The organism is Ralstonia sp. R-29, from assembly GCF_049913345.1.
Taxonomy (GTDB): Bacteria; Pseudomonadota; Gammaproteobacteria; order Burkholderiales; family Burkholderiaceae; genus Ralstonia.
Genome location: NZ_CP184378.1, coordinates 1,315,578 through 1,774,627 on the forward strand (window position 1 = coordinate 1,315,578; position 459,050 = coordinate 1,774,627).

Consider the following 459,050-nt stretch of genomic DNA (forward strand, 5'->3'; position numbering starts at 1 on the left):
TCGCATTCATGACAGGCAATCAGGTGGGCGGATTCCATGGGAATGGCCTATTGCAGGCGAAGCGCGGCACTCCACGCTTGGGGCGTAGAGGCCGGGCCTATCCAAAGGCAATGTCAGTCTTTGGCGATCGTCTGATCGGTGTTAGCGGGCAGTTCACCCATGGCCTGCAGCAACGCAGCCGTGTCGCTCATGCGCCGGCTGGTGGCACGCACGGTGTCGAGCTGTGCGTTCAGGTACTGCTGCTCGCTCGACTGCTCCGCGGATGCGGGCAACGCTCCCAAACGACGGCGCGATGCGGTCTCCTTGAACGCGGTACGCGCTGCTGCCGATGCCACTTCGGCGGAAGCGAGCGTCTGCGCATCGTTCTCCAATGCGGCGAGCGTATCGGCAACGTTCTCGAATGCCGACAGCACGGCCGACTTGTATTGCAGTACCGTTGCGTCATACAGCTCGAGCGTCGCCCGGCGGTGCGCCATCAATGCGCCACCGTGGAAGATGGGCTGCGATAGCCCCGCGCCCACCGCCCACAATCCACCCGCACCGGACAGCAGTGCCGGCCAGCTCAACCCACCGCGGCCCAGCGCGGCGGTGAGCGACAGGCTCGGGAAAAGCTGTGCGGTGGCCTCGCCCGCATCTGCTGACGCAGCCTTGACCGCAGCGGCAGCGGCGCGGATATCCGGGCGAGCACGCAGCAGATCCGACGGCACGGCAACAGGCACCTGGTTCGGCAGAGAAAGGCTGCCGAACTCCGGAACGGCAGGCGCTGCATCCGGCGTGCGGCCCAGCAACACCGCCAGTGCGTGGATGGACACCGCGCGCTGTTGACGCAACTGCGGCAGCGTCGCGGCCAGCGATGCGGCGCTTTGCGTCGAAGCCAGCGCCTGCGCATGCGACAGCGCCCCCAGCTCATACCGCCGCTGGCTATCGCGCGCCGTCGCGTCTGCCACCACAACAAGGCGTTCCGTCAATGCAATCTGCTCATCCAGCGCTGCTGCGTTGATCACCGTGCCGACGATATTCGCGGCGAGCGCACGTCGTGCCGCCTCCAGTTCGCAGCCGCGCACGTCCACCCGCGCCGCGCTCGCGGCATTGGCATAGCGGGTCGCACCAAACAGGTCGAACGTGTAATGCGCCTGCAATTGCCCAACGAACACGTTGTAACGCAGCGCCTCGGGCCCCACGCCCGTCAGGTTTGGCGTGCGTTGGCGCGCGACCTGCGCCCCGGCATCGAGGGACGGCAGCGTCGATGCACCTACCTGTGCACGCAGTTCCTCCTGCGCGGCGGATAGGGTCTTTTGCGTTGCGGCCAGCGTGGGGTTGTTGCGCAACCCCTCTTCCACCAACGCGTTCAGCGCATCGGAGCGATAGAGCTTCCACCATTGCGGCACCGGCGCCGCCCCCACATCAAACTGCTGGGCAACGCCTGCCGCTTCCACCGTCTTTGCAGGTGGCGTGGTCATGCCGTAGTGATCCGGCGAGGGCACGGCAGGCGGCGTGCTGGTCGGCGCCAAGGAGCATGCCGTGAGTGCGAGGATCGACGCTGCGGCAAGCGCGCACGTCATACGAGAGCGTTTCATGATCAATTCTCCAGGGCTGCGTTGCCGGCCGCAGGCAGTTCCCGTTCGTCCGGGCGGACCTTGAAGCACGCGGCATACAGCGCCGGCAGGAAGAAGATGGTCAGGACCGTGGCGATGGTGATACCGCCCATCAGCGCGGTGGCCATCGGCCCGAAGAAGCCCGAGCGCAGCAGCGGAATCAGCGCCAGCACTGCCGCAGCGGCCGTGAGCATGATGGGCCGGAAGCGCCGCACGGTGGCGCCGATGATGGCGTCGAAGCGTTTTTGGCCCGCCGCAATGTCCTGGTCGATCTGGTCCACCAGGATCACGGAGTTGCGCATGATGATGCCGAACATGGCGATCACCCCAAGCAACGCCACGAACCCGAATGGCTTGCCGAACAGCAGCAGCGCAGTCACCACGCCAATCAGGCCCAGCGGTGCGGTCAACACGACAATGAACGTGCGCGAGAAGCTCTTGAGCTGGATCATCAGCAGCGTCAGCACGGCAATGATCATCAGCGGCATCTCGGCATTGATCGACGTCTGGCCCTTCACGCTCTCTTCCACCGCCCCGCCGATCTGGATGCGATAGCCCACAGGCAGCTTGGCGCGTTCAGCGGCGAGTGCCTGATCGATGTCACGCGTCACGCCAATGCCTTGCGCGTTGCCGCGCACGTCGGCCTGCACCGTGATGGTCGGCTGGCGGTCACGTTCCCAGATCACGCCGTACTCCAGCTTGTTCTGCACGTGCCCAAGCGCGCCGAGCGGTACCGGACCATTGGGCGTCGGCATTGCCAAGCCAGCGAGCTTGGCGGGGTCGACACGTTCCGTCTTCGGTGCCCGCAGATCGACGTTGATCAGCTTGTCGCGCTCGCGATACTGCGTCACCGTATAGCCAGACAGCGTCATGGCCAGGAAGTTGGAGACATCCTCCGACGTCACGCCGAGCTGCCGCGCCTTGATCTGGTCGATCTCGAACGACATCGAACGTTCTGCCGGTTCATCCCAGTCGAACTGCACGTTCTGGGTGCGGGCATCGGCACGTACCTTCTCGGCCACCTTGTCGGCGATGTTGCGTACGGTAGCAATGTCGTCACCGCTCACACGGAACTTGATCGGGAAGCCTACGGGCGGGCCGTTCTCAAGCTGGGCGACACGGGTTCGGACACCGGAGAAGTCCTTCTCCAGCGTGGCGTTGAGCCAACGCGACAGTGCATCGCGCTCTTCCACATTCTTGGCGGTGATCACGAACTGTGCAAAGTTCGGCTGCTGAAGCTGCTGGTCCAGCGGCAGATAGAAGCGCGGCGCACCGGTGCCGACGTAGTCGACAAAGTGTTCGATCTCTTTTCGGCCATCCAGGGCTTTCTCCAGGCGCTTTGCCTCGCGCAGTGTGGCATCAAACGAAGCCCCCTCCGGCAAGCGCAGATCCACCAGCAACTCAGGCCGCTCCGAATTTGGGAAAAACTGCTGCGGAACACGGGTGAACGCTGCCATGCCTAGTGCAAACAGCACGGCCGTCACACCCAGGACCGCCCAGCGACGCTCGATGCAGAACGAGATCCAGCCGGACAGACGCTGATAGAAGCCGGTGTTGTAGATATCGTGCTCATGACCATGCTCGGCAGCGCCGTTCTTGTGCTCCGGCAGCATGTGATAGCCCAGCAGCGGCACCAGGACCACGGCGGCGAACCACGACACGATCAGCGAGATGGCGGACACCTCGAAGATCGAGCGTGTGTACTCACCCGTGCTCGACTTGGCCAGCGCGATGGGCAAGAAGCCAGACACCGTCACCAGCGTGCCGGTCAGCATCGGGAATGCCGTGCTGGAGTAGGCAAAAGCTGCGGCGCGCATGCGGCTCCACCCTTGCTCCAGCTTCACAGCCATCATCTCGACGGCAATGATGGCGTCGTCCACCAGAAGCCCGAGCGCAAGCACCAGCGTGCCTAGTGAAACCTTGTCCAGCCCGATGCCAAACATGTGCATGCACAACGCCGTGATGGCCAGCACGATCGGGATGGAGATCACCACAACCATGCCCGTACGCAAGCCCAGCGATACCAGGCTGACCACCAGCACAATCGCCACGGCTTCGCCCACCGAGCGCACGAATTCGTCGACGGAGTGCTTGACGGCATGCGGCATGCTGGCGACCGGCGCCAACTTCAGCCCTGCCGGCAGCGTCGCCTGCAGCTCGCCCGCCGTGGCGTCGAGCGCCTTGCCGAGGTCGATCACGTCGCCGCCCTTCTGCATCGTGACGCCAATGCCCAGCACGGCGTGGCCGTTCGTGCGCATCTGCGTGACGGGCGGGTCGTCATAGCCGCGCGTGATCTTGGCGATGTCGCCCAACCGGAACGAGCGCTTGTTCACGGTGATCAGCATGTCGGACAGCGCCTGCACATCCTTGAACGCGCCGGTGGGCCGCACGAACACGCGGTCGTCAGCAGTCGTGATGGTGCCGACCGGTGCCACGGTGTTCTGTGCGTCGATCGCCTGTGCGATCTGCTGCGGCGTGATGGCAAGCCGCGTCAGTTGCGCGTTGGAGATTTCGATGAAGACGTGTTCAGCCGGATCACCAAAGTAGTCCACTTTGGCGACGCCAGGCACACGCAGCAGCACGGTACGCAGCTTGTCTGCATAGTCGTGCAGTTGCGCGGGCGAGAAGCCGTCGCCTTCCAGGGCGTAGATATTCGTGTAGACATCACCAAACTCGTCATTGAAGAACGGTCCGACCGTGCCCTTGGGCAAGTTCGCGCGGATGTCGCCCACCTTCTTTCGCACCTGATACCAGGTCTCCGGCACGTCCTTGACGGGGGCGGAGTCCTTCATGGCGAAGAAGATCATCGACTCGCCAGGGCGCGAGTAGCTCTTGATGTTGTCGACATACGGCGCGGCCTGCAGCTGGCGCCCGATGCGGTCGGTGATCTGCTCCTGGACTTCGCGCGCGGTGGCGCCGGGCCAGTAGGTCTGGATCACCATCGTCCGGAACGTGAACGGCGGATCTTCTGACTGCGCAAGATGCGTGTAGCCAATGACGCCAAACAGCGTCGCCAGCCCGATCAGGAAGATCACCAGCTGCTGGTGGCGCAGGGCCCAGGCCGACAGGTTGAAGCCGCCCTCGTCCGCCGGGGATGCAGACGTCGCCACCTGCTCGGCGCCCTGCACGATTTCGCGATCGCCCGCACTCATGATGCAAAGTCCTCAGGGCGCAGGGGCGCAACCACTTGCACGTGTTGCCCGGCATTGACGGCGTGCACGCCCTGCATCACCACGCGATCGCCATCGCGCAAGCCGGAAGCGACCAGCACACTACGTTCGTCGTAACGCGCGATGGTGACCGGGCGCAGCTCCAACGTATCCGTGTTCGCGCGTACCACCCAGACCGCAGGCTCTTCGCCGCGGTGGAACAGTGCGGTCACCGGCAGCTTGAACGGATGCGCAGCCACCGCATCGCCCTTGGCATCGAAAGCGATATTGGCGGTCATGCCCATGCGCACCGCAGCGCTTGGCGCCGCGAGCGACAGCTTGACGCGCCACGTACGGCTTTGCGGATCGGCCGCGGGCGAGACCTCGCGCACGCGCGCCTCAAAGGTTTGCGAGGGCACGGCCGGCAGGCTCACGCGCGCCGTGCTGCCAACGGTGAGGGAGGACAGCGCACGCTCCGGGGCATCGCAAACGATGTCGACGTCGCCCGTCCAATCGAGGTGATAGATCGATTGGCCCGCCTGGACGTTCTGGCCGGTGTCGGCATCCTCCGACGTGATGACGCCGTCGTGGTCTGCCACCAGCGTGGCGTAGCGCAGGCGATCGCCCACGAGTGTGGCTTGTGCCCGTGCGGAATCGCGTTGCGCAAGCGCGGAGGCATAGGCGTCCTGCGTCTGCTCCATCTGCGCCGGCGCAATCAGGTTCGCCTGCGACTGCGCACGGTCACGGTCCAGCTGTTGCTTGGCATAGACCAGCCGATGTTCTGCGGCTTCCAGTTGCGCGCGGGCATTGGCCAGATCGTTGCGCAGATCTGCCTGATCCAGCATCGCCAGCACCTGCCCTTCCTTGACGGTATCGCCGATGCGCACGCGGCGCTCGACCACTTTGCCGCCAACACGGAACGACAGCGGCGTGGAATACCGCGCCTGCACCTGCCCGGGCAATGTGTTCGCGACGGCGTTGCCGTCTGGATGCAGCGTCAGCGCAACGACCGGCTTGGGTGCCGCGACAAGGGTTTCACTGTGGTGACAGCCCGCCAGCAACACAGCGCAGCAGGCGGCAATGACAACAGGCGCGCGTTTGGAACGCCCGACGACGGACAGTTGGGGGCGCGCTGTCGTTCGCGCTTGACGACCGGGATATTTCACGATGTTTCCAAGCAAGTGATGGCCTAACGAACAATGGGTCACGCGCATTCCGGGGCCGCGCCTCTTCTGCGCGATCAGCCCTCGGGTAACGCGTAACGGAACTCGGATGTCGGGTACGCGAGTCGCCTGTCTCCACGGCGTTCAGGAACCACTTCTCGGCAAATGGGCTGCATTCAGCTGGCAAGCCAATGGCGGACGGCTCTCTGGCCTTTGTCGCCGGGCGCTTGCCCCATCACCGCGTCCTACTCAGGGCAATTCACCCTGATCGACCCTACGGACGACATTAAACTCATAACTGATAACATTGTCAACTATGACGCAATCCACTATCATCCACCTGTGAACACACTCTTCGGATCCCTATGCGGAACCTCATGAATCGCGTGGCAGAAGGCCGCCGCCAGCGGCGCGGCACGCGGCGCAAACAAGAAACACGGGCGCGCCTGCTTCACGCGGCGTTGGCGCTGCTGTCTGAAAAAAGCATCGAGTGCGTCTCGATCAGTGAGATCACCGAAGCCGCCGATGTGGGCTTCGGCTCGTTCTACAACCACTTCGAATCGAAGGAAGGGCTCTTCGCCGCCCTCATCGACTGGGCGTTTGAAGACTTCGCCGACCGGCTGGATGGGGTTGCGCATGGTGTGACGGACCCGGCCGAGATCATCGCCATCTCGGTCCGTCACACCTTGCTGCGGGCGCAGCGCGAACCGGTTTGGGGCCGGCTGCTGATGCGGGAAGGCATCTCTACACGCGCCCTGACGCGCGGCCTCGGCCTGCGCCTGCTACGTGACAGCAAGCGCGGCCTTGCCGCCAAGCGTTTTGTCGTGGCAGATCCGCTGACAAGCGTGCTTTCTGTGATTGGGACCGTGCTTGCCGGCGTTGCGGCGGAGCTGCACTTTTCGACAACCGCGGCCGCTCCTGAGCGTGGCCACCCAGCGGCGGCCGTTCGGGTGGAGCGTCTGGCCGAGCGTGCGGCCGTCTTCGTACTCCAGGCGCTGGGGGTGAAAGGCGCGGAGGCGGAACGCATCGCGCAACTGCCGCTGCCAACAGTCACGGACGTCAACACCCCCGCCCCAGCCTAAGCCCTTGCGACACGCGGCGAGGGCACGCATCGATCAGGTTTGATAGAGCGCGCTCGCGAGGTAGCGGTGACGCAACGCCCGTAGCGCTGCCGCAAGAATGGCGCTGGCAGGCAACGCCAGCAGCACCCCAAAGAATCCGAACAGGTGGCCAAAGGCCAGCAGCGCAAAGATCACGGCCAACGGGTGCAAGCCAATGCGCTCGCCAATCAGGCGCGGCGTAAGGAAGACGTTCTCAAGGATCTGACCCAGGCCATACACCACAGCAACAGCGCCGATGCCATACAGATCGCCAAACTGCAGCACGGCGGCCAACATGGCGAGCGCCAGGCCAGCGGCAAATCCCACATAAGGGATGAACACCGCCAAGCCAGTGAACAGGCCCAGCGGCAAGGCAATGTCGAAGCCAGCCAGCGTCAAGGCGATGGGGTAAAACGCAGCCAGGACGACCATCACCAGAAGCTGCCCGCGCAGGTATTGCGACAGCATCCGGTCAATGTCGATGACGAACGCCCGCGTCCTGGCAAGCCACCGACGGGGGATCAGGCTTTCCATGCGCCGAAACATCTGGTGCCGGTCGTAGAGCAGATAGAACAGCACCAGCGGCACCAGTACCACGTTACCGATCACGGTCAGCATCGCGTTGCCGCTGGTGCACAGGTATTGCCAGACGGCGAGGACAGAGTTGCCATCGCCCCCAGAGTGCGGCGCGGACAGCAGATCGCGCAGATGCGCCAAATCCAGGTCGACGCCAAGCCCCAAAACGGCCAGCTTTGGCTGCAGCCAGGCATTCAGGTTGGCAAGCAACACGGGAATTTTTGCCTGGAGTTGCGGACCTTCGGTCTGGACGACGGCGAACATGAGCGTGACGAGCAGCGCCGCCAGCGCCGCAAAGCAGAGGATCATCGCCAGCGCGGCGAGCCACCGAGGCACGCGGTGTCGCGCCAACCACTCCACCCCCGGCTGCAGCATGTAGGCAATGAGCGCGCCCAGCAGGAACGGCGTCAGCACCGGCCGCAGCGCCCACATGAGTCCACCGATTGCCAACGCAACAAGTCCCCATAGCCAGGCTTGGCGCCGTATCAGGGTGGACATCGGCGTTTTCGAACCGCGCGCGCTACCTTGATGATGGACATTGCACCGTTCGCAATAGGCAACAGTGCTCGCCCGAGAAGACGGTCCCCGCATCTCACCGCTCCTCGAAGTACGCGACGGCATGGTCAATGAAAGCCCTGACTTTGGCGGGCACCAGCGTTCGGCTCATGTAGGCGAGGCGAACCTCCGCTGCGGTATCCAGGATGTCGTGTTCACCCACCAACCGGACGAGGCGCCCTTCGCGCAGATCGTCTTCCACCAGTGCCAATGGCAACAGCCCCATGCCAAGTCCTGCCAGCACGACTTCACGGTTGAATGCGGCGTTGTTCGAGGCAATTTCATACCGCAGCGGAACCACCAGCGGCGCCCCATCCGTGCTGAACGTCACGATGGGCTTGTGCACGGAAGGCGGCACGGTGACGAAGACATGGTCGGCCAGATCGGCCGGGTGACACGGGCGCCCACGCGCGTCCAGGTAGTGCGGTGTCGCCACAACCGCCAACGGCAAGCGATGCAGCAGCCGCGTCACAGCCAAGTCGGTGGCCAACATGAACGGCAATACCAAGCCGATGTCGTAGCCCTCGGTTGCCAGATCGACGGCGCCCTCCACCAAGGTCACCTCAACCATGACGTTCGGGTTCTTGCGCTTGAACGATGCCACCAGCGGCGCAAGCCACCTCGACGTTGCAGTGGTATGCGCAACGAGCCGCAAGACGCCGACCGGCAGATGCCCCTGGCTGCGTGCGTCGGATTCCAGGCCATCCAGATCGTCGAGCACACGGCAGCACCCGTCGTAGAAGCGGTGCGCCGCGTCCGTCAGCGAAAACTGCTTGGTGGATCGGTGGAAGAGGCGCGCGCCGAGCCGCTCTTCCAAGGAAGTCATCGCTCGCGATACAACCGACGGCGATACCCCGAACATCTGCCCCGCGCGCCTGAAGTTTTTGACTTCGACGATCGTACGAAAGAGCCGCAAGCTCTCGAAATGGTCCATAAGCACCTCTAACAAGGCTCGCAGGTGCAGTCGCAGATTGACGCGGCAGCTAAACCGCGTGCGCTATCCGCCTTTTGACCGCACAGCAACCGCCCGTTGATGGTGCCAGTTCCGCCGCGAGCAAGCGGAATTTAGTCATAACTGATATTTTTGTCAACCATGACAGATAAGCCAAAATCTGGAGGAGAGTTTCCAAAGGAATGTGTGGTCAGAACGGTGGGGGGGATGCGTTGCAGGGGACATCGCTCCAACCGGGCAGAAGACCTTGAACCTCGACGAGGCAGTGAATTCTGGAAACGTCTTCACCCCGGGCCAAAAGGTTCCCCTGCGGGTACCGTTTGCTCAACGGCTCCCGAGTCTTCAGAAGAACAGCGCACGTATGACAAGCGCCAGCGACGATAGTCCCGCGATGGAAAGCAGGATGGGTCGCAATCTTGCTCCATCTAGTCGACCGCGCGTAAATCGAGATGCGTAGAAGCCCACGGCCAATGGCGGGAACATGGCAATTCCCCAGAGCAGCTCCTTCAACCCGAACCGACCCGCGACGGACAGCACCCCGATCGATATGGTCGCCCCGATCGCGAAAAATGCACTGAGTGTGCTCCGCAGCGTGGGGCCACTGGCGTTCTGATAGACCAGCGCCATCGGAGGGCCGCCAACGGATGTCAGTGTGCCCATGAAGCCGGACGCAAAGCCCGCCCCGACCAAAGCGACGGGAGTGGGCCGCACGCCGCCGCCCCGGAAACTTAAGCATGTGGCAACCATGACCAGGCTGCCACACACGACATCATAGGTACGTGTAGCTAACAGCCCGACAGCGAGCCCAGCGAGTAGCGCGCCAGGAAGGCGGCCCATCAGCGCCAGACTCACCCCGCGCCGATCGAGCCATTTGCGGTCTCTCCACGCGGTCAGACCAGATAGTGCGGCCGAGCTCAATAGCACGGGGCCAGGAACTAAGGCCGGTGCAACCAACTGCAGTAGCGGCGCCGTCAGCAGAGCATAGGCAAACCCCACCGAAGCTTGCACGTAGGCCGCAAGCGCAATCACCATGAAAGCGAGCGAGAGGGTGAGCATCGGACTATCCCCACACGTCCTGCTGCTCAAGGCACCCGACGATTCCACGTGCCCCGTCGAGAACGGAAACCTCCGTCGTTGCCATCGCGGGCGAGGGTCGAACCGCCGCCTTGTAACGGTTACCCGTTCGGACAAGCTCTTTTACCTGCAACTGCTTTTGATCCTGTTTCATGAATCCAACAATGGGCACAGCAAGATGTCCCTCCGAAAAATGGTTGCAGAAAATACTCGACGCACGCCAGCCGTCGCTACAGGACGGTTGCCCCACTTATCAAAATTCAATGGAAGCCCGCTTGCGGGGCCAATGAAAAGCCGTTGTTGGGGAATGACTTGGTCCGTGGAACGCGCCATTAACTACGTTCTTTTTCGATAGCGCTGGCGGCTTCGAACGCAGTGGATTTATGACGTTCGCGATATATTACAAAAAATGTGCGAGATTTGGCAGATTTCGTCGCGGTGTAAATTTTTCATTCTCAAAAATCTTCACAAACATTATTTGAGAGGCACCAATCCCGTATATTTGCAGCCCCCAACATCTGTAGATTTCCTGCGAACAGTAGATGTCGGCAGCCACATTATTTTTTATATCTGACCCGAAGCCGATCAAATCGAGCGACGGTGCAATCTGATCGCACGGTGGTCAGCAGCACACTATTTTCTCGTCTGAATGGGGGAATATCTTGCCTCCCGATTCAGGGGCGAGCAGCTTTAACCGCCCAGCGGATACTGCAAAAGGAGAGCGCATGAAGATCAAGATTGAAATCAAGGGAGACGACTTGCCGCTTTCAATCGATCATGCAGGCCAAGCAGTGGAAGACGCCATCCGCTCGCATATGGAGACATCTCTTTCGGATGGGAATATCAGCGCGACAGTAGGTGGGGCGATCGAATATGAGATCGAAGTCGTGGTGGTCAGTGACAAATAAGAAAGCGGAACACGGAAAACGTGCTTTTCCCGATCCTCGTGTTTGTGATGACACCGTCAGTCAGCGTCCGAGAATCGACGCCCTAGTCGTCAAGGGAGTACGTTGACCAGGGCTACCTCCAGCATCGATGCAGGCGTGCGCGACGAAGACCGACATGTTCCTGTCCGCCGGTAATCGTTCATCCGGGATATCCGGACCTATTCAATCGCCTCAGCGGCATCACACGTCAAACCGCACGCCCTGCGCAAGCTGCAGCGTGTTGCTGTAGTTGATCGTGTTGGTGGCGCGGCGCATGTAGCCCTTCCACGCATCGGACCCCGATTCACGCCCGCCACCGGTCTCTTTCTCGCCGCCGAAGGCGCCGCCGATCTCCGCGCCGGAGGTCCCGATATTGACGTTCGCAATGCCGCAATCGCTGCCCGCTGCACTCAGGAAGGTTTCCGCCTCCTGCAGATCCCGCGTGAAGATGGCGGACGACAAGCCTTGCGGCACGCCGTTCTGCAACGCAACCGCCTCGTCAAAATTCCGATAGGTCAGCACGTAGAGGATGGGGGCGAACGTCTCGTGCTGCATGACGGCGCTCTGCGCAGGCATGCGCACCAGCGCCGGGGTGACGTAGAAGGCCCGGTCGCCCAGTTCTTCTCGCACGCGTGTACCCCCGAAGACCTCGCCACCTTCGGCACGTGCCTGGGACAGCGCCGATTGCATCGCTTCAAAAGCCGCGCCGTCGATGAGCGGCCCGACCAGCGTATCGGCTTGCAGCGGGTTCCCGACCGCGACCGATGCGTAGATGCGTTGCAGGCGGTCCACCAGTGTGTCCGCCACGCTCTCGTGCACGATCAGGCGACGCAGCGTCGTGCAGCGCTGGCCTGCGGTCCCCACGGCGGCAAAGGTGATGGCGCGCACCGCGAGTTCCAGATCAGCGCTGGGCGCGACGATCATGGCGTTGTTACCACCTAGTTCCAGAACGGCGCGGCCAAAGCGGCCGGCCACCAGTTGGCCGACTGCGCGGCCCATGCGCGTGCTACCCGTGGCGCTGACCACCGGCACCTTCTCAGAACGTGCCAAGACCTCGCCAACCTCGCGGTCGCCAATCAGCAGCTCATGCAAACCCGCCGGCGCCACACCGGGGTGCGTGCGCTCGAACGCCGCAATCGCCTGCTGCAGTAGCGCGTGGCAGGCCATGGCCGTCAACGGCGTCTTTTCCGACGGCTTCCAGATCACGCTGTCGCCGCACACCAGCGCCAGTGCGCTGTTCCACGCCCACACCGCCACCGGAAAGTTGAATGCAGAGATCACCCCCACCGGGCCCGCCGGATGCCACGTCTCCATCATGCGGTGGCCGGCGCGTTCCGAAGCGATGGTCAAGCCGTAAAGCTGGCGCGACAGCCCGACCGCAAAGTCGCAGATGTCGATCATCTCTTGCACCTCACCCAGCCCTTCCGAGAGGATCTTGCCCGCCTCCAACGTAACGAGTCGCCCGAGCGTCTCTTTGTGCTCGCGCAACTGCACGCCCAGCAGGCGCACCAGCTCACCGCGTACGGGTGCAGGCACCATGCGCCATTTGAGGAACGCTGCATGGGCCCGGTCGATGGCGGCAGTGGCGTCATGCGCGCTGACAAACGCCACGGTTCCGATCACAGAACCGTCAATCGGCGAGGTGACCGCATGGCCTTGCGCCACGTTGGCCTGTGCATGGATGGAAAGCGAAGTGAGCAGGTCGGAAGTGTTCATGATGCCGATGAGGTGGTTGCGGCTCGCCCACGTCACCGCGGCGAGCCGGAGTTTCCAGCGTAGTGGATTCAGCGTTCGACCGTCTTATTCCAGCGCGTACTCCAGGCCGGGCGCTGCGCGTTAATGACGTCCCAGTCCATGACCACCGCCGTGCGCGCGTACTCCACCGCGTGCTTGATCAGCGCATCGGTGTCAGCGGGCAGCGGCGTCTTGGGGTTGGCGGGGATGCTGGCGCCGCCTTGCAACGCCTTGGCCTGCGCACCGGGCGACAGCAGGAACGCCGCCAGCTTCTGCGCGAGTGCGGGCTCGTCATTCTTGGCGATCACGCATTCCATGGTGTTCAACGCCACCGCGCCCTCCTTGGGCTGGGCGTATTCCACCGGCAGGCCCTTGCCCTTGAGCACCATCACCTGCGTGGGGGTGGACGGGAACAACCCCGCCTCGCCGGTCTGCACCATCTCCGAAAGCTTGGCTGAATTGGCCACGTACTCACCAACGTTCGCCCCCACGCCGGTCTTCCACGCCTTGAAGCCCGGTTCCACATTACTTTCGGTACCGCCGTTGAGCCGGTTCACCATCAGGAATGCATGCAGCCCGAACGTGGATGACGGCAGCGACTGGAAGATGACCTTGCCCTTGAACTTCGGGTCGGCCAGGTCCTGCCACGACGTGGGCGCGGTCCAGCCCTTCTCCTTGAACATCTTCGTGTTGTAAGCCAGGCCCGTCATGCCGATGCTGACGGCCGCAGCCATGTTTCCCTTGATGCGCGCGTTGGCAGGAATGTCTTTCAGCTCGGGGCTGTCGGCCAGTTTGTCGCACAGGCCCATGCCGATGGCGCGGTACATCACGCCGTCATCCAGGAAGATGAGGTGCATCTGCGGCTTGTCCTTGGTGGCCTGCACCTTGGCCAGGATGTCGGAAGAGGTGCCGGGCACCACCACCACCTTCACGTTGTTTTCTTTCTCGAATGCCGGAAAGACGTGGTCAACGTAGGTGCGCTCCATCACGCCGCCGTTCATGCCGACGTACAAGGTCTTGCTCTGTGCCGACACGCTGGGCAGATACGACAGCGCGCCCAGTGCAATGCCGCAGCCCACTGCCACCTTCATCATGCCGATGCGGTTTCCCTGTTTCATGCGCCATTCTCCTAAGAGTCGTGAAAAGAGGGCTCGGCGTGCGTAGCACCAAGCCTGGTTTGTTGAAAACGTGCAATGGAAAACGCATCGATTGGCGTGGAGGTTGCGCCGTCGCGCACCAGTTCTGCCAGCACCTCGCCGACAGCCGGGCCAATCTGAAAGCCCGCCCCGGCAAAGCCGAATGCATGGATCAAGCCGGGCGTGGTCTGGCTTGGCCCGAGCACGGGCTCGCGGTCGGGCAGGTAGCCTTCGGTGCCGCTCCAGGTGCGGATGATGTGGGCATTGCGCAGCGCCGGAAACAACGCCACCGCCTGCTCCAGCACCGAGAAGATCGCGCTGCGGCCCGAGCGTGCGCGCGTGTCATCCAACGCATAGCCGCGCGCACCGCCGATCACGCAATTGCCCCGCCGGACCTGTCGGCCATACAAACCGCCGCCCTCCACGCCGACGTTGACGTTCATGAACAGCGGTAGCGGTTCGGTGACGGTCATGGCGGGGTGCGCGCTGATCATCGGGACCTCCTCGCCGAACATGCGGGCGATGTCGTTGGCCCAGGCACCCGCGCAGTTCAGCAGCACGCGCGAGCGCACCTCATGACCACTGCGCGTGCGTAGCCAGAAGCCGCGGTCGTCGTGGGCGAGTTCGTCCACCTGTTCGCCCTCGATGATCTGCGCGCCTTCCTCGCGGGCCGCCCGTGCAAACGCTGGCGACACCAATCGCGGATTGGCATGACCATCATCCGGGCACAGCGACGCCCCCACCGCGATGTCGCCCAGCCACGGATACGCGCTGCGCAGTTGTGCGCGACTCAGCAGTTGCAGACCCAGATCGAAGTCGCGCGTGCGATCTCGATACGCTTCGAGCGAGGCCATGTCCTGTTCGCTGCGCGCGACCTTGAGGTGCCCCGAGCGCTCGTATTCGCCATCGATGCCGATGGTCTGTTGCAACTGTCCCCAGATGCGATGCGCGCGCTGCGACAGCGGCAGTTGCACCAATGACCGCCCCTGCCGGCGCACGCCCCCATAGTTCACGCCGCTGGAGCGCGAGCCACACGTATCGCGCTCCACCAGCGTCACGGCAATCCCCATGCGCGCGAGTGCCAGCGCCGCCGATGCCCCCACGATGCCGCCGCCCACAATCGCAACGGTGGTGTCCAGCTTGACCCCGCTCATGATTGCGTCGCCTCCTCCGGTTGCAGGAAAGCGATCGGCTTGATGGGCGCCTGCGCACGCAACCGGCCCACATCGGCGATGTCCCTCGACACGGCATGCGCAAGAATCTCGCACGCGGCGGCGCCGCACATGCGCCCCTGGCACCGGCCCATACCCACGCGGGTGAAGGCCTTGGCTCGGTTGATCTCAGTCAGGCCGTTGCGCTGGATCTCCGCACGGAACTCGCCGACGGTGATCTCCTCGCAGCGGCACAGCAGCAACGTGTCGTCGCAGGTGCTGGTCCAGTCTTCGGGAAACGGAAACGCCTGCTCCAGCGCCACCCGAAAGCGGGCGATGCGGGCGAGTGCGTTTTCCAAGATCGCCACACGATCCGCCGCCACCGTCTTGCCGCAGTCTTCGAGAACGGCCAGCGCAGCCCGCTCACCCGATAGCTCCGCCGCATCCGCGCCCATGATGCCGGCCCCGTCTCCAGCCAGGTAGACGCCGGTCACGCTGCTGCGACGTGCTGCGTCGACCTGGGGGACGTAGGCACGGTTGAGCGGATCAAACACGAATGCGCAGCCAAGCAAATCGGCGAGTTGGCTTTCCGGCCGCAAGGCATAACCAAAGCCCACGGCATCGCAAGCGAGGCTGTGTTGCGCGTCGCCCTCTTTCCAGTGGATACGTTCGACACGGTCAACGCCTTCCACCGAGCCGATGCGAATACCGGTACGGATGGGCACTCCGGCCAAACGCAGGCGCGTGCGGTAGTAGACGCCCTTGGCCAGCAGCGCTGGCAAGCGCAGCATCTGCGGAGCCGCCTTCGCTTGCTGGCGCAGCGGCGTGGTATCGAGCACGGCTGCCACATGCGCGCCGGCTTTCATGTACTGATACGCCACGAGGTAGAGCAGCGGCCCGGTGCCGGCAAACACCACGCGCTCGCCAATCGCGCAGGCTTGATACTTCAGCGCGATCTGCGCGGCGCCCAGCGTGAAGACGCCCGGCGTGGTCCAGCCGGGAAACGGCAGCACCCGATCCGTCGCACCCGTGGCGACAATCAGGTGCGTGTACGGCACCCGCTCCGGCTGCCCATCGCGGATGGCATCAACCACGCCATCCTCAGCGTTCCAGACCAGCCGGCCTGGGCGATAGTCGACTTGGTCGAGGATGTCGCGCATGGCCGCATGCACACCCGTCGCGCGCTTCGCTTCAAAACCATAGAGTGTGCTGGGCGAACGTGTGAACCCCAGCGGTTGCTGGCGGTAGATCTGCCCGCCCCACGCCGGCGCTTCATCGAGCACGGTCGGCCGCTGGCCGCGAGCCACCAGCGTCTGCGCCGCACGGATACCGGCCGGGCCCGCGCCGATGATGACCACTTGCGGTGTCGCCATCATGCGCACTCGCTCCCGTCGGTGACGATGCGCATGCCCTCGCTCGCCAGGGTGGAACACGCGCGCAGTCGCTCGCCGGATTCCGTGCTGACCCAGCAGTCCTGGCAGGCGCCCATCAGGCAAAAGCCAGCGCGCGGGGCGGATGAAAAATCCGCATGCCGCAGCACACTGCGCTGGGTGAGCACGGCGGTCAGCACGGTGTCGCCTTCCAATGCGCGGGCCGGTACGCCATCGATCGTGAATGTGATAGCGCGGCGGCCGGTTTCCGCGACTCGGCAGAACAGCGCGCCGGGCGTTTTTTTGGCGGGGGTATCTGTCGTCATTTGCTGCCCACCAACACTTTGTCCAGGCCGTAGATGCGATCGATCAACAGCATGCCGACGCTGGTGATCAGGATCATCAACGCGGAGACCGCGGCCATCATCGGGTCGATCGATTCGGTGGCGTACATGTAGATGCGCACGGGCAGCGTGACCGTGGAAGGGGCGGTCACGAACACCGACATGGTCACTTCATCAAAGCTGTTGATGAAGGCGAGCAGCCAGCCGCCCGCCACCCCGGGCAGGATGAGTGGCAAGGTCACGCGCAGGAACACCACCGTGTTGGAGGCCCCGAGCGACTGCGCCGCATGTTCTGCGCTGAAGTCCATGCCCTCCACCGAGGCAATCACCAGCCGCAGGATGTACGGCGTGATCACCACCACATGCGCCAGCACCAGCCACGTAAAACTGCCCGTGGCGCCCATCAGCGCAAATAGGCGCAGCAGGGCGATCCCCAACACCAGGTGCGGAATGATGACGGGCGAGAGCAGCATGCCATTGATGAAGTCGCGCCCGCTAAATCGGTAGCGCGTGAGCGCGATGCCAGCCGGCAAGGCCAGCGCCGTTGCAATGGAGGCCGAGAGCAACGCAAGCTGCACGCTGTTGTAGAAGGCCTGCATGAAATCCGGATGCGCAAACACCGCCTTGAACCAGCGCAGCGAAAACGCCGTGGTGGGAATCTGCATGGTGTTCTCCGGCGTGAACGCCACCAGGCAGACAATCACCAGCGGCGCGAGCATGAACGCCACCACCAGGGTGTGAAACGCGAGGGCAATCGGTCCGTTCTTCTGCATGGCTTCGCCCCTAACCCAGCGTCTTCTTGTACCGGCGCTCCACCAGCCGGTTGTACGACATCATGATGATGAGGTTGGCCGCCAGCAGCGTGAGCGCAATGGCCGCACCCAGCGGCCAGTTCAGCTCGCTCAGAAATTCGTCGTAGACCAGCGTGGCCACCATCTTCAAGCGCCGCCCACCCAGCAGGCCCGGAATGGCAAACGAACTCGCGCTCAGGCCAAACACGATCAGGCTGCCCGACAGCACCCCCGGCAGGATCTGCGGCAGCACGATGCGGCGCATGACGGTGGCCTGCGAGGCACCGAGCGACATGGCCGCCTGCTGCGTGGAAGGGTCCAGCTTCTGCAGCGATGTCCACGCCGGGATCACCATGAAGGGCAGCATCACGTGCACCAGCCCGACCACGATGGCCGTCTGCGTGTAGAGCAACTTCACCGGTTCAAAACCCAATCGGATGATCGCCTGATTGACCAGCCCTTCAGGCCCCAACAGCAAGCTCCAGCCGAATGCGCGCACCACCACCGACACCAGCAACGGCGCCAGAATCACCAGCAGGAAAATCGAACGCCACGGCGCGCGCATGCGGCTGAGCACATAGGCTTCCGGCACGCCGATCAACGCACACAGCACCGTCGTCACCAGCGCCAGCCAGAAGGTGCGCAGGAAGATGCCGGCGTAGTAATCGTCGGTAAAGATGGAGGCGTAGTGCAGCAGGGTGGCGGTGGGCTGAATGCCCGTTGCCGGGTCAAAGCCCTGGAACGACAGCACCGTCACCAGCAGCAGTGGCAACAACAGCAGCAGTGCGAACAACGCGCTGACCGGCGTGGCTAGGAGAATGGGCGTGCCGGCCCATCGGCGCACGGGGCGCGGGTTCATGCCACAGCCTCCGCGGGTTGCGCGGTGGCGGCACAAGCGTCGTCGCCCACCAGCCGCAATTGCTCGTCGGCCCACAGCAGCCCGACCACGTCGCCTTCTGCAGGCATGGCCGCACCGTTGTTGGGCTGAACGACATTCAGCACGCCGATGCTCGTGTCGATGGTGAACAGCCACTGGCTGCCGAGAAAGAAGCGCGCATTCACCGTACCGCTGAGTCGGCCGGCCTCGTGTGGCGCCAAGGCGATCTTTTCGGGCCGCAGGCACACGCGCACCTCGGCGCCCACCTTATGACTGGCCGTAGCAAAGTGGAATTTCAGCGCGCCCACAGACACGAACGCCCCGGCGCCGTTCAGCGCCTCCACACGGCCATCCAGCACATTGGCCTTGCCGACAAACTTGGAGATAAATTCCGAGCGCGGATATTCGTACAGACGATAGGGCGCCCCCACCTGCGTGATGCGCCCGTTTTCCATCACCACCACACGATCGCTGATCGACATCGCTTCCGCCTGGTCGTGCGTGACCATGATGGTGGTGATACCGAGATGCCGCTGGATGGAGCGGATTTCAAACTGCATGTCCTCGCGCAGCTTGGCGTCGAGGTTGGAGAGCGGTTCGTCCAGTAGCAGCACGGATGGGCGAATCACCAGCGCGCGCGCCAGCGCCACACGTTGACGCTGCCCGCCCGACAACTCGCGCGGATAGCGCTGCGCATGCTCATGGAGTTTCACGAGGGCCAGCGCTTCGTCCACGCGCTGTGCAGTCTCGCCCTTTGGCACCTTGCGCATCTCCAGGCCAAAGGCCACGTTCTGCGCCACGGTCATGTGCGGAAACAGCGCGTACGTCTGGAACACGATGCCAAGGCCACGGCGGCTGGGCGCCATGTGCGTGATGTCCTTGCCGGCCAGCAGGATGGTGCCCTTCGTCACCTCGGCAAAGCCGGCAATCATCTGCAAGGTCGTCGTCTTGCCGCAGCCGGAGGGGCCGAGCAGCGAGACAAATTCGCCCTGCTCGATGCTGAGGTCAATGTCGGAGACCACGGTGAGCTTGCCGTAGGTTTTGGTAATGCCTCTTAGCTGCAGGAACGACATGCGCTCTCCTTACAACAACCGACCATCAGAAACCCTGGCGCTGGCAGGCAATTCGCACCGGCTCGCCGTTGACGATTCAGTCTACTACACTGAATTCCGCCAGCCAAACTGAATGGCTGAATAAATTCCTTTCAATGGTATTCAGTCAACATATAATTCCATTGGACGGAATATCACCCATCAACACGGTGAGCCGATTCCGGGTGTCGGAATGAATCTGATGGCCGGGCGGGTATCTCCTGATACGGCCGCCGGCAGCCTCCAGCGCACGGAATACCCGCCACATCCATTCAACGTCTCTTTCGCCATGCAGAACCCCATGACGCCCACCGACGACAGCAAGGCCAGCGTGCTCGACAAGGTGTTTGCGCTGATGCGCGCACTGGCCCGCGCGCCGGCCGAGGGCACCAAGATCACGCAGCTCGCGCAGGACACGGGCCTGAGCCAAGGTACGGCGCACCGCCTGATGCGCGCGCTGGTGGAGCAAGGCGTGGTGGAGCAGGACAGCGCATCAAAGCGATACCGGTTAGGGCTCGAACTCTTCCGGATGGCCAGCACCGCCGGCAGCGCCGCTACGCTGCGCGACATCTTCCGGCCCGCGCTGCTGCGGCTCTCGGGTGCGCTCAAAGACACCATCTTCTTGCTCGTGCGCAGCAACTACGACGCCGTGTGCATCGACCGCAGCGACGGGCCGTATCCCATCCGCTCATTCACGGGCGACATTGGCGGCAGCATTGCCCTGGGCGTGGGCCAAGGCAGCCTGGCGATCCTTGCATCGCTGCCGCCGGCCGAGCAGGACGAGGTCATCCGCTTCAACCTGCCGAGGTTGAAGGAATATCGCCCCATCGATGAAGTCTTCCTGCGCACCGAAATTGCCCGCGCACGCGAGCTCGGCTATGTGGCCACGCAAACCGGCCTGATCGAAGGCATGGCCGGCCTGGCTGTGCCCGTATTCGATGCCAGCCGGCGGCCCGTAGCCGCCCTGAGCGTCGGCACCATTGCGGACCGGTTGACGCCCGAACGGCTGCCCGTGGTTGCAGCTATGTTGAAGAAGGAAGCCGATGCGCTGGGGCCGCTGATCAACCCGTTTGACCCGACCGTGCGGCGCCCCGCGAATTCATTTATCAGCTAGGCGCAGCGCTGTTAGATCAGCCCGCCAAATCCGCCGGTGTATCGACATCTCGCAGAACGCCGGCATCGTCCACGTTGATGCGGACGAGCGCAGCCGGATCGATCAAACGCCGGGCGCCTTCGTCACCATCGAGCGCCGTCAGGCCAGCAAAGTAGTCGGCACCAAAGCCGATAGGATGACCGCGCTGTCCCGCATGAAACGGCGCAACACAATGGTCGGCATCCATGGCTTGCGCGACCTGCTCGATGGTCTGGGGCGTAATCCACGGCATGTCGGCCAACGCGATGATCCAGCCGCCCGCATCCGGGCGCGCCGCAACACCCGCCGCCAGGCTCGCGCCCATGCCGCGCGCAGCGCTCGGGCAGCGGAGCACTTCGCAGCCCGCCTCCGCCAGCAATGCCGCCAGCTGATCGACCTGTGCGCCATGGGTGGCAGCGGCGGGCACCACGGCCACCACATTGGCCAGTGCTTGCTTCAAATGCCGCGCGGCCTGTACGGCCACAGGTGTTCCATCCGCCAACCGCACCAGCAGCTTGTTGGCCGCGCCCGCCGGATCGAATCGGCTGCCACGGCCTGCGGCCAGCAACACCCCCACCACCGGCCGCTGTGCCATCAAACCACCTCGGTCTTGAGCGTGACTTCCACGTTATTGCGCGTGGCGTTCGAATACGGGCACACCTCATGTGCCTTGGCGACCAGCGTTTCCGCATCGCTCTGCGACAAGCCGCTGATGCGCGCCGTCAGCCCCACCTTCAGGCCGAAGCCGCCTTCCGAGCGCGTACCGATGCCGACGTCGCAGTGGATCTCGATGTTGGTCGGGTTGAGCTTGAGCACGCTCTTGGCAACAAAGTCGCACGCCGAGCCGAAGCACGCGGCATAGCCGGCGGCAAACAGGTCTTCCGGCGTGGTGGTGTTGGGCTTGCCTGGGCCGCCCATGGATTTCGGCACCGACAAGTCGTGCGACACCTGTCCGTCTTCCGTCTGTGTGTGGCCGTTGCGGCCGCCCGTGGCTTTGGCGTGGGCGGTGTAGAGGATGTTCAATGCCATGACGTGCTCCTTCAGTAGGTAAACAACGCATTCCCGGACGCAAGATTCAGTCCGTTGAACTTCGATCCGCTGAACAACAAGGCCGGCACACATTGCTGCATGCCGGCCTTCATCACATCACGCCATCGTGACAACTACACCGTATCGAACGGCAGCTTGCGCAAGCGCTTGCCGGTCAGGGCAAACACCGCGTTGGCCACGGCAGGTGCAATTGGCGGCGTGCCGGGCTCGCCCAAGCCGGTGGGGTTGTCTTCCGACGGCACGAAGAACACGTTCACCGGCGGCGCGTCCGGGATGCGTACGGGCGGGAAGTCGGTGAAGTTGCTGTTCTTTGTGGCGCCGTTCTCGATGTCGATGGCAAAGCCGGGCTGGATCATCGCCAGGCCGAACACGCATGCACCTTGAATCTGCGCTTCGGCGCCCATCGGGTTGATCACGCGATTGGCATGCACGCCCGCTGTCACGCGATGCACGCGTGGCTTGCCCTGATCGACGGACACCTCCACCACATACGCCACCACCGAGTCGAACGATTCATGGACGGCCACGCCCCAAGCCTGGCCCTTGGGCAGCTTGCGCTTGCCGTAGCCCGACTTGTCGACGGCCAACTGCAGCGCCGCGCGATGGCGCGCGTGCTCCTTGCCGGTAAAGCGCGCCAGTCGGAACGCCACGGGGTCCTGCTTGGCGGCGTGCGCCACCTCGTCGACCATCGTTTCCATCACGTACGCCGTATGCGTATGGCCCACGGAGCGCCACCACAGCACGGGCACATTCACGTCCGGATGGTGCACCGTCAGCTGCATCGGGAAACCATAGTGGTTCTCGCTCACGCCCTCGACCATGGTCTCGTCCACCCCGTTCTTGACCAGGAAGCCCTCGAACGGCGTGCCCTTGATGATCGACTGGCCGACGATCACGTGGTCCCAGCCGACGACCTTGCCGCTGGCATCCACGCCCACGTTGACGCGGTGCAGATGCATCGGGCGGTAGTAACCGCCACGGATGTCATCCTCACGACTCCAGATCACCTTGACGGGCCCGTTGTGGCCGGCAGCCGCGTACGCCTTCGCCACGTTGGCGGCTTCCGTCAGATAGTCCGACGTGGGCACCGCGCGGCGGCCAAAACCGCCACCGGCCATCATGGTGTTGAGCTCGATCTTCTCGGGCGAGACGCCCAGTACCTTGGCAATGGCGCCTTTGTCAATCGTCTGGAACTGCGAGCCCACCCATACCTTCGCACCGCTCACCTTGCCGCCGTCCTTTTGCACATCGATCGTGCAGTTCAGCGGTTCCATCGGCGCATGCGCAAGATACGGGAACTCATAGTCGGCCTGGATACGCGTGGCGGCAGATTGGATCGCGCTCACATCAGCCGCCTTGGCCACCTTGCCGGGCTGACCGGCGAGCTTCTTGTATTCCGCCATCAGCGCGGGGGTGGACACGGTCGAGCCCGCGTCTTCCCACGTGACCTGCAGCGCGTCGCGACCCATCTTGGCAGGCCAGTAGCCATCGGCAATGACAGCCACACCCGTGCCGCCACGATCGGTCGGGATCTGCAGTACATCGACCACGCCCTTCACGGCCTTGGCGGCAGCCGCGTCGTACTTGGCCACCTTGCCGCCAAAGCGGGGCGGGCGCGCCAGCACGGCCACCTTCATGTTGGGCAGGCGCGTGTCGAGACCAAACTTGAGCGAGCTGTCGAGCTTCGCGCGTGCATCTAGACGCGGCGTGGGTTTGCCGACAATGCGGAACTGCGATGGATTCTTCAGCGTGACCTGCGCCGGCACGGGCAATGCCATCGCGGCCTGCGCAAGTTCACCGTACGTGGCGCGATGGCTGCCCGACGTGATCACGCCGTTGGCCGTGTGGCAAGTCGACGGATCGACCTTCCAGCGCTCGGCCGCCGCCGAGACCAACATCGCACGCGCCCGTGCACCCAGTTCACGATATTGCTGGAACGAATGATTCAGCGCGGTCGAACCGCCCGTCATCTGAATGCCGAAGCCTGGGTCCTTGTACGGATCGGCCGCTGGCGCGAGCATGCCGCGCACGTTGCGCCAATCGACGTCGAGTTCTTCGGCCAATGCCATCGGCAACGCCGTGTGCACGCCTTGCCCGAACTCGAGACGGTTCACTGCAACCGTCACGGTGTTGTCCGGCGCAATGATGATGAAGGCCTGCGGCGCCGAAGGCGGCTTTGCCTTGGCGTCCTGGGCGCTAGCCAGCGCCGGTGCAATGCCCAGGGCCAGTCCGCCGCCTGCCAGCGTCGAGAGTTTCAGAAAGCTGCGGCGATCAAGCGTCGCTGCACCGGCATCCGCAGACGCGGGTTGATGTTGCGCGCCGCCACCGGCCAGCGCTTCCAGGTTTCGAATACGCATCGTGAGTTCTCCGGTGGGGCTCAGGCCAACGTTTTCGCGGCGTCGTGAATCGCCGCGCGAATCCGTTGATAGGTCGCGCAACGGCACAGGTTGCCAGCCATCGCGCTATCGATGTCAGCGTCGGTCGGCTTCTTCTTGGTGCGCAGCAGACCCACAGCGCTCATCATCTGGCCGCTCTGGCAGTAGCCGCATTGGGCAACGTCGTGCTTGACCCAGGCGTCGAGCACCGCCTTGCCGACCTTGTCGTCAGCGATGTGTTCAGACGTGGTGATTTGTTGGCCGACCACCGCAGAGATCGGCAGCACGCAGCTGCGCGTGGGCTGGCCGTTCAGGTGCACCGTGCAGGCACCGCATGATGCAACGCCGCAGCCGAATTTGGTGCCGGTCAGACCGAGGTTGTCGCGCAGCGCCCAGAGCAGCGGCGTCGACGGATCGGCATCAACTTCCACCGGTTTGCCGTTGATGTTCAACGTGACCATTGTGGGGTTCTCCTTGTGGGGCGTGAGAGGGGTCTTACCGTTATGAAGCCTCTAGGGCCGGCGGTATGGACGGGGTGTATTAAAGCAGGTTCGTGCAGGTTTTGCTGGCGGCGGCTTCACATTGCAGGCCGCTGCGGAATTGTCCGAATTGAGCCAAGGCTGCTTGACAACTTCCGCCATCTCCCAGCATCATCGACAAATGCACTCCCAGCAGACCACCCTCCTCACCGCTCAAGCCCGCACCCTCTCGTGCGTGCGCGGTCTGCTATCCGCATCCCTATCTCTACTACGCGTGTAAGCGCGTAGACCTCTCTTTCCCCCTCGTTCCGGTATTTGACCGGTCCGTGCCGTAAGCGGCGACGGGCCTTGTGTGTGGCGCAGTCTGTGCGCCAAATCGTTGGAGCTCCTCATGCCCGCCACGACCCTGTTTTCGCTACGACTACTGACCGGCCGCCAGACCACGCGCCCGTGGCTGTCTGGCCGCCACACACTGCCCGTAATTCCGGCCACGCCGGACGCCGCCCGCGCGGTCGTCCCCGATGTACGAAACCGATCTCGATCTCACAGGACGCACACACCATGTTGAAGAATCCCGCCACCAAGTACCGCCCCTTCCCCACGATCGCCCTCTCTGATCGCACCTGGCCCAACAAGACCATCACCCGTGCCCCGATCTGGATGAGCACGGACCTGCGCGATGGCAACCAGGCCCTGTTCGAGCCCATGAACGCCGAGCGCAAGATGCGCATGTTCAAGATGCTCGTGCAGATCGGCTTCAAGGAAATCGAAGCCGCTTTCCCCGCCGCCTCGCAAACCGATTTTGATTTCGTGCGCGAGCTGATCGAAGGTGGGCACATCCCCGACGGCGTGGCCATCGAGGTACTCACGCAGGCGCGTGAAGACCTGATCCGCCGCACGATGGAATCGCTGCGCGGTGCCAAGAAAGCCATCATCCACGTCTACAACGCTACGGCGCCGGTGTTCCGCCGCACGGTGTTCAACACCGACCGCGAAGGCGTCAAACGCATTGCCGTGCAAAGCGCCAAGCTGATCCGCGAAATTGCGGAAACGATGCCCGAGACGCAGTGGACGTACGAATACACCCCCGAAGTCTTCAGCGGCACCGAGCTGGACTTTGCGCTCGAGGTCTGCAACGCGGTGACCGAGGTCTGGGAGCCCACACCCGAGCACAAGATCATCGTCAACCTGCCAGCCACGGTGGAAATGGCCACGCCCAACATCTACGCCGACCAGATCGAGTGGATGCACCGCAATCTGGCGCGCCGCGATTCGATCATCCTCTCCGTGCATCCGCACAATGACCGCGGCACTGCCGTGGCAGCGGCCGAATTGGCCGTGATGGCCGGTGCCGATCGCGTGGAAGGCTGCCTGTTCGGCAATGGCGAGCGCACCGGCAACGTGGACCTCGTCACGCTGGCGCTGAACCTGTACTCGCAGGGTGTCGATCCGGAACTGGATTTCTCGCACATCAACGATGTGGCACGCACGTGCGAAGACTGCACGCAACTGCCCGTGCATCCGCGCCATCCGTATGTGGGCGACTTGGTGTTCACCGCGTTCTCGGGCTCGCACCAGGATGCGATCAAGAAGGGCTTTGCGGTGCAGAAGCCCGATGCACTGTGGGAGATGCCCTACCTGCCGATCGACCCGGCTGACGTGGGCCGCACGTACGACTCGATCATTCGTGTGAACAGCCAATCGGGCAAGGGCGGCGTCGCGTATCTGCTGGAGTCTGGCTATGGCGTTGCCATGCCGCGCCGCCTGCAGGTGGAGTTCAGCAGCACCGTGCAGCAACTGACCGATGAAAGCGGCCGCGAAGCCACCGGCGCCGACATCTGGGCGCTGTTCCAGCAAACGTACCTCCGCGGTGATGGCGCCATCGGCTACGTGTCGCACCGCCTGACCGAACGTGATGACGGCAGCCAGCACATCCGCCTGGTCGTCAACATCGACGACCACGAGCACATCTGCGAAGGCACCGGCAACGGGCCGCTGGATGCGCTGGTGCATGCGCTGTCGCAGGTGTTGACGGCCCCTGTGTCGATCCATCACTACGAAGAGCGCGCCCTCGGCCAGGGTGCAAACGCCGATGCCATTGCCTTTGCAGAAATGGCGGCGCCTGGCGTGGCAGGCAGCGTGTTTGGCGTGGGCGTGGATGCCAACCTGACGACGGCGTCGATCCGCGCGGTGGTGGGCGGTGTGAACCGCCTGATTGTGCGCGCCGGCAAGGGCATGCTGCATCGCGGGAATGCCGAGGCAGCGGTCGCTTGAGGTCAGAATCCGCACAGGTTCACCTCACGCTGCGGAGCGCCAGTTGCTAAATTGAATGGATGCGGCCCGGGAAGCGCTCGGGCCCATTCCTTCCGAAACGCAACCGCGTGCCATCCACTGCCACAGGAGAACCGACATGACCACTCGTCCGACCGCGAAAGACAATGCCAAGCGTTTTGCCAGTGTGATCCAGGCGTTGCAGGCTTGCGAAACCGCTTGCAATCATTGCGCGACGGAAAGCAGTAAGAACGGCCACGCGGCAGCCATGACGCGCTGCATCAACGCGTGTACAGACTGCGCCCAGTACTGCGGGGTCACACGTGCCTTTCTCGAGCGCAACAGCGAATTCGCCGAGCTACTGCTGGAAGACTGCGCCGAGATCTGCAACCAATGCGCGGAAGAATGCGATCATCACGGCCAAGGCCATTGCAGTGCTTGCGCAACGGCGTGCCGTGCCTGCATGGACGCCTGCCTGAAGGTCGCCGGTGTTGAAGCCGTCACCGCGGAACCGACCGTCTTCTGACCCTCCCACCAACGCGTATGAAAATTGGCGAGCTCGCCCAGCGCACGGGCATCAGCATTGAAACCATCCGCTTCTATGAAGCGCAGGGCCTGCTGCCCCCGCCTGCGCGCGCCGCCAACAACTACCGCGTCTATACGCCCGAGCATGCCGAGCAACTGGCCTTCATTGCGAAGTGCCGGTCGCTCGACATGGCCCACACCGAGATCCGCCGCCTGCTAGAACTGCAGGCCAACCCCCAGGCCTCGTGCGAAGAGATCAACAAGCTGCTGGACGAACACCTGCGCCACGTCGAGGCGCGCATTGCCGAGTTGACCGATCTTCGGCATCAGATCGAGGCCATCGGCCAGCGCTGCACGCGAGCGGCTTCCGTGGCGGAATGCGGCGTGCTGCAGTCGCTGCATGAAGACCCGACACCGGGCTCCAGCCACGCGCATAACCACGACCACGGGGACGCCGAACACGCACATCGGCATATTCGTGGCGTGCATCGCTAACCGCCTCCATTAGTCTCCATCCCCAGCCGGACACGTCACTTTGACGTGCGCATTGACGTGCGCATTGACGTGCGATACTCGCCGCATTTCACAACACGTGGGTGGGGCGGATGAAGACGAAGCTGGCAATGTATTTTCTGCATCGCCAACGCGTGGCGCTCGGTGCCGCTGCGCTGGCAACGACGGCTGCCGCACATGCGGCCACGCTTTCGCGCATCAGCGAGGTCACGCTGTATCCGGATAGCGCGACGGTTGTACGCACGGCCAGCGTTGGAGCGGGGGCGCGCAGCATTGAGGTGACTTGCCTGCCGATGACGTTCGACGCAGACAGCCTGCGCGTGGAGGCGGACAGCAGCATTCGTGTGGGCGATATCCGCGTGGAAACCGTGCCCAGCGAAGGCAGCGGCTGCGCAAAGACCGCCCTGGAAACGCAGATCCAAACCCTTCAAGACCAACGTGCAGCGCTGGACGTTCAACTTCAGGCCAATGCCCTGTCAGCCAGCTACCTGAAGGCGGTGAGTGAAAACACCGGTGGCAACGGCCATGCGCCCCTCACGGATTTCTCCAAGCTCGGCCGTGCCACCGATGCCCTGGCGCGCAATGCGCAGGAAGTCTTCACGCGCCAGGAGCAATTGAAAAAACGCGACGCCGAACTGAAGGCGCAACTGGACGCACTGCAGCAGACGCACGGTGCCGGCGCGACGACCTTGCGCACAGCGCGGATTGCCGTGTCGGCACCGCGCGGCGGCGAGTTGCGCATCAGCTACCAGACCTCGCGCGCGGGTTGGCGGCCGGCGTATCAGGCGAGCGTGGATTCCGTACGTTCGAACGTCATCGTTGAGCGACAGGCCACCCTCGCGCAATCGACCGGAGAGGATTGGCGCGGCGTGCGGCTGCGCTTGTCGACGGGTCAACCGCGTACTGCGCCGCGTGGGCCGGAGCCGTATGCGTGGCAACTGAATATTCAGCCACCACAGCAAGCCATGCCCTACCCGGCAGCACCGGCAGTTGCGGCCGCGCCGGCACCCAAGGCGGCAAGATTTGGCCGAAACAACGAGCAGCGAGAAGCCGACGACGCGCCTCTGTTTGACGTCACTGCCGTCCAAACCGCCTTCGCCACCGAGTTTGAGCTACCGGGCAACGTCGAGTTGCCGTCCGACGCGCAGAAGGTGACGTACACCCTGGCCACCGAAACGCTGCCTGCCAAGCTGGCCGCACGCAGCACACCGCGCATGGATACGGCGGCTTATCTGATCGCCACGGTGGATCGTCCGCAAGGCATCTGGCCTGCCGGCAACATGCAGTTACGCCGCGATGGCGCTGTGGTGGGCACCACGCATTGGAATCCGGCAGGGGCCGATCAGAAGGTCACTCTGCCCTTTGGCCGCGATGATCTCGTCACCGTGGTGGTGGAAACACCCAAGACCTTCCAGCGCAGCGTCGGCCTGCTCGACAACCGCAACGAACGCCAGCTTGCGGCGCTATACACCGTGCGCAACCGGCACCGCGACGCCATCGACGTGCAGATCCTGGAAGCCACGCCGGTCAGCCAGTCCGACGACATCAAGGTGCGCACCACGTTCTCGCCCGAACCGGCCAAGCGCGACTGGGAACACCGCGCAGGCGTGATCGCGTGGGAGCAGACGATTCCGGCTGGCGAGAGCGCGCGCTTCTCCGCCGACTACCTCATCACCTATCCGAAGGACGCGCGCGTCAGCGGCTTGCGCTAAGCACGCCTCGCACGCGCGCTGACGTTGACTGTCAAACGCGCGTGCGCATTACCCGCAGCCCGTTGAACACCACCAACAGGCTCGCGCCCACATCGGCAAAGATGGCCATCCACAGCGTGGCGTCGCCCATCACCGCCAGCGCCAGGAACACCGCCTTGATGCCCAGCGCCAGCACGATGTTCTGACGCAGCACGGCCACCGTGCGCCGGCTGATGCGGATGAAGCTGGCGAGCTTGCGCGGGTCGTCGTCCATGATGGCGACATCGGCCGCCTCCAGTGCAGTGGCGGTGCCGGCGGCACCCATGGCGAAGCCGATGTCGGCGCGTGCCAGGGCCGGGGCATCGTTAATGCCATCACCGACCATACCGACGAAGCCGTGTTGTGCGGCGAGCGCCGCCACGACGCGCTGCTTGTCGGCGGGGAGCTGTTCGGCGTGTACGTTGTCGATGCCGACGGTCTTGGCGATGGCCTGTGCGGCGCGCCGATCGTCGCCGGTGATCATGACCGGTTGCACGCCCAGCGCGCGCAGCTCGGCAATGGCTTGCGCACTTTCCGCGCGCTCGCGATCCCGCACGCCGAAGAGCGCCACGGCGCCATTCGCGTCGCACAGCGTGACGGCGGACATGCCCTCGGCTTGCAGCAATTCGGCAGCGGTGCGCCAAGCTGCGGTATCGAAGCCGCGTTCTGCGACGAGGACCGCATTGCCGAGGTGCCAGCGTACGCCGTTGAGGGTGCCAGCCACGCCTCGGCCCGGCAGCACCGACAAATCCTCCACCGCACCCGCATCGACCGCGCTGTGCGCCTCAGCTGCCTGCACAATCGCTACAGCAATCGGGTGGGTGGTATTCGCATCCAACGCGGCGGCCACGGCGAGTGGGCGCAGGAAGACACCATCCGTCGCCGCATTCAGGTCGGACACCGCACGGTGCGTGCCATCCGGCAGCACCACAGCATCCAGCACCGGGCGACCGGCCGTCAGCGTGCCGGTCTTGTCCAGCGCCAGGGCCCGCAGTCGGCGCCCGCTTTCCAGATAGACACCGCCCTTGACGACGATGCCGCGCCGCGCGGCCGCGGCCAGGCCGCTCACCACTGTGACCGGCGTGGAGATCACCAGCGCGCACGGGCAGGCAATCACCAACAGCACCAGCGCGCGGTACGTCCATGCGAGCCAGCCATCAGCGGTGACCAGCGGACCGATGACGGCCACGGCCAGCGCCAGCAACATCATCGCGGGCGTGTAGATGGACGAGAACTTGTCGACAAAGCGCTGCGTGGGCGCGCGCTGAGCCTGCGCCTCCTGAATGGCACCGGCGATGCGCGCGAGCGTGCTGTCCGCCGCCACGGCGGTGGCCTCAGCTTCCACGATCCCATCGGTGACGATGGTGCCAGCGAGGATGGAGTCGCCGATGACCTTCTCCACCGGCAGGCTCTCGCCGGTGACGGGCGATTCGTCGAGCGCGGCGCGGCCGGTGACGATGCGTGCATCCACCGGCACGCGGCTACCCGTGCGCACGCGCAGGCGGGCGCCAACGGCGACGGTATCGACCGCCACATCGCGCCAGCCGCCCGTGCCATCGGCCAGTTCAGCCGTATCGGGCGCAATGGCGGTAAGCGCGCGCACCGCGTCGCGGGCACGCACCAGTGCCCGCGCCTCGATGGCCTCGGCCACAGCGAACAGGAAGATCACCATGGCCGCTTCGGCCCACTTGCCGATCAGCAGTGCGCCAATCACGGCCACCGCCATCAAAAAGTTGATGTTGAACGTGAACGCACGCAAGGCGATCCAGCCCTTGCGCAACGTCGGGCCGCCGGCCAACACGATGGATGCGAGCGCCAACGCCAGCACAGGCCAGGCATGATCCCCGAGCGACCATGCAATGGCCTCGGCGCCGAACGCAGCCACGCCACCTACGCCCAGCAGCCACGTACGGCGCGAGATACCGGTGGGCGCAGGAGCCGTCGCAGCCGAACGATCGCGTTCCTCCAGCACCTCGCCGTCCATGCCAATGGCGCGCAAAGCCTCCAGGAATGGCGTGACGTCATCGACGGTGTGGTGGATCGTGAGGTGGCGCTCCAGCAGGTTGAAATCGAGCGCGACCACGCCGTCTGCATTGCCCAGCTTGGCGCGGATCATGCGCTCTTCGGTCGGGCAATCCATCTGCTCGATGCGGACCTTGGTGCGCCCCTTGGCGCGGGCGAGCATCGCGGCATCAATAGGCGCAGCAGCTTCATGTTCGTGACCGTGACCGTGGCCATGGTCATGCGCGTCGTGGTGGGTGTCCTTCGCAGCCGGGTGACCGTGGCCGCAGCAACCGCCACAACCGGAGGTTTCCGGCTTGGCGGCATGATCGTGGACAGGCAAGGTGGAAGCGAGATCAGGTTTCATGCCTCCATTCAAAACCCTGAAGAAGCTTCAGGGTCAAGCCCACACGGCCGATGCGGCTTAGTCGTCTCTTATCCAATTTGCCGCACAATCGATCCAAATATTCTGTTTTACAGGCAGATCGCGGCCTCCTACAGTCCCCCGTAAATCCCGCTAACAGGGATTCCGAATCCAAAACTCGGAGGAGACCATGCTCGTACTGCTCGGGCTGCTGACCATCGTTGCGCTGTTTGTCGTCATCCTGACGAAGCGCATGTCGCCGCTGGTTGCGCTCATCGCCATTCCCGTCATCGCCGCGCTCGCGGGCGGCTTCGGGCTCAATACCAGCAAGTTCATCATCGGCGGCATCAAGGATGTCGCGCCGGTGGCAGGGATGTTCATCTTCGCCATCCTGTACTTCGGCATCGTCACGGATGCCGGCATGCTGGACCCGATCATCGACCGCATCCTCCGCACCGTGGGCAGCCGCCCGCCGCGCATCGTGGTGGGCTCGGCGCTGCTGGCGCTGCTGATTCACCTGGATGGCTCGGGCGCGGTGGCGTTCCTCATCACCATTCCGGCCATGCTGCCGCTGTACGACCGGCTCGGCATGGACCGCCGCATCCTGGCGTGCGTAACGTCGATGGCGTGCGGCGTGAACTTCCTGCCGTGGACGGGGCCGATGATTCGCGCCTCGGCCTCGTTGCACATGCCGGTGACGGACATCTTCAACCCGCTGATCCCGGTGCAGATTGCGGGGCTCATCTTCGTGTTCGCCTGCGCCTGGCTGCTGGGCAAGCATGAGGAAAAACGCCTGGGCCTCGCCAACCACGATGGCGCCGCGCACGTCGTCGCCCGCCCACTGACGGATGCCGAACAGGCGCTGCGCCGCCCGCGCAACTTCTGGATCAACCTCATCCTCACGGTCGTGGTGATGGGCGTGATGGTGAGCGGCAAGGTCGACCCGGTGGTGATGTTCATGCTGGGTGTGGTGGCCGCGCTGCTCATCAACTACCCGAACGTCGACCAGCAACGCCAGCGCGTGGATGCCCACGCCAAGGCCGCACTGATGATGGCGAGCATCCTGCTGGCGGCAGGCGTCTTCACCGGGATCATGAGCAAGTCCGGCATGCTCACGGCAATGGCCAAGACAGCAGTCGACTTCATCCCGCCCGCGATGGCGCACCACATTCCGGTGGTGTTGGGCGTGCTGTCGATGCCGCTGTCGCTGCTGTTCGATCCGGATTCGTTCTACTTTGGCGTGCTGCCGGTGGTTGCCGAAGCTTCGAAGATGCTGGGCGTAGCGCCCGTGCATGTGGCTCAAGCCGCCGTGCTCGGCCAGATGACGACAGGCTTCCCGGTCAGCCCGCTTACGCCAGCGACCTTCCTCGTGGTCGGCCTATGCGGCATCGAGCTGGCGGACCACCAGAAGTTCTCAATCCCCTTCCTGTTCGGCGCCTCGCTGCTGATGACCGCGGTGGCCGTGGTGCTGGGCGTGCTTCCGTGGTGATGGCATGAAGAACGCGTTGAAGACCGAGTTGAAAACATTACGCATCGGCGGCGGCGCCGGTTATTCGGGCGACCGCATCGAACCGGCACTCGAACTCGCAGAGCACGGCGACATTGACGTGCTGATGTTCGAATGCCTGGCTGAGCGCACCATCGCGCTCGCGCAGCAGGTGCGCCGCAAAGATCCATCGCACGGCTACGACCCGCTGCTCGAAGCACGCATGCGGGCCGTGCTGCCGGCATGCGCGGCGCGCGGCATCCGCATCGTCACCAACATGGGCGCGGCCAACCCGCAAGCCGCAGCCGAACGCACGCGCGACATCGCCCGGGAACTGGGCCTCAAGCTGCGTGTGGCAGCTGTCACCGGCGACGATGTGTTCGACCTGCTGCAAGCGCGCGGCAATGATTTCACGCTGATGGATGGCGGCGCACCCGTCGCCTCGCTCGGCGCGCGCATGGTGTCGGCCAACGCGTACCTGGGCGCGCAGGGCATCATTGATGCATTGGCGCAGGGCGCGGACGTTGTCATCACTGGACGCGTGGCCGACCCGGCGCTGGCGCTCGGGCCGCTCATCCACGCCTTCGGCTGGCGCATGGACGACTGGCACCGCCTGGGCTGCGGCACGCTCGCCGGGCACCTGCTCGAATGCGCGGGGCAGATCACGGGCGGCTACTTTGCCGATCCGGGCGTGAAAGACGTCCCCGGCCTCGCCCGCCTGGGCTTTCCCATCGGCGAAGTGGGGGAAGACGGCTCGGTGCTCATCACTAAGGTGCCCACTGCCGGCGGCATCGTCACCGAGGCGACGTGCAAGGAACAGCTGCTGTACGAGATCCATGATCCAGAGCGCTACCTCACGCCCGATGTCGTGGCCGATTTTTCCAAGGTGCGCATGCGCGGCGATGGGAAGGATCGCGTCGTCATCGAAGGTGCGACGGGCACGCCGCGCACGGAGCAGTTGAAGGTCTCGATCGGCTATCTCGACAGCTACATCGGCGAGGGCCAGATCAGCTATGCGGGCCCCAACGCGGTGGCGCGCGGCAAGCTGGCGCTCGACATCGTGCGTGACCGGCTGGCGCTCACAGGCGTGCAGATGACCGAGACGCGCTTCGAGCTGATCGGTGTGGACGCGCTACATGGCGCCACCCTCTCGCGCATCGATGCCGAACCGTACGAAGTGCGCGTGCGCGTGGCTGCGCGCACCGAATCGATGGCCGAGGCCATCCGCATCGGCAACGAGGTCGAAACGCTGCTGACCTGCGGCCCTTCCGGCGGCGGCGGCGCCACCAAGAGCGCGCGCGAAGTCATCGCTGTGGCATCGACGTTGATCCCCGCTGAACTCGCCCCGCACGCCGTGCACATCCTGGAGAACTGACATGACACGCACACTCCGCGACCTCGCCCACACCCGCGCCGGCGACAAGGGCGACATCTCGTGCATCTCCGTGATCGCGCTTCGCCCCGAATGTGCGGAAGACTTTGCCGTGCTGGAGGCGCACGTCACGGCCGAGCGCGTGCGCGCGCATTTCGCTGAACTCGTCACCGGCCATGTCGAGCGCTATGTGCTGCCGCAACTCGGCGCGCTGAACTTCGTGCTGTACGACGCATTGGCCGGCGGCGTGACGCGCTCGTTGGCGCTGGATGCGCATGGAAAATCGCTGTCGAGCGCGCTGCTGACGCTGGAGATTCCTGCGCTGGTTCCGAGATAAGCTGACGGCCGACTCGTCGGCATGCCTATGAACCTCTCCGTCAAACAACTCCGCGCCTTTGCCGCGCTGCGCGAGCACAAGAACTTCACGCAGGCGGCGCAGACCTGTCACCTATCGCAATCGGCCTTCAGTGCGCTGATCCAGAACCTGGAAGCCGATGCCGGCGTGCGCCTGTTCGACCGCAACACACGCCATGTCGAACTCACGCCCGAAGGCGAAGCCTTTGCTGAGTCGGCGCTGCGCCTGCTGGCCGATTTCGAGGCGACGTTTGCGGAGTTGCGCGACCGTGCCGCTGCACGCACCGGCCGCGTCACAGTGGCCGCGCTGCCGTCCATTGCAGCAGGCATCTTGCCCGGCGTGTTGGCAGCGTTCTCCCAGCAGCACCCAGGCATTCAACTCGCATTGCACGACCAATTGTCCGACCCGTGCATCGACATGGTCCGGCGCGGCGCCGCAGACTTTGCCATCGCGGCCATGGGCGCAGACATGGCGGGGCTCAGTGCGCAGCCGTTCTGCGCGGACGACTTCCACCTCGTTTGCCACCGCGCGCATCCGCTGGCGAATCAGCCATCGGTCAACGTCAGCGATCTGGTGGACGTGCCATTCATCCACCTCGCACGCAACACGAGCATCCGGCAATACCTCGATGCCGCGCTGCACCCCACCAAGTTGCGCAGCGGGATGGAGGTGGAGCATCTGGCCACGGCGGCCGCGCTGGTCGGCGCGAACCTCGGCATCAGCGTGATTCCCACGCTGGCGTTGTTCCAGTTTCAATTACCGGAGCTGGTGGTGCGGCCACTGCCATTGCCGGGGTTGGTGCGCACGCTGTATGTGATCCGGCGCGATGGGCGCAGCCTGTCGGTCGCGGCGCAAGCGTTGCTCGACCTGCTGCTTGCGCACCCCGCGCATACAGGCGCGTAATCAGCATGACCTGCGCGGCATGACCGGCGGGGTATGACCGGCGCGGTTTGACACGGCGCAACCCGGCATCATCCCGGGTGCGGCATGCCCGACCCGCGCTGCTACAGTGAGGCCATTCCCATTCCGATCTTGTGGAGCGCCCATGCATCAACGCATTCTTGCCGCCTTTGACGGCTCCCACGAAGCCCTCCTGGCGGTAGAAGAAGCCGCCGCGCTCGCGCGCGCCTTCCACGGCAGCGTGCGCGTGGTCTGGGCGATCGGCTCGCCGGCCATGCCGGAATCGCGCGAAATCTACAGCGTCGACAAGTTGCGCGAAGACGCCCACCGAACCGCCAGCGCCTCGCTAGTCGAACTGCAACGCCAACTCGACGCCAGCGGCACCACCGCCGAAACCGGCATCCTCATGCTCGACGCCACCGACGATGACATCGGCAGTGCGCTCGAACACGAGGCCGTGCGCTGGCAGGCCGACACCATCGTCGTCGGCTCGCAGGGCAAGCATGGGCTCGCCCGCATCCTGCTGGGCAGCGTGGCCGAGCGCACGGTCAAGCTGTCGCACCGCACCGTCATCGTGGTACGTGCACCGCACCCGGAACACGCTGCCGGGTGACCCCTCCGGAAGTCGAGCCCCTCCACTATGCAACTTGTTGCATAGATTCGAACGGCTGTGCTATGTTGCCTCACGTTAATGCAATGCGTTGCATTTCTGCCCAGGAGCCAGCATGTCGCAGCCGATTCCCAAGACGTTGACCGCCGCCACCCAAGCCACGCTCGATGCCTGGCACGCCATGCTCGAGAGCGGCAACATGGACGACCTCGACCGGCTCTTCGCCGACGAAGTGGTCTTCCGTTCGCCCGTGGCGCACACGCCCTATCCGGGCCGCACCGCCACCACGCTGGTGCTGCGCACCGTCAACACCGTCTTTGAAGACTTCCAATACCACCGCAGCTTCGCCACCGACGATGGCGCGAGCGTGGTGCTCGAATTCAGCGCCAACGTGAGCGGCAAAGCGCTCAAGGGTATCGACATGATCCGCTTCAACGCCGACGGCAAGATCGTCGAGTTCGAAGTCATGGTCCGCCCGGCGACTGGCCTGCAAGCACTCGGCGCCGCCATGGGCGCCAAGCTGGGCGACAAGATCGGTTTGCTCAAGGCTGGCGCCTGAGCGTCGTCCCATTCCCCTTTTCTGATTCCCAAACAATTTCAACGGAGACCGCCATGTCGCTGCCGCCGATCCTGCAAAACCGCCTGTCCGTGCCTGTGGTGGGCTCGCCGCTGTTCATCATTTCCAACCCCGACCTTGTGATCGCCCAATGCAAGGCGGGCGTGGTCGGCTCGTTCCCAGCGCTCAATGCGCGCCCGGCCGAGCTGCTGGAAACCTGGCTGCAGCGCATCACCACGGAGCTGGCCGAATATGACGCGCAGAACCCCGACAAGCCGTCGGCGCCGTTCGCCGTCAACCAGATCGTGCACAAGTCGAACGACCGCCTGGAGCACGACCTGGCCCTGTGCGTGAAGTACAAAGTGCCCATCGTCATCACCTCGCTGGGTGCGCGTGAAGACGTGAACCAGGCGGTGCACAGCTACGGCGGCATCGTGCTGCACGACGTCATCAACAATAAATTTGCCAAGAAGGCGATCGAAAAAGGCGCGGATGGCCTGATCGCGGTGGCGGCCGGTGCGGGTGGCCACGCGGGCACGACCTCGCCGTTTGCGCTGATCCACGAGATTCGTGAATGGTTCGATGGCCCGCTGCTGCTGTCGGGCGCGATTGCCAATGGCAATGCCATCCTGGCAGCGCTGGCGGCCGGTGCGGACCTCGCCTACGTCGGGTCGGCCTTCATTGCCACGGAAGAAGCCAACGCCATCGAGGGCTACAAGCAAGCCATCGTGGAATCCACTGCCAGCGACATCGTCTACACGAACCTGTTCACCGGCGTGCACGGCAACTACCTGCGCAAGAGTATCGAAAGCGCAGGCCTGGACCCGGAAGCCCTGCCGGAGTCCGATCCGAGCAAGATGAACTTCGGCTCGGGCGGCGGCGCCAAGGCCAAGGCGTGGAAGGACATCTGGGGCGCCGGCCAAGGCGTGGGCGCGGTCAAGCGCGTGGTGCCGGCGGCAGAACTCATCAAGCGTTTTGCCGAGGAGTTTGAAGTGGCACGCCGTCGCCTGAACAGTATCGAGGCACTGCGTGCCCCGGCGGGTGACAAGGCGACGGCCTAAGTCATATTGCGTCTTAAGCCGTCACAGAGGCTGACTCCAGCAACGGCAGCACATCGTCTGCCCACGCGAGCCAGCCTTCTTCGTAAACGATGCCGCGTTGAAGCACGGCGTGCTGCAGCCGCTGCGCACGCGTGAGTTCGGCATCGGAAAAATCGCGCTGCTCGATCTCGCGAAAGGTGTTCAGGCGCGTCCGGTGCTGTTCGATCAGGCGCTGCATCTCGTCGGCAAAACCGAGTGGGCCGATCACCGCTTCGGCGCGCAGCTTCACCAGCACTTCTTCGCGATTGTCCGACGACACGGTCGGCTCCAGCACCCAGCGCGCGAGTTCTTCGCGGCCCGGCGGCAGCACGGTGTAGGTCTTCTTGCGGCCGTCTTCCTCTTCTTCCACGCTCACCCAGCCGGCTTCGGCCATGCGACCCAGCTCGCGGTAGATCTGCTGGTGCGTGGCGCTCCAGAAATAGCCCATGGACTTGTCAAAGCGGCGGGCGAGTTCGTAGCCCGATGAGGGCTTTTCAAGCAGGGAAGTCAGAAGCGCGTGCTGGATCGACATAAGCAGAAAGTGACGTAGGCATTGGCTTGCCATCATACCGAGCAATCGCCTGGTCATGAGGCGAAGCTCGGGTCTCAGATCGATCCTGCACTCAGCGCTGGGCCGCACCCAATTCGGTGATCGCGCTATAGACCAGCGTGCGCAGCTGCCGGCGCACCGGGTACGCAGACGACGGCAAGACCTGCGTGAGGAACAGCCCGATCAGGTCTTCCTTCGGGTCCACCCAGAAGAACGTGCCGGCCGCACCGCCCCAGAAAAAATCGCCGGTGCTGCCAGGGATGAGCGTGGCGGCTTGCGCGATGGTGGTGGCGAAGCCGAGCCCGAACCCCACGCCGTCGTAGGCCGCCTCGCTGAACATCGAGCGCGGCGACATGGTGGAGATGTCCGCCCCACCCGGCAGATGGTTGGCCGTCATCAGCGCCAGCGTCTTAGGGCTAAGCAGGCGTACACCATCCAGCTCGCCGCCTTGGAGCAGCATGCGCGCAAAGCGCAGGTAGTCCGCCGCGGTGGAGACGAGCCCACCGCCGCCCGAAACAAAGCTGGGCGGCTTCAGGTAGACGCTGGTACGCGGGTCATCTTGCAAGACCGGTTGATCCGATACCGCCGTCGAGCCGAGCGCGCCGACCGCATAGCAGGCGCACAAGCGCGAGGCCTTATCCTCCGGCACGTAGAACGCCGTATCGACCATCCCCAGCGGATCCAAGATCCGTTCCTTCAGGAAGGTCTCGAACGGCACGCCGCTGATCTTGCCGACGAGGTAGCCGAGCACATCGGTGGAAACCGAGTAGTTCCACGCCTCGCCCGGGGAGAACTCCAGCGGCAGGCCGGCCAGCTTTTCGACCATCTCGTCCAGCGTTCCGTTGAGGTCGGCACCGCCCAGCTTCAGCTGTCGATACGCCGCGTCGACATTCGTATTCTGGTGAAAGCCGTACGTCAGGCCGGAGGTGTGGCGCAGCAGGTCGACCATGCGCATCGGGCGAGTGGTCGGGCGCGTCTGGAAACCGGCCATGAAACCACCGGTAAACACGCCCAGGTTTTGCCACGCGGGGATGTACTTGCTGACCGGATCATCCAGCGCGACCTTGCATTCCTCCACCAGCATCATGAACGCCACCGAGGTGATGGGCTTGGTCATGGAGTAGATGCGGAAGATCGAATCTTCGGCCAGCGGCACCTGGCGCTCGCGGTCAGCCCAGCCCTGCACGGCATTCACAACCCGCTCGCCGCGCCGCCACACCTGCGTGAGCGCGCCGGGCAGCTTGCCGGTCGCAACATAGGCGTCATGGATGAAGCGATCGACCCGTTGGAGCCGTTCGCGAGACATGCCCTGCGTTTGCCTACCGTGCTGTTCCATGCCTGCTCCTTGCATTCACGACACTTCGATCCGAGGTGCGGCATGCCGACCACGCCTGCCGTTCTGGCGACATTGTGGCAGGTGCCACCGACCGTGCAAGCCAGCGCAAACCACGCGCTGATGCGCCGTGACTGTGCTTCAATGCAGTTCGCCTGCAACACCGCCCCAACATGAAGCGCTTTGACGATCTCTACCTCTTCACGCGCGTGGTGGAAGCCGGCGGCTTTTCTGCCGCCGAGCGTGCCACGGGTATCCCCAAATCCCGCCTGAGCCGACGCATTGCCGAGCTGGAGACGCAGCTCGGCACGCGCCTGCTGCAACGTTCAAGCCATCGCGTGTCCGTCACGCCGGTGGGCGAGGCGGTGTATCGGCACGCGCGCGACATGGCCGACGCCTCCGCAGCCATTGAAGCGCTGGCCGGGGCCGCGCGCAGCGAGCCGGCGGGAGTGCTGCGGGTGGGCACCTCGCCCTTGCTGGCGGAAACGCTGATCGCCGGCTGGCTGGCTGAGTTTGCCGACGCTCACCCCAAGCTGCGCATCGAGCTGGACCTATCCAACAACTATGTCGACCTGATCGAACAGCGCATTGACGTGGCCATCCGCGCCGCAACGGGGCCGTTGCCCTCGCGGGATGTGGTGGCGCGCCCCTTGGCCGTATCGCCACGCGTGCTGGTGGGCAGCCCCACGTTGATCGCGCGCGTGGGGGGGCCCGCTACGCCGGCAGCACTCGAAGACCTGCCCTGCCTGGGCCAGGGCACGCTCACCCGCAGCCGCGACTGGGTATTGCACGACCGGCACGGCCACCGGCTCGCGCTGCCGATTCGGCCGCGTTTTGCCACCGACAACATCCTCGCCCTGCGTGAAGCGGCCATCGCCGGTTTGGGCTTTGCCGTGTTGCCCCAGCATTGCTGCCATGCGGCGCTGCTCGATGGCCGCTTGCGCACCGCGTTGCCCGGCTGGACGCCCGAGCCCGCAGACCTGCACGCGCTATACCCCTCGCGCGCCGGTGTGCCGCCATCCGTCAAAGCGCTTATCGCGTTCCTGCGCGAGCGCTTTACGCAAGAACCAACCATGAAGGCGCTCGGTTGATTCACGCGGCGAAACCGGAAAAATCTCGCTAATGCAGTTACATGAAATTTTTCCATTGCATGCATCCCGATTCGTCATGCAAAACGGGCACGCCATCTGACGTGCCCGTGTGGGAATGATGCGGCGGAACGTGCTCAAGCCAGTCGTTCAAGCGCCTGTGCAGCGATACGGCGGGTGATGGCTTCAGCGGAATCTTCTGTCGCCAGCTGACCGGCCTGGCCGGACCATAGGTTGATGAAGTCGCCCGAACCGGTTGGCTCTGTCTTGGCGCGCAACGGGGCGAGCGCGCCGCCCGCCGTCGGGAAAGCCGGGGCGAATGGGCTCATCGGGCCGATCTCCCGCATCAGGCGGTTGACGATGCCACGCGCCGGCCGGCCGGTGAACAGGTTCGTGAGTGCGGTATCGGCATCGGTTGCGCGCTTGAGTGCAACGCGGTGGATGGCTGAAGTCTTCGCCTCAGGCGAGAGCATGTAGGCGGTGCCAATCTGCACAGCCGATGCGCCCAACGCCAGCGCCGCCACCAAGCCGCGCGCATCGCCAATGCCGCCCGCCGCGACGATTGGCACGCGCACCGCATCCGCCACCTGCGGCACCAGTGCAAACGTGCCCACCTGCGATTCAATGGTCTTGGCGAGGAACATGCCGCGATGGCCGCCCGCCTCATTGCCCATGGCGATGATGGCATCCACGCCCCGCGCCTCCAGCCAGCGCGCCTCTTCCACCGTGGTGGCGGCGGAGATGATCTTCGCGCCCGTGGCCTTCACGCGCGCCTGCAATTCGGGCGCCGGCAAGCCAAAGTGAAAGCTCACCACCTCGGGCTTGAGTTCTTCCACCAGCGCGCACGTGGTTTCATCAAACGGCGCGCGGTTGACGGCCGGTGCCTGCGCATTCGGGTCGATGCCGAATTCTGCGTAGTACGGTGCCAGATGGGCACGCCATTTGGCCTCCCGCTCCGGGTCAGGCTGGGGTGGCGTGTGGCAGAAGAAGTTCAGGTTGATCGGGCCACGCACGGCAGCGCGAAACTGTTCGACCTGCTGGCGGATCTGCTCGGCATTGAGCATCGCGCACGGCAGAGACCCAAGGCCGCCGCCGCGCGCCACGGCAATCGCCAACTCCACACCGGCCACGCCGGCCATCGGCCCCAGCACGATGGGCACGTCAATGTTGAACAGCTCCAGCACGCGGGCGTCAGGCCATGCGCTCATGATCGTCTCCAGCCAAGTCGGGATGCGTTCATGGTAATGCGGCGCACTACGCCCAAGATTTCCGGGCGAAAGACGGGGGTTTGCGCGTAACCTGTATTGCATCTCATACCAGTTACAATCGGCGCCATGTCACCGCCTGATACGCCCGCACTGATTGCCGATCACCCCGTGCTCGACATGCTCAATACCGTGGACAACATGGGCGACCAGCCCTGCGACCTTTGGCAGACCGATGAGGATGTATCCGACTGGCTGATGCGCGCCGGCTGGTTGGCGCAACCCCTGGCGGGGCGCTATCCGCCCGGCGTGTTGCTGGCAGTGGCGCGACACCTGCGCGAGGCGGTCCGCGTGTTGGTAGAGGCCCGCAAAGCCGGCCGCACCGCCAGCGCCGATGCGCTGAACGTGTTCCTCCGCCAAGCGCCCAGCCACCCTGTTCTGGTGTGGCGCGACGGCACACCACGCGTGGAACGTCTGCGCCCGACCGATTCGGTGGAACAGTGCCTCGCCCCACTGGCCGAAGCGGCGGCGCAGTTGTTGGCGGAGGGTGATTTCGCGTTGATCCGCATGTGCGAACACCCCGATTGCGCACGCTGGTTTTACGACCGCACCAAGTCGCACAAACGCCGCTGGTGCAGCATGGCGCTCTGCGGCAATCGGCATAAGGTGGCGGAGTATCGTAAGCGCCAGCAGCGCTGAAGATCATCCACATACCGCGTTCCAACATTGGAACGCCGCGTCGCAGTGAAGGCCGCTGCGCGCACTGCGTCGGGTTCGTAACCTGTTCTCCCGAAACATTGCATCCCTTCAGGAGAACACGCATGTCGCACATTCAATCCAACACGCCGGCCCGCCTGGCGGGCCGCAACGCCATCGTCACCGGCGGCTCACGCGGCATTGGCGCCGCCGTAGCGCGCCGCCTGGCCGCGGACGGCGCCCGCGTCGCCGTGGTCTACCGCAGCAACCGCGACGAAGCCGACGCCGTCGTCAGCGCCATTCGCACAAGCGGCACAAGCGGCGCAGAAGCCATCGCCGTGCAGGCCGACGTGGCAGACGCAACGTCCGTCAACGCCATGGTCAGCACCGTGCGCGAAGCCTTCGGCACCATCGACATCGTCATCAACAACGCAGGCATTCTGGAAGGCCAGCCCGTCGGCAGCATCGACGCCGCCTCGTTTGATGCGCAATTCCGCACCAACGCGCTGTCGGTCATCCTCGTCACGCAAGCCGTGCTGCCGCATGTGCCCGCACGCGGCGGCCACATCGTCAACGTATCGTCGAGCCTGGTGTATCGCCCACGCGCAGGGCTGTCGGTGTATGCAGCCAGCAAGGCCGCAGTCGGCGCATTGACCCACGCGTTTGCCATAGAACTGGGCCCGCGCAACATCACCGTCAACGCCGTGGCACCGGCGCTCACTCGCACCGACATGACCGCCCCCATCCCCGACGAGGTCAAAGCCCGCATGCGTGAAACCACTCCGCTCGGCCGCCTTGGCGAACCCGAAGACATCGCCGACGCCATCGCCTTCCTGGCGTCGGACGACGCCCGCTGGATCACCGGCCGCACCCTAATGACCGACGGTGGCTTCATCTAAGCAGCCACGAAAATCGGCCACACCGCCAACACACGCACCCAGACGGTGTGGCCCTACCCTGCCCTAGATGGCGCCTTGAATTTCTGTGAGCGGGCGGATAAAGGAAGGAGGCTTGTCTGAGCGAAGCGAGTTTGCCTCCTTCCCCGCACGGTCACATAAATTCAAGGGGAAGTCGCCATCTCGGGCGCGCCTCTCTTTGCTTACTTTCTCTGGCAAGACAGAGAAAGTGAGTCGCCCCCGGCAGGGGGAGAAACAAGGGATGCACCACCAACACAAAAAACCCGCCCAGCAGTGCAACAACCCCTTACTCCGCCACCCCCTTCACCAACCGATAAAGAAACTCCCGCCCGTCATACAACCGAGCAATCTCAATCCGCTCATCCAACCCATGCGTACGCAAGTCCGCCGACTCGGTAAACAACCCCGACACCCCATACATCGGAATCCCCGCATTGCGCATGAAGCGACTATCGGTCGCCCCCGTGCTCATGGCCGGAATCACCGGCACGCCCCACGTCTGCTGCGTCAGCGCCTCCACCGTCTTCACCAAGTCACCATTGAGCGGTGATGCCGGGCTCGCCAGCGGCTTGTTGACATAGCGCACGCTGATCTTGTCGTTGGCAAGCACCTGCTTGAGCTGACGATCAATATCCGCCGGATCATCGTGCGGCAGGATCCGGCAATTGACCGTCGCCTTGGCCGACTGCGGCAGCGCGTTCTCCGCATGGCCGGCATTGACCATGGTCGCCACACACGTGGTCCGCAACTGCGCGTTGTAGAACGGATTGGCAGACAGCCGATCAATGGCCGCCTGGTCCGGCTTGCCGGTGCCGACCGCCCGCATATCTTCCGCCAACTGCCCCGTCGCCAGCGGCGCACTGCGCGCAAAGTAGGTCTGCGTCACGTCCGCCAGCTTGACAGGAAATCGATACGCCCCCAGCCGGTCCAGTGCCGCCGACAGTGCATAGATCGGGTTCGTCTTGGTCGGCACCGAGCTGTGGCCACCCACGTCACGCACTTCCAGCTCGTACGTCGTGTACATCTTTTCAGCCACCTGAATGCGATGCAGCACCGGCTTGCCGTTGCGCAACTCGCCGCCACCGCCTTCGTTGATGCCGAACTCGGCCTTCACCAGCTCGGGCTTGTTGTTGACGATCCAGTACGCACCGTTGCTCGGCACATCACCGCGTTCTTCATCGGTGGTGAGTGCGAGGATGATGTCGCGCGCGGGCTTGAAGCCCTCCTGCTTGAGCTGGCCCAGCACCGACACGAATGCCGACGCCATCGCCTTGTCGTCAATCGCACCGCGCGCGGTGAAGTAGCCGTCGGTCTCTTGCAGCTTGAACGGGTCGGTCTTCCAGTCTTCGCGCTTGGCCTCCACCACGTCGATATGCGCGAGCAGCAAGACGGGTTTCTTGGCGCCCGTGCCCTTCCAGCGCAGCACCAGGTTGCCCTTCTTCGGGAAGGGCTCGATCACCTGCATGTCAGCGGCGGAAAAGCCTGCCTCGCGCAGACGCTTTTCCATGGCCTGCGCGGCCTTGGTGGTGTCACCGGCCGAATGCGTCGTGTTGATCTCGACCAGCTCTTTGTAGATGTCGTGATAGCGCTGCTGCTCGGGCGTGAGCGTCGTGGGTGCAGGCTTGCTGGCGGGAATGGCCTGAGCGAAAGCACCGGCACTGCATGCCAACACGGCAGCAGACACCACGGCTCGAACGGAAACACGACGACACTGGAAACGCATGACACCTCCGGATAATCGTTATGAGTGCACCGCATAAAACAAAGCGGGGCCGACCCGAAGGCCGACCCCGCAGTGTAGCCCCGCAGCAGCCACTTCGCTGCCGGGGCAATCCATCCGGAACCGTGCGTTACATCGCCACCTGGAACACCGCAACAGCGCGGCGCAGTTCGTTCGCCTGCTCTTCCAGCGCTTGCGCAGCGGCCGCGGCTTCTTCCACCAGCGCGGCGTTCTGCTGCGTCACGTCATCCATCTGCGTCACGGCTTCGTTGATCTGCTCGATGCCGCTGCTCTGCTCAGCCGAGCCCGCGCTGATCTCGCCCATGATGTCGGTCACGCGCTTCACCGCCACGACGATCTCTTCCATCGTCTTGCCAGCACGCGCCACCAGGTTCGAGCCCGATTCCACACGCGTGGCCGAGTCTTCGATGAGCGATTTGATTTCCTTCGCGGCACCCGCGCTGCGTTGCGCTAGCGTGCGCACTTCACCCGCCACCACCGCAAAACCGCGGCCTTGTTCACCGGCACGTGCAGCTTCCACGGCAGCATTCAGCGCCAGAATGTTGGTCTGGAACGCGATGCCTTCGATCACGGCGATGATGTCGGTGATCTTGCGCGACGACTCGTTGATCTCGCCCATGGTCGTCACCACGTCCTGCACCACGGCACCACCTTGAACAGCGATCTCGGAAGCCGTCACCGCCAGCGTGCTGGCCTGACGCGCGTTGTCGGCGTTCTGCTTCACGATGCTCGTGAGCTCTTCCATGCTGGATGCGGTTTCTTCCAGCGAGCTCGCTTGCTCTTCCGTGCGCTGCGACAGGTTGGTGTTGCCTGCTGCGATCTGCTGCGTGGCCGAGGCGATCGACTCGCTGCCACGGCGCACCGTCACCACGGTTTCCTTCAGCTTGGCCTGCATCTGCTGCAGACCTTCCATCAGCACGCCCATCTCGTCACGCGAGTGGATACGCACCGTGGTGGTGAGGTTGCCGCCGGCAATCTCGCGGAAGTGCACGAGCATCTCTTCCAGCGGGCGCGAGATCGCACGCGACAGCACGACGTAGCAACCGGCCGCCAGCGCCAAGCCAATGGCAATGACGATGCCGAACGTCCACAGCAGACCATTGAAGAAGGATTGCGATCCCGCGTAGGCGGCGCCGGACACCTCTTCTTGAATCGTGTTCAGACGGTCGGACTGTTCTGCGTACGCACGGTACTGGCCGGGAATCTTGTCCGTCACGAGTGCGCGGGCAGCTTCCTTGTCGCCACGCTTGAGGGCCTCGATGGCCGAGGCGATGCTTTCCTTGACCAGGGCGCGCTGCTTGCCCGCCTCACCGGCCACGCGCTCTTCTTCCGGTGTGGAGAATGGCAGCGCGAGGTAACCCTTCCACCCTTGCTCGCTTGCATCAAGCTGTTTGTCGACCGAGCTGATAGCCTCAGCCGTCTTGCCAGGTTCAGTGTCGAGAATGGCACGATCCAGCGCGGTGCGCGCCTGCACCAGCTTGGATTCCGCCCGGCCCAGCATGCGCGTGGACGGCAGGTTATTGGAGAAGGTTTCCTTGAGCGCCGCGTTCGAGCGCAGGTTACCGACCAGCCCCAGCGCACCAACGCCCGCCAGGAATACAGCCAGAACAAACAGCACCAGCGCCAGCCGTGCCTTGATGGAGAGCGTTTTCATATCCGTCGCTAGAAATTTTGTGGGGCATAAACCGATTCCTCTGGGGGAATCGAGTTCAACAAAACTAACGACAGATGATCATCAAACTTTAACTACATTCCGAGGGTTTCCCCGAAGAGTGAAGCCCCGCGCGCGTCTTGGCTCAGGCCTGCATGCGCACCATCAGCGCGTTATCGAGCGGCACGCCGCGCACTGTCACGGTCTGGCGTGCCATGACCGCAAACCCGTTGCGGGCGAAAAAAGGCTCAGCGCTCAAACTCACGTGGGCCTGCACACGCGCTATCCGGCGTTGCGCGGCCAGGTTGAGGATGTGGTTCATCAGGCTCTGGCCGACGCCCTGCCGCGCATGCGTGGCCGCCACGAAGAAGTGGTCGATATAGCCGGTGGCTTGCAGGTCGGCATAGCCCACGGGTTGTCCGTCGATCTCCGCCACAAAAGGCTGGATGCGGCGGATGCGCTCGGCCCATTGTTCGGCGTCGTAATCGGTGGGCGCCCAGGCTTCGAGTTGCTCGGCGCGGTAGCGGCTGGCGGCGATGCCGTGGACGGCGGAATGGAAGATAGCGTGGAGCGCGGGTTCTTCGCCGGCTCGAAAAGGACGGATCAACACAATGCTATTAGCAACGATTCAACCAATTAAACCGAAAGCGTGATGCCGGACATGAACAACTTGCCCGCCAGCCACAAACCCGTGGCAGAAATCACCACGAGAAAGAAGGCGCCTAGAAACGAACTGTCCAAGACGTATTTGAAAACCGCCATGCAGACAAGCGGTGCCACAATAATCGCGACGGACCCAGCGACAAACAAGGAGGCATAACACGCCACCAAGGCAAGCACCAATGCCAGTGCGGAGCGGGGCATGGTCGCCCGATCTGCCCCCACGGCTTGCGCGCCAAACCAAACCGGCACAGTTGCCACTGCCACAAACCCTGCCGCCCAAACCAATGCCGGAAAACCGGAAATCTGAACCGACGCCACGCATACCCCATTTTTATGGATTAATAAGCGTGGCGATTATGCCTGGGTTATCACGGAAATATAAATCTGCCCTTATTGCCCCGCATACGGCAAATCCATCGAAGCGAGCACGTCCTTAATGTGCTGCGCGGCCTGCTGGGCATTTTGCGCGGCCGGCACAGCAGGCTGCTGATCGGTCGACAGATTGCGCACGTGGTCATCAATGCTGATGCCGGTGCCCAGCGGCGCCAGCATCGCCGCCGATTCGTGCATGGCCCATTGGAAGTCGTTGAGCGGCGCGTTGCGCGCGGCTTGCAGACCTGCCGGGTTCGCTGCCAAGGCACGGGCGGCCACGGGGTCGCGGTTGTCATCGGGAGCGGCGAGCTCCAGCACCTGGCTGAGGTCGGGCGCGCTGGCATCGCGGGCGGTGAGCGGCGTCTGGATGTTGTAGCGCACGCGCAGCGTCTTGATGATGGCGGTGTGGTCGTAAGGCTGCGCCACGGTCGAACGGAAGATCGTGCCCTTGGGAATCCACGGCGACACCACTACCGCCGGCACGCGCACCCCCAGCCGGTCGAACGCGAAGAGTTGCCCCGGCTGCGGCGGGCTGGGCGGCACCACAGCGGGCGGTGGCACGTGGTCAAAACACCCACCGTGCTCGTCAAAGGTGATGACGAGCATCGTCTGATGCCACTGCGGCGAGTTGCGCAGCGCGTTGTACACCTGTGCGACCAGCGCATCGCCGTAACCGACATCGTGCGGCGGATGCATGTCGTTGGGCCAATCCAGATCAGCAAAGTAGCGCGGCTCGATAAAGCTGTACGAGGGCAGCTTGCCGTTGGCCGCGTCGTCCAGAAAATCGTCGAACAGGTGGAAGTGGTCCAGATGCAGCCACAGCCGCGTGAGCGTGAGCGACTGCGCGAAGTCGTGGTAGTAGACGCCCCAATCGTTGGGCGCCACGCCGTCGAGCGCGTTGAACAGTGTCGGCATCAAATACGGAAAGTGCACCGGCGAATTGTTCGGATAACCATGCGCGGTGCCGGTATGCACGAAGAACCGGTTGGGCCACGTCTGGCACGGCGCAGAGGCAAACCACGCGTCGCACACGGCGTAGTTGCGCGCCAAGGTGCTGAGCGCCGGCACCTGGTCCGACGTGAAGAAATGCATGATGTCGCGCGGGTTGCCACCGTTCTTGGCGTAGTTGGTGGTGAAGCCCTGCATGGTGGGCGTCTGCCCCAGCGGCATCTGCTGGCCGAAGAGCTGCTGATTGATGTCGGTAAAGAGCTCGCCCGGGTCGGGGTTGGGCAGCGTCATCACGTTGGGCGGCACTGGCGTCGTCCACACGCGGATGGGGTCGCCGCCGCCATCGGGGTTGGTCTCGGTGCCGGAGAGGCCATCAAACTCGGCGCTCTTCGGATACAGCGTGCCGAACAGGTTGTCGAACGACCGGTTCTCCAACATCAGCACGACCACGTGCTGGATTGCGTTCAAGCCTGCCATGGCGGCCCCCTCGTGTCTGGTTGTGCCGGTCACTATAGGAAGAAACGCAGGGGATTGGCGCCGCGCAACCCGATCGACCCATCAACGTACCGCCGGCAGCACACGCCACGCAATCAACGCGCTACCGGCCGCCACCAGCCACACCATTGGCCAAGACGACCACGCCAGCACATACGGCAGGCTCAGCGATGTCACACCAAGCGCAGTGAACGCGCCCGTATTGCCCAGGCCCAACGCCGTGCCCGCCCGCTGTGCACCGGCCAGCGTGGCCATCTCGGTATAGCCCACGCCATGCCAAGCCGACACGCAAATGCCGCCTGCCACGATGGCCGCCACGAGTGCGATCCGCATGACCGCCAGGTCGATCGACAGCGCCGACGTCATCCACGCCACCCCCGCCAGCACGACGAACAGCGCAACACTCAACCGAGCGCACATCCGCAGATACGCGCGGCGATTGCCGTGGCGGTCGGTCCAGCGGCCGCTCCATACCCGCATAACGGCCGCACCGCCCTGCACCGCCGCCATGGTCAGGCTGAGCGTAAGCACATTGGCATGCGCAAAGTCGCGCAGGAACACCGTGGCGAACGCGACGACCGCCCCCTGCGGCACGCACAGCAGGCCGATGGCCAGGGCCATGCGCCACAGCATCGGGTCTCGCAGTGGACCGGGGCCAGCCGGTGCGGTCGTCTTAGCAGAGGCAGCACTCACGATGTCGGGCGCGTCATGCACCCACAGCCACGTCAGCACCGCCGTCAGCAGACACGCCGCCGCCAGTACCCCATACACCGCGGCAAACCCGGCATGCGCGGCCAGGCTCGGCAGCACCAGCGCGCCAATCCCCCCGCCCAGTGGCACGGCCGTCTGGCGGATGCTCATGGCCAAGCCGCGCTCACCTTCTCGAAACCACCCCATGACCGCGCGCCCGCTCGATCCGTTCACGCTGCCACCCAGCAGGCCCACGCTCAGCATGCCGGCCACCAGCCACGCCAGCGGCGGCACATTGCCATGCAGGGGCGCCACGCAGCACGCCATCACGAACAACGCCAGCCCCGTGAGCCCCAGCCCCGCCAGCAGCACCGAGCGATCGCCCCAACGGTCCGTCAACAAACCCCACGGCAACTCGCTGATGGCGATCCCGAGCCCCAGCGCCCCAATCGCCACGCCCAGCTCAGCATTGCCCAGGTGGTACGCCGAGCGGATGAACACGGCCGTCGTCGGGATGCCCGAAAACGCCGCCGAAAAACTCGCGTTGGCCGCCACCCCCACGCCCAGCACCTTCCAGCGGTGATGGCGCGATAGGGGCGTGGTGCTGGCCGGTAAACACACGGCTGTTGTCATGATGGTCTCTCCAGAAATGCGTTTGACAGTCGCAGTCTGGCGGAGCAACATCCGGCCTGAATGACGTTAATCCCTCATTTCAAGACATCATGCGCAGAATCGGCTTTTTGGTGTTTCCGGGCTGCAGCCTGCTGGATTTCACCGGCCCGCTGACGGCCTTTGACGTGGCGAACCGGCTGCATGCCGCCACCTCCGGGCAGCCGGCCTATCGGATCGACGTGTTGTCCGAGGGCGGCACGTTGGTGCAGAGCGCCCCCGGTCTCGTCATGCAGACGCAGGCGCTGGACAACCCGGCCTTCGACACGCTCGTCATCTCCGGCGGCAACGGCCCGCGCGAGGATGCGTTCTCGCCCCAGCTGATCGCCTTCGTGCAGGAAGCGGCACAGCACTCGCGGCGCATGACGAGCGTGTGTTCCGGCGCGTTTGCGCTGGCAGCGGCCGGGCTGCTGGATGGCCGCCGCGCCACCACGCACTGGCGCATGGCGGCACTGTTGCAGCGGCGCTATCCGCACGTGCAGGTGCAGAGCGACCACATCTTCATCCACGACGGGCCAGTGTGGACTTCGGCCGGCATTTCTTCAGGCATCGACCTTGCGCTGGCGTTGATCGAAGACGACCTGGGCGTCGACATCTCGCGCGCGGTGGCGCGGGAGCTGGTGGTCTATCACCGGCGGCCGGGCGGGCAGTCGCAGTTCTCAGCGCTGCTGGAGCTAGACCCGGCATCGAGCCGCATCGCCCGCGCGCTGAGCTATGCGCGCGAGCATCTGCATGAGGCGCTGGATGTCGACCGGCTGGCCGACGTCGCGCACCTGAGCCGCCGCCAGTTCGATCGCGCCTTCGTGGCGGAGACTGGGCAGACGCCCGCCAAGGCCATCGAAAAGCTGCGCGCCGAAGCCGCCCGCCCACGCGTGGAAGCCGGCGATGAATCGCTGGAACAAGTCGCCCGCGCCGTGGGCTTTGCGGATCCGGAACGCATGCGGCGCGCGTTCATCCGCGTGTTTGGGCAGCCGCCGCAATCGGTGCGGCGCGCGGGGCGCTCCGGGTATGCACGCCTGGTCGCATAAGACGTTACCCTCGCCGATTCACCAACCGCCCTTTTTGACCTTTCACGCTTGCCTTGATGCTCGCTGACACCACCCTGCCCCTGCTCTACAGCTATCGCCGTTGCCCCTACGCCATGCGCGCCCGCCTGGCGATGCTGCAGGCCCAGCGCCGCTTTCAGACCTACGAGATCGTCATGCGCGACAAGCCGGCGGAAATGCTCGCCCTGTCGCCCAAGGGCACCGTGCCCGTCTTGCGCCTGCCCGACGGCACCGTGCTGGAAGAGAGTCTCGACATCATGCGCTGGGCGCTCGAACAGCCGGACACCGATGGCTGGTGGCGCCGCGCCCAATCGGCCGACAACCTTGCGCTGCTGCGCACGAACGATGGCGATTTCAAACGCCTGCTCGATCGCTACAAGTATCCGGATCGCTATCCGCAAGAGGCTGTGCCGCGCGAGACTGCCCGTGCCCAGGCCGTTGAAACCCTGCTGATACCGTTGGAATCACGCTTGCTAAGTCAGCGCTATCTTGGCGGCGCGACACCGTGCGCGACGGACCTGGCGATCTTCCCGTTCGTGCGCCAGTTTGCAGCGGTGGAGCCCGAGTGGTTTGCCAGCCAGCCGCTGCCGGCGCTGCAAGCGTGGTTGGCCGGATGGCTGGGCAGCCGGCTGTTTGAGGTCTGCATGACCAAGCAGCCGGTACAGGCCGTTGCCGCATTCCCCGAGTATCGGCACCCCCATTGATGGAGGCATGTCGCCATGAGCACCCTACCCGATGCCGCACCCGACAGCACCGCAGCGCGCGTGGCCTTGTGGCGCGCACTGCATGTACAGATTGACGCCCCGCCGCACGTGCTGGAAGACACGGTCGGCTTGCAATTGCTCGCGCCGCCCTCCGACTGGCAACAACGTGGCGACATGGACCCCCAGTTCACGCGGCCTTTTCGGGCGTCGATCGTGGCGCGGGCGCGCTTCATTGAAGATCTCGTCATCGAGCACGCAGCGCGCGGACTGAGCCAGTACGTCATTCTGGGTGCGGGCCTGGACAGCTTCGCGCAGCGTCGGCCGGATGTTGCGTCGCGCATGACCGTGTTCGAGGTCGATCCGCCCAACCCGCAGGCATGGAAACGCCAACGTTTGGTGGAGCTCGACTTTGGCATACCGGATTGGCTGCGCTTCGTGCCAGTCGATTTTGAAGCGCGCGAGTCATGGCAAGACGCCCTTGTCGCCGCCGGTTTTGACACCAGCAAGCCTGCCGTGGTGGTGTCCACGGGCGTGAGCATGTATCTGACCAAGGAAGCGAACGCCGCCACGCTGCGGCAGGTGGCATCGCTGGCGCCCGGGTCCATGTTTGCCATGACGTTTCTGCTGCCACTGGAAATGGCCGCGCCGGAAGTCCGTCCCGGCCTGGAGATGGCCGAGAAAGGCGCACGCGCCAGCGGCACGCCCTTCATCAGCTTCTTTACCCCGCCCGACATGCTGGCGCTGGCGCGCGAAAACGGCTTCCGTGATGCGCAGCACATCTCGGCCGACACCCTGACGCAGCGCTACTTTGCTGGCCGCGCCGATGGCTTGCGTCCACTCGCCAATGCGGAGGAATTGCTGATCGCGACCGTGTAGCCCCGAGTCAACCGCATCCGAGGGACATCGGGGCACTGAACCGCCATCGCTTCATTGCCGGCACCAGGGCGCGTCGCCGCTTACTTGTACTCCACAGTGCCACGACCAAAGGGTCTGGCTGCGATTGCGGCGGCCTCTTCTTCGCGCACCGCCATCGCGCGCTGTAGTGCGTGCTTGGCAGCAACGTCGTGCTCGGGCAAACCGGACAACACAGCATGCAGCGTGGGCAACGCGTAAATGTCCGTGAATGCCTGCGCAGATTGTTCCCGCACGTCGTCATCCACGTCGCGCAGGGCCTCCGTCAGCGCAGGCAGCATCGCCGGCCAAGCGTGCTCAGCATCGGCACGCAAGTCTCTCTGCAACATGGCGATCGACTCGACGGCCCGTGCACGGAACTCGGCATCGGGGTCGCGCAGTGCCGCAAGCAGTGTCGGCATTGCGGCGACATCACGGTTTTCACCCAGCGCCCACAGCGCCATCCACTGCACCTGGTGCCCCAATGCAGGCGTCTGGTACGCGTGGATGAGGTGTTGCGTGGCACGCGCGTCCCGCAATTCGCCAAGCGCGCTGGCAGCGTAGTAGCGCACCTCTTCATCCGCCTCCTCAAACACACGCGCAGCGATCAGGTCGAGCGACTCCGCATCCCGCCGCAAGCCCAGTGCGATGACGACTTCCTGCCGCACACGCGGTTCCGGGTCATTGGTGAGTGCCCGCAATGCTGGCAGCGCCTGCGGTGGCCGAAAGCGCATGCCCTGTGCCGCTCGCCGACGGACCTCCGGCGCGGGATCAGACACAGCGGCCAGCAGCAGGTCATGCAACGTGGTGTCTTCCGGATCAGCGGATTCGCACATCGCATCCAATGCAGCGGCGCGCACGCGACCGTCAGAATCAACCGCGGCCGCAAACAGATCGGGAATCGCATCCGCCGTGCCGCACCTGCCAAGTGCGTAGGCCGCCCAGACGCGCACATCGACATCGGTATCCAGACGCAATCGTGCGCGCAATGCAGCAACCGCCAGCTTGGACGGCCAATACCCCAGCACGTGCACCGCCTCGCGGCGGACCTCGGCACTCGGGTCGTTGACGGCTTGCAGGCATGCACGCTCGTGCGCGTGTGCGACGGCCTCTGACTGTCTACCCAGTGCCTGCACAGCAGCAGCGCGGACGCCTGGCTCGGTGTCGTGCTTCAGGGCATGCAGCACGGCGGATTCGGCGTGTGGATACTGACCCAGGTCGTAGTGCGCCAGCGCATGCACCGCACTCGCGCGGAAATAGGCGTCAGCGTCGTGCGTGGTCGCCACCAACGGCGCTACGAACGCATCGTCCTCGCCCAGATCGGTCAGGCTGACGTTCTCGCCACGGCGTGCGTCGGGTGATTGTTGCCGCAGTTGGGCGATGAGCGCCTCGATCTCGGCAGCGCTGCGCGCTTCGACATCATTGGTGGCGGGGTTCGATTCTGCGCTCCCGGCCAGCGCGTCCTTGATGCGCGCGATCCATTGTTTCAAGCGCATACGGTTCAACGCGCCTCACGTCGCGACGCCTTGAGCGTCAACGCCCACGCCACCGTGCCGACAATCGCCCCGAGCAGGAACGGATACGACCACAGAATCCTCGGACCCCACTCGAGAAACGACCACGCCAGGCCCACGGCTGCGAGCATCAGGCTCCACTGCGCCGGTTTGCCCATCAGGTGGCGGACCACGCCGCTGTAGAGCAGCACGCACGCCAGCAGCGAAATCAGCACGGTCAGCAATGACATCGCGCCCATGCTAATCATGTCCCAATAGTCGGACGCGTAGGTCGCGGTAAAGCCCGCTTGCAGCAAGGTTGCAATGGCAAGCGGTGCCCGCGTCGAATCAGTGGTCTGCTGTGTGGGTGTTGATTCCGTCATCCCTTCTCGTCTTTGGACAAATGCGACGCCCAGATCGCTTGGGCGCGCAGCATAGCATCCGGGTGCCCTTCGACCAAGATCAAGCCATGACCTAGCGTTCACGCACCGGGCCGGGCAGCGCCTTCAGCCCAATCCACAGCACACCGATGACCATATTGATGGGCACGCTCAACGCGCTGGGCACATAAAACAATGCTGACAGGCACGGCGTCTTGAGGGCCAGTTCCGCCGCCCCGCCCAGCGCGTAGAACACCACGCCGCACCAGAGCCATCGCCACATGTATGCGAGCAGCCAGTGCGCATGCGCCTGGTTGAAGCGCCACGCGGCGGAGCGCTCAAACAGGTTGCCGTGACTGGCATCCTTGTACAGCCAGCCAAAGAAGAAGTAGCGATACAGCAACGTACGAAAGGCGAGCTCTTGCATGATGGCTCCCTCATCCAAGCCAGCTTCAGGCAAGCAAGTTTGGCTCCAAAATTGGCCGGGCGCCATGACCGGCGCATGCAAGTCGACGATGGCGCACGCACGCAGTTGAGCCTATCCTCGTCAATCCATCACGGAGGCAACGCATGAAGAGAAACGCAACGGACAACGCACCGCCCGCCGCCGAGCAGATCGACGCCCGCATTGCCGAGCTGAACGACTGGCGCGGTGAGATGCTCGCCCGCCTGCGCACCGTCATCCTGGCAGCCGACCCTGACGTGGTCGAGGAATGGAAATGGAGCGTGCCGGTGTGGTCGCACCACGGCATCCTCTGCACCGGCGAGGCCTACAAGCAGACGGTGAAAATGACGTTTGCCAAGGGCGCCTCCGTGCCGGACCCAGCCGGGCTCTTCAATTCCAGCCTGGATGGCAACGTGCGCCGCGCGATCGATTTTCGCGAAGGCGACACGGTGAACGAGAAGGCATTAAAGACGCTCATCCAGGCGGCCATTGCCGTGAACAAGGCCGGCGCGAAACGCTGAGCCGCGCGCGTGGGTTGGCAGAGCGGCTAACATACGGCCCGCCTGAACAACCCACGGAGCCACTTCAGTGATTCAACCGACCCCCATCTTCAAGGACAACCTCGCCCAACTGCCCGCCATTGACGGCGTCGAGCGCATCGACCTGGTAGACGGCCAGGGCGCCGTGGTCGCCGACATCGAAAACAAGCCGGGCAAGCAAGGTTCGCTGGCGGTGTACCACTACCTGCAGCAGGCGTTCGGCCAGCTCGATGCCAAGGCCGCCGAGCACGGCTTGGCTGTGTTCGCCGAGCACACCGTCGACGCACGCAATCGCCCGGGCGCGCATCCGAATGTCGACCGGCTGCTCGCCATCGCGGCGGGGGCCGAAGCGCTGCGCATCAACGTCGTGGCCAAGGGCTGACGGCACTGCTGGCGACGCAATGAAAGAAGGCCGGTATCACGCCGGCCTTTTTCTATGGCGCCGCACCATCGCGGCATCCGTTGCGACACCTTCAATCGACCCTGCCGTCAACCATCCACAGGGTGTGCAGGCGTCTCAAGGTTGAGCTGATAGAACGCTGCATCGAGCCACCGGCCGAACTTGAAGCCGGCCTCTTTGATGGTGCCCGCGTGCACGAACCCGAGCCGGGTATGCAGCGCGACGCTGCCGGCGTTGGCCGCGTCGATGCAGCCAACCAGCACGTGCACCTGGGCCGCTTGCGCGCGCCGGATCAGTTCACGCAGCAGGCGTTCGCCCAGCCCGCGCCCACGGCAGGTGTGGTGGACGTACACGCTGTGCTCCACCGTGTACTTGTAGGCAGGAAACGCGCGGAACGTACCCCAACTCGCAAAACCCAGCAGCCGGCCCGAGGCATCCACCGCGCCCACCACCGGAAAACCGCCGGCACGCTTGGCGGCAAACCACGTCTGCATGGCCTGCGGGGGGCGGGGAACGTAGTCGTACAGCGCCGTGGAGTTGACGATCGCCTCGTTGAGGATGTCGAGAATCGCCTGGGCGTGCTCGGCCTCGGTGCAGTCGATCAGGCGGATGTCGTCGCTCCGAATGTCGTCGTTCGGCTTGGGGGCGGGCATGCGGGGCTCCAAAAAGGGGGAGGCGGATTCGCGGCGGCCGCGGATTCCATCTTAATGGATGCATTTTCCAGAAAACTGGATGTTGCCGTCAACCGGGCTGCCCCCCCTGAGGAGTTGCCGGCTAGCGCAACGCGCGCTGCGCCAGCCAGCGCTTGTAACGTCGCGTCTGGCAAGCCGTGGCCAGCTGCTGCAACACCAACGCCCGCAGGGGCGAGACGCTCGGGTGGGTACCCCGCCCCTGGCTCAGGCGCTTGAGCTGGAACTTGACGACCGCCATGTTGGCCAGCGAGCCCAGCACCTTGTTCTTCCAGGTAATGGGCTGGAGCACCGGGGCGCTGTCCTTGCCGGCATGCCAATCGCGCGGCAGGTTCGGATCAATCGACAGCGCCGTCGCGATGCCCACCATGGCAATGCCGCTGTCCACCACCTGCTCCGCCACCGCACGGCGGCGGATGCCGCCCGTCACCATCAACGGCATGCGCGCCACGGCCGCAATGTCTCGGGCAAATTCCAGGAAGTAGGCCTCGCGGGCGAGCGTGCGGCCATCGCGCGCGTGGCCTTGCATGGCCGGGGCTTCATAGCTGCCGCCGGATAGTTCCACCAAATCCACGCCCAGCGGGTTGAGCATCTCAACCACGCGCTTGGCATCCTCCGGGCTGAAGCCACCGCGCTGGAAGTCCGCCGAGTTGAGCTTGACCGCCACCACGAACTGCGCCGACACCACCCCCCGCACGCTGCGCACGATGTCCAGCAGCAGACGCGCGCGATGCTCAATCGGGCCGCCCCACGCGTCCTGCCGCTTGTTGGTGTTGGGCGAAAGAAACTGGCTCAGCAGATAGCCATGCGCGGCGTGGATCTCCACGCCGGTAAAACCGCTCTGCTCGGCCAGCACCGCCGCCCGCACGAAGCGCTGCTGCACCTCGGCGATATCGGCTTCCGTCATCGCCCTGGGCACCGGAAATTGCTTGGACAAGGTCCCCAGATCCATCGGCACGGCAGACGGTGCCAAAGTGGGTTGCCCCAACGCCGCCGGCATCTGGCGGCCAGGGTGGTTGAGCTGCATCCACACATGCGCGCCATTGGCCCGCGCGATCTGCGACCAGCGCCGGAAACGGTCGAGATGCGCATCGTCTTCCAGCACCACGCCGTTGGCGCCCGTCATGGCACGGTGGTCCACCATGACATTGCCGGTGATGATGAGCCCCGCCTTGCCCCGGGCCCAGGCCTCGTACAAGCGCAGCAGCGCATCGGACGGCGCGTGGTCCGCATCAGCCATGTTCTCTTCCATGGCGGCTTTGGCCAGGCGGTTGGGGATGACCGCGCCGTTCGGCAGCGTGAGCGGAGTGAAGAGCTTCATGGGCGTTTCCTGGTTTGACGACGCTTCCACGTTAAGCTTAAAGTCAACTTTAATGTCAAGCCCGTCGGAGCCGTCTGCATGAAGATCGGAGAACTCGCCCAACAGAGTGGCGTTGCCGCCTCGCGCATCCGGTTTTACGAGGCCAGCGGTCTCCTGCAGCCCGCGCAGCGCCAGGCCAATGGCTACCGCGAATACGCGCCCGATACGTTGCGGCGCCTGGAGATCATCCTGTGCGCGCAGGGCGCCGGATTCTCGTTGGACGAAATCCGCACGTTCCTGCCGCCCGATCTGGACAACTGGCGGCACGAAGAATTGCTCGCTGCGCTGCGGCGCAAGATTGCCGAGATCGAACTGCTGGAACAGCGGCTCGCGCAAAGCAAACACCAGTTGCTAGCGCTGGCCCACGAGATCGAACACAAGGACGAAGCCGAAGATTGCGCGGTTCGTGCCAAGCGCCTGCTCGACAAGGTGCACAAGGACGCCGCACAGCAGCCCCGCGCCGCACCACCAACGCAGCGCACAAAAAAACGCGCCTGAGCCTACGCGCCCAAGCGCCCGGCATCCTCCCGATTGCCAGCCATGGGCACGCGGCGTAGCATGGGCTGGCCCTTTTTCGGGAGGCATCCATGTCTGCCCAGCACGACGACAAGGTCCGCCAGCACATGGCGGACGCGGTGGCCCTCGCACGCGAACGCGCACCCGATATTGCCGCGCTGTTCGAGCCCTTTCTGCGGCACTACTACGGCCTGGCCGACCCCGAAGACGTGACCTCGCGCAGCGTGGCCGACCTGTATGGCGCGGCCATGGCGCACTGGCAGTTGGGGCAGAAGTTCGTGTCCGGCCAGCCGCGCGTGCGCGTCTACAACCCCACCCTGGAACAGCACGGCTGGTACTGCGGCCATACGGTGGTCGAGATCGTCAACGACGACATGCCGTTCCTGTTCGACTCCGTGACCATGGAGATCAACCGGCAGGGGCTGGCGCTGCATTCCGCTTTTCACCCGGTCTATCGCGTGCAGCGCGATGCGGCGGGCATGCGCGTGGCGGTGACTGCCGGTGGCGGCGTGCAGCGCCCCACGGCCCTGGCCGGCGACATGCCCGACACACCCAGCGACGCTGACCGCGAGACCGACGGCACCGCGCGCTTCGAGTCCACCATCCACATCGAGGTCGACCGCTTTTCCGAGCCCGAGCGCATGCAGGCGCTGCACGACGGCCTGGTGCGCGTGCTGGGCGATGTACGTGCCACGGTGGACGACTGGAAACCCATGCAGGCCGCCGCGCAAGCTGCCATCGAAGCGCTGGCCGTGCGCGCGGCGCAGCCCTCTACCGGTGATGTGGAGCGAGCCGAGATTGCCGAAACGCAAGCCTTTCTCTCGTGGATGCTGGATCGGCATTTCACCTTCCTCGGCTATCGCGATTACGAGCTCATCACGCAAGAGGATGGCCCCGACCCGCACCATTACCTGCGCGGCATCCCGGGCACGGGTCTGGGCGTGTTGCGTGAAGCGCTGCGCGACGCCTCCACGCCAGATACCACGCGCCTCGCACCGGGTGCCGCGAAGTTTATCGACGCACCCGAGCCGATCTTCCTCACCAAGGCCAACTCGCGCGCGACCGTGCACCGCCCCGGGTATCTCGATTACGTCGGCATCAAACTGTTCGACGCGGAGGGCCGCGTGTGTGGGCAGCGGCGGTTTCTGGGCATGTACACATCGAACGTCTACATGGTGCCGGCCGAAGACATTCCGCTGGTGCGACGCAAGGTGGCCGACGTGATCCGGCGCACCGGCTTTCTGCCGAATGGGCACCTGGCCAAAACGCTCGTCACGATCCTGGAGCAATATCCGCGCGACGAGCTGTTCCAGATGGATAGCGAAGCGCTGCACGACATCGCGCTCGGCATCCTGCGGTTGCAGGAGCGTCAGCGCACGCGGCTGTTTGTGCGGCGCGACCCGTTTGATCGCTTCGTGTCGTGCCTCGTGTTCGTACCGCGCGAGAAGTTCAACACCGACCTGCGTGTGCGCATCCAGAAACTGCTGCTGGACGCCTACCACGGCACCGCCGTGGAGTTCACGCCGCAGTTGTCGGAATCGATGCTCGCGCGCATCCACATCACCGTGCGCACGCAGCCGGGCGACGTGCCGGACGTGGACGTGACCGAGCTCGAAGCGCGCATCGTGCAGGCGGCGCGGCGCTGGCAGGACGATCTGTCCGACGCTCTGCTGGCGCGCGGCGGCGAAGAGCGCGGCAACCGCCTGCTGCGCCGTTACGCCGATGCCTTTCCCGCTGGCTTCCGCGAGGACTACCCCGCGCGCCTGGCCGTGCGCGACATCGAACTGATGGAGCCGCTGCTGGATCAGAACACCGCCGCCAACCTGCTCACCATGCAGTTGTACCGGCCGCTGGAAGCGCCACCCGGCGCGCTGCGCTTCAAGATCTACCGCGCGGGGCAGCCGACCTCGCTCTCGCACAGCCTGCCGATGCTTGAACACCTGGGTGTGCGCGTGAACGAAGAGCGCCCCTATTGCATCGAGCCCGCCGACGCCGCGCCCATCTGGATGCACGACTTCGGCATGGAAACCGTCGACGGCAGCGAGGTAGACCTCGACGAAGCCCGTGCGCGTTTTGAAGAAGCCTTTGCGCGCATCTGGAGCGGTGAGCTTGAGAACGACGACCTCAACCGCCTCGTGTTGCAGGCCGGCCTGACTTGGCGCGAGGTGCGCATCCTGCGGGCGTATGCGCGCTATATCCGCCAGATCGGTTCGACCTTCAGCAATGCGTATATGGAGAGCGCGCTGAACGGCAACCCATCGATCGCGCGGGCGCTGGTGCATCTGTTCCTCGTGCGCTTCGACCCGGCGTTGGACGCAGCCGAACGCACGCGCCGCAGCGACACGCTGCGCAAGCAGATCGACGAAGCGCTGGAGGACGTGCCCAACCTGGATGAAGACCGCATCCTGCGTCAGTTCCTCGGCGTGCTGGAGGCCACGCTGCGCACGAACTACTTCCAGAGTGCCGCGCCGGATGGGCAGCCCAAGGCGTACCTCTCGTTCAAGTTTGACCCTGCGCGTGTGCCGGGCTTGCCCGAGCCGAAGCCGATGTTCGAGATATGGGTGTACTCGCCACGCGTGGAAGGCGTGCACCTGCGCGGCGGCAAAGTGGCGCGCGGCGGGCTGCGCTGGTCGGATCGGCGTGAGGACTTCCGCACCGAAGTGCTGGGGCTGGTGAAAGCGCAGATGGTGAAGAACACCGTCATCGTGCCGGTGGGCTCCAAGGGCGGGTTTGTCGTCAAGCAACCGCCGCCCGCCACCGACCGTGACGCGTATCTGGCCGAAGGCGTGGCGTGCTACCAGACCTTCCTGCGCGGCTTGCTGGACCTGACCGATAACTACGTCGACGGCCGCCTCGTGCCCCCGCGCGACGTGGTGCGCTACGACGAAGACGACCCCTATCTGGTGGTGGCCGCCGACAAGGGCACCGCCACGTTCTCGGACTACGCCAACGCCATCTCCGCTGAATACGGTTTTTGGCTGGGCGATGCGTTTGCCTCGGGTGGGTCCGTCGGCTACGACCACAAGAAGATGGCGATCACCGCGCGCGGCGCGTGGGAATCGGTCAAGCGGCACTTCAGCGAGATGGGTGTCGACACGCAGACGCAAGACTTCACCGTGGTCGGCGTGGGCGACATGTCGGGCGATGTGTTTGGCAACGGCATGCTGCTCTCGCGACATATCCGGCTGCTGGCGGCGTTCGACCATCGGCATGTGTTTCTCGATCCATCCCCCGACGCAGCCACGAGCTTTGCCGAGCGCGAGCGGCTGTTTAACCTGCCGCGCTCCAGCTGGGCCGACTATGACCGGGCGCTGATTAGCCCCGGCGGCGGCGTATTCCCGCGCACCGCCAAGGCGATTCCGCTCTCACCCGAAGTGCGCGCCATGCTGGATGTAACTGCCACCGAGATGGCGCCGAACGATCTGCTGCACGCCATCCTCAAGGCGCCGGTAGACCTGCTCTACAACGGCGGCTTCGGTACCTACATCAAGGCCAGCACCGAAACGCACGCGCAAGTTGGCGACCGCGCCAACGACGGCCTGCGCGTCAACGGCGCGGAGCTGCGCTGCAAGGTGGTGGCCGAAGGCGGCAACCTGGGCTGCACGCAACTTGGCCGCATCGAATACGCGCAGCGCGGCGGCCGCATCAACACCGATGCGATCGACAACTCGGCCGGCGTGGACTGCTCCGACCACGAGGTCAACATCAAGATCCTGCTGGGCCTGGTGGTGGCCGACGGCGAGATGACGCTCAAGCAGCGCAACACGCTGCTGGCCGAGATGACCGACGAGGTGGGCACGCTCGTCTTGCACGACAACTACTTCCAGACGCAGGCGTTGTCGCTGGCGCGCACACGCACCGCGCAGTGGCTGGAACCCGAAGCGCGCCTGATGCGGCATCTGGAGCGCAACGGACGCCTGAACCGGCCGATCGAATTCCTGCCCGCCGATGAAGAGATCGACTCCCGGCGCGCGGCGGGCGGCGGCCTGACCACGCCCGAGCGTGCCGTGCTGATGGCCTACAGCAAGATGTGGCTGTACGACGTGCTGCTCGGCAGCGACCTGCCGGACCAGCCCTTCATTGCCGATGGCCTGCCAGGGTATTTTCCGCAGCCGCTGCACACACGCTGCGCGGCAGCCATCCCGAGGCACCCGCTGCGGCGGGAAATTCTGGCGACCATGCACGCCAACGCGCTCGTCAACCGTGCCGGTGTGACCTTCGTGCACCGCCTGGCCGAGGAAACTGGCGCCGAGCCGCTGGCGGTGGTATGGGCCAGCCTGGTGGCGCGGGCCGTCTATCGGCTCGATGCGCTTTGGCAAGAGGTGGATGGCCTGGACGCCAAGGTGCCGCACGATACGCAGACCGCGCTGTTCACGGCGCTGGCGCAATTGCATGAGCGCGCCACGCTGTGGTTCTTGCGGCGGCGCACGTCGAATGTGCTGGACGTACCCGCCACGGTGGCGCACTTCCGCACGGCAGTCGATGCACTGGCGTCCGACATTGACTCGCTGCAGACGGAAGCCTCCATGCAGGCCGCCGCGCAGCAACAGCAGGCGCTGGTCGATGCCGGTGTGCCGGATGCGCTGGCTCGCGTGGCAACCGGCATCCCTGCGCGCGTGTCGCTGCTCGACATTGCTGAAGTGGCCAGTGCGTGCAACTGCGACGCCAAGCTCGCGGCGCGCGTGTACTTCGCGCTGGACCAGCCATTGAACTATGGCTGGCTGCAAAGCGGCATCCTCGGCCTGCCCGCGCAAACCCACTGGCAGATGCTGGCGCGCGCCACCCTGCTGGAAGAACTCGGGCAACTGCGCCGCCGGTTGACGGGGTCCGTACTGCGCGACGCGCCTTCGGGCGCCAGCGCGGACGCGTTGGTGGAGACGTGGCAAGCCACCCGGCAAGACGCATTGGCGCGCTACAACCGCGTAATCGCCGACCAGATGGCAGCGGGCCCGGCCGACTTGGCGATGCTGTCAGTCGGCCTGAAAGCGCTGGCGGAAGTGGAAGCCTGATACGTGAAGCTGCGCTAGCGGGCCCACGCCAGCGCTGCGTTGACTTTGACGGGCGCGGTATCGTGCGAGAACGGCGGCTGCACCATAAACGCATCGACCACGCCCGGCGCAAAAAACAGGCAGTACGTCGATCCACCGTACTGAAAGAAGCCAAGCTCCTCGCCCTTGCACACGTGCTGTCCCGGTGTCACGTCGATCACGCATGACGACACCTCGGCCATGCCGACGAACACACAGCCAATGGTGCCCATGGCGGGGTCGTCGCACGCAATGGTGATCACCGCGCGGGCCGCCATGGCGGTGCTGTAGCCCTGCGAATCGTTGAGCCCTCCTGGGTCCGCACCTTCCGCCTCCACGCAGGAGTAGTAGGTGCCGTCCAAGTGGTAGGCATCGACAATCGTGCCGCCCACCGGGGCGTGCCAGCGGTGGTAGTTGTAGGCACTTAAGAACGCCTGATACACGCATCCGTCCACGAACTGCTGCGCGATCTCCAACTTGCCGGGCCCGAAGACGTCACGCAACGAATACGGCTGGGCCTTGATCCAGAATGCGTCTTCCAGGCGCGTGCCATAGCGGATGTTGTAGGGCGCGGCTTCGCACGCGCTCACGATCAGCTTTGGGTCGTCGTCGCCTGCCACCGGCCGTGCATCTGCGCGAAAACGGCGCGTGAAGAAATCGTTCCACGACGCAAAGCCCCAGTACGGCTGCCTGCGGTCGCACACAAACTGATCCATGCCGACGCGCTTGACGGCCTCCGCGCAGAACCAACCACCCGGCGACTGCGTGTTCAGATACGCGCGCGAATGCGGGCCGCTCAAGAAGCTGCCCCATCCCAGCAACACCGCCTTCAGGGCGGCATTGAAGCGGCCATCGCGAAACAGCGCATACCCCGACGGCATGCACATCAGCCAGTCCAGCAGCGCGTTGAGCGGGCACACCACCAGGCTCGATTCACTGAAGCGCGGTGCGCACGTCACAACGTGGTCGATCGCCAGCATCAGCTCCGCAGGGTTGCTGTAGCCGAGCACGTAGCCGTTGGCTTGCGCCTCTTCAATGGCGCGCGTCAGATGCATACGCAACATCGGGTCCGAGTCGATCAACTGTGCCAATGCCTGCACGGTGGCCGAACCGGGGGCACGACGTTGGCGCGCCAGCGCCTGCGCCACCAGTTCCTGACGAAACGCGCCGAGCTTGGCTTCAGGCTCGGGCAGCCATGCGCCCAGGCGGCGGCGCCGCTCCAATGGCACGGTCGATGGGGGTTTCAAATGCCGCTCCTTTTGATTCGGATTCAACACGGCCCAGGCTTGCCTTCATGGCTGGCCTGTGGCCTGGGTTCTTCCGCAGATGATCGGGGAGTTAGCAAGCGCAGTTCCCGCGCCGTGAGACGCGCAGCATACGACGGCCGGCATGATTTCTGCGCCTCACTGGTCTCCGGAAACGCATGCGACAGCAGAGGTGCGAGATGAACCCCAGCGAACCGAATTCCACCCAACCCGCCCCCGGTGATGAAGCCGAACCGGGCACCACCGGCACCGGTGAGGCGGTCTGCCCGGACTGCAATGGCACCGGGCAACGCAACGGCAACCCATGCCCCACGTGTGAAGGCATGGGCAAGGTCATTCAGGGTATTGGGGGTGGTTAACTAGGCGGGGGCGAAAGACGTCGCCTGGAACGAGGCCGGCGCGGCCCGCGCGACATCGTGCGCGGGCCTATGGACGAAGTTCAGCAGCATGGGGCTCAATGCGGCTCCATCCGCTCACGCTGTTCGTGCCGTTCGTGTTCCTCATGTTCTTCGTGCGCGCGGCGCTTGATGGCCTCGCGATCGTGGCGCAGTTCACGGCGTGCGTGCTCGAGTTCGCGGTGTTCGCGATGCTCGTCGTGGCGTTGCTCCATCCGCTCGGCGTGTTCCATGCGCTCGGCGCGTTCGGCGCCTTCATGGTCGCGGTCCATATCCGGCCGGGGTGGCGGCATCGGCTGGGCGAATACGGTGCCGGCAACCGCCAACAGCGCGGCAGCAAGTGTGGCTTGGGCTTTCATGGTGGCTCCTCTTGAGTTGTCTTTGGATGCCAGCCGCCGGGTGTGCAAGCGATCGCCAACGCAATCGCGTTCAAACCCAGAGGTGGCATCTGCAACTCAGCAAAAACCTCGCCCCATGCAGCGCGCGGGGCAGGCTTGGGCCACTTGCCGTGTGTTTCCGTTTGTATCGGCGCACGCGCACATCACCCATTGCCTGGGCGACGTGCCCAGACGATGCAGACGGCGTGCGGAAAAAACCGGTAGGAAGGACAGTTCAGTGCGGCACCGCAGCCACGCGGCGCACGGCTGTGCGCACGTGCCCGGAAGCCTTGAGGAACACGTAGCCCTGCAGCGTCACCCGGGCGTAGCAGTGGTCGGGACCACGGCGTTCCAGTGTGACGAGCTGACGCTCGATCAATGCCTCAACATCGGCGCGGTCCAAGTCCGCGGCTTCGGCACCCTCGTTGACCAAGAGCAGAACGGCAAATTCATGGGGACTCAGCACAGTTGTCTCCAGCTTTGATTGTGTGTCGCGTGCGGCGCTTGCGACGGAGGGCTTGGTTCACTGACAGCATGAGCACTGCAAGGGAAAGAGAGAGAGCCGATGGACTCGCTTGCAGGAGAACCCAGCATAGGCAGGCGCGCGTCGGCAATCAAGAGGGCTCCGCGCCAGTTTGCGCAACAACGCGATGCCCGCGCCGGAGATTGCTGCTCAACAAGCGTTTGCTGTGCCGTGCCGTGCACTGGCGGCAACGATTGCGCACCGCATCAAGACGTTCCCTTAATCCTTATGCGTTAGCGCTTGGGAAGGGTGCAACGGCTTGCAATCGCGCAGACAAAAAAACGCCCCGGTGACACGCACACCGGGGCGCAGGGGGCGTCGGGTGATATCGGCCCCTCTTATTCTCTGCGGTCGCTTAACTGACGCTCAATGGTCGCTGGCGACGATATTGGCGCGGCGCCCGAAGCCGTGCAGCGGATCGATGTGCTCGGTGCGCTCCAATGCGGCGTAGGAATCTTCGAGCTGCGCGTGTGCGCCAAAGGCGTGGAGGCTGCGGCGGCGTTCCGTGGATCGGTCCGCCACTTGTACTGCAGCGCGGCCATGCACGACTGCACTCACGCCGCCATAGTGGCGCGCCATGCCGGGGCGCATGGCAAAGGACTGCGTAGGCGCGGGCGGTTCCACCCAATCGTTGCGGCCAAGACGGCCGCGATAGCCAAAGCGGTGAAAGCCTGCGGCCTCTGCCGTCGCCTCGTCGACCGCCTTGGCCACAAGATGCGGCTGCGGCTGTGGTGTTGGCAACTTGGCTCGGCCCAGCGACGGCTCGGCGCGGTCGAGGCGCTCCAGCACGATGACTTCGCTGGTGGCAAGCACCGGTTCCTCGGGGTCGTATTCCGGGCTGCGAACGAACGGCGTGGGCGGCGTGGCAGTGCCCTCGGGCGCGGCGCGGCCGGTCCACTCTTGCCATGAGCGCACATGCGTGATGTCGCCGTCGTCATCGTGGTCGACCACCAGCAGGCGCGTATTGCGCGGGCGTTGCCAGGCCGGCTTGCTCGCTTGCAAGGCCGCACGCGACGCTGCTGCCATTGGCGTCAGTGTCGGGGCCTTGGTACTGGCCATCTTGCGGCGGATGGCGCGATCCATCCGCGACAGCACCATCCACACCACCAGAACGCCACCCATGCCGGCAATGATGTTGCCGTACATGCGCAGTTGCTCGAACGGCAGACCACTCGGGCCCACACTGCTGATCGAGTAGCCCACATACAACCCCAGCATCCCCCAGATCGAGATCACCAGGATGGGCCGGACGATGCGGAACCACAGCACGTGGTGCAGCGTGCCGACAATCCCCTTGTCGGAAAACGACTGTCGGATTGAATTACGTGAAACGTCAATGACAAGCATGGTCATGGCGAATTCCCCTGTTGTTGTACGCCCCGGTCGGGGCTAGTCCAGCGAGCACGTGCACGCGTGCGTTGAAAGGCGACAGCCGGAAAGCCGACCACCGTGGTGATGAGGTTGAGAATCCAGAACGCCACCGGGTACCAGACGGTGTCGATGAAGTAGCGCAGGATGCCGTCGTCGTAGCGGCGGTCGATAAAGCAGCCGATCAGCAACTGCAGCACGCATGTGATGAACAGCAGCGTGCCGTGCCAGCGCGGGAACGCCTCCATGCGCCATTCCGCCGGCATGTCGATAAAGAACCCCGCCACCGACCATGTGATGACGAACAACATGTTGTACGCCCACACGACCGACAGTGCGTATTCAAAGAAGATCGGCCACATCATCGATTGCCGGAGGGACAGCATGGCCGGCGCGTACTTGATGAGCGCCTGGATGCCGCCCTTGGCCCAGCGCAGGCGCTGCTTGTAGAGGCCGCGGAAGGTTTCCGGCATCAGGATCCACGACAGCGCACGCGGCTCGTAGCGGATGATCCAGCCGCCCACCTGCAGCTTCCAGCTGATGTCGATGTCTTCCGTGAGCATGTCGTTGCTCCAGTAGCCCACGTCTTCAATGGCGTGCTTGCGGAACATCACCACCACACCCGACACCGTCAGCAAGCGGCCATACACCTGCTGCGTCCGCTTGATCAGCCCCACGATCGACGAGAACTCGCCCACCTGCATGCGCCCCAGCAGCGTGGAGCGCGTGCGGATGCGCGGGTTGCCGGTGACGGCGCCGATGGTCGGGTTCTCCATCAGGTGGCGGATCATCCAGGCAATCGCATCCACGTCGAGGATCGAATCGCCATCGATGCACATCAGGTATTCGGCGTCCGTCACCTGCGCGGCAGTGGTGAGGCCAATCGCCTTGCCCTGGTTGGACGACTGGTGGATCACCAGCAGTTGCGGATACTGCGCGGCCAGCTCGTTCAGCCGCTCGCCGGTGCGGTCGGAGCTGCCGTCGTTCACGGCGATGATGTCGTAGTTGGGATACCGCATGCGCGCCAGGTGGCTGACCACCTCGCGCACATTGGCCTCTTCGTTGTAGCAGGGCACGATGATCGATACCTTGGGGTAGCTCTTCACGCCCAGCAGCGCCAGCGGATGCTGAATGTGGCTGGTGCCGCGCTCCAGCAGGAAGTAATGCAGCAGCCCCCCGATCATCCAGAAATACGACATGAAGAACGGGTAGTAGAAAACGAAGCCGGAGATCCAGCGTTTGACCAACAACGGGTCCATGTCAGCCTCCGGCCTTGTTGGTGGCGCTGTTGCCGGCTCTAGGCGGCGTGGCCGCTTCGGTCACGGGCTTGTGCTCCGCTTCCGCATGGGTCGGCTGGTCTGGTGCCGGCACAGAAGAGCTGTTGAGCTTCTCGACACTGCCCGTGTTGCCGCCCGGCGGCTTGCGCGTCTCGATGTACGTCTTGAGCGACATCACCTCACGCAGCACTTCGGTATCGGGCCTGCCGGCGATGAAGTCATCGGGGTAGTAGCCGTAGTTGAGGGCACCTGCCGAGCGCAGCGCGCGCATCTGGTCACGCAGCTCGGTGGTCGGGATCGGCTTGTCGTTGTTGCGCCAGTCCACGGCCTGCAGCTCAAAGATGGTCTTCTTCAGGCCGTCCTTGTGCTTGGCCACAGCGGCCGTCAGCTTCTTCATCCAGTCCTTCGGGTCCTTGGCCTCTTCCATGTACGGCATGGCTTCAAGCGCCACGTAGTCGTACGCCTCCAGGAAGTCGTCATAGCTCTGCGCCGTCCAGGTTTCGGCCTTGGGGTCGAGCACCGGGCCCGCGAAGATGTTGCGCGCAGTCAGCATGTCGCGGCCGTTCTGGTAGCCCTGCGCCACCGAGATCAGCTCCTTCGAGAACGAAATCAGCGCGGCGGTCTTGGCACGCGTCCACTTCTGCATCAGCTCGGGCGACTGGCGGATCTGGTTGATGTCACCCGGCAGGCCCATGGCCTCGTAGGCCTTGAGCGCGGCGGGGCTGGCGTCTTCGTAGTCGTCGAGCACGCCATCGTCGTGGAACAGGATGCCGTCGATGGTCGCGTTCTTGGCCAGGTCTTCATAGATGTCGCGAATCATCTGACGCGCCTGCGGATCGAACGGCGACAGGCGCGGCGGCTTGACTGTGCCCGGCTTCTGCGGCGCACCCGGCAAAGACTGCACCAGATGTGTCGCAGCGGGGTTCTTGTCCGGCAGCTTGTACGACAGCATCGGCAGCCATGCATACACCTCCACCTTGGCGCGCGTCTTCAACTGCCACGACACCCGCGAGAAGAGGTCGGCACGCATCGGCATGTGGCGGTTCGGGAAGTACACCGCATCCACCGCACCGTTGCCCTTTGCATCGGCAAAGGCCTGCAGATAGACCACGCGCGGCGCCAGGTCCTTGATGCGGTCGATCAGCTTGCCGAGGTTGGCTTCCTGTTGCTTCGGGTCCGGGTCGTAGATGTAGTCCATATCGACATGCACCACACGCTGCACCGGGTTGATCATGCCGTGGTGCGTCACGGGCTCGCGCAGCGAGCGCTCGAGGTCGCCCGTGTTGGTGTCGTAACCCATCAGGCTGCGGCGGATGGCGGTGAGCGGCACATCCGGCGTGTTCGGGCCCGGCTCCAGCGTGAGCATGTACTTCAGGCCCACGTTGGCGGCCTCCTGGTCAGCCAGCAGGTTGTGGGCGCCATACGGCCACACCACGGTCTGCACCTTGGCGCCGACGTTCTTCTGAATGATGTCGATGCTGTGCTGCAGGTCGGCCCGCACGCGCTTGCGGTATTCGTCGTCGGTTTCATACCGGCCAAGCTTGGGCAGATACTCGTGCGTGGTCGCAGTCGGCATCTCGTTGCCCTGGGGGTTACCAAGCGCGCCGTGGTGCATGTCGTGTGTGTGCGTGGCGAACTCGGCCAGACCCGAGGCCTGCATCTCGCGGATCTGGTTCCAGTTCATGAAGAAATCGCGGTCGACGATCTGCGTGTTCGACAGCTTGATCTTTGCCCCGGGCGGTGCATTGGTCCATTCCGTCACCAGGCCGAACACGGCCGGGAAGCGGAACTGCTTGAGCAGCGGGAAGACCTTCGTGTAGTGGCTCTCATAGCCGTCGTCGAAGGTCAGCAGGATGGGCCGCTTGGGCAGCGGCTTGCCGCCTCGGCGCGCCTCGTCAATCTGCGCCAGCGTGACGGGGTGATAGCCGTTGGCCTGGATCCAGCTGAACATGTTCGTCAGCATCTTGGTATCGACGGCAAACGCATCGGGCAGCGTCTCGAAGCTGGCGCGCAGGTTGTCGCGAATATCGTGAAAACACAGCACGCGGAACGTCTTGCCGTCCTCGGGATCGGGCTTGGGCAGGAAGTCGACCTGCAGGGCGGCGGCCGGACGCACTGCCGCAAGGAAGGCCAACATCAGGGCCAACGCCATCCTTGGCGCCATCCAGGCGAAGAATCGTCGCAACGACGGTTGTCGGGAAGCTTGCATGGGCATGAGCGCAATCAAAGCGGAATATTGAGGTTCAGGTACAGGAACTTGCGGTTCTCGGGCTGGCCGTCGTAGCGGTGCCGGCCAAAGCCGATGCCGTAAGAGACCTGCGTCTTGCGGTTGATCTGCCAAACGTGCTCGAGCCGCGCTTCGTACATCGGGCTGTTACCGAACGACTGCTGGTTGTACATGCCGCCCGTCAGGTACACGCGCTGCGTGAACGACTTGTCGGCATAGCGCCAGGGCGTCCACGACCAGATGGCGGTGGCTTGCCCGCTGTAGTCGCGCGAGGGGCTGAAGTAGTTCAGGCCCGTCATGGTGTTGCGGCTCGTATCGGCACCCAGCAGCACACCCACCGTGTGCCGGGGCGACACGAACAGCTGCTGATAGAAGTTGGCGCCCCAGCGCTGGCGGAAGTTGTCGTCGGTGTAGCGCGACACGCCGTACGTGAGCGATGCGTAGCGCGTTTCATCCCACGTGTAGCGCACGTTGCCGCTGATGGTCTTACCCGTCACGCCCACCTGGTAAGCCTTGTAGGGCACCTCCAGGTCGTCGTTGGTGACCATGCCCGAGACCTTCCAGTGGTCGCTCGGTATCCATGTGGCATCGAGCGTGCCGCCGGTCTTGCCGGCCGAGCCGACGGACTGGTGCACCTCGCCGTTCACCTCGACGCCCGTATCGAACCACTGCAGGCCGGCGCCATTGCGCACGCGGCTTTGCGAGGTGCCATCAAAGTTGGCGCGGCCCGAGAAGTTGTGGACGAACAGCCGATAGTGATCGGCAAACGGGCCGCTGTAGGCCTTGGTGTCAATGCCGAATTCATTGTTGGCGAACACCGAATTGCCCTTGTCCGCCGTCGACTGAATGACGAGCTGCGGGCTCTGGTACACATCCAGATCCTTGCGCAGCGCATGCACCGAGCCGTTCTCCGGAAAGCGCTCGTCGAGCCCGTTGGCGACGTCCTTGGCGGTCTTCAGGTCGTCCACCGCCAGCGATGCGCGGCCATAGCCGGCCACCACGCTCAAGTCATCCGGGTGTTCGGCCAACGCGGTCTTGTACATCTCGCGCGAGCGGTACGGCTCGGCCTGCACCATCGCCCCATCCGCACGCGCGCTCACGAGCGAGGCGGCAAACGGTGCCTCGTGCCGCCACTTGTCCATCTCGGAAATCCCCTGGTGCGTACGGCCGGTCAGCACTAAGTACTGCGCTTCCAGGCGTTTGACGCGCGAGAAATCCGGGTTGGGCGTACCGGCTTCGGGCGCCAGGCGCACGTACTCCGGGTTGTCGGCCTTCATCTTGTCGAGCAGCGCGCGCGCGTCTTCAAAGCGGCCGGTGTCGAGGTAGGCATAGAACAGGCCTTCCTGCACGTCGCCCGTTTCGATCTCGCCGGGGCCGGCATCTTTCAGTGCCTGCGCGTAGGCGGCAGCGGCCTTGTCGGGCGTATCGAGATACCCATACGCGTCGCCCGCCGCCACGCGGGTGTAGGCGGGCACCTTGCCGGATTGCGACATCGCCTCATAACGCTTGACGGCATCCTTCATGCGCCCGCGCGAGGACAGCGCCACCACCTCGTCCGCGACGATTTCCTGGCGGAATTCTGCGTTCTCGGGCGTGTCGGGCACCTTCTTGAGCAGGGCTTCGATCTCGGCGACTGCCTGGTCGATGATGACGAAGCGCTCCGGCCCGTTGATGACCTTCAATTGCTGACGCCCCCAGCGGATGCGCTGTGCAGCGGCGGCATGGTCGACGTGCCACGACTCGCTTTCCTTGAACCAGTCGGGGTGGTCGCGCAGGTGCTCTTGTGCCAGCGTGGCCGCGCCCTCGCGCGCTTCGCGCATGACTTCGTCGTGGAAGGCAGCGCGGTCGGTTGGCATGGGGCCGGCAGGCGCGTTCTCGGGCGGATTGCCGGCAGCGTGCGTGGCAGCGGCGTTGGCCGCCTCGGGCGACACTTGCAGCGGCTCGAGCGCGCCCGGCCCCTGTGCCGTCGGGCCAGACATGCTTGGGGCTGGCGACATGGTGGGCGCCGGCGCGGCCGCATCCGGAGACGGCGCGCCCGGCGGCAAGATGACCGTCGGGGACGGCGCTGGTGCGGGCGACGCCAAGGGTGCAGCATCGGCAGGCATTGGCGCGGGTGCCGGGGTGTCAACTGCCGCCGGCACCGGTTGCTGCGCAATCAACAGCGTGCTGGCCGGTGATGCAGGCAGGCCATCATTGCTTGCGCTCGCCACGGTGGCGGGCGCGTTGAATTGCGCGTCGATCAGGTGCCGGGGGGTGGCGTCGGAGGCGGCGTTGGAGGCATCGTCCGAGGCGGCATGCGCCAGCATGGGGGCGGTGCCGACCACCACCACGGTGGCGGCGGCAATGGCGCAGCGGCGCGGATGCCGGCGCGGGTCCCAGCCTGCAGGCGCGCAAACGCGCTCCGCCGGCAGGGTCCGGAAGGTTGGCTCGTGGGCTGTCATTGTTGTGGTGTCCAGTGAGCGGCGCGTGCGTGTGCACGCCAGCCGCGTTGCATCGAAGCGGCCTGTGGCGGGTCAGCCCAGGCGAGCGGTGCCGTTAGCGGCGCGCACAGGCGTGCGCAGCGGCTGAGCGGGGCCCACGCTGCCAAACGCACGCGTCATGGCGGCCCAGCGGGACTCTGCGCCCAGTTCGGCTGCGGCGGCCACGTTTGGCGCCCCAGACCGGGACGGCGCCATCACCGCATCGGCAACCGTGGCATCGGTGCGCGGCGCGGCATCGGCCATCTCGACAAACACGTCGGCCTCCTCAGCAGTCTCCACCGTTGCGGCCAGGGTGGCAGCCGTGCCACCTTGCAGCTCCAGCGGAATCCCCAAGCGCATGGCGGCATACACCGCTTCGCTCTTGTTGCGCACGTTCAGGCGGCGATACAGCGTGCAGGCGTGCGTCTTGACGGTGGCTTCCGAAATGCCCAGCAAACGCCCCACGCCCTTGACCGAATGCCCGCGTGAGAGCAACACCAGCACCTCGTACTGCCGCAGTGACACATTGAGCCGCTGCGCCGCTTCCGCAGCGTTGAGCGCCAGCATCGGGACTGCGGCGCCCGTCGTGCGCGGCGCCAGCGGGGGATACGACTGGCCCCCGGCCAGCACCAGCCGCAGCGTTGCCAGCAACACCTCGGGCGACTGGCTCTTGGCCACGTAGGCGTCTACACCGCACGTCATGGCAACGTGCGCTTCTTCGAGTGAGAGGGACGCTGCCAGCAACACCACGTGGCGCGCCTCGCTGCTGGCAATGGCATCGCGCAGCTGAGCGGCATCAACGGGGGCATCGGCTTCGTCCAGACCGACGACGAGCAAATCCGCACGCACGTCAGCCGGTTGCAGTTCGCCTGGCTCGCCCGCTGGCAATGCGGGTGCAGTAACGTCCAGGCCCAGGGAGGGATGCGCGAGCAGTGCGCTAAGTCCGGCTCGCAGCAACGGATGATTCTCCAGCAGGACTGCTTTCATGGTTTCCTCGTTTTCTTGTGAAGCGATTCCGATCACGCGCGCAAGCGCCCACCGCGGCAGGCACACATGCGCGCAATGACCGTCGAAACCCCGGGACCATCCGAGAAAAGCGCCGTGTCACCCGCGCAGCAGACACAATCGGCGGCGGGGACGAGCGAAGTGCGAATGCCGTGGGAACAGGCCGGATTCGCTTATAGGAAGAACATTGTTCTGCGCGTGGCGCGAGGTGACTTACTCACCTTGCTCACGCAGAGTGACCGCACGACATGGAGCAAGCATCGGGCCAGGACCGTGCAATGCAACATCTGCTTACACTCACGGCACAAAAATGGCCAGGCTGAAAGTGCTGAAGAGCCGCCGCCGCAAAGGATTGCGGGGCACCGAGAACGTTTGCTGCGCTGCCGCATAATCACGCCGTTCTGTAACGATTCTGTTACGAACACGAGACGATGCGACGGCCGGCCCGATCATGCGATCGGCCGTCGTCTGAACGTTTTTACAACCTGTTTTAAAACTTACCGAGCGAGCGGATCGCCGGAGCACAGGAAGTGGCGCGGTGCGTACCTGGATGCGCGCGCCGTCACGGCTTGCGACGCATGGCAAAGAGAAAAAGACTGTCGACGGCGCCGACTATGAATAGCAGGCCCGCTGCTGTGTGCAGCATCCAGGCGCCTTCGGCAAACGGTAGCGCAATCGGCGTGTGCGGAATGGCCCCCACCACGCCGGCCACCACCGACATGCGGACGACCGGCACCCACCACGTGCGTTGCGTGGGCGCAGGGTCGTCGCGATGGCGCGGCGCCGGGTCAGATGACGCAGAACGGTCTTCGGGCGTCGGACAGGGCATGCGGCGGGTGCGGAAAGTGGCGGTCATGCTGCATTGTTGGACACAACCGACCCAACCGATACCGCAAGCAGGCGGGGCGATTGGCCGCATTTGGCTGCATTGCTTGCCGCCAATCGCATCCCGCAGGTCAATGTGCGTCGTGCGTCTCGCTCGGCACGGCCAGGTGCGCAAGGTTTTTCAACATGTCGACCGTCATTTCCGCGACGCCATATTCCGGCTGCCAACCCCAGTCGCGCCGCGCAACGGCATCGTCAATGGAGTTGGGCCAGCTCGCGGCAATCGCCTGGCGGAAGTCCGGCGCGTACGTCACTTCAAACGTCGGGCGATGCCGGCGGATTTCCGCCGCCAGCTCCGCAGGTGTAAAGCTCACGCCGGCGAGGTTGTAACTGCCGCGCTCGGTAATACGCTCGGCCGGCGCTTCCATCAGCTCGATGGTGGCGCGCACGGCGTCGGGCATGTACATCATCGGCAGGGCCTCGTCGCTGTTCAGGAAGCACGCGTAGCGCTCCCCCTTCACAGCCGAGTGGAAGATGTCGATGGCGTAGTCCGTGGTGCCGCCGCCGGGGGCGGTCTTGTACGAGATCAGCCCCGGGTAGCGCAGGCTGCGCACGTCGATGCCGTGGTGCTCGAAATACCAGCGGCACCAGCCCTCGCCCGCCAGCTTGGAGATCCCATAGACCGTCTTGGGCTCCATGATCGTGCTCTGGGGCGTGTTGTCAGGCGGCGTGGTCGGGCCAAACGCGGCAATCGAACTGGGCCAGAAGATGCGCTCAAGGTTGTGACTGCGCGCGGCTTCCAGCACGTTGAGCAGGCCATTCATATTGAGCTGCCAGCCCCACGTGGGCGACTGCTCCGCCGCGGCGGACAACGCCGCCGCCAAGTGATAGATCTGCGTGATGTTGTGGCGCTCGATGATCTCGCGCAACTGACCGCGGTCCGTCACATCGAGCATTTCGTGGCGAATTTGCGGGTGGCGGCCCTTGGGGACCATGTCGCTGGTCACCACGTTGTTGTTGCCGTAGCGCTCAGCCAGCGCGGCGGCCAGCTCGGTGCCCAATTGGCCGTTGGCGCCGATGATGAGGATGCGCGGCGTAGTGCCGCTGGTGCCGGTGCTCATCAGATGATCCCCAGTTCCTTGCCAGCCGTCTCGAACGCCTTGAGCGCCGCATCCAGTTGCGCGCGTTCATGCACCGCGCTGATCTGCACGCGGATGCGCGCCTGCCCCTTGGGCACCACCGGGTAGAAGAAGCCGATCACATACACACCCAGCTCCAGCAGGCGCTTGGACAGGGCCTGTGCCTTGTTCGCGTCGTACACCATGATCGGCACGATGGGGTGCTCGCCCGGCTTGATGTCGAACCCCAGTTCGACGATCTTGCGGCGGAAGTAGAGCGCGCTGTCTTCCAACTTGTCACGCAACGCGGTGTCGGCTTCCAGCAAGTCGAGCACCTTGATCGACGCCCCCACGATGGACGGGGCCACCGTATTCGAGAACAGATACGGCCGCGAGCGCTGGCGCAGCAGCGCCACCACTTCCTTGCGCGCGCTGGTAAAGCCGCCCGACGCCCCGCCCAGGCCCTTGCCCAGCGTGCCGGTGATGATGTCGATTTTGCCGAACACGCCACGGTGCTCGTGCGAGCCGCGCCCGCGCTTGCCCAGGAAACCCGTGGCATGGCACTCATCAATGCCCAGCAGCGCGCCGAATTCGTCACAGATGGTGCGGATTTCGTCCAACCGCGCAATCGTGCCGTCCATCGAGAACACGCCGTCCGTGAAGACCAGCTTGAAGCGCGCGCCGGCCGCATCGGCCGCCTGCAACTGCGCGCGCAGGTCTTCCAGATCGTTGTGCTTGTAGCGATAGCGCTGCGCCTTGCACAGGCGGATGCCGTCGATGATGGAAGCGTGGTTCAGCTCATCGCTGATAACGGCGTCTTCGGCGCTGAGCAGCGTCTCGAACAAGCCGCCGTTGGCATCGAACGCCGATCCATACAGGATGGTGTCTTCCGTGCCGAGAAACTTGGCCAGGCGCGCTTCCAGCGTCTTGTGCAAGTCTTGCGTGCCACAGATGAAGCGCACCGAGCTCAGGCCAAAGCCGTGCGTGTCCAGCGCCTCATGCGCCGCCTTCAGCACCTCGGGGTGCGACGACAAACCCAGGTAGTTGTTGGCGCAAAGGTTGATGACCTCCTTGCCATCGTCTGTGCGGATCACGCTGCCCTGCGGCGAGGTGATGATGCGCTCGGTCTTGTAGAGACCGGCTTCCTCGATGGCTTCCAGCTCGCGGCGGATATGCGCGTAGAAAGCGTCGGTGGAAGCGGCGGCTTGCGTTGTCCCCATGGTGCTCCTCCTGTAGACTGCGTTGATCGATAAATCGAACAAGTTCGATATATCGAATAATTTGTTCAATTTACAAGAACCCAACCGATGGCACAAGCCCCCGCCACCGCTCCCCTCACCCAACCGCTTGCCGATGGCCCCCCGGCTGTTGGCGCCAAGCTGCAGGCGCTGCGCCAGGCACGCAAGTTGTCGCTCGATGAACTGTCGCGCCGCGCTGGCGTGTCCAAGTCGATGCTCTCGCAGGTCGAGCGCAACCTCGCCAATCCCACGGTTGCCGTGCTTTGGCGCTTGGCCACCGCGCTGGGCGTGGGGTTGGCGGATTTCCTGTCGCCCGAAGCAGCGGCGGATGCCGCGCCGGCCGTAACAGTCATCCCGGCACACTCCATCCCAGTCATCAAAAGCCCAGATGGCAAGTGCGAATTGAAGATTCTGGGCCCCGTGGAGCTGGCGGCGCGGTTTGAGTGGTATGAGCTGGCGATTCAGCCGGGCGGTGTGCTGGCGTCTGAGCCGCATGAGGCGGGCACGAAGGAGCACCTATCGGTGCTCAGCGGCACGGTGACCGTGCAATCCGGCCCGAGTGAGAAGAAAGTGCGACACGGGGAATCGGCGCGCTACCCAGGTGATGTGCAGCACGCGATTTCGAATGCCGGGAAGACGGTGGCCACGGCGTTGTTGGTGGTGGAGTCTGCGCAATAAGGTGGCCTAGGCCGGCTGCAACTGCGGGGTCCGCCACACTCTTGGCAACAACGCCCCCAGCATCCCCCCACGCAGCCCCATGAACCCCAGCATGGCCAGCCACAACCCGTGGTTGCCCCACAGCGGCTGCAGCGTAACCGACAACCCCCAGAACGCTGCCGCCGCCACGGCCATCGTCACCAGCAGCTCACGCGTGCGGGTCGCGCCGATAAACACGCCGTCAAACTGGAAGCCCCACACCGACACCACCGGCAGCAGCGCCGCCCAGATCAGGTAGTGGCGCGCGGCTTCGCGCACCGCTGGCTGATCGGTCAGCACGCCAATGATGGCGCCGCCCGCTAGCGCGTAGACGGCCGAAAACACCGTCGCACCCAGCACTGACCAGAACGTCGACACGCGAATCGCCATGCGCAGCGCCTGCCGATCGCGCGCGCCCAGGGCTGAGCCCACCAGCGCTTCAGCCGCATGCGCAAAACCATCCAGCCCGTAGGCCATGAAGGTCAGGAAGTTGAGCAGCAGCGCGTTGGCGGCCAGCACCACGTCGCCCTGTTGCGCGCCCGCGTGGGCAAACCAGCCGAAGGCGCCGAGCAGGCACAAGGTGCGCAGGAAGATATCGGTGTTCAGGCCCATCAGGCGGCGCCAGGCGTCTCCCGCCAGCAATTCGGCGCGCGTCAGCGGCGGCAGATCTCGCATCTCTTCCTGCCACTGCAGCCATAGCAGCAGCATGCCCAGCGCAAAGCCCGCCATATCGGCCAGCGCTGTTGCTACGCCGATGCCGCCTACACCCATGCCAGCACCCAGCACGAGGCCCAACACCGCCGCCATGTTCACGGTGTTGATGAACACCTGCAGCAGCAGCGCCCGCCGCACCTGTTGACGTCCGAGCAGCGTACCGAGCACGACATAGTTGGCCAGCGCAAACGGCGCGGACCAGATGCGCGCGTGGCAGTACACCTCCGCCATGTGTGTCACAGACTCGCTCGCGCCCAGCAGCGCCAGCGTGATGCGGATGGCCGGCCCCTGCACCGCTAGCAGCACCGCCCCGATGGCCAACGCCAGCAGCAGCGCGCGGATCACGCTGGCCCGCAAGGCGCGCGCATCGCCCGCCCCATGCGCCTGCGACACCAACCCCGTGGTGCCCATGCGCAAAAAGCCGAAGCCCCAGAACACGAAATTGAAGAACACCCCGCCCAGCGCCACCCCGCCGATGTATTCCGGCCCCGGCAAATGCCCCGCCACGGCGGTATCGACGGCCGACAGGATCGGCTGCGTCAGGTTGGCCAGCACGATGGGAAACGCCAGCGTGAGCACGCGCCGATGCCACTGTGCGGATGATGTCGGTGCAACCGAAGGGATGAGGGAGGAATCCATTGGCGCAAAAACTTAGGGGGAACCATGAAAAAAAGAAGGTGCAACCGCCACCGATTTCGCTATCATTGCGCCCCATTGCGAGCTCCGGCAATCAGGCGGCAAGTGCGGTACCCCGCACAACGTCGTCGGTGACTATACGCGACCCCCCCGGAGAGCAGGCATCGCGCCCTGCCCTTCATCGCGACCGGACTGGTGGGGCTGACACAACGTGTCACCCACACCCGCATGTCCTGCCTGGCGACACCCGCCGTGCAGGATGGTGGGCGATGCCAAAACCGCGTCGCCTCGGTAGAACTAAGCGGATTGGTTAACACACCGCAATACCCTGTCGAGCTTCCAACTCGCCGGGGTGGAGACTCCTCTTGGAAAAACACGTACAACGCAACCTTGGCGCCTGGGCATTGATGCTCACTGGTCTGGGCTCGATCATTGGTTCGGGCTGGCTGTTCGGTGCCGGCCATGCCGCGCAAGTGGCAGGCCCCGCCGCCATCTTTACCTGGGTCATTGGTGCCGTGGTCATTCTGGCCATCGCCCTGACGTATGCCGAACTGGGCGCGATGTTCCCGGAATCGGGCGGCATGGTGCGCTATGCGCGCTACTCGCACGGCTCGCTGGTGGGGTTCGTGGCCGCTTGGGCCAACTGGATCGCCATCGTCACCGTCATCCCCATCGAGGCCGAAGCCTCCATCCAGTACATGAGCTCGTGGCCGTGGCCGTGGGCGCAGGGGCTGTTCCAGAACGGTGAGCTGACCCCGGTCGGCCTGGTGCTCTCTGCCGTGCTGGTGATCGTGTACTTCCTGGTGAACTACTGGGGCGTGAAGGCGTTTGCCAAGGCCAACAGCGCCATCACCATCTTCAAGTTTGTGATTCCGCTGGCAACCGCCGTGGCGCTGATCGCGGCGGGCTTCCACCCAAGCAACTTCGGCATGGCCGAAGGCGCGAGCACGGCGGGCGGCTTTGCCCCGTATGGCTGGTCGGCGGTGCTGTCGGCCATTGCCACCAGCGGCATTGTGTTTGCCTTTAACGGCTTCCAAAGCCCGATCAACCTGGCGGGCGAGGCGCGCAACCCAGGCCGGAACGTGCCCATTGCGGTGATCGGCTCCATCCTGCTGGCGGCCGTGATCTACGTGGCCCTGCAGATTGCCTTTCTGGGCGCAGTACCGCCGGCGTCGCTCGCGGGTGGCTGGCACGGCATCGACTTCCACTCGCCGTTTGCCCAATTGGCGATTGCGCTCAACCTGAACTGGCTGGCCATCGTGCTGTATCTGGATGCGTTCGTGAGCCCCTCGGGCACCGGCGCCACCTACATGGCCACCACCACGCGCATGATCTACGCGATGGAGCGCAACAACACCCTGCCGGCCATCTTCGGCCGCGTGCACCCGATCTTTGGCGTGTCGCGTCCGGCCATGTGGTTCAACCTGGCGGTGTCGTTCATCTTCCTGTTCTTCTTCCGTGGCTGGGGCGCGCTGGCAGCGGTCATTTCGGTGGCGACCGTCATTTCGTACCTGACGGGCCCGATCAGCGTGATGTCGCTGCGCAAGACCTCCCCGGGTCTGCACCGCCCGCTGCGCCTGGCTGGCCTGTCGCTGATCGCACCGTTTGCTTTCGTGTGCGCATCGCTAATCCTGTACTGGGCCAAGTGGCCGCTGACCGGCGAGATCATCGTCCTGATGCTGGTGGCACTGCCCGTGTACTTCTACTACCAGGCCAAAGCCGGCTGGCCCGACTTCAAGACGGAACTCAAGGGCGCCTGGTGGATGATCGCCTACCTGCCGACCATCGCCGCGATGTCGTACTTCGGCAGCAAGGAATTCGGCGGCCTGGGCCTGATCCCCTACGGTTGGGACATGGTCGTCGTGGCAGTTGTGTCGCTGGGCTTCTACCAGTGGGGCGTGGCCAGCGGCTGGCACACCCGCTATCTGGACGAAGTCGAGCACGTGCATGAAGACGCGCCGGCTCAAAGCGGCAAGCGCGCACCGCGCGGCGTACCGCAAGGCGTCTGATACCAACGTCGCCGTCCTCAGAAAAAACGCCCGTCCGGCTCGCCGACGGGCGTTTTTTATGCGCGTTCGCCACCATGGCGCCCTAAGCCGCATGCGCTAGACTGCGCTGCATTTCGCAGCCCCCTCCTCGAACCCCCGTGCCTATGACCCGATTCCTCGGCTTGCTTCTGATCGCGCTGTCCCTGAGCGCTTGCGGCAAGAAGCACGATTCCGAAGCCGGCGGCGCATCGCCCGCCGCGCTGTCCGCCGCTGCGCCAGAAGAACGCGCCAAGATGGCCGACCGCGCCGAGCAACAATTCCTTGCGTACGAGCATCGTGTCTCGCTGGAAGTCGAGCCGCCGCAACTGGAGCCGCTCTACCGCAGCCTGCAAGACGCCTGCGCCAAAGAAGTGGCCTGGCACTGCACGGTCATGGACGCGAGCATCCAGGTGGAACGCGACCAGCGCAACGGCACCGCCCACCTGAACCTGCGCGCCACGCCCGAGGGTGTGCGCGCATTGCGGGCGCGGCTGGCCGATAGCGGCGGCATCGTCAGCCAGGGCACCCATGTCGACGACCTGGCCCAACCCGTGGCCGAAGTCGGCAAGCGCCTGGAGATGCTGCAGAACTATCGCAAGAGCCTGCTGGAGCTGCAGCGCAAAGCCACCAAGGTGGAAGACCTGATCCTGATTGCGGAAAAGTTGGCGGAAACACAATCCGAGCTGGAAGCCGCCACGGGGCAGAACGCACACCTGATGGACCGCGTGAACCGCGAGGTGCTTTCCATCGACATGACCACCCGCCAGACTGGCGCGCGCAGCCTGTGGGCGCCCATCGGCAATGCCGTGCGTGAGTTCATCCCCTCGTTGGTGAATGCCAGTGCGGGTGTGATCCAGGCGGTGGCTTATTTGGTGCCCTGGGCAATCATGCTGGCGATCGCGTGGACGCTGATTGCACGGCTGCGACGCAAATGGCGGCAGCGCAAAGCTGCCAACTGATGGCCCAAGCGCCTGCCTGAACGGCAGGCGCATTTTTTTTGCCCTACGCTGCCTGCTGCAGCCAGCCGCAACCGGGTGGAGAGCACCGATGGCAGACCGTATTATCAAAACCGACGGCTGACGCCAGGAGGATAGGCAATGAAGTGGTTGACTGGTTTCGCCCTTGCCCTGTGCTGCTGGGCCACCGCGTCGCAAGCAGAAAGCAGTGATATCGCGGCGCATGTCGAAGTGCACGCGATTCCCTCGCTCACGCTGTCGGACAGTCAGGTCTTGACCGGCAGCAGAGACGGAAAGCCGGTGGTGGTAGGCGGCGTGCTGCGCCTCGCCCAGGCGAGCGGGCGCCAGCCGGCGGTGGTGCTCATTCACGGTTCCAGCGGCATTGGCCCGAACATCGAGATGTGGGAGCGCATATTTAACGCGATGGGCATCGCCACGTTCGCCATCGACGGCTTCACGGGGCGAGGCATCGTTTCGACGAGTCGCAACCAAAGTCAACTGGGGCGGCTGAATCTCATCATCGATGCATATGGAGCACTGTCCGTGCTCGCTCATCATCCACGAATCGATCCGCAAAGGATTGTTCTGATGGGATTCTCGCGCGGTGGGCAGGCCACGCTGTATGCGGGGATGCGCCGGCTTCATCGGCTCTGGAATACGAGCGATGCACGCTTCCAGGCATACATTCCGTTTTATCCGGATTGCATGACGCGCTATCGCGACGATACCGACGTAGATGCCCCCATCCGAGAGTTCCATGGCGCTGCGGATGACTATGATCCGCCTCAAAAATGCGCCGAGTATGTAGACCGCCTGCGCAAGGCCGGCAACGACGTTGTGATGACGGTGTACCCCGAGGCGCCTCATGCATTCGATCTGCCGTTCGATATGCCACCCACCGTTGCCAAGGGTTCGCAAACCGTGCGCGATTGCAAGATCGCCGAAGACGAGAAGGGGAGATTGATCAACCTTGCGACGCGATCCGAATTCAGCTTCAAGGATGCATGCGTGCAATTGGACCCGCATGTTGGGGCCAACGCCCAGGCGCGCGACGCGGCGATCCATGACGTTCGTGCGTACTTGGTCAGGCTTTTCTCACAGCATTAGTCCAGGATATGACTGACTCCCTTCCTTCCTTCATACAACGTGCGAGAGCAACTCATGAAAGTGCCTCAGAGCCGGTGGCTCAAATCTGCTGCAATCTTGGTCGGGCTCATGGTGGGCCTCTTCACCCTAACAAGTGAGGCAAAGGAAGTGGGCAACCCCATCCGAAATATCGTCCTGGTGCACGGTGCGTTTGCCGATGGCTCCAGTTGGTCAGAGGTCATCGCGGCTTTGCAGCGCAAGGGCTATCACGTGACTGCCGTTCAAAACCCGCTCACCTCTCTGGCGGACGACGTGGCAGCCACCCGCCGTGTTCTGGCGCGCCAGTCGGGCGATGTCATTCTCGTTGGCCACTCCTATGCGGGCGCCGTGGTGACTGAAGCGGGGAACGCAGACAACGTCAAAGGTATCGTCTACCTCTCTGCGCTTGTACCGGACAGTGGGGAATCGGTGTCGGATCTGCTGACGCGCCTGAAAGCGCCCATGGATGGCTTGAAGCCCGATGGGGAAGGCCTGATCTGGCTCGACGATCCAGTCGCCTATCGCCAAGTGATGGCTGGCGATGTGGCTGAGCCCCGTGCACGCGTTCTTGCGGCTACGCAGGTGCCCATTTCCGTATCCGCGTTTGAAGGCAAGGTGTCTCATGCAGCATGGCACGACAAGCCAACGTGGTATCTCGTTACCGAAGAGGACCATGCGCTCAAGACGCCCGTGCAGCGCGAGTTGGCCCAACAGATCAAGGCTCGCGTGACGACAGTGAAATCGAGCCACATGTCGTTGATCTCACACCCGGCCGTGGTGGCTAACCTGATCGATCGCGCAGCTAGAGACGCGCAACATTGAGCATCTGCGGGGCTGCTCGCGAGCTTGCTGGCTCAGGGTACGGGGGGCCTGCTCGGCATATCTGCGCCGCCGTGCCCCCCCTATGGCGGACGAACCGACCGCCTACGCCGCCTGCAACCCCGCCATCGCCTCGCGCACATAGCCAATCAAATCCGGCCCCATCCACGGGCTGGCGGATAGCTCAGGCTCCCGCTCCATCGCCAGACGGATCTTGGCCTGCGTTTGCGGATCATCACCGGCATACGAACGGAACAGCTCAACCCACTGCCGGGCCAGCGTCTGCATCTCGGGTGCGTGCGGCGGCATGCCCTTGGCCAGATGCTGGCGCACTTGCGCAATCAAAGTAGGCCACTCGTTGGCGCGCTTACCGAAGTTCTCGCGCATGTACTGCAACTCGTGCGGCGACAGGTACTTCGCATAGATCGCCAGCTTGGTCTCGTTGGCTGCTTCCATGATGAAGTCGAGCATCGCCAGGCTGATGCCGGTACGGTCCTGCAGAGCCGGCTCGTTGATGTGCATCGTGTGCAGCTTGGCCGTGAGGATCGGGTCCAACGCAGCATCCTGCGCGAGCAGCGCCATCCATTGCTTGGCGAGCGCCTGCGCCTCGCTGCTGCGTGAGGCTACCTGGCGCGTCATCGCATCCTGCACGGTCGACACCAACGCCGCCCACCGCTCATGACGGGCCGTATCGGCATCCATGCGTTCGGCGCGGGCACGTTCTTCCTGCGAAAGATATTTGTCGTACATGGTCATCCATTCCAAGGTTGTGAGCCATTCGGCAAGCTCGGGCTCCTCCTTGCGCACAAGCTGGTCGTGCAGACGGGTCAGCCGATCGCGTAGCACGCTGGCCTGCGTGATCTGCTGATCGAGCATCGCGATCTGCCGTTCCATGATCGTGGTCAGGGGAACGTCCGGGTTTGCCAGGAAAGCCCCGATGTCAGCCAGCGACATACCGAAGCGCCGCAGCGCCTGGATCTGATGCAGCCGGGCGATGTCGGCCTTGTCGTAGAGCCGATAGCCGCTGTCGGAGCGGGCCGAAGGCACGAGCAAACCGATGCTGTCGTAGTGATGCAGCATGCGGACCGTGAGGCCGCAGCGTTTGGCGAGATCGCCCACTTTCAACAGCATGGTCAGCTCCTGTCTTCTGGCTTGGTCACAGGCTAGGACCTCACACAATGTGAGGGTCAAGCGCGATGTGAATGGATGGCACGACGCGCCAAGCATTTTGCCGCAGGCCCCACCGTGGTGGGGACCATCGCCCGCCAGCCCGCGCCGCACCGTGCGTCATAAAAAATTCATTCAAGGCTGCATAAAGAGGACCGTTTAGCGGAACGTCCGAGCTTGCGTCCAACGTCATGACCTCCTCACCGCTTCCCCTGCCTTCCGGTATTGCCCTCGAGATGCTGCGCACGGTGTTCCAGCCGATCTTCCGCCTGTCCACCGCAGAAGTGCTCGGCTACGAAGCGTTGTTACGCGGGCCGGTGGGCTCGGCGATGGAATCGCCCGCCGCGCTGTTTGCCGCCGCCACCAGCACGGCGGACGCGATTGCACTGGAGACCACCGCCGCACGTCTGGCGATCGAACGCTTCTCGGCCATGCGCCTGCCGGGCAAGCTCTTCCTGAACTTCAGCGCCTTTGGCGTGCGCCAGGTGCTACAAGACCATGCCCGCCTGCTGCATGGGATTGCCGCCCACGACCTCCACCCCTCGCGCATCGTGATCGAGCTGACGGAGCAGACCCCCATTGACGACCTTGCCAGCTTTGCCGAGGCGCTATCCGTAGCGCGCGACTTTGGCATTCAATGCGCGCTGGACGATTTCGGCACGGGCAATGCCAACCTGAACCTGCTGATCGAACTCACACCCGATTTCATCAAGCTCGACAAGTACTTCCTGCGCGACATTGCCAAGCATCCGGCCAAGCTGGACATGACGCGCTCGCTGCAGCAAACGCTCAAGGGCAGCGCCACCAGCATCATCGCGGAAGGGCTGGAAACCGAAGAAGAGCTGGGCGTGGTGCGAGACCTGGGCATCCGCTTCGGGCAAGGCTTCTTCCTCGGGCACCCGCAAGACAATCCCGCAAGCGACATGTCGAGCCACGCGGCGCGCGTGCTGCAGTCTTCGCAGATTGCGGTGTTTCCGCAGGCCGTGCGCGTAGGCTGGCGCGCCATCACGGCCAGCAAGCTGCTGCGCGTGGCGCCCACCCTGCCCCTGCGTTGCAGCAACGACGACGTACTGCACCTGTTCAATCGCCACCCCGATCTGCATGCCGTGGCGCTGCTCGATGAAGACGAGCGCCCGCTCGCGCTCATCGCCCGCCGTGCCTTCATCGATCGCTATGCGATGCCGTATCACCGCGAGCTGTATGGCAAAAAGCCCGCGCTGGCGTTTGCCAACCGGCAACCGGTGCTGGTGGAAAAATCCGCCTCGCTGGAAGACATGTCCGCCTTGCTGATGAGCGAAGACCAGCGCTACCTCACCGACGGTTTCATCATCACCGAGCACGGCCGCTACCTCGGCCTGGGCACGGGCGAAGAGCTGGTGCGCACCGTCACGGAGATCCGCATCGAGGCGGCGCGCTACGCCAACCCGCTCACCTTCCTGCCGGGCAACATCCCTTTGAACCTGCACATTGAACGTTTGCTGGAAGCGCGCGCCGAGTTCTACGCCTGCTATGTCGACCTGAACCACTTCAAGCCCTTCAACGATCAGTACGGCTACTGGCAGGGCGACGAGATGCTGAAGATGGGCGCCGCTGTGCTGGCCACGGCGTGCGAGCCCACGCGCGATTTTCTCGGCCACGTGGGCGGCGATGATTTTCTGATCCTCTTTCAAAGCGCGGACTGGCGCGAGCGCATGGAACACGCCATGGCCGCCTTCAACGCCAACGCACTCGCCATGTACACACCCGTAGACCGCGCCGCCGGTGGCATCCACGCCGAGGACCGCAGAGGGGTGCCGGCGTTCTTCCGCTTCGTGACGATGGCGGTGGGAGCACTGCATGTCTGCCCCGGGGCTGCCCGCAACAGTGATGACATCGGCACGGCCGCCGCGCTGGCCAAGCGACGGGCCAAGCAGAGCGACAGCGGCTTCTACCTGGAAGCCATGCGCCCCGCCCAGCCCACGTGTGCCACCGCCTGAAGCACCGCTACAACATCGCCGGAATCAACCCGAGCAGCGCGGCCTTCACTACCGCGTGCGTCTTGTTGGCGGCGTTGAGCTTGGTGATGGCGTTGCGGATGTGGAAGTTCACGTTGCGCTCGGTCATCTCCAGGATGGCTGCGACTTCGGCGGCCGTCTTGCCTTCGGCTGTCCAGTGCAGCGTCTGGCGCTCCACGTCTTTCAGGCGCGCGGCGGCATCCGGCAACAACTTGTTGGCCATCAACGCGCTGATGCTGGCGTGCGTGCGCTGGCTCAGCCAGATCATCTCGGGCTCGCTGGCAGCCAGTTCGTCGTCGGTGACGGGCATGGCGCTGCGCACGAGGCTGAAGGTGCCGAAGATGCCCGTGTGATCTCGAATGGTGTGCGACCACCCGTGGTTGAGCCCGTGCTGGCGGGCCTCCACCCAGAACGGCTCATCTGCCGTAGCGATGCCGGACCACAGCACCGGTTTGACGCTGCGCTGGCCGAACTGCAGCACCGGATCAATGGCTGCATAGCCGCGTGTGCGATAGCGCTCACACCAGCGCTCGGGGTAGGTGCTCCAGCAGATGGTGTTGAAGCGCGTAATGGGAATGGCCGCGCGCAAAGCGTAGGCGTAATAGTCAAAACCCAACTGGCGCACCGCCGGTTGCAGGCAACGGAATACCGCATCGGCATCGGGCAAGGTGTTCAGCTCGTGCAGCAATGCCGCACGCCATGACGCTGCGCCGCCGTGCGCCAGTCGATTGTGAACGCCCATTCCAATCAGCCTCCAGAACCCACGCTGAATCGCCCAGAAACGTCGCGCCCACTTTCGCACTGTTTGCTTTGCACATTTTGAATACGTGGAAAGCGTGATCAGCCTTGCGTTTTACTGAGGGCAATTGTTGGCGTGCTAGAACTATACATAATCCAAACCGAATTGCGTGATATGCATAGCGGCTGTGTTTAGTAGGTTTTCTCGAATATGGTGATTTCGCAATACAGCGATAAACCGATTGATAACCGGATTGCCTTACGCAAAATCCATCTCGTCATTTGCACATGACGTTCTTGTTTGTGGTGTCTATGCCAAATGTGCTTTGCAATTTTTCTAGCTAGGCAATTCGTTTACAACCCTCTGCGTAGGCGAAATTCGCATGACCGGCTTCCGATCCAGGTTGTTGATGCGGTGGAGGTGGCCCTCCGTGCGCATCGTTCTCGCCCGGTGCCGAGACCGCCACAGAGCGTGCTCTGGCGCCGACATTGGGCGATGCGGCGGTGCAACGGCCAGCAAAGATTGCACCTCAACCACGCGACAAAGTGTCGCAGTAAAAATAACAATACCGACGGTGCACGTGCTGGCTGATCAACGTTTCAAAAAATTGATATGTCAGATTTACACACGCATGTGGCGGCCCGTGCCTGCCGCGGCAAATTAGGGCGAAAACGGCTCTCTTATTGGGGTTTCGGATCGTCAGCGAAACCCTTACAGTCTGGCCCGCGACTCGCCTTCTCGATGTAGTCGAGACCCCGACAAGAAGCACGACGATACGAAGCAACAGGGTTTTTGGCGCGTTTCATCCCTCGTCACCCCCCCGGTTGTGTGGCGCTTTTTCAACTTGGTCGACTACCGAGTTTGGCGAAGCTTTGCCCAAATGCCAAGAAGTGATGCGGACTTAATATGGCGGTTGCCACCGCCACTGGCCCACTTGCATAGGAAGTCCTGTTTCATGCGCACCCAATTGTTTTCTTTCGGCCGTATTGGCCTGCTTGCCGGCGCGGCGTTTGCCCTGTTTTCCGCCCCCAGCCAAGCCACCTGCGTAGCCAATCCGCCCACGCAAGCCAACAGCACCTTTCCGGCCAGCCTGACCGGCAAGCTCGCGTACCACAGCTACGTGAGCTATGGCGACGGCACCAGCCAGATCTTCATTTACGACTTCTCGGCACGCACGCTCACGCAAGTGTCAAAGGCCGCCTGGGGCATCCAGGACCCGATGAACGCCGTGTTCAGCCCCGACGGCAAATGGCTCGCCTTCATGGGCATCCAGAACAACGCGTGGAACGTGTACTTCTGGCAGGTCGGCTCGAGCAACATGCCGATCAACCTGACCAACAGCACGGGCCAGACACGCAATGAAGACCCGAAGTTCAGCACCGACGGCAAGTCGCTGCTCTTCAAGCAGAACGGCGACGTGATGCAGGCCACGCTGTCGTACACGAGCTCGGGCCCCGTGTTCACCTCGGTCACCAACCTGACGCGCACCGCACCGACGCTGGAAAACTCGATGCCGTTTGCCACGCCGGATGGCACGGCCGTGTACTACACCACGGGCACGGGTTCGGGCATGGGCCTGTACAAGCAGACGGTGGGCAGCACCAGCAAAGTTGCGTTCGACACGCCGGCAGGCCTAGCCACGTACTACCCGATCGTGCGTGCGGACGGCACCGTGTTCTACGCCCGCTGGCACGATGCCACCAGCCAGGCTGACCAGATCTACACCAAGGTCAACCCGAGCGATACGCCCAACCAGCTCTCGCTCAACGACTGCAACAGCAACAACTCCGACCCCTCGCCCGTGAACAACACGAACTATGTGTTCTTCTCGTCGACCAGCGCCGGCGGCTACCAGCTCTACGTGGGCGATGTGACCACCGGCCAGCGCTGGAGCCTGTCGCAGTTTGGGGTGAACTCGGATACCACCAAGGCCAAGCTGGGCTCGAACTACTACGCCGGCGGCAACACAGTCGCGGCCGCTCAGGCCAGCACGCTGCTCTCGCAAGGCAAGCCGGCCAGCGCGTCGTCGAGCTACAGCGCCAGCCTCGGTCCGGCCTACGCGTTTGACGGCAACACCACCGACACGCGCTGGGATTCCGTTGAAGGCGTAGCGGGCACGCAGTGGCTGATGGTGGATCTGGGCTCCACGCGCACCATCACCGGCGTCGACCTGTACTGGGATGCGGGCGCCAAGGTGTACTCCATTCAGACGTCGAACGACGCCGTGAACTGGACGAACATCTACTCGACCTCGAACGGCGCATCGTGGGGCCACGTGTCGCTCGCCAACCTCAAGGGCAGCGGCCGCTACGTGCGCATGTACGGCACGCAGCGCGCGACGCAGTGGGGCTACTCGCTGGACGAAATGCAGGTGTGGGGTTACTGATCGCCCTGATCGCACCCTGGGCCTGCCGTCCCATCGCCTGACATGACAACGCCCCGGTGGTTTCGGCCATCGGGGCGTTTGTCTTGTGGCGGAGTGACGCGCTCAGGAGGGCAAGGTGGACGGAATCGGCGGCGCAGGCACCGGGGGCGCCGGACGGCTCGCAAGCGGCATGGACACCACGCGGTTGCGACCTCCCACCTTTGCCGCGTAGAGCGCGCGGTCGGCTGTTTCCGTCAACCATGACGGCTGCGCCCCGGGCTCATGCACGAACGTCGCCACCCCAACGCTGACCGTCACATACGGCGCCACTGTCGATTTGACATGCGCAATGCCAAGGGCGACCACGGTATCGCAAACCGATTGCCCCGCCTGCGCCGCGGCAACCGCATCCAGATCGGGCAGCAAGACATAGAACTCCTCGCCGCCGCAACGCGCCACCAAGTCGCCACTGCGGCGCGCGTTTTTGCTCAGGCACGCAGACACGGCGGTCAGGCAGTGGTCCCCATGCGCGTGGCCATAGGCATCGTTGAAGGCCTTGAAGCAGTCCACGTCGATCATCAGCAGCGAGAGTGGCGTGCCCGTGCGCGTGCTGTGCCGCCAGGCGTTCGCCAGCGCCGTTTCAAAGCCGCGCCGGTTGGCAACCCCCGTGAGCGGATCGGTAACGGCCAGCCGCTTGAGTTCCGCCAGCGCGGCACTCAGGCGCGCGTACAACACACCCTGCTCGATCAGCAGCAACAGCAGCACAAAGCTTGCCGCCAGCAGCCCGTAGATGCGCCCCGCATAGAAACCCAGATCGAATCGGCCCGCATTGAACACGGCGCTCAACGCTACATCGCACACCCACACGCACAGCACCACCATCAACCAGATGTCGATGGTGGCGTACGGCTTGCGACGCCACAGCACCCACAGCGCCGCCACACAGAGGCTCCACGTCGTACCAGCCACCCAGAGCATCACCGGCGTGTAGTGGTTGGCCGCCATGATGGCCGGTAGCCAACGCGCTTCGGCCGTGGCCAGCACCACGCACGCAGACGCTACAGCCAGCGTTGCGCCAATCACCAGCCCGATCATCCGCAATGACACCCGCTGCGGCGGCGTGGCGCCCGCGCGATCCCGCAGAAACGCATAGGCCAGCACCGACAGCGGAAACCCGGCGTGCCAGAACATGTAGATCCAGGCGGTGCTCTGCTGGCCGGCCCCCAGCAGCCCTTGCGCAGCAAACAGCCCCGGAAACGTCAGCATGTGGCCGACCGTGAGCATGGCGGTGAACAGGTAGCCGCACGCCAGCACCAGCAGCGCCCGCGAACGCGTAATAACGACCTGCCCGAGCAGCAGCCCTGCGGTAAACAGATCGTTGAGAATGAGTGCCGATTCGTAGATCGGCACGAACGCCGGCACCGGCACCAACGGCACACGCGCAAACGGCACCAGACAAACAAACACCAGCAGCGACAACGCCGCCACCGTGCGCGCCGTCCGCTTGACGTGGCGGCTCGGCGGCGTGTTCAACTCGAAACCAGACGCCTCGCCGGCACGTTCGGAAGCCAACATAATTCCACCCGAAGCAGCCTAGGCTGCTTTGCTCTATTTGATCTAAACCGAACGTAGTGTCACACGGCGCGGACGTGGGTGGCAGCGGGAAATTCCCTCGAGCGTGGCGCGCAAGCCGCAATGCCAGCACTGGCGCGGTTTCCAGAGAAACCGCTCAATTGTAAAAAGCCAGACATTCCATCTCGGTGCCAACAGGCAGGATGGCGCATTCCGTTCCGGGGGCATGGAGGAGCCGCATGGCGAAGATCTGCATCATGGGGGCCGGCTCGATCGGCTGTTACATCGGTGGCCGACTGCGCGCCGCTGGCGCCAACGTGACACTGGTCGGGCGCGCCCACATTGGCGACGCACTGCGCGCGCACGGCCTGACGCTGACGGACTACCGCAACGGCCGGTGGCACGTACCGCCAGCGAACGTTCAGTACGTGACCGGCGCAGACGCAGCGGCCGTTGCCGACCTCGTTCTCGTGACGGCCAAATCCGCCGCTACCCAAGCCATCGCAGAAGACCTCGCGCCCATCCTGCGTGCCGGCACAACCGTCATCAGCTTCCAGAACGGCCTGGGCAATGCTGACGTGCTGCGCGCCGCCCTCCCCCATCAAACCGTACTGGCCGGCATGGTGCCCTTCAACGTCATGCAGCCCAGGCCCGGCGCCTTCCATCAAGGCACGGGCGGGGAGTTGGAGGTGGCGGCATCGCCGGCACTGCAACCGTTTCTCGACCCGTTCAGCCGCGCCGGACTACCGCTCATGCAGCGTACAGACATGCCGGCCGTGCAATGGGCCAAGCTGCTGCTCAACCTGAACAACGCCATCAACGCACTGGCCAATCGGCCGCTGAAGGAAGAACTGTCGCAGCGCGCCTACCGGCGCTGCCTGGCGCTCGCACAACGCGAAGCACTGCGGTTGCTGGCGCGCGCAGGCATCCGGCCCGCCAAACTGACGCCCGTGCCGCCCACGTGGATTCCGCATCTGTTGACCACGCCCGATGCGGTGTTTGCGCGGTTGGGCGGCAAGATGCTCGCCATCGATCCGCACGCGCGCTCGTCCATGTCCGACGATCTGGCTGCCGGCCGCACCACCGAGGTCGACTGGATCAACGGCGAGGTGGTGCAATTGGCGGAACGGCTCGGCCTGCGCGCGCCAATCAACGCGCAATTGTGTGCGCTGGTGCATGTCGCCGAAGCGGCCTCTACGCGCCCGAGCTGGTCTGGCGACGATCTGCTCGCGATATTGCATGCGGCGGCACAGACCCTCCGCAGTCGTTAAACGCGGCCTCGCCCCAGCACCCACCCCACCGACAACACATACCGGCTGCCGCCCACCACGCGCGTCACGCTGTGCTCGCACGCGTCGGGCCGGAACAGCTTGATGCGCCGCGTCTGGAAGATCGGGTTCGCGCAAATGAACTCACCGCCCGCACGCGGCGACTTCAGCACGATGTTCAGCCGATAGTGCCGGCCGTTGGAGACCGGGTCGGTATGCGGCGGGATTTCCGAACCGTCTGGATAGCGGATCAGATAGCTGTCGAACGGGATGGGCCACAGCGCGGTGGCCAGCAGCATCTTGTCGTAGCCCGTGCCCTGGCGGCCACGCTGCCAGCGGAAGGCGGTGCTGAAGAATGCGCGCAAGGAAGACATGGAAGCGAAGCAGCCCCCGCAGTGGAATCCGCGCATGGTAGCCGGGAACTATCGGCGCTTGTCGAACTTCTTCCAGTATTCAAAGGGCTCTTGGTGGCACTCGTAGTCCAACTCCGCCACGCGCGCGTGCAGGCGTTCCTGCACCGCTTGCACGGCGAGGTTGTAGACCACGGGGCCGATCTCTTCCAGAAAGAAGCTCAGCAGCGCACCGGCCTGGATGTTGCCGATGCGCTCTTCCATGTGCTCGCTGAAATAGCGCTGGATGGATTGGACAGCCTCTTCGCGGACGTCGCGGTCAAGTTCGATGGGCATGCACGGGGCTCGCTGGGGCGGGTGAAGCCGTCAGCTTACTGCCCGCGACCGTACGCATCCAGCAGCTTGAGCGTGACGCCGTTGGTCCAGCCAAAACCATCCTGCAGCGGGTATTCACCGCCGCCGCCACCGGTGCCGGTTCCATCGACGATGTATTTCTCGACCAGCTTCTGCTGGCTGGCATAGAGCTGCTCGACGCTGCCGAGAAAGCGCTCGCCGATTGCCTGTGCGAGCGGTTGCCAGCCGTATTTCTGCGCGCCTCGCAACGCAATCCATTGCAGCGGCGCCCAGCCGTTGGGGGCATCCCACTGTTGGCCGGTCTTGAAGGTGGTGGTCGACAGTCCGCCCACTTGCAGCAGCGCTTGCTGCGTCCATTGCAGCGTCTTCCAAGCGCGATCGGGCCGCGCGGCGCCAACGAACAGCGGATACGTCATCGCGGCGGACTTGTTGTCGCGGACGCGGCCCAACTGCCAGTCGTAGTCGGCGTAGTAGCCGGCGGGGTGCCACAGGTAGCGCTCGATGGCGATGGCGCGTTTGCCGGCGCGCACGGAATATTCCACCGTGCAGGCAAAATCCCGCGCCGCCGTGCAGCCGCGTGCGATGGTCTTCTCCAGCTGGAACATCAGGCTGTTCAGATCGACCGGCACGATCGACGTGGTGCGGATGGTCCCCAGCGTGGCGTTGTCGCCAAACCAGCGCGAGCTGAAATCCCAACCGCTTTCAGCCGCTGCGCGCAGGTCACGCCAGACTTCGTTGGCGGGGCGCCCGAGTGTTTGCTGCGCGGTGGTCACGTCTTGCAGATAGGACTCGGGGCGCGGGGTGTCCTGGTCATCCCAGTAGCGGTTGAGCACGGTGCCATCCCGCATGACCACGACGTTGCTGCTCGCCTGCCCGGCGGGCGTGGTAGCAGCGCCGCGCATCCAGTACGCATACTCCTTGCGCAACTGCGGCAGATAGCGTTTGAGCGCAGCGTCGCCCTCCTGTTGCGCGGCGAGTTCCACCATCAACGCAAAGAACGGCGGTTGCGATCGGCTCAGGTAGTACGTGCGATTCCCGTTGGGGATATGCCCAAACTGGTCGATGGCATAGGCGAAGTTGTCGAGCATGTTGTCGACCAGGTCTTCGCGGCCAGCCTCCTGCAGGCCAAGCATGGTGAAGTAGGTGTCCCAGTAGTAGCCCTCGCGAAAGCGTCCACCCGGCACCACATACGGTTTGGGCAGCGGAATCAGTGAGCTGTTGTCGGGCGCCGTGGTGGTGGTGCGCGTGAGCGCCGGCCACAGCCAGTCGATATGCGCACGCAACGTCTGCCCAGCCGGCGGCGTGACAGGCGTATCCACCGGCGGCGTGAAGTACTGGTCGACAAACGTCTTGAGCGAGAAACCCGGCACGTTCTTCTGCGCCTGATACGCCTGCAGGATGACTGCAGGCGTGGCCTTGGGCACCGCATCGACAAAGGTCTTCTGATCCGGATACACCTGCGCGGTCTGCACGGCGACAAACAGGTCCCCGTAAAGCTTGTCGGGCGACGGCGGCAATGCAGCACCGACGCCGACATCCGCCAGCGCGGAAGCCGCCAACCCCAACGTCAACCATGCCGCCAAGTGTGCCGCGCGGCGCCGAATGAAAAAGTGAGTCTGTCGATGCATCGTCGTCTCCTGCCTGGTGGACCGAAAGCCAGTCCAGAAAAGGAGACGCCGACAGCGTTGTCAAGCCGACAGGTTTTGCGCAAAACCGCTGCATGCCGCCGCGCCAGAACCGGCGCCCTATCAGGCTTTGCAGGCAGGTAACTTGCTGACGCGACGCACCTTGCGCACGCCCGGGCGTGGTCTATCGTTGAAGCAACACCGCCGTGGAGGCACGCCCATGCCCATCGAGTTGAACCACACCATCGTCTGGTGCCGCGATAAGCAGAAGTCCACACGCTTCCTGCGCGACATCCTTGACCTGCCCGAGCCCATTCCATTCGGGCAGATGCTGGTCGTGCCGCTATCGAACGGCGTGTCGCTCGACTTCTTTGACAGCGGCAAACCGATCGCCAAGCAGCACTACGCCTTCCTCATCAGCGATGCTGAATTTGATCGTGCCTTCGCACGCATCCAGGCGAAAGGGCTGACCTACTGGGCCGACCCTGCAAAGGCACGCGAGGGAGAAACCTACGCGCACAACGGCGGGCGCGGTTTGTACTTCGATGACCCGGATGGGCATTTTCTGGAGATCATGACGCGGCCGTATGACCTCGGGGCGTGAGGGTGTACTGAACGACTACCCCCGCACAACGTCGTACCGCATCTCGACGAACGTGTTCTTGTACGGCACAGCAGAAGTCAGCTTCAACGGCGGCGTGACGATCGTGCGCGGCAGCAGCGGCAAACCTGTGCCCAACACCACAGGCATGACCTGCACGATCAACTCATCGAGCAAGCCGCGATCAAGAAACTGACCGGCCAGTTCGCCACCACCGACGATCCATACGTTGCGGCCATCGGCTGCGGCCAGCATCTCCCGATGCACCGGCGTGATATCCCCCTGTACGAAGCGAATGTCTGCACCTTCCACCGTGGGCAACTCGCGTGAAGTAAACACCCACGCCGGCTGCGTATAAGGCCACGGCTGCGCCTCTGCCGTGCCAGGGCGCACCAGTTCGCGCAACAGCCATTCATACGTGGACGAACCCATCGCCAGCGCGCCAACATCGCGGATGAAGCCGTCGTAGCTCGTACCTTCCAGCGAGCCGAACTGCATCAGCCAATCCAGCGAATGGTCGTGCGTTGCGATGTAACCGTCGAGGCTGGTGGCAGCGTAGTACTGGGTCTTGGACATAGCGCGGGCATCCGTTCGAGATTCGGGAACAGGATGCTACGCCGGGCGCATTGTGCGTGCCTTACGTTTCCGACGTTTCGATTGGCTGAGGGCATGTGACCACCCCGTTTCGCCGGAACAAAGACCGTGGATAGAATCGGCGCCCCGGCCACCGCCGGATGCATACCAGATACACCATGCCCTATCGCCTCATCGCATTCGATTTCGACGGCACCCTTGCCGACTCGTTTGACCTCTTCATCGACGCGCTCAATGCCGCGTCCGCCAAGCACGGTTTCCGCACGCTCGAGGGCGCGGAGTTGTCGCAGGCGCGCGGCACGTCGGCACGCGGCGTGATGCGCATGTTGGGCGTGCCCCTATGGAAGGCGCCGGCCATCACGCTCGACATGCGGCAGCGGATGCGCAGCCGCATTGCCCAGACCACGCTGTTTGCCGACGTGGCGCAAACGCTGGAAACGCTCGCCGCCCGCAATGTACGCCTGGCCATCGCCACATCCAACGCAGAAGACACCGTGCGTGCGGTGCTCGGCCCCACCGCCCGACTCATCGACCCGTTCTATTGCGGCATTTCCGTGTTCGGCAAGGCGCGCAAGCTGGCGTCGCTCGTGGCGGCCACTGGCATCCCGCGCGAAGCGGTCTTGTATGTGGGCGATGAGATACGCGACGCCGATGCGGCCCGCGCGGCGGGTATCGCTTTTCGTGGCGTCGCCTGGGGCTATACCGCGCCGGATGCATTGCAGCGGCACACCGGCACGCCGCTGCTCAAGCATCCGCGCGACCTGCTGACCGTGTAAGCGCTAAGCGCTCGCAGCAACGCTAACGCGATCACGCCCCAAATTCTTGGCGTCGTACAACGCGTGGTCGGCGCGGGCGCTCAGGCGGTCATACGTTTCACCCGGCTGCCACGCAGCGACCCCGCCGCTGAAGCTGTAGCAGCAAGCCTCCGCGCCCGTCCCCACCGTCACCACTTGCGCGGCGGCAGCCTTGCGCAACCGCTCCGCAATGGGCACGGCGTCTTGCAGGCTGGTGTCGGGCAGCAGCAGTGCGAACTCTTCGCCGCCGATCCGGCCTAGCACGTCCGTCGGCCGAAGCTGCGTCTGCGCCATCTGCACAAACGCGCGCAGCACGGCGTCACCACCGGCGTGGCCGAGCGTGTCGTTGATGCGCTTGAAATGGTCCAGATCCAGAAGCAGCAACGACAGCGGCCGAGCCTGCACCTGCATGCGCGCCACATAGCGTCGCGCCAGCGCTTCGAAACCCTGTCGGGATAGCGCCCCGGTCAGGAAATCGCGGTTGGCGGCGTCCCGCGCATCGGCCAGCAGCGCGTCGTGCACCATCAGCATCGCCGACATCGAGAGGATGGGCATGATGGCCGCGGCCACCACAAGCAGCAACACACTGATCGACGTGGCAAACATGGTGGGATTGGACGCAGTGCCCAGTGTCAGGAAGTAGAGGCCGCGCGTGAGCTGGCAGGCGCCAAACGTCAACGCAATGCCGGCGGTCACGCGATACGGATAGGTCGGTCGGCCGGCAGGCGCGTGCCGCACCAACATCCAGGCTAGCGCCGTACAGAACGCGGCTGAAAACAGCGTGGTGGCAAACACGCGCATGGGAATGCTGTCGACAACGTAGCGCCAGTAGATCACTGCCGCGCCAACCGCCGCCACACCTGTCAACAGGAGCGGCCAGTGCGACCGCCGCCCAAGAAAACGCGCGCAGCCCACGTAGTAAGCCGCCCCACCCAATGCCAGCAGCACGTTCGCAACAACGACCGAGAGCGCATCGGGAATCGACCCGCGCAACAGGATCATGGGCAGCGCCAGCACCACCGCTACGTTGGCGCCAAACCACTCCGCAATGCCGGCCTTGCCGGAGCGCAGCAACGAACCGAGCAGCCCCAGGAGTACAAAGCTCATCAGCGCCGACGTAGCAATGGCGACGCCTGGGTCCAGCATGGTGACTCCCGCAAAGTCTTCTGTGGCGGGGATTCTACGGAAAGCGGTGGGTGGGGGACATCACCGGGTGGTGGGGCACGCAGTATCCCACCACAGACTCAAGCGTGGCCAGAAAGCTGCGAAACAATCGCGCCTGGATGCTTCGTTGCCGGTGCGACCGTGACCCCCGTCACCCCATGCCGCTGCAGCGCCTGCGCGACAAAGCCCGAGGCCTTCATGTCTTCCACAAATCCGGCGACATACGCCGCAGCCTGCGCGCCCCGGCTGGTCGGCACGCCCATCGCCTGACGGATCACCATGAAGCGTTCATCCAGCAGGCGCAGGCCTGGTACGTGGGCGGCATCCGCTTCGAGCTGTTGCTTCACGCCCGCAGCCACCTCGCTGTGCGTGTCGATAAAGGTCTGCACCACCGTCGGCGACGTGGGAGCGCGCACGATCTCCGCATGGTGCAGTTCGCGCGTGAGATACAGGTCGTACGCGCTGCCCTTGCCGACAACAACGCGATTACCCGCGCGGTCCACATCGGCATTGGTGCGGATGGGCGAGTCGTTGCGCACGAGATAGTAGCCCTCGATCAGCACGTAGGGCTCGGTGAACGAGATGCTGGCCGCGCGGCGCGGGTCAATGGCGAAGAAGCCGATGTCGGCCTGCTCTTGCGACACCAAGTCGACCGACTTCCCAGCCGCATCCACTACGACCAGTTTCAACGCCACGCCCAGGCGCTCGGCCAGCGCGTGGGCCAAGTCCACCGACACACCTACCGCCCGCCCCTGCGCATCCAGCTTCGCGAGGATCGGGTTGCCCGTGTTGATGGAAGCGCGCAGCGCGCCCGTGGGCGCGAGGGCTGAACGCAATGTCGGCAGGGTCGAGTCGGTGGACATGGTGCGTTTGTGGTCTGGGGCGATAGAGGCGGTGCCTGCATTCTAGAACCGTCGCACAAGTTCAGGGCTTGGGGCCAAGATCATCGACAGCGTGTCCGCCGGTTGCCTGCAATGCCGCCTCGGCCGCGTCCACCTGCGCGGGCTCGGCGTCAATGGTCAGCAGGAAGCGGCCGCCGATCACCACATTCTGGAACTTGCGCTCGTAGGTTTCGGCGATCTCGCCACCGGGTTCGTAGTCGCCGCAGAGGAAGTTGCCGCACACGGCGCCTGCTTCGTCGGCCTGATGCGACAGCGCCACACGCTCCAGCGCGAGGCCAGTGTTCAGTACAGCCTGGCGGGCCGCCTCTGCGGCTGCGTGGTCGGTAAAGATGCGAACGATGGTCGGCATGGGGTTCTCCTCGTCGTGGTGAACCCAAGGTGGACGCATCGGCCGTGCCCGGCAACGCGTCCGGCCAACCGCCTCAGAACAACGCCATTTGCCGCATCCCAAACCCGATCGCCTCTTCCACCCGTATGCGCGCGTGCGAGAGCGAGCCTTCGATGCCCGACAGCGTGCCGGCCAGCCAGCGGTAGAGGAGCGGCGCCTCGCCGCGCGGGCTGAGGTGGATTTCGCCGAGCTTCTTGCCGCGCTTGTCGCGGTAATAGTGGGAGCGGTAGCCGCGTTCCCAGTGGGTGATGGGACCGCGCCATTGGCGCGGGCGGCGGGGTTTGGCGGGGAGTACTTCGGCTGGCGATGCCGACACCGAATCCTCCCAGCCGAATGCGGGTTTGGCGAACAGCGGCAAACCTTCCAGATCGGGGTTGAAATCCATTGTCGTACGCTCAAAGCTTGCGCCACGTCTGGCTTTGCAGACACGGTTGGCGCGTAGCCCGCATGATACCTGGGTTTAAGGCGAACGGCACGTGCAAACGCAATGGCGGCGCGCACTTGTAGCACCGCATTGCGGCTGGAGTGCACCCCGCTTCGGTATCATGGCGACTCTTCGTGACAGGACATTCAGCATGACGCCTTTTCTCAAGCGCTCCGTAGCCCGCCCGGCGGCCGCACTCGTCTGTGCCGGTTGGCTCATGGCCGGTTGTGCGACCCAGGCCGGTGCCCAGGAAGGCGCCTTCGTCCCCTTGCTTCGGCATCTGGCCGACCGCCTCGTTACCGCTGATCAGGTTGCGCTGAGCAAGTGGGACACCGGCCAATCGGTCTATGACCCGGAGCGCGAAGCCAAGGTCATTGCCAACGTCTCGGCCATGGCACCCACTTACGGCTTGCAGGCGACGGATGCGGCAGACGTGTTTGCCGATCAGATCGAAGCCAACAAGGAAGTGCAGTACGCCCTGCTGAACGACTGGCGCCGCGCCGGTGCCGCGCCCACCGCGCCGCGCCAGAGCCTGCCGGACGTCATCCGACCGCGCTTGGATACCTTGCAGAAGGCCATTCTGCAGACCTTGCATGACGCCGGCCCCGCCCGCAACGGTGCAGATTGCCCGACGCAGGTGGCGCGCGACATCGAACACGTTGCGCGCGAGAAGGCGCTCGACACGCTGCACCGCATCGCCCTGGACCGCGCTACCGCACGGCTCTGCGTCAAAGGCTGAGCCCCCGCGTGGGCGCCGGCCGCGCATCGATTCACGCGCTGCGATGATGTTCGCTCGATGTCAGCACATCGATCAACGCTCGTGTCGCGGCAGATTGTCTGCGATGCGGTGCGTAGACAACCGAGAAGGGGCGTGTCCGGCCACGTAGTGCCGGCAACAGCTCAACGAGGCTGCCCTGCTCAAGCTGTCGGCGGACGATGAAGTCATAGCTTTGGCAGATGCCCACGCCCTGCGCGGCCAGGGATACCACGCCCAACACATCGCCTGAAACCTGGATGGTGGAAGGCGGCAGCCATTCGACATCCCGCTCTTCCTCCTTAAACACCCACGGCACCATCCGGCCGGTACTCGGCATCACGAACGGCAGACAGATGTGTTGCTGGAGGTCGTCCAATCTTTTGGGCCAACCCGAGCGCTGCAGGTAATCGGGCGAAGCCACCAAACACAACGCCGCATCTTCCAGCTTGCGCGCCACCAATCCGCTGTCGGGCAGATGCCCAAGCCGGATGGCCAGGTCAAACCCTTCGGCCACCAGATCGACGTTTCTGTTCGTGATGTTCAGCTCAACACGAACGCTGGGGTGCGACTGCGCAAACCGGGCCAGCAACGGCGGCAGACGGTAGTGGCCGTACGTAGTGGGCACGCTCAGCCGCACACGCCCCTTGAGTTCGCCCTCTTCCCCCTGGGCCTCGCGCTCAGCCTCGTCGAGCAGCGTAAAGGCGGCGCGCGCCTGCTCTAGATACAACCGGCCCGCGTCGGTCAACCCGATCCGGCGCGTGGTCCGGCGCAGCAATTGGTTGTCTAGGCGCGCCTCCAGCCGGGTGACGGCACGGCTGAGCACCGAAGGCGTGGTCGACAGCGCCACCGCCCCCGCCGTAAACGAGCCGTGCTCGGCCACCGCCAGAAATGCTTCGACATCGCCAAGGTAATCAAACTTCCGGCTCATTTTGTCGCTTCAAGAACAAATGATTGTCTGGATCGGCAGTTTATCGCCACTTGAGCCATCAATACAGTGTCGTCACACCAATGCAACCCCTACCAGAAAGGACTGAAACCATGCACACCAACACCCACCCCGCCGTCCGGCCCGTCCTGTTCGTGCTGACCAGCCACGGAACCAAGGGAAGCACGGGCAAGCCGACCGGCTATTACCTGGGCGAGGTCACGCACCCGCTGGCGGAGCTGGAGGCCGCCGGCATTGCAGTGGAGTTTGCTTCGATCCAGGGCGGGGAGCCGCCGGTGGATGGCCTGAACCTGAACGATGCCGTCAACGCCCGCTACTGGAACGACACGACCTTCCGCAGTGCCGTCCGCCAGACGCAACGCCTGGGCGATATCGACCCGAGCCGGTATTCGGCCATCTTCTTTGCCGGCGGCCATGGCACGATGTGGGACTTCCCGGACAGCGCCGCCGTATCGCACGTCACGCGCGCGATCTACGAGGCGGGTGGTGTGGTGGGTGCCGTTTGCCACGGCCCCGCGGCACTGGTCAACGTCAAGCTCAGCGATGGTGCCTACCTCGTGGCGGGCAAAGACGTCAGCGCCTTTACGGACAGCGAAGAGCGCGCGGTTCAACTGGACCAGGTGGTGCCGTTCCTGCTCGCCAGCACGCTGGTGCAGCGCGGGGCAACGCATCACCCCGCGCCGGACTGGACCGCCAACGTTGTCGTGGACGGGCACCTCGTCACCGGCCAGAACCCGCAGTCTGCGGCGGGCGTGGGGGCAGCCATGCGTGACTTGCTGCTCGGCCACCCGGTCAGCGCGTAAGCCCTCTCCCGCAAGCCAGCCCTGGTGTCACACCACCTTCAAGGCGCTGCTTTTGCAGCGATCCCTCCCCATTTTTGGATCACGATGATGAATCGCCGTCGCCTTACCCTGGCTGCCGCGCTGCTGGCAGCCGCATACAGCACGTCCGCTATGGCGGTACAACCCACGCAACCGGCCGAGCGCGCATCGCTCGAGCACTGGCGCAGCTATACAGGCGTGACCTGGGCACCCGCCAACGAGGGCGGCAACGTCGCGGCCGATGCGAGTTCGGTCAACGCGCCGATTGTCGGCATCCACTTCGACCTGCAAGGCCGGGCGTTTGTCAGCACGCCCCGGGTGCTGTCTGCGGATGCGCCTGCCACGTTGAGCGTGCTGGACACACGCACGACCTCCGGGCCGGCGCGGCTGACGGCGTTTCCGTCAACGCAAGACAATGCCGTGGCCGGTGCGCCGGATCAGCACCTTCGCAACGTGCTCGGCTTCTACATCGACCGGCGCAACGGTTGGCTGTGGGCACTCGATCAGGGCTTTATGGCGGGCGAGAGCGAGGCCCCCGAAGGCGCACAGAAGATCATGGTCTATGCGCTCGATACCGGCCGGCTGGTCAAGCGTATCGGCCTGGATGCCGTGGCAGACCGCAAGGGCAGCTTCCTCAATGACATCGTGGTCGATGAAGCCCGCAAGGTGGCCTATGTGTCGGACAGCGGCCTGCGCAGCGCGCCCGCCAATCAGGCAGGCCTGATCGTTGTGGATTTCACATCGGGCCGCGCGCGCCGCTTGCTCGATCGGCATCCGAGCCTGTTGCCGGAACCGGGCGCGAAGGTCATGTCGCACGGTACGGAAGTCTGGCCGGGCAAGCCGCTGGTGCTGGGCATCAACGGCATTGCGCTGTCGCCAGATGCGCGCACGCTGTATTGGACTGTCACCACAGGCCAGCACGCGCATGCGATTGCCACACAGGTGCTGCGCAACCCGAAGGCCAATCGCGCAGAGGTCGCCGCCGCCGTACACAGCATTGGCGACGTGGGCGGCAACACGGATGGCATTGTCACCAGCGCAGACGGCCGGCTGTACATCACCGACGTGACGCGCAACGGTATCGTCCGGTACGACCCCGCCACAAAGGCAATGGCGCTGGTGGCGGCGGATGACGGCGTTTCTTGGCCGGACACGCCGACGCTCGCTCCCGACGGCGCCCTGGTGGTGACCTCCAGCCGGCTGAACCTGCACTTTGCGGGCGCGGTCAAGGCAGGCGAAGAGCGTTATGACCTCTGGCGCCTGCCGTTGAACCCACCGCCCCAGCAAGGCGCGCCGAAGTAGCCCGTCATGGGCTGATGTCAGCCCAGATCCACCGGCACAAAGATCTTCGTGTCATCCCGCTGGACCAGCAGGGCGACATGCTTGCCGGCACGTTCGACCAGCGTGCGCAGCTCCTGCGCCGACGACACCGGTGTGCCATTGAGCGACAGGATCACGTCACCCGGCTGGATGCCGACCTTGGCAGACGGGCCGCTCGCTTCCATCACCACCAACCCGCCCGGCAGGCCGCTCTGGCGCTTTTCTTCCGGTTGCAGCGGGCGCACGGCCAGGCCGAGGCGGCCCTGATCGGGCGCGGCCTTTTCATTGGCCGCCACCTTCGTATCCTTGGCCGCACCGATGGTGACCGTCAACGTGGTCGGCTTGCCTTGGCGGATGATCTGCAGCGGCACCGTGCTGCCAGGTTTGATGTCGGCCACCTGTTCCGGCAGATCCCCCGAGCGATCAATGCGTGCACCGTTGATCTGCAGGATCACGTCGCCGGGTTGCAGGCCGGCCTTGGCGGCGGGGCCGTCCGGCTCCACCGAGTTGACCAGCGCGCCCTCCGGCTTGGGCAAGTTGAACGAATCCGCCAGCGACTGATTGACCTCCTGCACCGCAATGCCCAGGCGCCCGCGCGTAACCTTGCCGGTGGTAACGAGCTGTTGCTCCACCTTCATCGCCACGTCGATCGGAATAGCGAACGACAAGCCCTGGTAGCCACCGGTCTGGCTGTAGATCTGCGAGTTGATGCCGATGACTTCGCCACGCTGATTGAACAGCGGGCCGCCCGAGTTGCCGGGGTTCACGGCCACGTCGGTCTGGATGAAGGGCACGTAGGTGTCGTCCGGCAGCGCGCGCGACTTGGCACTCACGATGCCCGCCGTCACGGTGTTCTCGAAACCATACGGCGAACCGATCGCCACGACGGGCTCGCCCACCTTGGTATTGGCAGGGCTGCCGATCTGCACCACGGGCAGGTTCTGGGCCGAGATGCGCAACACGGCGATGTCCGATTGCTTGTCCACGCCGAGCACCTTGGCCTTGAACTCGCGGCGATCGGTCAGCTTGACGTTGACCTCCTGCGCCCCGTCGACCACGTGTGCGTTGGTGAGGATCAGCCCATCGGCCGAGACGATAAAGCCCGAGCCCAACCCGCGCACGATCTGGTCGCCGCGCTGCTGCGGCATCTGCGGCATGAAACGCTTGAAGAATTCGGCAAACGGATCATCCGGGCTCATGCCGGGCGGCAGCCCTTGCATGCTGGTGCGCTGCGCATGCGCGGTGGTGCTGATGTTGACCACCGCCGGGCCGTAGCGCTCGACGATGCCGGAGAAGTCCATCGGGGCAGCGACCGCCACCGGCGGCATGGCTGTCGCAGGCGCCGCAGCAGACGCCATCACCGGCGCCACGGGTGCGGCCACCGCCCGCGTAATCATGTCTTTCTGCAGATAGGCATAGCCACCCGCAACCGCGATCACCGCAGCCAGGCCGGCCGCGCTGCGTGCCAGGGTTTGGCGTGTCATTGTCGTGTCCTCTCATGCTGAAACGAGGGCCACGGCTGGCGGGTTGCCTGTCGTGCCCATCGGTTGCAAGCATCGTAGGCACGCAGACTTAAACGAGACTTAAGGCCTCGGGCATCACACGAAACAAAGTGTTTCGGGCTGCCTCAGCTGTCACATCAGGTGGCCGCCCTGAACGGAAAGCGCAACACCACACGCAGCCCACCGCCTTCACGCGCTTCCAGTGCCAGCGTGGCGTCGTGCGCCTGCGCAATCTCGCGCACGATGGCCAAGCCCAGACCACTGCCGCCAGTCGGCGCTTGGGTGGGGCGATAGAAGCGGTCGAGCACGCGCTCGCGTTCTTCCTCCGGGATACCGGGGCCGTTGTCCTCCACCACCAGTTGCACACCACCGTCGGGCGTGTGGCCGGTCGAAACATCCACGCGTGCGCCGCGCGGGCAATAGCACAGCGCGTTATCGACGAGGTTGACCAGCAGCACGCGCAACGCATCCGCATTGCCCAGCACAGACGCCGGCTGCGATGCCATGTCGACGCCGAGATCGATGCCCTTGTGGACGGCCGCCGGGGACAACTCCGCCACCACCTCGGCCGCCACCGCATCCAGCGCGACCGGCGCGCGTTGCGTATCGGCAGCCCCAGGCTCCTGCCGCGCGAGCGTCAGCAACTGACCCACCAGACGAATCATGCGTTCCACACCGCGATGCAGATCGGCATGCGCAGCCCGGCGCTCGTTTTCGTCTTGGGCGCGGTCCGCTACCTGCAATTGCAGCTTGAGCGCCGCCAGCGGCGTGCGCAGCGCGTGCGCGGCATCGGCGACAAACGCACGCTGATGCGCAAGCGCAGTGCCCAGGCGCGCCAGCAGATCATTCAACGCGTTGGTGAGCGGGCGAATCTCGTCGGGCAAGCCTTGCGTGGGCAGCGGCGACAGCGCGGCCGCATCGCGCGCCTGCACCTGCTTGGCCACCGAGCCCAGCGGCGCCAGCCCGCGTCCGACCGCCAGCCACACGATCCAGCCGAGCAACGGCAGCAGAATCAACAGCGGCGCCACCGTGCGCAGTGCCATGCGTGCCGCGACCGCGTGCCGTGCGCTGTACGGCTGCGCGATCTGCACCACGGCGGGCCCAAAGGCGACGCTGTACACGCGCCAAGGCCCCTCGGGCGTATTCGCATCAGAAAAGCCCAGTTCCACCTGGTCCGGCAAATTCGGCCGCGCGTGCGAAAGATAGAGGCTGCGGCCCGTGCCATCCCAGATGCGGATCACGACGTCGTCATCACGCGCGATACCCGCCAGCGCGGGCGGCGGCGGATCGATCCACTGGCTGGGCAGCGCGGCAGCCACTTGCTGCATCTGATAGTCGAACAGCGCGTTGGCTTCCTGGCGCGCCTGCGCGTAGATCAGCCCCGTGGCGACGACGATGCCTGCCAGCAAGCCGCCCGCCAGCCACCAGAGCAATGTTTTGCGAATGGATTGCATGGGCTATTGGTGGTCTTTGTGGTCGGCAGGTTCCGCGGGCGGCGTAGGCATCTCACGCGGAATCACATACCCCACGCCGCGGATGTTCTGGATGAAGTGGCTGCCGAGCTTCTTGCGCAACGCATGGATGTAGACCTCCACCGTATTGCTGCCGACCTCTTCGTCCCAGCCGTAGAGGTTGTCCTGCAACTGCGCGATCGACCACACCTTGCCCGGCCGCGCCAGCAGCGCATGCAACACCGCAAACTCGCGCCCCGACAGCTTGACCGGCACACCGGCGCGCAGCACCTCTCGTGTGACCGGGTTGAGCAGCACGTCGCCGTGGCGCAAGAGCGGGTCCGCCCGGCCACCCTGCCGGCGCAGCAGCGCATGCATGCGCGCGGCCAGCTCCTGCAGGTCGAACGGTTTGACGAGGTAGTCGTCCGCACCCGCGTTCAAGCCGGCCACGCGGTCGGCCACCGCATCGCGTGCGGTGAGGATCAGGATGGGGATGGCGATGCCGCGCTGGCGCAACTCACGCACCACATCCAGCCCATCGCGTTTGGGCAGGCCGAGGTCGAGCAGCATCAAGTCGAACATGGAAGCGCCCACTTCCGGGCCAGAGGCACTCGAGGCGGCGCCGGGCGCCGTCACGGCATGCAGTGCGGCCTCGCCGTCGCGCACCCAATCGATGGCAAAGCCGTCGTGGCGCAAACCCTTGCGCACGCTGTCGCCGATCATGTCGTCGTCTTCTACGAGGAGCACGCGCATGACGAATCAAAATAAGCCGGGGAAGGCTCATTGTAGAACCGCCGCGCGGGCGGTTCGCGCTTTGGGCAAAACCGCCCGCAACATCATCGCCGCATCAGAATCCGCCGGATTTGATCAACTGGTTCAACGCGCCGATGTTCAGGCTGCCCCAACCCGTCGGGTAATCCCAGCCCTGGGCCGCGTTGTAGCCGTAGCCCTGGTAGCCGTTGTTGCCCGAGACCACGTCATAGCGCAGCAGCGACGCGTTGGCCGGAATAGCGCCGTACAGGCGCGCCGCCGGAAAGCCCAGGTTGCCGTTGGCCGCCAGCAGCCGCGCCCAGAAACCGACAAAGATGGGCGATGCCAGGCTCGTGCCGCCAATCTGCTGCAGTTGACCGTAGTTGTAGATGTAGGCACCGGTGCTCTGCGCCGCATCGAACGACACATCGGGCAACAGCCGCGCATTGCCACCCTGCCAGCTCGGCGCCGGCAGGATCTGGCTGATGCCGCCGCCGGTGGCCCACAGCTTGCCATTGCCATCGAGGCCTTCGTTCCACACGGTCTCGCTGGCGAAGCTCGATCCGCTGGTGTAGAGCGTGGTCCCGCCAATGGCCAGCACGTGCGGCGACGATGCCGGCCACGACACGCTGTAGTTGCCGCCGTCCGGATAGCCACGGTTGTTGCACTCGTAGACGCCTTCGTCGCCGGAAGACACGGAGAATGTCTGCCCCTGCGCGGCGGCTGTGGTGAAGATGGCTTCCTCCGCATCGAGCGTGCCGTCGGCGCTGGCGTCGTTCTCACACCAGCCGAGCGACACGTTGATGATCTTGGCGGTGTTGTCCGTCACAGCCCGGTTGAAGGCCTTGGTCAGCCCGGTGTTGCCCGGCGCGTTCAGGTCGGCCATGTAGAAGGCCAGCTTGCCGACCGCACCGCCGGCCGCGCCCACGATGGATTGGCTGTCGAGGTTCCATTCGCCCTGGCCGTCCTGGTCGTCGGTGTAGTTGCCGCTGGTGCCGTTGGTTTTGATTGTGGTGGTGGACACCGTGGCGTAACCGTTGCTGCTCGTGAAGGTGCGCAGGTCACGCAGCGTTTGCGACACCCCGCCGATGGTGACGATGCCGACCGTCGTGCCCGCCGCCGTGGGCACACCAGTCGCGCCGTACAGCGCCGGGAACTCCTTCGGATAGTGGCCAGTAGCCGTGCCCGCCGCCAGCGTGCGGGGTTGCGCCACATCCCCCACGTGCAGCAGCGGACGCGCACGCGCCACGTTCTGCAAGCCCAGCACCGAACCGACGATGCCACCCAGCGCGCGCGGCACCTGCGCCTTGCCGCTGTTGGCAAACCCGCTGCGTCCCGCCAGTTGGTAATGCACCAGCGGCGTGTTGAAGGCCGCCTTGACCGTACCGGCCGTACCGCGCGCCGACACCAACAGCCGGTTGGGCGCCACATCGATATCGATAAAGCCGTTCTGCCGCAGATAGCTCACCACGGCATCGACCTGCGCCTGCGTGGGCGCGTGGTCGGCGAGGAACTGCTCGCTGGTCAGGTACTTGCGGTAGTGCGGACTGCGCGGGTCGTTCACAGCGTGCGCGAGCGCCTTCAGCGTGGCCTCGTTGCGCAGTTTGAGGCTGATCAGCACATCGGTGGTCTGGCCGGGTGCGACCTCGTTGGCGGCGCCGCGCGCCATGAGCTGCGGGCCTGTCACGAAAGCCTTGGTGTGGGTGTCGACCCAATCGGTAGCGGCATGCAGCGGCCCGGCTGCGAGCACCAGCGGCCATGCATACGCCAGATGACGGCACAGGGTGGAAAGGTGCTGCATGGGGAGAGCAGTACGGAGCATCGGATGTCCTCTTGAGGAGTACGACGTTGCAGAACCACGCCGCTTGTGACGACGTGGGCGCCGTTCACCGTAGCCGACGCGTTCGCCTCGCAACAGTGCAAAAACAGTCAGTTGCAGTCGGAGCGCGCTGCATCTAACAACCCCTCGCGGGGCGGTTGCGCACGGCTGCGCTTGCCTTTATCGTGATGCGATCCACCACCTCAGTCCCACGCGCAGATGAGCGCCCCGCAAGACACGACTTCCCCCGCCGAACCTTCCGCCGACTTGCGCGAGCGCATTCGCGCAACGCGCCCATCGCTCACGCCGGCAGAACGCCAAGTGGCCGACTGGGTGCTGCGCCAACCGGGTACCGTGCTGAGCTTGCCGGTGGCGGCCATCGCGCGTGAAGCCGGCGTCAGCCAGCCAACGGTGATCCGCTTCTGCCGCTCGATGGGCTGCCATGGCCTGTCGGATTTCAAGCTGCGGCTGGCGCAAGGGAAATTCGGCAACCTCGGCAACGTCGCGCGCGAGACCGTACCGACACGCAGCGCGCCGCCCTCCGGCACGTGCGTGCTGCAAGACACCATCGATGCACTCGCCGCGCTGCGCGACCGGTTCGATGTGCGTGCGCTGGATGCGGCCGTCGCGCTGGTCGATGCCGCTCATCGCATCGACCTGTACGGCTTCGGCAGCTCCGGCGTGGTGGCGCTCGATGCGCAGACGAAGTTCTTCCGCTACGGCATCCAAGCGCAGGCGTATAGCGATCCGTATCTCGTGTCGATGTCGTTGAACGTGCTGCAGGCGGGCGATGTGGTGATCGTCATTTCCAAATCGGGCGCGCTGCCCGAACTGCAGACCGCAGTGGAACGCGTGCGCGAACTGGGCGTGCGCGTGATTGCCGTCACCGCGCCCGGTAGCCCGCTGGCCGTGCTGGCCGATGTGGTACTGCCTGCGGATGTGGATGACGCCGCGGCCGATCGGTCGATGGTCGCGCGGCTGCTTCACCTGGCCTTGCTCGACGCGCTGGTGCTGGAGGTGGCACTGCGCAAGGGCAGCACCGTCCAACACGCCGATCCGTCGGAATAAGCGCGGCTAAGCGCGCTTCAGGCTCTCAATGCCCCTGCGCCACCGCGTGGTCCATAGCGGCGCACAAGCCGATCAACCCCGGATACGGCGAATGAATGACATACACCGGCATCGCCGCCACATAGGCCGAGAAGCGACCCTTGTCTTCAAAACGCCGCCGGAATGGCGAGTTGGCAAACGCGGGCCCAAGCTTAGGCACGATGCCACCGCCGATATACACGCCGCCGCGCGCCCCCACCGTAACGGCCAGGTTGGCGGCAACGGTGCCGAGGAACGCGCAGAACATATCAACGGCATAGCGGCAGCGGGCGTGGTCGCCGGCGCTGTCTTCCATCTCGCCGAGCGCGATGGCGGTGATGTCGGCGGCGCGACGCACGGCGGGGCCTTGCTGCCACAGGTCAAAGCAGGCGCCCAGCGCTTCGTAGATCAGCTCCAGGCCCATGCCCGAGATCAGCCGCTCGGCCGACACGTGTCCGAAGCGCTCACGCGCAAAGCGCCAGATGGCGACTTCCTCATCGTTCATCGGCGCGAAGGCCACGTGGCCGCCCTCGCCCGCCACGGCGATGTAGCGCCCTTCCGGTGTGGGCAACAGCGATGCCACACCCAGGCCCGTGCCCGCACCCAGCAGCGCACGCGGCGCATCGGCAAGGCTGGCGCCGCCGCCGACCTGCTCCAACTCGTCCGCAGGCAAATAAGGCAGCGCATGCGCTAACGCCGCAAAGTCATTGAGCACGACGAAGGTATCGAAGCCCAGCGATTGCCGCATCGCTTCGATCGAGAAAGCCCAATCGCGATTCGTCATGCGGATCTGGTCGCCCAGTACCGGATTGGCGATGCCGATGGCGGCATGGCGTACACCGGCGTCGACAATTTCCTGCGGCAGCGACGCGAGGTACGCGCGCATGGCCGATTCGAGCGAGGGGTAGTCATCACCCGCCAGCACGCCGACGTGGGCCAGGCGCATGGGCGCCATCTCCAACGCAAAGCGCACGTTGGTGCCGCCCACATCGGCCACTAGGCGCGGGTAAGCCTGCGCGTGGGCCAATCGATCGGCCCCAGTGCCCGCGCTCACTTCATGCAGTCCAATAGACATCGAGCGGTACCTCCCGCTGATGAATGATGTAACTCACCGGCAGCGCGCGCTGCGCCTCGCCCTGCGCGGCTTGCTCAAACACGCCGCGCTTGAGCGGCCCGGTAATCGACAGAAACAACCGTTGCGCCGTACACAGCGCCGACAGATTCAAACTGATGCGCCGATGCGGCGCCATGCCCGGGCGCACCGGCAGGTAGGCAGGCGCGTGCGTGCGGTCAATGCCCTCACCCAGCTCCGCCGCGTCGGGAAACAGCGATGCGGTATGCCCGTCGTCCCCCATGCCGAGGATGACGACATCCGGCTGCTGGAACGGCTCGTTGGCGGTCGCCACGCACGCATCCACATCCACCGAATCGCCATGCACATGCGGCGACAGCACCAGCGGGAAGAACCGTGCGGCAGCGGCGGCATCCTGCAACAGATGCTCGCGGACGAGGCGCGCGTTGCTATCTGCGTGTTCGGGCGGCACGGCGCGTTCATCGACCAGCGTGATCGACACGTCCGCCCAGCGCAGCGGCAGCACACGCAGCGCGGCGAACAGCGCGATGGGCGAACGCCCGCCCGACACAGCCAAGCACGCGCTGCCCTGCTGCTCGATCACGCGCGTGAGCGTGGCGGCAATGGCATCGGCCAGCGATGCCACCTGTGCCGCCGCATCGGGAAGTGCGTGCCAGCGCATCGCCATCACATCTCCTCGTGCCAGGCGGCGCTGTCGCGCGAGAGCAATGCGCTCGACGCCGCCGGGCCCCAACTGCCCGCCGTGTAACCCTTGGGCGGCGTGCGCGCTTCGTTCCACGCCTCAATGATCGGCTCGACCCAGCGCCAGGCTTCGGCCTGTTCATCGCGGCGCACGAACAAACCCAGCTTGCCGTTGACGGCGTCCATCAGCAGGCGTTCATACGCGCCGGCATGGCGAACACCGCCGTGGTCGGTGAAATCCAGATCGAGCGTGGCAGGTTGCAAGCCCAGCGCCGCACCGGGTGTCTTGGTCAGGAACTGCAGGCGAATGCTTTCTTCCGGCTGCAGGCGGATGACGAGGCGGTTCTCGGGAAACTGAATCAGCGGCTTGGGAAACAGCGCATGCGGCACGTCGTGAAAGCGCACGACGATTTCCGCCAGCCGCTGCGGCATGCGCTTGCCGGTGCGCAGGTAGAACGGCACGCCGGCCCAACGCCAGTTGGCAATCTCGGCCTTGATAGCGACGAAGGTTTCGGTGCGGCTGTCCGGCGGAATACCCTGCTCGTGCAGATACCCCTGCACCGGCTGGCCGGCGATGGCGCCTTCCAGATACTGGCCGCGCACGGTCTTTTCTGGCACCTCCTGCAGCGGAATCGGCTTGAGCGCCTTCAGAATCTTCAGCTTCTCGTCGCGGATAGCGTCTTGCGAGAGGCTCGACGGCGGCTCCATGGCGACGATACACAGCAGCTGCAGCAGATGGTTCTGCACCATGTCGCGCAGCGCGCCAACGCCGTCGTAGAAATCGCCGCGCTTTTCCACGCCGAGCTGCTCGGCGATGGTGATCTGCACGTCCTTGATCCACTCGCGGCGCCAGAGCGGCTCGAACAACGCGTTACCGAAGCGGATCGCCATCAGGTTCTGCACCGACTCTTTCCCGAGGTAGTGGTCGATGCGGTAGATCTGGTCTTCGGCAAAGTACTCGGCCACAGCCGAGTTGATGCGCTCGTTCGAGGCCAGGTCCGTGCCCAGCGGCTTTTCCAGCACGAGGCGCACGTTAGGGGTGTTCAGCCCGACACGGGCCAACTGCGCGCAGATGTCGATGAAGAAGCCCGGGGCGGTGGCCAGGTAGCACACCGTCACGGGGGCGCGGTCTTCGCCCAGCGCGGCGGCCAGCCCGTCGAACTGCTCGGGTTTGCGCGCGTCAACCTGCTGATAAACGATGCGCTCGGCAAACGAGGCCCAGGCGTCGTCGGAGACGGGCGCGCCGGAGTACAGGCGCATGGTCGGGCGCGTTTCGCGCTCCAGCAGCGCGAGGTAGCCCGACGTTTCCAGCGGCTGCGTGCCGATGGCGAAGATCCGCCCGCGCGGGTGCAGTTCGCCACCCTGGTGCGCATCGAACAAGGCCGGAATCAGCTTGCGGCGGGCAAGATCGCCCGTACCGCCAAACAACACCATGTCGAATGCGGGCACCGACATCGTCATCTCCTGTGTGTGAGCCACCGATTAGGCTAGCCTAGTTGACTAGCAGGACAACACGTATTTTTACCTCATTTTGTAGTATTACTACATCGCAAGCAAGGCGTGCGTAACACTGCCCGGGCAAGTGTCTGCGGCCCGTCATTTGAGAATCCGCCTGACTCTTGGCGCGCTTTGTGGCACGCAATTCGCGTGCACGGTGGCATTGGCGGGGTGACTTTCCGCACGACACCTGTGGAAAACCCTGTCCCACGACCGGCCCGTTTGTAGGAAAATTACAGGATTCGTCCCACCCGGACGGCCCCCACTTCCAGGAGAACCCGTATGGCCCAGCCCAGCCTGCATCGCGTCGTGGCCGACGTCACCCGCCGCATCATCGACCGCAGCCGCGGCCCCCGTCAGGCCTATCTGGAGGTCACCCGCAAGAACGCCGGCCGCAAGGTCGAGCGCACGCTGCTCTCGTGTACGAACCTCGCGCACGGCTTTGCCGCCATGCCGGGCGAAGCCAAAATCCGCCTGAAAGCGCTGGAGCGGCCGAATATCGGCATTGTCTCGGCGTACAACGACATGCTCTCGGCACACCAGCCGCTGGAGGCATTTCCGGCGTGGATCAAGGAAGCGGCGCTGGAAGCCGGCGGCACGGCCCAGTTTGCGGGCGGCGTACCGGCCATGTGTGATGGCGTGACACAAGGGCAGGACGGGATGGAGCTGTCGCTGTTCTCGCGCGACACGATTGCGCTGTCCACCGCCGTGGCGCTGTCGCACCAGATGTTCGACGCGGCGCTGTACCTGGGCGTGTGCGACAAGATCGTGCCGGGGCTGGTGATCGGCGCGCTGTCGTTCGGCCACCTGCCCGCCGTGTTTGTGCCGGCCGGCCCGATGACCACCGGCATCAGCAATGACGAGAAAGCCCGCACGCGCCAGCTCTACGCCGAGGGCAAACTCTCGCGCGCGGATCTGCTGGAAGCCGAATCCAAGTCGTACCACGGCCCCGGCACCTGCACGTTCTACGGCACGGCCAACTCCAACCAGATGCTGATGGAGATCATGGGCCTGCACCTGCCGGGCACCGCCTTCATCAACCCGGGCACGCCCATGCGCGAGGCACTGACGCGGCAAGCGGCGCACCAGGTGCTCAAGCTCGTCTACAGCGGCGATCAGTACACCCCGATCGCCGACGTGTTGGATGAACGTGCTTTCGTCAACGGCATCGTCGGCCTGCTGGCCACGGGCGGCTCGACCAACCACACGCTGCACCTGATCGCCATGGCGCGTGCGGCGGGCATTCTGCTCACGTGGGACGACTTCAACGATTTGTCCGGCGTGATTCCGCTGCTGGCGCGCGTGTACCCGAACGGCAAGGCCGACGTGAACGAATTCCAGGCGGCGGGCGGTTTGTCGATCGTGATTCGCGAGCTGATCGACGCCGGCCTGCTGCACGACGACGTGACGACGATCATGGGCAAGGGCCTGCGCCGTCATTCGCAAGAGCCCTTCCTGGAAGGCATGGAAGGCAAACAGCGGCTGGTGTGGCGCGATGGGGCCGCTGCCTCGCTCGACACGAACATCGTGCGCGGCGTGGCTGAACCGTTCTCGCCGGACGGCGGCCTGCGCGTGCTGGACGGCAACATCGGGCGCTCGGTCATCAAGGTGTCGGCGGTCAAGCCGGAGCATCGCTTTGTGGAAGCGCCGGCGCGCGTGTTCCTCGCGCAGGATGATCTGATCCACGCCTTCAAGGCGGGTGAACTGGAGCGCGACTTCATTGCCGTGCTGCCGTATCAGGGCCCGGCCGCCAACGGCATGCCTGAGTTGCACAAGCTCACGCCGACGCTGTCGGTGCTGCAAGAGCGCGGCTTCAAGGTCGCGCTGGTGACGGACGGCCGCATGTCGGGCGCATCGGGCAAGGTGCCGGCGGCCATCCACATCACCCCGGAAGCACTCAACGGCGGACCGCTGGCGCGCGTGCGCGATGGCGACATCGTCGTGCTGGATGCCGAAGCGGGCACGCTGCAAGTGCGCGTGCCGGAGGCGGAGTGGAACGCCCGCCAGATCAGCACGCCCGATCTGGCGCACTACCACGCGGGCGTTGGGCGGGATTTGTTCTCGGGCTTCCGCCGCAATGTGTCGGCGGCCGAGGAAGGCGCCTGCACGCTGTTTGTGTCAGCAGGCGCCTAAGCTGACGGCAACGTAGCCGGCCCTTCACTCTTCGTCGGGCCGGTCACCGTTACAGCATCGACGGGTCGATCGAGATGCCGAGCTCACCGGCCATCTGTTCGACCAGCGCCTGAAGCTTGGCCACCTTGTCGGCCAACTGCTTCTGCTCCGCTTTCAACGCTTCGAACTCGGACGGCGCGATGGCTCCGTCGTTGGTGGCACCCTGTTGCACATCGGTCTGGGCCACTTCACCGCACAGCAGGTGCATCCAGCGGCTTTCGCGCTCGCCTGGGGCGCGCTGCAGCTTCACAACGTAAGGCGGCTCATTCTCGGCCAGCTCTTCCAGAAACGCCTCGACGGACGAGATGTCGGCAAACGCATGAAACCGCGCGGCGTTCAGGCGCAGCTCAGCGGCCGTCTGCGGCCCACGCAGCAGCAGCGTGGTGAGCAACGCAATGGATTGGCTCGGCACACCCAGCACGCGGTTCATGTTGTGCTCGAAACGCGGCACGCGGCTGCTGCTGCCTTCCATGACCAGACTCAGCGATTTCAGCCCGTCGATGGCGGTCAGGATCTCGGCTTCGGTCACGCTCATCACCGGCGCGCGGGCGGTCTTCTGGTTGCAGCCGGCGGCCAGCGCGTTGAGCGTGAGTGGATAGGTATCGGGCACCGTGTGCTGCTTCTCGACCAGGACGCCGAGCACGCGGCCTTCCAGGGCTGTGAGGGTGCGGATGGCGCGGGTAGCTGGGCGCGACGGCACGTCCGGATTGATATTCATAGGAGATGGCGACGGATACGTTTGGGGCAAACCGAGCCGCGAGCCTGTCAGGCCGCGACCCGTGATCCCAACATGATATCCGTCACGCGCAGGCACGAGCCTCGGCCTGCGCGGCAGCAACACAGGCTCAGTCCTTGGCCGGACCGCGCACCAACAGCACCGGTGTCGTGGCCTGGCGGATGAATTTTTCCGCCACGCTCCCCAGCATCGCATGCGCCAATCCGCGGCGGCCATGCGTGCCGATCACCACCACATCGGCGCCCCACTTGGCGGCATCGCGCTGCAGGGCGCCAGCCACGTCTTCGCCGATGCCTTCGGTTTCCACCAGGGCGGTTTCCTGCGGCACGCCATCCTTGGCCAGGTTGTCTTCAATTTCGCCCAGCAGGGCCGTGCCGGCCTGGATGAACGATTTGCGCAGCTCGGTCGGGTCGTAATAGCCGACATCGAACAGCATGGCCGGGCTGTCGACGATATACACGGCGCGCACGGTGCTCTGGAATGCCTTGGCCAGGCGCACAGCTTCAGCCAGGGCCAGCTTGCTGGTTGCGCTACCGTCCACAGCGACCAGGATTTTCTTGTACATGGTTCAGCCTCGCAGGAGAGGGGTTGTCGGAAGACTGCTGCGGCAAACGGGGCCGCATGCAACTATTCTGTGACATCCCTTGCCCCTTTGCGTTGCGCCAAATCAGATGGCTGCGACCATGCGACGCAACAATGCTCCGTCATCCGCCCGCCCTCACGCCTGACCTGATTGCCGCTTACCGCAGCGCGCGGTATCGCGTGGACACACCCGAAGGTGACGTGCTGCTGCACCTGGATGCCATCAACCCATGCGTGGCGGCGCTGCTGGCGCAAGCCGATGCACCGTGGGCGGCATTCGTGACGGCGTATCAGCCGTTTTCGCGATCCGTGTCGGCGGAAGACAACGCCGCACGCCAGGCGGAACTGCTCGCCTGGGCCATCGCGCGCGGCCTGCCGTGGCTGCCCGGCGAGGGTGGCCCACCCGACGACGCCCCTGCCGGCACAGTCGATGCGTGGGCGCCCGAGCCGAGCCTGCTGCTGTTCATCGACGATGCGGCCATTGCCGATACGCTCATGCAGACCTTCGAGCAGAACGCCGTGGTGCTGTGCGACGCGCAGGGTTTTTGCACCTTGCGTTGGCACCCGTATCTGCCATTCTGAATTTCATACGGCACGCACTTGCGCGCAAAGTGGCGCGTGCGATTCATAAGTGCTGGCGTTGATACACCGTAGGAGGTTCGTATGGAACTGCATATGCAATCGCACCACTGGGAGCGCCGCATGCCCGACTGGCTGGCGGCCAGCGTCGCCGGCTTGGTGGGCGGCGCACTGGTCATCGTGCTGGAGTTCTTCTGGTCGACCATGGTGCTGAATGAAAGCCCGTGGCGCCCGACGCACAAGATCGCGGCCATGGTGATGGGCCAGGGGGCACTTGAACAAATGTCGCTGTTCAGCTTCAGCATCGTTGGCACGGCACTGGTGCTGCACTTTGTGCTGGGCTCGCTCATGGGGATGATCCTGGGCGCGATCATCGCGCCATTCCACTTTGACTCGAGCGTCGGCATGCTCGCCGCCATCGGGGCGGCCTTCGGGATCGTGGCGTACGTGGTCAACTTCTACGGCATGACGGCGGTGTTCCCGTGGTTTGCCTCGGAGCGCGGCTCCGGGCCGCTACTGGCCAACCTGCTGTTTGGCGTGGTGGCGGCCATCGTCTACGGCATGTTGGAGCGGCGCACAGAGCCGATGCACTGACGCGCCGGTTTTTTCCTGCGACGCCGCAACGTGAGCGGTGCCGCTCGGGACGGCTGCCTCCGGCAACCCATGTCGGAGGCAGCCGTTTTCGCATTGCAGCGCAGCATGCAGACGGCGCACCGGCGCGATCCGCATACGGGGTGTGCCTCCTCCTTACGTTGCCTTGCACGATGCGAGTGCGCGACCTAGCCTAGCTTTAGCGTGTTGAGGAAGCATCCTCTGCGGAGGCGCCATGGCTCTTGCGATTGCGCTCGTCCTGATCGTCGTGCTGGCGGTGGGGTTTCACTTTGTCAGCCCGTGGTGGATCACGCCAATCGCATCCAACTGGGTGCGCATGGACGACACGCTGACGATCACCATCGTCATCACCGGCGTGCTGTTTGTCGCCATCAACCTCTTCGTCGTTGCCGCGCTGCTGCGCTACCGCCATCGCGATGGCACGCCCGGCCAGCGCGCCGCCTACGAGCCCCACAACAAGCGCCTGGAATGGTGGCTGATCGGCATCACCACCGTGGGCGTAGCTGCGCTGCTGGCGCCTGGCCTCTTCGTCTATGCCGATTACGTGCGCCCGCCGCCCAACGCGCTGCAGATGGAAGTGCTCGGCCAGCAGTGGCAATGGCGCTTTCGCTTTGCCGGCCCCGGCGGCAAGCTGGGCACGACCGACGTGCAGTACATGAGCAACGACAACCCGTTCGGCATGAACCCGGCCGACCCGAACGGGCGTGACAACTACCTGATCGAAACGCCCGAGCTGCACCTGCCGCTCAACCGCCCGATCCAGGTGCTAGCGCGCTCGCGCGATGTTCTGCACGACTTTTATGTGCCGCCGTTCCGCGCGCGGATGAACATGGTGCCGGGCATGATCACCACGTTCTGGTTCACGCCTACCAAAGTGGGGCGTTACGACATTCTGTGCGCGCAGCTTTGCGGCGTGGGGCACTCCAACATGCGCGGCGTGGTGGTGGTGGAAGACGAAGCATCGTTCGCCCGCTGGCTCGCACAGCAGACCACCTTTGAGCAGCGCCAGAAAGCGAAGGTGCAGGCAACGCCTGCCGCGGCGGGTGGCAGCGCTCAGGGCTTGGCTGACCAGGGCAAGGCGCTCGCGCAAGCCAAGGGATGCGTCGCGTGCCACAGCGTCGACGGCAACCCCGGTGTCGGCCCCACCTGGAAGGGCCTCTACGGCAAGACCGAAACCATGGCCGACGGCAGCACCGCGCACGTCGACGAGGCCTACCTGCGCGCGTTCATCCGCGACCCAAAAGCGCGCGTGGTCAAAGGCTTCGCGCCGATCATGCCGAACTTTGATCTGAGCGAGCAGGAGCTGTCGGCGCTGGTGGCGTACATCAAGGCGCAAGGTGGTGATGCTGCGGCAACCACTGCGAAACCGTAGCCAGGAGGAACGATGTCCTACGGTCAGAACGATCACGAACATGGTCCCCAGAGCTTCTGGACGCGCTACGTCTGGAGCCAGGACCACAAGGTCATCGCGGTGCAGTACTCGCTCACGGCCATCGCCATCGGGCTGGTGGGCCTCGTGCTGTCGAATCTGATGCGGCTGCAGTTGGGCTTTCCGGGCAAGTTCGCCTTCATCGACGCCAACCACTACTACCAGTTCGTCACCATGCACGGGATGATCATGGTGATCTACCTGCTCACGGCGCTGTTCCTCGGTGGCTTCGGCAACTACCTGATCCCACTGATGCTGGGCGCGCGCGACATGGTGTTTCCGTTCCTGAACATGCTCAGCTACTGGGTCTATCTGGTGGCCGTGCTGGTGCTGGTGGCGAGCTTCTTCGTGCCAGGCGGACCGACCGGTGCGGGCTGGACGCTATACCCGCCGCAGGCGATTCTGCCGGGCACACCAGGCACCGACTGGGGCATCGTGCTGATGCTGGTGTCGCTGGCGATCTTCATCGTCGCGGCCACGATGGGCGGGCTGAACTACGTGACGACCACGCTGCAGGCGCGCACACGCGGCATGACGCTCATGCGCATGCCGCTCACGGTGTGGGGCATCTTCACAGCGACCATCCTGGCGCTGCTGGCGTTTCCGGCGCTGTTCGTGTCGGCCATCATGATGCTGCTCGACAAGACGCTGGGCACAAGCTTCTTCATCCCGGCCGTGGTATCGATGGGGCAAACGCTCAAGCATGCCGGCGGCAGCCCGTTGCTGTTCCAGCATCTGTTCTGGTTCTTCGGGCACCCGGAGGTCTACATCGTCGCGCTGCCCGCGTTCGGCATCGTGTCAGACCTCATCAGCACGCACGCGCGCAAGAACATCTTCGGCTATCGGATGATGGTGTGGGCCATCTTGATCATCGGCGTGCTGTCGTTCGTGGTGTGGGCGCACCATATGTTCGTGGCGGGCATGAACCCATACTTCGGCTTCTTCTTTGCCACCACCACGCTCATCATCGCCATCCCGACCGCGCTCAAGGTCTACAACTGGGTGCTCACGCTGTGGCGTGGCGACATCCACCTGACCGTACCGATGCTGTTTGCCATCGGCTTCATCAGCACGTTCGTGATCGGTGGATTGACGGGGCTCTTCCTCGGCAACGTGAGCGTGGATATTCCGCTCTCCAACACGTACTTCGTGGTCGCGCACTTCCACATGGTGATGGGCGTGTCGCCGATCCTGGTGGTCTTCGGCGGCATCTACCACTGGTACCCCAAGGTGACGGGCCGCATGCTGAACGACACGCTGGGCCGCGCGCATTTCTGGATCACCTTCATCGGCACCTACCTGATCTACTTTCCGATGCACTACCTGGGCGTGTTGGGCATGCCGCGCCGGTATTACGCGTATGAGGGCTACAGCTTCATCCCGCCGTCTGCGCAGACGCTGAACACCTTCATCACCGTCGTCGCCATCATCGTTGGCGTGGCGCAGTTGCTGTTCCTCGTCAACCTGGCGTGGAGCCTGGTGCGCGGCAGACAGGCCGGCGGCAACCCGTGGCGCGCCACCACGCTGGAATGGCAGACCCCGCAGACGCCACCCGTGCACGGCAACTGGGGGCCGACGCTGCCGGTGGTGTATCGCTGGGCGTATGAGTACAGCCCGCCCGATCGCACGGAAGACTTCGTGCCGCAGAACGAGCCACCATCTAGCACGCCCGAAACAGAGGCTGACATCCTCCACGCTGGCGAGGTGCGCGCATGACGACCCTGCCCCGCCATTTCGTTCCCGATGCATCGCCAGTTCTGCCAAGCGCGGAACGCATGGGTTTGCGCGTCTTCATGGCCGTGGTGACGGCGTTGTTCTCACTGCTGATCCTCGCCTATGCGATGCGCATGCGTGAAGCGGATTGGATGCCGGTGCCCCATCCCATGCTGCTGTGGTGGAACACCGGCGTGCTGGCGCTCGCCAGTGCGGCGATGGAGGTTGCGCGACGGGCACGCATGCACCACGCCACACGCCGCACCATCTGGCTGCTGGCGGGCGGCGCGCTCGCTGCGCTGTTCGTCTTCGGCCAATGGATGGCATGGCAGCAGTTATCCGCCAGCGGACAAGGCGTGGCGATCAACCCGTCCAATAGCTTTCTCTATGTGTTCACCGGCCTGCACGCGGCACACGTGATCGGTGGTCTCATCGTGCTGGCGGTGACGATCGCGCGCCTACGCAGCGATCCTGAGCGCGCCCATCGCGCTGCCACGCTGTGCGCGACGTACTGGCACTTCCTGCTCGCTGTGTGGCTCGTGTTGCTGGCTGCGATGTGGTGGATCACGCCCGCGTTTGTCGCCGCGATCTGCGGGCCGTTGTATGGAGCCACGCCATGAGCAATCCCACGCTCCCGACCGATTCCGCAGAGCCCCTACCGGAGGGCTGGCCCGGCATCATCAACGACTGGTCGGCCGACCGCGAAGCCTTCAAGGTGTCGTGGGGCAAGGCCATGATGTGGATCTTCCTGCTGTCGGACACCTTCGTCTTCAGCAGCTTCCTGATCGGCTACATGTCGGTGCGCATGTCGACCACGGTGCCGTGGCCCGATCCGTCCAAGGTGTTCGGCCTGTCGGTGGGCGGTGTGGAAGTGCCGCTCCTGCTGATCGCCATCATGACGTTCGTGCTCATCAGCAGCAGCGGCACGATGGCCATGGCGGTCAACTTCGGCTACCGGCGCGATGCCAAGCGGGCAGCGCTGCTCATGCTGGCCACCGCCGTCCTGGGTGCGGCATTCGTGTCGATGCAGGCGTTTGAATGGACCAAGCTGATCGTGCACGAGGGCATCCGCCCGTGGGGCAACCCACTGGGCGCCGCGCAATTTGGCGCGTGCTTTTTCATGATCACGGGCTTCCACGGCTTTCACGTGACCTGCGGCGTGATCTACCTGCTGGTGATCGCACGCAAGATCCTGCAGCCGGGCTTTGCCGAGCACGGCAACTTCCAGATCGTGGAGATCGCGGGCCTGTACTGGCACTTTGTGGATCTCGTCTGGGTGTTCATCTTTGCGCTGTTCTATTTGTGGTGAGGCATGCCATGGACCACACAGAACCGTCCGCCCATGGGCAAACGCACCCCATCGGCGTCTATCTGAAGATCTGGGGGCTGCTGTTCGTGCTCTCTACGATGTCGTATCTGGTGGATTATTTCCACGTGCAGGGGCTGATGCGCTGGACGCTGATCATCGTGTTCATGATCGCCAAGGCTGGGCTGATCGTGTCCGTGTTCATGCACATGATGTGGGAACGGCTCGCGCTGGTGTACGCCATTTTGATGCCGCCCCTGGCCCTGCTGGTGCTGATGGTGTTGATGGCTGCGGAGGCAAACCACACCTTCGGCATGCGCACTCTGTTCTTCCACTGAGCCTGCGTCGGCCGTCGCCTGCCCGGGCAAGCTCGGCCCGGACGCCCCTTTCCGCCCAATATCAATCTGGTGAATGTTCCGCATTCACCAGCCGGCTGGCGTGTCTCCTCGGTGCCCGCTACCTTCGGCGCACACATACAAAGAAAGAGGAGACACCATGCTGCCCCACCCTCCCACCATCGACCTGCGCGCGTGGCTCGACCGGCAACGGTTTTCCGCCTTCCAATGGCGCGTGGTCGCGCTGTGCTTTTTTATCGTCGCCATCGACGGGTTCGACACGGCCTGCGTCGGCTTCATTGCGCCGGCGCTTGTGCAGGACTGGCACGTCACCCCGGGGGTGCTGGGCACCGTCTTCAGTGCCGGTCTGGCAGGGTTGATGGTCGGAGCGCTGGCCTTTGGTCCGTTGGCGGACCGCATTGGGCGCAAGCGCACACTGTTGATCACGGTGGCGGCTTTTGGCATTGCCACCGTGGCATCGGCATTTGCTCCGAATGTCAGCGCGCTGATCGTTCTGCGGTTCCTGACAGGCCTCGGCTTGGGTGGCGCCATGCCCAACGCCATCGCGCTGACTTCCGAATACTGCCCGGAGCGCCGCCGCTCCTTCCTCACCACGGTGATGTTCTGCGGCTTCACGCTGGGTTCCGGTTTTGGTGGCATTGTTGCCGCGCAACTGGTGCCGGACTTCGGCTGGCGCAGCGTGCTGCTGTTTGGCGGCGTCGTACCACTGGTGCTGGTGCCCTTGATGGCGCTCGCGTTGCCGGAGTCGGTGCGCTATCTGGTATCCCGTGGCGCAGACAACGCCGTCGTTGGCAGGTTGCTCAACCGCATCGCGCCGCTGGACATCACGCCCGATACCCACTTCGCACTGCATGAAACGCAGGTCAAGGGCTCGCCGGTTCGGCAGCTCTTCCTGCCGGCCTTCCGCACCGGCACGCTGCTGCTATGGGCCGTTTTCTTCATGAGCCTGCTGATCGTCTACCTGCTGACGAACTGGCTGCCCACGCTGATCCACTCCGGCGGTGTATCGCTGGCGCTTGCGTCGCGCATTGCGGTGATGTACCAGGTGGGCGGCACTATCGGCGCACTCATCATCGGGCGGCTGATGGATCGCTACCCGGCGACGATCGTGCTGTGCTGCACATACGGCCTGGGCGCGGTGTTCCTCGCTCTGACCGGCGTGACGCAGGGCGCGATGCTGGCCTTTGCCGTCACCGGTGTTGGCTTCTGCATCAGCGGATCGCAGATTGGGGCGAATGCGTTTGCGGCGCAGTTCTACCCGACTGCCAGCCGCGTTACCGGCATCAGTTGGGCCCTCGGTGTTGGGCGTCTGGGCTCGGTATGCGGTGCGCTGGTGGGCGGTGTGCTGCTGACGGCCAACATCGGCTTCCAGTTGCTGTTTCTCATTGTTGCCGTGCCGGCCGCTGTTGCGTCGCTCGCCATCTTCCTGTGCGGCAGGCAAGCCGCGCGTGTCGAGCCCGGCGATGCCCTGGCGGTGGCCTCAGAGTGAACAGCGTCGTGATCCCATCAAAATAAGAATCCGGGCGCGCCAACCAGCGTGCCCTTTCTGCACACCACAGACCGCACGGGCGGAACCCGCCTAGATCGCGAACATCTCGAACAACAACTGCCGCAGCCATTGATTGGCCGGCTCGCGATGATTGCGCCCGTGCCATAGCACATTGATGGTGATGTCCGGAATCTTGGCCGGGCAAGGCGCCGTCGCCAGATCAAACGGCTTGAGCGTCCGCGTGGCGTAGGCCTCCGGCACCACGGCAATCATGTCGGTCGACTGCAGGATGTGCCCCAGTGCCACGAAGTGCGGCACGCGCAGGCTGACGCGTCGCGGCAACCCCGCCCGCAGGATCGTTGAATCAACCATGCCGTGGCCGGTGCCCTCCGCGACGATCGACACGTGCTCGGCTTCCAGGAAACTCTTCATCGTCATGCCGTTCTTGGCGAGCGGATGATTTTTGCGGAAGAGGCACACATAGCGCTGCTTGAACAGCCTGCGCTGGAAAAACCCCGCCTTCAGGTCCGGCAGAAAGCCGATCGCTAGGTCAACCCGGCCGGCTTCCATCTCGTCGCGCAGCGTATCGGCGTGGTTGCGCACGGTGCTGATCGTCACACGGGGCGCTTCCTTTGCAAGCCGCTGCATCAGCGTCGGCAGAAAGTAGATCTCGCCGATGTCCGTCATCGCAATGGTGAAAGCGCGCGTGCTGGTGTGTGGATCGAACTTGCTGGTGGCGTTGAGCGAGTTGTAGATCGCCCCCAGCGCATAGGCGATCGGCTCGGCCAACGTTTCAGCAAACGGCGTCGGCACCATGCCCTTGGATGTGCGGATGAACAACTCGTCTCCGAACAGCTTGCGCATGCGGTTCAACGCATTGCTGATGGCCGGCTGCGAGATGCCCAGCGTTTCCGCCACTGCCGACACGCGCCGCTGCCGAAGCAGTTCATTGAAGACGACCAGCAGGTTGAGGTCGATGTCTTGCAGTTCCACCGCGTGTCTCCTCTCGTTTTTTATCGCGCTGTGCGTTATCACTGCGAGTGATATGACACATCAGGGTCCTTCTATTTATGTATGTCGTCAAGCGGGCCATGATGCTTCCACACAGAAAAACGACCAGCCCGGAGACACGACATCATGGATGTCACGCTTACCCCACTGCAGCGCATCGTCAGCGCGCGCTCGGGCGATAACCTGCTCGACGTCCTCCGCACCAACGACGTGCCCATCTCGTACAGCTGCATGGCCGGCCGCTGCGGTACGTGCCGCTGCCGCGTTGTGGCCGGCAATGTGGCCGTCACCGGTGGCGCGGACATGAACAGCCCCTCGGCATCGGGCCAGATCGTGTTGGCTTGCCAGACCACCTTGGTGGAAGACTGTGCGATCGAACTGCCGGAAGTGGATGAAGTGGTGGTGCACCCCGCCAAGATCATCAAGTCGAAGGTCGCGTCCATCGACGACATGACCCACGACATCAAGCGCATCCGGCTCGACCTCGCCAAGCCGCTTGACTACTCGCCAGGGCAGTACGCCACGCTGCAGTTCACGCCCAAGCATGTGCGGCCGTATTCGATGGCGGTGGCCAACGAGGGGCAGATGCTGGAGTTCCATGTGCGCGTGGTGCCGGATGGCCGGGTGACTTCGTACATCGCCAACGCACTCAAGGTGGGCGATGACGTGCGCGTGAGTGGCCCGTTGGGTACGGCATACCTGCGCCGGCGCAATGCGGATCCGATCCTCTGCGTGGCCGGTGGCACGGGGCTCGCGCCCATCCTGTCCATCCTGCGCGGCATAGCTGATGCGGGCATGACGAACCCGGTGCACGTGTACTTCGGCGTGCGCTCACCCGCAGATGTGTACGGCACGCAGTGGCTCGATGCGCTGCGCGAACGCCTGCCGAACCTGCATACGCACGTGGTCATCGCCACCTCCAACACGGACCGCCGCTACCGCTCGGGCGTCGTCACGGATGCTGTGGCGAGCGACTGGTCGAGCCTCGACGGCTGGCGCGCTTACCTGGCCGGCGCACCCGTCATGGTGGACGCCGCCAGCCTGCTCCTGCGCCAACGCGGCGTGCTGCCCGAACACATCTACGCGGATGCCTTCTACGCCGTAGGCGTCTGAAGGCGCCACGCACTACAAGCCCCGGAGACACCTCATGAAAGCGTCACCCCTCACGTTTTCCAGACCCCTCTGGAAAGACGATGGCTCAAGCCGGATTCCCTTCGGCGCCTATACCGATGACGAGATCCACCAGCGCGAACTGGAACGCCTGTTCTACAACGGCCACTGGTGCTATGTCGGCCTGGAAGCGGAGATTCCCAACGCGGGCGATTTCAAACGCACGGTGGTTGGCGAACGCTCGGTCATCGTCACGCGCACGCCGGATGGCTCCATCGCCGTGGTGGAGAACGTCTGCGCACACCGTGGCGTGCGCTTCTGCCGTGAAAAGTCCGGCAACCGCAAAGACTTCACCTGCCCCTATCACCAGTGGAACTACGACCTGAAGGGGAACCTGATCGGCGTGCCGTTCCGCCGCGGCGTCAAGTCCGATGGCAAGGTGCAAGGCGGCATGCCGACCGATTTCGATCCGAAGGAGCACGGCCTCACGCAGCTCAACGTGGCGGTGCGCAACGGCGTGATCTTTGCGTCGTTCGACCACACGCTGCCGTCGCTGGAAGACTTTCTCGGGTCGACCATCCTCGGCTATTTCGACCGCGTGTTTGACGGCCGCAAGCTGAAGATTCTCGGCTACAACAAGCAACGCATTCCGGGCAACTGGAAGCTCATGCAGGAGAACATCAAAGACCCGTACCACCCCGGCTTGCTGCATACGTGGTTCGTCACGTTCGGGCTCTGGCGCGCGGACAACAAGTCTGAGCTGAAGATGGATGCGCAGCACCGCCACGCCGCAATGATCTCCACGCGCGGCACCGGCGGCAAAGGCGCAGTCACCTCCGGCGTCACGAGCTTCAAAGAGAAGATGACGCTGCACGACGACCGCTTTCTCGATGTTGTGCAAGAGCCGTGGTGGGGCGGCCCGACCGCGGTGATGATGACCGTCTTTCCGAGCGTGATCATCCAGCAGCAGGTCAACTCGGTTTCCACGCGGCATATCCAGCCGAATGGGCATGGCTCGTTCGATTTCGTATGGACGCACTTCGGCTTTGAAGACGACACCGAAGCGATGACGCAGCGCCGCCTGCGCCAGGCCAACCTGTTCGGGCCGGCTGGCTTCGTGTCGGCGGACGACGGTGAAGTCATCGAGTTTTCACAGGAAGGCTTCGAGCAGAAGCCCGGCCACCGCACCGTGGCTGAACTGGGCGGCCGCGACGTGGGCGACACCGATCACATGGTCACGGAAACGCTCATCCGCGGCATGTACGAATACTGGCGCAAGGTGATGGAGATCTGACATGGCCGACGCAACCAACGCACTCGATTTCTCCACCTACCAGCAAGTGCTGGCGCTCTACACCCGCTACGCCAGCGCCGTGGACAACGCCGAGTGGGAACAATGGACCGACCTGTTCGTGGACGACTGCACCTACAAGGTCCAACCGCGCGAGAACTACGAACGCGGCTTTCCGCTCGCCACGCTTGCGTTCGAGAGCAAAGGCATGCTGAAGGACCGCATCTACGGCATCACCGAGACGATCTTCCACGACCCGTACTACCAGCGCCACGTGGTCGGCGTGCCTGAAGTGACGTACGCGGATGCCGGCCGCATTGAGGCGCAGGCCAACTACGCCGTGTTCCGCACCAAGCCCGACGAGTTGTCGACGGTATTCAACGTCGGCCGCTACATCGACACCATCGTCCGCACCGAGGCGGGGCTCAAGCTCAAATCACGCACGTGCGTGTTCGACAGCGAAATGATCCCCAACTCGATCATCTATCCGATCTGAGGTTTTCCATGACCACCACCTCGACCACCACCGCAACCACTTGGCTCAAGCTCATCCCTGTTGACGACTTGCCGGACGACGACGTGATTGCAGTCAGTGCCGGCGATGCGGAGATCGCCGTGTACCGCGTTGATGGCGAGGTCTTCGCCACCGACAACGTGTGCACGCACGGTCATGCGCGCCTGTGCGATGGTTTTCTCGACGGCTACGAGATCGAATGTCCGCTGCACCAGGGCAAGTTCGACGTGCGCTCGGGCAAGGCCATGTGCGAACCGCTCACGACTGACGTACGCACATTCCCGACCAGGATCGAAGACGGCCACGTCTTTGTCGAGCTGTAAGGAGCCATCATGACTTCGACCACGCTGCAAACGGAGCGCGGTGCGTACTACGCGCAGCTCGATGGCAAGCAGTTGGCCCCGCTGTGGGAATCGCTGCACGCCCTGGTGCCGCGCGAACCCAAGCCACGCATCGTGCCGGCCATCTGGAAGTACGACGACATCCGCCCGCTGGTCATGCAAGCCGGCGCCATCATCAGCGCGGAAGAAGCCGTGCGGCGCGTGCTGATCCTGGAGAATCCCGGGCTGCCGGGCAAGGCCAGCATCACGTCCACGCTGTACGCGGGGCTGCAGCTGATCCTGCCGGGCGAGATCGCGCCCAGCCACCGGCACACGCAATCGGCGCTGCGCTTCATCGTCGAAGGGCGCGGCGCGTGGACGGCGGTCAACGGCGAACGCACCACCATGCATCCCGGCGATTTCATCATCACACCGTCGTGGACATGGCACGACCACGGTTGCCCCACCGTTGACGAAGGCGGTGAGCCGGTCGTGTGGCTGGATGGCCTCGACATTCCGCTGGTGCAACAGTTCGATTGCGGCTTTGCCGAGAACTACCCCAAGGCGCAGCAGCCGGTGATGCGCCCCGAAGGCGACAGCTACGCACGCTTCGGCCACAACATGGTGCCGGTGCGCCACCGCGTGACGGACCCCACATCGCCCATCTTCAGCTACCCATATGAGCGCTCGCTCGAAGCGCTCGACAAGCTCTACCGCCACGGCGACCTGGACCCGTGGGATGGCATCAAGCTGCGCTACGTCAACCCGGCCACCGGCGGCTGGCCGATGCCCACCATCGCCACCTTCATGCAGTTCCTGCCGAAGGGCTTTGCCGGCAAGACGTACCGCAGCACCGACGCCACCGTCTACAGCGTGGTGGAAGGCTGCGGCACGGCGCGCATTGGTGATGCGCAATTCGCCTTCGAGCCACGCGACGTGTTCGTTGCACCGTCATGGGCCCCCGTGCAGCTCAACGCATCGGAAGACGCGGTGCTGTTCAGCTATTCCGACCGGCCCGTGCTGGCTGCACTCAACCTGCTGCGCGAAGCGCGCACCTGATACGCCTCGCATCCGTTGCCATTGCGGCGTGCCAAAACGGCACGACTGCTGGCCCCGCTCACCCTCTCGACCTGACAGAACCCACCATGACCTACGTCTTCACGCCCCCCGCCCTCACCACCGTGCCCGTTGCCGGCAGCAGTGAACAGTTTGCCGTGCGCCGCGTCTACTGCGTCGGCCGCAACTACGCCGCCCATGCGCGCGAAATGGGCTTCGACCCCGACCGAGAGCCGCCGTTCTTCTTCTGCAAGCCCGCCGATGCGATCGTGCCGGTGGCCGATGGGCAAACGCTCGAGCTGGCCTATCCGTCGCAAACGCAGAATTACCACTACGAAGCCGAACTGGTGGCGGTGATCGGCAAATCCGGCGCCGACATCCCTGTCGACAACGCCCTCGACCACGTCTGGGGCTATGCCGTCGGCCTCGACATGACCCGCCGTGATCTGCAAATGAAGATGCGCGAGATGGGCCGGCCATGGGAGATCGGCAAGGCGTTCGATGCGTCCGCGCCGATGGGGCCCATCCACCCGGCCAGCAAGATCGGGCACCCGCAGCAAGCCGGCATCTGGTTGACCGTGAACGGCGAGACCAAGCAGCGCAGCGACGTGTCGCATCTGATCTGGTCGGTGGCGGAAACGGTGGCCTACCTCTCGCAGTTCTTCCGCCTGGAGCCGGGCGACGTGATCTTTACCGGCACGCCGGAGGGTGTGGGCGCCGTGAAGCCGGGCGACCGCATTGTCACCGGCATTGACGGGCTGGGCGAGCTGAAGGCTTGCATCGTCTAAGCGGGCGCGCCATGCAGCTCTACAGCTTCTTCAACAGTTCGACGTCGTATCGCGTGCGCATTGCGCTGGCGCTCAAGGGGCTGCCGTATGACACGTTGCCAGTGAACATTCGCACCGGTGAGCACCGTGCGGCGGGTTATGTGGAGAACATCAATCCGTCAGCAGGCGTGCCGGCACTCATTGACGGTGAGATGCAGCTGAGCCAATCGCTCGCGATCATCGATTACCTCGATGCGCGCCACCCGGAGCCCCGGCTGATTCCCGCAGAGCCGACTCAACGCGCACGCGTGCTGGAGTTGGCCAGCGCCATCGCGTGCGACATCCACCCCGTCAACAACCTGCGTGTGCTGCGCTATCTGCAAGACGTACTGAAGGCAACGCCCGAGCAGAAAGACGCCTGGTATCGACACTGGATCGATGAAGGCATGGCAATGGTGGAACGCCTGCTCACGCGCTACGGCACCGGGCCTTGGTGCTTTGGTGATGCGCCCACGTTGGCCGATGTCGCCCTGGTGCCGCAGGTTGCCAATGCGCTGCGCATGGGCTGCGCGCTGGAACGGTACGAGCGCGCGATGGCCGTCTACCAACATGCCATAGAACATCCGGCCTTCAAGGCAGCCGCCCCGGCACAACAGCCAGATTTCACCGCTTGAACCACCGCCTGATGCACGTCACGCATCCCACGCAAAAAACCATGTCGGAGGAGACATCATGAACCTGCGCCCACTGGCGTTCCCCCTGCTGCTGGCAGCACCCGCGCTTGCTGCCGCACAATCTGCCGCACCATCCGTCACGCTGTATGGCGTGATCGACACCGGCGTCGAATACGTCAACCACATTGGCGCAGCGGGCAGTAGTGTCGTTCGCATGCCCAACCTGAGTGGCACCGTGCCCTCACGCTGGGGCCTGCGCGGCACGGAGGACCTGGGCGGCGGCGCCAAGGCGCTGTTCACATTGGAATCGGGCTTTGCACCCGACAGCGGCACGAGCAACCAGGGCGGCCGCCTGTTTGGCCGGCAGGCGTGGGTGGGCCTGTCCAACAACTGGGGGCAGATCAGCCTCGGCCGCCAGTACACGATGCTGTTCTGGGCCACGCTCGATACCGATCTGCTCGGCCCCAATGCCTACGGCTCCAGCTCGCTCGACACCTACCTGCCCAATGCCCGCGCCGACAACGCCATCGCTTACAAGGGCAAGTTCGGCGGCGTCACGGTCGGCGCCACGTACAGCTTTGGCCGCGACGCCGTCAACGCCGGCCCCAGCCCCTCCGGCACCAACTGCGCCGGCGAAAACCCCGCAGACACGCGCGCCTGCCGCGAGTGGTCGGCCATGCTGATGTACGAAACCGGCAAGTGGGGCGTGTCGGCCGCATATGACTCCCAGCGCGGCGGGCCCGGTGCATTTGCCGGCCTGACGTCGAGCGCGCTCAAGGACGATCGCCTCGCCGTCGGCGGCTACGCACTGTTCGATCGTGCAAAGGTCGGCCTGGGCTGGATCGGCCGCCGCAATGGCGCATCGGCCGCACCACGTAGCGATCTCTTCTATGCCGGCGTGGCATATGACGTGACGCCTGCGCTCACCCTCACCGGCGAGGCCTTCCATCTGCGCTTCCACGACAGCCCGAACAAAGCATGGCTGGGCGCTGTACGCGCAAGCTACGCGTTCAGCAAGCGCTCGTCGGTGTATGCCACGGTGGGCTACATCAGCAACGGCGGCAACCTGGCGCTCTCGGTCGACAGTGCTGCCACCGGCGCAGCGCCTGCGGCCGGCGGCAATCAGTTCGGCACGATGGTCGGCATCAAGCATGTGTTCTGAAACGTGAACATGCCAATAAAAAACCCGCTGTACCTCTGCGGTACAGCGGGCAAACCACGTCGCGGTCGGGAATCGGGATTGATCAGTCCTGCAGCTTCGCAGCCAGCGCTTGCACGCGTGCCGGGTCGGCCTTCACAGCCTGCGCAATCGCACGGCCATAGTTGGCGTCCGCCTTCTGGAAGTACGACAGCATCGTGTACTTCACGCCGTCATCCTTCACCTGCCCCAGGTCGCCCGCCAGGTTGCTCACCAGATTGGCCTGCTCCTGGGCTGACAGCGAACGATAGAAATCCCCCGCCTGCTTGAAGTTCTGCGTGCGGGCAATGCGCTGTTGCTGCGTGCTGCCCGCCAGCGGCAGATGGCTGTACTTGGCGCTGGCTTCGGCAGCTACGTCGGCGCGTTCGCTCGGTTCGTAGTTCACGTCACCCTTCTTGGCGCCGGGGTTCATGCTGCCGTCCTGGTTGTAGTTGACGGCGGCCGTGCGCGGACGGTTCACCGGCAATTGCAAGCCGTTCGTGCCTACGCGGTGGAGCTGCGTATCGGCATACGAAAAGATGCGGCCTTGCAGCAGGCGGTCTTCCGAAGGCTCGATGCCCGGCACCAGGTTGGACGGTGCCAGCGCGGCCTGCTCGGTTTCCAGGAAGACGTTGGTCGGGTTCTTGTTCAGCGTCATCGTGCCGATCTTCGTTTCCGGCACGTCCGGCCAGATCTTGGTGGCGTCCAGCGGATCAAAGTCGAACTTGGCGAGCTGCTGCGGCGTCAGCACCTGGATGTACAGGTCCCACTTCGGATAGTTGCCCTGGTTGATGTTGGCAATCAGGTCCTGCGTCATGTGGTTGAAGTTCTTGCCCTGCATGGCTTCCGCTTCCTTCGCGGTCAGCGTCTTCTGGCCCTGCAGGCTCTTCCAGTGGAACTTCACGTAGTGGATCTCGCCCTTCGCGTTGACGAACTTGTAGGCGTGCACGCTGTTGCCGTCCATCTCGCGGTAGCTGGTGGGCGTGCCGTAGTCGCTGTACACGCGCGTGAGCATGTGCGTGGCTTCGGGCTGGTGCGAGAAGAAATCGAAGAAGCGGTTCGGGTCTTGGATGTTGGTGTCAGGCGCCGGCTTGAGCGAGTGCACCATGTCCGGAAACTTGATCGCATCGCGGATGAAGAACACCGGCAGGTTGTTGCCGACCAGGTCCCAATTGCCTTCGCGCGTGTAGAACTTGGTCCCGAAACCGCGCGGATCACGCAGCGTTTCCGGCGAATGGTTGCCGTGGATAACGCTGGAGAAGCGCACGAACACCGGCGTTTCTTCGCCGGGCGTGAAAACCTTGGCGCGGGTCAGGTCGGAAATATCCTTGCTGGCAACAAACACGCCGTAAGCGCCGGTGCCGCGTGCGTGCACGACACGCTCGGGAATGCGCTCGCGGTCAAAGCGTTGCAGCTTCTGGATGAGCTGCACGTCTTGCAGCAGCACCGGGCCGTTGGGGCCGGCCGTTTGCGAGTTCTGGTTATCGCCAACCGGCGCACCGTTGTCGCGCGTGAGCGTGGCGGCGCCGGCGTGCAACGCGGTGAACGCGGCAAGCGCCATCACCGACAACCGCAAGGAACGGGAAGAAAACGACATGACGGGGGTCTCCAAGTAAAACGGTCAATTGAGCCGCTACCTTAGTGACCCCGCCATCCGAGGGGAATTTGATTATTTAAATCCCCGTGATAGTCGCTTCAAATAAGATCAGATAAATCTGATTTAAATCTTATTTAGTTGAGAATTGTTGAGTTGAGCGCCTGCGTGAAATCTGCCAGCAGGTCAGCTTCGTCTTCAATGCCCACAGACACGCGCACCAGCGAGTCCGCAATACCCATCGATGCGCGACGCTCGGCGCCCATTTCCCAGTAGATGGTCGGCGCGACAGGAATCACCAGCGTGCGCGTGTCGCCCAGGTGCGTGGCGCGTACGGCGTAGCGCAGGTGGTTGAGCATGTCGACGTAGTCGGCGCCTTCCACCAGCTCGAAGCTGAGCAGGCCGCCGTAGTGGCGGAACAGCTCGGTCGCACGGGCGTGCTCCGGGTGCTCGGGCAGACCGGGGTAATACACGCGCGCGACCTTCGGGTGCGCAGCCAGCGTGCGCGCCAGGGCCAGCGCGTTGCTGCACGTGCGGTCTACACGCAGCGCCATGGTTTCAGCGCCCACGGCAATACGGTGCGCGGCATCGGCAATCAAGGTTGCACCCTGATCGCGCAGGCCCTTCTTGCGGATCTGCTGGATGCCCTGCATTTCCGGCTTGGCCTTCCGATACGCCGGGAAGATGTTCGGATACGCCGCCCAATCGAACAGCCCCGTATCCACCACCGCGCCGCCCAGCGCGTTGCCGTGCCCGCCGATGTATTTCGACAGCGAATGCACCACCAGGCTCGCTTGCGCATCGCGCCCGCGGAACAGCCACGGCGAGGTCATCGTGCTGTCGATCACGTAGATCAGCCCACGCGCCTGGCAGATGTCGCCGATGCCCTTGAGGTCGGCCACCTGCGTGCGCGGGTTGGCAATGGTTTCCACAAAGACGAGGCGCGTATTCGGCTGCACCGCGTCGGCCACGGCCTGCGCGGAAGTCGCGTCGACGAACGTCACCTCCACGCCCATACAGCGCAGCGTTTCGAACACGCTGTTGGTGTTGCCGAACAGGAAGGCGCTGGACACCACGTGGTCGCCCGCGCGCAGCAGCGTCGAGAACACCGACACGATGGCCGCCATGCCGGTGGCGAAACAGGCGGTGGCCAGGCCGTCTTCCATCATCGTGATCTTGGCTTCCAGCGCGGCCGTGGTCGGGTTGCCCTGGCGCGCGTAGGTGTAGCCGGGCTTGCCCTGGAACACCTCGATCAGCTCTTGCGTGCTGGTGTAGCCGTACGTGGTGGACGTGTGCAGCGGCTTGTGGACGGCGTAGTGCTCGACGCCGGCTTCGCGGTCGGCGTGCAGGAGGGCGGTGGTCAGTCCGGTCATGGCGGGGCGGGAAGTCGGAAAGCGGGGAAAGTTGGACATTATCGCGCGATTCCGGGGCCACCTCGGCGTTTGGCCGGGCCGGCGTGGAACATGCCTTGCGTCGCACACCGCGTTGGAAGACTGCCAGGACCCTCGCCTAGTGACGAACGCATCGCCTCCTCCGCAACCGGGCGCCAGCCTGCAGCAGCGCATCTTTGGGGCGCTGTGGCGGGCCATCTGGCGCTACCGCCGCCGCGTGCTGGGTGCCGTGGCGCTACTGGTGCTGGCCAAGCTGTGCGCGGTGGGCGTGCCCATTGTGCTCAAGTGGATCGTCGATGGCTTTGGCGATGCGGCCAGGGTGCGCGTGTTTCCGGCCTTCCTGCTGCTGGCCTACGCAGTGCTGCGCTTTGGCGGCACGCTGTTCGGCGAGTTGCGCGACATGGTGTTCTCGCGCGTGTCGCAGCCCACCGTGGCCGCTTTCATGGCGCAAGCGTTCGAGCACCTGCACCAGCTCGGGCCGCGCTTTCATGCCAGCCGGCAGACCGGCGGGCTGATCCGCGATGTGGAGCGCGGCACCACCGGTATCGAATTCCTGCTGGGCGTGGCGCTCTTCACCATCCTGCCGACCATGGTGGAGATCGGCTCCGTGCTCGTCATCATGATGAGCCGCTACAGCGGGTGGTACCTCGTCACCATCGCGCTGACGTTTGCTGCCTACTGCACCGCCACCGTGCTGCTCACGCGCCGGCGCGTGCGCCTGCAGCGGCAGATGAACGAGTTCGACTCCATCGCCGGCAGCCGGCTGCTCGACAGCATGCTCAACCACGAAGCCGTGAAGGTGTACACCAGCGAGCGCTTCGAAGCCCGCCGCTACCGCGACATCCTGCGCAAGCGCATCGACACGGCCGTGGCCAACCAGCGCGCGTTGTCGTTGCTGCACGTGTCGCAAAGCGGCGTGATTGCGGGTGGGGTGGCCACCGTCATGCTGTTGGCCGGCCAGGACGTGACGCGTGGCGTGCTCACCGTGGGCGACCTCGTACTGATCAACGCATACATCATCCAGGTGTGCCTGCCGCTCAACGCGCTGGGCTTTATGTTCCGCGAGGCCAAGGACGCGGCCATCAATGCCGAGCGGCTGTTCCATCTGCTCGAACAGCAGCCCGAAGTTGCGGATCTGCCCCATGGCGCACCGCTGCGCGTAACGCAGGGCGAGGTGCAGTTCGACCATGTGGAATTCGGCTACGAGACCACGCGTCCGATCCTGCATGACCTGTCGCTGCACATTCCCGCTGGGCACACGGTGGCGGTGGTGGGTGGCAGCGGTTCGGGCAAATCCACGCTGGCGCGGCTGCTGCTGCGCTTCTACGACCCATGGGCGGGGCGCGTGTCCATCGACGGTCAGGACCTGCGCGTGGTGACGCAAGACAGTGTGCGCCGGGCCATCGGCATCGTCCCGCAAGACACCATCCTCTTCAACGACACCATTGCCTACAACATCGCCTACGGGCGCGAAGGCGCGACGATGACCGAGGTGATGGATGCCGCGCGCGCGGCCTATGTGCACGACTTCATTGCCGCGCTGCCCGAGGGCTACCAGACCATGGTGGGCGAACGCGGGCTCAAGCTCTCCGGCGGCGAAAAGCAGCGCATTGCCATTGCGCGGGCGCTGCTGAAGAACCCGTCGATCCTGATCTTCGACGAGGCGACCTCAGCGTTGGACACGCGCTCCGAGCGTGCCATCCAGCGCGAACTGGATCGGCTGTCAGCGCACCGCACCACGCTGGTGATTGCGCATCGGCTTTCCACCGTGGTGGATGCACACGAGATCGTCGTGCTGGAGAAAGGCCGCATTGTCGAGCGCGGCCGTCACATCGATCTGCTGGCCGCGGGCGGCGTGTATGCACAGCTCTGGACGCTGCAGCGTCAACAGTCCGATCTGGAACAAGCGCAGCACCGGCTCGCGCAACAGCCGATCAACCTGGTGGCGCTGGTGGTGAGCGTGCTCGATGGGCTGCGTGAAGCCATCGAGGCGCGGCGCATTACCGTGTACTCGGTCATCCGGTCGGAAACGCCCAGCATCACTGGAGACCCGAGCCGCCTGCAAGGCATCGTGGGCGACGTGCTGAGCCATGCCGTGCTGGGCAGCCACCCCGGCAGCCGCATCGAGATCGTGCTGGAGCGCGTGGAAGGCATGGCGCAACTGCGTGTGACGGACACGATCGCTACCCCCGCCCTGGGCGATGCTGCCATTCCAACCGCCTCGCGCGCGGTGGACGAGGCTGAAGCGGACACCGTGCTCTCCACCGTTGGCCCGGCCGCAGCAGCGCCCCCGCCCGTACCGTTCGACATGCTCGACCCGGTGGAACCCGTGACCGCGTTGCGCCAAGAGCCACGGCCGTTCGACACCACAACTGCGGACGAGCGCGACACGGTGCCCAACCCAACGCCCACGCTCGACCCCCTGTGGATCCGCTCCGTGGTGGAGCAGCACGGCGGGCGCTTTGCCGTCGTGCCCCTGGCGCATGGCGGCGGCACCACCTACGTGATGGATTTCCCCATCCGCGCCGTGGCGCCGTTGCCTGCGCCACTCACCGCGCCCACGGCTTCCACCGGTTCCTCCGCGTCCAGCACTACCGACGCCGCCACGCCGTCGCATGCGCCCGAACCGGCGGGCACGCCGCTGCCCTCCACCGATGCGCTGTCCGGTGTGCATGTGCTCATCGTCGATGACCAGGAGGACGCGCGCGACATCCTGCAATTGCTGCTGGAAGACTACGGCGCCACCGTCACCGCATACGGCGCTGCCAAACCTGCCTTGGCAGCCTTGCGTGCAGCACCCACGCAATCCTGGCCCGATGTGCTGCTCTCCGACATTGCGCTCGGCGACGACGAAGACGGCTACACCCTGCTGCGCGAAGTGCGCGAACTCGAAACGCAGCGCGACACGCCGCTCGATGCGCGTCTGCCCGCGGTTGCGCTGTCCGGCTACGCGCGCCCCGAAGACCGCACGCGTGCGCTGCTGGCCGGGTTCCAGTTGCACCTGGCCAAGCCGACAGAGCGCGGCGAACTCATCACCGCCATCCTGAGCGTCCTCCATGCACACCATGCCCGGCGGGCACCCGCCCATGTATCGCACGCACCCGAATCCCCTCACTCTGCACAGGAATCTCCATGAGCATGCTGGCCGATTTCGATCCGTCTTCTCCTGACACCGCCGACACGCAGCGCACCACCTCCCACTTTGCCGGTGCCGACGCCGCACGCCGCGCCGTGGAAATGGCATTGCCGCTCATCACCCAGGCCATGAAGCGCCCGCAGGAGGTGGGCGACAGCGGCTTCCTGCACATCGTGGTGATGGACCCCGCACGCTCGCCGGGCGATAGCACCTTCGACGACGCGGTGCTCTACGAACACTCGGTGGGCGACCGCGCGCTCTGGGATGCGGACTACGCCGCATACGCCCGCGCCAAGGCCCGCCTGGCCTGGCAGCACGGCATGAGCACGCACGCACTGCAGGCGCTGCGCCCGCACGTGCTGCGCGCCGGCGACACCAACCTGTGGGGCAGCGCCGTGCTCGACGGCATTGTGGTCGGAGTCAGCGGTGCGCTGCCGTTCTATGACGAAGCCTTCGCGCATGTGGTGGCGGCATGCCTGCGCGCCATCGCCAAACAAGCAGCCGCCGGCACAGCGGGCACGCTGCGGCTCGGTTGAGGCCAGCCGATCAATAGCAGTAGCTCGCAGCAGACGATGGGCGTGATGCCGTCGCCGCTGCGTTTCTCCTGATTCCCCACGTAAGAATTACGCGAGCCGCCTGCGCCCCGCCCCGTGGCACGCCAGCGCACGCGGTGACACGGTAGCCACGGGCACACACCGCACCCGCTCGCGCGCCGCCCATACACCTTGCCGTAAACGCTTGTCCGGACAAGCGAGAAACACTTCTGCCCCGCGCCTCCCAACGCCGCCCGCAATGCCCCGCCACACAAGGTTGCGCGCGGTGGCACGCCGGCTGCTGAGGACGCTCGCACGTGGCGTAGGGTCTGTTGACGTCTAAACGCCCGCCCGTTGACCCGAGCAGGGGCCAGATGCGCGAAGGACGCCGCAGCAAAGGGTCATTCCCTTTGCAAGGCGTGCCGACAAAGCAGATGGCCCCTGATCGGGTCAACCCGAAGGGCAAGGAGCAGAAAGGCCGCATGGCGGTGTTGCGGCCGGCTTGCTTAGCTGGCTAAGCGGCGCCGTCCACGCCTAGCCCTGCGGCCTTTCTGGTCCTTGCGGGCGGGCGTTTAGACGTCAACAGACCCTAAAACGATCCATATCGCCATCGGCCCCACAACAAGAGGAGGACAACATGCGCATCGCCATGGTCAGTGAACATGCCTCGCCACTCGCCGACCTGGGCGGCGTGGACTGCGGCGGACAGAACGTCTACGTGCGTCATGTCGCACGGCAGCTCGCGCGGCTGGGCCATCGGGTCGATGTGTTCACACGCCGCGAGCGCCCCACTCAGCCCGAGGTTCAAGCGTTTGATGACGGATGCCGCGTCGTCCACGTGGCGGCAGGGCCGGCTGCCGTCTTGCCCAAGGAGGCGTTGCTGCCGCACATGCATGCCTTCGGCCGCAGCTTGCTGAACCACTGCGCGCAAGCCCACGCGGCCGGTGATGGCTACGACGTCATCCACGCCAACTTCTTCATGTCGGGGCTGGCGTCTCTGGCGGCGGCAACGCGGTTGCACCTGCCACTGGTGATGACGTTTCATGCGCTTGGCCGTGTGCGCCGGTTGCATCAAGGCAGCGCGGATGGTTTTCCCGACGCGCGCTTCGCCATTGAAGACACGTTGGTGCAGCGCGCCGACCGCCTCATCGCCGAATGCCCGCAAGACCAGGCCGACCTGGAAACGCTGTACCACGCCCGCGCCGAGCAGATCGACGTGGTGCCGTGCGGCTTTGATGCGGCGGAATTCGCCCCCATCGACCGCGCCGAGGCGCGGCGCCGCCTGGGCGTACCGGCGGATGCGTTTGTCGTGCTGCAGCTTGGCCGCATGGTCGCGCGCAAGGGCGTGGACAACGTCATCGAGGCCATCGGCAAGCTGCCGCCCGAGGCGCGCCAGCGCGTGCGCCTGTATGTGGTGGGCGGCAACACCGTCGCGCCCGACCCAGCGGCCACACCCGAACTCGCGCGACTGCAAGCCGTGGCGGCCAACGCCGGGGTTGCGTCACAGACCATCTTCGTCGGCAAGCGCGGCCGCGCGGATTTGCGCGCCTGGTACAGCGCCTGCGATGTGTTCGTCAGCACGCCCTGGTACGAGCCGTTCGGCATCACCCCGGTGGAAGCGATGGCCTGCGGGCGCGCGGTGATCGGCGCGGATGTGGGCGGCATCCGCTCCACCGTGCGCGATGGCCGCACCGGCTTTCTGGTGCCGCCCAAAGACCCGCAGGCGCTCGCCGCACGCCTGCTGCAACTGATGCAGCAACCCGAGTTGTGCCGCGAGTTAGGCCAGGCCGGGCTGGTGCGCGCCCGCATGCTCTACACGTGGCTGGGCGTGGCGGGCCAGCTTGAAAAGGCCTACCTGAAAGCCATCGAATCCCATGCCCGTGCCGAAGCCCGCATGCACGGTACCGAGCCCAGCGCCAACACCGCCGCGTTGACTGCGCTGGCCGGTATGGCGGCTTGACTTCCTTCACTGCCGAATATCACTGACCACTGTGACCACTGCCCAATGACTCAGACCGATCTCAAATCCAACGCTTCCACCCCGCCCACACTGCGCGAGCAGGTCATCGTCGTCACGGGGGCCGGCCGCGGGCTGGGCGCCGCCATCAGCCGCGCGCTTTCCGCTGGGGGCGCCACCATCGTGGCCACTGACCTGGATGCCGACTCCGCCGACCGCACCGCCGCTGAGCTGATCGCCGACGGCGGTCAATCGCACGCGATTGCACTGGACGTGGGCGACGAAGCCGCCGTACGTGGCGCGCTCGATGATGTGGTCGACCGCTTTGGCCGCGTCGATGCCGTCATCAACAACGCCGCCATCGACATCACCCTGCCCATTGACGAACTGAACGTGGACGACTGGGACCGCGTGGTGCGCACCAATCTGCGTGGCCCGTTCCTGCTGGCCAAGCACGCCAGCACGCTGATGCGCAAGCGTGCCAGCGGCGCCATCGTCAACATTGCGTCCACCGCGTCGCGCCGCGCGTGGCCCAATGCCTCGGTGTATCACGCCACCAAGTGGGGGCTGCTGGGGCTGTCGCACGCACTGCATGCCGAGCTGCGTCCGCACGGCATCAAGGTGTCTGCGGTGATTGCCGGCGGCATGCGCACACCGTTTCTGCTCGACCGCTTTCCCGATATCGATACCGACAACCTGCAGGACCCCGCCAACGTGGCGGCGGCCGTGCGCTTCGTGCTGCTGCAACCGCCGGAAACGGTGATCCCCGAGGTGATGGTGCTGCCGATGCGGGAAACGTCATGGCCCTGATGCTGACCACGCAGCCCGCCTCCTTGCACACCGACAGCGCCATCTTTCTCGACAAGGACGGCACGCTGCTGCAAGACGTTCCCTACAACGTGGACCCGGCGCGCATCGTGCTGGCGCCCGGCACGGGTGACGGCCTACAGCTGCTGGCGCGCACCGGCCTACCGCTGATCGTGGTGAGCAACCAGCCCGGCGTCGCGCTCGGCTACTTTCAGGTAGAGGCGCTGGAAGCCGTGGCGCAGCGCCTGCGCGAGCTGTTTGCCGAGCACGGCGCCACGTTATCCGGCTTCTTCTTCTGCCCGCACGCACCGCTGGCCGACGGCACCTCGGGCTGCACCTGCCGCAAACCGCGCGATGGCCTGCTGCGCCAGGCGGCCAACGCGCACGGCATCGATCTGGATACTTCCTGGATGATCGGCGACATCCTCAACGACGTGGAGGCCGGCCGCCACGCGGGCTGCCGCACCATCCTCATCGCCAACGGCAATGAAACGCGCTGGGAGCCTGGCCGATTGCGCGTGCCGGATTACATCGTTACGCGCTTTGATGAAGCGGCGGCCATCGTGGTTGCTCATCATGCCCAGCACGCGCACCACACCGTGCATGCGGAGGCCATGGTATGAGCCCCGCCGGCATTCCGGAGCGTCGCGCGGTGTGGGCCCAGGCGAGCCGCATCCTATGCGTGCGGCCCGACAACCTAGGCGACGTGGTAATGACCACACCGGCCTTCCACGCACTCAAAACCAGCGGACCCGCCGGCCGGCATCTCGCACTATTGACCTCGCACGCGGGGGCCATCGCACAGCCGCACCTGAACGACATCGACAGCGTCATCGCCTGCGATGTGCCGTGGGCCAAGCATGTGAACACCGCGGACGCTGCGCAAACCCACGCGCTGGTCAACACGTTGCGCGAAGGTCATTTCGATGCCGCCGTCATCTTTACCGTGCATACGCAGAACCCGTTGCCGGCGGCCATGCTGGGCTTTCTGGCCGGCATTCCGCTGCGCCTGGCACACTGCCGCGAGAACCCCTACGCGCTGCTGACGGATTGGATTGCCGACCCAGATGCGCGCATTGCCGCCACCGCGCCGGGTGACGTGCGCCACGAGGTGCGGCGCCAGCTGGATCTGATTCGCCACGTGGCCGATGTGCCTGCGCAGTTGTCGCAACGGCTGCGCTTCAAGGTGCTGCCGCACGACCGCGATGCCGTGCGCGCCAAGCTGGGCCAGCTCGGCATCAGCACTGCGGCGCCGTGGATCGTGCTGCATCCGGGCGCCACGGCAGCATCGCGGCGGTATCCGCCGGAGCGCTTTGCGCAGGTCGCACGCACTCTGGCGCAGCGCTACGGCTGCGCTGTTCTGGTGACCGGTTCGCCGGCAGAAGCCGACCTCGTGCAGCAGGTGTGTGCGGAGGGTGTCGCAGCCGGGCAGCGCGTGTTCGACCTCGCGGGCGCTTTCACGCTGGGCGAATTGGCTGCGCTCATTGAAGGCGCCGCGCTGCTGGTGTCCAACAACAGCGGCCCTGTGCATCTGGCAGCGGCCACGCAAACCCCCGTGGTGGACCTGTATGCGCTCACCAACCCGCAACACACGCCATGGGCCGTGCCGCATGCGGTGCTCTCGCACGACGTGCCCTGCCGCTACTGCTATCGCAGTGTCTGCCCGCTCGGCCATCAGGCCTGTCTGACTGGCGTGGCGGAAGACGACGTCATCGCGGCGGCGCACGCGCTGTGGCAACCGGAGCGCGTGGCGCAGGCGCTATGGCCCGCTGCCCCATTGGCAACGCCCTCCGTGGCCGCGCCCGTTGTCTGAAACCTGAACCGTCGACCAGAACTCTCGATTCCCGGAGCCTTGCATGCACGCCAAATCGGAAGCCAAACCGCTCTACACCCTCGGCATCAACGCGGCGTATCACGACTCGTCGGCCACGCTGGTGCGCGACGGCGTGGTCATTGCTGCCGCAGAAGACGAACGCTTTACGCACGTCAAGCACGCCAAGCGGCCGGTACCGTTTTCCACATGGCAGTTGCCGTACCACGCCATCGACTATTGCCTGGCCGAGGCCGGCATCGACCTGGCCCGCGTGGATCAGATCGCCTATTCGCTAGACCCAGCCAAGCTGGCCAACCTGCCGGCGCACACGCACATCGCACTGCCGCTGGAACCTTCCGCGCAGTTGGATCTGCCACCCGACGCCGCCCCGTGGGACCCGCTGTTCCTCTCCTACGTGATGAATGCCCCGCGCCAACTGGCAGGCGGCGCACCACATCACCTGCGTGCACGCTTTGCCAACGTGAATCACAACGGGCCGTTCCGCTGGTCATACGTAGAACACCATCTGGCGCACGAGGCCAGCGCGTTCCTGGCGGCACCATTCGATGATTGCGCCGTGCTCACCATGGATGGCCGCGGCGAACGCGCCACCACGTCATACGGGCTGTTCCGCAATGGCGAATACACGCGCCTGCAACAGGTCGATCTGCCGCACTCGCTTGGCTTGCTCTATGAAGAGGTGACGGACTACCTGGGCTTTCTGCGCTCGTCCGATGAATACAAGGTGATGGCGCTGGCGTCCTACGGGCAGCCGCGTTATGTCGACGTGTTCCGCGAATGGGTAACCGTGAGCGCCGATGGTCGCTACACCGTCGCGCCGCTGCAGCTCGAAGCCCGCTTTGGCCCGCCCCGCCAACGTGGCGGCCCGATGGAGCAGCGCCACTTCGACATTGCGCGCTCGCTGCAGCAGGTGTTGGAAGAGACCGTGCTGACCATGAGCCAATGGCTGCACCAGGCCACCGGTGCGCGTTACCTGGCCATGGCGGGCGGTGTGGCGCTCAACTGTGTGATGAACGCGCGTGTGCGCGACCTGGGCCCCTTCGAACAAGTGTGGGTGCAGCCCGCCGCCGGCGATGCGGGCACGTCGCTCGGCGCCGCGCTGTGGACGGACTATCAAGCGCGCGGCACCAAGCAACGCCTGTGGAAGATGGACCACGCCTACCTCGGGCCGGCCTACAGCGACGAAGAGATCGAGCAGTTCCTCACTTGGTCGAAATTGCCGTTCGAGCGGTTGGACAACATTGCCGAGCAAACCGCTGACTTGCTCGCGCAGGGCCAGGTGATCGGCTGGTTCCAGGGCCGGATGGAATTCGGCCCACGCGCGCTGGGTGCCCGCTCGATCCTCGCCTCACCGATCCCCGCTGACATGCAGGCGCGCTTGAACGAGATCAAAGACCGCGAAGACTTCCGCCCCGTCGCCCCGGTCGTCATGGAAGACCGCGCGGCCGACTGGTTTGTGGGCGCGCACCCGGCGCCGTTCATGCTCTTTGTGTTTGATGTGCGCGAAGACCGCGCCGTGCAGATTCCCGCCGTGCGCCACGTGGATGGCACCGCGCGCGTGCAGACGGTCAACCGCCGCCAGCATCCGCTGTATTACGACCTGCTGGCGGCGTTTGAGCGCCGCACCGGCGTGCCGATTCTGGTCAACACGTCATTCAACACGCGCGGTGAGCCCATGGTGTGCTGCCCGCGCGATGCGGTGGAATCGTTCTGGACGTCCCCGCTGGATGCGCTGGTGATCGGGCCGTTCCTGGTGCGCAAAACGCTGCAAACCGGTAGCGCGCAACACAGTGCAGGCGCCCATGCGAAAGGCCTGGCGGGGGTCGCATGAACCAGCCGATGCCGTTTGATGTGTCGACCGTGGCTGCAGCGCGCGAGGCGCCCTCCATCTCGGTGGTGATTGCCACATGGAAACGCCCGCAGATGCTGCAACGCTGCCTCGACGGTCTGCGCGCCCAGACATTCGACGCGCACCGCCTGGAACTGGTCGTGGCGGATGATGGCCCGGACGACGCCACGCGCGCGGCGGTCGACGCATTTGCCGCAGCCGCGCCGGCCTGGCGCGTGCGGTATGTGCCGGTGCGCCACACGCAAGGCCCCGCCGCCGCACGCAACCGCGGCTGGCAAGAAGCCCGTGGCGCCATCATCGCCTTCACCGACGACGACACTATCCCCGCGCCCACATGGCTGGCCGAAGGCTGGCGCGTCATGACCGCGCCTGATGGCGGCACGCCACCCGACGCCGCCACCGGTGCCATCCGCATGCCGCTACCTGCCCGCCCCACCGACTACGAGCGCGACGCCAGCGGCCTCACCCGGGCGGAGTTCGTCACCGCCAACTGCTTTGTGCGGCGTGCGATGCTGGAGCGGATCGGTGGTTTTGACGAGCGATTCCGCCTGGCCTGGCGAGAAGACTCGGACTTGCAGTTCCGCATCCTTGATGCGGGCGGGCACATTGCCGAGGCACCCGGCGCGCTGATGCACCACCCTGTGCGGCCGGCGCCGTGGGGCGTGAGCGTGTCGCAACAGCGCAAAGTGTTCTATGACGCTCTGCTCTACAAGAAGCATCCGCAGCGCTATCGCAGCCGCATCCGGCCCGTGCCGCCGTGGCACTACTACGGCATGGGTGCGGCGATCACGGTGGCGCTTGCGGCCCTGCTGATGCATCGGCCGTGGGTGGCTGCTGGCGCGGCATTGGTGTGGCTGGCGCTCACGCTGCGCTTTGCGATGCTGCGTCTGCGCGGCACCACCCACACCGTCCGCCATGTGGCGGAGATGCTGTGGACCTCCATCGTCATTCCACCGCTGGCGCTGTACTGGCGCGTGCGCGGGGCATGGCACTTTCGGGTGTGGTTCCTATGACAACCGCTGCTCTCTTGCGCGGTGCGCGCCGCATCGCCGTCTTTCGCGCCCTGCAACTCGGCGACATGCTATGTGCCGTGCCCGCGCTGCGGGCCTTGCGGGCGGCAGCGCCACGCGCGCATATCACGCTGGTCGGTCTGCCGTGGGCGCAGCAGTTTCAACAGCGTTATGCCGATCTGCTGAATGACTTTGCGGTCTTTCCCGGGGGTGAGGCGTTTCCAGAAGCGGGGGCCGCCACCCCCACGGCCACGCATGCCTTCTACGCCGACATGCAGGCGCGCCGCTTTGATGTGGCCATTGCCCTGCATGGCAGCGGGCCGCAATCGACAGACGTTGTCCGGCACTTCGGCGCGCGTCATGTATTTGGCTTCCAGCCGGAAGGGGCAACGACGCGTCAGGCGCAGACCGCCCTTCTGCCATGGCCTGAACGACTGCCCGAAGCGCAGCGGCTGCTGGCACTGCTCACGCACCTGGGCGCGCCGGCGGTGCCGCCCATCCCGGACTTTCCCCTGCGGCGGGATGACTATGCCGAAGCGCTGGCCCTGCTGCGCCGCCACGCGCTGGATCGTGACCGCCTCGTCTGCCTGCACCCCGGCGCGCGCATGCCATCGCGGCGGTGGTGGCCGGAGCGCTTTGCGGTCGTCGCCGACACGCTGGTCCTGAGTGGCTTTCATGTGGTGCTGACGGGGGCGCCGTCTGAAGCCGAATTGGTAGACGCGGTGCGCGGCCACATGCGCCAGCGTTCGGCCTCCGTGGTGGGGCAGACCTCGCTTGGCGGGTTGGCCGCGCTGTTGCGGCTCGCGCGCCTGCTCATCTGCAATGACACGGGTGTCTCCCATGTGGCAGCGGCGGTGCGTGCGCCGAGCGTGGTCATCGCCTGCGGCAGCGACGTTGCCCGCTGGGCCCCCGCAGACCACACGCTGCATCGCGTGCTGGCCAGCCACCCCGCCTGCCGGCCGTGCATGCATTGGACCTGCCCCACCGGCCACGAGTGCGCGGGCGACATCTCCGTGCAACAGGTGCTCGACGCCGCCTATGGCGCGCTCTTCAACCCCGACGTGCAGATGCGGCCCTCGCGCAGCACTCCGCAGCGCCGCGCGCCCATTCTTGAGAACACCGCGCCATGACTCGCACTCCATCGCGCCGCCTGCGCATCCTCACATGGCATGTGCATGGCAACTATCTGTACTACCTCTCGCAGGTGCCGCACGACTTCTACTTGGTGACAAGGCCACCCGATGCAACGGGCCGTGTGCCGCCTGGCTATGCCGGTAAGGTGGGCGCGCTGCCCTGGGGCGACAACGTGCACGAGGTGCCGTTCGATGCCGTGGCGGAACAGCGCTTCGATGCCGTGCTGTATCAGCACCGCTCGCATTGGGAGCACGACCGCTTGACGGTGCTCAGCGCCGCCCAGCGTGCCCTGCCCACGCTGTACCTCGAGCACGATCCGCCGCAGGAGCACCCCACCAACACCCAACACTGGGTGCAAGACCCGAACGTGCTGCTGGTGCATGTCACGCCCTTCAACGCGCTGATGTGGGACAGCGGCATCACGCCCACGCGCGTCATCGAGCACGGCGTGCACTTGCCCGTGCCGGCCCGCTACAGCGGCGAGCTGGCGCGCGGCATCGTCGTGGTCAACCACTTGCGCAAACGCGGGCGCCGCTTGGGTGCCGATGTGTTTGACACGCTGCGCGCGCAAGTGCCGCTCGACCTCGTCGGCATGGGCGCGGAAGACGCTGGCGGCATCGGCGAGGTGGGCAACCTCGAGCTACCCGGCTTCTGCGCGCGCTATCGCTTCTTCTTCAACCCCATCCGCTACACCAGCCTGGGGCTGGCGGTGGTGGAAGCCATGACCATCGGCATGCCCATCGTGGGCTTGGCCACCACGGAGATGAGCACCGTCATCCACAGCGGCCACAACGGCTACGTCGACACGCGCCCCGATGCGCTAGCCGACGCCATGCGCACGCTGCTGCACGATCCCGCCCTCGCCCGCCGCTGGGGTGACGCCGCGCGCGAGACGGCACGTGCGCGCTTTGGCATCGAGCGCTTCGTCGCCGATTGGCTTGACGCGTTCGATGCCGTCATGACCAACACGAGCAAGGAGGTGGCCGCATGAGACACCATGGCGACCCGCATCACCCCGGCCACCCGGAACCCCACCACCACTGGCGCGACCAGCGCCGCGTGCTGGTGACCGGCGGCGCCGGTTTCCTCGGCTCGCACCTGTGCGACCGACTGCTGCGCGACGGGCACGACGTGCTCTGCGTCGACAATTTCTACACCGGCACCAAGCGCAACATCGCCCATCTGCTCGGCCACCCGCGCTTCGAGGTGCTGCGGCACGACATCACCTTCCCGCTCTATGTGGAGGTGGACGATATCTACAACCTGGCGTGCCCCGCCTCGCCCATCCACTACCAGCACGACCCGGTGCAAACGACAAAGACCAGCGTGCACGGCGCGATCAACATGCTGGGGCTGGCCAAGCGGCTGGGCGCGCGCATCCTGCAGGCCTCCACCAGCGAGGTGTATGGCGACCCGCACGAGCATCCCCAAACCGAGGCGTACTGGGGCAACGTCAACCCCATCGGCGTGCGCTCGTGCTACGACGAAGGCAAACGCTGCGCCGAAACGCTGTTCATGGACTATCGCCGCCAGCATGGTCTGGACGCCAAGGTGGCGCGCATCTTCAACACCTACGGCCCGCGCATGCACCCCAATGACGGACGCGTGGTCTCCAACTTCATCATGCAGGCCCTGGCCGGCGAGCCCATCACACTGTACGGCGACGGCCGCCAGACGCGCGCCTTCTGCTATGTCGATGACCTGATCGATGCGCTGGTGCGGTTGATGAACACACCGCCGGAATTTGCCGGGCCGGTCAACCTGGGCAACCCGGCGGAGATGAGCATGCTGGACATCGCCCGGCAGATCGTGGCGTGCACGCGGTCGAACTCTGAACTCGTCTTCCACCCGCTGCCGCAAGATGACCCGACGCAACGGTGCCCCGACATCGCACTCGCGCGCGAGGTGCTCGGCTGGGAGCCTCGCACTGCGCTCGAAGTGGGGCTGGCACGCACGGTGGAATATTTCCGGCAGCAGTTTTTCCTGGCGCCGATGCCCGCGCTTGTTTAACGCTGTCTAGCCTACCGAGAGGGTAGGAATCGCGCGCTGGCGCTGGCGGTCGGCATCCATCTGGCGCCACAGTGCGGCGGTGCCGGGCTGCACGGTGTGCCGATGCAGCAGCACGCGCGGCAGGCGGGCCAGCGCCGCGGGTAGTGCCTCGCCCAGCACGCCCTGTTCGGCCATGGCGCGCAACGCTCGGCCAGTGACGCGCCAAGCGAGATCCTGCGGCAGCCGTAGCCACGCACTCAGCAGTTCGTTGCGCGTCAGCAGTGCACGGCGCTGCATGACGTCGCGCACCGGCGATGGGTTGTGGTGCGTGACCACCTCACGGCAATAGACGATGTGCCAGCCTGCATCGACCAAGTCCAGCGCCAGCACGCTCTCCTCGCCGCCGATGAAGAGGTCGCGGCGGTAGCCGCCCGCCTCGGTAAAGGCGCGTGTGCGCATGACACACGCGCCCGCCATGAAACCTAGCAGTGCCGGTCCGGGCAGCCCTTCAGCGGGCAGCGTGCTGGCGGCCATTGGCTCGCACGCGGTGTCGTCCCGGCGCGTGGGGCCGACCAGGATATGCGCCGCCACCACCCCCACGGACGGATACCGCTGCAGCACGTCCACCGCCCGCGCGATCGACCCCGACAGCCAGGCCGTGTCGTCATCGCAAAAGGCCACGTACGGTGTATCGACCGTGGCCACCCCCAGGTTGCGGCCAGCGGCGCCGTAGTTGCGCGGCGCGCGTACCACCGACACGCCAGGAAAGCGTGCAGCCACCTGGTCCGCAGTGCCATCGGTAGAGCCGTTGTCGACCAGCACAATCGGCCATGGCTCAGCCAGCGCCGTCAACTTGGCCAGCGTGTCGAGCACCGTGGCGGCACGGTTATGCGTGAGTACGACGATGGAACACAGCGGGTGCGCGGCGCGGGTGTCTTCAAACGATTGCGTTTGCATGGTCGAGGCCTCCTTGCTGAGGTTCAAGCAACCAGAAGCGTTCCGGTTGGTGGACGTCGTCGATGCCGCCGGGGCCGAAGGCGCGCAACTGGCTGGCATAGCAACTCACAGCACGGCGCTTCTGACGGCCGTCCAGGGCGATGGCCGGTGTGACGGGTGTAGCCACCACGCCCTGCCCAGCCAGCGTGACGATGCGCTGCTGCACCACACCCCGCCCGCGCCGGTAGAGCGCATCCTCATAGCCGATCCAGAGCCGGCCCGGTAGCTTGGACGGTAGCGTCAGCACGGCTTCGTGCACCAGCACGTGGTCGCTGTGAAACAGGCCGAGCGGTACGAACACCGCCTCGGCCGCATGCCGCGCGATCACCCGATGCAGGGCGCCGGCCAGATCCGCCACGGAAGGCGTTTGCGCATACTGGCTGTCGCAAAACCCGAGGTGGTGCACGGTGGCGCTCACCTGTGCGTGCGCCTGTGTGTCTTCCAGCCGGCGCACGGCCACGGCGGCGTTGGAGTCTTCAAAGCCGGCGGCGTGGTCCCACTCCGTGCACATGGCGAGGGGTGGCGCGCCGCCGAACACCGTCACGGTGTGGCTGCCGTGATGCGCGGCGAGCATGTTGCCGCAAGAGAACACCGCGTCGTCAAAGTGCGGCGAAATCACCAGCACCGGCCCCAGGCCCGCGACACGGTCGTGCAGCGCGCGGCTCATTGGCGCGCCTCCTCATCTGAACGATCTAACCGGAGTGGACGCAACCCGAATGCCTGACGCGTCAACCACCCCGCACGGCCAGCGCGAAGAAGAGCAGCGTGCTGGCGCACATACACAACGTGGCGGCCCACGCGGCGCCGTGCAGCAGCGGAGAACTGCGGAAGGGGCCCATGACCGCCTTGCGGCGTGACATCAGCTGCAGCATCACCATGACCGGCGTGGCGGCCACGCCGTTGAGCACCGCAGACCAGTAGAGCAAGCGGAACGGTTCGATCGGGAGGAAAACCATGGTCGTCGCTACCAGCATCACCAAGGCGAGAAACAGGTAGAACTTGGGCGCGCGGGCCGGGGCCGCTTCCAGGCTGCTGCGCCAGCGGAAGGCTTCAGCGGCCGCATACGCAGCGGAGCCCGCCAGCACCGGCACGGCCAGTAGACCCGTGCCAACCACACCCAGCGCAAACAGCGCCTGCGCAAACCGGCCCGCCACGGGCTTGAGCGCCTGGGCCGCCTCCGCGCAGGTGCGGATCTGCGTGATGCCGTGAGGGTGCAGCGCATACGCCGCCGTCAACATGATGCAGAACGCGATCACCGCCGACACCACCATGCCGACGGTAGTATCGAGCCGGATGCGCGCAAGCTGCTGTTCTGCCTGCCACGGCGCTTGCTTGAGCGGCGCCTCACCTTCGGCCAAGCGGGTCTCTTCCACTTCACCTGCGGCTTGCCAGACAAACAGGTACGGGCTGATGGTGGTGCCAAACACCGCAATCAGCGTCATCACGTAATCCTGCGACCACTGCAGACGTGGCACCACGGTGTCGTGCAAGGCGTGCGCCCAATCCACCTTCACCACAAACGCGGTGGCCACATAGGCCAGCAACGACAGCGCCATCCATTGCAGATAACGCGCGTAGCGCCGGTACGGAATCCACACCTGCAACGCCAGCGTGACCACTGCAAACACGCACGCGTACCACGCCGTGGAACCGCCCACCAACAAGCGCACGCTGTCGCCCATGGCGGCAATGTCAGCACCCACGTTGATGATGTTGGCCAGCGTGACCAGCGCGACAAACGCGTACGCCAGCCACGGTGAATGGTGGTGCCGGATATTGGCCACCACGCCCGCGCCCGAAACGCGCCCGAGCCGCGCGCTGACGAGCTGGATGGCGATCATCAGCGGCAACGTCAGCAGCAACGTCCACAGCATGCTGGTGCCCGCCTGCGCACCTGCTTGTGCATAGGTGGCGATGCCGCTGGGGTCGTCGTCCGCCGCGCCCGTCACCAAGCCGGGGCCGAGCCGGCGATACCACGGGGTCTTGTCTGCCGCTGGGGGCACAGTGGACACAGCGGCCGTCAGCTACGGTTGTCGGTGGGTGGGGCGGCCGGGGTTTCGCGGCCCGGGTCGTGCAGCTTGTCGCGTGTGATGCCCAGCGGCACTTCGCCCTGGCGCAGTCGGCGGGAGGTGTCTTCCTTGCCTTGCGGCTTGGGCGCCGTGCTGCCCGGTCGGCCCACTTCGGCATCCGCCGGCCGGTCGCCCGGCTTGCGATGCGATTCGGCCTGCGCCCAATCGGCCTGGCGTTGTTCGGCTTCGCGGTTTTCCTGCTGCTGTTTGTCTCGCATGATTTGGCTCCGGCAGTGCGGTGGAACATCAACGGCGCTTGCGGATCAGGCTCACCTGTCCGTTGCGCTCCAGGATGGCGGCGTCCACGTCGTCCAGCGTGCGCGAGCCCAGGGTCTGCCGCACACTCTCGTGGATATCGGCCGGAGTCAGGAGTGCGGCATCCAACTGGTCTTGATGAAACCGGCCATCGCGATACACCTCACGCTCACGCCCGGCAATCAGGCGCTCCAGCTTCGGCAGCCGCGCGCACGCCCAGCCCAGCAGCCGGTGCACCGCCACCAGCGCCAGCGATGCCGACACCGTTGCCACAAACGGCGACGCCCCAACGATGGCGCGGCTCAGCGTCGCGCCAAGCAACACAGCAACCACAAAGTCAAACGGCGCGCGCTGCCCAAAGGAGCGCCGACCCGACAAGCGCACCAGCGCCAGCCCAATGGCAAACACCACCACGGCACGCAACGCGGTCTGCAAGGGGTTCAGATCCTTGCCTTCGCCAAACAGGAACAGCAGCGTGTCCATGGCGCCTCCTGCCCTTGGTGTGAATGTCTGTGCCACTCCCAGCAAACCGCGTGCCGCGCAGTCGGCGCCACACCACCGTCATGGCATGCGGCGTGCTGCAACACAGACTACCCATTCCATTCACCTGAACCCGCCATGTCAGACCAACCTCAAACCCAACCCCCGCAACACCAGGATCGACAACCCGGCAAAGAAGGCGAGATGACGCCAGCCCCACGTGCAGAAATGGAGGGCTACGTTGGCAGCGGCAGGCTCACCGACAAGGTGGCCATCGTCACTGGCGGTGACAGCGGCATCGGCCGCGCGGTGGCCATCGGCTTTGCCAAGGAAGGTGCGGACGTGCTGATTGCCTACCTGAATGAACACGACGACGCCAACCAGACCTGCCGCCTCGTGCGCGCCACCGGCCGCCGCTGCGAAGCCATTGCGGGTGACCTGGGCGACGACGCGCATGCGCGCGCCGTGATCACGCAGGCCGTGGCCACCTTCGGCAAGATCGACATCGTGGTGAGCAACGCGGCAGAACAGCACCCGCAACCGAGCCTGGCCGACATCGACCCCGTCCAACTGGAGCGCACCTTCCGCACCAACGTCTTCGCGATGTTCTATCTGCTGCGCGCCGCGCTACCGCACCTGCATGCAGGCGCACGCATCGTCACCACGACTTCGGTCACGGCGTTTCGAGGTAGCGGGCACTTGGTGGACTACGCCGCCACCAAGGGCGCAATCGTGGCGTTTACGCGGTCACTCGCACAGCAATTGGCAGAGAAGGGCATCCTGGTGAACGCCGTGGCCCCGGGGCCCATCTGGACGCCGCTGATTCCGTCCACCTTCGATGCCGAACACGTTGCCAAATTTGGCAGCAACGAGCCGCTGGGCCGCGCCGGGCAGCCGGATGAGGTGGCGCCCTGCTATATCTTTCTGGCGTCTGCCGACGCGAGCTATATGACGGGGCAGACGCTGCATCCGAATGGGGGAGAGATTGTGAATGGGTGATGCCTCGCGCCGCTGAATAGCCGGCAGACGAAAACAAGAGCGAGGACGGCCCTCATGAAGCCGCGCTCACTCTGCTCCTGCCGGTGGCGAACACGATCGTCTAGCGCGCAGCTTTACGATGTGCCCCGTCGGGTCGTTTGAACTTGATCTAGATCCGCTCAAGCACCTGACGTTTGCCGGCGGCGGGGATCTTTTTCGCCGCCGTGGCGCTAACCTTGCCGGTGATGCTTCCCACGCTGGTGGTGCAGATCGATCTGAGCCTGCGGCAGTGACGCCACTACTGCTGGCGCTGCCCGATCACCACCGCCGCTTGATTGCGCACGAGCTGGAGGCGTATGACCGTTTGGCCGTCCGCCGGCTGCGTCGGACAAGCAGCGGTTGCCTTTTCAGCCCACGCAGAACGAATGCCCTGCCCCCCGCCCTTTAAGGTTCCGTACCCCAGACATTCATCTGACTTAACTGATAAATATCGTCACCGCGGAAATAAATAAAGTACATCTCGCTTATTCTGCAAAGCGTTTTTAAAAATGCTTCAGGAGATCGCTTTGCGAAGAGCGTTAATCAAGCTGGGAGACAAAACCACAGCGGGCGGCACAGTTATCGAGGGCGAACCCGCTTCCAAACATCACGGAACACCGCTTTCCTACCACGGCGCGAGCATCTATTGCCCTGCTTGCAAGCAAACAGGCAGGGCTTGCAACGTCCCACCGATGCGCCCCTTGAGGTTCATGGGCAAACAAGCGTTGCTCGAAAAGGATATTTGCCTTTGTGGCTGCCAACCGCCTCCGCGCCTGATCGCCTCGCAGTCCACCATGCATGTCTCTTTCGATCATGAAGAGCTTGCGCGGATGGGCTTTGGGCCTGCCGGTCAGCCGTTGCCGAAAGCGGCGGCGCTCAACGAGACCACAAAGTCGTCTTTCAAGGAGACCGATCAAGAATCCATGCTGCCGGACGACCCCGTGTTGATTTGCCCGAACATGAGCAATGCCCAGTTCGCCGCGAAGGTTATGGAGTTGTGCGAAATCCTAGAGAAGAAAATACAGATTCGTTTTGGCGAACTACAACGATGGAATGCACAAGACCAACGTAGTGTTGTGACTTGGTTTGGCGTTGCAGATGCCTCTATTCAGCAAACTCTGTTCGATGGGCTCAGCCGGATGCTCAGCGTGATTCAGTCATTGAGACCAGAAAATTTCGTGCGATGGTCCGAGACGGCGCTCACGCATGTTGGATGTGCGCCTGGACGTCCTCGCGGAGAAACACGGCCAGTTGCCGCTGCCGTATGCAAGCCAGATACCAAAACACATACGATCGCCATTGCACTAAAGTTTTGTGAAATGGACGATTACGATGACCGGAAAGATTCCCGCCTCTTGGTGATAGCACATGAGGTATCGCACTTTCTTGACACCATGGACACAAACGATGATTACTACTTCATCTGGAATTCAATCGCACTTGCTAAGATCAAATATCCGAAATGCATCACTATTGCAGACAGCATTGCAGGGTATATCGTCATTCATACGCCATTCCCCGAAAATTTTGGCGCTTTCATTCGCACTCCATAACCACGCCATCGCCTGCCAGCCTGGCCAGAATTTCAACGTTCAGTTCGAGACTTCTTCTGACCGGTTAAGTGGAAGCGAGGCAGGACGACTTGGTGCCTGGGTGATGGACATGCAAAAAACCTATCCGAACCGACCGTTCTTCCTGTTGATCGCATATCAAGATGAAGCACACCCTGACGAGGCAATGGCCGAGCGTCGGGGTCAGTGGGTGAAAGACTTCCTGATCCAAATGGGCGAAGACAGAAAGGCGGTCATTTACGGCGGCACAACGATTTGGAAAGCCGAATACGTGGGGCCACATAGCACCACCCGACCCACCACACTAGGCATCGAGTTTGGCCCAGGCTGCCCTAACGGCTGCTGCACCGCCGATGGGAAGCCCACGATCGTCCCCATTGGATCGCCTGATTAGGCCTTTCGGGTTCTATCAACCGCCCACGAGGTACCTCTCGGTGTCCTTCCCCTGCGTGGTGGACAAGAAGCGTCGCGACGCCTGATCGACCGCAAGGCAGTCAGGCGCCGCCTTACCCACCGAATCAAAACGCCGTCCGCACCCCCACCATCGCGCCGAGCTGGCCCACGCCCTTGGCCGGCGTGGTACCGCCGCCGCCACCGCTCACGGAATACTGCGCGTTGGCGCTGTTCCACAGATAGCCCGTCTGCGCGTACAGCGCGGTGCGCTTGGACAGCGCATACACACCGCGCACCACGGCCATCGTCGCGCTGCGGCTCTGGTCCGCATTGACGATGCGCAGCAGGCCAGCATCCAGCGTGAGTGCGCCGGTGAGCGGGTAGCTGCCGTTGACGAAGTAGAGGTTGGAGCGCACGTCACCGGCAGCAGCTTGCAGGTGGCGGCCGATCCAGCCTGCGCTGAGTTTGGCGTTGCCCAGCTTCACATAACCGTTGGCGACGATGCGGCGGTCTTTGTCGCCCGCATCGGTAAAGGCAATGGGTGCGCTGCCGTTGAAGAACGATGCGGTGGCGCCCGTGCCGCCGCGCTGCTCTTCATAAGCGCCCGCCACGCCGAAGGTGGCGGCATCGTATTTCACCATCGCAGACATCGTGCGGCATGCCGACGGGTTGCCGGCCACTTCCCCGGCGCACGTGCCGGATGCCGGCACACCGCCTGCCGCATCGTGACCAAACGAGTACGTGGCGCCCACCGTCAGGCCGTTGAAGGTGCCCTTGTACCCGATGCTGTTGTCGGTGCGGGCGTTGGGGATGTAGGCATCCAGCGAGCCGACGGCGTATTGGCTGGGGCCGAGGATGTCGGCATCGAGCATGGACAGGAAGACCATGCTGTACTGCCGGCCGAACGTGACGGTGCCGTAGTCGCTCGCCAGGCCCACCCACGCTTGGCGGCCGAACAGGCGGCCACCCTGGCCGGACGTGCCGGTGTCGGTGTTGAAGCCGCTCTCCAGCGTGAACACGGCCTTGACGCCGTTGCCAAGGTCTTCTGCACCGCGCAAGCCCCAACGTGAAGGCAAGGTGCCGGTGACGGACGGGATGCGTGTCAGACCGTTGCCGTTGGCATTGGCGTGGCTGACGTATTCGATGCCGGTATCAACCAGCCCATAAAGCGTGACGCTCTGGGCGCTGGCCGCGCCGCTGGCGAGTGCGCAGGTGGCGGCTGCCAGCGCAACGCGGCGCAGGCACGAGGTGGTGTTTTGCATGTGGGGGCCCCTCCTAGGGTCGAACCGGTCCCGCCCCCCATATCTGGCGAGCCGGCAGTTTGGAATGTGTGAACGGCGCCATCCGGGCGGACGGCGCCAGCATGCGATGCGCTAGTCCTGCACGCGCGGCCGCTTGAGCAACAGCAGTGCAGCCACTGCGGCCACGATGGTGACGGGGATGCTCGCGCCGATGATGGTGGTTCCGTTCTGCCCCATCGCCAGCAACTGCCCGGCGAGCATCGGGCCGGCAATCGAGCCCAGCCGGCCCACCGCCACCGCTGCCCCCACGCCGGTGCCGCGCACGGCCGTCGGGTAGTACGCCGCCCCCAGCGCATAGAGCACCGACTGCGCGCCGACCACGAACAGCCCGGCCATGAAGGCCCCCACCGACATCGACACCATGCCGCCCGCCGCTGCCAGCAGCGCGAGCGCGGCGATGATGCCGACGTACATGCCCGACACCACCCAGCGCGGGCGTGCTGCGTCCATCAGCATGCCGATGCCCAGCGCCCCGGCACCGGCGCCAATGTTGAACAGGATCTGCACCATGCCCACTTGCGGGCGGCTCAGCCCCTGCGCGGCCATCAAGGAAGGCAACCAATTGAGCAGGAAGTACAGCACGATCAGCGTGAAGAAATAGCTGACCCACAGGAACAGCGTGGTGGCGGTGCGGCGTTCGCCAAACAGCGCCCAAGACACCGGCGGCGGCTGAACATTGGCACGCTGCGCGCTATCAAAGCGGCGCGATTCGCGCAGCGTCAGCAGCAGCGGCACCACCACCAGCGGCCCGAAACCGCCAACGTAGAAGATATGGCGCCAGCCCGTGTCACCCGCACTCAACAAACCGACCACCGCCGCGATGGCCCCGCCGAACGGGATGCCGCAATACATGATGCTGACGGCGGTATTGCGCAGGCGTGTTGGCACCGCTTCGGCACACAGCGCGATCAGGTTGGGCATGGCAGCGCCAAGCCCGAGACCGGTCGCCACGCGAATCGCCAGCAGGCTGTTGAAATCCCACACGTGTGCGGTGGCGATGGAAAAGATGCCGAACAGCGCGGTCGCCAGAATCAGCACGCGCTTGCGGCCGATGCGATCGGCTAGGCGGCCGCCCAGCATGGCGCCGGGCAACAGCCCGAACGTGCCCGCACTGAAGGCCAGGCCCATCTGCCCGACCGACAGGCCGAACTCGCGTGCCATGCGCGGCGCGGCCACACCGATGGATTGCAGATCGAGCCCCTCGAGCAGCGCGACGATGAAGCACAGGCCGAGGGTCATGGCGATGCCGGAGCCCGCGGACTCGCGGCTCAAAGCAGGACTTGTGGTTTGCATGGCGTCTCCTTCCGGAAGTTGGGCCGGCGTCATTGGCAGCTGAAGCTCGATGCGTCGTTGATGTTGCCGGTGCCCGTGTAGCGCGCGGTCTTCGGATACGCGCACAGCGGGCGGGTGCGGTCGTGGCCGGCGGCGTTCCAATCGCTCGGCACTTCGGTGTTGGGCACGGCGTTGGCCGGGCCGCGTGCGGTGGCCACTACGCTGTCAGGTGCGACACCACGCTCCACCCAGGCCACCAGCGGCGTCAGCATGTCGAACTGGTCTGCTGCCGGGCCGCCCGAGCAGTGGTTCATGCCGGGTACCGGATAGAAGCGCGCGAAGTTGCTGGCATCGCCGCCGTTGGCTGCGGCCAGGCGCTGGTACCAGTCCGTTGTGTCGTCGGACGAGAAGACCGGATCGCTGGTGCCGTGGTAGACCATCAGCTTGGCGCCGCGCTGCTTGAGTGTGCTGAGGTTGGTCTCGTTGGGCGGCGTCATGAATGACCATGACGATTCGGTGTACGTCGCGTCGGTGGCGAAGATCTTGGGCGCGTCGGTATCCATGTTGAACGCCAGCCCGTACGCCGTGAGCGTGGTGATGGCGGACGCCGGCTGCGGTGTCGTCGTAAACACAAAGGCCAGTGCCGCCGGATCCAGCCGCAGCGAGTTGCCCTGCTTCCAGGCTGACCAGCCGCTGCCGCTGATGCCGGCATCGAACGGAAAGCCCGAGTACAGCGCTTGCCCCGCGCTGTTGCGCGCGCCGGCAAACACGTTTGCCAATACGGTTTTCTGTGCCGGGGTCAGGCACGTGCCATCGCGCGTGCTGGTGCAGGTCGGCACATCGTTGGCGAGGCTGAACGCGGCCTGGCAGGCCTTGAGGTTGTTCACCATGCCGTCGGTGGCGCCATCCAGTGCGTCGCACTTGGCGAGCACGTGGCTGGCCACCATGGCCCGCTCCGTATCGGTGAGCGACGTGGTGATGTCGGGTTGCCCGGCGCTCGTGTTGGCGGTGGCCACCGTGGCCAATTGCTGCGCGGTATACACCTCGTTGATGGCCGCCTTGGGCAAATGGAAGCCCGGGTCGCCCGCCAGAATGCCGTCATACGCATTGGCCGAACGCGCTGCCGCCACCATCGCATGGCGCCCGCCGTTGGAGCAGCCGCCAAAGTAGCTGCGGTCCGGCGCCTTGCCGTACACCTGCGCGATCATCGACTTCGCCATCGGCGTGAGCACGGCGACCGCGTTGTAGCCGTAGTCCTGCCGTGCTTGTGGGTCCAGCCCGAACAGCGGGTTCTGGCTACCGTTGTGCCCCGCATCGGAACTGATGACGGCAAAGCCCGAGCCCAGCGCGCTGCTGATGGGCCCACCGCCCAGGCTCCCAAGCGCCGTCAGCACAGCGCCGTCCAGCCCGCCGTTGGCCTGATAGAAGAAGCGGCCGTTCCACGCTTTCGGCAGGCGCATCTCGAAACCGATGGCGTAGGTCTTGCCGTCCACTGGGCTCACACGCGTGTTCATGGTGCCGGTGATCAGGCAATGCTCGGGCACGGCGTTGCCGCCCACGGTCAACGTGCCGGCGGCCACGGTAGAGATCGCCGTAATGCTGGTGTTGGCAAAGCTCAGCTTGCCGGCAAAGCTCTCGCACGTGGCGGCGAGGTTCATGCCGGTGGCGGGAGCGAGTTGGGGCAACGCATCGCTGGTGGCGGCACTGTCGTCGTTGCAGCCGGCGCAACTCAGCGCGAGGGCGAGCGCGGACAGTGCCATGCCCCGTGACATGACGGTCTTCATGAGTCTCCTCCTGGGTGGATGAACCGGTCTTTGCCGGTTGGTCGTGGTGCTGCGTTGGGATCAGCCCGCGCGAATCACGGCAGGGTCGCCATCGCGATACAGCGCGTCGACCTGCGCCGCGCGGTAGGCCAGCACAGCGCGCTGGTTGAGCGTGCCCTTGTCGGTGATCTCGCCGCGGTCCAACGAGGGCGGCGCATCGAGCAACAGCAGCCGCGCCACACGCGTGGCGCTGCCGGTGGCCGTGGCATTCAGCTCATGCAACAGCGCGGCAAATGCGGCGCGCACGGCCGGTGCAGCCAATACCTCGGCCACCGTGGCCGCGGGCGACAACCCCACCAGACTCCGGCATCGCTCAACCTGCGGAAACACCATCAGGCCGATGTCGTCACGGTTCATGCCGGCAATCACCACGTCCTGCACATACGGTGCGCCCGTTGCGATCACGCGGGCACGCAGTGGCCCGACGCTCACGAAGGTGCCAGAGCTGAGCTTGAAGTCCTCCGCAATGCGGCCATCGAAGACGAGGCCCTTCTCGGGGTGCGCCGGATCATAGAAACGCAGGGCATCGCCGCTGCAGTAATAGCCGTCTTCGTCGAAGACGTCGGCGGCGGACGCGTCGCCCAAGCGCCAGTAACCCCGCATGACGTGCGGCCCGCGAAAGCGCGCTTCCAGCTTGTCGCCCACCGGCACCAGCTTGAGTTCGCAGCCCGGCGCCGGCGTGCCGACATAGCCCGCACGCATGATCGGCTCCGTGGTGAAGAGGCAGCACGGCGAGGTCTCGGTCATGCCCAGGCCGGCCATGATGCGGATGCGTTCTCCGCAGTGCTGTCCGGTCACGCGCTCCAACCGATCCCACGCGTCTTGCGACAACCCCGCGCCGCCAAAGAAGTAGAGCTTCACACGTGAGAAGAAGGTCTCGCGCAGCGCCGGGTCCCGTTCCAGCGCGAGCGCAAGTTCTTCCCATCCCTTGGGCACGTTGAAGTACGCCGTGGGCGCGATCTCGTGCAGGTTGCGCAGGGTCTCGTCAAACTTGCCGGGCACGGGCCGGCCGTCATCAATGTAGAGCGTGCCGCCGTTGTAGAGCACGATGCCCACGTTGTGGCTACCGCCAAAGGTGTGGTTCCAGGGCAGCCAGTCCACCAGCACCGGCGGCTCCTTGGCAAACTCGGGAATAGTCTGGCGCAGCATCTGCTGGTTGCTGCACAGCATGCGGTGCGTGGTCGGCACAGCCTTGGGCTGGCGTGTCGAGCCGGAGGTGAACAGCACCTTCACCAGCGTGTCGGGGCCGGTGGCGGCCTGTGCGGCGTCGGCGGTGGTCACCGGTGTTTGCAGCAGCGTATCGAAGGCGGTGGCCTTGGTGACGATATGGCCCGGCAATGCACCGTCCCGCGTGATGACTTCAATACCCTCCGGCACCACAGCGTCGATGGCCTTGGCGAAGGCTGCGCCCTCTGCGGCATAAACGAGCCCCGGCGTGAGCACGTCAAATACATGGCGCAGCTTGCCGAAGTCCGTCGACACCAACGCATACGGCGGCGACACCGGCGCATACGGCACACCCGCCCACATGGCGCCAAACGCCAGTTGCAGATGCTCCAGATCATTGCCGGAGAGAATGGCCAACGGGCGCTCGGCGGACACACCACGATCCAGCAGCGCCTGGCCGATTGCGCGGGCGCGCTCCAGCATCTCGCGGTAGGTCAGCTTGATCCATTCACCGTCCGGGCCACGACGTGCGGCCAGCACACGATCCGGGTGGCGCTGCGCACCGGCCACCAGGCAGTCCGTCATGCGCTGAGGGTGGTCCGCCAGTGCTTCGGTATTGCGCACATGCCAGACCGTGCCGTCCCGCTCGCAACGGGCAGGCGCATCGCTCACGGCGACCTGTCGATAGGGCACACCGGCCGGGGGCGGCGCAGGGTGCCCGGTTTGAACCTGCCGGGTTTGCTGCATTTCGACGTGATTCACGTCTTGTCTCCTGAATGCGCCGCCCGTTTTATGGTTGTAGTGGGCGGCTGCGGCACTTCAGATCGGTTAAATCGGGTAGTGGCGAGGCGTGTTCTGTAGCGTGATCCAACGCAGTTCGGTAAATTCGGCAATCGATGCCTTGCCGCCAAAGCGCCCGTAGCCGCTGCTCTTCACGCCGCCAAACGGCATCTGCGCCTCGTCGTGCACGGTGGGCCCGTTGATGTGGCAGATGCCCGATTCAATGCGCTGCGCCACCTGCATGGCACGCGACACGTCGCGGCTGAACACGGCGGCAGACAAGCCGTATTCACTGTCGTTGGCCAGGCGGATCGCTTCTTCATCGCCATCCACACGGGCCACCGTCACCACGGGGCCGAACGATTCCTCACCGTACAGCCGCATGGCGGGCGTCACGCCATCGACAATGACCGGCTGCACGATCGCGCCATCTGCGTGCAAACCCACCGGCAGCGCGGCGCCTTGTGCGCGCGCGTCTTCCACCAGCGCCTGCACACGCTTGGCCGCATCCACGCTGACCATCGCGCCGAGTTGTGCGGTGGCGTCCATCGGATCGCCTGCGCGCAGCGTGCGGGCTTTGGCGGCCAGCTTCTCAACCAGCGCATCGGCAATCTTGCGATCGACAATCACACGCTCGGTCGACATGCAGATCTGGCCCTGATTGAAGAACGCGCCGAAGGCAATGGCCTCCACGGCGGCATCGAGGTCGGCATCGTCCAGCACCAACACCGGTGCCTTGCCGCCCAGCTCCAGCAGCGCGGGCTTGAGGTGGCGTGCCGCGTGCTGCGCGATGATGCGCCCCACGTGCGTCGAGCCGGTGAAGTTCACGCGCCGCACGGCCGGATGCGCGATCAAGCGTTCGACCACCTGCGCGGCATCCGCAGGCGCATTCGTCACCACGTTGACCACGCCATCACCCAGCCCCGCTTCGTGCAGCACCGTGCCGATCAGCCGGTGGATACCGGGGCATATTTCCGATGCCTTGAGCACGACCGTATTGCCGCATGCCAGCGGCATCGCGAGAGCGCGCGTGCCCAGAATCACCGGCGCATTCCACGGTGCAATGCCGAGCACAACGCCGCACGGCTGGCGCACCGCCATCGCAAAATTGCCCGGTACATCCGACGGGATCACGCTGCCGTCGATCTGTGTAGTCATGGACGCGGCTTCGCGCAGCATGTTGGCGGCCAGCATGACGTTGAAGCCGATCCAGTTGGGGCTGGCGCCCGTCTCGGCGGCACCGGTACGGATAAAGGCATCGGTGTGCTGGTCCATCAAGTCAGCGGCCTTGAGCAGGCGCTTGCGGCGCTCGCCCGGCGGCAGTGCGGCCCACGCAGGAAAGGCATCGGCAGCCGCTTGCACGGCGGCGTCCGCATCCTCCAGCGTGGCAGCGGCCGCGCGCGAAGCCACCGCATCGTTGACGGGGTTGCGGCGCTCGAAGGTGGCACCGTTGGCGGCCGGCCGGCTTTGTCCGCCGATCAGCAGGGTCACAAGCTGATTCACGTCAGGCATGGATCGTCTCCGGGGGCGTTGTATGCGGGATCGACGATGGCGTTAAGCGCGCTTGTACGCTTGCAGGCCCGGCTTGATCGACTTGTCGTCGAGGAACTGCTTGAGCCCCTGCTCGCGGCCGCCTTCCGGATCACGCAGCGTGGCCTGGTCGAGCTTGGCGTAGAGGTAGTCCTCGTTTTGCTCCCACGTCAGCTCGCGGCTGCGCTTGAAGCCGTGCTTGGCGGCACGCAGCACCACCGGGTTCTTCTCCAGCAGCTTCTCGGCCAGCGCCACGGTGCGGGCGCGCAGTTGGGCACGCGGCACGCTCTCGTTGACGAGGCCCATGGCCGCCGCCTGCGGGCCGGTAAAGGTTTCGCCGGTCATGATGTAGTACAGCGCCTGGCGGTGGCCCACCGTATCGGCCATCGCCTTGCTGACGAGGTTGCCCGGCGGGATGCCCCAGTTGATTTCCGACAGGCCGAAGGTGGCTTCGTCGGCGGCAATCGCCAGGTCGCACGCCACCAGCGGCGAGAACCCACCACCAAAGCACCAGCCGTTGACCATGGCGATGGTCGGCTTGGCGTACATGCGCAGCAGCTTCCATTGCCACTGGCACGCATCGCGGCGGATCTTTTCTTGCAGGATCTCCGGGCCGGCATCGACTTCGCGGAAGTATTCCTTCAGGTCCATGCCGGCCGTCCAGGCGTCACCCGCGCCGGTCAGCACCAGCACCTTGGCGTCGGCATCCAGCTCCAGCGCTTCGAGCACCTGGATCATCTCCGAGTTGAGCGTCGGGCTCATGGCGTTGCGCTTTTCAGGGCGGTTGAACGTCACCCACGCAATCCCCTGGTCGACCTTCACGTCCACGGTTTTCCAGCGCCCTTGGTAATCAGCCATTTCCATCTCCTTGATCTGTCGGCTTGCTTGAGACCGGCACCGTCCGGTGTGCGGTGCGTCTCAGCTTGGTGCCCATTTAATATCAGGTAGCCTGATATCACAAGGAGATTGTGCTTGCCGTAAACCCTGATCCAAAAAACGCGTAGCAGAATGTGCGCATCTGCACGCGCATCCACCTCCCCACATCCATGGCGGCCACCAAAACCACCCGCACCGCACCTCGATCGAACCCGCCGGGCTCGGCATCTGGGCCGGCAACGTCCGCCCGCCTGCCCTACCTGATCGGCCGCACCGATCGCATCGTCAAGCGCCGCCTGGGTGAAGCGCTCGCCCCGCACGGGCTGACGGTGCCGCAGTTCACCGCGCTGTCGGTGCTGTATGCGCGCGGCAGCCTGTCGAACGCGCAACTGGCGGAGCGCTCGTTCATGTCGCCGCAATCGGCCAACGAGGTGGTGAAGACGATGGAAGCGCGCGGGTGGGTCACCCGTACGCCCGACCCGACGCACGGCCGCATCGTCATGCTGGGCTTGACTGACGCGGCGCTTGCGCTGCTCGCGCTGTGCGATGAGGCTGTCAGCCGGCTGGAGAAGGAAATGCTGCAGGGGATCGACGCCGCCCACGCGGAGTTGCTGCACGATCTGCTGCTGCAATGCGGGCGTAACCTGCGCTGAGCGCGCCCCTTCTGTGGCCCCTTCAGTTGCCCCGGCAATCGCCGTTATGCAATGTAATAAAGACAGATCAAAGGAACGTGCAGAGCGACTGAGCCCGGCGATAGAATGATGAGTCACCGCCGTTCGAGCGGATTGCGCCCCGATCAACGCTTCGCACCGCAGTTCTGAAACCTCTCCATGTGGATTGTCCAACTCGCGCTGCGAAGGCCGCTGACGTTCATCGTCCTCGCCCTGCTGATCCTGCTGGCGACGCCGTTTACGCTCATGCGTACGCCGACGGACATCTTTCCGGAAATCGACATTCCGGTTGCCAGCATCATCTGGAACTACAACGGCCTGCCCGCCAAGGAGATGGCCGACCGCATCGTCTCCGTCACGGAGCGCAGCCTGACGACCACCGTCAACGACATCGAGCACATCGAGTCGCAATCCCTCGGTGGGGTGTCGATCATCAAGGTGTTCTTCCAGCCCAACGCCAACATCCAAACCGCGCTCGCACAGATCGTGGCAAGCACGCAGGCGCAGGTGCGGCAGTTGCCGCCGGGCACCACGCCGCCGTTGGTGATCAAGTATTCGGCGTCGAGCATCCCGATCCTGCAACTGGGTCTCTCGAGTAACACACTCTCGGAGCAGGAACTCAACGATGCCGCAGTGAACTTCCTGCGCCCGCGCCTGATTACCGTGCCGGGCATCGCGGTACCGTTTCCGTACGGCGGCAAGAGCCGGCAGATCACGGTGGACCTCGATACGCAGAAGCTGCTCGCGCAGGGCCTCACGCCCGTGGACATCGTCAACGCAGTCGGCGCGCAGAACCTGATCCTGCCGGCCGGTACGCAAAAGATCGACGCCACAGAATACGGCGTCACGCTCAACGGCACGCCGGGCAGCATCGCCGCGCTCAATGCAATTCCCGTCAAGACCAGCAACGGTGCGACGCTCTACCTGGGCGATGTGGCCAACGTACGCGACGGCTTCTCGCCGCAGACGAACGTGGTGCGCCAGGACGGCCAGCGCGGCGTGCTGCTTTCCATCTTGAAGAACGGCGGCGCGTCCACGCTGGATATCGTCAACAACATCTACAAGCTGTTGCCGACCGCCGCCGCCGCGCTGCCGCAAGACCTGAAGATCACGCCGCTATTTGACCAGTCGCTCTTCGTGAAAGCCGCCATCGAAGGCGTGATTCGCGAAGCGATCATCGCCGCGTGCCTGACGGCGGCCATGATCCTACTGTTCCTCGGCAACTGGCGCAGCACGGCCATCATTGCGGTGTCGATTCCCTTGTCGATCCTCTCGTCGATCATCGTGCTGCATCTGATTGGCGAGACCATCAACCTGATGACGCTCGGCGGCCTGGCGCTCGCGGTGGGGATTCTGGTGGACGACGCCACCGTCACCATCGAGAACATCGAGCGCCACCTGCACGAGGGCAAGGAGCCCGTCACCGCCATCCTCGACGGTGCGGCCGAGATTGCGGTACCGGCCTTCGTCTCGACGATCTGCATCTGCATCGTGTTCGTGCCGATGTTCTTCCTCACGGGCGTGGCGCGTTACCTGTTCGTGCCGATGGCCGAAGCGGTGATCTTTGCGATGCTGGCGTCGTATGTGCTCTCGCGCACGCTGGTGCCGACGTTGGTGATGATGCTGATGACCGGCCATACGGACGACGCGAAAAAGCCCAGTGCATTCCGCCGGATATACGAGTCCTTCAACCGGCAGTTCGAACACATGCGCGGCAACTACGCTGCCATCCTCGGCGGGCTGCTGGAGCACCGCCGTATGTTCGCGCTGTCGTTCCTCGGCTTCTGCGTGGCGTCGTGCGCGCTGTATTTCGCGCTGGGCCGCGACTTCTTCCCCGATGTGGATGCGGGGCAGATCCGTCTGCACATGCGTGCGCCGTCGGGCCTGCGCATTGAGGAAACCGCACGCCTGGCGGATGAAGTGGAAACCGCCATCCGCGAGATCATTCCCAAGCAGGAACTGTCGACCATTCTCGACAACCTGGGCGTGCCGAACTCGGGGATCAACCTCTCGTACAGCAACGCCGGCACCATCGGCACGCTGGACGGCGAAATCCTCATCGCCCTGCACGAGGGCGAGCGCAAACCCAGCGCGACCTATATCAGCCGCCTGCGCGAAGAATTGCCGAAACGTTTCCCGGGCGTAGAGTTCGCGTTCCAGCCGGCGGATATCGTCAGCCAAATTCTGAACTTCGGTTTGCCCTCCGCGATTGATGTGCAGTTCTCGGGCGCGGATGTGGCGACCAACCAGCAGTTGGCCGGCATCCTCGCCAACCGCATCAAGCAGATTCCGGGCGCAGTCGATACGCACGTGCACCAGCGCTTCGACCAGCCGATGCTTGCCCTGAACATGGATCGCACGCGCATCCAGCAGGTCGGCCTGGAAGGGCGCGACGTGGCGCAGAACCTGCTCGTGTCGCTCAGCTCCAGCTTCCAGACCTCGCCCACGTTCTGGCTGAACCCGATCAACGGCGTGGTCTACCAGGTGGCCGTGACGAGCCCGCAATACCGCGTGGATTCGCTCGATGCGTTGCTGCGCACGCCTGTGGCGGGTTCGCGGGGCGGTGCTGCGCAGGCAGGCGGCCCGCAACTGCTGGGCAACCTCGTTCAGGTGAGCCCGGGCGTGCAACCACAGGTGGTGTCGCACTACGACATCACGCCCGTGGTGGATGTGTATGCCTCCGTACAGGGGCGCGACCTCGGCGCTGTCGCCAAGGAAGTGCAGAAGGCCGTTGACGACATCCGTCCCAAGTTGCCGCGCGGCGCGCAGGTGACGGTGCGCGGTCAGGTGAAGACGATGGAGTCGTCCTTCCTCGGCTTGGGGCTGGGCCTGGTGATGGCCATCGTGCTGGTGTATCTGTTGATCGTCGTGAACTTCCAGTCGTGGATCGACCCGCTCATCATCGTGACGGCCCTTCCGGCGGCGCTGGCGGGCATTGCGTGGATGCTGTTCGTGACAGGGACCACGCTGTCGGTGCCCTCACTCACGGGCGCGATCATGACGATGGGCGTGGCGACGGCCAACTCGATTCTGCTGATCTCATTTGCGCGTGAGCGGCTGGCGGAAGGGATTGCGCCGGTGCAGGCCGCGCTGGAAGCCGGCGCCACCCGCCTGCGCCCGGTGCTGATGACGGCTCTGGCGATGATCATCGGCATGGTGCCCATGGCGCTGGGCCTGGGCGAAGGCGCCGAGCAGAATGCGCCGCTGGGTCGTGCGGTGATTGGCGGTCTGCTGTTTGCGACCGTCTCGACACTCTTCTTTGTTCCGGTGGTGTTTGCCAGCGTGCACAACAGATTGCAGCGGCGCGCCACCCGGCGTAGTCACGATTTGCGGGGAAGTGAAGGACATGTCTGAGCAAACATCCGGTGCGCATTCTGGGCACCATCCGGGGCAGCAAGCGGGGCATCACGTCGTCACCGTTGACCCGATCGAACAGGTCGACCGCGGCCCCGCGATGCGTCGCGCACGCTGGGTCGTGATCGTCATAGCCGTGCTGCTGGCGCTGGGCGCCGCGCGCACGCTGGTCAGCCGTTACTACAATGCGCACGCGCTGGAGCGCCAGGTGAACGCGCAGACCAGCCGCTTCGTCAACACCACCACGCCCAAACCCGCCAAGGCGAATCGCGAACTGACACTGCCGGGCACGCTGCAGGGCTATGTGGAATCGCCCATCTACGCGCGCACCAGCGGCTACGTGCTGCGCTGGTTCAAGGACATCGGCGCGCATGTCGACAAGGGCGAGGTTCTGGCGCTGCTCGACACGCCGGAAGTCGATCAGGAACTGAACCAGGCCCAGGCCGCACGCAACCAGGCCGCTGCCCGCAAAGCACTGGCACAGACATCCCTCACGCGCTGGCAGAACCTGCGCCAGAAAGACGCCGTCTCGCAACAAGAGCTGGACGAGCGCACCAGCGCCGCCAACCAGGCTCAGGCCGACCTGGCCGCTACGGAAGCCAACGTGCGCCGCCTGCAAGAACTGCAAGGCTTCCGCCGTGTGGTCGCGCCATTTGCGGGTGTGGTCACCAAGCGCAATGTCGACGTGGGCGCGCTCGTCAACGCCGGCAACGCCGGTGCCAACCGCGAGCTGTTCACGCTGGCGCAGACCGATCCGCTGCGCATCTATCTGTATGTGCCGCAGGCGTATTCGCAGCAGGTGAAGGTTGGGCAGGACGTGGCCGTCACGCTGGCCGAACTGCCGGGCCAGACCTTCCACGGCACCATCGCGCGTGCGTCCGGCGCCATCGACACCGCCACCCGCACCATGCAGGTGGAAGTGCAACTGCCCAACAAGGACGGCCACCTGATGCCCGGTGCATACGTGCAAGTCGCCATCAAGGGCAAGACCTCCGGCGACGAGGCTGACGCCGGCGCATCGACTGCCTTTATCGTGCCGACCAACACGTTGCTGTTCCGCAAGGAAGGGCCGCGCATAGCCATCGCAGAAAACGGCCGCGTCGACCTGCGCCCCGTCGCCATCGGGCGCGACTACGGCCGCAATGTCGAAATCGTCTCGGGCCTGAAGGCGAACGATGCGCTGATCCTCAACCCGGCCGACTCCATCGAGCAGGGCGAAGCCGTGACCATCGTCGCGCCTGCGCCCGCATCGGCACCTGCGGCGTCCGCGCACGCATCATGATCCGCCTGCCCCGGCTACGCGCGACCGCGCTGGCGGCGACGCTGATCGTGTCGCTGGCCGGCTGCTCCCTGGCGCCGACGTATGAGCGTCCGGCCATGGACATGCCTGCGCACTGGCAGACCGAAGCGCCCTGGCGCGCCGCGCAGCCCGCCGACGACGCGCCCAAGGGCCCGTGGTGGCGGCGCTTCAACGATCCGCAGCTCGACCAGCTGATCACGCAGGCGCTGCAGCAAAACCAATCGCTCAAGGTCGCGCTGTCAAACCTGGAGCAGGCCCAGGCGCAGACGCGTATCGCACGTGCCAGCTTGCTGCCGACAATCACGGCCACCAACAACGACACACGCACGCGCACCTCGGCAGATCGACCGCTGTCGTCGTACACCAGCCCAACTATGTCGACCGTGCAAAGCGATTTCGTGCTGCGCGCTGACGCGAGCTACGAAGCCGACCTCTTCGGCCGCGTACGCAACACCGTCGCCAACGCTGCCGCCAGCGAAGAACAGGCCGGCGCCAATTTCGAGAACTTCCGCCTGCTGCTCGCTGCCCAGGTGGCCACCACCTGGTACAACCTGCGCGAAACCGATGCGGAAATCGCCGTGGTGCAGGAAGGCCTAGCCCTGCAGCGCAAGGCACTCGATTACGTCACCTCGCGGCATCAGGATGGCGTGGCCTCGGGGCTCGATCTTGCACAACAACAAACGCTGGTCGACAGCACCGCCACGCAGGCCGAGCTGTTGACCAAACAACGCGCGCAGTACGAACACGCGCTGGCCACGCTGGTGGGCACGCCCGCTCCGGCCTTCCATATCGACCCGGTTCCGCTCAAGGGCTCGGCGCCGCAGATTCCGGTGGCGCTACCGTCCGACGTGATCGAACGTCGCCCCGACGTGGCCGCCGCCGAGCGCGGTGCCGCCGCAGCCAACGCGCAGGTGGGCGTGGCACGCGCTGCGTTCTTCCCGAGCGTGATGCTCAATGGCGGCGCCGGTTGGGAGAGCCGCGATCTCGCGCTGCTGTTCTCTGCGCCCACACTGCTGTGGTCGTTCGGCATGCAGATCGCGCAGACGGTGTTCGATGCCGGCCGCACCCGAGCACGCGTGGACTTTGCCAACGCGGCTTACCAGGGCGCGATCGCCAATTACCGGCAAACGGTGCTCGGCGCATTGCAAGAGGTGGAAGATGGATTAGCCGGGCTGCAATCGCTGGACCGCGCCGCAAACCAGGCGCGTGCGGCTGTGGAGAGCGCCCGCAAGGTCTATGACATTGCCAGCGCGCGTTATGAAGGCGGGCTGGCAACGTCGCTGGACGTGATCACCGCGCAGCAGTCACTGCTGAACAACCAGCGCACAGCGGTGCAGATTCTCGGCCAGCAGATGGCGACGAGCGTGTTCCTCGTCAAAGCCGTGGGCGGCGACTGGAACCAAACGGTCACTACGCCCCCAACGGCCAAGCGATAAGCGTCAGGCGATGGCACGCAGGAACCGCGCGCCGATAAACAGGCCGGCCAGCCAACTCAACACCAGCGCCACGGTGACGAGCAGTTCGAGCAGCGCAGATGCGTCGCCGGGCACGCGTAGCGCCAGCGCAATCACCGCTGCAGACAACGCGCCTGCTGCAAACAGGCTGACCAGCAGCGCCCCCAACCCCGATGCCAGCGTGCGCACCAGCGGCGGATGCACATGCGCCGGCGGACAGAGCACGGCCATGCGTGCGCGCACGTAGGCTGCCGTGCGCGTGGCGTCGGTGGCCTCGGCGTGATGACGCATCACGTGCATCCAGGTTTGCGTTTCCAGCACACCGGAGCTGAGTTCCTGCGTCACGCGGCGCAGTGCCGCGCGCTCGCGTGCGTGGTCGGTGGCATCGGTTGGTGTTTCGTTTCGGCTGGGCCGGTCAAACGCCGCGGGTACGGCAGCCGGATCACTGGCGCGCACCTCATGCCGATAGGTCACGCGCGCGCGACGCGATCGGACGATATAAGCCATCGACACAATGGGCGTCAGCATCTGGAACGCGTTCAGCAACAACATCCAGCCCCCGTCTGCTGCATAGCCGGACGCCCGCCCTTCCACGCGCATCCCGAATGCCGTGTACAGCGCAAGCGGCAACTGGAGCAGGCAGTACGCGAACCACATCCACAGGAACCATCGCACCCGCAGGAACGCCACCACCACGAGCCCCAGCGGAACCAGCAGCCAAGACAACGCGAATGGCCATCGGGCCGACATACCGCCCATCTTGGGGACTAGCACCATGGTGAACACCATCGCCAGCATCGGCAGGGTATTCAGCCACAGCAGCGTCACGAGCCAGCCACGCACGCCGTACAACCGATGCGCTTTCGCACGCGCCGCTGAGATTGCGATCCAGCTTTCCTGCATGAAGCTCCTTTGTGGGGCGGGACAGCCTCTTGCTGTCGGGCAATGCCGCGTTTTTCGCATTGTGTCATCGCGCAGATGGCGTCCCCTCCCCTCCACCGTGGGGAAATTCTTAAATCTTCCTAACACTTCCGCCAACCCAATGCCGGCGCGGCTTTGCGGCGAAACAACGTTATTTAACTCTGATTGATACAACGCTAACTGTTGTTCTGAAGTCTCGGCTTCTGGAAGTTGTGATGCCGCATTCGAAGAGGGGCGCAAAGCGCCAATGCTGCGCCGCAAAACACAATCGTCAATTTCGGTTATATTACGCGCCCGGTCGCGCGTGGCACGTCAACGCGCGGCCCCTTCCGCAACCCGCAACGGCAAAACCAACGGGCTTGCGGATGCGCTTATCCGGCGTTGCCCCACATGCCCTGTTGCGGCGCAGTTCTGCGCTTTGAGGCGTATTGGCGGCAATACGCGCCCACCTTTCCTCGCGCTCGCATCTCGCGGCGCCCTGTATCCCCGAGTCGGTACATCGATTGCAGTCCTCACGGAACGCTGTGCGGACAGGGGCCGAGTTCGTCGTGTTGCGACGCACCATTTCGGGGCACAGGAAAGGCCGGCGTACGGTGAATTCGTTCAGTCAGTTTGAGAGAGTGGGTTGTGTTGATCAAAGCAATTCGAAGGGCCGTATCGGCGGTGGTGGTGTGCTTCGCGGCAGCGTCCGCGCATGCGGCCGAGGCCAAGAAGGTGGATGTGCTGCTGGTGGGCGGCGGCATCATGAGTTCAACGCTGGGCGTGTGGCTGCATGAGCTGGAACCCAACTGGTCGATGATGATGATCGAGCGCCTGGATGGCGTGGCCAAGGAAAGCTCCAACGGCTGGAACAACGCCGGCACGGGGCACTCGGCGCTGGCTGAGTTGAACTACACGCCCGAGAAGACCGACGGCCATATCGACATCTCGAAGGCCGTCGAGATCAACGAGTCGTTCCAGATCTCGCGCCAGTTCTGGACCTGGCAGGTCAAGAACGGTGTGCTGACGAACCCGCGCTCGTTCATCAATTCGACCCCGCACATGAGTTTTGTGTGGGGCGACGCAAACGTTCGCTACCTCAAGAAGCGCTACGAAGCGCTGCAGGCGAGCCCGCTGTTCCGCGGCATGCAGTATTCGGAAGACTTCGACCAGATCAGCAAGTGGGTCCCGCTGATGATGGAAGGCCGCGACCGCTCGCAGAAGGTGGCGGCCACGTGGATGCCGGTGGGTACCGACGTGAACTTTGGCGAGATCACGCGCCAGTTCGTGAGCTATCTGCAGCGCCAGCCCAACTTTGCGCTGTCGCTGTCCAGCGAAGTGCGCGACATCAAGCGCAATGACGACGGCACCTGGCACGTCACGTATGTCAACCTGCAATCGGGCGCGCAGCAAGACGTAGACACCAAGTTCCTCTTCATCGGCGCAGGCGGCGGTGCGCTCAAGCTGCTGCAGGCGTCGGGCATTCCGGAAGCGCGTGAGTACGGCGCTTTCCCGGTGGGCGGCTCGTTCCTCGTCACCGACAACCCCGAGGTGGTACAGCGCCATTTGGCCAAGGCATATGGCAAGGCGTCGGTGGGTTCGCCGCCGATGTCGGTGCCGCACCTGGATACGCGCGTGCTTGATGGCAAGCGCATCATCCTGTTCGGGCCGTTTGCGACGTTCTCGACCAAGTTCCTGAAGAACGGGTCTTACCTCGACCTGCTGCGCAGCACGAACACGCACAACGTCATGCCGATGATGCACGTGGGCCTGGACGAGTTTCCGCTGGTGGAATACCTGGCTGGCCAATTGATGCTGTCGGATGACGACCGCTTCAACGCGCTCAAGGAATATTTCCCGAACGCGAAGAAGGAAGACTGGCGCCTGTGGCAAGCTGGTCAGCGCGTGCAGATCATCAAGCGCGACGAGGCCAAGGGCGGCGTGCTGAAACTCGGCACCGAGATTGTGACGTCGAAGGACGGCACCATCGCGGGCCTGCTCGGCGCATCGCCGGGTGCATCGACTGCGGCGCCGATCATGCTGAGCGTGCTGGAGAAGGTGTTCAAGGACAAGGTAGCCACACCCGCGTGGCAGCAGAAGATCCGGCAGATCGTGCCGAGCTACGGCACCAAGCTCAACGACAGCCCGGCGAAGGTCTACGAAGAGTGGGTCACCACGGCCAACGCATTGCAGTTGAGCCCGCCGCCGCAGATCGACATGCGTGTAGCGCCGGCTGCCAAGCCTGCGGCACCGCAACCTGCCAAGGCCTCGGCGGAGATGGCGCTGTAATCCCGCTGCCTTCGCTTTGCATCAACGCATTTCGCCCCGCGCCGCCGGGGCGATTTCTTTTGTGCGCTAGAAAGCGAAGTGGGCCAGTCCGGCGCAAACCAACCGATTCGGGTGTCACCTTGAAACACAGCTTGATCTCTGGGATTGCCGTTGCGCTGGCCCTATTGGTCTCCGCCGCGCACGCCGCGCCCGATTGCGTGGGCACCGCCGCGCCGTTCTTTGAAACCGGCGAAATCCAGTGGCAGTGGAACGCGGCGCTCAAGGCCCACGAGCACATGATCTGCGGCGATGCCACCACGCCGGGCAAGCCGTTCATCCAGATGCTGAAGTTTCCGCCCCACTACGTGGGCGGCCGCCACAACCACCCGATTGACCGCGTGGTGATCGTGGAAAGCGGCAAGTGGATTTCCACCACCTACGACGGCCCGAAGGGCACGGCCGAAGAACACGTCATCACCGCTGGCAAGAAGTACTACGAGCCGGCGTATTACGACCACAGCTTCGCCACCGGTGAAGACGGCGCGGTCATCTATGTGCTGGGTTGGTCCGGCCCGAACATCCGCCTCGACCCAAACTACAAACACGCAGATTGAGCGATCGGGCCGCTAGGGAACGCGGCTCAGATCACATCGCCCAGGTCACGCACATCGGTACCGGTGCAGCACGCGAGGATCTCGGCCGGTTCCTCGCTGACGGACAGATAGACGTGACCAACGGCGCTGTCGAAATACAGGCTGTCGCCCGGCGCCAGGCGAAACGCTTCGCCGTTCTCGAAGCGCAATTCGATTTCGCCGCCGAGCACGAACACGAACTCTTCGCCAGGGTGGCGAATGTAGTCGGGAAAATCATCGACCGAGCGCGCGCGGATGTGCGCGCGCATCGGCAGCATGCGTTTGCCGGTCAGCGCATCGGCCAGCATGCCGTATTCGTAATTCGGCGTGTCGTAGATGACTTGGCCGCCCGAGGGCGTGAAGGTCGGACGCAGTGGTCCGGCGTCCGGCGTCCGGCGTCGGCCCAGCAGTTGCTCGAACTCCAGCCCCAAGGCTTGCGCGAGGCCGGCAAACTTCTCATACGTCAGGGCAATGTCGCCGCGTTCGGCCTTGGAGATGGTCGACAACGCCACGCCAGAGCGCTCCGATAGCTCCTGCAGCGTCAACCCACGTGCCTTGCGCGCCTCACGGATGCGCGCACCCACTTCCTGATGGTTGAGTTGCGCCGGCGCCTCATCGGCAGGTAAATCGTGTTGGATGGCGGCTTTTGTGCTCGATGCCACGCGCTGTCTCCGGGTTTTCTCGTATACGAGAATTTAATTTTTCTCGTATACGATAACTTAAACCCTTGCCAGCCTCCAACCCCTAGGAGAGCCCCGTGTCGACACTCGCCCTCGACAGCCGCCCTGCGCTGTCACGCACGCAAGTCATTGCCGCCACCACCATCGGCACGGCGCTGGAGTTTTACGACTTCACGATCTACAGCTACTTCGCCATCCAGATCGGGCAACTGTTCTTTCCATCGGCCTCGCCGGTGAACCAGTTCCTCTTGTCGATTGGCGTATTTGGCGTGGGCTTTGTGGTGCGGCCGCTGGGCGGCGTGATCATCGGCGCGTATGCCGATCGCGCCGGCCGCAAGAAGGCGATGGTGCTGACCATCATGATGATGGCGCTGTCGTGCGCGCTCATTGCCACCGCGCCCACGTACGCCACGGCGGGCATCTTCGCACCGATGATCGTGCTGGCTGCGCGGCTGATGCAGGGCTTTGCTGCCGGCGGCGAGTTCGGGCCGGGCACCACGTTGCTGGTCGAATACGCCACCGACCGCACGCGAGCGTTCTTCGCCAGTTGGAACTTCGCGGCCACGGCGCTGGGGCTGGCGCTCGGCGCGGCTGTAGCCACACTCATCAACGTGACGCTTTCCAAGGACGCGGTGCTGGCCTGGGGCTGGCGGCTGCCGTTCCTGCTGGGCATCTTTGCGGCGCCCATGGGCATGCTGATCCGCCGCCGGCTGGAAGAAACGCTCGACGGCCGCGAGAGTGCCGCTGGCCACGCCAAGCCGCAAGGCGCACTCAAGGCCGCGCTCACCACGCATTGGAAACTCACCGTGCTTGGCACGTTTGCAGAGTTGGGCGGTTCGGTGTCGGTGTACATCACCGCGTTCTTCCTGCCGAGCCACGCGGTGCGCACGCTGCATATGTCGCCCACGGCTGCCGTGGCCTCGGGCGTGGTCAGCTCGCTGGTGCTGTTCGTGGCGGCGCCGATTGCCGGCCGCCTGGCCGATCGCTACACCCGCAAGCGCGTGCTGATCACCTCGCGCATCATCATGCTGCTGGCCGTGTACCCGGCGTTTGCGTTTCTGGGCGCGCACCCGACACCGCTCGTGCTGTATGCCGTATCTGCATTGCTGGCGGTGTTCGTGGCCGCGCAGATCGTGCCGGTGCTGGTGATGATTCCCGAGCTGTTTCCCAAGCACGTGCGCGCCACGGGCATTGCGCTCACGTATGTGGTGAGCGCATCGTTCTTCGGCGGGTTCTCGCCGTTCATTGCGAGCTGGCTGGTGGAGCGCACTGGCAACTCGCTGGCGCCAGCGTGGTACGTAGCGGCGGCATGCCTGGTGTCATTGGTGCCGGTGATCTGGCTGCGCGACCGCACGGGTGAAGCGCTCTAAATGGATTGAGGACTGCTATGTCACACAACGACCCACTCGTCAGCCTGTCCGCCGTGGAACTGCGCCGGCTGATCGGCGCCAAGGAAATCTCGCCCGTCGAGCTGCTCGATGCCTGCATTGCGCGCATCGAAGCCATCAACCCCGCCGTCAACGCCGTCACGGCAACGTGCTTTCCGCAGGCGCGTGAAGCCGCAAAAGCCGCCGAGCGCGCGGTGCTCAAGGGCGAACCACTCGGCCTGCTGCACGGCCTGCCGCTGGGCGTGAAAGACCTGGAAGACACAGCCGGCTTGCTGACGACGTACGGCTCCCCCACCGCGCGCAGCAACGTGCCAACGCAGGATGTGTTGCTGGTCGAACGCCTGCGGGCTGCGGGCGCCGTGCTGGTGGCGAAGACGAACGTGCCGGAGTTCGGCGCGGGCGCCAACACGCGCAACCCGGTGTGGGGTGCCACCGGCAACCCGTTCAACCCGATGCTGAATGCGGGGGGCTCGTCCGGCGGCGCGGCGGCGGCGCTGGCGTGCGACATGCTGCCCGTCTGCACCGGATCTGACACTGGGGGCTCGCTGCGCATTCCGGCCTCCAAATGCGGCGTGGTGGGCTTTCGGCCGTCCCCTGGGCTGGTGCCAAATTCGCGCAAGAAGCTGGGCTGGACGCCCATCTCCGTGGTCGGCCCGATGGGGCGCACGGTAGCCGAAGCGTGCCTGCAACTCGCAGCCACAGCCGGCCTCTCGGCGAGCGATCCACTCAGCTATGCCGTAGACCCGCTCAGCTTCATCACGCCCTCCCCCATCGACCTGTCCACCCTGCGCGTCGGCTGGACGGAGGACTTCGGCTGCTGCGATGTCGACGCCAGCATCCGCTCCGTCTTCCGCGAGCGCATTGCCGCCATCGCGCCGATGTTCCAATCGTGCGAGCCGGTGCAGTTCGATTTGGGCGACGTGCACCGCTGCTTTGACGTGATCCGCGCAGAGAGCTTCGTCGCCGGCCTGCACGACGCATACACGCGCGATCCGGCATCGATCGGTCCCAACTCGCGTGCCAACTACGAGCTGGGCGCCGCGATGACGCTCGCCGATTGCGCGTGGGCGCAGGCCGAGCAAACGCGCATCCTCAAACGCTTCCAGGCAGCGTTCAGTCAGTACGACGTAATCCTCTCGCCGACGACGCCGGTGTCGCCGTTCCCGTGGACCGAGCTGTACGCCACGCACATCGACGGCCGCGCGCAGGAGAATTACTACCGCTGGCTGGCACTGACCTACGTCGTTACGCTCACCACGCATCCGGCACTGTCATTGCCGTGCGGCGTGGACCAGGCCGGCATGCCGTTCGGCCTGCAGATCGTCGGCCCCTTTCATGGCGACCGCAAAACGCTGGCCGTGGCGCACGCGCTTGAGCAGGCGTTCGACGCGTCTGCTACGCTGCGTCGTCCACGTCCGGACCTCGCCAAGCTGGCACAACCGACGCCCGCCCTGCAATCCATCGTGACCGCGCCGCCGGTGTTTGATGCTGTGACGAGCAGCGCAGGCACCTCGGCGGTCTGAACCTACAACGGATCTCTCCTTCTCAACATGTCCGACATCCAACGCTTCCACACCAAACCCCGCATGAGCCAGATCGTCATCGCCAACGGCGTCGTACATCTGGCTGGCCAAGTGCCCGACGCCGCCTTCGATTTCAAGTCCGTCACCGAGCAGACCAACAACATCCTCGCGCGCATCGACGCGCTGCTGGCGGAAGCCGGTGTCGACAAGACGCGCCTGATCTCGGCCAACATCTGGCTGACCGACGCCAAGCACTTCGCCGAGCTGAACGCCGCGTGGGACGCCTGGGTGCCGGCCGGTCACGCGCCCACACGCGCCTGCGTGCAGTCGGGCCTGATGCGCCCGGGCATCGACGTGGAAATCGCCGTGACGGCGCTGGCGAAGTAAAGGCGAACGGATCATGCGCTTTGACACCCTAGTGCTGGGCGCCGGCATTGTCGGCGTATCGGTGGCGGTGCATCTGCAAAAACGCGGGCGCGCCGTCGCCCTCGTGGATCGCCGTGCGCCGGGCTTTGAGACGTCGTTCGGCAATGCGGGGCTGATCCAGCGCGAGGGTGTGTATCCGTATGCGTTTCCGCGCGATCTGTCGACGCTGCTGCGCTACGCGGGCAATACGTCGGCAGATGTGCACTACCACCCCGGCGATCTGCCCCGGCTGTTGCCCTTCCTGTGGCAGTACTGGCGCAATTCGCACCCAGCGCGGCATGCGGCCATCGCACAGGCGTATGCACCGCTCATTGCGCACAGCGTGAGCGAGCATCGCGCGCTGGCGGAAGCGGCCGGCGCCACGCACCTGATCCGCCCGAGCGGCTGGATCAAGGTCTTCCGCAATGCCGCCACGCAAGATAAGGAAACGCGCAACGTCGAGCGCTGGCAACGCGAATACGGCGTCGCCTTTGAAGCGCTGGACCCGGCACGCCTGCGCACGGTCGAGCCCCATCTGGACACATCGCTGCTGGGCGGCCTGCGCTACACGGAAGCCGATTCCGTGAGTGACCCCAACGCGCTGGTCACCGCCTATGCGAAGTACTTCGAGCAACTTGGCGGCCGCCTGGTTGAAGCCGATGCCAACACGCTCACGCCCAACGCGCCGTGGCTGCTGCAAACCAAGACCGGCGAACTGCGCGCGGACAACGTCGTCGTCGCCATGGGCCCGTGGGCGGATGTGCTGACCTCGCGCCTGGGCTATAGCCTGCCGCTGGCCGTCAAGCGCGGTTACCACATGCATTACGCACCGGCGGACGGTGCGCAGTTGAACCACCCGGTACTGGATGCCGATGGCGGTTATGTATTGGCCCCGATGGCACGTGGCATCCGCCTGACCACCGGCGCGGAACTCGCGCACCGCGACGCGCCGAAAACGCCCGTGCAGTTGAACGCTGTCGAACCTGTCGCACGCACGCTCTTCCCGCTGGCCGAACGTATCGATGCGGAACCGTGGATGGGCGCCCGCCCCTGCACGCCCGACATGCTACCGATCATCGGGCCGGCGCCGCACCACGCGAACATGTGGTTCGCGTTTGGCCACGCGCACCACGGTTTGACGTTGGGGCCGATCACCGGGCGCTTAATTGCAGAAATGATGGCGGGCGAAACACCGGCTGTGGATGCTCACCCGTTCCGTGCGCAACGCTTCTGGGATTCGGCTCGCTAGTTCAGGTCAGGTCAGGTCAGCCCGGCCTGGCACAGGCACTTGATCGACCGGCAATCATCCGGCCCGCGTCGCGGCAACTTTCAGCGCAGAAACCCGCCCGTCGTACGGCCTGCCCGCTCCAGCGAAATCCGCCGCACTGCAGCGCCACCGACATACCCCACTTCATGTCCACCACAGGTGCCGCACTTTGCTTTACGCTGCACCGCCTCAACACTCTCCGATATTCGATTCGCCATGAAACGCCTGCTACTGACCGCGCTGTGCCTGTCGAGCACCGCTGCCTTTGCCAATGGTCCGGTCCTGCTGGAGACCCCGATCACGTACCTCCCGGATGCAGGCGTGGTGCAGTCGGTCAAGGATGAATGCAAGATCGAAGACATGCTGGCCCGTCATGTGGGCGGCGTGCTGCGCAAGCTCGACAAGACCGACAACGTGACCATCGCATCGGGCAGCAATGCTGGCGACGCCGATGTGCTGCGTTTGCAGATCTCGCACGTGCTGGGCGTGGGCGGTGGCGCATGGACGGGCCCCAAGGCCATCACGGTGGTGGCCTCACTGGTCCAAGGCGGCAAGGTGGTGCGTCAGACCAAGATCAACCGCTGGACGACCGGCGGCATGTGGGGCGGCTTCAAGGGAACGTGTTCGATTCTGGAGCGTAGCGCCACCGCCATCGGCAAAGACCTGGGCCGCTGGGCACGTGACCCGTCCTACACGATCAAGAACGAAGACCCGCCCGCCGAAGCCGCATCCGCCCCGGCTGCGCAAACCGTGTCTGCGGAAAAACAGCAGTAACCGTAGCCAGACCGCATGGCATGCGCGCGGATGGCGGGCACCCCCGCCATCGCGCTTTGGGCGTCTGGCGCCAAGCGCGTCAGAACCCCGCCCTAAAACTCCATATCCAGCTCATCAATATCCTCTTTCTCGGCCTTTGCCCCGGCAATCCATTCGGCAACGTGCGGGTGGGCGAGCACGCGCATGCAGTACTCGGCAATCGCCGGATCGAGCTTGACGTCGTAGGTCAGGAATCGCATGACGACTGGCGCGTACATCGCGTCGGCCATGCTGATCTCGCCAAACAGCCAGGGGCCGCCGTACTGTGCAAGGCACTCGCGCCAGATGAGCGTGATCCGCTCGATGTCGTGCTGCGCGCGCGACCAGATGCGGAAGTTCGGAAAATGTGCGCGCAAGTTCATCGGCAATGCAGAGCGCAGCGCGCTGAAACCCGAATGCATCTCGCCGCAGATCGCGCGGCAGTGTGCGCGGGCATGTCGATCGGCGGGCAGCAGCTTGGCCTGGGGCGAGAGTTCGTTGAGGTATTCGGCAATCGCCAGCACGTCCCACACCTTGCGGCCCTCGTGCGTGAGGCACGGCACCAGAATCGACGGCGACAGCAGCAGCAATTCCGCGCGCGATGAGGCGTCGATCGGCACGCTCATCGTCTCGAACGGCAGGCCGCTCAATTTGGCGAGCAACCAGCCGCGCATCGACCACGACGAATAATTGCGGCTGCTGATGGTGAGCGTGGTCAGGTCGGCGGATTTCATCTCGGTCCCCGCGGTTGTCTCGTTTTCCATCCCGTTTCCAATCCGGTGCATGGCCGGCGCCAGGCACCTTGCCGGTGCGCTGCCTGCACCCGTGCGCAGCAAGCGCGCAGGCCACGGTGCGGCCGGCGTGGATGCCGCGCAAAGCCCGTGCCAGTCACCGCCAACGCGCATGCGGTTTCGCACCCACCAGCGCATGTGTTGGCACACGTATTGCCTGCTTCGCTCGACGTGCCTTGCCCTGCGACGCAATCGCCATGAACCTGCTCGCGTATCCCCTCTACCAGTGGCTCTCCGAATGCCTGCGGCCCGCGCGGGCATGGGCCTCGTTCTCGCGGCTGGCGATGGCGCACTGGCCGCCCTCGACCGAGCACCCGACCGGCCGCGCACTCGATGCCTGGCTCGAACTGCTGGAATGCAGCGCGATCACGCACCGCCGCCCGTCGTTTGGCATCGACAGCGTTGAGGTCGACGGCCAAGCGGTGCCGGTGGTGGAAGACACCGCGATGCAAACGCCGTTCGGCACCCTCGTGCATTTCCGCAAGGCCACGCCCACGCGGCAACCGCGTGTGCTGGTTGCCGCGCCCTTGTCCGGGCACTTCGCCACGCTGCTGCGCGGCACACTGCGCACAATGCTGGCCGATCACGACGTGTATGTGACGGACTGGCATAACGCACGCGACATTCCCGTTTCAGCCGGGCGCTTCGGCTTTGATGAATACGTCGGGCACCTGATCGACTTCATCCGCCATATCGGCCCGGACGCACACGTGCTGGCCATCTGCCAACCGACCGTGGCCGCGCTGTCGGCGGTCTCGCTCATGGCCGCCGACAACGACCCTGCGCAGCCGGCCAGCCTCACGCTCATGGCCGGCCCCATCGATTGCCGCGTGGAGCCAACCGCTGTCAACGCATTGGCCAACAGCAAGCCGATCGAATGGTTCGAGAAGAACCTGATCGGCGTCGTACCGCCCGGCTTTGTGGGCGAGCAGCGCCGCGTGTATCCGGGCTTCGTGCAGTTGAGCGCGTTCATGTCGATGAATTCGGATCGTCACGTGCAATCGTTTGAAGAGCTGTACTACCAGCGCGCGAAGGGGGACCCTGCCAAGGCAAACACGATCCGCGCCTTCTACGACGAATATCTCGCCACGTGCGACCTCACCGCCGAGTTCTATCTGGAAACGGTCGAGAAGGTGTTTCAGCAATACGCACTGCCGCGCGGCGAGCTGATGGTCGGCGGCAGACTGGTTGAACCGGCAGCAATCCATCGCACCGCGCTGCTGACGGTCGAGGGCGAGAAGGACGACATCTGTGCAGTCGGGCAAACCGTGGCCGCGCAAGACCTCTGCTCGGGGCTGCCGCCGTATCTGAAGACCCACCATGTGCAAGCCGGTGTGGGGCACTACGGCGTGTTCAACGGCAGCAAATGGGAAAAGCAGATCTACCCGATTGTGCGCGCCACCATCCACGACAACGAGCCCTTCGATGCCAGCACCACCGCCGGCGACGCAGACAACGCCCACCGCGTCACGCTGTGGGCGCTGCTCAATGCACAAGCGTCGAGCCAGACCGTCACGCGCGGGCGCTCGCGCAAGGTGGCGGTCACAAACTGACCCCCAAGGTCGGTGCCAGCGAGGCGTAATTTGGACGGACGAGGATCGAGCCACGAGCGGGTCATTCTCCATCGACGTTGATCGATTCACGGAGGGTTGCGATGAACACTCACACCACGGAGTCCCAACGCGCTGCGAGCCTGTTGCATCCGGGCGGCAACCCCATCCGCCTCAATACGGGCGACTTCGTTGCCATCGATCGCCGCCAGGATGCCAAGTACGAGGCGACCTATCGCCCGCAGGCGCTGTACAGCCGCGCCGACGAAGGCTTTGCCGCCAACAACGAAGCCTTTCTGCTGCATGAGGTCGCCACCAACCGGCCGATCTACCTGGAAGACACGGGCCCGACCGATTTCCACATGCATCTGCCGCCGGGCGCCTTTCAGTTCGTGCTGGTGACGTCGGGCGTGTTTACGTTCGACTACGATGGCCGGCTGCACTACGTCGGCCCCGGCTCGGTGATCCTGCAAAGCGCGATCGTGCATCGGCAGCTTTTCTACACGTGGTCGGGCCTGTCTACGGAAGACAACTTAAGTACGCCGCAAACCGTGGTGCCCGACGCGCTGTCCATGGGGTGCTCAGGCAAGTTCCTCGAAGCGTTCATCACGGATCCGACCACGTTTCCCAACCCCACGATCGTGCCGCCAGCACTGATCAACGAAGCCGAAACGCCGCGCATCGCCTGGAGCCATCCGGTGCATGATCGGCCGGCAGGCGCAGGCTTCTGGGTGCAAGACCCGCTGGAGTTGAATGCGCTCTACAGGCCGTTGGCCGGCGACTCCATCCGATCGCCCGAACCGGTGTACGTGCGCGACACCGGCATCGAAGCGCCAAGCGGCCAGCTTGTGACGGGACACCTCATCGCCACTGACCCGCACGGTGAATCGAGCCTGCCCAAGAGCCAGGCGGGCACGGTGGACGCGGCTTCCTTTTCGAAGGGCGAGGTGGTCATCTACCGCGTCATTCGCGGCACGGCTGAATTCAAGGACGGCGCGGGCAATACGTTTGAACTGACCGCCGGCGACGTGGTGACGGCGGGCCAGCATTCGGTCGCGCTCGTCGGCATGAGCGAAGACACGCAGATTCTCCGGCTCGGCCTGCTGAAGAACATCGAACAGCTGCGTAGCTGGACGCGCGCGCAATGCGAAGAGATCGACGGTTTGGCGGGCCGCATCATCACCAGGACCGAGACGCGCCCGCAGCGGACCGAGGGTAAGCCGGTCGGGTATCTCTACGAAACCTACGAAAGGGCCGCCGCATCCAACGGAAACACCGGCCGCGTCAGCATGGCAAACGGAAACCGGCTGTAGTCCGAACTCGTCACGCCGCCGCCGTCGCACTCGACCACAGCCTTGGCAATCGGCACGAATACGGGTCGGCAATACATGCGCGACTTCAGCAGCACGAAGCGCGCGGCATGCGGGTCCACGCTGATATGCGTGAAGATGCCGAGGTCCCAATGCTCCTGCGGTGTCTCCGCCACAACCACCTGCGCAGCGCCGATGTCGAGCAACGCCGTGCGCCCCATGCGGACGCGCTGGCCGGTGTAGGTCGGCCCGGTGATGGTGTATTCGCCGTCGCTGATGGCGGCGACCTTGCCCGTCAATGCGCGCGAGACCGGGTACACGCCCAACTGCGTGAGCGACACCTTGTCGCCCACCGGCAGCGTAACGGTGGCGCCCACACCCGCCTCGATCATCGCGGCGACGGCTTCCGGGTCGCACACAGGCCCGACAGCAATGCCGCGCAGTCCTTGTTTCAACGCTTCGTGCAGGACGTGCATGTCGTCGCACGTACCGCCAGACATGCAGTTGTCGCCATGGTCAAGCAGCAGCACGGGGCCGTTGCCCTGAGCGTCTGCCAACTTGGCTGCGCGTGCGATCGAGTCGGTCAGCGGTTCGGAGCGGTAGACGAAGCCTTCACGGTCGGACCAGATGGCATCGGCGATACGTTGGGCTGCGGCGTCAGCGGCTTGCGCGTCGCCGTTGCCAACCACCACGATGGACAGGCACGGCGCGGCGATGTCCGCCAGCCCAAACCCCGCGAGGATCGACACGGCCAGCATGCCCTCCTGCTCCGCCTGCTTGGCTAATGCAACGGCGCGGTGCATCGCGCCTTCATCGGTACGGCTGCGCAGCGTGTGCGTGACCATCGGCAAGCGGCGCCACGCGAGCACCGGGTTCGCGCGGCTAGCCAGCTTGTCGAACAGCAGACGCCCTGCGTGCTCGCCCGTCTCGTACATGTCGACGTGCGGGTACGTCTTGAAACTGACCGCAATGTCCGCCAGGTCGATGAACTTCTGCGTGAGGTTGCCGTGCAGATCCAGCGCAACCGTGATGGGCACATCGGGCACCACGGCGCGCAGGCGTTCGAGCAGGTCGCCTTCGCCGTCATCGCTGTTCTCGGCGACCATCGCGCCGTGCAGGTCGAGCATCAGCGCATCGCACTCCGGCGCGGCAGCGACGATGGCATCGCACAGCGTGGTGTACGCCTCCGCCGCCACGCGCCCGCTCGGGTTGGCCCCCGCGATGACGGGCACGACGATCTCCGCGCCCGCCGCCTCGGCCAGATCAATGAATGCACCGGCTGCCGTGCGCGTGCCCTTGGCAGCGCGGTAAGCGTCGGCGCCATAGTGCGGATGAAACGAGGCCAGCGGCGTCGGCACCGGCGAGAACGTGTTGGTCTCGTGATTGAAGCGGGCGATCAGGATGCGCATGGGCGTGTGTCGGTTACGAGCGGCCGGCGGCCTGCAGCATCGCGTGCAGCAGCACGTTGGCCCCGGCTTCCAAGTGTTCGGGGCGGGCGTCTTCGATTTCGTTGTGACTGATGCCGTCCTTGCACGGCACGAAGATCATCGCGGTGGGCGCCACGCGGGCGAGATAGACGGCGTCATGGCCTGCGCCGCTGATCACGTCCATCTCCGACAAGCCGAGCTGCCGCGCGCCGTTGCGCACCGCGTCCACCAGCGTCGCGTCAAACGGCTGCGGCGGAAAGTACACGACCTGCTTGAGTGCGATGTCGATGCCGCTGCGTGTGCGTAGTTCGGCAACGGCAGCATGCAGCGCGGCGTCCATGTCGGAGAGCACAGCGTCGTCCGCCGCACGCAGGTCGATCGTCATCGACACGCGGCCGGGAATCACGTTGCGCGAATCCGGATGCACGCTCATGCAGCCCACCGTGGCGCGCGCATACGGCGGGCGCTCCAGCGCGATGCGGTTGGCAATGCCGACGAGTTCGGCAGCAGGCAGCAGCGCATCGCGGCGCAACTCCATGGGCGTGGGGCCGGCGTGCGCCTCCATGCCGGTCAGCACCACGTCGTACCAGCGTTGGCCGAGCGCGCCCGTCACCACGCCAATCGTCGTGGCATGGGCTTCCAGCACCGGTCCTTGTTCGATATGCGCTTCGAAGTACGCGCCGACCTGCCGGCCGCCGACCGCCTCGGTGCCTGCATAGCCGATGCTGCGCAGCGCCTCGCCCACGGTCACGCCATCGCGGTCCTGCGCGGCGAGCACGGCGTCCAATGTGAACTCGCCGATGAAGGCGCCGGAGCCCATCATCACCGGCACGAAACGCGAGCCCTCTTCGTTGGTCCACACGGCCACCTCGATGGGCGCTTCGGTTTCGATGCCCGCATCGTTGAGTGTGCGCACCACCTCGATGCCCGCGAACACGCCGTAGTTGCCATCGAACTTGCCGCCCGTGGGCTGCGTGTCGATGTGGCTGCCGGTCATCACGGGTGGCAGTGTGTTGTTGCGGCCGGGGCGCCGTGCGAAGACGTTGCCGATGGCGTCCACACGCACGGTGCAGCCCGCGGCTTCGGCCTGCGCGACGAAGAAGTCGCGGCCCTGGCGGTCGAGATCGGTCAGCGCTAAGCGGCGCACGCCGCCCTTGGGCGTGGCGCCGATGCGCGCCTGCTGCATGAGCGTGTCCCACAGGCGTACGGCGTTGACGCGCAAGGTGGTGTCGAGATGGGTAGTCGTCATGATGGTGTGCGGTTCAAGCGGCAAGTCCAACGCCGAGGTAGCGGTCCTTGACAGCGTCGTCGGCGCGGAAGTCGTCGTTGCTGCCGGTGTAGACCACGCGGCCCTGTTCGATGATCACGTGGCGATCGGCCAGTTGCGTGCAGACCTCCAGGTTCTGCTCCACCAGCAGGATGGACACGCCCGCCTGCTTGATCACCTTCAACTGCGCGACGATCTCTTCCACGATGACGGGCGCCAAGCCCTCGACCGGTTCATCGAGCATCAGCAGGCGCGGGTGGTTCATCAGCGCGCGGCCGATGGCCAGCATCTGCTGCTCGCCGCCGGAGAGGTTCGCGCCACCGTTGCGCCGCCGCTCGTGCAGGCGCGGGAAGATGCGGTAGATGTCGCCCAGTTGCCACGGCGAATCGCGCCGCGCACCGAGCCTCAGGTTCTCTTCCACCGTCAGCAGCTTGAAGATGCCGCGGTGCTCCGGCACCAGGCACAGACCCTGCGCGGCAATGCGATGCGCTGGCTGCCCGGCGATGTCCTTGCCGCGAAAGCGCACATGCCCGCCGCGCGGCGCGACCACACCGGCAATCGCTTTGAGCGTGGTCGACTTGCCCGCGCCGTTGCGGCCGAGCAGCGTCACCAGTTCGCCCTCGCCCACCGTGAGCGCCACGCCCTGCAGCACGTGGCTCTTGCCGTAGTAACCGTGGAGGTCTTCAACATCGAGGATCATCGTCGCCGTCACTTCTTGCCTCCCGTGATCATGTTCCCCAGGTACGCGGCACGCACGCGCGGGTCGGCACGCACGGCATCGGGCGTGCCCTCCATCAGCACCTTGCCCTGCTGCATCACGGTGATGGTGTCGGAGATGTCCATGACGATGTCCATGTTGTGCTCGATCAGCACGACGGTGTGGTCGTGCGCCAAGCCACGGATGAGCGCCTTCATGGCCGGCAGGTCGTCCACGCCCATGCCGGACGTCGGCTCGTCGAGGAAGATCGCGCGCGGGTTGGCGGCCAGCGCCATGCCCACTTCCAGCCGGCGCTGCTGGCCGTGCGAGAGCGCAGCGGCCGGTGTGTCGGCCAGGCGCGGCAATTCGAGCCGATCGAGCACGCGGTCTACTGTGTCGGTACAGGCCAGATCGCCCTGCGGCAATCGCCAGCCGTGCATGGCGCGGCGCGGCGTGGTGCCGAGCGCCGCCAGGCGCAGGTTCTCGCGCACGGACAGGTTCGGGAACAGGCTCGTCACCTGGAACGACCGCGCAATGCCACGCTGCACGCGCTGATAGTCGGCCTCGCGCGTCACGTCATGACCATCGAAGACGATGGTGCCGCTGGTGATCATGCGTGTGCCCGTGAGCATGTGGAACAGCGTCGTCTTGCCCGCGCCGTTGGGGCCGATGACGGAGTGCACCGTGCCGGGCAGTACGCGCAAATCGACGCCACCCAGTGCGGTGAACTTGCCGTACTGCTTGACGATGCCGGTGGCTTGCAGGATGGGGGCGGTGCTCATGCGCGTTCCTCCTGAACAGCAGGTGAATTGCGCGGCGTGCGCACGCGTTGCCACAGCTTCTGCCCGAGCCCGAACAGCCCGCGCTGCATGAACAGGCTCACCGCAATCAGCAGGAAGCCCAGCAGCATCAGCCAGCGCGGCCACAGGCTGGAGAGCCAATCCGACAGCAGCACATAGAACGCCGCACCCAGCACCGAGGCAAACACATTGCCCGTGCCGCCGATGACGGTCATCACCAGGATCATCTCGCTGACGTGGTAGTCGATGTTCGCCAGCGGCGCGATGCCCGTGAGCATGGCGTGCAGGCCGCCTGCCAACCCCGTGACCGCACCCGAGATGACGAACGCCAGCAGCTTGAATGCCTTGACGTTGTAGCCGACGGCGAGCGCGCGTTCTTCGTTGTCGCGAATCGCCAGCAGCGTGCGGCCGAACACCGATTCCGTCACGCGCTGCACCAGGAAGAACACGATCAGGAACAGCACTGCCACGAATGCGTAGAACGTCCACGACGATGCAGTGAACGCGGGGCGCGGAATGTCGAGCAAGCCGTTGTCCCCGCCCGTGAGCGACGGCGTGGTGTAGGCCAGGAAGTAGAACATCTGTGAGAAGGCCAGCGTGAGCATGACGAAGTACGTGCCGCGCTGGCGGATGGCAAACCACCCCACCGCCGCCGCCACGACTGCGCCCACCACCACGGCCAACACGATGGCCACCGGCATCGGCAACGACAGCTTCGTCAGGCCAACGCCCACCGCATAACTGCCCAGCCCAAAGAAGATGCCCTGCCCGAACGAGAGCAGCCCCGTGTAGCCGAGCAACAGGTTGCAGGCCATCACGGCCATGGCGTAGACCAGCACTTCCGTCGCCAACGTGCCGGACGTCAACATCAGCGGCAACACCAACGTCACGCCCAGCGACAGCCACCAGAAGCGGTAACGCGCGAATCCATTCAACGTGGCTTGCATCATCCCCTCCCCAGCAGGCCGTGCGGGCGCAGCAGCAGCACCGCCGCCATCGCCACGTAGATCATCAGCCGCGCGCCTTCGGGCCACAGCGTGCTCATCAGGCTTTGCACGATGCCCACCAGCAGGCCGCCGACCAGCGCCCCCGCAAAGCTGCCCATGCCACCCACGACCACCACGACGAAGGCAATGCCGAGTGCCTCCACGCCCATGAAAGGCTCCGCGCCGCGGATGGGCGCGGCCAGCACACCGGCCACCGCCGCCGTGGCTGCACCCAGCGCAAACATCAGACTGAACAAGCGAAACACGTTGATGCCGAGCAGCGACACCATCTCGGTCGATTCACTGCCCGCGCGCACCGCGCTACCGAGCCGCGTGCCTTCGAGCAGCCACCACAGCCCCATCGCCAATACCGCGGTAAAGCCGATCACGAACAGGCGGTACTTTGGATAGACGAAATCACCCCACATCACCACGCCCTGCAGCGCATCGGGCGGTGGCACATCCACGCCCAGCGGGCCCCACGCCACGATGATCAGTTCCTGCACCGCCAGCGCGAGCCCCACGGTGATGAGGATGTGGAACTCGTGCGCCTGCGCATAGACGTGGCGCAGCAGCACCTTCTCCGTCACCCACGCCAGCGCGCCGATGACGATGGGCGCGAGCACCAGCGCGAGCCAGAAGTTCATGCCCATCTGCAGGGCCTGAAAGCAGAGATACGCGCCCAGCGCATAGAACGCGCCGTGGGCGAAATTGACGAAGCGCAACAGCCCGAAGATGATCGACAGCCCCACCGCCAGCAGGAAGTAGAGCATGCCGATCCCCACGCCGTTGACGACCTGGAGCAGGTAGACGTTCATTGCGTTTGCAGAGATTGCACTCGGGAAGACAAGCGCCCGCGCTTCATGAGTGGAAGCCGGGCGCGCGGCAGATCAGGCCAACTTGCACTGCGTCTGTTCGACCGGCAGGAAGGCCTTGCCGACAGCGACGATCTCGGCAAAATCGTCCTTGTCCTTCATGCGACCCTTCGGCTTGCCCTTGAGCAGGTAGTAGTTTTTGAGCACCTGGTGGTCGGCCGCGCGAATCTCTTCGGGGCCAGTCAGGCCGTCGTACTTCATACCCTGCAGCGCGGCAATCACGGCCTTCGGGTCGGCACTGCCCGCCTTGGCCATCGCGTCGAGCAGGATCTTCGTGCAGGTGTACGAACCCGCCAGACTGTAGTTCGGGTTGGTCTTGAACGCGGCCTGCGTGCGCTTCACCAAGTCGCGGTTGGCGGGCGACTCCACGTCGTGCCAGTACTGCGCGCCGAAGTACACGCCGTCGCACAGGTCCGCGCCCAGCGATTCGAATTGCTCCAGCCCCGACGCCCACGCCACCAGGATCGTCACGTTCTTCTTCATGCCAAAGCTCACCGCCTGGCGCAGCGTGTCGGACGATTGCGAGCCGAAATTCAGGATCAGCAGCACGTCCGGCTTGGCGGCCATCGCGTTGGTCAGGTAGCCGCTGAATTCTTTCTCGGTGAGCGCGTGGTAGCTGTTGCCCACGTGCTCGATGCCCTTTTCCTTGAAGATGTTCTTGGCGGCCGACAGCAGCCCGTCGCCAAACACGTACTGCGGTGTGATGGTGTACCAGCGCTTGGCCTTGGGCATCGATTCGATCAGCGGGCGCACGGTGCGCTCGATGGCGCCGTAGGTCGGCACCGACCAGCGGAACGTCGCGCGGTTGCAGTCCTTGCCGGTAATCTCATCGGCGCCTGCGGTGGTAATGAACACGCCGCCAAACTTCTCCGCCTCCTTGCCCATCGCCAGCGATTCGGAAGAGAGAATGCCGCCCGCGAAGTAGCGCGCGTTCTTCTGCTGCGCGAGTTCCTGCACCTTGCGCACCGCCGTGGCGGGCTTGCCTTCGGTGTCGAGCACGCTGTACGCCAGCGGCCGGCCCAGCACCTTACCGTATTGCTCCACGGCCAGCTTCATGCCCAGGTCGGCAAACTTGCCGTTGGCGGCAAACGGGCCGGACATCGGCACCGGGCACCCAAGTTCGATGGCATCGGCCGCAAACGCAGAACGGGCCTGCAGCACCGACGCGGGCACGGCGGACAGCGCCGCCAGTTTGAGCAAGTCTCGACGATTCAAAGCGCACTCCTTGGGTTCGTGTGTGTGGGACAGAACAAGCGCCTGGAGCCACCTGGAGTGGCTTCCTCCTAGCCTGACCGGCGAGGGTTCCGCCGACCATCGTGTCGAGCAAGAACCAGACCAGTTTCTTATATTTGTTATGATAAATAGGCGAAATCATCATAGAAGCCGCATCCGCGGCGCGTCAACGGCGAAGCCGTCGGTGTTTACGCCAAGGTGTGTGCGGCGGAAGTGTCGGGCGACGATGCGGAAATGCGGTGCGTGCGCACGCTCCAAGGGCATGCATGCACCACGTCGGTCACGCCAAGCGGCACGACCCCGCAGTTAGAATGCGCGCAACAAGGAACGGACATCCATGGCCACACTCGGAGCAGGCAAGACAGCGTCGATCGGCATCCGCAAGCAGAAGCGCGCCGACCTCGTAGCCGAAGAACTCAAGCGGCTGATCACGCAGCGCAACCTCAAGCCCGGCGACAAACTCCCGCAGGAGATCAAGCTGCAGGAGACCTTTGGCGTGAGCAAGGGCACCATCCGCGAGGCGCTCAAATCATTGGAGGTGCAAGGGTTGGTAAGCGTGAGCACCGGGCCCACCGGCGGCGGCACCATCGTCGAGGTGCCGCTGGACCGCACGTTCCAGCTCATGCAGAACTATCTGTTCTTCAAAGATATCGGCATTGCGGACGTCTACACCGTGCGCCGGCTGCTTGAGCCTGAACTGGCCGCCGGTGCCGTGCCGCATCTGACCGAAGATGATTTCCGCGCGCTCGAGCACACCATCGACCTGTGCGATCCGGCGTCGGCCAAGGCCGCTGCGCCGCTCGACCAACGCCAGGAAGACCTGAGCTTTCACGACATCCTGGCCGCCGCCAACCCCAACCCGATGCTGCGGTTCTGCTGCGAGCTGATCAACGAAATGATTCGGCAGCTCGTGGTGTTTGGCAACGAGACCCCGGCCAAGGAGCACGCCAAGTTCGGCGCGTCCAACGTCAAGTTCCACCGACAGATTCTGGATGCGGCCCGCGCGCGCGACGCCGAAACCGTGCGTGCGCTCATGAGCACGCACATGGAAGACTGCACGCACCATGTCACGCGGATGAAGGGCCGCGTGCACGGCCGTCTTGTGCTCGACTCTGAGATGCCGCGCCGCAATCGGCCGCTGATCGACGAACACGACGACAGCGGCGACGACGCCTGACAGCTCAGTAAGTCTTGTACGGCAGAAACTTGCCGCTCATCACGATGCGCACCCGATCGCCCTTGGGGTCGGGCTCGCGCGTGAGGTCCATGTTGAAGTCGATCGCGCTCATGATGCCGTCGCCAAACTCCTCGTGGATCAGCGCCTTGAAGGTCGTGCCGTACACGCTGATGAGTTCGTAGAAACGGTAGATGAGCGGGTCGGTCGGCACGGCCGTCGGCAGCGAGCCTTTGTACGGCGTCACCTGCAGCAGCATGACGGCCTCTTCAGGCAAATCCAATGCCACGCCCACCGCTTTGGCCTGCGCTTCGGTCAGCGTCATCTGGCCCAGCAGCGCTGCGGTGCTCCACTCTTTACTGTGGCCGATCATCTCGGCCAATTGCGCCCACGTCAGTTGCTTCTTGATCTTCTGCAGGACGATCAGATCGGTTACGTCTTCGCGTTGCATGGCAGCTCCTTGGGTAGGGGGGAGAAAACAGCATGCAACACGAGCAAGGTCAATGCCAACCAGCAAACGCCGCGCCCCTTGCCTTACAGCGCTCGCGCAGATGGCGGCGATGCCGCCATTGCGCTGAAGAGCACGGCGCAAACGCGCGTCAGAACCAGTGCATGATCCCGGTGTACACGCCTTGCTGGCTGGAGCCCGGCGTCGGCTTGCCGCCACCCGCCTCGACCGAGAAGGCCGCGTTGTTGCCATTCAGAACCGTGCCGATGGTGCCGTACAGCAGCGTGCGCTTCGAGAAGTAGTAGTTGGCGCCCACCGTCAGCAGCGTGCCGTTTCCTGCGCCCTGGTTGCGGTTCGCGCGGTATGCGCCGCCAATCAGCGTCAAAGCCGGGCTGATCTGATAGTTCGCCCCCAACCAGTACATCTGCTGCAGGGTCGCGCCGTTCGGGTTATCCGCATCCACCGCGGTTTTGCCGCCCGACTGGATGCGGCTGTAACCGCTGAACAGCTTGAGGTCGCCAATCTGGTACGTGCCGCCCGCCGTGAACAAACGGGAAGACGTATAGAGGTTGGTGAACTGCCCGTTGGTGTCACGAATTTCTTCGTAGAAGGCCTTGAGCATCAGCGGGCCGCTTTGGTACGCCAGCGCGCCGGCAAGCTGTTTGCCCGAGTTGAAGTTCCCCGCCGTGCCGTTCAGGCCGGCCTGCGCGCGGAACGAAAAACCACCCCAGGTCGGCGAGTTGTAGGTGATCGCCTTCGGACGCGAGCCCCAGGTGCGATTCATCTGCAGGGTGGCGACGCTCATGTTCTGCAGACCCATCGGATCGATCGACCATGACTCGCCATCGGGAATACCCATCGCGCGGCCGAGCAACAGCGTGCCGTAGGTGGTGCTCGACAGCCCCACAACCGCGTAACGATTGAAAAGCGCATCGGATGAACCGGAGGCCGAGTTGAAGCCGTTCTCGAGGTTCATCACGGCAGACAGCCCGCCGCCCAGATCCTCGGAGCCCTTCAGGCCCCACATGCTGGTCCCCCACTGATTGCCGCCGTACTGCAGGTTGCTGGCGGTGCCGTTGGCAGTCGCAATCTTGTTCGTGTAATCGAGGCCGCCACCAACGCGGCCATACAGCGTGACACTGCTCTGTGCGGTGGCCAGGCCGCTGGTGGCAACCAGCAGCACCGCAGCGGCGGCCTTGGCCACCGTGGTCATTCGCAGGGATGGGGTCTTGGTTTGCATTGCTTCCGTCTCCTCAATTTGGCGTTGTCTTTGTGCGTTGCGAGCCGATTCTCGTGGCGGGCTCGGACAGGAGAATGGGCAGGATTGACAGCGCTGTCAATGTAGGGACTTGCCCTAGTTTTTCGCCGATGCGCATCGCTGCAAGGCATTCGAGAAATGGCGTGTGGCGCCCTCGACCCTAGGGCAAATCCCGAGATTGACAGCGCTGTCAATTTTGACCATTCTGCAGTCCCAACCGGCGCGTGAACCGGATGCCCGTGCCGGCCAGAGCGCCCATCGTGCGTGATGGCGACGAATCTTCATGTGCGCCAGCCGCCCCTGCGGCTAGCCACACGAGCCGTCGATGTACTACCGTCCTAATCTGCTGTACATCTGCATCCGGACGGCACCAGCCAGAACAAGAACGCGTTCATGATCAGGCTGCCAGCCGGCATAGCGTTCTGAATGACAACATCAATGAAGAAGGAGACCTACATGCTTTCACGCGTACTGAACACCATTGCCGCCGCAGCGGTTCTCACCTTCGCAGCCACGTCGGCCCACGCCAGCAAGGAAGCACCGGTGATCGGCTTCTCGATCGACGACCTGCGTGTCGAGCGCTGGACGCACGACCGCGACTACTTTGTCGAGTCGGCCAAGAAGCTGGGCGCGACGGTCAACGTGCAGTCGGCCAACGCCAACGAAGCCAAGCAGATCGCACAAATCGAAAACCTGATCGCGCAGAACGTCGACGTGCTCGTGATCGTGCCGTTCAACTCCAAGGTGCTGGGCAACGCCATTGCCAGCGCCAAGAAGAAAGGCATCAAGGTGGTGTCGTATGACCGCCTGATCCTGAATGCCGACGTGGACGGCTACGTGACCTTCGACAACGTAAAGGTGGGCGAGCTGCAGGCGCAGGGCGTGGTCAAGCTGGCGCCCAAGGGCAACTACTTCCTGCTGGGCGGCGCTTCCACCGACAACAACGCCCGTCTGCTGCGCGAAGGCCAGATGAAGGTGCTCAAGCCGTACGTCGACAAGGGCGATATCAAGATCGTGGGCGAGCAATGGACGCCAGAGTGGGATCCCGCCAAGGCGCAGAACATTGTTGAGAATGCGTTGACCGCTAACAACAACAACATCCAGGGCATCGTCGCCTCGAACGACGGCACGGCCGGCGGCGCGATCCAGGCGCTGGCACGCCAGAAACTGGCGGGCAAGGTGCCGGTGTCGGGCCAGGATGCTGATCTGGCCGCCGTGCGCCGCGTGGCCGAGGGCACGCAAGCCATGACGGTGTATAAGCCGATCAAGGAAATTGCCGCCACCGCCGCTGAAATCGCCGTCGACTTCGTCAAGGGCACTGCGCCCAAGTTCAACACCAAACTGAACAACGGCAAGAAGGACGTCGACACCATCCTGCTGACGCCGACGCTGCTGACCAAGGACAACCTGGACGTGGTCGTCAAGGACGGCTTCTATACCAAGCAGCAGATCTCCGGCAAGTAAGAGACCGCTGAAAAATGATTCTGACGGCCCCGAAGTTTCAACCTCGCCTCCTTGCCGTACTACTTGTACTGCCCGCGTCGGCGTTGAACCGTCAGAACCGCTTCGCTTCATTTTGCAACGGTCTCTAAGCCGGTCGCAGTGATATGCAGTTGTCGTCAGTCGTAGTGCGTAGGAGGCAGCCATGAGCAGTAACGGCACCCTGTTCGAGATGCGCAACATCGTGAAGTCGTTCTCCGGTGTGCGCGCGCTCGACGGCGTGAGCCTGGCAGTCAAACCAGGTGAATGCGTCGGTTTGTGCGGGGAGAACGGCGCCGGAAAGTCCACCCTCATGAAGGTGCTGTCGGGGGTCTACCCCTACGGCACCTTCGAGGGCGAGATCGAATGGGAAGGTCAACCGCTGCGCGCGCATTCCGTGCGCGACAGCGAGCGTGCAGGCATCGTCATCATCCATCAGGAACTGATGCTGGTGCAGCAGCTCTCCGTCACGGAGAACATCTTCCTCGGCAACGAGATCACCAAACCGGGCGGCCGCATGGACTACGACGCCATGCACGCCAAGGCCGAACAGCTCCTCGCACGCCTGCGCCTGACCGACGTGAACGTGGCCGCGCCCGTGATGAATTACGGTAGCGGCCACCAGCAGCTCTTCGAAATTGCCAAGGCGCTGGCCAAGAACGCGCGCCTGCTGATCCTGGACGAACCGACGTCGTCGCTGTCGGCCAAGGAAATCGAGGTGCTGCTGTCCATCATTGAAGACTTGAAGCGCAGCGGCGTGGCGTGCGTCTATATCTCGCACAAGCTGGACGAGGTCAAGCGCGTGTGCGACACCGTCACGGTCATCCGCGACGGCAAGCACATCGGCACGCGGCCCGCCGCTGACATGACCATCGACAACATCATCACGATGATGGTCGGCCGCGAAATGACCTCGCTCTTCCCCAAGGTGGAACACACCGTGGGCGAGGTGGTGATGGAAGCGCGCAATGTCACTTGCTGGGACGTCACCAACCCCAACCGCAAGCGCGCCGACAACGTGAGCTTTGCCGTGCGCAGTGGCGAGATCCTCGGCATTGCCGGCCTGGTGGGTGCGGGGCGCACAGAGATGGTGTCCGCGCTGTTCGGCGCCTACCCCGGCCGCTCCAGCGCCGAGATCACGATGCAAGGCAAGCCGATCAAGGTCGGCTCACCGGCCGAAGCGATCGCCAACGGCATCTGCCTCGTCCCCGAAGACCGCAAGCGCCACGGCATCGTGCCGCTGATGAGCGTGGCCGAAAACATCACGCTCGCCACACTGGCGCAATACGCGCGCGGCGTACGCGTGGACAAGGGCGCAGAGCTCACCACGGTCGACCGAGAAATCAAGCGCCTGCGCATCAAGACCGCCAGCCCCGCGCTGTCGATTGCCAGCCTCTCGGGCGGCAACCAGCAGAAGGCTGTCGTCACGAAGATGGTGCTGGCAATGCCCAAGGTGCTGATCCTCGACGAGCCCACGCGCGGCGTCGATGTCGGCTCCAAGTACGACATCTACAAGATGATTGCCGACCTGGCCGCCAGCGGCGTGGCGATCATCATGGTCTCTTCCGAAATGCCGGAGATCCTGGGCATGAGCGATCGTGTCCTGGTCATGGGCGAAGGCCAGTTGCGTGGCGACTTCGTCAACCAAGGCCTGACCCAGGAGCGCGTCCTGGCCGCCGCTATCAATGCTGAACCGCAGCCACAAGCTGCCTGAACAGAGCATCGCCATGTCGAATATCCTGCAATCCCAACTCGCCCGCCAAAGCGGTAACGGCGGCCCGCGCCTGGACAGCCGCACCATTCAGCAACTGTTCGTGCGCTACAAGGTGCTGGCGCTGCTGCTGGCCGTGGCGCTCATCTGGATCTTCTTCCAGTTCCAGACCAACGGCACGTTCCTCAAACCCAACAGCATTTCCAACCTGTTCCTCCAGATGTCGGTAACGGGCATGCTGGCCTGCGGCATGGTGTTCGTCATCATCGCCGGGGAGATTGATCTGTCCGTCGGCTCGCTGCTCGGCCTGCTGGGCGGGCTGGTCGCCATCCTCACCGTCAACCTCGGGTGGAACACGTGGCTGGCGGTGGCCACGGTGCTCGTGGCCGGTGCGGCCATCGGCGTGGTCAACGGTTTCATCACGACCAAGCTGCGCGTGCCGTCGTTCATCGTTGGCCTGGGCGGCATGCTGGCCTTCCGTGGTCTGCTGCAATGGAGCACGGACAGCGTCACCATCGCCCCCGTGCCCGATGACCTCGGCAACCTCGCGCAGAGCTTCGTGCCGGCCTCGCTGGCGTGGTCGCTCGCGGCTGTCATCGTCGCCGGTTCAGTCTTCCTGACCGTGCGCCGCCGCCAAGAGCGTGCGCGCCTGTCGCTTTCGCTGACACCGCTGTGGGCGGATGGCCTGAAGCTCGTCGCCATCGCCGCAGCCTCGTTCGGCTTCGTCGCCGTGCTCAACCAAGCCAGCGGCGTACCGCTGCCGGTGCTGATCCTGCTGGTGCTGCTGGCCATCTTCTCGTACGTCGCCACGCAAACCGTATTCGGCCGCCACGTCTACGCAGTGGGCGGCAACATGGAAGCCACGCGCCTGTCTGGCGTGAACGTCGGCCGCGTCAAACTGCTGGTGTTCGTGCTGATGGGCCTGATGTGCGCCTTCGCCGGCATCATCACCACGGCGCGCTCCGCAGCGGGTTCGCCCTCCGCCGGCGTGGGCGGCGAACTCGACGCCATCTCCGCCTGCTTCATCGGCGGCACCTCCATGCGCGGCGGCTCGGGCACCGTGTACGGCGCGCTGATCGGCGCCCTCGTCATGGCCAGCCTCGACAACGGCATGCAGCAAATGAACGTCGACGCCTCGTGGCAGATGATCGTCAAGGGCGGCGTGCTAGTGCTCGCGGTGTTGATCGACGTCCTGTCCGGCTCCAACCGCGGCTAACAAGCAAGCACAAGCACACGCTAAACCCGGCGCTAACACAAGCACACAGACGGTTCGGCCGTTGACGTTCCTGCCCTAGATGGCGCCTTGAATTTGTGTTGCAGGGAGGAAAAAGAAGGGAGGCTGTCTGAGCGCAGCGAGTTTGCCTCCCTTCCCTCCCTGCGACAGAAATTCAAGGGATTAGTCGCCATCTCGGGCGCGCCTTTCTTTGCTTACTTTCTTTGGCAAGACAAAGAAAGTGAGTCGCCCCCGGCAGGGGGTGAAACAGGGGATGGACCACCAGTCCCAAGCTCCAACCAAACACACAAGCAAAATCCAACACCGTGGCTGACTACCAAACCCCTGCTCGCGTACTCGTCACCGGCGTAGCCGGCAACCTGGGCCGCAAGGTCGTCGAGGCCCTCGCCTCTGCCCCGTGGTGCACGTCCATCATCGGCGTCGACTGGGTCGCCCAAAACGTCGAATTCTCACCACAAGCCACCGAGCGCTTCCAGTGGGTCACCGCCGACCTCACGCAAGCCGATGGCGCATGGACGGACCTGCTGAACAACATCGACGCCGTCATCCATCTGGCCGCTATCCACTCCACGCCCGATGCGACATGGGAGCAAGCGCTGGCCTCCTACGGCATGACGCTGAACGTACTGCAGGCCGCTGCCACGCACGGCGTGCGCCGCTTCGTGTTTGCCTCCTCCAACCACGCGATGGGCGCGTACAAGGACCAACCGCTCGCCGGCACCATCGGCCCGGGCAAGCTCGCCGCAGAACTGTCCCCGGCCCCCGGCACGCGCTGGCACAACGGCATCGAAGAGGTCTACTCGCTGGCCTACGGCACGTCCAAGGCAATGGGCGAACGGCTGTGCAAGGCCGTGGGCGAAGTGTCCGCCGCCAACGGTGGGAAACTGTCGATCGTGTCGCTACGCATCGGTTGGGCCTTGCCTGACGAGAACGACCCCAACGACATCAACCACTCCGGCACCGCCGACACGCCCGTCCCCACCGAGTTGCCCGACGAAGCCAGCCACATCGCGCTGCGCTGGTTCCGCAACATGTGGCTGTCGAACGACGACCTGCGCCAGTTGTTCCTGAGCGCCATCACGGCCGACCCCGCACGATGGCCCGCGCCCGCCATCGTCGTGAATGGTGTGTCGAACAACAGCGGTATGGATTGGGGCTTGGAGACCGGCCGCGCGTTGCTCGGCTATGACCCGCAGGATGATCTGTACGCGCTGCTCAAGCAGCCCGCGTAAGTAAAGCGCCCGCCCGGCGGATCAAGCCGTCGGCGGGCAAGTCGATTCACGGATCACGAGTTCGTACTGCAGGTTCTCGTGTACCGAGTGGTGTTTCAGCCCCGGCAGATGCGGGCGATGAATCGCGACAAGCTGTTCCACCGCTGCATGCGCCATCGCCTGGATCGGCTGGCGCACGGTGGTCAGCGCCGGCCAGAGCTGGCGTGAGAGCGGCGTGTCGTCATAGCCGCAGATGGACAGCTCTTCCGGCACCTTGATGCCGTGCGCCTGCGCCACGCGCAACACACCAGCGGCCATGTCGTCGTTACCAGCAAAGATGGCGGTTGGGCGCGGCTCACAAGAGAGCAAACGTTCCGCACAGGCCATGCCCGATTCAAACGAGTGTTCGCCTTGCTCGACCAGCCGTTCGTCAATGGCAATGCCGGCCTGCGCCATGGCATCGCGATAGCCGAACACGCGCTGGTATGCGGCGCCGTGGTCCGGGTCGCACACCACAAAGCCGATGCGGCGGTGGCCCAGGCCGATCAGGTGCAGTGTCATATCCCGTGCGGCGGCGCGGTCTTCGGTATTGACGGATAGGCCCTTGTGCTCCCGATCGGACGGCGCGAGGCGCACGTAGTCAATGCCCGCCTCATCGAGCGCCGCAATCAACGATGTCACGTCTGACACCGGCGGCGTGAGGATGATGCCGGCCAGCGCACGCTGGCGCGCACCCTGGATGATCTGCTCGGCGAGGTCCGGATCGCGGTAATTGCAGGGCGTGAGCAGCAGGCTGTAGTCGAGCGCCTGGCAGGCTTCGAGCGCGCCGTGCTGGATGTTGACGATGTAGTTATCGGAGGGGTTGTCGTAGACCAGCGCGATGATGTCGGAGCGCTTGCTGGCTAGGCGCCGGGCGGCAGGGTTGGGCCGGTAGTCGAGCACTTGCATCGCCTCAACCACCTTGGCGCGCGTCTTCTCGCTGATGTTGGGCTCGTGGTTCAGCACGCGCGAGACGGTCTTGATCGACACGCCCGCATGCGCGGCAACATCATCGACGGTGACACTGGTGTTGCCAGTGCGGGCGCTGCGCTTCATGGTCTAGCGAGGGTCTGGCGACTGTGGTTCTGGAGCACGGAACGGGCGCCATCACGCGCCCGCCAATGTGTTCGATTTTACCGCTAAGCCCCACACCGCGCGGCCGAAAAAAACTAACGCGCACTCAGCCCCGAGCGGCCCATCGGCAGCCGCACGATGCCCTGCGCCAAGCTCACGCCCAGCAGCACCAGACCACCGCCGACCCAGTGATAGCCGTGCACAGTCTCGCCCAGCAACACCGCTGCCATGGCGGCGGTAAACACCGGCATCAGATTCATCAGCACGGCCGTACGCTCGCTGCCGATGCGCTTGAGACCCTGCATCCACAGGTACGACGCCACGATCGACGAGGCAATGCCCGCAAACACCACCAGCCCGATGCCCCGGGCGGGAATCGCCAGGCTGTGCGCCGTCATGGCGACCGGCACAAGCATCACCACGGCCATCAGCACCTGCACATACAGGTTGAGCCACTGCCCGAACGGTAGCGCCCAGCGGCGATAGAGGATGTTGTACAGCGCGTACGCGGTCGCCCCGGCAAGCACGAGCACGTCCCCATGATTGATGCCGCCGTCGAACAGGTTGGTCGGCTCGCCACGCCCCAGGAGATACAGCACGCCCAGCAGCGAAACGATGACGCCCGTCACCGCCTGCACCCCCACCGGCTGGCGAAACACCACAACATTCAGGATCAGCCCCAACATGGGGATCAACGCGCCGATCACGCCCATGTTGGTGGCGCTTGTGCTGTGCGCCGCGTAGTACGCCAGGCACTGGTACATCACCATGCCAGCAGTGCCAGCACCGCAAACCGGCGCCACTGTGCCAGCACTGCGGCGCGCTGGCGCCACAGCGGTCGCGCACAGAACGGCGTGAGCACAACGGCCGCCAGCAGCCAGCGGTACAGCGAGATGGCCGCCGGGTCCACGACGCCGGCTGCGGCTTTCGAAACGATGGTGTTGGCGGCCCAGATCAGCACCGCCAGCAAGGGATACAGCACAGGCACAACGGCCTCCGTTGAACGACTGAGGATGGCAGTGTAGTCATGTCTGTTTCAGAACAGATACAGCAAACCAGACAAGCTGACCCATCAAAGCCGACAACTTGCGCCCGCCAGATCTGTGCCAATTACCTCGGCAAAGACTCACCCTCAGCGGACGGCGGCCGGGACGCCGCATTCGGTACGCTCTGCACCGGGGCCGTTCGTTTGACCGGCTCTGGCTTGGCATCGGCCAGCACCAACGTATTGCCGCTCACTTCGATCTTCACCGGGTCGGTTTTCTTCCACTGCTTCTTCGGGACGATGAGCTTCCATGCTGCGTCGTTGCCCACGTCCCGAAAGAACGCCACCACGCCCACGAACTCCGCATCCTCGTTCATGGGCTCACTCACGCTGGCGGCGGCGGAGGGCCGGGGTCAAAGGTGAATTCGAACAGCGCTTGAAGAATGTGATCGAGGCAGTGCAGCAGTCGGTCACGCCGATCCTGCTCTTCATCGATGAGGCCCACACACTCATTGGCGCCGGCAACTCGGCAGGGGGCGCCGATGCCGCCAACCTGCTCAAGCCAGCGCTGGCGCGGGGCGAGTTACGCACGATTGCCGCAACGACCTGGTCGGAATACAAGCAATATTTCGAGCGCGACGCTGCGCTGGAACGCCGCTTCCAGATGGTCAAGGTTGACGAGCCCAACGACGAAAACGCATGTCTCATGTTGCGTGGCCTAAAAGACCGCTACGCCGAGCATCACAACGTACACATCACCGATGCGGCCGTGACGGCTGCGGTCAAACTGTCGCGCCGCTTCCTCACCGGGCGCCAGTTGCCGGACAAGGCCGTTGACCTGCTCGACACTGCCGCCGCCCGCGTGCGCCTTGGCATGGAATCCACACCCTTGGCCGTCAGCCAGGTCCAGAGCGAGTGGGCCGCACTTGATGTTGAGCGCCAGGCGCTGCTTGCGGACCAGGGCGTGATAGCCACGAATGCGCAGGACCGCCTGCAGGCCATCGAGGCGCGTCGCAACGACTTGCATGTACAACTCACGGCCTTGCAGTTGGAGGTGGCCCAACAGCAGGATGTCGCAAGTGCGCTGGAACGCTTGCGCCGGGCATGGCAAAACGCCCCCGATGCATCGGCCCGGCGCGATCTGGAGCACACCATCCAGGCGCAGCGTGACGCGCTTGCACAGCAGACCGACGCGGCGGTTTTAGTGCCGCAGGAAGTCCACGAGGGTGTGATCGCACAAGTCATTGCCGACTGGACCGGCGTGCCTGTCGGCAGCCTCCTTGAAGATGAACTCGAAACGCTGCTGGAACTGGAGGCGCGCTTGGCGCGCGTCGTGGTCGGTCAGGACGACGCCCTGGCCGCTCTGGGCAAGAACCTGCGCGCCGCCAAGGCAGGGCTCAAATCGGAAGACGCGCCGCTGGGCGTCTTCCTGCTGACAGGCCCCTCGGGCGTCGGCAAAACGGAAACGGCCCGCGCACTTGCCGACCTCATGTTTGGCGGCGAGCGCTCACTCATCACCATCAACCTGTCGGAATACCAAGAGGCACATACAGTCTCGCAACTCAAGGGCTCGCCGCCCGGCTACGTTGGCTACGGACAGGGCGGCGTACTGACCGAGGCCGTACGCCAGCGGCCTTACAGCGTTGTCCTGCTCGATGAAGTGGAAAAGGCCCATCGCGATGTGCTGAACCTGTTCTATCAGGTCTTCGATCGCGGCTTCATGCGCGACGGCGAAGGGCGCGTGATCGACTTCCGAAACACGGTGATCCTGATGACGTCGAACTTGGGCAGCGACGAGATCCTTGCGGCGAGTGAAGCCATCGCCCAGGCCGGTGGCGAAGTCACACCCAGCCTGCTGATGGAAACCATCCGGCCGCAACTGATCGAACACTTCCAGCCTGCGCTGCTGGCGCGCTTCCAGACCATCCCCTTCCTACCGTTGTCTGGCGAAGCGCTGGCATCCATTGTCCGTATGAAGCTCGCCAAAGTTGGCTCGCGCATCGCAAAGCGTTTCGACGTGCCATTGGTCTGTGACGACGCGCTTGTCGCCGAGCTCGTGCGGGCCTGCCAGTTGCCCGACTCTGGCGCGCGCAACATTGACAGCCTGCTTGATCAGCAGATTCTGCCGGTGCTATCGCGTGAACTACTGTTGCGAGACACGCATCGCAGCAAACCCGCCGTGGTCTGGCTGTCCTTTGACGAAGCGGAAGGGATCGTGGTCGGTTTTGATGAACCCAGGAGCCTGACGGCATGACGCGCGGCGGCCCTGGGTTATTCGAGGTCATCACAGGGCACTTCGCAAACGGTGCCCCCATTGGGGCGTTTGATGATGCCACTCAGACGTTCCTTTCCGTGCAGGACAACATCCAGCGCATCCTGAACAGCCGGCGCAATTGCCTCGCCCACGTGCCCGACTACGGGTTGGGAGATTTATCGGGCGTGTACCGGCATTTACCCGCCTCTTCGCACAGGCTCAAACGTGAGATTGAGACAACGCTGCTGGCATATGAGCCGCGGCTGAAGGCCATCGACGTCGAGATCGACGAAACCGAGCCCGGCATGCTGCTGAGCTTCACCCTGGTCTGCCACCTGCACCGGCTCGGCCTGGTGCGATACGGCACGCATTTCATGCCGGATGGCGGCACCCGGCTCAAGCTGCTCAAGGCCGACCTGGACCGCGACTGACACTCGGTTACGCGCGACAAGGCAAGCACACAAGCCCCGTCAGCGCCGGCACCTATACTGCCAACCGGACAAACTGACTGCTCGAAGGCGACACCATGTACACCGCCTATCGCGAGGCCGACCTGCGCGTGCCGTACGGCGCGCCGTTCTACTTCCGCTACGACCATTTCGAGCCGGAAACCGACATCGAGCCGCACACGCACCCCTGGGGCCAAATCAACCGCATCAACCTGGGTGTGATGGAAGTGATCGTCGATGGCCGCCGGTTGACGGCACCTGCCGAATACGTGATCTGGGTGCCGGCCAACCAGCCGCACTCGGCTTCGATCCGGCAAGCGACGGATTTCCTGTCCGTGTACGTGGCCGAACCGCTTGCACAACGGTTGCCGCCCACGGCTTGTCTGATCCCGCAAACGCCCTTGGTGCGGGCACTGTTTGAAGACTTCCAGACGCGGCATGTCACCGCCATGGCCGACGCGTGGGATCTGCGCCAGTTCGAATTGCTGGTCGAAACGCTCGTCCGCGCCGGCCATACCGATAGCTATCTGCCCGACAGCACCGATCGGCAGCTTGAACCGATCCTGCAAGCCATCCGGCTTGACCCAGCCGACAACACCACGCTCCAGCAATGGGCCGAACGCGTACACAGCACTGAACGCACACTCGCGCGCCGCTTCCAGACCGAACTCAGCATGAGCTTCGTGCAGTGGCGCAACCGCGTGCGCCTGCTACGCGCGCTGGTGTGGCTGAAAGAAGACCGCTCGGTGCAGGAGATTGCGCTGGCGCTTGGCTATGGCACCCCGTCCGCATTCATCACGATGTTCCGCAAGCAGGTCGGGTTCTCGCCGGAGCGCTATCGACGGCAGATGTGCGGCGAGGATGAGCGCCCCGCCGCGTAGGTCCCCGTCGGATCAAGCGATCGAGTAGCCGCCATCCGCCACCAGCGAGTGGCCCGACACATAGCTCGCGTCATCCGAGGCCAGGAAGGCCACGATGGTCGCCATTTCCTCCGCACTGCCGAATCGGCCAGCGGGTGTGCCGGTGGCAAAGTCGTGCATGGCCTCGTCCGACGGCCAGATGCCGCGATGGTGGAACGGCGTTTCGATCAGCCCCGGCGCCAGCGCGTTGACACGCACGCCACGGCGGAACCATTCAATGGAGGCCGTCTTCGTCATCCCGATCACGGCGTGTTTGGTGCCGATATACAGGCCCGCGTTCTCAAAGCCGATCACCCCGCCCATCGACGCGTTGTTGATGATGCTGCCTGCGCCTTGGCGGAGCATCACTTGGGCCTCGTACTTCATCGAGTTGAAGACGCCGCGCACGTTGGGGTCGAACACCTTGTCATAGGTGGCATCCGTCTGCTCGGTGAGCGGCGCGAACACGCCTTCGGTGCCCGCATTGTTGAAGGCGATGTCCAGGCGCCCGTACTTGGCGACAGTGAAATCGACCATCTTGCGGATGTCGTCTTCGCGCGTGACGTCCACTTCAATCGCGGCCGCTTCGCCGCCTTGCGCGCGGATCGTCTCCACCAGCGCGTCGAGCTCGGGCTTGCGCCGTGCGGCCACGACCACCTTGGCGCCGCGCTTGGCCAGTTCAATGGCCGACGCGTGCCCGATGCCCGAGCTGGCGCCCGTCACCAGGGCGACCTTGTCTTTCAGTTGTGTGGATTGTGTTGATTGCGTGTTGGTTTGCGTTGCTGCGTTCATTGCCGGCTCCTTGCCGTGAGGGTTGGGCTGGCGCTCGGACCATCCGCGCTGCCAGGCTTGGAGCGAAGTATGGTTAGACCGGCACAGCAAATAAATGGAATAATCCGGCAAACAAAATTCCCATTTCTGGAACGCCAAAAACCGCCATGCAAGACCGCCTCGAACTGCTGCGCATCTTCGCCACGGCCGCCGGTGCGCCGACGTTCCGCGAGGCGGCAGCGCGGCTTGGTGTATCGCCGCAAGCGGTCACGCGTGCGGTGCGCGAGCTGGAGGACACGCTGGGCGAAACGCTCTTCCACCGCAACACGCGCAGCGTGCAGATCACCCGCTACGGGCAAGACCTTGCCGCGCAAGCCCAGGCCGCATTGCAGACCGTCGATGGCCTGTTCAATCGTTCCTCCGCCAAGGCGTCGGAGGCGAGCGGCATCGTGCGTGTCACAGCGACTTCGCACATGGGGCGCACCTATGTCATGCCCGTGCTGACGGCGCTGATGCAGCAACACCCGGGCCTTGTCGCAGACCTTCGCCTGTCGGACGTACCTTCCGCCGTGGTGGATGAGCAGATCGACGTGGGGGTACGTATTGGCTTCATCGGGGACAACCGCTTCGTGGCGCGCTCGGCCGGTAGCGTAGCGCTATGGGTGGTGGCCGCGCCCGCGCTGCTTGCCCGTGTGGGCGAACCCAAGACGCTCGATGCACTGCTGGAGCTGCCCATCACCACCCTCATCAACCGCAGCGATGGCCGCGCCTGGCCGTGGGCCTTCCGCGACGACACCCAGCTCCAGCCTCACCGCACCGCCTTTGTGACGGATGACCCCGAAACGGAGATACAAGCAGCCTGTGCGGGCCTCGGCTTCACGCAGACCACGGAGTACCTGGCGCGTGCGCACGTGGAGCGCGGCGAACTGGTACGTGTGCTGCGGCGGTTCGAGCCCCCACCTTGGACGCTCCATGTCTATCGCCCGCAGCGCGGGCCGGTACCCACGCGGGTGCGGGTGGTGTTCGATGCGTTGACCACGCAGCTAAAGGCGCTCTGCGCTGGCTGAACACGCGCGACGGCGCGCCGCAGCAACTGAAAACAATGGTGAGAAACGGCACCGCATCAGCGTTTGCGGGCTGCGGTGTCCTTTAGAATCCGCTCTGTTGCAGATTTGGAAGCCCTCATGCGTACACCTCGGTTTGCATCCGCCCGGATGTTGGGCAGCGCGCTTGCGCTAAGCACCTTCGCACTCAGTGGCTGCAGTTCGCTGATGTCGGAAGGCACGACTGCCGCGGCGGGTATCGGTGGCGCGGCCATCGCCGCGAAGGTGACAGACAACGCCGCCGTGGCCACCGGCATCGGCCTGGGCGTGCAAGCCGGTGCGCGCGCCGCGCTGCAGCATGGCCAGCGCGTCGTCCACACCGAAACCCAAGACCAGATCGCGCAGATTGCCGGCGCGTTGCCCGACAACACCGTCGGCAACTGGCAGATCAAGCACCGTATCCCGCTGGAGCCTGACGAGCGCGGTCGCGTCGTCGTCACGCGCTCCATCAACGGGCCGCTGGTCAATTGCAAGGAAATCCTTTTCACCGTGGACGGCGCCGGCAAAGACAACGACAGCGGCGCCGCGCAGGTGGACTTCTTCGTCGCTTCCATCTGCCATGACGGCAAGCAGTGGAAATGGGCCACGGCAGAGCCAGCCACCGCGCGATGGGGCTCACTGCAATGAGCCGCATCGGTTGGCTGCTTGCTGTCAGCGCCGGGCTGCTGGCCGGGTGTTCTTCCGTCGGACCGTTGACGGGCGCTGCGGCCGGCGTCGCCACGGGCACCGTCACAGGCAATCCGGCGGTGGCGTATGGGGTGGCCGTGTCTGTCAATGCCGCCACCGATGCGTCCATCAAATACGCCATGCGCCGGTGGACCGCCAGCGAGCACGACGCACTCGCCACCGCCGTCGGCCGCCTGAGCGACGAGACACCCTCGCTCAACTGGTCATTGGAGCGCCTGATGGGCATCACCAAGGCACATGGCACGGTGGTTCTGGTGCGCACGTTCACCACGCCGCTGGCCACGTGCCGCGAGGCCATCCTGACGGTGGAAGACACCAGCGCGCCGAAGATTGCCCCCGGCTACACCATCTACGCCTGCCAGAACGGCAACGCGTGGCAATGGGCCAATGCCGAACCCGCCGTGCCACGCTGGGGCAACCTCCAGTAGCGGGACCGCCGTTTCGCCAGGCCGCCCTCTCTGGGCCTTTCCTTACGCCGCGTGGGGATTCGGCTTGTTCCCGCCAATGAGAATCATTATCATCTACGATCTTGATTCCATTGAGGACGTCCATGCACGGTATTGCCCTCCTGCTCGGCCTGCTGGCGGCGGGTTGCCTGTATGTGGCCGCGCCCAATCAAGTGCTGCTCGCGCCGGCGCCGCCGCTGCGCGGGCGCGTGCTGTGTAGCGTCGCCGCAGCGCTGTCGTCTATTGCCGTGGTGCTGTGGAGCGACGTGCTTGGCTGGGCGGGCGCGGTCGTCGCTGTGGTGCTGGTGGTATCGGGGGCTCTGTCGCTCTGGCCGATGGCGGGTGCGTGGATGCAGCGCTATCGCGCGACAAGCGAGGCGCGCCCATGACCGGTATCGGCACCAAGTGGCTCGCCGGCGTGGTGCTGGGGCTGCCGCTGTCCGTCGCGCTCTGCACGCTGGCCATCGTGTGGCTGCCAGGCGGCTGGGAAAGCGGCGTCATTGGCGCGCTGCTCGCGTGCCTGCCGCTGTGGGTGGTCATCATCAGCGGAAGCACGCTGTTTCGGACGAGCGCCCGGGCGTGGTCCGTGCTGGCCGCCGGTAATGCGCTGTCCTACTGCGTGCTGTGGTGGTTCCTACTGCGATGAGAGCCGCGACCTTGCGTCTGTACCAGACACTGCATACGTGGGTGGGCCTGATGGCCGGCTGGGCGCTGTTCATCGCGTTCTTTGCTGGTGCGATCACGGTGTTCCACGAAGAGCTGCATGCATGGCAGAACCCGCTGCGCGCTCGCCATGTGGACGTTGCCACATCGACCACCATCGCACCCGCCGACATCGACCACTTCGTAGACACGCTGGTGCGCACGCACCCGGCTGCTGCCGCCAGCGCCTACGTCATCCTGCCCAATGAGGGCGAGCCCGACTTCTCCGCCTACTGGCAGAACAGCAAGGGCGATTGGCAGATGACGACCGGTACCAACCTCACGGCCGGCAAGACCTCGCCGAAAGACTTGTCGATCGAGCCGATGCAGGGCGAGCTGGCCAATTTCCTGAACCGGCTGCACTACTCGCTGGGGCTGGAAACACCGGGCATGTATTTCATGGGCGCGATCTCGGTGCTGTATGGGGTGGCGCTCATCTCGGGTGTGCTGCTGCATCTGCCGCGCCTGAAGAAGGACCTGCTGGCCGTGCGCTCAGGGCGCAACCTCAAACGCTTCTGGATGGACATGCACAACGTGCTCGGCCTGTTCAGCCTGCCGTTCCATTTGATCTTCGCGATCACGGCGCCCGTGCTGTGCCTGAGCGTCGTGCTGATGGCGGTGTTCAACACGGTGGCACTCAACGGCAAGCTGTTTGATGCCGTGCCACGCGTCACCACGGCAGCCGGTACGGTCGCCGCCGCCAACCGCGCAGCGCCCATGCTGCCCGCAGAAAACCTGCTGGCCCGCGCACGAGAAGCCGCCGACGCTAACTTCACCGCCAAATCCATCCACTACCAGCACATCGGCGACGCCAACGCCGTGGCGGAAATCCGCGGCAACAGCACGCGCGCCGTGGGCGACTATGGCTCGGTGGCGATCCGCGCCGCCGCCCACCAACCCAACAGCGGCAAGGTGATCGGCAACCAGACGTCCGATGCGCGCGACACCAACCACGCCATCTACAGCCTCGTCTACGGCCTGCACTTTGGCACCTATGGCGATGTCGCCTTGCGCCTGGCCTACCTCGTGATGGGCCTGGCGGGGGCGTTCGTCTTCTACTCCGGCAACCTGCTGTGGATCGAATCGCGCCGCAAGCAGCGCTCGGCAAATCAACCGCGCGTGCATCAACTGCTGGCGCGCGCCACGGTGGGCGTGTGCATCGGCTGCTGCGTGGGCGTGATGGCAACCTTCCCGGCTGCGCTGCTGTGGCCGGGCCAATCGGTGGGCGTGACGTATTACACGGTGTTCTTCGCGGCGATGGCCTGGGCGATGCTGCGTCCGCCCGCGCGAGGCGCGGTGGAGTTGCTCAGCGCCGCTGCGGTAGCGGCCTTGTCCGCCCCCATCACCAATGCCGTTGTGACCGGCGACCACCTGCTGCGCACCATGGCGCACGGCGACTGGATGGTGGCTGGTTTCGACCTGGGCGCACTGGCGCTCGCGTGCGGCTTTATCGGCTTGGCACGCGCCACGCTGCGCCGGGCGCGCAACGGTGCGCCAGATTCTGTCTGGGCCATGCCGGCGCCTGAAACGCGCGTCAGCGACAGCCTGCCGCACATGGCCAGCAAGCCGTAGCACCACCCGCCTCACCCAAAAAACCACAACACCCGCACAGAACCTTCGCGCATGCCGCTCACCGGCACGCGCGGGACTGCGCACGCCCATCCACAACGTTGATCCAGGGGAGCTTGATCATGCGAGCCGCTTTACCACGTGCCTCACGCCGTTCCACCGTCTGCCCGCGCACCACGCCGATGTTGCGCCCAATGGTGCGTCCGCTGGTACGTCAACTGGCGCTAGCCTTCGCCGCCATCAGCACGGGTGTGCCCGCTTTGGCGCAACAGGCGGAAGCCCAGGTCGACTTGCCCGCCACGCAAGTCACGGCCAGCAAACCCCCTGCCTACGGCGCCAAGCAAGCCAGCACCGGCGCGCTGGGTGACAAGCCTCTACTCGACACGCCGTTCTCCATCAACGTCGCCACGCAAGAGCTGATCCAGAACCGCCAGGCACAGACCATCGGCGACGTGTTCAAGGGCGACCCGTCCGTCACCACCAACAACGACGGCTACATCGGCGAAGCATCCAACATCACCATCCGCGGGCTGCAGCTCGACCTGCTGGAAGGCTACAAGATCGACGGCTTGGCCGTACCCAACTGGGGCAGCGAATTCCCGCTCGAACATTTCGAGCGCGTAGAGCTGCTCAAGGGCCTGTCGGGTTTCATGTATGGCTTTGGCACGCCGGGCGGCATCGCCAATTTCGTCAGCAAGCGCCCGACGAATACCTTTGGCGGCAGCGCCGGCTTCGGCTTCACCAGCGGCGGCGCACTCAAGGAGTCGATCGACCTGGGCGGCCGCCTCGGCGCCACCAAGGCGCTGGGCGCGCGCCTGGGCGTGGTGCATGAAGAAGGCGATACGTTTGTCGACGGCGGCCATATCAAGCGCGACTCTGCATCGCTCGCGCTCGATGCGCGCATCACGCCTGATCTGCAATGGTCGTTCGACGGGCTGTACATGCAGCGCAACGTGCAGGGCGCGTACTACGGCATCATCCCCGGTCAGGACTTTGGCGTGCCGGTCAGCGAATTTGTGCGCACGCCGCGCGCCATTGACGGCAGCCAACGCGTGGCCTCGCGCGGCTCGTACTACGAGACCGAGATCAAGACCGTCGGCACCGAACTGAACTGGGCCGCCACGCCCAACTGGAACGTGCGTGCGGCGTATCGCTACGCGCAGCAGAACCGGGGCAACGCCGACAGCGCCATCCAGCTCACCGACAACGCGGGCAACTTCAGCGAACTGCAATACGGTTCGTACCAGCGCTACCAATATCAACAAGCCCAAGTCATGGCGGACGGCAAAGTGCGCACCGGCAGCATCGAACACGAACTGGTGCTAGGCACCTCATGGCAAAGCCTGACGCAAGCCAATGGCGGTTTTGCGTCGACCTTGCTGGGCACGGGCAATCTGTATGACCCGTCGGCGTTTGTCTCGACCGGGGCTTCGCTGCTGCGGGTGCCGGCATCCGACGGGTTGTACCGCACGTCGAAGATCAACCAGACGTCCGTCTTTGCCAGCGACACGATCAAGTTCAACGCGCAGTGGTCGGTGCTCGCCGGCTTGCGCTACACGCGCTTCAACCAGACCGGCTACAACGCTGATGGCAGCGTCTCGGCCAAGTACGATCGCACGCCCATCACGCCCACGCTCGCGCTGATGTTCAAACCCGTGCAGCCGATGACGCTGTACGCGAGCTATGTGGAGGCGCTCGAAGCCGGCAACAGCGCGCCCACCACGGCCGCCAATGCGGGCACGGTGTTCGCGCCGCTCAAGAGCAAGCAGATTGAAGTGGGCGCCAAAGCGGAACTGCACGATTGGACCTTCGGCGCGGCGCTGTTCCAGGTGCAGCGCGGTCTGGCGTATCTGCGGCCGGACAACATCTACACACAAGATGGCGAAACCCGCTTTCGCGGCCTGGAACTGACCGCGCGCGGCAAGCTTGCGCGGGATTGGACGTTGCTCGGCGGCGTGCTCTTCATGAACTCCGAGAACACGCAGGCCGATGCGTCCGTGGTGGGCAAGCGCGCGTACGGGTCGCCCCGGTTCAAGGCAACGGCCTATCTGGAATACGCGGTGCCGGTAATGCCGGGGCTGGTGCTGTCCGGCGGCGGCCAGTACGTCGGCAACGCGGCGCTGGAAGCCGATAACAGCAACATCGTGCCCGGGTATCACACCTTTGATGTGGGCGCGCGCTATTCCACCAAGGTCGGCGGCAAGCCGGTGACGTTGCGCTTCAACGTCGACAACCTGACAAACGAGAAATACTGGCTGCCGAGCTGGGGCTTCATTCTCGTGCAAGGGGCGCCGCGTACCTTCCGGGCGAGTGCCACGGTCTATTTTTGATTTGGCCGGCGGCCTGACAGCAAACGTTTTCCATTCCCTCTCTGGTATGTCGGCACCGTTGCGTGCCGACCATTCACCGCCCCAAACGGGTTGATCCGGGCTAACAATCGCGCACTTTCCGCCTACACTCGGCAATTAAGAAACATGAGTTTCCCGCCGATAGCTATAGTCGGTCTGCACGATTAACCACCTGCCACGGGTACCCTGGCGCACCCGAACCGGAACTGGGATGAGCTGGAAGCAACCGCCAACTTCAGGCAGCACATTGCGACGCCTGCGCGCACTGTTGTCACCCCTCAACGTTGGGGTCGTGGCCTGCTTGGTCATAGTGTGGTGGTTTACGTACGACCAACTCGCAAAAGAACGGGATCGGTTGATCGTCAATGCCGAGACCCGCACGCGGCTTGAAGCCCAGGCCTTTGGCGAATACTCGCTGGGCAGCGCGCGGCGTCTGTCGGAATTCCTGCTGGACCTGCGTGCCAGCTGGCTGGCTGGTCGCGACGTATTCGAGCGCGTCATCCGCGAGCGGCAGGACGTGGTGCGCGATCTGACCTTCCAGGTGGCCGTCATCGACGCAAACGGCTTGCTGGTCTACACCTCCATCGGCCCTGTCACCGACCATCTCGACCTCAGCCAGCGCGAGCATTTCCGCGTGCACAAAGATGCGCCCGGGCGCGATGCGCTGTTCATCAGTGACCCGGTCCAGGGCAAGGTGTCGAAGAAATGGTCGATCCAGTTCACGCGGCCGATTCTGCAAGACGGCCAGTTCGCGGGCGTGATGGTGGTGTCCGTCACGCCGGACCAGTTCGCCAGCTTTGCCAACACGCTGACGATCGGCAAAGACGGGGCCGCGAGCATCATCAAGGAATCCGGCCAGGTGATCGCGCGCGTACCCAACCTGACTGCCGGCATTTCTCAGGCGCCGCGTACACGCCGGTTCGACCAACCGGGTGCGCCGCAGTCGGGTAGCTACCGGGTCATCTCCGGTACTGACGGCATTGATCGCATCATTGGCTACCACCACGTGCCGGAGATTGCGCTGTACTTCCTGGTGGGCGAATCGGTGGCATCGGTGCTGGCGCCGTATCAGCGCTATCGCCGCATCGCCTTGGCCGAGGCCGCTGGCTCCACGCTGCTGATCGCGCTGCTGTATGGAACGCTGCGCCGCTCCATGGCCGAACGTCGGCGGCATATGGAAGACATGCGCCTGGCCTCGCTAGTCTATGGCTCCAGCAGTGAAGCGATGATGGTGACCGCGCTCGACGGCAAGGTGATCGACATCAACCCCGCCTTTACCGTCACGACGGGCTATACGGCACAGGATCTGAAAGGCCAGCCCAGCGATGTCATTCGCTCCGAATGCAATGACCGCACCGTGGTCGATGCCATGTTCGCGGCCGTCGACAGCAAGGGCACGTGGAGCGGCGAATACCTCATCCGCCGCAAGGATGGCACCGAGTTTCCGGCGCTGCTCACCATCGACACGTTTGCTGGCCACCCGCAAGGCGAGGCCAGCCGCGTGGTGCTCATCCACGACATGACGGAGAAGAAGCGCGCGGAAGAGGTCATCTGGCGGCAAGCCAACTTCGATACGCTCACGGAGCTGCCCAACCGCCGCATGTTCTACGCCCGCTTGCGCCAGGAGATCGCCCAGGCGCGGCAGGCCAACGCTTCGGTGGCGTTGCTGTTCATTGACCTGGACCGCTTCAAGGAAGTGAACGACACGCTTGGCCACGACCAGGGCGACCTGTTGCTCAAGGAGATCGCGCGGCGCATCTCGGCCATCGTGCGCGGCACCGACACCGTGGCCCGCCTGGGCGGCGACGAGTTCACCATCATCTTGCCCAACATGCCCGACGCCGGCGCGGCCGCGCCCATCATCCACAGCCTGCTTGCGCGCATTGCGACCCCCGTGCGCCTGGGCGAAGAAAGCGTGGAAGTGTCGGCCAGCATCGGGCTGGCGCTGTATCCGCGCGATGCAGATAACGCCGAATCCTTGCTGGTGCGGGCCGACCAGGCCATGTTTGCAGCCAAAACCGCAGGGCGCAACCAGTGGGCCGTCTTCACGCCGGCCCTGCAACGCGCCGAGCAAGAGCGCCTGCGCGTGACCAGCGACCTGCGGGTCGCCATCGAGCAGAAGCAGCTTGCCGTGCACTATCAGCCCATCGTCGACTTGCGCAGCGGCAAGGTGCACAAGGCAGAGGCGCTCATCCGCTGGACCCACCCGGTGCGTGGCGAGATTGACCCCGCCGACTTCATTCCCGTGGCCGAAGACACCGGGCTGATTGTCGAGCTGGGCAAGTGGGTGCTGAACGAAGCGCTGGACCAACTCACGCGCTGGCACGCCACGCTGGATGCCACGCTGCAGGTGTCGGTCAACAAATCGCCCGTGGAGTTTCGCGCGCATCAGGCGGGGGGCGAATCCTGGCCCACGGTCGTGCAGCGCCGTGGCATCCCACCGCACAGCCTGGTGGTGGAGATCACCGAAGGCGCGCTGATGGAAGACAGCGCCGAGGTGGTCGAGCACCTTGGTGATTTCCGGCACGCGGGCATCGATGTTGCGCTCGATGACTTTGGCACGGGGTATTCATCGCTGTCGTACCTCAAGCGCTTTGATATCGACTACATCAAGATCGATCAGTCGTTCGTGCGCAGCCTGGCCGACGACCCGAAAGACATCGCCCTGTGCAGCGCTATCGTCAGCATGGCGCATGCGCTGCGTATCAAGGTCATCGCCGAGGGCATCGAAACCGAAGCGCAGAAGGCCATCCTGACCGCCGCAGGTTGCGACTATGGGCAAGGCCATCTGTTCTGCCCGCCGGTGCCGGCGGCGGCGTTCGAGGCTTTCGTCCTCGAAAACCAGGTCGCCGTCACCTAAGTGCCTCCAACGCTGATGCGTCAGCCTCCGCGCGCCGCATGGGCAAACGCTTGCACCACCTCCGCCGATGCATCGGTGATGGCCCAGTAGCCCATGCCGGCGCTGCGCCAATACATCAACTGATAGCCGCGTTCGGTGCGCAATGCGGGTTCGGCATCGCCTCCGGCTTCAGGGCGCACGTACAGGTCAACCGGATGCTGCGCCGCGCGATACACCAGCACCGCCACCGGGCGGCCGTCGATGTAATCGAGCCGCCCGCCGATGAGCGGAAAGCCCTGCGCCGCCAGATCGGTGACGGGCGGCGCGTAGTCGATGCGGCCGTTGAACCACGGCTTGACGGTATGACGATCGGAGGACAGCACATCCGTCTCACGCGCACCCAGCAGCGCGCGCACGTGGCTGGCGGTGATGTCGTGCGCCGTCAGCGCAGCGGTATCGGGCCGGCCAACCAGTACACCAATCCCTAACGCCATCGCGGCCAGTGCGCCTGCGCCTAGGCCCCATCCGATGCCCTGGGTGGGCGTGACGAGCCAGCCGATCCACCGCCGCCATGGGGATTCGCTGTCGTGTGTCCGCTGCGGCGGCACTGCAGCCGGCGCGCCCGCTTCTACCTGCACGGCCACCAATACGCGCGCGGCCAGATCGGCGGGTGCCTTGGCGTACAGCGCGGGCGCGCGCAAACCCTGGCGCAGCGCGCGCACCACGGCATCGTCGTGCGCGGCAACCTGGGTGCAGGCCCCGCAGGTGGCCAGATGCGCGTCCATGCGCAGGCTGTCGGCCGCGCCGAGTTCGCCATCGGCGCGAGCAGCCAACAGCGCGCGGATGTCGTCACAGCTCATAGCCGGCCTCCTTGGTGCTATTTCCCGCGCCACCCGATGCGCGGATGGGCGTCACGTTGGTGCGCGATGGGGCGTGGTCTTCGGTCAGCAGCCGCGCAAGCTGCTGCCGCGCACGGGCCAGCCGCGACATGACCGTACCGATGGGCGCATCGACCACCGCAGCAATGTCGCGGTATGGCAGGTCCTCCAACTCGCGCAGCACGATCACCTCGCGGTATGGCACCGGCAACTGCGCCAGCGCGGCATGCACGCGGCGGACATCGTCAACGCGGGCGAGCAGCGCGGCGGGGTCGACGCCGTAGCTACCAGCCTCATCGCTGGCCACGCCGGCCATGTCGGTCGTATTGGCCATTTCGTCATTCCACGGCTGTGCCGGGGCCTGCCTGCGGCGCGCGCATTCCGAGAACCACGTGTTGCGCACGATGGCCAGCAGCCACGGGCGGCCGTCTCCGCCGCGGAATCCGCCAAACAGCCGGAACGCGCGCAGGCAGGCTTCCTGGACGATGTCGTCGGCGTCCTGCGCGTCGCCCGAGAGCCAGCGCGCCAGGTTGTAGGCGGCATCGACATGCGGCAGCACCGCCTGCGCAAAGCGCTGGGCGTCGGTCGGCAAATCGAGCGGTGGGTCTGACAGGTCGGGCATGGCGGCCTGGAGGCAGTAGACCTCCGTATACCGGGGTGCAATCCAGTTTATTCCCGCGCCGAAGAAATGTTGTAGAAACGGGCGTTTCTTCGTGTCTGGTTGTGTTTTGCGGGAATAAGCCCGTGCCCCGGCCGGTATGACAGACAGGACCGGCGCGCGCTCCTCTCCATCGCGCTGGATCAACGACCTAGGGCCTGTTCCCATATGGAACGTACGCACGTTCCATATGGGAACAGGCCCGAGCGAACGACTTCAGGGGACACCCCCCATGAGCAAGCAACCCGGACGACGGCAGTTCCTGCAACTGGCCGCGGTCGGTGGTCTGGTCTACGCCTCTGGCCTGCCCGGCTGGCAGGCGATGGCCGCGACCACCCGTGCCGCCGGCGCCAAGCAAGACGATTTCTATTTCGTGCAGCTATCAGACACCCACTGGGGCTTCAAGGGCGCGCCCAATCCCGATGCACAGGGCACGCTGCCCAAGGCGATTGCCGCGGTGAATGCGCTGTCGCCCGCGCCGGATTTCGTCATCTTCACGGGCGACTTGTCCCACATCAGCGACGACCCGGATGAGCGCCGCAAGCGCCTGCGGGAATTCCGCGACATTGCTGCGCAGATCAAGGTGCCGGTCGTGCACTACATGCCGGGCGAGCATGACGCCTCGCTCGACAACGGCGCCGCCTACATCGAACTGTTCGGCCGCACGCACTATGCGTTCGACCATAAGGGCGTGCACTTCATCGCCATCGATAACGTGTCGGACCCATCGGCCCGCGTGGGCGACGCGCAGCTCGCGTGGCTGGCGGCGGATATTCGCTCGGTGCCCGAGCACACGCCCATCGTCGTGTTCACGCATCGGCCGCTGTTCGACCTGTACCCGCAATGGGACTGGGCCACACGCGACGGCCAGCAGGTCATCGACCTGCTCATGCCGCACCCGAACGTGACGGTGTTCTATGGCCACATCCACCAGGAACATCACCACATGACCGGGCACATCGCACACCACTCCGCGCGCTCGCTGATGTTCCCGCTGCCTGCGCCACCCGCGCCGGGTTCGCAGGCCAAGCGCAACCCGGTCCCGTGGGATGCCGCGCAACCGTATCGCGGCCTGGGCTGGCGCAGCATCACCCAGCAAGGCAAGCAAGACGCCGCCACCTGGGCGCTCGCTGAGCAACCCATTCAAGCCACCACAACCAAGACCCCGGAGACCACCTGACATGCGCTCCATTCATCCAACCCCTGCACACAACCCCAAGCGGCGTCTGGCGCTGCGTCAGTTCACCGTGCTGGCGGCCGGTGCCGCGCTTGCGTGCGTTGCCCACGGCGAAGGCCCGCAGGTCATTCGCGTGCACGCGCGCAAGTTCACCTTCACGCCCGACAAGATCACCCTCAAGCGCGGCGTGCCGGTGGTGTTCGAGTTGACCGGCCAGGACATCCTGATGGGCTTTGCGATTCCGGATTTCAACGTGCGCGCAGACGTCGTGCCGGGGCAAACGGCGCGGCTCGCACTCACGCCAGACAAGACGGGCACGTTTGATTTTCTGTGCGACATCTTCTGCGGTTCTGGGCACGAGACGATGAATGGGACGCTGACTGTGACGTGAGGCTATTGGAAAAATTTGGAGAATGCCCCGCTCTAACGCGGGGCAATTCATCAAACAACGTAGCGCACGCTATGCGCCTCAGTCGGCAACGGAAGATCCCATCGATGCAGCATCGCTTCCAGCGTCTTGTTGGATAGCGACGTGTCACGCTTCGCATTCCGGCGCAGTAGTTCAACACGCGGTTGCTCGAGGTACACGATGTCCACCTCGGCGTCGTACGCAAAGAGCAGGTCGAGCGTCTTCTGACGCATACGCTCGCTCAGGTGCGTCGCATTCCAGACAAAGGGCTTTTGTGCGCGCAGTAGCGCCTTGGCCCGATCCACCGCCAGATGAGCGACCATGCCCTCGTTCTTGCCATGGCGCAATCCGAGTTCATCGCGGGCATCGTCAAACGACACGACGGGCAAGTCCGGATGATGGGCGACAACCCAACTGTTCTTTCCCGAGGCAGGCAAACCTGACATCACGATGACCTTCGCTCCCGGTGACTGATGGAGGGGATAGTCGGGATGCAGCTCTGCACCGCGAAAGTAACTCACTGCCGTGTGAGCATCGGCAAAGCGCCGTGGTGCCCCATAGCAACCCTCCTCGCGCGCGAGCTCGCGGAAGAGCTCGATGTTGTCCAGCACGCGCGCACGATCAGCACAGATGCGCCCGCGCATGTCGGCCTCTGCCAGCATCGCGAGCAATGGGATGCTGAGCTGCCACGAAAGCTGTCGAACGAGAAATTCCGGCGACCCTCGGCGAGATCCTTCCAGCGCAAAGAACGGTACCTGGTGCGCGCCGATCAACCGGCAGACAGATTCGCGCACCTCGAATGGCACGCCTGCATCCCACAATGCAATGCGCGCATCCACGGCGCCTTTGCGCGAGTGGCCCGGTTGACCGATGGCCCCCGTGACGGGATCGACAACGGTCGTGCTGTACTTGGCCATGTCGTGCAACAGCGCTGCGAGGAAGACTGTTTCCTGCTCAGCGCGCGTCGCAGCCTGGTAGTCCGGCAGCGCCAACAGCGCTTCAACCACCATCTGTGTATGGGTCCAGACATCACCTTCAGCGTGGTACCTCGGGTCCTGCGGCGTTGTCTTGGCAAACTCCAGTACGGGAAACGCCGCCAGACACGCCTGGAAATCGGGAGCTGCTCCCGGGACTGGCACCAGCGCTCGCAAGTGTTCGTAATGCATCATGATCTCCTCGAATGCATGACACCCGCCACGGAGGGGCGTCGCGTGTCCCATGTCACCGTCGGCTGCGACGCATAGAGGTCGACGCCGGGTAGCAATAGGTTCGGAATGAATGGTTGCTCGGAGTGGTGCTTTTCCGACTCCAGAATGGCTTGCACAAAATCCGGCCGAACCCATTTGTATCGGCCGAGCGTTCGACCTTCACCTTCCACCTTGATGTACAAGCCTTCCGACAGGTCGGACTTGTCACACTGCCGCCATGCCAGTGCGAGGTCGAGTCCGGCACGATGCACGGTCTGCTCGAAGGCGGCACGCCATTGAGCGGTCTTGGCCAATGACGGCCGTAGCAACGCTTTCAGTCCTCCAAGGGTGGCTGGCGCCGTTCCTTCATACAAAACAGGCACGGAAAGCACGGGCCCATCAGCCAGCAACGTCCGACGTGCAGCGGTTGATAGGAAAGCGCCGGTATGACGGTCCAGCACGTCGAACTCGAAGAAGTGGTGCGGCAACGCATCATAGAAAACCGCGTGCTTCTTGGTGACGGTCTCGCCGTACATCACGTAGCGGTCTTCCAGGCGCTCCAGCAACCATGCCTCGTGGGCTGCGGCCCACGCCTTGACGAAGCTGAACTGACGCTCCCGTCCGCCGCCCACCAGATAGTGTCCCCGGGACTGCAGCAGCAATTCGCCAGCGGCACTAAAGCTGATGCCGGTGTTCGCCCCGTCGATCTTCTCTTCAACGACGAGGTATTGCCCGCGAAGTGTGTGATAGGGAATGTGCTCGTACCCCGAATCACCATCTTGCAGGCGTGAACCTTCCAGATGCGGTGTCCGCGGATAGCGAAACAGGTCGAGCGATTGCGCAAGCGCGCGATGATCCAACGTCATGGTTTTCTCCAAGCGAATATGGGAAAAGCCGACGACGCGGAAAACGGAAGGGGAGAGGCGAAGGATTGGTGTAGTGCGCGCTCCCGGAACCGCACCTGCCAGAGGTTCCGATCTAAGACGACGTAGCGTTTAGTACGGACGGGCAGGCAACCGCGATACCAGGGAACTGGTAGTCGTCGGCGTCAGGCGATGTGACGGCAGGCTACGGGCACTTGATTCACCAATTGAAGTTGGGGTGGAACAGAATTGAGCGCGGAGCTTAGTGGGGTGCGCAAGCATTGTCAATTGCGGGCGGGCAACAGGTACATCATGCACAGCGCTTCCTTGTCGGGCAGCGCTCTAGGTCGGCTCGGTTTCCTGAACCCCACTCCGCACCTCAGCATCGACCTCCGAATTCGGCTCACCATCCCGAGTCGCAATCAACGCCTTCGGTGCCATCGCGATCAACGGCAGGATCAGCGCATACACCACGGTGGTCGCCACCACGCAGTACGCAAACCCGTACGTTGGGCTGCTGTTGTAGATGTGCGAGCCCAGGAGATCCCCCGCGCGCGCGGAGAGCGCGAGCACGCCATCCACCAGCATCATCAACGTACCCTGCAAGCCGGGCGGGCAAGACCGCATGGCGAGGTCAAAGTACGCGGCCGTTGCCACGCCGCCCATCAGCCCGATGGGCGCAGCCAACACGAGCGCTAGGTCGGCCGAGTGAATGAAGGCCAACGGCACCATCTGCGGCACGGCGATGATCGTTCCCCACCACAGCAGCTTGTTCAGCGCCACACGCTTGCACAGCACGCCATACAGCAGGAACGTTGGGATGAATGCGGCAGCGAAGATCCCGTTGTAGTACGAATAAACGGAATCGGAAGCATGCAGCGTATTCGTGAGATAGAACTGCAGCGGCGTGGCCGCGCCTGGCGCGAAGTTCCACAAAAAACAGATGAGCACCGCGGGGTAGACGGCCCGGTGCTTCACCAGCCGCCGGACATTCGCCATGAAATCTGTACTCCGGGCCTGCGGCGCCTCATACGCTTGGCCGAACACGGAAACCGGCTTCCATAGCGAAAGCAGTGCCACCAGTAACGCGAGTGCCGCCGCTAGAAAAAACGCCTGTCGCGGGGCGAGATGATCGGAGATGTATCCAGAGGCAAAGGCACTTGCCACAACGGGGAGCGTGCTGACCACGTTCAGCAGTGCGCTCAGCCGCCCCGACATGCGCTTCTCCTGGCCCACCAGTGCGATCAAGCCCTGATACGCCGCGGCAACAAATCGGGACGACAGCATGGCCAGCAGCATCCCGACCATCAACGCCGGGTACGAGAACCCCGACAGCGCCATCCCGATGAGCGCCAACGCAGTGGTTGGCGCGAACAACAGAAAGAAGCCGCGATCGCGCAATCCCAGCGGATTCCATTGGTCACGCGCCAGGCCAAACACAAAAGCGAGGTACACCGGGATGCCCGTCACCAACCGAAACATCGCGATCTGCGCCGCCGTGGCATGCAACTGGTTCTTGAGCAGATACGACGTTTGGATATCCACTAGGTAACCGGCCGGTGTCGCCAGCGTGATGAACAGCGTCAGGCAACCGAAGTACAGCAGCGTCTGGTCGCGGCCTGTGGAACCACCGTGCCGACAGGCGACTGCTTTAGAAAAGCCGGATGACTTCGTTGCCACGGCACGCACCCCCAAGGGTGACAACTCCATGGCAGCATGCGCTGCGCAGCGACGTGGGGTCAACACGACTCATTCGAAGAGATGAGCGCCTGCGCCGTCGATACATCCACACGGACCATCAGCCATCGGGCGCCTACAACCCCATGCTAGGATGGCCCCTCCCCCGGCAGCCGCCCCCTCCCATGACGACCATCTACGCGACCCTCGGCTTACAGCCGGACGCGACCTTGGACGAAATCAAGCGCGCCTACCGCCGCGCCGCGATGAAGTGGCACCCCGACCGCAACCCCGGCCGCGAAGCCGAAGCGTATGCGGCGTTCCAGGAAATCCGCGAGGCCTACGCCATCCTCTCCGACGCTGAACAGCGCCGCGTCTACGACGAAGTCTTCGCGCAGGAAATGCAGCGCTGGCAAGCCGAACGCGAAGCGCAAGAAGCCCAGGAGCGCGAGGCGCAACGCGAACGTGAGCGCATCGCGCAAGAGCACTACGAGAAGATGGTCGCCATCGCCATGCGCTTTGCGGACGACGGCCATAACCGCGACACGTTGTTCGGCGTGCTGCTCGGTCGGGATTGCGAGACGGAGTTGGCGGCACGCATCGCAGACAGCGTGTGGGCGATGCAGGAAGCGCGGCGGGCGAGTGTGTCCGCCGCAGACGCGCCTGACACCGAGGCGACCGCAACCCCCGACGAAGCGTTGGAGTCAAAGGCTAACGAAGCGACGCCACCCCATCGGCATGCCAGCGCGTTCGAGTCGTTCTGGCAGGGGCTGTTTGGCTTGCGGCAATAGCAGTCGGAGATTGCAGCTCACCGCGCGCCCAACAACCGACACTCCGCCGACAGCGCCAACAGATTCGGATCCCGCTCCCGATTGCGTTGCATCACCAGCACGATGTGCTGGCTGACCGCATAGCGCGCGGCCAGCGGAATCAGCTGCACCTTGGGGCTGAAATCCGCCACGCGTCGCGGCAGCAGCGCATAGCCGATGCCGCCGCTCACCAGGTTCATGAGCGAGAAGATGTCCCCCACGCGCAGCGCAATCTGCGGCGCAAAGCCGGCCTTGTCGAAGGCGGCCATGAAGTCGTGATACGTGGCGAAGTCATCGCCGAGTGCGACGAATTTTTCGGTACGCACGATCTGTAGATCGATCTCCGCCGATGCGGCATACGGTGAGTTGAGCGGTGCGGCAAAGAGAATCTCGTCGTCGAACATCGGCACCGTCAGCAGATCGGGATTGCGCAGCGGCTCGCCCAGCGCGATGACGATGGCGTCGAGCTGGCCGTCTTCCAGCTTGGCCAGCAGGCTGCGGTTCGAGCCCAGCGTGAGTTCGATGTCGAGTGCTGAGCGGCGCGTCTTCAGCCCGGCAAAGATGCGCGGCAACGTGCCCACCGTCATCGAATAGAGTCCGCCGATCTTCAGCGTGGTGGATGAGAACCCCGCCGCTTCGCGCGTGCGGCGCACACCCGCTTCGCATTCGGCCAGGATCCGTTCGACGTGCTCGGCAAACACATAGGCGGTGGACAGCGGAATCAGCTTGCGCCCGTCGCGCTTGAAGAGCGGGCAGCGCAGCCCTTCTTCCAACGAATGCAGCGCGCGGTGCACGCTCACCGTGCTCTGCCCGAGCGCCTCTGACACGCGCGCCATGTTGCCCAGCGTCATGAAGGACTGGAAGACCTCCAGCTTCTTCAATGTGATGTCTTCATCAATTGCCATGGTCCTGTCTCCGCCGGGCGTGGGCTTGCTGCGCAGCACTTTGCCGTGATTTGCCCATTGTTTCATTAACTTCAGGTTAATGAAATCGCGCCTAGGTTGATTGAAGTGTGCCTTTTTCCGGCATACGGTACAGGTCACCAAAATCAATCAAGGCTGGAGACGCCACCCATGCAACCGATGTCATCCCAATCGGCCAACGGAGCCCACGCGGCCATCCCGCCCCAGTGGCGCAAGCGGCGCGACGAGAAAGAACGCCGCCTGGCCGCGGCCTGCCGCATCGCCAACGGCAAGGTCATCCCCACCGGCGATATCGTCGCCGCGCTCGAAGCGCTGCTCGCCCCGGGCGACCGCGTCGTGCTGGAGGGCAACAACCAGAAGCAGGCGGATTTCCTGTCGCGCTCGCTGGCCAAGGTGAACCCCCAGCGGCTGCACGATCTGCACATGATCATGCCGAGCGTGAGCCGCGCCGAACACCTGGATATTTTTGAAGCCGGCATCGCGCACAAGCTCGACTTCTCGTTTGCGGGGCCGCAGAGCCTGCGCATCAGTCAGCTGCTAGCCGACGGGCTGCTGGAAGTCGGCGCCATCCACACCTACATCGAGCTGTATGCGCGGCTGGTGGTGGATCTCATCCCCAACGTGTCGCTGGTGGCCGGTTTCAAGGCCGACCGCCAGGGCAACATCTACACCGGCCCCAGCACGGAAGACACGCCCGCGCTGGTCGAGCCAGCCGCCTTCTCCGACGGCATCGTCATCGTGCAGGTCAACGAGATCGTGGATGATCCGGCGGACCTGCCGCGCGTCGACATTCCCGGTTCGTGGGTCGACTTCATCGTGCAGGCCGACAAGCCGTTCTACATCGAGCCGCTGTTCACGCGCGACCCGCGCCTCATCAAACCCGTGCACGTGCTGATGGCGATGATGGCCATTCGCGGCATCTACCAGCGGCACAACGTGCAGTCGCTCAACCATGGCATCGGCTTCAACACGGCAGCCATTGAACTGATCCTGCCGACGTACGGCGAGCGCCTGGGCCTCAAGGGCAAGATCTGCCGCAACTGGACGCTCAACCCGCACCCGACGCTGATCCCCGCCATTGAATCGGGCTGGGTGGAAAGCGTGCACTGCTTTGGCACGGAACTCGGCATGGAGCGCTACGTGGCCGCTCGCCCCGATGTGTTCTTCACCGGCCGCGACGGCTCGCTGCGTTCGAACCGCATGCTGTGCCAATTGGCTGGCCAATACGCGGTGGACCTCTTCATCGGTGCGACGCTGCAGGTGGATGGCGATGGGCATTCGTCCACCGTCACGCGCGGTCGACTCGCCGGCTTTGGCGGTGCGCCCAACATGGGCCACGACCCGCGCGGCCGCCGTCACGCCACGCCCGCGTGGCTCGACATGACCGAGCCCGTGACGATGCTCGAGCGCGGCAAGAAGCTCGTCGTGCAGATGGTCGAAACGTTCCAGGAAGGCGGCAAACCGACCTTCGTCGACACGCTGGATGCGGTGTCGGTCGCCAAGCAAAGCGGCATGCCGCTCGCGCCGATCATGATCTACGGCGACGACGTCACCCACCTTCTGACCGAAGACGGGATTGCGTACCTCTACAAGGCACGCTCGCTGGAAGAGCGACGCACGATGATTGCGGCGGTCGCGGGCGTCACCTCCATCGGCCTGCGCCACGATCCATCGAAGACCGAGCAGATGCGCCGCGACGGCCTGATCGCCCTGCCCGAAGACCTCGACGTGCGACGCGGCGATGCGAGCCGAGAACTGCTCGCCGCCAAGAGCATCGCCGACCTGGTCGAATGGTCCGGCGGCCTGTACGACCCGCCCGCACGCTTCCGGAGCTGGTAATGGAAAAGACCCTGAACCGGCCCCTGCCCGCCAGCCCGAAAGCGCGTGCGAAGCGATTGGGCGCGCTGGTGGAATCCGCCCTCATCGACGAGGTAACGCTGTCGCCCAAACCCGGTCTCGTGGATGTGCGTGGCAACGGCGCGCATCACGACCTCGATTGGACGCTGATGGTGCACTCGGCCCAGACCCTGCGACCGGCATTTGAAGCGATGGCGCTGGCTGGCGCACAGATTGACTCGCCGTTGGCGCTGCGCGAACGCATTGGTCGCCTGGGCCGCGAAGGCGAGGCAGCCATGCTCGATGCCACCGGCGGCATCAACACGCACCGTGGTGCCATCTGGGCGCTCGGCCTGCTGGTAACGGCTGCCGCGCAGGCGCCGCATGCATTGGGCGCGGCCGCTGTTGCAAGCCGTGCTGCACGCCTCGCCAACATCCCCGATCGCTTCGCACCCGTCTCCACCGGGCACAAGGGCGAACGCGCGTGCAACGACTACGGCGTCGGCGGGGCAAAGGGCCAAGCTTGCGCAGGCTTTCCGCACGCAATCAAGGTGGCATTGCCTGCGCTGCACCAAGCACGCGCGGCGGGCCTGCGCGAAGACCACGCACGGGTGGACGCCTTGCTCGCCATCATGGCCACGCTGGACGACACCTGCGTGCTCGCACGCGGCGGTGCTGATGCATTGCGCGCCGTGCAGAGCGGTGCGGCTACGGTACGCGCGGAAGGCGGCTTAGCAACGCCGCAGGGCCGCCGCGCCTTCCGCCTGCTCGAACAAGACATGCTGGCACTGCACGTGTCACCTGGCGGCGCTGCCGATCTGCTGGCCGCCACGCTGTTCCTCGACCGCCTGCCCGCGCATGTACACGAACATGCGCACGCATCCGACATCGCATCCGCTCATCAGGAAACCGAACATGGAGCATCTTGATTTCCAATTCACCGGCGGCGCACCCGCTGGACGCCGCGCGTATGCCGGCGTGGTCGGCTCGGGCGACCTGGAAGTGCTGCTGACCCCCGGCAACGCCGGCCAGATTGACGTGGCCATCACCACCTCCGTCAACGGCATGAGCGCGACGTGGCAGGCACAGCTTGCGCGCGTGTTCGGCTCACATCCGTGGCCGGCGGCCAAGATCACCATCAACGACTTCGGCGCGACACCGGCCGTGGTGCGGTTGCGGCTTGAGCAAGCGCTTGAAGCGCTCCAGCAATCGTAAGGAGAGGCCATGTCACGCAACCCGATTGAACGCGACAGCTTTATCGAACGCGATGCACGCCGCCGTGCCATCGCCCTGTTCGACCCCGGCACCTTCCGTGAACTGCTTGATCCGTTCGAGCAATTGACATCACCATGGCTGCCGCGCCAGGGCATCGTCACGCAGGCCGACGATGGCGTGGTCGTCGCACGCGGCACGCTGGGCGGGCAACCCGCCGTCGTGCTCGCCATTGAAGGCGCCTTCCAGGGCGGCAGCATGGGCGAGGTGTCCGGCGCCAAGATTGCCGGCGCGCTGGAGCTGGCGGCGGAAGACAACCGCAACGGCATTCCCACCCGCGCTGTGATCGTCTTCGAGACGGGCGGAGTGCGGCTGCAGGAGGCCAACCTTGGCCTCGCCGCCATTGCGGAGATCCATGCAGGTATCCGTGCGCTGCGTGCGTACGGCCCGGTGATCGGCATCACGGCAGGCATAGTCGGCTGCTTTGGCGGCATGAGCATCGCTGCCGGCCTGTGCAGCTACCTGCTGATGACGCGCGAAGCACGCCTGGGCCTCAACGGCCCACAGGTGATCGAACAGGAGGCCGGCATTGAGGAATACGACTCGCGCGATCGCCCCTTCATCTGGAGCCTGACCGGCGGCGAACAACGCGCTGCCACGGGTCTGGCCGATGTCTGCATCGAAGACGATTCCGTCGCCATCCGTGCGCAAGTCATCGAATGGCTGCGCGCCGGCGCACCCAAGCACCAGCGCAGCGAACAGATCGACCTGTACCTCGATCGCCTCGCCGCCGTCGACACCACGCGCCAAGTCACCGCCGAAGATGTGCGCACGCTCTACGGAACGCACGCAGCAAAGGATCGAGCATGAGCCAGACCCCACTTTCCACGCGCGGCACCACCTGGATGCGCGCGCTTGCCAATGGCACGCCGGTTGCCGGTTACGGCAGCACCCTGCAAGTCGTGGATGGCACCCTCGCCGGCCAAGCCGCGCGCTATATCGCCGTCGTGCCCGATGCAGAAAACCGCTTCCCCCGCGCACGCAATGGTGAAGTCGGCCTGGTCGAAGGCTGGCAACTCGCACGTGCCGTGCGCGATGTCATGGCAGCAGACGCCAGTAGCGAGCAGAAGCGCGCCATCGTCGCCGTCATCGATGTCGCCAGCCAAGCCTATGGGCGCCGCGAGGAAGCCTATGGCATCCACCTCGCGCTGGCCGCTGCCGCTGATGCCTACGCCGCCGCACGACTCGCCGGCCACCCGGTGATCGGCCTGATCGTCGGTCGCGCCATGTCGGGCGCATTGCTCGCACACGGCTACCAAGCCAACCGCCTGATCGCACTCGACGACGCGGAAGTGATGGTGCATGCCATGGGCAAGGCAGCAGCAGCACGCGTCACGCTGCGCTCGGTGGCCGACCTCGAACGCCTCGCGCAGGAGATCCCCCCCATGGCCTACGACATCGCCAGCTTTGCATCGCTCGGCCTGCTGTGGAAGCTGCTGAAGATCAAATCGGCAGACACCCCCGAAGCCAGCGACATCGACACCGTACAGACCGCACTCGCAGCAGCACTGGCCGACATCGAAGCCGATCCGTCGCGCGGTTTGGAGAGCCGACTCGGCGCACCATTGCGCCAAGCCTCATCGCAAGTGCGCGAACGCCTGCGCGCGCAATGGAACGCCCAAGCAGAGGAGGCGAGCACATAGAGAAATGCCATCTGGGCGCCAAGCCACGCACCAGACGGTGTGGCCGTACCCTGCCCTAGATGGCGCCTTGAATTTCTGTTGCAGGGAGGAAAAAGAAGGGAGGCCTGTTTGAGCGCAGCGAGTTTGCCTCCCTTCCCTCCCTGCGACAGAAATTCAAGGGATGGGTCGCCATCTCGGGCGCGCCTTTCTTTGCTTACTTTCTTTGGCAAGACAAAGAAAGTGAGTCGCCCCCGGCAGGGGGTGAAACAGAGATGCACCACCAACAAAAAACCAGACGGCAAAAAAACGCCGCAAGTTCAACAAAAACAGGAGACAAAACCATGATCATCTACGGCACAACCCTGCTGGCGCTATGCCACATAGCCGGCCTCTTCCTGGGCGATTTACTCGGCCAGGCCATCGGCGTCAAAGCAAACGTAGGCGGTGTCGGCATCGCCATGCTGCTACTGATCTTCGCGCGCCTCTACCTGCATAAACGCGGCCTGATGCCCGCCACCACCGAGGCAGGCGTCTCCTTCTGGGGCGCGATGTACATCCCCGTGGTGGTGGCGATGGCCGCCACGCAGAACGTGGTGACCGCCATGCGCGGCGGTCCCGTCGCACTGCTCGGCGCAATTGGTGCGGTGGTGGTGTGCGGCATCTGCATCGCCCTCATCAACCGCACCGGCAGCGCAGAAGACCGGCAACCCCTGCCGCCGCTGTCCGAAACTGAACAAGCCAGCGCCTGAGGAGACCCACCATGTTGTCAATGTTCGAAAAAGTACTGCAGCACAACGGGTTGGTCGCCGCATTCGCGCTGGTCGGCATCGTCATGGGTATGTCGATGTGGCTGTCGAAAAAGCTCACCTTCGGGCGTGTGCACGGCTCAGCCATCGCCATCATGATCGGGCTGGTGCTGGCCTACTGGGGCGGCATGCAGACCGGCGGTGAACGCGGCCTGGCAGACCTGAAGCTCTTCGGCGGCATCGGCCTGATGGGCGGCGCCATGCTGCGCGATTTCGCCATCGTCGCGACTGCGTTCGAGGTGCAGGTCACCGAGGCACGCAAGGCTGGCCTGATCGGTGCCATCTCGCTGTTGCTGGGGACGGTGCTGCCGTTCATCGTCGGGGCATCTGTTGCGCACGCCTTCGGTTATACCGATGCGGTGAGCATGACCACCATCGGCGCGGGCGCCGTCACGTACATCGTCGGTCCGGTGACGGGCGCGGCGCTGGGTGCCAGTTCGGATGTGATGGCGCTGTCGATTGCCACGGGGCTCGTCAAGGCGATCCTTGTGATGGTCGGCACACCGTTCGCGGCGAAGGCACTGGGCCTGAACAACCCGCGCGCCGCGATGGTGTTCGGCGGGCTGGCGGGTACCGTCAGCGGCGTATCGGCAGGGCTGGCCGCTACAGATCGCCGCCTGGTGCCGTACGGCGCGCTGGTGGCCACGTTCCACACGGGCCTGGGTTGTCTGCTCGGGCCATCGATCCTGTTCCTGGCAACGCAGGCACTGGTGCGATGACACATCCGATGCTGCGCGCGCACGATCTGCTGTGGGTGTCGGACATACCCACAGCGGCGGGCGACGCACCGCTGCCGGATTGGGCGATCACCGCTTGCCTGCAAGGCGCGCCGGTCGTCGTGCGCCGGGCACCGCGCGGGCCGGATGGATCGATTCCGGTTGGCCTGCGCGGCAGCGCACGCAACGAGCGCTGTGCAGCCAGTGTCCCCGCCAGCGCCATCACGCGCGCAGTCACGCCGGAAGCCCTGGCGGCCAACGTCATGGACATCGCGCCCGACACACCCCTGGCAGCACTCCGCACGCTGCGCGCGTTGGCGCCCGCGCTCAACGCACTGGGCTGGGCGTGGGGCCCGACCGGCGGCGCAGGCTTTGCGATTGCCAGCGGCCTGCCCGTGCTGCACCCGGAGAGCGATCTCGATCTCGTCATCCGCATGCCGCAGGCCCCATCGACCGAGCAACGCGATCACCTCGCGCACCTATTGAACGAAACCGAATGCCGCGTCGACCTGCAGATCGATACCGGCCACGGCGGCTTCGCACTGCGCGAGTGGCTCACCTCGCCACGCCAGACGATGCTCAAGACCGATCACGGCCCTCGCCTTGTTGCCGATCCTTGGAGCGCGTGCGCATGAGCATCCTGTTCATGTTTCCTGGTCAGGGCAGCCAGCGCGTCGGCATGCTGCATGCGCTACCGACAGATGCGGCAGCGGCGCAAACCCTGGACGAAGCGGGCGATGTGCTCGGCATCGATCCGCTCACGCTGGACACAGCAGACGCGCTGCGCTCCACCGTTGCCGTGCAACTCAGCCTGCTGATTGCGAGCGTGGCCGTGGCGCGAACGCTCGTTCAGCAGGACGCAGCGCCCGACATGGTGACCGGCTTGTCGATCGGCGCATGGCCCGCAGCCGTGATGGCGGGTGTGCTCGATTTCAGCGACGCACTGCGGCTCGTCCGCCTGCGCGCGCAGCTCATGGAAGACGCCTACCCGAGCGGTTACGGCATGGTGGCCATTGTCGGGTTGGGCGAGCCGGAGGTCAGCGGCATCGTCGCGCATGTCAACGCTGCAACAACGCCGGCCTATGTCGCCAACCTGAATGCCGAGCGGCAGATCGTCGTGGCCGGCAACGATGCGGCGCTCGCGCAGGTCGCGGCGCGCGCGCAAGCCGAGGGCGCATCAAAGACAACACGGCTGTGCATGCCGGTGCCATCGCACTGTCCATTGCTCAACGCGCAGGCCGCCGAGCTGGCCGCTGCCGCTGCAAAAGTCACCCCACACACGCCGCAGATCACCTACGTGAGCAGCAGCCGCGCGCGGGCGCTCTTCCGCGCTAACGTCATCGTCGAAGATCTGGCCTGGAACATGGCGCGGCCGGTGCTATGGCATGACACGCTGCGGCATGCGTTGGAACGCGGCGCGCGCATGGCGGTGGAAGTGCCCGGCGGCGGCGCATTGGCACGGCTGGCGCAAGGCGTGTTTGCGGACGATGCAGTGCTGGACGCGGGCAAAGGGTTGGATGCGGTGCGGGTGCGGATACAGCGTCAGCGGCGCTCAGCCGAGCAATAGCACAAAAGAAAAACGGGGCACTCGGCCCCGTTTCTTTTTGTCCATCGCTCTCAGACGATCAAACGATTTCCCGCGTTTCCATGAACTGGATGTCCGGAAAACGCTCCTGCGTCAGCCGTAGGTTCACGTTGCTCGGCGCCAGGTAGACGTAGTCACCAGCGCCATCGAGCGCCACGTTGTGGCCGGCCTTGTCGATCAGCTTGTCGATGTCTTCCGGCTTGCCCTTGAGCCAGCGGGCGGTGGCGCATTCGTGCGGTTCGAAAATGGCGTCGACGCCGTATTCGTGCTCCAGTCGGTGCGCGACCACGTCGAATTGCAGGATACCCACCGCGCCCAGCACCAGATCATTCGATGCGATGGGGCGGAACACCTGCGTGGCGCCTTCTTCGGCCAGTTGCTGCAGCCCCTTCTGCAGCTGCTTCAGGCGCAACGGGTTGTTCAGACGCGCGCGGCGGAAAAACTCCGGCGCAAACGACGGAATGCCCGTGAACTTGAGCGTCTCGCCTTCGGTAAACGCGTCGCCCAGGCGGATCGTGCCGTGGTTGGGCACGCCGATGATGTCGCCGGCAAACGCCTCTTCCGTGGTGTTGCGGTCCTGCGCCATGAAGGTGATGGCGTTGTTGATGGCCACCGTCTTGCCGGTCGACACCTGCAGCAGCTTCATGCCGCGCTCGAAGCGGCCCGAGCACACACGCACGAAGGCGATGCGGTCACGGTGCTTCGGGTCCATGTTGGCCTGGATCTTGAAGACGAAGCCGGTGAACTTCTCTTCCATCGGCTTGACTTCGCGCGTCTCGGTGGGGCGCGCGAGCGGCTCCGGCGATTGGTCGACCAGAGCGTCCAGCAACGACTGCACGCCGAAGTTGTTCACCGCCGAGCCGAAGTACACCGGACACTGCTTGCCGGCGAGGAACGCTTCTTTGTCGAACGTGTGCGAGGCACCGCGCACGAGTTCAATGTCGATGCGCAACTCTTCTGCCTGCGAGCCCAGCACGCGATCCAGCTCGGGGTTGTCCAAACCTTGGATCAAACCGGCCGTCGCGCCCTTCTCGCTGTCGGCGTTCGGGTCGAACAATTGCACCGTGTCGTTCACGAGGTGATACACGCCCTTGAACGATTTGCCCATGCCAATCGGCCACGTCATCGGCGCGCACTGGATCTGCAGCACGCTTTCGATTTCGTCGAGCAGTTCGATGGGCGCGCGGCCCTCGCGGTCGAGCTTGTTGATGAACGTGAGGATGGGCGTGCTGCGCAGGCGGCAGACGTTGAGCAGCTTGATGGTCTGCGCTTCCACACCGTTGACGGAGTCGATCACCATCACTGCCGAGTCAACGGCCGTAAGCGTGCGGTACGTGTCTTCCGAGAAGTCTTCGTGGCCCGGGGTGTCGAGCAGGTTGACGATGTAGTCGCCGCCGTCATTCTGGTACGGAAACTGCATCACTGAAGACGTCACGGAGATGCCGCGCTGCTTTTCCATCTCCATCCAGTCGGAGGTGGCATGGCGGTTGGCCTTGCGTGCGCGCACGGCGCCGGCCATCTGGATGGCGCCGCCGAACCACAGCAGTTTTTCCGTGAGGGTGGTCTTACCCGCATCCGGGTGGGCAATGATGGCGAACGTCCGGCGGCGCCGGATCTCCTGTTGCAGCGTACTCACGGGCAAAAACCGAAAGGGAGGGTGAACAATGCGGATGGATGCGCACTGGCGGTGTGCGCTGGCCGGCGGGGGTCATCCTGACGGCCTAAGGGGCGCCCGAAGGGCTGTCAACCCAGGGCAGCCGAGATTGTACGCGATCGGCGTCCTTGCTTAGGATCAACTGACCCGACCCGCAAGCAGGGGAAACTCCCTAGGAACCGTCGCCCGGATGGGGGAGACCAACCCATGTCGGAATGCTCCGACAACCCTTTCGGAAACGGTGTTATCGAAGTTGTCATGAAGCTCCCGTATTGTGGAGGCCGTCGTGAAGGCACCGATGTCCGGTGCAATCGATGTGGAAAGAAGTGAAGAAGCAAGGAGTGCAAATCGTGCGTAGTCGAACCCCTGTCGATCCCGCGGTGCAACGCATTCTGGAAACCACCCGCAAGGCGTGGCAACTGGATGCGGAAAGCGTGCGTGCGGCGCGTCAGCAGCGTGCCGCCGACCGCCGCAAACGGATCAAAGCCCTGCCGCAGGACAGCCTGCAGGCACTCGCTGCACTCGCCCTGCAAGCGGAAATCTGGGCAGCGCGCAAAACCGTGGTGACGGTTGGCTAGTCGGATCGTTCCTCACCGTGTCGAGGGCCACAATCGTGGCCCTTTTCTTTTGGGCGGGATGGGCGGAGTGCGGTGGGGCATGGCGGTTGCTTATCAGTGGGCGATGCTTACCTCATCCACGGAGGCCCGCATGACTGAACTGACCCCCAAGCCGCCCACCAACAACGGCACGAATGGCGCCAACGGCGCGACCGTCACCACGCTGCATCCGCAGATCGATCACACCGCCCAGCGCGTGAAAGATGCGACCGCCGAGGGCATCGATCGGCTGGCCGGCGTCATTTCCACCGCGCTCACCCAGTTTGACCGGCGCACAGAACAGCTCAAAACCTTGCACGCGAACGTGTCGGAGCAGGCCAGCGGCTCGGTGCGTCAGCACCCGGTGTTGACCATCGGACTGGCCTTCGTGGCCGGGATGCTGCTGGAACAGTTGACGCGGGACTAAGCCAAACGGCAGCAATGGCTAGCGGCCCTGCCTTGCGCCCTGGGCAGCGTTAGCCGCCAAGGCCGGGTTCAGCAGGGCCGCCTGCGCGGCTGGCCCGGCGGCCTCGTTCTGGCGGCTGCCGAACAGCAACGCGTATTGGCGCGTGACAAGCGCGCCGAAAAAGAAGATCTGCGCGGAGTAGTAGATCCACAGCATCAGCGCCACCACTGAGCCGGCCGCGCCATACGACGAGGCGACGGCGCTGCTGCCCAGATACAGGCCGATCAATCGCTTGCCCAATGAAAACAGCAGCGCCGTCACGGCCGCACCCAAGGCAACATCGCGCCAGGCGACGCGCGTCTCGGGCAGCATCTTGAAAATGGTGCCAAACAACAGCGCCACCACGGCAAAGGAAAACGCCGACGAAATGGCCTCCGCCACCGGCGCAAAGAACCCGGCGCCAGCCCACAGCTCGCCCCAAAAGCGCTCCACCACCGCCAGCGCCGCGTTGATGATGAGCGACACGAGCAGCAAGAACGCCAGCACCAGAATCAGGCTGAACGACAAGAGGCGCGAACGCAGCAGCCCCCACAAACCCGGCTGCTGACGCGTTGGCACATCCCACAGCTCATCCAGGCTGTCCTTCAGTTCAGAGAACGCCGTGGTGGCGCCTACCACCAGCAGCACCACCGCCGTGGCCGCAGCAAACAAGCCGTGGCCAGACCGCTTGGTGGCGGCCAGCACGGTTTCCACCGCAGCCGCACCCTGCGCGCCGACCAATCCCTCGATCTGCCCGAAGATTTCGCCGCGCGCGGCCTGTTCGCCAAAAAAGAGCCCGGCGATGGAAATCACCAGCACCAGCACGGGCGCCATCGAAAACAGCGTGTAGAATGACAGCGCCGCCCCTTTGCTGGCAGCGCGATGCACAGACCACTGCCGCACGGCACCCATCAGCACCTGGGCGGCGCGCTTGAGCACATCTCGGTTGATCAGGAAAGCAGCCAGGCGCATGGGGTTCCCTTGAAGAAGCGGGCGCGGGCAACAACCACAGGGCGCCCGCGCCGCCTTCGAGCGTAGCCAGCCTGACGGGCAGGCGCAACCCGGCGCTCAATCGTCGCGGCCACCCAGCAACCGGCTCAGCAGAAAGCCGGCGCCGAACGCCAAGCCAATCGTGGCCAGCGGGTGCGTGCGCACGCAATCCACGGCGTCCGCCATGAACTGCTGCTGCGACGCACGCCATTGGTCGCGCTTGGCGGCGGCCTCGTCGAGTGCGGTGGCAGCCGCGTCGGCGGTGCGGTCGATGGCCTGGGCGGCAGTCGCCTTCGCGCGTTGGGCGGCTTGCGCCACGTCATCGCGGATCAGGTTGCCGTTGCCATCGGATTTCGGGAACGGGTTGGTTTGCGACGGTTCCATCGGCTAGCGCTCCTGTGGGGTGGAAGGGTGTCAGAAGTGTCGGGGCATCGGGAAAAACGAGAACGAGCGACGTCATCCTCGCCCCGCCACCAGGCCCCAGATGAGGCTGACGACGAACAACACCACGAAGATCATGAACAGAATCTTGGCAATGCTGGCTGCGCCCGCGGCAATGCCGCCGAAGCCGAGCACTGCCGCAATCACGGCAATGATGAAAAAGATGACTGCATAGCGCAGCATGGCGACCTCCTGTGCGGTAGGGTGGGCTTGCCGCCGTGAGGCGGTTACCCCACGGTCAGCAAGCGGCGTACCGCAGCAGGTCGTGTCGCGCCGATGTGCCTATGCCTCGGTGGTATGCGTGCGATCGGAGCCTGTGTCGTCGTCACCGCCGCCATCGCTGCTGTATTCCTCAAGGCGGTTGTACAGCGTCTTCAGGCTGATGCCGAGCAGTTCTGCGGCGCGTTTCTTCACGCCGCCACACTGTTCGAGTGTGGCCAGGATGATCTTCTTGTCGGCGCTGGCGAGGGAGGTGCCGACCGGAATCGTCAGCGACGAGCTCGAGCTGGTCTGCGTGCTCGATACCTGCAGCGGCACGTTGGCCGTGTCGATACCGGCGTCGTCCGACAGGATGTACGCGCGCTGCACATAGTTGCGCAGCTCGCGCACGTTGCCGGGCCAGTTGTAGGCGCGCAGCGTTTCCATGGCCGGGGGCAGGAAGGCCTTCTTGGTGTTGTTCTGTGCGTTGAGCTGGTCGAGAAAATGCTGCGCTAGCAACTCGATATCCTTGCCGCGCTCGCGCAGCGGCGGCAGTTGCAGCGGAAACACATTCAGGCGGTGATACAAGTCCGCCCGCAGCTTGCCGTCGGCGACGGCCTCTTCGGGGTCGCGGTTGGTGGCGGCAATCACGCGCACATCGGAATCGATCTCGCGGTTGGTGCCCACGCGCATGAATACGCCGGTTTCCAGCACGCGCAGCAGCTTCACCTGCAACTCGATCGGCATCTCGGTAATTTCATCGAGGAACAGCGTGCCGCCATTCGCGCGCTCGAAGTAGCCCTTGTGCTGGCGGTCGGCGCCGGTAAAGCTGCCACGCTCGTGGCCGAACATTTCCGATTCGATCAGGTTGGGCGAGATGGCGCCGCAGTTGACCGGCAAAAAGGGTTGTTTGCGGCGCAAGCTCAGATCGTGGATGGTCTGCGCAGCCAGTTCCTTGCCGGTGCCGGATTCGCCGATGAGCAGCACCGTCGCCTCGGTGGGTGCCACGCGGCTGACCTGGTCATACAGCGTCTGCATGGGCTGCGAGTTACCCAGCATCTGCCCGAACAGGCCAAGGCGGCGCAACTCGCCACGCAGGTTGCCGATTTCGGCCTTCAGATCGCCCGGGCGCGGAATGCGCGCCAGCACCGACTTCAGCCGCTGGAAGTTGACCGGCTTGACGAGGTAATCCGCCGCGCCCATGCGCAGGGCCTCCACGGCGGTCTCCACGCTGGCGTGGCCGGTCATGACGATGATTTCGGTGCCGGAATGCGGCGCGATGTCTTCCATCAAATCCATGCCGTTGCCGTCGGGCAGGAGGAGGTCGATCAGCACTGCATCGGGGCTGTGACGCGACATCTGAATGCGCGCATCGCGCAGCGACCCGGCCAGCGCGGTGGTGAAGCCTTCGGCACCGACCAGCTCGCCAAGGGCGGCGCGTGCGTTGGCATCGTCTTCGACAATCAGGATATGTGGCATCTTGATGTGGTTGGATGAGCCGGCCGTGGCCGGCGATCAATCTCGGGCCCCATGGCGTCATATGCGCCATGGGGGTCCAAGCGGGCGGCAGGTGCAAAAAGTATTCCAACGAATACAAGCCGGCAATCGCATGGCGCAAGCCCCTCCTGTTGCCCGCTTGCCGGCACGGAGATCGGTAATTTTTACAACGGCCCGTGCAAGAAAAGACTCGGATACGTCACTCACGCTGGCGCAGCCATGGCGAGCGGGGTGTCCTCAGCATAGTTGAGACGACCAACGCTTCGCCACCCGCGCGGGCAAATGGACACGGTACGCCGCTTAGCCACCGCATATCGATGTGAAATCGGCGCCCCGCAAGCGTCTCAGGCCCGAATCTTGTCAGCGTTTGACCGACAGGATGGCCGAAACGTCAGCGCCTGCCCGACATACAACGCGCGCACGCGGCCCCGATAATGGCTCAACTTTTCAACACAATGTGACGGGATGACGACGCGCCAAGCCTTCAGGAGCCCGTACCGCTGAGCGGAGGGCGCCGCGCCCAGACATCCTGTCGTGACTGAACACGAGGGAGCCATGTCCTTGAGCGAAGCCTTCGCAGATGAGCGCGCATTGACCACCGGGCGGCTGCCCTGCCCCCCGACCCTGGCCGACGATGCCGAATTCGCTGACACCGAATTCGCCGACGCCTCCGCCAACCAGCCTGCCGCCAGCGCGGCACCCCAGACCCCAATCACCGTCGCACAGCCGGACTTCGGCCACCTCTACGGCCGTTCGCCGGTGATGCGTGCGCTGTACCACCAGATCGGCAAGGTCTCGGGCACGCTGGCCACCGTGTTGATCATGGGGGAATCGGGCACCGGCAAGGAGTTGATCGCGCGAACCGTGCACGACATGAGTCCGCGCGCGGACCAGGCCTTCATTGCCGTGAACTGCGGCGCCATCTCGCCCAACCTGATCGAGTCGGAGCTGTTCGGCCACGAGAAGGGCAGCTTTACCGGCGCGGGCCAGCGGCATACGGGCTACTTCGAACACGCCAGCGGCGGCACGATCTTTCTCGATGAAATTACCGAGATGCCGGCCGAGATGCAGGTCAAGCTGCTGCGCGTGCTGGAGACAGGCGTGTTCATGCGTGTGGGCGGCACCGAGCCGATCCAGACCCGCGCGCGCATTATTGCGGCCACCAACCGCAACCTGATGGAAGCGGTGGCCGACGGCGCCTTCCGCGAAGACCTGATGTACCGCCTGGCCGTGGTGCCGCTGCATGTGCCACCCCTGCGCGAGCGCGACGACGACATCGAGGAACTGGCCCAGCACTTTCTCGCGCAATTCAACGCGGCACACCAGACCGACAAGGTGTTCTCACGTACCGCGCTCGCTACGCTACGCAACCACGCGTGGCCCGGCAATGTGCGCGAACTGCGCAATGCCGTGCAGCGTGGCTACATCCTCGGCGAGAAGACGGTGGAGCTGGACAACCCGATGTCGCCCACACGTGGCCCCGGGCGACCGGGCGGCCCGACCGTGAAGGAAGGCGTGCTGAACCTGTCGGTGGGCGTGACGCTGGCCGATGCACAGCGCGCGATGATCCTCGCCACGCTGGAGCACTTCCACGGTGACAAGCGCCAGGCTGCCAAGACACTCGGCGTGAGCCTGAAGACGCTGTACAACCGCCTCGACCTCTACCAGAGCAACGCGGCCGCCAGCATGGCGGCCTGAATACTCCCAGGCCTTCCTTGCTCGATCCATCCGCGCTGATGTTCTAGCGCGGATGCGCCTGCGTGCGCTCGCCCGGATGCTCGTGGCGACGGCGCTCATGCGGTGCGGGTGCACGTCGACGCGGCGCGGGCTCGGTTTCTGCCCGCATGCGCGGCCCCGTTGATAGCACTCTGGTGCGCGACATCGTCATGGCAACCCTCCCGCGTTATTGACCCGACTTCGACGAACCCGGCTGCGAATTGCCGGTGGTGGTCGCAGCATCGTTGCCGCCATGTTGCACGCCGGAATGCGACATATCGCCCGCGCTGTTGGAGCCGCCCGGCGGCGTCGCCTTCTTGTGGTGGCGTGGCTTCTTGCTCTTGTGCATGGGCTTGTCGGTATCGCTGTCGCCTGTGGCCGGTGTGGCATCGCCGCCTGCCATGGGCGTATTGGCGGTACGGTCTGCCGTGGAAGACGGCGGGTCGGTGCGCTTGCCGGGGGCCTTGGTCGGGTTGCTGGACTCCTGGTTATCGAGCGGGGCGGTGGTTGTCTGCGCCATGGCCGTGCTCATGCCGAGGCTGAGAAGCGCGCTGGCAAGCGCAACGGTCAGGAAACGTGTTCGCATAGTGGTTTCTCCGTGGATGTGGATGGTGCGATGGTGGGCAACTGCGCGCCATGAAAGCGCGCCGCAACGCGTCTTCCATGCACGCATCCGCAGCAACGCATGTACCTGCGATGCCACCTTCCTCCTTCTTCCTGCTTCTTCCTATCTCGCGCATCGATACCGCACTGCAGCGCGCACGCGTGCGCCGCACTGTCATGTGCCGGCAACACGACGCATATAAAAAACGACATGACCGTGTAGAAACGGCGTGCCAGCCGCCCGTAAAGCCTTGCCGTATCTGGCTTTGCTGACATGGCACACGCTTTGCATTGCTCGAGAGACATGTCGACGCAAACGTCGACGCCCACTCACCCAAGGAGGCAAGGCGAATGGTCAAGGCCGCTCTCGAAATGCGTGCGAAGCAGCATCTCGCGCTCACGCCGCGGCTGCAGCAGTCGGTGAAGCTGCTGCAGTTGTCCGCAACCGAATTTGCGCAGGAAATGCAAGAAGCGCTCGCCAGCAACCCGTTCCTGGAAGAGGTCGAACAAGAAGGCGCGCAGGCCGAGACCGCGCGCGTGGGCGATGCGCCCCCTTCGACCGACCTGGAGGGTGCGAGCGCCGATCACACGCCCATCGACGAGGCCCCGCTAGAAACCACCACCAGCGCCATTGAAACCGACGCAACGCTCGCCGCATCGGAAGAATTTCCGGCCGACTTCGGCACCTACTACAGCCACGGTGGCACCCACCACGGCGATGGCGAAGACAGCGACATCGGCGAATGGGTGCACGCCATGCCGAGCCTGCGCGAGCACCTGCATCAGGAGTTGAGCAGCTATCGCCTGTCGGACCGCGATTGCCTGCTGGCACAGACCGTGATTGAAGCGCTGGACGATGATGGCTATCTGCGCCAGTTACTGACCGAGTTGATGCCGTTGGCACCGGTGGAACCCGCGCCGACCGAAAAGGAAATGCAAATCGCGCTGGCGCTGGTGCAAAGCCTGGACCCGCCGGGCGTGGCCGCGCGTGACTTGTCGGAATGCCTGCGCTTGCAGATCGAAGCGCGCCCGGCCGACACCGAGGCCGAAGAGCGCATCCAGGAAATTGCCCACGACATCGTCCGCAGCCACTTGCCGCGTCTGGCCAAGCGCGAGTTCACGCAGATGCGCCGCGCGCTCGGCTGTACCGAAGACGAACTGCGCGACGCGTGCGCGCTGATCCGCATGCTGGACCCGCGCCCCGGGCTGCGTTTCTCGCAAGCGCATGCGGGCTACATCGTGCCCGATGTGATCGTCGCCAAGATCAAGGGCAAGTGGATAGCGGTGACGAACCCTGCCGTTGCGCCTTGCGCGCGCATCAACAAGGTCTACGCAGAGTTGTTTGCGCAGACGCGCGGGCACCACCGCACGCCGCTGGCGCATCAACTGCAGGAAGCACGCTGGCTGATCCGCAATGCACAGCAGCGCTTCGCCACTATCCAGCGTGTGGCCGAGGCCATCGTCGCGCACCAGAAGCACTTTCTGGAATACGGCGAGGTGGCGATGAAGCCGCTGGTGCTGCGCGACGTGGCCGAAGAGCTGGGCTTGCATGAGTCCACCATCTCGCGCGCGACCGGCAACAAGTACATGGCCACGCCGCGCGGCATCTTCGAGTTCAAGTATTTCTTCTCGCGCCAGCTGGCGACCGACACGGGCGGCGCGTGTTCGGCCGCGTCGGTGCGTGCGCTGCTCAAGGAGATGATCGAAGCCGAAGATGCGGATGCGCCGCTGTCGGACGTGTCGCTCGCTAAGATGCTGGCCGAGCAAGGCGTGATCGTCGCGCGCCGCACGGTCGCCAAGTACCGTGGGTTGATGCGCATTGCGCCGGCTGAAATGCGGCGGCAAGTCTAAGCACACGCCACAAGGACCCGCCTTGCGCAAGCTCCCCATCCACGACCACGCCAACGACGCCACCAGCGCGTCGTTGCATCTGGCTGACGTGACGATGTTCTGGGCGGCCGAAAGCGGTGGCGTCAAACGCTATCTGCGGGCCAAGCACGATTTTCTGCGTTCGACGCATTGGCGGCACACGCTGGTGGTGCCGGGCACGGCAGACGATGCGACCAACGAGATCGCCGTGGTGCCGGGCGTGCCGCTACCGTTGTCGCAGGGCTATCGCATACCGTTGCGTAGCGGACCGGCTGAACAGGCACTGTGCGCGTTGCAGCCGGACCTGATTGAAGCGGGCGATCCGTATCGCTTGTCGTGGGCAGCGTTGCACGCAGGGGCGCGTTTGCACGTGCCCGTGGCGGCGTTCTGCCACTCTGATCTGCCAGCATTCTTCCGCCGCCTGGGCGGGCCACCCGCTGAGCTGGCCGCCGCAGCGTATGCGCGCAAGTTGTATCCGCACTTCGATACCGTGTTCGTACCCAGCCGCTACATCGCGCAGAAGGTAGTCGACCTGGGTGTGCAGCGCATCGAGCTGCAACCGTTGGGGGTGGATACGCGGCTCTTCCACCCGACGCGGCGCTCGCTGCGCTGGCGCGAAAAGCTCGGCCTGCCGCGCGATGCACGCGTGCTGCTGTACGTCGGCCGCTATGCACCCGAAAAGAACCTGCACGTACTGTGCGATGCCGTCGACAAACTGAACGACGGCACCACGCTCGTCACCATCGGATCCGGCCCAACACCGCCGCGCGGCAAGCACGTGCGCGCGCTGCCGTATGAAGGCGACGCGCAGCAGTTGGCCGCCGCCATGGCCAGTGCGGATGTGTTCGTTCATGCCGGCGACCAGGAAACCTTCGGCTTGGTTGCGCTGGAAGCCATGGCCAGCGGCGTGCCCGTGGTGACGTGCGCCGCCGGGGGACTTGGCGAGCTGGTCAATGACCACGTCGGCCATGCCGTGCCGCACTGCCGCGCCGACGAATTTGCGCAGGCGCTGCACGCCCTGCGGCAACACGATCCGGTGGCGCTGGCACATGCCGCGCGCCGCCATGCCATGCAGTACGACTGGCGTGTGGTGTTACCGCAGTTGCTGCGCCGCTATCTGGCACTGCTCGGCCGGCAGGCTGCCGCGCCTGCGGAAACCTCTCACGACACCCGCATGCGCCGGCGCGCTGCTCGCAACCGATAAGTTCGCACCATGTCGCGCTACCTCGTCCTCGCCATGCACGATGTCACGCCCGCCACCTGGCCCGCGTGCAAGGTGTTGCTCAACGCGTTGGACGAGGTGTGCCCGGTGCCCAAATCGCTGCTGGTCATTCCCAACTTCTACCGCGGCCCGACGGCGCGCAACAGCGAGCGCTTCTGCCGTGTCATGACCGAGTGCCTGGCCGAAGGCGATGAGCTCGTGCTCCACGGCTATGCGCATCTGGATGATCAGCCGCCGGGTGGCTTCGTCGATCAGCTCATCCGCACGCGCTACACCGCGGGCGAAGGCGAGTTCTCGGCCATTCCACTGGCGGCCGCCCGTCAGCGCATCACCGCCGGTGCGGCGTGGTTTGCCGCCAACGGCTGGCCGCTGCACGGCTTTGTCGCCCCGGCCTGGCTGATGAATGCCGCCACATGGCAAGCGCTGGATGGCTTGCCGCTGCGTTATACGACCACACTGCAACGCTTCTACCTGCTGCACCCGAGGCGCGCGCTCAAGGCGCCATGCCTGACTTACAGCGTGCGCTCGCCCGCGCGTCGGTTGGTGTCGCGTTATTACCTGCGTTGGTTGGCGCACCAGCACGCGCAGGCTCCCCTGCTGCGTCTGGGGTTGCATCCCGCAGATGCCGCTTATCCCGAGGTGATTCGCCACTGGCAGGAACTGCTGGCCACTTGCCTGGAAACGCGGACGCCCGTCACCAAGAACGGCTTCGCACAGGTGCTGGCGCAAGCGTGGATGGGTGGGCCGGAAACGACAATCCCCAGCCAACCGCAAACCTCGTACTGAGCGTCGTACCAAGGCACTAGAAGAGCCACACCGACAACCCGCCGATGAGCATGCCGAGCCCTGCGCCGGCCAGCACGTCGCTCGGGTAATGCAGGCCGAGAATCACGCGCGACAGCGCCACCATCAGCGTGAACGGCGCCAGTGCCAACGCCATGCGCGGGTAGTACGCCGCCATGACGATGCTGAACGACACGGCGTGCAAGGTGTGCCCCGACGGAAAGCTGAACTGGTCGAGCACGCGCCCGCACAGGTGGATTTCTTCACACGACAGATACGGCCGCGGCCGGCACACACCGCGCTTGAGCAGGATGTAGATGACGAGCGAGAGCAGCCCCGTCAGACCCATCTGCTTGGCACATTCCCAACCGGTGTCCCCACCGACCACGGGTAGCGCGGCCATCAGCGCGTACCACAGCATGCCGTCGCCCAAGCGGCTGACGCCACGATAGAAACGCATGACAGAGGCATCGCCGGCAATGTGGTTGAGCGCAACGGCAAGCTGCCGATCACGCTCGCGCCAGCGCTTCCCGTCAGGCCAGGCGTGCGTCGCCATGGTAGGCCTCGCCGGTGGTGGCTGCGTGATGCACAGCCAGGAGTGCCGCTTCAAACCCTTCCAGTACGCGGGGCCAGTCGAGCGCTTGCGCGGTCGCGCGTGCGGCACGGCCCAGGCGCGCGCGCAATACCGCATCTGCAGCGAGCTGCGTGGCGGCGTGCGTGAACGCGGCGGTGTCTCCGACGGGCACCAGGCAGCCGTTCTCGCCATTGCGTACATGCATGCCGGCCGCCGCGGTGTCGAACGCCACCACGGGCAGGCCACTGGCCATCGCCTCCACGACGACATTGCCAAAGGTTTCGGTCAGGCTCGGAAACAGAAAGGCATCTGCCGACGCGTAATGCGCGGCCAGTGCTTCCCCATGCCGCACGCCGGCAAATACGGCGTCAGGACAACGCCGTTGCAGCGCAAGCCGCTGCGGGCCATCGCCCACCATCACCAGCCGCGCATTCGATACACGTGCTCGGATGGCATCGAACGCGGCGAGTGCGACGTCGAGATTTTTCTCCACGGCAAGGCGCCCCACGGTGAGTACGACGGGCGCGTCGTCATGAACGCCCCATTGCGCGCGTAAGGCTTCGCTGCGATAGCGGTGTGCGAATCGGTCTGCATCCACCCCGCGCGTGCTGATGCTCAGGCGTTCAAAACCGAATGCGTGCAGTTGCTGCCGTAGCTCGCGTGTGGGCACAAAGGTGCGATCGGTACGGTTATGAAATGCACGCAGATACGCGCGCACCAAGGTCGCTGCGCCATCCCATGCGTAGTGCCGGCCGTACTCATCAAAGCGGGTGCGGAAATCCGAAGTCACCGGCACACCGAGCCGCCGCGCCGCCTGAATGGCGGACCAGCCGAGGGGCCCTTCCGTGGCCACATGCACAAGGTCAGGAGTGTACGTTTGCCACGCACGTTGCAACCGGCGGCGCGCGGGCAGCCCCATGCGCAGGTCCGGATACAGCGGGATCGGTACGCCGGGCACGCGCAAGGTATCGCTCGTCAGGGCAGGTTGTCCCGCATCAATGGCGCGCTGACGCGGACGCACGAGCATCACGTCATGGCCGCGCGCGCACAGAAACGCCACTGTCCGCGCTGCGGTCAGGGACACGCCATTGAGCTCGGGCGGCCAAGTCTCGGTCACGTAGGCAATGCGCATAGGATGGGCTCAAATGGGGCTCAACGTTTCGGTTCATTGCGCGGATGGGCAGGACGCGCATCCTGACCACGCTTGTCGGCAAGATCGTCCGCGCTGCGGTTTGCAACCTGCCGGTCGCGGTCTTCCTGGTTGGCAGGATGCCGTTCGCGCGCCACGCGCTCTACACCGGGGGTGTTATGCAGATCGGTATCGAGCTGGCCGCTCTCGACATCGCGGGCGGCCTGCTCGATGTCGGCGCGCGGCCCCGAACGCTGGTCTTCGAGCTGTTCGTCACGCGCATGTGGCAACCGCTCTGACGCATCTGGTGCGCCGGTCTCCGGCTTGCCGAGTACGGTATCGACACGCTCGTTGGCGCGCTTGGCACCGCCCGATGTCGCGTCGCGATCGTCGCCCTGGTTTGCACCGCAGACGACGGCACCTCGGTGCGGATTCATGGCGCCCTCCTGCGGACGAACTGAGGATGTCCTGCCAGCCGCAACTGACGTGCCCAGCGCTGTTAGCACACAGCGCCATCGCATCACACGCACGCCGCATCTGCGTTATCAGCCGCTTGCGTAGCGTCCTTGCCAATGCAGCCATCGCACGCGTCGCGTAACGGTTACATGAGCGCTTGTAACGCTTGCTGCGTGGGATGTTCCATGCTGGCGCTCAATGCCGGTGCACACGTTCTGGGCGCCGCGTCGGGCGACCACGCAGCCGATCGAACAGCCGTTGCGACACGCCGGCAGGCGCGTCCGTCGTACCCAGCAGCGCGCCCAGCGGGCGCAGGTGTTCCACGTGGTCACACACCACCTTGATCATCGCCGTCACAGACGTCCCCAGCAGCAGCCCCCACACGCCCCACAACCAACCCCACAGCAATAGCCCGATGTAGACCACGCAGGGGTCCAGCTTGGATGCGCGACTCTGCAACCAGGTCACCAGCAGTGTGCCGATCAGCGTGGCCAGCAGCAGCGTCGTGCCTGCCACGACAAGCGCATCCGACCACGTCCCCATCTGCAGGTACGCGCCGATGCCACTGGCCACCGCAATCACGACTGAACCGAGATACGGCACGAAATGCAGCACGGCGGTGGCCATGCCCCACACCGCGGCGTCTTCCATGCCGAGCCACACAAACGCCACGGCCGTCACAAGGCCGAGCACGATGTTGGTCGCGAACAGCACCAGCAGCGAGTATTGGATCTGCGTGCCGATCACGGCCATCATGCGCACCGCGCGCTTCTTCTCGCTCAACGTACGACCGACCGCGCGCACCCATTTGCGCTTGAGCGCCTGCCCCGAAGCCAGCAGGAAATACACGAGAAACGACACCACCACCAATTGGCCCGCCAATGCGAATAGATTGGCCGAACCGGTCCACACAAACTCGCGCAGCGGCAGCAAGGGGGAATCGGCGGGCGCACCGGGGGCCGTTGCCGAAGCACGTCGGGCAGGCGGAGGGGGAGGCTTGCCCTGTACGCCATCGGTGGCATGTTCCACGGCCGTGGTGACCTTGCGCATCTTCTCGAACGCGCCGCCCAATCGGTCACGCAGGCGATCGACTGATTGGGCCATGCGCTCGGCCGCCACCGGAATGCGCTCGGCCATGGCCGACACGCCATCCTGCATGCCGAAGGCCAGCGCACCGCCGGCCACCCACAGGCCCAGCACCACCACCGCAGCTGCCAACGCGCGCGGCACGTACCAACGCTGCAGACGCACCACCAGCGGGTTCAACGCAAACGCCAGCACCACGCCAAAGGTGAATGGCACGAGAAACACGCGCGCCCACTGCAGAAACACCAGCGTGCCGCCAATCGCCACCAGCACGACCGCCAACCGCCATGCAGGCTGATGCATCCCACCGAGCAGCGGGGCGTGCGATACAGCCTCGTCGACGGACGTTGGGGGGGGCGGGTGGAGTGAAGGCACGTCGGACATGGCAGAGAAAGTGGTGCACCGTCCTCTGCGCAAGCGTCATGCCTTGGCCCTGGTTTGCGCGCCTACCGCACGGTCAGATTGCGTAAGGTGCGCACCAAGTCATAGGGGGAGACCGGCTTCACAAGGTGCTCTTGAAAGCCACTGGCCAGTGCGCGTGCACGATCATCGGGCTGCGCAAACGCAGTCAGCGCGACCGCCGCAATGGGCGCGGCGCCCGTCGGCAAATGGCGCCGTTCCCAGCTGCGAATGTTCTGCAGGATCGCGTAGCCATCTTCATCCGGCAGGGCGATGTCGCACACCAAGGCCTGCGGCCTGGCCTCCACGCCCCCCGCATCGAGCTGCGTCATCGCCTCGCGGCCCGAACCGGCGCTGCCCACCTGCGCACCGACCTGGGTCAGCAGCGTGGCCAGCGCATCGCGCGCGTCCTGCTGATCATCCACCAGCAACACGCGCAAGCCCGCCAGCGAGGGCAGTGGCCCGCTACGCACGGGGTCCTCGGCCAGGGGCGGGGTCAATTCCACTCCGGCATGCAGCGGCAGATAGACGGTGAAGGTGGCGCCTTGCTGGTCGCCATCACTGTGGGCATGGACGCGGCCGCCGTGCAGTTCGGTCAGCCGCTTGACCAGCGCCAGCCCGAGCCCGAGGCCACCGGTGCGCCGTGTGTGCGCGCCATCCGCCTGACGAAACGGATCGAACAGATACGGCTGGAATGCAGGCCCGATGCCACGCCCGTTATCGCGCACCACCACCCGCGCGACCTCGCCCACCAGATCCGCAGACAGCCATACATCACCGCCCGGCGGCGTGAACTTGATGGCGTTGGTCAGCAGGTTCCAGACGATCTGCTCGATGCGATCCGCATCGCCGTCGATCTCATGCATGTCGAGCGCGCTGGACGTATGCAGCGTGATGGCGTGCTCGGCGGCCAGTGCACGCACGCTGTTGAGCGCGCGCTCCAATGCCATGCGCAGCACAAACGGCGCGCGGGTCAGGCGCAACTTACCGCTCATGACGCGCGTCGCGTCGAGGAGGTCTTCAATCAGCCGCACCTGCTGCTCCACGCCGGTCTTGATGCCGGCGAGTGCCCGCTGGACCAGGGGCGGGCCGTCCGCCAGCTGGCTCTCCAGCACATACGTCCAGTTTTGGATGCCATTGAGCGGCGAGCGCAGTTCATGCGACACCACCGCGAGAAACTGGTCACGCGCGAGTGTGGCGGCCTCGGCCTGTGCACGCGCGGCTTGCTCGCGCCGCAACAGCGCATCGCGCTCACGCCCCGCCTCCGTACGTTCGGTCACGTCATAGACGATGAGCAGCGCTGACTCGATCGCGCCAGTGTGGTCGGCTTCCGGAATCACGCGCACGTTGTAGTGCGCCACGCGCGTGCGGCCCTCGCTCACTTCGAGATGCAGGTGGAGCGTTTGCTCGGCGCCCGTGTTGAAGGCCAACCGGGCTGCGGCGTCCAACGGCCCGGTGACGGCAGCCGGCAACGGTGACGCGGCCAGTGCATGCCCCATCACGGCGGCGGGTGTCACGCCAAAGGCGTCGATCACGGCGCGGTTCACATAGACGCAGCGCAAGTCGCGATCGAACCGTGCAATGACATCCGGCGCGTTCTCGATCAGCGTGACGAACTCGCGCTGGTGCCGGAAGCGTTCGCGCTCGGCATCCTTGCGCTCAGTGATGTCCTCCACCACGCACACGATGGCCTGCACGCTTCCGTCGGGCGCATGTTGCGGCGAGTAGGCAGCGTGGACAAAGCGCAGGCCGATATCGCGTGGATACGGCAGCTCCATCTCAAAATCCACGCGCCGGCCAGCGAAGGCCTCGTCCAGATGGGTGAGCACGCGCGCGTAGGCGGCCTCGCCCATCAACTCGCGCAACGGCCGGCCCAGCACGGCATCCAGCGGCAAGCCAAAGCGCTGCGCGTAAGCATGGTTTGCAAAGCGTACGCAATGGGCAGGGTCGATCTGCACCAGGGGAAAGGGCACGCTTTCCGTCAACCATTGCAGCTGGAATTCCGACTCGGTGAGCGCGGCCAGCGTCTGCTGGCGTTGTGTCACGTCTTCGATCATGCCGACAGCGTGGGCAGGCGCACCCTGAATCCCGGGAATCAGGCAGCCACGCTCGCGCACGCGCTGCTCGGCCTGGCCGGCGCCAATCCAGCGGTACTCGAGCACGAAGTCCCGCCCATGCGCCAGGCCGTCCCAGGCGGCACGGAGCGCGGCGTGGTCGTCGGGGTGCACGTGGGCCAGCCACCGCTCACGGTCGCCACACAACGACGACGGCTGCACACCCCAGTTCTGTGTCGCTGCGCTGACGTGCAAGCGTGTTCCCGTCAGGGGATCGTCAATCCAGAACACGTCAAGGCTTCCTTACGCAAGAGATGACACGCGAGGATTACACGCGCTTAGGCGCGTCGTGCGCCAGCGTTGGCCGGCGTACAGATGTACGCGTCGCGCCATGTTGTAGCAGATTTCGTTCCCGACGCCGATCGACAAAAAGAGATGCGGTGCATCAGCACCGCATTCGCAATGCCTTAAACCTTCAGGCCGTTATTGCGACGCCAGTTCCGTGGCAGTCTGCGCCGCACCATTGGCCTGGGCCACCAGCACGCGAATCGCATTCGGCGTGACCGCGCCCGTGCCGCCAGCGGGCAACGTGGTGATCAACCAGTCGGCGTTATTGCCGAGGCTAAATGGCTGCGAGGTAAAGATGACGGTCTTGGTGCCGGCTGTTGTTACGCGGACCTGGTAGGTGCCGCCGTCCACGTAGATCGAATCCTGCGTGCTGGCCGGCGAAGCGCTGCCGTAAGCGGCCCCGCCCATGGTGGGTGATACGGCGGAGAGGTCCGCATTGGGCGCCGTCACGTACACATCTACATTGGGCGCGTTGTATGACGCGTTGAAGGTACGCACGCGTGCCTTATCCGACAGGATCGACTTGTTGTACGGGTCATCGATGATCGCCAGGCTGGTTGCCGAACCTGTGGCACCCACGATGGCCAACCCGGTGTAGCGGTGGCCATTGGCCGGACTGAAGTTAGTCGATGCCAGCGGCGACGTGCTGCCCGCGTTGGACACGGTGGCGACACTCGCCGCGGAATCGATGCCGAAATAGTTGCTGACGTTCTTGAAGCCGACATTGGCAATCTTGACGGTGCCGTTGACACCGAAGTCCACGTTGCCGATGAACGGGTTGACGTGCATCGTGCGGTACTGCGGCGCGCTGGTGCCGATGATCTGGCCGATGTCATCGCTGCCGCCGCCGCACGCGGCAAGCACACCCAATGAACCCAATGCCAGCACGGCAACGATCTTCCTGATCTGACTCTTCATCTTTCACCTCGGAGGAAAGCATCTTGAAAGGGGCCGCACATGCGCGTACCCCTGCACGTTGTCGCCAACATACGGGTGCCCACGACCGCCGCGCGCAGGGTGGCGCGCCGATCAATCCGGCCCCGATCGTCGTGTCGGAGCGCCTCCGACATGCTTGTGCGACGCATCCCTTCGAGCAGGCTGCGTGCCCGGGGCTGTTGAATCGCTGTGCAAACACCATGAATGCGGGGCGCACCAATGCGTCTCGCTATACTTGCGCGATCCGGTTTTTCGCGAGCTTCACGCTTTCCGCATGCCCCAACCGCGCCCGGCAAATACCGCGCCTCCAACCGACAACGCCGCCTCCCAGGCCGGTCGAGAGGCCTGTGCCCTCGAACGCGAGCGCGTGCAGGCGTGGCTCGACGCGCGTGCGTCCGGCGCCCGGGCGGTCAGCGCTTCAACACTGTCGCAATACCGGGTCGAAGCGGAGCGGGTGTGCTGGTATGCGCGCACGTTCGCCAAGCCACTTGCGTCGTGGCAGCGTGAAGATGCGCTCGCCTACCTGCGCTTTTTGCAAGACCCGCCCGGCTGGGCGATCAGTGTGCGCGGCATCGAACGTGACGATGCCAACTGGACGCCGCTGCGCGGGCCGCTGTCGGCACGCTCCGCGCGGCAGAGCAGCGTCATCGCCGCCAATCTGTGCGGGTGGTTGCTGCGCCAGGGTTATCTGCGCTCCAACCCGTTCCTTGACGACGATGCGATCGTCATCGCCGTCCCCACCGTCAGCGTGGCCACGCGCGCCCCACAACCGTTGTCGACACATACAGAAGCAGCGCTGAGCGCAGCCGACATGGCATTGATGGTCGACGCCGTGCAGGCGCGCGTCGCGTTGGGCCGCGAAGCCCGCTTGCGGCAGACGCGCGACCACTTCCTTGCCGTGCTGCTCACGCAGGCCGGTTTGCGCGTGTCGGAACTCGTCGGTGCGCGCATGGGCGACGTGGCATTACATGCCGTACCGAAGGCAGACCATGCAACGGACACCGCGCTGCCGACCTCGGTGTGGTTGCTCTGTGTGGGGGAGGGGCGCGCGCAGCGCTGGCTCCCCTGTGATGCGCTGATGGGCACCTTGCGCGAGTACCGCACCGCATTCGGCTTATCGCCGCTCCCCCTGCCGGGCGAAACCACACCGCTTTTGCTCTCGGTGCGCAAGCGTTCGCCGCAACGCGCAGATGGCAGCATCATCGATTCCCCCGCCCTGCGCCGCGATTTCGGCGAACGCAAGGGCCTAGTGTCACGCTCGCAACTGCTGCTCATCGTCAAAGCCATGCTCGCCGAGGCCGCCGAATACGCCCGCATCATGGGTCAACCCGATGCCGCCAAGCGCTTGGCCAGTGCCTCATTGCGCGGCGTGCGCGCGGCGCATCTGCATGAGCGCCTTGCCGCCGGAGAGCCCGCCGCAGACATCGCGCATGCTCTCGGTCTTGCCGCATTGCCCACCGTTGCCGTGCGCGCTCGCGAGACCGACCTGGCCGCCAGCATCGCCGACGCGGCCCGTAAGTTGGCCACCTCGTTGGCCACCCCGTCGGCCTGACATTCCTCCACACATCGCGCAGAAACGGGTACGCACCACGTGTGCTACCGGCGTTCGCGCGCGCCGTCGAACCCAATGGTTGCCCTGTTCTGTAGAACAGTTACCGCTGACTTTGTCCGCAGAATTGGGTACGCCCCATCTCCAGATCGCCCACGAAGGCACGCAGAAACGGGTACGCTTCGGCCAAAAATCGCACGCAGAAATAGGTACGCTTTTCCCTGGCGACCCCCCCAAAAAAAAAGCGGACCCGAAGGTCCGCGTTGTGTTCAGCGTCGGGCTCAATGCCCGCCTGAAAGATAGAAGAAGCGGAACAGGAACACCGCCGAGATGATCCACACGATGATCGGCACCTCGCGCATGCGGCCCGTGAACAGCTTCAGACCCGAATACGTGATGAAGCCGAAGGCGACGCCGTTGGCGATCGAATACGTGAACGGCATCATCAGCGCCGTCAGCACGGCCGGCACGGCTTCGGTGGTGTCTTCCCAATTCAGGTCGACCAGTTCGCGCAGCATCAGGCAAGACACATACAGCAACGCAGGCGCCGTCGCATAAGCCGGCACCACGCCCGCCAGCGGCGAGAAGAACAGGCACAGCAGGAAGAGCGCCGCCACCGTCAGCGCGGTCAGGCCCGTGCGGCCGCCGGCCTGCACGCCCGAGGCGCTTTCGATGTACGCGGTGGTCGACGACGTGCCCAGCAGCGAGCCCGCCATGATGGCCGTGCTGTCGGCCAGCAGCGCCTTGTTCAGCCGGTCCATCTTGCCTTGCTTGAGCAGGCCCGCGCGGTTGGCCACGCCCATCAGCGTGCCGGTCGCGTCAAACAGCTCGACCAGGAAGAACACCAGCACCACGTTCAGGATGCCCACCGACAGCGCGCCCATGATGTCGAGCTGCAGCAGGGTAGGGGCCAGCGACGGCGGCATCGACACCACGCCGTGGAAGGTGTTGCCCGCAACGAAGAAGCTCGCCGCCGTCACCGCAAGAATGCCGATCAGGATAGCGCCCTTCACACGCAAATGGTCCAGCGCCACGATCAGGAAGAAGCCGATCACCGCCAGGACGACCGAGGGCTGGTGTACATCGCCCAGCGTCACCAGCGTCGCCGGGTTGCCGACGATCAGCCCCGCGCCGCGCAGCGACACGATGCCCAGGAACAGCCCGATGCCCGCCGTGATCGCCACGCGGATCGAATGCGGAATCCCGTTGACGATCATCTCGCGGATGCGGAACACGCTGACCAGCAGGAACAGGCACCCCGAGATAAAGACCGCGCCCAGCGCCGCCTGCCACGAAAAGCCCATGCCCTTGACCACCGCATACGCAAAGTAGGCGTTCAGGCCCATGCCCGGCGCCATCGCGATCGGGTAGTTGGCGTACATCCCCATGATGATCGTGCCGATCGCCGCGGCGATGCAGGTGGCCACGAACACCGCGTCGTGCGGCATGCCCGCGTCGGCCAGGATGTTCGGGTTCACGAAGATGATGTACGCCATCGTCAGGAACGTCGTCAGCCCGGCAAGCACCTCGGTGCGGACGTCGGTCTGGTGTTCCTCCAACTTGAAAAAACGCGTGAGCCAGGTCATGCAGCTTGTCTCCTCTTGTTATGAAGTGCCATCACTGGCCGGCCCGGTGCCGGACCGAGCCCCCCCGATGCACACCCACCATGGGGCGACGTTACTGTTAGCAAGATTCCGGCGTCCACGGGCGCGCGGGTCGAAATACTGTTCATGCGAATGGAATGATGGAAAACGCGCGAGCCAAGCGCCAGGCCAGCGCGCGGGATGCGCATGATGCCCGAAACGCCTAGCACCTGCACGTGCCATGCCCCACCGCTTCAGCATCTTTGCGGACGGGCAATCAGCGCGACACCGTACCCGTTTCTGCGTACGCGCTCTACCAAGCGGCTTCCAAGCCCATTTGCGTACCTATTTCTGCGTCGAGCCGCGCAGAAATGGGTACGCATCGCCTTGGCAGTCGAAAGACACGCACTTCCGGCATGAGCGGTGGGTCGCGTACCCGTTTCTGCGGGCCAAGCGCATAGACGCGTACCCGTTTCTGCGAAGTAGGAGGGCAGCCTCTGTGACAGGCGAGCGAACCTGTTTCTGCGAGACAAGCTATGCGAGCGCGTACCCATTTCTGCGACCGTGCTCGCAGAAACGGGTACGCTCAGTCCGCTATGCCGCCTCGCAAGCCGTTGGCCAATAAGGGTTTTTGCCCGCAGAAACAGGTACGGGGGAGAGCGGGCGCCAGCGCGGGCTCCGTGCTAGGTCCGTCGCCATAGCGAGTTTCAGCGATGAAAGTTTGGATTCCCGGCGTTTACAACAGCGCGGCCCTTTAGACCGCTGAGTTTGTCGGTAAGGATCTCCCCGCAGAAACAGGTACGCCTTGTTCTGGGCTTGATAGCTGTGAAGCGTGTACTTGCTTTCGTAGATAGCCAATATCAGAACGGGCCTTACAAAAACGGGGGGTCTGAAAGCGCGCGCAGATTTGGGTACGCACTGAAACGTAGCTTTCGGAGATGGGCACGCAGAAACAGGTACGCAAGCGCCTGCGAAAAGCCCTTGCACACACAGAAACCGCATGTTTTCACGCAGAATCGGGTACGCAAAGGCGCTGGACGCACGAAAGGCGGCATGTTTTTGCCTGTTTTCTGTGGATAACACTGTGGACAACTGAAGGTTGTCCCCGCAGATTCCGGTACGGGCTTTGCGCAGAAGCGGGTACGGATGCGCGCAGAAGCGGGTACGCCACCACGCAGAATCGGGTTCGCCCGTGCGCAGAATCGGGTACGTTTTGGCCCCCTAAACCCTTTGCTGACAAGGCTTGGCGGGGTGCGTATACGGTTTACCTGTAGTAAACGTAGTAAGTATGTATACCTTGTAGATAGGAAAGGTCTTCCGTGGACAACCCTGCAGGTTGCCCACCGACGCCCTTCCCCGAGCGACGATTAAAAATCAGAAAACGTACCCGATTCTGCGTGACAAGGAGAAGGCGTTTTAGTACAAAGGCTCTGAACAATTCTCGCGCACCATGGTCACCAAACGCCCCACACCCAACGGGAAGCCGGAAGACGACGTACCCGGCCGCATCATCGTCCCTTCGGGGGGCCAAGTCATTGCTGCGCCGGAGAAATTCCAGCGGCTCTTCGATGAAGCGCAGGCAATGGAGCGCGAAGATGCCTGGCAGAGCGGCGAAGTTGGCTTCCTTAGCCGCGCCAGCGTGCAGGTCACCCTCCCCTACCGCGCGCCAAAAGGGTCGCCACCTGTCTGGACGCGGTCCAGCGGCAACATCTCGCTGATGATCCAGCCGGGATACTTCACCCAGCAGCGTTCGGAACGCGCAAGCAACGGCCGTCAGCGCATCGTCTCGGAAACTGTCTCGTTCGGCTATCCCTATGGGTCATATCCGCGCTTGATGTTGGCCTGGATCGGCAAGGAGATCATGGCCAAGAAGAAGCGCGGCGAGTTCCAGGGCACGGTGGAAGACCGCCGCATTTCACTGGGCAACTCGCTGTCGGAGTTCATGTACAACCTCGGTATCCCGATGGCCACCGGGGGCAAGCGGGGCACCATGACGCTGGTGCGCCAACAGATGATTCGGCTGTTCTCGGCCACGATTGCCATCGTGCAGAACAAGTCGGCGCCCAACCAGAACCAGAATCAGGAACCGCTGTCGATTGATCGGATCGGTTATCTGCTCGCGGACCAATTGTCGACGTGGTGGGACCCGATGCAGCCAGGCCAGGGCTCCATGTTCGAGAGCTTCGTGGTGCTGTCTGAGCCGTTCTTCAATGAGCTCGTCAACCGGCCCGTGCCCGTGGATATGCGTGCATTGAAAGCGCTCAAACAGTCGCCGTTTGCGCTCGACGTGTATTCCTGGCTGACCTACCGCTTTTTCACGATCCAAAAGCGTACGGAGATTCCCTGGGAGGCACTGCAGATGCAGTTCGGGACCGAGACGGAGAGTGAACGGAAATTCCGAGCGTTGTTCCGCAAGGCACTGAAGGATGTGCTCGTCGTCTACCCGGATGCCAAGGTGGATGCGGACTCCTCGAAGGCGTTGATCCTGCAGCCATCGCGGACGAGTGTGCGAAAACTGGCCTGACGAAAAATCTGAAGGCAAAAAGAAAGGGGAGCCGAAGCTCCCCTTTTTCATGTCGAGCGTGTCAGCTCAGCATGCTTATTCCGGCTTGATGCCGGAGGCTTGCAGACCCTTCGGGCCTTGCTTCACCTCGAAGGTGACCTTCTGGCCGTCCTTCAGGGTCTTGAAGCCCGAACCCTGAATTTCGGAGAAGTGCGCGAACAGATCTGCGCCGCCGCCGTCCGGAGTGATGAAGCCGAAGCCTTTGGTTTCGTTAAACCATTTGACAGTACCCGTGGCCATGCAAAAATTCCTTTAAAAAACAAAAAACACGTCGTCCAGCCGATCCGGACATCGCACGAAGAGTCCGGCTGATTCCGAATCCTGCGTAGACAAAGTCTTCAGACGACTGTCTAAGCATCATAACCAGTTTGGGACACAGTGTCGATGGGCGGCATTTTTTTGAAATGTCGCTTTTATGCATCCACTGGTAAACACCTAGCAGTTGTGTTGACGATGGTCAGAACGCAGGAAGTTATGCGCTAAAGACCGCATTTAGATCTCAATTTAAGCGTGCTGAACGCGCCCCAATTTCTAACGACCGTGGACCTGCACTCGATCTGTATTTGTATAAATTGAATTCTATCGATCTTGTGTTTCTAAGCTATCTTCCCTAAGATTGCGCTACTGACTTTCAGCGCTGAAAGTGGAGGACCAGTGAGCGCCAAGATCGTAACGGTATTCAACCAGAAAGGCGGCTGTGGCAAGACCACAGTCAGCATGCACATCGCGGGCACCCTCGGTCTACGAGGAAATAGGACTTTGCTGGTCGACATGGACGAACAAGGCACGGCAACCCGATGGGCCGCCCAAGCTCCGGAGGAAAAGCCGTTCCCGGCCTCTGTGATTGGCTTGGCACCTTCAGGCGGCGCGATGCACCGCGAAGTCCGTAAATTTGTGGGGAACTACGATTACATCGTCGTCGACTGCCCACCCGCCGTGCACTCCCCGTCATCTTCCAGTGCTCTATTGATCTCGGATATTGCTTTGATTCCCGTGGTGCCTTCGCCGCCGGATCTCTGGGCGGCCGTTGCCGCAAAGGCGCTTGCCCAACAGGCTCAAGTTACCAATGAAACTTTGCGGATTCGCGTGCTGGCGAACATGGTGCAGCGGCGAGTGTCGCTGGCCAAGCAGGCAATCGAAATTCTTGGTGATGACGGCGATATTCCGTTGATGGAATCGATGATTGGTTCGCGGTCGGCATTCCGGGAGTGTCAGGCGATCGGCGCGACCGTGCACGGGGTACCGGGAGCGCGTGAGGCGGTGAGTGAAGTCGACGTCATGGTCGACGAGTTGTTGCAGTTGTTGGAGGAGGAACGTGTATGAGCGCGAAGTTGAAATCGCTCAAGGATGGGATGCTCGCCGGCATCGCCGCAGAGAAAACAAAAGCGACCCCTGTTGACCGGTTTGCGTTGGCGGAACAGGCCATTACGTCGCACCCTCGTGGTTTGCTTGGGCAACCTGCTGCCCCAACTTTCAGCGCTGAAACTGCAGCGCCGGCGAATACGTCTGAGCGGCGGGTCGTCAAGATTCCGTTGGACCGGCTGCAAGAAAATCCGCTGAACGCACGGCGCATCTATGATCCACAGACCGTGCAGGAGCGTGCGGCGTCTATTGCCACCCATGGCCAGCAGACGCCCGGCCTTGCGGCGCCTGATCCGGCCAGGCCGGGCTGGTACGTTCTGATCGACGGCCACTATCGCAAGCGGGCGCTGGCAGCTGCCGGCAAGGCCGAGATGGACTGCTTCATTGAAGCTGGCCTATCGGACATCGATTTCTACCGCTTGTCGTTTGTCCTCAACGAGCAGCGCTCTGGCCAGTCGGTACTCGACAACGCGATCGCTTGGCGCCAGTTGTTGGACGAAGGAAAAGTTAAAAAAGAAGAAGATATTTGTGAGATTACGGGTGTATCCGCCGGCACCGTCAACAAGACGTTGGCGTTGCTGAAGCTCCCGGAGTCCGTGCTCGAGGTCATGAAAGAGCGGCCAGCTGGCATCGGCATCGCAACCGGCTACGAGTTGACGCTGTACTTCAAGAGTGCGGGCGAGGACCGGACACGCGAACTTGTACATCGGGTGTTGGAGGAGGGCTTATCGAGCCGCGATGTCGAGCAGATCCGGAAAGTCGCCCAGGAAGGGCGTACCCGCAAGGTCAAGGAAGTCAGCCGTCAGTACAAAATCAGGAGCAGTGAGGGTGATCTTCTCGGCACAATCAAGGAGTGGGATTCCGGTCGCGTCATGCTGGACGTCAAGCTGGTGGATCGCGCCGCTCGAGAGTCCTTGGTCGAGGCGCTGAAAAGCCGCTTTGGTTTGGACGTTGCCTTGCTATAGCGACTTCGCCTCCCCCCTGCCGCCACAAACGCCCCTTTTCAGGGGCGTTTTTCTTTGCCTAGCAGCCGATGTTGCTGACTCCACTCCGCTCCTTCCCGTACCCGTTTCTGCGCTGGCGAACCGCGGCAGATGGTCAGGAAGACGGCTGTCAAAGATCTCCCGGGGCGGCAAATGCGCTCCGACAGCTCCTCCAACTATATGAGCACGATAATAAAATAATGATCGTAAATATGAGTACGTTGATGTTTTTAACCCTTCATGTACACTATATGGACATTGTTAAGGGGCGTATTTCGTGGCTCGACCGGGTCTTCAGTTCTCCACTGAGCAGCAACAGCGGATTGTTGAGGCAGTCCGTCGACTCGATGTCGCATTTCCGCATGACAACGCGGTCTTCCTGGATGAACTGATCGACGCAGTTCAGGCCGTGACACGCTGCGTCTACGGCGTTCGGCGGTATGTGCAGTGGCTGGCAGAGGCGGGTGTCGAGCGGCGGCCCAGCAATACGACGATCCAAAAGGCCGTGGATAGGGCGCGCAGGCGAGGCGAGACAGGAGGTGGGCCCACGCCAGAGGCCGTTGAGCCTTGGCCGATCCCATGGGCGCCCGCAGAAACGGGTACGCTTCGGCCCGCGACGGACCAAGCCGCGCGCGAGGAACGGGACCGTGTGGCGTCGCGCGCGATTGGTGCACCGGGTGCGGGCGCCGAATGGATGGAGGCGCGCATCCGTGCGGAAGTGGCGGAACGCGCGCTGGAGCATGAAGCGGCGCGTAACCGTCAATTGCAGGCCGCGATGGCCGATCTGGAGCGGCGCCTCGGCGAGGCGCTTGCCACGGCGCCGGTCATCTCGCCCAGGTTGACGGACACCACCCTTGAGCGGATCGAACAGACGATTGAGACGGTATCGCGCCTCGAGGGCGCTGCCAGCGCCCTGGCTGGCACAGAGCGCTTCCTCCGCCTGCAAAACGACGCGGTGCGGCAGCAGACACAAAACGAAGCGGATCAGCTGCGCCAGCGTATCCGCACGCTAGAGGCGGAAGTCTCGCAATTGCGCGCGCAGATCGATGCCTATCGGCGAGCACCGGAGCGCGCTGCGCCCGTGTCACGAGGCTGGGTCAAGCCCTCGCCCTGATGCACTGTTGGCGTGCGCTTACTGGTTTGGTGTACCGCAGAGCCGGGATGGCGCGTACGCAGAATTGGGTACGCTTTGCCGACTTTCGGCGCTGAAAGTTGAGGTGACGGACTTGCAACCGGTTGTAGAAACGGCGTGATCGGCCACTTGGTCGCCCGCCGCGCTGCCGTAGTACGGCGCCTCAACCGACGCGCTGGCCCCCAGGCATATGAATTGCTCATGACGCTACGTCTCACCGATGGAGTTGTCATGAACGAGAAGATCACCAAGGCCGTGTTTCCCGTGGCGGGGCTCGGTACACGCTTTCTCCCCGCCACCAAGGCCAGCCCGAAAGAGATGCTGCCGATCGTCGACAAGCCGCTAATTCAGTATGCGGTGGAAGAGGCGGCTGCCGCGGGCATCACAGAGATGATCTTTATTACGGGCCGCGCCAAGCGGGCCATCGAAGACCACTTCGATAAGGCGTACGAGCTGGAAAGCGAACTGGCCGCCAAAAACAAGCAGGCGCTGCTCGACATGGTCCAGTCGATCAAACCGCCCGGCGTTGAGTGCTTTTACGTGCGGCAACCCGAGACCCTGGGCCTGGGCCACGCGGTGTTGTGTGCGCAGAAACTGGTACGCGACGAGCCGTTTGCCGTGATCCTGGCGGACGATCTGCTGGACCACGAACCGCCCGTCATGCAGCAGATGACGGAGCTGTACGACCACTACCGTTGCTCCATCGTGGGGGTCGAGACGATCGCGCCGCAGGCGACACGTTCCTATGGTGTGGTGGCGGGCCGCGAGTGGGATGACCGCCTGGTCAAGCTCGACGGCATTGTGGAAAAGCCCGCGCCGGAGACAGCGCCGTCCAACCTGGGTGTGGTGGGCCGCTACATCCTCACGCCGCGCATCTTTGATCATCTGCGCAACCTCACGCCGGGTGCGGGCGGCGAGCTGCAATTGACCGACGCCATTCAGAGCTTGCTGGCCGAAGAGCAAATTCTGGCCTATCGCTATCGTGGGCAGCGGTTCGACTGCGGCAGCAAGTTTGGCTATCTGCAAGCGACCGTTGAGTTTGCGCTACGCCATCCGGAAGTACGTGCTGACTTTGAGGCGTATCTGTATGAGCGCCTTGGCCTGCCGGTTTCACAGGAAACGTCGGCCGATGTGGAGCGGCTTGTGCGCGACGCCATCCCACTCGGTGTGGCTGCTTGACGTTTGCTGACGATTGCATGGCATCGGCCGTGCGGGTTTTCGCACAGCGCGCCCGGCCGATTCTGGAAAACCACACACCTCCGTTGTTTCCCGCCAGTCTGGCGATTTCCCGCAAAGCCTTGTGCTACGGGCCTTTGCGGGAATCTGCTATGCCGGTTTCCCACATGGAATGCTTCTTGAGTATTAGCGGCCACCCATAAACCGGTGGACAGGCCGCACGTTGCGCGCACTGCCGCCGCAACGCAGCAAGGAGACACCATGACTCAGCCCCAGGCTGGCGCGGTCACGGGCGCACATGTGCCCACACACTCGCCCACCCAAGCCCCCGCTAAAGACACCCCGGCAGACGTTCGCCGTCGTCTGCGTTCTATCTTCTCCGGTTCGGTCGGCAACCTGGTCGAGTGGTACGACTGGTATGTGTATTCCGCGTTTGCGCTGTACTTTGCCAAGTCGTTCTTCCCGAAGGGTGACCAGACTGCGCAACTGCTGAACACCGCTGCCGTGTTTGCGGTCGGCTTCTTGGCGCGACCGGTGGGCGGTTGGCTGATGGGTATCTATGCCGATCGCTATGGCCGCAAGCGTGCGTTGTTTTTCTCTGTGGTGCTGATGTGCATGGGCTCGCTCATCATCGCGCTCACGCCGAGCTACGCGACCATCGGCGTCGCCGCGCCGGTGCTGCTGGTGCTGGCGCGCCTGCTGCAAGGGCTGTCGGTCGGCGGAGAGTACGGCACGTCTGCCACTTACCTGAGCGAAGTCGCCAACAAGGAAAACCGCGGCTTCTTCTCAAGCTTCCAATACGTCACGCTCATCGCCGGGCAACTGGTGGCGCTGGCGTTGTTGATCGTGCTGCAGCAGTTCGTGCTCACGCATGAGCAGCTGGAAGCCTGGGGCTGGCGCATTCCGTTCTTCATCGGCGCGCTGTGTGCGCTGATTGCGATGCGCATGCGTTCGCACATGGAAGAAACACAATCCTTTACCGCCGCGAAAGCGAACAAGAAGCGCGGCACGCTGGCCGAATTGGCCAAGCATCCGCGCGCCGTGGCCACTGTGGTCGGCCTCACGCTCGGTGGTACGGTCGCGTTCTACACGTACTCGATCTACATGCAGAAGTTCCTGGCCAACACGGTGGGTCTGTCGAAGGATCAGGCAACGCTGGTGTCCGGCGCGACGCTGCTGCTGTTTGCGATGCTGCAGCCGATCGTGGGTGGGCTGTCTGACCGCATCGGCCGTCGCCCGATCCTGATTGCGTTTGGCGTGCTGGGTACGCTGTTCACAGTACCCATCATGACGGGCATCAGCCAGACCACCAACGTGTGGACGGCGTTCTTCCTGATCATGGCCGCGCTGGTGATCGTCTCGGGCTACACGTCGATCAACGCTGTGGTGAAGGCCGAGCTGTTCCCGGCGGAAGTGCGGGCACTGGGCGTGGGCCTGCCGTATGCGCTCACGGTGTCGATCTTTGGCGGCACGGCCGAGTACATCGCGCTGTGGCTCAAGCAGGCCGGTCACGAGTCGCTGTTCTACTGGTACGTCACGGGGACGATCCTGCTGTCGCTGTTGGTGTACGTGTTCATGCGCGATACTCGCGAGCACTCACGTATCGAACATTGATGCTTTCATGACCTCATCCGACGGCCACGCCGACCTTGCCCAACCTGCACGCGGGCGCGGCTGGCGGCTGGCTGTTGCACTGGCCATGGCCGCGTGCTGCGCGGCGGCAGGGTGGGGCGCCTACGCCATCGCCCTGCAACGCTACGTTGCCACGCGTGCTGAAGAGGCCGGCCAGCGCACCACCTTCTACGCACAAAACCTACGCAGCACGCTGGCGCGGTATGAATCGCTGCCGAGGTTGGCAGCGTTGGAACATGTGCTGCACGTCGCACTGCAAGAGAATCCCCAGGCCGGTGATGCTGTTACGCGTCGCGCGGCCAACGCCTATCTGAAAGAAGTCCAGGCGGCGACCGATCTGGCCGCCGCCCACCTGATCAATACGACCGGCCTGACGATCGCGGCCAGCAACTGGGACCTGCCGACCTCGTTCGTCGGCCAGAACTACGCGTTCCGCCCGTACTTTGTCGAGGCCATGCGCGAAGGGCTCGGCCGTTTCTACGGTGTCGGCAATACCACGGGCGAAACGGGCTACTTCGTGGCCGCGCCGGTGCGTGAAGACAACAAGGCCATCGGCGTGGTGGTGGTGAAGGTCAACCTCGACGCGTTCGAGGCCACGCTGTCACGCAGCGGCGATACGGTGCTGCTGGTTGATCGCCATGGCGTAATCTTCCTGAGTTCGGTGCCCGCGTTGAAATACCGCACGCTCGGTACGTTGAGCCCCGAACAGCAAACCGCCCTGGATGCGACGCGCCAATACGCGCCGCACACCCTCACGCCGCTCGGCATGGAGGACGGAAGCGCCGGGAGCGTACCCTTTTCTGCGGACCATCCGCCCGAGACCGTACGCGTGGCGCTGCACGGAAAATCGGCATCGACGCTGCGCGTGCAGTACCGGCCGGTGGGGTTGCTCGGCTGGCAAGTTGCCGTGCTGATCGACCCGCGCGACGAGCAGCGCACCGCCCTGGTGGCTGGTGCCAGCGCCGCATTTGCGATGGCGCTGGCCTTCGCGGTGCTCGTGGCGTTGCGCCTACGCACTCGCCGTCGTGAAGAGCAACGCCGTGCACGCGACGCCTTGCGCGAAGTCCAGCGCGATCTGGAGGCGCGCATCGCCCAGCGCACCGCCGAGTTGACCTCCGCCAACACCGCACTCGCCGGCAAGGTGGAAGCGCTCGACGCCGCGCAGCGCATCCTGCGCGAGACGCGCGACGCCGCCGTGCAGGCCGGCAAGCTCGCGGTGCTTGGCCAGATGGCCGCTGGCATCACGCACGAATTGAACCAACCACTCACCGCGCTGACCACGCTGTCTGACAATGCCAACCAGCTCGCCGAGCGTGGCCGCATCGACGAGGTACGCGGCAACCTCACGCACATCAGCCAGCTGGCGGAGCGCATGGGCCGCATCGTCTCGCATATCAAGGCGTTCTCGCGCAAGGGTGATGCTGCGCGCGCGGCCGTCTCGGTGGACGAGGCCATCCGCCAGGCGCTGATGCTGGTCGAGACGCGCCGCCGCCAAGTGGGCGTGACAGTAACGGCACCGCCGGTGCAAGCGAATCTCGCTGTGTGGGCCAACGCGGTGCGGTTGGAGCAGGTGCTCGTCAACCTGATCCGCAATGCCATTGACGCCACCACCGAGGCGCCAAAACGCGAATCCGCCACCGTACATGTGGGCGTCGAGCCTATCGAGAATTGGGTACGCATTACCGTGCGTGACTTCGGCCCCGGCATTCCTGCCGATGTACTGCCGCGCCTCTTCGAGCCTTTCTTCACCACCAAGGACGACGGCCTGGGGCTCGGCCTCGGGCTGGCGATTTCGCTGGCGATCATTGAAGATTTTGGCGGCCGGCTCATCGGCCGCAACGCGCAGGATGGCGCTGGCGGCGCAGAATTCGTCATCGAACTGGAACGCGTCGTAAAACCGCATGCCTGAAAACGTTTCTCCCGACCTCGCCGCCCTGGACCACGCGCCTGTCTTCCTGATCGAAGACGACGACGTGGTGCGCCTGGGCTGCGAGCAAGCACTCACGCTGGCGGATGTGCCGGTGCAGTCTTTCGCCGATGCAGAAAGCGCGTTGGCGGCGCTTGCCACGCAAACACCCGCCGTCGTCGTCACCGACGTGCGTCTGCCCGGCCGCGACGGCTTGGCGGTGTTGCGCGAGATGCTGCAGCACGATCGCCAGTTGCCCGTCATCCTCATCACCGGCCATGGCGATGTGACGATGGCCGTGGCGGCCATGCGTGCCGGCGCCTACGACTTCATGGAGAAGCCGTTTCACTCCGAGCGCCTGGTCGACGTGGTGCGGCGCGCGCTGGAAAAGCGCCGGCTCACTTCCGAAAACCTGCGCTTGCGCGAGGCCTTGCAGGGCAGGCAGGCGTACCCATTAATCGGCCAGAGCGCGGCCATGCAGAACGTGCGCCGGCTTGTCGCTGCGCTGGCGCCCACCGATGCCGACATCCTCGTCATGGGCGAGACCGGCTCGGGTAAGGAAGTACTCGCGCGCGCCATCCACGAAGGCAGCCGGCGGCGCGGGCCGTTCGTGGCGCTCAATTGCGCGGCATTACCGGAATCCGTGTTCGAGAGCGAGATGTTCGGCCACGAGTCGGGCGCTTTCACAGGCGCCAACCGCCGCCGCATCGGCAAGATGGAATACGCTGATGGCGGCACGCTGTTCCTCGACGAAATCGAATCAATGCCGCTAGCGCTGCAGGCCAAGCTGCTGCGAGCACTGCAGGAGCGCAGTATCGAACGGCTGGGCAGCAACACGAGCGTGCCGGTGGATTGCCGCGTGGTGGCGGCTGCCAAGGTGGACCTGAAAGAGGCGTCCGACCACGGCCAGTTCCGCGCGGACCTGTACTACCGGCTGAACGTCGTGTCGATTGCGTTGCCGCCACTGCGCCAGCGCGCCGAAGACATCCCACTGCTGATGGCGTATTTCCTGCAACAGGCGGCGGTGCGTTACGAGCGTGCGGCGCCGGACTGGTCCGCACAGGACATGATGCGCTGGCAGCACCACGACTGGCCCGGCAACGTGCGCGAGTTGAAGAACGTGGCCGAGCGCTTCTGCCTCGGCTTGGACGATGGCTTGGTCGCGTCCGAGGCGAGCCAGCACTCACTGGCCGGCCGCATGATGGCCGTCGAGCGCACCACCATCGAAGAGGCATTGCGTGCCACCGAGGGCAACGTCGCACGCGCCGCCGATCTGCTGGCCGTGCCGCGCAAGACGCTGTACGACAAGCTCAATCGGCACGGCATCGAGCCAGAGCGCTTCCGCGCTAATCACTAACGCAGCGACGATTCGCCGATCTTTCTACCGCCCTGCGGGGGCCAGCACGTGGCCGCCAGCAAGACAGCGATGACAGCGTAGATGGCTTCGGTCACCGCCAGCGGCATCGCGTGCACTTGGTACAGCGCGGCGGGCAGATCGGCCAGCGCATGCAGCAGCACGGCCAGCACCACCAAGGCGAAGCGCCGTTGGCGTACCGCGTGCCATACCACCAGCGTCAGCGTGAACTGAACCAGCATCGCGGCCAGGCGCTCCACGACCGCGCCGGTGGCCAGCCACGGGGAGAGCTCCGCGAGCATCGCGTGGATCGTGCTGGTCATGGCTTCGGCGCCGCTGGCGGCTAGGCGCGCATCCAGCTCGCCGCGGTTGGCGGCCACGCCAAACATCACCATCTGCGCCTGCGAAGTCGCGCCGATCAGCCACGCTTCGATGCCGGCGTGCCCGAGCGCGTAGGCCACCGGCGTGGCCGCATCCCCGGGTTTGCGTGTGAGAAAGCGCAAGCCCAGCCAGCGGCCCGTTTCCTCAAACAGTCCTGCCATCAGCGCGCCATAGACCACGTACAGCGCGGGCGCGCGCAGCCATTGCGCCGTCACCGGATTGACCTGCAGCAGATACAGGTGCAGTGCGCGTTCCAGCACCAGTGCAAACACGATGAACACCGCCGCGCCTACGCCGATGTCGCGCCACGCCAGCGTAAAGCGGCGGCGCAGCCACAGCCAGGCGGCGATCGGTGTACAGGCGATCAGCAAGGCAGCAAGCGCGTGGGCGGTCAGGGCAGATACGGAAACCGTTGGCATGGGCGAGTGTGATGTAGATCAGATCGCCCGCATGCTACCCGAGGCACCCGGGCGCGCGTCTTGCGAACCGGTTGTTACAATGCAGCCCAGCGGCAGCAAGGTGCCGCGATTCTTGACATGGCAAGGCGGACGGTCGTGAAACGCATGATGTGGCGGTGGATCTGGGTGTGTGGCGCCAGCATGGGCGCCCTGGGTATGGCTGCACCTGCCCACGCCGCGCGCTGGCACGAATACCTGACCACCACGGCGGTGTCGGCTTCCATCGATCGCACCTCGCTGCGCTCAAGCCACACAGGCCACAAGACGTTTCTGGCGCGCACCGTACTCAAGCGCGGCGAGCGCCGTGCCCATGGCGCTCGCTATCGCCCCGGCACGATGATCCTCTCCCGCCAGGAGATCGATTGCCGTCGCCAGCGCATTCGTCTGGTCGACTACGTGGTGCGCGGCCCGGACGGCGCCACCCTCGATACCGATACCGCAGCCGGCGCCCACTGGATGCGCATCCGCCCGAGCACCCTGGCGGCACGTTCGGCCGCCTACGTCTGCGCGCGTCGCTAGGCGGCCACCCCGCGTGCGCCCGGCTCGACAAGGTTCGCGGGGCGGCGCACTATGGCAAGTGCTTCTAACATTGCTGGCCGGCCACGAGGGCGGCGGCGCCAGCTTACCGTTCGATGAAACTCACCCTGAAGTCGCAGGCGGCGATCATGGCGACCGTCATCAGCGTGACGCTGGTGAGTCTGTTCGGCTGGTCGCAGCGCGAGCCAATCCGCCGCGAGATGATGGCGCAGATCCAGTCGCAGCAGACTGCGCTGGTGAAGGAGTCCGCGGCCGATCTGAAGCAGCGGCTCGATACCTACCTGGGCGTGCTGGAACGCACGGCCCGGCAGATGCGCACCGTGCAGTTCGATACGCCGGAACAGGAAGCGGCGTTCTATCAGTCCATCGAGCCGACCAGTGGTCTGTTTGACGGGGTGTTCCTTGCCACCGCGCAGGGCAAGGTGACGGCCACGTCCACGCATCGCCCAGGCGTCGTGGGCGTTGACATTACGGACCGGGATTACTTCAAGGCCGTCATGGTGGTGGATCAGCCCACCATCTCCGCGCCGTTGCGTAACCGCGTGGGCGGCGAACCGATCATCATCATGGCCGCGCCGGTGCATGACAACGACGGACATCTGGTCGGATTGATCGGTGCCACGCTGCTCTTGCTTAAGCCCAACTTTCTTGGCGTGTTGCGCGATATGGGTATCGGGCATACGGGGCACTTCTATCTGGTGGCCCGTGGCGCGAACCCGGTCTTTATCGTGCACCCCGACGCCGACAAGGTGCTCGCCCCGCTGGATGCGGATCCGGCTATCGCCGCAGCGTTCCGGGCGGACCCGGCCACGCCGCCGCAACCCGGGGCCGACGTGGTGGCCACGCAGGACGTCATCGCCACGGGCTGGACGCTGGGCGCCGTGCTGCCTGGCGCCGAGGCCAATCGGCAGCTCTTTGCCATGCACCAGCGTTTCCGCTTGTCGCTGTTGGTGCTGGCTGTCTTGATTGGTGTCTCGGTGTGGGCGGCGATGCTGTGGTTGTTGCGTCCGCTGGCACGTCTGCACGCCGCCATGACGCAACTCTCCCGCACCGACCTGCGCGATGCGCCGCCGCTTGCGCTGGAGGATGCCTCGGCCGAAATCGACGCGGTATCGACGGCGTTCCACAAGCTGATGGGCGAGGTCGCGCGCCAACGCGCCGAACTGGAGGCGGTCAACGATGCCTCTCCGCTGGGCCTGTTCCGTGCCGACACCGAAGGCCGCATTGTCTACGCCAACGAGGCCTACCGTCGGTTGCTGGGCGTGACATACGAAGAAACGCTGGCGCAGGCATGGCTTGCGCGCCAGCATCCGCATGATCGCGACGCCGCCATGGCCGGCTGGCACGATGCCATCCTGCATGGCACCGCCTACAGCGCCGAGCAGCGCGTAATGGTGCCAGGCATGGGCGAACGTCTGGTGGTGGTCAACACGGCACCGGTGCGCGTGGATGGCAAGGTGATGGGTCATGTTGGCACCATTGAAGACATCACCGTGCGAGCGCGCGCGCAGCAGGCGTCCCGCGTGCTGACGAAGATCCTCGATTCCACCACCGACTTCGTTGCGCAGACCGACGTAAACGGCAACGTCACCTACATGAACCCCGCCGGCCGCCGCTTTGCCGGCATTGCACCGGATGCGGACATTCGTGGCATGACCGTCGCGGATTTCTACCCACATGAAACGATGGACTGGCTGCGTGAAGTGGCCGTGCCTGCCGCCGTGCGCGACGGCGTGTGGATTGGCGAGACCACCGTGCGTGGCGCGCAAGGCCAGGTGGTGCCGATCAACCACATGCTCATTGCGCACCGTGATCCGGCCGGGCGCATGGAGTACTTCTCGTCCATCATGCGCGACATCACGCAGGATCGGGCTGCCAAGGAGGCGTTGCAGCGCAGCCGCGAAACGCTGCAGACGGTGACCGATGCCATGCCCGCGCTGGTCGCCTTTATCGATACCAACGAGCGCTTCCGCTTCCTGAATGCCGCCTACGAAAAGGCCTACGGTGAGCCCACTGCCGCCATGCTGGGCAAGACCGTGGGCGAGGTTGTGGGCGACGAGAACTACCACCTCGTGCGCGACGCGCTGCACCGCGCCCTGGCCGGCGAGACCGTCGTCTTCGAGCAAGAGCACCGCAACCGCGACACGTACCGCTGCGAAGAGATCAACTACCTGCCGCAGTTCGACGCGCAGGGGCACGTGGCGGGCGTGCATTCGGTCACGCTCGACATTACTGAGCGCAAGAAACAGGAGCTGCGCCTGCGCGCGCTGACCACCACGGACCATCTGACGGGCCTGCTCAATCGCGCGGGTTTTGAAGAGCGCCTGACCGCCGCCCTGAGCCAGGCGCGCGCCGAGAACGCCATCGGTGCGCTGCTCCTGATCGACCTCGACGGCTTCAAGATCGTCAACGATACGTATGGCCATGCCGTGGGCGACGTGCTGCTGCGCACGTTCGGGCAACGTCTGGCGCGCGCCGTGCGCCCATACGACGGCGTGGCGCGTTTTGGTGGCGATGAGTTCTCCGTGATCCTGGAGCGCTTGCCGTTGCCAGACGACGCGAAGACGGTGGCCGCCAATATTCTTCATGTGTGCAACAGGCCGTTCCGGCTGGGCGAGGCGACCGTGCAGATCGGGGCCAGCATCGGCATTGCCGGTTTCGACGCCAACACGCTGGCGCAAAGCGTGGTGTTTGAAGCCGCCGATGAGGCGTTGTATGAAGCCAAGTCGCGCGGCAAGGGTTTGTTTGTCAGCGCGGATGAGCTGTCCACCGGTTGATTCTGCGCGGTTACCAGCCACGCAGAATTGGGTACGCTTTGCCGAAAAAGCAGCTGCATCGCTCTCTGATGTTGCGACGCAATATCAGCCCCCCAGGCCGGGCGGCGGACAATTCCCTATCGCACGGTCGTACGCTTTCCGGTAAAGTCCCGCGACTGACTGCGCGCGCCGGCCACCCTGGCGCGTTGCATGAGCGCGCTGTACCCACGGCGCCTTCGCTTCACTCTCCGACGCAACTTTCCGCTGCACCAGCCTGATCCGGCATCGTGCATCGGTGGGGTTTGCCGATGTCTGCCTGTCCATGTCGACAGAGCGGTCCACGGCAAGCGAGCGGCCGGACGCGATGCAGGGCGCATGGGGGGGAGCGACGGTGTTGGGCCAACGCACTCTTCGGAACATCGCAATCGCGACGGATAACAAGGAGCAGGTTCACATGCAAAAGACGATCAAACAGCTGCTGTTGACGGCAGTGGCTGCGGGGGCGGCAATCACAACGGACGCGGCAATCGCGGCCCAGGACATCAAGATTGGCGTGGCCGAAGCACTGTCGGGCGGCGCAGCCCAGTACGGCGTGGCCATCCGCAACGGCTTCCAACTGGCCGCTGACGAGATCAACGCCGCTGGCGGCATCAACGGCAGCAAGATCGCGCTGGTGATCGAAGACGAGCAAGGCAAGAAGGAAGAGGCCATCAACGTCTTCAAGAAGCTGATCTTCCAGGACAAGGTGGCGATGGTGTTCGGCCCCACGCTGTCCAACTCAGCCCAGGCGGCTGACCCGATCGCGCAGGCTGCCAAGACCGTCGCGTTCGGCACCTCCAACACGGCAGATGGCATCACCAGCATTGGCGATTTCGTCTTCCGCAACTCCGTGACCGAAGCCGACGTGCTGCCGGCCACCATCCAGACCGTGGTGAAGAAGGCCGGCGTGAAGAAGGTTGCCGTGCTGTACGGTAATGACGACGTCTTCACCAAGAGCGGCTACGACAACTTCAAGAAGGCGCTCGAAGACCTGAAGATTCCGGTGACGACCACCGAAACCTTCGCCAAGGGCGACGTGGACTTCAAGGCCCAACTCACCAAGATCAAGGCGACGAATCCGGATGCGATCGTGCTGTCGGCGCTGATTGCCGAGGGCGGTCCGATCATGGTGCAAGCGCGCCAGCTTGGTCTGAACGTGCCGATCATCGGCGGCAACGGCATGAACTCGGTCAAGATCTTCGACCTGGCCAAGGACAAGTCCGACAACCTGTGGGTGGGTAGCCCGTGGTCGATCGAGAACCACACGGCCGAGAACAGCAAGTTCATCACAGCCTACACCAGCAAGTACAAGGCAGCGCCGGACCAGTTTGCGGCGCAGGCGTATGACGCCATGTACATCGCCAGCAAGGCCCTGAAGACGGTCAAGTTCAGCGGCAACCTGGAAGCCGATCGCAAGGCCATCCGCGATGCGCTGCCGGCGGTCAAGCACACGGGTGCGACCGGCGCGTTTGCGTTCCGCCAGGTGACGGCACGCGGCAAACCGGCCGGCTACGACGCGGTGCAGACGCCGATCGTGAGCGTGACCAAGAACGGCAAGTACACGATCGAGAAGTAACCTTCGATTGGCTTTGAACCGAACCGCGGGGCGTAGCTAAACCTACGCCCCATCGCTTTTTTGTGGTACCTCGCCACACTTTCATCTGACTCATCATGCTGGAACAGCAACTCGTCAATGCGCTGTCGCTCGGCTGCGTGTATGCGTTGTTCGCCCTGGGATTCACGCTGGTTTTCGGCATCCTGGGCGTGATCAACCTGTCGCACGGCGCGGTGTTCATGCTGGGTGCCTATGCGGCGCTGCAGGTCGTGAACCACTTTGAATTGCCGCTCTGGGCGGCCCTGGCCGTCGGCTTTGTCGTGAGCGGCGTGGCCGGGCTCATCATCGATGTGTTGCTGCTGCGACCCTTGCGTCGCCGCAACGCACCTCACCTGATCCCGATGATCGCCACCATCGGCGCGGGCATCGCCATCAACAACGCCATGCAGGGCGTGTTCGGTGCGGAGAACATGCGCTTTCCGGCGGGGCTCGTGTCGGATGCGTCGTTGGACTTGGGCGGCATCCACCTCACGCCGCTTGAACTCGGCATCATCGTGCTGTCGTTTGTGCTGATGGCCGGGCTCATGCTGCTGCTCAAGCGCACGCAACTCGGTCGTGCGTTGCGGGCGATTGCGGAGTCGCCCAAAGCGGCGGCGCTGCTCGGCATCAACGTGGAAGGGCTGTTCCTGCTGACCTCATTTGCGGCGGCTGCGCTGGGTGGGTTGTCGGGTGTGCTGATTGGCCTGTACTCCAATGCCGTGTTCCCGCTGATGGGCCAGCCGATGCTGCATAAGGGCATCGCGGTCATCATCCTGGGTGGCCTGGGCGACATTCGCGGGGCCATGCTGGGCGGGCTGTTCCTCGGGTTTGCGGAGGTGCTGTCGGTGGCCTACATCGGCTCGACCATGCGTGATGCGGTGGCGTTCGGTCTGCTGTTCCTGATCCTGCTGGTGCGGCCGCAAGGGCTGTTCGGCAAGGTGCTGGAACGCAAGGCATAAGGAGACCGACATGGAATGGTTCGACAATTTCTGGTCGGTCTACAGCAACTTGGTGCTGACGCTCGGCATCAACGCGCTGCTGGCGCTGTCCATCTATCTGACGCTGTCGTGCGGCTTGCTGGCGATGGCGCATGCGGCCTTCATGGGCATTGGCGCATACACCGCGTCGTTGCTGACGATGAATGCCGAGATGCCGTTTTCAGTGGCGCTGGCCGGGGGCATGGCGGCGCCGGCTGTGGTGGCGCTCGTCATCGGCGTGCCGGTGCTGCGGCTGTCGGGTGTGTACCTTGCCATGGCCACGCTGGGTTTTGGTGAAGTGGTGCGCGTGCTGATCCTGAACACCGAAGACTGGACCGGCGGCGCGCTGGGCCTGAACGGCATTCCGCAGCTCACGCAGTGGTGGCATGTGGCAGTGGCCGTGTTGGCCACGCTGTTCGTGCTGGCGCGCATGCGCCGCTCGAAGGTGGGCCGCGCGTTCGAGGCCATCAAGGAAGACGAAACCGCCGCGGGCCTGATGGGCATCAACGTGGCGGGTACCAAGCTGCTGGCATTCGTGTTGGGTGCAGCCATCGCCGGCCTAGCGGGCGCATTGAACGCGCACCTGACGTTCTTCATCGGCCCGAACGAATTCGGCTTCGACCGCGGCGTGGAAATCCTCACGATGACGATTCTGGGCGGCACCAACGGCCTGACCGGCCCTGTGCTCGGTAGCCTGATCCTGTCGCTGCTGCCCGAGCTGCTGCGCGCGTTCAAGGATTTCCGCCTGGTCGTCAACGGCGTGATCCTGATGGCGATCGTGCTGTTCCTGCCTAAGGGCATTTGGGACCCGGCGCGTTTTGCGCGCTGGTTCGGCATGAAGCGCGGAGGCACCATGCCCGGCGCGTCGGCTGCTTCCAATGAATCGCACTGAGGCCGCCATGCTGAAACTCGCATCCATTTCCAAGCGTTTTGGCGGCCTGTCGGTCTTGCAGGACGTCAATATCGAAGTGCCGCAGGGCTCGATCTTTGGTTTGATCGGCCCCAACGGCGCGGGCAAGACGACGGTGTTCAACCTGATCACCGGGCTGCTCACGCCCACGGGCGGTTCGCTTACCTTCAACGGCGACAACCTCGTCGGCAAGAAGCCGCACCAGATCACGCAGATGGGCATCGCCCGCACGTTCCAGAACATCCGTATCTTCAAGGAGATGACGCTGCTGGAGAACGTCGTGGTCGGCATGCATCGGCATCTGGACTACGGCGCGCCGGGGCTGCTGTTCTCGCTGCCCAAGTACCGCGCTGCCGAGCGCCGCGCGCGCGACCGTGCGCTGGAGCTGCTCTCGTGGGTCAAGCTCGATCACAAGGCGCATGACATTGCCGACAACCTGTCGTACGGCGACCAGCGCAAGCTCGAACTCGCACGCGCCTTGGCCACCGAACCCAAGCTGCTGCTGCTCGACGAGCCCGTCGCCGGCATGAACACGGGCGAGAAGGTCGACCTGATGACCGAGATCGAGAACATCAAGGCGCGCGGCTACACGATCTTCATGATCGAGCACGACATGCGCTTCGTGATGGGGTTGTGCGAACGCATTGCCGTGCTGAACTTCGGCCGCATCATCGCCGAAGGGCCGCCGGACGCGATCCGCAACAACCCGCAAGTCATCGAGGCCTATCTGGGCCGCGATGATGACGATGAAGCCGACGGCAATGCCGCGCAGAAGGAGACGGCATGACCACGCTGCTGGAAGTCAAAGGGCTGGATGTGTCGTATGGGCACATCGCGGCCGTCAAGGGCATCGACTTTGCGCTCAAGACCGGCGAGATCACCTCGCTGGTGGGTGCCAACGGCGCGGGCAAGTCGACTACGCTGCTGGCGCTGTCGGGGCTGATCCCGAAGTCGCAGGGCGCGGTGCGCGGCCAGATCCTGTTTGAGGGCGAGGACGTCACGCAGTGGTCGGCGCATAAGCGCGTGGAACGCGGCATCGTGCAGGTGGCCGAAGGTCGCGCGACGCTCACCACGATGACGGTGCGCGAGAACCTGGAATTGGGCGCTTACACCCGCAAAGACAAGAGTCAGATCGCCTCGGATCTCGAGCGCGTGTTCCACCTGTTCCCGCGGCTGAAGGAGCGCATCGATGGCCTGGCCGGCAACCTGTCGGGCGGCGAGCAGCAGATGCTCGCCATCGGCCGCGCGCTGATGGCCCGCCCGCGTGTGCTGTTGCTCGATGAACCGTCGATGGGCCTGGCGCCGATCATCGTGCAGGAGATCTTCCGCATCCTGCGCACCATCAACGCCGAAGGGCTGACGATCTTCCTGGTCGAGCAGAACGTGCGGCAGGCGCTGAAGATCGCGCAGCACGGCTATGTGCTCGAAACCGGCCAGATCGTGCTGGCGGACAGCGGGAAGAATCTGCTGGGCAACCCGCGCGTACTCGAAGCCTATCTGGGCGGCTGAGGGCCGACGCGACTCCGCACAACCGGCGCTGCTTGCTAGCGCCGGTTTTTTATTGCCGGGCGTACCCGTTTCTGCGTGCCCGAAAACGCGAAAGCGTACCCGTTTCTGCGTGCGTTCAATGCCCCGCCAAAACGTGTCGTTGTGTGTCGAATAGCGCGATCAAGGCGTCGGCCACGGCGCGCACACGCGGTGATCTGCGCACGTCCGGATGAATGGCCAGCCAGATTTCACGGTGCAGCGCGGGGTCATCGACGGGCAGTCGGCGCAAAAGCGTACCCGTTTCTGCGGGCGCGCCGAGGAAGTGCGGCAGCGCTGCCACGCCCAATCCGGCCAGCGCTGCCTGATGCATGGCGAGCAGATCGCTGCAGCGTAAAACGATGCGGCGTTCACCCGCGTACGCATCCAGCCAGCGCTGCTGCGGCACGTGGCGCAAACCTTCGTCGTAGCCGATGAACTCCCACTCCGCTTCGGGGCGAGCGAGCACCTCGGCCGTTGCATAGAGGCCGTACCCGAGACTGCCCAGCGGCCGGGTGGCCAGTGTGGAAGCCGTCGGCCGAGACAGGCGGATCGCCAGGTCAGCCTCGTGCGCCATCAGGTTGGCGTTGCGCTTCTCACCCAGCAAGACCACGTCGATACCCGGCCACTGCCGACGCAGCGTTGCCAAGTTCGGTGCGATCACGTGGCTAGCCACCGTGGGCGGGGCCGAGATGCACACCGTCCCCCGCAGGCTGCCCGCACCGGCGGCCGCACGTGCGAAGCCGGCCGCTTCCTGCTCCATGCGTTCGGCGCGTTCTGCCAGCGCGCTGCCTTCTGCGGTCAATCGCCAGCCGCGCGGCAGGCGGTCGAACAATCGCACACCGAGCGATTGCTCCAGCGCATCGGCACGCCGCGCGACGGTGGTGTGCTCCACCTCCAGACGGCGGGCAGCGGCCGACAGGCTCCCCTCGCGCGCCAGCACGAGGAAATAGCGCACGTCATCCCACTGCAAGGAAGAGGAGGGTTCGGCCGCTGCCGCACGCGCTTGCGCGCGGGCGCTTTTTGGCCGATCCGGGCCTTTTTGCACAGAAAGTGATCAGTTTTTAGGAATTCCCGGGTAATTCTGAACGGAATACGCTTGTTGCACAACGTGACGAACGCAGACCGCGTCATCCCGAAAATCGAAAAGCGTACCCAATTCTGCGAGGACATTTGCCATGCACGCCAAGGTGATTCAACTCCGCGAACCCGGTCCAGCATTGGGTTTGCAGCCTGCAAACCTGATGCTGCCGCCACCTGAGCCGGGTGCATTGACGGTGCGGCACACGGCGGTCGGCGTGAACTTTGTCGATGTGTATCACCGCACGGGCTTGTATCCGGTGCCGGCGTTTCCGGCGGTGCTCGGTGTGGAGGGCGTTGGCGTGGTGGAGGCCCTGGGGTCAGACGTGCGCGGCTTTGTGATTGGCCAGCGTGTGGCGTGGGCCGGGCTGATGGACGGCGCGCCCGGCGGTTACACGAGTCACCGCACTCTCCCCGCTGAACGCGCGATTGCCTTACCCGATACGCTGGATGACGAAACCGTGGCGGCGACCTTGGTACGCGGCATCACCGCGCACATGTTGCTGACGCGGGTACGGCAACTGCGCCCCGGCGATACGGTGCTCGTACACGCCGCAGCCGGCGGCCTGGGCGTGCTGTTGGTGCAGTGGGCCAAGCGCCTGGGTGCGCGCGTGATCGGCACGGTCAGCAACGAAGCCAAGGCCGCAATCGCGCTGGGCCATGGCGCGGACCACGTCGTGCTGTACCGCCAGCAGGATGTGCGCGAGGCGGTGTTGCAGCTCACCGGGGGCCAGGCTGGCGACGTCGGCAACACGCAGACGACCATGTTGGACCTCGCCGCGCTCGGGCCATCACGATCCATTGCGCTGGCGCGCCCGGGTGTGTTCCGCTACATGGCCGATCTGGCGAACTACCGCGCCGGGGCTCAGGCGGCATTGCAGCGCATGCTCGAAGGCGTGCGCGTGCCGGTGGGTGGGGCGTATGCATTGGACGATGCGGCCGCTGCGCACGTGGCGCTGGAGGCGGGGCAAACCTCCGGAGCGCTGCTCCTACGCCCCTGAGCACCACACGCCGCGCAGGGTTTCTGCGCAAAGCGTACCCGTTTCTGCGAGACACTCGGCGAGGTGCAAGCGTCTCGTTTTTCGATCTGTCACCTCATCAACAAGGAGCCCACAGCATGCTGTACCTGATTCTTTTCACTTACACCGCGCCGCTCGAGGCGCTGGATCGCGTGTTGCCCGCCCATCGCGCGCACCTGGACGCGCATTACGCGAGCGGACATTTCCTGATGTCGGGGCCGTTCTTTCCGCGCGAGGGCGGTGGCATTTTGGCGCGCGCTGGCTCGCGTGAAGAGGTCGACGCCATCGTCGCGCGCGACCCGTTCGTCATCGAGAACTTGGTGCAGGTTCGTGTGATTGCCTGGGGGCCCAACAAGCGCAGCGCCGATGTGCCGCAGGCCTGGTTGCCCGATGCCGTCGTCAGCGCGTCGACCTGAAGACGGGATAGTGCGCCGCTATCATGACAGTCCGCCGTTCACGGGACTGCCATGACCGATCTGCCGCCGCCCTCGCCCGATCAACTACCCCGCCCGGCATGGCGGCGTGTGGCTGCGCGGTTGCCGTTCGGGCGCGAGCATCTTGTGTTCGTGTTTGCCGGCGTGATCGGCTGCGCGGGGGCGCTGTCGACGATCCTGTTTCGGGAGTGCCTGCGCCAAGTGCAGTGGTGGCTGTCCGGCACAGACCAGGGTTTGGTGGCCACCGCGCGCGCCTTGCCGTGGTGGGCGCGCCTGCTGGTGCCCACTGTGGGTGGTCTGCTGGCCGGGCTCACGTTGCAGATCGGTTTGAAGTGGATTCCGCGCAAGGGCGCGGAAGACTATATGGAAGCGATTGCCGTGGGCGACGGTGTGCTCAGCGCGCGGCAGAGCTTGGTACGCAGTGCATCGTCACTGTGTTCCGTGGCCAGCGGCGCGTCCATCGGGCGTGAAGGGCCGATGGTGCAACTGGCGGCAATGTGCGGTTCGCTATTGGGCCGCGTGCTGCGGCAGGGGATGCCGGTTCCGGCGGAGCAACTGCGTTTGCTGGTCGCGTGCGGTGCGGCAGCAGGCATCACGTCGGCCTACAACGCGCCCATTGCAGGTGCGGTCTTCGTCTGCGAAATCGTCTTCGGGGCCATCACCACGGCCACGCTGGGGCCCTTGCTGGTGGCCGCTGTCACCGCAGATATCGTCGTGCGCCAGTTCTTCGGTTATGGCGCGGTCTACGCCATGCCGCATTTCGACTTCGTTTCCGGATGGGAAGTGCTGACGTACGCCGGCCTCGGCTTGGCGGCGGGAATGGCGGGGCCGTTGCTGCTCGGCCTGATCGACCGCGCGCGCGATCTCTTTGTGCGGTCCCGGTTGCCGCTGGCGTTGCGGCTGGCGGTAGGTGGGTTGATTGTTGGTGCGTTGTCGACGCGTGTGCCCGAGGTGTGGGGCAACGGCTACAGCGTGGTCAACAGTTTCCTGCATGCGCCGTGGCTGTGGCAGACGGTGGCGCTGGTGCTGATCTGCAAGGTGGCGGCAACGGCAGCCAGTGCGGGCTCGGGCGCGGTGGGCGGGGTATTTACGCCCACGCTGTTCTGCGGCGCGGCGCGGCGCTGGGGCTGCTGTATGGCACCGGCATGCACGCGTTGTTGCCCGACGCTGCGCCCGTACCCATCAGCTATGCGGTGGTGGGCATGGGCGCGCTGCTGGCGGCCACCACGCACGCGCCCCTGATGTCGATCTTGATGATCTTCGAGATGACGCTGTCCTATCAGGTGGTGCTGCCGCTCATGCTTGCGTGCATCACGGGCTATGTGACGGCACACGCAGCCAGGGCCCCTCGGTCTATGCGCGGGCCCTGGCGCGCAATCGTGACGATGCGCAGCACGTGCCGCCCCCCTTTGGTGGCACGCAGAAATAGGTACGCTTTGCCGTCCGCGCACCGGAAAGCGCGGCGCATGCGTCTCTTCTCAAGGAAATTGCGGGAACTTTTCTGATAAATGGCGACTTCGTATTGCTATTGAGAATCGATCTCATTTATATTTGCGTCCGCAATTCATAGTGTGCGTTCGTGCACGGCGGCACGGGCGCAAGAGGGCGTTCCGGAGCGGCTGGCATCCAAAAAGAAGCGCGCCGCCGGAGAAACCACGTCAAATGAACCGCCCGAACCGTCTGAACCGCCGGCCTATGGCCAGCGCGCTGCTGGCCCTGTTTGCCACGCCTACCGTCGCACTCGCTCAACAGTCCACGTCGTCGGCCGCAGTGGCAGCCACGACCACGTTGCCGGAATCCGTTGTCAAGGCCAGCGCCCCGCGTGACGACTACAACGCCGCCAAAAGCTCCCTCTCCAAGCTGCCCGAAAACCTGCGCGACGTGCCGCAATCGGTGACGGTCGTGCCCAAGGCACTGACGGATGCCCAAGGCGGCAGCTCGCTGGCGGATGCACTGCGCAATGTGCCGGGCATCACCATCGGGGCGGCCGAAGGTGGTCAGATCGGCAACAACATCAACCTGAACGGTTTTTCGGCGCGTACCGATATCTATCTGGATGGCTTCCGCGATCGTGGCCAGTACTACCGCGACTTGTTTGCGCTTGATTCGGTGGAAGTGCTGATGGGGCCGTCGTCGATGCTGTTCGGCCGTGGTTCCACGGGCGGCGTCATCAACCAGGTCACCAAGAAACCGAAGCTGAAGGCGGCCACGGAAGTCACGGGTTCGGTCACCACCAATGGCCTGGTGCGCGCCACCGCCGACGTCAACACGCCTACCTCTGACACGTCTGCCTTCCGCATCGCCGCCATGGCGCAGAACGGCAAGGCCAGCACGCGCGACGAGATGACCGTGCAAGACATCGGCATCGCACCATCGTGGCGCTTTGGCATCGGCACGCCGACGGAGGTGACGCTGTCCGCGCTGCTGCAGCACAACCGCGACATGCCCGACTACGGCGTGCCGAACCTGAACGGCCACCCCGTCAACGTGAGCCCGAAGACGTACTACGGCTACACGGATGACCGTACCGTGCAGGACGTGGCATCGTTCTCGGCCAACATTGACCACAAGTTCTCGCCCAACCTGCGCCTGCGCAATCAGACGCAGTTCAACTACGTGCAGACGGATGCGCGTGAGACGGCGCCCAACTCGGTGGGCACCGTCAGCGCGACGGGTGCCTTTACGCCGGTGACGAGCAGTGCGCTACCGCTGTCGAATCTTTGGGTACGCCTGCAAAGCCACGACCGCCGCATCCGCGATTACTCGCTGTTCAACCAGACCGAGCTGACGGCCAAGTTCGACACAGGTTCGGTCAAGCACACGCTGCTGGTGGGCACCGAGTTCGGCCACGACGGTTACGACAACCAAAACTACTACCGCAACGGCTCGTGCAACGGTACGCCGCTGGTGCAGTCGAGCATGACGAGCGGCTTTGTCTCGTGCGAGCCGCTGGTCAGCCCGAACTACACGACGTCGCCGTCAAATGCGCCGTCCACGCTGGGCAATCTGCAGGGCGGTTCGGCCAACACTGTGGCGGCGTATTTCAACGATTCGATTGAGTTCACCAAGCAGTGGAAGGCGGTGGCAGGCCTGCGCTTTGATCGTTACAGCGCCAGCATTTCGAACTCGCTGAACTCGGCCAACACGCCGGCATCGGCCAAGATCACGGCGCTGCCGTACGCGCAGCAGACGGTGAACTTCGTCAGCACGCGCCTGGGCGGTATCTGGCAGCCGACGGATTGGCAGTCGTATTACGTGTCGTATGGCACGTCGTTCAACCCGTCATTGGAGCAACTGGTGGGCACCACCGGCCAGCAGAACCTGGACCCGGAGAAGAACAAGTCGTATGAGGCCGGCGGTAAGTGGGATTTGCTCAACGGCGACTTGTCGGTCAGCTCGGCGCTGTTCCAGATCACGAAGGACAACGCGCGTACGCAGGTCGACAGCACGACGTACGTCTCGGCCGGCAAGATTCGGGTGCGCGGCGCGCGTCTGGGTGCGACGGGCCGCCTGACCGACAAGTTGCAGCTCTTCGCGGGTTATACGTATCTGGATGCACAGATCGTCAACGGCATCGCCGCCGGCACGCAGGGCATGGTGCCGGCCAACACGCCCAAGCATTCGGCCACGGTGTGGACTAGCTATACCTTCCTGCCGAACTGGGAAGTGGGCGCGGGCGCGTTCTATATGTCGCAGCGCTACGCCAACAACACCAACACCGTGCAGACCGGCGGCTTCGTGCGCTGGGATGCCATGCTGGCCTACCACCAGCCCAAGTACGACGTGCGCCTGAACCTGTTCAACCTGTTCAACAAGACGTATTACGATGCGCTGATTCCGTCCGATGGCGGCCGTGCCGTGCCGGGCACTGGCCGTGCGGCGATGCTGTCGGTGGTCTATCGCATGTAATCGCCTGGGGGATGGCCCCTCGGCTGCATCCCCGTTTCTTCCAACGCCATGCTCGTCTGCATTCCAAACGTCTTCAACGCCGCGCAGGTGGCTGCGCTGCGCGATCTGCTCGATAACGCGGGCGATGCCTGGGTGGATGGCCGCGTATCGGCCGGCTATTCGGGGGCGCCGGTCAAGATCAACCAGCAGATCGACGAGGGCGCAGAAGTGGCCCTGCAGTGCCAGCAGCTCATCCTGAGCGTGCTGGAGCGGCACCCGCGCTTCATCAGCGCGGCGTTGCCGAACGTGGTGTATCCGCCGATGTTCAACCGCTACGGCGAGGGCATGACCTTCGGTGCGCACGTCGATGGCAGTGTGCGTATCCACCCGCACGACGGGCGCAAGCTGCGCAACGATATCTCGGCCACGCTGTTTCTGTCAGACCCTGCCAGCTACGACGGCGGCGAACTGCAGATCGAAGACACCTACGGCATGCACAGCGTCAAGCTCAATGCCGGAGACCTCGTGATCTACCCGGCGACGAGCCTGCATCAAGTCACGCCCATCACACGCGGCGTGCGCGTGGCGAGTTTCTTCTGGGTCCAGAGCCTGATTCGCGATGATGCGCAGCGCGCCATGCTGTTCGACCTGGACAACGCCATCCAGACGCTCAACCAGACCGGTGCGGACGAGACTGCGCGCCGCACGCTGATCGGCGTGTATCACAACCTCATGCGGCAGTGGAGCGAGACCTGAACTGAGCCTGCAGCGTCACACCGCGGATGGTGCGACGCAATATGCCCGTGGGCTGAATGGCTGGCTTAGCGGCCCGAACGGCGATACAGCTCGGCCATCATGCCGCAGCTTTCCACGTGCAGAGCAACGGCACGGGCGGCTTCACGACGGACGATTTGCCAGAAGCGGGCGAAGCGGGAGGCGGGGGCAGCGTTGAGAGCGACGGTGTTCATGGCGACTCCTTTCTGAGCGATTGAATAGGGATAACCCTAACAGGGAATACCCGAATCTTAGTCAGAATATTGCGGCGCAGCAAATTGATTGCGCCGTCGCTGCCGTTTTGTGGCCGCCGCACGACATCATGGCGATGTATGGATCACTTCCACGTCGCGTCGCGCCCGAACCACGCCGTCAGAAAATCGATGAAGGCCGTCACCTTGGCCGATAGGTGCGTGCGTTCCGGATACACCGCAAAGACATCCGCCACGGGCAGCGCCCAGTCCGTCAGCACGGGCACGAGGCGCCCGGCGTCGAGGTGCGCGCGGACATCCCATTCCGAGCGCATCAAGATGCCGTAACCGGCCAGCGCCCAGAGCACGCCGGTCTCGCCGTCGTTGGTGCTGAGCGGGCCGCGCACCTTGATGGTCTCCTGCTTGTTGCCCCGCGACAGGTACCACGTGCCATAGGCCGCGTCGCTCTCGCGCAGCACGATGCATTGGTGCGATTGCAGGTCGCGCGGGGTTTGCGGCATGCCGGCGCGCGTGAGGTAACCGGGCGACGCGCACAGCAGCCGGCGGTTGCTGACGATCTTGCGCGCCACCATGCGTGAGTCCGGCACCGTGCCGAACCAGATGCCGATGTCGAACGCTTGGTCAGCCAGGTTGACGGCGCGGTCGGTCAACTCCAGCTGTACCTCCACTTCCGGGTAGCGCCGGGCAAATTCCACGATGGCCGGCGCGATATGCCGGCGGCCGAACCCGAAGGTGGCGTTCACGCGCAGCAGGCCCTTGGGCGTACCACGGCTGCTGGAAACGGCCTGCTCCAGCGCTTCCAATTCCTCCAGCAGGCGCGCGCCGGTCGCGAGGTAGATCTCACCTTCATGCGTGACGCTCAGCCGCCGTGTGGTGCGGTTCAGCAGCCGCACGCCCAGGCGCTTTTCCAACTGTGCGAGCCGCGCGGTGATCGCCGGTGGCGTCAAGCCCAACTCGCGCGCCAGCGCCGCCAGCGATCCCTGCTTGACCAGCCGGGTGAAAAACTCCAGATCCGACACGCGATCCATTATTTAAATGAAATGAAGAATAGATAAAGAAGTTCGCTAATTATAAATAGAGTGTGCACGGCTAGACTCCATTCGCATAGATGGAGAAAGCATGGCAAAGACGCTGTATCAAAAGCTGGTCGACACGCACACCGTGGCCCGGCTCGATGCGCAGAACGTGCTGCTGTACGCCGATCTGCACATCATGAATGAGTACACCAGCCCGCAGGCCTTCGCGGGTTTGCGTGAGGCGGGCCGCACGGTGGCGGTGCCCGGCCAGCACATGGCGGTGGTGGACCACATCATCCCCACGCATCCGGTGCGCGTGCGGGTGATTGAGGATGCTGCCTCTGCGCTACAGGCGTCCAACCTGGCAAAGAACTGCGCCGAACATGGCATCGTCCTCTTTGACACCAACGACGCGCTGCAGGGCATCGAACACGTGATTGCGCCCGAGTTGGGCATGATCCGCCCCGGCATGGTCGTGCTCTGCGGCGACAGCCACACCACCACCTATGGCGCATTCGGTGCGCTGGGTTTCGGCGTCGGTACTTCGGAGGTCGAGCACGTGCTGGCCACGCAGACACTGGTGTATCGGCTCGCGCAGGACATGCGCATCCACGTGGATGGCGAACTGCCGACGGGCACCACGGCCAAGGACTTGATCCTCCACATCATCAGCCGCATCGGCGCGCAGGGCGCACGGGGCTACGTGGTGGAGTTTGCCGGCAGCGCCATCACCGCGCTCTCGATGGAAGCGCGCATGACCCTGTGCAACATGGCGGTGGAGGCCGGTGCGCGCGGTGCGCTGATCGCCCCCGACGTTAAGACCACGCGCTATGTGCTCGAGCACGCGAGGGGCGTGGTGCACACCCGCGCAAGCGAAGCCCTGGCCGACTGGCAACAACTCTTTAGCGATGCCGATGCGCACTTTGATGCCGAACACTGCTTCAACGCCAATGAGATCGCGCCCTACGTGACGTGGGGCACCAGCCCGGACCAAGCCATTCCGGTGACAGGTACGGTGCCGCAGGCGGACGCAGCGTCTGCGCAGGCGCTGCGCTACACGGGCCTGCAAGCTGGCTGCCCCATCGAGGGCGTACCGGTGCAGCGCGTGTTTATCGGCTCGTGCACGAATGCGCGCATAGAAGACCTGCGCGCCGCGGCCGCCATCGTGCGCGGTCGACGTGTGGCTGACGGCGTGCGTGCGATGGTCGTGCCGGGCTCGGGTGCGGTGCGTCGCCAGGCCGAGCAGGAAGGCATTGCCGATGTGCTCATCGCTAGCGGTTTTGAATGGCGCCAGCCGGGTTGCTCGATGTGCCTAGCGATGAACGACGACTTCCTCGCGCCGGGCGAGCGCTGTGCCTCCACCACCAACCGCAACTTCGAAGGGCGCCAGGGTCGCGGCGGCATCACGCATCTGATGAGCCCGGCCATGGCGGCCGCTGCGGCCATCACTGGCTGCATCACCGACGTCCGCAAACTGCAAGCGCAGCCGCAACCTCACACGGAGACCACGCATGCCTGAGGCCACGTACATCGAAGGCATCGCCGCGCCGTTGCCCACGCCTAACTTGGACACCGATCAGATCATGCCCAAGCAGTTCCTGCGGGGCATCGACAAGGCGGGGCTCGACAAGGGGCTGCTCTACGACCTGCGCTATGACGCCGATCACCAACCGCGCAGCGATTGCGTCCTCAACCAGCCGGCGTACCAGGGCGCGTCCATCCTGGTGGGTGGCAGCAACTTCGGGTGCGGCTCCAGCCGTGAGCACGCGGTCTGGGGGCTGCAGCAGTTCGGCATTCGCGCGGTCATCGCGCCGAGCTTTGGCGAGATCTTCTACAGCAATGCGATGAACAACGGGCTGCTGCTGGTGATGCTCGACCCGGCCGACGTGCAACGCATCCTGGCCGATGTAGCGAACCCGGCCACGCACCGCATCGCCATCGATGTGCAGACCATGACGGTGAAGAGCCACAGCGTGGCGGTGCCGTTCACGCTGTCGGAGCGGCATCGCCACATGTTCCTGCATGGTCTGGACATGATTGGCGCGACGCTCGCGCGCTGGAGCGAGATCGACGCGTTCCAGCAGGCGCATTGGCACACGCGCCCGTGGCTGCGCGACATCGCGGCGACCACGCGCACACGCTGAGCGGCAGCAGGCAACGTGGGCAACGGCGCTACACTCAAGCACCGTTCACGCTCCCCCCATCCCCATGACTGCCACGACCGCACTGCGCACGCTGTATCCGCCCATCGAACCGTATGAAACCGGCATGCTTGACGTGGGCGATGGCCACACCATCTATTACGAACGCGTCGGCACACCGGGCGCAAAGCCGGCTGTGTTCCTGCACGGCGGGCCGGGTGGCGGTGTGTCAGCCGACCACCGCCGCCTGTTCGACCCCGCACGCTACGACGTGATGCTGTTCGACCAGCGCGGCTGCGGCCGCTCCACGCCGCATGCGGGGCTGGAGGCCAACACCACCTGGCACCTCGTGGCAGATATCGAACGTCTGCGCGCGATTGCCGGTGTAGAACGCTGGTTGGTCTTCGGCGGTTCGTGGGGCTCGACGTTGGCGCTCGCCTATGCGCAGAAATATCCGCAACAGGTGAGCGAGCTTGTATTGCGCGGCATCTACACCGTCACGCAGGCGGAGCTGCGCTGGTACTACCAGTACGGCGTGTCGGAGATGTTCCCCGAGAAATGGGCACGCTTTCAGGCACCGATTCCCGAGGCCGAGCGCGGCGACATGATTGCCGCGTACCGCAAAGTCCTCACCGGCGCGGATACCGCCAAGCAGATCGAAGCCGCCCGCGCCTGGAGCGTGTGGGAGGGCGAGACGATCACGCTGCTGCCCGACCCGAGCAACAGCGCCAAGCACGCGGATGACCATTTCGCGCTGGCCTTCGCGCGCCTGGAGAACCACTATTTCACGCACCAATGCTGGCTGGAGGAAGGCCAGTTGCTGCGCGAGGCGCACAAGCTGGCGGGCATTCCGGGCGTGATCGTGCATGGCCGCTACGACATGCCGTGCCCCGCGCGCTATGCCTACGCGCTGCATCAAGCGTGGCCCGATTCGGACTTCCACCTGATTGAAGGCGCTGGCCACGCATGGTCGGAGCCCGGCATCCTCGACCAGCTTCTTGCTGCCACCGACCGCTTTGCCGGCAAGTAACAGGACTGAACGATGACGGACTCTGCCGACCTGCGCTTTCTGCTCGCCATCCAGGACAACGGCAGCCTGGTGGCGACGGCGCGGGCGCTGGGTTTGACGCCATCGGCCGTGTCGCAGCGCCTGCAGCAGTTGGAGAAGAAGCTGGGGACGCGGCTTGTCGACCGCACCGCGCGCAGCCTGCGCTTTACGCAAGAGGGCACACTGCTGTGCGAGCGCGGGGCCGAGCTGATCCGCCAGCTCGATGCGCTGTCGGAGGATTTGCACACGCGTCGGGGCGGCTTGGTCGGCACCCTCAAGGTCAACGCGCCGTTGGGGTTTGGGCGGCGCTATGTGGCGCCCGTGATTGCGGAGTTTCAGCAGCAGCATCCCGACGTCGACATCGAATTGACGCTCTCCGACGCGCCGCTCACGGAAGCGGCCGAGCGCTTTGATGTGGTGGTGCATATCGGCGCGCTGCAGGTATCGAACCTAGTCGGGTACGCGATTGCGCCGAATGCGCGCTGGGTGTGTGCATCGCCCGCGTTGGTGAAGCGCTTTGGGTTGCCCGAAACACCAGACGACCTCGCCACGCTGCCGTGCATCGTGCTGCGCGAGAACAAGGAGGATGTCTCGCTCTGGCACTTCAACAAAAGCCGCACGAGCCGCAGCGTGCGCGTGCCCAGCAAGCTGATGTGCAACGACGGCGACGTGATCCGCCGCTGGGCCTGCGAAGGGCGCGGCGTGATCCTGCGCTCGGAATGGGATGTGGCCGACGACGTGCGCGCCGGCCGGCTCGTGCGCCTGCTGCCGGGCTGGAAGCCGCCAGACGCGAACGTGATCGCGCTTACGCATGCCCGCGCGGGGTTGCCACAGCGTACGCGCCACTTCATGCAGTTCCTGCAAAGCCGCTTCAAGCCGCAGCCCCCGTGGCGCGCATGATGAAGCTACGCTGAATCTATGAATCAATCCGGCTTGACCGAAAGCCGGCACGCCCTGCCTACAATTGGCCGCGTCGATTGACACTGTTGCGGGTGATGGCGTGGTCTCTCCTGATACTTCTTCCGGCTATCCGAAAGCCGTTTTGTTCGATTTGCTGACGGCGCTGCTGGATTCGTGGTCGTTGTGGAACGCGGCGGCCGGTGCCGAACAGGTGGGCCGCACGTGGCGCGCCGAATATCTGCGGCTCACCTATGGCTGCGGTACGTATATCCCTTATGAAACGTTGGTGCGACAGGCCGCGCAGAACGTCGGCCTGCCGCGGTCCGCACCCGATGCGCTGGAAGCCAACTGGCTCCAGCTCCAACCGTGGAGCGGCGCCATCGATGCGCTGACGCGGCTGCGGCCGCACTGCAAACTCGCCGTCGTCACTAATTGCTCGGAGCGGTTGGGCCGGCAAGCGGCGTCGCTGCTGCCGGTGGATTGGGATGTCGTCATCACGGCTGAGCAGGCGGGCGTGTACAAGCCTGATCCGAAGCCCTACCGCATGGCGCTCGATCAGCTTGGCGTGGACGCCGCTGACGCTGCGTTCGTGGCGGGCTCCAGCTACGACATGTTCGGCACCGCCGCCGTGGGCTTGCGCACCTACTGGCACAACCGCATTGGCCTGGCGCCGGTCGAGGGCGCTGCGTTGCCGGCAATCACGTCGCCCACGCTGGACGACCTGCTGCCCTGGGCCCACCGTTTTGCTGCCCAAGGATAAGGACACCACCATGACGAACGACACCCTCGAAGCCCTCGATACACCTGCCGCACTGATCGACCTGCCGCGCATGCAGCACAACATCGCGCGCATGCAGCACCGCATGAACGCGCTGGGCGTGAAATTTCGCCCGCATGTGAAAACCACCAAGTGCCTCGACGTGGTACGCGCGCAGATCGCCGCTGGCGCGCCGGGCATCACCGTATCGACGCTGAAAGAGGCCGAGGCGTTCTTTGCCGCCGGCATCCAAGACATCCTGTACGCGGTGGGCATTGTCGCGAGCAAGCTGCCGCGTGCGATGGCGCTGCGTCGCAAGGGCTGCGATCTCAAACTCGTTGTCGACAACGTGGAAGCGGCCCACGCCATGGTCGACCATGCCCGCGCACACGGCGAGCGCTGCGAGGTCTGGATCGAAGTCGACACCGATGGCCACCGCTCCGGCATCACGCCCGAGCAGGACGCGTTACTTGCGGTCGGCCGCATCCTGCAAGACGGCGGCATCGACGTGGGCGGCGTGATGACGCACGCCGGCTCCAGCTACGACCTGAGCGACCGCGCCGCACTCGCCGCCTTGGCCGAGCAGGAGCGCGCCGGCTGCGTGCGCGCGGCGCAGCGCCTGCGCGAGGCCGGTATACCGTGCGCGGCCGTGAGCGTGGGTTCCACACCGACAGCGCTGGCCACCGAACACCTCGAAGGCGTGACGGAGGTGCGTGCGGGTGTCTACGTGTTCTTCGATCTGGTCATGCACAACGTAGGCGTGTGTGCGATGGATGAGATTGCCTTGAGCGTGCTCACCGCTGTGATCGGCCATCAGCCCGAGAAAGGCTGGGTGATTGTCGACGCCGGTTGGATGGCAATGAGCCGTGACCGCGGCACCGCCAAGCAATCGCATGACTTTGGCTACGGGCAGCCCTGCGCGCTGGATGGCACGCCGTTCGACGGGCTCATGCTGATTGGCGCGAACCAGGAACACGGCATCCTGGCCGCCTGCGATGGCACGGTGCGGAGCGATCTGGTGGAGCGCTTTCCTGTCGGCACGAAGCTGCGGATTCTGCCGAACCACGCGTGCGCGACCGGTGCGCAGTTTCCGGAGTACCAGGCGGTATCCGCGCGCGGTGCGGTGCAGACGTGGGGGCGGTTCCACGGCTGGTGAGTCGTTCGGTTGTCTGCGCCAAAGCAAAAGGCCCGCATTGCTGCGGGCCTTTTGCTTGAAGCGAATGTGCTTGCTGCGCGGTTGAGGACGCCCGCGCCCTAGCCACATTGCAGGCGGCATCGCACTTCGCGCCGCATACCTGTGAGGTGTGTGTACGTCTGAAGCTGGCCTTCTAAGCGGCACGAAGGGACGGGGCCCTCTATGTAGCGCATTTGTGCTACAGACGCCGCCCCGTCGCCCTTCATAGACTCGCGCCAATGGTCAAAACATCATAAACGGGGGAATTTCGATGCAGCGCACAGACTGCCTGGCCGGCGATCGGCCTTTCAGCGTTTCCGGCTTCGGGTTCGAAGCTCATTACTCCAATCAATAACGAGCCGGCTCGCCAATCATGCATCGCTCCAAACATCAGCCGCCGCGCGCGGCAGGGAAACGTACGGCCATCAGTTTGGCCGCGCTCGCGGTTCTGACAACGGCGGTGCCCGTCGTCGCCCAGGCCCAGCAGACCACCATCTCCGGCACCTATACGAGCACGCAGCCCTGGTTTGGCGGCGATCTCCTCGTCGACAGCTCCGCGGTCATTCAGGCGGCCAACGGAAGCGGCCTGTTTCTGCTCAATCCGGCGCTGGGAACATTGACCAACAACGGCACGATCAGCGGCACGGTTGGCATCCAGATCCCCGGTCCGAACATCGTGCAGGCCATCATCAACAACAACCTCATCAATGGGGGGCAGAGCTACGGCCTTTTCAATGCCGACATGCTTGGTACGCTGACCAACAACAGCGGCGGCACCATCATGGGTGGGGCCCTTGATGGCGTGATGAACTCCGGCTCGATCAACACGCTGATCAACAATGGCCTGATGAGCGGCGCGCACTACGGCCTGCTCAACTACTACACCGGCGTGATCGATACGCTGGTCAACGGCGGCACCATCTTAAGCCGTGGAGCCGGCTGGGCCGGCATCGACAACGCTCGCACCATCACCTCGCTCACCAACAACAGCGGCGGGTTCATCGGCACGTTCAATACCGGCACCGGCCTAGTGAACACCGGCTCGATCGGTACGTTGAGCAACAGCGGCACGATCATGGGTGGCGCCAACCCGGCGATCAGCAATACCGGCCTCAGCAATACGGGCACGATCGACGCGCTGATCAACGTTGGCACCCTCAACGGCGCGACCATCACGGGCGGCACCATCACGGGCGGCAACACCGGGATCAACAACGCGGCCGGCTTGATCGGTACGCTGAGCAATACGGGCCTGATTACCGGGCAGGTGGGTATCGGCATCAAGAACGATGCCACGATCACCCGCTTCGACAACGGCGGCATGGTTTCCGGCGGCAATACGGGGCTCGCCAACGCGAGCGGGTTGATCACCACGTTGGTCAATAGCGGCACCATCAACGGCACCAGCGACGCGGGCATCAACAATGGCGGCACGATCACTTCCCTCACCAACGCTGTCGGCGGGGACATCCACAGCGCCGGCCTAGGCGTTTTCAACGCAGGCAGGATCGACACGCTCGTCAACAGTGGCACCATTGCCGGCGGCGTCAACGCAGGCATCTCGAACGGCGGCACGGTCAGCACGATTACGTCGCTGACCAACAATGTGGGCGCCGTCATCCGCAGCAGCGCCACGGGTGTCTACAACAGCAGCACGATCGGCACGCTCAGCAACAGCGGCACCATCAGCGGCGTCACGGTCGCGGGCGTTGCCAACGACGGGTCAATCGGTACGCTCACCAACCGTGGCGTGATCCGCAGCGACAGCGGCTGGGGCATCTACAACACCGGCACGATCAGCGCGCTGGCGAATACGGGCACCATCACCGGCAGCATTTACGCCATCAACAACGTGGACCCAGCAAGCTCGCTGGGGGTGGTCACCAACAGCGGTGTGATTGCCGGCGACATCCTGCAGGCTTCCAGCGGCGACCTGACCATCAATGGCGGCACCGGGGCGGCCTTCGGCACGCTCACAGGCTTTGGCGGCACGATCGGCACGCTCACCAACACCGCATCGAACGTGGTGTTCGGCACCGGCAACCAAATGCTGAACGACAACATTGATGTGGGCAGCCACAGCGTCATGAATACGGCGGGCGTGCTGCTGGTCAACAACGCCATCAGCATCACCGGCAACTACAGCCAGGCCGCAGCAGCGACGCTGCAGATCGGCGTGAGCAACGGGGCGGTGGCCGGCGGGTCGCTCGCGAGCGACAGCGGTTACGGACGCCTTGTCGTGTCGGGCAGCGCCATCGTTGACGCCGGGTCGGCCATCGCATTGCAAAAGCTCAGCAGCTACGCCTTTGCGGCGGGTCAGCGCTTTGTTGTGATCGACGCGGCAAGCAGCGGCACGAACTACCACGCCGGTAGCCTGAACTACTCGGCCAGCGGTTTCTCCGGCACGGTGACGGGCACGACGGTTGCCGCGGGCGGCCGCAGTGATCTGGTGGTGACTCTGGTCAGTGGCGCAGCGGCGACCACGCCCGGCACTCCACCCGGAACAACGCCGGGTTCCGGTTCTACCGGCGGCGGAACGTCGCCCACGTCGCCCACCACGCAGCCGCAGACGCAGGCGACGATGCCCAACGCGGTCTCGTCCTTGAACGGTTTGGCGAACTACTCGGGCCTCAGTCCGGAATTGCTGAACCTGTTCAATGCCTCCAAGGCGCTCAGCCTGGGTAGCGTGGCGGAAGCCAACCGCGCCGGTGCGCAACTGGGCCCGGCATCGCAGGCGGCGGGTACGCGCGGGGCCATGGCGTCCGCCCTCGATGTGCTCAATGCGATCTCGGACCGCGTCAACGGCCAGCGTAGTGTGCAGACAGGCGTCCCGACCGGCGACGACATGCCCGCCTACGGCGCCTGGGGCCAGGCACTCGGCGGCCACGTCAGCCAGGGTGCACGCGATCAGGTGGATGGCTACCGCGCCAACTATGGCGGTCTGCTGTTCGGCGCAGACACTGCCCTCGGCGAGCACTGGCGCGCAGGTGGCGCGTTCAGCTACACGAACGCCAGTCTCCGCAACACGGGCGACACCGACGGCGACTCGATGCGCGTCAACGCCTACGGGCTGATCGGCTACGCCACGTACTCGGGCACGCCGTGGTACGTGAACCTGGCCGCCGGTGCAGTCCAGCAGGACTACGATACCAGCCGTGCGCTGAACTTCAGCGGCTTCTCAGGGCAGGCCAAGGGCGAGTTCACCGGCAAGCAATACGTTGCCCGTGCGGAAGCTGGCTATCCGCTGGCGGCCGGCGCCTATACGGTTACGCCGCTGGCTGGCCTGACCTACAGCCATGTGCGTCAGAACGGCTACACCGAGACGGGCGGCAGCGGCGGCGCCCTGTCGGTAGGCGATACGCACCTGACGTCGGTCACCAGCGACTTTGGCGCGAAGCTCGAGCGGGCCTTCACCACGGCCTACGGCGCGGTGGTGCCGTATCTGCAACTGACGTGGCGCCATGAGTACGGCAACGCGCAGCAGCGCATCCACGCCAGCTTTGCCGCCGACCCGACGGGCGAAACGGGCTTCACCACCGTGGGCGCCAGCCCGGCCGCCGACATGGGCGTGCTCTCGGCCGGCGTCACGTTGCTGCGCGCAAACAACCTTTCGTTGACGGCGCGCTACACATTGCAGGCGGCGCCGCACTTTGTGTCGCATACCGGCGGCGTGAGGCTGAAGTTGGCGTTCTGATCCCGCATACTCCGTCGCTGCATAGTTGTGGGAGATCACCATGTCCAACGCGTCTGCGCCTTCCGGCGCACTGAACCTTCCGGAAGCGCTGAGCCGAGCACATGCGCATTGGGAAGCCGGCCAGGCCGACCAGGCAGAACTGCTCTGCCAACGCGTGCTGGCCGCCTGGCCTGGCCAGGCCGACGCCCTGCATCTGTTGGGGTTGATGGCGCATGCCTACGGCAACCTCGATCTGGCGATCGCCCATGTGCGACAGGCCTGTCTGGCGCCGCGCGCGCCGGCTGTGTATTCGAGCAACCTGGCTGAGATGTACCGCCAGCGGGGTTTGTTGGCTGAGGCCGAAGAGGCCGCCCAGCGCGCCGTGACGATGGCCCCGACGCTGGTGTCGGCCTGGAACAACCTTGGCATCGTGCTGCAGGAATCCGGCAAGCTGGAGCAGAGCCTCGTCTGCCTGGAGCGCGTGGTGGCGCTCACGCCGGATTCGGCGCAGGCGCACAACAACCTGGCCAATACCTTCCGCCGCCTGGGTCGGCTGGATCGGGCCGAGGCGCACTATCACCGCGCGTTGTCCCTGCAGCCGACCTATGCCGAGGCGCACAGCAACTACGCGTTTCTGCTCAACGCGCAGGGGCGGTTTGATCAGGCCGCTGCCGAGGCACGCCACGCCATCGATCTGAACCCGCGCCTGGCCGATGCCTACCTGAACCTGGCCGACGTGGAAGTCTCGCGCCACCGCTACCACGAAGCGCTGCGCGTGCTGGATGCGCTGCATGCCTTTGCCCCGGGACATGTCTCCGGCCTGATCGCGCGTGCGCAGGCATTGAAGCAGGTCGAACGCGCCGACGAGGCGCTCGACATCGCACGGCACGCCGTTGCCGCCGCACCGCGCAGCGCAGAAGCGCACAACGTGCTCGCCCAGGTGCTGCAAGCGCTGGGCCGGTCTGACGAGGCACTGGCCGCCTACGAGCAAGCCGCAGCGCTGCCGGGCACGGTGGCGGAAGATGCCCTGATCGGCCGTGCCACGCTGCTGATGGAATCCGGCCGCAAGGCTGACGCCATGGAGGCCTTTGACCGCGCGCTGGCTGTTTTCCCGGGCTCGCTGCGTGCACTGGCGGGCCGTGCCGACGCCAAGACCTTCCAGTCAGGCGACCCGGATCTCGCGGCCATGGAAGCCGTAGTGGCCGAAGGCAGCGGCAGCGCCGCAGCAGACCGTATCCTGGCGCACTTCACACTGGGCAAGGCGTGGCTCGACATTGGGGACGGCGCACGCGCATTTCAGCATCTGGATGCGGCTAACCGCCAGAAGCGCGCGACGTTCGCCTACAACTCGGCCGCCACGCAAGACTGGCTGCAACGCATTGCCGAGACCTTCACGGCGGAGCGCATGGCGCGCACCGCGCAAAACGCCGATCCCTCCGAGCTGCCTGTGTTCGTGATCGGCATGCCGCGCTCGGGCACCACGCTGGTCGAACAGATCCTGGCATCGCATTCGCAGGTGCATGGTGCGGGCGAGCTGTCGACTCTGCGCTTACTGGTGGAGGGCAGCGGCACGTTTCCCGATGCCTTCGCCTCGGCTTCGGACGATGACCTTGCGCGCCTGGGGCAGGCCTATCTCGCCCGCGTGGCACCGTTGGCACCGGGCAAGCAGCGCCTGGTCGACAAGATGCCTGCCAACTTCCTCTACGCCGGCCTGATCCCGCTGATCCTGCCGGGAGCGCGCATCATCCATTGCCGGCGCGATCCGGTGGATACCTGCCTGTCGTGCTACACCAAGTTGTTCGCTGGCGAGCAGCAGTTCACCTACGATCAGACCGAACTGGGCGAGTTCTACCGCGCCTACGCCAAGTTGATGGCGCACTGGCGCCTGGTGCTGCCGGCCGATCGTTTGATCGAAGTGGACTACGAAGCCGTGGTCGACAATCTGGAGCACGAGGCGCGCCGTTTGGTCGACTTCGTCGGCCTGCCATGGGAAGACGCGTGCCTGCGCTTTTATGACAGCCGCCGCGTCGTGCGCACCGCCAGCGTCAACCAGGTACGCCAGCCGATCTACGCCACGTCCAAGGGGCGCTGGCACAAGCACGCCGACCACCTCGGGCCGCTGCTGGCGGCACTCGGGATCAGCGCACCATGAACACCGTGGATGTCGCCATGGTGGAGCGCCAGGGTCGGGCACTGCTGGCCGATGGACGTTTGACCGAAGCTGAGGCACTCGTACGCCCGTGGCTGGCCTCCGGCACCGGGCCGCTGGTGCTGTGGCAGTTGCTGGCCGACGCGATTCGCCCGCAAGGGCAGATTGCCGAGACGCAGGCCATCCAGGAGATGCTGGTGGCCAACATGCCCGGCAACCTCACCGCGCGTTTCAACCTGGCCGAAACGCTGCTGCTGCAAGGCCACTTTGAGCGCGGCTGGCGCGAGTATCACCACCGCTACGGCATGCCGCACACCGCTGCCATCGAGCGCAAGGTGCAGCGTCCGCGCTGGGACGGCCAGCCCATTCCCGGCAAGACGCTGTTGATTCATGACGAGCAGGGCTATGGCGATACGTTCCAGTTCCTGCGCATGGTGCGCTGGGCGAAGGAGCGCAGCGGCGCACGCGTCATCCTGGAGGTAAACGCCGAAAGCGCATCGCTCGCCAGCCGCTACAACGGTTTCGATGCGCTGACGACGGTACGCGGCAATCTGCCGCCCGCATTCGACGTGCATTGCGAGCTGATGAGCTTGCCGATGGTGATGGGTTTGCGGCTAGAGCATTTGCCCGGCGCAATACCGTATCTGTCGGCCGACCCGGCGCGCGTGGCGAAGTGGCAGGCACGGCTGGCCGCGTTGCCGCGCCCGCTGGTGGCGCTGGTGTGGGCCGGGCGCCCCACGCACGTCAACGACGCAAATCGCTCGATGAAGCTCGCGGATCTTGCGCCGCTGGGCCGGCCCGATGCCACCTTCCTCGCCATCCAGAAAGGGCCGGCGGCGCAGCAGGCCGCATCACCGCCGCCGGGCATGTCGATCGTGTCGCTCAGCGATGAGATCCAGGACTTTGAAGACACGGCCGCCATCCTGGCCGTGGCCGATCTGCTGATCTCGGTGGATTCGTCGCCGGTACATCTGGCCGGTGCGCTGGGCCGCCCCGCATGGGTGATGCTGCCCTTCGTGCCGGACTGGCGCTGGCTGCTCAACCGCAATGACACGCCGTGGTATCCGAGCGTGCGCCTGTTCCGCCAGCCATCTCGCGGCGATTGGGGCAGCGTCGTGGGGGACATGGCGCAGGCGCTGGCGCAGATGACGGGTGTGCACGCATGACGGCCCTGCTGCGTCGCGGGTGGAAGGCGCGGCCTGCGATTGCCGCGCTGTTTCTGGTCGCGGCGTGCTGCGTGTTGTCCGATTGCACGACACTCGACCGCGATGCCCATGCCGACGCGCTGGCGGCGCCGGTTCAACTGCACCGCGAGCCGGTCAGGACGGACGCCTTCGTGCTGACCGCCTTCGCGCGCATCACGCGTGCGGACCAACCGCTGACTGTCTATATCGAGGGCGATGGGCTCGCCTGGGTTTCTCGTACCGAACCGTCGGCCGACCCGACCCCCCGCAAGGCCACGGGTCTTGCGCTGGCCGCCGCGGACCCGGCACCGAACGTCGTGTATCTCGCACGCCCATGCCAGTTCACGCCCATGGCACAGAACCCGCGGTGTGCCGCGCCGTACTGGACCAGCAAGCGCTTCGCCCCGGAAGTGGTGGCATCGATGAGCGAGGCCGTGAGCCGCTTCGCTGCAAAGGTGCCGGGCCAACCGATTCACCTCGTGGGCTATTCCGGCGGCGGTGCGGTGGCTGTGTTGGTTGCCGCGCAGCGCGGGGACATCGCCTCCATTCGCACCGTGGCGGGCAATCTGGATACGGAATTCGTCAACCGCCTGCACGCCGTTTCACCGATGCCGGAATCGCTGAATCCGATCGACGCCGCAGCCCGCGTGGCAGCGGTCCCGCAGTTGCATTTCAGCGGTGCGGACGACACCGTGGTGCCGCCGGAAGTGGCGCAGCGTTTTGTGCGCGCATCGGGTGGCGGATGCGCGCACACCGACACCGTACCGGGTCTCGCACACGACGGCGATTGGGCCGCGCAATGGCCCGCGCTGCTGACACGCGCACCCACCTGCACAACACGCACAGGGGCATGACATGCAACAGCTTCCATCCACGCTTTGGCTGACGGGGCTGAGCGCCGCCGGCAAGACGACACTGGCGCTGGCGTTGGCCGAATCGCTCACGGCCAAGGGCGTGAGCTGCCGTGTGCTCGATGGCGATGCCGTGCGCAAGCAGCTCTGCGCCGATCTCGGGTTCTCAAGAGAAGACCGCAGTGAAAACGTCCGCCGCGTGGCGCAGTGGTGTGCGCATATGAACAACACCGGCACCTGGGCCATTGCCGCGTTGATCTCGCCCTACCGTGAAGACCGCGAGCGCGCCCGCCAGATCGTCGGCGATTCACGCTTCTTCGAGGTGCATGTCGCGACGCCACTCTCGGTGTGCGAGGCGCGCGACCCAAAGGGCCTGTATCGGAAGGCCCGGGCCGGAACGCTTGCCAACCTGACCGGCATCGACGACCCCTACGAGCCACCGCTGCATCCCGAGTTGACGCTGGATGCCGGGGCGCAATCGCCCGCGGAATGCGTTGCGGCGGTGTTGGCCCTGCTGGGGCGGGGTGCAGTGGTGCCAACTTGAGTTGAGGGGCGACCGGCCAGACCGCCTTTACGACCGTGGGGGCAACGCCAGTCAGCAACCTGGCCGACCTGACACTGGGCGTGACGCTGCTGCGGGCGAACAACCTGAGCCTGTCGGCGCGTTATGCGTTTCAGGTTGGCCAAGGTTTCATGTCGCACACCGGCAGCGTGAAACTTCAGCAACTGTTCTGAGCGATCGCGCGGCCGTGTAGCACATTTGTTCCACAGACGAATCGGGGCGATCCCACTATGCTGGGCCGATTCGAAGAAAAAAACTACGGCGACGATCAAAACGGGGGAGAGCTGCGGCGCGCACTGCACAGCGGGAACACGCAGTGCGCGCCCGACAGCCACGACGGCCGTGGCTTACGTGCTGCGTTCCAGCGGCAGCCACAGCGTAAAGCGCGTGCCAGCCGGCCCCGACATCCAGTCGACCGTACCGCCGAGCGCCTGGGCGCGGCGCTGTTGATTCTTCAAGCCATGGCCCTTGCCAGCGCGCAGGGCATTTTCCACGTCGAATCCGCCCCCATTGTCTTCAATGACGACGCGCACGCCATCCGGTTCTGCGGCGGTGCCGACGCGGATCTCGCTGGCGCGCGTGTGGTGCAGGATGTTGGCGATGCTCTCCTGCACGATGCGCAGGATGTGCAGCGCGCTCGACGGGTCCAGCCACGGCAGCGTCGGCAGTTTGCGCACCTCCCACAGCAAGGCGATGCCCGTGCCGTCCAGGCGGGGTTCGAGGCGAAAGCGCAGCGTGGCCAGCAAGAGCAGCAAATCTGCCTCAACCGGTTCCATTGAATCGATGGTCAGCTTCAGGTCGTCCAGGCAGCCCTTGAGGATCTGGGAGATCTGCACCTCGCTGACGGCGCCGCGCTCTACCGAGCGAATCGCGCTGATGAGCGACGCGCCCAGGCCGTCGTGCATGTCCTGCATCAGGCGCTGGCGTTCCGTGCTGATCGTGCGCTGCCGTTCGGCTTCGCGCAGCTTCTGGTGGCTGAGTTCGAGTTCGGCCTCGCGCGCTTTCAGGCGCTGCGCCAGGTTGGCGTTGGCCTGCTCGACCTCGCTGATGGCGTTGACGTAGCGCCGATACATCAGCGTGCCGAAAATGCCGAAGGTGATGGCGTTGGTGTACGCGCCGAAGTACCAGCCTTCCGGGCTGCTGAAGTTGTTCTGCAGCAGCCAGTCCGTCACGCCCAGCAAGGTGCAGATGCCCACGCCAATGGCCACCAGCACCCCTTCGTTGGAGCGGCGCCAGGCGTTGACGGCACCCACCACGCCAACCGCCGCCCCCATGAGCGCGGCAATCGGGTAGATCAGCGGGGTGACTTTCGGCGTGTTCGGCAGGACGGCCAGTATCGGCAAGGTCAGCACGCCAATCACGCTGGTCACGATGACGAACGTACGCGTGAACCACGCCACCGGCCGGCCATGCAGCTGGCAGAGGAAGAAGTGCACCACCAGCACCAGCCACAGCAGCGAGTTGACGGTCAGCCAGGCAAACCAGTCATTGGCCACCGGCTGCGCCACGTAGAAATGCAGACCCCGCAGGAACGACGTGACAGCCAGGTTGAAGAACAGCAGGTACGCGGTTTCATGGCCGCGCCGAAACCAGACAAACAACGCAAAGATGCCGATCGCCAGGAACGCGGCGCTCAGCACGGCCGGCAATTCCTGCTGCAGCCATTGGCGGATGTTGTAGCGGCTTTTCAGCGCCTTGCTGGGCCCCAGCCATAGCGACGAGACCGCGATCTGCGTGCCCTGGGTGTGCTCCAGGCGCAGCAGGATCTCGCGCACCGGTGTGCCGTTGGTCGGTGCATCCAGCACCACCCACAGCGGCGTACGCGTGCTGTTCCACAGCGGGCCCTGCTCCTGCGCGCGATGCACGAGCTGGCCGTTGACGTACACCGCGATCGTCCCGTCGGTCTTGATGCGCACACCGTACAGTGCCAGGGGGCCTGAATTTGCCGGCCACGCAGGTACGGGAACCCGCAGCCACGTTGTGTGAACCATCCGGGCCCCGGCCTTGGCGCCGGCCTGGCGCAACAGCGCGATCGACGGCGCAAACGGCAGCGCGGCATGCTGCCAGGCCTTGGGCAAGGCCCCGCTGTCGAGCGTGGCCGGCGGCACCTGAAAGCCCGGTGCATCCGTGGTTTGCCAATCCATCTGTGTCAGATGCAGGCTCTGCGCCGACGATGGCTCACTGCCGGCTTCGGAATAGAACATGCCCACAATGGCGAGCAGCGCCACCGAAAAGACGAACACCGCTTTGGCAAAGAGGGACGCAGGAGAGGTTCTCATGCAAGGCGCGTGTCGCAACGCTCGGTGAAGTGGAGGGCCAATATGAGATGCGTTTGCGCACGGCTTGGGAACCCCCGTCAAAGGGGGTTCAGCAACGTGCTTGCTGGTTCTTGAGCCGGCGCGGGCTAATCGGCCAGCAGCCCGAGGTTTCTTGCCTCGTAGATGGCTTCCGCCTTGGAGGTCACCTTGAGCTTGCTGTAGATGCGCCGCACGAAGCTGCGTACCGTGAAGTGCGACAGCTCCATCAGCTTGGCGATTTCCTGCGTCGTAAAGCCCTTGGTAATGTAGTCCAGCACTTCCTTCTCGCGTGCCGACAGCAGCGGTGCGGTGGAATCGGCCATGGCTGGTTCCGGCTCTGAGCGCGGGGCGGTGCTGGCGGGGCTCTGCTGGAAGCGCGCCAGGATCTGCCGCGCAATGATCGGGCTGATCGGGCTGCCACCACTGGCCAGGCTGCGGATCTCTTCAGCCATCCGGGCGGGCGAGCTGTCTTTGAGCAGATAGCCCGCGGCGCCGGCCTCGATCGAGCACATGACGTGCGTCTCGTCGCCAAAGTTGGTGCTGACCATGATGCTGCAGCTCGGCCACTGCAGCACCGCTGCGCGGATCACATCAATGCCCGAGCCGTCGGGCAGGCCGAGGTCTACCAGCAGCACATCGGCCGGCGGGCCTTGCAGCAGGGCCAGACCCTCGGCGCGCGACATGGCAACGCCGGCCAGCCGCATGTCGGGCGCTGCCTGAACAGCGCGGCTCAGTGCCTCGCTAAAGCCGGGGTCGTCCTCGACGATGGCGACGTGAATGAGGGGCGGCTCCGAGCCGGTGCGGACTGATTGCATGATGCGCCGATTGTAAAGGCGCGGGCTGGGCGCTTATGTAGCGCATTTGCACTACAAGAACAGCCGCGTGCCGGGGCCTGCACAAGAGCGGATCGCCTCACTTCGGACAAGAAAAAACCCGCGAGGCTCATCGCCACGCGGGTTTTTTGTCGCCCCAGAAACAGCTTGGGACTGTGTTTGGTGCCCAGGAGAGGACTCGAACCTCCACGGAGTTACCCGCTAGTACCTGAAACTAGTGCGTCTACCAATTCCGCCACCTGGGCTAGGTGAGCGGCGCATTTTACCGACCGCCAAGAATTTTGCAAGCCCTTCTTTTTTGATCCATTCAGGCAGGCGCGTCACCGCTGGCTGGGGCAGTGTGCCCACTTTGGACCCCACCGGCAGGCACTGGTGAGGCTCCACTGCAGAGGATCAAGTCCAGAGTCTCAACAATCCTCACTGTTTTGGCGATTGCGTTGACGTGCGTTCGCACGCTGACCTACGGTTGCGCCACTACTAAAAAACAGTCGGGTAAACAAGATGTCGAAAAAGTCCGTTGAGCACGCCAGGCTCGAGGAGTTGCCGGATCCTGTGCGTCGCGCGTTGTCATTCGGCCTGGGGCTGTTCCCCATGCTGCCGCTGCTGCCGGGGTGCAGCTGGGGTGCCGGCGATTCTGACGGCGCCGCACAGGGAAGCCAGCCGCAGGAGAAGGGAGGGGGTGGAGGCCAGGCGCCGGGCGCTCCAGCACCTACGAAGCCAACCCCTGCGCCCACCCCGGCATCTGCGCCCGAGACGGCTTACGTGAGTGGCGTCTTCCGCCACCCCGGGCTGCTGGCCACCGAAGACGACTTCACCCGCATTCGCGCGCTCATCAAGGCCGGCCAGGAGCCGTGGGCGGGCTGGTGGAACAAGCTGTGCGCCGAGCCAAACGCCTCCTTGAACGCCAAGCCCAATCCGCAGCCCGCAGTCTACCGGGCCGACTGGACCAAGTACGCACTGTACGGCGACATCTGGCACGCCTGGACCCTGGTACTGCGTTGGAAGCTGTCCGACCCGCAGGACAACCGCTATGCCGACAAGGCGGTGGAGTTCCTGGACGCCTGGGCGAACACGCTGAAGGAGGTTGGAACGGTGCCACCCGGCTCGACCGCCCATGACGACCACACCTTCATCATCCTGGCTGGCATACAAGGCCACCAGTTGGCGCAGATCGGCGAAGTCCTGCGCACCTACCCGGGCTGGGCATCGGCAAGCCTGAAGCGTTTCCAGGACATGCTGCTAAACGTTTTCGCCCCGGTGTCGCAGAGCTTCCTCAGCGACGGGCGCATCGGCTCCCATGCCAACTGGGACATGGCCTCGATGGTGGGCGCCATGGCCATCGGCGTGTTCTGCGACAAGCCCGACCTGTACCGCCTGGCCTACGACTGCTTCGCAGGCAACAACCGCGGCAAGCTCCGCAACTTCGGCAATGGCGCCATCGGGCATGGCGTCTACTTCATGCACCCGGGTCATTTCGGGCAGTGGGAGGAAAGCGGCCGCGACCAGGGCCACTCCACGCTGGGCATGTCGCTGGGCGGCGACCTGCTGGAGATCGCATGGAAGCAGGGTGACGATCTCTACGGGCTGTACAACAACCGCTTCCTCGCGGCGGCGGAGTACGTGGCGCGCTCCAATCTGGTGGATGAGAACGGCGTCAATTACCCGATGCCGTATGTGCGCGAAAACAATCCGTCGCAGCCCCACCCGTCTTTCTGGACGCAAGTGAACTACGGCACGCACGGCCGTAACTGCTGGGAGCCCATCTACAACCACTACGTCAACCGCCTGGGTTTGGCGGCGCCGAACGTCGCGCGCATCGTGAAGCAGGTCGAGCCGAAATACGGCGGCAGCAGCGACGACGTTTGGTGGCCGACGCTGATCCATCGCCTCCCGGACTACGCCGGGCCGATGAAGCCGCCGTCCGGCCTCACGGCCAATTTGCGCGGCGACAACGTCGTGCTGTCGTGGTGGGGCAGCATTGGCGCGACCTCATATGCGGTCAAGCGCGCCAGCCAAGCCAACGGCCCCTTCAACCTGCTGGGCACCGTCTCGGCCAGCGAGGTGCGCACCTACAGCGATACACCGCCCAACGGCGTCTGGTTCTACCAGGTCACCGCCCAAGGCGATGGTGCCCCGACCGCCGGCTCCAACGTGGTCCGCATCGCCGTGCCTGGCGAGCAGCGCCTGTCACTGCCGCTGAACGACCCGAACGGCACCGGCACGGTCGGCGCGCTGTTCACCGCCGCCGGCACCCAAACCTTGATCGAGGGCACGCTGCTGGACGGCGCGACCTGGGGCGCCGGGCGCGGCAGCAACGACAAGGCCATCGTCTTCGACGGCGTGAAGGCCGGCCTGCAACTGCCGTCGGGCATCTTTAGCGACCTCGACGACTTCAGCCTGTCGTTCTGGGCCTACGCGAATGGGCTGCACTGGGACAGCTGCGTGTTCTTCGCGGGGCTGGACGCGAACGCAGCCATGGCCATCGCACCGCAGACCGGCACGGGCACGCTGTGCTTCTCAATCTTTGGCGCGACTTTCAAAGATGCGCAGGTTGTGGCGGCGCCGTGGGCCATGCCGATTCGGCGCTGGGTCCATCTGGCGGTCACGCTGCGGGGCAACACCTGCCGCCTGTATGTCGACGGCACGGAGGCGGGGAGGTCCGACGAGATCCTGCTGACGCCGCGCCATGTGGGCGACCAGGTCACCTTCCTCGGCCGCAATTGGTCGCATCCGTCGTTCAACGGCCGTGTCCAGGACTTCCGCGTGTACACAGGTGCATTGAGTGCTGCGGAGGTTGCAGCGCTGGCCCGCTGATATCACGCTACATCGCTCGGCCCCGGCCACCTCAGGACGGGCTCGAGCGAAACCGAGCGGGCGGCAACTTCGCCCGCACGCACCAGCACCAACGTCAGCGTTACAGCCGTTACGCCTTGTCCGGTCCGCGCGACAGCAGCGCATTGCTATGCTGCCGCACATTCCCCCCGTTCAAGGCTGCCCCATGATGAAACTCCACCACGCCGCCGCTGGCACCCTGCTGGCTGCGCTTGCGACGTTCGCCCACGCCGAGCACCCCATCTGCACGATCGTCGCCGATGCCGCCACCGGCAAGGTCGTGCTGCACGAAGGCAAGTGCGATGCGCGTGCGACGCCCGCTTCCACCTTCAAGCTGGCGCTGGCCGTCATGGGCTTCGACCATGGCTTCCTCAAAGACGAACACACGCCGGTCGAGCACATCAAACCGGGTGAGCCCGACTGGGGTGGCGAGGCCTGGCGCCAGCCCGTCGACCCGACGCTGTGGCTCAAATATTCCGTGGTCTGGTATTCGCAGCGCATCACGCATGCGATGGGCGCGCAGACGTTCGCCGCGTACGTGCGCAAGTTCGACTACGGCAACATGGATGTGAACGGCGACCCGGGCAAGCACAATGGCCTGGACCGCTCGTGGATTACCTCGTCGCTGCAGATTTCGCCCGAGGAGCAGATCGGCTTTCTGCGCAAGCTCGTCAACCGGCAACTGCCGGTATCGGCGCACACCTATGACATGGTCAACCGCACCGTGCAGACCTGGCAACTGCCCGAAGGCTGGGCCGTGCAGGGCAAGACGGGGATGGCTGGGCCCGCGCCGGGCAACACGTCGCCTGATGGCACATGGGACCAGGCGCACGCTTACGGCTGGTTTGTCGGCTGGGCGAAGAACGGGGACAAAACCTACGTGTTTGCCAACCTGATCCAGGACGATAAGGTCGAGCCCACCTCGACGGGCGTGCGCTCGCGCGATGCCATCCTTGCGCGCTTGCCCAACGTGCTGACTTCGGCGAAGCCCTGATCGGCGGTTTTATGCATGGCGGTGTTCGGCTGCGCTGCGCACCGTCGCTTCATCCACGCCCAGGCGCTGATGCAGCTCTTGCCAGCCCTTGGGCGTGACCAGCACCGCGCGCGAGTTTCGTGCGCGCAGCATCCAACCTGCATCGCACAGGCGGCGCAGAAACTGCACGCCCAGTGGCCCCGCCAGATGGTGCGTACGCTCCGTCCAGTCCAGACATTGCCGCGCAAGCCCGCGACGTGTCGGACGAATCCCACCCACATCCAGCCCCACGGCGCCAAACCAGGCAATGCCGGCGGGCGTGATCTCGTATTGCTTGTCGGGCATCGGCAGCAGATAGCCGCGTGACTGCAGCGCCTGCGTGACGGCCACGCCCACCTGCCCGGCGAGGTGGTCGTAGCAGCAGCGACAGAAGCCCAGTTCACGCGCCTTCGGGCTCGGCGTGGTGCGGTGCACGGCGGCAGGCGTGATGGCGGCCAGATGCTCCAGCGCCTGCGCCACATGCGCGCCGGCCAGTCGGAAATACCGGTGCCGGCCTTCCGTTTCCACGGCCAGCAGGCCGCCTTCGACCAACTTGGCCAGGTGCGTGCTGGCCGTCTGCGCGGTGATGCCCGCCGCATGCGCCAACTCGCCAGCCGGCAGGGCGCGTCCATCCAGCAGTGCTGTGAGCATGGCTGCACGTGCCGGGTCTGCAATCAAAAAGGCCGTGCCAGAAAAACTGTTCGGGTGCGACATGGTGGGTGCCTCCAGTGATGCCCATTCTAGGGAGCCCTGCGCCGCGATGCTTCGACACGCATCGAAGCGTCGCCCGGGGCGCCGGCACTACGCTGGGGCCATCGCTTGCTAAAGCCCAAGGGTATGAACATGGATGGAACCGCAATGCAACGTGCGCACGCCGACACCGCGCCGCACACCACGTCACATCAGCGGCTGGTGCGGGGTGTGCTGTCGATGGCGGTGCTGGTCGCGCAGATCGACACCGCCGTCGTCAACCTGGCGGTGCGCCCGATCGGCCAGTTTTTCCACGCGGCGGTGGGCCCGCTGCAGTGGGTGATCGACGCCTACAACCTCGCCTATGCGGCACTGCTGCTCAGCGGCGGCCTGCTGGCGGATTTATATGGGCGGCGCCGGGCGTTTGTGCTGGGCGCGGCGGTGTTCTCCGTGGCATCGGTGCTGTGCGCGCTGGCACCGTCAATTGGTTGGCTGATTGGCGCGCGTGCCATGGCGGGCGTGGGGGCTTCGTTGCTGCTGCCGGCGTCGCTGGCGATCTTGCGGGTGGTGTGGCGAGACCCGGGTGAACGTGCGCATGCGCTGGGCGTTTGGGCGGCGTGCAACGGCCTGGCCATGGCGATCGGGCCCACAGCCGGCGGCTTGCTGGTGACGCATTTCGGCTGGCGTGCGGTGTTCTGGGTGGTGGTGCCGGTGAGTGTGGCCATCATGGTGCTGGCCGTGCGGGTGGTGCCGGAATCGTCCGACGCCGCGCACCGCCGATTTGATGCGCCAGCGCAGGTGCTGGGCGCCATCACGCTCGGCGGGCTGGCGTTTGCCGCCATCGAGGCGCATCACGCGCCCGCCGTGGCAGCGAGCGTGCTGGTGGTGGCGCTTGTCACGCTGGCAGGATTCATCCACGTTGAGGCGCGCCATGGCAACACGGCGCTGGTGCCGCTGGAGCTGTTCCGCATCCGCCCGTTTCGCGGTGCCATTGTCGCCACCATGGGCATGACGTTTGGTATGTACGGCGCGCTGTTCCTGCTGCCGCTCATGTGGCAGAGCACGGGGCGCTTCAGCGTGGTCGGCGCGGGCATTGCGTTGATGCCGATGGCGCTGGTGTTCATGGTGGTATCGCCTGCCTCGGGTGTGGTGGCCCGGCGGGTTGGCACGCGGCTGGCCACGGCCGGGGGTGTGGGCATCATCGCGCTTGGGTTGCTGGTGCTGGGCGGGTTTGCGGTGGCGGCGTCGATCGTGCCGGCTGCCATCGGGCTGGCGCTGACCGGGCTCGGCATGGGTTTCGCCACGGGGCCGCTCATGGGCGCGGCCGTGGGCGCCGTGGGGCCGGAGCGTTCTGGCACGGCATCAGCCCTTGTTAACGTGGCACGCATGAGCGGCGCCACTTTGGGCGTGGCCATTCTGGGTGCCGTCTATGCCGTGTGTGGCAGCGGCGCGCCCGGCCTGCGGGCGGCCATGCTGTGCGGCGGCGCGGTGCAACTGGTGTGTGCCGCCGTCGCGTGGTGGCATGGTGCCGAACGGGGCTGAGCCACTGCGTCAGACCACCCACCACCCCGACGTTTCCATGAATACCCCCGGCACTGCCGGGGATTTTTTTGTCCCGCTGCTGCGCGCCCATCTTGCCGGCAAGCCCCGCCCTAAGCCGCTTGCGCATTTTCCTCACGCATCCACCGCCAGCAATGTGCGCTGGAATTCGTGAAAACCCTAGGAAACCCGCGCCCGGCTTAGCGATTGGTTATTTGGCGCGAAAAGCCTACGCTTGCTAAGTAGGACTACGTGTGGTGCGTGCGTACAGGTGCGGATGGTCTTCCGGCGGGGGCGCGATCAGAGTGCGCCCACAACGACAAGACGGAGACCGCCCCGCGAGCCTCTCCGCGCGCCCTGTCCTGCATGGCACCTCACCGGTTCAAAACACATCCGAATAACAACTGAAGTCCCCCGAACATCAGGAGACAACCCATGAAGTTCTTACTCGCACTGCCATTTATCGGCCTGCTGTGGGTGCCGTTCTACAACCAGGAAACGCCCACGCTCTTCGGCTTTCCGTTCTTCTACTGGTACCAGTTCCTGTGGGTGCCGATCACCTCGCTGCTGATCTGGATCGTCTTCAAGAACGGTCAGCGCAAAGGAGAAGAATGATGGACGGACAGATCAACTGGACTGCGCTGGCGGTCTTCGTCTTCTTCTTCGCGCTGGTCACGGTGCTGGGCTTTATCGCCTCGCGCTGGCAGCGGGGCGAATCCGACAAGGGCGCCCACATTGACGAATGGGGCCTGGGCGGCCGCAACTTCGGCACCTGGATCACGTGGTTCCTGGTCGGCGGCGACTTCTATACCGCCTACACCGTGATTGCCGTGCCGGCACTCGTGTATGCGGTGGGCGCGTACGGCTTCTTCGCGCTGCCGTACACGATCCTGGTGTACCCGATCGTGTTCCTGATCATGCCCAAGCTGTGGAAGGTGGCGCATGCCAACGGCCACGTGACCGCGGCGGATGCGGTGTACGGCCGGTATGGTTCGCGCTCGCTGGAGTTTGCGGTGGCGCTCACGGGCGTGGTGGCGACGATGCCGTACATCGCGCTGCAGCTCATCGGCATGGAGGTGGTGATCAAAGCGCTGGGCCTGACGGGCGAACTGCCGCTGGCGGCTGCGTTCGTCATCCTGGCGCTGTACACGTACTCCGCCGGCCTGCGCGCACCGGCGCTCATCGCCTTCGTCAAAGACATCATGATCTACATCGTGGTGCTGGTGGCGGTGGTGTTGGTGCCGGCCAAGCTGGGCGGCTACGGCGCGGTGTTTGCCACGGCGCATGACGCGTTTGCCCTCAAGGGTGGCGCCACGGGCCTCACGCTCAAGTCTGCGCAGTTCCTGCCGTTCGCCACGCTGGCCATCGGCTCGGCACTGGCGGCGTTCATGTATCCGCACACGCTCACCGGCATCTTTGCCGCGCGCAGTGCAGACACCATCCGCAAGAACGCCGTCTTCCTGCCCGCCTATACGGTGCTGCTGGGCCTGATTGCGCTGCTGGGCTTCATGGCCTATGCGGCGGGCGTGAAGGTCACCAACAACAACGACGTGGTGCCGGCGCTGTTCAACGCGCTGTTCCCGAGCTGGTTCACGGGCTTCGCGTTCTCGGCCATCGCCATTGGTGCGCTGGTGCCGGCGGCAGTCATGTCGATTGGCGCTGCCAACCTGTTCACGCGCAACTTCTGGAAGCCGTATGTGGCACCGGACATCACCGCCGCCGGCCAGGAAAAGGTCGCCAAGGTGATCTCGCTGATCGTCAAGGCGGGCGCGCTGGTGTTCATCCTCTTCCTGCCGACCAAGTTTGCGCTGGACCTTCAACTGCTGGGCGGCGTGTGGATCGTGCAGACCTTCCCGGCGGTGGTGTTTGCGCTGTTCAAGTGGTCCAACCGCTTCAGCGCACCGGCACTGCTGGCCGGCTGGGCAGCGGGCATGGTTGGCGGAAGCTGGCTGGCGTTTTCTGACGGCATCAAGCCCGTGCACACCTTTGTGATTGGCGGCGACAAGTTCGCCATCTACACGGGGTTGACGGCGCTGGCCTTCAACGTTGTTGTGGCGGTGGTGGTGCAGCTCATCTTCGGCAAGCGTGGGGAGCAGGCGGCTGCGGTGCGTCAGGCGGGTTGATTGATGCGCTGAATGCGTTTTTCTGCAAAGCAAGAAGGGCTGGTGCCGGAGGGTGCCGGCCCTTTTTGTTTGGCTCTCTGAGGAATCACGTGGGATCAGATGTCTCTTAGCAAACTGAAGCGACCCTTCATTCGTTAGCATAGCTGACCGCTCAGCGGCGATTGCATCATTTGCGCTGATGCAATCTCTAGCCGTAGGGAGGGGCGCGAATTGGTATTAACTGCAAGTCGATAGAACGCCGCTAACCACGATGATGCGTTTGTCGTCAGTACATTCGCACTGCTGGATAGCGTTGGTCATGCAGATATAGCGTGCCTCGAAGCTCGGCATCAGCCCATGGATAGCCCCGGCTCTCCTTGTCAATCCGTTCAGAGCATGATTCGCCTATCATGCTCCGATATTCGCGACTAAAAATTTACTACTGGGAGTTCAGAAATGGCAAAGCGACTGGTCTTGTTCAATCACAAGGGTGGTGTCAGCAAAACCACCACCGTCTACAACGTGGGTTGGATGCTCGCCGAGCAGGGGCATCGGGTCCTGCTGATAGATGCCGACCCGCAATGCAACCTCTCCAGCTTGATACTGGGCGATGACTTCGATGCGTACTACTTGGACGACGCGACGCGACTTCAGAACATCAAGGACGGCGTCGCACCGGCCTTCACAGGCAAGCCCGCTCCCATCCAGCCCGTCGTCTGCAGAACTCCGGCCCGCCAGCCTCTCGTGCACCTCTTGGCCGGCCATGCCACGCTTTCCGAATATGATGCATCACTGACTTTCGCGCAGACCTCGAACGCACTTGCCACGCTGCAAAATCTGCCCGGCGCCTTCCACGAGCTAATCCGACAAGTCGAGGAGTCGAACCAGATTGAGTACACAATCATCGATCTCAACCCGGGCCTGAGTGCGATAAACCAGAACCTTCTTTTGAACTCCGATTTCATCCTGCTCCCGACCAACCCTGACCCATTTTCCATTATGGCCCTACAGACGCTGGAATCCATCTTCCCGCGGTGGGCCTCGTGGAAGGCAGGCAATGAGACGGTGTTCCATGACTCGGCATATCCGCTACGGCCCGGCCTACCCAAGTTCGCCGGCACCATGGTCCAGCGCTTCAACGTGCGCAACGGCCGAGCAGCCGCACCGTACCGCGACAACATTGCCGAGATTAAGGCTGTCACCCAGAATCGTCTATTTCCCGCACTCCGGAGTGCAGGGCTTACGCTGCCTGACAACGATTATCCCGACGCGCTGCGCAACGATGGCTTCTGCCTGCAGGAAATCCCGGACTTTGGTGCCTTGCTGCCGCTCTCTCACGAGGCGGGCGTACCAGTGTTCGCTCTGCGTGACGACGAGCTAGGCACAACGGGCGTTGTCCAGGACGGCATGATCGACAAGCGTGGGCAGATTCATGCTCAGTTCACGTCCGTCGCAAACACGCTGAAGGGCCTCATGAGCTGAAGACTATGCTCAATGCCAAGGGAGTCTTTCACAGAAACATCCGGCAGGCCGTTGAACTTGGAGTCCTCTACGATCACTTGAGCAACATCGTGGCGATCCCCGAACAGTTCGACGACTTGCTGCGCTCGCAAGTCGTTAATGCAGTTAGTGCTTTCGACAAGCTGATGCACGATTTGATTCGTATTGGCATGGTGAGGATATTCGAGAACCAGCGGTCGCCGACTGGGAAATACCTGAACGAGGTCGTTCCCATTCAGCATTTACCAGGTCTTTCGGTGGGCGCGGTTCCTCCACCTCCAGTTCGCTTCGAGGAAATCGTTCGCGAAAAGCTCAGTAAGCTATCGTTTCAGGATCCAGCAAAAGTCGCGGACGGGTTGAGTTACATCTGGAATGAAAACCAGAAGTGGCAGCAGATCGTGCAGGGCCTTGGAATGACGGATGAGGATGCTAAGCGAAAGCAGAGACTAATCGCTACGCGCCGAAACGCTATTGTGCATGAGGCAGATCTCGATCCGGTGACTAACCAAAAGCAAACCATCACGAAAGCCGAGGCGACAGACATATCTGATTTCCTGCTGGCTGTCGGTAATCGAATCTGCGACCTAGTCATCTAGCTGACTGGTCAAAAAGAAAAACCGCCCGAGGGCGGTTTTTCTTTTTGACCACAACGGCCAATCACTCACTGCGCTGTCGTTGACTCCTCCTTCTTCCTCACCCCATTCCGACTAAACCGCACCGACAGCGATTTGCGGGCCATGTCCAGCCCTTCGCCCTTGCCGGCACGCTTGAGGAAGGCGTACCCGTCCAACGCGGCGCTCATCACGTCGCTGCCCAATGCTAGTTGCGAGTCCGACATCCGTTCACCACTCGCATTCTGAGGGTCGTAGAAGATGGTAGTCGTCCGCTCATTGCATCAAGGCTCCATTACGAGCCGATATCCCCTACCGCGCACGGTCTGGATCAGACCATCGGCTGACGTTCCAGCCAACGCCATCCGCAGCTTACGAACATGCACATCCACCGTACGCACTCCGACAACGACGTGCCCTCCCCAAACACGACGAAGCAATTGCTCACGCGTGTGCACACACTGCGGATGCTCTACCAAGAAATGGAGTAACCGAAACTCCTGTGGACTAAGCGGAATCGCTCGGGGCTCGCTGTCGGTCTGGACCATCACATTCTGGTTGTGAGCGTCAATCACGAGGCCATCGATTTTGGACAGATGTTTGTCCGATCGAGACGTTCTCCGCAGCAGAACTCGAATGCGAGCCACCAGTTCACCGGTATGACAAGGTTTGACCAGATAGTCGTCAGCCCCTGCATCCAATGCTGCGATCTTGGTCGCCGCATCGTGATGGATAGACAGTACAACGATGGGGAAGGTCGGAGCAGCAGCATTTGCCCGGAAGCTCCGAAGCAGGTCGAGTAACTGTTCGGTGGAGCCCGTCCATCCAATCAACAGAACATCTGGATGCATAGCAGGCTGGAGTGCCAGTGCTCGCGCTGGACAACTGACCCACTGCATGTGCATCCCTGCAGTCCGTACGGCAGAGGATATAAGTTCTGCACCTGCCTGGTCCTCATCAAGCAGAAAAATCTGATGACTCATGCTACGTACATGCTGATACGGCCATTCATCGGTCCCCTTGCGTAGCTTGCGTAGTAATGGGCGGGTCATGAGTCTAATGAGCAACGGATCTGCCTGAACACGATCAACAGAAAATCACACGTTTCCTAGGCTTCGTGCCATACATACAGGGCTCAGTCTGTACGGGGTGATTACGCATCAACCTCTTCGGTTACCGAAAGGTTGATTTTGGAAATAACCGTCGACCATTATTGCCATGAAAAAAAGAAGCCGCTCGGAGGCGGCTTTCTTTCTTCATTCACAACACCAACTGATCAACTCACTCCCTTGCCGCCTCGCCTTCCTTCTTCCTCACCCCATTCCGACTAAACCGCACCGACAGCGACTTGCGGGCCATGTCCAGCCCTTCGCCCTTGCCGGCACGCTTGAGGAAGGCATATCCGTCCAACGCGGCGCTCATCACGTCGCTGCCCAATGCTAGTTGCGAGTCAGACATCCGCTCGCAGAGCTTTTCCAAGCGGTCTAACCTTGGGCGCAGCGCATCGAAGGCCACCAGATCGCGGCGGACTTCGGGCAGGCCGAAGTTGACTGGAAGCACGTTGGGATTGTTGCCCAGCACTTCCAATGCCGTGCGGGCGAATGCTTCGGATTTGCCACCCATCTTCACGGCCTTCCTGCGCTGGGCGGGCGATAGTCCGATCAGACCAGTCAGTCGGTCTTCCAGGGTTTTCAGTGCGCCGTCGATGGCGGTCAGGTCAGCCGCGGCAAGCTGAAGCGAAATCATATTCTGTGGCATTGCATTTCTCGTGTATGGATTGGCAATGTCATGCCGGGGGGCATAACCGCGTGAGATTGGCGGTTGTGGCATCCGTCCGCAAGAAAAGAAGGGGTTTTGGACCGAAGAATCCGAAAATTCCTATGCGGAGATCGGCATTTGAAGCTTGGCGACCGAAGCTTGGTGTTCGGAGATTTTTTCTCCGTGCTCCGAGCTCAAAGCTCGACACGTGAGTCATTTTTCTCGGTGCCCCGAGCTCAGAGCTCGACGCGTGAGTGTTTTTTCTCGGCGATCCGAGCTCAGGGCTCGACGCGTGAGTGTTTTTTCTCGGCGATCCGAGCTCAGGGCTCGACGCGTGAGTGTTTTTTCTCGGTGTCCCGAGTTCAGAACTCGACGCGCGAGTCTTTTTTCTCGGTGTCCCGAGCTCAGAGCTCGACGCGTGAGTTTTTTTTCTCGGCGATCCGAGCTCGGAGCTCCGCGCGTGAGTCTTTTTTCTCGGTGTCCCGAGCTCTGAGCTCGGCGTGTGACCTATTTCAACTTGACATTCTCGGTCCAGGGCTCACCGGGCCGAAGATGGACGCGGGTATCCGGAGACGGCTTCGGTTTGGCTAGATCAGCGTCGAATCGTCGTCGGAATAGTCGCTGCCGCCCAAGTCGCTGTCATCGATCAGCCCAAGGCTGTCATCACGCGAGGCCGTGTTGTTACTGCCGCTGTCGCCGTCGTAGTAGTTGTTGATCACCGTTTCCGTGGTGCCGCCCATCACCGGCTGCTGGCCGAGGAAGCCGCCACCGCTGCTGTTGTGGTGGAACAGGTTCTCGATGCCCTGGAACAGGAGTGCGCCACCGGCCACGCCGGCTGCCGTGGTGGCGACGCTGCCGAGCGTGCTGCCCAGGCCGCCGCTAAAGAAGCCCGAGCGCACGGGTTGGGCCGGGGCCGGCTGGGGTTGCGGCGGCATCTGCACGGGGGCGGCTTGCTGCGGGGCGTATGCAGGGTTGGGCGCGGTGCTGTTGGCGTGGCTGCCCCAGTTGTTGGCGGAATCCATGAACGATGTGCTGCGGCCGGCTTGTGCTGCCTGCAACTGGCTCTGCAGCGTGTTGATTTGCGCCAGGGCCGATGCCAGCGCCTGGTCGAGCAGCATGGCGCGCTGCACGAGCAGGTAGGCCGCATCCGGCTGGCGGGCAACGGTCTCGGTAATCCGCGCTTCTGCTTGCGGGTCTTTCGCCCCGGCGCGCGCTTGCGTGAGCTGGGTCAGGAACGTGTCCAGGGCTTGCATCTCTTGCGGGGTCATGGCGGTGCCTTCGGGCTGGTGTGTGACGGCTCCACTTTAGGAAGCCAAGCTTAAGCCAGTATTAAAAGCAATATGCCGTAGGGCGCACATGACGCTGCGCCGTCACTGTCAGGACATTCCCCTGAAATTACTTTACAACTAAACTATTCATGACTAAGGTAACACCGCATAGAACGCGGAGCCGTCATGAAGATCGTCTGTATTGGTGGTGGGCCGGCTGGCCTGTACTTTGCCCTGCTGATGAAGTTGCAGGACCCGTCACACGACATCACCGTCGTGGAGCGCAACCGGCCGTATGACACCTTCGGCTGGGGTGTGGTCTTCTCAGACCAGACGCTGGGCAACCTGCAGCGGGCCGACGCTAAGAGCGCTGCGCAGATCCTCGACGCCTTCAACCATTGGGACGACATTGAAGTCCACATCCGCGGCCAGGTGGTGCGCTCGGGCGGCCACGGCTTCTGCGGCATCGGGCGCAAGCGCTTGCTGAACATCCTGCAGGCGCGCTGCGAGGAAGAGGGCGTCAAGCTCGTCTTTGAAACCGATGTGCAGGATGACACGGCGTACGCAGATGCCGACCTCATCATCGCCAGCGACGGCCTGAACAGCCGCATCCGCACCAAGTACGCCGCCACGTATCAACCCGATATCGACACGCGCCGCTGCCGCTTTGTCTGGCTGGGCACGCACAAGCTGTTCGAGGCCTTCACCTTTGCGTTTGAAGAGACCGAGCACGGCTGGTTTCAGGCGCATGCGTACCGCTTTGATGACGAGACTTCCACCTTCATCGTGGAGGCACCGGAAGAGGTGTGGCGCAAGGCCGGGCTGGAGACGATGGAGAAGGAAGACGCCATCGCCTACTGCGAGCGCCTGTTCGCCAAATACCTCGACGGCAACAAGCTGATCTCCAACGCCACGCACCTGCGTGGGTCTGCGCAGTGGATTCGCTTTCCGCGCGTGGTGTGCGGGCACTGGGTGCACACCAACGAGAACAACACGCCCGTCGTGCTGATGGGCGATGCCGCGCACACGGCGCACTTCTCGATCGGCTCGGGCACCAAGCTGGCGCTGGAAGATTCGATTGAGCTCGCGCGCAGCATCGGCCAGCACCCGGGCGACCTTCGCGCCGCGCTGGAACACTATGAAGCCGTGCGCAGCGTAGAAGTGCTGCGCATCCAGAACGCCGCGCGCAACTCGACCGAGTGGTTTGAAAACGTCGCCCGCTACGCCAACCTGCCGACCGCGCAGTTCGCATATTCGCTGCTCACCCGCAGCCAGCGCATCAGCCACGAAAACCTGCGCCAGCGCGACAAGCGGTATCTCGAATCGTTTGAAGACTGGATTGCCGAGCAGGCCGGTGCACCGCGTGCGCCCGAGCGCGGCCCGGTGCCGCCGATGTTCACGCCCTTTACCGTGCGCGGCGTCACGCTCAAGAACCGCGTGGTGGTGTCGCCCATGGCGCAGTACTCGTGTGAAGACGGCCAGCCAGCGGACTACCACCTCGTGCACCTGGGCGCGCGCGCCATGGGCGGCGCCGGGCTGGTGATGGCCGAAATGACCTGCGTGTCGCCTGACGCGCGTATCACCCCGGGCTGCCCGGGTTTGTGGAACACCGATCAGCGCGACGGCTGGGCGCGCATCGTGCAGTTCGTGCACGGCAACAGCGATGCGAAGCTGGGCATCCAATTGGGTCACGCGGGCGCCAAGGGCTCGACGCGCGTGGCGTGGGAAGGCATCGACTTGCCGTTGGAGGAGGGTCAGAACTGGCCGCTCATCTCCGCGTCGCCGCAGCAGTATCTGGACGGGGTGAGCCAGTGGTCGCACGCCATGACGCGCGAAGACATGGACCGCGTGCGTGATGACTTCGTCCACTCGGCGCGGCTGGCGTCAGAGGCTGGCTTCGACTGGCTGGAGCTGCACTGCGCGCACGGCTATCTGCTGTCGTCGTTCATCTCGCCGCTCACCAATCAGCGCAATGACGAATACGGCGGCTCGTTGGAAAACCGCCTGCGCTTTCCGCTGGAAGTCTTCCACGCAGTGCGCGAGGTGTGGCCGAAGAACAAGCCCATGTCGGTGCGCATTTCCGCGCACGACTGGGTGGAAGGCGGCATCACGCCGGACGATGCGGTGGCGATTGCGCGCATCTTCAAGGCGGCGGGCGCGGACATGATCGACTGCTCGTCGGGTCAGGTCAGCAAGAAGGAGCAGCCGGTGTTCGGCCGCATGTTCCAGACGCCGTTTGCCGACCGCGTGCGCAACGAAGCCGGCATCGCCACCATTGCCGTGGGCGCGATTTCCGAGGCGGACCACGTCAACAGTATCATCGCCGCCGGCCGTGCCGACCTGTGCGCCGTGGCGCGCCCGCACCTGGCCAACCCGGCGTGGACGCTGAACGAAGCCGCGCGCATCGGCTACCTCGATGTGTCGTGGCCCAAGCAGTACCGCGCGGGCAAGTTGCAGTTGGAACGCAATCTCGAACGTGAACGTGCGATGGCGGCACAGGCGGCGGGGCTCTCGCCGCTGGAGCAGGCCAACCGCATGCAGGGGGTCTAACGTGACGATGCTTGCAGGACACCATGCCGTTGTGACCGGTGCAGGCCGAGGGATTGGCGCGGCCATCGCTGCGCAGCTCGCCGCACAAGGCGCCACGCTCACGCTGATGGGTCGAAACGCTGCCGTGCTGGAGGCGACGGCCAAGACGTTGCCCGACAGCGCCCGCGCGCAGGTCGTCACGTGCGATGTGACGGACGCAGCGAGTGTGTCGGCGGCCTTCGAATCCGCACGCGCGGGGCTCGGCGCGATCTCCATCCTCGTCAATAACGCGGGGCAGGCGGAGAGCGCATCGTTTGCCAAGACGACACTCGACCAGTGGCAGCGCATGCTGGCCGTGAACCTGACGGGCACCTTCCTGTGCACGCAGGCTGCGCTGGCGGATATACAGGCCAGTGGCCGTGGCCGCATCGTCAACATCGCCAGCACGGCGGGGCAGCGCGGTTATGCGTATGTGTCGGCGTATGTGGCCGCCAAGCATGGCGTGATCGGCCTGACGCGTTCGCTGGCGCTGGAGCTGGCGGCGCGCGGCGTTACCGTCAATGCGGTGTGCCCCGGCTACACCGAAACCGACATCGTGCGCGAGAGTATCGACCGCATCGTCGCCCGCACTGGCCGCAGCGCAGAGGAAGCGCGCGCCGAGCTGGTGAAGGGCAACCCGCAAGGCCGGCTCGTCACACCGGATGAAGTGGCCAACGCCGTGGTGTGGCTGTGCTCCGACGGTGCATCGTCGATCACCGGGCAGGCCATCTCGGTGTCCGGCGGGGAGGTCATGTGAGCACCGAACGCACCCGCCGCAAGACTGCACTCGCCACCCGCGCCTCCGGCTACCACGCCGTCGCGCAAGCCCTGGGCGACGAGCGCATCGGCCTGGAAGCCCGCGCGCATGTGGATGACCACATGGACGTCAAGATCTGGCTGCGCCTGCTCGCGTGCAGCACGCAGATCGAACAGCAGATCCGCCAGCGCCTGCGCACGCGCTTCAACACCAATCTGCCGCGCTTCGACTATCTGGCACAGCTTGACCGCCACCCCGATGGCCTGCGCATGAACGTGCTGTCGCGCTACCTGATGGTGACGGGCGGCAACGTCACCGGGCTGACCGATCAGCTGGAGAAGGAAGGGCTTGTCAAACGCGAGTCCGATCCGGATGATCGCCGGTCCTTTCGCGTGCTGCTGACTGACGCGGGCCGCCGCCACTTTGCCGAGATGGCTGCTGAACACGAACGCTGGCTGATCGAGATGTTCGACGGCCTGGGCGTTGCCAACAAAGACGCGCTGTATGCGCAGCTCGGCCACCTGCGCGTGCACCTCGCACAGCGTGAAGCCGAACTCGACGCCCGCGACGATCAACCTCAAACGAACACGACCAAACCATGACTGACCGCATCGATCCGGCTCTCTTGGCCGGCAACCGCCGCCCGCTCGCGGGCTACAAAGCGACGCACTTTCTGTGGAGCGTGGAGGGCGGCGTCGCCACCATCACGCTCAACCGGCCCGAGCGCAAGAACCCGCTCACGTTTGATTCGTACGCCGAGCTGCGTGATCTATTCCACCAGCTCAAGTGGGCGGACGACGTCAAGGCCATCGTGCTGGTGGGTGCCGGTGACAACTTCTGCTCCGGCGGCGACGTGCACGAGATCATCGGCCCGCTGGTGCAACTGAAGGCGCCCGAGCTGCTGATGTTCACGCGCATGACGGGCGAGCTGGTGAAGACGATGCGCGCGTGTCCGCAACCCATCGTCGCCGCTATCGACGGCGTGTGTGCGGGCGCGGGCGCCATTCTGGCGATGGCGTCCGACCTGCGCCTGGGCACGGCGCGCAGCAAGACCGCTTTCCTCTTCAACCGCGTCGGCCTGGCGGGTTGCGACATGGGCGCATGCGCGATCCTGCCGCGCATCATCGGCCAGGGCCGCGCAAGCGAGTTGCTCTATACCGGCCGTTCGATGAACGGCGAAGAGGGCGAGCGCTGGGGCTTCTTCAACCGCCTGTGCGAACCCGCCGAGGTGCTGGCGCAAGCGCAGGCGCTGGCTGCTGATTTGGCTGCCGGCCCGACCTTCGCCAACGGCATCACCAAGACGATGCTGCATCAGGAATGGACGATGACGATCGAGCAGGCGCTGGAGGCTGAGGCACAAGCGCAGGCCATCTGCATGTTGACCGAAGACTTCTCGCGTGCATACCACGCGTTTGTCGCCAAGCAAAAACCGGTGTTCGAGGGGAACTGACATGAGCGACATGGACTATCTGCAGTGGCCCTTCTTTGACGACAAGCACCGCCAGCTTGCGACCGAGTTGGACGCCTGGGCGACGAAGCACATCCCGCACGACCACGGCCCCGATGTCGACGCCGAATGCCGTGCATTGGTGAAGCAACTCGGCCAAGCCGGCTGGTTGCGTCACGCAGTGGGCGGCACGGCCCACGGTGGCGCGGGCGAGACCATCGACACGCGCGCCATCTGCCTGATCCGCGAAACCCTGGCGCGCCATTCCGGGCTGGCCGACTTTGCCTTTGCGATGCAGGGGTTGGGCTCCGGTGCGATCTCGCTGCACGGCACGCCGGAGCAGCGCGAGCGTTATCTGACGAAGGTGGCGCGTGGGGAGGCGATCTCCGCCTTCGCGCTGTCCGAACCTGAAGCCGGTTCCGACGTGGCCGCCATGGCCTGCGCTGCACGTGAGGATGGCACCGACTACGTGCTCGACGGCGAGAAGACGTGGATTTCCAACGGCGGCATCGCGGACTTCTACGTCGTGTTCGCCCGCACGGGGGAAGCACCGGGTTCGCGCGGTATCAGTGCGTTCATTGTTGAGGCGGGCACGTCGGGCTTTGAGATTGCCGAGCGCATCGACGTGATCGCGCCGCACCCGCTCGCGCGTCTGCGCTTCACCAATTGCCGCATTCCGGCCAGCCAGCGCGTGGGCGCGGCGGGTGAGGGCTTCAAGGTGGCGATGCGCACGCTGGATGTGTTCCGCACGTCGGTGGCGGCCGCCGCGCTGGGCTTTGCGCGCCGGGCATTGGACGAAGCCCTGACACGCGCCACCACCCGCAAGATGTTCAACGGCGTGCTGGCCGACTTCCAGCTCACGCAAGCCAAGCTCGCGCAGATGGCCACGGCCATCGACAGCGCCGCGCTGCTCACCTACCGCGCTGCGTGGCAGCGCGACCAGGGCCGCAACGTCACCCGCGAAGCCGCCATGGCCAAGATGACCGCCACGGAGAACGCGCAGCAGGTGATCGACGCCGCCGTGCAGATGTGGGGCGGCCTTGGCGTGGTGAGCGAGCAGCCGGTCGAGCGCCTGTATCGCGAGATCCGCGCGCTGCGCATCTACGAAGGTGCGACCGAAGTGCAGCAACTCATCATCGCGCGCGAACTCTTGCGCACCGCCAAGCCCGCAGCGCACTGATACGTTCCAGAGACGGAGAGCTCGCCATGCCCAGCGCCCATATCGACACCTTCGCCCGCGACCGCTTGCCGCCGGCGGAGCTGCAACCGGTGTATCGCTTCGATCTGCCCGCATTGCAGTTTCCTGCGCAGCTCAACTGCGCAACCGAACTGCTCGACAAACGCGTTGCGGCGGGTGAGGGCGACCGCCTCTGCATCCAGGCGCCCGGCGGCATCCGCTGGACCTATGCCGACTTGCAAGAGCACGCCAACCGCATCGCCAACGTGCTGGTGAATGACATGGGCGTGGTGCCGGGCAACCGCGTGCTGCTGCGCTCGCCCAACAGCCCGATGCTGGCGGCGTGCTGGTTTGCGGTGATGAAGGTGGGCGCGATTGCCGTGACGACCATGCCGCTGCTGCGCGCTAAGGAGCTGGGGCAGATTCTGGACAAGGGCGAGATCGGCTTCGCGCTGTGCGATGCACGCCTGATCGATGAATTGAAGGACGCGGTGGCGCAAGCCGCCAAGCCGGTACAGGTGCAGAACTTCTACGATGACACGCCGGAAGGGTTGGAGGCCGCCATGTCGCGCCAGCTGGCCACCTTCACCAACGTCGATACGGCGGCGGATGACACCTGCCTGCTCGCTTTCACGTCCGGCACCACCGGCGTGCCGAAGGCGACGATGCATTTCCACCGCGACATCATGGCGATTTGCGCCTGCTGGCCGCCGCACGTGCTGCAGCCGCGCGCTGACGACATCTTCATCGGCAGCCCGCCGATGGCGTTCACGTTCGGGCTCGGTGGCCTGCTGCTGTTTCCGATGAGCGTGGGGGCCTCGACGGTGCTGCTGGAGAAGGCCTCGCCGAATGATCTGGTGGATGGCGTTCGCAACTTTGGCGCGACGGTGCTGTTCACGGCGCCCACCACGTACCGCAACATCGCCGCGCGTGGGGACGAGCTGCGCGCCACGCCGCTGCGGCGCTGTGTGTCGGCGGGGGAAGCGCTGCCCGTGGCGACGCGCACGCTATGGAAGAACGCTACCGGCATCGAGCTGATTGACGGCATTGGCGCGACGGAGATGCTGCACATCTTCATCTCCGCTGCCGATGGCGATGTGCGGCCCGGCGCTACCGGAAAGGCTGTTCCCGGCTACGTTGCGCGCGTCGTGGACGACGCGGGTAACCCCGTGCCGCCGGGCACTGTCGGTCGCCTCGCTGTACAAGGCCCGACCGGCTGCCGCTACCTTGCCGATGACCGCCAGCGCGCGTACGTGCGCAACGGCTGGAACCTCACCGGCGACGCCTACGTGATGGACGAGGAAGGCTACTTCCACTACCACTCGCGTACCGACGACATGATCATCTCGTCGGGCTACAACATTGCCGCGCCCGAGGTGGAAGACGCGCTGATGCAGCATCCGGCCGTGGCCGAATGCGGCGTGATCGGCGAGCCCGATGAAGAGCGCGGCCAGATCGTCAAGGCCTTCGTGGTGCTGCACCCGGGCCACACGGCAGGGCCGGAGATGGTCAAGACGCTGCAGGATTTTGTGAAGCAGACGGTGGCGCCGTACAAGTACCCGCGTGCGATCGAGTTCTGCGCGAGCCTGCCGCGCAGTGAAGTCGGTAAGCTGCTCCGCTATCGCTTGCGTGATCACAGCAAACCATGAACAGCTACCACTTCGAGCGCGCCGCGCGCATCCGCTTTGGGCATTGTGACCCGGCCGGCATCGTCTACTTTCCGCAATACCTCGTGCTGTTCAACGGCCTGGTCGAAGACTGGTTTACCGATGGCCTTGGCATTTCGTATGCGCAGATGCTGGGCCCGCGCCGCATCGGCTTGCCCATCGTCAAGCTGCACTGCGAGTTCAGCGCCATCAGCCGCATGGGCGACGACGTGCAGTTCAAGCTCAAGGTGGAGCGGCTCGGCAATGCCTCCATGACACTCGGCCTGGATTGCTGGGCCGGCGATGAACAGCGCGTGCGCTCACAGCAGGTGCTGGTGTTTACCGATCTCAATACGCATCGCGCGATTGCGGTGCCGCCGGATGTGCGGCAGGCCATCGAGGCGAGCATCCAACAACAACAGTAGAAACAGAAGGAATCGCAAATGGAAGTCCTCCTCCCTCCTGGCTGGCCGCGTCCGAAAGGCTACGCTAACGGTGTGTCCGCGCGCGGGCGCATGGTGTTCGTGGCCGGCATGATCGGCTGGGACGCGCAGGGCGTGTTCCACACCGATGACCTTGCCGGTCAGGTGCGGCAGGCGCTGCAGAACATCGTCGATGTGTTGGCCGCCGGCGATGCCAAGCCCGAGCACATCGTGCGCATGACGTGGTACGTGACGGACAAGAAGGCCTACGTGGCCGCGTACTCGGAAATCGGCAAGGCGTTCCGCGAGCTGATCGGCAGCTTCAGCATTGCGATGACGGCGGTGGAGGTGTCGGCGCTCGTTGAAGACCGGGCCAAGGTTGAGATCGAAGTGACGGCCGTCGTGCCGGATTGAAGAAACGCGGTGCTTGTAACGAGAGACAAAAAAGTCTGTACGTGGACAAAAAAGTCTGTACTTAGACAAAAAAGTTTGTACCTGGACAAAAAAGTCTGTACCAGGCGTGCGGTTTAGACGGGCAGTCGGCGGAGGTGCCCCCCCGGAGCATTGTGCTCAAACGATATAGTGAGGTGTCCACATACTGCACCGAACGCCATGTCTCGCTTGGGAATCGAACATCAGAACGGCCTAATCTACGAGGGGCGCGACCATCCCGGCTACCTCACGGTGCCGACGCCTATCGTCTCGCAATGTGCGCTCATCGAATCCTCAGCAGACCTTGAGAGGTTGCCTCGTGGGATGACGGGCACAGACTCATTTCGCTGGATTTTCCGGGAAGACTCGTTCGACCCGGTGTCCCGAGTTCGTCGGGGTCGTGTGTTTCAGCACTTCAGCGGAGGCAATCGGGAGTCGGTCTACGTCGACGCGCATCCCTTTTTACCGTCGGACTTGGCTCGAAGCAGTGTTGACGGTCGATTGCGTAAGGAGATGACCGTCTTCATTCATTGCACCGAGCTCGTTTCACGCCAGGAACGAGGAGAGGGGCTACAGCTCGCAATTGGCCACGCTGGTGCGTACTCACTTTGGCGGATTCTGCAGACTGAGCAAACAGTCAACGAAGACGTGCTGGTAACACTTCGGGCGGAGTCGGCATATGGCGTTTTGCCTACCCTCGATTTGGCTCAAGTCCCTGAGGATGGACAGCAAGCCGTCACGGAGGCCTACGAGCGGGTCATGAACGTGGCATATCGGGACTCGCCGACGTCCATTGTTGACCAGTGCCGCAACCTCTGTGCGGTTCTCAGTGCGCGCTGGCTGTATCAGTTAACGGGGGATGCGAAGTCGCTGCACGGAGACCTCGGAGGGGCAATATCAGCAATCAAGAATCACTTCGGCGAAAGGGGGCACCGGCTCGTTCGTGCATCGCTTGAGACGGTGAACCTTCTGCATCCTCGGGGGAAGGCGAACGAGCAAGAGCGGTACGGCTTGCGTGCGGTGTCAAACGCGGACGCCGAGCTTGCTTTGCACGCAACGGGGTTCGTGATTCGAGAGATTGGCTGGGGGCTGTAGCGCCTTGATATCTTGATACATGGTAGCCCCGATAGGAAGCCGTGGCGCGGGTAACGAGCAAATCATGCCTTTTGGGATGCCTCAACACCTCCGGGTCCCCGCTTTGCTCCAAGAATCAAGGTTTCTGTGTCTCGTTTAAAACTATCCTCTACACATAAAGTCACGCGATTTGAATGTTAAAAATCGTAGAAATTAATAAGTGGGGATGTTGAATGTGTAGAAATGAACAAAAAAAGGAAGATGGCGAATCGGGTCGGTCACCCAAGGATTCAGAGTCGACGCCCTATAAAAACGGGAATTGGCAATTCTATGTGCTTGGAATTGCCAATGCCATGTGGGTAATCTGCTATTTTAGGCATATGATGGCTCACTAATCTTTTACTCCCCATACTTTCAAAAGGATTAGTGCAACCCCAAAAAGAAGAAGTCCTACGCCATCCCAGGCTCTTTTTGACGCGGCTGCCGCCCCGGTCGTGAGTATTTTGAGTGCTTCCTCTTCAGAGGTTTTTTCATCTCTTCTCGAGAATTTCACCATCTCTCGGTTGGAAAGGATGACGCCCGAGGATGTCCAAATGGCGCCGAGTGCCAAAGCCACGTTTCCGAAGGTCTCAAGAAGTTTTCCGACTTCCTTTCCCTGTGCGGAATGCTTGGGGATACCAATGTTATAAACGATGTGGACGAAGACGATTACGGTGGCAATGAGGAGCAATCCGAAGAATAATATTGTTGCCTTGTTGGCCGCTCGCGCCTTTTCGGGAAGTTCCAGGAGGTTTTTACAAAAGCGTCGCTTTAGAGATTGCCACCATATATTGCATGCACGCGCAATATAAGATACATCAGTGCAAGCAAGATTTATAAGTCGATGTGTTATCGAGTTACGTTGTCCCCGGTATCGCAGAACGTAATTCGCAACTTCGGCGCGATACAAATAAAGATGTCCACTTGGAACAGGTGGGTGAAGAAGCGTTGCAGTCGCAATCGCTGCAAACTCTTCATCTGTTAGGTCGTCAATTCTCGTGAGTTCGTCGTTCCGCATTCTTCGTAAAATCACATGAAATTCGCTGCATTAGGGCGCCGCAATAGCGCACAGGTGCATGTATATGTGCTCGATATCGACATGCAGAGGTAAACCTTTAGGGCGGAGGCGTCACGAGGTCCCCCGTCGAAGGTGGGGTACTCCACTTAGCGAGAGGGCCTTCGAATTTTTTTGTGAGAGCGTTAGCGCGCTAGCTCTTCGGGCTTGAAAAGCGTGTTCAGCGGAACGTCCAAGACCACAGCGAGTGCTTCCAGGTGAGCCAAGGAAACGTTCTTCTTTCGCACCTCAAGAGTCGATACGTAGTTGCGGGACAACCCGGCGCTCTCAGATAGCGCATCCTGTGCCAGCCCCCTTGCTGTCCTGAGCAGGAGAACATTTCTCGCTACGCGCTCGCGTAGCTGACTGGAGTCACGGGGGTTGCGGGCGATGGCGGCCCCCTCCTGAAGAAGGGACACAGCGTCCACCCCCAAGGCGATGGCGAACCGTTCGATGGTGTCGAGCGACAGATTATTGACGCCACGCTCTACTTGACTGACTTGGCTCCGGTGGCACGGAACAAGTCGTGCGAAGGCGTCCTGCGATAGGCCGCTGTCCTCACGAAGCTGGCGGACGCGGCGGGCGATTTGAAAAAGGACGCTTTCGTTCTCGGTGACCATGGCGGTCGCAAGCTTGCGGGATGTTCTCCGCTCGCAACAAACCGCTTTGTGTCTCCACCGTTTACGTCGCCACGTTTTGTATCTACAATCAATCCAAGCCAGCTAGTCTTGCCGGCCCTTCCAGCTACGTAGACCTGACGCACCTCCCGAGCTTGCGGGGTTTCGTGCGCCTTTTCAAAAGACGTGACACCACAAATGGGCGCCGTTCTCTTCTTGGATTTTGACGGCTGTTTGCATCCCGATAACGTGCGCCGCATTGACGGTGCTCCCGTCCTCCTTACCGAGGGCAGCGAGCTGTTCGAACATGCTGGCCTACTTGTAGACCTCCTCGCGCCGTACCCTGACCTGCAGCTTGTCCTGTCGACTTCCTGGGTGAAAGTGTTTGGCCAGGACGAGGCTCTGCGACGTTTGCCACCGGAGCTGCAGCGCCGGGTAGTTGGTACGACCTATGAATACTGCACGGACGTGTACGAGTGGTGTGAGCTCAGCCGCTTCGACCAAGTGATGCGGTACTTCGCGGGTAAACACGTCGAGTCGTGGCTTGCACTTGATGACGATAACGACCGATGGCCAGAGTTCTTCGAAAAGAATCTGGTCTGCCCCAACCCTCGGCTGGGACTCGGTGAGCGCCGCGCCCAAGAAGAACTTGCGGACAAGCTCGCTCGGCTGCATCACGAGTGTCAGCGGCACCGTCAACCTAGCGAGGCCTGACGCTTACGGGAGGTCTCGTGTCGATTTGGCCATCAAGACCGGTGGACGAGGTCCCCGAAGTGACACTCGCCAACTGGCGAGTCATGAGGACTGACGCGGGGGAGCTACATCTTGTTGGCATTCGCCCAGACCGTGGGACGGGTCGCGTCAGTTCACTCGTAGTCGAACTCCATATAGAGGCTCGCGTCGGCGTTACGCGCTCGGGCCGTCGATACCTTCTTGAAGGCGCACCTGGAGCAGACGACGAAGGCGATGCTGACTACGTATGGTCCGGTTGGTGTCGAGTCAATCGCGTCACCGGATACCGAGATGTCACTGACGAACTGCTAACGGGCTCGCGGCCATCGTGTACCGAAAGGGCACCGCCGTGAACGGGTTCGTTGAGCCCGGCTTGCGGGATGCGGGCCGCCCCGCAACGGCAGGCGTGGTCGGAGTTTACCCGGCAGCAAAAACCAACAGGACGAGGGAGTGAATGAAACGTTTGATGCTGGCAGCTCTAGTTGCCACCCTTGGCGCGGGCTGCGCTACTGCACCGAACGGCACCAAGAGGCCTGCCACGACCGTGGCTTCTCAGCCCAAACGGCCGGCGTACCTCCCGCTGCCTACGGCGGTCGGCGTCAACAGGAACCAGTGCTTTGTTGGCGAGGTCAGGGGCTACCAGGGCATGCTCGTTTACGGCGGAGCGAACAACCAGGGGCAGTTCTATTCGTGCGCGCCAGGCGCGACGCTGCAAATTCCGGCCGCTGACCCCGATTTCGTCTCGTCGCTAGTGCCGTACCTGTGTGACGCAACTCGACCGGTCACGCAGACGCCCGTATGGGAGGGAACGCTTCTCCGAGTAACGTGTGTCTATCGTGACAGTGGCATTCCCCAGTCCATCCAGGGCTCGCGTATACAAGTGGTTAGATGAGCAATGAGGTGGAGCGATGCCGATTCTGAATCGTGGGGTACTCGCGTCTTGTCTGCTTTGCCTCGCTTCACATGCGTTTGGCGCGGCGGCGGTCGCCGCCGCCGAGACGGCGACCGGATATGTCTATTTCTTCGTGGGCAGTCAGCCTAGCATCGCGAGGGCTCGGGAACAGGCCCTACGCAACTGCCGTAGTGATGGCAGCAAGCGCGGAAAGTGCGAGATTAAAGGGGCTGCGACTGGCCCACAATATTGGGCCGCCTTTAACGCGAGCAACGGCTCGTACGGAATTGGCTGGAACGAGGACCGTCAGGTCGCGATTGACCAAGCGTACTCGGAGTGTCGCACTGTAGGTGAGTGCCGAAGCGAGGCAGCACACGTTTGGTTCGACGAAGGTCAGTTTCAAAACACACCAATACCTGTCGCCGCCAACGGTTGCCGGCCACCTACCGGCAAGGTGCTACGGTCCACCACGCGCTGTGATAATGGCGACTGCGTTAGGCGGTTCGAGAATGGCTGCACTGTCCGGTTTCAAGCCGCGTACTGCTATGACCCAATGGAGCAACGATTCATGTGGAAGCCAGATGGCTGCTGATAACGGTCCACGAGATTCAACTAGGTTGTTCTCGAGCGATGGCTGAACTCAGCGAGCCATGAACTTCGATGCCTTTCTTGGTCCGCCGCCTTCGCGGATAGAGCGCCCGTGGACGTCAACACGCTGCGTCGTGTTTATCGACTATGACGGTGTGCTTCATCGAGGCGATGCGTATCGAACTCGGAGTGGCATTGTCAGCAGTGCCTCACACATTCGGCTGTTCGAGTTTGCCGATGTCCTGAATGAACTGCTGGTGCCGTACCCGGGTGTGGAGTTGGTCCTCTCAACGTCATGGGTGAAGGTACTGGGGTTCAACGAGGCCAGAGACGCTATGCCACTCGCTGAATTGCGTAGACGGGTACATGGGGCAACGTATCACTCACGCTTTGATGATGCGTATCGTTGGAACGGCATCGCACGAGGGACTCAAATATTGAGGTACGTCAGTCGCCACCGACTCGTGCGCTGGCTAGCGATAGATGACCGCAGCGATGGATTCGGTGACTATGCTGGCCACCTTGTTCATTGCGACCTCAATCACGGGCTCGGCGACTTTGTCGTCCAAGAACAATTGAAGGCAGCGTTGCACATGCAGTTTGGAATGGATGCGACGCCCACTGACTAGTTCGCGTTGGAGGCAAGAGACGCCGATGGAATGCCTGTTCACGCTCCGGTTCAAGCTGTCCGCGCCCGACGCTGGCCATGACGCTATTGTCGAGCGTCTAGGCGCAGCGGGTTGCACCGACGCGCTGGTTGGCTTCGGTGTTGCTGGATATGTGTCCCTCGAATTCTGTCGCGAAGCGCCATCAGCCACCGAAGCCATTCGTGCGGCGACGGCCGATGTGAGCGCCGCCATTCCCGGCGCCAGTCTCGTCGCGGCTGAGTTGCAGTCGACAACAGGAGCACGTATCGGCATCACAAAGGGGGCCGGCGTATGAAATCAGAGCAAGTTCTCATCGATGCGATTGAACGAGCCTTGTTGAAGCGATTGGATGCGCTGAATCGACGTCAACTTGTCGCCGCGCTATCAATGCCCGCAACAGCCCTCGGGCACGAGTACAAGAAGGGGCTGCGAGCAGAACTGCGCAAACAACGTCGAGCCGCGAAACGGCGGCAGCCTAGAGGCGACACGTGCGTCTGACGGCAGAACAAATACGTGAACGGGAAGATGAGTACATCCGACGCAAGCAGGCGGAGGGGCTCGCGTGGGACACGCTTGAGTTCAGCTACTTGCGACGAGAATTGCGGGCAGACGTTTGGAACGCTGACGGGAACCTGTTGCCCGAGGTGGACGATTGACTTGATGTCTACACAAGGCTGTTATTCACGAAGGAAGTAAGAAATGGCCGTCGAAACCAAATCCATGCACATTACCCCTGTCGGTGGCAACGTGTTCGCTGACTTGGGGTTCGAGCCTGAAGAGGCGGCAGCTCTGAAGGCCGAATCGCAGCGAATCATCTCTGAATCCACCGAAGTCGGTGCTGGATGCGCCGACGTGCTGCTGGCAATAGCAGAGGTGGCCGACAGGCTGGGCGTGAGTCGGCCGTATGCATCAATGCTCGCCGACGTCGGCAAACTGGGGCAGGTCACCGTGGCAGAGGACGGTCATCGACGTGTTCGTGCATCTGCGGTAGACGAATACTTGGCGGCACGCGAGAAGCAGACGGAGGGTGCGCCTTCTCCACGTGAGGCTGGCGTGGATGCGGGGTTGTATGACTATCCCGAGCGGCACCCTCGCAGACGATGGTGAGCATTCGCGCAGGTGAATCAATGTCTCGCCGCAAAAGACAAAGCCGCCACTTGGCGGCTTTTGAGGTCTGTGTCGGAACGGCGCCCGCAGTATCCCTTAGAGGCCAGAGCCTCGGGACCCCCGCGCTTGGAAACCAAGCACCCCGTTCAGGTAGGTATTGCTCGTGGCCCTACCTCTGCTGCTGCGGGTCTCGCCTTTGTTGCCACTACAGCGGACCAATCGTCGATTTCAGCGACGTCCTAGTGTAGCGACGTGCTCCTGGCGAGACTAGCGTTTTCAGCAGTTGGGCACCTCGTAGTGGCTTCCGTGAGATGTGGCAGCGACATGCCGATTGTCTCGTTGGATAGCGACGTACGACACGATAGAATTATCACCACAAAGGCTACGTACAAGCGGGTGCAAAAAACGTAGCGCCGCCTGGGCCATCCAGGTCCCACCTGGAGTGGGAGTTCTGCGCAAGCGTAGATAGAGAAACCCGCCTACGACGGCTGCCTCTTGGCAGCCGTTGGTTTTTGCGGCGTGAGGTGTTCGGCGGCGCGGTCGGCAAGGTCAGCTTGCGTACAGTTCTCCTTCATCCCCTCGAACATGAGCAGCCAGGTGGGAAGCGATTCTGAGAGCTAACGCCATGACCGGATAAGGGCGTTCGTGTAGCGAGCGGCATTTCGCCTGGAAAGCCTGGGCGTATAGATGAAACAATCGCGCTCGCACTATCCATCAGTCCAGTGGGGCGAGCGCATCCAATCCCTCCGGAAGGCCCGATGCTCCCTTGAGCTTCGTGATGTTCCATCTTGTGGGGTCGGTCCACTCGTAGTCCATTCGGTAGGAAAACTGGGCGTTGGCACGAAAGAGGCAGACGCGGAATTTCTTCCCGTTGTTCTCCAACGCGTCGCGCAACTGCGGCCCGATACGCATAATGCCGGCAACGAGCTCGCGGTGTTCTGTTGCGGGGACAAGTTCGATGCCGCTCGCTGTGGTGTAGGAGGCTCGCACGCCGTATTGAGAATCGCTCGGCGCGTCAAAGCGGACATAGGCATCGGTCCAACCTGGAAAGGTCGCTTGCATATAGCCTATGACATGCTTGGCCAGTGCAATCACCAGTTCTGTTGCTTCGTCGTCCATTGACTTGCCTCGGTGTGGATACCAACCGGAGCGTAGATACGCTGCTGTCAATCGTCAATGTCAGCCCTATGCACAAGGAGTCTACCGGGCCATATCAAGTTGTTTCCGCTGATAGAGAGCCAGTAGCAACAGTTGACCGGACGCGTCATGGCAGGCCCAAATCAGAGCTCGCAGGTTCCGGCATCCACCGCTTTTGTCGTAGAGGGAGAGACCCTACTACGGTGGGGAAGCGGGGCACATCGCTGTGTCATGCCTCTGCGATATGCTGTTTCGATTCGCGAAACCGTATCGGAGACATTTCGCCCGTGATACAGAAAGAGCTACGTCGTAGAAATGTCGCCGTTCTCGCCTATGCCATAACCCTTGCTGCGACGGGCCTCATTCGCACCAAAGTCACCAACTATGCATGGGGAGACACGGCCAGCCAGGTGTTGGGGGTGATTGCGTTTGGCGAGTTGTTGCTCGCCTGTTGGTTCTATCTTCGTGCAAAGCGGCGCGGTGCGGAGTGGCTGCTTCTCATCCCGCTTAATGTTTGGGCGCTGTTGATTTACTGGCTTCTCAAAGACCATTCCGCCGAGCCCGAAGATATCAAGTGTGCAGGGTGTGGGGCTGCCAATCATCCGAATTCGAGCACATGCCGACTGTGTGCCGACCCCTTGAGGCCTGTCACCTAGTGAGCGCGGACGCCCATGGGAGGCGGGCTGCCTCATAGCGGTTGCGGCGGGGCTCCAACGGCAGCATCCCTGGCGTGCCGATTCTCTCGCTGTAGTCCTGGTGAAATCAATTGATAGTCCTACTGAATATGAATAAGAAAAGTAAGCTGTTGGCCTCTGTCGCGTTTGTGCTGTGTGTCGCGTCTTTGTCGGCTGAGGCTGCGAGCGAGCCTCGAAAGAACTACCCTGGCGACCCTCTCCCTGATAATCAGATAGCCTTGATTGTCCCCGGCTGGGGAGACGGCAGCATTGAGCATGGGCTTGGGGAGATAAAAGGATTCCGGGCGAACGTTGCAGGCATCGATGGGGTGGACTGCCCTGAAAGCCAGGGGCGGGGAGGCGGTGACCCCAATTGTGGCCTGTTTGCGCAGATGGCGCCCGGCGAGCACACATTAAAGGTGCGAGTTGTAAGTGAGGTAAAAAACGCTATTCTTGCGCTGTCTTGGCGCGAGCAGTACGTTGACGGTGTCCGCGCAGTTTTAGAGAAGGACACAATTTACCGACTTGTTCCTGTCCGCCAAGAGAACGGGGCCTTCTCTGTGACAGTTGAAGAGGTCTGCCGGGGAAAAGCTCATAATGAGCTTAAGGTCTATTGGGCTCTCCATAATAAAGAAATGCCGCAAGGGTTCGTGTGCCCGAAATGACAGCCGGGCCTCGTCTTTTGCGTTGCAGGGCTCGACTACCTCTGAGACCTGCCCTTGCCGTCATCTTGCTTTTGATTTGTGGTGTCTCCGCCGCGACGGTGTGCTTCCCTCAGAAGCAACCACTTGAATCCGCGCGAAATCGATTCAAGCACGTCTTCATTGCTCGTATCGTTGGTTTGTCGTGGGACGACCCATGGAAAGGTCAGGACATCGATATGGAGTATCCGGCGGGCACGATACTGGCAAAGTATGAGGTGCTGGAGAACGTCAAAGGGCCGATGCCTGAGTTTGCGGAGCTCAGGTTTCCCGTCTACCCGAACCCATCGATGGGCTTCCCGAGCGTGGCGCAAGATTACGTCATCTTCACTGACGACGGAGAAGTCTCGCCGCCGGGTTGCAACAGTCCAACCATCTCGCTGTGGTACAACGCGCATAAGCGCATGGCGGAGCGATTACGTTCAGAACATCCTGACCAGTTCTGAGCATGCTCTACTGCGGCTATATAAGAAAACGAGTATTTTGGGGGTTGTCAGATGCTGGTCTATGTTCCGGGGAAAGCGGCGCGCCTTCCTTTCCAGTCGCCTTCAAGTAGTTGCTGCAACTGCGGCACCCGCTCACAGTTGCAGCTTGTCGACGTACAGTTGAAGCATACCCGGTACTTTTTGCTCGCAGGCACTGAGACAACGTTCGTATTGCCCTTGCCGTTCTGCAATCGTTGCAAGCGCACAGCCAATCGGTTTCGGCAGGGAGCCTTCTCCAAAGGATTGGTGGCCTTCGGCATGTTTTGGGTCATGCTCGGCCTCCTTCTGCTGATTCCGCCGGAGCATGTTCCCTCCGCCCTAAAAGAGCATTTGGTCGCTACGGCCGCGACTCTGGCCATCCTCTCGGTTGCGCTAGTCTTCATTCTCCGCAGGTCGGCCCTACCTCAGACGAGCATTTACCAACCGGTTTTCCTGCGTAGGCTGAAGCGAACGTTCGGCGGCAAGATTCAGGGTCTTACGTTGAGCTTTACCAACGCTGACTATGCGTTCCAGTTCCGCCGACTTAACCTGGAAGCCTGCAACAGCGGTGTGCTCATTGTTGACGGCGACGCCAACAAGCTGGGGACACGCTGACATGCCGTTCGAATGGCTGTGCTGAACGTTGCGCTACATTTTTCCAATGGCACAGGCACGTCGAGCGAACCTTGCCGACGTCAGTGCCGTAATCGGTGACTCTAGGCGACATGGCGAGGGCGTAGGTCAACGATGCGCGGTTGGCCTATTTCGCCTAGCGTGCCGGGACCTTAGAGGTTTGTAGCCAGAATGGTTGCAGACCGAACCAATCAAACAAGTACCGGGTTCGAGAGGAGGTGGCATGTTGGGTCGCGTGCGGCAACTTATTTTCACCATCGCACTCGTCTTGGTTGCGGGATGTACGACACCGCCGCCGCGTCAGGTGGATGCAAGAACTGCCGCCATTGTATGTACTGACCCTCAGTTGTCCTACCCCGTTGAAGCCCAGCGAGCACATGCCCAAGGCCGGGTCGTCGTCTCCGCCGTCGTGGATGTCAGCGGCAAAGTTTCCGAAACAAGAGTCAGTGAATCGTCTGGTAATGCGCTGCTTGATGCGGCTGCCTTACGCGCAGCGCAGTCGAAGACGTGTACCCCGTTTGTAGACCCTGAGACGGGTAAGGCGACGCCCGTCTCGTTCTCGAAACCCTACGTCTTCAGTTTGTTGAACGATGCTCCTAACCGGAGCAATGCGCTGTCTCTGGGCTTGCCATCGGGAACGCTTTCTTACGCTGAACGAATCCGCAGGGTGGTGAAGTCGAACCTCTTGGTCTCTGATGACAACCTTCCGGATGACATCAGTGCAGTGGTGAAGGTATTGCTGGGTCCAGACGGCGCGGTACTACGCGCCACGCTCGAAAAGTCCAGCGGTGTGAAGACCTATGATGACGCTGTGCTCAAAGCGATAGAGCGGTCTTCTCCGCTACCCCTCGAGAAGCCGGGGCAAGTTGGTACCAAGACTATTGTTCTCACGTTCAGGCCAAAGTAGCTGGTTTCGGGTAGATGAAAGCATTGTGCGATTGGCATCGAAGGGCCGATGATTCGCCTCATCGGCCACCACGTACTTACACCAACCAGCTTTGACATCGTAAACATGAAACGTAACGTCGTAGCGACAGCTTTCGCCACCACGGTTCTTGCCCTTCCGACCATAGGTCATGCACAACATCTATGCTGGATTGAGCGGGTGGTTCAGACGCAGGATGGAATGGCGCTTCACTTTGCATCGCATGCAAACTTGCGCGTTTCAGTTACCCATCACCAAAGCCCTGGGCAACGTGCTTCCTTCCTTGTTGGCGACGGTGTCGCGAGGCGCCAGAACCCTAGTGGCAGCGCGGGGGACGAGGCGGAGGTCGTGCTTCAAATTGGCGACGAAGCATATGCTTCCCAATTGCCAGAAGACTCATGCGTATTGCGCGCAGTCAAGCAGGGTGACCAGGTCGGTATTGTCGCCGAAGCACACATGAACATGCCCGGCCTACCTCCGACCACGGCAAGGCAGTTTGTGGTTGCAGAGTGATGAGGGTTTCACCGCCTGAGGCGTGACACTCAAATTGGTCATCGACCATCTCCGGGCCAGAATTGGCCATCCCCATCCATCGCGCATTTGCAAGTTTGAGTTTCCCTATGAGACGAGTCTTCGCGGCATTCTTGCTGTTCGCATCAGGCGTGGCGTTTGCCACGCCGCAGGTGGCAGAGGTCATCATCGTCAACGACGAGTCGACCGCGCTGTTGGCAGAACCACTCGCGCCATTGCTCAAACATCAGAAGATTGCAGACAATCTTCGCGCTGCACTTGGTGGGTGGTGCACAACCGCCAATTGGCGAGGTTACGTCGGAACGTGGGAGATACGTGACGGCGCACTGTACTTGGTCAAGCTAGCCTCACCATGCCATGAACCGAACGACACGCCCCTAGATGCTGTGATTCCCGATGCATCTTCGCCGCAGAGGGCATACTGGTTTTCAGGCACGCTCACGATTCCTTTGGTCAAGAAGAGCAGTAGTTGGCATCTTGGTGAGGAGCTCTTCGTCCTGCGGTACGAACGGGTTACCGTTGTGAACGGAGTGGTGACTGACAGGAAGACCATCGAGCGGCCTCGGCATAGCGAGTCAACCGCAGCCAGTTCTTCCGCATCGGTCAGCGCCGAAGTGGTTGGGCCGTGAGCCAGAGCGGCTCTGGTGCTCTTCCGGCGAGCGCAATACCTTGACAGTTCTTGTCCTGAGGAGGGTGACGCGATGAAGCCGGTTTCGCAGCTTGCCTGGTGGCTTGTCGGATTGATATGCGTTGCGGTGCATGCGGAAAGCGGACAAAATGCTTGGGTTCGTCCCCCAGTTCTAACTTACGCGAGATGGCCTTGTTGGCGGGGCCGGGCCAACAGGTAGATGAATGGTTGCTCTGGTCGGATGCAGGCGCCTTGCGCCCGCCGCTCAGTGGCAGAAATCGCCATGAGCGGACCGGTACCTTTCCTTCAAATCCATGACCAGCGCCGACACGCCAATTGCCGACATGGAACACCTAACCATCTATTTCAAACACGACATCCGCGACATCCTTCCTTACAGCGAGTTCATCGCGAAGGTGCGGCCCACTATCGAAACAAATGGTGTTGGCGCATACCCGACGCACCCAAAGCGATGTCGCTGCGCGTGGTGGGTGCGATGCGGGAAAGCGTCGAAGACGCGTTCGACTTCCCAAACCTCTTCCAGTATGTCCAGTACTCGTTCCGCTCCGAGGTGTGTTTTCGCGAGACGTTAGGTGCTTTGAGGATGCCGCGCCTCGCAACCGTGCTGCCGCAAATGGAGAGGTGTCAGCAGGTTCACGGTCCAGAGAAGAGCAACGCGCTGTTCCAATGCGTCCGTGCTGTTGTCCGCAGCGCTCAACTACAACTCTGAACGCCGGCTCACGAGCTGTAGATACCGGTACGAGCAGGGACACGAAGTGACGGGGGAGGCAATGGAGATTGCGGGTCTTTGGGAGCTGTTGGAGGCATTGGATGCCACGCTTGATGATGCCGCCAAACGCGAGGTGCGGGAGACCGCAGAATCGGACCTGCGGCAAATGCATTTTGGGCTCAACGGCCTGATTCGCTCCATCGCCTACTATCGAAACTCATCCGAGGCGGGGCGAGCCTTCTTTGGCAGGCTGGGAATGCCAGATGACGGAAGCGCCGTATTGGGGGCGGCCTACTGGTGGCATGTACGGGGCATCCCTCTGACAAGGGAGATATTCATGGCGGCGCTTCAGCGGCACGGATGGTGGTTCTCTTCTGAAGAATCAGAGGCACTTGCCGAAGAGCTGTTGGCCGATTATTTGAAGCGCTAGTTCCTGTTCGCTCCTGTAGGGCGGAAGTCGCGGACCTTTCCGCAACCGGGAAGCCACAGGCCGCTGGTCCGGCTCAAAGTCGCGGACCACCCCCTCTCGCAGGATTCCCGACAGGAACAGACATTCGGTGTCGTCGGTATGGCGGGTAGCGAACGAAGGAAGGACATTGCGCTATCCATGCCGGCTATTGCTATCCTCCGATGTGTCGTCCTTTCACATTCACATATGGTTGCTGCGTTTTCCATAAGTTGCTTGCCGCTCAACAGTCCGCGTTGGGCGGAGCTTGACCACGCGTACGGCAAAGCGCATGACATGCCGGCGCTTCTGGAGAAGTTGGAGGCGCTCCCATCTTCTGTCGACGACGCCGAGCCCTGGTATTCCCTGTGGAGTGCTCTGGCGCATCAGGGCGATGTCTACTCTGCGTCGTTCGCGGCGGTCCCACATGTCGTACGAGCACTGGCCACGGCGCCATGCAAAGCCGATTTCTCCTACTTCCATTTCCCCGCTGTGGTGGAAGCTTGGCGCCAACAGAAAAACATACAAGTGCCAGAGGACCTGCGCGTTGACTACTTCGCTGCGCTGGCCACTCTGCCTCACCTCGTTGCACGGGCTGCCGACAGAGACTGGGACGGCGGATTCTTGGCGTGTGCACTGGCCGCCATTGCGGCTGCCAAGGGCTACGGTGCAGTAGCTGAAGCAGCGTTAGAACTTACCTCCGACGTTGCGTCCGAGTTTCTCGATTGGTTCTACTCTCGGTAACGCGGTAGGCCGCTTCGACCGCATGCAACTCGACATCACCGCCGCCATCGAGGCGTTCAAAGCGTGGGACTCGTAGATGAAAGACCAATGGAATCAAATTGAAGAATCGCTGTTGAGCCTAGACTGCCTGGAGCGCGTACGCTTGCGGCCAGGTGCTTCGCCGAGCCAGATTGCGGAACTTGAGCAGCATCTTGGCGTGCGTCTTCCCGAACGGCTAAAGGCATTTCTCAGCATCCACGATGGCCAAGACGGAAGCGTCGGGCTCGTTGGCGGTGAGACGCTGCTGTCTGTCGAGAACATCCGCAAGGAATGGGATGCGTGGCGTTCAATTGATGAGGAGGCGATGAACGCAGATTGCGCGGATTTCATGGCGTCCCAACCTGAGGGGTTCATCAAGCCGATGTACACGAATCGCTTGTGGATACCCCTGACGAAGGATTGGGGCGGCAACCATCTTGGACTCGACTATGACCCGGACAAGAAAGGCTCCGTTGGCCAGGTCATCAGATTCGGTCGGGACGAGGATACGAAACGCCTCGTAGCCAGGAGCTTTGAAGATTTCGTCTCGCTGCTGGTGTCGGCGATGGAGGCGGCTCGGTGGAACGGTGAGTATCTGGAATCGACCATTTGAGCTTTCTCCGACTGCACAGCGAGGAGACGCACCGCGTCGGCGTGCGTGTATGAACGCGAGTAGGAAAAATGGCCGACCTTGAGATTGCAGAAATCTTCTATGAGAGCGGCGCGCTTAGGTATCGATACGCCAGGTACCTTGCCGCAGACGGTAGTCGTTGGGTCAGGCACGGTCTATTTGTCTCGTACCAAGAGGACGGCACTGTTGCTTCCGAAGGCACGTACGAGCATGGTGTTGAGCACGGCCTTTGGAAGGACTTTCATCCGAATGGGCAACTTGCCGCACGAGGCAACTATGACCACGGAGCCGAAGTCGGTGATTGGCAGTACTGGGGCACGGAAGGCCAGTCGGAGACATGACGGGACCCGCTATGACTTTTGCCGGAGAACGCCATGATGACCTTTCCGCCATCCGCGTCGCGGCGTGAGACTATCATTGAAATTCCGAACCACTAAACCCGTGGCGTACGCCACCATACCGTGACCGAACCGGAACTTCGTGACGAGCACTACGCGTATGTGTGTGACATCGCTGACAGGCTGGGCCTGCCGCCCGACATAGTGACACCGGTTTTTCGCGAGACATTGCAGACGTTGTCCGCTGGTGCAACAGTGGAAACGTTTGTCGTGCTTCTTGCCGCCAAGAAGACCCTGGTGAAGCTCAAGAAGATGTCGGACCAGCGCTGAGCCTTTGTTTACGCCGCCTTTGCGTCGGAGACAATGAACTCTCCAGCCGCCTTGCGCTGGATGGCCGCCATAATTTCCAGTTCACGCTCGTTGCTCTGCTCACTGGCAGAGATACCGGTGGCATGTTTCGCACTAGCACCCGGGGGGTAGAAGACAAACGAGGCACCTACCGAGGCGCCTGGCTCGGAGCTCAGGCGTTTGTTCGTAAGCAGTCTTTAAACGACGCCTCTCAGCGTGTCGCAGCCATGGCCCACGGCAAGAGCGCGGCGTAGTCATCGACGGTTGTCGCCAGCGGGAGTTTCCTGAACAGCCAGACGAGATACTGGTACGGATCGAGGCTGTTGGCCTTACAGGTTTCGACCAGCGAGTAGAGATTGGCGCTTGCGTTGGCGCCGGCCACGGTGGTCGCAAACAGCCAGCCCTTTCTTCCGAGCACGAACGGACGGATCGCGTTCTCGCAGGGATTGTTGGAGATCGGCCATGTACCGTCCTCGACGTAGCGGGCGAGCTTGTGCCACTGGCCGTGGAGATACTGCATGGCTTTGCCCAGCAAGCTGCCAGGCACTACGGCCGGCATCTGCTCGCGCAGCAACGCTGCGATGGCCTGCAGGACGTGGGCGCTGTAGCGCTGGCGCAGCCGTTGTCTGCGCGCCGCCGGCCAGTCTGCCGAACGCGATTCCGCAGCGAACAACCTACCGATGAGCTTGACGAAGCGCGTAGCCGTCAACTGCGGCGTGCGCGCGGCTTTCGGCACCGCCTCCTCGGCCTTGATGAAGCCACGGCGCGCGTGAGCCCAGCAGCCCAAGTGGACGAGCTGGTTGTCGACGGCCAGGCCGTTGTAGAGTTCATAGCCGTCGGTGATCAATGCCGTGCCCGGCCGGATTCCGGCGTAGATCGCGCGGGCGTGCGCAGCGCCGCGCCCCGGCGCGTAACTGAACAGCCGCACGGGTGGTCCCGATCCGTTCATCTGCGCCCAGATATAGCTCTTGGCTTGCGCTCGGCGCCCTGGCTCCTTAAGGACCTGGAATGTCGTCTCGTCGCCATGGATCAGATCCGACTCGAACAGCGTATCGCGCAGCAGGTTGATCACGGGCTGCACCGCCAAGCCCACGCGGACCATGCTGGCGGCGATCGTGTTGGCCGAGATGTCGCCGCCGAAGCGGCGCAGCAAGCCGGCCTGACGGTACAGCGGCATGCCGAACTGGTACTTGCCCGTAGCGATCCACGCCAGCGCTGACTCGGTGAACAGCCCACGAGGGATGATGCGTGCCGGCGCCGGCGTGACCTTGATTCCCAGGTCGCAACACGGGCAGGCGTACTTGACGCGCTGGTGCTGGATGACGCGGACCTGTTCTGGAATCACGTCCAGTTGCTCGCTGGTTTCGACGCCGATCTCGACCAGCGCATGACCATCGTTGACGCAGAAACGCTCGGCCTCGGGCAGATCGTGACGCACCACTTCGCGAGGCAGATTGGGATCAAGCGGCTTGCGCCCGCGCTTCTTGCGCGTGTGCGCGGCGACCTTCGTGCCGGGGACATCCTCCTGTGCGGGTTGCGCGCTGGCCGTCAGTGCTTCGGCTTCGTTGAACAGACCGAGCTGGCCTGCATCGCGGGCCTCGCTGGTCGCGCCGAACAGTTCGCGGCGATAGGCACGCAACCGTTCCTCGGCCAGATCGCGTTCGGCCTTTGCCAAGCGCAGCTCGCCACGCAGCACATCGTGATCCCGCTGGAGCTGGCCAAGCGCCTCGCGCGCAGCCAGCAGTTCCTGGAGTTCCTCGGCGGCGATCGTGACGTTGATGGGCATGTCGGCTTGGACCGACATACCCAGGTGCGGTTCAGCTTGCGCGTGCGTAGAAACGCTGCGGATGCTTCTTGACCACGGCGATATCGATGCCGTCGAGCAACCAGTGCAGTTGCTCGACGCTCAGTTTGACGATGTCGGACGTGTCGGGCCAGATGAACCGGTCGGCCTCCAATCGTTTGAGCAACATCCAGAAGCCGTTGCCGCCCCAGCCGAGAATCTTGATGCGGTCGCGCCGGCGATTGCCGAACACGTACAAGGCTTGGGCCATCGGATTGAGCGCCATCGCCTGCTCGACCAGGATCGACAGGCCGTTGATGCCAAGCCGGAAGTCGACGGGCTCGCGATGCAGGAAGACCTTCAGGCCGTCGTCGAACCGGAACACGGCAGCCTCCCCAGCATCTGGACGATCGTGGCCAGTTCATCGAGATTGGCTTCGCCTAATTCGAACTCGACTCCATTGGGCAAACGCACGTGCAAGGCGATTGCCATGCCGACGCTGGGCGGTCGGCCTGCCAGCGATGCCGGCTCGGCGACAACGGGAACAAATGCATCTCGTGAGGGCGGCAACTCAATGGTGTCGGCGCCGCCTTCCTGCTCGTCGACAACCGCCGTAGTGCAGCGATGCTTGCGCTGGTGTGCTGCTATCCATGTCCTCACGAGATTCGGATTGACGCCATACTTCATTGCCGTGCGGGCGATAGAAGCTCCTGGCTTTAAGCAGGCTTGTATCAGTTCCTCTTTAGCCACCTCGTCATACTGCCGCCGGCCATCTCGCTTGCGGCCGATGACGAGGCGATCCTGCAAACTCTCTTCCCTTTCGTCCATGTGTGCACCTGTCCACGTTCATCAACATGGACACGTAGCATCTGTGAACCCTCAGCGCGACGCCAGGGCGTCAATAATTGACGCCTTACGTTTGTTCAGGACTTTTAGGTACCGCTTCTTCGAGACCTTTTTCGCAACCATGACGCCCTCCTACCTGATTGTCCTAGCGGGCAGCATACCAGCTTTGATTGTTTGGTCGGCCGTCACAGGGAGCGCTGCTCCGTTCGGATTGCGAGCGGCTGCATCGACAGGATGTGGGCCGCTACTCAACCCAAGCAGCATCGGTCTCTCGTAGTAGGTGGCCGCCGAGAATGTAATCTCCAATTCTTGCCGCTATTGCATCGAGCCGCTCCAGCTCGCCCGTGGGCAATCTATTCAGGTCAAATTTGCAGTAAAGGTTGCGCTGTCGAAACGTTGTTTTTGGTCGCGCTAGACCTGCAATCAATGCGGCGAGCGACTGAACTGCGATGCTCTCGTGGCCCCGAAACTCCACGCGAACGCCGGCTTTTTGACCGAGCCGGCCCAGCTCGACAGCGTCTTGCCAGCCTGTCTCGTAGTCCAGCTCGATAGCCTCAATGCCATGCGCCTTCAGCAATCGCAGTGCTTCTTCCCGCGTGCCGGCGCGTACTGTTGCCGCTACCATCCTGCCCCCATTCCAATCTGCTAGCGCCGTTCGACTTTGTGCTGCGCTTGCACAATTGTAGTTGCACGTCGCTCCGAAGGGCGCGTCTTCTGGCGTTCGCCAAACGTCGCGGATGCCGGCGGTAACGCATCAGAAATGCCAACATCGGTGCAGCTGCCAAGGCAACAGCACATCGCAAACGTGTGTCGCAGGATGAGGTCAAATTCAACGCGGAATGGCCTTGAATGGTGCATTGCACATACCTATGCTTCCTCGGCTTGAAAGCACGAACCGATACTGACCCGTACGCTCTCTCGCCGTGGTTGTGAGGTCAGTACGCAAGGCATCCCACCACGTGTAATCCCCCTCGTGATATCGAAAACCCGACACGCCGGAGAGAACTGTGCTGAGTCCTCATGAATTTGCTGTGCTGCTATTGGTCAACGACAGCGTCGAACCGCAGGAGTTGGACAGTGCTGACGTGGAGGCGCTGATTGAACACAAGCTGGTGACGCTCGAGCGTCAAGGGTTGGACCACGTCTATGCCCAAGTAACTGCTCAAGGGCGCGCGCTTCTCCAGGCGTTCGGGCATGCCCGTGCAGGCGGACGACCAACGGCGGCCTGCACTCATTGAGCTTGTCTCCGAATCAAGCGCGTCATCATGCTCGCCAGTGTTCCAACTGGCGTGAGTCGCTGTGTCCGCATATATCGCGCTGGCGTACATCCTCGTCCAGTGTGAGGAGGCGTGGATTCGGCGTGGGATGCCAGAAAAGGCAATGAACTTTGGAGAGCGAAGACATCTGCCCTCACTCCACATAGAATTATAAAATCCTAATATCTGATTTTGGAATTTCTGAATTGGATGGCCGGGGTTGGTGATTATCTACTACTTTTGAGGGGCAGGCAGAATCCGGGTTTCTTCATAGACTATCGTGGGGAGTTGTGTAAATGTCTGCGCGATAGTCTTCTGCAAGAAAAACAATATGTACCGGGGTCTCTGCCGAATAGTCAGCATTCTTGTCGTCGGGTTCGCAACCATGTCTGGTGCATGGGCTTCGGACATCGTTTGCGAAACCTCCTCTCGCTCGCTGCCCGCTCGCTGTGATTCACCTACAGCAACTGGGCCTGAATGTGAAACGCAAAATGACGCCCGTCCGCCTGTGGTCCGCTTAATCTGCGACTATGCGATGCTCTCCATGGGCTACGAGCGCATATATGCTGACCAACAGAGCCTCTTGCAGGCGGGGAGCATTTCTGAGTCGGACGTGGCCGTATGGCGGGAAAAGCGTGACAGTTGTGACTCTGTATCCTGTCTCGATATCCTGTTTGCGGAGTGGCAACAATCCTCCGCGCGATTGAAGTCAAGGCCCATCGTTCATCAGTCCACTGATAGTGGCGCGGCGTCCCCTTCCAGCGAGCTCGCTGGACGACAAGGCTTCCCCAGAGCCAGCAGCGTATCGAACTCTGGGCCACCCGGTGCACCAGAGCAGAACGCACGTGGGTCCATCTACGCCACTCCAGGCAGCTCTGAGGCCGAGAAACGCATAGAGGCGCGGCCTCCCCCCCAGGCGGATATCCCGCCAGCCACCACGCCTGACGCTACGCCGAAAAAGCCATCGAGCCCCTTGGGAGCACTGATTTTGTTTGGTGCCCTGTGCTTTGGTGTCGCCCGCCTCCTAACACCGAAGCGCGACCGGCGCTACAAGACCGGCTACAAAGAGAACCGTACAGTGCCAACGGCAGTGCCAATCCTGTACGGGCTATCCGTTGTCCTCGTACTGGTTGGCTTCCTCGCAAGCTAGTCGATTACGAGACCTTCATTACCTTCTAGGCACTGCAAGCTCAGCGCCCAACATTGGATAGGACAAGCTCATGTCAGAACAGATTTCGTTTGGTACCGATAGTTTTGTAGATAACCCTGAGCCGCGCTGCCCGTGCATGCTGCTACTCGACGTTTCAGGTTCCATGGCGGGCTCCGCCATCGCTGAACTCAACGCGGGCCTCACCACCTTCAAGGACGAGTTGGCGGCTGACTCGCTGGCGATGAAGCGTGTGGAAGTCGGCATCATCACTTTCGGCCCCGTCCGGACGGAGGCCCATTTCCAAACTGCGGCCTCGTTTTACCCTCCAACCCTTACGTCGCAAGGCGACACGCCGATGGGTGAGGCTATCCGCCAGGGCATCGCTATGGTGAATGACCGGAAAGCTGAGTACCGGCGCAACGGGATTGCCTACTATCGCCCCTGGATTTGGCTGATTACCGATGGTGAGCCGACCGATGAGTGGCAATCCGCAGCCGCCATGGTCCGCGAGGGGGAGGCTTCCAAGAATTTTGCGTTCTTCGCTGTCGGCGTGAAAGGCGCGAATATGGATGTCCTCCGCCAAATCAGTGTGCGAGAGCCGTTGTCGCTGCAAGGTCTGAAGTTCCGTGAGCTGTTCACCTGGCTATCCAGCTCCATGCGCTCGGTTTCTCAATCGACGCCGGGCACAGAAGTCAAACTTGACTCTCCTTCCGGCTGGGCTTCCGTGTGAACTGGGTTACGGTTTCCGCTTCCATTGCCGGCACTTCGCACGTTGCCACTGGACTGCCTTGCCAAGATAGCTGTTACGCAAACGTCGAGTGTGACGCTCGGGGAGCGCCCGTGCTTGTGGTCCTTGTGGCCGACGGTGCCGGCAGTGCTGAGCACGGTGGCTTGGGCGCCGAGCGGGCAATTGAGTATGGTGTGTCGGCAATCTGCCAACAGCTACAGCAGCCGGAATACTGTCTCCACGACGAGTTCGCCGCGAACTGCGTAATAGCCGTACGTGAGCGTCTCTATGCAGCGGCCGAGGCAGAAGGCAAAGCGGCCCGAGACTACGCCTGCACGTTTCTCGGGCTCGTGTCCAGCGCAAGCCGTACGCTGCTGATGCAAATCGGCGATGGCGGTATCGTCGTTGATACAGGTGTCGGGTTGCAATTGCCCATCCAGCCAATGACTGGTGAGTACGCGAACCAGACATACTTTGTGACAGACATGGACGCGCTGGACCACCTAGAGGTCAAGGCTGTGGATGCCGGCGTCAAGTATGCGGCCGCGTTCAGTGATGGCATCCAACGGTTAGCGCTGCATCTCCAAGACGGCGAACCGCATGCTCCTTTTTTTGCCCCTTTCTTTGCCACCCTGGACAAGATTCCTGAGGAAAAGGTGGCTGACCTAGAAGCACCTCTCCGCGCTTTTCTGGATAGTGAACCGGTGAACGAGCGGACGGATGATGACAAAACGTTGGTTCTCGTTGCCAGCAGGCAGTAGTGCGATAGATGGACAAGACGCTGTTCGACGCAAAGGGGAACGCCGTCCGTCTGAGGCGTGAGCTTGGCCGTGGCGGGGAAGGAGCCGTGTTCGAGGTGGAAGGACGGCCAGAACTTGTGGCCAAGGTCTATCACAGCTCCCTGAATGCCATCCGGCAATCGAAGTTGGCCTACATGGCGAGCTCAGTAGACCAGTCAATCCTGAACTATGCCGCGTGGCCTCAGGAGACTCTTCACGTAAAGCCAAACGGCGCAATTAACGGTTTTCTGATGGCGAAGGTTGTGAATCGCGAACCGATTCACAAGCTATACAGTCCGGCCCACCGTAAGCAGGATTTTCCCAGGGCCGCCTGGGACTTCCTGCTCTATGTGGCGCGAAACACAGCCGCTGCATTCTCCGCCCTTCACGCCCAGGGGCACGTGATTGGGGACGTCAACCAAGGCAATGTGGTAGTCGGCGCAGACAGCAAGGTCTCGCTCATCGACTGCGATTCGTTTCAGATTCGAGCCCAAAACACAGTTCATTTCTGCGAGGTCGGCGTTCCGCACTTCACGCCGCCGGAGCTACAGGGGACAACCTCATTTGCTTCGACGCAGCGCACTACGAATCACGACAATTTTGGGCTCGCCCTCCTAATTTTTCATCTGCTATTTGGCGGCCGGCATCCTTTCTCTGGTGTGCCTCTTCGAAGTGACGTGGGCAACCAACTTGAGGCGGACATCAAAGCGTTTCGCTTTGCCTATAGTCGCACTGCGCGTGCCAGAGGGTTCGACGCTCCGCCAAATGCGTTGACGCTAGCTTTGGTACCTGACTCGGTTGGCAGTTTGTTCGAGCGAGCCTTCACCGAACCGGGCGCGGCGCCAAACGGGCGGCCCACTGCAGGCGATTGGGTACAAGCTCTCGATTCGCTGCGAGCCTCGACGAAGAAATGCTCTGCATCGGCGATGCATCTCTTCCCCACGGCCATATCCACCTGCCCGTGGTGCAGCCTAGAGTCGAAAGGCGTTGTGTACTTCATCGATGTGCACGCTTACCAGCAGCCCGGGGTCGCTGGTTTCCAGTTAGCAAAGGTCTGGGCGGCGATTGAAGCTGTTGCACCTCCTGGTGCCTTAGCTCCACCGTCGTGGAATCACATCAAGCCCACGCCGCAACCGCTACCTGCAGGGTATCAGTCGCAGCGGAACAAAGCATATTTCGTTCGGACCATCATTCTCGGCCTAGGTCTCTGGTTTACCGTCGCACAGCCGGCGCTGTTCTTTATTGCCTTGCTCGTGGGGTGGATTGCATGGTCGGCCTTCGGCAAGGTTAACGCCGCTCCGGAGCGGACTCGGAGAGAGCAGCAACTCAGAGCTGCACAGCAGCAGTGGGTCATGCTCTGCGAACGCTGGAATTCTGAGGTGGGTACGGCTGGCTTCACGAAGAAGAAATCGGAATTGGTACGCCTCAAGACGGAGTATCAAGCTCTTGATGCCAAGGAGCAGCGCGCGATGGAGGAGCTCAAGAGCACCGCTGAAGCGCGGCAGAAGCAACGGTACCTCGAGCGCTTCTTCATCTCTGATGCGTCCATCTCAGGAGTAGGCCCTGGCCGCAAAACGGTTCTTGCCTCGCACGGCATAGAGACTGCCGCAGACATCAGCGCAAGCCGCATCAAGAACATCAAAGGCTTTGGTGAGGGCCTAACAAGAGCCCTCGTTGACTGGCGAAAGACGTGCGAGCGCGGCTTCAGATTCAACCCGAGTACTGCGGTGCCAGCGGCAGACATCGCGGGAGTGAGGAACAAGATTGCTGCACTTCGGATTCAGTTGGAAAAGGGACTCGCTGCTGGCCCGTCGGAGCTCTCTCGATTTAAATCGGAGCAACAGCATCGTGCCACCGCGTTACAGAAACAATTTGATGTTGCAGCGGCAGCGCTGGCTCAAGCGCATGCAGACATCAAAGTATTCTAGTTGCGCTGTTTAAATAGAGAAATTAACCATTTCAGTTGAGAATAATAGACATGTGGCACGACGTAGAAACTTCGACAGACTTGCTTAATTTCTCGGTCGTCGCGGACACGGCAGCGCAGCTAATTCGCGACTCCGCAGGTGAGCCTCTGTCTATTGGTATATCCGGGAGCTGGGGTGTTGGAAAGTCTTCCTTGGTGAGGATGGTCGCGAACTCCTTGAAGAGCACTGCGGGTGCGGAGAAGAGGTACATCTTCTTGGACTTCAATGCGTGGTTATATCAAGGATACGACGACGCACGCATGGCGCTCTTGCAGTCGGTTTCCGACAAGCTCGTCAAGGAGGCGGAGGAACGCAAGTCTTTCCTGGACAAAGCGATGGACTTTGCAAAGCGCGTGAAATGGCTCCGCGCCGCGAAGATGCTAGCCCCTGTCGCTCAAGGCGTCGTTCTGGGTGGGGCCATCGCCGGACCTGTTGGTTCGATTATTGGAGCGGTTGGTGGTCTGCTCACATCCGACGGCGCGCCGAGCGCTGACGACCTAGCCAAGGTTAAGGAGGCCTACAGCGAGTTGCAGCCAGACCTAAAGGACCTGTTGAAGGATAAGGAGGCGATGTCTCTTCCAAGAGAAATAGCCGGCCTGAGGAAGGCATTCCACGAGATTCTGGATGGGCTGGATGTAACTTTGATTGTCTTCGTTGATGACCTGGACCGATGTCTCCCCGACACCGCAATTTCCACACTCGAAGCAATACGCCTGCTGCTTTTCATGCCGAGGACAGCGTTTATTATTGCAGCCGACGAACAAATGATTCGTGGCGCGGTGCGAGCACACTTCAAAGACGCCAATCTCAACGATGAGCTTGTTACAAGCTATTTCGACAAGCTGATTCAGGTGCCTCTCCGCGTCCCGCGACTCGGCGTCACCGAAGTCAAAGCATATCTAGTCCTACTGTTCGCAGATTTGGCTCGGCGGAGAGGTGAGCTTGACGGAGAAGTCGTTAAACAGGCTCAAGAAAAAATACTGGACGCTGTCAGGAAATCTTGGGCGGGTGCACTAACCCGGAAGACAATATCGGAGGCATTTGGTCAAGCGAATGGCTTCGCTCAAAAAATCGACTTGGCAGACCAGCTTGCGCCGCTGCTTACAACCGCTGACAACATTGCAGGCAATCCTAGACTCATAAAACGATTCTTGAACAACCTCACAATTCGTGAGGCTATCGCCAAAGCTCAGGGAATGACAGTCGCATTTGAAGAGTTGGTCAAACTCCAGCTATTCGAACGGTGCGCGTCGCCGGCAGCGTTTGAGTTCCTTGTCAAAGCGGTCGGAGAGAGTGAGGACGGGAAGCCCAAGTTCTTCGCTGGTATTGAGGAAGCTCTTGCTGAAGGTGAGCCCTACAAAGCACCTGACCCTAGTTGGGATACCAAATTCATCGGCAATTGGCTGAAGTTGTCGCCGCCGCTTGCAGGTACCGACCTCCGACCACTCCTGTACTTGAGCAAGGACCGAAGCATATCTCTAGCAGCGTTCGATGAACTTTCCCCGGACGGTCGAGCTCTGTTCGACGCAATACTCGAGGCAAAAAGCTTGCTGGAGCCTTTGGTTAAGCAGGTACAAGCATTGGGCGAGGCGGAAGCAGAGCGATTGCTCACGCGGCTAATGCGTCGTGTCCGCTCTGAGCAGTGGGACAGAGATTCACTGACCAAGTGTTTGCACGTGACGCGGGCGTTTCCTCAGCTCGGTTCTCTCTTTGTCGGGCTGTTGCAGGAAATCCCTGCAACTCAGCGTCCGGCGCCGCTGATACCTAACATTCGCGATGAGCCTTGGGCGCAAGAGCTACTGGCCGCTTGGGCGTCGGATTCAAGTTCACCGCAACCGGTGAAGAACGCAATAAAAGCACTTCAGGGGAATCGATAAATATGGGGACTTCAACATCTAGTTCCGGCCCTGGCGCAGGCGTTTCTTTTGACCCTCCCTGGCTGGACCAGCTCGGGGGGGACGCACCTGCCGTTGGAGGCGGAGATGTGTCAGACGCGGAAGGAAGTGAGGATGCCGAAAGCAACGGCGGTAGTCCCGATGTAGCCCCCGCTGAAGGGATAGCGCCACCTCGGCGGTTCGCTGACGCGCGCAGACTGTTGGGGAACTACGCGAGAACGGGGAACAGGGAATCCCTGGGCCGCGCTATCGGTCACTACTCACGTACTGGGATGGGCGGAGCGCGTAACGCTGCGGCCCGAATGCGTGCGTCGACACGGTCGGCAGTCGGCCTCATATCGTTGTTGCAGGCTGCTCGCGACGGTACAGACGCCCGAGTCAGTCAGTGGGTCAGCTCGCTAGTTGAAAGGAATCCATCGGCTCAAGACGTTATCAATGAGGTAATCCAGCAGGTCACGACAAGCGGCGGGAGTCTCGACGAGGAGTCGTGCAAGGACTCCATGGCGCAAGCGATGGCCGAGCTAATGGAAAACCAACCAAACGTCGACTTGCTCAGTATGAGCGACGTGGATATCTGGTCGCTGGTGGAACTGTTCTTGGCCCATGAGGCGTGCAGCCGCCTCCAACTGGATATCGGTCAACTTTTCGAAAGTTCCAGGCTGGCGCCGCGCGAAGTGGTCAACCGCATGAACGACATGCGCGACTATCTGAAAGCTGAGATTTCCGCCCAAATGCGCGTGGTGAGGCAGGCAAACTTAAATCCCTCGCCAAGGCAGCTTGAGACAACAATGCAGCAGGCGCTGCGAAACACTTTTGCTGTTTATGAGGGAACACAATGACACGTGTTATCTGCTCTCCCGCACATCTGTTGCCGAACACTACTTCCGGCGGTGTCGACTACTTCTCGCTGTACTCAAATCCGGCACGGGGCGATGTCGGTACGATTGCGCCTGGATGGAAGGATGACTTGTCCCGCCTCGGTCTCAATCCTTCTATTCAGGTATGGGACTTTGTATCGCTGGCGCTGGCCGTCGCGGCGGCGGACTTAACCTGCCTCAGAGCTGGCAGTGCTGATGGATGGACGAGAACTATCCAGTTGGATGTTTGTTTGCACGACCCTGAGCCGTGGGTGGCGCAGCAGGGAGCATTAGAGCAAATGCTGCGTTTCCTGACCGGGGATTTTTGGGCGATAACATTGCTACCTGGTGGAGAACCTCCGCCTCAATCAACAAGCCAACTCACTGTTGATGCCGATTGCGTGTCCCTTCTGTCAGGGGGAGTTGATAGTCTCGTGGGAGCAATCGACCTGACGATTGCAGGCCGTCGTCCGCTTTTTGTTTCGCAGGTCGCCAAGGGCGACCGTGACACGCAGCTCAGATTCGCACAAGAACTACACGCGACGAACCGCCACTTCCAGTGGAACCATCGCATTCGGTTGATTCACCCTTCTGAGCGCTCGACGCGAGGGCGTTCGATAGTGTTCTTCGCGTTTGCGGCGCTTGCTAGCAGCGCTGTCCACTCTGCGACTCAAAGCACCGTCGAAATCTTCGTCCCTGAGAATGGCTTCATCAGCTTGAATGTGCCGCTGACCCCTGGCCGCTTCGGCAGCTTCAGCACCAAGACAACTCATCCGGTATTCCTTTCTCGCCTTCAAGATATATGGAATGCGGTCGGTATCGAGGCCGAACTGCTGTCACCTTACAAATTCAAGACCAAGGGGGAGTTGCTGGAAGACTGTACTGACAAGCCCTTGCTACAGCGACTCGTGGGTGACTCGACGAGTTGCGGTCGTTTTGGCTACTACAACTACACCCACTGTGGGAGGTGCGTGCCGTGCCTGGTGCGGAGAGCATCCTTCATTCGAGCGGGGTTCAACGACTCCACGCCCCGTTACCGCTTTGATGATTTGCGTCTTAGTGGTCGACGGACGGGAGCCAACGATATTGGGGCAGCAGCAGTGGCACATCTTCGTGCAGCGGAAGAAGGGGTTGCACGTCTATTTGGCGGTGCACTGAGTTTTGCCAATGCCACTGACCGGTCTCGGTATGAAGGCGTTGTCGACCGTGGTCTGGCTGAACTGGGGGAGCTGTTGCGACAGCATGGAGTCGTGTGATGGACCTACACAGCCATCTTGACTTGTACCCGGATGCACTGCGGCTATTACCCGAGGTCAACAAGCGCAATCGCTTCACACTTGTTGTTACGACAAGCCCGCGAGCGTGGGTCGCGACCTCTCGCGTGTTTGCCGGATACGAAAATATCCAAGTCGCGTTGGGGCTTCACCCAGAAATCGTGGAACGTAAGTCGGCGGAGCGCGACTTGCTACTCTCGTATGTGTCGCAAACTCGATTCGTGGGCGAAGTCGGATTGGATGGCTCGCCAAAATTCAGAGCGTCACTACCCGCCCAAGAGGATATCTTCAGAGCGGTCATTGCGGAGTGTGAGCGTCAAGGCGGGCGCATCATCAGCTTGCACTCACGCGGCGCCACAACGAAAGTGCTGGACGTTCTTGATGGACATCCCTTAGCAGGCAGCCCGATTCTGCACTGGTTTTCCGGTTCAGTTAGAGAGCTACAGCGAGCTATCGAGCTAGGGTGCTGGTTCAGTGTTGGGCCAGCGATGCTTGCCGGAGCCAAGGGCCGCGAATTGCTCAGCAGGATGCCGGCAGAAAGAGTGTTACCTGAAACAGATGGCCCTTTCGCAGCAGCAAACAATGTGTCGTTGATGCCATGGGATGCACTGGATATTGCCCCAGTTCTCTCAGAAACGTGGGGCATGCAAGTTGGCAGCGTGGTGCAGAAGCTAGAGCAAAACCTTGAGCGTTTGCTATCTACGATAGCTGACTGACCTGCACCAACCACGACGCCAGGGGGTATGGCGTCGTAATTGGCGGAGTGTTATCGATTTACTTAATCAGGAATCGCTCGAAATTTTTTCCTGCAATCCATGCCGGCGCGCGCCCACGGCCCGTCCACGTTGCGCCTGACTTTGGGTCCATGTACTTGGGCGCAACCGTCCCCCCCTTGCGCTGCTTCTTCGCCTTGGTCGCCAGCCCAAGGTCTTCCGCCGTGAGGCCGTACTCGATGACGATTTGGCGCGTCTGCGCGATGACCGTTTCCAGTTCCGCAGCGTGCGCAGCGGCGAGCTGTTGCTCCAATTTTTCCTTTTGTGCGAGCAGCTCTTTGTATGTCGCCATAGTTTCCTCCGCGTGTTGGTGAATGCAAAGCATAGCTGAAGACGTCGCCGCCGGGGTGCGACCGCAGGAGATTGTCTGCGCGCTTGGTTGGTGAGTGCAATCCGATGAGTATCGCCGGTTCCGGCTTCACTGGCTAACGCCATCTCAAGAGCATGTTTTGGTCTCAAGAATTCGACCTTTAGGTCGTCTATTCTTGGGGGCGCGGGCAATAGGCGTACTTGTTCTCGGTCTTGCCAGCCTTGTCTTCAACCGTGTGAGAACCCAAAATGACTCAGTTCTCTCAAGAGATACCAAAGCCGCTGCAGTTCCAGGATTTCCAAACGATGTGCGCCGATATCTACGCGGAGGTATTCGGCGACAAAGTGCCGGCTATTCACGGTAGGTCTGGGCAGGGCCAGGGTGGCGTCGACCTTTTCGTTGAGGATGGAGAGACCGGCAAACGCATTGCAATCCAGTGCAAACGATATGATGCCACCAAGATTACCGAGGAGAAGCTTCAGGCGGAGCTCGTAAAGCTCGATAAGAGCGGCGTCAATGTTTCGCTGTACGTCATAGCGAGCACTTTGGAGCGGGATATATCGCTGCGGAAGGTGGTGCTAAAAATTTCCGATGCTCGCGTTGAGATGGGGCTCTGTCGAGTTCATATCGACTTCTGGCAAGACTTGTGTGACCACATCGGCAGAATTGATTCGTTGCAGAGACTTTACGCACCTCACCTGCGCGGAGGCATACTTCATGAGGTGCGAGAGCAGCAGGCGCTCTCGCTGGACCAGACCGCGCGTATCAAAGCATCGGTGGATGCCCTCAGTGCAGGTAGCCAAGTCAAGGACGTGCATGGGCGCTACTTGCTTAATGCGTGGAGGCGATACGTTCGCCCCACGCCGATTGGCAACGCAAGGAAGCTTCAGCGCTTCTTTGGGGTGCTGGGAGCATGTGCCTTCGCTGCTTCCATGTCCTCCTTCTTTCTCTCTAGCTTCCGGTATCCCGGCTATTGGTTCACGTTCGTTGTCGCTTTCCCATCCATGCTGCTCTTCGCATTTTTGCACCAGCTTAGACAAGAGAGGTTGAGTTTCGCCTTGCCGTTCCTGCATAGAGAGCTTCTCTTGGAGGTCAACGAGCGGGACGATATCTTTGTTACCAGGATTGGAGCGACTTGCCCGTATTGCGCCAGCGCCATGCGTTTTCGCTTTCTGGGTGACTGGCGGCATTACGTCGTGCCTTGGTTGGTCTGTAGCAGGAATCGCTCTGCCCATCGCGTCGACCTTGACCACACAACTCTTCCTGAGCCGGGCACAGACATCTCTGAGTGAGGGTGCGCACCAACGGTAATCCCCGCAAAAATAACGAGCATAGTTGGCATTGGTGACTCCTGAAGCGGTCAGATGGTCGAGAAGTAGCGGACGCAAAAATTGTTGCTCTATTTGAGCCAGAAGATGCTCTAAACTAAGTCTCTCTTTGCTCCTTGCCACGTATCGCTGGTTGCGTTCGCGGGTGTACTCCCCCCGCCCGGTCAGCCTCGGCTCGCCAAGTAGTACCCCAGCGCGCCCGGCTCAACCCAACGGAGTCATAGTCGGAACTCGCTCAGCGTATTCGCCGTGCCCAGCGTTGGCCCATTCAGCAGCTTGGCCTTGTACGAGAGTATTTCGTCCGGTGCTACATCCAACCGGCGCAGCCAAGCATCTGCCGCTGCGCCCACAATTCGCGGTTCACCATCGTGCGACGTCCCATGGAACGTTTCAAACGCTGGGATGCGTGCGGCCTTGAGCGCGTTGTTCGTCAATACATAGGCGGCCGGCAGCCCCAACTCAACAGAGCCGATGTCCGGTTTCGCCCCAGCCTGGATGACGAGACCACCACCATAGTCGTAGAACGCATACCAGCTCGGCGGGAGTTCCTGACGCAGGTCGTCTACGGAACCAACCTTGCTCAAGAGTTCTGTGCTCAGGGCTGTCAACCAGCTCACTGTCTTGAAGCCGCCGCGCAACCGACCAGACATGAATACCGAATCGCCCACGTCCAGGCCCATCATCTTTTCAGCCATGATGGCTTGGGTCGGTTCATTCTCGTCAACGCGCGCAGGCGACATCACCAGACTGTGACCTGCAAAGCCGTGCAACGGCTTCAGCCGTTTCGCGAACGAGTAGAACAGCTTCAGCAGAATGAGCGGATTCTGCTCCATCGGCGGAATCGGGAGCGAGAACACGAGAGCTGATAGTGGCCTTCTCGATTTGCGCGCTTTCCATCCGCGCTCCCCGGACACGTGGAACATGTAGGGGGGATGCGTCCTCCCTTCTTTCGCCCCCGGTGTAGAAGAAAGAGAAAAGGTCGTCCTCGTGCGTGTCTGCCGCCAGCTTGCGCATCGGCTTCGCGTCGGCATACGGCTGCACGTCGGGGCCGGATGGCGGTTCTTCCCGCCAGAGCCAGGTCAGGTGGTCACCGGCAACGGCGGCATACTCATCAAAGCAATCGCAGATTTGGTCGCGAACTGCCTTCTCATGGGCGCCATCAAAGAACAGGGTGCCGGTAAAAGCGAAAGCTGCCCCGACGTAGTCGCTCGGGCCGTACTTCATCAGCATTGCGCCAGGAAGCTGCAACTTGTCCGGGTGCTGTTGCATCTGGGACGTCCAGTCGGAATCGGTCATTTCTAGTCCGTTGGAATGCGAGCACGGTCGGGGTGCGGTGTCTTTCCGCGTGTCAATAGCTATGCGGCCCCGGCTGGCCACCGGCCGCAACATGGCCATGCTGGCGGTGGCGTAAAAGCATCGATGTGTGGCCGCAGGAGTCTACCGAACCCCTTGGTGCCGGTCGACATACGGGACCAAGAACAAACTTGGTTGCCCGAATCGTGAATTTAAAAGGTTTAATATCTGCTTCCAAAAAAATTAAACATTTCGCATTCTTAACATCCAAGAAAGAATTAATGACTATTCCAAGCAGGGTGCCCCCTTTAAAATAGGGGGCCCGGATTTTGGTAGCTAGTCGGGCATTTTGAATATGCCATGCCCATGATGGACGCCACGACGCTGCTGCAAAACCTCTTCGCCACCGCTCACCGCCTATACACCCTCGAAGGCGACGGCCCCCTGGTGGACTTGGCGGTGGAGGCCTGGCTCGGCCGGGAGGCCCTCTCCGAACTATTCGAATGGCGCATCGTCACGGTCAGCCCCAACGCGCGCATCGCGCTCGAATCCCTCATCGGCCAACGTGTCACGCTGGTCACGACGCTGGCTAACGGCGCACAAGCCAAGCGGACCGGCCTCATCCGCCTCGCAGAAATGCTTGGCGCCGACGGCAGCCTCACGCGCTACCGCCTGACCGTGGTGCCGTGGTTCTGGCTCACCACTCAGCAGCGCCACAGTCAGGTGTTCCAGAACCGGCCGCTCGCGGACATCTTCGAGCAAGTGCTATCGTCCTATGAGCCCTACGCCTCATGGCGCTACGCAGCCGGCGCCGAAGCGCGCATGGCCGAATTTGGCACGCGCAGCCACATCGCCCAGTTCCGCGAGACGGACTACCACTTTGTCACGCGTCTGCTGGCCGAAGCGGGGCTGGGTTTCACCATCATCGAAGACGAGCAGGCACACAACGGCCACACACTGCTGATTTTCGCCGACAGCACGCAATTGGCTGCAGATGCCGAATCGGCTGCTGACGGCGGTATCCGCTACCACCGTGCGCACAGCCTGGAAGAGCGCGACGCCATCCAGCAATTGATGTGTCACACCCGCACCACCGTGGGTGGTGTAGCCGTGGCTGCCTGGGACCCGGAGGGCAAGCGTAGTGTGCGGGCTCATGCGCCGGCGCGGTTTGGTGGCGGAGCGGCAAGCCCCGACGCGTATCTGTCAGTCAGCCCCTCACTGGCCCCCGATGCAGCCAACGCCCAGCGTATCACCGAGCAAGTCATGGAAGGCATCGAAGCGCGCGCGTTACTGCTTGCCGGGAGTGGGACAGTTCGCACGTTTCGCAGTGGCACGCGTCTGCAAGTCGTCGGTTGCCCGCACCTGCCGCAAGATGCAGATGGTCCGTTTCCGCTGCTGATGGATGGGGTTGAACACTGCGGCATCAACAATTTGACCGCTGACACGCACGCCGCGTTGGGCCAGAAGTTGGGCGGGCTGGATGCTGCATTGACATTCGATGCCCCGCCCGGGCCCCCGGAGACTGGCGTCGGCGGCTTCGGTTTCCAAGAGGAGGATGCGCCTATCAATCGAATGGCGCCAGCCTCCGACCTGCTTGCCGCTGCGCGAACACACGGTTACGCAGGCCAATTCCGTGCGTGCGACGCACGCCGTCCGTGGCGCCCTGCGGTCACGCACCCTGATACGGGCCGCTTGTACTCTGAACCCACAGCACAGGGCGTCCACAGCGCCATCGTGGTCGGCCCGGATGGCCAAATGCAAGCAGGTGGCGATGGCGAACATCACGCCAGCCCCGCCGGAGAAGTCCGCATCCGCTTCCCATGGCAGCAAGGGCAGCGGCCGGATGACCGCAGCAGCCGTTGGGTGCGCGTGGCCCAGCGCCAAGCCGGTGCCGGCATGGGCTGGCAATGGCTGCCGCGTATCGGACAAGAGGTGCTGGTCAAATTCCAGGAAGACGATATCGACCAGCCGGTCGTCATTGGCGCCCTCTATAACGGTCAGGGTGAGGCCGGTATTGCGCCGACGCCTGGTGGTCAAACCGCAGCCCAAAATGACGCGACCGGGCTTTACAAGCAAGGTAGCGATATGGCCCCAAGCGCCCAAGGCAACCTCGCTGGCGGCCACAGCCCCGCATGGCACGGCATGGGCACCGACACAGACGGGCACCGTAATGCCGCCGCGCACACCGGCTTCAAGAGCGCTGAACATGGCGGCAGCGGCTACAACCAGCTCGTCTTTGATGACAGCGACGGCCAACTGCGCACGCAACTGGCAACTACGCAGGCCTACAGCCAGCTCAATCTCGGCCATCTCGTCCATCAGCAGGACAATCGGCGCGGCAGCTTCCGTGGGCAAGGTTTCGAGTTGCGCACCGACGGCCATGCCGCCGTGCGCGGCCAGGCCGGCCTGCTGCTCACCACCTATCGGGACGCCGCCAGCGGCAAAGCCGTGCCGACCGGCGACAACGCGGCCGGCATCGCGCTTATCAAGCAGGCCAAGGCGCTCACCACATCGTTAGGGCAAGGAGCGGTCACGCATCAGACCACCGGCCTGTCGACGGCCAAGGATGACAACGCGCCGCTGGCCAAGCAGGAGAAAGCCGCCGCCGGCATGGTGGATGGCAAGGCGTTGGATGCGGCCAAACAGGATGCCAGTGCTGGCAACACCAGCGCGCAGGGCAAGGTGCCGCAGCAGGGTGAGGCCATGGTGCACGCCAATGGCCGTGCAGGGGTGGTCTTGGTAGCCGGCCAAGACCTGCAACTGGCCAACGGCGAGAGCATCGCGCTGGGCAGCGGCCAGGACACCAACCTGGCGATTGGCAAGCAAGCACGCATGCACGCGGGTCAGGCCATCGGCGTAGCGGCCGGGCTATCCAAGGCGGGCGACAACAACATCGGCCTGCAACTGACTGCCGGCCAAGACAACATCGACGTGCAGGCTCAGCACGACACGCTCAAGCTGATGTCCAAGGACGACTTGAAATTAGTGTCGGCCAACATGAATGTGGACTTCGCGGCGGCAAAGCGCATTCGCCTGGCGACGGCAGCGGGTGCAGTCATCACGCTGGAGAACGGCAACATCACGGTCGAGTGCTCCGGACCGATTACGTATAAGGCGGCACAACGCAGCTTTGATGGGCCAGTGAATCAGCCATATCCGCTGCCGTCTTTTCCGCAAAGTATCTGTGTCGAATGCATGCTGCGCGCAATGGCCGGCGGCCATCCGCTGGGCAGCAAGAATGGCTGACACATCGACTCACTCGAACAACGTTGGCAGCATGGCGACACGTTTTCAGATTTCGCGCAACCGCAGTGACCAGCCCCTGTGGGTGGATGATTTCCCGGACACTGCTGTGGAGCAGTTGCTCGGCGCGCTGCCCGGCGAGGACGTGCACGCGTTGATAGACAATGCCTTCGATACCGGTTTTGCACTGCGGCTGCACGCCCGGTTCCCGGACTTGCAGCCGCAATCCCTCTATGCCGGTCGCTATGACGGCCCCGGTTTGACCGAAATTGCGCCTTCGGTGCTGCGCATCCCAGATGAGGAATCGCGGCGACGCGAATTTCTCGAGTTTGCTCTGCGCGAAACATCAGGCACGCCGATGCTGAGTTTCCTCCATTGCACTGCGTCAACGCAGAGCCCGCTTCTGCATCTCAGGAACCAGCTTGAAGCGGTCGACCACGAGGGGACGGCGTTCCTCGTCCGCTTTGCAGACACGCGCTCTTTGGACATGCTGCTGCAAGTTTTCGATGGCGCGCAGCGTGAGCGATTTCTGGGCACGATGCGGTGGTGGTATTTCCGGCGCGATGGCGACTTGGAGGAGGTCAGCCATACCGGTGCGTGTGACCAAACCGATGCCCCCTACGCATTCAGCCAGGAGCAGATGGAACGTTTCAACTCGCTTGCCCGCCCAGACGGAATGCTACGCTTGGTCCAGACGAGCGAGCATTGGTTGGGACCGCTCGTGGGCGAACCATCCAAGGCCCATGCTTGCATCCGTGCGGCGCTGGATTCCAGCGGTGCCGACGCGCAAGCCCATGATGCATCCATCCTCCGGCTGGTCGCCGGTGCATTGACTGAGGCTGGGCTGCTGCAGTCGCAACGTCACGATGCGACTGAACAACTATGAAAATTCGAATTTGGATGCCACTCATGTTGGTGCTGCTCGCGACGCTTGCTAGCGGTTGTAAGCCTGCACAGCAAACGCAGGCGCAGGTACAAGCTGCCCCGCAAGATGAGGAGCTTGGCTCAGAAGTCCATGTGTTGAACTACATGGATGAGGGCCTTGGCGACGTCTATGTGAACGGAATCTGGGTAGGCGGCACGTCCAGCCATTCAGGCGGCCACAGCGTTGCCGGCGCGATTGGATTACCTCCGAAGTGGCATTCAGGACTGACGGTAGAGGTCGAATGGCAGGACGACACGCTGTATCGCAAAGACCACGATGCGACGTACAAAACGCAAGTGCCCGTCGAGCCATATGATGTCAGCAAGGACTATCCGGCGGCGCTTTGGCTGGCGTTCGCGCCGGACAAAACAATCAAAGCCATCGCTTCGAGCTACGGACCCGGTCATGTGAACTTCCCCGGAGATTGGAAGTATCCGGAGGATGTTTGCATGGCGAGCGCTGCGTGTGTCGCCAGGTTTTATCCCCAACGCGTACCGCCATCCATTCAGGCACAACATCACGATACGGCAGGACAACCATGAGAACTCGGACTTGGATAGCACTCGTGCTCGTGCTACTCGCGACGCTCATCGGAGGTTGCAAGCCCGCACAGCAAGCGCAAGCGGCCTCGCAAGATGAGGGGCTTGGACTGGAGGTTCGGGTGCTCAACTACATGGATGAGGGACTGGGAGAGGTATTTGTGAACGGGGTCTGGGTAGGCGGCACGTCAAGCCATTCAGGCGGCCACAGCATTGCTGGCGCGATTGGTTTGCCTACAAAGTGGCATTCAGGACTGACCGTGGAAGTGGAATGGCAGGACGATACGCTGTACCGCAAGGACCGCGACGCAACCCACAAGACCCAGGTGCCGGTTGAGCCCTATCCAGATGGTGACCCTTCAACGCTATGGCTTGCCTTCCTGTCCGGCAACAAGATAAGGGCCATCGCATCACGTTGGTCACCAGGATTTCCAAATTTCCCAAGTCGCGATTTGAGGTTCCCGGAGGATGTTTGCATGGCTGAGCCAAGCTGTGCCGCCAAGTTTTATCCTCAACGCGTACCGCATGCCAAGCAGGAGCGGTGAGATGGCTGAACTAGAACGACTAGAGGCGAACCCTTTCTCTCTGACCCTCGACGAGAAAGCGCGTTGCATGGCTAACCACATGGAGGCTTTCACGGGGCAGTGCACCGAGGAATTCCGTATAGGCTTCTTCTTCGACGGCACTAACAACAATAAGGACCGGGATGCACCCAAGCAAGCGCACAGCAACGTGGCGCGACTGTTCGACCTCTTCGAGGAAAAGGACGACCAGATAAAGGTCTATATTCCAGGCATTGGCACGCCCTTCCCGAAAGAGATAGGTGACACTGGTCGTGGTTATGATGCGCGTGCTGGTCTCATGGCAGGTTGGGGTGGCGAAGCCCGCATCAATTGGGCACTGCTGCAGGTAACCGACGCACTGTACCGACGTTACTACGGTGACAATGTCAGCAAAGCCATGGGAAGTGCCGACCTTGCCACGGTCCGCAAAATTTCAGCCGACCTCAGTTTCCCCGTGCACAAGCGCGCCGCAGCCGCACGCGACGAAGCACAGAAGGTAAGGGATGAAGCGGAAGAGTTGAATGACACGAGCACGGTACGCACGCTCGGAGGTGCGGCTGACACCGCTGATAATTTCCCGAACGACATCGCCCGTAAGCAGGAACTGAAACGGCGTCGCGAGTTCGTTTCGCAAAAGCTCAAGCAACTAATCGCAGACCGCAAGCCCAAGCTGTTGCGCATTCGCTTGTCCGTGTTTGGTTTCTCACGGGGGGCCGCCGAGGCACGTGTCTTCAGCAACTGGCTCAAGGATGCGCTGGACGACGACATGACACTGGCTGGTGTGCCGGTGAGCTTCGACTTCCTTGGCATTCTCGATACTGTGGCGTCCGTGGGGTTCGCTCAGAGTTCCATGTTCTCTACGGGCCACGGCGGATGGGGGCAGGAGGAATTCCTGCGCATTCCGAAATACGTCAAACGGACGGTCCATCTGGTCTCCGCTCACGAGATTCGTGGTTCGTTTCCGCTGGACAAGGCCGTGGCCAACAACTGCCTGGAACTGGCCTATCCGGGCGTCCATACCGACGTGGGCGGTGCCTATCAGCCGGGCGACCAGGGACGCGGCTGCCGGGCCGACGGAGCGCCGGATGACAGCACCAAGGTCTCGCAGGTCACGTTGGCTAAGATGTACCGCGAAGCGGTAGCTGCCGGCGTGCCGCTGAATCCGGCTGCAGCGACGCTTCCTCAGCGCGCTAAAGAGGCGCTCAAAATCTCACCGCAGCTCATCAAGGACTACAACGCGTACGTTGACGCGGTCAATCCGCTGATTCGGAAGAAAGGCGGCGGGACGACGGGCGCGGCACATGTGCAATATGGGCTGTATCTGCGTTGGCGTCGGCTGCGGCTGGGTAGCGGCGCAGATACCTTTGAGAACCAGCCGTTCTTCAAGCGAGCGCAAAATTTCAGCCTGCAGTGCGCTCAGGACCTGAGCGGCGCCAATGAAGAGCTACGCGATGAAGCCAAGACGATGGCCGAGATGGAAAACTCCATCGCATACTCGGATGGCTGGATGACCACGGTGCTTCGAAATACAGGTTTGCCAGCTGCGGCGTTGCTCAAAATTCAGCGCTCGATATGGGGTGAAAAAGTCGCACAGTGGCGCGAAGTCAAACAATATTGGAACGACACGTCGCCGCTGGACCCTCGGGTCGTGAAGTTCTTCGACGACTACGTGCACGATTCGCGTGCGTGGTTTAAGCCAATGGGCGCCACCAATGAAGGGGTCTGGAAACTCCGGCAAAAGGCCCGGCTGGAGGAACTCAAGCGCAAAGACGCCCAGTGGAAAGCTAACTGGGGAGCCGAGTGGCAGAAGTTGAACGCGGACATTCAGCGTGACCCTCAGGGGACACTCGAGCGTTATGCGCCCTTGTCTGAGGGGGGCAAGGGTGAAGTTGCACCACCGCCCCCGCCAGTCATGGGTCAAGACCGAATCGACCTGGACCGCTACCTGAAGGATGGCTCCCTTCCGTTGGAGAAAACGGGCCGCGAGTTCAGTTCGGTGTGGGGCTATCTGCGTTGGCGAACGCACTATGCCCCAGAGTCGACACTGGGCGAACGGGCGGAAGCCGCCTGGAACAAGGTGACTGCGGCCACCGACAAGGTGGTGCAGAAGGGTAAGACAGCTGCCCACGACGCGGAGGAAAGTTTGGCACGCACCGCGCGCAAGCTGCATGAGGCTGGGCAAGACTCGCTGGAGCACGCAGCAAAGAACACCCTACAGCGTTTCCTGGGTGGCGACGTTCGACCGCTGTGAAGGGGCGGGTGACTTCCGTTTCCAGTTCCTAAACCTTCGTTCTTGCTGGAGTGACGTACCCATGTCGAGTCAGAACGATGTGTCGCCATCGAGCCCCCACGATGCGGTCTACATCCAAGACGGCGTGCGCGTTGAACATGCGGATGGCAGCTATACGGTCACCCATGCGGGTGGCATCTCGGTCAGTCATCGGGCCGATGGCAACATCGAAGGGAGGTTGCCTGTCATGCGTGCGTTGAGCGTGGCGGATATCTCGAAGGTGGTTCGACACGAGATTGCACGCGTGTTCGACACGGTTTCGCACACACTGCATTTCGAAGGTGGAGGCGTGCTCTCCTACATGCATGGCATGAACGGTCAAGGCTACGAATTCAGCGGCCATAACGTCCACGTGGTGGCGGACAAGGACGGGCGGGTGACTGTGCACGGAACCTGCCCGAACTGAATGCCGGTGCGCATCATCATTTCATCAAAATCAACAACGCAGACTAGGCTCATGTTCCACTCAATCTCTCGGCGACCCGCACTTCTGGCGCTTTTTGCTACAACGCTGGCAGCGATATGCAACAGCCAGTGGGTGGCTGCTAAGGAGCCGACCGCTGATACTCGAACTCTGCCGGCCGTCGGGACGACATGGTGCTACAGCGTTGGAAACGGCCGGGTGTTTCCCCTGACGCTCAAGCAGGTCGAGGGCGGCGTCGCAAGCTATGAGGCCGGCTCGGCCGACGCTTTGCGAAAGATTGATGAGCAGGTGGACACGTACACGACGGTAAATGCCAGTCGCGACGGACAATTCAGGATGCTGGCGTTTCCGCTCTCGCGTGGGAAATCATGGTCTGACGAGTTTGACGAGGTGCTGACATCCGAACTTGGCCCCGGCATGTCATGGCAATACCATTACAAGGCGGCGTCATTTAGCGAAGTGGTCGGAACAAAGAGGATAAAGGTCGGCGCCGGCACGTACGACACCGTGGTTATCGAGCGCTCCACCTCATGGCTCAAAAGTCAGCCGAGCTCGTCGGACGCAGAGCTACGCGACAGGCAGTGCGACAAACCAGAGTGCTCAGTATCGGGTGTCAGCAAGGAACTGCTTTGGTACGCCCCCGCGATTGGCCGTGCAGTGCTGCGCGTCTATTCACAGAGTGGTCATCGCGAGCCCACTGACGACCACACGCCAGACGAAATTTTGAAGAACGCGAAGGCGGTCGTCGTCGAGTTGGTCGGCTATGGTGAAGATGCGACCTGCACATCAGCGCACGCCCCGTTGTTAGCAAGAACGCCTTCGTCACCGTGGTCCGGCTTCGCGATGCGGCCGAACGATACATGGGAGTTTCTGATGTCGAGCGATATCGCGAGGGAATAAGGTTCTTCCACCTTCGCTTGCCGGGGCCAAGGGGTGCGAACTGCTAGGCAGAATGCCAGCAGAGAGCGTGTTGCCAGAAACCGATGGCCCAACGAGACACCCTTTGAAGGGTGTCGCTATAGCAAGCGGACGGTTCCTTCTTCTGGTCTTGCGCAGACATTACTCAATTTATCGAGTTTGCCGCCTGCTTCGACAAAACCTTGCCATTGATTTCAACTCAGGGCATATCGCGCCTTATGGGAAATCCCAATCCCTTCTCGAGGAGGGTAAATATTCAGACTGCGACGCCGATATAAAAGGTCAAAACTCATACTATGAACAACGAAAAAATGTCGAAACTCATCCTCATCGCATCAACCGTGGGCAGTCTTGTCGCTCTGGCAGGCTGCAGCAGCAAGCAGGACGCAAATAAAAGCAATTTTCAGTCGGCCATCCAAGACTATCTGAACACGAGGAAGGGTGTGTGTGTAATGGTGCCCGCTAAGGAGCTGCCATTTTCCATCTCAAGGGCCGGCGGCTTCTTTCTTAAGAGTCAATCGGACCAAGCCGACGCTCTTGTGAGTGCCGGTCTGCTGTCCGCCAAGGACACCCAGGTGAAGGCCGTCATCGGCAATCAGATGGTGCCAGGTGTGGAGTACTCGCTGACTGATGAGGGCAAGAAGTACCTTGTCAAGGGCGGAGCTGGGAATGTCGGCAACTGGGATGCGTTCTGCGGTGGTAAGTACAAGGTCAAAGAGGTCGAGAACTTTACACAGCCTGCGGACATGTTTGGCACCAAGGTTTCACAGGCCAACTACCTCTACGAAGTAAATGATGCTCCGAACTGGGCAAAGATGCCGGCTATCCAGGCTGCGTATCCGTCAGTCAAGCGCGACCTGACGGGCATCCCCGGGGACAAGGCAGTTCTCGTTGCCACCAGCGAGGGTTGGATGCATGAGCGTCTGTTCAAGAGCAAGGGCGGTTGAGGCGTCACGACCTTAACGCCTTCCGATGAGTGGGTTGCTCACGTGGCACCCATTCATTAGGTTTTTGCGTTTCCTTCATCACCCCCCTAAATGAACTGGAAAGATATCCCATCAAAAATCGGCAGATTGGTGCACATGGACGCGAAATCCAGGGAGCTTTTTAACCCTGAAAAGGTAACCACTTGGGTATCAAAAGAGGCATCTCAAAAAACTGGGTGAAGCGAGAAGGACTGGATACTGTTGGCTGGCGCGCCCGTTGGCAGTGAAGTCAATGTCGATATGTGGGGGAAAGCAATCAATATTGTCGTTGTAAACGACAAATTCATAGCCAATCCCCTGTCGATTTCGATTCTCTTCGATAGAGATTCAAATCGCCCGCTGGAACTTCTGCCGCATAAGCTGGAGGTTGTTACAAATCTCCAAGGGCAAGGGCTGGCAAGTAGGATGGTCGCGCTTACTGCACACACTGCCGCGCGTCTCGGATTTTCTAAAATAATTGGAAATGCGCTTCTAATTGAAGATTCAGAGCATTCAACCAAACACAACGGTGCCTATACGTTTGCAAGACTTGGTTTCGACTGCCCCCTTTCCGATGAAATCATTGGAAATTTGCCAACTGAATTGGCAAATTGCAGGCTCCTGACTGAGCTGGTTAGCAGCTCTCGCGGTGTGGAATTTTGGCGCCACAATGCACACAGTATTCCTGTGCAATTTGACCTATTGCCGAATAGTCGAAGCTGGGTTGTGTTGAAAAGCTACCTTGCTGAAAAAAATATTCGGATAATTAATGACAAACAAAAAAGACTTTGAGGACGTCGACGCTGCAGTGAATGCGCTTAGAAAAAGCCAAGAAGAATCCGCGCAGAGGATTAAGGAGTTGCTGGAAGAATACCCAGATTTTTTCTCCCCAGCGAGCGCTCGTGAGAGGCTGCGGTTGGCAAAAGAGGCTCGTAAGGCAGAGATGGCAAATGACTCAAGGCCAAACAGCGGACACAATCGTGGCCTGTTGCATGCGATAGCTTGTTTCCTTTTGCCCGCATACAAGCGTTAAGCCGCACCGGCCGGTCTGAACCTTGCCGACAAACTCAAAGCTGTACCGTGCACTGCGCGGGTAAAGCACCTATATGGCAGAAGTTGCATTCCAAAGCAACTAGCGGTCCATCGGTGGCCTCCAGGGGGGCAGGTATGTAACAAATCAACTCCCGAACTGTATGCCCTTCTTCAGAAGGGTATACACGAGTCCACCCGTATTAATAGGCTGTCGAATCAACCTTGTGTGGCGAAAGGCGTGACCATCGGCGAATATTCTCGTTCCGTGCGGCACCCACGTGAAGACATCCATCCCGAGCGATGTCTAGAATTCTCGCGATAGGCCACTGACAGAATTTCGACGAGGGGAGCACCTCGAATAGGGCGAGACTATGAAAGGAGATTTCGGTTTTTCGTTATCCCTAAGGGGTTTTCGCTTGGTCGCAACATTCTTATGTGGTGCCCTTGCCGGATGCGCTGCTACTCCTTGGCCTATACCACCCGATAACGTCGCTACGCCGTTCTCCTCTCAGGTAGACAAGAAGAAAGGGCAGTCTGAGTGTTGATTTGCACCGAATCCTGACCCACCCGAGGTAGGTTTTTGCATCGAATGTTGACCCACGTATAGAACACTGTCCCGCTCGGCAACGAGCGGGAGATCGGAGTGATCGACGTGGCCATACTGAGCATCATTCGACGCTGGCATCTTCGCGACCAGATCCCGCTGCGCGAGATCGCCAGACGCCTGGGCATCTCCAGGAACACGGTCAGGCGCTATCTGCGCGCTGACACCACGGCACCGGCCTATCCTGCACGGCAGAGTCCGAGCAAGCTCGACGGCCATGCCGCCAAGCTCTCCGCTTGGCTCAAGACCGAGGCCAACAAGCCACGCAAGCAACGGCGCACACTCAAGCAGATCCACACTGATCTGTGTGCCTTGGGCTTCACCGGCTCCTACGATCGCGTTGCCGCATTCGCTCGCCGCTGGCGCCAGGAGCAACAGGAGCAAGCCCGCACGTCGGGGCGAGGCACCTTTATCCCACTGCGCTTCGCAGAGGGTGAGGCCTTCCAGTTCGACTGGAGCGAGGACTGGGCGGTCATCGCCGGCGAGCGCACCAAGCTGCAAGTGGCTCAGTTCAAGCTCAGCCACAGCCGCGCATTCTTCCTGCGCGCGTATCTGCTGCAGACCCACGAGATGCTGTTCGATGCCCATCACCACGCCTTTGTGGCCTGGGGCGGTATCCCGCGTCGCGGCATCTACGACAACATGAAGACCGCCGTGGATCGCGTGCGCCTGGGCAAGTTGCGTGACGTCAACTTGCGCTTCAGCACCATGGTCAGCCACTACCTGTTCGACGCCGAGTTCTGTAACCCGGCCTCGGGCTGGGAGAAGGGGCAGATAGAGAAGAACGTGCAGGACAGCCGTCACCGCATCTGGCAACGCATCCCTGCATTCGGCTCTCTGGCGGCACTTAATGACTGGCTGGCCGACCAGTGCGTACGGCTGTGGCAGCAGACCCGCCATCCTGAGCTGGACATGACCCTCTGGGAGGCCTGGTCGCTGGAGCGGCCACACCTGATGCCCGTGGGGCAGCCGTTCGATGGCTTTGTGGAGCACACCAAGCGCGTCTCACCAACCTGCCTGGTGACCTTCGAGCGCAACCGCTACAGCGTACCGGCGTCGTTTGCCAACCGGCCCATCAGTCTGCGCGTCTATGCCAATCGGCTCGTGTTCGTGGCCGAAGGCCAGGTGATTGCCGAGCACGTGCGGCACATCGACCGTAGCCATCTTCCGGGGCGCACAATCTATGACTGGCACCACTACCTCGCGGTGCTGCAGCGTAAGCCCGGTGCGCTGCGTAACGGCGCACCGTTCGCCGAACTGCCAGAGGGCTTCCGACGCCTGCAATCCACACTGCTCAAACGCCCTGGTGGCGATCGCGAGATGGTCGAGATCCTGGCGCTGGTGCTGTTGCACGACGAACAGGCCGTACTCACTGCGGTGGAGCTCGCACTGGAGGCGGGTGCCCCGTCCAAGCAAACCATCCTGAACATCCTCAGCCGCCTCCTGGAAGGCGAGCCCGTGGCACCGATCACCTCACCACAGGCACTGGCGCTGCACGTCGAACCGCAGGCCAACGTCGGCCGCTACGACAGCTTGCGAGATCGGGAGGTGCATCATGCAGCATGAAGTCATGTTGGAGATGCTCAAGTCGTTGAAGCTGCACGGCATGGCACAAGCGCTGGGCGACCTGGCGGCGCAGGACTCGCCGGCCTACCAGTCGGCCGTGGCCATCCTGTCGCGTCTGCTCAAGGCCGAGCTCACCGAGCGCGAGGTGCGCTCGCTGGCCTATCAGATGAAGGTGGCGCGCTTCCCAGCCTACCGAGACCTGACCGGCTTCGACTTCAGTTGCAGCGGGGCCAACGAAGCACTGGTGCGGCAGCTTCACCGCTGCGAGTTCCTCGAGTCGGCGCACAACATCGTGCTGGTCGGCGGCCCAGGTACGGGCAAGACCCATCTCGGCACCGCCATCGGCGTGCAGGCCGTGGAGCACCATCACCGTCGAGTGCGCTTCTTCTCGACCGTGGAGCTCGTCAACGCGTTGGAACTGGAGAAGGTCTCAGGCAAGCCGGGACACCTGGCCACGCGACTCATGTATGCCGACCTGGTGATCCTCGATGAGCTGGGCTATCTGCCGTTCAGCCAGACCGGCGGCGCATTGCTGTTCCACCTGATCAGCAAGCTCTACGAGCGCACCAGCCTCGTCATCACCACCAACCTGAGCTTCGGCGAATGGTCCAGCGTCTTCGGGGACGCCAAGATGACCACCGCGCTATTGGATCGCCTCACGCACCACTGCCACATTGTTGAAACCGGCAACGATAGCTATCGTTTCAAGCACAGCACCACCCAGCCCAAGAAGGAGAAACGCACCGCCAAACAACCCGCACAAAGCGACACCTAACAGCCTTTGGGGTGGGTCAGTTTTCGATGCAAATCCTGGGTCAGGATTCGGTGCAAATCAACACCCGTAGCCGTTGAGATTGACCGCAAAGCTCAGCCGACGATACGGCAGTTGAGATACCTCATATACACAGAGCGCCCGTATTCAGTACGGAGGCGAGCCAAGCTTGGCGAAAAAGGGTTCACTCTCACTGGCCGTGCATTCAATGGTCGGGCGGACCAACACGTTTCTGGGCCCGGCGACTCGTTCGTTATCGACGCAACCATAGCGGATATCTATCTGGTGTCGCAGTTCGACCGAACGCTCATCGTGGGACGTCCCACCATCTACTTCGCGGTAGATGTCTACAGTCGCCTTATCGTGGGCATCTATGTGGGCTTTGAACATCCGTCATGGATGGCTGCGATGGCACTGCTCATCAATGTCGTGACGCCGAAAGTCGCGTTCTGCGCTCAGTATGGTGTTCCAATAACTGAAGATATGTGGCCGAGCCACCATCTCTCCGCGCGAATTCTTGGTGACAAAGGGGAAATGATGGCCACGCAAGCAGGGCCCCTCGTCGCCGAGAATCTCGGCGTCAAAGTCGAAAATGCTCCATCCGGGCGTCCGGATTTCAAAACAGTTGTGGAACGTCGCTTCGGCATTGTGCCCAGCAAGTTCAAGGCTTTTGCACCCGGCTACGTTGAGAAGGATTTCAATCAACGTGGAGCTCGAGACTATCGCCTGGATGCGGCCCTGACCATCCACGAGTTCACCGAAATGGTCATATGGTCGGTGCTTCAGTGCAACGCCGCACCAATCAGCGACTTTCCCACGCCCCCGGACGCAGTGGCGGATGGGTTCGCGCCAACGCCTCTGGACCTGTGGACACACGGCATTTCGACCCGCTCTGGAACACTGCGCTCGTTCTCCATCGACGAGGTAAGGCGCAATGTGTTGCCTCGCGCGACTGCAACGGTCACCCACAAGGGCATATCGTTTCACGGCGTCTTTTATGAATGTCCAACAGCGGTGCGCAACGACTGGTTTGTCAAAGCGCGAGTTGCCACGTGGCGCGTGAAGATTGCGTATGACCCTCGCGACCTTGGGCTGATTTGGCTTTGCGACGATGGGAGATTCGAAGAGTGTTCCACCCGTGGAACGAACTCGAAAGAATTCAACTTTGTCGGCGTAACACTGGCCGAACGCGTCGACCTTCAGGAACGAAATGGCCACAACGTAGAGTTGGCTGAGGACAAGCACACCAATCTTCGAGTGTTGGCCAACGCGAAGATGGAACACATCGTCGAAAAGGCGGCAGCGGCTACCAGCCAAGCCAAAAAGGACGCCGGCATGTCCAAGCTATCGACCAAGAACATTGGCGCTGCGAATACCGCTGAGCGCGAAGCAAGCCGCTTGGGCGAGGCAGGCGTCGGTTCTGACCTTAGCGTTGGACCAAAAGGCACGAGTAGCACTCAGGCGTCGCAAGTAAATGCCACTGCTTCATCGCCCGCCGACACCGACGCGACGTGCCAGCAAGATGACATCTCGGACCCCGAAAGCAACTTGCAGACGATGAGCACCGACAAGGACCGGACTCTGGCCATACTCCGCAGAATTAAGGGGAAACAGTGATGGCCACAACACGGAAAAAACAAGAACCGGCAACGCGCCTCTTCGACAACCCTGAGCTTCTTTGGGTCGATGCAATTTATACGGAGCGTGACGAGGACCTTGGTGATAACAACCCGCTCATCCGCGCGCTGCCATCGCTCGTCACAACCGAAACCGTTCTCGAGGAATTTCGCAACGCGCCAACGTTCGATGCCGCTGAGCGGGCCCTCTCAGCAAACGCCAGAATTTATCGTGTCGGTTCGTTGAATCTCTACATCGAACCGCTGACGGTTCACCCAGAACTGATTGAGTCCATGTTCCGGGTGATTACTCAAGGCTACGCGTGGCGAAATCCGCTGGTCAATATTCCGAAGCTCGTCCGGAAGCACTACGAGATGAGTATGACTACAGGAAGGCTGGTGCCAATTGTGCCGCCGGCACCCGCGCATGCCGCGAGCATCGCGCTCTTCGGGGTATCCGGTGTAGGAAAGACCACGTCTATCAACCGTATTTTGTCGTTCCTTCCTCCCGTTATTCGCCATAAACGACTTCGCGGCAGCAACTTGCAGGTCGTCTGGGTCAAGTGCGACTGCCCACCAGACGGCAGTGTCAATCAACTGTTCCACTGGCTCCTGCTGGAGTATGACCGCCTTCTTGGAACCCGCTATGCAAAGGAAGTTGGACGCGATGCCCGTCTTGACCAACTGATTAACAAGGTAGCTGCTGTCGCCAAGTACCACAGCACGGGCATCATCGTTATTGACGAAGTTCAGTTCGCAGTTAATGCAGCGAAGCGTCGTGGCGACGCCCTTATGGACTTCTTCGTGACGTTCTCCAACGTCGTCGGCGTCCCCATGATGTTGGCCGGGACGCCGAAAGCCCTGTCCTTGTTTGAGACTTCATTCCGACTGGTCAGGCGAACTGGCGACCACGGCGCAATCATCCACACGAACTTGGCCTTCGATGCCGAGTGGCAGCTGTTTCTGGAGGCACTGTTCGAATTCCAGTGGATTCGAGAACCAGCGGCTCTCACACCGCAACTGAGCAAGGCCATCTACGATGTCACGCAGGGAATCCATTCTCTGGTCGTTCGTTTGTTTCAGCTTGCGCAGATTACCGCCATTCGTAACGAGACGGAAAAGATAACTGCAGCGTCTATCCGCCAGTTGGCGAAGGACAGGTTCGGCCCCGTTCAGCCAATGTTGAGCGCGCTTCGTAGCAAACGGCGTAATCGCATCGAGCTCTACGACGACCTGCTGGTGGCCACACTGGTTGGCTTGGAAGATAGCGTGAAGCAAGACACGCGAACCGCCCAGCTCAAGCAGGCCACGGAGCGTCGACAAGCCAACGCTTCGCAGCTCGCGGTAGTTTCTTCATTAGTCTCATCAGGCATGGAGCAAGCACAGGCATTGAAGGCCGTTACAGGAGCACTTCAGGAAGAACCATCGCTCTCCGGAGTACGCCTTTTGGCAGCAGCGCTCAGCCATATGGATGGTGAGCCTTGGGTTCCACCGGAGGCAAGTGCGCTTGAGGAGCAAAGCTTGAATGACATCATCCACGGTACTGAAAACGTCGACGAAGCGCTGGCGGCGCTCCAGCGTGCCGGCGTTATGGCCTAGATTGGAGCGAGAACCATGCCTATTGCTCTTCCCCTACCGTATGAGGATGAACTCCTCTATAGCGTTATCGCTCGCTACATGGAGTTGCTGGCAGTCGATAAGCCCACAAACGTAATCCGTGCTCTCTTTGGCAGACTTGTATCTCCGTCTGCGGACTTGATATGCGGTCTGGGTGAACTGGTCAGACAGACCTATGACTCGTGGGAGTTGTCGAGCGAAGAGATTGCTGACCGCCATACGCCACTGCCCTACTACGTGAGCTATGCGACCGACCGCGCGCGCATTGCGACGTACGGGGCCATTAAGGGCAATGGTGAGACTAAAGCGGCGACGATTCTCGGGCATGCTGCAAGTCACGTTGTTGCCCCGGCGAAGTTTAGATTTTGCGCACAGTGTGCGAGGGAAGACATCACCCACTATGGGGAAGCGTATTGGCGAAGGTCTTTCCAGCTACCAGGAGTCATTGTTTGTCCCAAACATCAGCTATCACTTCGTGAGTCCAGTGTTCCGACGAGGCCTCGTTCTACGAGGGAGTGGTATGCCGGAAACACTCTTATCACAGCCTCGCTTGAGGATGACTCAACACAAAATCCGCTGTGGAATGGCAATCCGCACGTTCTCGAGGTTGCGCGCCGCTCCATTCACTTGCTCGTGAGTGGTAGCGCGGAGTCTTTTCCTGCCATGCACGAGCATTATTTCGCCCTCGCGCAGGAGGCCGGACTCACGCGACCGAGCGGCATCGTTGACCCCGACGCGCTTAGTCGAGGAATGAAAGAGATGTATGGTGAGGACTTCTTAAACGCCACAGGACTTTCCGTTTCCGCTGCACAGAGATTGACGTGGCCCAGAGAAATGATGGTCCGAGCTCGCGCGTCTTTCCAGCCGCTTCAGCACCTACTCTTGAGCCATTTTTTGGAGTGGTATTCCACCTCGGTGAAAGGAAAGGGACAGACGCTAACGGCTCGACAGAATTTTATTTGTCCCAACCCTTATGCGAATCACGGCACTGGGCACGTCATTGAACGGGTGAAGGTTGAGCAAACAGTGGAGGGGCGTGTCGGAAGAGGGCATTGCAGGTGTGGGCTGAAGTTCTCGTTCCAGCAATGCCGTGTGGGCACTGCCGAGCCGGAGATTGCCAGGGTCCACGAATTCGGGAATGACTGGCGCGAGGCGACTCGGACAATGCGACGAAATGGTATGTCCTTCTCGGCAATTTCGAGGGAAATGGGAGTGTCTGTGAGCACTCTAAAGTCCATGGTGAGGAGGAAGTATGCTTCCGACGCGACGGCTACTAAAGCTGACGTGGATATATGGAGGCGCGACTGGGAACTGCTGCTCGAGCGTGTTGCACCCCTTGGCCATGAGGCAGCGCAAAAGCTAAACCGTGGCCTTTACCTCCGGTTGAACCGATACGACAAGGCTTGGCTTCGAGAGTCGGGTAGACGCCATTGGCTGAAACGCAGCGGTGGACCGAGGCGAGAACGAGCGGATTGGGGTGGGCGAGACAAGGTGTGGAGCGAAGCGTTGCGGGCCGCTGCGGCCAAGCTATATGCGTCTGTACCAAGGTCCAAACGAGTGAGTAGGGCTGCCATTATTTCTGAGGCAGACGTTCACCAATTTGGCCAACCAGCACTAAACCGTTTACCTCTATGTCAAGCCGTGCTGTCAGAGCTGGAAGAGTCAATGGAGCAATTTCAGATTCGACGGCTCGAATGGGGGGCTCAACGCCTTTTTGACAGTGCGGAGGTGCTTACCGCAGCAAAGCTCTTGAAACTGGCCTGCATCCGGAAAAATTTGGTGACGCCATTGATTCTGTCGACCATCGCTCGGCTTACGGAGGAGTTCGGCGCGCGGTTCCTGTAGGGATTGCAATAGAACCGAAGCCGCTAACTGCTATGAGCAGTTGGTGAGCCTAATGCCGCCGGCCAGAACGTCATCGTGGTCGGTGGCAGGATGGTCATCTACCTCTCTGGCTATTCGTCGGTCGCTCACAGCTACTGCCATTACCGGAAAGAATGCCGTAGCAGACTCTGTGACCTCCAGAAAACCGCCCAAGCTATTTTGATTTGGTGCTTACATGAGCTTCTATCGGCGTGAGCATCACGCCTGTATCGACGATTTGCAGGATAAAGGGGCTGCCCCACGGGCACCACTCGGTGCATAGAGTCGGGCTGAATCCCCACACTTGGATAGGTTAGCAACCGTCTGCAGGAAATTGTCACCGACGAACGTTGAAACCCTGGCGCGGGGAGAGCCAACGTCCATCGGCCGTTAAGGACGAAAAAAAGTCTGGCCAACAAGGCGCCACGCGGTTGGCCAGACTTTGTGTCTCCCGTTTGTCTCTAGATGACACCGCTTGGTACAGACTTTTTTTCTTACCGGTCTGAAGGGGGGGCAAATAAATCAACGGCTTAGACGCGATTTTGGTACAGACTTTTTTGTCTATCGTCAGCTTGACGGTGCTGAACGGCGTACAGAAAAGGCCGTTCCCACCACGTTCAGGCGAGTGTCGTTTCCGCCAGTGCGCCGCGTGGTGCGTGCTGCGTGTCTGCGGATGGTTGTAGCGAAATCCGTGCGCCGTGCGTCTGTGCGACTGGCAGCGACGCTGTTGTCCCGAGTGGGCTCGACAGCGTCAACCCCAGGACGCCTTCACCGCGCGTCTCCAGCTGGTGTTCCAGATCCACTGCGACAGGCAGCGGACTCTCTGGCAACGGGCTGACCAGTACCACGGCCGCATCGCCCAACGGCACCACAGCTGAGGCGATGCCCACGCCGGCCAACCTTACCGGTGCCGACGCCTGTACCGATCCGAGCAGCGCGCGATATCGCGCCAGACTGGTCTCGATATCTCGAACCGCCACCGTGACGGAAGCGATGCCCTGTACGCCATTGGCATGTTCGCGCACCTCGCCTTCACGCACGCGCAGGTGGCGCGGGGTGACGTCGCCACACAGGAAGGGCAGATCGGGGGTGGCAGGGCGCCCGAGTTCCCAGACCAGCTGTGCGCCATCGGGGCGCAGACGACCGCCGGGCAACGGCCCTTCATAGTCGAGACCACGCGCGCGCGCAGCATCGACCACGGCGCCCACGTTGTGCGGCAGCAGGGCAAAGTCGACATAGCCTTCGCCATGCTGCTCGCCGAGCGACCACCAGCGGCGCTCGGGCGCGGGCTGCAGGAAGGCGATCAGCTCCAGGTAGCTGCCGTCGGCAAAGCCAACCAGCGCGTTGTGCGTGACGCCATCGGCATGCGTGCCACCGCGCTGCACGGTAAAGCCAAGCGCCGTGTAGTCGGCGATGACGCGCTCCAGGTCATTTACGCGGATGGCGATGTGGTCCAGGGTCAGGCTCATGGCGGTTCCGGTTGGAGGGGATGCGGATGGTGTCAGGCGTATGACGTCAGGCGGCTTCACCGCCGAGGTAGGCGCTGCGGATGCGTGCATCGTGCAGCAGTTCGCGCGCCGGCCCCGACAGCACGATACGCCCGTTCTGCAGGACGTAGCCGTGGTGGGCGATGCGCAGGGCGAGGCTGGCGTTCTGTTCCACCATGAAGACCGACACGCCGGTGGCGTTGACTTGTGCGATGAGGTCCAGCACATGATCGACATAGCGCGGCGACAGGCCCATGGTCGGCTCATCCATGCAGATCAGGCGCGGGCGGCCCATCAGCGCACGGGCCATCGCCACCATCTGTTGTTCGCCGCCCGACAGCGTGCCGGCCAGCGCATGCAGGCGTTCCTTCACGCGCGGGAAGAGCGTGAGCATGCGTTCGTAGTCTTCTGCGATGGCGGGGCGCTCACGGCGTGGGTTTCGCGTGAAGGCGCCCATCAGCAGGTTCTCGCGCACCGTCATGGCACCAAACAGCCGGCGGGCTTCGGGCACCGACGCCACGCCCAGGCGGATGATCTGCGGCGTCGAGAGCTTGAGCGTCGACACCCCGTCGATCTGCACGTCGCCGGAGGTCGGCTTGTGCAGGCCGAGGATCAGTTTCATCGATGTGGATTTGCCGCTGGCATTGCCGCCCAGCAGGCTGACGATCTGGCCAGTCCGCACCTCCAGGTTGACGTCGAAATGCACCTGTGCCGGGCCATAGTGTGTGTGGATGCCGGCAAACCGCAGCAGCGGCGGCGCAGTGGCGATGGATGTCGTCATGGTCATGCGGCCAGGGCGGTAGGCCCAGCGGTCAATGTGCCCAGCGTCCCCGATGCCCCCAACGCCCCCACGCTGCGGTGGCCGAGATAGGCTTCGATGACGGCGGGGTCGTTGCGCACGGCATCGGGCCGGCCTTCGGCGATCTTGCGGCCGTTGTCCATGGCGATCACGCGGTCGGAGAGTTGCATCACGAGTTCGAGCTTGTGCTCGATCAACAGGATGGTCTGGCCCTGTGCCTTGAGCGCGGCGATGATCTGCTGCATCTCGGCGGTTTCGCTTTCGTTCATGCCGGCGGTGGGCTCGTCGAGCAGCAGCAGGCGCGGGCGCGCGGCAAGCGCGCGGGCAATCTCCACGCGACGGCGGTTGGCGTATGACAGCGTGTACGTCGGTTGATGCAGACGCGGCAGCAGGCGCTCGCCAAAGAGGGCGAGGATGTCGAGTGCTTGTTGATGCAGTGCGGCTTCCTCATCGCGCACGCGTGCTGGCCGCCACAGCGCCAGCACCAGTTCGGCCAGCGGACCGATTACCGGCCACGGTGGCCGCACCGCGCGCAGTTGCGTGTGCGCACCGATCAGCACGTTGTCGAGCACGCTCAGGTTGCCGAACACGCGGCCGTGCTGAAACGTGCGGGCCACGCCTGCGGCGGCAAGCTGCTCGGCACGCCAGCCGGTGGTGCCGACGCCATCCACTCGCACCGTGCCCGCATCGGGCGTGTCGACGCCGGTGATGAGGTTGAACAGCGTGGTCTTGCCCGCGCCATTCGGGCCGATCAGGCTGACGACCTCGCCGTCGGCCACGTCCAGGTCGATGCTGTCGACCGCTGTCAGCCCGCCGAAGCGGCGTGTGACGCCGCGCAGTTCAAGCCGGGACGGCATGGTCTGCCTGCGGGTCGGTGGCGCCCGTGCGCGTGTGCTGCAGCGTGGCGCGGATGGCTTGCGGATGCTTGAGCAGGTTCAGGATCGGGCAGGTACGCTCGACCGCCTCGAACAGCGCGTCGAGCTGCTCGCGCGATGCGGGCGAGGCGATGTGCACCGTGTAGCCGATGTCGTGCGGATACACCGGGATGTGCTCGTACCCAGGGTGACCGGCGCGGGCGTCGATCTGGCCCGTGACTTCCACCTCCAGCGAATCGATCGGCACCGCATGCTGCGCGGCCTGGATCAGGAAGATATGCGTTACGCACGAGCCCAGCACGCCGAGTTGCTGCTCCGGAGAACTGGCCCCCAGGTTGTAGCCGGCAAAATCGGGCGGGCTGTCGCTGAGGATCTGGTGCTCTCGGATGCGTACGCGGCGCACGCCGCTGCGGCCTTCGGCGCTGACGCTGGCGGCCAAGCGCACCGGTTCGAAGGCGCCGGACGCAATGCGTGCTTCGCGTGCCAGTACGGCCGCGCGTTTTTCGATCAGGTAATCGTTGAGCGTGCTCATGGGGTTCTGGGTTCTCGTGGGAGTGATGCGCAGTGGTGCCGAGTGGTGCGGAGTGGTGCGACAAGGCGGGTCAGACCGTCCCCAGCAAGCCTTGAGGGCGGAAGCGGACCAGCAGCAGAAGCGTGAGGCCGACGATCAAGATGCGGTACTCGGCCGTGACGCGAAACAGTTCAGGCAGGCCGACGAGCGCCACCGCGCCGATCACCGCCCCCGCCACGCTGCCCAGGCCGCCGAGGATCACCATGGTCAGTGCCAGGATGGAGATCGGCGAGCCGAAGGTCTCGTGGTTGATGTAGCTGTAGAGATGCGCGGTCAGGGCACCGGCAACGCCCGCCAGGAAGCCCCCCACCCCAAAGGCCAGCGCCTTGTAGCGCGCGGGCGAGACGCCGTAGGCGCGCGCCGCGACGTCGTCTTCGCGGATCGCGCGCAGGGTGCGGCCGAGGTGCGTGCCCAGGAGGCGCCGCTGCAGCAGCCCCAGTGCCACCACGGCAGCCAGGCCCACCCAGTAGAACGCTGCGGCGGAATCGAGCGCGAAGTTGCCGGCGGCCAACGGCGGAATACCCGCCACGCCGATCGGACCGCGCGTGACGCTTTCCCAGTTGAGGATGACCAGCGCGATGATCTCGCCGATGCCCAGGGTGGCGATCGACACGTAGTGCCCCCGCAGCCGGAACGCCGGCAGCACCAGCAGCGTGCCGAGCGCGGCGGTCACCACGCCGGCCAGCAGCACGGCCAGCAGCACAGGCACGTGGGCATCAATGGCCAGCAGCGCCGAGGCATAGGCCCCGATGGCCAGCAAGCCCGCATGCCCAAGCGAGATCTGCCCGGCCGTGCCCGCCACCAGCGTGAGCGACAACGCCAGCAGCGCGTACAGCCATGCGTTGGTCAGCACCTGCACGACATACGACGACACGCCGGTGAGCGGCACCACGGCCAGCACGGCAATCGCCACGGGCCACACCCAACGCGGCACCTTGAGCGGCCGGCTCGGTGCGATGAAGGTGCCGGTCAACGGTTCGGGCGGCAGCGCGGGCTTGCGCGCGAACAGTCCATTCGGTCGCCACACCAGCACGCCCACCAGCAGCAGGAAAGCGAACAGGTTGCGATATGGCGTGCCGAACAGGGCCACGCCGTAGCTCTCGGTTAGCCCGAGCAGCAGACTGCCGGCAATCGCGCCGGGCACATTGCCCACACCGCCGATCACCACCGCCACCACGCCCTTGAGCGTGGCCTGAAAGCTCATCGCGGGGCTGATGTTGTTGTAGTACATGCCGACCAGCAGCCCGCTCAGCCCACCCAGCGCGGAGGCGATGGCGAACACTGCCTGGTTGACCGCGTGCGTGCTCACACCCATCTGGCGAGCGGCGTCACGGTCCTGCGCGGTGGCGCGCACGGCCCAACCCAGCCGCGTGTAGCGCAGAAATACAAACAGGACCGCCGCACTGGCCAGCCCGAGCGCCGCGATCAGCACGTCCAGCGCACCGATGCTGCCGCCGCCGAGCGTGAGGCGCCAGTCGGGCAGGGGGCTCGGCAGCGCGCGTGGGTCGGGCCCGGCCAGCAACTGGACGGCCTGATCGATCACGTAGCTCAAGCCGATGGTCGCCAGCAGCGGTGCAATGCGTGGTGCATTGGCCAGCGGGCGCAGCCCAACACGCTCGATGCCCATGCCCAGCAGCGCCGAGCCGACGATCACCAGGGCGATCGTCACCCACAGCGGCGCGTGCAGGTGCGTGATGGCAAACCAGCCGATGAACGCACCGACCGTATAGACCGAGCCATGCGCAAAGTTGATCAGGTGCGAGACGCCGAAGATCAGCGCCAGCCCCACCGCCAGCAACGCGTAGATATTGCCGACGACGAGCCCGTTGACCGTGTAGTCGAGCCACGCCCCATGCAGCAGCGATTCCATCTTCAAGCCATCCGCAGGGTTATTGCTTGGCGACCGTGGTCTTGCGATCGAGCAGCGTCCACTTGCCGTCCTTGACCACCACGTTGACGCTGCGCACGCCCAGCACGCGGCGCGTGGCGGGGTCGAACGTGGCGCGGCCGAACACCACGCTGGGCACGTCGCGCAGCTTGGACAGGGCATCGCGGATGGCACGGCGGTCCGTGCCGCCCGCCTTCAGCGCTTCGGCGGCCAGGATGACGGCGTCGTAGGCAAAGGCGTTGAAGGCGTCGGGGTCGCGCTGGTACTTGGTGCGGAACTGCTTGACGAAGGTCTGCACCTCGGTGCGCGGCTCGTCCGGGAAGAACGTCGTGTTGGTGGCCACGCCGTTGACGGCCGTTGCGCCCAGCTCCAGGAACTTGGGCGAATACACCGAGCTGGCCGCCACGATCGGCAACTGGATGCCCGTGGCCCGCAACTGCCCGGCGATGAGCGCGCCGTCTGCGTAGTACGAGATCAGCACGATGCCGTCGGGTTTGGCGTCGCGCACGCGCACGAGCGTGGAGCGGAAATCCTTCTCGTCGGGCTGGTAGCCTTCGGTGGCCACCACCTGCGCGCCGCGCTGTTTGGCGGCCGTCACGAACACATCCTTGCTGGTGCGGCCCCAGTCGGTGTTCAGGTAGAGCACGGCCACGCGCTTGAAGCCTTCGGTCTTGACGGCCAGATCGGCCAGCAGCGGTTGCGCATCGGCCTGACTGACCGACGGGCTCCAGATGAAATCGCCACCCTTGGTGAAGTCGGGGTGCGAGTTGGTGAAGCCGAGTTGCACGAGCCCTGCGCGCTGGTAGATCGGCGAGGCCGCCATCGACGCTGGGCTGGAGAAGTCGCCCAGTTCGATGAGGATGCGGCGGTCTGCCACGAACTTCTGCGCAATGGCGACGGCTTGGCGCGGGTCGCTCTGACTGTCTTCGAACACATACTGCAGCGGTCGCCCGTGGATGCCGCCGGCAGCGTTGATCTGCTCCAGCGCCAGGTCGAAGCCGGCCTTCCATTGCGCGCCGTACTGCGCGTTCTGGCCGGTCAGCGGGCCGGACACGCCAAAGTACAGTGGCTCGCCCGAGGCCGGCGCCGCTGCGGCCGCCGTGGTTTGTCCGGCAGCGGCGGTTGCCGCTACCCACATTGCGCGAACCACCCAGCGTCGCCATCCAAGCCGCACAGACATCGTTTGCTCCATCGCTCATTGAACTCGAGAAGCAATCACTATGGGCTGACGGTGAACGCGTGCCAACGAAGGATTGGGAGCATGCATATTCGCGCACTCTTGCTATTGCGGGAGGGGCCGGGCGATAACGCGCATCGGTCGGCAGATGCGCACTTTGCATCACGGCAAGGAACGGGCTGATCAAGGACCGCCCCGAACGTCATGTGCGCTGGCGATGGCGTGCCACATATCGTTATCGGCAATCCTTCGTTCCGGTCGTGTGGGGTCGGCCCGTATGCTGTGCTTTCGTCCCATAACGCAAGCCCGCACGCATGGCCATTTATCTTGACGACCGACAGCGCACGGAGCTGGCGCAGGCCGCCCGTCACTGGCTGTGGCGCACGGAACTGCCGACGTGGTTGCTGATCGCCACGGTCTATGCGACGTGGTTTGGCGTGGCCACGCATGCGCGGCAACTTGGTTTGCCGCTGGCGTGTGTGCTGCTGACGCTATGCACCACGTGGTACCTGTCGTTGCAGCACGAGCTGCTGCATGGTCACCCGACGCGCCTGCCGTGGCTCAATGCCTTGCTCGGCGCCGCACCGCTGGGCATCTGGCTGCCCTATGGCCTGTACCGGCGCCTGCATCTGCAGCACCACGAGGCGGAACTGACGCACCCTGACACCGATCCGGAGAGCTACTTCCTCTACGCCGTGGATTGGCACGCGGCCAGCCCGGCGATGCGCAAGCTGTATGTCGCGCGCAATACGCTGGCGGGGCGGATGTTGCTGCAGCCCGCGTTCTCGATCCTCACCATTGCGGCGGATGCTTTCGCAAAACTGCGCGCGGGCGACTGGCGCGACGCGCCAATGTGGACGGCCCACCTGCTTGCAGTCGCGGTGCTGCTCGTCTGGCTGCAGACAGCCTGCGGCATGCCCGCCTGGCTCATGCTGCTGGGCGTGGCTTATCCGGCGCTGTCACTGGCGGCGATCCGTTCTTTCCAGGAGCATCGCGTGGCGGACTCCCACGCAACCCGCTGTGTGATCAACGACGCTGGCCTGATGTGGCGGCTGCTGTTTCTCAACAACAACTACCACCTGGTGCATCACGATCTGCCTTCCGTACCGTGGTTTGCATTGGCGTGGGTCTACCGGCGCCGCGCCGACGACTACCTCGTGCGCAACGGCGGCTTCCATGTCCGCGGGTATCGGGAATGGCTGATCCGCTATGCGCTGCGCGCGGCGGCACCGGTGGCCCATCCGCTGTTCCATGGTCCTTCCGATCGGCACGTGGTCGCGCCGCACGCCTATGGCGAATATGGCGAAGCGTGAGCGCTGGGCAGCAGCCCTCCCGATGTACAACGTCTCTGCGTCGTTGCGGGACGATTGGGCCACGCTGATCGAGCGGACAGCCCAAGTGCTGGGCCGTGGCCCGTCTCCCGTGATGCTGGACACCGTGGACCCTGGCGAGAGCCCCGACGCGCTGCACGCATTCTGGCGGCGCGACGACGTGTTGCTGTCGCAAACCTGCGGCTACCCGTTGATTCGCGGGTTGGCATCGCGGGTACGGTTGATCGGCACGCCCCGGTTTGCGGCACCCGGCTGCCACCGTGAGGCCTACAGCAGTGCGATCGTGGTCCGCGCGAAAGATGGCCCCGACACCCTGGCCGCATGCCGGGGCGCGCGGGTGGCCTGCAACAGCCCCGACTCGCACAGCGGTATGAACGCGTTGCGCCACGCCGTCGCGCCGCTGGTGCGCGGCACACGGTTCTTCGGTGCCGTCGTGCACACGGGCTCGCACCTCCGGTCGCTGGCGGCGGTTGCCGACGACGAGGCCGACGTAGCCGCCATCGATTGCGTGACGCTGGCCTTTGCCGCCGAGCACCGGCCCGAACTGGTTGCGGGGCTACGGCAGATCGGCTCGACACGGCATGTGGCCGGCCTGCCATTCATCGCCTCACGCCGGGCAGACGACGCGCTGGTGGCGCGCGTGAGGAGGGCGATGTGCGAAGCCTTGCACGATGACGCCGGCCTGCGCGCCAGACTGCGCCTGGAAGACATCGTGCCGACCACGATGGCGCACTACCGGCCCATTGCCGTGATGGCACGCGAGGCGCGCATGCGCGGGTATGGCGAACTGGGCTGACATTCCCGGAAGCATCGAGAGCAATAGGCGGACCGTGTGCCCAGGTCCTGCGGGCAGAACATTGCCCTACGCAGCACTCGCTTAACGCTCACCTCACTCGGGCGAGTTAGGGTAAATGCCGGATTCAGCGGCGCTCGGGCACGCCGAATACCTAGGAGTTATCCGCTCCTAGGTCCCGCGCCTTAAGCACCACTTCTTTGCGTGGGTGCTGACCCAATCCCATGCATCGACACGCCACTAAGAATCGCGCCTATCGCCTGATATGGAGCCGCACTGCCCAATGCTGGGTTGCTGTGGCTGAACACGCGCGGGGAGGCCGGGCCGGCGGCGCCATGCTGGTAGCCGGGTTGATCGCCAGTGCCCCGGCGTTAGCGGCGCCTTCCGGCGGCGTTGTGACATCCGGCACGGGCAGCATCGGACAGAGTGGCGCTACGACCACCATCACCCAGACGACCCCCAGGCTCGCCATCGACTGGACGCGCTTCAACATTCAGCCGGGGGAGTCCGTCAGCTTTATCCAGCCGGGTGCGGGTGCCATCGCGTTGAATCGCGTCACGGGAAGTGAGTCGAGCAGCATTCTGGGCTCGCTCAATGCCAATGGCACGGTCTTCTTGCTGAACCCCAACGGGGTCCTGTTTGGTGCGGGGGCGCTCGTCAATGTTGGCGGGCTGGTGGCCAGCACGCTCACTTTGAGCAATGCGGATTTTGAAGCGGGCCGCTATGCGTTTTCGGGCAGCAGCACGGCCGGCGTCGTCAACCAGGGCACGATCAGCGTGCCAAGCGGCGGCAAGGTGGCGCTGATCGCCAACCGGGTAGAGAACACCGGCAGCATCCAAGCTCCTGGCGGCGATGTGTTGCTGGCTGGCGCGGGGAGCATGACCCTGACGCTGGCCGACGGCAGCCCGCTGGGCTACACGATCAGTCAGGGCGCGGCCCGCACACTGGTCAACAACGGCGGCATGATCGTAGCCGACGGCGGACGCGTGGTGCTGACGGCACGCGGGCTGGACGCATTGAGCGAGTCCGTCGTCAATACCACTGGCGTGGTGCAGGCGCGCACGGTATCCAACCGGCAAGGCACCATCGAGCTGGCGGGCGACCCCGTGGTCGGTGTCACGCAGGTGAGCGGCAGGCTCGATGCAAGCGCCACGGAAGCCGGCGGTGTGGGCGGCACAGTCAAGGTGCTCGGCAACAAGGTGGGCCTGTTCGATGGCGCGCAGGTCGACGTACGGGGCAAGGCCGGTGGCGGTACCGCACTGATCGGCGGCAACGCGCGCGGCGAGGGCGCCGAGCCGAATGCCACGGCAACGTACGTTGCAGCCGACGCCACCATCGACGCGAGCGCCACCACGAAGGGCGACGGCGGCAAGATCATCGTCTGGGGAACCGACGTGGCCAATGTGCACGGCACGCTGGCTGCCAATGGCGGTGCACAGGGCGGGCAGGGCGGCCATATCGAGACCTCGGGCCATGCGCTGGACACCGACGGCATTGCCGTGAGCGTGACGGGTGGCCCCGGTGGCGCAGGCGGATCGTGGCTGCTGGACCCATACAACGTGACCATTTCGACCGGCACGCAAACTGGCGGCAGCTTTTCCAGCGGCGTGTGGACGCCGAGCGCGTCCGGCTCGCTGGTCAATATCAGCAGCATTCAGAGCCTCCTGAACAGCGGCAGCAACGTCACGATCACCACCACGGGTGCAGGTGCGCAGGAAGGCAACATCGCCATCAACAGCAGCATTGCCAAAACCGCCGGTGGTAACGCCAGCCTGACGCTGATTGCCGATGGACGCATCACCACGAACGCCAGCAGCGGTGCGCACCGGGGCATTACCAGCACCAGCGGCGCGCTCAATGTGTCGATGACCGCCAACGCCACGACGAGCGCGGCCACCACCAGCGGCATTGCCCTGCGCTATCTGGACATCAGTGCGAATGGCGGGAATATCAGCGCGACGGCCAGCGGGGCACAGTCGGCCACGGCGCCCGCGCTCAGTCTGCAAAACAACACGTGGGCTACAACCGGCACCGGCAACATCAGCCTGTCGGGCGTGTTGCCGAGCAATGCTAATAGCCAAGGTGTTTTCTTGAGCGCCAATACGCTAAGCACCGTGGGGGGCGCGATTACGGTATCGGGCACCAGTGGCGGCGTGGCCACTGTCACGGGCAACAACAGCAATGGGGCGCCGCTGTTTTCCACCAACAACATCGGGGTCGATCTGGCGGGCAGCAACACGCTGCGCAGCACGGGCGGCGGTGCAATCACGCTCAACGGCACGGCCACTGGCGCCACGGCCACCTGGGCCGGCAGCGGCGTCACGTTGAGCGCGCTCGATACGCTGTCGACCAGCGGCGCACTCACGATTGCGGGCTCGGCCAGCAACCCGGTCTCCACCACCTACCGGAACCAGCTTTCCGCCGTGGACGTGGCGGGCAGCAGTACCAACGCGGCCAGCCTGACAGGCGGCACGATCAACATCACGGGCACCAACAGCGTGGTGGGTGGCGCTAGCAGCACGAGCAACACCAATGCTGCCGTCAAGCTGGAGGGCAAAGTCAACCTCACGGCCACATCGGGGGCAATCACCATTGCGGGGTCCAACGCGGGCGGCGATGGCGTGTGGGGTTCAGGCACGGGCGCCGTCACAATGAGCGCGCCGACCGCCTCGGCCATCAACATCAACGCACAGTCGCTGGATAGCGTGAGCGGGTACAGCGGGTTTTATGTCGGCAGCGGTGCGACGCTTACGTTTGCAACGGCGGCGCCCGTCACGATCTCGGCTTCAAGCCAGGCCACGGCGCGCCACGCGCTGTGGATCAAAGGCGGCCTCACGACACCCGGCAATCTCTCCATTTCCACCACAGCCGGCTCGATTCAAGATGACGCGGCGTTCGGTGGAGTCTTCCATGTCGGCGGCAGCACGACCATCGCGAGCACCGGCAACGAGAACAGCATCAGCCTGACCAACAGCGGCAACGCGTTCGGCGGCCCCGTTGCACTGAGCGCCACCAATGCCACGCTGGTCAACGGCACAGCATTGGTGCTGGGTACTTCCAACCTAAGCGGCAATCTGAGCGCGACAGCGCAGGGTATTTCACAGACGGGTGCCGTCAACGTGTCGGGCACCAGTGCGTTCAACGCAGGCACGTCGGCCATCACGCTCGCCAACACCGGCAACACTTTCGGCGGTGCAGTCTCGCTCACAGGCGGCAACGCTACGTTGGTCGACAGCGGGGCATTGACGCTCGGCACCTCGGCGCTGACCGGTAACCTGAATGCAACGGCTGCCGGCATCAGCCAGAATGGGGCGCTGTCGGTTGCCGGCACCACGACGCTCGACAGCGGCAGCTCTGCCATTGCGTTGACCAACACGGGCAATGCGCTCACAACGCTGGCTGTCACGCAAGCGTCGGGTGTGGATGTGGTCAATGGCCGCGCGCTGACGGTAACGAGCGTCGCCTCGGCCGGCGGCACAAAGTTCACCACCCTGTCGGGCGACCTGACGGCACAGGGCAACTGGTCCATCGCCGGTGGCGATCTGACGCTGTCCGCTGGTGCGGCCACCGGGCGCGGTGTCGCGGCGGGCGGCGACGTGCGCAGCAGCGCGACGCTAGCCATGGATGCCGGCCGCCACGTCACGGTGTACACCGGGGCGCTGAGCTCCACCGTGCTGGGCGGCACACTGGCCAGCCGGGCAGCGACCGGCAGCGGCAACTTCCGCTACAACCGGCAGGACGGCGATGCCGCTGGCGCAACCGGCGTTGGCGATGGCCTGACCACCGTGATGTATCGCGAGCGGCCCACCGTCACCGTCACGCCCACGGATGCATCCAACACCAAGGTGTACGACGGTGGCAGCGCCGCCGACCTGAGCCTCGCCTACAGCGCTACAGGTTTGGCAAATGGCGATACGGCTGCACAAGACTTGTCGGGCAGTCTGGCGCGCGCCGCCGGGCAGGATGCCGGCAGCTACGCCGTCAACCTCGGCACACTGGCCGACCGCCTGGGCTATCAGGTGCAGTTAGCAGCAGGGCACGCATTCACGATTACGCCCGCGTCGTTGCTGATCACTGCCAACGACGCCACCCGCGTTACCGGTCAGGCCAACCCCGCATTCAGCGTCGCCTATACCGGCCTGGTGAACGGGCAGACGCCGCAGACCGCCGGCCTGCAAGGCAGGCTGACGTTCGCGACGGATGCGACCACCGCGTCGCCCGCCGGGCGCTACGCCGTGCTGCCCGGCGGGCTGATCGCGAACAATTACAGCATCCGCTACGCACCCGGCACGTTGACGGTCACGCAGGCGCCCCCTGTGCTCGTGTCCGTGCCCGTCGTGGTGGTACCCACACCGCCCAGCAGCGGCGTAGCGCCATCGCCCGCGCCGATCATCGATACGCAGGTCAAGGCGCGCCTGGCGGGGTTGTCTTCCGCCCCCGCACCGGCCGAACCGCTTGAGCATGGTTGGCGCACGTCCACGGCGATCTTCGACCATGTGCCGCTGGCGGGAGTCGACACGCCAGTCAGCCGCGAGGAGGCCGCTGAATGACCCTGCGCCTCAAACCTGTTGCTGCATGTGTGCGTCGGACTTTGCCGCCTGCGCTGTTGTGGCTGGCTGGCGCGCGCGCGCTGGCCGTCGAGCTGCCCCGGCCTGATGCTGGTGATGTGGCGCGCGATGTGGCACCGGCTCCTGCGCTCAGCGCACCCCCGGGCAATACATCGCTGCAAGGGCTGCCTGCTCAGCAGAATGACAGCGCTGCCACCGATGACACCACGCCGATCCCCGTGCGCCAGGTCCATGTGACGGGCGCGCGGATGTACTCCACGGAGGTGCTTGAAGCGCTCGTCGCAGACCTCAACGGTGGCACGTACACGCTGGACGAACTGGTACGCGGCGCCGCGCGCATCACGCAGTTCTATCGCACGCACGGCTGGCCGCTGGCGCGCGCGTATCTGCCCGCGCAGTCCGTGCGCAATGGCGAGATCGAGATTCGCGTGGTGGAGGGCGTCGTGTCTGACGTGCGCGTGCATGTGGCCGAAGGCAGCCGCTTGCACGCCGATGTGATCGAGGCCCATTTGGCAGCCGTCCCACGCGATGCGCCGCTCGAACAGGCATCGGTCGACCGTGCCTTGCTGCTGCTGTCGGACCTGCCGGGCGCAAACCTGAGTGCGACCTTGGAGGCCGGTTCGCAGCCGGGCCAGACCGCTCTGATGGTGGAGAACCAACCCGCCCCGCTCGTCAATGGCCGGCTGGAGGCGGACAACTACGGTTCGCGCTACACGGGGCGTGAGCGTGTGGGCGGCACGGTCAACCTCAATAGCCCGCTGGGCCGGGGCGAACAGATCAGCGCCCGCGTACTGGCCAGCGACAGCGATCTCTACTACGGTCGCCTGGCCGCGCAGGTGCCCGTGGGCAGCAGCGCCTTGACCACGGGCGCCAGCTTCACGCGCACGCGCTACGTGCTGGGCTCCACCTTTGCAGCGCTCGATGCCACCGGCCATGCCAACGTTGCCGAGTGGAACATGTCGTACCCGATCGTGCGCAGCGTTGCGGCCAACGTCTTCGCGCAACTCAGTGCGGAGCACCGCGACATCGTTGATCAAGTGGGCGCTACCGGCACCGATACTGCCAAGCGCGCGCGGCATTTCAGCGCGAATCTGCTGTTCAGCGGCCGGGATGCCCTCGGCGCCGGCGCGGACACGCAAGCCAGCGTGCGGCTCGGCACGGGCAATCTCGATATCACCTCCGCCGATGCTGCCGCAATCGATGCGCTGGGCGCGCAGACTGCGGGCCGCTACAGCACACTCAATCTGGATCTGCAGCGCAACCAGCGGCTGGGCGGCGCCTTGGGCACGCTGTTGACGTTGCGCGGTCAGATGGCCTCGCGCAATCTGGATTCGTATCAGAAGTTCGTCCTGGGCGGCGCCAGCGGCCTGCGTGCGTATCCGTCCGGCGAGGCATCGGGCGACCAAGGCTGGTCCGTCAGCACTGAGCTGTACTACGTGGTGCACGCCATGTTCGTGCCCAGCGTGTTCTACGACGTGGGCAGCGTGCAGATCAACAAGCACCCGTTCATGAGCGGCAGCAACCATCGCACGCTGCATGGGCTGGGGATCGGCGTGCGGGGCAACGCGCGGGCCTTCGACTGGAGTGCCACGGTCGCGTGGCGCGGCGGGGCATCCGCCCAGGCCGAGCCCGATCGTGGTGTACGGGTTTGGGTTCGCGTTGGTTGGGCGTTTTAGGCCCTTCAGGAGAACATCGCGGTGCCAAATTTATTTTTGGCGGCGCGGAAAGCAATGGGCCTTCGGAATAGGGTTGTTGAAAATTAGAATAAAGACGCGCCCTTTCAACTCCTAAAAGCTGGGTATTGCCGCTGACTCGGCTATGCCAATTTCAAGATACGCGAGTTTATGAATAAACCTTAATCCATATCGTCGGAATTCTTAACGCTCGCCCATAGGAAGCGAATAAATTTGCATTCATAATTAAGCATTGTGGATGCAATAGTCCAATGCAATGCGTTGTTCTCTGAGCGAGGCGTGTGGGCAATCAGCCGTATTGAGACGATGCTGTCCTGCGACTATGGAACGACGATGGTTCGAAACGGCACACTGATTTCCTTCGCCTTGATGGCGAGCTGTTTGGCACTGACCGCTTGCGGCGGCGGAGACGATAGCGGCAGCGGCAATGGCACAAGTTCCACCACCGTCACGAGTCCCAGCCCCGGCGGGAGCCCCACACCCGTCCCGAGCGGCACCGCGCCGGTCGTGCTGTTCACGGACGTTCCCAGCGGCCCGGTCAGCGGTGGCGAGAATGGCCTCGGCGCGTACCTGACGATCTTTGGCCGCAATTTCGGCGATCCGTCGGGCATCGGCTCGACGACGAAGGTCACCATCGGCGGCGTGCCCGTCGCCAACTATCGCTACCTCGGGCCATCCAAGGTCAACGGTCGCACCGGGCTGCAGGCGCTGGTTGTCCAGGTCGGCCCGCTGACCGGCAATGCGTTGGGCACGGCCCAGCCGGTCGTGGTGATGGTCGGTGCGAACGCGAGCAATTCAAACGTGACGTTCACGCCGAACCCTGGCCACGTGCTGTTCGTCTCGCTGTCCGGCAGCGACAGTACCGGCGCGCTCGACGACATCAACCGTCCGTATCGCTACCTGCAGAACAACGCCGCCGGCACCGGCGCATACGCCAATGCGCATGCGGGCGACCAGATCGTCGTGCGGGGCGGAACATGGTCGGACACCAACGGCCTTGATGGCACCTGGCTGCGCTTTGGCACCTTGACGGGTTCGGCACCCACCGGTGCTGCACGCACCGGCTGGATCCACATCACGTCCTATCCGGGCCCGATCAACGGCAACGCGCCCGAAGACGTGCACTACGTGACACCGGCCAACAGCACCGGCGGCATCCAGGGGCCGTGGTCGGCCATCCATGCGTATGGCAACTATCTGGCCATCTCGAACCTGCACCTGGAATCGAGCCCGACCGCGAACACCGATGCTGCGCCGATCAACATGCAGTACGCCACGGGCCCGTGGCGCATCTCGAACAACGAGCTAGGCCCTTGGGCGTCGACGCGGGCTGCGCCGAACAACGCAAAGGCGGGTGGCATCAGCGGCGAGGGCAAGGGCGCTGAGATCTTCGGCAACTACATCCACGACATCGCGTGCGCCCTGGGCCAGTCCACCAACCCCCTTGAGAACCACGGCATCTACATCGACGACGACGGCTCGTACAACGTCGGCTGGAACGTCATCTCCGGCATCACAGGCGGCAATGGCTTCCAGGTCTTCACCAACGGCGGCTTCTCGACGGTCACCAACAACATCACCATCCACCACAACGTGATCGACGGCGTGGGCAAGCACGGCATCAACCTGGCTGACGGTACAGGCAACAACGTCCAGGTCTATGACAACCTGATCATGAACACGCAGTACTCCGGGCTGCGATTCAATACCACCGACCTCGCGAACGCCAAGGTCTGGTCGAACACGTTCTTCAACACGGTGCTCAACGCGAATGCGAAGCAGGGCAGCAACTACGGTGTCATCTCGAACGATTGGGGCCTGCCCGCGGGCTCGGTGAGCTTCGCCAACAACATCTTCTACGCCAGCACGGGAAGCGGCCTCTTGGGCGGCTCGGTCAACTTTAACGGCAGGGAAGGCAGTTGGGCCAACAACCTTTGGTTTAACGGGACGGGCGGCGCGCCGGGCTTTGCGACGGCGGCAGTGACCCTTGATCCGCTGTTTGTGAGCCCCGGCTCGGACTTCCACCTGCGCGCGGGCAGCCCGGCGATCGGTGCCGGCAGCACGACAGCGAGTGCCCTCGTTACCGACGACCTGTACGGCACGGCCCGCACCCGCACTGTCGATATGGGCGCCGTGACCTACTCAAAGTGATCGATGGCGGTATGCGATTCGACGCTCAATCGGCGGTTTTGTCGCTCGGATACTTGAACGAGTCGCGCAGCAGGAAGTTCATCGGAATGTCGAGCTTCACCCCGTTGGGCGGAATCGGCTGCAGGAACCATTTCCTGTAGAGCTTCTCGGCCTCGTGGTCGAGGATGATGTTGGTCATCGCGCGATCCACCATGTGCTTGAACTCGGCGTCGTCTTTGCTGAGCATGATCGCGTAGGGCTCGACCGTCAGCATGTCGCCAACGACGGCGTAGTCGCCCGGGTTCCTGGCGTTGGCGCGAAAGCCGTAGAGCAGCACGTCGTCCATTGCAAAGGCATCGGCTTTGCCGCTCTCAACCATGGCAAGGGCTTCGGCGTGGTCTTTCGCTTCGAGAATCTTCATGCCCAGCACGCGGGCATCGTTCACCTTGCGCAGTTCGGTGATATTGGTGGTGCCTTGGGTGGACACGGCGGTCTTGCCGCGCAGGTCGTCCCACTTGCGGATGCCTGACGATGTTTTCACGAGCATTCGGCTGCCCGCGATGTAGTGCGGGATGGTGAACGCCACCTTCTCGCGTCGTTCACGCGTGTTGGTGGTCGAGCCGCATTCAAGCTCGGCCTTGCCCTCGGCGATGGTCGGAGTGCGGGACGACGGCGTCACCATCACGTACTGCACCCTCAGGTCCGGCCGCTTGAGGTCGGTGCGCAGCTTGTCGACCACGCGCAGACAGAGGTCCATGGCATAGCCGACGGGCTTTTTGTCGGCGTCGTAGAACGAGAAGGGCACGGAGCTTTCACGGTATGCGAGGCGGACGGTGCCCGTATCGCGGATGCGGTCAAGCACCGGCGTGGAGGAGGCCAAGGTGAGCCCCGGCACAAAGATAGACAGCAAAACGATGACTCGCGCTGTGACAAGTCGGTCGTCAATCCATTTCAACGGCATGGTTCCCCGGGCCTCGAGCATTGAGGGTCGTGGCCGGTTCGGCAACGATCCGATATCGGTTCCTGCAAGCCCTAGATGATGGAGCGCATTGGGTGGGAGAGGTATTCCAAATGCGCATCGTCCCGGTCCGTATCCTCATAACGAGTGGACGCTCTCTGTCTAAACTGCGCCGCGGCGGCGCCTTCGCCACGCGTCGCAGGCTCTCGCGTGAGGTGCAGGCACGGGGCCGAGCGATTGACAGCTGACTCCCAAAGTCTACTGACGCGCCGCCGTGCACGCAGCCGCCGACACGGTGTTTTTCTGACGCAGATCCGACGCATGACGCGCAAAAAAAAAACCGGCGCGAACGGCGCCGGTCAGCGGTGTCACACCTGCCGCAAGTTTCGCGATGTGACCGCCACAGTGGTCGGCGATTCGGCCAGCGGGACAAACTGGCGTGTTGTCCCGTCCAGCGCGTCGATGCTGCCGGTTTCGATGTCATACACCCAGCCGTGCAGGTTCATGCGACCTTGCTCTAGTGCCAACGCCACCGACGGATGCGTGCGCAGGTTGGCCAGTTGCGCGATCACGTTTTCGCGAACCAGACCGTCGAGCTTGGCGCGGGGCGAGTCGAACTGATGCGCCGCGTTGATCACCTTTGCGGAATCGGAATGGCGCAGCCAGTTGGCCACGGCCGGCAGGTGGTCCAGACACGTGCAGCGCGAGATGGCACCCATCGCGCCGCAGTCGGAGTGGCCGCAGATGACGATGTCCTGCACGCCCAGCACGGCCACCGCGTATTCGACCGTGGCCGACACGCCGCCGGGCTCGGGGCCGTACGACGGCACGATGTTGCCCGCGTTGCGGATCACGAACAGTTCACCGGGTTCCCGCTGCGTCAGCAGCTCCGGAACCACGCGGCTGTCCGAGCACGTGACGAACAGCGCCTTGGGGTTTTGTGATGTTGCGAGTTGCTTGAACAGCTCGACCCGTTGCGGATAGATGTCGCGTTGAAAGCGCAGAAAACCGTCGATGATGTCGCGCATGGTGATGTCCTCCTGATTCAATGCCGGACGCAGAGACGATGGCGTGAGGCGTCGCTGTGCCGCGGCCGCCATTATCGCGGCGGACACCGGGTGATGGCGCATTGCCCGGCTTGTCGGCAGGTTTTTGCGCCAAGGGGGCGTCCAATTGCGTTCACAGTGGCCAGACGCGGCCGTCTGCAACGCCATAGAGCCGTTCGCCCGGTTCGGCCGGCGCGGTCCAGAGGCCGGTGAACTCGCCAAAGGCAGGCAGCAGCGCACGGGTGTGTCCGAACCGGAAGCACGGCAGCCTGACGCGGTCTTTGCCACGCCCGCTTAGGACCACGCCGGGATGCACATGGCCGGCAATCTCATAGCCCTCTGTTGCGGTGTCCGGTTGGTGGCATAGGGCGAATGGGCCCTGTCGCCAGGGTTCCTCCACGATGCTGAAGCGCAGGTGTGCTGGCGGGTCGCCCGCGTGGCGGTCGTGATTGCCGCGCACCAGCGTGCAGGCCACGTCAGCGTGCCGGGCGCGCCAGGCACCAAGGGCGTCGGCGGCGGCGATGGCTTCGCGCGCGTGGAGCAAATCGCCGAGCCAGGCAATGTGTGCCACGGGCAGGCGCGCCAGCATGGCATCGAGTCGGGCCAAGGCGTGTGCAGTGCTTCCTGCAGGTACCGGCACGCCGCGCGCGCGGAAGGTGGCCGCCTTGCCGAAATGCGCGTCGGCCACCATCAACATGCGCTGGGCAGGCCACCACAGCGCGCGCTCGGGCAAGAGCCATACGGTGTGGCCGACGCATTCGATGGGGAGGTCGCAAGGGGCGGTCATAGCAGCGGCAGCGGCTTGGAAGTCTTGCGCGGCCGGCGTGTGCGTCCGCTGGACTTGCCGGCCTTGCCGACGGTATCGGGCGAATCCACCATGCGCAGTGCGGCCTGCACATCAGCGTCAACGGCAGGCTGGCCGGCGGCGTCGGGGTCGGTGGGTTCGGGGCCGGCGGCCCGTTCGGCATCGGCCAGCATGCGGGCAATGCGGTCAGCCAGTTTTTCGGTGGAGAGCTGCTCGCGAAAACGCTCCACCATCAACGGAAACGCGAACGGCGACGGCCGTTTCAGGGCGCGCAGTTCCAGCCGCAAGCGGCGCATGCGGGTGAGTGCGGCTTCGATGCGGTCGAGATCCAATTCCTGGCGCAGCACTTCGTTTTCTGCCTGGCTTAGTAGGAGGTTGCCTGGGTCGTGGCGGCGAAAGACTTCATAGAACAAGCCCGACGATGCCTGCAGTTGGCGCGTGCTCTTGTGCGCGCCCGGATAGCCCTGAAACACCAGCCCCGACACCCGCGCAATCTCGCGAAAGCGCCGTTGCGCAAGTTCCCCGGCATTGAGGCTGGCGAGGACGTCGTCCATCAGTGTGTCGCTGGCAAACAGATCGCCCGTGCCGAGCAGGGCGGGCCAATCGACGGGCGTGGCCGACAGCAGCTCGAGCCCGTAGTCGTTGAATGCGAGGGAGAACGTGGCCGGCGATTGCCGCGCGGCCCGCCACGCCAGCAGGCTTGCCAGGCCGAGGTGCGCATGCCGCCCGGCAAACGGGTACAGGAACACGTGCCAACCCTCGCGCGAGTGCAGCGTCTCGACCACCAGCGTGGCGGCCGTGGGCAGCGCCGACCAGCGCGCCTGCAGTTCGAGCAGCGGGCGGGCCGCCTGCAGTTCGGGGCTGTCAAAGCGGCCCTGGGCCGCGGCATCGAGCTGCGCGACCACGGCCTGTGCCAGTTCGGTGGAGAGCGGCATGCGGCCGCCGTTCCAGCGCGGCACGGCAGCACGCTTGCCGCTGGCGCGCCGCACATAAGCGGTCATGTCCTGCACGCGCACGAGTTCCAGCAGCCGGCCCGCAAACAGGAAGTTGTCGCCGGGGCGCAGCCGGGCGATGAAGCCTTCTTCAATCGAACCGAGCGCAGCGCCACCGGCAGCGCGCCACCAGCGCACGGTCATGCTGGCATCGCTGACGATGGTGCCGATGCTCATGCGGTGGCGGCGGGCGAGCCGCGCATCGGGCACGTGCCAAACGCCCTGTTCATCAGGCGCGACACGGTGGTAGTCGGGATAGGCGGTCAGCGTTTGGCCGCCCTGGCGGACGAAGTCGAGCGCCCATTGCCATTCTTCGTCGAGCAGGTTGCGGTAGGCCCAGGCGCGGCGCACTTCCTGCAACAGCGCATCGGGTGTGAAGCCACCGCCCAGCGCCACCGTCACCAGATGCTGAACGAGCACATCCAGCGGCTTGTTCGGCGAGCTGCGGGCTTCCACCTGGCCTGACATGGCGGCCGTCCTTGCCGCTGCGCCTTCGACGAGTTCCAGACTGTGCGTGGGCACCACCGTGACGCGCGAGGGCCGGCCCGGTGCGTGTCCCGACCGCCCGGCCCGCTGCAACAGGCGCGCCACACCCTTGGGCGAGCCGATCTGCAGCACCCGTTCCACCGGCAGAAAATCCACACCCAAGTCCAGACTCGACGTGCAGAACACGGCCTTGAGCGCGCCTGCCTTGAGCCCGGTCTCCACCCAGTCGCGCGTGGCGCGGTCAAGCGAGCCGTGATGCAGCGCAATCAGGCCCGCCCACTCCGGCCGTGCGTTGATGACGGCCTGATACCACAGCTCGGCCTGCGAGCGCGTGTTCAGAAACACCAGCGCGGTGCGGGCCGTCTCCAATTCTTCCAGCACGTGCGGCAGCATGGCCATGCCCAGATGCCCCGCCCACGGAAACCGCCCCACGCCGTTGGGGAGCAGCGTGTCGATCTCCATGCGCTTCGTCACGTGGCCCTGCACAAGCGTGCCGCGCGCGGCTGCGCTGGCGTCGCCCAGCGCGTCCATCGCCTCGGCCAGGTTGCCCAGCGTGGCCGACAGCCCCCACACCAGCAGCCCCGGCGACCAGGTGCGCAGTCGTGCCAGCGCCAACTGCACCTGCACGCCGCGCTTGTTGCCAACCAGCTCGTGCCATTCGTCTACCACCACCACGCGCACCGAGGCCAGCGCTTCGCGTGCATCGGCGCGTGCGAGCAAGAGCGACAGGCTTTCCGGCGTGGTCACCAGTGCCGTCGGCAGACGGCGCGATTGGGCGGCCCGCTCGGCGCTGCCGGTGTCGCCAGTGCGAAGCCCGAGCGTCCAGTGCGGCGCCAGCGCCTGTGCAGCTTGCGTGAGCGCGCGGACGGTGTCGGCAGCCAGCGCCCGCATGGGCGTGAGCCATAGCACCGACAACGGCGGCGCACCGCGCCCGCGCACTGATGTGTGTGCCAACCGCTGCAGCGCGCCCAGCCACACGGCATAGGTCTTTCCCGCGCCGGTGGTGGCATGCAGCAGGCCCGATTCACCGCGCGCCATGGCCGCCCACACGGCTTGCTGGAACGGCATCGGCCTCCAGCCGCGCGCGGCAAACCAGCCGTCGAGATCGAGGGGCGCGGTCTCGCTCATGGCGGGGGCAGCAGGCTTTCCAGTGTCTGCAGCGTGTCGGCTTCGGCGACAGGCTTGTCGTGGCGCCAGCGCAGCATGCGCGGAAAGCGCACCGCAATGCCGCTCTTGTGCCGGCTGCTGCGTGCGATGCCTTCAAAGCCCAGCTCGAACACCATCGTTGGGGCGACGCTGCGCACGGGGCCGAAGGTCTCCACCGTGGTCTGGCGGATGGCCGCATCGACCTGGCGGATCTCGGCGTCGCTCAGGCCCGAATACGCCTTGGCAAACGGCACCAGCTTGCGCTCGGGTGCGTCGGGCGGCGCGTCCCACACGGCAAAGGTGTAATCGGTGTAGAGGCTGGCGCGGCGCCCGTGTCCACGCTGCGCATAGATGAGCACCGCATCCACCGAGAACGGATCGATCTTCCATTTCCACCACACGCCCACGTCTTTCGTGCGGCCCACGCCGTAGCGCGCATCGCGCCGCTTGAGCATCAGCCCTTCCACACCCAACTCGCGTGAGGCCTCGCGCTGGCGTGCGAGGTGGTGCCAATCCTCGCCGTCCAGCAGCGGGGATAGCTCCAGCGCCGGATGGACGTGCTCGGCAACCACGCGCTCCAGTTGCGCGCGCCGCTCGCCTTGCGGCCGCTCACGCCAGTCGTGGCCTTGCCATTCCAGCAGGTCATAGGCGAGCAGCACGGCGGGGGCGTCGCGCAGCACGCGGGCATTCAGGGTCTTGCGGCCGATGCGTTGCTGCAGCAGTGCAAACGGCTGTACGCGGCCCTCGCGCCAGACCACGATCTCGCCGTCCAGCACGGTGCCGGCGGGCAGCGTCTGCGCCATGGCCGACAGTTCGGGAAAGCGGTCGGTGATCAGCTCCTCACCGCGCGACCACAGCCAGACGCCATCGGCCCGGCGCACGAGTTGCGCGCGAATGCCATCCCATTTCCATTCGATTTGCCAATCGACCGGCGGCCCAAGCACGGCATCGAACGCCTGCACATCCGCCTGCAAGGGGTGCGCAAGAAAAAACGGATACGGGTGGCCGGTGTCGAGCGTCGGGCCATCGGCGCTTGCATCAGCCAGCAGCGCTCGGTAGCGCTGCACCGTAGGCGCCTGGCCAATGTCGGTGTAACCCATCAGGCGCTGTGCCACGTGCTTCGGGTCGATACCGCCCACTTCGGCCAGCGCCCGCGTGACGAGCAGCCTGGACACCCCCACGCGAAACGCGCCGGTGATGAGCTTCATCAGCACGAGGCGCGCATGCAGCGGCAGGCCACGGCACAGCGTGGCCAACTGCGGCAGCACCACCTCGGGCGGCTGGCCGCGCAGCGGCAGAAGACGGGTCTCCATCCATTCGGCCAGGCTGGCGTTGTCGACATGATCAGCGTCGGGCAGCACCAGCGCGATGGTCTCGGCCAGATCGCCCACGGCCTGATAGCACTCGTCGAACAGCCATTCGGGCAAGCCGGATTCACCTTGCGCGAAGCTCGCAAGCACCCGCACCGGCACAAGCTGCCGGGGCTTGCCGCCAGCCAGGAAGTAGACCGCCCACGCGGCGTCGGCATCGGGCGCGCTGCGCAGATAAGCCACCAATGCACTGAGCTTGGCGTTGCTCGACGTGGTGGCATCGAGTTGCGCGTAGAGGTCGGCAAAGGCTTTCATGGCGCCGAGGGTTCGGATGCGGCCGAGGTATCGCTGGCTTCGGCTGCGCTGGGCTCGTCCCGTTCGTCGCCGTATTCGGTGGCGAAGGCGCGCGCATCCAGGCCGCGTTCGCAAAGCCAGCGCACCATCGGCGCCACCTGCCCGTGTGTGACATAGACACGCGTTGCGCCTGTGGCATCGATGGCTTGCAGCAGGCCCGGCCAGTCGGCATGGTCGGAGAGCACGATGCCGCGGTCGACGCCACGCCGCCGCCGCGCACCGCGAAGCTGCATCCACCCGCTGACGAAGGCGTCGGCATAGTCGCCAAAGCGGCGCATCCACGGTGTGCGCTGCGCAGAGGGCGGCGCCAGCACCAGCGCGCGGCGCAGGTCCGTCTTGGAGACATCGGTCGCCAACTGCGTGGGTGGCAACGCGACACCGGCGTCGCGATACGCAGCATCCAGCTGCAGCATCGCTCCGTGCGACACCACGGGCCCGATGCTGGCGTCCAGGCCAGCCAGGATGCGTTGCGCCTTGCCGAACGCATAGCAAAAGACCACGCTGCTGCGGCCTCCTTCGGCGTTGTCACGCCACCAGGCGTTGAGCTGCGCGAAGATTTCCGCCTGCGGCCGCCAGCGGTAGATCGGCAGGCCGAACGTCGATTCGGTGATGAAGGTGTGGCAGCGCACCGGCTCGAACGGGGCACAGGTGCCATCGGGTTCGACCTTGTAGTCGCCGGAGACTACCCACACGTCGCCGCCGTATTCGAGGCGTACCTGCGCCGACCCAAGAACATGCCCGGCCGGATGGAAACTCACCCGGACCCCGTGGTGGACGACGGACTCGCCGTACGGCAGCGTTTGCAGGGGGATGTCGCCCAGCCGTGCGCGCAGCACGCCTGCGCCGGGTGACGCCGCTAGGTAGTGCTGATGCCCGGGTCGAGCATGGTCGCTATGGGCGTGCGTGATGACGGCACGGTCGACGGGCTGCCACGGGTCCACGTAGAAATCGCCCGCCGGACAGTACAGACCGTCGGGCGTCGAAACGATCAAGTCCGAGAGGCGCATGCCTGAAAGACTCCGGAAACCGGTTGGACCAGGCCCGTTGCGGGCCAGGCGCGCTGCGGTGACAGGCGTGTTTCAAAAAGCAGATGTTGTGCCTGCGCAGCGCAGACGTTCTACGTTAGCTGCGAATGTCGGCTTGCGGGGCGGTCGCCGCGGCCTGTTTCGGCGTCAAAGCCGATTCAGCTGCGCTGGCGAGCCTGGGGAGGGGCGGTGGACTGCGGGTGTTGCAGATGTTGCGCGTGGCTTGCCCAACCGACGCGCGCGCATCGGCTGGGGCCCCGAGCGGGGCTTGCCACGGTCTTAGCGGAGCATCACGGCTCGTGACGCAGATACCCTTCCTTGCTCGGATCGGGCATGAAGAAACTCACGATGAAGGACAGGGCACACAGCGCGGTCACGTACCAGTAGAACGTCGATTCGGTACCCGCGTTCTTGAACCACAGCGCCACGTACTCAGCCGAGCCGCCAAACACCGCATTGGCAATCGCATAGGACAGGCCAACGCCCATCGCGCGCACTTCCGGCGGGAACATCTCAGCTTTGATCAGGCCGCTGATGGAGGTGTAGAAGCTCACGCAAGCCAGCGCCACGATGATGAGGCCAAACGCCGCCACCGGGCTCGACACGGTGGCCAGCGCGTGCATGAGCGGCACCGTGCCTACGACCGTGGTGGCGCCAAACAGCAGCATCGAATTGCGCCGGCCAATGCGGTCGGACAGCGCGCCAAACGCCGGTTGCAGCAGCATGTAGACGAACAGCGCGGCCGTCATCACATTGGAGGCGGTCTTGGTCTCCATGTGCGCCGTGTTGACGAGGTACTTTTGCATGTACGTCGTGAACGTGTAGAAGATCAGCGAGCCGCCGGCCGTAAAGCCGATCACGCGCAGGAAGGCGCCCTTGTGCTGCCACGCACCGCGGATCGTGCCCGCATGCTCGGCCTTGGCGGAAGCGGTGGTTTGCGTCTCAGGCAGCGCGCGGCGCAGGTACAGCGCAATCACGGCGGTCAGCGCGCCCACCACAAACGGGATGCGCCAGCCCCAGGCTTTGAGCTCGGCCGTGGTCAGCAACTGCTGGAGGATCACCAGCACCAGCAGCGCACACAACTGGCCGCCGATCAGCGTGACGTATTGGAAGGAGGCGAAGAAGCCGCGCCGGCCCTTAAGTGCGACCTCGCTCATGTAGGTGGCGCTGGTGCCGTACTCCCCGCCCACCGACAGGCCCTGGAACAGGCGTGCCACCAGCAGCAGGAACGGCGCTAGTGCGCCGATCTGCGCGTAGGTGGGCACAACGGCGATGAGCAGCGAGCCGCCGCACATCATCAGCACCGAGATCATCATGGCCGTGCGACGGCCGCGCTTGTCTGCAATGCGCCCGAACAGCCAGCCGCCAATCGGCCGCATCAGAAAGCCTGCGGCAAATACGCCGGCGGTGTTCATGAGCTGCACCGTCGGGTTGCCGCTGGGGAAGAACGCCGACGCAAAGTACAGCGAGCAGAACGCGTAGACGTAGAAGTCGAACCATTCAACAAGGTTGCCCGACGACGCGCCGACGATGGCGAAGATGCGTCGGCGTGTGTCGTGCGGGTCGACTACGTGCGAATCTGCGTGTGAAGCGGCAGTGGTGTCCATGGAGCGTCTCGGGGTGGATGTTCTTGTGAAGCAGCCTAGGCTGATCCTTCCGATTGTAGCGACATGTCCTCGAATGTCGCGCCCCGGAATTGCCCCGATGCGTGCGCGTGTGGGCACGCAGAAACGGGTACGCTCGCTGTCCTTGTCGTGGTTATTGCGCTTAGCGTGCGCCTTGCCGCGCGTTGAATACCGTCCGCAGCGCCAGCGCCACCAACGACGCGACCGTGCAGAACGTCATCAGCCCCGACCAGCGCCCCGCATTCCACGCCAGGCTCGCGCCATACGCGCCCACCGACATGCCGATGAACAGCGACGTCATGAACACCGCGTTGATGCGGCTGCGCGCTTCGGGCGCCAGTGCATAGATGATGGTCTGGTGCGACACCAGCGCGGCCTGCACGCCCACATCAAACACGAGCGTGCCGATCACGATGGCGACGAGCGATTGCGGGAACAGCGCCATCGCCGCAAACGTCACTGCCATCAGCAAGGCGCCGCCGGCTGCGATGTGGCCCGGTGCGACACGCCCGGAGAGCCGCCCGGCAATGCTCGCGCCTAGCGCACCTGCCGCGCCGGCGAGGCCGAGCAGGCCGGCTTGCCCCGTCGACAAGCCGAGCGAGCTTGTCAGATGCAGCGCCACCGTCGACCAGAAGCCCGAGAACGCAATGCCGATGAACGCCTGCGTGATGGCCGACGCGCGCAGCCGCGGATGCTGCATGAACAGCGTGCCCAACGAGCGCAGCAGCGTGAGATACGGTTGTCGCGTGGCGGGTGCCACGCCAAAGTGCGACGCGCGCACGGCAATCGCCAGCCCGACAATCGCCACGGCTGACACACCAAACGCCGCACGCCAGCCAAAGTGGTCCGCCACGATGCCGCTGAACACGCGCGAGCTGACGATGCCGATCAGCAGCCCCGTCATCACCGTGCCGATGTTGCGATTGCGGTTGGCGTCCGTGCTGATGGCGGCGGCGCTGGGCACGAAATCCTGCGCGATGGTGGCCGACAGCCCGATCGCAAAGCCCGCCGCCGCCAGCAGCGGCAGGTTCGGTGCGAGGCAGCTACCGATCAGCGCCAGCGTCAGCAGCACCGCCTTCCACAGAATGACGAGGCGGCGGTCGTAACGATCCCCCAGCGGGCCGAAGAAGAAGATGCCGCTGGCGTAGCCCGCCGCCGTGAGCGTCGGCAACACGCCCAGCGCGTGCGGCGCGATGTTCAGGTCGCGGCTGATCAGGCCAAGCAACGGATGATTCAGATAGATACACGCCACGCTGATGCCGGCACCTGCCGTGAGCAGGCGGATCAGCCCTTGGGTGTCGTGCGTAGGGGACGCTGGTGTGGCGGGGGCGGAAGACGAGGTAGGCGAGGCCGACATGGGAACCTCTTGGGAAGATTGTTGCATCGCAACGAAGCGGCGATGCTAGCAACTTTCCTTGTCTTCTGCTGACGGCCAATAACCTTGCCGGTGGTGGTGTCAGGCGCGTTTGCCGACGGAGGTGGTGGGCGCCTCTTCCACGTCTTCACTGTGACCGCCTTGCACGTCATGGCCGGCGTTGTCGATCCAGAGGCGGGCGCGGTCTTCGCCCACGCGCGACAGCTCCATGCGGTATTCGTATCGGTCGGGCCGGTACAGGCCCTGCAGCAGTTGCACGGGGCGGCCACTCATCTCGCGCACGATGCGCTGCACCGACAGCAGGGGGGCGCCCACGGACACATCCAGATATTGCGCCGTGGCCACATCCGCCAGGCGTGCCGACACCACCTGCGATGCACGGTCGATCCGTACCCCCGAGGCCTCGATCAGGCGCAGCAATGATTGGTTTGCCAGCCGTTCCAGCGTGAGCTTGCTGGTCACATCCAGCGGCAGCCACGTGGTGATGAGCGCCATGGGCGTGTCTTCCAGGTGCCGCACGCGCACGAGTTTCTTGATCGGCGTGCCGGGTGGCACTTCCAGGCACTTGGCTTCGTCGGGTGGCGCTTGTACGTCTTCAAATTCGACGACCACGGCGGAGGTGCGCTCGCCCACGTCGATGATGTTCTGCAGCAGCGTCTGCCCACCGCCGCCCAGCGCTACCGGGTCATCGGGTTTGACGACGAAGGTGCCCATGCCGCGATGGCGGCGCACCAAGCCTTCCTTGACAAGGTAGTCGAACACCCGTCGCATCGTGACGCGCGACGCCCCGAACTGGCGGGCAAGCTCGATCTCGCCCGGCATGGGGCCGTCCCCGAATTTGCCTTCGAGAATCTGCTGACGCAGGACGACGTAGATCTGGTGGTAAAGCGGTACCACGGCATCGGGCATGGCGGTCGTGGGTCCGGCGGGCGGAGCGAGCTTGAAGTCAGAAAACCTGAAAGGGCGGTCGCCAGAAGGGGCGGCCAAGCGCGGGGTGCATTGACAGGCGGCCGCAAGCCGGCGTTCGCCCATGCACTTGCGACGATAGGGGGTTTTGTTAAATGTGTAAAGCCGTGACTTACCCGTTGGTCAGAGGGGTATCGACAGGCGTTTCGGTCCCGTCTGCGGGCCGTTGATTGCCTTGGCCATAACGTGGGTTTGGCTCGCGCATGGAGTTCTTGGGCGCCACCGGTTCGCCCAACGCGTTGACCAGCGCCACGTGGATCGGCGTGCCGCTTTCGCGGTCGCGCAACAGGATCGGGCCTTCACCGTCGGGGGTGAGGTAGCGGTCGCCCCATTGCATCAACGCCACGATGGCCGGCAGCAGATCGACGCCCGCGCGCGTCAGCCGATAGGCATCGCGCACCCGGTCGCCCGGCTCTTGGTATGGCACGCGACGCAGGATGCCGTACGTCACCAGCGCCTTGAGCCGCGACGACAGGATCGCCGTCGAGCACCCCGTGCGGCGCAGAAACTCGTCAAAGCGCGTGACGCCCGAAAACGCCTCGCGCAGCACGAGCAGCGTCCATTTCTCGCCCACGATCGATACCGCCGCGGCAATCGAGCACGGCTCGTCCATCGACGTCACCAACTCGGAAGCTGATGGCGTGGACGATGCGATGGAGGGAGATTCAGTCGTCTTCATGTCAAAAGCATAGGCCACTAACTTTATTTGCAAAAGCCAGGGTTTCTGCTAAGCTGGGTTCAAATTGAAAAGTCAGGCGGCGATCCCGTCCTGGCGGTCAGAAAAAGCGATCCATCGCGTGAGGAGAACCCCCATGCTGTACACCATCCACCGCTACCCCGCCGAATGGATCGACCGCTGGACCATGCACGACGGTTCCATCGCCACCGTGCGCCCGATTCTGCCGCAAGACGCCCCGCTTGAGGCCGCCCTGGTGGAGGGGCTGTCGTCCGAGTCGCGTTATGCGCGCTTCCTGGTGGGCGGCGGACGCTTAACCGACGAAATGCTGGCCGCCTACACGCAAATCGATTACGTGAACCACATGGCGCTCGTCGTGAGCGTCGCACGCCAGGATGACACGGGCGGCACCCACGAAGACCTCATCGCCGATGGCCGCTTCGTCATGGAAGACGGCGTGGCCGAGTTCGCCATGCTGGTGGCCGATGCGTGGCAGGGCAAGGGCGTCGGCCGGCGCCTGTTTGCCACGCTGGTGCGTGCGGCGCGGGTGTCCGGGGCGCGTGAAGTCTTTGGCGAAGTGCTCTCCATCAACCGCCGCATGATCGCCCTGGCGCGCGATGCGGGGTTCCGTGTGGCCAATGTGCCGGGCGACGCCACCGTGTGCACCGTGCGCCTGCCGCTGGCCCAGGCCGAGGCAGCCATGACGCCGTTTGCTTTCGCCTGACGTTTCCTCTTCGCGCGCCCGCACCCACGCAGGCGCGCCTACCGTGTGTCTCTTTCGCCGCCGCTGTGCGGCTTCTTTTTTGCCTGATTCATCGAAATTCTTGTGGCTCAGCGCCAAAAAACATCGCTTTTGCGGATGAATGGACGCGCATAGACTCGTCCGCGTGGCCCGGTGCGTAGGTGCCCCCCACCGCGTGCCGGTGCCGCCAGACTCCAATCCTTTGAACGACCCCAGCCCCACACCATGAGCGACATCACGCCAGTGCTTGCCCCATTCCATCTCGCCTTCCCCGTGCATGACATTGCTGCGGCGCGCGCTTTTTATGGCGACGTCCTCGGCTGCCCCGAGGGCCGCAGCGCGCCGGACTGGGTCGACTTCAACTTCTACGGCCACCAGATCGTCGCGCACCTCGCGCCCGACGAAGTTGGCCACCAAAAGACCAGCGCCGTCGACGACCACGATGTGCCGGTGCGCCACTTTGGTGTGGTGCTGTCCATGCCCGAGTGGGAAGCCGCCGCTGCCAAGCTGCGCGCCGCCGGTATCCGCTTCATCATCGAGCCGTACATCCGCTTCAAGGGTGAGGTGGGCGAGCAGGCCACGATGTTCTTCCTGGACCCGTCGGGCAACGCGCTGGAGATCAAGGCGTTTGCCAACATGGCATCGCTGTTTGCCAAGTAAGAGCCGCTAACAAAACCGCCCTGGCGTCGTTGCGCCTCCTTGCCGTACTACTTGTACTGTCTGCGTCGGCACGCCTAGCCAGGACGGTTTTGTTAGCGGCTCCAAGGCGGAAGCGGGTGCGGCGCGTATCCTTGCGGTTCTGCTTTGATCCGCATTGATCCGCGCCGGCATGCTCCGAGAACTCAAGACTTTCATCGCCGTCGCCCGGCACGGCACTTTCGCTGCCGCAGGCGAACGCATCGGCCTCACGCAATCCGCCGTGAGCGCGCAAATCCAACGCTTGGAAGAATCGCTGGGCTTTCAGCTGTTTGACCGCACGGGCCGGTCGGCCACGCTCAATGCCGCCGGGCGCGATACGCTGGCGCTGGCCGAACACATCGTCACGCTGTATGACCGGCTGGGTGATCAGGCTGGCGGCAACGAGCAGCGTGGCCTGGTGCGCATCGGCGCGATTGCCTCGGTGCAGACATCCTTTCTGGTGGATGCGCTGGTGCAGTTCCGCAGCGAATTCCCGCATTGCCGCGCGCGCATCGTGCCGGGCGTGTCGCTCGATCTGCTCGGCCTGGTGGACGCCGGCGAGATTGATCTGGCCGTGCTGATCCGCCCACCGTTTGCCGTACCGGCCGATCTGGAGTGGCGCACGCTGGTGGCCGAACCCTTTGTGCTGCTCGTGCCCGACAGCCTACCCGGCGACGACTGGCGCACGTTGCTCGCCCATCAGCCGTTCATCCGCTACGACCGCCGTTCCTTTGGCGGACGCCGTGTTGACCAGTTCCTGCGCGACCAGCGCATCACCACGCATGACGTGATCGAACTCGATGAGCTGCAGGGCATGACGCAACTCGTGGCGCGCGGGCAGGGCGTTGCACTTGCGCCGCAGACGGCCGCGCAAGCGGCATGGCCGGCCGGCGTTCGCGCTATCCCATTGGGTGACGAGACGTTTTATCGCGAGATCGGCCTGATCGAACGGCCGCGCCATAGCCGTCAGCCCATTGCCGGGCGCCTGGCCGATTGCATTGACGAGGCCGCGCGAGCGCACGCCTGAGCGTGCACGCCCTGCGGCACGCACGCGATCCGAGTCTTGGACGATCAGAAGCTCAGCGCCTGTTCGATCTCCTGGACTTTGCGGCGTGCCAGCGCTAGGTTCGACTTGCTCTTGTCGAGCACCACGTAGAGGAACAGCCCCGGCTTGCTCGTGACCGGGCGGATGATGTGGTACTGCTTGCTCAGCGTAATCAGAATGTCGTCGATCACGTCATCGAGCTTGAGCGCTTGCATGGTCTTGAGCTTGGCGCGCACCACCTCGGTATTGCCTGCGGCGGCAAGCTCCAGATCGATGCCGTCGCCTGCCGAGGCGAGGATCATGCCGCTCGCGCTATCCACCAGCATGGCGCACATGGCGCCATCGAACGTTGCAAGGTGGGTCATGGAACTGTTGAGATTGCTCATGGTGTGACTCCCCGGATGGTTTGAGTAGGTTTGTGGTTGTGGCGGTGAAAAACGGGTGCAACTGCGGCCGGCGCACGTTGGTACGACTAGGCGGGCCGATGCAACAGGGACAGCGCAGGCAGCGTGGCCAATTCTTCGGCGATGCGCTTGGCTTCCCACAGGGCGCGGCCAAGCACGGCATCGTGCCCGTTCGCCATGCATAGCTGGACGATGGCGGACTGGCGCACGGGCTGGAACACCATGGTCCCCATGTCGGTTTCCAACACGAGCCGGTGGCAGGCGTTGAAGCGCATTTCGCGCCCCAGCGCACGCACCACTGACATGACCGTGCTGGTCATGGCCGAGAGCCGTGCCGCGCTATAGCGTGCCGGGTCGAGCGCCGAGGCAATCGTGAACCCGTCGAGCGTGCAGAGCGTTGCGGCAGACAGGTCCGGCAGCGCCTGCGCGTACCGCTGGAGTACGGCCGTTGCGGCTTGCGTGAGTTCGGCTGGAACGGGCGATGTTGCAGCGTTCATGTTTGCAGGGTGTAAAGCATGATTTCGACGATATCGAGCATCTGCGTGCGCTCGCGAACGTCGGCCATGACGACGGGAAGGGCGCGCCCGAGCGCTTGGCTGAGTTGGGCCGAGAACGCGTCGACCCGAGTGGGCGTAGATGGCCGCGCCACGAGCACCAGTGCGGACGGCTGCGCTGGTTCCGCCGCGATGCGGCGCAGTAGCGGAATGCAGCGCTCGCCCGCGTCAGGGGCGTTGACATCCACCATGACGATCGCACCGGCAATGACGGAGATGAGCCAGTCACGCAGAAAATCGAAACGGTCCTGGCCGGGGCTGCCATAGATCTGCAGCAGTTCACCGTTGCCCAGGTCAACCTCGCCAAAGTCGACGCCCACTGTCGTTGTGGCCTTGGTCGACGTGTGTCGGTCGAGATTGGGCACGTCGCAATCGATGGCCACGTCACCGCACAGGGCGCGAATGGCCGTCGTCTTGCCGATGCCCATCGGGCCGAAGATGCCAATGCGGTGCATTCAGGGACGCGCCTGCAACTGATGGCGAGAGCTGCGCAGCCAGCGTCCAACCAGATCGAAGAAACGGCTGTGCGAAACCGGCGCGTGGTCGGGGGCGCTCGGCAGCGTGGTGTCGCGCTGCACGTTGATCTGTAGGGCGCCAAGCTGGTTCAGCGTGCGCAGCAGCAGGCGGGCCTCTTCCTGTTCGAGCCCGCCGTCGGTGGTCAGCCAGCGCAGGCTGACGGCGCGGCTGGTCATGGCGGCCATCGCGCGGCGGAAGCGCAGCGCTTGCAGGTGCACCTCGAGCGTGACCCAGCGCAGCAGGCGGTAGGTTGGCTCAGGGCTGGCGGCAGTGGCGTGCGCGGGCACGGGTTCGACGGGCACGGCGTGGGGCCGCACTGCGTTGTCCATGAGCCGCAGCGCCACGCGATCAAGCGTGCCCCAGAGGTCGTGCAGGCTGAACGCACGCGGCAGGTGGAATGCGTCGTCGCCGTGGCCCGCTTGTGGCGTTTCGTCGAGCCAGATCTTGATGGGCGCTCCAGCAGGCGCGGCAACATGGGCCGACGTTGCCGTCAGCACCACCACATCGGCTTGATGGGGCAGGACTTCGTCCCATTGATAGAGGGCGCGGCCCACAATCGCGCTGAGCCCTGCGCGCAGCCGACGCTGCGAATCTTCGTCAAGCTGCTGCAACGAGATACGGCCACGGCGGTGATCCACGCGCGCGCGGCCTGGCGCCAGAGGCTCCATGCCTGTTCCCCCAAATCAGATTCCCAACCACAGGAGGCCCCGGCGCTGGCGCGCGGTACTCCTCTGCGGGGGTGCGGCATGCATGCCGGGGCTTGATCCAGCCACTGGTGCGGTGCCTGCTTGTTGTTGACGTCTTGATTTCGATTTCCGGTGCTGTGTCGCGCCGATCAATCGGTGAGCGTGAGGCTAGCACCGTCGTCGATGCCTTTGCGCAAACCTGAGGAATCTTGAGTTTCTTGCGAATTGCTGACGTGCCTGGTGAGGCGCCTCGGGCTCCGGCGCGCGTGATGCCGGCTATACACGGGACCTCGTTGACCGTGCGTTATATCGACTCGTATATTACGGGCGGTCATTCCTCCACGTAGCCGGGTCTCGCATGCAACGTTTCTCACTTCGCACACAGGTGCGCGCTGTTGGGCTGGTCGCCGCGCTGTCGCTCGGGTTTGCGGCCCCGGCACACGCTGCCGACCTGGTTGTGTCGGCCGCTGCGAGCCTAACCAACGCATTTAAAGCGATCGGGCAGCAATACGAAGCGCTGCATCCCGAGACCAAGGTCGTGCTCAACTTCGGCGCGTCCGACGTGCTGATGCAGCAGATCGCGCGCGGCGCCCCGGCGGATGTGTTTGCCTCCGCCGATCAGGAAGCGATGAACAAGGCTGCGGCCGAGAAGGTCATCAAGACTGAGACGCGCAAAGACTTTGTCGCCAACCAGCTCGTGCTGATCGTGCCGACCACCGGCGCTGTACCGGTGCACGCGCTGAGCGATCTGACCAAGCCTGAGGTGAAGCGCGTGGCGATTGGCAATCCGGCGTCGGTGCCGGTCGGCCGTTATGCCAAGCGTGCGCTGGAGGGGGCTGGGCTGTGGCAGCCCGTCGAAGCCAAGGCCGTGCTGGCGCAGAACGTGCGCCAGGCGTTGGACTATGTATCGCGTGGTGAAGTCGAGGCCGGTCTGGTGTTCTCTACCGATGCCGCCATCGCCGGCGACAAGGTGAAGGTGGCAAGCCCCGTGCCGCTGAATGTGCCGCTGACCTACCCGATCGCCGTGACATCGGGCACGAAGCAGCCGCAACAGGCGGCTGACTTCGTGGCGTATGTGCTGTCGCCGGCAGGCCAAGCGGTGCTGGCCAAGTACGGTTTCCTGAAACCTTGATTACGCAGTAGCGGGTTGGCTGGCGCTTTCCGCATCGCGCTTGGGCGTGCGATGAATGCGTAGTACCAGGAAGGCCCCCGCGATGCACAGCCCGCCCGAGATCATCGAGGCCAGCGTGTAGTTACCCAGCGAAGCGCGCATCATGCCTGCACCCAGCGTGGCAAACGCCGCGCCCAACTGGTGCCCGGCCACGATCCAGCCGAATACGATGGGCGCCGCAGCCTTGCCGAACACGTCGTTGGTCAGGCGCACGGTGGGCGGCACGGTGGCAATCCAGTCCAGCCCGTAGAAGACCGCAAACACCGGCAGGCCGAAGAACTCGAAGCCGAACGCATACGGCAGATAGATCAGCGACAGCCCGCGCAGGCCGTAGTACCAGAACAGCAGCACGCGGCTGTTGTAGCGGTCGGACAGCCAGCCCGACAGCGTGGTCCCCACCAGATCGAAGATCCCCATCGCAGCCAGCAGGCTCGCACCCTTCACTTCAGAGAACCCGTGGTCTGCGCACATGGCAATGAAGTGCGTGCCGATGTAGCCGTTGGTGCTCGCGCCGCAGATGAAGAAGCTCGCGAACAGCAGCCAGAAATCGCGCTTGGCGCAAGCCTGCATGAGCGTCTGCATGGCCAGGGTGATGGGGTTGGCGCGTGGGCCTGGTGCGGCTTCCGGTGCATCGGCGGGTTCACCATAGGTGCGCAGGCCGACGCTCTTGGGCGATTCTGGCAGCAGGAGCCACACGATCGGCAGCAGCAGCGTGAGCGCGCCGGCCACGATCAGCACGACCGGGCGCCAGCCGTAATGCTCCACCACCGCCGCCATCATTGGCAGGAACACGAGTTGCCCCGTGGCCGAGCTGGCCGTCAGGATGCCCATCGCCAGCCCGCGGTGCGAGGTGAACCAGCGGTTCACTACCGTCGCGCCCAGCGTGATGGCCGCCACGCCCGTGCCGCCGCCCACCATCACGCCCCACAGCAGCACCATCTGCCACGGCTCGTGCATCATCGCCGAGAGCGCTGTGCCCGACACCAGCACCGCCAGCGCACCCAACACCGTCGGGCGAATGCCGAAGTACTGCATCGACGCTGCTGCAAACGGCCCGGTCAGCCCATACAGCGCAATGCCGATCGAGATGGCCAGCGAGATCGTGCTGCGGCTCCAGCCGAATTCGTGCTCCAGCGGCAGCATCATCACACTGGGCGTGGCGCGCGTGCCGGCCGCGCACAGCAGGATCAGGAACACCACCGCCAGCGCAAGCCAGCTGTAGTGGAAACGTGGGGCGATGAGGCGGGCAAGTCGCTGCATGGGGCGTCCGATTTTTGTTGGGGCGACAATAGCGCATTCGTTACCGGTCGGTAACAACGTGGTTGCGATAGTAGGTACCGGTCGGTAACATGTCAAGCAGCATTCGAATGACACCGGTGTGGCTGGGGGTTTGCCTTCCGCCGCGCCAGGAGGAGCACCACCATGGCCACCGCCACCCGCCGCGGACCCCGCGCGCTTTCCACCGTTGACCAACCCAAGCCGACCCCGCGCCGCATCAGTGGGGAGGACGCCCACGCCAGCCTGCTCGAAGCGGCCCGTCAACTGTTTTACTACGAAGGCGTGCGGGCCGTGGGCGTCGAGGCCGTGGTAGAGAAGGCCGGCGTCAACAAGATGAGCCTCTACCGCCAGTTCAAGTCGAAGGACGACCTCGTCCTCGCCTATCTGGAGCGCAGCGACGAGAGCTTCTGGGGCTACTTCAACGGCAGCATGGCGAAGCACCCGGATGATGCGCGCGCGCAGCTGCTGCAGTTCTTCATCGATGTGTCGGAACGCGCATCGCGCCCAGGCTATCGGGGCTGCCCGTTCGTGAATGTGGCGGCGGAGTTTCCGGACCTGACGCATGCGGCGCGGCAGTTCGTCCAGCGCAACAAGGCGCTGCTGCTCACCCGACTACGTGACCGCGCCGAAGCCGCCGGCGCCACCGACCCCGACGCGCTGGCCGACGATCTGGCTTTCCTGATCGAAGGCGCCTATACCGCTGGCCAGACCTTCGGCACCGATGCGCCGCGCCTGATCAAGAGCCTGCCGCGCACGGCACGCGTGTTGCTCGATGCGGCTATCCCCGCGCGCAAACCGGGCTGATGTTGTAGCGCGTTCACGCTAAAAAACATGGGCGCGCGAGCGCTGGGCGATGCCGCTACACTCGCTGGCATTGTTGCTTCGGCTGCACCTCAATGACGCCCAACCAAGCCCCGCTGTCCCCCATCCGCACGCCGCAAACTGCGCCGGTGCAGCCACTGTCGTTGCCGGCGGCGCTGTCGCAGGCGCAACGTGCACTCGATCGCATCGTGCTCGGCAAGCCGTTGCAGATCCGTTTGGCGCTGGCGTGCCTGCTCGCGCGCGGGCATCTGCTGCTGGAAGACCTGCCAGGCGTGGGCAAGACCACGCTGGCGCATGCGCTGGCCCGCACGCTCGGGCTGCAATATCAGCGCGTGCAGTTCACGAGCGACTTGCTGCCGACGGACTTGATTGGCGTGTCGATCTACGTGAAAGAGAAGGGCGCGTTCGAATTCCACCCCGGCCCGCTGTTCGCGCAGGTGGTGCTGGCCGACGAGATCAACCGCGCCACGCCCAAGGCGCAGAGCGCGCTGCTCGAGGCGATGGCTGAAGGGCAGGTCACGCACGATGGTGCGACCTATCCGCTGCCCGAGCCGTTTTTCGTGATTGCTACGCAGAACCCGCTGAACCAGATCGGTACGCATCCGCTGCCGGAATCGCAACTGGATCGCTTCACGATGCGGTTGTCGCTCGGCTATCCCGATCAAAGCTCGGAGCGTGCGTTGTATCTGGGCGGCGGTGCACCGCAAGACATTGATGCCGTGCTGACTGCCGTGCAGGTCGTCGCGCTGCAGACGGCTGCCGATGCTGTGCACGTGGCGCCGGCGCTGGTCGACTACGTGCTCGCGCTGGTGAATGCCACGCGCACCGATGCACAGGTGCAGATGGGTCTGTCGCCGCGCGCCGGCTTGGCGCTGCTGGCGGCGGCACGCGCCTGGGCGCTGATTGATGGCCGCGATGCCGTGCTGCCCGAAGACGTGCAAGCCGTGTTCAAGGCCGTGGCCGCGCACCGGCTGCTGCCGACCGGGGGCACGCTGTCGGCCACGGCGCTGGCGCAGCGGCTGCTCGATACGGTCGCCATTCCTTAAGCGCCGCGAGCGTACGGCGCCATGGCGCGTTTCACCTCACTGCTGGTCGCTCCGCTTCGTGCACTCGGCGCGGTGCTGGCGATGCTGCCCGGCATCCGCTTCGCACGGGCGCGCGTGCAGCGCTTTCTGCAGCGGCCACGCGCGCCGCGCGAAGGCCGCATCCGCCTGGACCGCAATCACATCTACATCCTCCCCACCGCGGCCGGCGCGGGTTTTGCGCTGCTGCTGATGGTGATGCTGCTGACCTCGCTCAACTACAACGTGAGCCTGGGTTTTCTGCTGACCTTCGTGCTGGCCGGCGTGGCGGCGTCCGCCATGTGGCAGACGCATCGCAACCTAGTCGACCTGGAAGTGCGTGGTGCGGCGGGCGATGCCGTCTTTGCCGGGCACGCGCTGAATGTGAGCGTGGCGCTGGCCAATGTCACGCCGTGGGCGCGCGTGGGCGTGGATGTCAGCGCGCGCGATGCGGCGGCAGTGGAAACGTCGCTCGACCCGCAGGACGCCATCGTCGCTGCGTTGTCCTTTGCCGATCAGCCACGTGGCTGGTTCAAGCTGCCGCGCCTGACGGTATCGACGCGGTTTCCGCTGGGTCTGTTCCGCGCGTGGAGCTATGCGGATGCACCGCTTACGTTGCTGATCTATCCCGCACCGGAACCGTCTGCGCCGCCGCTGCCCGCCAGTTTTGCGCCCGACCCCGGCGATGAAGACGACACACGCGCGGCCCGCACCCACGTCGAAGAAGCTACAGATCAACTCCGCACCTACCGCCCTGGCGACGCCTTGCGCAGCATCGCGTGGAAGCACAGCGCCCGGCTGGATACGTGGATGAGCCGCACCGGCCAGCAGGTGCGTCACGCGCAGTGCGTGCTCGCCTGGGAAGCGCTACCGCCGTCGATGAACGCGGAGCAACGCCTGTCACGGCTATGCGCGTGGGTGCTGGCCGCAGAAAACGCCCCCGCCGGTGATGAGCCCGAATACACGTTGAGCCTGCCGGGCGTATCCATCGGCCCCGCACGTGGCGTGGCGCATCGTGATGCGTGCCTGCGTGCGTTGGCCCTGTGGGGGAAGCCCGCCATGCCCGAGGAACTGTCCGCATGAGTACGGCTTCGGAAACCGCCGTCTTCGGCTCGGCCCGCGCGCTTACGCAGCGCGAACACGGCTGGCTGATCGCGCAACTTGCCGTTGTGCTGCTGCCGCTGCTGCGTGCATTGCCGCTGGTGACATGTGCCGTGTTTGGCGTGCTGCTGCTGTGGCGCGCGCTGCTGTGGGTGCGGCGCGCGCCGTTGCCGGGCAAGTGGGTGCTGGGTTTGGCGGGCGTGGCGACGCTGGTGGTCACGCTGGCGCTGGCCATGCGCACGGGCGGCAATATCGGGCGCGATTTGTCGGTGGCACTGCTGGGGGCGTTTCTCGTGCTCAAGCTGATGGAGTCGCACACGGTGCGCGCCGGCATTCTCGTCACGCAGTTGTGCTTTTTCCTGCTGCTCTCGCAGGTGCTGTTTGATCAGCCGCCGTGGCTGGCCGCCACCCTGCTGGCATCCAGCGCGCTGCTGCTGCGCAACTGGCTCGTGCTGCTGCATCCGCAAGCGCTCAAGCGGGTGTCGCCGGTGCGGGTGCTTGCACGCCTTGTGCTGATGGGCTTGCCATGTGCGGCGGTGCTGTTTCTGCTCTTTCCCCGGCTGGACCATCCGCTGTGGCGCTTGCCGCAATCGGCTGAGACCGCCACCAGCGGCATCTCCGACCGCATGTCGCCCGGTTCGATCGGTCAGCTGATTCTGTCCGATGACCTTGCCTTCCGCGCCGACTTTGCCGGCATGCCGCCGCCGCTCGATACGCTCTACTGGCGCGGCATGGTGCTGTGGCGTTTTGACGGCCAGACATGGACGGCAGCCGCAACCCGGCAGCGCCGCACGACCGAAAGCGTACCCAATTCTGCGGATGCAAAGCGCGGTGCTTCGGGCACGGTCGACTACAACATCACGCTGGAGCCGACCCACCAGCGCTGGCTGTTTGCGCTGGATCGCGGCCTGTTGGTGGAGGCGCGCGATGGTGTTGGCCGCAGTGTCGACGGCGAGTTCGTCAGCACGCAACCGTTCGACCAGCGGGTGCGTTATCACGCGCGTTCGCGTGTGCCCGTGCGCGGCCGTGCCGACGATGCGCAACCGCTTGACCCGCTTGACCCATTCACGCAGCAGATGGCCTTGGCACTGCCACCGGGCAATCCCCAGACGCACGCCCTGGCCGCGCAGTGGGCGGGATTGCCGCCGGCCGAGCGTGTGGCTTCTGCACTCAAGCTGTTCGGCAGCGCGCCCTTTGCGTACACGCTGGAGCCCGAACCGCTGCAGCCTCAGCAGATCGATGATTTTCTTTTCCGCACGCGCCGCGGCTTCTGCGAGCACTACGCGGGCAGCTTCGTCTTTCTGATGCGTGCGGCGGGCGTGCCGGCACGCGTGGTGGTGGGCTATCTCGGTGGCGAGGTGAACGCGGTGAGCGGCGACATCATCGTGCGCCAGTCCGATGCGCATGCGTGGGCCGAGGTATGGCTCGATGGGCGCGGCTGGGTGCGTGTGGACCCGACCGCCGCCGTGGCGCCGCAGCGTGTGGAACGTGGTCTGGCGGCTGCTGTGCCGGCCAGCGAATTCCGCTCGCGCCGCGTGGAAGAACCCACTTGGCTGCGCAGCGTGCGCTGGGGGCTCGATGGCCTCGTCAGCGGTTGGAACCGTTGGGTGCTCGGCTACGACCGCAACCGGCAGGCGCAGCTGTTCGCTTGGCTGGGGCTGGATGCCGCCGACCCACGAGCGGTGCTGTGGGGCGTGTCGGCCATCTTCCTCCTAGCCGCGCTGCCGTTGTTGTGGCAACAGCGCAAGCCGAAACCCGACCCGGTGCAGGCGCAGTGGCAACGCCTGTGCGATCGACTGGCGCGGCACGGTTGCCCGCGCAGTCCTACCGAGGGGCCCATGGCCTATGCCGAACGGGCGGCGGCGCAATTCCCCCATGCGGCGCAGGCACTGCGTGAAGCTGCAGCCGGCTACATCGCGCTGCGCTATGGCCGCGAGGGTGCCGAGGGCGGCGACGCACAAGCGCGCGCCCAGCGTTTTGCGCAATGGCGCAAGGCGCTCGCACAGGTGCCGTTGCGCGGCTGAGTTTCTTTTCGGTAGTGCGCGACGCAGCATTTTCCTGATAATCCGGTGGGATTAAGTACCGCCGGCCGCACTTTCAGAGATATCCGTTTTCGAATAATCGGGGTTTCTACTTATCTGCCTGGGCAAAATTGGGTCGATATGCATGGGTAGGCGCCACGGATGCAACGTGGTCCTAAGCAAACTCCGTATTTGCCCCATTGCAGCCCAGCATGGCAGACATTACCCAATCCCAATTATCCGAAGCCATTGCGCAACTGGTGAGTTGCGGCGTGTTTTCGGTGGACCGCGAGATGCGCATCCTCTCGTGGAACCGCTTTATGCAGTACCACAGCGGCCGCGCCAGCGACGAGGTGATCGGGCACGACATGTTTGCGCTGTTTCCGGAGCTGCCGGAAAAATGGCTGCGCAAGAAAATCGAGAGCGTATTTGTGCTGGGCGTGTCGGCCTATACGACGTGGGAGCATCGGCCGTATCTGTTTCGTTTTCGGCATACGCGGCCGATTACCGACACGATTGAATGGATGCAGCAGAACTGCAGCTTCATTCCCATCGAAGATGCCCCTGGCGTGGTGATTGCCGTAGGTATTACGCTGATCGACGCCACCGATGTTTGCCTAGCCTATGGTGAGCTGCAAAAGCGCGAAAAGACCGTTACCGACGCGTTGCAGGAACTCACGGTGCGCAATGCGCAACTGTCTGCACTGAATGAACAACTCGCCCAGGCGCACCAGCAGTTGCTGCAGTCGGAAAAACTGGCTGCCATCGGCCAGCTGGCCGCTGGTATTGCGCACGAGATCAATAACCCGGTGGGGTTCGTGCTGTCGAACCTGAACAGCCTGCAGCGCTACATGGGCACGCTGCTCGACTACGCGCGCGGCATGGAGCAGCTGATTACGCAGTCAGCGCCGTCACTGGACCCGCAGCTTGCGGCGCTCGCGCAGGTGGCGGATATCGACTACCTGGCCGAAGACGCGCCCGCGTTGGTGACCGAATCACGCGAGGGCCTGGCCCGTGTGCGTGACATCGTGGTGGACCTGCGCGACTTCTCGCGCGTGGACACCACGCACCAGTGGGAACAGGTGGACATCCACCGCTGCATCGAATCCACCCTGAACATCGTCCACAACGAGATCAAATACCAAGCCGACCTGGTGCGCGAATACAGCACGCTGCCGCCGGTGAGCTGCATTCCATCGCAGATCAACCAAGTGGTGCTGAACCTGGTCGTCAATGCGGCGCAGGCGTATGCCTGCAAGGGCGGAGGCAAAGGGGAAGGCGATGGCGAATGCGCCGGACGCGGCACCATCACCGTGCGCACCGGCTGCCATCCGCACGACACGGCAGAGGCCGCCGCGATCTGGCTGGAGGTGGCCGATGCCGGTTGCGGCATCCCGCCGGAAAACCTCAAGCGCATCTTCGATCCATTCTTCACCACCAAGCCCATCGGCAAGGGCACGGGCCTGGGCCTGTCGCTCACCTACGGCATCGTCAAGGCGCATGGCGGGCGGATCGACGTAACAAGCACGGTGGGCAAGGGCACGACGTTTCGGGTGACCTTGCCGGTGTGCGGGCAAGCGCCTGCATCCGGTGCATCTGGCGCGATTGCCGCAGTGGCTGCAATTGCCGAGACCGAACCACAGAAGCCAGCCGACATCGCGCTGGCCGCAACGTAGTTTTAACGCTGTACGCCGCAAAGAGGGGACACACCATGGCGCTACCCGTGCTCGTTGCCGACGACTCATCGTTGGCGCGCAAGCTACTGATCAATGCCCTGCCCGAAGACTGGGATGTGGAAGTGACGCAGGCCTCCAACGGCGTGCAGGCGCTGGAGCTGTTCCGCGCCGGCAAGGGCACGGTGGTCTTCCTGGACTTGACCATGCCCGACATGGACGGCTTTCAGGTGCTCGAACACATCCGCAAGGCCTGTGACGATGCCTTCGTGATCGTGGTGTCGGCCGACATCCAATCGGGTGCGGTGGAGCGCGTCAAGGACCTGGGCGCCATCGGCTTCATTTCGAAGCCCGTGTCGGCTGACCGCATTGTGCCGATCCTGCGGGGGTATGGGCTCTATGAATGACCTCAGCTTGAACGAAGAGCAGCGCGACGCGCTGCAGGAAATCGCCAACATCGGCATGGGCAAGGCGGGTGCCGCGCTGGCCGAACTGCTGGGGGCGTTTGTCACGCTGTCGGTGCCGGGCATCAAGCTGGTCGATGCGGCGCAGTTGCGGGCCAATTTGCTGGCCGGAGATAGTGCGGGCGATACGCCATCGCCGGTGCGCCAGGCATTCCAGTCCGATATCTCGGGCGAAGCCATCGTGCTGTTCGGCAAGGATGGCCGCGAAGAATTGGAAGAACTGATGGGCTACGACGACGTGAACCACAACGTCGAAAGCGAAGCCCTGTCCGACATTGCCAACCTGCTGGTGGGCGCGTGTGTGCGCAGCGTGTTCGAGCAGCTTGGGCGCAACCTGTCGTTCTCGCGGCCGAGCTTTGTGCCGGCGGCGGCGTTGCAGCACGCGTTGTCCGATGCGCAGCTCGGGCGCTGGGATGTAGCGCTGCTGCTGGAAGTGCGCTTCACGCTGGAGCGCGGCGGCTTTGTCGCCAAGCTGGTCATGCTGCTGCCCGAGGCCGCCATCCGCAAGATGAAGAGCGCGCTGGAGCAGTTTCTACAGGCGCTTTGACAACACACCACGGGCCCGCCATCCAACCTTGAGGAACCGCGCCATGCTTGCCACCGAAGACGACACCACGCAAACCGCTGCCCCTGATTCCGCGGCCGCCCCGCAACCCGTCAGCGCACCTGCCGAGGCGGCGCCTACGGCCGCAACGCCGCTGATCCTGCTGGTGGACGACGAGCCGGGCGTACTGGCATCGCTGCGGCGCCTGCTGCGGCCCACGGGTTATCGCGTGATCACCGCCGAGGGTGGCGCGGCCGCGCTCGACATGCTGGGCGTGTATCCGGTCGATCTGATCATCTCCGACATGCGCATGCCCGGCATGAGCGGCGCGGATTTTCTGGCGCGGGCGCGTGAGCAGTATCCCGACGTCATGCGAATTCTGCTGACGGGCTATTCCGAGATCGATTCCGCGGTGAAGGCCATCAACGAAGGCGGCGTGTATCGCTACCTCAACAAGCCCTGGGATGACCAAGACTTGCTGCTGACCGTGCGCCATGCAATCGAGCAACGCATGCTGGCCCGCGAAGCGAAACGCCTGACTGAACTGACCCAGCAGCAGAACGCAACGCTGCAACGCATGAATGCGGGGCTGGAGACGCAAGTGCTGTCGCGCACTGAGGAAATTCGCCAGACCGTGATGTTTCTGGAAGGCGCGCAGCGCGACCTGAAGACCAACTTCACCAACATGGTCCAGGTGTGCGCCAGCATGATCGAAATGCGCTGCGGCGCCATGACACGCCAATCACTGCGCGTGGCGGACCTGGCGCGGCGCATCGCCATGGAATGCGGGCTGACGGGGCTGCAGGTGCAGGACATTTTTCACGCCGGCTTGCTGCATGGCATCGGCAAGTTGTCGCTGCCGGATGCCCTGCTGAGCACGTCGCTCGACCGGCTTACGGCCGAGCAGGCGCAGCAGTTCTATCAGCACCCGCTGCGCGCGCAGATGGTGCTGACGCCCGTGCGCCAGCTTGAACACGTGGCGCAGATCATCCGGCACCAGTACGAGCGCTTCAACGGCCGCGGCACGCCGGACCGGCTCACGGGTACCAGCATCCCCATCGGGGCGCGCGTGCTCGCTGTGGCGCGCGATTTTGAAGGGCTGCTGGCGGGCGAGATCATCAAGGAACACGTAGGCCCTGACCAGGCGATGGAGATGATCAAGGCGCAATCCGGCCTGCGTTACGACCCCGACGTTATCGTGCGCTTTGTGGCTGTGCTCAAGCAGCAGGGCGAGGTGATGGCCGTGCGTCAGGTGTCCTCGGCCGAACTGCGCGAGGGCATGCGCCTGGCCGATGACTTGCTCACGCGGCGCGGCGTGCTGCTCATCACGCGCGACAGCACGGTCAGTGCACATCAGGTGCTGCAGATCCGGCGCTTTGAGACGCACGAAGACGTGCCGTTCGCCATCCTGGTCTACGCGCAAGCGCCGGAGCCGGCTGAAGCGTCTGCTACGGCGACACCCGACACACCCGACGCCGCAGAAGCGCCGAAACCAGCTTGAAGCACGGCCTTTGGGGAGGCGTTATGGAACGGGGACGTGGCCGGCATGCGCTGGCTTACATGATCTGCATGGTCGGGGTGTGCGTTGCCATGACGAGCGCAAAGGTCGTCATGGCGACAGAAGCCGGGCCCGACCGCGCCCACATGCAGCAGATCGTCGCGCGCGCCAGCGAGCACGGTGCGCGCTGGGATGGCCCCGAGGCCGGCCCGCGCGCGCAGACCGGTATCACCCTCGCCATCGTCAGCGAGGACTTGCGCAACGGCGGCATTCTGGGCGTGGCCAAGGGCATCAAGGAGGCCGCTGGCGTGATCGGCTGGACGGTGCGCGTGTATGACGCGGGCGGCACGCCCGAGGGCCGTCGGCGGGCGGTGGCATCGGCACTGGCGCTGCAGCCGGGTGGCGTGGTGTTGGTGGGCGGCGATGCGCGCGACATGCAGCCCGCGCTGGCGCCCTTCGCGCAACGCGGCATCCCCGTGGTGGGCTGGCATGTGGCCGCCACGGCGGGGCCCATTGCAGGCAGCCCTGTCGCCGTGAATGTGTCGACCGACCCGCTGGCCGTGGCGCGGCTGACGGCCATGGCGGCGGTGGTGGAATCCGGCGGCCACGCCAACGTGGTCATCTTTACCGACTCCAACTTCCAGATTGCGCAGGCCAAGGCGGCGGCCATGGCCGAGGTGATCCGCGCGTGCGGCGGCTGCCGCTTGCTGGCTGTGGAGGACGTGCCCATCTCGGGCAGCGCGCTGGCCATGCCGGGCGTCATGCATCGGCTGCTGGAGCAGCAGGGCCGGGTGTGGACGCACGCGCTCGCCATCAACGACATCTACTTCGATTACGCCGCAGCCGAACTCACGCGTGCCGGCCGGCCCGATGGCATCCGCATGCTGTCGGCGGGGGATGGCAGTGCGGCGGCGTTCCTGCGCATCCAGGCGGGCGCATTCCAGACCAGCACCGTGGCCGAGCCGCTGAACCTGCAAGGCTGGCAACTGGTGGACGAGTTGAACCGGCTGCTGGCGCATCAGCCCGTGAGCGGCTATGTGTCGCCGGTGCACCTGGTGACCGCCAAGAACATCGCCTTCGATGGTGGGCCGCTGGGGCAATACGACCCGGACAGCGGCTATCGCGCCGTGTATCGGCGGATCTGGGGGCGCTGAGTGTTCGGGCCGGCTGCCAGCCTCCACCTCATACGCGTGCGCACGCCGCTGCGCCGGCTGTGGCCGCGATCGTTGGGGCGGCAGTTCCTGCTGGCGGTGGTCGTGCTGGCGCTGCTGATTTCGGCGGGTGGCATCACGGCGGTGGTGGCGCTGCGCACGGCCGCCAACGCAACGCGGGCGCTGGCCAACGAGCAGCTCACGCAATTGCGGCAGGCGCAGGAGCTGGTGCAGCACACGCTGCTGATCGAGCGCGAATCGGCACAGTTGCAGAAGACGGCGTCCGTGGAGGCGCTGCGCCGTCACTATGCAGAGATCCTGACCAACCTAGCGGCGTTCGAGCAGTTGTCTGAACGGCTGGCGGCGGCCGATGACGACATTGACGTGCTCGACCTGCATCAGTCGAGCCAGTTGTTTCGCAACGCCGTGAATATCGTCGCGCAATGGTGGGAAAGCGAGTTGCAGCGTGTCGCTGCGGGCGACGCAAGCGCCATGAACGCAACCGCCAGCACGGCCACCAGCGCGTCTGCCATGCAGGCTGCGGCCGAGCGCACTGCCGCCGGGCGGCGTTCGGTGGATGCGCTCTACCTGCAGGCCGGTGCCATGGTGGCGGCTGCGCAGCAGTTGTCCGCACGGCACACGCATGCGTTTCAACAATCCATGCAGGCGCTGGCTGCGGTGTCGGAGCGTAACGAGCACTGGGTGACGGCGCTGCTCGCCGGCAGTGTGGCGTTTGCCTGCCTGGCCGCGTATGGGCTGCTGGGTCGCCACGTGCTGCAGCGCTTGCTGCAGGTGAGCCGCAGCTTGCGCCATGGCCATTCAGACGGCGCACCCGGCGCCGTGCCCGTGGCGGGCGACGACGAGATCGGCCAGATGGCCCGTGCGGTGGAACAGTTCCAGCAGGATCGATGGCAGCTCGCCCTGGCCCACGAGGCGCTGCAAGCCGAGCGCGCGCGCCAGGAGCAATTGCTGCACGAACTGGCGCAGGCGCAGGGGCAACTGCTGCAATCGGAAAAGATGGCATCGATCGGCCAGTTGGCGGCGGGGGTGGCGCACGAGATCAACAACCCCGTCTCGTTCGTGAACGCCAACCTGGGTAGCCTGCAACGCTACGTGGCCGGGCTGCTGGAGATGGTGTCGGCCTATGAGCAGTACGAGGTAGAGCTGGCCCCCGCCACGCGCGCCGCACTGGCGCAGATCAAGCAGACAGCCGACCTCGACTATGTGCGTGAAGACATGCCGGCCCTGCTGGCGGAATCCCTGGATGGGCTGCAACGCGTGAAGAGCATCGTGCAGGGCCTCAAGGAGTTTTCGCACGTGGACGAGGCGCAGGTGCAGCGCGCCAACTTGGAGACGTACCTGGAGACCACCGTCAAGATCGTCTGGAACGAGCTGAAGTACAAGGTGGAGCTGGTGCGGGAGTACGGCGGTATTCCCGAGGTCGATTGCATGCCCGCGCAGTTGAGCCAGGTGTTCATGAATTTGCTCGTCAACGCCGGACAGGCCATCAAGGAACAGGGGCGCATCACACTGCGCACGGGTCACGACGCACGCAACGTGTGGGTGGAAGTGGAAGACACCGGCAGCGGCATCCGCCCCGAGCACCTCAGCCGCATCTTCGACCCGTTCTTCACCACCAAGCCGGTGGGCACAGGTACGGGGCTTGGCCTGTCGATCTCGTACGGCATCGTGCGCAAGCATGGCGGCCAGATCGAAGCGCGCAGCGAGGTGGGCAGCGGCACGTGCTTTCGCGTGACGTTGCCATTGCCTGCTGAAGCCTGAGCGAGCGCGCAAGCTGTTGATCGGCTTAAAACATGTGCCCCAATGCGGGGCATGAATGCGGTCAATTCTGCAGGGTGATTACCCGGCGGTAATGAAATATTTTCCGATTCAGTGCTTAAATATTTCGGATGAATAACACCTGGCGTGCAATAACTGCACGCACTTTCGCGATCGTGAAAATACGTGCGACCGATTTACGCAGGCCCATGCGTATTTCTGGTGCGTATGGCGAAAAAACCCACTGCATGGGTGGATTGGCGGGGCGGGAACCTTTCTCATACGATCCATTTCGTAACCTTTCCGCTGCACTGCAACGTTGCCGCAGAAGCCGACCCAACCTGGCTTTGCGGCCTGCAGCGGCCCAGCTGATCTTGCAGGAGCCACCCAATGCATCGACCAAAACGCATGCTTGTCGAGAATGTCGCGTGGGCGCACGAAACCGCCGCGCGTGACCCCCAATTCTTTTCGCGGCTGGCACAAGGCCAGCAACCCCAGGTGTTATGGATTGGTTGCGCAGATAGCCGCGTGCCGGCCGAAACCATTACCCATTCCAGCCCGGGGGATTTATTTGTCCACCGTAATATCGCCAATCTGGTATGCCCGGCGGATGACAACACCATGAGCGTGCTCGAATATGCCGTGCGCGTGCTCAAGGTCGCCCACGTCATCGTGTGTGGGCATGACAGCTGCGGCGGGGTGCGCGCTTCCTTGCTGCCGCCGCCCGATGGGTTGCCCCACGTGGCGCGTCGCATTGCGCCGCTGTGCGCACTGGCCGGGCGCCATCGCGCAGAACTCAACGCCGTGCCCGATCTGGAAGACCGCGTGAACCGCCTGGCCGAGCTGAACGTGCTCGAGCAGGTGCGCTGCCTGCGCGAGAACCCCATCGTGCGCGATGCGGAACGGCCGCCGCGCGTGCATGGCTGGATCTTCGGTCTGGCTGATGGGCACATCCGCGTGCTGGCGTCCGGCGACCCCGATGCCGAGCACGCTACCCGTGGCGACATCCTGATGCCCGCCGAGGCCATCGCCTGACGCCACGGCGGTGGCTTCCGTGGCCACCGCTTTCAACACGCTTTCTCTCCTCACGCATGCCGGCGCGGGTCTCCAGCTCGCTCGCCCGTAGGCAGGCGTTCGCGCGTGCACCGTTCCTACAACACCAACACACCATCATGCAGACACCAACCTCACCGGCTTTCTTCCCGCGCGACATGCTCGCCGGGGTCATCGTGTTCTTTGTCGCCCTGCCGCTGTGCCTGGGCATTGCCAATGCATCGGGGGTCGATCCGCTTGCGGGGCTGCTCTCCGGCATGATCGGCGGCCTGGTGGTGGCGCTGCTCAGCGGCTCGCAGCTGAGCGTGAGCGGCCCCGCTGCAGGCCTGGTCGTGATCGTGGTGGATGGCATTGCCAAACTGGGCGGGTTCTCCGCCTTCCTGGTGGCCGTGGCGCTGGCCGGCGCGCTGCAGTTTGTGTTCGGCGTGCTGCGTGCCGGACGCTTTGCGGCATATGTGCCGTCGTCGGTCATCAAGGGCATGCTGGCGGCGATCGGTCTGCTGCTGATCATCAAGCAGGTGCCACTGGCCTTGGGGATGGCGACTGGGGTTGGGACTGGCGCGGTCGCCCCTGGCATGCTCGCCACGCCGTTCGGCACGTTTTCGATGACGGCGATGCTGGTGACGGCGCTCTCCGCCGCTGTGCTCATCGGCTGGGATACGCCGATGCTGCGGCGCTTTGCGGTGGTGCGCGCGCTGCCCTCGCCGCTGGTGGTGGTGGCGCTCGGTATTGGCGTGACTTTGCTGCTGGACGCGGTGGCACCCGGCATGGCGCCGGCCGCTGAGCACCGCGTGGAACTGCCGTCGCTGGCATCGTTCGGCGCATTGCTGGATGCACTGGAATCGCCCGCACTCGCTGCGCTCGGCAATCCGGAGGTCTGGCGCCTGGCGATGGCGCTGGCCATTGTGGCCAGCCTCGAGACGCTGCTCTGCCTCGAAGCCGTCGAGCAGATCGACCCGAAGAAGCGCACCGCGTCGCCCGATCGCGAACTCAAGGCGCAGGGCATCGGCAACATGGTCGCCGGCGCGCTGGGCGGGTTGCCCATCACCTCCGTCATCGTGCGCAGTTCGGCCAACGTGCATGCCGGCGCGCAGAGCCGCTGGTCGGCCGTGGTGCATGGCGTGCTGCTGCTGGCGAGCGTGTTTGCGCTCACGGCCATCGTCAATCGCATTCCGCTGGCGTGTCTGGCCACCATCCTGATCTTTACCGGCTACAAGCTGGCCAAGCCGTCGCTGTTCATGTCAGTGGCGAAGCAGGGGTGGGATCGCTTTGCGCCGTTCATCGCCACCATCGTGGGCGTGCTGCTGACGGACCTGCTGATCGGCATCGTGATCGGCATCGCGCTGAGCATTGCGCTGGCGATTCGCGCCAACCTGCGCCGCACCATCGTCATGGCGCGCCATCATGACCACTTCCTGCTGTCGTTCCGCAAGGACGTGTCGTTCATGGGCAAGGTGCCGCTCAAGCGCTACCTGGCGCAGGTGCCGGACGGCGCCACGCTCATCGTCGATGGGGCCCGCGCGGACTACATCGACCCCGACGTGCGCGAGATGGTCGAGCAGTTCATCGAGGCAGCGCCCGCGCGCGGCATCGTCATCGAGCGCCATCATTTTGATGCGGCTGCCACCCAGCGCCCAGCCGGTTTGCGATTGCCGCGCCTGCCATTTGCGCGCGCTGCGGCCAGATAACGCCGTGGTCGCCACTAACTCATTTTGAGTAATTTAGAGCCAATTCTTCAAACATAATCATGCTGGTGCGTCTATCTGCGAGCGTTTGGGGATAGACGCAGCTTGGCCCTGTCAGGCCTCTGTGCGCGTAAGTCCGCATAGAGAAAGGCCCGGCGGCGTTTGACAATGTTTTCAATTGCCACGGTTTTAGTTAATAGACTGCATTTGAACAGGGCGGCCGATTAATCGACCGGCACATCGACAGAGCATCGAGCGGGGCGGAACAGCACATTATCAAACGCGCATTTGGAGCGGGAGGCAGATATGAAGACATGGCAACGCAGGACCTTGGTTTCAGCCGTTTTGGCCGGGCTACTTGTGCTGGGCGGTTGCGCCAGCTCCGGCTCGGGCGACATGAGCGGTACCAGCGGCGGCGACGGCAGTTCCGCCAACAACGGCTCGGGGTCGAACGGGTCGAACGGCACGACCACCACGGCGTCCACCACCCCCACCGGTGAGGTTGCCAACAAAGGCGGCGGCGTGGTGACGGCCACCGGCGGTGCCATCAGCAGCCTCGGCACGACGATCGGCGGTAGCAATCTGCCGGGCGCCTCGGGGGTGGGCAACGTGGTCGACAACCTGGGGAACACCGTCTCCACGCTTGGTACGGGTGTGCAGTCGGGCCTGGGCAGCATTGGCACCAACCCGAACCCGATCGGCACGACGGTGTCGAGCACGGGCAATGTCGTTACCGCCGCAGGCAATACAGTGACGGCCACGGGCGGCCTGGTCGACAGTCTGGGCACCGGCCCGCTGCAGCCGCTGTCCCCGGTGACTACGCCGGTGGGCGGTGCAGTTCAGCAGGTCGGCCAGGCGGTGGCTAATGCGGGCGGCACGCTTGGCACTGCGCTGTCGACGGGGCCGGTGGAGCAGGTGACGCAGCAGCTCAGTTCCGCCGTGGTGCCGCTCACCTCGCAAGTCACCACCGCCACGCAAACGCTGGGTAACACCACTGGCCTGGGCGCACCGGGGACCAACCTGCTGCAGACCGTTGGCGGCGGCGTGGCGGGCGTCGGTACGTCGCTCACGGCGACGAACGCGCCGGTGATCTCCAACCTGGGCGGTGTGGTGACGGCCACCGGCAACACGGTCGCCGCGCTGGGTGGGCCGCTGTCTGGCGGCAGCGGCTCGGGCAGCAACCCGTTGGCCCCGATTACAGGGGCGTTGGGCGGTGCCACGGGCGGCAGCAACCCGCTCGGGGCGGTCACCGGTGCCTTGGGCGGTTCTGGCTCGGCCACAGGGGCAACGGCGCCGATTGGCTCGCTGGTGACGAGCGTTGGGTCGTCGGTGACATCGACGGGGGCGACCACACCGCTGGCGCCCGTCACGGGTGCCGTGGGTGGGGCGCTGGGGACCGTTGGATCAGCGCTGGGTGGGGCGCATCACTGATAACGAATCTGCGGGGGAGAATGCCGCTCATGCTTTGCGCTGAGCGGTTTTTTTTGCGTCTTTAGTGCGCGCCGCATCATCCGCTGGGTGGAGGCGCTTGAACTGTCATGGGGCACCGTTTGTAATGCTCTTCTGTCCGCGCCGACCCCTGCGCGGCATCCGGAGACCCAAGATGATCAAGCACGCACTATTTGCCCGGCTCATCGCCAAGCCGGGCAAGGAGCAGGCCGTGGCCGACTTTCTCGCGGCCGGCCTGCAGATGGCCAATCAAGAGGCCACCACCCCCATCTGGTTTGCGTTGCGCATTGCGCCCAACGTGTTCGGCATCTTTGATGCGTTTGCCAGCGAGGAGGATCGCCAAGCGCACCTCGATGGCCCGATTGCCAAAGCGCTGATGGCCAACGCGGCGGAACTGCTGGCCTCGCCGCCGGAGATTGCACCGATTGACGTGCTGGGCATGAAGAACACTGGCGCCAACTGAACGCTAGAAACGACAAAACCGCCGCTGCCGGTTTCTGCCCGGATGCGGCGGTTTTTGTTTGCTCAGCGTACGGATCGTCAGCCCGGCACGCGCACCCAGCCTTCCATCAGCACACGCGCGCTGCGGCTCATGATGGCCTTGGTGACGGTCCATTCGCCGTCGACCAGCTTGGCTTCCGCGCCCACGCGCAGCGTGCCGGACGGATGCCCGAAGCGCACCGCGTTGCGCTCGCCGCCGCCGGCCGCGAGGTTGACCAGCGTGCCCGGAATGGCCGCTGCCGTGCCGATGGCCACGGCCGCCGTCCCCATCATGGCATGGTGCAGCTTGCCCATGGAGAGCGCACGCACCAGCAGGTCCACATCGCCCGCGCCAACCCTCTTGCCGCTGGAGGACACATACGCCTTCGGCGGTGCCACGAAGGCCACCTTGGGCGTGTGCTGCCGCGTGGCGGCCTCGTCGATGCTCTTGATGAGCCCCATGCGCACCGCACCGTGCGCGCGGATAGTCTCGAACATCGCCAGCGCCTTCGCATCGCCGTTGATGGCGTCCTGCAACTCGGTGCCGGTGTAGCCGATGGCCTCCGCGTTGATGAAGATCGTGGGGATGCCGGCGTTGATCATCGTCGCCTTGAGTGCGCCCACGCCGGGCACGTCCAGGTCATCGACGAGGTTGCCGGTGGGGAACATTGCGCCGCCGCCGTCACCGTCTTCCTCCGCTGCCGGGTCGAGGAATTCGAGCTGCACTTCCGCAGCTGGGAAGGTCACGCCGTCCAGTTCAAAGTCGCCGGTTTCCTGCACCGCGCCGTTGGTGATGGGCACGTGCGCAATGATGGTCTTGCCGATGTTGGCCTGCCAGATGCGCACGATGGCGGTACCGTTTTGCGGAACACGGCTCGCATCCACTAGGCCGTTGCTGATGGCGAACGGGCCGACAGCGGCGGACAGGTTGCCGCAGTTGCCCGACCAATCCACAAACGGCTTATCGATGGAGACCTGGCCGAACAGGTAGTCCACGTCATGGTCTGGGCGCGTGCTCTTGCTGAGGATCACCGTCTTGCTGGTGCTCGAGGTGGCGCCGCCCATGCCGTCGATCTGCTTGCCGTACGGGTCGGGGCTGCCGATCACGCGCATGAGCAGCGCATCGCGGGCCGCGCCCGGTTGCTGCGCGGCCGGCGGCAAATCCTGCAGACGGAAGAACACGCCCTTGCTGGTGCCGCCACGGATGTACGTGGCGGGAATCTTGATCTGCGCGGGATGGCTCATGCAGCCTCCTTGTTCGATTCCAGGAAGTCCTGTGCAAAGCGCTGCAGCACGCCGCCCGCTTCGTAGATCGAGACTTCCTCATCGCTGTCCAGACGGCACGTGACGGGCACTTCCACGCGTTCGCCGTTCTTGCGATGGATCACCAGCGTGAGGTCCGCACGCGGTTGGCGCGCGCCGATCACGTCATAGGTTTCGGTGCCGTCGATGCCCAAGGTCAGGCGCGTGGTGCCCGGCTTGAACTCCAGCGGCAGCACGCCCATGCCGATCAGGTTGGTGCGGTGGATGCGCTCGAAGCCTTCGGCCACGATGACTTCCACACCGGCCAGGCGCACACCCTTGGCGGCCCAGTCGCGCGAGCTGCCTTGGCCGTAGTCGGCACCGGCAATCACGATCAGCGGCTGCTTGCGGTCCATGTAGGTCTCGATCGCTTCCCACATGCGCGTGACCTTGCCCTCGGGCTCGATGCGCGCCAGCGAACCCTTTTGCACTTTTCCATCCACCACGGCCATCTCGTTGATGAGCGTGGGGTTGGCGAACGTCGCGCGCTGCGCGGTCAGGTGGTCGCCGCGGTGCGTGGCGTACGAGTTGAAGTCCTCTTCCGGCAGGCCCATCTTGGCGAGGTATTCACCGGCGGCGCTGCTCGCCAGGATGGCGTTGGACGGCGAGAGGTGGTCGGTCGTGATGTTGTCGCCCAGCACCGCCAGCGGACGCAGACCCTTGAGCGTGCGCTCGCCCGCCAGTGCGCCTTCCCAGTACGGCGGGCGGCGGATGTAGGTGCTCTGCGGGCGCCAGTCGTACAGCGGGCTCACGTTGGCAACAGCCGCGCTGCGCTGCTCGAACATCGGGATGTAGACCTTGCGGAATTGCTCCGGCTTGACCGAGGCGCGCACGATGGCGTCGATCTCTTCATCGGTCGGCCACAGGTCTTTCAGCAGGATGGGCTTGCCGTTGGCATCGGTGCCGAAGCTGTCGCGTTCGATGTCGAAGCGCACCGTGCCGGCAATCGCATAAGCCACCACCAGCGGCGGCGAGGCGAGGAACGCCTGCTTGGCGTACGGGTGGATGCGGCCATCGAAGTTGCGGTTGCCCGACAGCACGGCGGTGGCGTACAGGTCCCGGTCGATGATCTCTTGCTGGATCTTCGGGTCCAGCGCGCCGCTCATGCCGTTGCAGGTGGTGCACGCAAACGCGACGATGCCGAAGCCGAGCTTTTCCAACTCCGCCTTCAGCCCAGCGTCTTCCAGATACAACTCCACGGCCTTGGATCCGGGCGCCAGCGAGCTCTTGACCCACGGCTTGCGCGTCAGGCCTAGGCGGTTGGCGTTGCGTGCCAGCAGCGCGGCGGCAATCACGTTGCGCGGGTTGCTGGTGTTGGTGCAGCTGGTGATGGCGGCGATGATGACCGCGCCGTCCGGCATCTGCCCAGGCGTTTCTTCCCACTTGCCGGCGATGCCCTTGGCGGCCAGGTCGGCCGTGGCCACACGGGCGTGCGGGTTCGACGGGCCGGCCATGTTGCGCACCACGCTCGACAGATCGAAGCGCAGCACGCGTTCGTACTCCGCATGCTTGAGCGTGTCGGACCACAGGCCGGCGGTCTTGGCATACGTTTCGACCAGCTTGACCTGCTCGTCGCTACGGCCGGTCAGGCGCAGGTAGTCGAGCGTGTTGTCGTCGATCGAGAACATGGCGGCCGTGGCGCCGTACTCGGGGGCCATGTTGGAGATGGTGGCGCGGTCGCCCAGCGTGAGCTTCGATGCGCCTTCACCGTAGAACTCCAGGTAGGCACCCACCACCTTCTGCTTGCGCAGGAATTCGGTCAGGGCCAGCACGATGTCGGTGGCGGTGATGCCGGGCTGGCGTTGGCCCGTCAGTTCCACGCCGACGATGTCCGGCAGGCGCATCCACGAGGCGCGGCCGAGCATCACGTTTTCAGCTTCCAGCCCGCCCACGCCGATGGCGATCACGCCGAGTGCATCCACGTGTGGCGTGTGGCTATCCGTGCCGACGCAGGTGTCGGGGTAGGCCACGCCGTCGTGCGCCTGGATGACCGGCGACATCTTCTCCAGATTGATCTGGTGCATGATGCCGTTGCCTGCGGGGATCACGTCGACGTTCTTGAACGCGAGCTTGGTCCAGTCGATGAAGTGGAAGCGGTCTTCGTTGCGGCGGTCTTCAATGGCGCGGTTCTTGGCGAAGGCGTCGGGGTCGAAGCCGCCGCATTCCACTGCGAGGGAGTGGTCGACGATGAGTTGCACGGGCACCACCGGGTTGACCTTGGCGGGGTCGCCGCCTTGGTCGGCGATGGCGTCACGCAGGCCGGCTAGGTCTACCAGGGCGGTTTGGCCGAGGATGTCGTGGCAGACCACGCGGGCGGGGAACCAGGGGAAGTCGAGGTCGCGTTTGCGCTCGATCAGTTGCTTGAGTGATGCGGTGAGCGTTGCGGGGTCGCAGCGGCGGACCAGATTCTCGGCGAGTACGCGCGAGGTGTACGGCAGCTTGTCGTAGGCGCCGGGTTGGATGGCTTCTACGGCTTCACGGGCGTCGAAATAATCGAGCGTTGTGCCGGGGAGGGGTTTGCGGTGGGTGGTGTTCATGATGGTGGTACATCCCTTGTTTCATCCCCTGCCGGGGCTGACTCACTTTCTTTGTCTTGCCAAAGAAAGTAAGCAAAGAAAGGCGCGCCCGAGATGGCGACTTCCCCTTGAATTTATGTCACCGGGCGGAGAGGGGAAAAACTCGCTGCGCTCAGACAGTTTCCCCTCTTTTTTCCGCCCGCTGACAGAAATTCAAGGCGCCATCAAGGGCAGGAACGTCAACGGCCAAACCGTCTGGCGGTTGGTGTTGACGTTCTTCTCTTCTCTTCTTTCTTGTTGTCTTACGCGCGCTTGCTGATCGGCACGAACTTCAGATCTTCGGGGCCGGTGTAGTTGGCGCTCGGGCGGATGATCTTGTTGTCGATGCGTTGCTCGATGATGTGTGCGGCCCAGCCCGACGTACGTGCAATCACGAACAGCGGCGTGAACATCGCGGTGGGCACGCCCATCATGTGGTACGACACGGCGCTGAACCAGTCGAGGTTGGGGAACATCTTCTTGACGTCCCACATCACGGTTTCCAGGCGCTCGGCAATGTCGAACATCTTGGTGTTGGACGCTTCCTTCGACAGCTTCTTCGCCACTTCCTTGATGACCTTGTTGCGCGGGTCGGACACGGTGTACACCGGGTGGCCGAAGCCGATCACGACTTCCTTGGCTTCGACGCGGCGGCGGATGTCGGCCTCGGCTTCGTCCGGCGTGTCGTAGCGCTTCTGAATCTCGAACGCCACTTCATTGGCGCCGCCATGCTTCGGGCCACGCAGTGCACCGATGGCGCCGGTGATGGCCGAGTAGATGTCCGAACCCGTGCCGGCAATCACGCGGCCCGTGAACGTGGAGGCGTTGAATTCGTGCTCGGCGTACAGGTTGAGCGACACGTGCATCGCGTCGACCCACGACTTGGGCGGCTCGACGCCGTGCAGCAGGTGCAGGAAGTGGCCGCCGATGGAGTCGTCATCCGTTTCGACTTCGATGCGCTTGCCGTTGTGGCTGTAGTGGTACCAGTACAGCAGCATCGAGCCGAGGCTGGCCATCAGGCGGTCGGCGATGTCGCGCGCGCCGGGGGTGGCGTGGTCGTCCTTCTCGGGCAGTACGGTGCCGAGCACCGACACGCCCGTGCGCATCACGTCCATCGGGTGGGCGGAGGCGGGCACCCATTCCAGTGCGGCCTTCACGTTGGCGGGCAGGCCGCGCAGGGCCTTCAGCTTGGCTTTGTAGGCAGTCAGTTCAGCCTTGTTGGGCAGCTTGCCGTGCACCAGCAGGTGGGCGACTTCTTCAAACTCGCACGCGGCAGCCAGGTCGAGGATGTCGTAGCCGCGGTAGTGCAGGTCGTTGCCGGTGCGGCCGACGGTACACAGTGCGGTGTTGCCCGCCGTCACGCCCGACAGGGCCACGGACTTCTTCGGCTTGAATGCGCCTGCGTTCGGCGTGCTGTTATCGGCTTCGCTCATGGTGATGGTCTCCTTGGATGCGTGGAATGTTGTAGGCGTTATTTCTGGGCGGCGTGTTGTGCAGAAAACAGCGCGTCCAGCTTGTCTTCGTACGCGTGGTAGCCGAGGTATTGGTACAGGTCTGCGCGGGTCTGCATGGTTTCCACAGCGGCCTTTTGCGTGCCGTCGCGCATCAACACCTGATAGAAGTTGAGTGCCGCTGCGTTCATTGCGCGATACGCGCCGCAGCAGTACAGCGCGATGTCCACGTTGGCGCTGGCAAGCTCTTGCGTGGTGAACAGCGGCGTGCTGCCGAACTCGGTCAGGTTGGCCAGGATGGGCACCTTCACGGCAGCCTTGAAGCGGCGGTAGTCGTCCAGCGTCTTCATGGCTTCGGGGAAGATCATGTCCGCGCCGGCTTCCACGTAGGCCACGGCGCGCTCGATGGCGGCGTCGATGCCTTCGACGGCGGCCGCGTCAGTACGGGCCATGATGACGAAGTCGTCATCGGTGCGGGCGTCCACGGCGGCCTTCACGCGGTCGACCATTTCGTCGGCGGGCACGACTTCCTTGCCTGGGCGATGGCCGCAGCGCTTCTGGCCGACCTGGTCTTCCAGGTGCACGGCGCCCACGCCTGCCTTGATGAACGAGCGGACCGTACGCGCGATGTTGAACGCGCCGCCCCAGCCGGTGTCGATGTCGACCATCAACGGGATCTGCACGGCGTCGGTGATGCGGCGGGCGTCGATCAGCACGTCTTCCATCGTGCTGATGCCCAGGTCCGGAATGCCCAGGGAGTTGGCGGCCACGCCGCCACCCGACAGGTACACGGCCTTGAAGCCGGTCTGCTCGGCCATCTTGGCGGCGTAGGCCGTAATGGCGCCGACCACTTGCAGTGGCTGACCTTGGGCTTGCGATTCGGCGACTGCCTGGCGGAACTTGGCGCCCGCGCTGACGGGCTGACGTTTGGTTGTGCTCATGCGTGCTCCACAAAGAATGAACCCTTAGAGCAGGAAGCGGGCCACCCGTCGCATCGCCCGTAACCCGTTGATTTGTATGGAAGTGCGCTTGCCGCCCAGCGCCACCTCATTTCAGAAATGAAATTTCAATTTCAATGAGGAAATGCGCGGCGCATAATGCTTGGATCATGAGTCCCACACCCGATCTCCCATCCCTGGCAGACCGCCCGCGCATCTGGGCGTGCGGCATCAGCCGCCTGAGCGATCTGTTCCTCGACATTGCCGCCGAATACAACGATCGCGCCGAGTTGCGCGTCATCACGCGCGGCTTTGAAGACATCGTGCGCGAGATCGACGCGGCAGGTTCCCAGCGTCCCGACGTGGTGGTGGCGGGCGGCTCCAACGGGGCGTACCTCAAGCCGCGTTTGTCCTTGCCAGTGGTCGTCATCAACCCGACCGGCTTTGACGTGATGCATGCGTTGGCACGTGCCCGCCGCGCGTCTGCGGAGACGAAATCCGTCGCGCTTGTCACGCATGGCGACACGCCCGACGAGGTGCGCCGCTTTGTCGCCGCGTACAACATGGACGTGGTGTTCGCTTCGTACGCGTCGCGCCAGGATGCGGAGAGTTGTGTGCTGGATCTGCGCGACCGGGGTGTGGGTGCCGTTGTCGGCCCCGGCCTGGTGACAGACCTTGCGGCGCAGGCCGGCATGCAGACGGTGTTCTTGTACTCGCGCGATTCCGTGCGCGCCGCGTTCGATACCGCACTGGAAGTCGTGCAGGCCACCCGCCGCGAAGCGCAGCGCCGCCAGCGTCTGGACAACCTGCTGCAGCATCTGCGCGATGGCGTGGTCGCGCTGGATGCACAGGGCCGCGTGGAAGCGCTGAATGAACGGCTTGCTACCGCACTCGGCATTGATGCCAAGCAGGCGATCGGGCATCCGCTGCTGAGCATTGCGCCCAACCTGCTCGGCCTGCTGCCCGATACCGATGGCGACACGCTGGGCACGGTGCGCGGCGTGAGCTACGTCATCCATCGGGGGCCGCTGGCGGGCATGGGCGCGGCAGAGGGCACCGTGTTCACCTTTCAGGAATCGCGTGCGGTGGAGCGGCTCGACCGCACGTTGCGCTCGCGCCAGCGCCCGCAGCAGTTCAGTGCGCGTTATCGGCTGGATGACCTGGTGGGCGAATCCGCGCCCATGGAGCGCGTGCGCACGCTGGTGCGTCGTTATGCCAAGTCCGATGCCACCGTGCTGGTGCTGGGCGAATCCGGTACCGGCAAGGAGATGGTCGCGCAGAGCATGCATGAGCTGAGCGCGCGGCGTGACTTTTCGTTTGTCGCCATCAACTGCGGCGCGTTTCCCGAGGCGCTGCTGGAGAGCGAACTCTTCGGCTATGAAGAAGGCGCGTTCACCGGCGCGCGCAAGGGCGGCAAGGCTGGGCTGATCGAAGCCGCGCACCGGGGCACGCTCTTCCTAGATGAGATTGGCGAGATGCCGCTGCCGCTGCAAAGCCGCCTGCTGCGCGTGCTGCAGGAGCGTGAGGTGGTGCGGCTGGGCTCGACCGAACCCACGCGTGTCGACATCCGCGTCGTCGCCGCCACGCACCGCGCGCTGACCGATGCGGTGGAAGCCGGCACCTTCCGCGCGGATCTGTACTACCGCCTCAACATCCTCAGCATCGCGTTGCCGCCGTTGCGCGAGCGCACTGACGACGTAATGCCCCTGGCCGCCGAGTTGCTCGTGCAGGCCGCCCGCCGCGAGCCACGCCTGCTGCTGCGCATTCCGGACACCGACATCGCCAGCCACCTGCTGGCTGCCATTGCGGACCCGCTGCGGCACTACGCGTGGCCCGGCAACGTGCGCGAGCTGCAAAGCGTGATCGAACGCATCGCCGTGGAGCTGGCCGATACGGACGAGGCCGGCGCCATCTCCCAAGAGGTGTTGCGCATGATCGCGCCCGAAGTGTTTGCGCAGCCGGCGCGCGGCAAGAAGGGCCCGCAGACCCTGCGCGAACGCAGCCGTGGTGTGGAAGCGGAGGAGATTCGCGCTACGCTGGCTGCGCATGGTGGGGATCGCGATGCGGTGTGTGCCGCGTTGGGTATCAGCAAGACCACGCTCTGGCGGCGGTTGCAGGCGGGGTAGGCGCTCACACGCGGCCATCTGCGGCCGCAGTTTTGCGTACTCAAGCAGACTTCGGTCAGCGTGTGCCCGTGGCCGGCGGGCTCGCTTTTCTCCTGACTTTTTTTGTCGGCATTGGTTTTAAATCCACAATGCGCATGATTAACCATTTCATGTGCATGGATTTATTGAGCATCGTTGAGATTGTTGTCATCAAAACGACAATATTCCGTGCGCCAGTAAGCTCTCATTAAGAATACAAAACATCCGGTATGTCAATTGTAAAAACCGACGAGTTCTAGTCCTTATGTTCTAGACATGGTGGTGAGTTTCGACTACTTTTCTTTTGAATGTGAAGTCCCTCTGCACGCATCTCTGCCCCCGCACATCGACACGGGTGATGTGCTTGAGATAGTGCGTCCCCATCAGTAAAAAAACGATCTGCCGGGAGTGCGGTAGCCATGCCTAGTACGAGCCATTACGCTCGGGCAAACGTTTGTCGACTTGACCGTCGACGCGGTTGCCCGCCCCTGCACGCGCCTCCTGCGCTTCATGTGGCCAATCACTGGCCTTTCAATCCACCCTGAAATACCGGCCTCAACCGGGCCAAGCTGTTGACCCCTGAATAAGCCGGTCAAACAGGCCAGTTTTATCCATTGCCATATCGAAAACGCTCCTGTCAGGAGCGGTGGATAACTGCGCCTTGAATAAACCGGTGGGTTATCAGTCATTGATTTTCTGGCGGCACCAATCAATCGGGAACCAGCGATATGCCTGGGCGCCCTGGGCACGCTCGTCTTTCTTGTATGCGAAATGGCGCAATCCATCTGATTTTCTGAATGCTTTCTTAAATGCGACGGAATCCATATGAACAAGTCATATAAGACAATTTGGAATGAAGCGTTGGGTGCGTGGGTTGCAGCCTCCGAACTGGATCGGGCGCGGGGGAAAGGCGGCACGGTCGTGCGGCGCACCCGCCTGAACACGTTCGTGGGCGCCATGACGCTCATCGCGGCGGCGGTGGCCGTCTTTGGCGCGGCGGTGCCGGAAGAGGCGCTGGCGCAGGCGAACTGCTCTACGGCCCCGTACAACTTTTACAGCGGCAGCACGACATGCGTCGGCTTCATGTCGAACGCCACGCAAGGCGGGGCCACGGCCGTCGGTTATGGCGCCAACAGTACGGGGCTTAACGGAGTGGCAGTCGGCTTCCAATCTATTGCCTCCGGGACAAATTCCATCAACGTGGGTGCACGCACCGCTCCGGGTACCGGTGCAACTGCCGACTCCACGATCGCCATCGGGACCGATGTCACTGCGAACGCCACCTCGGCCATTGGCGTGGGCGTGCAAGCGGCTGCCAGCGGTACTTCGGCGATTGCCCTTGGCGCCTTGGCCAAGGCAACCGCAGCCAACGCCGTCGCGCTTGGCACAAACGCGCAGGCAACCAATGCAGCCGCCACTGCCGTCGGTAACGGCGCAAAAGCCAGCGGCAACACGGCACTTGCAATCGGCGGGCAGGCGCTCGCTATCGGCGACGGCACCGTTGCGGCGGGTCAGGGGGCTGGCGCCGGCTCAACTACCGGCAACACCGGCTCGGTCGCCGTCGGTATCGCCACCGGCACGCTCGTGAGTGGCGCGCAGAACACCGCAGTCGGCGGCGGTATCGCGAGCGCGATGCGCGGCGCGGGGTCTGGCGTCACCGGCACGCGCAACGTCGCGTTCGGCACGGGCGACGGCACGGTCACGTATGACGGTACGCTGGCCGCTTCTGCGGGCAACTTGGTATCCGGCAACGACAACGTTGCGATCGGCACGAACGCGGGCATCGGCGTCACAGCAAACGGCACCACCTCGGTCGGCCTGAACGCCAAGGCATCCGCCACCGGATCAATCGCCATCGGCGTTCAGTCGACGGCCGCGGGCGGTTTTGGCGTGGCGGTGGGCAACGCGTCGGTGGCTTCTCAAAGTGGTGCAACTGCCATGGGCAGCGGCGCAACGGCGTCGGGTGTATCAGGCACCGCCATCGGAAACAACGCGGTGGCATCCGGCACGAACGCCGTTGCGATGGGTCTGGGGGCGCGGGCTACGGGCACCAACAGCGTGAGCATTGGCACAAACAACGTCGTCAGCGGGGCGAATTCTGGGGCAATCGGCGATCCGAGCACCATCACGGGCTCGGGTTCGTATTCGCTCGGTAACAACAACACGATCAATGCGAACAACGCGTTCGTCGTTGGCAACGGTGTGACGGTGGCCGGCGGCCTGGACGGTGCGGTCGTCCTCGGCAATGCGTCCACCGTGTCGGCCGCAGTGCAGACGCCAAACGCGGTGATCGCAGGGGCGACCCGCACCTTCGCGGGCGGTACGCCGGCGGCGGGCGACGTCGTCAGTGTCGGCTCGGCCGCCGCGCCGCGGCAGATTCAGAACGTCGCAGCCGGACGGCTTAGCGGCAGCTCGACCGATGCGGTCAACGGCTCACAGTTGTTTGCGACCAACCAGGCGGTGGACGGCATCTTCACCACCATCAACAACATCCAGAACGGCGCAGGCATCAAGTACTTTCACGCCAATTCCACGGCGGCGGATAGCCAGGCGACCGGTACGGACAGTGTGGCGGTGGGGCCGCTCGCGGTGGCTAGTGGAGCGAACAGCGTAGCAACGGGCAACGGCGCGCAGGCACAAGCTACCAATGCGCTGGCATTGGGTGCGACCGCAACAGCAACCAATGCCGGCGATGTGGCACTCGGTTCCGGCTCCGTCACCGCTGCATCCAACCCGACGGCGAGCGCAGTCATTGCCGGCACCACGCGCAGCTTTGCGGGGACGAACCCGACCAGCGTGGTGAGCGTCGGCGCGCTCGGGTCCGAACGCCAGATCACGAATGTCGCCGCAGGCCGACTCAGCAATTCGAGCACCGATGCGGTCAACGGCTCGCAACTCTTCGCGACCAACCAAGCCATCGATGGTGTCTCGACCACGGTCAACAACATCCAGAACGGCGCAGGCATCAAATACTTCCACGCCAACTCCACGGCGGCCGACAGCCAGGCCACTGGCACGGACAGCGTGGCTGTCGGGCCGCTCGCGCTGGCCAGTGGGGCGAACAGCGTGGCTACGGGCAACGGCGCGCAGGCACAAGCCGCCAACGCGCTGGCGCTGGGCGCGACTGCACGGGCAACCAACGCCGGCGATGTAGCACTCGGCTCCGGCTCCGTCACCGCCGCATCCAACCCGACAGGGAGCGCGGTGGTTGCCGGTGTGACGCACAACTTTGCGGGGACGAACCCGTCCAGCGTGGTGAGCGTCGGTGCGGTCGGTGCGGAACGTCAGATCACCAACGTGGCGGCTGGGCGCCTGAGCAATTCCAGCACGGATGCGGTCAACGGCTCGCAGTTGTTCGCGACCAATCAGGCGGTGGATGGCATCTCCACCACGGTCAACAACATCCAGAGCGGCGCAGGGATCAAATACTTCCACGCCAACTCCACAGCAGCGGATAGTCAGGCCACTGGGACGGACAGCGTGGCCGTCGGGCCGCTCGCGGTGGCCAGCGGGGCGAACAGCGTTGCGACGGGCAATGGCGCGCAGGCACAAGCCGCCAACGCGCTGGCGCTGGGCGCGACTGCACGGGCGACCAATGCTGGCGATGTGGCACTCGGCTCCGGCTCTGTCACCGCTGCATCCAACCCGACGGCGAGCGCAGTCATTGCCGGCGCCACGCGCAGCTTTGCGGGGACGAACCCGACTAGCGTGGTGAGCGTCGGCGCGCTTGGTGCGGAACGTCAGATCACCAACGTGGCCGCTGGGCGCCTGAGCAATTCCAGCACCGATGCCGTCAACGGCTCACAGCTCTTTGCGACCAATCAGGCGGTGGATGGCATCTCCACGACGGTCAACAACATCCAGAGCGGCGCAGGTATCAAGTACTTCCACGCCAACTCCACGGCAGCGGATAGTCAGGCCACTGGCACGGACAGCGTAGCGGTGGGGCCGCTCGCGGTGGCCAGCGGCACGAACAGCATCGCAACCGGCAATGGTGCGCAGGCGAGCGGCGCCAATGCGCTCGCCCTGGGCAGCAATGCGCATGCGACGGCGGCAAACTCCGTCGCCCTCGGCGCCAATGCGACGACTGCCGCCAACCTGGGGGCCGCTGCCTACAACCCCGGCACGGCAGCGCTGGCGGGCACCGCGCCGGTGGGTGAGGTCTCGGTGGGCTCGGCCGGCAACGAGCGGCGCGTCACGAATGTGGCAGCGGGCTCCGCAGCGACGGACGCCGTCAACGTGAGCCAGTTGCAGTCGGTGCAAACAGAGCTGACGCAAACCAAGAATGACGCGCTGCTGTGGGACCCCACCGCCAACGGCGGCACGGGTGCCTTCAGCGCCAACCACGGCGGCACGGGGCCGAACGTCGTTACCAACGTGGCGCCCGGCGCGTTGAATGCCACCAGCACGGACGCCGTGAATGGCTCGCAGCTCTTCACGACCAACCAGAACGTCACCAACCTGGGCAACACGATCAACAGCATCCAGAACGGTGGGGGCATCAAGTATTTCCACGCCAATTCAACGGCAGCCGACAGCCAGGCTACCGGCACGGACAGCGTTGCCATCGGGCCGCTTGCGGTTGCGGGTGGCGCGACTAGCCTGGCGGCCGGCAATGGTGCCCAGGCGCAAACAAACAACGCGCTGGCGCTGGGTTCGCTGTCGACGGTGTCGGTCGTGGGCGGTGTGGCGATCGGCTCGGGTTCGGTTTCCGATCGAGCCGTTGCCTCGGGCACGGGCTCGATTCCGGCGGGCAGCCACGCCGTGCCGTTCAACACGTCCGATGGGACGCTGCTGGGCGCCGTGTCGTTTGGCAGCGCTGCGGGCAACACGTATCGCCAGTTGACCAACGTGGCAGACGGCACGGGCCAGCACGATGCCGCAACGATCCGCCAGTTGACGGGCGCGCTGCAGTCGTTCGCGGTCACGCCCACGCTGTACTTCCACGCCAATTCGACGGCGGCGGATTCGCTGGCGGTGGGTTCGCAGTCCGTGGCGGTGGGCCCGACCACGGTGGTGAATGGCGACAACGGTGTGGGTATCGGCAACGGCGCGATCGTCCAGCAAACCGCGCCGGGCGGCATCGCCATCGGCCAGTCTTCCACCTCGGGCCAGGCGGATGCAATTGCGCTGGGCAGCGGGTCGACCGCCAACGGCGCGCAGTCCATCGCGCAAGGCGCCAACGCCAATGCCAGCTTGGCGGGTGGCATTGCCATCGGCTCGGGCGCCAAGAGCAACGCCGTCGATGCGATGGCACTGGGTTCAGGGGCGAACGCAACGTTCGCCAACAGTGTTGCGCTGGGCGCTGGCTCGCTCACCACGGTGGGCGCGCTGACCAACTACCTGGCATTCGGTTTGACGGCGCCGCAAACGTCTTCGGGTGAACTCAACGTCGGCAACCGCCAGATCACGGGGGTGGCAGCGGGCCGCCTTGGTAGCGATGCGGTCAACGTGTCGCAGTTGCAGGCGGTGCAGCAGCAGCTGACCACGTTCATCAACAACAACGGCGGCACGTTCACCTCCACCTCGCCCAACGGCACCACCAACAACACGCCGCCGGCCACACCTGGCCCCAACTCGTCGGTGGGCGGCACGGGCGCGGTGGCATCGGGCAGCAACAGCACGGCGCTGGGCAACAGCTCGCAGGCCACGGGCAACAACACCACGGCCGTCGGCACGGGCGCGGTCGCCACGGGCAGCGGGTCGACGGCCATTGGCGCGGGCAGCAACGACGGTGGCCGTACCGATGTCGTCTCGGTGGGCACCACGACCCTGTCGCGCCAGGTGATCAACGTGGCTGCCGGCACGGCACCCACCGATGCCGTCAACGTATCGCAGTTGAACAACGCAGTCACTCAGGCTAACAGCTACACCGACAACCAAGTCGCAGGGTTGCGCAACAGCATCGATTCCTACCGGCACGATGCTGACGGCGGTACTGCCATGGCGATGGCCTTGGCGGGCCTGCCCCAACCAACCGGCCCGGGCAAGAGCATGGTGGCGGTGGCCGGCAGTGTGTACAACGGCCAATCGGGCCAGGCGCTTGGCATCTCGACCGTGTCGGAAAACAACCGCTGGATCTACAAGGCTGCCGTCTCTACCAACACACGCGGCACGTATGGCGCGGTGGTCGGTGCCGGGTATCAATGGTGATGTGAGCCGGTGGGCCGTTTGCCAAGTGGCCCACCACACGGCCCGCCGCACGACTGCAACGTGACCTCTTTCGGATTCTTGATATGAACAAGCGCGCATTCTCCGCCAGCATTGCAACGCTCTTTTGCTTCGCCGCCTTCTCTGCCCTTACCGGGTGCGCCGGTCCAACCGACACGGCATTCCCCAAGACGGATACGGCGATGACGCCCGAAGGCTCGTTCCCCAACGTCGACCATCTGCGCATGGTCGAACCCGGCATGAGCAAGGGACAGGTCTATGAGTTGATTGGCGTACCGCACTTTCACGAGAGCGTGTTTCGGGTGCGCGTGTGGAACTACCTGTTCCACTTCCGCGGCGCAGACAAGCCTGTCACGTGCCAATACCAAATTCAATTTGACGACGACAACCGCGTTACCAAGACTCGGTGGGCCGACCCGCAGTGCGAGACCTTTGCACCGGCAAAACCCGCGCAATAACCAGACAGGCCAGACAGACCAGATGGAGGGTGGTTGATGAAACGTGTTAACGGGGCTTTCAGGATCGCTGCGGTGTGTGCCCTTGCTACGGCTTCTGTGCTTGCGCACGGCGCGCAAGCCGGAGATTCCGCAGACGAACTGGTCGGCAACGCCGCGCTCGTGCTCAAGAAGATCGATGCGGGCGACTACACCGCGCTCTGGCAGCAGACCGCACCATTTGTGCGCGGGTTTTATACGCCAGAGCGCTTTGCCAGCGGGCTGACGCAAGCGCGCAAGTCGGTCGGCACCGTCAGCCAGCGCGGCTGGGCGTCGGTCACGCGGCTGACCTACACGCATGTCAAGGACATCCCGGACGGTCTGTATGCGAACGTCGACTATGCAAGCCAGCTGGCCGACGGACGCGTCGTCTACGAGAAGGTGAGTTTTCAACTCGGCAGCGACGGCCACTGGTACTTCACCGGGTATGACTCGCGCCAGAACCCAGGGAGCCCGGGGGACGTTGCACAGGCGCAGAAATGACCGCGCCGCGCCTCCCACACGCGGCCGGATTGTTCCAATGATCGATTCGGATGCAAGGGCATCGAAAGTCCGGCGTTGCTTGGAAGCGGGCGAGCGGATCGAGGACGGTCAAGTCCTATACTGTCGGCCTCACAAACCGCCGCGCCAACGCCATGTTTTCTCCGCTCCACATCGCCGACAGCTCAGTGCGGCGCGCCAGGAGACTGTGGACCAACTACGGCATCTTTTGGCTCGGGGCCGTTCTGGTGGGGTTGGTGTCCGTGGCCTATGCGAAGCTGATCGACTTGGGCTTCGAACTCTTTCGCAACATGGCGTCGCATGCGTTTTGGCTGCCGCTGGTCATCACGCCGCTGGGTGCAGCGCTTGCCATCTGGCTCACGCGGCGGTTCTTTCGCGGTGCCGAGGGCAGTGGCATTCCGCAGGTAATTGCAACGCTCGAAGACGGACGCCTTGCGAGTTCGCTGCTTTCGCTGCGCATCATGGCTGGCAAGATCGTGGTCTCGTTCCTCGGCATCCTCTGCGGCTTTACGATCGGCAGAGAGGGCCCCACGGTGCAGATTGGCGCGTCGCTCATGTACGCCATGCGGCGCGGCTATCGCCGCAGCAGCCAACACATCGAACGGCAACTCGCCCTCGCGGGTGCGGCAGCGGGGCTTGCGGCTGCGTTCAACACGCCACTGGCCGGCGTGGTGTTTGCCATTGAAGAACTCACGCGCAGCTTTGTGGCGCGCAACAGCGGCACGCTCATCACCGCCATCATTTTTTCAGGCGTGGTCGCGCTGGGCTTGCAAGGCAATTACCTGTACTTCGGGCGCATCCAGGCCATCGGGCAATTTCATCCGGCGCTGATCCCGCTTGTGATTGGCGCCAGCCTGCTCTGCGGTGTAGCGGGCGGGGCGTTTGCCTGGCTGCTGCTCAACCTGCCGCGCTGGATGCCCGCGCCGCTCATGGCGCTGCGACAGGTGCGGCCCGTATGGTTTGCCTTTCTGTGCGGCGTGGCCATTGCCGTGGTGGGATTGGCCTCGGGCGGCACCACATTCGGCAGCGGCTATGCAGAAGCGCGCGGCCTGTTGGAGACGCATCAAGCGCTGTCGCCGTTCTACGCCGTGCTCAAGTTTGCCGCGCTCATCGCGTCTTACCTGTCGGGCATTCCCGGCGGCATCTTTGCGCCGTCGCTGGCAATTGGTGCTGGGCTTGGCAACGTCATGTCGCTCGTCACATCGGCCATACCGCTGCCCAGTCTTGCCGCGCTGTGCATGGTGGGCTATCTGGCGGCGGTCACGCAATCGCCCATCACCTCATTCGTGATCGTGATGGAGATGATCGACGGCCACGAGATGGTGCTGCCACTCATGGCCGTGGCGTTGCTTTCCAGCCAGCTATCGAAGGTGCTGACGCCGTCGTTCTATCACACGCTTGCGCATCGGTTTCGTGCGTCGGTGCCGCGCCCGGCTCTGCAATAAGAGCCGCTAACAAAACCGCCCTGGCGTCGTTGCGCCTCCTTGCCGTACTGCTTGTACTGTCTGCGTCGGCACGCCTAGCCAGGACAGTTTTGTTAGCGGCTCTAAGCCCGGGCCGGAGCATCGGACCCGTGCTCACCCGCGCCGCGCTGCCTCAATCGTGGCGATATCGATCTTGGTCATCGTCATCATCGCGTCGAATGCGCGCTTGGCTGCTGCGCGGTCCGGGTCGGTAAATGCCGCGGTGAGTGCGCGCGGCGTGATCTGCCACGACAGCCCCCACTTGTCCTTGCACCAGCCGCACGCGCTTTCCTGCCCGCCGTTGCTGACGATGGCATTCCACAGCCGATCGGTCTCGGCCTGATCGTCCGTTGCGATCTGAAACGAAAACGCTTCGCTGTGCTTGAACTGCGGGCCGCCATTCAGCCCCAGGCAGTGGATGCCCGCCACGGTGAACTCCACCGTCAGCACATCTCCCTCGTGGCCGGCGGGGTAGTCGCCAGGCGCGCGGTGCACGGCCGTGACTTTACTGTCGGGAAAGGTGGCTGCGTAAAAGTTGGCCGCGTCGAGTGCGTCGCGGTCGTACCACAGGCAGATCGTGTTTTTGCTGACCATGCGTGTCTCCTGAAGGGGGCGCCGGCATCTGTCACCTTCCACACCGCATCAAGCGTCCGTGTTGCATGGGCTCGGCCTGATGGGCGAGACGGTTGCCGATTGCCGCTGTTGGGGGTTTCCACTGTCTCACACGCGGGCGGTGCATGCCATCTCGCTTGCCATCGCCCGCGCGGTGTTGGCGCGATGCGGGTCTGAAATCAGAATCCAGGCAATTGAAACTATACGCAATAAACGTATAGTTTGTGGCATCATGGAAGCCACGTTTATAGAGTTGCCGCCGTTTCAGCGGCTGCGAGAGCACTATCTTTCGGATGACGAGTACCGAGCGCTTCAGTACACGCTGCTCGCTCAGCCAAATGCTGGTGATGTGATCAAAGGCACTGGCGGGTTGCGCAAGATCCGGTTTTCGGACAAACGGCGCGGCAAAGGCAAACGCGGCGGCTTGCGCGTCATCTACTACTACTGGGATACAGGTGGGCAATTTTGGATGTTTGCCGTCTATGACAAGGACGAAGCGAGCGATCTTTCCAGCGATGAGCGCAAAGTGCTCGCGCAGTTGCTCGAACGCGAAGTTAAGGCGAGGAGCGGGCGATGAAACGGAATCTGTTTGAAGAACTGACAGAGGGCATGGATGCCCTCGCCGCAGAACGCGAAGGAAAGACGACCCTGCGCAAGGTCAAAGTGCGTGCACCGGAGCCGGTGAATGTGAGTGCGGACGAGATCAAGGCAGTCCGTGCCGCAGCCCGTGCCTCGCAGGCCGTTATGGCGCGCCGGTTGCGCGTGAACGTGCGGACGTACCAGAACTGGGAGCAAGGCACCGCTAAACCGAATACGCAAGCGGCGGTGCTCATCAAGCTGGTGGAGAAGCATCCGGAAACACTGCAGATGCTGGAAGCGCTTTGAATGCGTTGTTCCTTCGGACAAGCCGCCGCGCAGGCGGCTTTCTTATTTGTCGCCAGTGAATTCGCTGGCCCGCAGCAAGCACTTCACTTCGCCAACTCAGGCAGCTTGGCGATCACCTTGATCTCAAACTGAAAGCCGTAAAGCCACGTCACGCCGATGCCGGTGAGCGTTGGGTAGGGCGCATCGCCCCAATGCTCGCCGACCACCTTCCAGATCGGCTCGAACTGCGTCTCGGGGTTGACGACGAAGACCGTGACATCGATCACATCCTGGAACGTGCAGCCAGCGGCGGACAGGATGGCATGCAGATTCTCAAACGCCAGCCTGACCTGCTTCTGCAGATCGGGCTCGGGCGAGCCATCGGGCTGGCTGCCCACCTGGCCCGACACAAACAGAAAACCATTGGAGCGGATGGCCGGCGAATAGCGGTTCTGCTCATACAGGGCTTGGCGCGCGGCCGGAAACACAACATCGCGTGCAGACATGAATCACTTCCTTGCATGGGGAGGATGGGTCAATGGATGGCTGCGCAGCCACCGGCACTGTAGACATTCATGCCCCAGCGATAAACCGCCCATGCCTACAATCACCGTTTGGTGTTTCCAAACAATCTTTCGGGCAGAGGAGCCGACGTGGACCGTTTTGATGCGCTACAAGCGTTCACCCGCGTGGTGGAGGCGGGCAGCTTTACCAAAGCCGCCCAGACGCTGCAGATCAGCAAAACCACGGTCACCCAGCTGGTGCAGCAGTTGGAGGCGCATCTGCGCATCAAGCTGCTGAACCGCACGACCCGGCAGGTCAATGTCACGCCCGATGGCGCCGCCTATTACGAACGCGCCGTACGCTTGTTGGCTGATCTGGAAGACGCCGACACCAGCCTGTCTTCCGCGTCCGCCACGCCTCGGGGGCGCTTGCGCGTGGATGTGCCGACCCCATTCGCGCGCCTCGTCCTGGCGCCTGCGCTGCCGGCGTTCCATGCGCGCTATCCCGACATCCAGCTGCACATTGGCGTGAGCGACCGCATGGTGGATGTGATTGGCGACAACGTGGATTGCGTGCTGCGTGGCGGCGAGCTGGCCGATTCCTCGCTGCAGGCACGTCGCGTTGGGGAGCTATTGCTGGGCGCCTACGCTGCGCCGCGTTATCTGGAGCAGGCCGGCACGCCCACGCAGCCCAGCGACCTTGAGCATACGCACCACCGCATGGTCGGTTTTCTCAGTGCCCGCAGCGGCAAGGTCATCCCGCTGAGCCTGCAGCGCGATGGCGAACGTATCGATGTGCGGGCGCGGTACATGGCCGCGCTGGATGATGGCAACGCTTACGAGGCGGCCGGTCTGGCAGGCGCGGGTGTGTTTTGGTTGCCGCGCTACATGGCGGACGCGCACGTGGCGCGTGGCGAACTGATCCCGCTGTTCACCGATTGGCACGTTCCCCCCATGCCGATGTACCTGGTGTACCCGCCCAACCGGCATGTCAGCGCAAAGCTGCGTGCGTTCATGGCATGGGTGGATGAACTGATGGCCGGTCTGGCGCCGTCGAGCTGACCGAGCGCGCCAGCCGTTGTTCAGTTGGCGCCGCCGGTCGTGGCGGCCGGTGCGGAGGCGGGGGCGGGGGCGGGCTCGGTGTGGGTTTTCGGCTCCTGCGCGGGTGGTGTGGCCGCCGGTGCGGACGCTGGCGCTGCAGGGGTAACGGGCGCTGCAGGTGTCGCAACAGGCGCCGCAGCCGGCGTTGATGCGGGTGCCGGGGGTGCCACCACCGGCACAGGCGGCGCGGCCGGCGTCGGCACCACGGGCGTGGTCATCTTCATCGGCTCGCCCTGCGGTGTGGGCGCGGGTTCGGGCAGCGGTGCCACGTGTTCCTTCTCCGCCGCCTTGGCCACCTTGCGGTCCTGGCGTGCGGGGTCGATCTTCAAAAAGTGGTCGACCAGGTTGAAGTAACGCTCGTAGAACACCCCGGCTGGAATCGTCTCGCTGGCCACCTTCACCATTGAATCGTCGCCTGAGCCAATGGGCAGCGACACCGAACCCAGAATGCTCAAGCCCACGCTGGCCGATGTGCTCGTCTTCTTGAGTGAGTAGCGGTCTTGCACCGCGTTCACGTAGGCCGTGCTGGACGTGCCATCGGTATTGGCGTCTGCACACACGATATGGAACGAGATCACCACGTGCGAATCGTTGCTCGGCTGGAAGTTCTTGCTGCCGTCGATGGTGTCTGCACGCGGCGAGGTCGACACATAGCCCTGGCTCAGCAACGCCCGGCGCGCGGCTTCGCAGGTGGCATCCGACCGTGCATGGAAGGTGCGCGCGTAGGGGCTGGCCGCCGCATCGAACTGCTCTTGCTGATAGAGCGGCGTGGGCGCGGAACTGCACGCCGACAAGGCGGCAATCGCGCACGAAACGGAGAGCAGGCGGAAGCGGTAGGGCATGGTGTGGGCAAAAAGGGCTTGGCAGCGCCACTGCGTGTGCGGCGCAAGTTTTGTGCGCGGTGGCTGGCCGGTCGTCATTATAAGTTTGTCGGATGAGGGGCGGCGCCAAATGCACGTGAGGGCGCGCGGGTTGACGCGCGAGCACATCATCCGGCCCGCGCCGCGCTCCAAAACCCCTACGCAAACGTTTTGACCGCCGGGCTTGCTATAGCCCAGTCGATTTCTGCCGATGCAACTTCCTGGCGCGGCCACTCCGGCGCCGCCGCCCCAACACAACAATATCAACGCCGGACGAACGGGGAACCACCACATGAACTTCCAACACTTGACGGTGCGCGCCAAGCTCACCATGGCCTTCGGCTTGCTCGCGGGGCTCGTCCTGCTGGTTTCTGGCCTGGCCGTCCAATCACTGAGCGCGGCCAACGACCGCTTTGCCGAGTATGTGAGCGGCATCAATGCACGCGCGGCCCTGGCTGAACAGGTGCGCACCGCCGTGGATCGCCGCGCCATCGCCGCGCGCAACCTAGTGCTGGTGACCACAGCCGCGGACACCGAGATGGAAAAAGCCGCCGTCACGCAGGCGCATGAAGACGTGCAAGCGCGCCTGCGCGAGCTCAAGGACAAGATCGCCGCCGCGCACGACGGCAATGACCAAGCCCGCAACCTGATCGGCGAGATCGACCGTGTGGAGAGTCAATACGGCCCCGTGGCACTGGCCATCGTCAACGCCGCGCTGACAGGCAAGCGTGAAGCCTCCATTGAGATGATGAACACGCAATGCCGCCCGCTGCTTGCCGCGCTCATCAAGGCAACCAACGCCTATAGCGACTACACCCACCAGCGCGCGCACGAGATGGAGCGAGAGGCAGCGGAGCGCTACGCGTTTCAACGCGCGCTGCTGATCGGCATCTGCCTGGTGACCGTGCTGGGTGCGATTGTGGCGGCGTTCCTCATCACCCGGGGCCTCACACGTGCATTGGGTGCCGAGCCGGACGCACTGAGCGCCATCACGCGCCGCGTTGCCTCGGGCGACCTGAGCCCCGTGCCGGGCGGGCAGGCCGCACCGCGCGGCAGCATCCTCGCCTCCATGGCGGACATGCAGACCAGCCTTGTGCAATTGATCGACCAGGTCCGCCAGGCGGCGCATGGCATTGCCAGCGACGTAGGGCAGATCGCTAGCGGCAATCAAGACTTGTCTTCGCGCACCGAGCAGCAAGCCTCGTCGCTGCAGGAAACAGCGTCCAGCATGGAAGAGCTGACCTCCACCGTGAAGCAGAACGCCGACAACGCGCAACAGGCCTGCACGCTGGCCGCCGATGCGTCCGACATCGCACAACGCGGCAGCAGCGTTGTGGGCAATGTGGTGAGCACCATGACCGATATCCGCGACAGCTCGGCCAAGGTGGCGGAGATCACCGGCATCATCGAAGGCATTGCCTTCCAGACCAACATCCTCGCGTTGAACGCCGCCGTTGAAGCGGCCCGCGCGGGCGAACAGGGCCGGGGCTTTGCCGTGGTGGCCAGTGAAGTGCGTAGCCTGGCGCAGCGCTCGTCCAGCGCTGCCAAGGAAATCAAAGACCTGATCAGTACCTCGGTGGAGAAGATCCAGAACGGCTCCGCCCTGGCCGAGAGCGCCGGCAAGACCATGGCTGAAGTCACCCAGGCCGTGGGCCGCGTGACGGACATCATGGGCGAGATTGCCGCCGCCTCGGTGGAGCAGAGCCGCGGTATTGAACAGATCAACCAGGCGGTGACGCAGATGGATCAAGTCACCCAAGAGAATGCCGCGCTGGTTGAGCAGGCCGCCGCTGCGTCGACTTCACTGGAAGGGCAGGGCCAGCAACTGAGCCGGGCGGTGGCGTTTTTCCGGTTGAATGGCGTGCCGGCTGCATGAGCTAGTGCGCTCACCCGATCCACTGGGTAGTCCGCAATGGAGGGCCGGGGCTCGATCGAGCCTCGGCCCTTTTTACGATGCGCGTTGCCTCTCAGACTTTGGGTACGTGTAGCGCATCCCACGAAGCCTTGCCGGGAATCCCGTCAGCATCCTTACCGGAATAGCCGATCTTGCGCTGCCAAGCGGCGTAGGACGCCTGATCGCCCGTGCCCCACGTGTCCTCGTTCAAATTGCTTTTGTAGTTATTGCAGCCCACCGCGATTAAGCGAGCATGCATGGCCGCAATGATGGGGCTCTTTCTGCCGGTCTTAAAGAAATCGGCGCCGGGAAATGGTTCGTCTTTGGCTGGAACCACGGGCGGCAGCGGTGGCTTGACCGGCTTGGTCGGCGTGCTGGCGGCATAAGCCGGCCGACCAAAGCCCACAATGTCATGCGCTGTCCGGTTGAAGCGGCCACACATGTGGTCGTAGTTGCCCTCGATGGTGTGTACGACGTCGCCGGATACGTCCGTCACCAAGCCCACGTGGTCGATCTTTGCGATCGATTTTCCACCCGACCACTCGAAGAAAATGATGTCGCCGCGGCGGATGCCGGATGCCGCAACGCCGTGATCCACGGGGTGCCACTGGCCATGCGCCTGGAACGCCTGCGCGTGTGCCGGGGTGTAGGCAAACCGGCCGCCAAAGCACACCGGGTCCGCATTGCCTGAGTGATACGCCGCGTAAGTGATGGTCATGTCGCACCACGGCTCGCCATTCATGCCATACCACTGCGTGATTTTGTTGACGTCATGTCCGCCGGTATCGCGAACACCCACCAGATTTTCCATGGCAGAAACCATGGCTTCCAATCCGCTCATTTGCTGCCTCCTACACAATGTTATCGATCTGCTTTAAAAAAGTGATCGCTGAAAAAAATACACCCTATTATTTGCGCAAAGATTTAAATCAAAGGCGCGGTTTACCATAGTATTTCGAACGATTGATTTAGATCGTTTAGGGAGTGAAATTAATTCAGATCAGATGGCAAGAAGTTTTGTTGCAAACGGCGTGATCAGCAATAAATACTGCGCTATGCAGTGACAACGAACACAAGGTGCCTGGGAGGACACGTCATGTTGTTTGAACGATTTTCTCGACCGCATGCGCGCTGTGGCCATGCCGTCAGGCCGTGCCGTTTTGCGGCCCTGCTTCTCGCGCTTGCCTTGCCTGCGGTGGGTGCGTTTGCCGATGAGGCGCAGGACTGCCAGGCGGCCTCGGGCACGTTGCTGATCGGCCATGTCACCACGCCGCCGCGCTTCAAGCACGGGATGTACCGTAACGGCGTGGAGCTGTCTCACACCCATTTGACCCTGCGCGGCGATACCGACGGCAACGACTACGACGTCGCCATCGACAACGTCTTTGCGCAGGGCTACCGCAAGAACGCCAAGACGGTGCCTGCGCCGTTGAATACCATCGCCGTGGGCGATGCGCTGGAGGTGTGTGGCCTGCCGTTCGAGGGCGGCATCCATTGGGTCCACAACAATTGCGGCGATACGCCAACGCCGCAAGATCCGAATGGCTGGGTCAAGAAGATTGCCGAAGACGGCTCGGTCGGACCGAACCTTGAGGGTGGTCAGGCGTACTGCTACCTGTGGCCGCACCGGTAGGCTGGCTATTCGTCTGTGCGACAGGGTTGTGCTGGCTTCGCCCATGCACGCAGCATTTCGCCAAGCGTGTCCGGCCTGGGCGTGCGCATCGATAGCGTGGGAGGTCAATCACCCCCAAGTTTTTCTGAGCGCCCTGTCATGGTCCGCAGCATCGGCAAAGTCGAACATCATTCGCCCCCGTCCTCGCCGGGCGATGGGGCACCGCCACCCGCGCGCCAGCAGGTGCCGACAGTGGGGCGCCAGCGGCCGGCGGATGCGCCGCTCGCGCTGGCACGACGCGGCCCGGCGCCCGCGGGCTCCATCAGACGCACTGCCGCACCGCACTCCGCCGTGCCCAACAAGCGGCCGCGATTGGAGGTGGGCACCTCAAGCGCGGCCGCCTCCTCCAGCGGTGCCCCGGCCCGCAAGCCAACCAAGATGAGCGCAGCGTTGATTGCAGCCGCGCTCAAGATGCTTGCGGATGACCCGATGCGCCCGCTGGTGTCGATCGGCGCGGATCTGGACTCCTCTGCGATGACCCACTACCTTGCGCCGGGCGGCGCGCTCCGGCAGGAGGACCGCGTGCGGGCATTTCCCGACTTCGAGGCGCACGCCGATGCCATCACCGCCTCGCTACGGCGCCTGGGCCACGGTGAACAGGCCGATGCGTTGGCAGCCCTGGGCCCTGCCGCCAACGTGGGCCGTGAGCGGCAGACATTGACCGCCCAACGCGTGCACGAACTGCTGGCGGACAGGCTGGCGGGCAAGCCGGTGTCCGACAAGACCCTGGCACGCTGGCAGTCGCCCCCCTCCTGGCAACGCGAAGACCTCGCCAGCCGGCTCGCCAAACTGCCGGACTACGCCGACTGGCGTGGGCGCATCGAAACGCAGTTGCGGCAGCTGGGCGTGATCGGCCAGGATGCGCGGCTTCCCGAACCTGCAGCGGCGCGCACCGTTTTTGATGCGCACATGCTGGTTGCCTGCCTGCGCGTGATCCGCCAACGCGCGCAAGCGAAGGCGGAAGGCCGGCGCGACGACCCGTCGCTCAAAGGGGCGTTGTATGACCTTGTCGATGCGAAGAAGGACCATGTGCTGGCCTGGGTCAACGCCGATGGGCGCCTGCGCAAGCCGGCCACCAACGTGTCGCGCCTGCCCGGTTATGCGGAAGAGCGCGACGAGATCGTGCGATTGCTCAACGAACTCGGCCACGCAGAAACGGCCGCCGCCATGCCGCTTGAAGCGACCCGCGCGCAGGAAATCGGGGCCGGCACCATCGCCCAGTTTCTCGCCAAAATCGCCGCCGACCCGAAAGCGCCACGCGGTGCCACCGCGCTCACGCTTGGCGTCGCAGCGACCTCGCTGGCAGTGCATATCGCGCCGGACAACCGGCTCAAACAGCTCGACAAGATTGCCGACATGCCAGGCTATGCCGAGCACGCTCAAGCACTAGGCAACGCACTGCGGGCGCTGGGCCATGCGGATCAGGCCGCCTTGCTACCGGCACCACCGCAGGCCCCGGCCGCGCCGGAAGACCCCACCCTGGCCAAGGTCGGCATTACGGCCGATGACTTTCTCCACCGCGTGGGCAACCACTTGCATCAAGTGGCTGAGGTGGCCCGACGGATGCGCGATGAACAGCAGCCCAACGCGGCTATGTTTGCTGTCGCGCAAGAGATTGGCGTATCGCGCGCGTGGGTCCGGGCACTGCTCGACGAGCGCGGCGCGGTGCGTGACCGGCCCGTGATCGAGCAGATGCTGGAGGGTGTCGATACCCATGCTTCCGCGCGCCTGGGCCGATTGCTGGAACGCCTGCGCGGGCAGATCGAGGGCGCCGCCGATGTACCGTCGGGCTCAGTGGCGGCTGCTGCAAACGCAAGCACAAGCGCACGGCCCACCATGAAAGCGCTGCAGATAGGGGGTGCCGGACATGCCCCGGACCGCGTGCTGATCGTCAAGCCCAACACGGTGGACCCCGGCCCCAACGTCCGCAACCGGCTCTCTGCGATCTATCGAACCAACCGGGAGCTCGTGCACGCACCACGCAGCTACGAACCCGACCGACAGCGCCAGCCGCTGCGCTGGCTCAGCTCCATGCTGCGGCAGCGCTTTCCGAAAAGCGTGGAGGTGCAATGCCATTTCGACGCGAGCCGCCGCACCATCGTCGTGTCGTCCAACGTCACGACCGTCAATGAGAGCATTCGCCGTTTCCTGGCATCGGCCGAATTTGCACGGTTGCTTGCGGCGCCGGCGCCGCCACACGTCGACAACCAAGACCGCCTCGCCCGCCATCAGGCCAAGTTGTTGAATCGCATGGACCTGGCTTCGG

General features: G+C 64.0%; 403 protein-coding genes, 1 tRNA gene and 6 pseudogenes (2 of these 410 cut by a window edge). 241 read left to right on the forward strand and 169 right to left on the reverse strand.

Annotation, left to right across the window (positions count from 1 at the left end; genetic code table 11):
* From ACN9M1_RS23095 to ACN9M1_RS23110, 4 genes are all read right to left on the reverse strand, one after another.
* On the reverse strand, window positions 1-38 hold the start of the coding sequence (locus tag ACN9M1_RS23095) for a paraquat-inducible protein A (RefSeq protein ID WP_426399172.1). 1,261 nt of this gene lie to the left of the window's left edge; the window shows 38 of its 1,299 coding nt (coding positions 1-38); the start codon lies at window positions 36-38; its stop codon lies beyond the left edge, outside the window.
* A 75-nt stretch (window positions 39-113) separates the two neighbouring features.
* Entirely contained in the window at window positions 114-1,577 is a 1,464-nt protein-coding gene (locus ACN9M1_RS23100; protein WP_426399173.1) for an efflux transporter outer membrane subunit, read from the reverse strand.
* Between the two features lie 2 nt (window positions 1,578-1,579).
* Entirely contained in the window at window positions 1,580-4,747 is a 3,168-nt protein-coding gene (locus tag ACN9M1_RS23105; RefSeq protein WP_426399174.1) for an efflux RND transporter permease subunit, read from the reverse strand.
* Window positions 4,744-5,910, reverse strand: coding sequence for an efflux RND transporter periplasmic adaptor subunit (locus ACN9M1_RS23110; protein WP_426399175.1), 1,167 nt, complete (start codon window positions 5,908-5,910; stop codon window positions 4,744-4,746). Before ACN9M1_RS23110 ends, ACN9M1_RS23105 begins: the two co-directional genes overlap by 4 nt.
* 362 nt (window positions 5,911-6,272) lie before the next feature.
* On the opposite strand from ACN9M1_RS23110, the gene ACN9M1_RS23115 reads away from it, so the two are divergent.
* A complete protein-coding gene (locus ACN9M1_RS23115) occupies window positions 6,273-6,989 on the forward strand; it encodes a TetR/AcrR family transcriptional regulator (RefSeq protein ID WP_426399176.1) in 717 nt (238 codons plus the stop codon).
* A 33-nt stretch (window positions 6,990-7,022) separates the two neighbouring features.
* Here ACN9M1_RS23115 and ACN9M1_RS23120 read toward each other — a convergent pair whose 3' ends face one another.
* The 3 genes from ACN9M1_RS23120 to ACN9M1_RS23130 form a co-directional block, all read right to left on the reverse strand.
* Window positions 7,023-8,081 (reverse strand): AI-2E family transporter, encoded by a 1,059-nt coding sequence (locus tag ACN9M1_RS23120; RefSeq protein ID WP_426399178.1) that lies wholly within the window; start codon window positions 8,079-8,081, stop codon window positions 7,023-7,025.
* A gap of 94 nt (window positions 8,082-8,175) precedes the next feature.
* Window positions 8,176-9,072 (reverse strand): LysR family transcriptional regulator, encoded by an 897-nt coding sequence (locus ACN9M1_RS23125; protein ID WP_426399179.1) that lies wholly within the window; start codon window positions 9,070-9,072, stop codon window positions 8,176-8,178.
* Between the two features lie 360 nt (window positions 9,073-9,432).
* Window positions 9,433-10,146 carry a TSUP family transporter gene (locus tag ACN9M1_RS23130; protein WP_426399181.1) on the reverse strand — a complete coding sequence of 238 codons (714 nt, stop codon included), beginning with the start codon at window positions 10,144-10,146 and terminating at the stop codon, window positions 9,433-9,435.
* Between the two features lie 743 nt (window positions 10,147-10,889).
* Between ACN9M1_RS23130 and ACN9M1_RS23135 the strand changes: the two genes are divergently transcribed.
* On the forward strand, window positions 10,890-11,072 hold the full coding sequence (locus ACN9M1_RS23135) for a hypothetical protein (protein WP_426399182.1): 183 nt from the start codon (window positions 10,890-10,892) through the stop codon (window positions 11,070-11,072).
* 219 nt (window positions 11,073-11,291) lie between these two features.
* On the opposite strand, the gene ACN9M1_RS23140 is transcribed toward ACN9M1_RS23135, so the two are convergent.
* From ACN9M1_RS23140 to ACN9M1_RS23175, 8 genes are all read right to left on the reverse strand, one after another.
* The gene (locus tag ACN9M1_RS23140) at window positions 11,292-12,806 is read right to left on the reverse strand and encodes an aldehyde dehydrogenase family protein (RefSeq protein ID WP_426399184.1); all 1,515 of its coding nucleotides are present in this window, start codon (window positions 12,804-12,806) and stop codon (window positions 11,292-11,294) included.
* Between the two features lie 68 nt (window positions 12,807-12,874).
* Window positions 12,875-13,942, reverse strand: a complete 1,068-nt coding sequence (locus ACN9M1_RS23145) for an extracellular solute-binding protein (protein ID WP_426399186.1) — start codon at window positions 13,940-13,942, stop codon at window positions 12,875-12,877.
* A gap of 11 nt (window positions 13,943-13,953) precedes the next feature.
* Window positions 13,954-15,114: an NAD(P)/FAD-dependent oxidoreductase gene (locus tag ACN9M1_RS23150; protein WP_426399187.1), complete on the reverse strand. Its 1,161-nt coding sequence runs from the start codon at window positions 15,112-15,114 to the stop codon at window positions 13,954-13,956.
* Window positions 15,111-16,484 (reverse strand): FAD-dependent oxidoreductase, encoded by a 1,374-nt coding sequence (locus ACN9M1_RS23155; RefSeq protein ID WP_426400712.1) that lies wholly within the window; start codon window positions 16,482-16,484, stop codon window positions 15,111-15,113. The genes ACN9M1_RS23150 and ACN9M1_RS23155 overlap by 4 nt, the downstream gene beginning before the upstream one ends.
* Entirely contained in the window at window positions 16,484-16,807 is a 324-nt protein-coding gene (locus tag ACN9M1_RS23160; protein ID WP_426399188.1) for a (2Fe-2S)-binding protein, read from the reverse strand. The genes ACN9M1_RS23155 and ACN9M1_RS23160 overlap by 1 nt, the downstream gene beginning before the upstream one ends.
* Complete coding sequence (locus ACN9M1_RS23165) at window positions 16,804-17,598, reverse strand: ABC transporter permease (RefSeq protein WP_426399189.1); 795 nt, start codon at window positions 17,596-17,598, stop codon at window positions 16,804-16,806. The genes ACN9M1_RS23160 and ACN9M1_RS23165 overlap by 4 nt, the downstream gene beginning before the upstream one ends.
* Window positions 17,599-17,608: 10 nt before the next feature.
* A complete protein-coding gene (locus ACN9M1_RS23170; RefSeq protein WP_426399190.1) occupies window positions 17,609-18,475 on the reverse strand; it encodes an ABC transporter permease in 867 nt (288 codons plus the stop codon).
* The gene (locus tag ACN9M1_RS23175; RefSeq protein ID WP_426399191.1) at window positions 18,472-19,566 is read right to left on the reverse strand and encodes an ABC transporter ATP-binding protein; all 1,095 of its coding nucleotides are present in this window, start codon (window positions 19,564-19,566) and stop codon (window positions 18,472-18,474) included. Before ACN9M1_RS23175 ends, ACN9M1_RS23170 begins: the two co-directional genes overlap by 4 nt.
* Before the next feature lie 319 nt (window positions 19,567-19,885).
* Here ACN9M1_RS23175 and ACN9M1_RS23180 point away from each other — a divergent pair, with 319 nt between their 5' ends.
* Entirely contained in the window at window positions 19,886-20,698 is an 813-nt protein-coding gene (locus ACN9M1_RS23180; protein ID WP_426399192.1) for an IclR family transcriptional regulator, read from the forward strand.
* Between the two features lie 16 nt (window positions 20,699-20,714).
* On the opposite strand, the gene ACN9M1_RS23185 is transcribed toward ACN9M1_RS23180, so the two are convergent.
* From ACN9M1_RS23185 to ACN9M1_RS23200, 4 genes are all read right to left on the reverse strand, one after another.
* A complete protein-coding gene (locus tag ACN9M1_RS23185; RefSeq protein WP_426399193.1) occupies window positions 20,715-21,311 on the reverse strand; it encodes a nucleotidyltransferase family protein in 597 nt (198 codons plus the stop codon).
* The gene (locus ACN9M1_RS23190; protein WP_426399194.1) at window positions 21,311-21,745 is read right to left on the reverse strand and encodes an organic hydroperoxide resistance protein; all 435 of its coding nucleotides are present in this window, start codon (window positions 21,743-21,745) and stop codon (window positions 21,311-21,313) included. The genes ACN9M1_RS23185 and ACN9M1_RS23190 overlap by 1 nt, the downstream gene beginning before the upstream one ends.
* A gap of 134 nt (window positions 21,746-21,879) precedes the next feature.
* Window positions 21,880-24,123: a molybdopterin cofactor-binding domain-containing protein gene (locus ACN9M1_RS23195; protein ID WP_426399195.1), complete on the reverse strand. Its 2,244-nt coding sequence runs from the start codon at window positions 24,121-24,123 to the stop codon at window positions 21,880-21,882.
* 20 nt (window positions 24,124-24,143) lie between these two features.
* The gene (locus ACN9M1_RS23200; RefSeq protein WP_426399196.1) at window positions 24,144-24,602 is read right to left on the reverse strand and encodes a (2Fe-2S)-binding protein; all 459 of its coding nucleotides are present in this window, start codon (window positions 24,600-24,602) and stop codon (window positions 24,144-24,146) included.
* 579 nt (window positions 24,603-25,181) lie between these two features.
* Between ACN9M1_RS23200 and leuA the strand changes: the two genes are divergently transcribed.
* The 4 genes from leuA (at window position 25,182) to ACN9M1_RS23220 (ending at window position 29,641) form a co-directional block, all read left to right on the forward strand.
* Complete coding sequence (gene leuA, locus ACN9M1_RS23205) at window positions 25,182-26,894, forward strand: 2-isopropylmalate synthase (protein ID WP_426399198.1); 1,713 nt, start codon at window positions 25,182-25,184, stop codon at window positions 26,892-26,894.
* A 136-nt stretch (window positions 26,895-27,030) separates the two neighbouring features.
* Window positions 27,031-27,417, forward strand: coding sequence for a four-helix bundle copper-binding protein (locus ACN9M1_RS23210; RefSeq protein ID WP_426400713.1), 387 nt, complete (start codon window positions 27,031-27,033; stop codon window positions 27,415-27,417).
* 17 nt (window positions 27,418-27,434) lie between these two features.
* A complete protein-coding gene (gene cadR, locus ACN9M1_RS23215) occupies window positions 27,435-27,911 on the forward strand; it encodes a Cd(II)/Pb(II)-responsive transcriptional regulator (RefSeq protein ID WP_426399199.1) in 477 nt (158 codons plus the stop codon).
* 110 nt (window positions 27,912-28,021) lie between these two features.
* Complete coding sequence (locus ACN9M1_RS23220) at window positions 28,022-29,641, forward strand: DUF4139 domain-containing protein (protein WP_426399200.1); 1,620 nt, start codon at window positions 28,022-28,024, stop codon at window positions 29,639-29,641.
* A 31-nt stretch (window positions 29,642-29,672) separates the two neighbouring features.
* Here ACN9M1_RS23220 and ACN9M1_RS23225 read toward each other — a convergent pair whose 3' ends face one another.
* On the reverse strand, window positions 29,673-32,027 hold the full coding sequence (locus tag ACN9M1_RS23225) for a heavy metal translocating P-type ATPase (protein WP_426399201.1): 2,355 nt from the start codon (window positions 32,025-32,027) through the stop codon (window positions 29,673-29,675).
* A 187-nt stretch (window positions 32,028-32,214) separates the two neighbouring features.
* Between ACN9M1_RS23225 and ACN9M1_RS23230 the strand changes: the two genes are divergently transcribed.
* From ACN9M1_RS23230 to ACN9M1_RS23260, 7 genes are all read left to right on the forward strand, one after another.
* On the forward strand, window positions 32,215-33,513 hold the full coding sequence (locus ACN9M1_RS23230) for a CitMHS family transporter (RefSeq protein WP_426399202.1): 1,299 nt from the start codon (window positions 32,215-32,217) through the stop codon (window positions 33,511-33,513).
* Between the two features lie 16 nt (window positions 33,514-33,529).
* A complete protein-coding gene (locus ACN9M1_RS23235) occupies window positions 33,530-34,885 on the forward strand; it encodes an acyclic terpene utilization AtuA family protein (RefSeq protein WP_426400714.1) in 1,356 nt (451 codons plus the stop codon).
* A 1-nt stretch (window position 34,886) separates the two neighbouring features.
* A complete protein-coding gene (locus ACN9M1_RS23240) occupies window positions 34,887-35,219 on the forward strand; it encodes an AtuA-related protein (RefSeq protein WP_426399203.1) in 333 nt (110 codons plus the stop codon).
* A 27-nt stretch (window positions 35,220-35,246) separates the two neighbouring features.
* Window positions 35,247-36,140 carry a LysR family transcriptional regulator gene (locus ACN9M1_RS23245; RefSeq protein ID WP_426400715.1) on the forward strand — a complete coding sequence of 298 codons (894 nt, stop codon included), beginning with the start codon at window positions 35,247-35,249 and terminating at the stop codon, window positions 36,138-36,140.
* A gap of 142 nt (window positions 36,141-36,282) precedes the next feature.
* Complete coding sequence (locus tag ACN9M1_RS23250; protein ID WP_426399204.1) at window positions 36,283-36,750, forward strand: universal stress protein; 468 nt, start codon at window positions 36,283-36,285, stop codon at window positions 36,748-36,750.
* 112 nt (window positions 36,751-36,862) lie between these two features.
* The gene (locus ACN9M1_RS23255; protein WP_426399205.1) at window positions 36,863-37,306 is read left to right on the forward strand and encodes a nuclear transport factor 2 family protein; all 444 of its coding nucleotides are present in this window, start codon (window positions 36,863-36,865) and stop codon (window positions 37,304-37,306) included.
* A gap of 53 nt (window positions 37,307-37,359) precedes the next feature.
* Window positions 37,360-38,364 (forward strand): NAD(P)H-dependent flavin oxidoreductase, encoded by a 1,005-nt coding sequence (locus ACN9M1_RS23260; protein ID WP_426399206.1) that lies wholly within the window; start codon window positions 37,360-37,362, stop codon window positions 38,362-38,364.
* Window positions 38,365-38,377: 13 nt separating this feature from the next.
* Here the strand turns inward: ACN9M1_RS23260 and ACN9M1_RS23265 are convergent, their stop codons facing one another.
* Together ACN9M1_RS23265 and ACN9M1_RS23270 are read right to left on the reverse strand one after the other, a co-directional pair.
* Window positions 38,378-38,914 carry a PadR family transcriptional regulator gene (locus tag ACN9M1_RS23265; RefSeq protein WP_426399207.1) on the reverse strand — a complete coding sequence of 179 codons (537 nt, stop codon included), beginning with the start codon at window positions 38,912-38,914 and terminating at the stop codon, window positions 38,378-38,380.
* Window positions 38,915-39,005: 91 nt separating this feature from the next.
* Complete coding sequence (locus ACN9M1_RS23270) at window positions 39,006-40,268, reverse strand: serine hydrolase domain-containing protein (protein ID WP_426399208.1); 1,263 nt, start codon at window positions 40,266-40,268, stop codon at window positions 39,006-39,008.
* Window positions 40,269-40,438: 170 nt separating this feature from the next.
* Between ACN9M1_RS23270 and ACN9M1_RS23275 the strand changes: the two genes are divergently transcribed.
* The gene (locus tag ACN9M1_RS23275; protein WP_426399209.1) at window positions 40,439-41,356 is read left to right on the forward strand and encodes a LysR family transcriptional regulator; all 918 of its coding nucleotides are present in this window, start codon (window positions 40,439-40,441) and stop codon (window positions 41,354-41,356) included.
* Window positions 41,357-41,490: 134 nt separating this feature from the next.
* On the opposite strand, the gene ACN9M1_RS23280 is transcribed toward ACN9M1_RS23275, so the two are convergent.
* Window positions 41,491-42,561 (reverse strand): NAD(P)H-dependent flavin oxidoreductase, encoded by a 1,071-nt coding sequence (locus ACN9M1_RS23280; protein ID WP_426399210.1) that lies wholly within the window; start codon window positions 42,559-42,561, stop codon window positions 41,491-41,493.
* A gap of 126 nt (window positions 42,562-42,687) precedes the next feature.
* Between ACN9M1_RS23280 and ACN9M1_RS23285 the strand changes: the two genes are divergently transcribed.
* Both ACN9M1_RS23285 and ACN9M1_RS23290 read left to right on the forward strand, forming a co-directional pair.
* Entirely contained in the window at window positions 42,688-43,257 is a 570-nt protein-coding gene (locus ACN9M1_RS23285) for a CGNR zinc finger domain-containing protein (RefSeq protein WP_426399211.1), read from the forward strand.
* 122 nt (window positions 43,258-43,379) lie between these two features.
* Entirely contained in the window at window positions 43,380-44,153 is a 774-nt protein-coding gene (locus ACN9M1_RS23290) for an SDR family NAD(P)-dependent oxidoreductase (protein WP_426399213.1), read from the forward strand.
* A 304-nt stretch (window positions 44,154-44,457) separates the two neighbouring features.
* Here the strand turns inward: ACN9M1_RS23290 and ACN9M1_RS23295 are convergent, their stop codons facing one another.
* The 6 genes from ACN9M1_RS23295 to ACN9M1_RS23320 all read right to left on the reverse strand — a co-directional run bounded on the left by ACN9M1_RS23295 (window position 44,458) and on the right by ACN9M1_RS23320 (window position 51,364).
* The gene (locus tag ACN9M1_RS23295) at window positions 44,458-45,894 is read right to left on the reverse strand and encodes a M20/M25/M40 family metallo-hydrolase (protein WP_426399214.1); all 1,437 of its coding nucleotides are present in this window, start codon (window positions 45,892-45,894) and stop codon (window positions 44,458-44,460) included.
* A 127-nt stretch (window positions 45,895-46,021) separates the two neighbouring features.
* Entirely contained in the window at window positions 46,022-47,566 is a 1,545-nt protein-coding gene (locus ACN9M1_RS23300; protein WP_426399215.1) for a methyl-accepting chemotaxis protein, read from the reverse strand.
* Between the two features lie 142 nt (window positions 47,567-47,708).
* Window positions 47,709-48,176, reverse strand: coding sequence for a GNAT family N-acetyltransferase (locus tag ACN9M1_RS23305; protein ID WP_426400716.1), 468 nt, complete (start codon window positions 48,174-48,176; stop codon window positions 47,709-47,711).
* A 23-nt stretch (window positions 48,177-48,199) separates the two neighbouring features.
* Window positions 48,200-48,544, reverse strand: a complete 345-nt coding sequence (locus ACN9M1_RS23310) for a hypothetical protein (protein ID WP_426399216.1) — start codon at window positions 48,542-48,544, stop codon at window positions 48,200-48,202.
* A gap of 72 nt (window positions 48,545-48,616) precedes the next feature.
* A complete protein-coding gene (locus tag ACN9M1_RS23315) occupies window positions 48,617-50,023 on the reverse strand; it encodes an alkaline phosphatase family protein (RefSeq protein ID WP_426399217.1) in 1,407 nt (468 codons plus the stop codon).
* Between the two features lie 81 nt (window positions 50,024-50,104).
* Window positions 50,105-51,364, reverse strand: coding sequence for an MFS transporter (locus ACN9M1_RS23320; protein WP_426399218.1), 1,260 nt, complete (start codon window positions 51,362-51,364; stop codon window positions 50,105-50,107).
* Between the two features lie 89 nt (window positions 51,365-51,453).
* Between ACN9M1_RS23320 and ACN9M1_RS23325 the strand changes: the two genes are divergently transcribed.
* Genes ACN9M1_RS23325 through ACN9M1_RS23335 form a run of 3 tightly spaced genes read left to right on the forward strand, consistent with a single transcriptional unit; the run spans window position 51,454 to window position 54,026 of the window.
* The gene (locus ACN9M1_RS23325) at window positions 51,454-52,428 is read left to right on the forward strand and encodes a GlxA family transcriptional regulator (RefSeq protein ID WP_426399219.1); all 975 of its coding nucleotides are present in this window, start codon (window positions 51,454-51,456) and stop codon (window positions 52,426-52,428) included.
* Window positions 52,429-52,484: 56 nt separating this feature from the next.
* Entirely contained in the window at window positions 52,485-53,150 is a 666-nt protein-coding gene (locus ACN9M1_RS23330; protein ID WP_426399220.1) for a glutathione S-transferase, read from the forward strand.
* A gap of 15 nt (window positions 53,151-53,165) precedes the next feature.
* Window positions 53,166-54,026: a class I SAM-dependent methyltransferase gene (locus ACN9M1_RS23335; protein WP_426399221.1), complete on the forward strand. Its 861-nt coding sequence runs from the start codon at window positions 53,166-53,168 to the stop codon at window positions 54,024-54,026.
* 80 nt (window positions 54,027-54,106) lie between these two features.
* Here the strand turns inward: ACN9M1_RS23335 and ACN9M1_RS23340 are convergent, their stop codons facing one another.
* The 3 genes from ACN9M1_RS23340 to ACN9M1_RS23350 all read right to left on the reverse strand — a co-directional run bounded on the left by ACN9M1_RS23340 (window position 54,107) and on the right by ACN9M1_RS23350 (window position 56,341).
* Entirely contained in the window at window positions 54,107-55,537 is a 1,431-nt protein-coding gene (locus tag ACN9M1_RS23340) for a HEAT repeat domain-containing protein (RefSeq protein WP_426399222.1), read from the reverse strand.
* A 5-nt stretch (window positions 55,538-55,542) separates the two neighbouring features.
* Window positions 55,543-55,917: a hypothetical protein gene (locus ACN9M1_RS23345; protein WP_426399223.1), complete on the reverse strand. Its 375-nt coding sequence runs from the start codon at window positions 55,915-55,917 to the stop codon at window positions 55,543-55,545.
* Between the two features lie 91 nt (window positions 55,918-56,008).
* Entirely contained in the window at window positions 56,009-56,341 is a 333-nt protein-coding gene (locus ACN9M1_RS23350) for a hypothetical protein (protein WP_426399225.1), read from the reverse strand.
* Window positions 56,342-56,484: 143 nt separating this feature from the next.
* Here ACN9M1_RS23350 and ACN9M1_RS23355 point away from each other — a divergent pair, with 143 nt between their 5' ends.
* Both ACN9M1_RS23355 and ACN9M1_RS23360 read left to right on the forward strand, forming a co-directional pair.
* A complete protein-coding gene (locus ACN9M1_RS23355; RefSeq protein WP_426399226.1) occupies window positions 56,485-56,880 on the forward strand; it encodes a DUF1801 domain-containing protein in 396 nt (131 codons plus the stop codon).
* Between the two features lie 67 nt (window positions 56,881-56,947).
* The gene (locus ACN9M1_RS23360) at window positions 56,948-57,280 is read left to right on the forward strand and encodes a DUF2322 family protein (protein WP_426399227.1); all 333 of its coding nucleotides are present in this window, start codon (window positions 56,948-56,950) and stop codon (window positions 57,278-57,280) included.
* A 107-nt stretch (window positions 57,281-57,387) separates the two neighbouring features.
* Here the strand turns inward: ACN9M1_RS23360 and ACN9M1_RS23365 are convergent, their stop codons facing one another.
* A complete protein-coding gene (locus ACN9M1_RS23365; protein ID WP_426399228.1) occupies window positions 57,388-57,951 on the reverse strand; it encodes a GNAT family N-acetyltransferase in 564 nt (187 codons plus the stop codon).
* 121 nt (window positions 57,952-58,072) lie between these two features.
* The gene (locus tag ACN9M1_RS23370; protein ID WP_426399229.1) at window positions 58,073-59,308 is read right to left on the reverse strand and encodes an NADH:flavin oxidoreductase/NADH oxidase family protein; all 1,236 of its coding nucleotides are present in this window, start codon (window positions 59,306-59,308) and stop codon (window positions 58,073-58,075) included.
* Between the two features lie 78 nt (window positions 59,309-59,386).
* Here ACN9M1_RS23370 and ACN9M1_RS23375 point away from each other — a divergent pair, with 78 nt between their 5' ends.
* Together ACN9M1_RS23375 and ACN9M1_RS23380 are read left to right on the forward strand one after the other, a co-directional pair.
* Window positions 59,387-59,845: a MerR family transcriptional regulator gene (locus tag ACN9M1_RS23375; protein WP_426399230.1), complete on the forward strand. Its 459-nt coding sequence runs from the start codon at window positions 59,387-59,389 to the stop codon at window positions 59,843-59,845.
* Window positions 59,846-59,934: 89 nt separating this feature from the next.
* Window positions 59,935-64,872, forward strand: coding sequence for an NAD-glutamate dehydrogenase (locus ACN9M1_RS23380; RefSeq protein WP_426399231.1), 4,938 nt, complete (start codon window positions 59,935-59,937; stop codon window positions 64,870-64,872).
* A 14-nt stretch (window positions 64,873-64,886) separates the two neighbouring features.
* Here the strand turns inward: ACN9M1_RS23380 and ACN9M1_RS23385 are convergent, their stop codons facing one another.
* Window positions 64,887-66,137 (reverse strand): phosphatidylserine decarboxylase family protein, encoded by a 1,251-nt coding sequence (locus ACN9M1_RS23385; protein ID WP_426399232.1) that lies wholly within the window; start codon window positions 66,135-66,137, stop codon window positions 64,887-64,889.
* 197 nt (window positions 66,138-66,334) lie between these two features.
* Between ACN9M1_RS23385 and ACN9M1_RS23390 the strand changes: the two genes are divergently transcribed.
* Window positions 66,335-66,514 (forward strand): hypothetical protein, encoded by a 180-nt coding sequence (locus ACN9M1_RS23390; RefSeq protein WP_426399233.1) that lies wholly within the window; start codon window positions 66,335-66,337, stop codon window positions 66,512-66,514.
* 95 nt (window positions 66,515-66,609) lie between these two features.
* Here the strand turns inward: ACN9M1_RS23390 and ACN9M1_RS23395 are convergent, their stop codons facing one another.
* From ACN9M1_RS23395 to kbl, 10 genes are all read right to left on the reverse strand, one after another.
* A complete protein-coding gene (locus ACN9M1_RS23395; RefSeq protein WP_426399234.1) occupies window positions 66,610-66,909 on the reverse strand; it encodes a hypothetical protein in 300 nt (99 codons plus the stop codon).
* Between the two features lie 253 nt (window positions 66,910-67,162).
* Window positions 67,163-67,393: a hypothetical protein gene (locus tag ACN9M1_RS23400; RefSeq protein ID WP_426399235.1), complete on the reverse strand. Its 231-nt coding sequence runs from the start codon at window positions 67,391-67,393 to the stop codon at window positions 67,163-67,165.
* Between the two features lie 423 nt (window positions 67,394-67,816).
* On the reverse strand, window positions 67,817-68,803 hold the full coding sequence (locus ACN9M1_RS23405; protein ID WP_426399237.1) for a poly-beta-1,6-N-acetyl-D-glucosamine biosynthesis protein PgaD: 987 nt from the start codon (window positions 68,801-68,803) through the stop codon (window positions 67,817-67,819).
* A complete protein-coding gene (pgaC, locus tag ACN9M1_RS23410; RefSeq protein WP_426399238.1) occupies window positions 68,800-70,077 on the reverse strand; it encodes a poly-beta-1,6-N-acetyl-D-glucosamine synthase in 1,278 nt (425 codons plus the stop codon). Before pgaC ends, ACN9M1_RS23405 begins: the two co-directional genes overlap by 4 nt.
* A 1-nt stretch (window position 70,078) precedes the next feature.
* Window positions 70,079-72,247: a poly-beta-1,6-N-acetyl-D-glucosamine N-deacetylase PgaB gene (gene pgaB, locus ACN9M1_RS23415; protein ID WP_426399240.1), complete on the reverse strand. Its 2,169-nt coding sequence runs from the start codon at window positions 72,245-72,247 to the stop codon at window positions 70,079-70,081.
* A gap of 71 nt (window positions 72,248-72,318) precedes the next feature.
* Window positions 72,319-74,763: a poly-beta-1,6 N-acetyl-D-glucosamine export porin PgaA gene (pgaA, locus tag ACN9M1_RS23420; protein ID WP_426399241.1), complete on the reverse strand. Its 2,445-nt coding sequence runs from the start codon at window positions 74,761-74,763 to the stop codon at window positions 72,319-72,321.
* 72 nt (window positions 74,764-74,835) lie between these two features.
* Window positions 74,836-75,768, reverse strand: a complete 933-nt coding sequence (locus ACN9M1_RS23425; RefSeq protein WP_426399242.1) for a LuxR C-terminal-related transcriptional regulator — start codon at window positions 75,766-75,768, stop codon at window positions 74,836-74,838.
* A gap of 580 nt (window positions 75,769-76,348) precedes the next feature.
* On the reverse strand, window positions 76,349-76,642 hold the full coding sequence (locus ACN9M1_RS23430) for a hypothetical protein (RefSeq protein ID WP_426399243.1): 294 nt from the start codon (window positions 76,640-76,642) through the stop codon (window positions 76,349-76,351).
* Between the two features lie 100 nt (window positions 76,643-76,742).
* Window positions 76,743-77,732 carry an NAD-dependent epimerase/dehydratase family protein gene (locus ACN9M1_RS23435; protein WP_426399244.1) on the reverse strand — a complete coding sequence of 330 codons (990 nt, stop codon included), beginning with the start codon at window positions 77,730-77,732 and terminating at the stop codon, window positions 76,743-76,745.
* Window positions 77,732-78,949 (reverse strand): glycine C-acetyltransferase, encoded by a 1,218-nt coding sequence (gene kbl, locus ACN9M1_RS23440; protein WP_426399245.1) that lies wholly within the window; start codon window positions 78,947-78,949, stop codon window positions 77,732-77,734. Before kbl ends, ACN9M1_RS23435 begins: the two co-directional genes overlap by 1 nt.
* A gap of 87 nt (window positions 78,950-79,036) precedes the next feature.
* Here kbl and ACN9M1_RS23445 point away from each other — a divergent pair, with 87 nt between their 5' ends.
* Window positions 79,037-79,645 (forward strand): helix-turn-helix domain-containing protein, encoded by a 609-nt coding sequence (locus ACN9M1_RS23445; protein WP_426399247.1) that lies wholly within the window; start codon window positions 79,037-79,039, stop codon window positions 79,643-79,645.
* A 6-nt stretch (window positions 79,646-79,651) separates the two neighbouring features.
* Here the strand turns inward: ACN9M1_RS23445 and ACN9M1_RS23450 are convergent, their stop codons facing one another.
* Window positions 79,652-81,016: an MATE family efflux transporter gene (locus ACN9M1_RS23450; RefSeq protein ID WP_426399248.1), complete on the reverse strand. Its 1,365-nt coding sequence runs from the start codon at window positions 81,014-81,016 to the stop codon at window positions 79,652-79,654.
* Between the two features lie 362 nt (window positions 81,017-81,378).
* Between ACN9M1_RS23450 and ACN9M1_RS23455 the strand changes: the two genes are divergently transcribed.
* The 4 genes from ACN9M1_RS23455 to ACN9M1_RS23470 all read left to right on the forward strand — a co-directional run bounded on the left by ACN9M1_RS23455 (window position 81,379) and on the right by ACN9M1_RS23470 (window position 85,943).
* On the forward strand, window positions 81,379-83,022 hold the full coding sequence (locus tag ACN9M1_RS23455; protein WP_426399249.1) for an APC family permease: 1,644 nt from the start codon (window positions 81,379-81,381) through the stop codon (window positions 83,020-83,022).
* A 143-nt stretch (window positions 83,023-83,165) separates the two neighbouring features.
* Window positions 83,166-83,999 (forward strand): DUF4349 domain-containing protein, encoded by an 834-nt coding sequence (locus tag ACN9M1_RS23460; RefSeq protein WP_426399250.1) that lies wholly within the window; start codon window positions 83,166-83,168, stop codon window positions 83,997-83,999.
* A 138-nt stretch (window positions 84,000-84,137) separates the two neighbouring features.
* On the forward strand, window positions 84,138-85,103 hold the full coding sequence (locus ACN9M1_RS23465; RefSeq protein WP_426399251.1) for a dienelactone hydrolase family protein: 966 nt from the start codon (window positions 84,138-84,140) through the stop codon (window positions 85,101-85,103).
* 54 nt (window positions 85,104-85,157) lie between these two features.
* Window positions 85,158-85,943, forward strand: a complete 786-nt coding sequence (locus ACN9M1_RS23470) for an alpha/beta fold hydrolase (protein WP_426399253.1) — start codon at window positions 85,158-85,160, stop codon at window positions 85,941-85,943.
* Window positions 85,944-86,045: 102 nt separating this feature from the next.
* Here ACN9M1_RS23470 and ACN9M1_RS23475 read toward each other — a convergent pair whose 3' ends face one another.
* The gene (locus ACN9M1_RS23475; protein ID WP_426399254.1) at window positions 86,046-87,071 is read right to left on the reverse strand and encodes a MerR family transcriptional regulator; all 1,026 of its coding nucleotides are present in this window, start codon (window positions 87,069-87,071) and stop codon (window positions 86,046-86,048) included.
* A gap of 227 nt (window positions 87,072-87,298) precedes the next feature.
* Between ACN9M1_RS23475 and ACN9M1_RS23480 the strand changes: the two genes are divergently transcribed.
* Entirely contained in the window at window positions 87,299-89,083 is a 1,785-nt protein-coding gene (locus tag ACN9M1_RS23480) for an EAL domain-containing protein (protein WP_426399255.1), read from the forward strand.
* A gap of 7 nt (window positions 89,084-89,090) precedes the next feature.
* Here the strand turns inward: ACN9M1_RS23480 and ACN9M1_RS23485 are convergent, their stop codons facing one another.
* The gene (locus tag ACN9M1_RS23485; protein WP_426399256.1) at window positions 89,091-89,843 is read right to left on the reverse strand and encodes an autoinducer binding domain-containing protein; all 753 of its coding nucleotides are present in this window, start codon (window positions 89,841-89,843) and stop codon (window positions 89,091-89,093) included.
* Between the two features lie 952 nt (window positions 89,844-90,795).
* Between ACN9M1_RS23485 and ACN9M1_RS23490 the strand changes: the two genes are divergently transcribed.
* Complete coding sequence (locus tag ACN9M1_RS23490) at window positions 90,796-92,226, forward strand: discoidin domain-containing protein (RefSeq protein WP_426399257.1); 1,431 nt, start codon at window positions 90,796-90,798, stop codon at window positions 92,224-92,226.
* Window positions 92,227-92,328: 102 nt separating this feature from the next.
* On the opposite strand, the gene ACN9M1_RS23495 is transcribed toward ACN9M1_RS23490, so the two are convergent.
* Window positions 92,329-93,780: a sensor domain-containing diguanylate cyclase gene (locus ACN9M1_RS23495; RefSeq protein ID WP_426399258.1), complete on the reverse strand. Its 1,452-nt coding sequence runs from the start codon at window positions 93,778-93,780 to the stop codon at window positions 92,329-92,331.
* A 236-nt stretch (window positions 93,781-94,016) separates the two neighbouring features.
* On the opposite strand from ACN9M1_RS23495, the gene ACN9M1_RS23500 reads away from it, so the two are divergent.
* Window positions 94,017-95,048 carry a 2-dehydropantoate 2-reductase gene (locus ACN9M1_RS23500; protein ID WP_426399259.1) on the forward strand — a complete coding sequence of 344 codons (1,032 nt, stop codon included), beginning with the start codon at window positions 94,017-94,019 and terminating at the stop codon, window positions 95,046-95,048.
* Here the strand turns inward: ACN9M1_RS23500 and ACN9M1_RS23505 are convergent.
* From ACN9M1_RS23505 to treA, 3 genes are read right to left on the reverse strand one after another with little or no spacing between them, the layout of a single operon-like run.
* Complete coding sequence (locus ACN9M1_RS23505) at window positions 95,045-95,419, reverse strand: 2OG-Fe(II) oxygenase (RefSeq protein ID WP_426399260.1); 375 nt, start codon at window positions 95,417-95,419, stop codon at window positions 95,045-95,047. The two genes, ACN9M1_RS23500 and ACN9M1_RS23505, sit on opposite strands and share 4 nt — an antisense overlap.
* A 48-nt stretch (window positions 95,420-95,467) precedes the next feature.
* Complete coding sequence (locus tag ACN9M1_RS23510) at window positions 95,468-95,731, reverse strand: DUF2164 domain-containing protein (protein ID WP_426399261.1); 264 nt, start codon at window positions 95,729-95,731, stop codon at window positions 95,468-95,470.
* Window positions 95,732-95,766: 35 nt separating this feature from the next.
* Entirely contained in the window at window positions 95,767-97,377 is a 1,611-nt protein-coding gene (gene treA, locus ACN9M1_RS23515; RefSeq protein ID WP_426399262.1) for an alpha,alpha-trehalase TreA, read from the reverse strand.
* A 217-nt stretch (window positions 97,378-97,594) separates the two neighbouring features.
* Between treA and ACN9M1_RS23520 the strand changes: the two genes are divergently transcribed.
* Window positions 97,595-97,978, forward strand: a complete 384-nt coding sequence (locus ACN9M1_RS23520; protein WP_426399263.1) for a VOC family protein — start codon at window positions 97,595-97,597, stop codon at window positions 97,976-97,978.
* A 15-nt stretch (window positions 97,979-97,993) separates the two neighbouring features.
* Here ACN9M1_RS23520 and ACN9M1_RS23525 read toward each other — a convergent pair whose 3' ends face one another.
* A complete protein-coding gene (locus ACN9M1_RS23525) occupies window positions 97,994-98,551 on the reverse strand; it encodes a dihydrofolate reductase family protein (RefSeq protein ID WP_426399264.1) in 558 nt (185 codons plus the stop codon).
* A gap of 176 nt (window positions 98,552-98,727) precedes the next feature.
* On the opposite strand from ACN9M1_RS23525, the gene ACN9M1_RS23530 reads away from it, so the two are divergent.
* Entirely contained in the window at window positions 98,728-99,345 is a 618-nt protein-coding gene (locus ACN9M1_RS23530; RefSeq protein ID WP_426399265.1) for an HAD hydrolase-like protein, read from the forward strand.
* A gap of 3 nt (window positions 99,346-99,348) precedes the next feature.
* On the opposite strand, the gene ACN9M1_RS23535 is transcribed toward ACN9M1_RS23530, so the two are convergent.
* The 4 genes from ACN9M1_RS23535 to ACN9M1_RS23550 all read right to left on the reverse strand — a co-directional run bounded on the left by ACN9M1_RS23535 (window position 99,349) and on the right by ACN9M1_RS23550 (window position 102,202).
* A complete protein-coding gene (locus ACN9M1_RS23535; RefSeq protein ID WP_426399266.1) occupies window positions 99,349-100,509 on the reverse strand; it encodes a GGDEF domain-containing protein in 1,161 nt (386 codons plus the stop codon).
* A 98-nt stretch (window positions 100,510-100,607) separates the two neighbouring features.
* Complete coding sequence (locus ACN9M1_RS23540) at window positions 100,608-101,390, reverse strand: ABC transporter substrate-binding protein (RefSeq protein ID WP_426399267.1); 783 nt, start codon at window positions 101,388-101,390, stop codon at window positions 100,608-100,610.
* A gap of 61 nt (window positions 101,391-101,451) precedes the next feature.
* The gene (locus ACN9M1_RS23545) at window positions 101,452-101,778 is read right to left on the reverse strand and encodes a hypothetical protein (RefSeq protein WP_426399268.1); all 327 of its coding nucleotides are present in this window, start codon (window positions 101,776-101,778) and stop codon (window positions 101,452-101,454) included.
* Window positions 101,779-101,851: 73 nt separating this feature from the next.
* Complete coding sequence (locus ACN9M1_RS23550; RefSeq protein ID WP_426399269.1) at window positions 101,852-102,202, reverse strand: hypothetical protein; 351 nt, start codon at window positions 102,200-102,202, stop codon at window positions 101,852-101,854.
* A 190-nt stretch (window positions 102,203-102,392) separates the two neighbouring features.
* Between ACN9M1_RS23550 and ACN9M1_RS23555 the strand changes: the two genes are divergently transcribed.
* The gene (locus ACN9M1_RS23555) at window positions 102,393-102,980 is read left to right on the forward strand and encodes a chorismate mutase (RefSeq protein WP_426399270.1); all 588 of its coding nucleotides are present in this window, start codon (window positions 102,393-102,395) and stop codon (window positions 102,978-102,980) included.
* A gap of 31 nt (window positions 102,981-103,011) precedes the next feature.
* Here the strand turns inward: ACN9M1_RS23555 and ACN9M1_RS23560 are convergent, their stop codons facing one another.
* Complete coding sequence (locus tag ACN9M1_RS23560; protein ID WP_426399271.1) at window positions 103,012-103,926, reverse strand: LysR family transcriptional regulator; 915 nt, start codon at window positions 103,924-103,926, stop codon at window positions 103,012-103,014.
* Window positions 103,927-104,036: 110 nt separating this feature from the next.
* Between ACN9M1_RS23560 and ACN9M1_RS23565 the strand changes: the two genes are divergently transcribed.
* Window positions 104,037-104,747, forward strand: coding sequence for a type 1 glutamine amidotransferase domain-containing protein (locus ACN9M1_RS23565; protein ID WP_426399272.1), 711 nt, complete (start codon window positions 104,037-104,039; stop codon window positions 104,745-104,747).
* 84 nt (window positions 104,748-104,831) lie between these two features.
* Window positions 104,832-106,067 (forward strand): L-dopachrome tautomerase-related protein, encoded by a 1,236-nt coding sequence (locus ACN9M1_RS23570; RefSeq protein ID WP_426399273.1) that lies wholly within the window; start codon window positions 104,832-104,834, stop codon window positions 106,065-106,067.
* 17 nt (window positions 106,068-106,084) lie between these two features.
* Here the strand turns inward: ACN9M1_RS23570 and ACN9M1_RS23575 are convergent, their stop codons facing one another.
* From ACN9M1_RS23575 to ACN9M1_RS23590, 4 genes are all read right to left on the reverse strand, one after another.
* The gene (locus ACN9M1_RS23575; RefSeq protein ID WP_426399274.1) at window positions 106,085-107,569 is read right to left on the reverse strand and encodes a DegQ family serine endoprotease; all 1,485 of its coding nucleotides are present in this window, start codon (window positions 107,567-107,569) and stop codon (window positions 106,085-106,087) included.
* A gap of 155 nt (window positions 107,570-107,724) precedes the next feature.
* Entirely contained in the window at window positions 107,725-109,041 is a 1,317-nt protein-coding gene (locus tag ACN9M1_RS23580) for an ATP-binding protein (RefSeq protein WP_426399275.1), read from the reverse strand.
* A 3-nt stretch (window positions 109,042-109,044) separates the two neighbouring features.
* Window positions 109,045-109,791, reverse strand: a complete 747-nt coding sequence (locus tag ACN9M1_RS23585; RefSeq protein ID WP_426399276.1) for a response regulator transcription factor — start codon at window positions 109,789-109,791, stop codon at window positions 109,045-109,047.
* 94 nt (window positions 109,792-109,885) lie between these two features.
* Entirely contained in the window at window positions 109,886-111,610 is a 1,725-nt protein-coding gene (locus ACN9M1_RS23590; RefSeq protein WP_426399277.1) for a S53 family peptidase, read from the reverse strand.
* Between the two features lie 216 nt (window positions 111,611-111,826).
* Here ACN9M1_RS23590 and ACN9M1_RS23595 point away from each other — a divergent pair, with 216 nt between their 5' ends.
* The gene (locus tag ACN9M1_RS23595; RefSeq protein WP_426399279.1) at window positions 111,827-112,675 is read left to right on the forward strand and encodes an SIS domain-containing protein; all 849 of its coding nucleotides are present in this window, start codon (window positions 111,827-111,829) and stop codon (window positions 112,673-112,675) included.
* 25 nt (window positions 112,676-112,700) lie between these two features.
* On the opposite strand, the gene ACN9M1_RS23600 is transcribed toward ACN9M1_RS23595, so the two are convergent.
* Genes ACN9M1_RS23600 through zwf form a run of 3 tightly spaced genes read right to left on the reverse strand, consistent with a single transcriptional unit; the run spans window position 112,701 to window position 115,922 of the window.
* Complete coding sequence (locus ACN9M1_RS23600) at window positions 112,701-113,768, reverse strand: glucokinase (protein ID WP_426399280.1); 1,068 nt, start codon at window positions 113,766-113,768, stop codon at window positions 112,701-112,703.
* Window positions 113,749-114,453 (reverse strand): 6-phosphogluconolactonase, encoded by a 705-nt coding sequence (gene pgl, locus ACN9M1_RS23605; RefSeq protein ID WP_426399281.1) that lies wholly within the window; start codon window positions 114,451-114,453, stop codon window positions 113,749-113,751. Before pgl ends, ACN9M1_RS23600 begins: the two co-directional genes overlap by 20 nt.
* Window positions 114,453-115,922: a glucose-6-phosphate dehydrogenase gene (zwf, locus tag ACN9M1_RS23610; RefSeq protein WP_426399282.1), complete on the reverse strand. Its 1,470-nt coding sequence runs from the start codon at window positions 115,920-115,922 to the stop codon at window positions 114,453-114,455. The genes pgl and zwf overlap by 1 nt, the downstream gene beginning before the upstream one ends.
* A gap of 324 nt (window positions 115,923-116,246) precedes the next feature.
* Here zwf and edd point away from each other — a divergent pair, with 324 nt between their 5' ends.
* On the forward strand, window positions 116,247-118,097 hold the full coding sequence (gene edd / locus ACN9M1_RS23615) for a phosphogluconate dehydratase (protein WP_426399283.1): 1,851 nt from the start codon (window positions 116,247-116,249) through the stop codon (window positions 118,095-118,097).
* A gap of 49 nt (window positions 118,098-118,146) precedes the next feature.
* Here the strand turns inward: edd and ACN9M1_RS23620 are convergent, their stop codons facing one another.
* Both ACN9M1_RS23620 and ACN9M1_RS23625 read right to left on the reverse strand, forming a co-directional pair.
* Entirely contained in the window at window positions 118,147-118,854 is a 708-nt protein-coding gene (locus ACN9M1_RS23620; RefSeq protein WP_426399284.1) for a YceH family protein, read from the reverse strand.
* 127 nt (window positions 118,855-118,981) lie between these two features.
* Complete coding sequence (locus tag ACN9M1_RS23625) at window positions 118,982-119,437, reverse strand: universal stress protein (RefSeq protein ID WP_426399285.1); 456 nt, start codon at window positions 119,435-119,437, stop codon at window positions 118,982-118,984.
* A gap of 131 nt (window positions 119,438-119,568) precedes the next feature.
* Between ACN9M1_RS23625 and ACN9M1_RS23630 the strand changes: the two genes are divergently transcribed.
* The 8 genes from ACN9M1_RS23630 to ACN9M1_RS23665 all read left to right on the forward strand — a co-directional run bounded on the left by ACN9M1_RS23630 (window position 119,569) and on the right by ACN9M1_RS23665 (window position 126,938).
* Entirely contained in the window at window positions 119,569-120,036 is a 468-nt protein-coding gene (locus ACN9M1_RS23630) for a DUF3293 domain-containing protein (protein ID WP_426399286.1), read from the forward strand.
* An 81-nt stretch (window positions 120,037-120,117) separates the two neighbouring features.
* Window positions 120,118-120,627 (forward strand): hypothetical protein, encoded by a 510-nt coding sequence (locus tag ACN9M1_RS23635; protein ID WP_426399287.1) that lies wholly within the window; start codon window positions 120,118-120,120, stop codon window positions 120,625-120,627.
* A 232-nt stretch (window positions 120,628-120,859) separates the two neighbouring features.
* A complete protein-coding gene (locus ACN9M1_RS23640) occupies window positions 120,860-122,017 on the forward strand; it encodes a c-type cytochrome (protein ID WP_426399288.1) in 1,158 nt (385 codons plus the stop codon).
* Between the two features lie 12 nt (window positions 122,018-122,029).
* The gene (gene ctaD / locus ACN9M1_RS23645) at window positions 122,030-123,790 is read left to right on the forward strand and encodes a cytochrome c oxidase subunit I (RefSeq protein ID WP_426399290.1); all 1,761 of its coding nucleotides are present in this window, start codon (window positions 122,030-122,032) and stop codon (window positions 123,788-123,790) included.
* Window positions 123,787-124,407: a cytochrome c oxidase subunit 3 gene (locus tag ACN9M1_RS23650; protein WP_426399291.1), complete on the forward strand. Its 621-nt coding sequence runs from the start codon at window positions 123,787-123,789 to the stop codon at window positions 124,405-124,407. Before ctaD ends, ACN9M1_RS23650 begins: the two co-directional genes overlap by 4 nt.
* Complete coding sequence (locus tag ACN9M1_RS23655) at window positions 124,404-125,096, forward strand: heme-copper oxidase subunit III family protein (RefSeq protein WP_426399292.1); 693 nt, start codon at window positions 124,404-124,406, stop codon at window positions 125,094-125,096. The genes ACN9M1_RS23650 and ACN9M1_RS23655 overlap by 4 nt, the downstream gene beginning before the upstream one ends.
* Before the next feature lie 8 nt (window positions 125,097-125,104).
* Window positions 125,105-125,431 (forward strand): cytochrome C oxidase subunit IV family protein, encoded by a 327-nt coding sequence (locus tag ACN9M1_RS23660; protein WP_426399293.1) that lies wholly within the window; start codon window positions 125,105-125,107, stop codon window positions 125,429-125,431.
* Between the two features lie 157 nt (window positions 125,432-125,588).
* Window positions 125,589-126,938: an MFS transporter gene (locus ACN9M1_RS23665; RefSeq protein WP_426399294.1), complete on the forward strand. Its 1,350-nt coding sequence runs from the start codon at window positions 125,589-125,591 to the stop codon at window positions 126,936-126,938.
* Between the two features lie 90 nt (window positions 126,939-127,028).
* Here the strand turns inward: ACN9M1_RS23665 and ACN9M1_RS23670 are convergent, their stop codons facing one another.
* On the reverse strand, window positions 127,029-127,931 hold the full coding sequence (locus tag ACN9M1_RS23670; protein ID WP_426399295.1) for a LysR family transcriptional regulator: 903 nt from the start codon (window positions 127,929-127,931) through the stop codon (window positions 127,029-127,031).
* 144 nt (window positions 127,932-128,075) lie between these two features.
* Here ACN9M1_RS23670 and ACN9M1_RS23675 point away from each other — a divergent pair, with 144 nt between their 5' ends.
* The 8 genes from ACN9M1_RS23675 to ACN9M1_RS23710 all read left to right on the forward strand — a co-directional run bounded on the left by ACN9M1_RS23675 (window position 128,076) and on the right by ACN9M1_RS23710 (window position 134,843).
* Window positions 128,076-129,062, forward strand: a complete 987-nt coding sequence (locus tag ACN9M1_RS23675; protein WP_426399296.1) for a 2Fe-2S iron-sulfur cluster-binding protein — start codon at window positions 128,076-128,078, stop codon at window positions 129,060-129,062.
* A gap of 34 nt (window positions 129,063-129,096) precedes the next feature.
* A complete protein-coding gene (locus ACN9M1_RS23680; RefSeq protein ID WP_426399297.1) occupies window positions 129,097-130,353 on the forward strand; it encodes an aromatic ring-hydroxylating dioxygenase subunit alpha in 1,257 nt (418 codons plus the stop codon).
* 1 nt (window position 130,354) lies between these two features.
* Window positions 130,355-130,846, forward strand: a complete 492-nt coding sequence (locus ACN9M1_RS23685; RefSeq protein ID WP_426399298.1) for an aromatic-ring-hydroxylating dioxygenase subunit beta — start codon at window positions 130,355-130,357, stop codon at window positions 130,844-130,846.
* An 8-nt stretch (window positions 130,847-130,854) separates the two neighbouring features.
* Window positions 130,855-131,187: a non-heme iron oxygenase ferredoxin subunit gene (locus tag ACN9M1_RS23690; RefSeq protein WP_426399299.1), complete on the forward strand. Its 333-nt coding sequence runs from the start codon at window positions 130,855-130,857 to the stop codon at window positions 131,185-131,187.
* A 9-nt stretch (window positions 131,188-131,196) separates the two neighbouring features.
* Window positions 131,197-132,243, forward strand: coding sequence for a gentisate 1,2-dioxygenase (gtdA, locus tag ACN9M1_RS23695; RefSeq protein WP_426399300.1), 1,047 nt, complete (start codon window positions 131,197-131,199; stop codon window positions 132,241-132,243).
* An 86-nt stretch (window positions 132,244-132,329) separates the two neighbouring features.
* Window positions 132,330-133,028 (forward strand): fumarylacetoacetate hydrolase family protein, encoded by a 699-nt coding sequence (locus ACN9M1_RS23700; RefSeq protein WP_426399302.1) that lies wholly within the window; start codon window positions 132,330-132,332, stop codon window positions 133,026-133,028.
* An 11-nt stretch (window positions 133,029-133,039) separates the two neighbouring features.
* Window positions 133,040-133,681 carry a maleylacetoacetate isomerase gene (gene maiA, locus ACN9M1_RS23705; protein WP_426399303.1) on the forward strand — a complete coding sequence of 214 codons (642 nt, stop codon included), beginning with the start codon at window positions 133,040-133,042 and terminating at the stop codon, window positions 133,679-133,681.
* 58 nt (window positions 133,682-133,739) lie between these two features.
* Complete coding sequence (locus ACN9M1_RS23710) at window positions 133,740-134,843, forward strand: porin (protein WP_426399305.1); 1,104 nt, start codon at window positions 133,740-133,742, stop codon at window positions 134,841-134,843.
* Window positions 134,844-134,925: 82 nt separating this feature from the next.
* On the opposite strand, the gene ACN9M1_RS23715 is transcribed toward ACN9M1_RS23710, so the two are convergent.
* On the reverse strand, window positions 134,926-136,455 hold the full coding sequence (locus ACN9M1_RS23715; protein WP_426399306.1) for a catalase: 1,530 nt from the start codon (window positions 136,453-136,455) through the stop codon (window positions 134,926-134,928).
* Window positions 136,456-136,589: 134 nt separating this feature from the next.
* Window positions 136,590-137,825 carry a cystathionine gamma-synthase family protein gene (locus tag ACN9M1_RS23720; protein ID WP_426400717.1) on the reverse strand — a complete coding sequence of 412 codons (1,236 nt, stop codon included), beginning with the start codon at window positions 137,823-137,825 and terminating at the stop codon, window positions 136,590-136,592.
* Window positions 137,826-137,964: 139 nt separating this feature from the next.
* Here ACN9M1_RS23720 and ACN9M1_RS23725 point away from each other — a divergent pair, with 139 nt between their 5' ends.
* The 11 genes from ACN9M1_RS23725 (at window position 137,965) to ACN9M1_RS23775 (ending at window position 152,113) form a co-directional block, all read left to right on the forward strand.
* Complete coding sequence (locus ACN9M1_RS23725) at window positions 137,965-140,979, forward strand: ATP-binding cassette domain-containing protein (RefSeq protein ID WP_426399307.1); 3,015 nt, start codon at window positions 137,965-137,967, stop codon at window positions 140,977-140,979.
* Window positions 140,976-141,515, forward strand: a complete 540-nt coding sequence (locus ACN9M1_RS23730; protein ID WP_426399308.1) for a hypothetical protein — start codon at window positions 140,976-140,978, stop codon at window positions 141,513-141,515. The genes ACN9M1_RS23725 and ACN9M1_RS23730 overlap by 4 nt, the downstream gene beginning before the upstream one ends.
* Window positions 141,516-142,149: 634 nt before the next feature.
* Window positions 142,150-143,472: a glycosyltransferase gene (locus tag ACN9M1_RS23735; RefSeq protein ID WP_426399310.1), complete on the forward strand. Its 1,323-nt coding sequence runs from the start codon at window positions 142,150-142,152 to the stop codon at window positions 143,470-143,472.
* Window positions 143,473-143,517: 45 nt separating this feature from the next.
* The gene (locus tag ACN9M1_RS23740; RefSeq protein WP_426399312.1) at window positions 143,518-144,279 is read left to right on the forward strand and encodes an SDR family oxidoreductase; all 762 of its coding nucleotides are present in this window, start codon (window positions 143,518-143,520) and stop codon (window positions 144,277-144,279) included.
* A complete protein-coding gene (locus ACN9M1_RS23745) occupies window positions 144,270-144,899 on the forward strand; it encodes a D-glycero-alpha-D-manno-heptose-1,7-bisphosphate 7-phosphatase (RefSeq protein WP_426399313.1) in 630 nt (209 codons plus the stop codon). The genes ACN9M1_RS23740 and ACN9M1_RS23745 overlap by 10 nt, the downstream gene beginning before the upstream one ends.
* Window positions 144,896-146,089 (forward strand): lipopolysaccharide heptosyltransferase II, encoded by a 1,194-nt coding sequence (gene waaF, locus ACN9M1_RS23750; protein WP_426399314.1) that lies wholly within the window; start codon window positions 144,896-144,898, stop codon window positions 146,087-146,089. The genes ACN9M1_RS23745 and waaF overlap by 4 nt, the downstream gene beginning before the upstream one ends.
* A 43-nt stretch (window positions 146,090-146,132) precedes the next feature.
* A complete protein-coding gene (locus ACN9M1_RS23755; RefSeq protein ID WP_426399315.1) occupies window positions 146,133-147,941 on the forward strand; it encodes a carbamoyltransferase family protein in 1,809 nt (602 codons plus the stop codon).
* On the forward strand, window positions 147,938-148,972 hold the full coding sequence (locus ACN9M1_RS23760; protein WP_426399316.1) for a glycosyltransferase family 2 protein: 1,035 nt from the start codon (window positions 147,938-147,940) through the stop codon (window positions 148,970-148,972). The genes ACN9M1_RS23755 and ACN9M1_RS23760 overlap by 4 nt, the downstream gene beginning before the upstream one ends.
* Entirely contained in the window at window positions 148,969-150,099 is a 1,131-nt protein-coding gene (locus tag ACN9M1_RS23765) for a glycosyltransferase family 9 protein (RefSeq protein WP_426399317.1), read from the forward strand. Before ACN9M1_RS23760 ends, ACN9M1_RS23765 begins: the two co-directional genes overlap by 4 nt.
* Window positions 150,096-151,094 carry a glycosyltransferase gene (locus ACN9M1_RS23770; protein ID WP_426399318.1) on the forward strand — a complete coding sequence of 333 codons (999 nt, stop codon included), beginning with the start codon at window positions 150,096-150,098 and terminating at the stop codon, window positions 151,092-151,094. Before ACN9M1_RS23765 ends, ACN9M1_RS23770 begins: the two co-directional genes overlap by 4 nt.
* Entirely contained in the window at window positions 151,091-152,113 is a 1,023-nt protein-coding gene (locus ACN9M1_RS23775; protein ID WP_426399319.1) for a UDP-glucuronic acid decarboxylase family protein, read from the forward strand. Before ACN9M1_RS23770 ends, ACN9M1_RS23775 begins: the two co-directional genes overlap by 4 nt.
* Window positions 152,114-152,119: 6 nt before the next feature.
* Here the strand turns inward: ACN9M1_RS23775 and ACN9M1_RS23780 are convergent, their stop codons facing one another.
* The 5 genes from ACN9M1_RS23780 to ACN9M1_RS23800 form a co-directional block, all read right to left on the reverse strand.
* The gene (locus ACN9M1_RS23780) at window positions 152,120-153,049 is read right to left on the reverse strand and encodes a glycosyltransferase family 2 protein (RefSeq protein WP_426399320.1); all 930 of its coding nucleotides are present in this window, start codon (window positions 153,047-153,049) and stop codon (window positions 152,120-152,122) included.
* Complete coding sequence (locus ACN9M1_RS23785; RefSeq protein WP_426399321.1) at window positions 153,030-153,755, reverse strand: PIG-L deacetylase family protein; 726 nt, start codon at window positions 153,753-153,755, stop codon at window positions 153,030-153,032. The genes ACN9M1_RS23780 and ACN9M1_RS23785 overlap by 20 nt, the downstream gene beginning before the upstream one ends.
* Window positions 153,756-153,816: 61 nt before the next feature.
* Window positions 153,817-155,100, reverse strand: a complete 1,284-nt coding sequence (locus ACN9M1_RS23790) for an Nramp family divalent metal transporter (RefSeq protein ID WP_426399322.1) — start codon at window positions 155,098-155,100, stop codon at window positions 153,817-153,819.
* An 8-nt stretch (window positions 155,101-155,108) separates the two neighbouring features.
* Window positions 155,109-155,375 (reverse strand): hypothetical protein, encoded by a 267-nt coding sequence (locus tag ACN9M1_RS23795; protein ID WP_426399323.1) that lies wholly within the window; start codon window positions 155,373-155,375, stop codon window positions 155,109-155,111.
* A gap of 28 nt (window positions 155,376-155,403) precedes the next feature.
* Window positions 155,404-155,895 carry a DUF421 domain-containing protein gene (locus tag ACN9M1_RS23800; protein WP_426399324.1) on the reverse strand — a complete coding sequence of 164 codons (492 nt, stop codon included), beginning with the start codon at window positions 155,893-155,895 and terminating at the stop codon, window positions 155,404-155,406.
* Window positions 155,896-156,030: 135 nt separating this feature from the next.
* Between ACN9M1_RS23800 and ACN9M1_RS23805 the strand changes: the two genes are divergently transcribed.
* From ACN9M1_RS23805 to ACN9M1_RS23815, 3 genes are all read left to right on the forward strand, one after another.
* Window positions 156,031-156,891 carry an SDR family oxidoreductase gene (locus ACN9M1_RS23805; RefSeq protein WP_426399325.1) on the forward strand — a complete coding sequence of 287 codons (861 nt, stop codon included), beginning with the start codon at window positions 156,031-156,033 and terminating at the stop codon, window positions 156,889-156,891.
* A gap of 527 nt (window positions 156,892-157,418) precedes the next feature.
* Window positions 157,419-158,462 (forward strand): PAAR domain-containing protein, encoded by a 1,044-nt coding sequence (locus ACN9M1_RS23810; protein WP_426399326.1) that lies wholly within the window; start codon window positions 157,419-157,421, stop codon window positions 158,460-158,462.
* A 109-nt stretch (window positions 158,463-158,571) separates the two neighbouring features.
* Entirely contained in the window at window positions 158,572-158,874 is a 303-nt protein-coding gene (locus ACN9M1_RS23815) for a hypothetical protein (protein WP_426399327.1), read from the forward strand.
* A gap of 124 nt (window positions 158,875-158,998) precedes the next feature.
* Here the strand turns inward: ACN9M1_RS23815 and ACN9M1_RS23820 are convergent, their stop codons facing one another.
* From ACN9M1_RS23820 to ACN9M1_RS23845, 6 genes are all read right to left on the reverse strand, one after another.
* Window positions 158,999-160,135 carry a porin gene (locus ACN9M1_RS23820; RefSeq protein ID WP_426399328.1) on the reverse strand — a complete coding sequence of 379 codons (1,137 nt, stop codon included), beginning with the start codon at window positions 160,133-160,135 and terminating at the stop codon, window positions 158,999-159,001.
* Between the two features lie 111 nt (window positions 160,136-160,246).
* Window positions 160,247-161,467: a 3-(3-hydroxy-phenyl)propionate transporter MhpT gene (gene mhpT / locus ACN9M1_RS23825; RefSeq protein ID WP_426399329.1), complete on the reverse strand. Its 1,221-nt coding sequence runs from the start codon at window positions 161,465-161,467 to the stop codon at window positions 160,247-160,249.
* Between the two features lie 29 nt (window positions 161,468-161,496).
* Window positions 161,497-163,230, reverse strand: coding sequence for a tannase/feruloyl esterase family alpha/beta hydrolase (locus tag ACN9M1_RS23830; RefSeq protein ID WP_426399330.1), 1,734 nt, complete (start codon window positions 163,228-163,230; stop codon window positions 161,497-161,499).
* A 60-nt stretch (window positions 163,231-163,290) separates the two neighbouring features.
* Window positions 163,291-165,183, reverse strand: coding sequence for a feruloyl-CoA synthase (locus ACN9M1_RS23835; protein WP_426400718.1), 1,893 nt, complete (start codon window positions 165,181-165,183; stop codon window positions 163,291-163,293).
* Between the two features lie 81 nt (window positions 165,184-165,264).
* Window positions 165,265-166,728 carry an aldehyde dehydrogenase gene (locus tag ACN9M1_RS23840; protein WP_426399331.1) on the reverse strand — a complete coding sequence of 488 codons (1,464 nt, stop codon included), beginning with the start codon at window positions 166,726-166,728 and terminating at the stop codon, window positions 165,265-165,267.
* 42 nt (window positions 166,729-166,770) lie between these two features.
* Entirely contained in the window at window positions 166,771-167,604 is an 834-nt protein-coding gene (locus ACN9M1_RS23845) for a p-hydroxycinnamoyl CoA hydratase/lyase (RefSeq protein WP_426399332.1), read from the reverse strand.
* 188 nt (window positions 167,605-167,792) lie between these two features.
* Between ACN9M1_RS23845 and ACN9M1_RS23850 the strand changes: the two genes are divergently transcribed.
* The 4 genes from ACN9M1_RS23850 to ACN9M1_RS23865 all read left to right on the forward strand — a co-directional run bounded on the left by ACN9M1_RS23850 (window position 167,793) and on the right by ACN9M1_RS23865 (window position 174,383).
* Window positions 167,793-168,275, forward strand: coding sequence for a MarR family winged helix-turn-helix transcriptional regulator (locus tag ACN9M1_RS23850; RefSeq protein WP_426399333.1), 483 nt, complete (start codon window positions 167,793-167,795; stop codon window positions 168,273-168,275).
* Between the two features lie 177 nt (window positions 168,276-168,452).
* Entirely contained in the window at window positions 168,453-171,647 is a 3,195-nt protein-coding gene (locus ACN9M1_RS23855; protein WP_426399334.1) for an efflux RND transporter permease subunit, read from the forward strand.
* The gene (locus ACN9M1_RS23860) at window positions 171,640-172,929 is read left to right on the forward strand and encodes an efflux RND transporter periplasmic adaptor subunit (protein ID WP_426399336.1); all 1,290 of its coding nucleotides are present in this window, start codon (window positions 171,640-171,642) and stop codon (window positions 172,927-172,929) included. The genes ACN9M1_RS23855 and ACN9M1_RS23860 overlap by 8 nt, the downstream gene beginning before the upstream one ends.
* Window positions 172,926-174,383: an efflux transporter outer membrane subunit gene (locus ACN9M1_RS23865; RefSeq protein WP_426399338.1), complete on the forward strand. Its 1,458-nt coding sequence runs from the start codon at window positions 172,926-172,928 to the stop codon at window positions 174,381-174,383. Before ACN9M1_RS23860 ends, ACN9M1_RS23865 begins: the two co-directional genes overlap by 4 nt.
* 3 nt (window positions 174,384-174,386) lie before the next feature.
* On the opposite strand, the gene ACN9M1_RS23870 is transcribed toward ACN9M1_RS23865, so the two are convergent.
* Window positions 174,387-175,304, reverse strand: coding sequence for a hypothetical protein (locus tag ACN9M1_RS23870; protein WP_426399339.1), 918 nt, complete (start codon window positions 175,302-175,304; stop codon window positions 174,387-174,389).
* 648 nt (window positions 175,305-175,952) lie between these two features.
* Here ACN9M1_RS23870 and mqo point away from each other — a divergent pair.
* Together mqo and ACN9M1_RS23880 are read left to right on the forward strand one after the other, a co-directional pair.
* A complete protein-coding gene (gene mqo, locus ACN9M1_RS23875) occupies window positions 175,953-177,590 on the forward strand; it encodes a malate dehydrogenase (quinone) (RefSeq protein WP_426400719.1) in 1,638 nt (545 codons plus the stop codon).
* A 119-nt stretch (window positions 177,591-177,709) separates the two neighbouring features.
* Window positions 177,710-178,183 carry a hypothetical protein gene (locus tag ACN9M1_RS23880; protein ID WP_426399340.1) on the forward strand — a complete coding sequence of 158 codons (474 nt, stop codon included), beginning with the start codon at window positions 177,710-177,712 and terminating at the stop codon, window positions 178,181-178,183.
* A 26-nt stretch (window positions 178,184-178,209) separates the two neighbouring features.
* On the opposite strand, the gene ACN9M1_RS23885 is transcribed toward ACN9M1_RS23880, so the two are convergent.
* The gene (locus tag ACN9M1_RS23885; protein ID WP_426399341.1) at window positions 178,210-178,863 is read right to left on the reverse strand and encodes a helix-turn-helix domain-containing protein; all 654 of its coding nucleotides are present in this window, start codon (window positions 178,861-178,863) and stop codon (window positions 178,210-178,212) included.
* Between the two features lie 95 nt (window positions 178,864-178,958).
* On the opposite strand from ACN9M1_RS23885, the gene ACN9M1_RS23890 reads away from it, so the two are divergent.
* The 5 genes from ACN9M1_RS23890 (at window position 178,959) to ACN9M1_RS23910 (ending at window position 184,238) form a co-directional block, all read left to right on the forward strand.
* A complete protein-coding gene (locus tag ACN9M1_RS23890) occupies window positions 178,959-180,251 on the forward strand; it encodes an MFS transporter (protein ID WP_426399342.1) in 1,293 nt (430 codons plus the stop codon).
* Window positions 180,252-180,268: 17 nt separating this feature from the next.
* Window positions 180,269-181,792: an amidase gene (locus ACN9M1_RS23895; RefSeq protein ID WP_426399344.1), complete on the forward strand. Its 1,524-nt coding sequence runs from the start codon at window positions 180,269-180,271 to the stop codon at window positions 181,790-181,792.
* Between the two features lie 27 nt (window positions 181,793-181,819).
* Window positions 181,820-182,179, forward strand: coding sequence for a RidA family protein (locus tag ACN9M1_RS23900; protein ID WP_426399345.1), 360 nt, complete (start codon window positions 181,820-181,822; stop codon window positions 182,177-182,179).
* Between the two features lie 13 nt (window positions 182,180-182,192).
* A complete protein-coding gene (locus tag ACN9M1_RS23905) occupies window positions 182,193-183,446 on the forward strand; it encodes an NAD(P)/FAD-dependent oxidoreductase (RefSeq protein ID WP_426399346.1) in 1,254 nt (417 codons plus the stop codon).
* A gap of 234 nt (window positions 183,447-183,680) precedes the next feature.
* Window positions 183,681-184,238, forward strand: a complete 558-nt coding sequence (locus ACN9M1_RS23910; RefSeq protein ID WP_426399347.1) for a hypothetical protein — start codon at window positions 183,681-183,683, stop codon at window positions 184,236-184,238.
* Window positions 184,239-184,330: 92 nt separating this feature from the next.
* Here the strand turns inward: ACN9M1_RS23910 and ACN9M1_RS23915 are convergent, their stop codons facing one another.
* Window positions 184,331-184,990: a glutathione S-transferase family protein gene (locus tag ACN9M1_RS23915; RefSeq protein ID WP_426399348.1), complete on the reverse strand. Its 660-nt coding sequence runs from the start codon at window positions 184,988-184,990 to the stop codon at window positions 184,331-184,333.
* Window positions 184,991-185,244: 254 nt separating this feature from the next.
* Here ACN9M1_RS23915 and ACN9M1_RS23920 point away from each other — a divergent pair, with 254 nt between their 5' ends.
* Complete coding sequence (locus ACN9M1_RS23920; RefSeq protein WP_426399349.1) at window positions 185,245-186,600, forward strand: polyhydroxyalkanoate depolymerase; 1,356 nt, start codon at window positions 185,245-185,247, stop codon at window positions 186,598-186,600.
* 101 nt (window positions 186,601-186,701) lie between these two features.
* Entirely contained in the window at window positions 186,702-187,910 is a 1,209-nt protein-coding gene (locus ACN9M1_RS23925; RefSeq protein ID WP_426399350.1) for a hypothetical protein, read from the forward strand.
* On the opposite strand, the gene ACN9M1_RS23930 is transcribed toward ACN9M1_RS23925, so the two are convergent.
* From ACN9M1_RS23930 to ACN9M1_RS23960, 7 genes are all read right to left on the reverse strand, one after another.
* Entirely contained in the window at window positions 187,841-189,316 is a 1,476-nt protein-coding gene (locus ACN9M1_RS23930; RefSeq protein ID WP_426399351.1) for a M81 family metallopeptidase, read from the reverse strand. The genes ACN9M1_RS23925 and ACN9M1_RS23930 overlap by 70 nt on opposite strands.
* 13 nt (window positions 189,317-189,329) lie before the next feature.
* On the reverse strand, window positions 189,330-190,583 hold the full coding sequence (locus tag ACN9M1_RS23935) for a Zn-dependent hydrolase (protein WP_426399353.1): 1,254 nt from the start codon (window positions 190,581-190,583) through the stop codon (window positions 189,330-189,332).
* 13 nt (window positions 190,584-190,596) lie between these two features.
* A complete protein-coding gene (locus ACN9M1_RS23940) occupies window positions 190,597-191,301 on the reverse strand; it encodes an ABC transporter ATP-binding protein (protein ID WP_426400720.1) in 705 nt (234 codons plus the stop codon).
* Between the two features lie 8 nt (window positions 191,302-191,309).
* The gene (locus ACN9M1_RS23945; RefSeq protein WP_426399354.1) at window positions 191,310-192,080 is read right to left on the reverse strand and encodes an ABC transporter ATP-binding protein; all 771 of its coding nucleotides are present in this window, start codon (window positions 192,078-192,080) and stop codon (window positions 191,310-191,312) included.
* Window positions 192,077-193,048: a branched-chain amino acid ABC transporter permease gene (locus ACN9M1_RS23950; RefSeq protein WP_426399356.1), complete on the reverse strand. Its 972-nt coding sequence runs from the start codon at window positions 193,046-193,048 to the stop codon at window positions 192,077-192,079. Before ACN9M1_RS23950 ends, ACN9M1_RS23945 begins: the two co-directional genes overlap by 4 nt.
* Window positions 193,045-193,902 carry a branched-chain amino acid ABC transporter permease gene (locus ACN9M1_RS23955; protein ID WP_426399358.1) on the reverse strand — a complete coding sequence of 286 codons (858 nt, stop codon included), beginning with the start codon at window positions 193,900-193,902 and terminating at the stop codon, window positions 193,045-193,047. Before ACN9M1_RS23955 ends, ACN9M1_RS23950 begins: the two co-directional genes overlap by 4 nt.
* 72 nt (window positions 193,903-193,974) lie before the next feature.
* On the reverse strand, window positions 193,975-195,174 hold the full coding sequence (locus tag ACN9M1_RS23960; protein ID WP_426399360.1) for an ABC transporter substrate-binding protein: 1,200 nt from the start codon (window positions 195,172-195,174) through the stop codon (window positions 193,975-193,977).
* A gap of 355 nt (window positions 195,175-195,529) precedes the next feature.
* Here ACN9M1_RS23960 and ACN9M1_RS23965 point away from each other — a divergent pair, with 355 nt between their 5' ends.
* The gene (locus ACN9M1_RS23965) at window positions 195,530-196,369 is read left to right on the forward strand and encodes a FadR/GntR family transcriptional regulator (protein WP_426399362.1); all 840 of its coding nucleotides are present in this window, start codon (window positions 195,530-195,532) and stop codon (window positions 196,367-196,369) included.
* Window positions 196,370-196,373: 4 nt separating this feature from the next.
* Here ACN9M1_RS23965 and cynS read toward each other — a convergent pair whose 3' ends face one another.
* Both cynS and ACN9M1_RS23975 read right to left on the reverse strand, forming a co-directional pair.
* Window positions 196,374-196,817 carry a cyanase gene (gene cynS / locus ACN9M1_RS23970; RefSeq protein WP_426399363.1) on the reverse strand — a complete coding sequence of 148 codons (444 nt, stop codon included), beginning with the start codon at window positions 196,815-196,817 and terminating at the stop codon, window positions 196,374-196,376.
* 148 nt (window positions 196,818-196,965) lie between these two features.
* Window positions 196,966-198,054 (reverse strand): porin, encoded by a 1,089-nt coding sequence (locus ACN9M1_RS23975; RefSeq protein ID WP_426399364.1) that lies wholly within the window; start codon window positions 198,052-198,054, stop codon window positions 196,966-196,968.
* A gap of 474 nt (window positions 198,055-198,528) precedes the next feature.
* Here ACN9M1_RS23975 and xylF point away from each other — a divergent pair, with 474 nt between their 5' ends.
* The 4 genes from xylF to ACN9M1_RS23995 all read left to right on the forward strand — a co-directional run bounded on the left by xylF (window position 198,529) and on the right by ACN9M1_RS23995 (window position 203,728).
* Window positions 198,529-199,536, forward strand: a complete 1,008-nt coding sequence (gene xylF, locus ACN9M1_RS23980; protein WP_426399365.1) for a D-xylose ABC transporter substrate-binding protein — start codon at window positions 198,529-198,531, stop codon at window positions 199,534-199,536.
* 181 nt (window positions 199,537-199,717) lie between these two features.
* Window positions 199,718-201,265, forward strand: a complete 1,548-nt coding sequence (locus tag ACN9M1_RS23985; protein WP_426399366.1) for a xylose ABC transporter ATP-binding protein — start codon at window positions 199,718-199,720, stop codon at window positions 201,263-201,265.
* A 13-nt stretch (window positions 201,266-201,278) separates the two neighbouring features.
* Window positions 201,279-202,478, forward strand: coding sequence for a sugar ABC transporter permease (locus ACN9M1_RS23990; protein WP_426400721.1), 1,200 nt, complete (start codon window positions 201,279-201,281; stop codon window positions 202,476-202,478).
* 323 nt (window positions 202,479-202,801) lie between these two features.
* Window positions 202,802-203,728, forward strand: a complete 927-nt coding sequence (locus ACN9M1_RS23995; protein ID WP_426399367.1) for an NAD-dependent epimerase/dehydratase family protein — start codon at window positions 202,802-202,804, stop codon at window positions 203,726-203,728.
* A 21-nt stretch (window positions 203,729-203,749) separates the two neighbouring features.
* Here ACN9M1_RS23995 and ACN9M1_RS24000 read toward each other — a convergent pair whose 3' ends face one another.
* The 3 genes and pseudogenes from ACN9M1_RS24000 to ACN9M1_RS24010 form a co-directional block, all read right to left on the reverse strand.
* Complete coding sequence (locus tag ACN9M1_RS24000) at window positions 203,750-204,802, reverse strand: LacI family DNA-binding transcriptional regulator (RefSeq protein ID WP_426399368.1); 1,053 nt, start codon at window positions 204,800-204,802, stop codon at window positions 203,750-203,752.
* A gap of 113 nt (window positions 204,803-204,915) precedes the next feature.
* Window positions 204,916-205,808, reverse strand: a pseudogene (locus ACN9M1_RS24005) (DMT family transporter).
* A gap of 122 nt (window positions 205,809-205,930) precedes the next feature.
* The gene (locus tag ACN9M1_RS24010) at window positions 205,931-206,182 is read right to left on the reverse strand and encodes a type VI secretion lipoprotein TssJ (RefSeq protein ID WP_426399369.1); all 252 of its coding nucleotides are present in this window, start codon (window positions 206,180-206,182) and stop codon (window positions 205,931-205,933) included.
* 29 nt (window positions 206,183-206,211) lie between these two features.
* Here ACN9M1_RS24010 and ACN9M1_RS24015 point away from each other — a divergent pair.
* The 3 genes and pseudogenes from ACN9M1_RS24015 to ACN9M1_RS24025 all read left to right on the forward strand — a co-directional run.
* Window positions 206,212-208,059 (forward strand): annotated as a pseudogene (locus tag ACN9M1_RS24015) (AAA family ATPase); the annotation flags it as partial.
* The gene (gene tssE, locus ACN9M1_RS24020) at window positions 208,056-208,490 is read left to right on the forward strand and encodes a type VI secretion system baseplate subunit TssE (RefSeq protein WP_426399370.1); all 435 of its coding nucleotides are present in this window, start codon (window positions 208,056-208,058) and stop codon (window positions 208,488-208,490) included. The pseudogene ACN9M1_RS24015 and the gene tssE, both read left to right, overlap by 4 nt.
* Window positions 208,491-208,585: 95 nt before the next feature.
* Entirely contained in the window at window positions 208,586-209,389 is an 804-nt protein-coding gene (locus ACN9M1_RS24025) for an AraC family transcriptional regulator (RefSeq protein WP_426399371.1), read from the forward strand.
* Between the two features lie 12 nt (window positions 209,390-209,401).
* Here the strand turns inward: ACN9M1_RS24025 and ACN9M1_RS24030 are convergent, their stop codons facing one another.
* Window positions 209,402-210,199 (reverse strand): SDR family NAD(P)-dependent oxidoreductase, encoded by a 798-nt coding sequence (locus ACN9M1_RS24030; RefSeq protein WP_426399372.1) that lies wholly within the window; start codon window positions 210,197-210,199, stop codon window positions 209,402-209,404.
* Window positions 210,200-210,345: 146 nt separating this feature from the next.
* On the opposite strand from ACN9M1_RS24030, the gene ACN9M1_RS24035 reads away from it, so the two are divergent.
* The 8 genes from ACN9M1_RS24035 to ACN9M1_RS24070 all read left to right on the forward strand — a co-directional run bounded on the left by ACN9M1_RS24035 (window position 210,346) and on the right by ACN9M1_RS24070 (window position 219,893).
* On the forward strand, window positions 210,346-211,245 hold the full coding sequence (locus ACN9M1_RS24035) for a LysR family transcriptional regulator (RefSeq protein ID WP_426399373.1): 900 nt from the start codon (window positions 210,346-210,348) through the stop codon (window positions 211,243-211,245).
* A gap of 147 nt (window positions 211,246-211,392) precedes the next feature.
* The gene (locus tag ACN9M1_RS24040; protein ID WP_426400722.1) at window positions 211,393-211,908 is read left to right on the forward strand and encodes a hypothetical protein; all 516 of its coding nucleotides are present in this window, start codon (window positions 211,393-211,395) and stop codon (window positions 211,906-211,908) included.
* On the forward strand, window positions 211,905-212,396 hold the full coding sequence (locus tag ACN9M1_RS24045; protein WP_426399374.1) for a hypothetical protein: 492 nt from the start codon (window positions 211,905-211,907) through the stop codon (window positions 212,394-212,396). Before ACN9M1_RS24040 ends, ACN9M1_RS24045 begins: the two co-directional genes overlap by 4 nt.
* A 122-nt stretch (window positions 212,397-212,518) precedes the next feature.
* The gene (locus ACN9M1_RS24050; protein ID WP_426399375.1) at window positions 212,519-212,803 is read left to right on the forward strand and encodes a hypothetical protein; all 285 of its coding nucleotides are present in this window, start codon (window positions 212,519-212,521) and stop codon (window positions 212,801-212,803) included.
* On the forward strand, window positions 212,800-213,060 hold the full coding sequence (locus tag ACN9M1_RS24055) for a hypothetical protein (RefSeq protein WP_426399376.1): 261 nt from the start codon (window positions 212,800-212,802) through the stop codon (window positions 213,058-213,060). The genes ACN9M1_RS24050 and ACN9M1_RS24055 overlap by 4 nt, the downstream gene beginning before the upstream one ends.
* Window positions 213,057-214,688 carry a PepSY-associated TM helix domain-containing protein gene (locus ACN9M1_RS24060; RefSeq protein ID WP_426399377.1) on the forward strand — a complete coding sequence of 544 codons (1,632 nt, stop codon included), beginning with the start codon at window positions 213,057-213,059 and terminating at the stop codon, window positions 214,686-214,688. The genes ACN9M1_RS24055 and ACN9M1_RS24060 overlap by 4 nt, the downstream gene beginning before the upstream one ends.
* 119 nt (window positions 214,689-214,807) lie before the next feature.
* The gene (locus tag ACN9M1_RS24065) at window positions 214,808-217,015 is read left to right on the forward strand and encodes a TonB-dependent siderophore receptor (RefSeq protein WP_426399378.1); all 2,208 of its coding nucleotides are present in this window, start codon (window positions 214,808-214,810) and stop codon (window positions 217,013-217,015) included.
* Window positions 217,016-217,244: 229 nt separating this feature from the next.
* Window positions 217,245-219,893 carry a bifunctional diguanylate cyclase/phosphodiesterase gene (locus ACN9M1_RS24070; RefSeq protein WP_426399379.1) on the forward strand — a complete coding sequence of 883 codons (2,649 nt, stop codon included), beginning with the start codon at window positions 217,245-217,247 and terminating at the stop codon, window positions 219,891-219,893.
* Between the two features lie 20 nt (window positions 219,894-219,913).
* On the opposite strand, the gene ACN9M1_RS24075 is transcribed toward ACN9M1_RS24070, so the two are convergent.
* Window positions 219,914-220,732 carry an anti-sigma factor family protein gene (locus tag ACN9M1_RS24075; protein WP_426399380.1) on the reverse strand — a complete coding sequence of 273 codons (819 nt, stop codon included), beginning with the start codon at window positions 220,730-220,732 and terminating at the stop codon, window positions 219,914-219,916.
* The gene (locus ACN9M1_RS24080; RefSeq protein ID WP_426399381.1) at window positions 220,722-221,372 is read right to left on the reverse strand and encodes an RNA polymerase sigma factor; all 651 of its coding nucleotides are present in this window, start codon (window positions 221,370-221,372) and stop codon (window positions 220,722-220,724) included. The genes ACN9M1_RS24075 and ACN9M1_RS24080 overlap by 11 nt, the downstream gene beginning before the upstream one ends.
* A 268-nt stretch (window positions 221,373-221,640) precedes the next feature.
* Here ACN9M1_RS24080 and ACN9M1_RS24085 point away from each other — a divergent pair, with 268 nt between their 5' ends.
* Both ACN9M1_RS24085 and ACN9M1_RS24090 read left to right on the forward strand, forming a co-directional pair.
* A complete protein-coding gene (locus ACN9M1_RS24085) occupies window positions 221,641-222,588 on the forward strand; it encodes a metallophosphoesterase family protein (protein ID WP_426399382.1) in 948 nt (315 codons plus the stop codon).
* 10 nt (window positions 222,589-222,598) lie between these two features.
* Entirely contained in the window at window positions 222,599-222,976 is a 378-nt protein-coding gene (locus ACN9M1_RS24090) for a cupredoxin domain-containing protein (protein WP_426400723.1), read from the forward strand.
* Between the two features lie 50 nt (window positions 222,977-223,026).
* Here the strand turns inward: ACN9M1_RS24090 and ACN9M1_RS24095 are convergent, their stop codons facing one another.
* The 3 genes from ACN9M1_RS24095 to ACN9M1_RS24105 form a co-directional block, all read right to left on the reverse strand.
* Window positions 223,027-224,160: an AAA family ATPase gene (locus tag ACN9M1_RS24095; protein WP_426400724.1), complete on the reverse strand. Its 1,134-nt coding sequence runs from the start codon at window positions 224,158-224,160 to the stop codon at window positions 223,027-223,029.
* A complete protein-coding gene (locus ACN9M1_RS24100) occupies window positions 224,160-225,047 on the reverse strand; it encodes an RNA ligase family protein (RefSeq protein ID WP_426399383.1) in 888 nt (295 codons plus the stop codon). The genes ACN9M1_RS24095 and ACN9M1_RS24100 overlap by 1 nt, the downstream gene beginning before the upstream one ends.
* A gap of 339 nt (window positions 225,048-225,386) precedes the next feature.
* Entirely contained in the window at window positions 225,387-226,724 is a 1,338-nt protein-coding gene (locus tag ACN9M1_RS24105; protein ID WP_426399384.1) for an MFS transporter, read from the reverse strand.
* 182 nt (window positions 226,725-226,906) lie between these two features.
* On the opposite strand from ACN9M1_RS24105, the gene ACN9M1_RS24110 reads away from it, so the two are divergent.
* Window positions 226,907-227,512 carry a J domain-containing protein gene (locus ACN9M1_RS24110; RefSeq protein WP_426399385.1) on the forward strand — a complete coding sequence of 202 codons (606 nt, stop codon included), beginning with the start codon at window positions 226,907-226,909 and terminating at the stop codon, window positions 227,510-227,512.
* A gap of 17 nt (window positions 227,513-227,529) precedes the next feature.
* Here ACN9M1_RS24110 and ACN9M1_RS24115 read toward each other — a convergent pair whose 3' ends face one another.
* Entirely contained in the window at window positions 227,530-228,435 is a 906-nt protein-coding gene (locus tag ACN9M1_RS24115; protein ID WP_426399386.1) for a LysR substrate-binding domain-containing protein, read from the reverse strand.
* 168 nt (window positions 228,436-228,603) lie between these two features.
* Here ACN9M1_RS24115 and mdcA point away from each other — a divergent pair, with 168 nt between their 5' ends.
* From mdcA to mdcH, 9 genes are all read left to right on the forward strand, one after another.
* The gene (gene mdcA / locus ACN9M1_RS24120) at window positions 228,604-230,292 is read left to right on the forward strand and encodes a malonate decarboxylase subunit alpha (RefSeq protein WP_426399387.1); all 1,689 of its coding nucleotides are present in this window, start codon (window positions 228,604-228,606) and stop codon (window positions 230,290-230,292) included.
* Window positions 230,292-231,218, forward strand: a complete 927-nt coding sequence (locus tag ACN9M1_RS24125) for a triphosphoribosyl-dephospho-CoA synthase (protein WP_426399388.1) — start codon at window positions 230,292-230,294, stop codon at window positions 231,216-231,218. The genes mdcA and ACN9M1_RS24125 overlap by 1 nt, the downstream gene beginning before the upstream one ends.
* Window positions 231,205-231,504 (forward strand): malonate decarboxylase subunit delta, encoded by a 300-nt coding sequence (locus ACN9M1_RS24130; RefSeq protein WP_426399389.1) that lies wholly within the window; start codon window positions 231,205-231,207, stop codon window positions 231,502-231,504. The genes ACN9M1_RS24125 and ACN9M1_RS24130 overlap by 14 nt, the downstream gene beginning before the upstream one ends.
* Window positions 231,505-231,513: 9 nt before the next feature.
* Window positions 231,514-232,371 carry a biotin-independent malonate decarboxylase subunit beta gene (locus tag ACN9M1_RS24135; protein ID WP_426399390.1) on the forward strand — a complete coding sequence of 286 codons (858 nt, stop codon included), beginning with the start codon at window positions 231,514-231,516 and terminating at the stop codon, window positions 232,369-232,371.
* Window positions 232,368-233,204 (forward strand): biotin-independent malonate decarboxylase subunit gamma, encoded by an 837-nt coding sequence (mdcE, locus tag ACN9M1_RS24140; protein ID WP_426399391.1) that lies wholly within the window; start codon window positions 232,368-232,370, stop codon window positions 233,202-233,204. The genes ACN9M1_RS24135 and mdcE overlap by 4 nt, the downstream gene beginning before the upstream one ends.
* A 320-nt stretch (window positions 233,205-233,524) precedes the next feature.
* Window positions 233,525-233,932: a malonate transporter subunit MadL gene (gene madL, locus ACN9M1_RS24145; protein WP_426399392.1), complete on the forward strand. Its 408-nt coding sequence runs from the start codon at window positions 233,525-233,527 to the stop codon at window positions 233,930-233,932.
* An 11-nt stretch (window positions 233,933-233,943) separates the two neighbouring features.
* Window positions 233,944-234,708, forward strand: a complete 765-nt coding sequence (gene madM / locus ACN9M1_RS24150; protein WP_426399393.1) for a malonate transporter subunit MadM — start codon at window positions 233,944-233,946, stop codon at window positions 234,706-234,708.
* Entirely contained in the window at window positions 234,705-235,340 is a 636-nt protein-coding gene (locus ACN9M1_RS24155; protein WP_426399394.1) for a malonate decarboxylase holo-ACP synthase, read from the forward strand. The genes madM and ACN9M1_RS24155 overlap by 4 nt, the downstream gene beginning before the upstream one ends.
* Window positions 235,337-236,272 (forward strand): malonate decarboxylase subunit epsilon, encoded by a 936-nt coding sequence (mdcH, locus tag ACN9M1_RS24160; RefSeq protein WP_426399395.1) that lies wholly within the window; start codon window positions 235,337-235,339, stop codon window positions 236,270-236,272. Before ACN9M1_RS24155 ends, mdcH begins: the two co-directional genes overlap by 4 nt.
* A gap of 58 nt (window positions 236,273-236,330) precedes the next feature.
* Here the strand turns inward: mdcH and ACN9M1_RS24165 are convergent, their stop codons facing one another.
* Window positions 236,331-237,926 (reverse strand): peptide chain release factor 3, encoded by a 1,596-nt coding sequence (locus ACN9M1_RS24165; RefSeq protein ID WP_426399396.1) that lies wholly within the window; start codon window positions 237,924-237,926, stop codon window positions 236,331-236,333.
* 368 nt (window positions 237,927-238,294) lie between these two features.
* On the opposite strand from ACN9M1_RS24165, the gene ACN9M1_RS24170 reads away from it, so the two are divergent.
* On the forward strand, window positions 238,295-238,522 hold the full coding sequence (locus ACN9M1_RS24170) for a hypothetical protein (protein ID WP_426399397.1): 228 nt from the start codon (window positions 238,295-238,297) through the stop codon (window positions 238,520-238,522).
* A 130-nt stretch (window positions 238,523-238,652) separates the two neighbouring features.
* Complete coding sequence (locus ACN9M1_RS24175; RefSeq protein WP_426399398.1) at window positions 238,653-238,967, forward strand: hypothetical protein; 315 nt, start codon at window positions 238,653-238,655, stop codon at window positions 238,965-238,967.
* Between the two features lie 18 nt (window positions 238,968-238,985).
* On the opposite strand, the gene ACN9M1_RS24180 is transcribed toward ACN9M1_RS24175, so the two are convergent.
* The 4 genes from ACN9M1_RS24180 to ACN9M1_RS24195 form a co-directional block, all read right to left on the reverse strand.
* Complete coding sequence (locus tag ACN9M1_RS24180) at window positions 238,986-239,957, reverse strand: YihY/virulence factor BrkB family protein (protein ID WP_426399399.1); 972 nt, start codon at window positions 239,955-239,957, stop codon at window positions 238,986-238,988.
* Between the two features lie 96 nt (window positions 239,958-240,053).
* Window positions 240,054-240,359, reverse strand: coding sequence for a hypothetical protein (locus tag ACN9M1_RS24185; protein ID WP_426399400.1), 306 nt, complete (start codon window positions 240,357-240,359; stop codon window positions 240,054-240,056).
* 72 nt (window positions 240,360-240,431) lie between these two features.
* A complete protein-coding gene (locus tag ACN9M1_RS24190) occupies window positions 240,432-240,599 on the reverse strand; it encodes a DUF1328 domain-containing protein (protein ID WP_426399401.1) in 168 nt (55 codons plus the stop codon).
* Between the two features lie 99 nt (window positions 240,600-240,698).
* A complete protein-coding gene (locus ACN9M1_RS24195; protein WP_426399402.1) occupies window positions 240,699-242,093 on the reverse strand; it encodes a sigma-54-dependent transcriptional regulator in 1,395 nt (464 codons plus the stop codon).
* Window positions 242,094-242,666: 573 nt separating this feature from the next.
* Here ACN9M1_RS24195 and ACN9M1_RS24200 point away from each other — a divergent pair.
* Window positions 242,667-243,809: a sigma-54 interaction domain-containing protein gene (locus ACN9M1_RS24200; RefSeq protein ID WP_426399403.1), complete on the forward strand. Its 1,143-nt coding sequence runs from the start codon at window positions 242,667-242,669 to the stop codon at window positions 243,807-243,809.
* Between the two features lie 205 nt (window positions 243,810-244,014).
* Here ACN9M1_RS24200 and ACN9M1_RS24205 read toward each other — a convergent pair whose 3' ends face one another.
* Window positions 244,015-244,413, reverse strand: coding sequence for a hypothetical protein (locus ACN9M1_RS24205; protein ID WP_426399404.1), 399 nt, complete (start codon window positions 244,411-244,413; stop codon window positions 244,015-244,017).
* Window positions 244,414-244,781: 368 nt separating this feature from the next.
* On the opposite strand from ACN9M1_RS24205, the gene ACN9M1_RS24210 reads away from it, so the two are divergent.
* From ACN9M1_RS24210 to ACN9M1_RS24220, 3 genes are read left to right on the forward strand one after another with little or no spacing between them, the layout of a single operon-like run.
* Window positions 244,782-246,281 carry an RNA polymerase factor sigma-54 gene (locus ACN9M1_RS24210; protein ID WP_426399405.1) on the forward strand — a complete coding sequence of 500 codons (1,500 nt, stop codon included), beginning with the start codon at window positions 244,782-244,784 and terminating at the stop codon, window positions 246,279-246,281.
* A 22-nt stretch (window positions 246,282-246,303) separates the two neighbouring features.
* Window positions 246,304-247,503 carry a glycosyltransferase family 4 protein gene (locus ACN9M1_RS24215; RefSeq protein WP_426399406.1) on the forward strand — a complete coding sequence of 400 codons (1,200 nt, stop codon included), beginning with the start codon at window positions 246,304-246,306 and terminating at the stop codon, window positions 247,501-247,503.
* A gap of 9 nt (window positions 247,504-247,512) precedes the next feature.
* Window positions 247,513-248,307: a DUF2334 domain-containing protein gene (locus ACN9M1_RS24220; protein ID WP_426399407.1), complete on the forward strand. Its 795-nt coding sequence runs from the start codon at window positions 247,513-247,515 to the stop codon at window positions 248,305-248,307.
* Window positions 248,308-248,323: 16 nt separating this feature from the next.
* Here the strand turns inward: ACN9M1_RS24220 and ACN9M1_RS24225 are convergent, their stop codons facing one another.
* From ACN9M1_RS24225 to ACN9M1_RS24250, 6 genes are all read right to left on the reverse strand, one after another.
* A complete protein-coding gene (locus ACN9M1_RS24225) occupies window positions 248,324-248,860 on the reverse strand; it encodes a phosphatase PAP2 family protein (protein ID WP_426399408.1) in 537 nt (178 codons plus the stop codon).
* Complete coding sequence (locus ACN9M1_RS24230; protein WP_426399409.1) at window positions 248,838-250,010, reverse strand: glycosyltransferase family 4 protein; 1,173 nt, start codon at window positions 250,008-250,010, stop codon at window positions 248,838-248,840. The genes ACN9M1_RS24225 and ACN9M1_RS24230 overlap by 23 nt, the downstream gene beginning before the upstream one ends.
* A gap of 20 nt (window positions 250,011-250,030) precedes the next feature.
* Window positions 250,031-250,444 (reverse strand): hypothetical protein, encoded by a 414-nt coding sequence (locus ACN9M1_RS24235; RefSeq protein WP_426399410.1) that lies wholly within the window; start codon window positions 250,442-250,444, stop codon window positions 250,031-250,033.
* A 214-nt stretch (window positions 250,445-250,658) separates the two neighbouring features.
* Entirely contained in the window at window positions 250,659-251,852 is a 1,194-nt protein-coding gene (locus ACN9M1_RS24240) for an AI-2E family transporter (RefSeq protein WP_426399411.1), read from the reverse strand.
* 143 nt (window positions 251,853-251,995) lie between these two features.
* The gene (locus tag ACN9M1_RS24245; protein ID WP_426399412.1) at window positions 251,996-254,293 is read right to left on the reverse strand and encodes a PAS domain-containing protein; all 2,298 of its coding nucleotides are present in this window, start codon (window positions 254,291-254,293) and stop codon (window positions 251,996-251,998) included.
* Between the two features lie 192 nt (window positions 254,294-254,485).
* Complete coding sequence (locus tag ACN9M1_RS24250; protein WP_426399413.1) at window positions 254,486-255,268, reverse strand: DUF4397 domain-containing protein; 783 nt, start codon at window positions 255,266-255,268, stop codon at window positions 254,486-254,488.
* A 292-nt stretch (window positions 255,269-255,560) separates the two neighbouring features.
* Here ACN9M1_RS24250 and ACN9M1_RS24255 point away from each other — a divergent pair, with 292 nt between their 5' ends.
* Window positions 255,561-256,838: an integrase gene (locus ACN9M1_RS24255; protein ID WP_426399414.1), complete on the forward strand. Its 1,278-nt coding sequence runs from the start codon at window positions 255,561-255,563 to the stop codon at window positions 256,836-256,838.
* 278 nt (window positions 256,839-257,116) lie between these two features.
* Here the strand turns inward: ACN9M1_RS24255 and ACN9M1_RS24260 are convergent, their stop codons facing one another.
* Complete coding sequence (locus tag ACN9M1_RS24260; RefSeq protein WP_426399415.1) at window positions 257,117-258,421, reverse strand: NCS2 family permease; 1,305 nt, start codon at window positions 258,419-258,421, stop codon at window positions 257,117-257,119.
* A gap of 1,447 nt (window positions 258,422-259,868) precedes the next feature.
* Between ACN9M1_RS24260 and ACN9M1_RS24265 the strand changes: the two genes are divergently transcribed.
* Complete coding sequence (locus ACN9M1_RS24265; protein ID WP_426399416.1) at window positions 259,869-260,942, forward strand: replication protein RepA; 1,074 nt, start codon at window positions 259,869-259,871, stop codon at window positions 260,940-260,942.
* 75 nt (window positions 260,943-261,017) lie between these two features.
* Here ACN9M1_RS24265 and ACN9M1_RS24270 read toward each other — a convergent pair whose 3' ends face one another.
* Entirely contained in the window at window positions 261,018-261,221 is a 204-nt protein-coding gene (locus ACN9M1_RS24270; protein ID WP_199028067.1) for a cold-shock protein, read from the reverse strand.
* Window positions 261,222-261,635: 414 nt separating this feature from the next.
* Between ACN9M1_RS24270 and ACN9M1_RS24275 the strand changes: the two genes are divergently transcribed.
* The 7 genes from ACN9M1_RS24275 to ACN9M1_RS24305 all read left to right on the forward strand — a co-directional run bounded on the left by ACN9M1_RS24275 (window position 261,636) and on the right by ACN9M1_RS24305 (window position 270,529).
* Window positions 261,636-262,304 (forward strand): AAA family ATPase, encoded by a 669-nt coding sequence (locus ACN9M1_RS24275; protein ID WP_426399417.1) that lies wholly within the window; start codon window positions 261,636-261,638, stop codon window positions 262,302-262,304.
* Complete coding sequence (locus ACN9M1_RS24280) at window positions 262,301-263,308, forward strand: ParB/RepB/Spo0J family partition protein (protein ID WP_426399418.1); 1,008 nt, start codon at window positions 262,301-262,303, stop codon at window positions 263,306-263,308. The genes ACN9M1_RS24275 and ACN9M1_RS24280 overlap by 4 nt, the downstream gene beginning before the upstream one ends.
* Before the next feature lie 295 nt (window positions 263,309-263,603).
* On the forward strand, window positions 263,604-264,440 hold the full coding sequence (locus ACN9M1_RS24285) for a DNA-binding protein (protein WP_426399419.1): 837 nt from the start codon (window positions 263,604-263,606) through the stop codon (window positions 264,438-264,440).
* A 249-nt stretch (window positions 264,441-264,689) separates the two neighbouring features.
* Window positions 264,690-265,637, forward strand: coding sequence for a UTP--glucose-1-phosphate uridylyltransferase GalU (gene galU / locus ACN9M1_RS24290; RefSeq protein WP_426399420.1), 948 nt, complete (start codon window positions 264,690-264,692; stop codon window positions 265,635-265,637).
* Window positions 265,638-265,895: 258 nt separating this feature from the next.
* Window positions 265,896-267,248, forward strand: a complete 1,353-nt coding sequence (locus ACN9M1_RS24295; RefSeq protein WP_426399421.1) for an MFS transporter — start codon at window positions 265,896-265,898, stop codon at window positions 267,246-267,248.
* A gap of 7 nt (window positions 267,249-267,255) precedes the next feature.
* A complete protein-coding gene (locus ACN9M1_RS24300) occupies window positions 267,256-269,175 on the forward strand; it encodes a sensor histidine kinase (RefSeq protein ID WP_426399422.1) in 1,920 nt (639 codons plus the stop codon).
* Window positions 269,168-270,529 carry a sigma-54-dependent transcriptional regulator gene (locus tag ACN9M1_RS24305; protein WP_426399423.1) on the forward strand — a complete coding sequence of 454 codons (1,362 nt, stop codon included), beginning with the start codon at window positions 269,168-269,170 and terminating at the stop codon, window positions 270,527-270,529. The genes ACN9M1_RS24300 and ACN9M1_RS24305 overlap by 8 nt, the downstream gene beginning before the upstream one ends.
* On the opposite strand, the gene ACN9M1_RS24310 is transcribed toward ACN9M1_RS24305, so the two are convergent.
* A complete protein-coding gene (locus ACN9M1_RS24310; RefSeq protein WP_426399424.1) occupies window positions 270,526-271,326 on the reverse strand; it encodes a YhfC family intramembrane metalloprotease in 801 nt (266 codons plus the stop codon). The genes ACN9M1_RS24305 and ACN9M1_RS24310 overlap by 4 nt on opposite strands.
* 117 nt (window positions 271,327-271,443) lie before the next feature.
* Here ACN9M1_RS24310 and ACN9M1_RS24315 point away from each other — a divergent pair, with 117 nt between their 5' ends.
* The 7 genes from ACN9M1_RS24315 (at window position 271,444) to ACN9M1_RS24345 (ending at window position 279,687) form a co-directional block, all read left to right on the forward strand.
* Window positions 271,444-271,884 carry a surface-adhesin E family protein gene (locus ACN9M1_RS24315; RefSeq protein ID WP_426399425.1) on the forward strand — a complete coding sequence of 147 codons (441 nt, stop codon included), beginning with the start codon at window positions 271,444-271,446 and terminating at the stop codon, window positions 271,882-271,884.
* Between the two features lie 113 nt (window positions 271,885-271,997).
* Window positions 271,998-274,679: a PAS domain-containing protein gene (locus tag ACN9M1_RS24320; protein ID WP_426399426.1), complete on the forward strand. Its 2,682-nt coding sequence runs from the start codon at window positions 271,998-272,000 to the stop codon at window positions 274,677-274,679.
* A 433-nt stretch (window positions 274,680-275,112) separates the two neighbouring features.
* Window positions 275,113-276,273, forward strand: a complete 1,161-nt coding sequence (locus ACN9M1_RS24325) for an ABC transporter substrate-binding protein (protein WP_426399427.1) — start codon at window positions 275,113-275,115, stop codon at window positions 276,271-276,273.
* A gap of 95 nt (window positions 276,274-276,368) precedes the next feature.
* Window positions 276,369-277,250 carry a branched-chain amino acid ABC transporter permease gene (locus ACN9M1_RS24330; protein WP_426399428.1) on the forward strand — a complete coding sequence of 294 codons (882 nt, stop codon included), beginning with the start codon at window positions 276,369-276,371 and terminating at the stop codon, window positions 277,248-277,250.
* A gap of 10 nt (window positions 277,251-277,260) precedes the next feature.
* On the forward strand, window positions 277,261-278,160 hold the full coding sequence (locus ACN9M1_RS24335; protein ID WP_426399429.1) for a branched-chain amino acid ABC transporter permease: 900 nt from the start codon (window positions 277,261-277,263) through the stop codon (window positions 278,158-278,160).
* Between the two features lie 7 nt (window positions 278,161-278,167).
* The gene (locus tag ACN9M1_RS24340; RefSeq protein ID WP_426399430.1) at window positions 278,168-278,965 is read left to right on the forward strand and encodes an ABC transporter ATP-binding protein; all 798 of its coding nucleotides are present in this window, start codon (window positions 278,168-278,170) and stop codon (window positions 278,963-278,965) included.
* The gene (locus ACN9M1_RS24345; protein ID WP_426399431.1) at window positions 278,962-279,687 is read left to right on the forward strand and encodes an ABC transporter ATP-binding protein; all 726 of its coding nucleotides are present in this window, start codon (window positions 278,962-278,964) and stop codon (window positions 279,685-279,687) included. The genes ACN9M1_RS24340 and ACN9M1_RS24345 overlap by 4 nt, the downstream gene beginning before the upstream one ends.
* A 115-nt stretch (window positions 279,688-279,802) precedes the next feature.
* Here the strand turns inward: ACN9M1_RS24345 and ACN9M1_RS24350 are convergent, their stop codons facing one another.
* On the reverse strand, window positions 279,803-280,675 hold the full coding sequence (locus tag ACN9M1_RS24350) for a LysR family transcriptional regulator (RefSeq protein ID WP_426399432.1): 873 nt from the start codon (window positions 280,673-280,675) through the stop codon (window positions 279,803-279,805).
* A 205-nt stretch (window positions 280,676-280,880) separates the two neighbouring features.
* On the opposite strand from ACN9M1_RS24350, the gene ACN9M1_RS24355 reads away from it, so the two are divergent.
* The 5 genes and pseudogenes from ACN9M1_RS24355 to ACN9M1_RS24375 all read left to right on the forward strand — a co-directional run bounded on the left by ACN9M1_RS24355 (window position 280,881) and on the right by ACN9M1_RS24375 (window position 286,879).
* Complete coding sequence (locus ACN9M1_RS24355; protein WP_426399433.1) at window positions 280,881-281,783, forward strand: alcohol dehydrogenase catalytic domain-containing protein; 903 nt, start codon at window positions 280,881-280,883, stop codon at window positions 281,781-281,783.
* A 116-nt stretch (window positions 281,784-281,899) separates the two neighbouring features.
* Window positions 281,900-282,217: a YciI family protein gene (locus tag ACN9M1_RS24360; protein ID WP_426399434.1), complete on the forward strand. Its 318-nt coding sequence runs from the start codon at window positions 281,900-281,902 to the stop codon at window positions 282,215-282,217.
* A 51-nt stretch (window positions 282,218-282,268) separates the two neighbouring features.
* Window positions 282,269-283,664, forward strand: a pseudogene (locus ACN9M1_RS24365) (ClcB-like voltage-gated chloride channel protein).
* A 233-nt stretch (window positions 283,665-283,897) separates the two neighbouring features.
* Window positions 283,898-286,144, forward strand: coding sequence for a TonB-dependent receptor (locus ACN9M1_RS24370; RefSeq protein ID WP_426399435.1), 2,247 nt, complete (start codon window positions 283,898-283,900; stop codon window positions 286,142-286,144).
* Window positions 286,145-286,192: 48 nt separating this feature from the next.
* On the forward strand, window positions 286,193-286,879 hold the full coding sequence (locus ACN9M1_RS24375) for a Fe2+-dependent dioxygenase (protein WP_426399436.1): 687 nt from the start codon (window positions 286,193-286,195) through the stop codon (window positions 286,877-286,879).
* A gap of 65 nt (window positions 286,880-286,944) precedes the next feature.
* On the opposite strand, the gene ACN9M1_RS24380 is transcribed toward ACN9M1_RS24375, so the two are convergent.
* Window positions 286,945-287,091: a hypothetical protein gene (locus ACN9M1_RS24380; protein ID WP_426399437.1), complete on the reverse strand. Its 147-nt coding sequence runs from the start codon at window positions 287,089-287,091 to the stop codon at window positions 286,945-286,947.
* Between the two features lie 143 nt (window positions 287,092-287,234).
* Window positions 287,235-288,137: a LysR family transcriptional regulator gene (locus tag ACN9M1_RS24385; RefSeq protein WP_426399438.1), complete on the reverse strand. Its 903-nt coding sequence runs from the start codon at window positions 288,135-288,137 to the stop codon at window positions 287,235-287,237.
* A gap of 91 nt (window positions 288,138-288,228) precedes the next feature.
* Between ACN9M1_RS24385 and leuC the strand changes: the two genes are divergently transcribed.
* The 12 genes and pseudogenes from leuC to ACN9M1_RS24445 form a co-directional block, all read left to right on the forward strand.
* Entirely contained in the window at window positions 288,229-289,644 is a 1,416-nt protein-coding gene (gene leuC / locus ACN9M1_RS24390; protein WP_426399439.1) for a 3-isopropylmalate dehydratase large subunit, read from the forward strand.
* Window positions 289,637-290,269 (forward strand): 3-isopropylmalate dehydratase small subunit, encoded by a 633-nt coding sequence (gene leuD, locus ACN9M1_RS24395; RefSeq protein ID WP_426399440.1) that lies wholly within the window; start codon window positions 289,637-289,639, stop codon window positions 290,267-290,269. Before leuC ends, leuD begins: the two co-directional genes overlap by 8 nt.
* A gap of 64 nt (window positions 290,270-290,333) precedes the next feature.
* A complete protein-coding gene (gene pip, locus ACN9M1_RS24400) occupies window positions 290,334-291,296 on the forward strand; it encodes a prolyl aminopeptidase (RefSeq protein WP_426399441.1) in 963 nt (320 codons plus the stop codon).
* A gap of 12 nt (window positions 291,297-291,308) precedes the next feature.
* The gene (locus ACN9M1_RS24405; RefSeq protein WP_426399442.1) at window positions 291,309-292,214 is read left to right on the forward strand and encodes a LysR family transcriptional regulator; all 906 of its coding nucleotides are present in this window, start codon (window positions 291,309-291,311) and stop codon (window positions 292,212-292,214) included.
* 100 nt (window positions 292,215-292,314) lie between these two features.
* The gene (locus tag ACN9M1_RS24410; protein WP_426399443.1) at window positions 292,315-292,974 is read left to right on the forward strand and encodes an HAD-IA family hydrolase; all 660 of its coding nucleotides are present in this window, start codon (window positions 292,315-292,317) and stop codon (window positions 292,972-292,974) included.
* A 10-nt stretch (window positions 292,975-292,984) separates the two neighbouring features.
* A complete protein-coding gene (locus ACN9M1_RS24415; protein ID WP_426399444.1) occupies window positions 292,985-294,127 on the forward strand; it encodes a DSD1 family PLP-dependent enzyme in 1,143 nt (380 codons plus the stop codon).
* Between the two features lie 391 nt (window positions 294,128-294,518).
* Window positions 294,519-297,839, forward strand: coding sequence for an autotransporter outer membrane beta-barrel domain-containing protein (locus ACN9M1_RS24420; RefSeq protein WP_426399445.1), 3,321 nt, complete (start codon window positions 294,519-294,521; stop codon window positions 297,837-297,839).
* 40 nt (window positions 297,840-297,879) lie between these two features.
* On the forward strand, window positions 297,880-299,970 hold the full coding sequence (locus tag ACN9M1_RS24425) for a sulfotransferase (RefSeq protein ID WP_426399446.1): 2,091 nt from the start codon (window positions 297,880-297,882) through the stop codon (window positions 299,968-299,970).
* Window positions 299,967-301,133, forward strand: coding sequence for a glycosyltransferase family 9 protein (locus ACN9M1_RS24430; protein WP_426399447.1), 1,167 nt, complete (start codon window positions 299,967-299,969; stop codon window positions 301,131-301,133). The genes ACN9M1_RS24425 and ACN9M1_RS24430 overlap by 4 nt, the downstream gene beginning before the upstream one ends.
* The gene (locus ACN9M1_RS24435; RefSeq protein WP_426399448.1) at window positions 301,130-302,005 is read left to right on the forward strand and encodes an alpha/beta hydrolase; all 876 of its coding nucleotides are present in this window, start codon (window positions 301,130-301,132) and stop codon (window positions 302,003-302,005) included. Before ACN9M1_RS24430 ends, ACN9M1_RS24435 begins: the two co-directional genes overlap by 4 nt.
* 1 nt (window position 302,006) lies before the next feature.
* Entirely contained in the window at window positions 302,007-302,546 is a 540-nt protein-coding gene (cysC, locus tag ACN9M1_RS24440) for an adenylyl-sulfate kinase (protein ID WP_426399449.1), read from the forward strand.
* Between the two features lie 8 nt (window positions 302,547-302,554).
* A pseudogene (locus ACN9M1_RS24445) lies at window positions 302,555-302,737 on the forward strand (hypothetical protein); the annotation flags it as partial.
* Window positions 302,738-302,911: 174 nt separating this feature from the next.
* On the opposite strand, the gene ACN9M1_RS24450 reads toward ACN9M1_RS24445, so the two are convergent.
* The 3 genes from ACN9M1_RS24450 to ACN9M1_RS24460 all read right to left on the reverse strand — a co-directional run bounded on the left by ACN9M1_RS24450 (window position 302,912) and on the right by ACN9M1_RS24460 (window position 305,939).
* Complete coding sequence (locus ACN9M1_RS24450) at window positions 302,912-304,843, reverse strand: sensor histidine kinase (protein WP_426399450.1); 1,932 nt, start codon at window positions 304,841-304,843, stop codon at window positions 302,912-302,914.
* Between the two features lie 125 nt (window positions 304,844-304,968).
* Window positions 304,969-305,676, reverse strand: coding sequence for a response regulator (locus tag ACN9M1_RS24455; RefSeq protein ID WP_426399451.1), 708 nt, complete (start codon window positions 305,674-305,676; stop codon window positions 304,969-304,971).
* 178 nt (window positions 305,677-305,854) lie between these two features.
* Window positions 305,855-305,939 (reverse strand) — tRNA-Leu (locus tag ACN9M1_RS24460).
* A gap of 256 nt (window positions 305,940-306,195) precedes the next feature.
* On the opposite strand from ACN9M1_RS24460, the gene ACN9M1_RS24465 reads away from it, so the two are divergent.
* Together ACN9M1_RS24465 and blaOXA are read left to right on the forward strand one after the other, a co-directional pair.
* Complete coding sequence (locus ACN9M1_RS24465; protein WP_426399452.1) at window positions 306,196-308,508, forward strand: LamG-like jellyroll fold domain-containing protein; 2,313 nt, start codon at window positions 306,196-306,198, stop codon at window positions 308,506-308,508.
* Window positions 308,509-308,692: 184 nt separating this feature from the next.
* Entirely contained in the window at window positions 308,693-309,520 is an 828-nt protein-coding gene (gene blaOXA, locus ACN9M1_RS24470; RefSeq protein WP_426399453.1) for an OXA-22 family class D beta-lactamase, read from the forward strand.
* Window positions 309,521-309,529: 9 nt separating this feature from the next.
* Here blaOXA and ACN9M1_RS24475 read toward each other — a convergent pair whose 3' ends face one another.
* Window positions 309,530-310,252 carry an ArsR/SmtB family transcription factor gene (locus ACN9M1_RS24475; protein ID WP_426399454.1) on the reverse strand — a complete coding sequence of 241 codons (723 nt, stop codon included), beginning with the start codon at window positions 310,250-310,252 and terminating at the stop codon, window positions 309,530-309,532.
* A 129-nt stretch (window positions 310,253-310,381) separates the two neighbouring features.
* Here ACN9M1_RS24475 and ACN9M1_RS24480 point away from each other — a divergent pair, with 129 nt between their 5' ends.
* The 6 genes from ACN9M1_RS24480 to ACN9M1_RS24505 all read left to right on the forward strand — a co-directional run bounded on the left by ACN9M1_RS24480 (window position 310,382) and on the right by ACN9M1_RS24505 (window position 315,965).
* Window positions 310,382-311,770 carry an MFS transporter gene (locus tag ACN9M1_RS24480; protein ID WP_426399455.1) on the forward strand — a complete coding sequence of 463 codons (1,389 nt, stop codon included), beginning with the start codon at window positions 310,382-310,384 and terminating at the stop codon, window positions 311,768-311,770.
* Between the two features lie 37 nt (window positions 311,771-311,807).
* Window positions 311,808-311,942 (forward strand): hypothetical protein, encoded by a 135-nt coding sequence (locus ACN9M1_RS24485; protein WP_426399456.1) that lies wholly within the window; start codon window positions 311,808-311,810, stop codon window positions 311,940-311,942.
* Window positions 311,943-312,202: 260 nt separating this feature from the next.
* On the forward strand, window positions 312,203-312,382 hold the full coding sequence (locus tag ACN9M1_RS24490; protein ID WP_426399457.1) for a DUF3311 domain-containing protein: 180 nt from the start codon (window positions 312,203-312,205) through the stop codon (window positions 312,380-312,382).
* On the forward strand, window positions 312,382-313,890 hold the full coding sequence (gene mctP / locus ACN9M1_RS24495; RefSeq protein ID WP_426400725.1) for a monocarboxylate uptake permease MctP: 1,509 nt from the start codon (window positions 312,382-312,384) through the stop codon (window positions 313,888-313,890). The genes ACN9M1_RS24490 and mctP overlap by 1 nt, the downstream gene beginning before the upstream one ends.
* A gap of 435 nt (window positions 313,891-314,325) precedes the next feature.
* A complete protein-coding gene (locus ACN9M1_RS24500) occupies window positions 314,326-315,351 on the forward strand; it encodes a ParA family protein (RefSeq protein ID WP_426399458.1) in 1,026 nt (341 codons plus the stop codon).
* 5 nt (window positions 315,352-315,356) lie between these two features.
* Entirely contained in the window at window positions 315,357-315,965 is a 609-nt protein-coding gene (locus tag ACN9M1_RS24505; RefSeq protein WP_426399459.1) for a HEPN domain-containing protein, read from the forward strand.
* Between the two features lie 65 nt (window positions 315,966-316,030).
* On the opposite strand, the gene ACN9M1_RS24510 is transcribed toward ACN9M1_RS24505, so the two are convergent.
* The 4 genes from ACN9M1_RS24510 to ACN9M1_RS24525 all read right to left on the reverse strand — a co-directional run bounded on the left by ACN9M1_RS24510 (window position 316,031) and on the right by ACN9M1_RS24525 (window position 319,006).
* Window positions 316,031-316,207, reverse strand: coding sequence for a hypothetical protein (locus ACN9M1_RS24510; RefSeq protein WP_426399460.1), 177 nt, complete (start codon window positions 316,205-316,207; stop codon window positions 316,031-316,033).
* A gap of 57 nt (window positions 316,208-316,264) precedes the next feature.
* Window positions 316,265-316,963 carry a winged helix-turn-helix domain-containing protein gene (locus tag ACN9M1_RS24515; protein WP_426399461.1) on the reverse strand — a complete coding sequence of 233 codons (699 nt, stop codon included), beginning with the start codon at window positions 316,961-316,963 and terminating at the stop codon, window positions 316,265-316,267.
* A 298-nt stretch (window positions 316,964-317,261) separates the two neighbouring features.
* On the reverse strand, window positions 317,262-317,738 hold the full coding sequence (locus tag ACN9M1_RS24520; RefSeq protein WP_426399462.1) for a hypothetical protein: 477 nt from the start codon (window positions 317,736-317,738) through the stop codon (window positions 317,262-317,264).
* Between the two features lie 587 nt (window positions 317,739-318,325).
* Complete coding sequence (locus tag ACN9M1_RS24525) at window positions 318,326-319,006, reverse strand: DUF2076 domain-containing protein (RefSeq protein WP_426399463.1); 681 nt, start codon at window positions 319,004-319,006, stop codon at window positions 318,326-318,328.
* Between the two features lie 186 nt (window positions 319,007-319,192).
* On the opposite strand from ACN9M1_RS24525, the gene ACN9M1_RS24530 reads away from it, so the two are divergent.
* The 9 genes from ACN9M1_RS24530 (at window position 319,193) to ACN9M1_RS24570 (ending at window position 328,550) form a co-directional block, all read left to right on the forward strand.
* Window positions 319,193-321,556, forward strand: coding sequence for a bifunctional salicylyl-CoA 5-hydroxylase/oxidoreductase (locus ACN9M1_RS24530; protein WP_426399464.1), 2,364 nt, complete (start codon window positions 319,193-319,195; stop codon window positions 321,554-321,556).
* A gap of 7 nt (window positions 321,557-321,563) precedes the next feature.
* Entirely contained in the window at window positions 321,564-322,331 is a 768-nt protein-coding gene (locus ACN9M1_RS24535) for an SDR family NAD(P)-dependent oxidoreductase (protein WP_426400726.1), read from the forward strand.
* The gene (locus ACN9M1_RS24540) at window positions 322,328-322,933 is read left to right on the forward strand and encodes a MarR family winged helix-turn-helix transcriptional regulator (RefSeq protein ID WP_426399465.1); all 606 of its coding nucleotides are present in this window, start codon (window positions 322,328-322,330) and stop codon (window positions 322,931-322,933) included. Before ACN9M1_RS24535 ends, ACN9M1_RS24540 begins: the two co-directional genes overlap by 4 nt.
* Entirely contained in the window at window positions 322,930-323,781 is an 852-nt protein-coding gene (locus ACN9M1_RS24545; protein ID WP_426399466.1) for an enoyl-CoA hydratase family protein, read from the forward strand. The genes ACN9M1_RS24540 and ACN9M1_RS24545 overlap by 4 nt, the downstream gene beginning before the upstream one ends.
* Window position 323,782: 1 nt before the next feature.
* Window positions 323,783-324,958 (forward strand): acyl-CoA dehydrogenase family protein, encoded by a 1,176-nt coding sequence (locus ACN9M1_RS24550; RefSeq protein ID WP_426399467.1) that lies wholly within the window; start codon window positions 323,783-323,785, stop codon window positions 324,956-324,958.
* A gap of 26 nt (window positions 324,959-324,984) precedes the next feature.
* Window positions 324,985-326,604 carry an AMP-binding protein gene (locus ACN9M1_RS24555; protein WP_426399468.1) on the forward strand — a complete coding sequence of 540 codons (1,620 nt, stop codon included), beginning with the start codon at window positions 324,985-324,987 and terminating at the stop codon, window positions 326,602-326,604.
* Complete coding sequence (locus ACN9M1_RS24560; RefSeq protein ID WP_426399469.1) at window positions 326,601-327,026, forward strand: acyl-CoA thioesterase; 426 nt, start codon at window positions 326,601-326,603, stop codon at window positions 327,024-327,026. Before ACN9M1_RS24555 ends, ACN9M1_RS24560 begins: the two co-directional genes overlap by 4 nt.
* Before the next feature lie 18 nt (window positions 327,027-327,044).
* Complete coding sequence (locus ACN9M1_RS24565) at window positions 327,045-327,437, forward strand: RidA family protein (RefSeq protein WP_426399470.1); 393 nt, start codon at window positions 327,045-327,047, stop codon at window positions 327,435-327,437.
* A 198-nt stretch (window positions 327,438-327,635) separates the two neighbouring features.
* The gene (locus ACN9M1_RS24570) at window positions 327,636-328,550 is read left to right on the forward strand and encodes a hypothetical protein (protein ID WP_426399471.1); all 915 of its coding nucleotides are present in this window, start codon (window positions 327,636-327,638) and stop codon (window positions 328,548-328,550) included.
* Window positions 328,551-328,920: 370 nt separating this feature from the next.
* On the opposite strand, the gene ACN9M1_RS24575 is transcribed toward ACN9M1_RS24570, so the two are convergent.
* Together ACN9M1_RS24575 and ACN9M1_RS24580 are read right to left on the reverse strand one after the other, a co-directional pair.
* Entirely contained in the window at window positions 328,921-329,586 is a 666-nt protein-coding gene (locus tag ACN9M1_RS24575; RefSeq protein ID WP_426399472.1) for a hypothetical protein, read from the reverse strand.
* Between the two features lie 182 nt (window positions 329,587-329,768).
* A complete protein-coding gene (locus ACN9M1_RS24580; protein WP_426399473.1) occupies window positions 329,769-330,242 on the reverse strand; it encodes a helix-turn-helix domain-containing protein in 474 nt (157 codons plus the stop codon).
* A gap of 195 nt (window positions 330,243-330,437) precedes the next feature.
* Between ACN9M1_RS24580 and ACN9M1_RS24585 the strand changes: the two genes are divergently transcribed.
* From ACN9M1_RS24585 to ACN9M1_RS24600, 4 genes are all read left to right on the forward strand, one after another.
* The gene (locus ACN9M1_RS24585) at window positions 330,438-330,953 is read left to right on the forward strand and encodes an HAD domain-containing protein (RefSeq protein ID WP_426399474.1); all 516 of its coding nucleotides are present in this window, start codon (window positions 330,438-330,440) and stop codon (window positions 330,951-330,953) included.
* Between the two features lie 1,560 nt (window positions 330,954-332,513).
* The gene (locus ACN9M1_RS24590; protein ID WP_426399475.1) at window positions 332,514-333,080 is read left to right on the forward strand and encodes an HAD domain-containing protein; all 567 of its coding nucleotides are present in this window, start codon (window positions 332,514-332,516) and stop codon (window positions 333,078-333,080) included.
* 25 nt (window positions 333,081-333,105) lie between these two features.
* Window positions 333,106-333,393: a hypothetical protein gene (locus ACN9M1_RS24595; RefSeq protein ID WP_426399476.1), complete on the forward strand. Its 288-nt coding sequence runs from the start codon at window positions 333,106-333,108 to the stop codon at window positions 333,391-333,393.
* 404 nt (window positions 333,394-333,797) lie between these two features.
* The gene (locus ACN9M1_RS24600) at window positions 333,798-334,205 is read left to right on the forward strand and encodes an excisionase family DNA-binding protein (RefSeq protein WP_426399477.1); all 408 of its coding nucleotides are present in this window, start codon (window positions 333,798-333,800) and stop codon (window positions 334,203-334,205) included.
* Window positions 334,206-334,919: 714 nt separating this feature from the next.
* Here the strand turns inward: ACN9M1_RS24600 and ACN9M1_RS24605 are convergent.
* The gene (locus tag ACN9M1_RS24605) at window positions 334,920-335,324 is read right to left on the reverse strand and encodes a hypothetical protein (protein ID WP_426399478.1); all 405 of its coding nucleotides are present in this window, start codon (window positions 335,322-335,324) and stop codon (window positions 334,920-334,922) included.
* 784 nt (window positions 335,325-336,108) lie between these two features.
* Here ACN9M1_RS24605 and ACN9M1_RS24610 point away from each other — a divergent pair.
* The 12 genes from ACN9M1_RS24610 to ACN9M1_RS24665 all read left to right on the forward strand — a co-directional run bounded on the left by ACN9M1_RS24610 (window position 336,109) and on the right by ACN9M1_RS24665 (window position 343,134).
* The gene (locus ACN9M1_RS24610; RefSeq protein ID WP_426399479.1) at window positions 336,109-336,681 is read left to right on the forward strand and encodes a hypothetical protein; all 573 of its coding nucleotides are present in this window, start codon (window positions 336,109-336,111) and stop codon (window positions 336,679-336,681) included.
* Between the two features lie 65 nt (window positions 336,682-336,746).
* The gene (locus tag ACN9M1_RS24615) at window positions 336,747-337,163 is read left to right on the forward strand and encodes a hypothetical protein (RefSeq protein ID WP_426399480.1); all 417 of its coding nucleotides are present in this window, start codon (window positions 336,747-336,749) and stop codon (window positions 337,161-337,163) included.
* Window positions 337,164-337,214: 51 nt separating this feature from the next.
* Window positions 337,215-337,796, forward strand: coding sequence for a hypothetical protein (locus ACN9M1_RS24620; protein WP_426399481.1), 582 nt, complete (start codon window positions 337,215-337,217; stop codon window positions 337,794-337,796).
* A 241-nt stretch (window positions 337,797-338,037) separates the two neighbouring features.
* A complete protein-coding gene (locus tag ACN9M1_RS24625) occupies window positions 338,038-338,721 on the forward strand; it encodes an energy transducer TonB (protein WP_426399482.1) in 684 nt (227 codons plus the stop codon).
* 48 nt (window positions 338,722-338,769) lie between these two features.
* Window positions 338,770-339,252, forward strand: coding sequence for a hypothetical protein (locus tag ACN9M1_RS24630; RefSeq protein WP_426399483.1), 483 nt, complete (start codon window positions 338,770-338,772; stop codon window positions 339,250-339,252).
* A gap of 107 nt (window positions 339,253-339,359) precedes the next feature.
* Window positions 339,360-339,899 carry a hypothetical protein gene (locus tag ACN9M1_RS24635; protein WP_426399484.1) on the forward strand — a complete coding sequence of 180 codons (540 nt, stop codon included), beginning with the start codon at window positions 339,360-339,362 and terminating at the stop codon, window positions 339,897-339,899.
* 471 nt (window positions 339,900-340,370) lie between these two features.
* Entirely contained in the window at window positions 340,371-340,628 is a 258-nt protein-coding gene (locus ACN9M1_RS24640) for a hypothetical protein (RefSeq protein WP_426399485.1), read from the forward strand.
* The gene (locus tag ACN9M1_RS24645) at window positions 340,594-341,058 is read left to right on the forward strand and encodes a hypothetical protein (RefSeq protein ID WP_426399486.1); all 465 of its coding nucleotides are present in this window, start codon (window positions 340,594-340,596) and stop codon (window positions 341,056-341,058) included. Before ACN9M1_RS24640 ends, ACN9M1_RS24645 begins: the two co-directional genes overlap by 35 nt.
* A 312-nt stretch (window positions 341,059-341,370) precedes the next feature.
* Complete coding sequence (locus tag ACN9M1_RS24650; protein WP_426399487.1) at window positions 341,371-341,817, forward strand: hypothetical protein; 447 nt, start codon at window positions 341,371-341,373, stop codon at window positions 341,815-341,817.
* A gap of 76 nt (window positions 341,818-341,893) precedes the next feature.
* Entirely contained in the window at window positions 341,894-342,448 is a 555-nt protein-coding gene (locus ACN9M1_RS24655) for an SMI1/KNR4 family protein (RefSeq protein ID WP_426399488.1), read from the forward strand.
* Window positions 342,449-342,516: 68 nt separating this feature from the next.
* Window positions 342,517-342,807: a toxin-antitoxin system YwqK family antitoxin gene (locus ACN9M1_RS24660; RefSeq protein WP_426399489.1), complete on the forward strand. Its 291-nt coding sequence runs from the start codon at window positions 342,517-342,519 to the stop codon at window positions 342,805-342,807.
* Window positions 342,808-342,927: 120 nt separating this feature from the next.
* Window positions 342,928-343,134, forward strand: coding sequence for a hypothetical protein (locus ACN9M1_RS24665; protein ID WP_426399490.1), 207 nt, complete (start codon window positions 342,928-342,930; stop codon window positions 343,132-343,134).
* 8 nt (window positions 343,135-343,142) lie between these two features.
* Here ACN9M1_RS24665 and ACN9M1_RS24670 read toward each other — a convergent pair whose 3' ends face one another.
* From ACN9M1_RS24670 to ACN9M1_RS24690, 5 genes are all read right to left on the reverse strand, one after another.
* Entirely contained in the window at window positions 343,143-343,346 is a 204-nt protein-coding gene (locus tag ACN9M1_RS24670) for a hypothetical protein (RefSeq protein ID WP_426400728.1), read from the reverse strand.
* Window positions 343,347-343,363: 17 nt separating this feature from the next.
* A complete protein-coding gene (gene tnpC, locus ACN9M1_RS24675) occupies window positions 343,364-344,938 on the reverse strand; it encodes an IS66 family transposase (RefSeq protein WP_426398811.1) in 1,575 nt (524 codons plus the stop codon).
* Window positions 344,939-344,969: 31 nt separating this feature from the next.
* Window positions 344,970-345,320, reverse strand: coding sequence for an IS66 family insertion sequence element accessory protein TnpB (gene tnpB / locus ACN9M1_RS24680; RefSeq protein ID WP_426396465.1), 351 nt, complete (start codon window positions 345,318-345,320; stop codon window positions 344,970-344,972).
* On the reverse strand, window positions 345,296-345,763 hold the full coding sequence (tnpA, locus tag ACN9M1_RS24685; protein ID WP_426396463.1) for an IS66-like element accessory protein TnpA: 468 nt from the start codon (window positions 345,761-345,763) through the stop codon (window positions 345,296-345,298). Before tnpA ends, tnpB begins: the two co-directional genes overlap by 25 nt.
* Before the next feature lie 262 nt (window positions 345,764-346,025).
* The gene (locus tag ACN9M1_RS24690) at window positions 346,026-346,406 is read right to left on the reverse strand and encodes a PHA-granule associated protein 4 (RefSeq protein ID WP_426399491.1); all 381 of its coding nucleotides are present in this window, start codon (window positions 346,404-346,406) and stop codon (window positions 346,026-346,028) included.
* 382 nt (window positions 346,407-346,788) lie between these two features.
* Here ACN9M1_RS24690 and ACN9M1_RS24695 point away from each other — a divergent pair, with 382 nt between their 5' ends.
* The 8 genes from ACN9M1_RS24695 to qatD all read left to right on the forward strand — a co-directional run bounded on the left by ACN9M1_RS24695 (window position 346,789) and on the right by qatD (window position 356,402).
* Window positions 346,789-347,019 carry a hypothetical protein gene (locus ACN9M1_RS24695; protein WP_426399492.1) on the forward strand — a complete coding sequence of 77 codons (231 nt, stop codon included), beginning with the start codon at window positions 346,789-346,791 and terminating at the stop codon, window positions 347,017-347,019.
* A 1,238-nt stretch (window positions 347,020-348,257) separates the two neighbouring features.
* Window positions 348,258-348,917 (forward strand): vWA domain-containing protein, encoded by a 660-nt coding sequence (locus ACN9M1_RS24700; protein ID WP_426399493.1) that lies wholly within the window; start codon window positions 348,258-348,260, stop codon window positions 348,915-348,917.
* The gene (locus ACN9M1_RS24705) at window positions 348,914-349,675 is read left to right on the forward strand and encodes a PP2C family serine/threonine-protein phosphatase (RefSeq protein WP_426399494.1); all 762 of its coding nucleotides are present in this window, start codon (window positions 348,914-348,916) and stop codon (window positions 349,673-349,675) included. Before ACN9M1_RS24700 ends, ACN9M1_RS24705 begins: the two co-directional genes overlap by 4 nt.
* A gap of 8 nt (window positions 349,676-349,683) precedes the next feature.
* Window positions 349,684-351,621, forward strand: coding sequence for a helix-hairpin-helix domain-containing protein (locus ACN9M1_RS24710; protein WP_426399495.1), 1,938 nt, complete (start codon window positions 349,684-349,686; stop codon window positions 351,619-351,621).
* A 50-nt stretch (window positions 351,622-351,671) separates the two neighbouring features.
* Window positions 351,672-353,537, forward strand: coding sequence for a KAP family P-loop NTPase fold protein (locus ACN9M1_RS24715; RefSeq protein WP_426399496.1), 1,866 nt, complete (start codon window positions 351,672-351,674; stop codon window positions 353,535-353,537).
* A gap of 320 nt (window positions 353,538-353,857) precedes the next feature.
* Window positions 353,858-354,394, forward strand: coding sequence for a Qat anti-phage system associated protein QatB (gene qatB / locus ACN9M1_RS24720; RefSeq protein ID WP_426399497.1), 537 nt, complete (start codon window positions 353,858-353,860; stop codon window positions 354,392-354,394).
* Entirely contained in the window at window positions 354,391-355,668 is a 1,278-nt protein-coding gene (gene qatC, locus ACN9M1_RS24725; protein ID WP_426399498.1) for a Qat anti-phage system QueC-like protein QatC, read from the forward strand. The genes qatB and qatC overlap by 4 nt, the downstream gene beginning before the upstream one ends.
* A complete protein-coding gene (gene qatD, locus ACN9M1_RS24730) occupies window positions 355,668-356,402 on the forward strand; it encodes a Qat anti-phage system TatD family nuclease QatD (protein ID WP_426399499.1) in 735 nt (244 codons plus the stop codon). The genes qatC and qatD overlap by 1 nt, the downstream gene beginning before the upstream one ends.
* A 58-nt stretch (window positions 356,403-356,460) precedes the next feature.
* Here the strand turns inward: qatD and ACN9M1_RS24735 are convergent, their stop codons facing one another.
* Window positions 356,461-356,751, reverse strand: coding sequence for an H-NS family nucleoid-associated regulatory protein (locus tag ACN9M1_RS24735; RefSeq protein ID WP_426399500.1), 291 nt, complete (start codon window positions 356,749-356,751; stop codon window positions 356,461-356,463).
* A 266-nt stretch (window positions 356,752-357,017) separates the two neighbouring features.
* Between ACN9M1_RS24735 and ACN9M1_RS24740 the strand changes: the two genes are divergently transcribed.
* Window positions 357,018-358,061, forward strand: coding sequence for a restriction endonuclease (locus ACN9M1_RS24740; protein ID WP_426399501.1), 1,044 nt, complete (start codon window positions 357,018-357,020; stop codon window positions 358,059-358,061).
* 254 nt (window positions 358,062-358,315) lie between these two features.
* Here ACN9M1_RS24740 and ACN9M1_RS24745 read toward each other — a convergent pair.
* Window positions 358,316-359,492 (reverse strand): annotated as a pseudogene (locus ACN9M1_RS24745) (type VI immunity family protein).
* A 267-nt stretch (window positions 359,493-359,759) separates the two neighbouring features.
* On the opposite strand from ACN9M1_RS24745, the gene ACN9M1_RS24750 reads away from it, so the two are divergent.
* From ACN9M1_RS24750 to ACN9M1_RS24815, 14 genes are all read left to right on the forward strand, one after another.
* Window positions 359,760-362,636 carry a type VI secretion system Vgr family protein gene (locus ACN9M1_RS24750; protein WP_426400729.1) on the forward strand — a complete coding sequence of 959 codons (2,877 nt, stop codon included), beginning with the start codon at window positions 359,760-359,762 and terminating at the stop codon, window positions 362,634-362,636.
* 31 nt (window positions 362,637-362,667) lie between these two features.
* Window positions 362,668-363,519, forward strand: a complete 852-nt coding sequence (locus ACN9M1_RS24755) for a DUF4123 domain-containing protein (protein ID WP_426399502.1) — start codon at window positions 362,668-362,670, stop codon at window positions 363,517-363,519.
* Window positions 363,520-363,542: 23 nt separating this feature from the next.
* Window positions 363,543-364,100, forward strand: a complete 558-nt coding sequence (locus ACN9M1_RS24760) for a DUF3304 domain-containing protein (RefSeq protein ID WP_426399503.1) — start codon at window positions 363,543-363,545, stop codon at window positions 364,098-364,100.
* Between the two features lie 23 nt (window positions 364,101-364,123).
* Window positions 364,124-364,642 carry a DUF3304 domain-containing protein gene (locus tag ACN9M1_RS24765; protein WP_426399504.1) on the forward strand — a complete coding sequence of 173 codons (519 nt, stop codon included), beginning with the start codon at window positions 364,124-364,126 and terminating at the stop codon, window positions 364,640-364,642.
* A gap of 1 nt (window position 364,643) precedes the next feature.
* Window positions 364,644-366,911, forward strand: coding sequence for a T6SS phospholipase effector Tle1-like catalytic domain-containing protein (locus ACN9M1_RS24770; protein WP_426399505.1), 2,268 nt, complete (start codon window positions 364,644-364,646; stop codon window positions 366,909-366,911).
* 61 nt (window positions 366,912-366,972) lie between these two features.
* A complete protein-coding gene (locus ACN9M1_RS24775; protein WP_426399506.1) occupies window positions 366,973-367,356 on the forward strand; it encodes a hypothetical protein in 384 nt (127 codons plus the stop codon).
* The gene (locus ACN9M1_RS24780; protein WP_426399507.1) at window positions 367,357-368,274 is read left to right on the forward strand and encodes a hypothetical protein; all 918 of its coding nucleotides are present in this window, start codon (window positions 367,357-367,359) and stop codon (window positions 368,272-368,274) included.
* A gap of 314 nt (window positions 368,275-368,588) precedes the next feature.
* The gene (locus ACN9M1_RS24785) at window positions 368,589-369,239 is read left to right on the forward strand and encodes a hypothetical protein (RefSeq protein WP_426399508.1); all 651 of its coding nucleotides are present in this window, start codon (window positions 368,589-368,591) and stop codon (window positions 369,237-369,239) included.
* Between the two features lie 240 nt (window positions 369,240-369,479).
* Complete coding sequence (locus tag ACN9M1_RS24790; protein ID WP_426399509.1) at window positions 369,480-370,049, forward strand: hypothetical protein; 570 nt, start codon at window positions 369,480-369,482, stop codon at window positions 370,047-370,049.
* A gap of 883 nt (window positions 370,050-370,932) precedes the next feature.
* Window positions 370,933-372,459 carry an IS21 family transposase gene (gene istA, locus ACN9M1_RS24795; protein ID WP_012760797.1) on the forward strand — a complete coding sequence of 509 codons (1,527 nt, stop codon included), beginning with the start codon at window positions 370,933-370,935 and terminating at the stop codon, window positions 372,457-372,459.
* The gene (gene istB, locus ACN9M1_RS24800) at window positions 372,449-373,234 is read left to right on the forward strand and encodes an IS21-like element helper ATPase IstB (RefSeq protein WP_426394882.1); all 786 of its coding nucleotides are present in this window, start codon (window positions 372,449-372,451) and stop codon (window positions 373,232-373,234) included. Before istA ends, istB begins: the two co-directional genes overlap by 11 nt.
* 282 nt (window positions 373,235-373,516) lie before the next feature.
* Complete coding sequence (locus ACN9M1_RS24805) at window positions 373,517-374,848, forward strand: Mu transposase C-terminal domain-containing protein (protein WP_426399510.1); 1,332 nt, start codon at window positions 373,517-373,519, stop codon at window positions 374,846-374,848.
* Window positions 374,848-376,446, forward strand: coding sequence for an ATP-binding protein (locus ACN9M1_RS24810; RefSeq protein ID WP_426399511.1), 1,599 nt, complete (start codon window positions 374,848-374,850; stop codon window positions 376,444-376,446). Before ACN9M1_RS24805 ends, ACN9M1_RS24810 begins: the two co-directional genes overlap by 1 nt.
* Before the next feature lie 78 nt (window positions 376,447-376,524).
* On the forward strand, window positions 376,525-378,309 hold the full coding sequence (locus ACN9M1_RS24815; RefSeq protein WP_426400731.1) for a TnsD family Tn7-like transposition protein: 1,785 nt from the start codon (window positions 376,525-376,527) through the stop codon (window positions 378,307-378,309).
* 635 nt (window positions 378,310-378,944) lie between these two features.
* Here the strand turns inward: ACN9M1_RS24815 and ACN9M1_RS24820 are convergent.
* The 6 genes from ACN9M1_RS24820 to ACN9M1_RS24845 form a co-directional block, all read right to left on the reverse strand.
* Complete coding sequence (locus ACN9M1_RS24820) at window positions 378,945-379,796, reverse strand: VOC family protein (RefSeq protein WP_426399512.1); 852 nt, start codon at window positions 379,794-379,796, stop codon at window positions 378,945-378,947.
* A 46-nt stretch (window positions 379,797-379,842) separates the two neighbouring features.
* Window positions 379,843-380,595, reverse strand: coding sequence for an ABC transporter ATP-binding protein (locus tag ACN9M1_RS24825; RefSeq protein ID WP_426399513.1), 753 nt, complete (start codon window positions 380,593-380,595; stop codon window positions 379,843-379,845).
* A gap of 2 nt (window positions 380,596-380,597) precedes the next feature.
* Complete coding sequence (locus ACN9M1_RS24830; RefSeq protein ID WP_426399514.1) at window positions 380,598-381,470, reverse strand: ABC transporter ATP-binding protein; 873 nt, start codon at window positions 381,468-381,470, stop codon at window positions 380,598-380,600.
* The gene (locus ACN9M1_RS24835) at window positions 381,454-382,020 is read right to left on the reverse strand and encodes an OsmC family protein (RefSeq protein ID WP_426399515.1); all 567 of its coding nucleotides are present in this window, start codon (window positions 382,018-382,020) and stop codon (window positions 381,454-381,456) included. The genes ACN9M1_RS24830 and ACN9M1_RS24835 overlap by 17 nt, the downstream gene beginning before the upstream one ends.
* A 70-nt stretch (window positions 382,021-382,090) precedes the next feature.
* Window positions 382,091-383,929, reverse strand: coding sequence for an ABC transporter permease (locus ACN9M1_RS24840; RefSeq protein WP_426399516.1), 1,839 nt, complete (start codon window positions 383,927-383,929; stop codon window positions 382,091-382,093).
* A gap of 19 nt (window positions 383,930-383,948) precedes the next feature.
* Window positions 383,949-385,127: an ABC transporter substrate-binding protein gene (locus ACN9M1_RS24845; RefSeq protein WP_426399517.1), complete on the reverse strand. Its 1,179-nt coding sequence runs from the start codon at window positions 385,125-385,127 to the stop codon at window positions 383,949-383,951.
* A 311-nt stretch (window positions 385,128-385,438) separates the two neighbouring features.
* Between ACN9M1_RS24845 and ACN9M1_RS24850 the strand changes: the two genes are divergently transcribed.
* From ACN9M1_RS24850 to ACN9M1_RS24870, 5 genes are all read left to right on the forward strand, one after another.
* Entirely contained in the window at window positions 385,439-386,437 is a 999-nt protein-coding gene (locus ACN9M1_RS24850) for a fatty acid desaturase (RefSeq protein ID WP_426399518.1), read from the forward strand.
* Between the two features lie 22 nt (window positions 386,438-386,459).
* Window positions 386,460-387,251, forward strand: a complete 792-nt coding sequence (locus ACN9M1_RS24855) for a phosphate/phosphite/phosphonate ABC transporter substrate-binding protein (RefSeq protein WP_426399519.1) — start codon at window positions 386,460-386,462, stop codon at window positions 387,249-387,251.
* Between the two features lie 221 nt (window positions 387,252-387,472).
* Window positions 387,473-391,798, forward strand: a complete 4,326-nt coding sequence (locus ACN9M1_RS24860; RefSeq protein WP_426399520.1) for an MBG domain-containing protein — start codon at window positions 387,473-387,475, stop codon at window positions 391,796-391,798.
* On the forward strand, window positions 391,795-393,492 hold the full coding sequence (locus ACN9M1_RS24865) for a ShlB/FhaC/HecB family hemolysin secretion/activation protein (RefSeq protein WP_426399521.1): 1,698 nt from the start codon (window positions 391,795-391,797) through the stop codon (window positions 393,490-393,492). The genes ACN9M1_RS24860 and ACN9M1_RS24865 overlap by 4 nt, the downstream gene beginning before the upstream one ends.
* 399 nt (window positions 393,493-393,891) lie before the next feature.
* Window positions 393,892-395,661, forward strand: a complete 1,770-nt coding sequence (locus tag ACN9M1_RS24870) for a choice-of-anchor Q domain-containing protein (protein WP_426399522.1) — start codon at window positions 393,892-393,894, stop codon at window positions 395,659-395,661.
* 25 nt (window positions 395,662-395,686) lie between these two features.
* Here the strand turns inward: ACN9M1_RS24870 and ACN9M1_RS24875 are convergent, their stop codons facing one another.
* The 10 genes from ACN9M1_RS24875 to ACN9M1_RS24920 all read right to left on the reverse strand — a co-directional run bounded on the left by ACN9M1_RS24875 (window position 395,687) and on the right by ACN9M1_RS24920 (window position 408,407).
* The gene (locus ACN9M1_RS24875) at window positions 395,687-396,601 is read right to left on the reverse strand and encodes an amino acid ABC transporter substrate-binding protein (RefSeq protein WP_426399523.1); all 915 of its coding nucleotides are present in this window, start codon (window positions 396,599-396,601) and stop codon (window positions 395,687-395,689) included.
* 365 nt (window positions 396,602-396,966) lie between these two features.
* On the reverse strand, window positions 396,967-397,626 hold the full coding sequence (locus ACN9M1_RS24880; protein ID WP_426399524.1) for a carbonic anhydrase: 660 nt from the start codon (window positions 397,624-397,626) through the stop codon (window positions 396,967-396,969).
* Between the two features lie 151 nt (window positions 397,627-397,777).
* Entirely contained in the window at window positions 397,778-398,431 is a 654-nt protein-coding gene (pdeM, locus tag ACN9M1_RS24885) for a ligase-associated DNA damage response endonuclease PdeM (protein WP_426399525.1), read from the reverse strand.
* Window positions 398,428-401,055 (reverse strand): ligase-associated DNA damage response DEXH box helicase, encoded by a 2,628-nt coding sequence (locus ACN9M1_RS24890; RefSeq protein WP_426399526.1) that lies wholly within the window; start codon window positions 401,053-401,055, stop codon window positions 398,428-398,430. Before ACN9M1_RS24890 ends, pdeM begins: the two co-directional genes overlap by 4 nt.
* Window positions 401,052-402,698: an ATP-dependent DNA ligase gene (locus ACN9M1_RS24895; protein WP_426399527.1), complete on the reverse strand. Its 1,647-nt coding sequence runs from the start codon at window positions 402,696-402,698 to the stop codon at window positions 401,052-401,054. The genes ACN9M1_RS24890 and ACN9M1_RS24895 overlap by 4 nt, the downstream gene beginning before the upstream one ends.
* On the reverse strand, window positions 402,695-403,744 hold the full coding sequence (locus ACN9M1_RS24900; protein ID WP_426399528.1) for a ligase-associated DNA damage response exonuclease: 1,050 nt from the start codon (window positions 403,742-403,744) through the stop codon (window positions 402,695-402,697). The genes ACN9M1_RS24895 and ACN9M1_RS24900 overlap by 4 nt, the downstream gene beginning before the upstream one ends.
* Before the next feature lie 308 nt (window positions 403,745-404,052).
* The gene (locus tag ACN9M1_RS24905) at window positions 404,053-405,369 is read right to left on the reverse strand and encodes an MFS family transporter (RefSeq protein WP_426399529.1); all 1,317 of its coding nucleotides are present in this window, start codon (window positions 405,367-405,369) and stop codon (window positions 404,053-404,055) included.
* Window positions 405,370-405,529: 160 nt separating this feature from the next.
* Entirely contained in the window at window positions 405,530-406,744 is a 1,215-nt protein-coding gene (locus ACN9M1_RS24910) for an MFS transporter (protein WP_426399530.1), read from the reverse strand.
* A 99-nt stretch (window positions 406,745-406,843) separates the two neighbouring features.
* Window positions 406,844-407,671 carry a GntR family transcriptional regulator gene (locus ACN9M1_RS24915; RefSeq protein ID WP_426399531.1) on the reverse strand — a complete coding sequence of 276 codons (828 nt, stop codon included), beginning with the start codon at window positions 407,669-407,671 and terminating at the stop codon, window positions 406,844-406,846.
* 169 nt (window positions 407,672-407,840) lie between these two features.
* A complete protein-coding gene (locus ACN9M1_RS24920) occupies window positions 407,841-408,407 on the reverse strand; it encodes a winged helix-turn-helix transcriptional regulator (RefSeq protein ID WP_426399532.1) in 567 nt (188 codons plus the stop codon).
* 133 nt (window positions 408,408-408,540) lie between these two features.
* Here ACN9M1_RS24920 and ACN9M1_RS24925 point away from each other — a divergent pair, with 133 nt between their 5' ends.
* From ACN9M1_RS24925 to ACN9M1_RS24935, 3 genes are all read left to right on the forward strand, one after another.
* Complete coding sequence (locus ACN9M1_RS24925) at window positions 408,541-409,128, forward strand: GNAT family N-acetyltransferase (protein ID WP_426399533.1); 588 nt, start codon at window positions 408,541-408,543, stop codon at window positions 409,126-409,128.
* A 243-nt stretch (window positions 409,129-409,371) separates the two neighbouring features.
* Window positions 409,372-409,806 carry a VOC family protein gene (locus ACN9M1_RS24930; protein WP_426399534.1) on the forward strand — a complete coding sequence of 145 codons (435 nt, stop codon included), beginning with the start codon at window positions 409,372-409,374 and terminating at the stop codon, window positions 409,804-409,806.
* A gap of 169 nt (window positions 409,807-409,975) precedes the next feature.
* Window positions 409,976-410,851: a LysR family transcriptional regulator gene (locus ACN9M1_RS24935; protein WP_426399535.1), complete on the forward strand. Its 876-nt coding sequence runs from the start codon at window positions 409,976-409,978 to the stop codon at window positions 410,849-410,851.
* Window positions 410,852-410,895: 44 nt separating this feature from the next.
* Here the strand turns inward: ACN9M1_RS24935 and ACN9M1_RS24940 are convergent, their stop codons facing one another.
* The 4 genes from ACN9M1_RS24940 to ACN9M1_RS24955 form a co-directional block, all read right to left on the reverse strand.
* The gene (locus ACN9M1_RS24940; protein WP_426399536.1) at window positions 410,896-411,255 is read right to left on the reverse strand and encodes a hypothetical protein; all 360 of its coding nucleotides are present in this window, start codon (window positions 411,253-411,255) and stop codon (window positions 410,896-410,898) included.
* An 86-nt stretch (window positions 411,256-411,341) separates the two neighbouring features.
* Window positions 411,342-411,770 (reverse strand): roadblock/LC7 domain-containing protein, encoded by a 429-nt coding sequence (locus ACN9M1_RS24945; RefSeq protein ID WP_426399537.1) that lies wholly within the window; start codon window positions 411,768-411,770, stop codon window positions 411,342-411,344.
* Complete coding sequence (locus ACN9M1_RS24950) at window positions 411,767-412,282, reverse strand: GTP-binding protein (protein ID WP_426399538.1); 516 nt, start codon at window positions 412,280-412,282, stop codon at window positions 411,767-411,769. The genes ACN9M1_RS24945 and ACN9M1_RS24950 overlap by 4 nt, the downstream gene beginning before the upstream one ends.
* Entirely contained in the window at window positions 412,283-413,011 is a 729-nt protein-coding gene (locus tag ACN9M1_RS24955) for a hypothetical protein (protein WP_426399539.1), read from the reverse strand.
* Between the two features lie 376 nt (window positions 413,012-413,387).
* On the opposite strand from ACN9M1_RS24955, the gene modA reads away from it, so the two are divergent.
* Window positions 413,388-414,161 (forward strand): molybdate ABC transporter substrate-binding protein, encoded by a 774-nt coding sequence (modA, locus tag ACN9M1_RS24960; protein ID WP_426399540.1) that lies wholly within the window; start codon window positions 413,388-413,390, stop codon window positions 414,159-414,161.
* Here the strand turns inward: modA and ACN9M1_RS24965 are convergent, their stop codons facing one another.
* Window positions 414,162-415,460, reverse strand: coding sequence for an MFS transporter (locus ACN9M1_RS24965; RefSeq protein WP_426399541.1), 1,299 nt, complete (start codon window positions 415,458-415,460; stop codon window positions 414,162-414,164).
* 162 nt (window positions 415,461-415,622) lie between these two features.
* Between ACN9M1_RS24965 and ACN9M1_RS24970 the strand changes: the two genes are divergently transcribed.
* The 14 genes from ACN9M1_RS24970 to ACN9M1_RS25035 all read left to right on the forward strand — a co-directional run bounded on the left by ACN9M1_RS24970 (window position 415,623) and on the right by ACN9M1_RS25035 (window position 432,242).
* A complete protein-coding gene (locus tag ACN9M1_RS24970) occupies window positions 415,623-416,282 on the forward strand; it encodes a TetR/AcrR family transcriptional regulator (RefSeq protein ID WP_426399542.1) in 660 nt (219 codons plus the stop codon).
* Window positions 416,283-416,374: 92 nt separating this feature from the next.
* On the forward strand, window positions 416,375-417,346 hold the full coding sequence (locus tag ACN9M1_RS24975) for an AAA family ATPase (RefSeq protein WP_426399543.1): 972 nt from the start codon (window positions 416,375-416,377) through the stop codon (window positions 417,344-417,346).
* A gap of 21 nt (window positions 417,347-417,367) precedes the next feature.
* Window positions 417,368-418,444, forward strand: coding sequence for a DUF58 domain-containing protein (locus tag ACN9M1_RS24980; RefSeq protein WP_426399544.1), 1,077 nt, complete (start codon window positions 417,368-417,370; stop codon window positions 418,442-418,444).
* Window positions 418,441-420,486, forward strand: coding sequence for a transglutaminase TgpA family protein (locus tag ACN9M1_RS24985; RefSeq protein WP_426399545.1), 2,046 nt, complete (start codon window positions 418,441-418,443; stop codon window positions 420,484-420,486). Before ACN9M1_RS24980 ends, ACN9M1_RS24985 begins: the two co-directional genes overlap by 4 nt.
* A 209-nt stretch (window positions 420,487-420,695) precedes the next feature.
* Window positions 420,696-422,159: an ATP-binding protein gene (locus ACN9M1_RS24990; protein ID WP_426399546.1), complete on the forward strand. Its 1,464-nt coding sequence runs from the start codon at window positions 420,696-420,698 to the stop codon at window positions 422,157-422,159.
* A 35-nt stretch (window positions 422,160-422,194) separates the two neighbouring features.
* Entirely contained in the window at window positions 422,195-422,563 is a 369-nt protein-coding gene (locus ACN9M1_RS24995; protein ID WP_426399547.1) for a response regulator, read from the forward strand.
* The gene (locus ACN9M1_RS25000) at window positions 422,556-423,167 is read left to right on the forward strand and encodes a chemotaxis protein CheC (RefSeq protein ID WP_426399548.1); all 612 of its coding nucleotides are present in this window, start codon (window positions 422,556-422,558) and stop codon (window positions 423,165-423,167) included. Before ACN9M1_RS24995 ends, ACN9M1_RS25000 begins: the two co-directional genes overlap by 8 nt.
* A 43-nt stretch (window positions 423,168-423,210) precedes the next feature.
* Window positions 423,211-424,665: an HD domain-containing phosphohydrolase gene (locus ACN9M1_RS25005; RefSeq protein ID WP_426399549.1), complete on the forward strand. Its 1,455-nt coding sequence runs from the start codon at window positions 423,211-423,213 to the stop codon at window positions 424,663-424,665.
* Between the two features lie 23 nt (window positions 424,666-424,688).
* A complete protein-coding gene (locus tag ACN9M1_RS25010; RefSeq protein WP_426399550.1) occupies window positions 424,689-425,816 on the forward strand; it encodes a substrate-binding domain-containing protein in 1,128 nt (375 codons plus the stop codon).
* 36 nt (window positions 425,817-425,852) lie between these two features.
* Window positions 425,853-427,595 (forward strand): ATP-binding protein, encoded by a 1,743-nt coding sequence (locus tag ACN9M1_RS25015; RefSeq protein WP_426399551.1) that lies wholly within the window; start codon window positions 425,853-425,855, stop codon window positions 427,593-427,595.
* A gap of 387 nt (window positions 427,596-427,982) precedes the next feature.
* Window positions 427,983-428,627, forward strand: a complete 645-nt coding sequence (locus ACN9M1_RS25020; protein ID WP_426399552.1) for a carbonic anhydrase — start codon at window positions 427,983-427,985, stop codon at window positions 428,625-428,627.
* Window positions 428,628-428,764: 137 nt separating this feature from the next.
* On the forward strand, window positions 428,765-430,333 hold the full coding sequence (locus ACN9M1_RS25025; RefSeq protein ID WP_426399553.1) for a SulP family inorganic anion transporter: 1,569 nt from the start codon (window positions 428,765-428,767) through the stop codon (window positions 430,331-430,333).
* A gap of 303 nt (window positions 430,334-430,636) precedes the next feature.
* Complete coding sequence (locus ACN9M1_RS25030) at window positions 430,637-431,761, forward strand: collagen-like triple helix repeat-containing protein (RefSeq protein ID WP_426399554.1); 1,125 nt, start codon at window positions 430,637-430,639, stop codon at window positions 431,759-431,761.
* A gap of 172 nt (window positions 431,762-431,933) precedes the next feature.
* A complete protein-coding gene (locus tag ACN9M1_RS25035) occupies window positions 431,934-432,242 on the forward strand; it encodes a putative quinol monooxygenase (protein ID WP_426399555.1) in 309 nt (102 codons plus the stop codon).
* Window positions 432,243-432,319: 77 nt separating this feature from the next.
* On the opposite strand, the gene prpF is transcribed toward ACN9M1_RS25035, so the two are convergent.
* A complete protein-coding gene (gene prpF, locus ACN9M1_RS25040; RefSeq protein ID WP_426399556.1) occupies window positions 432,320-433,504 on the reverse strand; it encodes a 2-methylaconitate cis-trans isomerase PrpF in 1,185 nt (394 codons plus the stop codon).
* Window positions 433,501-436,098 (reverse strand): Fe/S-dependent 2-methylisocitrate dehydratase AcnD, encoded by a 2,598-nt coding sequence (acnD, locus tag ACN9M1_RS25045; protein WP_426399557.1) that lies wholly within the window; start codon window positions 436,096-436,098, stop codon window positions 433,501-433,503. Before acnD ends, prpF begins: the two co-directional genes overlap by 4 nt.
* On the opposite strand from acnD, the gene ACN9M1_RS25050 reads away from it, so the two are divergent.
* Window positions 436,097-436,396, forward strand: a complete 300-nt coding sequence (locus ACN9M1_RS25050) for a hypothetical protein (protein ID WP_426399558.1) — start codon at window positions 436,097-436,099, stop codon at window positions 436,394-436,396. The two genes, acnD and ACN9M1_RS25050, sit on opposite strands and share 2 nt — an antisense overlap.
* On the opposite strand, the gene prpC is transcribed toward ACN9M1_RS25050, so the two are convergent.
* Window positions 436,380-437,549, reverse strand: coding sequence for a bifunctional 2-methylcitrate synthase/citrate synthase (prpC, locus tag ACN9M1_RS25055; RefSeq protein ID WP_426399559.1), 1,170 nt, complete (start codon window positions 437,547-437,549; stop codon window positions 436,380-436,382). The two genes, ACN9M1_RS25050 and prpC, sit on opposite strands and share 17 nt — an antisense overlap.
* A gap of 38 nt (window positions 437,550-437,587) precedes the next feature.
* Window positions 437,588-438,508 carry a methylisocitrate lyase gene (gene prpB, locus ACN9M1_RS25060; RefSeq protein WP_426399560.1) on the reverse strand — a complete coding sequence of 307 codons (921 nt, stop codon included), beginning with the start codon at window positions 438,506-438,508 and terminating at the stop codon, window positions 437,588-437,590.
* Window positions 438,509-438,675: 167 nt separating this feature from the next.
* On the opposite strand from prpB, the gene prpR reads away from it, so the two are divergent.
* On the forward strand, window positions 438,676-440,631 hold the full coding sequence (prpR, locus tag ACN9M1_RS25065) for a propionate catabolism operon regulatory protein PrpR (protein ID WP_426399561.1): 1,956 nt from the start codon (window positions 438,676-438,678) through the stop codon (window positions 440,629-440,631).
* 699 nt (window positions 440,632-441,330) lie between these two features.
* On the opposite strand, the gene ACN9M1_RS25070 is transcribed toward prpR, so the two are convergent.
* Window positions 441,331-441,474 carry a hypothetical protein gene (locus ACN9M1_RS25070; protein ID WP_426399562.1) on the reverse strand — a complete coding sequence of 48 codons (144 nt, stop codon included), beginning with the start codon at window positions 441,472-441,474 and terminating at the stop codon, window positions 441,331-441,333.
* On the opposite strand from ACN9M1_RS25070, the gene ACN9M1_RS25075 reads away from it, so the two are divergent.
* The 4 genes from ACN9M1_RS25075 to ACN9M1_RS25090 all read left to right on the forward strand — a co-directional run bounded on the left by ACN9M1_RS25075 (window position 441,475) and on the right by ACN9M1_RS25090 (window position 449,260).
* A complete protein-coding gene (locus ACN9M1_RS25075) occupies window positions 441,475-446,802 on the forward strand; it encodes a YadA-like family protein (protein ID WP_426399563.1) in 5,328 nt (1,775 codons plus the stop codon).
* 83 nt (window positions 446,803-446,885) lie between these two features.
* On the forward strand, window positions 446,886-447,278 hold the full coding sequence (locus ACN9M1_RS25080) for an outer membrane protein assembly factor BamE (protein ID WP_426399564.1): 393 nt from the start codon (window positions 446,886-446,888) through the stop codon (window positions 447,276-447,278).
* Window positions 447,279-447,350: 72 nt separating this feature from the next.
* Window positions 447,351-447,797 (forward strand): DUF4019 domain-containing protein, encoded by a 447-nt coding sequence (locus tag ACN9M1_RS25085; protein WP_426399565.1) that lies wholly within the window; start codon window positions 447,351-447,353, stop codon window positions 447,795-447,797.
* 152 nt (window positions 447,798-447,949) lie between these two features.
* A complete protein-coding gene (locus ACN9M1_RS25090; RefSeq protein ID WP_426399566.1) occupies window positions 447,950-449,260 on the forward strand; it encodes a chloride channel protein in 1,311 nt (436 codons plus the stop codon).
* Between the two features lie 132 nt (window positions 449,261-449,392).
* Here ACN9M1_RS25090 and ACN9M1_RS25095 read toward each other — a convergent pair whose 3' ends face one another.
* Complete coding sequence (locus tag ACN9M1_RS25095) at window positions 449,393-449,872, reverse strand: VOC family protein (RefSeq protein WP_426399567.1); 480 nt, start codon at window positions 449,870-449,872, stop codon at window positions 449,393-449,395.
* Window positions 449,873-450,122: 250 nt separating this feature from the next.
* On the opposite strand from ACN9M1_RS25095, the gene ACN9M1_RS25100 reads away from it, so the two are divergent.
* Window positions 450,123-450,467, forward strand: a complete 345-nt coding sequence (locus ACN9M1_RS25100; protein ID WP_426399568.1) for a toxin — start codon at window positions 450,123-450,125, stop codon at window positions 450,465-450,467.
* Complete coding sequence (locus ACN9M1_RS25105; protein WP_426399569.1) at window positions 450,464-450,775, forward strand: helix-turn-helix domain-containing protein; 312 nt, start codon at window positions 450,464-450,466, stop codon at window positions 450,773-450,775. Before ACN9M1_RS25100 ends, ACN9M1_RS25105 begins: the two co-directional genes overlap by 4 nt.
* Window positions 450,776-450,858: 83 nt before the next feature.
* On the opposite strand, the gene ACN9M1_RS25110 is transcribed toward ACN9M1_RS25105, so the two are convergent.
* On the reverse strand, window positions 450,859-451,260 hold the full coding sequence (locus tag ACN9M1_RS25110) for a RidA family protein (RefSeq protein WP_426399570.1): 402 nt from the start codon (window positions 451,258-451,260) through the stop codon (window positions 450,859-450,861).
* 147 nt (window positions 451,261-451,407) lie between these two features.
* Between ACN9M1_RS25110 and ACN9M1_RS25115 the strand changes: the two genes are divergently transcribed.
* Complete coding sequence (locus tag ACN9M1_RS25115; RefSeq protein ID WP_426399571.1) at window positions 451,408-452,319, forward strand: LysR substrate-binding domain-containing protein; 912 nt, start codon at window positions 451,408-451,410, stop codon at window positions 452,317-452,319.
* Between the two features lie 20 nt (window positions 452,320-452,339).
* Here ACN9M1_RS25115 and ACN9M1_RS25120 read toward each other — a convergent pair whose 3' ends face one another.
* Window positions 452,340-453,200, reverse strand: a complete 861-nt coding sequence (locus ACN9M1_RS25120) for a DUF2242 domain-containing protein (RefSeq protein WP_426399572.1) — start codon at window positions 453,198-453,200, stop codon at window positions 452,340-452,342.
* Window positions 453,201-453,510: 310 nt separating this feature from the next.
* Between ACN9M1_RS25120 and ACN9M1_RS25125 the strand changes: the two are divergent.
* Window positions 453,511-455,091: pseudogene (locus ACN9M1_RS25125) on the forward strand (methyl-accepting chemotaxis protein); the annotation flags it as partial.
* Between the two features lie 94 nt (window positions 455,092-455,185).
* On the opposite strand, the gene ACN9M1_RS25130 reads toward ACN9M1_RS25125, so the two are convergent.
* Window positions 455,186-455,953, reverse strand: coding sequence for a peptidoglycan-binding protein (locus ACN9M1_RS25130; RefSeq protein WP_426399573.1), 768 nt, complete (start codon window positions 455,951-455,953; stop codon window positions 455,186-455,188).
* A 255-nt stretch (window positions 455,954-456,208) separates the two neighbouring features.
* Between ACN9M1_RS25130 and ACN9M1_RS25135 the strand changes: the two genes are divergently transcribed.
* Together ACN9M1_RS25135 and ACN9M1_RS25140 are read left to right on the forward strand one after the other, a co-directional pair.
* Entirely contained in the window at window positions 456,209-456,745 is a 537-nt protein-coding gene (locus ACN9M1_RS25135; protein ID WP_426399574.1) for a hypothetical protein, read from the forward strand.
* A 138-nt stretch (window positions 456,746-456,883) separates the two neighbouring features.
* Window positions 456,884-459,050, forward strand: partial view of a hypothetical protein gene (locus ACN9M1_RS25140; protein WP_426399575.1) — the 5' portion only. Its footprint extends 383 nt past the window's final position; only the first 2,167 of its 2,550 coding nucleotides appear in the window; the start codon lies at window positions 456,884-456,886; its stop codon lies beyond the right edge, outside the window.

Excerpts from the sequence above, each read along its gene's own strand:
- ACN9M1_RS23320 (WP_426399218.1), bottom strand. The coding sequence starts at position 51,364 with ATGACAACAGCCGTGTGTTTACCGGCCAGCACCACGCCCCTATCGCGC.
- ACN9M1_RS24525 (WP_426399463.1), bottom strand. The coding sequence starts at position 319,006 with ATGACCCCGCAAGAGATGCAAGCCCTGGACACGTTCCTGACCCAGCTC.
- ACN9M1_RS25110 (WP_426399570.1), bottom strand. The coding sequence starts at position 451,260 with ATGTCTGCACGCGATGTTGTGTTTCCGGCCGCGCGCCAAGCCCTGTAT.
- ACN9M1_RS23770 (WP_426399318.1), top strand. The coding sequence starts at position 150,096 with ATGACTCGCACTCCATCGCGCCGCCTGCGCATCCTCACATGGCATGTG.
- ACN9M1_RS23345 (WP_426399223.1), bottom strand. The coding sequence starts at position 55,917 with ATGACGGAATCAACACCCACACAGCAGACCACTGATTCGACGCGGGCA.
- ACN9M1_RS23105 (WP_426399174.1), bottom strand. The coding sequence starts at position 4,747 with ATGAGTGCGGGCGATCGCGAAATCGTGCAGGGCGCCGAGCAGGTGGCG.
- ACN9M1_RS24630 (WP_426399483.1), top strand. The coding sequence starts at position 338,770 with ATGATTCGCCTCATCGGCCACCACGTACTTACACCAACCAGCTTTGAC.
- ACN9M1_RS24235 (WP_426399410.1), bottom strand. The coding sequence starts at position 250,444 with ATGAATCCGCACCGAGGTGCCGTCGTCTGCGGTGCAAACCAGGGCGAC.
- ACN9M1_RS24990 (WP_426399546.1), top strand. The coding sequence starts at position 420,696 with ATGGCAGACATTACCCAATCCCAATTATCCGAAGCCATTGCGCAACTG.
- ACN9M1_RS23145 (WP_426399186.1), bottom strand. The coding sequence starts at position 13,942 with ATGAAACAGGGAAACCGCATCGGCATGATGAAGGTGGCAGTGGGCTGC.
- ACN9M1_RS24740 (WP_426399501.1), top strand. The coding sequence starts at position 357,018 with ATGACTCAGTTCTCTCAAGAGATACCAAAGCCGCTGCAGTTCCAGGAT.
- ACN9M1_RS24860 (WP_426399520.1), top strand. The coding sequence starts at position 387,473 with ATGCATCGACACGCCACTAAGAATCGCGCCTATCGCCTGATATGGAGC.
- ACN9M1_RS23435 (WP_426399244.1), bottom strand. The coding sequence starts at position 77,732 with ATGAGCACCGGCACCAGCGGCACTACGCCGCGCATCCTCATCATCGGC.
- ACN9M1_RS24255 (WP_426399414.1), top strand. The coding sequence starts at position 255,561 with ATGCCCCAACCGCGCCCGGCAAATACCGCGCCTCCAACCGACAACGCC.
- ACN9M1_RS23930 (WP_426399351.1), bottom strand. The coding sequence starts at position 189,316 with ATGCGCATCCTGATCGCCCGCTTCAATCACGAGACCAACACGTTCTCG.
- ACN9M1_RS23950 (WP_426399356.1), bottom strand. The coding sequence starts at position 193,048 with ATGATGCAAGCCACGTTGAATGGATTCGCGCGTTACCGCTTCTGGTGG.
- ACN9M1_RS25030 (WP_426399554.1), top strand. The coding sequence starts at position 430,637 with ATGAAGACATGGCAACGCAGGACCTTGGTTTCAGCCGTTTTGGCCGGG.
- ACN9M1_RS24070 (WP_426399379.1), top strand. The coding sequence starts at position 217,245 with ATGAGCTGGAAGCAACCGCCAACTTCAGGCAGCACATTGCGACGCCTG.
- ACN9M1_RS24040 (WP_426400722.1), top strand. The coding sequence starts at position 211,393 with ATGTTGGGCAGCGCGCTTGCGCTAAGCACCTTCGCACTCAGTGGCTGC.
- ACN9M1_RS24325 (WP_426399427.1), top strand. The coding sequence starts at position 275,113 with ATGCAAAAGACGATCAAACAGCTGCTGTTGACGGCAGTGGCTGCGGGG.
- ACN9M1_RS24115 (WP_426399386.1), bottom strand. The coding sequence starts at position 228,435 with ATGGCAATTGATGAAGACATCACATTGAAGAAGCTGGAGGTCTTCCAG.
- mdcH (WP_426399395.1), top strand. The coding sequence starts at position 235,337 with ATGAGCATCCTGTTCATGTTTCCTGGTCAGGGCAGCCAGCGCGTCGGC.
- ACN9M1_RS23525 (WP_426399264.1), bottom strand. The coding sequence starts at position 98,551 with ATGTCCAAGACCCAGTACTACGCTGCCACCAGCCTCGACGGTTACATC.
- ACN9M1_RS24775 (WP_426399506.1), top strand. The coding sequence starts at position 366,973 with ATGTCGAGTCAGAACGATGTGTCGCCATCGAGCCCCCACGATGCGGTC.
- ACN9M1_RS24815 (WP_426400731.1), top strand. The coding sequence starts at position 376,525 with ATGGAGTTGCTGGCAGTCGATAAGCCCACAAACGTAATCCGTGCTCTC.
- ACN9M1_RS24265 (WP_426399416.1), top strand. The coding sequence starts at position 259,869 with ATGGTCACCAAACGCCCCACACCCAACGGGAAGCCGGAAGACGACGTA.
- ACN9M1_RS23335 (WP_426399221.1), top strand. The coding sequence starts at position 53,166 with ATGAGCACCCTACCCGATGCCGCACCCGACAGCACCGCAGCGCGCGTG.
- ACN9M1_RS24125 (WP_426399388.1), top strand. The coding sequence starts at position 230,292 with ATGGAAAAGACCCTGAACCGGCCCCTGCCCGCCAGCCCGAAAGCGCGT.
- ACN9M1_RS24910 (WP_426399530.1), bottom strand. The coding sequence starts at position 406,744 with ATGTCGGCCTCGCCTACCTCGTCTTCCGCCCCCGCCACACCAGCGTCC.
- ACN9M1_RS23680 (WP_426399297.1), top strand. The coding sequence starts at position 129,097 with ATGAAAGCGTCACCCCTCACGTTTTCCAGACCCCTCTGGAAAGACGAT.
- ACN9M1_RS25070 (WP_426399562.1), bottom strand. The coding sequence starts at position 441,474 with ATGGATTCCGTCGCATTTAAGAAAGCATTCAGAAAATCAGATGGATTG.
- ACN9M1_RS23540 (WP_426399267.1), bottom strand. The coding sequence starts at position 101,390 with ATGTCCACCGACTCGACCCTGCCGACATTGCGTTCAGCCCTCGCGCCC.
- ACN9M1_RS24475 (WP_426399454.1), bottom strand. The coding sequence starts at position 310,252 with ATGTCGCACCCGAACAGTTTTTCTGGCACGGCCTTTTTGATTGCAGAC.
- ACN9M1_RS25080 (WP_426399564.1), top strand. The coding sequence starts at position 446,886 with ATGAACAAGCGCGCATTCTCCGCCAGCATTGCAACGCTCTTTTGCTTC.
- ACN9M1_RS23140 (WP_426399184.1), bottom strand. The coding sequence starts at position 12,806 with ATGAACACTTCCGACCTGCTCACTTCGCTTTCCATCCATGCACAGGCC.
- ACN9M1_RS24430 (WP_426399447.1), top strand. The coding sequence starts at position 299,967 with ATGAACACCGTGGATGTCGCCATGGTGGAGCGCCAGGGTCGGGCACTG.
- tnpC (WP_426398811.1), bottom strand. The coding sequence starts at position 344,938 with ATGCCCATCAACGTCACGATCGCCGCCGAGGAACTCCAGGAACTGCTG.
- leuA (WP_426399198.1), top strand. The coding sequence starts at position 25,182 with ATGTTGAAGAATCCCGCCACCAAGTACCGCCCCTTCCCCACGATCGCC.
- ACN9M1_RS24770 (WP_426399505.1), top strand. The coding sequence starts at position 364,644 with ATGGCTGAACTAGAACGACTAGAGGCGAACCCTTTCTCTCTGACCCTC.
- ACN9M1_RS24415 (WP_426399444.1), top strand. The coding sequence starts at position 292,985 with ATGACGAACGACACCCTCGAAGCCCTCGATACACCTGCCGCACTGATC.
- ACN9M1_RS24320 (WP_426399426.1), top strand. The coding sequence starts at position 271,998 with ATGAAACTCACCCTGAAGTCGCAGGCGGCGATCATGGCGACCGTCATC.
- ACN9M1_RS23475 (WP_426399254.1), bottom strand. The coding sequence starts at position 87,071 with ATGCTGTTGAAAGTGGGCGATCTCGCCAAACGCTGCGGCCTCACGGTC.
- ACN9M1_RS24330 (WP_426399428.1), top strand. The coding sequence starts at position 276,369 with ATGCTGGAACAGCAACTCGTCAATGCGCTGTCGCTCGGCTGCGTGTAT.
- ACN9M1_RS23625 (WP_426399285.1), bottom strand. The coding sequence starts at position 119,437 with ATGTACAAGAAAATCCTGGTCGCTGTGGACGGTAGCGCAACCAGCAAG.
- ACN9M1_RS23655 (WP_426399292.1), top strand. The coding sequence starts at position 124,404 with ATGAGCAATCCCACGCTCCCGACCGATTCCGCAGAGCCCCTACCGGAG.
- ACN9M1_RS24890 (WP_426399526.1), bottom strand. The coding sequence starts at position 401,055 with ATGAGCGAGACCGCGCCCCTCGATCTCGACGGCTGGTTTGCCGCGCGC.
- ACN9M1_RS23250 (WP_426399204.1), top strand. The coding sequence starts at position 36,283 with ATGCATCAACGCATTCTTGCCGCCTTTGACGGCTCCCACGAAGCCCTC.
- ACN9M1_RS24620 (WP_426399481.1), top strand. The coding sequence starts at position 337,215 with ATGCTGGTCTATGTTCCGGGGAAAGCGGCGCGCCTTCCTTTCCAGTCG.
- ACN9M1_RS23795 (WP_426399323.1), bottom strand. The coding sequence starts at position 155,375 with ATGCGAGACAAACAGCAGCAGGAAAACCGCGAAGCCGAACAACGCCAG.
- ACN9M1_RS23675 (WP_426399296.1), top strand. The coding sequence starts at position 128,076 with ATGGATGTCACGCTTACCCCACTGCAGCGCATCGTCAGCGCGCGCTCG.
- ACN9M1_RS24895 (WP_426399527.1), bottom strand. The coding sequence starts at position 402,698 with ATGAAAGCCTTTGCCGACCTCTACGCGCAACTCGATGCCACCACGTCG.
- ACN9M1_RS24535 (WP_426400726.1), top strand. The coding sequence starts at position 321,564 with ATGCTTGCAGGACACCATGCCGTTGTGACCGGTGCAGGCCGAGGGATT.
- ACN9M1_RS23245 (WP_426400715.1), top strand. The coding sequence starts at position 35,247 with ATGAACCTCTCCGTCAAACAACTCCGCGCCTTTGCCGCGCTGCGCGAG.
- ACN9M1_RS24625 (WP_426399482.1), top strand. The coding sequence starts at position 338,038 with ATGTTGGGTCGCGTGCGGCAACTTATTTTCACCATCGCACTCGTCTTG.
- ACN9M1_RS23265 (WP_426399207.1), bottom strand. The coding sequence starts at position 38,914 with ATGTCGATCCAGCACGCGCTTCTGACTTCCCTGCTTGAAAAGCCCTCA.
- tssE (WP_426399370.1), top strand. The coding sequence starts at position 208,056 with ATGACGCGCGGCGGCCCTGGGTTATTCGAGGTCATCACAGGGCACTTC.
- ACN9M1_RS24240 (WP_426399411.1), bottom strand. The coding sequence starts at position 251,852 with ATGCATCAGCCTGCATGGCGGTTGGCGGTCGTGCTGGTGGCGATTGGC.
- ACN9M1_RS23100 (WP_426399173.1), bottom strand. The coding sequence starts at position 1,577 with ATGAAACGCTCTCGTATGACGTGCGCGCTTGCCGCAGCGTCGATCCTC.
- ACN9M1_RS24100 (WP_426399383.1), bottom strand. The coding sequence starts at position 225,047 with ATGACGTTGGATCATCGCGCGCTTGCGCAATCGCTCGACCTGTTTCGC.
- pdeM (WP_426399525.1), bottom strand. The coding sequence starts at position 398,431 with ATGACCGCCCCTTGCGACCTCCCCATCGAATGCGTCGGCCACACCGTA.
- ACN9M1_RS23460 (WP_426399250.1), top strand. The coding sequence starts at position 83,166 with ATGACCCGATTCCTCGGCTTGCTTCTGATCGCGCTGTCCCTGAGCGCT.
- ACN9M1_RS24995 (WP_426399547.1), top strand. The coding sequence starts at position 422,195 with ATGGCGCTACCCGTGCTCGTTGCCGACGACTCATCGTTGGCGCGCAAG.
- ACN9M1_RS25120 (WP_426399572.1), bottom strand. The coding sequence starts at position 453,200 with ATGCCCTACCGCTTCCGCCTGCTCTCCGTTTCGTGCGCGATTGCCGCC.
- ACN9M1_RS24830 (WP_426399514.1), bottom strand. The coding sequence starts at position 381,470 with ATGCCGTCCCGGCTTGAACTGCGCGGCGTCACACGCCGCTTCGGCGGG.
- ACN9M1_RS23380 (WP_426399231.1), top strand. The coding sequence starts at position 59,935 with ATGTCTGCCCAGCACGACGACAAGGTCCGCCAGCACATGGCGGACGCG.
- ACN9M1_RS24205 (WP_426399404.1), bottom strand. The coding sequence starts at position 244,413 with ATGCGAACACGTTTCCTGACCGTTGCGCTTGCCAGCGCGCTTCTCAGC.
- ACN9M1_RS24025 (WP_426399371.1), top strand. The coding sequence starts at position 208,586 with ATGTACACCGCCTATCGCGAGGCCGACCTGCGCGTGCCGTACGGCGCG.
- ACN9M1_RS23200 (WP_426399196.1), bottom strand. The coding sequence starts at position 24,602 with ATGGTCACGTTGAACATCAACGGCAAACCGGTGGAAGTTGATGCCGAT.
- ACN9M1_RS24195 (WP_426399402.1), bottom strand. The coding sequence starts at position 242,093 with ATGCCACATATCCTGATTGTCGAAGACGATGCCAACGCACGCGCCGCC.
- ACN9M1_RS23480 (WP_426399255.1), top strand. The coding sequence starts at position 87,299 with ATGACCTCCTCACCGCTTCCCCTGCCTTCCGGTATTGCCCTCGAGATG.
- ACN9M1_RS24660 (WP_426399489.1), top strand. The coding sequence starts at position 342,517 with ATGGCCGACCTTGAGATTGCAGAAATCTTCTATGAGAGCGGCGCGCTT.
- prpB (WP_426399560.1), bottom strand. The coding sequence starts at position 438,508 with ATGAGCACAACCAAACGTCAGCCCGTCAGCGCGGGCGCCAAGTTCCGC.
- ACN9M1_RS23985 (WP_426399366.1), top strand. The coding sequence starts at position 199,718 with ATGAGCAGTAACGGCACCCTGTTCGAGATGCGCAACATCGTGAAGTCG.
- ACN9M1_RS23365 (WP_426399228.1), bottom strand. The coding sequence starts at position 57,951 with ATGCCCGCCCCCAAGCCGAACGACGACATTCGGAGCGACGACATCCGC.
- ACN9M1_RS24360 (WP_426399434.1), top strand. The coding sequence starts at position 281,900 with ATGCTGTACCTGATTCTTTTCACTTACACCGCGCCGCTCGAGGCGCTG.
- ACN9M1_RS23165 (WP_426399189.1), bottom strand. The coding sequence starts at position 17,598 with ATGCAGAAGAACGGACCGATTGCCCTCGCGTTTCACACCCTGGTGGTG.
- ACN9M1_RS24355 (WP_426399433.1), top strand. The coding sequence starts at position 280,881 with ATGCACGCCAAGGTGATTCAACTCCGCGAACCCGGTCCAGCATTGGGT.
- ACN9M1_RS23575 (WP_426399274.1), bottom strand. The coding sequence starts at position 107,569 with ATGACACGCCAAACCCTGGCACGCAGCGCGGCCGGCCTGGCTGCGGTG.
- ACN9M1_RS24225 (WP_426399408.1), bottom strand. The coding sequence starts at position 248,860 with ATGGCGACGCACGCCTGGCCTGACGGGAAGCGCTGGCGCGAGCGTGAT.
- ACN9M1_RS23665 (WP_426399294.1), top strand. The coding sequence starts at position 125,589 with ATGCTGCCCCACCCTCCCACCATCGACCTGCGCGCGTGGCTCGACCGG.
- ACN9M1_RS24930 (WP_426399534.1), top strand. The coding sequence starts at position 409,372 with ATGAGCGACATCACGCCAGTGCTTGCCCCATTCCATCTCGCCTTCCCC.
- ACN9M1_RS24315 (WP_426399425.1), top strand. The coding sequence starts at position 271,444 with ATGGCAAGGCGGACGGTCGTGAAACGCATGATGTGGCGGTGGATCTGG.
- ACN9M1_RS24345 (WP_426399431.1), top strand. The coding sequence starts at position 278,962 with ATGACCACGCTGCTGGAAGTCAAAGGGCTGGATGTGTCGTATGGGCAC.
- ACN9M1_RS23845 (WP_426399332.1), bottom strand. The coding sequence starts at position 167,604 with ATGGCTGATTACCAAGGGCGCTGGAAAACCGTGGACGTGAAGGTCGAC.
- pgaB (WP_426399240.1), bottom strand. The coding sequence starts at position 72,247 with ATGGCGTTGGCCCTGATGTTGGCCTTCCTTGCGGCAGTGCGTCCGGCC.
- ACN9M1_RS23295 (WP_426399214.1), bottom strand. The coding sequence starts at position 45,894 with ATGCGTTTCCAGTGTCGTCGTGTTTCCGTTCGAGCCGTGGTGTCTGCT.
- madM (WP_426399393.1), top strand. The coding sequence starts at position 233,944 with ATGTTGTCAATGTTCGAAAAAGTACTGCAGCACAACGGGTTGGTCGCC.
- ACN9M1_RS23445 (WP_426399247.1), top strand. The coding sequence starts at position 79,037 with ATGGCACAAGCCCCCGCCACCGCTCCCCTCACCCAACCGCTTGCCGAT.
- ACN9M1_RS24425 (WP_426399446.1), top strand. The coding sequence starts at position 297,880 with ATGTCCAACGCGTCTGCGCCTTCCGGCGCACTGAACCTTCCGGAAGCG.
- ACN9M1_RS24655 (WP_426399488.1), top strand. The coding sequence starts at position 341,894 with ATGAAAGACCAATGGAATCAAATTGAAGAATCGCTGTTGAGCCTAGAC.
- ACN9M1_RS23590 (WP_426399277.1), bottom strand. The coding sequence starts at position 111,610 with ATGCTCCGTACTGCTCTCCCCATGCAGCACCTTTCCACCCTGTGCCGT.
- ACN9M1_RS23965 (WP_426399362.1), top strand. The coding sequence starts at position 195,530 with ATGGCCACACTCGGAGCAGGCAAGACAGCGTCGATCGGCATCCGCAAG.
- ACN9M1_RS23405 (WP_426399237.1), bottom strand. The coding sequence starts at position 68,803 with ATGACCATGCTTGTCATTGACGTTTCACGTAATTCAATCCGACAGTCG.
- ACN9M1_RS24230 (WP_426399409.1), bottom strand. The coding sequence starts at position 250,010 with ATGCGCATTGCCTACGTGACCGAGACTTGGCCGCCCGAGCTCAATGGC.
- cadR (WP_426399199.1), top strand. The coding sequence starts at position 27,435 with ATGAAAATTGGCGAGCTCGCCCAGCGCACGGGCATCAGCATTGAAACC.
- ACN9M1_RS23125 (WP_426399179.1), bottom strand. The coding sequence starts at position 9,072 with ATGGACCATTTCGAGAGCTTGCGGCTCTTTCGTACGATCGTCGAAGTC.
- ACN9M1_RS23700 (WP_426399302.1), top strand. The coding sequence starts at position 132,330 with ATGACCTACGTCTTCACGCCCCCCGCCCTCACCACCGTGCCCGTTGCC.
- ACN9M1_RS24480 (WP_426399455.1), top strand. The coding sequence starts at position 310,382 with ATGGATGGAACCGCAATGCAACGTGCGCACGCCGACACCGCGCCGCAC.
- ACN9M1_RS25075 (WP_426399563.1), top strand. The coding sequence starts at position 441,475 with ATGAACAAGTCATATAAGACAATTTGGAATGAAGCGTTGGGTGCGTGG.
- ACN9M1_RS24575 (WP_426399472.1), bottom strand. The coding sequence starts at position 329,586 with ATGCGGAACGACGAACTCACGAGAATTGACGACCTAACAGATGAAGAG.
- ACN9M1_RS23810 (WP_426399326.1), top strand. The coding sequence starts at position 157,419 with ATGCTTCAGGAGATCGCTTTGCGAAGAGCGTTAATCAAGCTGGGAGAC.
- ACN9M1_RS24095 (WP_426400724.1), bottom strand. The coding sequence starts at position 224,160 with ATGCATTACGAACACTTGCGAGCGCTGGTGCCAGTCCCGGGAGCAGCT.
- ACN9M1_RS23740 (WP_426399312.1), top strand. The coding sequence starts at position 143,518 with ATGACTCAGACCGATCTCAAATCCAACGCTTCCACCCCGCCCACACTG.
- ACN9M1_RS23775 (WP_426399319.1), top strand. The coding sequence starts at position 151,091 with ATGAGACACCATGGCGACCCGCATCACCCCGGCCACCCGGAACCCCAC.
- edd (WP_426399283.1), top strand. The coding sequence starts at position 116,247 with ATGGCCCAGCCCAGCCTGCATCGCGTCGTGGCCGACGTCACCCGCCGC.
- kbl (WP_426399245.1), bottom strand. The coding sequence starts at position 78,949 with ATGGGGACAACGCAAGCCGCCGCTTCCACCGACGCTTTCTACGCGCAT.
- ACN9M1_RS23955 (WP_426399358.1), bottom strand. The coding sequence starts at position 193,902 with ATGAACGTCTACCTGCTCCAGGTCGTCAACGGCGTGGGGATCGGCATG.
- ACN9M1_RS23780 (WP_426399320.1), bottom strand. The coding sequence starts at position 153,049 with ATGCAAACGCAATCGTTTGAAGACACCCGCGCCGCGCACCCGCTGTGT.
- ACN9M1_RS23755 (WP_426399315.1), top strand. The coding sequence starts at position 146,133 with ATGCACGCCAAATCGGAAGCCAAACCGCTCTACACCCTCGGCATCAAC.
- ACN9M1_RS23370 (WP_426399229.1), bottom strand. The coding sequence starts at position 59,308 with ATGAAGCTCTTCACTCCGCTCACGCTGCCGAACGGCGCGGTCATCCCC.
- ACN9M1_RS25095 (WP_426399567.1), bottom strand. The coding sequence starts at position 449,872 with ATGGTCAGCAAAAACACGATCTGCCTGTGGTACGACCGCGACGCACTC.
- ACN9M1_RS24110 (WP_426399385.1), top strand. The coding sequence starts at position 226,907 with ATGACGACCATCTACGCGACCCTCGGCTTACAGCCGGACGCGACCTTG.
- ACN9M1_RS24855 (WP_426399519.1), top strand. The coding sequence starts at position 386,460 with ATGTACAACGTCTCTGCGTCGTTGCGGGACGATTGGGCCACGCTGATC.
- ACN9M1_RS24075 (WP_426399380.1), bottom strand. The coding sequence starts at position 220,732 with ATGAGCTGTGACGACATCCGCGCGCTGTTGGCTGCTCGCGCCGATGGC.
- ACN9M1_RS24185 (WP_426399400.1), bottom strand. The coding sequence starts at position 240,359 with ATGGAACCGTCGCAAACCAACCCGTTCCCGAAATCCGATGGCAACGGC.
- ACN9M1_RS23505 (WP_426399260.1), bottom strand. The coding sequence starts at position 95,419 with ATGTCTTCCTTGCGCGCATTCTTCAGCACCGCCTTCCGCTGGCAGCGT.
- ACN9M1_RS24875 (WP_426399523.1), bottom strand. The coding sequence starts at position 396,601 with ATGCCGTTGAAATGGATTGACGACCGACTTGTCACAGCGCGAGTCATC.
- ACN9M1_RS24295 (WP_426399421.1), top strand. The coding sequence starts at position 265,896 with ATGACTCAGCCCCAGGCTGGCGCGGTCACGGGCGCACATGTGCCCACA.
- ACN9M1_RS23745 (WP_426399313.1), top strand. The coding sequence starts at position 144,270 with ATGGCCCTGATGCTGACCACGCAGCCCGCCTCCTTGCACACCGACAGC.
- ACN9M1_RS24465 (WP_426399452.1), top strand. The coding sequence starts at position 306,196 with ATGTCGAAAAAGTCCGTTGAGCACGCCAGGCTCGAGGAGTTGCCGGAT.
- ACN9M1_RS23425 (WP_426399242.1), bottom strand. The coding sequence starts at position 75,768 with ATGAAAGCAGTCCTGCTGGAGAATCATCCGTTGCTGCGAGCCGGACTT.
- ACN9M1_RS23805 (WP_426399325.1), top strand. The coding sequence starts at position 156,031 with ATGTCAGACCAACCTCAAACCCAACCCCCGCAACACCAGGATCGACAA.
- pgaA (WP_426399241.1), bottom strand. The coding sequence starts at position 74,763 with ATGACAGCCCACGAGCCAACCTTCCGGACCCTGCCGGCGGAGCGCGTT.
- ACN9M1_RS24045 (WP_426399374.1), top strand. The coding sequence starts at position 211,905 with ATGAGCCGCATCGGTTGGCTGCTTGCTGTCAGCGCCGGGCTGCTGGCC.
- ACN9M1_RS23280 (WP_426399210.1), bottom strand. The coding sequence starts at position 42,561 with ATGAGCGCATGGCCTGACGCCCGCGTGCTGGAGCTGTTCAACATTGAC.
- ACN9M1_RS24250 (WP_426399413.1), bottom strand. The coding sequence starts at position 255,268 with ATGAAGAGTCAGATCAGGAAGATCGTTGCCGTGCTGGCATTGGGTTCA.
- ACN9M1_RS25105 (WP_426399569.1), top strand. The coding sequence starts at position 450,464 with ATGAAACGGAATCTGTTTGAAGAACTGACAGAGGGCATGGATGCCCTC.
- ACN9M1_RS24780 (WP_426399507.1), top strand. The coding sequence starts at position 367,357 with ATGCCGGTGCGCATCATCATTTCATCAAAATCAACAACGCAGACTAGG.
- pip (WP_426399441.1), top strand. The coding sequence starts at position 290,334 with ATGACTGCCACGACCGCACTGCGCACGCTGTATCCGCCCATCGAACCG.
- ACN9M1_RS24935 (WP_426399535.1), top strand. The coding sequence starts at position 409,976 with ATGCTCCGAGAACTCAAGACTTTCATCGCCGTCGCCCGGCACGGCACT.
- ACN9M1_RS24340 (WP_426399430.1), top strand. The coding sequence starts at position 278,168 with ATGCTGAAACTCGCATCCATTTCCAAGCGTTTTGGCGGCCTGTCGGTC.
- qatC (WP_426399498.1), top strand. The coding sequence starts at position 354,391 with ATGACACGTGTTATCTGCTCTCCCGCACATCTGTTGCCGAACACTACT.
- ACN9M1_RS24750 (WP_426400729.1), top strand. The coding sequence starts at position 359,760 with ATGGACGCCACGACGCTGCTGCAAAACCTCTTCGCCACCGCTCACCGC.
- ACN9M1_RS24260 (WP_426399415.1), bottom strand. The coding sequence starts at position 258,421 with ATGACCTGGCTCACGCGTTTTTTCAAGTTGGAGGAACACCAGACCGAC.
- ACN9M1_RS24135 (WP_426399390.1), top strand. The coding sequence starts at position 231,514 with ATGTCACGCAACCCGATTGAACGCGACAGCTTTATCGAACGCGATGCA.
- ACN9M1_RS23355 (WP_426399226.1), top strand. The coding sequence starts at position 56,485 with ATGAAGAGAAACGCAACGGACAACGCACCGCCCGCCGCCGAGCAGATC.
- ACN9M1_RS25025 (WP_426399553.1), top strand. The coding sequence starts at position 428,765 with ATGCAGACACCAACCTCACCGGCTTTCTTCCCGCGCGACATGCTCGCC.
- ACN9M1_RS24905 (WP_426399529.1), bottom strand. The coding sequence starts at position 405,369 with ATGGACACCACTGCCGCTTCACACGCAGATTCGCACGTAGTCGACCCG.
- ACN9M1_RS23275 (WP_426399209.1), top strand. The coding sequence starts at position 40,439 with ATGAAGCGCTTTGACGATCTCTACCTCTTCACGCGCGTGGTGGAAGCC.
- ACN9M1_RS24865 (WP_426399521.1), top strand. The coding sequence starts at position 391,795 with ATGACCCTGCGCCTCAAACCTGTTGCTGCATGTGTGCGTCGGACTTTG.
- ACN9M1_RS23600 (WP_426399280.1), bottom strand. The coding sequence starts at position 113,768 with ATGTCTATTGGACTGCATGAAGTGAGCGCGGGCACTGGGGCCGATCGA.
- ACN9M1_RS23835 (WP_426400718.1), bottom strand. The coding sequence starts at position 165,183 with ATGCAGCAAACCCGGCAGGTTCAAACCGGGCACCCTGCGCCGCCCCCG.
- ACN9M1_RS24520 (WP_426399462.1), bottom strand. The coding sequence starts at position 317,738 with ATGCCACAGAATATGATTTCGCTTCAGCTTGCCGCGGCTGACCTGACC.
- ACN9M1_RS24840 (WP_426399516.1), bottom strand. The coding sequence starts at position 383,929 with ATGGAATCGCTGCTGCATGGGGCGTGGCTCGACTACACGGTCAACGGG.
- ACN9M1_RS24980 (WP_426399544.1), top strand. The coding sequence starts at position 417,368 with ATGGCGCGTTTCACCTCACTGCTGGTCGCTCCGCTTCGTGCACTCGGC.
- ACN9M1_RS23855 (WP_426399334.1), top strand. The coding sequence starts at position 168,453 with ATGTGGATTGTCCAACTCGCGCTGCGAAGGCCGCTGACGTTCATCGTC.
- ACN9M1_RS24850 (WP_426399518.1), top strand. The coding sequence starts at position 385,439 with ATGGCCATTTATCTTGACGACCGACAGCGCACGGAGCTGGCGCAGGCC.
- ACN9M1_RS23945 (WP_426399354.1), bottom strand. The coding sequence starts at position 192,080 with ATGAGCACCGCCCCCATCCTGCAAGCCACCGGCATCGTCAAGCAGTAC.
- ACN9M1_RS23710 (WP_426399305.1), top strand. The coding sequence starts at position 133,740 with ATGAACCTGCGCCCACTGGCGTTCCCCCTGCTGCTGGCAGCACCCGCG.
- ACN9M1_RS25130 (WP_426399573.1), bottom strand. The coding sequence starts at position 455,953 with ATGAGCGGATTGGAAGCCATGGTTTCTGCCATGGAAAATCTGGTGGGT.
- ACN9M1_RS23285 (WP_426399211.1), top strand. The coding sequence starts at position 42,688 with ATGTCACCGCCTGATACGCCCGCACTGATTGCCGATCACCCCGTGCTC.
- ACN9M1_RS24785 (WP_426399508.1), top strand. The coding sequence starts at position 368,589 with ATGAACAACGAAAAAATGTCGAAACTCATCCTCATCGCATCAACCGTG.
- ACN9M1_RS24555 (WP_426399468.1), top strand. The coding sequence starts at position 324,985 with ATGCCCAGCGCCCATATCGACACCTTCGCCCGCGACCGCTTGCCGCCG.
- ACN9M1_RS23555 (WP_426399270.1), top strand. The coding sequence starts at position 102,393 with ATGACGCCTTTTCTCAAGCGCTCCGTAGCCCGCCCGGCGGCCGCACTC.
- ACN9M1_RS23865 (WP_426399338.1), top strand. The coding sequence starts at position 172,926 with ATGATCCGCCTGCCCCGGCTACGCGCGACCGCGCTGGCGGCGACGCTG.
- ACN9M1_RS23690 (WP_426399299.1), top strand. The coding sequence starts at position 130,855 with ATGACCACCACCTCGACCACCACCGCAACCACTTGGCTCAAGCTCATC.
- ACN9M1_RS23685 (WP_426399298.1), top strand. The coding sequence starts at position 130,355 with ATGGCCGACGCAACCAACGCACTCGATTTCTCCACCTACCAGCAAGTG.
- ACN9M1_RS24050 (WP_426399375.1), top strand. The coding sequence starts at position 212,519 with ATGCACGGTATTGCCCTCCTGCTCGGCCTGCTGGCGGCGGGTTGCCTG.
- ACN9M1_RS24065 (WP_426399378.1), top strand. The coding sequence starts at position 214,808 with ATGCGAGCCGCTTTACCACGTGCCTCACGCCGTTCCACCGTCTGCCCG.
- ACN9M1_RS23330 (WP_426399220.1), top strand. The coding sequence starts at position 52,485 with ATGCTCGCTGACACCACCCTGCCCCTGCTCTACAGCTATCGCCGTTGC.
- ACN9M1_RS23495 (WP_426399258.1), bottom strand. The coding sequence starts at position 93,780 with ATGTTGGCTTCCGAACGTGCCGGCGAGGCGTCTGGTTTCGAGTTGAAC.
- leuC (WP_426399439.1), top strand. The coding sequence starts at position 288,229 with ATGGCAAAGACGCTGTATCAAAAGCTGGTCGACACGCACACCGTGGCC.
- ACN9M1_RS23545 (WP_426399268.1), bottom strand. The coding sequence starts at position 101,778 with ATGCCGACCATCGTTCGCATCTTTACCGACCACGCAGCCGCAGAGGCG.
- ACN9M1_RS24880 (WP_426399524.1), bottom strand. The coding sequence starts at position 397,626 with ATGCGCGACATCATCGACGGTTTTCTGCGCTTTCAACGCGACATCTAT.
- ACN9M1_RS24310 (WP_426399424.1), bottom strand. The coding sequence starts at position 271,326 with ATGCCAACGGTTTCCGTATCTGCCCTGACCGCCCACGCGCTTGCTGCC.
- ACN9M1_RS23935 (WP_426399353.1), bottom strand. The coding sequence starts at position 190,583 with ATGACGACTACCCATCTCGACACCACCTTGCGCGTCAACGCCGTACGC.
- blaOXA (WP_426399453.1), top strand. The coding sequence starts at position 308,693 with ATGATGAAACTCCACCACGCCGCCGCTGGCACCCTGCTGGCTGCGCTT.
- ACN9M1_RS25135 (WP_426399574.1), top strand. The coding sequence starts at position 456,209 with ATGTTGTTTGAACGATTTTCTCGACCGCATGCGCGCTGTGGCCATGCC.
- ACN9M1_RS23300 (WP_426399215.1), bottom strand. The coding sequence starts at position 47,566 with ATGAAAACGCTCTCCATCAAGGCACGGCTGGCGCTGGTGCTGTTTGTT.
- ACN9M1_RS24565 (WP_426399470.1), top strand. The coding sequence starts at position 327,045 with ATGGAAGTCCTCCTCCCTCCTGGCTGGCCGCGTCCGAAAGGCTACGCT.
- ACN9M1_RS23620 (WP_426399284.1), bottom strand. The coding sequence starts at position 118,854 with ATGAATATCAATCCGGACGTGCCGTCGCGCCCAGCTACCCGCGCCATC.
- ACN9M1_RS24975 (WP_426399543.1), top strand. The coding sequence starts at position 416,375 with ATGACGCCCAACCAAGCCCCGCTGTCCCCCATCCGCACGCCGCAAACT.
- ACN9M1_RS24220 (WP_426399407.1), top strand. The coding sequence starts at position 247,513 with ATGTCGCGCTACCTCGTCCTCGCCATGCACGATGTCACGCCCGCCACC.
- istB (WP_426394882.1), top strand. The coding sequence starts at position 372,449 with ATGCAGCATGAAGTCATGTTGGAGATGCTCAAGTCGTTGAAGCTGCAC.
- ACN9M1_RS25050 (WP_426399558.1), top strand. The coding sequence starts at position 436,097 with ATGATGGTGGTACATCCCTTGTTTCATCCCCTGCCGGGGCTGACTCAC.
- ACN9M1_RS24420 (WP_426399445.1), top strand. The coding sequence starts at position 294,519 with ATGCATCGCTCCAAACATCAGCCGCCGCGCGCGGCAGGGAAACGTACG.
- ACN9M1_RS24510 (WP_426399460.1), bottom strand. The coding sequence starts at position 316,207 with ATGTCGGACTCGCAACTAGCATTGGGCAGCGACGTGATGAGCGCCGCG.
- ACN9M1_RS23150 (WP_426399187.1), bottom strand. The coding sequence starts at position 15,114 with ATGAGCGGGGTCAAGCTGGACACCACCGTTGCGATTGTGGGCGGCGGC.
- ACN9M1_RS23260 (WP_426399206.1), top strand. The coding sequence starts at position 37,360 with ATGTCGCTGCCGCCGATCCTGCAAAACCGCCTGTCCGTGCCTGTGGTG.
- ACN9M1_RS23785 (WP_426399321.1), bottom strand. The coding sequence starts at position 153,755 with ATGAGCCGCGCGCTGCACGACCGTGTCGCGGGCCTGGGGCCGGTGCTG.
- ACN9M1_RS23175 (WP_426399191.1), bottom strand. The coding sequence starts at position 19,566 with ATGTCGTTCCTGCAGCTAAGAGGCATTACCAAAACCTACGGCAAGCTC.
- acnD (WP_426399557.1), bottom strand. The coding sequence starts at position 436,098 with ATGAACACCACCCACCGCAAACCCCTCCCCGGCACAACGCTCGATTAT.
- prpC (WP_426399559.1), bottom strand. The coding sequence starts at position 437,549 with ATGAGCGAAGCCGATAACAGCACGCCGAACGCAGGCGCATTCAAGCCG.
- ACN9M1_RS23920 (WP_426399349.1), top strand. The coding sequence starts at position 185,245 with ATGAACCTGCTCGCGTATCCCCTCTACCAGTGGCTCTCCGAATGCCTG.
- maiA (WP_426399303.1), top strand. The coding sequence starts at position 133,040 with ATGCAGCTCTACAGCTTCTTCAACAGTTCGACGTCGTATCGCGTGCGC.
- ACN9M1_RS23760 (WP_426399316.1), top strand. The coding sequence starts at position 147,938 with ATGAACCAGCCGATGCCGTTTGATGTGTCGACCGTGGCTGCAGCGCGC.
- ACN9M1_RS24545 (WP_426399466.1), top strand. The coding sequence starts at position 322,930 with ATGACTGACCGCATCGATCCGGCTCTCTTGGCCGGCAACCGCCGCCCG.
- qatD (WP_426399499.1), top strand. The coding sequence starts at position 355,668 with ATGGACCTACACAGCCATCTTGACTTGTACCCGGATGCACTGCGGCTA.
- ACN9M1_RS23715 (WP_426399306.1), bottom strand. The coding sequence starts at position 136,455 with ATGTCGTTTTCTTCCCGTTCCTTGCGGTTGTCGGTGATGGCGCTTGCC.
- mctP (WP_426400725.1), top strand. The coding sequence starts at position 312,382 with ATGGACGGACAGATCAACTGGACTGCGCTGGCGGTCTTCGTCTTCTTC.
- ACN9M1_RS23190 (WP_426399194.1), bottom strand. The coding sequence starts at position 21,745 with ATGGCATTGAACATCCTCTACACCGCCCACGCCAAAGCCACGGGCGGC.
- ACN9M1_RS23635 (WP_426399287.1), top strand. The coding sequence starts at position 120,118 with ATGGAACTGCATATGCAATCGCACCACTGGGAGCGCCGCATGCCCGAC.
- ACN9M1_RS23170 (WP_426399190.1), bottom strand. The coding sequence starts at position 18,475 with ATGAACCCGCGCCCCGTGCGCCGATGGGCCGGCACGCCCATTCTCCTA.
- ACN9M1_RS24035 (WP_426399373.1), top strand. The coding sequence starts at position 210,346 with ATGCAAGACCGCCTCGAACTGCTGCGCATCTTCGCCACGGCCGCCGGT.
- ACN9M1_RS23500 (WP_426399259.1), top strand. The coding sequence starts at position 94,017 with ATGGCGAAGATCTGCATCATGGGGGCCGGCTCGATCGGCTGTTACATC.
- ACN9M1_RS23490 (WP_426399257.1), top strand. The coding sequence starts at position 90,796 with ATGCGCACCCAATTGTTTTCTTTCGGCCGTATTGGCCTGCTTGCCGGC.
- ACN9M1_RS23640 (WP_426399288.1), top strand. The coding sequence starts at position 120,860 with ATGGCTCTTGCGATTGCGCTCGTCCTGATCGTCGTGCTGGCGGTGGGG.
- ACN9M1_RS24060 (WP_426399377.1), top strand. The coding sequence starts at position 213,057 with ATGAGAGCCGCGACCTTGCGTCTGTACCAGACACTGCATACGTGGGTG.
- ACN9M1_RS23860 (WP_426399336.1), top strand. The coding sequence starts at position 171,640 with ATGTCTGAGCAAACATCCGGTGCGCATTCTGGGCACCATCCGGGGCAG.
- ACN9M1_RS23915 (WP_426399348.1), bottom strand. The coding sequence starts at position 184,990 with ATGAAATCCGCCGACCTGACCACGCTCACCATCAGCAGCCGCAATTAT.
- ACN9M1_RS23120 (WP_426399178.1), bottom strand. The coding sequence starts at position 8,081 with ATGTCCACCCTGATACGGCGCCAAGCCTGGCTATGGGGACTTGTTGCG.
- xylF (WP_426399365.1), top strand. The coding sequence starts at position 198,529 with ATGCTTTCACGCGTACTGAACACCATTGCCGCCGCAGCGGTTCTCACC.
- ACN9M1_RS24130 (WP_426399389.1), top strand. The coding sequence starts at position 231,205 with ATGGAGCATCTTGATTTCCAATTCACCGGCGGCGCACCCGCTGGACGC.
- ACN9M1_RS23340 (WP_426399222.1), bottom strand. The coding sequence starts at position 55,537 with ATGCGCTTGAAACAATGGATCGCGCGCATCAAGGACGCGCTGGCCGGG.
- ACN9M1_RS23180 (WP_426399192.1), top strand. The coding sequence starts at position 19,886 with ATGACGCCCACCGACGACAGCAAGGCCAGCGTGCTCGACAAGGTGTTT.
- ACN9M1_RS24200 (WP_426399403.1), top strand. The coding sequence starts at position 242,667 with ATGTCCTTGAGCGAAGCCTTCGCAGATGAGCGCGCATTGACCACCGGG.
- ACN9M1_RS25090 (WP_426399566.1), top strand. The coding sequence starts at position 447,950 with ATGTTTTCTCCGCTCCACATCGCCGACAGCTCAGTGCGGCGCGCCAGG.
- ACN9M1_RS24835 (WP_426399515.1), bottom strand. The coding sequence starts at position 382,020 with ATGAGCACGCTCAACGATTACCTGATCGAAAAACGCGCGGCCGTACTG.
- ACN9M1_RS24000 (WP_426399368.1), bottom strand. The coding sequence starts at position 204,802 with ATGAAGCGCAGCGCCCGCACTGGCAACACCAGTGTCACCGTCGATGAT.
- ACN9M1_RS24515 (WP_426399461.1), bottom strand. The coding sequence starts at position 316,963 with ATGAGTCATCAGATTTTTCTGCTTGATGAGGACCAGGCAGGTGCAGAA.
- ACN9M1_RS24580 (WP_426399473.1), bottom strand. The coding sequence starts at position 330,242 with ATGGTCACCGAGAACGAAAGCGTCCTTTTTCAAATCGCCCGCCGCGTC.
- ACN9M1_RS23510 (WP_426399261.1), bottom strand. The coding sequence starts at position 95,731 with ATGCCCATCGAACTTGACCGCGACGTCCGCGAAGAGGCTGTCCAATCC.
- ACN9M1_RS23560 (WP_426399271.1), bottom strand. The coding sequence starts at position 103,926 with ATGAGCCGGAAGTTTGATTACCTTGGCGATGTCGAAGCATTTCTGGCG.
- ACN9M1_RS24550 (WP_426399467.1), top strand. The coding sequence starts at position 323,783 with ATGAGCGACATGGACTATCTGCAGTGGCCCTTCTTTGACGACAAGCAC.
- ACN9M1_RS23765 (WP_426399317.1), top strand. The coding sequence starts at position 148,969 with ATGACAACCGCTGCTCTCTTGCGCGGTGCGCGCCGCATCGCCGTCTTT.
- ACN9M1_RS24755 (WP_426399502.1), top strand. The coding sequence starts at position 362,668 with ATGGCGACACGTTTTCAGATTTCGCGCAACCGCAGTGACCAGCCCCTG.
- ACN9M1_RS24760 (WP_426399503.1), top strand. The coding sequence starts at position 363,543 with ATGTTGGTGCTGCTCGCGACGCTTGCTAGCGGTTGTAAGCCTGCACAG.
- ACN9M1_RS23925 (WP_426399350.1), top strand. The coding sequence starts at position 186,702 with ATGAACACTCACACCACGGAGTCCCAACGCGCTGCGAGCCTGTTGCAT.
- ACN9M1_RS24335 (WP_426399429.1), top strand. The coding sequence starts at position 277,261 with ATGGAATGGTTCGACAATTTCTGGTCGGTCTACAGCAACTTGGTGCTG.
- ACN9M1_RS23375 (WP_426399230.1), top strand. The coding sequence starts at position 59,387 with ATGAAGATCGGAGAACTCGCCCAACAGAGTGGCGTTGCCGCCTCGCGC.
- ACN9M1_RS24825 (WP_426399513.1), bottom strand. The coding sequence starts at position 380,595 with ATGACGACATCCATCGCCACTGCGCCGCCGCTGCTGCGGTTTGCCGGC.
- ACN9M1_RS23195 (WP_426399195.1), bottom strand. The coding sequence starts at position 24,123 with ATGCGTATTCGAAACCTGGAAGCGCTGGCCGGTGGCGGCGCGCAACAT.
- ACN9M1_RS24925 (WP_426399533.1), top strand. The coding sequence starts at position 408,541 with ATGCTGTACACCATCCACCGCTACCCCGCCGAATGGATCGACCGCTGG.
- treA (WP_426399262.1), bottom strand. The coding sequence starts at position 97,377 with ATGCATCGACAGACTCACTTTTTCATTCGGCGCCGCGCGGCACACTTG.
- leuD (WP_426399440.1), top strand. The coding sequence starts at position 289,637 with ATGCCTGAGGCCACGTACATCGAAGGCATCGCCGCGCCGTTGCCCACG.
- tnpA (WP_426396463.1), bottom strand. The coding sequence starts at position 345,763 with ATGGACGAAAGGGAAGAGAGTTTGCAGGATCGCCTCGTCATCGGCCGC.
- ACN9M1_RS23660 (WP_426399293.1), top strand. The coding sequence starts at position 125,105 with ATGGACCACACAGAACCGTCCGCCCATGGGCAAACGCACCCCATCGGC.
- galU (WP_426399420.1), top strand. The coding sequence starts at position 264,690 with ATGAACGAGAAGATCACCAAGGCCGTGTTTCCCGTGGCGGGGCTCGGT.
- ACN9M1_RS24505 (WP_426399459.1), top strand. The coding sequence starts at position 315,357 with ATGCTCAATGCCAAGGGAGTCTTTCACAGAAACATCCGGCAGGCCGTT.
- ACN9M1_RS23900 (WP_426399345.1), top strand. The coding sequence starts at position 181,820 with ATGTCCGACATCCAACGCTTCCACACCAAACCCCGCATGAGCCAGATC.
- ACN9M1_RS24300 (WP_426399422.1), top strand. The coding sequence starts at position 267,256 with ATGACCTCATCCGACGGCCACGCCGACCTTGCCCAACCTGCACGCGGG.
- ACN9M1_RS24915 (WP_426399531.1), bottom strand. The coding sequence starts at position 407,671 with ATGCCCGATGCCGTGGTACCGCTTTACCACCAGATCTACGTCGTCCTG.
- ACN9M1_RS24700 (WP_426399493.1), top strand. The coding sequence starts at position 348,258 with ATGTCAGAACAGATTTCGTTTGGTACCGATAGTTTTGTAGATAACCCT.
- ACN9M1_RS23580 (WP_426399275.1), bottom strand. The coding sequence starts at position 109,041 with ATGCAATCCATTCGCAAAACATTGCTCTGGTGGCTGGCGGGCGGCTTG.
- ACN9M1_RS23820 (WP_426399328.1), bottom strand. The coding sequence starts at position 160,135 with ATGCAAAACACCACCTCGTGCCTGCGCCGCGTTGCGCTGGCAGCCGCC.
- cynS (WP_426399363.1), bottom strand. The coding sequence starts at position 196,817 with ATGCAACGCGAAGACGTAACCGATCTGATCGTCCTGCAGAAGATCAAG.
- ACN9M1_RS23255 (WP_426399205.1), top strand. The coding sequence starts at position 36,863 with ATGTCGCAGCCGATTCCCAAGACGTTGACCGCCGCCACCCAAGCCACG.
- ACN9M1_RS24560 (WP_426399469.1), top strand. The coding sequence starts at position 326,601 with ATGAACAGCTACCACTTCGAGCGCGCCGCGCGCATCCGCTTTGGGCAT.
- ACN9M1_RS23350 (WP_426399225.1), bottom strand. The coding sequence starts at position 56,341 with ATGCAAGAGCTCGCCTTTCGTACGTTGCTGTATCGCTACTTCTTCTTT.
- ACN9M1_RS23160 (WP_426399188.1), bottom strand. The coding sequence starts at position 16,807 with ATGACGACAGATACCCCCGCCAAAAAAACGCCCGGCGCGCTGTTCTGC.
- ACN9M1_RS24305 (WP_426399423.1), top strand. The coding sequence starts at position 269,168 with ATGCCTGAAAACGTTTCTCCCGACCTCGCCGCCCTGGACCACGCGCCT.
- ACN9M1_RS24370 (WP_426399435.1), top strand. The coding sequence starts at position 283,898 with ATGAACCGCCCGAACCGTCTGAACCGCCGGCCTATGGCCAGCGCGCTG.
- ACN9M1_RS24945 (WP_426399537.1), bottom strand. The coding sequence starts at position 411,770 with ATGAACGCTGCAACATCGCCCGTTCCAGCCGAACTCACGCAAGCCGCA.
- ACN9M1_RS24690 (WP_426399491.1), bottom strand. The coding sequence starts at position 346,406 with ATGGTAGCGGCAACAGTACGCGCCGGCACGCGGGAAGAAGCACTGCGA.
- ACN9M1_RS23430 (WP_426399243.1), bottom strand. The coding sequence starts at position 76,642 with ATGACCGCCACTTTCCGCACCCGCCGCATGCCCTGTCCGACGCCCGAA.
- ACN9M1_RS25035 (WP_426399555.1), top strand. The coding sequence starts at position 431,934 with ATGATCAAGCACGCACTATTTGCCCGGCTCATCGCCAAGCCGGGCAAG.
- ACN9M1_RS23240 (WP_426399203.1), top strand. The coding sequence starts at position 34,887 with ATGACACGCACACTCCGCGACCTCGCCCACACCCGCGCCGGCGACAAG.
- ctaD (WP_426399290.1), top strand. The coding sequence starts at position 122,030 with ATGTCCTACGGTCAGAACGATCACGAACATGGTCCCCAGAGCTTCTGG.
- ACN9M1_RS24270 (WP_199028067.1), bottom strand. The coding sequence starts at position 261,221 with ATGGCCACGGGTACTGTCAAATGGTTTAACGAAACCAAAGGCTTCGGC.
- ACN9M1_RS24940 (WP_426399536.1), bottom strand. The coding sequence starts at position 411,255 with ATGAGCAATCTCAACAGTTCCATGACCCACCTTGCAACGTTCGATGGC.
- ACN9M1_RS23520 (WP_426399263.1), top strand. The coding sequence starts at position 97,595 with ATGCCCATCGAGTTGAACCACACCATCGTCTGGTGCCGCGATAAGCAG.
- ACN9M1_RS23840 (WP_426399331.1), bottom strand. The coding sequence starts at position 166,728 with ATGCCTGACGTGAATCAGCTTGTGACCCTGCTGATCGGCGGACAAAGC.
- cysC (WP_426399449.1), top strand. The coding sequence starts at position 302,007 with ATGCAACAGCTTCCATCCACGCTTTGGCTGACGGGGCTGAGCGCCGCC.
- ACN9M1_RS23390 (WP_426399233.1), top strand. The coding sequence starts at position 66,335 with ATGAACCCCAGCGAACCGAATTCCACCCAACCCGCCCCCGGTGATGAA.
- ACN9M1_RS23990 (WP_426400721.1), top strand. The coding sequence starts at position 201,279 with ATGTCGAATATCCTGCAATCCCAACTCGCCCGCCAAAGCGGTAACGGC.
- ACN9M1_RS23470 (WP_426399253.1), top strand. The coding sequence starts at position 85,158 with ATGAAAGTGCCTCAGAGCCGGTGGCTCAAATCTGCTGCAATCTTGGTC.
- modA (WP_426399540.1), top strand. The coding sequence starts at position 413,388 with ATGCAACGTTTCTCACTTCGCACACAGGTGCGCGCTGTTGGGCTGGTC.
- ACN9M1_RS24190 (WP_426399401.1), bottom strand. The coding sequence starts at position 240,599 with ATGCTGCGCTATGCAGTCATCTTTTTCATCATTGCCGTGATTGCGGCA.
- ACN9M1_RS23130 (WP_426399181.1), bottom strand. The coding sequence starts at position 10,146 with ATGCTCACCCTCTCGCTCGCTTTCATGGTGATTGCGCTTGCGGCCTAC.
- ACN9M1_RS23550 (WP_426399269.1), bottom strand. The coding sequence starts at position 102,202 with ATGGATTTCAACCCCGATCTGGAAGGTTTGCCGCTGTTCGCCAAACCC.
- ACN9M1_RS24640 (WP_426399485.1), top strand. The coding sequence starts at position 340,371 with ATGTCGCTGCGCGTGGTGGGTGCGATGCGGGAAAGCGTCGAAGACGCG.
- ACN9M1_RS24485 (WP_426399456.1), top strand. The coding sequence starts at position 311,808 with ATGAATACCCCCGGCACTGCCGGGGATTTTTTTGTCCCGCTGCTGCGC.
- prpF (WP_426399556.1), bottom strand. The coding sequence starts at position 433,504 with ATGAGCCATCCCGCGCAGATCAAGATTCCCGCCACGTACATCCGTGGC.
- ACN9M1_RS24080 (WP_426399381.1), bottom strand. The coding sequence starts at position 221,372 with ATGCCCGACCTGTCAGACCCACCGCTCGATTTGCCGACCGACGCCCAG.
- ACN9M1_RS23465 (WP_426399251.1), top strand. The coding sequence starts at position 84,138 with ATGAAGTGGTTGACTGGTTTCGCCCTTGCCCTGTGCTGCTGGGCCACC.
- ACN9M1_RS24650 (WP_426399487.1), top strand. The coding sequence starts at position 341,371 with ATGCCGGCGCTTCTGGAGAAGTTGGAGGCGCTCCCATCTTCTGTCGAC.
- ACN9M1_RS24155 (WP_426399394.1), top strand. The coding sequence starts at position 234,705 with ATGACACATCCGATGCTGCGCGCGCACGATCTGCTGTGGGTGTCGGAC.
- zwf (WP_426399282.1), bottom strand. The coding sequence starts at position 115,922 with ATGTCGGTGCCCGCATTCGACATGGTGTTGTTTGGCGGTACGGGCGAT.
- ACN9M1_RS25100 (WP_426399568.1), top strand. The coding sequence starts at position 450,123 with ATGGAAGCCACGTTTATAGAGTTGCCGCCGTTTCAGCGGCTGCGAGAG.
- ACN9M1_RS23185 (WP_426399193.1), bottom strand. The coding sequence starts at position 21,311 with ATGGCACAGCGGCCGGTGGTGGGGGTGTTGCTGGCCGCAGGCCGTGGC.
- ACN9M1_RS24600 (WP_426399477.1), top strand. The coding sequence starts at position 333,798 with ATGGCCGTCGAAACCAAATCCATGCACATTACCCCTGTCGGTGGCAAC.
- ACN9M1_RS23870 (WP_426399339.1), bottom strand. The coding sequence starts at position 175,304 with ATGCAGGAAAGCTGGATCGCAATCTCAGCGGCGCGTGCGAAAGCGCAT.
- ACN9M1_RS24715 (WP_426399496.1), top strand. The coding sequence starts at position 351,672 with ATGTGGCACGACGTAGAAACTTCGACAGACTTGCTTAATTTCTCGGTC.
- ACN9M1_RS23940 (WP_426400720.1), bottom strand. The coding sequence starts at position 191,301 with ATGATCCTCGATGTTGAAGACCTCCACGGTTACTACGGCAAGAGCCAC.
- ACN9M1_RS23220 (WP_426399200.1), top strand. The coding sequence starts at position 28,022 with ATGAAGACGAAGCTGGCAATGTATTTTCTGCATCGCCAACGCGTGGCG.
- ACN9M1_RS23905 (WP_426399346.1), top strand. The coding sequence starts at position 182,193 with ATGCGCTTTGACACCCTAGTGCTGGGCGCCGGCATTGTCGGCGTATCG.
- ACN9M1_RS24845 (WP_426399517.1), bottom strand. The coding sequence starts at position 385,127 with ATGTCTGTGCGGCTTGGATGGCGACGCTGGGTGGTTCGCGCAATGTGG.
- ACN9M1_RS23910 (WP_426399347.1), top strand. The coding sequence starts at position 183,681 with ATGAAACGCCTGCTACTGACCGCGCTGTGCCTGTCGAGCACCGCTGCC.
- ACN9M1_RS24605 (WP_426399478.1), bottom strand. The coding sequence starts at position 335,324 with ATGGACGACGAAGCAACAGAACTGGTGATTGCACTGGCCAAGCATGTC.
- ACN9M1_RS23720 (WP_426400717.1), bottom strand. The coding sequence starts at position 137,825 with ATGACCGGACTGACCACCGCCCTCCTGCACGCCGACCGCGAAGCCGGC.
- ACN9M1_RS24210 (WP_426399405.1), top strand. The coding sequence starts at position 244,782 with ATGGTCAAGGCCGCTCTCGAAATGCGTGCGAAGCAGCATCTCGCGCTC.
- ACN9M1_RS24180 (WP_426399399.1), bottom strand. The coding sequence starts at position 239,957 with ATGCGCCTGGCTGCTTTCCTGATCAACCGAGATGTGCTCAAGCGCGCC.
- ACN9M1_RS24920 (WP_426399532.1), bottom strand. The coding sequence starts at position 408,407 with ATGAAGACGACTGAATCTCCCTCCATCGCATCGTCCACGCCATCAGCT.
- gtdA (WP_426399300.1), top strand. The coding sequence starts at position 131,197 with ATGACTTCGACCACGCTGCAAACGGAGCGCGGTGCGTACTACGCGCAG.
- ACN9M1_RS24735 (WP_426399500.1), bottom strand. The coding sequence starts at position 356,751 with ATGGCGACATACAAAGAGCTGCTCGCACAAAAGGAAAAATTGGAGCAA.
- ACN9M1_RS24375 (WP_426399436.1), top strand. The coding sequence starts at position 286,193 with ATGCTCGTCTGCATTCCAAACGTCTTCAACGCCGCGCAGGTGGCTGCG.
- ACN9M1_RS24380 (WP_426399437.1), bottom strand. The coding sequence starts at position 287,091 with ATGAACACCGTCGCTCTCAACGCTGCCCCCGCCTCCCGCTTCGCCCGC.
- ACN9M1_RS24175 (WP_426399398.1), top strand. The coding sequence starts at position 238,653 with ATGACTGAACTGACCCCCAAGCCGCCCACCAACAACGGCACGAATGGC.
- ACN9M1_RS23830 (WP_426399330.1), bottom strand. The coding sequence starts at position 163,230 with ATGAAGACCGTCATGTCACGGGGCATGGCACTGTCCGCGCTCGCCCTC.
- ACN9M1_RS23535 (WP_426399266.1), bottom strand. The coding sequence starts at position 100,509 with ATGCTGGACCCAGGCGTCGCCATTGCTACGTCGGCGCTGATGAGCTTT.
- ACN9M1_RS24585 (WP_426399474.1), top strand. The coding sequence starts at position 330,438 with ATGGGCGCCGTTCTCTTCTTGGATTTTGACGGCTGTTTGCATCCCGAT.
- ACN9M1_RS23230 (WP_426399202.1), top strand. The coding sequence starts at position 32,215 with ATGCTCGTACTGCTCGGGCTGCTGACCATCGTTGCGCTGTTTGTCGTC.
- ACN9M1_RS24405 (WP_426399442.1), top strand. The coding sequence starts at position 291,309 with ATGACGGACTCTGCCGACCTGCGCTTTCTGCTCGCCATCCAGGACAAC.
- ACN9M1_RS23595 (WP_426399279.1), top strand. The coding sequence starts at position 111,827 with ATGAGCGCCCCGCAAGACACGACTTCCCCCGCCGAACCTTCCGCCGAC.
- ACN9M1_RS24965 (WP_426399541.1), bottom strand. The coding sequence starts at position 415,460 with ATGCAGCGACTTGCCCGCCTCATCGCCCCACGTTTCCACTACAGCTGG.
- ACN9M1_RS23815 (WP_426399327.1), top strand. The coding sequence starts at position 158,572 with ATGCAAAAAACCTATCCGAACCGACCGTTCTTCCTGTTGATCGCATAT.
- mdcE (WP_426399391.1), top strand. The coding sequence starts at position 232,368 with ATGAGCCAGACCCCACTTTCCACGCGCGGCACCACCTGGATGCGCGCG.
- ACN9M1_RS23565 (WP_426399272.1), top strand. The coding sequence starts at position 104,037 with ATGCACACCAACACCCACCCCGCCGTCCGGCCCGTCCTGTTCGTGCTG.
- ACN9M1_RS23315 (WP_426399217.1), bottom strand. The coding sequence starts at position 50,023 with ATGGCAGGCTTGAACGCAATCCAGCACGTGGTCGTGCTGATGTTGGAG.
- ACN9M1_RS24280 (WP_426399418.1), top strand. The coding sequence starts at position 262,301 with ATGAGCGCGAAGTTGAAATCGCTCAAGGATGGGATGCTCGCCGGCATC.
- madL (WP_426399392.1), top strand. The coding sequence starts at position 233,525 with ATGATCATCTACGGCACAACCCTGCTGGCGCTATGCCACATAGCCGGC.
- pgaC (WP_426399238.1), bottom strand. The coding sequence starts at position 70,077 with ATGGACCCGTTGTTGGTCAAACGCTGGATCTCCGGCTTCGTTTTCTAC.
- ACN9M1_RS24710 (WP_426399495.1), top strand. The coding sequence starts at position 349,684 with ATGGACAAGACGCTGTTCGACGCAAAGGGGAACGCCGTCCGTCTGAGG.
- ACN9M1_RS23210 (WP_426400713.1), top strand. The coding sequence starts at position 27,031 with ATGACCACTCGTCCGACCGCGAAAGACAATGCCAAGCGTTTTGCCAGT.
- ACN9M1_RS25020 (WP_426399552.1), top strand. The coding sequence starts at position 427,983 with ATGCATCGACCAAAACGCATGCTTGTCGAGAATGTCGCGTGGGCGCAC.
- ACN9M1_RS23975 (WP_426399364.1), bottom strand. The coding sequence starts at position 198,054 with ATGCAAACCAAGACCCCATCCCTGCGAATGACCACGGTGGCCAAGGCC.
- waaF (WP_426399314.1), top strand. The coding sequence starts at position 144,896 with ATGAGCCCCGCCGGCATTCCGGAGCGTCGCGCGGTGTGGGCCCAGGCG.
- ACN9M1_RS24055 (WP_426399376.1), top strand. The coding sequence starts at position 212,800 with ATGACCGGTATCGGCACCAAGTGGCTCGCCGGCGTGGTGCTGGGGCTG.
- ACN9M1_RS23800 (WP_426399324.1), bottom strand. The coding sequence starts at position 155,895 with ATGGACACGCTGCTGTTCCTGTTTGGCGAAGGCAAGGATCTGAACCCC.
- pgl (WP_426399281.1), bottom strand. The coding sequence starts at position 114,453 with ATGGCGATGCGCTGGCACGCACTTCCCGATGCGGCGGCACAGGTGGCA.
- ACN9M1_RS23325 (WP_426399219.1), top strand. The coding sequence starts at position 51,454 with ATGCGCAGAATCGGCTTTTTGGTGTTTCCGGGCTGCAGCCTGCTGGAT.
- mdcA (WP_426399387.1), top strand. The coding sequence starts at position 228,604 with ATGCAACCGATGTCATCCCAATCGGCCAACGGAGCCCACGCGGCCATC.
- ACN9M1_RS24985 (WP_426399545.1), top strand. The coding sequence starts at position 418,441 with ATGAGTACGGCTTCGGAAACCGCCGTCTTCGGCTCGGCCCGCGCGCTT.
- qatB (WP_426399497.1), top strand. The coding sequence starts at position 353,858 with ATGCGTGCGTCGACACGGTCGGCAGTCGGCCTCATATCGTTGTTGCAG.
- ACN9M1_RS24530 (WP_426399464.1), top strand. The coding sequence starts at position 319,193 with ATGAAGATCGTCTGTATTGGTGGTGGGCCGGCTGGCCTGTACTTTGCC.
- ACN9M1_RS23395 (WP_426399234.1), bottom strand. The coding sequence starts at position 66,909 with ATGAAAGCCCAAGCCACACTTGCTGCCGCGCTGTTGGCGGTTGCCGGC.
- ACN9M1_RS24590 (WP_426399475.1), top strand. The coding sequence starts at position 332,514 with ATGAACTTCGATGCCTTTCTTGGTCCGCCGCCTTCGCGGATAGAGCGC.
- ACN9M1_RS23270 (WP_426399208.1), bottom strand. The coding sequence starts at position 40,268 with ATGGAACAGCACGGTAGGCAAACGCAGGGCATGTCTCGCGAACGGCTC.
- ACN9M1_RS24455 (WP_426399451.1), bottom strand. The coding sequence starts at position 305,676 with ATGCAATCAGTCCGCACCGGCTCGGAGCCGCCCCTCATTCACGTCGCC.
- ACN9M1_RS25010 (WP_426399550.1), top strand. The coding sequence starts at position 424,689 with ATGGAACGGGGACGTGGCCGGCATGCGCTGGCTTACATGATCTGCATG.
- ACN9M1_RS24820 (WP_426399512.1), bottom strand. The coding sequence starts at position 379,796 with ATGAGCCTGACCCTGGACCACATCGCCATCCGCGTAAATGACCTGGAG.
- ACN9M1_RS23730 (WP_426399308.1), top strand. The coding sequence starts at position 140,976 with ATGAGCATGCTGGCCGATTTCGATCCGTCTTCTCCTGACACCGCCGAC.
- ACN9M1_RS25000 (WP_426399548.1), top strand. The coding sequence starts at position 422,556 with ATGAATGACCTCAGCTTGAACGAAGAGCAGCGCGACGCGCTGCAGGAA.
- ACN9M1_RS23735 (WP_426399310.1), top strand. The coding sequence starts at position 142,150 with ATGCGCATCGCCATGGTCAGTGAACATGCCTCGCCACTCGCCGACCTG.
- ACN9M1_RS24570 (WP_426399471.1), top strand. The coding sequence starts at position 327,636 with ATGTCTCGCTTGGGAATCGAACATCAGAACGGCCTAATCTACGAGGGG.
- ACN9M1_RS23570 (WP_426399273.1), top strand. The coding sequence starts at position 104,832 with ATGATGAATCGCCGTCGCCTTACCCTGGCTGCCGCGCTGCTGGCAGCC.
- ACN9M1_RS23450 (WP_426399248.1), bottom strand. The coding sequence starts at position 81,016 with ATGGATTCCTCCCTCATCCCTTCGGTTGCACCGACATCATCCGCACAG.
- ACN9M1_RS24085 (WP_426399382.1), top strand. The coding sequence starts at position 221,641 with ATGAGCAAGCAACCCGGACGACGGCAGTTCCTGCAACTGGCCGCGGTC.
- ACN9M1_RS23155 (WP_426400712.1), bottom strand. The coding sequence starts at position 16,484 with ATGGCGACACCGCAAGTGGTCATCATCGGCGCGGGCCCGGCCGGTATC.
- ACN9M1_RS24450 (WP_426399450.1), bottom strand. The coding sequence starts at position 304,843 with ATGAGAACCTCTCCTGCGTCCCTCTTTGCCAAAGCGGTGTTCGTCTTT.
- mhpT (WP_426399329.1), bottom strand. The coding sequence starts at position 161,467 with ATGCAAACCACAAGTCCTGCTTTGAGCCGCGAGTCCGCGGGCTCCGGC.
- ACN9M1_RS24030 (WP_426399372.1), bottom strand. The coding sequence starts at position 210,199 with ATGAACGCAGCAACGCAAACCAACACGCAATCAACACAATCCACACAA.
- prpR (WP_426399561.1), top strand. The coding sequence starts at position 438,676 with ATGAGTCCCACACCCGATCTCCCATCCCTGGCAGACCGCCCGCGCATC.
- ACN9M1_RS24950 (WP_426399538.1), bottom strand. The coding sequence starts at position 412,282 with ATGCACCGCATTGGCATCTTCGGCCCGATGGGCATCGGCAAGACGACG.
- ACN9M1_RS24490 (WP_426399457.1), top strand. The coding sequence starts at position 312,203 with ATGAAGTTCTTACTCGCACTGCCATTTATCGGCCTGCTGTGGGTGCCG.
- ACN9M1_RS23850 (WP_426399333.1), top strand. The coding sequence starts at position 167,793 with ATGGCGGCCACCAAAACCACCCGCACCGCACCTCGATCGAACCCGCCG.
- ACN9M1_RS23485 (WP_426399256.1), bottom strand. The coding sequence starts at position 89,843 with ATGGGCGTTCACAATCGACTGGCGCACGGCGGCGCAGCGTCATGGCGT.
- ACN9M1_RS23115 (WP_426399176.1), top strand. The coding sequence starts at position 6,273 with ATGCGGAACCTCATGAATCGCGTGGCAGAAGGCCGCCGCCAGCGGCGC.
- ACN9M1_RS23135 (WP_426399182.1), top strand. The coding sequence starts at position 10,890 with ATGAAGATCAAGATTGAAATCAAGGGAGACGACTTGCCGCTTTCAATC.
- ACN9M1_RS23630 (WP_426399286.1), top strand. The coding sequence starts at position 119,569 with ATGCTCCGTCATCCGCCCGCCCTCACGCCTGACCTGATTGCCGCTTAC.
- ACN9M1_RS23225 (WP_426399201.1), bottom strand. The coding sequence starts at position 32,027 with ATGAAACCTGATCTCGCTTCCACCTTGCCTGTCCACGATCATGCCGCC.
- ACN9M1_RS23650 (WP_426399291.1), top strand. The coding sequence starts at position 123,787 with ATGACGACCCTGCCCCGCCATTTCGTTCCCGATGCATCGCCAGTTCTG.
- ACN9M1_RS24970 (WP_426399542.1), top strand. The coding sequence starts at position 415,623 with ATGGCCACCGCCACCCGCCGCGGACCCCGCGCGCTTTCCACCGTTGAC.
- ACN9M1_RS24810 (WP_426399511.1), top strand. The coding sequence starts at position 374,848 with ATGGCCACAACACGGAAAAAACAAGAACCGGCAACGCGCCTCTTCGAC.
- ACN9M1_RS23530 (WP_426399265.1), top strand. The coding sequence starts at position 98,728 with ATGCCCTATCGCCTCATCGCATTCGATTTCGACGGCACCCTTGCCGAC.
- ACN9M1_RS24635 (WP_426399484.1), top strand. The coding sequence starts at position 339,360 with ATGAGACGAGTCTTCGCGGCATTCTTGCTGTTCGCATCAGGCGTGGCG.
- ACN9M1_RS24500 (WP_426399458.1), top strand. The coding sequence starts at position 314,326 with ATGGCAAAGCGACTGGTCTTGTTCAATCACAAGGGTGGTGTCAGCAAA.
- ACN9M1_RS24435 (WP_426399448.1), top strand. The coding sequence starts at position 301,130 with ATGACGGCCCTGCTGCGTCGCGGGTGGAAGGCGCGGCCTGCGATTGCC.
- ACN9M1_RS24900 (WP_426399528.1), bottom strand. The coding sequence starts at position 403,744 with ATGCGCCTCTCGGACTTGATCGTTTCGACGCCCGACGGTCTGTACTGT.
- ACN9M1_RS24955 (WP_426399539.1), bottom strand. The coding sequence starts at position 413,011 with ATGGAGCCTCTGGCGCCAGGCCGCGCGCGCGTGGATCACCGCCGTGGC.
- ACN9M1_RS24010 (WP_426399369.1), bottom strand. The coding sequence starts at position 206,182 with ATGAACGAGGATGCGGAGTTCGTGGGCGTGGTGGCGTTCTTTCGGGAC.
- ACN9M1_RS24385 (WP_426399438.1), bottom strand. The coding sequence starts at position 288,137 with ATGGATCGCGTGTCGGATCTGGAGTTTTTCACCCGGCTGGTCAAGCAG.
- ACN9M1_RS25005 (WP_426399549.1), top strand. The coding sequence starts at position 423,211 with ATGCTTGCCACCGAAGACGACACCACGCAAACCGCTGCCCCTGATTCC.
- ACN9M1_RS23895 (WP_426399344.1), top strand. The coding sequence starts at position 180,269 with ATGTCACACAACGACCCACTCGTCAGCCTGTCCGCCGTGGAACTGCGC.
- ACN9M1_RS24595 (WP_426399476.1), top strand. The coding sequence starts at position 333,106 with ATGGAATGCCTGTTCACGCTCCGGTTCAAGCTGTCCGCGCCCGACGCT.
- ACN9M1_RS23290 (WP_426399213.1), top strand. The coding sequence starts at position 43,380 with ATGTCGCACATTCAATCCAACACGCCGGCCCGCCTGGCGGGCCGCAAC.
- ACN9M1_RS23585 (WP_426399276.1), bottom strand. The coding sequence starts at position 109,791 with ATGCGCGTGCTCCTCGTAGAAGACGACGACATGATCGGCGACAGCGTG.